At 66.4% G+C, this 376,375-nt stretch carries 369 protein-coding genes, 1 tRNA gene and 3 pseudogenes; 184 read left to right on the top strand and 189 right to left on the bottom strand.

The annotated features are described in order from the left end of the window. The first annotated feature begins 61 nt into the window (after positions 1-61). Complete coding sequence (locus AC6I6S_RS07960) at positions 62-961, top strand: DMT family transporter (RefSeq protein ID WP_497949326.1); 900 nt, start codon at positions 62-64, stop codon at positions 959-961. Positions 962-980: 19 nt separating this feature from the next. Here the strand turns inward: AC6I6S_RS07960 and hemB are convergent, their stop codons facing one another. From hemB to AC6I6S_RS07975, 3 genes are all read right to left on the bottom strand, one after another. After that, positions 981-1,985, bottom strand: a complete 1,005-nt coding sequence (hemB, locus tag AC6I6S_RS07965) for a porphobilinogen synthase (RefSeq protein WP_497949327.1) — start codon at positions 1,983-1,985, stop codon at positions 981-983. A 93-nt stretch (positions 1,986-2,078) separates the two neighbouring features. Continuing rightward, positions 2,079-3,116, bottom strand: a complete 1,038-nt coding sequence (locus AC6I6S_RS07970) for a branched-chain amino acid ABC transporter permease (RefSeq protein ID WP_497949329.1) — start codon at positions 3,114-3,116, stop codon at positions 2,079-2,081. Positions 3,117-3,168: 52 nt separating this feature from the next. Further along, positions 3,169-4,026 (bottom strand): branched-chain amino acid ABC transporter permease, encoded by an 858-nt coding sequence (locus AC6I6S_RS07975; RefSeq protein WP_497949330.1) that lies wholly within the window; start codon positions 4,024-4,026, stop codon positions 3,169-3,171. 170 nt (positions 4,027-4,196) lie between these two features. On the opposite strand from AC6I6S_RS07975, the gene AC6I6S_RS07980 reads away from it, so the two are divergent. Further along, positions 4,197-4,919, top strand: coding sequence for an ABC transporter ATP-binding protein (locus tag AC6I6S_RS07980; protein WP_497949331.1), 723 nt, complete (start codon positions 4,197-4,199; stop codon positions 4,917-4,919). Beyond that, the gene (locus AC6I6S_RS07985) at positions 4,916-5,653 is read left to right on the top strand and encodes an ABC transporter ATP-binding protein (RefSeq protein WP_497949332.1); all 738 of its coding nucleotides are present in this window, start codon (positions 4,916-4,918) and stop codon (positions 5,651-5,653) included. Before AC6I6S_RS07980 ends, AC6I6S_RS07985 begins: the two co-directional genes overlap by 4 nt. Positions 5,654-5,681: 28 nt before the next feature. Here the strand turns inward: AC6I6S_RS07985 and AC6I6S_RS07990 are convergent, their stop codons facing one another. The 4 genes from AC6I6S_RS07990 to AC6I6S_RS08005 form a co-directional block, all read right to left on the bottom strand. Continuing rightward, the gene (locus tag AC6I6S_RS07990) at positions 5,682-6,947 is read right to left on the bottom strand and encodes an ABC transporter substrate-binding protein (protein WP_497949334.1); all 1,266 of its coding nucleotides are present in this window, start codon (positions 6,945-6,947) and stop codon (positions 5,682-5,684) included. Between the two features lie 83 nt (positions 6,948-7,030). After that, positions 7,031-7,480 carry a MaoC/PaaZ C-terminal domain-containing protein gene (locus tag AC6I6S_RS07995; protein ID WP_497949335.1) on the bottom strand — a complete coding sequence of 150 codons (450 nt, stop codon included), beginning with the start codon at positions 7,478-7,480 and terminating at the stop codon, positions 7,031-7,033. 2 nt (positions 7,481-7,482) lie between these two features. Then, positions 7,483-8,631: an acyl-CoA dehydrogenase family protein gene (locus AC6I6S_RS08000; protein ID WP_497949336.1), complete on the bottom strand. Its 1,149-nt coding sequence runs from the start codon at positions 8,629-8,631 to the stop codon at positions 7,483-7,485. Beyond that, a complete protein-coding gene (locus AC6I6S_RS08005; RefSeq protein WP_497949338.1) occupies positions 8,628-9,065 on the bottom strand; it encodes a RidA family protein in 438 nt (145 codons plus the stop codon). Before AC6I6S_RS08005 ends, AC6I6S_RS08000 begins: the two co-directional genes overlap by 4 nt. Positions 9,066-9,345: 280 nt before the next feature. Between AC6I6S_RS08005 and AC6I6S_RS08010 the strand changes: the two genes are divergently transcribed. Both AC6I6S_RS08010 and AC6I6S_RS08015 read left to right on the top strand, forming a co-directional pair. Then, on the top strand, positions 9,346-10,113 hold the full coding sequence (locus AC6I6S_RS08010) for an SDR family NAD(P)-dependent oxidoreductase (protein ID WP_497949339.1): 768 nt from the start codon (positions 9,346-9,348) through the stop codon (positions 10,111-10,113). Between the two features lie 56 nt (positions 10,114-10,169). Then, positions 10,170-10,934 (top strand): enoyl-CoA hydratase/isomerase family protein, encoded by a 765-nt coding sequence (locus AC6I6S_RS08015; protein WP_497949341.1) that lies wholly within the window; start codon positions 10,170-10,172, stop codon positions 10,932-10,934. 21 nt (positions 10,935-10,955) lie between these two features. On the opposite strand, the gene AC6I6S_RS08020 is transcribed toward AC6I6S_RS08015, so the two are convergent. Both AC6I6S_RS08020 and AC6I6S_RS08025 read right to left on the bottom strand, forming a co-directional pair. Next, positions 10,956-12,155, bottom strand: coding sequence for a PQQ-dependent sugar dehydrogenase (locus AC6I6S_RS08020; RefSeq protein ID WP_497949343.1), 1,200 nt, complete (start codon positions 12,153-12,155; stop codon positions 10,956-10,958). Between the two features lie 118 nt (positions 12,156-12,273). After that, complete coding sequence (locus AC6I6S_RS08025) at positions 12,274-13,911, bottom strand: acetate--CoA ligase (protein WP_497949345.1); 1,638 nt, start codon at positions 13,909-13,911, stop codon at positions 12,274-12,276. Positions 13,912-14,225: 314 nt separating this feature from the next. Here AC6I6S_RS08025 and trpB point away from each other — a divergent pair, with 314 nt between their 5' ends. After that, entirely contained in the window at positions 14,226-15,383 is a 1,158-nt protein-coding gene (trpB, locus tag AC6I6S_RS08030; RefSeq protein ID WP_497949347.1) for a tryptophan synthase subunit beta, read from the top strand. A gap of 24 nt (positions 15,384-15,407) precedes the next feature. Here trpB and AC6I6S_RS08035 read toward each other — a convergent pair whose 3' ends face one another. Both AC6I6S_RS08035 and AC6I6S_RS08040 read right to left on the bottom strand, forming a co-directional pair. Further along, positions 15,408-16,847 (bottom strand): serpin family protein, encoded by a 1,440-nt coding sequence (locus tag AC6I6S_RS08035; RefSeq protein WP_497949348.1) that lies wholly within the window; start codon positions 16,845-16,847, stop codon positions 15,408-15,410. A gap of 103 nt (positions 16,848-16,950) precedes the next feature. Beyond that, positions 16,951-17,283, bottom strand: coding sequence for a DUF7561 family protein (locus AC6I6S_RS08040; protein ID WP_497949350.1), 333 nt, complete (start codon positions 17,281-17,283; stop codon positions 16,951-16,953). 79 nt (positions 17,284-17,362) lie between these two features. Between AC6I6S_RS08040 and AC6I6S_RS08045 the strand changes: the two genes are divergently transcribed. The 3 genes from AC6I6S_RS08045 (at position 17,363) to AC6I6S_RS08055 (ending at position 19,977) form a co-directional block, all read left to right on the top strand. Further along, positions 17,363-18,247, top strand: coding sequence for a YkgJ family cysteine cluster protein (locus tag AC6I6S_RS08045; RefSeq protein ID WP_497949352.1), 885 nt, complete (start codon positions 17,363-17,365; stop codon positions 18,245-18,247). Positions 18,248-18,316: 69 nt separating this feature from the next. Then, entirely contained in the window at positions 18,317-19,252 is a 936-nt protein-coding gene (locus AC6I6S_RS08050) for an NAD(P)H-binding protein (protein ID WP_497949353.1), read from the top strand. Beyond that, entirely contained in the window at positions 19,252-19,977 is a 726-nt protein-coding gene (locus AC6I6S_RS08055; protein WP_497949354.1) for a DUF7530 family protein, read from the top strand. Before AC6I6S_RS08050 ends, AC6I6S_RS08055 begins: the two co-directional genes overlap by 1 nt. On the opposite strand, the gene AC6I6S_RS08060 is transcribed toward AC6I6S_RS08055, so the two are convergent. Beyond that, complete coding sequence (locus AC6I6S_RS08060; RefSeq protein ID WP_497949792.1) at positions 19,974-20,147, bottom strand: DUF5786 family protein; 174 nt, start codon at positions 20,145-20,147, stop codon at positions 19,974-19,976. The genes AC6I6S_RS08055 and AC6I6S_RS08060 overlap by 4 nt on opposite strands. Positions 20,148-20,251: 104 nt before the next feature. On the opposite strand from AC6I6S_RS08060, the gene AC6I6S_RS08065 reads away from it, so the two are divergent. Continuing rightward, on the top strand, positions 20,252-21,259 hold the full coding sequence (locus AC6I6S_RS08065; RefSeq protein ID WP_497949355.1) for a DUF5784 family protein: 1,008 nt from the start codon (positions 20,252-20,254) through the stop codon (positions 21,257-21,259). A gap of 27 nt (positions 21,260-21,286) precedes the next feature. Here the strand turns inward: AC6I6S_RS08065 and AC6I6S_RS08070 are convergent, their stop codons facing one another. Beyond that, entirely contained in the window at positions 21,287-21,574 is a 288-nt protein-coding gene (locus tag AC6I6S_RS08070; RefSeq protein WP_497949357.1) for a DUF5789 family protein, read from the bottom strand. 225 nt (positions 21,575-21,799) lie between these two features. Here AC6I6S_RS08070 and AC6I6S_RS08075 point away from each other — a divergent pair, with 225 nt between their 5' ends. Both AC6I6S_RS08075 and AC6I6S_RS08080 read left to right on the top strand, forming a co-directional pair. Further along, positions 21,800-22,579, top strand: a complete 780-nt coding sequence (locus tag AC6I6S_RS08075; protein WP_497949358.1) for a PHP domain-containing protein — start codon at positions 21,800-21,802, stop codon at positions 22,577-22,579. A 56-nt stretch (positions 22,580-22,635) separates the two neighbouring features. Continuing rightward, a complete protein-coding gene (locus tag AC6I6S_RS08080) occupies positions 22,636-22,800 on the top strand; it encodes a DUF6757 family protein (protein WP_497949359.1) in 165 nt (54 codons plus the stop codon). A gap of 93 nt (positions 22,801-22,893) precedes the next feature. Here the strand turns inward: AC6I6S_RS08080 and AC6I6S_RS08085 are convergent, their stop codons facing one another. Continuing rightward, complete coding sequence (locus AC6I6S_RS08085; protein ID WP_247108646.1) at positions 22,894-23,217, bottom strand: 4Fe-4S dicluster domain-containing protein; 324 nt, start codon at positions 23,215-23,217, stop codon at positions 22,894-22,896. 159 nt (positions 23,218-23,376) lie between these two features. Between AC6I6S_RS08085 and AC6I6S_RS08090 the strand changes: the two genes are divergently transcribed. Next, a complete protein-coding gene (locus AC6I6S_RS08090) occupies positions 23,377-23,763 on the top strand; it encodes a thiol-disulfide oxidoreductase DCC family protein (RefSeq protein ID WP_497949361.1) in 387 nt (128 codons plus the stop codon). A 23-nt stretch (positions 23,764-23,786) separates the two neighbouring features. On the opposite strand, the gene AC6I6S_RS08095 is transcribed toward AC6I6S_RS08090, so the two are convergent. Next, positions 23,787-24,959 carry an MFS transporter gene (locus tag AC6I6S_RS08095; protein WP_497949362.1) on the bottom strand — a complete coding sequence of 391 codons (1,173 nt, stop codon included), beginning with the start codon at positions 24,957-24,959 and terminating at the stop codon, positions 23,787-23,789. Positions 24,960-25,078: 119 nt separating this feature from the next. After that, a complete protein-coding gene (locus tag AC6I6S_RS08100; protein WP_497949363.1) occupies positions 25,079-26,005 on the bottom strand; it encodes a phosphotransferase family protein in 927 nt (308 codons plus the stop codon). Between the two features lie 163 nt (positions 26,006-26,168). On the opposite strand from AC6I6S_RS08100, the gene AC6I6S_RS08105 reads away from it, so the two are divergent. After that, a complete protein-coding gene (locus AC6I6S_RS08105) occupies positions 26,169-27,173 on the top strand; it encodes an asparaginase (protein ID WP_497949365.1) in 1,005 nt (334 codons plus the stop codon). Positions 27,174-27,483: 310 nt separating this feature from the next. Next, positions 27,484-28,578, top strand: a complete 1,095-nt coding sequence (locus tag AC6I6S_RS08110; protein ID WP_497949366.1) for an aminopeptidase — start codon at positions 27,484-27,486, stop codon at positions 28,576-28,578. Between the two features lie 92 nt (positions 28,579-28,670). Here the strand turns inward: AC6I6S_RS08110 and AC6I6S_RS08115 are convergent, their stop codons facing one another. The 3 genes from AC6I6S_RS08115 to AC6I6S_RS08125 form a co-directional block, all read right to left on the bottom strand. Beyond that, a complete protein-coding gene (locus AC6I6S_RS08115) occupies positions 28,671-29,834 on the bottom strand; it encodes an acyl-CoA dehydrogenase family protein (RefSeq protein ID WP_497949367.1) in 1,164 nt (387 codons plus the stop codon). 99 nt (positions 29,835-29,933) lie between these two features. After that, entirely contained in the window at positions 29,934-32,081 is a 2,148-nt protein-coding gene (locus tag AC6I6S_RS08120; protein WP_497949369.1) for an oxidoreductase, read from the bottom strand. 4 nt (positions 32,082-32,085) lie between these two features. Continuing rightward, positions 32,086-32,940 (bottom strand): LLM class flavin-dependent oxidoreductase, encoded by an 855-nt coding sequence (locus tag AC6I6S_RS08125; protein WP_497949370.1) that lies wholly within the window; start codon positions 32,938-32,940, stop codon positions 32,086-32,088. Positions 32,941-33,191: 251 nt separating this feature from the next. On the opposite strand from AC6I6S_RS08125, the gene AC6I6S_RS08130 reads away from it, so the two are divergent. Continuing rightward, a complete protein-coding gene (locus AC6I6S_RS08130) occupies positions 33,192-34,349 on the top strand; it encodes a PrnB family protein (protein WP_497949372.1) in 1,158 nt (385 codons plus the stop codon). A gap of 45 nt (positions 34,350-34,394) precedes the next feature. Here AC6I6S_RS08130 and AC6I6S_RS08135 read toward each other — a convergent pair. The 3 genes and pseudogenes from AC6I6S_RS08135 to kynU all read right to left on the bottom strand — a co-directional run bounded on the left by AC6I6S_RS08135 (position 34,395) and on the right by kynU (position 39,047). Beyond that, a pseudogene (locus tag AC6I6S_RS08135) lies at positions 34,395-35,625 on the bottom strand (MFS transporter). A gap of 222 nt (positions 35,626-35,847) precedes the next feature. Further along, positions 35,848-37,590 carry a gamma-glutamyltransferase family protein gene (locus AC6I6S_RS08140; RefSeq protein ID WP_497949373.1) on the bottom strand — a complete coding sequence of 581 codons (1,743 nt, stop codon included), beginning with the start codon at positions 37,588-37,590 and terminating at the stop codon, positions 35,848-35,850. Positions 37,591-37,709: 119 nt separating this feature from the next. Beyond that, positions 37,710-39,047, bottom strand: a complete 1,338-nt coding sequence (gene kynU / locus AC6I6S_RS08145) for a kynureninase (protein WP_497949375.1) — start codon at positions 39,045-39,047, stop codon at positions 37,710-37,712. 87 nt (positions 39,048-39,134) lie between these two features. Between kynU and lipP1 the strand changes: the two genes are divergently transcribed. Further along, positions 39,135-40,082, top strand: a complete 948-nt coding sequence (lipP1, locus tag AC6I6S_RS08150) for a LipP1 family hormone-sensitive lipase (protein WP_497949377.1) — start codon at positions 39,135-39,137, stop codon at positions 40,080-40,082. A gap of 39 nt (positions 40,083-40,121) precedes the next feature. On the opposite strand, the gene AC6I6S_RS08155 is transcribed toward lipP1, so the two are convergent. The 3 genes from AC6I6S_RS08155 to AC6I6S_RS08165 all read right to left on the bottom strand — a co-directional run bounded on the left by AC6I6S_RS08155 (position 40,122) and on the right by AC6I6S_RS08165 (position 41,759). Beyond that, positions 40,122-40,211, bottom strand: a tRNA-OTHER gene (locus AC6I6S_RS08155). 178 nt (positions 40,212-40,389) lie between these two features. Beyond that, positions 40,390-40,824, bottom strand: a complete 435-nt coding sequence (locus AC6I6S_RS08160; RefSeq protein ID WP_497949379.1) for a hypothetical protein — start codon at positions 40,822-40,824, stop codon at positions 40,390-40,392. 200 nt (positions 40,825-41,024) lie between these two features. Further along, on the bottom strand, positions 41,025-41,759 hold the full coding sequence (locus AC6I6S_RS08165; RefSeq protein ID WP_497949380.1) for a hypothetical protein: 735 nt from the start codon (positions 41,757-41,759) through the stop codon (positions 41,025-41,027). A 754-nt stretch (positions 41,760-42,513) separates the two neighbouring features. On the opposite strand from AC6I6S_RS08165, the gene AC6I6S_RS08170 reads away from it, so the two are divergent. Further along, positions 42,514-44,346, top strand: a complete 1,833-nt coding sequence (locus AC6I6S_RS08170) for a helicase C-terminal domain-containing protein (protein WP_497949382.1) — start codon at positions 42,514-42,516, stop codon at positions 44,344-44,346. A 152-nt stretch (positions 44,347-44,498) separates the two neighbouring features. Here the strand turns inward: AC6I6S_RS08170 and AC6I6S_RS08175 are convergent, their stop codons facing one another. After that, a complete protein-coding gene (locus AC6I6S_RS08175; RefSeq protein ID WP_497949383.1) occupies positions 44,499-45,662 on the bottom strand; it encodes a class I SAM-dependent methyltransferase in 1,164 nt (387 codons plus the stop codon). Beyond that, on the bottom strand, positions 45,655-46,794 hold the full coding sequence (locus AC6I6S_RS08180) for a 60S ribosomal export protein NMD3 (RefSeq protein ID WP_497949385.1): 1,140 nt from the start codon (positions 46,792-46,794) through the stop codon (positions 45,655-45,657). Before AC6I6S_RS08180 ends, AC6I6S_RS08175 begins: the two co-directional genes overlap by 8 nt. Positions 46,795-47,255: 461 nt before the next feature. Here AC6I6S_RS08180 and htpX point away from each other — a divergent pair, with 461 nt between their 5' ends. After that, positions 47,256-48,152 (top strand): zinc metalloprotease HtpX, encoded by an 897-nt coding sequence (htpX, locus tag AC6I6S_RS08185; RefSeq protein WP_497949386.1) that lies wholly within the window; start codon positions 47,256-47,258, stop codon positions 48,150-48,152. 22 nt (positions 48,153-48,174) lie between these two features. Here htpX and AC6I6S_RS08190 read toward each other — a convergent pair whose 3' ends face one another. Next, positions 48,175-48,570, bottom strand: a complete 396-nt coding sequence (locus AC6I6S_RS08190; protein ID WP_497949388.1) for a hypothetical protein — start codon at positions 48,568-48,570, stop codon at positions 48,175-48,177. 223 nt (positions 48,571-48,793) lie between these two features. On the opposite strand from AC6I6S_RS08190, the gene AC6I6S_RS08195 reads away from it, so the two are divergent. From AC6I6S_RS08195 to recJ, 11 genes are all read left to right on the top strand, one after another. Next, positions 48,794-49,027 (top strand): Lrp/AsnC ligand binding domain-containing protein, encoded by a 234-nt coding sequence (locus AC6I6S_RS08195; protein WP_497949389.1) that lies wholly within the window; start codon positions 48,794-48,796, stop codon positions 49,025-49,027. A 66-nt stretch (positions 49,028-49,093) separates the two neighbouring features. Beyond that, positions 49,094-49,699 carry a PspA-associated protein PspAB gene (gene pspAB / locus AC6I6S_RS08200; RefSeq protein WP_497949391.1) on the top strand — a complete coding sequence of 202 codons (606 nt, stop codon included), beginning with the start codon at positions 49,094-49,096 and terminating at the stop codon, positions 49,697-49,699. Positions 49,700-49,802: 103 nt separating this feature from the next. Continuing rightward, positions 49,803-51,023: an outer membrane protein assembly factor BamB family protein gene (locus AC6I6S_RS08205; RefSeq protein WP_497949392.1), complete on the top strand. Its 1,221-nt coding sequence runs from the start codon at positions 49,803-49,805 to the stop codon at positions 51,021-51,023. A gap of 186 nt (positions 51,024-51,209) precedes the next feature. Further along, positions 51,210-52,241, top strand: coding sequence for a DNA repair and recombination protein RadA (gene radA / locus AC6I6S_RS08210; protein ID WP_497949393.1), 1,032 nt, complete (start codon positions 51,210-51,212; stop codon positions 52,239-52,241). Positions 52,242-52,332: 91 nt separating this feature from the next. Continuing rightward, the gene (locus tag AC6I6S_RS08215; RefSeq protein ID WP_497949395.1) at positions 52,333-52,572 is read left to right on the top strand and encodes a DUF8593 domain-containing protein; all 240 of its coding nucleotides are present in this window, start codon (positions 52,333-52,335) and stop codon (positions 52,570-52,572) included. A gap of 153 nt (positions 52,573-52,725) precedes the next feature. Continuing rightward, on the top strand, positions 52,726-53,418 hold the full coding sequence (locus AC6I6S_RS08220) for a hypothetical protein (RefSeq protein WP_497949396.1): 693 nt from the start codon (positions 52,726-52,728) through the stop codon (positions 53,416-53,418). Positions 53,419-53,471: 53 nt separating this feature from the next. Next, positions 53,472-54,620: a hydroxymethylbilane synthase gene (hemC, locus tag AC6I6S_RS08225; RefSeq protein ID WP_497949397.1), complete on the top strand. Its 1,149-nt coding sequence runs from the start codon at positions 53,472-53,474 to the stop codon at positions 54,618-54,620. Position 54,621: 1 nt separating this feature from the next. Continuing rightward, complete coding sequence (cobA, locus tag AC6I6S_RS08230; protein WP_497949398.1) at positions 54,622-55,416, top strand: uroporphyrinogen-III C-methyltransferase; 795 nt, start codon at positions 54,622-54,624, stop codon at positions 55,414-55,416. Positions 55,417-55,421: 5 nt separating this feature from the next. Further along, positions 55,422-56,165, top strand: a complete 744-nt coding sequence (locus tag AC6I6S_RS08235) for a uroporphyrinogen-III synthase (RefSeq protein WP_497949400.1) — start codon at positions 55,422-55,424, stop codon at positions 56,163-56,165. Between the two features lie 143 nt (positions 56,166-56,308). Further along, positions 56,309-57,451 carry a CapA family protein gene (locus tag AC6I6S_RS08240; protein WP_497949401.1) on the top strand — a complete coding sequence of 381 codons (1,143 nt, stop codon included), beginning with the start codon at positions 56,309-56,311 and terminating at the stop codon, positions 57,449-57,451. A 110-nt stretch (positions 57,452-57,561) separates the two neighbouring features. Then, entirely contained in the window at positions 57,562-58,974 is a 1,413-nt protein-coding gene (recJ, locus tag AC6I6S_RS08245; RefSeq protein ID WP_497949403.1) for a RecJ family nuclease, read from the top strand. Here the strand turns inward: recJ and AC6I6S_RS08250 are convergent. Continuing rightward, positions 58,967-59,719 carry a PHP-associated domain-containing protein gene (locus AC6I6S_RS08250; protein WP_497949404.1) on the bottom strand — a complete coding sequence of 251 codons (753 nt, stop codon included), beginning with the start codon at positions 59,717-59,719 and terminating at the stop codon, positions 58,967-58,969. The genes recJ and AC6I6S_RS08250 overlap by 8 nt on opposite strands. A gap of 463 nt (positions 59,720-60,182) precedes the next feature. Continuing rightward, positions 60,183-61,019, bottom strand: a complete 837-nt coding sequence (locus AC6I6S_RS08255) for a glycerophosphodiester phosphodiesterase (protein WP_497949405.1) — start codon at positions 61,017-61,019, stop codon at positions 60,183-60,185. 117 nt (positions 61,020-61,136) lie between these two features. On the opposite strand from AC6I6S_RS08255, the gene AC6I6S_RS08260 reads away from it, so the two are divergent. The 7 genes from AC6I6S_RS08260 to AC6I6S_RS08290 all read left to right on the top strand — a co-directional run bounded on the left by AC6I6S_RS08260 (position 61,137) and on the right by AC6I6S_RS08290 (position 68,888). Further along, positions 61,137-61,970 carry an HAD-IIA family hydrolase gene (locus AC6I6S_RS08260; RefSeq protein WP_497949406.1) on the top strand — a complete coding sequence of 278 codons (834 nt, stop codon included), beginning with the start codon at positions 61,137-61,139 and terminating at the stop codon, positions 61,968-61,970. Continuing rightward, the gene (locus AC6I6S_RS08265) at positions 61,967-63,211 is read left to right on the top strand and encodes an MgtC/SapB family protein (protein ID WP_497949408.1); all 1,245 of its coding nucleotides are present in this window, start codon (positions 61,967-61,969) and stop codon (positions 63,209-63,211) included. Before AC6I6S_RS08260 ends, AC6I6S_RS08265 begins: the two co-directional genes overlap by 4 nt. Before the next feature lie 146 nt (positions 63,212-63,357). Continuing rightward, positions 63,358-64,740, top strand: coding sequence for an ABC transporter substrate-binding protein (locus AC6I6S_RS08270; RefSeq protein ID WP_497949409.1), 1,383 nt, complete (start codon positions 63,358-63,360; stop codon positions 64,738-64,740). A gap of 22 nt (positions 64,741-64,762) precedes the next feature. Beyond that, positions 64,763-65,650, top strand: a complete 888-nt coding sequence (locus AC6I6S_RS08275; RefSeq protein WP_497949793.1) for a carbohydrate ABC transporter permease — start codon at positions 64,763-64,765, stop codon at positions 65,648-65,650. A gap of 6 nt (positions 65,651-65,656) precedes the next feature. After that, the gene (locus AC6I6S_RS08280) at positions 65,657-66,544 is read left to right on the top strand and encodes a carbohydrate ABC transporter permease (protein ID WP_497949410.1); all 888 of its coding nucleotides are present in this window, start codon (positions 65,657-65,659) and stop codon (positions 66,542-66,544) included. Positions 66,545-66,546: 2 nt separating this feature from the next. Next, positions 66,547-67,683, top strand: a complete 1,137-nt coding sequence (locus tag AC6I6S_RS08285) for an ABC transporter ATP-binding protein (protein ID WP_497949412.1) — start codon at positions 66,547-66,549, stop codon at positions 67,681-67,683. Between the two features lie 41 nt (positions 67,684-67,724). Then, positions 67,725-68,888 carry an AAA family ATPase gene (locus AC6I6S_RS08290; RefSeq protein ID WP_497949413.1) on the top strand — a complete coding sequence of 388 codons (1,164 nt, stop codon included), beginning with the start codon at positions 67,725-67,727 and terminating at the stop codon, positions 68,886-68,888. A 1-nt stretch (position 68,889) separates the two neighbouring features. Here the strand turns inward: AC6I6S_RS08290 and AC6I6S_RS08295 are convergent, their stop codons facing one another. Further along, positions 68,890-69,264 (bottom strand): hypothetical protein, encoded by a 375-nt coding sequence (locus AC6I6S_RS08295; RefSeq protein ID WP_497949414.1) that lies wholly within the window; start codon positions 69,262-69,264, stop codon positions 68,890-68,892. A gap of 166 nt (positions 69,265-69,430) precedes the next feature. Between AC6I6S_RS08295 and AC6I6S_RS08300 the strand changes: the two genes are divergently transcribed. Beyond that, positions 69,431-69,745 carry a DUF5783 family protein gene (locus tag AC6I6S_RS08300; protein ID WP_497949416.1) on the top strand — a complete coding sequence of 105 codons (315 nt, stop codon included), beginning with the start codon at positions 69,431-69,433 and terminating at the stop codon, positions 69,743-69,745. A gap of 89 nt (positions 69,746-69,834) precedes the next feature. Then, the gene (locus AC6I6S_RS08305) at positions 69,835-70,188 is read left to right on the top strand and encodes a NifU family protein (protein ID WP_497949417.1); all 354 of its coding nucleotides are present in this window, start codon (positions 69,835-69,837) and stop codon (positions 70,186-70,188) included. 22 nt (positions 70,189-70,210) lie between these two features. On the opposite strand, the gene AC6I6S_RS08310 is transcribed toward AC6I6S_RS08305, so the two are convergent. From AC6I6S_RS08310 to AC6I6S_RS08325, 4 genes are all read right to left on the bottom strand, one after another. Further along, positions 70,211-71,110, bottom strand: coding sequence for a ketopantoate reductase family protein (locus tag AC6I6S_RS08310; RefSeq protein ID WP_497949419.1), 900 nt, complete (start codon positions 71,108-71,110; stop codon positions 70,211-70,213). 103 nt (positions 71,111-71,213) lie between these two features. Then, on the bottom strand, positions 71,214-71,507 hold the full coding sequence (locus tag AC6I6S_RS08315; protein ID WP_497949420.1) for a DUF7130 family rubredoxin-like protein: 294 nt from the start codon (positions 71,505-71,507) through the stop codon (positions 71,214-71,216). A gap of 88 nt (positions 71,508-71,595) precedes the next feature. Further along, positions 71,596-75,150, bottom strand: a complete 3,555-nt coding sequence (locus AC6I6S_RS08320; protein WP_497949421.1) for a DNA polymerase II large subunit — start codon at positions 75,148-75,150, stop codon at positions 71,596-71,598. Position 75,151: 1 nt separating this feature from the next. After that, positions 75,152-75,571, bottom strand: coding sequence for a PPC domain-containing DNA-binding protein (locus tag AC6I6S_RS08325; RefSeq protein ID WP_497949422.1), 420 nt, complete (start codon positions 75,569-75,571; stop codon positions 75,152-75,154). 228 nt (positions 75,572-75,799) lie between these two features. Between AC6I6S_RS08325 and AC6I6S_RS08330 the strand changes: the two genes are divergently transcribed. The 5 genes from AC6I6S_RS08330 (at position 75,800) to AC6I6S_RS08350 (ending at position 81,979) form a co-directional block, all read left to right on the top strand. After that, positions 75,800-77,431 carry an ABC transporter substrate-binding protein gene (locus tag AC6I6S_RS08330; protein WP_497949423.1) on the top strand — a complete coding sequence of 544 codons (1,632 nt, stop codon included), beginning with the start codon at positions 75,800-75,802 and terminating at the stop codon, positions 77,429-77,431. 99 nt (positions 77,432-77,530) lie between these two features. Further along, positions 77,531-78,529 carry an ABC transporter permease gene (locus tag AC6I6S_RS08335; protein WP_497949425.1) on the top strand — a complete coding sequence of 333 codons (999 nt, stop codon included), beginning with the start codon at positions 77,531-77,533 and terminating at the stop codon, positions 78,527-78,529. 3 nt (positions 78,530-78,532) lie between these two features. Further along, a complete protein-coding gene (locus tag AC6I6S_RS08340) occupies positions 78,533-79,534 on the top strand; it encodes an ABC transporter permease (protein WP_497949426.1) in 1,002 nt (333 codons plus the stop codon). A gap of 2 nt (positions 79,535-79,536) precedes the next feature. Beyond that, positions 79,537-80,652: an ABC transporter ATP-binding protein gene (locus AC6I6S_RS08345; protein WP_497949427.1), complete on the top strand. Its 1,116-nt coding sequence runs from the start codon at positions 79,537-79,539 to the stop codon at positions 80,650-80,652. Further along, positions 80,645-81,979 (top strand): ABC transporter ATP-binding protein, encoded by a 1,335-nt coding sequence (locus AC6I6S_RS08350; RefSeq protein WP_497949429.1) that lies wholly within the window; start codon positions 80,645-80,647, stop codon positions 81,977-81,979. Before AC6I6S_RS08345 ends, AC6I6S_RS08350 begins: the two co-directional genes overlap by 8 nt. Positions 81,980-82,020: 41 nt before the next feature. Here AC6I6S_RS08350 and AC6I6S_RS08355 read toward each other — a convergent pair whose 3' ends face one another. Continuing rightward, positions 82,021-82,521, bottom strand: coding sequence for a DUF7974 family protein (locus AC6I6S_RS08355; RefSeq protein ID WP_497949430.1), 501 nt, complete (start codon positions 82,519-82,521; stop codon positions 82,021-82,023). A 48-nt stretch (positions 82,522-82,569) separates the two neighbouring features. Next, the gene (locus AC6I6S_RS08360; RefSeq protein ID WP_497949432.1) at positions 82,570-82,737 is read right to left on the bottom strand and encodes a DUF7556 family protein; all 168 of its coding nucleotides are present in this window, start codon (positions 82,735-82,737) and stop codon (positions 82,570-82,572) included. 162 nt (positions 82,738-82,899) lie between these two features. Here AC6I6S_RS08360 and AC6I6S_RS08365 point away from each other — a divergent pair, with 162 nt between their 5' ends. The 4 genes from AC6I6S_RS08365 to dacB all read left to right on the top strand — a co-directional run bounded on the left by AC6I6S_RS08365 (position 82,900) and on the right by dacB (position 87,695). Then, on the top strand, positions 82,900-83,751 hold the full coding sequence (locus AC6I6S_RS08365) for a CBS domain-containing protein (protein WP_497949433.1): 852 nt from the start codon (positions 82,900-82,902) through the stop codon (positions 83,749-83,751). Then, positions 83,744-85,513, top strand: a complete 1,770-nt coding sequence (gene glyS / locus AC6I6S_RS08370) for a glycine--tRNA ligase (protein ID WP_497949435.1) — start codon at positions 83,744-83,746, stop codon at positions 85,511-85,513. The genes AC6I6S_RS08365 and glyS overlap by 8 nt, the downstream gene beginning before the upstream one ends. Before the next feature lie 27 nt (positions 85,514-85,540). Continuing rightward, positions 85,541-86,125 (top strand): dolichol kinase, encoded by a 585-nt coding sequence (locus AC6I6S_RS08375; RefSeq protein WP_497949436.1) that lies wholly within the window; start codon positions 85,541-85,543, stop codon positions 86,123-86,125. Between the two features lie 112 nt (positions 86,126-86,237). Continuing rightward, entirely contained in the window at positions 86,238-87,695 is a 1,458-nt protein-coding gene (dacB, locus tag AC6I6S_RS08380) for a D-alanyl-D-alanine carboxypeptidase/D-alanyl-D-alanine endopeptidase (RefSeq protein ID WP_497949438.1), read from the top strand. Between the two features lie 201 nt (positions 87,696-87,896). Here dacB and AC6I6S_RS08385 read toward each other — a convergent pair whose 3' ends face one another. After that, positions 87,897-88,397: a TspO/MBR family protein gene (locus AC6I6S_RS08385; RefSeq protein WP_497949439.1), complete on the bottom strand. Its 501-nt coding sequence runs from the start codon at positions 88,395-88,397 to the stop codon at positions 87,897-87,899. A gap of 135 nt (positions 88,398-88,532) precedes the next feature. On the opposite strand from AC6I6S_RS08385, the gene AC6I6S_RS08390 reads away from it, so the two are divergent. Next, complete coding sequence (locus AC6I6S_RS08390; protein WP_497949441.1) at positions 88,533-90,956, top strand: DEAD/DEAH box helicase; 2,424 nt, start codon at positions 88,533-88,535, stop codon at positions 90,954-90,956. A 59-nt stretch (positions 90,957-91,015) separates the two neighbouring features. Further along, positions 91,016-92,587 (top strand): HTTM domain-containing protein, encoded by a 1,572-nt coding sequence (locus tag AC6I6S_RS08395; protein ID WP_497949442.1) that lies wholly within the window; start codon positions 91,016-91,018, stop codon positions 92,585-92,587. Positions 92,588-92,629: 42 nt separating this feature from the next. On the opposite strand, the gene AC6I6S_RS08400 is transcribed toward AC6I6S_RS08395, so the two are convergent. Together AC6I6S_RS08400 and AC6I6S_RS08405 are read right to left on the bottom strand one after the other, a co-directional pair. Continuing rightward, complete coding sequence (locus AC6I6S_RS08400; RefSeq protein WP_497949443.1) at positions 92,630-93,298, bottom strand: Sjogren's syndrome/scleroderma autoantigen 1 family protein; 669 nt, start codon at positions 93,296-93,298, stop codon at positions 92,630-92,632. A gap of 59 nt (positions 93,299-93,357) precedes the next feature. Then, positions 93,358-93,804: a TIGR00725 family protein gene (locus AC6I6S_RS08405; RefSeq protein WP_497949445.1), complete on the bottom strand. Its 447-nt coding sequence runs from the start codon at positions 93,802-93,804 to the stop codon at positions 93,358-93,360. Between the two features lie 147 nt (positions 93,805-93,951). Between AC6I6S_RS08405 and mdh the strand changes: the two genes are divergently transcribed. Next, on the top strand, positions 93,952-94,866 hold the full coding sequence (gene mdh, locus AC6I6S_RS08410; RefSeq protein ID WP_497949447.1) for a malate dehydrogenase: 915 nt from the start codon (positions 93,952-93,954) through the stop codon (positions 94,864-94,866). Positions 94,867-95,000: 134 nt separating this feature from the next. On the opposite strand, the gene AC6I6S_RS08415 is transcribed toward mdh, so the two are convergent. Beyond that, positions 95,001-95,159, bottom strand: coding sequence for a hypothetical protein (locus AC6I6S_RS08415; protein ID WP_497949448.1), 159 nt, complete (start codon positions 95,157-95,159; stop codon positions 95,001-95,003). 87 nt (positions 95,160-95,246) lie between these two features. Further along, on the bottom strand, positions 95,247-95,492 hold the full coding sequence (locus tag AC6I6S_RS08420; protein ID WP_497949449.1) for a ferredoxin: 246 nt from the start codon (positions 95,490-95,492) through the stop codon (positions 95,247-95,249). A gap of 114 nt (positions 95,493-95,606) precedes the next feature. Between AC6I6S_RS08420 and AC6I6S_RS08425 the strand changes: the two genes are divergently transcribed. Continuing rightward, positions 95,607-96,347 (top strand): class I SAM-dependent methyltransferase, encoded by a 741-nt coding sequence (locus AC6I6S_RS08425; protein ID WP_497949451.1) that lies wholly within the window; start codon positions 95,607-95,609, stop codon positions 96,345-96,347. A gap of 82 nt (positions 96,348-96,429) precedes the next feature. Beyond that, the gene (locus AC6I6S_RS08430; RefSeq protein ID WP_497949452.1) at positions 96,430-97,638 is read left to right on the top strand and encodes an inorganic phosphate transporter; all 1,209 of its coding nucleotides are present in this window, start codon (positions 96,430-96,432) and stop codon (positions 97,636-97,638) included. 11 nt (positions 97,639-97,649) lie between these two features. Here the strand turns inward: AC6I6S_RS08430 and AC6I6S_RS08435 are convergent, their stop codons facing one another. Beyond that, complete coding sequence (locus tag AC6I6S_RS08435) at positions 97,650-98,075, bottom strand: universal stress protein (protein ID WP_497949453.1); 426 nt, start codon at positions 98,073-98,075, stop codon at positions 97,650-97,652. 128 nt (positions 98,076-98,203) lie between these two features. On the opposite strand from AC6I6S_RS08435, the gene AC6I6S_RS08440 reads away from it, so the two are divergent. The 3 genes from AC6I6S_RS08440 to AC6I6S_RS08450 all read left to right on the top strand — a co-directional run bounded on the left by AC6I6S_RS08440 (position 98,204) and on the right by AC6I6S_RS08450 (position 102,681). Further along, the gene (locus AC6I6S_RS08440; RefSeq protein WP_497949454.1) at positions 98,204-100,612 is read left to right on the top strand and encodes an ATP-dependent DNA helicase; all 2,409 of its coding nucleotides are present in this window, start codon (positions 98,204-98,206) and stop codon (positions 100,610-100,612) included. Then, positions 100,612-101,109, top strand: a complete 498-nt coding sequence (gene cgi121, locus AC6I6S_RS08445) for a KEOPS complex subunit Cgi121 (RefSeq protein ID WP_497949456.1) — start codon at positions 100,612-100,614, stop codon at positions 101,107-101,109. Before AC6I6S_RS08440 ends, cgi121 begins: the two co-directional genes overlap by 1 nt. A 207-nt stretch (positions 101,110-101,316) precedes the next feature. Continuing rightward, the gene (locus AC6I6S_RS08450; protein ID WP_497949457.1) at positions 101,317-102,681 is read left to right on the top strand and encodes an oxidoreductase; all 1,365 of its coding nucleotides are present in this window, start codon (positions 101,317-101,319) and stop codon (positions 102,679-102,681) included. Between the two features lie 2 nt (positions 102,682-102,683). Here AC6I6S_RS08450 and AC6I6S_RS08455 read toward each other — a convergent pair whose 3' ends face one another. Together AC6I6S_RS08455 and AC6I6S_RS08460 are read right to left on the bottom strand one after the other, a co-directional pair. Continuing rightward, complete coding sequence (locus AC6I6S_RS08455) at positions 102,684-103,430, bottom strand: rhodanese-like domain-containing protein (protein ID WP_497949459.1); 747 nt, start codon at positions 103,428-103,430, stop codon at positions 102,684-102,686. A 226-nt stretch (positions 103,431-103,656) separates the two neighbouring features. Beyond that, positions 103,657-104,244, bottom strand: a complete 588-nt coding sequence (locus AC6I6S_RS08460; protein WP_497949461.1) for a homing endonuclease associated repeat-containing protein — start codon at positions 104,242-104,244, stop codon at positions 103,657-103,659. Positions 104,245-104,347: 103 nt separating this feature from the next. Here AC6I6S_RS08460 and AC6I6S_RS08465 point away from each other — a divergent pair, with 103 nt between their 5' ends. Together AC6I6S_RS08465 and AC6I6S_RS08470 are read left to right on the top strand one after the other, a co-directional pair. Further along, on the top strand, positions 104,348-104,938 hold the full coding sequence (locus AC6I6S_RS08465) for an IMP cyclohydrolase (RefSeq protein WP_497949463.1): 591 nt from the start codon (positions 104,348-104,350) through the stop codon (positions 104,936-104,938). A gap of 120 nt (positions 104,939-105,058) precedes the next feature. Further along, on the top strand, positions 105,059-105,718 hold the full coding sequence (locus AC6I6S_RS08470; RefSeq protein ID WP_497949464.1) for a metallophosphoesterase family protein: 660 nt from the start codon (positions 105,059-105,061) through the stop codon (positions 105,716-105,718). Here the strand turns inward: AC6I6S_RS08470 and AC6I6S_RS08475 are convergent, their stop codons facing one another. The 4 genes and pseudogenes from AC6I6S_RS08475 to AC6I6S_RS08490 all read right to left on the bottom strand — a co-directional run bounded on the left by AC6I6S_RS08475 (position 105,719) and on the right by AC6I6S_RS08490 (position 108,262). Next, positions 105,719-105,910 carry a helix-turn-helix transcriptional regulator gene (locus AC6I6S_RS08475; RefSeq protein ID WP_497949466.1) on the bottom strand — a complete coding sequence of 64 codons (192 nt, stop codon included), beginning with the start codon at positions 105,908-105,910 and terminating at the stop codon, positions 105,719-105,721. A 3-nt stretch (positions 105,911-105,913) separates the two neighbouring features. After that, entirely contained in the window at positions 105,914-106,309 is a 396-nt protein-coding gene (locus tag AC6I6S_RS08480) for a hypothetical protein (RefSeq protein WP_497949467.1), read from the bottom strand. Between the two features lie 234 nt (positions 106,310-106,543). Continuing rightward, a pseudogene (locus tag AC6I6S_RS08485) lies at positions 106,544-106,783 on the bottom strand (hypothetical protein); the annotation flags it as partial. Positions 106,784-106,867: 84 nt separating this feature from the next. Further along, on the bottom strand, positions 106,868-108,262 hold the full coding sequence (locus AC6I6S_RS08490; RefSeq protein WP_497949468.1) for a phosphoglucomutase/phosphomannomutase family protein: 1,395 nt from the start codon (positions 108,260-108,262) through the stop codon (positions 106,868-106,870). Positions 108,263-108,389: 127 nt separating this feature from the next. Between AC6I6S_RS08490 and AC6I6S_RS08495 the strand changes: the two genes are divergently transcribed. Both AC6I6S_RS08495 and AC6I6S_RS08500 read left to right on the top strand, forming a co-directional pair. Then, positions 108,390-109,403: a DUF4349 domain-containing protein gene (locus AC6I6S_RS08495; protein WP_497949470.1), complete on the top strand. Its 1,014-nt coding sequence runs from the start codon at positions 108,390-108,392 to the stop codon at positions 109,401-109,403. 138 nt (positions 109,404-109,541) lie between these two features. Next, positions 109,542-110,135: an NADPH-dependent FMN reductase gene (locus AC6I6S_RS08500; RefSeq protein ID WP_497949471.1), complete on the top strand. Its 594-nt coding sequence runs from the start codon at positions 109,542-109,544 to the stop codon at positions 110,133-110,135. An 8-nt stretch (positions 110,136-110,143) separates the two neighbouring features. Here AC6I6S_RS08500 and AC6I6S_RS08505 read toward each other — a convergent pair whose 3' ends face one another. The 4 genes from AC6I6S_RS08505 to larB all read right to left on the bottom strand — a co-directional run bounded on the left by AC6I6S_RS08505 (position 110,144) and on the right by larB (position 112,225). Then, positions 110,144-110,812, bottom strand: coding sequence for a cupredoxin domain-containing protein (locus AC6I6S_RS08505; protein ID WP_497949472.1), 669 nt, complete (start codon positions 110,810-110,812; stop codon positions 110,144-110,146). Between the two features lie 58 nt (positions 110,813-110,870). Continuing rightward, a complete protein-coding gene (locus AC6I6S_RS08510; RefSeq protein ID WP_497949473.1) occupies positions 110,871-111,125 on the bottom strand; it encodes a GIY-YIG nuclease family protein in 255 nt (84 codons plus the stop codon). A 71-nt stretch (positions 111,126-111,196) separates the two neighbouring features. Next, the gene (locus AC6I6S_RS08515) at positions 111,197-111,346 is read right to left on the bottom strand and encodes a DUF7563 family protein (protein ID WP_497949795.1); all 150 of its coding nucleotides are present in this window, start codon (positions 111,344-111,346) and stop codon (positions 111,197-111,199) included. Positions 111,347-111,448: 102 nt separating this feature from the next. Then, positions 111,449-112,225 carry a nickel pincer cofactor biosynthesis protein LarB gene (gene larB / locus AC6I6S_RS08520; RefSeq protein ID WP_497949475.1) on the bottom strand — a complete coding sequence of 259 codons (777 nt, stop codon included), beginning with the start codon at positions 112,223-112,225 and terminating at the stop codon, positions 111,449-111,451. A gap of 227 nt (positions 112,226-112,452) precedes the next feature. Between larB and AC6I6S_RS08525 the strand changes: the two genes are divergently transcribed. Further along, positions 112,453-112,620, top strand: a complete 168-nt coding sequence (locus AC6I6S_RS08525; protein ID WP_497949476.1) for a DUF1931 family protein — start codon at positions 112,453-112,455, stop codon at positions 112,618-112,620. Positions 112,621-112,687: 67 nt separating this feature from the next. On the opposite strand, the gene AC6I6S_RS08530 is transcribed toward AC6I6S_RS08525, so the two are convergent. The 4 genes from AC6I6S_RS08530 to rpiA form a co-directional block, all read right to left on the bottom strand. After that, positions 112,688-113,701: an MBL fold metallo-hydrolase gene (locus AC6I6S_RS08530; RefSeq protein ID WP_497949477.1), complete on the bottom strand. Its 1,014-nt coding sequence runs from the start codon at positions 113,699-113,701 to the stop codon at positions 112,688-112,690. Between the two features lie 106 nt (positions 113,702-113,807). Beyond that, on the bottom strand, positions 113,808-114,251 hold the full coding sequence (locus AC6I6S_RS08535; RefSeq protein WP_497949478.1) for a DUF6653 family protein: 444 nt from the start codon (positions 114,249-114,251) through the stop codon (positions 113,808-113,810). An 89-nt stretch (positions 114,252-114,340) separates the two neighbouring features. Beyond that, a complete protein-coding gene (gene fni / locus AC6I6S_RS08540) occupies positions 114,341-115,411 on the bottom strand; it encodes a type 2 isopentenyl-diphosphate Delta-isomerase (protein WP_497949479.1) in 1,071 nt (356 codons plus the stop codon). 99 nt (positions 115,412-115,510) lie between these two features. Beyond that, positions 115,511-116,212, bottom strand: a complete 702-nt coding sequence (rpiA, locus tag AC6I6S_RS08545; protein ID WP_497949481.1) for a ribose-5-phosphate isomerase RpiA — start codon at positions 116,210-116,212, stop codon at positions 115,511-115,513. 100 nt (positions 116,213-116,312) lie between these two features. Here rpiA and AC6I6S_RS08550 point away from each other — a divergent pair, with 100 nt between their 5' ends. Both AC6I6S_RS08550 and AC6I6S_RS08555 read left to right on the top strand, forming a co-directional pair. Then, positions 116,313-117,107, top strand: coding sequence for an ABC transporter ATP-binding protein (locus AC6I6S_RS08550; protein ID WP_497949482.1), 795 nt, complete (start codon positions 116,313-116,315; stop codon positions 117,105-117,107). Then, positions 117,104-118,396 (top strand): ABC transporter permease, encoded by a 1,293-nt coding sequence (locus tag AC6I6S_RS08555; RefSeq protein ID WP_497949483.1) that lies wholly within the window; start codon positions 117,104-117,106, stop codon positions 118,394-118,396. Before AC6I6S_RS08550 ends, AC6I6S_RS08555 begins: the two co-directional genes overlap by 4 nt. Here the strand turns inward: AC6I6S_RS08555 and AC6I6S_RS08560 are convergent, their stop codons facing one another. After that, positions 118,397-118,954 (bottom strand): DUF5518 domain-containing protein, encoded by a 558-nt coding sequence (locus tag AC6I6S_RS08560; RefSeq protein WP_497949485.1) that lies wholly within the window; start codon positions 118,952-118,954, stop codon positions 118,397-118,399. A gap of 38 nt (positions 118,955-118,992) precedes the next feature. Further along, a complete protein-coding gene (locus AC6I6S_RS08565; RefSeq protein WP_497949486.1) occupies positions 118,993-120,093 on the bottom strand; it encodes an AI-2E family transporter in 1,101 nt (366 codons plus the stop codon). An 89-nt stretch (positions 120,094-120,182) separates the two neighbouring features. Here AC6I6S_RS08565 and AC6I6S_RS08570 point away from each other — a divergent pair, with 89 nt between their 5' ends. Together AC6I6S_RS08570 and AC6I6S_RS08575 are read left to right on the top strand one after the other, a co-directional pair. Further along, complete coding sequence (locus AC6I6S_RS08570; protein WP_497949487.1) at positions 120,183-121,277, top strand: thiamine ABC transporter substrate-binding protein; 1,095 nt, start codon at positions 120,183-120,185, stop codon at positions 121,275-121,277. 249 nt (positions 121,278-121,526) lie between these two features. Next, positions 121,527-122,231, top strand: coding sequence for a CHRD domain-containing protein (locus AC6I6S_RS08575; protein WP_497949488.1), 705 nt, complete (start codon positions 121,527-121,529; stop codon positions 122,229-122,231). 179 nt (positions 122,232-122,410) lie between these two features. On the opposite strand, the gene AC6I6S_RS08580 is transcribed toward AC6I6S_RS08575, so the two are convergent. Beyond that, positions 122,411-124,780 carry an ATP-dependent DNA helicase gene (locus tag AC6I6S_RS08580; RefSeq protein ID WP_497949797.1) on the bottom strand — a complete coding sequence of 790 codons (2,370 nt, stop codon included), beginning with the start codon at positions 124,778-124,780 and terminating at the stop codon, positions 122,411-122,413. Positions 124,781-124,932: 152 nt separating this feature from the next. Here AC6I6S_RS08580 and AC6I6S_RS08585 point away from each other — a divergent pair, with 152 nt between their 5' ends. Beyond that, positions 124,933-125,772 (top strand): M55 family metallopeptidase, encoded by an 840-nt coding sequence (locus AC6I6S_RS08585; RefSeq protein ID WP_497949490.1) that lies wholly within the window; start codon positions 124,933-124,935, stop codon positions 125,770-125,772. A 39-nt stretch (positions 125,773-125,811) separates the two neighbouring features. Further along, entirely contained in the window at positions 125,812-126,399 is a 588-nt protein-coding gene (locus AC6I6S_RS08590) for a DUF1684 domain-containing protein (RefSeq protein ID WP_497949491.1), read from the top strand. A gap of 41 nt (positions 126,400-126,440) precedes the next feature. Here AC6I6S_RS08590 and AC6I6S_RS08595 read toward each other — a convergent pair whose 3' ends face one another. After that, entirely contained in the window at positions 126,441-127,121 is a 681-nt protein-coding gene (locus tag AC6I6S_RS08595) for a class I SAM-dependent methyltransferase (protein WP_497949493.1), read from the bottom strand. A gap of 240 nt (positions 127,122-127,361) precedes the next feature. Here AC6I6S_RS08595 and AC6I6S_RS08600 point away from each other — a divergent pair, with 240 nt between their 5' ends. From AC6I6S_RS08600 to AC6I6S_RS08615, 4 genes are all read left to right on the top strand, one after another. Further along, positions 127,362-128,624 (top strand): extracellular solute-binding protein, encoded by a 1,263-nt coding sequence (locus AC6I6S_RS08600; protein WP_497949494.1) that lies wholly within the window; start codon positions 127,362-127,364, stop codon positions 128,622-128,624. A gap of 346 nt (positions 128,625-128,970) precedes the next feature. After that, a complete protein-coding gene (locus AC6I6S_RS08605) occupies positions 128,971-130,596 on the top strand; it encodes an ABC transporter permease (protein ID WP_497949495.1) in 1,626 nt (541 codons plus the stop codon). A gap of 75 nt (positions 130,597-130,671) precedes the next feature. Then, positions 130,672-131,250 (top strand): DUF7090 family protein, encoded by a 579-nt coding sequence (locus tag AC6I6S_RS08610; protein WP_497949496.1) that lies wholly within the window; start codon positions 130,672-130,674, stop codon positions 131,248-131,250. 19 nt (positions 131,251-131,269) lie between these two features. After that, complete coding sequence (locus tag AC6I6S_RS08615) at positions 131,270-131,605, top strand: nucleoside triphosphate pyrophosphohydrolase (protein ID WP_497949498.1); 336 nt, start codon at positions 131,270-131,272, stop codon at positions 131,603-131,605. A gap of 144 nt (positions 131,606-131,749) precedes the next feature. On the opposite strand, the gene AC6I6S_RS08620 is transcribed toward AC6I6S_RS08615, so the two are convergent. The 4 genes from AC6I6S_RS08620 to AC6I6S_RS08635 all read right to left on the bottom strand — a co-directional run bounded on the left by AC6I6S_RS08620 (position 131,750) and on the right by AC6I6S_RS08635 (position 134,924). Continuing rightward, complete coding sequence (locus tag AC6I6S_RS08620; RefSeq protein ID WP_497949499.1) at positions 131,750-132,532, bottom strand: DUF7089 family protein; 783 nt, start codon at positions 132,530-132,532, stop codon at positions 131,750-131,752. 432 nt (positions 132,533-132,964) lie between these two features. Next, positions 132,965-133,879 carry a Zn-ribbon domain-containing protein gene (locus AC6I6S_RS08625; protein WP_497949500.1) on the bottom strand — a complete coding sequence of 305 codons (915 nt, stop codon included), beginning with the start codon at positions 133,877-133,879 and terminating at the stop codon, positions 132,965-132,967. Continuing rightward, positions 133,879-134,280: a DUF2073 domain-containing protein gene (locus tag AC6I6S_RS08630; protein WP_497949502.1), complete on the bottom strand. Its 402-nt coding sequence runs from the start codon at positions 134,278-134,280 to the stop codon at positions 133,879-133,881. The genes AC6I6S_RS08625 and AC6I6S_RS08630 overlap by 1 nt, the downstream gene beginning before the upstream one ends. A 5-nt stretch (positions 134,281-134,285) precedes the next feature. Beyond that, a complete protein-coding gene (locus AC6I6S_RS08635; RefSeq protein WP_497949503.1) occupies positions 134,286-134,924 on the bottom strand; it encodes an Era-like GTP-binding protein in 639 nt (212 codons plus the stop codon). A gap of 1,562 nt (positions 134,925-136,486) precedes the next feature. On the opposite strand from AC6I6S_RS08635, the gene AC6I6S_RS08640 reads away from it, so the two are divergent. Further along, the gene (locus tag AC6I6S_RS08640) at positions 136,487-138,097 is read left to right on the top strand and encodes a Cdc6/Cdc18 family protein (RefSeq protein WP_497949504.1); all 1,611 of its coding nucleotides are present in this window, start codon (positions 136,487-136,489) and stop codon (positions 138,095-138,097) included. 93 nt (positions 138,098-138,190) lie between these two features. Here the strand turns inward: AC6I6S_RS08640 and AC6I6S_RS08645 are convergent, their stop codons facing one another. Continuing rightward, positions 138,191-139,213 carry a S24/S26 family peptidase gene (locus AC6I6S_RS08645; RefSeq protein WP_497949505.1) on the bottom strand — a complete coding sequence of 341 codons (1,023 nt, stop codon included), beginning with the start codon at positions 139,211-139,213 and terminating at the stop codon, positions 138,191-138,193. Positions 139,214-139,319: 106 nt separating this feature from the next. Between AC6I6S_RS08645 and AC6I6S_RS08650 the strand changes: the two genes are divergently transcribed. Further along, a complete protein-coding gene (locus AC6I6S_RS08650; RefSeq protein ID WP_497949507.1) occupies positions 139,320-140,909 on the top strand; it encodes a DNA-directed DNA polymerase II small subunit in 1,590 nt (529 codons plus the stop codon). A 22-nt stretch (positions 140,910-140,931) separates the two neighbouring features. Here the strand turns inward: AC6I6S_RS08650 and AC6I6S_RS08655 are convergent, their stop codons facing one another. Further along, positions 140,932-141,384 carry a hypothetical protein gene (locus tag AC6I6S_RS08655; RefSeq protein WP_497949508.1) on the bottom strand — a complete coding sequence of 151 codons (453 nt, stop codon included), beginning with the start codon at positions 141,382-141,384 and terminating at the stop codon, positions 140,932-140,934. A 197-nt stretch (positions 141,385-141,581) separates the two neighbouring features. On the opposite strand from AC6I6S_RS08655, the gene AC6I6S_RS08660 reads away from it, so the two are divergent. Together AC6I6S_RS08660 and AC6I6S_RS08665 are read left to right on the top strand one after the other, a co-directional pair. After that, entirely contained in the window at positions 141,582-142,760 is a 1,179-nt protein-coding gene (locus tag AC6I6S_RS08660) for an aspartate kinase (protein ID WP_497949509.1), read from the top strand. 116 nt (positions 142,761-142,876) lie between these two features. After that, positions 142,877-143,023, top strand: a complete 147-nt coding sequence (locus AC6I6S_RS08665; RefSeq protein ID WP_255169373.1) for a DUF1328 domain-containing protein — start codon at positions 142,877-142,879, stop codon at positions 143,021-143,023. Positions 143,024-143,180: 157 nt separating this feature from the next. Here the strand turns inward: AC6I6S_RS08665 and AC6I6S_RS08670 are convergent, their stop codons facing one another. The 3 genes from AC6I6S_RS08670 to AC6I6S_RS08680 form a co-directional block, all read right to left on the bottom strand. After that, positions 143,181-143,540, bottom strand: coding sequence for a hypothetical protein (locus tag AC6I6S_RS08670; protein WP_497949511.1), 360 nt, complete (start codon positions 143,538-143,540; stop codon positions 143,181-143,183). Between the two features lie 61 nt (positions 143,541-143,601). Then, positions 143,602-144,024 (bottom strand): GNAT family N-acetyltransferase, encoded by a 423-nt coding sequence (locus AC6I6S_RS08675; RefSeq protein WP_497949512.1) that lies wholly within the window; start codon positions 144,022-144,024, stop codon positions 143,602-143,604. 5 nt (positions 144,025-144,029) lie between these two features. Next, positions 144,030-144,563: a peroxiredoxin family protein gene (locus AC6I6S_RS08680; protein ID WP_497949513.1), complete on the bottom strand. Its 534-nt coding sequence runs from the start codon at positions 144,561-144,563 to the stop codon at positions 144,030-144,032. Positions 144,564-144,819: 256 nt separating this feature from the next. On the opposite strand from AC6I6S_RS08680, the gene AC6I6S_RS08685 reads away from it, so the two are divergent. Next, positions 144,820-146,436, top strand: coding sequence for a BCCT family transporter (locus AC6I6S_RS08685; protein ID WP_497949515.1), 1,617 nt, complete (start codon positions 144,820-144,822; stop codon positions 146,434-146,436). Positions 146,437-146,448: 12 nt separating this feature from the next. On the opposite strand, the gene samp2 is transcribed toward AC6I6S_RS08685, so the two are convergent. Together samp2 and AC6I6S_RS08695 are read right to left on the bottom strand one after the other, a co-directional pair. Continuing rightward, positions 146,449-146,661 carry a ubiquitin-like small modifier protein SAMP2 gene (samp2, locus tag AC6I6S_RS08690; protein WP_497949516.1) on the bottom strand — a complete coding sequence of 71 codons (213 nt, stop codon included), beginning with the start codon at positions 146,659-146,661 and terminating at the stop codon, positions 146,449-146,451. A 46-nt stretch (positions 146,662-146,707) separates the two neighbouring features. Next, positions 146,708-147,769 carry a bactofilin family protein gene (locus AC6I6S_RS08695; RefSeq protein WP_497949517.1) on the bottom strand — a complete coding sequence of 354 codons (1,062 nt, stop codon included), beginning with the start codon at positions 147,767-147,769 and terminating at the stop codon, positions 146,708-146,710. Between the two features lie 165 nt (positions 147,770-147,934). On the opposite strand from AC6I6S_RS08695, the gene AC6I6S_RS08700 reads away from it, so the two are divergent. Continuing rightward, positions 147,935-148,930: a replication factor C small subunit gene (locus AC6I6S_RS08700; protein WP_497949518.1), complete on the top strand. Its 996-nt coding sequence runs from the start codon at positions 147,935-147,937 to the stop codon at positions 148,928-148,930. 33 nt (positions 148,931-148,963) lie between these two features. On the opposite strand, the gene AC6I6S_RS08705 is transcribed toward AC6I6S_RS08700, so the two are convergent. Continuing rightward, positions 148,964-151,471, bottom strand: coding sequence for a GAF domain-containing protein (locus tag AC6I6S_RS08705; RefSeq protein ID WP_497949520.1), 2,508 nt, complete (start codon positions 151,469-151,471; stop codon positions 148,964-148,966). A gap of 208 nt (positions 151,472-151,679) precedes the next feature. Between AC6I6S_RS08705 and alaS the strand changes: the two genes are divergently transcribed. Continuing rightward, a complete protein-coding gene (alaS, locus tag AC6I6S_RS08710; protein ID WP_497949521.1) occupies positions 151,680-154,460 on the top strand; it encodes an alanine--tRNA ligase in 2,781 nt (926 codons plus the stop codon). A 22-nt stretch (positions 154,461-154,482) separates the two neighbouring features. On the opposite strand, the gene AC6I6S_RS08715 is transcribed toward alaS, so the two are convergent. The 5 genes from AC6I6S_RS08715 to AC6I6S_RS08735 all read right to left on the bottom strand — a co-directional run bounded on the left by AC6I6S_RS08715 (position 154,483) and on the right by AC6I6S_RS08735 (position 158,561). Then, complete coding sequence (locus AC6I6S_RS08715; protein ID WP_497949522.1) at positions 154,483-154,917, bottom strand: type II toxin-antitoxin system VapC family toxin; 435 nt, start codon at positions 154,915-154,917, stop codon at positions 154,483-154,485. Further along, positions 154,917-155,192: an AbrB/MazE/SpoVT family DNA-binding domain-containing protein gene (locus tag AC6I6S_RS08720; protein WP_497949523.1), complete on the bottom strand. Its 276-nt coding sequence runs from the start codon at positions 155,190-155,192 to the stop codon at positions 154,917-154,919. Before AC6I6S_RS08720 ends, AC6I6S_RS08715 begins: the two co-directional genes overlap by 1 nt. Before the next feature lie 787 nt (positions 155,193-155,979). After that, positions 155,980-156,957 carry an acetamidase/formamidase family protein gene (locus tag AC6I6S_RS08725; RefSeq protein WP_497949525.1) on the bottom strand — a complete coding sequence of 326 codons (978 nt, stop codon included), beginning with the start codon at positions 156,955-156,957 and terminating at the stop codon, positions 155,980-155,982. A 69-nt stretch (positions 156,958-157,026) separates the two neighbouring features. Beyond that, positions 157,027-157,404 (bottom strand): hypothetical protein, encoded by a 378-nt coding sequence (locus AC6I6S_RS08730; protein WP_497949526.1) that lies wholly within the window; start codon positions 157,402-157,404, stop codon positions 157,027-157,029. Continuing rightward, the gene (locus AC6I6S_RS08735; protein WP_497949527.1) at positions 157,401-158,561 is read right to left on the bottom strand and encodes an HD domain-containing protein; all 1,161 of its coding nucleotides are present in this window, start codon (positions 158,559-158,561) and stop codon (positions 157,401-157,403) included. The genes AC6I6S_RS08730 and AC6I6S_RS08735 overlap by 4 nt, the downstream gene beginning before the upstream one ends. Before the next feature lie 209 nt (positions 158,562-158,770). Here AC6I6S_RS08735 and AC6I6S_RS08740 point away from each other — a divergent pair, with 209 nt between their 5' ends. The 5 genes from AC6I6S_RS08740 to AC6I6S_RS08760 all read left to right on the top strand — a co-directional run bounded on the left by AC6I6S_RS08740 (position 158,771) and on the right by AC6I6S_RS08760 (position 163,435). Then, positions 158,771-159,748, top strand: coding sequence for an ABC transporter ATP-binding protein (locus AC6I6S_RS08740; RefSeq protein WP_497949529.1), 978 nt, complete (start codon positions 158,771-158,773; stop codon positions 159,746-159,748). Continuing rightward, positions 159,745-160,596 (top strand): ABC transporter permease, encoded by an 852-nt coding sequence (locus AC6I6S_RS08745; RefSeq protein ID WP_497949530.1) that lies wholly within the window; start codon positions 159,745-159,747, stop codon positions 160,594-160,596. The genes AC6I6S_RS08740 and AC6I6S_RS08745 overlap by 4 nt, the downstream gene beginning before the upstream one ends. A 48-nt stretch (positions 160,597-160,644) precedes the next feature. Next, positions 160,645-161,424, top strand: a complete 780-nt coding sequence (locus tag AC6I6S_RS08750; protein ID WP_497949531.1) for an alpha/beta fold hydrolase — start codon at positions 160,645-160,647, stop codon at positions 161,422-161,424. 42 nt (positions 161,425-161,466) lie between these two features. Continuing rightward, positions 161,467-162,651 (top strand): class I adenylate-forming enzyme family protein, encoded by a 1,185-nt coding sequence (locus AC6I6S_RS08755; RefSeq protein WP_497949533.1) that lies wholly within the window; start codon positions 161,467-161,469, stop codon positions 162,649-162,651. Between the two features lie 67 nt (positions 162,652-162,718). Continuing rightward, positions 162,719-163,435, top strand: coding sequence for a type 1 glutamine amidotransferase (locus AC6I6S_RS08760; protein ID WP_497949534.1), 717 nt, complete (start codon positions 162,719-162,721; stop codon positions 163,433-163,435). A 17-nt stretch (positions 163,436-163,452) separates the two neighbouring features. Here the strand turns inward: AC6I6S_RS08760 and AC6I6S_RS08765 are convergent, their stop codons facing one another. The 3 genes from AC6I6S_RS08765 to AC6I6S_RS08775 form a co-directional block, all read right to left on the bottom strand. Beyond that, entirely contained in the window at positions 163,453-163,947 is a 495-nt protein-coding gene (locus tag AC6I6S_RS08765; protein WP_497949535.1) for a hypothetical protein, read from the bottom strand. Positions 163,948-163,951: 4 nt separating this feature from the next. Next, positions 163,952-165,055, bottom strand: a complete 1,104-nt coding sequence (locus tag AC6I6S_RS08770) for an ArsR/SmtB family transcription factor (RefSeq protein WP_497949536.1) — start codon at positions 165,053-165,055, stop codon at positions 163,952-163,954. 81 nt (positions 165,056-165,136) lie between these two features. Then, positions 165,137-167,299 carry a heterodisulfide reductase-related iron-sulfur binding cluster gene (locus AC6I6S_RS08775; protein WP_497949538.1) on the bottom strand — a complete coding sequence of 721 codons (2,163 nt, stop codon included), beginning with the start codon at positions 167,297-167,299 and terminating at the stop codon, positions 165,137-165,139. A 178-nt stretch (positions 167,300-167,477) separates the two neighbouring features. Here AC6I6S_RS08775 and AC6I6S_RS08780 point away from each other — a divergent pair, with 178 nt between their 5' ends. Together AC6I6S_RS08780 and AC6I6S_RS08785 are read left to right on the top strand one after the other, a co-directional pair. Beyond that, on the top strand, positions 167,478-168,068 hold the full coding sequence (locus AC6I6S_RS08780; protein ID WP_497949540.1) for a conditioned medium-induced protein 4: 591 nt from the start codon (positions 167,478-167,480) through the stop codon (positions 168,066-168,068). A gap of 41 nt (positions 168,069-168,109) precedes the next feature. Beyond that, the gene (locus AC6I6S_RS08785; RefSeq protein WP_497949541.1) at positions 168,110-168,790 is read left to right on the top strand and encodes a CRISPR-associated protein Cas4; all 681 of its coding nucleotides are present in this window, start codon (positions 168,110-168,112) and stop codon (positions 168,788-168,790) included. Positions 168,791-168,812: 22 nt separating this feature from the next. Here the strand turns inward: AC6I6S_RS08785 and AC6I6S_RS08790 are convergent, their stop codons facing one another. Genes AC6I6S_RS08790 through AC6I6S_RS08800 form a run of 3 tightly spaced genes read right to left on the bottom strand, consistent with a single transcriptional unit; the run spans position 168,813 to position 170,279 of the window. Then, the gene (locus AC6I6S_RS08790; RefSeq protein WP_497949542.1) at positions 168,813-169,397 is read right to left on the bottom strand and encodes an L-threonylcarbamoyladenylate synthase; all 585 of its coding nucleotides are present in this window, start codon (positions 169,395-169,397) and stop codon (positions 168,813-168,815) included. A gap of 31 nt (positions 169,398-169,428) precedes the next feature. Next, positions 169,429-169,956 (bottom strand): redoxin domain-containing protein, encoded by a 528-nt coding sequence (locus AC6I6S_RS08795; RefSeq protein ID WP_497949544.1) that lies wholly within the window; start codon positions 169,954-169,956, stop codon positions 169,429-169,431. Further along, positions 169,956-170,279 carry a glutathione S-transferase N-terminal domain-containing protein gene (locus AC6I6S_RS08800; protein ID WP_497949545.1) on the bottom strand — a complete coding sequence of 108 codons (324 nt, stop codon included), beginning with the start codon at positions 170,277-170,279 and terminating at the stop codon, positions 169,956-169,958. Before AC6I6S_RS08800 ends, AC6I6S_RS08795 begins: the two co-directional genes overlap by 1 nt. Before the next feature lie 96 nt (positions 170,280-170,375). On the opposite strand from AC6I6S_RS08800, the gene AC6I6S_RS08805 reads away from it, so the two are divergent. Continuing rightward, positions 170,376-171,746 (top strand): hemolysin family protein, encoded by a 1,371-nt coding sequence (locus AC6I6S_RS08805; RefSeq protein ID WP_497949546.1) that lies wholly within the window; start codon positions 170,376-170,378, stop codon positions 171,744-171,746. Positions 171,747-171,817: 71 nt separating this feature from the next. Beyond that, complete coding sequence (locus tag AC6I6S_RS08810; RefSeq protein ID WP_497949548.1) at positions 171,818-172,081, top strand: hypothetical protein; 264 nt, start codon at positions 171,818-171,820, stop codon at positions 172,079-172,081. 100 nt (positions 172,082-172,181) lie between these two features. Here AC6I6S_RS08810 and AC6I6S_RS08815 read toward each other — a convergent pair whose 3' ends face one another. From AC6I6S_RS08815 to AC6I6S_RS08830, 4 genes are all read right to left on the bottom strand, one after another. Beyond that, entirely contained in the window at positions 172,182-172,925 is a 744-nt protein-coding gene (locus AC6I6S_RS08815) for a hypothetical protein (RefSeq protein ID WP_497949549.1), read from the bottom strand. 39 nt (positions 172,926-172,964) lie between these two features. Then, positions 172,965-174,155 carry an inorganic phosphate transporter gene (locus tag AC6I6S_RS08820; RefSeq protein ID WP_497949550.1) on the bottom strand — a complete coding sequence of 397 codons (1,191 nt, stop codon included), beginning with the start codon at positions 174,153-174,155 and terminating at the stop codon, positions 172,965-172,967. Between the two features lie 102 nt (positions 174,156-174,257). Next, positions 174,258-174,974 (bottom strand): DUF5828 family protein, encoded by a 717-nt coding sequence (locus tag AC6I6S_RS08825; RefSeq protein WP_497949552.1) that lies wholly within the window; start codon positions 174,972-174,974, stop codon positions 174,258-174,260. Positions 174,975-175,114: 140 nt separating this feature from the next. Next, complete coding sequence (locus AC6I6S_RS08830) at positions 175,115-175,330, bottom strand: DUF8007 family protein (RefSeq protein ID WP_497949553.1); 216 nt, start codon at positions 175,328-175,330, stop codon at positions 175,115-175,117. A gap of 79 nt (positions 175,331-175,409) precedes the next feature. On the opposite strand from AC6I6S_RS08830, the gene AC6I6S_RS08835 reads away from it, so the two are divergent. After that, positions 175,410-176,012, top strand: a complete 603-nt coding sequence (locus AC6I6S_RS08835; protein WP_497949554.1) for a DUF8052 family protein — start codon at positions 175,410-175,412, stop codon at positions 176,010-176,012. Here AC6I6S_RS08835 and AC6I6S_RS08840 read toward each other — a convergent pair. From AC6I6S_RS08840 to AC6I6S_RS08850, 3 genes are all read right to left on the bottom strand, one after another. Continuing rightward, a complete protein-coding gene (locus AC6I6S_RS08840) occupies positions 176,009-177,820 on the bottom strand; it encodes a carbon starvation CstA family protein (RefSeq protein WP_497949555.1) in 1,812 nt (603 codons plus the stop codon). The two genes, AC6I6S_RS08835 and AC6I6S_RS08840, sit on opposite strands and share 4 nt — an antisense overlap. Before the next feature lie 100 nt (positions 177,821-177,920). Continuing rightward, positions 177,921-178,922: an ArsA family ATPase gene (locus AC6I6S_RS08845; RefSeq protein ID WP_497949557.1), complete on the bottom strand. Its 1,002-nt coding sequence runs from the start codon at positions 178,920-178,922 to the stop codon at positions 177,921-177,923. Further along, positions 178,922-179,218: a DUF7990 family protein gene (locus AC6I6S_RS08850; RefSeq protein ID WP_497949558.1), complete on the bottom strand. Its 297-nt coding sequence runs from the start codon at positions 179,216-179,218 to the stop codon at positions 178,922-178,924. Before AC6I6S_RS08850 ends, AC6I6S_RS08845 begins: the two co-directional genes overlap by 1 nt. Positions 179,219-179,303: 85 nt before the next feature. Between AC6I6S_RS08850 and AC6I6S_RS08855 the strand changes: the two genes are divergently transcribed. After that, positions 179,304-180,512, top strand: coding sequence for a CobW family GTP-binding protein (locus tag AC6I6S_RS08855; protein ID WP_497949559.1), 1,209 nt, complete (start codon positions 179,304-179,306; stop codon positions 180,510-180,512). Here the strand turns inward: AC6I6S_RS08855 and AC6I6S_RS08860 are convergent. Beyond that, entirely contained in the window at positions 180,509-180,871 is a 363-nt protein-coding gene (locus tag AC6I6S_RS08860) for a hypothetical protein (RefSeq protein ID WP_497949560.1), read from the bottom strand. The genes AC6I6S_RS08855 and AC6I6S_RS08860 overlap by 4 nt on opposite strands. 80 nt (positions 180,872-180,951) lie before the next feature. Here AC6I6S_RS08860 and AC6I6S_RS08865 point away from each other — a divergent pair, with 80 nt between their 5' ends. Beyond that, complete coding sequence (locus AC6I6S_RS08865; RefSeq protein WP_497949561.1) at positions 180,952-181,149, top strand: DUF8107 family protein; 198 nt, start codon at positions 180,952-180,954, stop codon at positions 181,147-181,149. Here AC6I6S_RS08865 and AC6I6S_RS08870 read toward each other — a convergent pair whose 3' ends face one another. Further along, the gene (locus AC6I6S_RS08870) at positions 181,150-181,557 is read right to left on the bottom strand and encodes an SRPBCC family protein (RefSeq protein WP_497949563.1); all 408 of its coding nucleotides are present in this window, start codon (positions 181,555-181,557) and stop codon (positions 181,150-181,152) included. Between the two features lie 58 nt (positions 181,558-181,615). Here AC6I6S_RS08870 and upp point away from each other — a divergent pair, with 58 nt between their 5' ends. After that, positions 181,616-182,293 (top strand): uracil phosphoribosyltransferase, encoded by a 678-nt coding sequence (gene upp, locus AC6I6S_RS08875; protein WP_497949564.1) that lies wholly within the window; start codon positions 181,616-181,618, stop codon positions 182,291-182,293. A gap of 115 nt (positions 182,294-182,408) precedes the next feature. On the opposite strand, the gene AC6I6S_RS08880 is transcribed toward upp, so the two are convergent. Together AC6I6S_RS08880 and AC6I6S_RS08885 are read right to left on the bottom strand one after the other, a co-directional pair. Further along, positions 182,409-182,609, bottom strand: coding sequence for a YgaP family membrane protein (locus tag AC6I6S_RS08880; protein ID WP_497949565.1), 201 nt, complete (start codon positions 182,607-182,609; stop codon positions 182,409-182,411). Positions 182,610-182,799: 190 nt separating this feature from the next. Beyond that, positions 182,800-184,848 (bottom strand): S9 family peptidase, encoded by a 2,049-nt coding sequence (locus tag AC6I6S_RS08885; RefSeq protein WP_497949566.1) that lies wholly within the window; start codon positions 184,846-184,848, stop codon positions 182,800-182,802. Between the two features lie 155 nt (positions 184,849-185,003). Between AC6I6S_RS08885 and AC6I6S_RS08890 the strand changes: the two genes are divergently transcribed. The 5 genes from AC6I6S_RS08890 to AC6I6S_RS08910 all read left to right on the top strand — a co-directional run bounded on the left by AC6I6S_RS08890 (position 185,004) and on the right by AC6I6S_RS08910 (position 191,577). Next, positions 185,004-186,074, top strand: a complete 1,071-nt coding sequence (locus AC6I6S_RS08890; RefSeq protein ID WP_497949568.1) for a TAXI family TRAP transporter solute-binding subunit — start codon at positions 185,004-185,006, stop codon at positions 186,072-186,074. Positions 186,075-186,210: 136 nt separating this feature from the next. After that, complete coding sequence (locus AC6I6S_RS08895; protein ID WP_497949569.1) at positions 186,211-187,272, top strand: TAXI family TRAP transporter solute-binding subunit; 1,062 nt, start codon at positions 186,211-186,213, stop codon at positions 187,270-187,272. 54 nt (positions 187,273-187,326) lie between these two features. Continuing rightward, a complete protein-coding gene (locus tag AC6I6S_RS08900) occupies positions 187,327-187,947 on the top strand; it encodes a DUF1850 domain-containing protein (RefSeq protein ID WP_497949570.1) in 621 nt (206 codons plus the stop codon). Beyond that, on the top strand, positions 187,944-190,670 hold the full coding sequence (locus AC6I6S_RS08905) for a TRAP transporter permease (protein WP_497949571.1): 2,727 nt from the start codon (positions 187,944-187,946) through the stop codon (positions 190,668-190,670). Before AC6I6S_RS08900 ends, AC6I6S_RS08905 begins: the two co-directional genes overlap by 4 nt. Positions 190,671-190,722: 52 nt before the next feature. Next, on the top strand, positions 190,723-191,577 hold the full coding sequence (locus AC6I6S_RS08910; protein ID WP_497949573.1) for a hypothetical protein: 855 nt from the start codon (positions 190,723-190,725) through the stop codon (positions 191,575-191,577). Here the strand turns inward: AC6I6S_RS08910 and AC6I6S_RS08915 are convergent. Next, on the bottom strand, positions 191,574-192,182 hold the full coding sequence (locus AC6I6S_RS08915; RefSeq protein WP_497949574.1) for an IMPACT family protein: 609 nt from the start codon (positions 192,180-192,182) through the stop codon (positions 191,574-191,576). The genes AC6I6S_RS08910 and AC6I6S_RS08915 overlap by 4 nt on opposite strands. A gap of 6 nt (positions 192,183-192,188) precedes the next feature. Then, positions 192,189-192,692 (bottom strand): TrpY family transcription regulator, encoded by a 504-nt coding sequence (trpY, locus tag AC6I6S_RS08920; protein ID WP_497949798.1) that lies wholly within the window; start codon positions 192,690-192,692, stop codon positions 192,189-192,191. Between the two features lie 127 nt (positions 192,693-192,819). On the opposite strand from trpY, the gene AC6I6S_RS08925 reads away from it, so the two are divergent. Then, positions 192,820-193,239: a DUF8528 domain-containing protein gene (locus AC6I6S_RS08925; protein ID WP_497949575.1), complete on the top strand. Its 420-nt coding sequence runs from the start codon at positions 192,820-192,822 to the stop codon at positions 193,237-193,239. 12 nt (positions 193,240-193,251) lie between these two features. Then, a pseudogene (locus tag AC6I6S_RS08930) lies at positions 193,252-193,368 on the top strand (hypothetical protein); the annotation flags it as partial. A gap of 6 nt (positions 193,369-193,374) precedes the next feature. Here the strand turns inward: AC6I6S_RS08930 and hisB are convergent. Beyond that, positions 193,375-193,962 (bottom strand): imidazoleglycerol-phosphate dehydratase HisB, encoded by a 588-nt coding sequence (gene hisB / locus AC6I6S_RS08935; RefSeq protein WP_497949576.1) that lies wholly within the window; start codon positions 193,960-193,962, stop codon positions 193,375-193,377. A gap of 248 nt (positions 193,963-194,210) precedes the next feature. Between hisB and AC6I6S_RS08940 the strand changes: the two genes are divergently transcribed. Continuing rightward, positions 194,211-194,471, top strand: coding sequence for a DUF8028 family protein (locus AC6I6S_RS08940; RefSeq protein ID WP_497949800.1), 261 nt, complete (start codon positions 194,211-194,213; stop codon positions 194,469-194,471). Positions 194,472-194,556: 85 nt separating this feature from the next. Next, complete coding sequence (locus AC6I6S_RS08945) at positions 194,557-196,053, top strand: TrkH family potassium uptake protein (RefSeq protein WP_497949578.1); 1,497 nt, start codon at positions 194,557-194,559, stop codon at positions 196,051-196,053. 78 nt (positions 196,054-196,131) lie between these two features. Here AC6I6S_RS08945 and hisA read toward each other — a convergent pair whose 3' ends face one another. Then, positions 196,132-196,866, bottom strand: a complete 735-nt coding sequence (hisA, locus tag AC6I6S_RS08950; protein ID WP_497949579.1) for a 1-(5-phosphoribosyl)-5-[(5-phosphoribosylamino)methylideneamino]imidazole-4-carboxamide isomerase — start codon at positions 196,864-196,866, stop codon at positions 196,132-196,134. A gap of 239 nt (positions 196,867-197,105) precedes the next feature. On the opposite strand from hisA, the gene AC6I6S_RS08955 reads away from it, so the two are divergent. The 3 genes from AC6I6S_RS08955 (at position 197,106) to AC6I6S_RS08965 (ending at position 200,662) form a co-directional block, all read left to right on the top strand. Further along, on the top strand, positions 197,106-198,908 hold the full coding sequence (locus AC6I6S_RS08955; protein WP_497949801.1) for an SLC13 family permease: 1,803 nt from the start codon (positions 197,106-197,108) through the stop codon (positions 198,906-198,908). A gap of 106 nt (positions 198,909-199,014) precedes the next feature. Next, the gene (locus AC6I6S_RS08960; RefSeq protein ID WP_497949580.1) at positions 199,015-200,196 is read left to right on the top strand and encodes an inorganic phosphate transporter; all 1,182 of its coding nucleotides are present in this window, start codon (positions 199,015-199,017) and stop codon (positions 200,194-200,196) included. A gap of 37 nt (positions 200,197-200,233) precedes the next feature. Next, positions 200,234-200,662, top strand: a complete 429-nt coding sequence (locus tag AC6I6S_RS08965; protein ID WP_497949582.1) for a universal stress protein — start codon at positions 200,234-200,236, stop codon at positions 200,660-200,662. Positions 200,663-200,685: 23 nt separating this feature from the next. Here the strand turns inward: AC6I6S_RS08965 and AC6I6S_RS08970 are convergent, their stop codons facing one another. Next, positions 200,686-201,087, bottom strand: coding sequence for a hypothetical protein (locus AC6I6S_RS08970; RefSeq protein ID WP_497949583.1), 402 nt, complete (start codon positions 201,085-201,087; stop codon positions 200,686-200,688). Positions 201,088-201,335: 248 nt separating this feature from the next. Here AC6I6S_RS08970 and AC6I6S_RS08975 point away from each other — a divergent pair, with 248 nt between their 5' ends. The 3 genes from AC6I6S_RS08975 (at position 201,336) to AC6I6S_RS08985 (ending at position 204,159) form a co-directional block, all read left to right on the top strand. After that, the gene (locus tag AC6I6S_RS08975; RefSeq protein ID WP_497949584.1) at positions 201,336-202,517 is read left to right on the top strand and encodes an inorganic phosphate transporter; all 1,182 of its coding nucleotides are present in this window, start codon (positions 201,336-201,338) and stop codon (positions 202,515-202,517) included. A 147-nt stretch (positions 202,518-202,664) separates the two neighbouring features. After that, a complete protein-coding gene (fer, locus tag AC6I6S_RS08980; protein ID WP_497949585.1) occupies positions 202,665-203,054 on the top strand; it encodes a ferredoxin Fer in 390 nt (129 codons plus the stop codon). Positions 203,055-203,145: 91 nt separating this feature from the next. Then, positions 203,146-204,159: an A24 family peptidase C-terminal domain-containing protein gene (locus AC6I6S_RS08985; RefSeq protein WP_497949587.1), complete on the top strand. Its 1,014-nt coding sequence runs from the start codon at positions 203,146-203,148 to the stop codon at positions 204,157-204,159. On the opposite strand, the gene AC6I6S_RS08990 is transcribed toward AC6I6S_RS08985, so the two are convergent. From AC6I6S_RS08990 to AC6I6S_RS09010, 5 genes are all read right to left on the bottom strand, one after another. Further along, positions 204,156-204,386 (bottom strand): hypothetical protein, encoded by a 231-nt coding sequence (locus AC6I6S_RS08990; RefSeq protein ID WP_497949588.1) that lies wholly within the window; start codon positions 204,384-204,386, stop codon positions 204,156-204,158. The two genes, AC6I6S_RS08985 and AC6I6S_RS08990, sit on opposite strands and share 4 nt — an antisense overlap. A 4-nt stretch (positions 204,387-204,390) precedes the next feature. After that, positions 204,391-204,810 carry an HIT family protein gene (locus tag AC6I6S_RS08995; protein WP_497949589.1) on the bottom strand — a complete coding sequence of 140 codons (420 nt, stop codon included), beginning with the start codon at positions 204,808-204,810 and terminating at the stop codon, positions 204,391-204,393. A gap of 100 nt (positions 204,811-204,910) precedes the next feature. After that, positions 204,911-205,342, bottom strand: coding sequence for a Rieske (2Fe-2S) protein (locus AC6I6S_RS09000; protein ID WP_497949591.1), 432 nt, complete (start codon positions 205,340-205,342; stop codon positions 204,911-204,913). Positions 205,343-205,432: 90 nt separating this feature from the next. Then, a complete protein-coding gene (locus tag AC6I6S_RS09005) occupies positions 205,433-206,068 on the bottom strand; it encodes a uracil-DNA glycosylase (RefSeq protein ID WP_497949592.1) in 636 nt (211 codons plus the stop codon). 56 nt (positions 206,069-206,124) lie between these two features. Beyond that, entirely contained in the window at positions 206,125-206,352 is a 228-nt protein-coding gene (locus AC6I6S_RS09010; protein WP_497949593.1) for a DUF7860 family protein, read from the bottom strand. A gap of 96 nt (positions 206,353-206,448) precedes the next feature. On the opposite strand from AC6I6S_RS09010, the gene AC6I6S_RS09015 reads away from it, so the two are divergent. Further along, positions 206,449-206,685 (top strand): DUF8151 family protein, encoded by a 237-nt coding sequence (locus AC6I6S_RS09015; RefSeq protein ID WP_497949594.1) that lies wholly within the window; start codon positions 206,449-206,451, stop codon positions 206,683-206,685. Here the strand turns inward: AC6I6S_RS09015 and AC6I6S_RS09020 are convergent. Continuing rightward, on the bottom strand, positions 206,682-206,828 hold the full coding sequence (locus tag AC6I6S_RS09020) for a hypothetical protein (RefSeq protein WP_497949595.1): 147 nt from the start codon (positions 206,826-206,828) through the stop codon (positions 206,682-206,684). The genes AC6I6S_RS09015 and AC6I6S_RS09020 overlap by 4 nt on opposite strands. A gap of 251 nt (positions 206,829-207,079) precedes the next feature. On the opposite strand from AC6I6S_RS09020, the gene ileS reads away from it, so the two are divergent. The 4 genes from ileS to AC6I6S_RS09040 all read left to right on the top strand — a co-directional run bounded on the left by ileS (position 207,080) and on the right by AC6I6S_RS09040 (position 213,511). After that, the gene (gene ileS / locus AC6I6S_RS09025; RefSeq protein WP_497949596.1) at positions 207,080-210,304 is read left to right on the top strand and encodes an isoleucine--tRNA ligase; all 3,225 of its coding nucleotides are present in this window, start codon (positions 207,080-207,082) and stop codon (positions 210,302-210,304) included. Positions 210,305-210,421: 117 nt separating this feature from the next. Further along, on the top strand, positions 210,422-210,913 hold the full coding sequence (locus AC6I6S_RS09030; RefSeq protein WP_497949598.1) for a hypothetical protein: 492 nt from the start codon (positions 210,422-210,424) through the stop codon (positions 210,911-210,913). Between the two features lie 138 nt (positions 210,914-211,051). Then, a complete protein-coding gene (locus AC6I6S_RS09035) occupies positions 211,052-211,273 on the top strand; it encodes a hypothetical protein (RefSeq protein WP_497949599.1) in 222 nt (73 codons plus the stop codon). A gap of 120 nt (positions 211,274-211,393) precedes the next feature. After that, positions 211,394-213,511, top strand: coding sequence for a CARDB domain-containing protein (locus AC6I6S_RS09040; protein ID WP_497949600.1), 2,118 nt, complete (start codon positions 211,394-211,396; stop codon positions 213,509-213,511). Positions 213,512-213,724: 213 nt separating this feature from the next. Here the strand turns inward: AC6I6S_RS09040 and AC6I6S_RS09045 are convergent, their stop codons facing one another. From AC6I6S_RS09045 to AC6I6S_RS09055, 3 genes are all read right to left on the bottom strand, one after another. Next, positions 213,725-214,579, bottom strand: a complete 855-nt coding sequence (locus AC6I6S_RS09045) for a ribose-phosphate diphosphokinase (RefSeq protein WP_497949601.1) — start codon at positions 214,577-214,579, stop codon at positions 213,725-213,727. Positions 214,580-214,672: 93 nt separating this feature from the next. After that, entirely contained in the window at positions 214,673-215,194 is a 522-nt protein-coding gene (locus AC6I6S_RS09050) for an Ig-like domain-containing protein (RefSeq protein ID WP_497949603.1), read from the bottom strand. Between the two features lie 207 nt (positions 215,195-215,401). Beyond that, entirely contained in the window at positions 215,402-216,283 is an 882-nt protein-coding gene (locus tag AC6I6S_RS09055; RefSeq protein WP_497949604.1) for an HVO_0234 family beta-propeller protein, read from the bottom strand. Positions 216,284-216,370: 87 nt separating this feature from the next. Between AC6I6S_RS09055 and AC6I6S_RS09060 the strand changes: the two genes are divergently transcribed. The 4 genes from AC6I6S_RS09060 to AC6I6S_RS09075 all read left to right on the top strand — a co-directional run bounded on the left by AC6I6S_RS09060 (position 216,371) and on the right by AC6I6S_RS09075 (position 220,868). Further along, the gene (locus AC6I6S_RS09060; RefSeq protein ID WP_497949605.1) at positions 216,371-216,853 is read left to right on the top strand and encodes a hypothetical protein; all 483 of its coding nucleotides are present in this window, start codon (positions 216,371-216,373) and stop codon (positions 216,851-216,853) included. 100 nt (positions 216,854-216,953) lie between these two features. After that, positions 216,954-218,318 (top strand): phosphoglucosamine mutase, encoded by a 1,365-nt coding sequence (gene glmM, locus AC6I6S_RS09065; RefSeq protein ID WP_497949607.1) that lies wholly within the window; start codon positions 216,954-216,956, stop codon positions 218,316-218,318. A gap of 480 nt (positions 218,319-218,798) precedes the next feature. Continuing rightward, positions 218,799-219,638, top strand: coding sequence for an NAD-dependent epimerase/dehydratase family protein (locus AC6I6S_RS09070; protein WP_497949608.1), 840 nt, complete (start codon positions 218,799-218,801; stop codon positions 219,636-219,638). Positions 219,639-219,890: 252 nt separating this feature from the next. Beyond that, a complete protein-coding gene (locus tag AC6I6S_RS09075; protein WP_497949609.1) occupies positions 219,891-220,868 on the top strand; it encodes a DUF7972 family membrane protein in 978 nt (325 codons plus the stop codon). A gap of 7 nt (positions 220,869-220,875) precedes the next feature. Here the strand turns inward: AC6I6S_RS09075 and AC6I6S_RS09080 are convergent, their stop codons facing one another. The 6 genes from AC6I6S_RS09080 to serA all read right to left on the bottom strand — a co-directional run bounded on the left by AC6I6S_RS09080 (position 220,876) and on the right by serA (position 230,775). Beyond that, positions 220,876-221,385, bottom strand: coding sequence for an HPP family protein (locus AC6I6S_RS09080; protein WP_497949610.1), 510 nt, complete (start codon positions 221,383-221,385; stop codon positions 220,876-220,878). 82 nt (positions 221,386-221,467) lie between these two features. Then, the gene (locus AC6I6S_RS09085) at positions 221,468-221,872 is read right to left on the bottom strand and encodes a universal stress protein (RefSeq protein WP_497949611.1); all 405 of its coding nucleotides are present in this window, start codon (positions 221,870-221,872) and stop codon (positions 221,468-221,470) included. 40 nt (positions 221,873-221,912) lie between these two features. Next, the gene (locus AC6I6S_RS09090; protein ID WP_497949613.1) at positions 221,913-223,055 is read right to left on the bottom strand and encodes a DUF7118 family protein; all 1,143 of its coding nucleotides are present in this window, start codon (positions 223,053-223,055) and stop codon (positions 221,913-221,915) included. A 12-nt stretch (positions 223,056-223,067) separates the two neighbouring features. Then, entirely contained in the window at positions 223,068-223,445 is a 378-nt protein-coding gene (hisI, locus tag AC6I6S_RS09095) for a phosphoribosyl-AMP cyclohydrolase (protein WP_497949614.1), read from the bottom strand. Positions 223,446-223,565: 120 nt separating this feature from the next. Beyond that, positions 223,566-228,698, bottom strand: coding sequence for a S8 family serine peptidase (locus AC6I6S_RS09100; RefSeq protein WP_497949615.1), 5,133 nt, complete (start codon positions 228,696-228,698; stop codon positions 223,566-223,568). A 490-nt stretch (positions 228,699-229,188) separates the two neighbouring features. After that, positions 229,189-230,775: a phosphoglycerate dehydrogenase gene (gene serA / locus AC6I6S_RS09105; RefSeq protein WP_497949616.1), complete on the bottom strand. Its 1,587-nt coding sequence runs from the start codon at positions 230,773-230,775 to the stop codon at positions 229,189-229,191. A gap of 280 nt (positions 230,776-231,055) precedes the next feature. Between serA and AC6I6S_RS09110 the strand changes: the two genes are divergently transcribed. The 3 genes from AC6I6S_RS09110 to AC6I6S_RS09120 all read left to right on the top strand — a co-directional run bounded on the left by AC6I6S_RS09110 (position 231,056) and on the right by AC6I6S_RS09120 (position 233,471). Then, entirely contained in the window at positions 231,056-232,219 is a 1,164-nt protein-coding gene (locus AC6I6S_RS09110) for a mechanosensitive ion channel family protein (protein ID WP_497949618.1), read from the top strand. A 38-nt stretch (positions 232,220-232,257) separates the two neighbouring features. Further along, on the top strand, positions 232,258-232,947 hold the full coding sequence (gene serB / locus AC6I6S_RS09115) for a phosphoserine phosphatase SerB (RefSeq protein ID WP_497949802.1): 690 nt from the start codon (positions 232,258-232,260) through the stop codon (positions 232,945-232,947). A gap of 110 nt (positions 232,948-233,057) precedes the next feature. Continuing rightward, entirely contained in the window at positions 233,058-233,471 is a 414-nt protein-coding gene (locus AC6I6S_RS09120; RefSeq protein ID WP_497949619.1) for a hypothetical protein, read from the top strand. Here the strand turns inward: AC6I6S_RS09120 and AC6I6S_RS09125 are convergent. From AC6I6S_RS09125 to AC6I6S_RS09150, 6 genes are all read right to left on the bottom strand, one after another. Beyond that, positions 233,468-233,962 (bottom strand): hypothetical protein, encoded by a 495-nt coding sequence (locus AC6I6S_RS09125; RefSeq protein WP_497949620.1) that lies wholly within the window; start codon positions 233,960-233,962, stop codon positions 233,468-233,470. The genes AC6I6S_RS09120 and AC6I6S_RS09125 overlap by 4 nt on opposite strands. Beyond that, positions 233,947-234,213, bottom strand: a complete 267-nt coding sequence (locus AC6I6S_RS09130) for a hypothetical protein (protein WP_497949622.1) — start codon at positions 234,211-234,213, stop codon at positions 233,947-233,949. Before AC6I6S_RS09130 ends, AC6I6S_RS09125 begins: the two co-directional genes overlap by 16 nt. A gap of 38 nt (positions 234,214-234,251) precedes the next feature. Next, positions 234,252-234,995: a DUF7978 family protein gene (locus tag AC6I6S_RS09135; protein WP_497949623.1), complete on the bottom strand. Its 744-nt coding sequence runs from the start codon at positions 234,993-234,995 to the stop codon at positions 234,252-234,254. 86 nt (positions 234,996-235,081) lie between these two features. Continuing rightward, positions 235,082-236,305, bottom strand: a complete 1,224-nt coding sequence (metX, locus tag AC6I6S_RS09140; protein ID WP_497949624.1) for a homoserine O-acetyltransferase MetX — start codon at positions 236,303-236,305, stop codon at positions 235,082-235,084. Next, positions 236,302-237,639, bottom strand: coding sequence for an O-acetylhomoserine aminocarboxypropyltransferase/cysteine synthase family protein (locus AC6I6S_RS09145; protein ID WP_497949625.1), 1,338 nt, complete (start codon positions 237,637-237,639; stop codon positions 236,302-236,304). The genes metX and AC6I6S_RS09145 overlap by 4 nt, the downstream gene beginning before the upstream one ends. Positions 237,640-237,782: 143 nt before the next feature. Beyond that, positions 237,783-239,183: an FAD-binding oxidoreductase gene (locus tag AC6I6S_RS09150; RefSeq protein WP_497949804.1), complete on the bottom strand. Its 1,401-nt coding sequence runs from the start codon at positions 239,181-239,183 to the stop codon at positions 237,783-237,785. A gap of 224 nt (positions 239,184-239,407) precedes the next feature. Between AC6I6S_RS09150 and AC6I6S_RS09155 the strand changes: the two genes are divergently transcribed. The 4 genes from AC6I6S_RS09155 to AC6I6S_RS09170 all read left to right on the top strand — a co-directional run bounded on the left by AC6I6S_RS09155 (position 239,408) and on the right by AC6I6S_RS09170 (position 243,988). Further along, positions 239,408-240,631 carry an MFS transporter gene (locus tag AC6I6S_RS09155; protein ID WP_497949627.1) on the top strand — a complete coding sequence of 408 codons (1,224 nt, stop codon included), beginning with the start codon at positions 239,408-239,410 and terminating at the stop codon, positions 240,629-240,631. A 141-nt stretch (positions 240,632-240,772) separates the two neighbouring features. Next, positions 240,773-241,459, top strand: coding sequence for a cupredoxin domain-containing protein (locus tag AC6I6S_RS09160; protein WP_497949628.1), 687 nt, complete (start codon positions 240,773-240,775; stop codon positions 241,457-241,459). Between the two features lie 282 nt (positions 241,460-241,741). Beyond that, positions 241,742-242,752, top strand: coding sequence for a DMT family transporter (locus tag AC6I6S_RS09165; protein WP_497949629.1), 1,011 nt, complete (start codon positions 241,742-241,744; stop codon positions 242,750-242,752). 123 nt (positions 242,753-242,875) lie between these two features. Continuing rightward, positions 242,876-243,988: a pyridoxal-phosphate-dependent aminotransferase family protein gene (locus AC6I6S_RS09170; RefSeq protein ID WP_497949630.1), complete on the top strand. Its 1,113-nt coding sequence runs from the start codon at positions 242,876-242,878 to the stop codon at positions 243,986-243,988. 27 nt (positions 243,989-244,015) lie between these two features. Here AC6I6S_RS09170 and AC6I6S_RS09175 read toward each other — a convergent pair whose 3' ends face one another. The 4 genes from AC6I6S_RS09175 to eif1A all read right to left on the bottom strand — a co-directional run bounded on the left by AC6I6S_RS09175 (position 244,016) and on the right by eif1A (position 246,758). Next, entirely contained in the window at positions 244,016-244,348 is a 333-nt protein-coding gene (locus tag AC6I6S_RS09175) for a hypothetical protein (protein ID WP_497949631.1), read from the bottom strand. A gap of 108 nt (positions 244,349-244,456) precedes the next feature. Then, complete coding sequence (locus tag AC6I6S_RS09180) at positions 244,457-244,735, bottom strand: DUF7513 family protein (RefSeq protein WP_497949633.1); 279 nt, start codon at positions 244,733-244,735, stop codon at positions 244,457-244,459. Next, on the bottom strand, positions 244,732-246,306 hold the full coding sequence (locus AC6I6S_RS09185) for a Na+/H+ antiporter NhaC family protein (protein ID WP_497949634.1): 1,575 nt from the start codon (positions 246,304-246,306) through the stop codon (positions 244,732-244,734). Before AC6I6S_RS09185 ends, AC6I6S_RS09180 begins: the two co-directional genes overlap by 4 nt. A 164-nt stretch (positions 246,307-246,470) precedes the next feature. Continuing rightward, the gene (gene eif1A / locus AC6I6S_RS09190) at positions 246,471-246,758 is read right to left on the bottom strand and encodes a translation initiation factor eIF-1A (RefSeq protein WP_497949635.1); all 288 of its coding nucleotides are present in this window, start codon (positions 246,756-246,758) and stop codon (positions 246,471-246,473) included. 126 nt (positions 246,759-246,884) lie between these two features. Here eif1A and AC6I6S_RS09195 point away from each other — a divergent pair, with 126 nt between their 5' ends. Further along, on the top strand, positions 246,885-247,064 hold the full coding sequence (locus AC6I6S_RS09195) for a DUF7470 family protein (protein ID WP_497949636.1): 180 nt from the start codon (positions 246,885-246,887) through the stop codon (positions 247,062-247,064). Between the two features lie 22 nt (positions 247,065-247,086). Here AC6I6S_RS09195 and AC6I6S_RS09200 read toward each other — a convergent pair whose 3' ends face one another. Both AC6I6S_RS09200 and rnz read right to left on the bottom strand, forming a co-directional pair. Continuing rightward, the gene (locus AC6I6S_RS09200) at positions 247,087-249,069 is read right to left on the bottom strand and encodes a DUF460 domain-containing protein (RefSeq protein ID WP_497949638.1); all 1,983 of its coding nucleotides are present in this window, start codon (positions 249,067-249,069) and stop codon (positions 247,087-247,089) included. Between the two features lie 57 nt (positions 249,070-249,126). Then, on the bottom strand, positions 249,127-250,059 hold the full coding sequence (rnz, locus tag AC6I6S_RS09205) for a ribonuclease Z (protein ID WP_497949639.1): 933 nt from the start codon (positions 250,057-250,059) through the stop codon (positions 249,127-249,129). Positions 250,060-250,224: 165 nt separating this feature from the next. Here rnz and AC6I6S_RS09210 point away from each other — a divergent pair, with 165 nt between their 5' ends. From AC6I6S_RS09210 to AC6I6S_RS09230, 5 genes are read left to right on the top strand one after another with little or no spacing between them, the layout of a single operon-like run. Beyond that, on the top strand, positions 250,225-251,325 hold the full coding sequence (locus AC6I6S_RS09210) for a DUF7282 domain-containing protein (protein ID WP_497949641.1): 1,101 nt from the start codon (positions 250,225-250,227) through the stop codon (positions 251,323-251,325). A gap of 50 nt (positions 251,326-251,375) precedes the next feature. Continuing rightward, positions 251,376-252,380 carry an AAA family ATPase gene (locus AC6I6S_RS09215; RefSeq protein ID WP_497949642.1) on the top strand — a complete coding sequence of 335 codons (1,005 nt, stop codon included), beginning with the start codon at positions 251,376-251,378 and terminating at the stop codon, positions 252,378-252,380. After that, on the top strand, positions 252,381-252,761 hold the full coding sequence (locus AC6I6S_RS09220) for a hypothetical protein (protein WP_497949643.1): 381 nt from the start codon (positions 252,381-252,383) through the stop codon (positions 252,759-252,761). Positions 252,762-252,786: 25 nt separating this feature from the next. Further along, positions 252,787-253,224, top strand: coding sequence for an acyl-CoA thioesterase (locus AC6I6S_RS09225; RefSeq protein WP_497949645.1), 438 nt, complete (start codon positions 252,787-252,789; stop codon positions 253,222-253,224). 47 nt (positions 253,225-253,271) lie between these two features. Further along, positions 253,272-253,643 carry a hypothetical protein gene (locus AC6I6S_RS09230; RefSeq protein WP_497949646.1) on the top strand — a complete coding sequence of 124 codons (372 nt, stop codon included), beginning with the start codon at positions 253,272-253,274 and terminating at the stop codon, positions 253,641-253,643. A gap of 14 nt (positions 253,644-253,657) precedes the next feature. Here AC6I6S_RS09230 and AC6I6S_RS09235 read toward each other — a convergent pair whose 3' ends face one another. Continuing rightward, entirely contained in the window at positions 253,658-254,728 is a 1,071-nt protein-coding gene (locus AC6I6S_RS09235; protein ID WP_497949647.1) for a methyltransferase domain-containing protein, read from the bottom strand. A gap of 193 nt (positions 254,729-254,921) precedes the next feature. Here AC6I6S_RS09235 and AC6I6S_RS09240 point away from each other — a divergent pair, with 193 nt between their 5' ends. From AC6I6S_RS09240 to AC6I6S_RS09250, 3 genes are all read left to right on the top strand, one after another. Further along, positions 254,922-255,482 carry a TATA-box-binding protein gene (locus AC6I6S_RS09240; RefSeq protein WP_006092636.1) on the top strand — a complete coding sequence of 187 codons (561 nt, stop codon included), beginning with the start codon at positions 254,922-254,924 and terminating at the stop codon, positions 255,480-255,482. A gap of 104 nt (positions 255,483-255,586) precedes the next feature. Then, positions 255,587-255,976: a DUF7473 family protein gene (locus tag AC6I6S_RS09245; RefSeq protein ID WP_497949649.1), complete on the top strand. Its 390-nt coding sequence runs from the start codon at positions 255,587-255,589 to the stop codon at positions 255,974-255,976. Between the two features lie 402 nt (positions 255,977-256,378). Next, positions 256,379-256,948, top strand: a complete 570-nt coding sequence (locus AC6I6S_RS09250; RefSeq protein ID WP_497949650.1) for a DUF7344 domain-containing protein — start codon at positions 256,379-256,381, stop codon at positions 256,946-256,948. 67 nt (positions 256,949-257,015) lie between these two features. Here the strand turns inward: AC6I6S_RS09250 and hisG are convergent, their stop codons facing one another. Further along, positions 257,016-257,924 carry an ATP phosphoribosyltransferase gene (gene hisG / locus AC6I6S_RS09255; protein ID WP_497949651.1) on the bottom strand — a complete coding sequence of 303 codons (909 nt, stop codon included), beginning with the start codon at positions 257,922-257,924 and terminating at the stop codon, positions 257,016-257,018. 183 nt (positions 257,925-258,107) lie between these two features. Here hisG and AC6I6S_RS09260 point away from each other — a divergent pair, with 183 nt between their 5' ends. Further along, positions 258,108-260,723 (top strand): heavy metal translocating P-type ATPase, encoded by a 2,616-nt coding sequence (locus AC6I6S_RS09260; RefSeq protein ID WP_497949652.1) that lies wholly within the window; start codon positions 258,108-258,110, stop codon positions 260,721-260,723. A gap of 26 nt (positions 260,724-260,749) precedes the next feature. Here the strand turns inward: AC6I6S_RS09260 and AC6I6S_RS09265 are convergent, their stop codons facing one another. Together AC6I6S_RS09265 and AC6I6S_RS09270 are read right to left on the bottom strand one after the other, a co-directional pair. Continuing rightward, complete coding sequence (locus AC6I6S_RS09265) at positions 260,750-261,607, bottom strand: hypothetical protein (protein ID WP_497949653.1); 858 nt, start codon at positions 261,605-261,607, stop codon at positions 260,750-260,752. Positions 261,608-261,666: 59 nt separating this feature from the next. Continuing rightward, entirely contained in the window at positions 261,667-262,461 is a 795-nt protein-coding gene (locus tag AC6I6S_RS09270; RefSeq protein ID WP_497949655.1) for a stage II sporulation protein M, read from the bottom strand. A 201-nt stretch (positions 262,462-262,662) separates the two neighbouring features. Between AC6I6S_RS09270 and AC6I6S_RS09275 the strand changes: the two genes are divergently transcribed. Beyond that, positions 262,663-262,785, top strand: a complete 123-nt coding sequence (locus AC6I6S_RS09275; protein ID WP_497949656.1) for a hypothetical protein — start codon at positions 262,663-262,665, stop codon at positions 262,783-262,785. A 2-nt stretch (positions 262,786-262,787) separates the two neighbouring features. Further along, positions 262,788-263,084: a hypothetical protein gene (locus AC6I6S_RS09280; protein ID WP_497949657.1), complete on the top strand. Its 297-nt coding sequence runs from the start codon at positions 262,788-262,790 to the stop codon at positions 263,082-263,084. A 15-nt stretch (positions 263,085-263,099) separates the two neighbouring features. Here the strand turns inward: AC6I6S_RS09280 and AC6I6S_RS09285 are convergent, their stop codons facing one another. Beyond that, the gene (locus AC6I6S_RS09285) at positions 263,100-264,407 is read right to left on the bottom strand and encodes a threonine synthase (protein ID WP_497949658.1); all 1,308 of its coding nucleotides are present in this window, start codon (positions 264,405-264,407) and stop codon (positions 263,100-263,102) included. A 119-nt stretch (positions 264,408-264,526) separates the two neighbouring features. On the opposite strand from AC6I6S_RS09285, the gene AC6I6S_RS09290 reads away from it, so the two are divergent. From AC6I6S_RS09290 to AC6I6S_RS09325, 8 genes are all read left to right on the top strand, one after another. Further along, positions 264,527-265,825, top strand: coding sequence for an amidohydrolase (locus AC6I6S_RS09290; RefSeq protein WP_497949660.1), 1,299 nt, complete (start codon positions 264,527-264,529; stop codon positions 265,823-265,825). Between the two features lie 377 nt (positions 265,826-266,202). Next, entirely contained in the window at positions 266,203-266,625 is a 423-nt protein-coding gene (locus AC6I6S_RS09295; protein WP_497949661.1) for a hypothetical protein, read from the top strand. Positions 266,626-266,793: 168 nt separating this feature from the next. Then, entirely contained in the window at positions 266,794-268,077 is a 1,284-nt protein-coding gene (locus AC6I6S_RS09300) for an adenosylhomocysteinase (RefSeq protein WP_497949662.1), read from the top strand. Between the two features lie 162 nt (positions 268,078-268,239). Further along, the gene (locus AC6I6S_RS09305; protein WP_497949663.1) at positions 268,240-268,773 is read left to right on the top strand and encodes a DoxX family protein; all 534 of its coding nucleotides are present in this window, start codon (positions 268,240-268,242) and stop codon (positions 268,771-268,773) included. A 110-nt stretch (positions 268,774-268,883) separates the two neighbouring features. After that, positions 268,884-269,702: a CPBP family intramembrane glutamic endopeptidase gene (locus AC6I6S_RS09310; RefSeq protein WP_497949664.1), complete on the top strand. Its 819-nt coding sequence runs from the start codon at positions 268,884-268,886 to the stop codon at positions 269,700-269,702. 51 nt (positions 269,703-269,753) lie between these two features. Further along, positions 269,754-270,272 (top strand): Holliday junction resolvase Hjc, encoded by a 519-nt coding sequence (gene hjc, locus AC6I6S_RS09315; RefSeq protein ID WP_497949666.1) that lies wholly within the window; start codon positions 269,754-269,756, stop codon positions 270,270-270,272. 72 nt (positions 270,273-270,344) lie between these two features. Continuing rightward, positions 270,345-271,226 carry a hypothetical protein gene (locus AC6I6S_RS09320; RefSeq protein WP_497949667.1) on the top strand — a complete coding sequence of 294 codons (882 nt, stop codon included), beginning with the start codon at positions 270,345-270,347 and terminating at the stop codon, positions 271,224-271,226. Between the two features lie 75 nt (positions 271,227-271,301). Beyond that, positions 271,302-272,636 (top strand): cytochrome P450, encoded by a 1,335-nt coding sequence (locus AC6I6S_RS09325; RefSeq protein ID WP_497949668.1) that lies wholly within the window; start codon positions 271,302-271,304, stop codon positions 272,634-272,636. A gap of 33 nt (positions 272,637-272,669) precedes the next feature. Here the strand turns inward: AC6I6S_RS09325 and AC6I6S_RS09330 are convergent, their stop codons facing one another. Beyond that, complete coding sequence (locus AC6I6S_RS09330; protein ID WP_497949669.1) at positions 272,670-274,484, bottom strand: acyl-CoA dehydrogenase family protein; 1,815 nt, start codon at positions 274,482-274,484, stop codon at positions 272,670-272,672. A 135-nt stretch (positions 274,485-274,619) separates the two neighbouring features. Here AC6I6S_RS09330 and AC6I6S_RS09335 point away from each other — a divergent pair, with 135 nt between their 5' ends. Next, positions 274,620-275,531, top strand: a complete 912-nt coding sequence (locus AC6I6S_RS09335) for an alpha/beta fold hydrolase (protein ID WP_497949671.1) — start codon at positions 274,620-274,622, stop codon at positions 275,529-275,531. Positions 275,532-275,614: 83 nt separating this feature from the next. On the opposite strand, the gene AC6I6S_RS09340 is transcribed toward AC6I6S_RS09335, so the two are convergent. Continuing rightward, positions 275,615-276,358, bottom strand: coding sequence for a DNA polymerase sliding clamp (locus AC6I6S_RS09340; RefSeq protein ID WP_497949672.1), 744 nt, complete (start codon positions 276,356-276,358; stop codon positions 275,615-275,617). A 137-nt stretch (positions 276,359-276,495) separates the two neighbouring features. Between AC6I6S_RS09340 and AC6I6S_RS09345 the strand changes: the two genes are divergently transcribed. Continuing rightward, positions 276,496-277,452 carry a phosphotransferase family protein gene (locus AC6I6S_RS09345; protein ID WP_497949673.1) on the top strand — a complete coding sequence of 319 codons (957 nt, stop codon included), beginning with the start codon at positions 276,496-276,498 and terminating at the stop codon, positions 277,450-277,452. Between the two features lie 101 nt (positions 277,453-277,553). Beyond that, complete coding sequence (locus AC6I6S_RS09350) at positions 277,554-278,336, top strand: 23S rRNA (uridine(2552)-2'-O)-methyltransferase (RefSeq protein WP_497949674.1); 783 nt, start codon at positions 277,554-277,556, stop codon at positions 278,334-278,336. A gap of 33 nt (positions 278,337-278,369) precedes the next feature. Here AC6I6S_RS09350 and AC6I6S_RS09355 read toward each other — a convergent pair whose 3' ends face one another. Both AC6I6S_RS09355 and AC6I6S_RS09360 read right to left on the bottom strand, forming a co-directional pair. Beyond that, positions 278,370-278,546, bottom strand: coding sequence for a ribbon-helix-helix domain-containing protein (locus AC6I6S_RS09355; RefSeq protein ID WP_497949676.1), 177 nt, complete (start codon positions 278,544-278,546; stop codon positions 278,370-278,372). A gap of 141 nt (positions 278,547-278,687) precedes the next feature. Beyond that, the gene (locus AC6I6S_RS09360) at positions 278,688-281,051 is read right to left on the bottom strand and encodes a twin-arginine translocase subunit TatC (RefSeq protein ID WP_497949678.1); all 2,364 of its coding nucleotides are present in this window, start codon (positions 281,049-281,051) and stop codon (positions 278,688-278,690) included. Between the two features lie 654 nt (positions 281,052-281,705). Here AC6I6S_RS09360 and tatC point away from each other — a divergent pair. Then, complete coding sequence (gene tatC / locus AC6I6S_RS09365; protein ID WP_497949805.1) at positions 281,706-282,632, top strand: twin-arginine translocase subunit TatC; 927 nt, start codon at positions 281,706-281,708, stop codon at positions 282,630-282,632. A gap of 72 nt (positions 282,633-282,704) precedes the next feature. Here the strand turns inward: tatC and larE are convergent, their stop codons facing one another. Continuing rightward, positions 282,705-283,583 carry an ATP-dependent sacrificial sulfur transferase LarE gene (larE, locus tag AC6I6S_RS09370; protein ID WP_497949679.1) on the bottom strand — a complete coding sequence of 293 codons (879 nt, stop codon included), beginning with the start codon at positions 283,581-283,583 and terminating at the stop codon, positions 282,705-282,707. Between the two features lie 88 nt (positions 283,584-283,671). On the opposite strand from larE, the gene AC6I6S_RS09375 reads away from it, so the two are divergent. Then, positions 283,672-284,247, top strand: coding sequence for a DUF6789 family protein (locus tag AC6I6S_RS09375; RefSeq protein ID WP_497949680.1), 576 nt, complete (start codon positions 283,672-283,674; stop codon positions 284,245-284,247). Between the two features lie 76 nt (positions 284,248-284,323). Here the strand turns inward: AC6I6S_RS09375 and AC6I6S_RS09380 are convergent, their stop codons facing one another. Further along, positions 284,324-284,527: a hypothetical protein gene (locus tag AC6I6S_RS09380; RefSeq protein WP_497949681.1), complete on the bottom strand. Its 204-nt coding sequence runs from the start codon at positions 284,525-284,527 to the stop codon at positions 284,324-284,326. Positions 284,528-284,589: 62 nt separating this feature from the next. Then, the gene (locus tag AC6I6S_RS09385) at positions 284,590-285,561 is read right to left on the bottom strand and encodes a DUF368 domain-containing protein (protein WP_497949683.1); all 972 of its coding nucleotides are present in this window, start codon (positions 285,559-285,561) and stop codon (positions 284,590-284,592) included. 237 nt (positions 285,562-285,798) lie between these two features. Between AC6I6S_RS09385 and AC6I6S_RS09390 the strand changes: the two genes are divergently transcribed. Then, positions 285,799-287,799, top strand: a complete 2,001-nt coding sequence (locus AC6I6S_RS09390; RefSeq protein ID WP_497949684.1) for a MutS-related protein — start codon at positions 285,799-285,801, stop codon at positions 287,797-287,799. Positions 287,800-287,836: 37 nt separating this feature from the next. Further along, the gene (locus AC6I6S_RS09395) at positions 287,837-288,373 is read left to right on the top strand and encodes a hypothetical protein (protein ID WP_497949685.1); all 537 of its coding nucleotides are present in this window, start codon (positions 287,837-287,839) and stop codon (positions 288,371-288,373) included. 47 nt (positions 288,374-288,420) lie between these two features. Here AC6I6S_RS09395 and AC6I6S_RS09400 read toward each other — a convergent pair whose 3' ends face one another. Next, on the bottom strand, positions 288,421-288,873 hold the full coding sequence (locus AC6I6S_RS09400) for a hypothetical protein (protein ID WP_497949686.1): 453 nt from the start codon (positions 288,871-288,873) through the stop codon (positions 288,421-288,423). A 210-nt stretch (positions 288,874-289,083) separates the two neighbouring features. Here AC6I6S_RS09400 and AC6I6S_RS09405 point away from each other — a divergent pair, with 210 nt between their 5' ends. Beyond that, on the top strand, positions 289,084-290,217 hold the full coding sequence (locus tag AC6I6S_RS09405; RefSeq protein WP_497949687.1) for an ORC1-type DNA replication protein: 1,134 nt from the start codon (positions 289,084-289,086) through the stop codon (positions 290,215-290,217). Positions 290,218-290,247: 30 nt separating this feature from the next. Here AC6I6S_RS09405 and AC6I6S_RS09410 read toward each other — a convergent pair whose 3' ends face one another. The 4 genes from AC6I6S_RS09410 to AC6I6S_RS09425 form a co-directional block, all read right to left on the bottom strand. Beyond that, positions 290,248-291,264 (bottom strand): DUF7972 family membrane protein, encoded by a 1,017-nt coding sequence (locus AC6I6S_RS09410; RefSeq protein ID WP_497949689.1) that lies wholly within the window; start codon positions 291,262-291,264, stop codon positions 290,248-290,250. Further along, positions 291,257-291,463: a Sp36 family protein gene (gene sp36, locus AC6I6S_RS09415; RefSeq protein ID WP_497949690.1), complete on the bottom strand. Its 207-nt coding sequence runs from the start codon at positions 291,461-291,463 to the stop codon at positions 291,257-291,259. Before sp36 ends, AC6I6S_RS09410 begins: the two co-directional genes overlap by 8 nt. Before the next feature lie 87 nt (positions 291,464-291,550). Continuing rightward, positions 291,551-291,823, bottom strand: coding sequence for a DUF7553 family protein (locus tag AC6I6S_RS09420; protein ID WP_497949691.1), 273 nt, complete (start codon positions 291,821-291,823; stop codon positions 291,551-291,553). Positions 291,824-291,909: 86 nt separating this feature from the next. Next, positions 291,910-292,578, bottom strand: coding sequence for a type 1 glutamine amidotransferase (locus AC6I6S_RS09425; protein WP_497949692.1), 669 nt, complete (start codon positions 292,576-292,578; stop codon positions 291,910-291,912). Positions 292,579-292,704: 126 nt separating this feature from the next. Between AC6I6S_RS09425 and uvrB the strand changes: the two genes are divergently transcribed. Further along, positions 292,705-294,762, top strand: coding sequence for an excinuclease ABC subunit UvrB (uvrB, locus tag AC6I6S_RS09430; RefSeq protein WP_497949694.1), 2,058 nt, complete (start codon positions 292,705-292,707; stop codon positions 294,760-294,762). Here the strand turns inward: uvrB and AC6I6S_RS09435 are convergent, their stop codons facing one another. From AC6I6S_RS09435 to AC6I6S_RS09460, 6 genes are all read right to left on the bottom strand, one after another. Then, positions 294,763-295,629, bottom strand: coding sequence for a polysaccharide deacetylase family protein (locus AC6I6S_RS09435; protein WP_497949695.1), 867 nt, complete (start codon positions 295,627-295,629; stop codon positions 294,763-294,765). Positions 295,630-295,837: 208 nt separating this feature from the next. After that, positions 295,838-296,317: a GNAT family N-acetyltransferase gene (locus AC6I6S_RS09440; RefSeq protein ID WP_497949696.1), complete on the bottom strand. Its 480-nt coding sequence runs from the start codon at positions 296,315-296,317 to the stop codon at positions 295,838-295,840. Between the two features lie 101 nt (positions 296,318-296,418). Then, positions 296,419-296,715, bottom strand: coding sequence for a stress response translation initiation inhibitor YciH (gene yciH / locus AC6I6S_RS09445; RefSeq protein ID WP_497949697.1), 297 nt, complete (start codon positions 296,713-296,715; stop codon positions 296,419-296,421). A gap of 54 nt (positions 296,716-296,769) precedes the next feature. Continuing rightward, the gene (locus AC6I6S_RS09450; protein WP_497949698.1) at positions 296,770-297,138 is read right to left on the bottom strand and encodes a hypothetical protein; all 369 of its coding nucleotides are present in this window, start codon (positions 297,136-297,138) and stop codon (positions 296,770-296,772) included. 180 nt (positions 297,139-297,318) lie between these two features. Continuing rightward, positions 297,319-299,103, bottom strand: coding sequence for an excinuclease ABC subunit C (locus AC6I6S_RS09455; RefSeq protein WP_497949700.1), 1,785 nt, complete (start codon positions 299,101-299,103; stop codon positions 297,319-297,321). 162 nt (positions 299,104-299,265) lie between these two features. After that, positions 299,266-299,697, bottom strand: coding sequence for a hypothetical protein (locus AC6I6S_RS09460; protein WP_497949701.1), 432 nt, complete (start codon positions 299,695-299,697; stop codon positions 299,266-299,268). Positions 299,698-300,295: 598 nt separating this feature from the next. Between AC6I6S_RS09460 and AC6I6S_RS09465 the strand changes: the two genes are divergently transcribed. From AC6I6S_RS09465 to AC6I6S_RS09480, 4 genes are all read left to right on the top strand, one after another. Next, entirely contained in the window at positions 300,296-301,123 is an 828-nt protein-coding gene (locus AC6I6S_RS09465) for a ParB N-terminal domain-containing protein (protein ID WP_497949702.1), read from the top strand. A gap of 35 nt (positions 301,124-301,158) precedes the next feature. Continuing rightward, positions 301,159-302,076, top strand: coding sequence for an ABC transporter ATP-binding protein (locus tag AC6I6S_RS09470; RefSeq protein WP_497949703.1), 918 nt, complete (start codon positions 301,159-301,161; stop codon positions 302,074-302,076). Beyond that, on the top strand, positions 302,073-302,969 hold the full coding sequence (locus tag AC6I6S_RS09475; RefSeq protein WP_497949705.1) for an ABC transporter permease: 897 nt from the start codon (positions 302,073-302,075) through the stop codon (positions 302,967-302,969). The genes AC6I6S_RS09470 and AC6I6S_RS09475 overlap by 4 nt, the downstream gene beginning before the upstream one ends. A gap of 301 nt (positions 302,970-303,270) precedes the next feature. Further along, positions 303,271-304,995, top strand: a complete 1,725-nt coding sequence (locus tag AC6I6S_RS09480) for an asparagine synthase-related protein (protein WP_497949706.1) — start codon at positions 303,271-303,273, stop codon at positions 304,993-304,995. Positions 304,996-305,004: 9 nt separating this feature from the next. On the opposite strand, the gene ligA is transcribed toward AC6I6S_RS09480, so the two are convergent. Both ligA and AC6I6S_RS09490 read right to left on the bottom strand, forming a co-directional pair. Next, complete coding sequence (gene ligA / locus AC6I6S_RS09485; RefSeq protein ID WP_497949707.1) at positions 305,005-307,101, bottom strand: NAD-dependent DNA ligase LigA; 2,097 nt, start codon at positions 307,099-307,101, stop codon at positions 305,005-305,007. A 720-nt stretch (positions 307,102-307,821) separates the two neighbouring features. After that, positions 307,822-308,172, bottom strand: a complete 351-nt coding sequence (locus AC6I6S_RS09490) for a 2Fe-2S iron-sulfur cluster-binding protein (protein WP_497949708.1) — start codon at positions 308,170-308,172, stop codon at positions 307,822-307,824. A gap of 169 nt (positions 308,173-308,341) precedes the next feature. Between AC6I6S_RS09490 and rio1 the strand changes: the two genes are divergently transcribed. The 8 genes from rio1 (at position 308,342) to thsA (ending at position 316,338) form a co-directional block, all read left to right on the top strand. Then, positions 308,342-309,211 carry a serine/threonine-protein kinase Rio1 gene (rio1, locus tag AC6I6S_RS09495; RefSeq protein ID WP_497949710.1) on the top strand — a complete coding sequence of 290 codons (870 nt, stop codon included), beginning with the start codon at positions 308,342-308,344 and terminating at the stop codon, positions 309,209-309,211. A gap of 46 nt (positions 309,212-309,257) precedes the next feature. After that, entirely contained in the window at positions 309,258-309,422 is a 165-nt protein-coding gene (locus AC6I6S_RS09500; protein WP_497949711.1) for a hypothetical protein, read from the top strand. Positions 309,423-309,498: 76 nt separating this feature from the next. Beyond that, entirely contained in the window at positions 309,499-310,284 is a 786-nt protein-coding gene (locus AC6I6S_RS09505; RefSeq protein WP_497949712.1) for a hypothetical protein, read from the top strand. A 202-nt stretch (positions 310,285-310,486) separates the two neighbouring features. Continuing rightward, positions 310,487-311,728, top strand: coding sequence for a tryptophan--tRNA ligase (locus tag AC6I6S_RS09510; RefSeq protein WP_497949713.1), 1,242 nt, complete (start codon positions 310,487-310,489; stop codon positions 311,726-311,728). A gap of 99 nt (positions 311,729-311,827) precedes the next feature. Then, positions 311,828-313,252, top strand: a complete 1,425-nt coding sequence (locus tag AC6I6S_RS09515; protein WP_497949714.1) for an FAD-binding oxidoreductase — start codon at positions 311,828-311,830, stop codon at positions 313,250-313,252. 93 nt (positions 313,253-313,345) lie between these two features. Further along, complete coding sequence (locus AC6I6S_RS09520) at positions 313,346-313,849, top strand: metallophosphoesterase family protein (protein WP_497949716.1); 504 nt, start codon at positions 313,346-313,348, stop codon at positions 313,847-313,849. A gap of 60 nt (positions 313,850-313,909) precedes the next feature. Then, complete coding sequence (locus AC6I6S_RS09525; RefSeq protein ID WP_497949717.1) at positions 313,910-314,467, top strand: KH domain-containing protein; 558 nt, start codon at positions 313,910-313,912, stop codon at positions 314,465-314,467. Between the two features lie 200 nt (positions 314,468-314,667). Then, complete coding sequence (thsA, locus tag AC6I6S_RS09530) at positions 314,668-316,338, top strand: thermosome subunit alpha (protein WP_497949807.1); 1,671 nt, start codon at positions 314,668-314,670, stop codon at positions 316,336-316,338. A 269-nt stretch (positions 316,339-316,607) separates the two neighbouring features. Here the strand turns inward: thsA and AC6I6S_RS09535 are convergent, their stop codons facing one another. Next, positions 316,608-317,975 carry a DUF389 domain-containing protein gene (locus tag AC6I6S_RS09535; protein ID WP_497949718.1) on the bottom strand — a complete coding sequence of 456 codons (1,368 nt, stop codon included), beginning with the start codon at positions 317,973-317,975 and terminating at the stop codon, positions 316,608-316,610. Positions 317,976-318,089: 114 nt separating this feature from the next. Here AC6I6S_RS09535 and AC6I6S_RS09540 point away from each other — a divergent pair, with 114 nt between their 5' ends. From AC6I6S_RS09540 to AC6I6S_RS09550, 3 genes are all read left to right on the top strand, one after another. After that, positions 318,090-319,079 (top strand): ornithine cyclodeaminase family protein, encoded by a 990-nt coding sequence (locus AC6I6S_RS09540; protein ID WP_497949719.1) that lies wholly within the window; start codon positions 318,090-318,092, stop codon positions 319,077-319,079. 97 nt (positions 319,080-319,176) lie between these two features. Next, positions 319,177-319,836 (top strand): helix-turn-helix domain-containing protein, encoded by a 660-nt coding sequence (locus AC6I6S_RS09545; protein WP_497949721.1) that lies wholly within the window; start codon positions 319,177-319,179, stop codon positions 319,834-319,836. A gap of 320 nt (positions 319,837-320,156) precedes the next feature. Then, a complete protein-coding gene (locus tag AC6I6S_RS09550; RefSeq protein WP_497949722.1) occupies positions 320,157-320,729 on the top strand; it encodes a HalX domain-containing protein in 573 nt (190 codons plus the stop codon). A 12-nt stretch (positions 320,730-320,741) separates the two neighbouring features. Here the strand turns inward: AC6I6S_RS09550 and AC6I6S_RS09555 are convergent, their stop codons facing one another. From AC6I6S_RS09555 to AC6I6S_RS09615, 13 genes are all read right to left on the bottom strand, one after another. Continuing rightward, the gene (locus tag AC6I6S_RS09555) at positions 320,742-320,969 is read right to left on the bottom strand and encodes a DUF7535 family protein (protein WP_497949723.1); all 228 of its coding nucleotides are present in this window, start codon (positions 320,967-320,969) and stop codon (positions 320,742-320,744) included. Between the two features lie 190 nt (positions 320,970-321,159). Then, on the bottom strand, positions 321,160-323,817 hold the full coding sequence (gene leuS, locus AC6I6S_RS09560) for a leucine--tRNA ligase (protein ID WP_497949724.1): 2,658 nt from the start codon (positions 323,815-323,817) through the stop codon (positions 321,160-321,162). A gap of 260 nt (positions 323,818-324,077) precedes the next feature. Further along, positions 324,078-324,302 carry a heavy-metal-associated domain-containing protein gene (locus tag AC6I6S_RS09565; protein ID WP_497949726.1) on the bottom strand — a complete coding sequence of 75 codons (225 nt, stop codon included), beginning with the start codon at positions 324,300-324,302 and terminating at the stop codon, positions 324,078-324,080. Positions 324,303-324,308: 6 nt separating this feature from the next. Next, positions 324,309-324,530: a heavy-metal-associated domain-containing protein gene (locus AC6I6S_RS09570; protein ID WP_497949727.1), complete on the bottom strand. Its 222-nt coding sequence runs from the start codon at positions 324,528-324,530 to the stop codon at positions 324,309-324,311. Positions 324,531-324,536: 6 nt separating this feature from the next. Beyond that, positions 324,537-325,325 carry a DUF2182 domain-containing protein gene (locus AC6I6S_RS09575; protein WP_497949728.1) on the bottom strand — a complete coding sequence of 263 codons (789 nt, stop codon included), beginning with the start codon at positions 325,323-325,325 and terminating at the stop codon, positions 324,537-324,539. Between the two features lie 60 nt (positions 325,326-325,385). Continuing rightward, positions 325,386-326,465, bottom strand: a complete 1,080-nt coding sequence (locus AC6I6S_RS09580) for a WD40/YVTN/BNR-like repeat-containing protein (protein WP_497949729.1) — start codon at positions 326,463-326,465, stop codon at positions 325,386-325,388. Next, positions 326,462-327,691, bottom strand: a complete 1,230-nt coding sequence (locus AC6I6S_RS09585) for a Glu/Leu/Phe/Val family dehydrogenase (RefSeq protein ID WP_497949731.1) — start codon at positions 327,689-327,691, stop codon at positions 326,462-326,464. The genes AC6I6S_RS09580 and AC6I6S_RS09585 overlap by 4 nt, the downstream gene beginning before the upstream one ends. A 68-nt stretch (positions 327,692-327,759) precedes the next feature. Then, positions 327,760-328,119: a helix-turn-helix transcriptional regulator gene (locus AC6I6S_RS09590; protein WP_497949732.1), complete on the bottom strand. Its 360-nt coding sequence runs from the start codon at positions 328,117-328,119 to the stop codon at positions 327,760-327,762. 82 nt (positions 328,120-328,201) lie between these two features. Continuing rightward, the gene (locus AC6I6S_RS09595; protein WP_497949733.1) at positions 328,202-328,522 is read right to left on the bottom strand and encodes a hypothetical protein; all 321 of its coding nucleotides are present in this window, start codon (positions 328,520-328,522) and stop codon (positions 328,202-328,204) included. A gap of 188 nt (positions 328,523-328,710) precedes the next feature. Further along, positions 328,711-330,237 carry a cytochrome c oxidase subunit I gene (locus tag AC6I6S_RS09600; RefSeq protein WP_497949734.1) on the bottom strand — a complete coding sequence of 509 codons (1,527 nt, stop codon included), beginning with the start codon at positions 330,235-330,237 and terminating at the stop codon, positions 328,711-328,713. A 4-nt stretch (positions 330,238-330,241) separates the two neighbouring features. Beyond that, positions 330,242-331,594, bottom strand: a complete 1,353-nt coding sequence (locus tag AC6I6S_RS09605; RefSeq protein WP_497949736.1) for a transporter — start codon at positions 331,592-331,594, stop codon at positions 330,242-330,244. 48 nt (positions 331,595-331,642) lie between these two features. Beyond that, positions 331,643-333,085 carry a permease gene (locus tag AC6I6S_RS09610; RefSeq protein WP_497949737.1) on the bottom strand — a complete coding sequence of 481 codons (1,443 nt, stop codon included), beginning with the start codon at positions 333,083-333,085 and terminating at the stop codon, positions 331,643-331,645. A gap of 175 nt (positions 333,086-333,260) precedes the next feature. Beyond that, positions 333,261-333,695 carry a hypothetical protein gene (locus AC6I6S_RS09615; protein ID WP_497949738.1) on the bottom strand — a complete coding sequence of 145 codons (435 nt, stop codon included), beginning with the start codon at positions 333,693-333,695 and terminating at the stop codon, positions 333,261-333,263. Between the two features lie 201 nt (positions 333,696-333,896). Between AC6I6S_RS09615 and AC6I6S_RS09620 the strand changes: the two genes are divergently transcribed. The 5 genes from AC6I6S_RS09620 to coxB all read left to right on the top strand — a co-directional run bounded on the left by AC6I6S_RS09620 (position 333,897) and on the right by coxB (position 338,580). Next, positions 333,897-334,463 carry a hypothetical protein gene (locus AC6I6S_RS09620; RefSeq protein WP_497949739.1) on the top strand — a complete coding sequence of 189 codons (567 nt, stop codon included), beginning with the start codon at positions 333,897-333,899 and terminating at the stop codon, positions 334,461-334,463. A gap of 37 nt (positions 334,464-334,500) precedes the next feature. Then, positions 334,501-335,517 (top strand): TIGR00341 family protein, encoded by a 1,017-nt coding sequence (locus AC6I6S_RS09625; RefSeq protein WP_497949741.1) that lies wholly within the window; start codon positions 334,501-334,503, stop codon positions 335,515-335,517. 27 nt (positions 335,518-335,544) lie between these two features. Next, positions 335,545-336,834 (top strand): DUF7972 family membrane protein, encoded by a 1,290-nt coding sequence (locus AC6I6S_RS09630; RefSeq protein ID WP_497949742.1) that lies wholly within the window; start codon positions 335,545-335,547, stop codon positions 336,832-336,834. Next, the gene (locus AC6I6S_RS09635; RefSeq protein WP_497949743.1) at positions 336,831-337,799 is read left to right on the top strand and encodes a WD40/YVTN/BNR-like repeat-containing protein; all 969 of its coding nucleotides are present in this window, start codon (positions 336,831-336,833) and stop codon (positions 337,797-337,799) included. Before AC6I6S_RS09630 ends, AC6I6S_RS09635 begins: the two co-directional genes overlap by 4 nt. A gap of 94 nt (positions 337,800-337,893) precedes the next feature. Next, a complete protein-coding gene (gene coxB, locus AC6I6S_RS09640) occupies positions 337,894-338,580 on the top strand; it encodes a cytochrome c oxidase subunit II (protein ID WP_497949744.1) in 687 nt (228 codons plus the stop codon). Positions 338,581-338,680: 100 nt separating this feature from the next. Here coxB and AC6I6S_RS09645 read toward each other — a convergent pair whose 3' ends face one another. The 3 genes from AC6I6S_RS09645 to AC6I6S_RS09655 form a co-directional block, all read right to left on the bottom strand. Then, the gene (locus tag AC6I6S_RS09645) at positions 338,681-339,103 is read right to left on the bottom strand and encodes an Hsp20/alpha crystallin family protein (protein ID WP_497949746.1); all 423 of its coding nucleotides are present in this window, start codon (positions 339,101-339,103) and stop codon (positions 338,681-338,683) included. A gap of 65 nt (positions 339,104-339,168) precedes the next feature. Continuing rightward, positions 339,169-339,975, bottom strand: a complete 807-nt coding sequence (pheA, locus tag AC6I6S_RS09650; RefSeq protein WP_497949747.1) for a prephenate dehydratase — start codon at positions 339,973-339,975, stop codon at positions 339,169-339,171. Positions 339,976-340,124: 149 nt separating this feature from the next. Next, positions 340,125-340,433: a non-histone chromosomal MC1 family protein gene (locus AC6I6S_RS09655; RefSeq protein ID WP_497949748.1), complete on the bottom strand. Its 309-nt coding sequence runs from the start codon at positions 340,431-340,433 to the stop codon at positions 340,125-340,127. Positions 340,434-340,665: 232 nt separating this feature from the next. Here AC6I6S_RS09655 and AC6I6S_RS09660 point away from each other — a divergent pair, with 232 nt between their 5' ends. Continuing rightward, a complete protein-coding gene (locus tag AC6I6S_RS09660; protein ID WP_255169542.1) occupies positions 340,666-340,863 on the top strand; it encodes a SymE family type I addiction module toxin in 198 nt (65 codons plus the stop codon). Between the two features lie 459 nt (positions 340,864-341,322). Here the strand turns inward: AC6I6S_RS09660 and pheT are convergent, their stop codons facing one another. Both pheT and pheS read right to left on the bottom strand, forming a co-directional pair. Beyond that, positions 341,323-343,050 carry a phenylalanine--tRNA ligase subunit beta gene (pheT, locus tag AC6I6S_RS09665; protein WP_497949750.1) on the bottom strand — a complete coding sequence of 576 codons (1,728 nt, stop codon included), beginning with the start codon at positions 343,048-343,050 and terminating at the stop codon, positions 341,323-341,325. Further along, positions 343,050-344,564, bottom strand: coding sequence for a phenylalanine--tRNA ligase subunit alpha (pheS, locus tag AC6I6S_RS09670; RefSeq protein WP_497949751.1), 1,515 nt, complete (start codon positions 344,562-344,564; stop codon positions 343,050-343,052). The genes pheT and pheS overlap by 1 nt, the downstream gene beginning before the upstream one ends. Positions 344,565-344,934: 370 nt before the next feature. On the opposite strand from pheS, the gene AC6I6S_RS09675 reads away from it, so the two are divergent. Further along, positions 344,935-345,498: a DUF5518 domain-containing protein gene (locus AC6I6S_RS09675; protein WP_497949752.1), complete on the top strand. Its 564-nt coding sequence runs from the start codon at positions 344,935-344,937 to the stop codon at positions 345,496-345,498. Positions 345,499-345,616: 118 nt separating this feature from the next. Continuing rightward, a complete protein-coding gene (locus AC6I6S_RS09680; protein WP_497949753.1) occupies positions 345,617-346,132 on the top strand; it encodes a hypothetical protein in 516 nt (171 codons plus the stop codon). Positions 346,133-346,141: 9 nt separating this feature from the next. Here the strand turns inward: AC6I6S_RS09680 and AC6I6S_RS09685 are convergent, their stop codons facing one another. Next, positions 346,142-347,701: a tryptophan--tRNA ligase gene (locus AC6I6S_RS09685; RefSeq protein ID WP_497949755.1), complete on the bottom strand. Its 1,560-nt coding sequence runs from the start codon at positions 347,699-347,701 to the stop codon at positions 346,142-346,144. A 103-nt stretch (positions 347,702-347,804) separates the two neighbouring features. Between AC6I6S_RS09685 and AC6I6S_RS09690 the strand changes: the two genes are divergently transcribed. Next, positions 347,805-348,734: an ornithine cyclodeaminase family protein gene (locus AC6I6S_RS09690; RefSeq protein ID WP_497949756.1), complete on the top strand. Its 930-nt coding sequence runs from the start codon at positions 347,805-347,807 to the stop codon at positions 348,732-348,734. A 21-nt stretch (positions 348,735-348,755) separates the two neighbouring features. Here the strand turns inward: AC6I6S_RS09690 and endA are convergent, their stop codons facing one another. Together endA and AC6I6S_RS09700 are read right to left on the bottom strand one after the other, a co-directional pair. Further along, on the bottom strand, positions 348,756-349,799 hold the full coding sequence (gene endA, locus AC6I6S_RS09695; protein WP_497949757.1) for a tRNA-intron lyase: 1,044 nt from the start codon (positions 349,797-349,799) through the stop codon (positions 348,756-348,758). 47 nt (positions 349,800-349,846) lie between these two features. Beyond that, on the bottom strand, positions 349,847-350,608 hold the full coding sequence (locus tag AC6I6S_RS09700; RefSeq protein WP_497949758.1) for a DUF91 domain-containing protein: 762 nt from the start codon (positions 350,606-350,608) through the stop codon (positions 349,847-349,849). Between the two features lie 111 nt (positions 350,609-350,719). Between AC6I6S_RS09700 and AC6I6S_RS09705 the strand changes: the two genes are divergently transcribed. Further along, positions 350,720-351,313, top strand: coding sequence for a DJ-1/PfpI family protein (locus AC6I6S_RS09705; RefSeq protein WP_497949760.1), 594 nt, complete (start codon positions 350,720-350,722; stop codon positions 351,311-351,313). 75 nt (positions 351,314-351,388) lie between these two features. Continuing rightward, positions 351,389-352,039 carry an HAD family hydrolase gene (locus AC6I6S_RS09710; protein ID WP_497949761.1) on the top strand — a complete coding sequence of 217 codons (651 nt, stop codon included), beginning with the start codon at positions 351,389-351,391 and terminating at the stop codon, positions 352,037-352,039. Between the two features lie 10 nt (positions 352,040-352,049). Here AC6I6S_RS09710 and AC6I6S_RS09715 read toward each other — a convergent pair whose 3' ends face one another. After that, a complete protein-coding gene (locus AC6I6S_RS09715) occupies positions 352,050-352,175 on the bottom strand; it encodes a hypothetical protein (RefSeq protein ID WP_497949762.1) in 126 nt (41 codons plus the stop codon). A gap of 377 nt (positions 352,176-352,552) precedes the next feature. Between AC6I6S_RS09715 and AC6I6S_RS09720 the strand changes: the two genes are divergently transcribed. Continuing rightward, on the top strand, positions 352,553-353,671 hold the full coding sequence (locus AC6I6S_RS09720; RefSeq protein WP_497949764.1) for an ATP-binding protein: 1,119 nt from the start codon (positions 352,553-352,555) through the stop codon (positions 353,669-353,671). 29 nt (positions 353,672-353,700) lie between these two features. Here AC6I6S_RS09720 and AC6I6S_RS09725 read toward each other — a convergent pair whose 3' ends face one another. The 9 genes from AC6I6S_RS09725 to AC6I6S_RS09765 form a co-directional block, all read right to left on the bottom strand. Next, positions 353,701-356,043, bottom strand: coding sequence for a DEAD/DEAH box helicase (locus AC6I6S_RS09725; protein WP_497949765.1), 2,343 nt, complete (start codon positions 356,041-356,043; stop codon positions 353,701-353,703). Positions 356,044-356,170: 127 nt separating this feature from the next. Next, complete coding sequence (locus AC6I6S_RS09730; protein WP_497949766.1) at positions 356,171-357,520, bottom strand: ABC transporter ATP-binding protein; 1,350 nt, start codon at positions 357,518-357,520, stop codon at positions 356,171-356,173. Continuing rightward, a complete protein-coding gene (locus tag AC6I6S_RS09735) occupies positions 357,517-358,596 on the bottom strand; it encodes an ABC transporter ATP-binding protein (RefSeq protein ID WP_497949768.1) in 1,080 nt (359 codons plus the stop codon). The genes AC6I6S_RS09730 and AC6I6S_RS09735 overlap by 4 nt, the downstream gene beginning before the upstream one ends. A gap of 96 nt (positions 358,597-358,692) precedes the next feature. Further along, entirely contained in the window at positions 358,693-359,901 is a 1,209-nt protein-coding gene (locus AC6I6S_RS09740; RefSeq protein ID WP_497949769.1) for an ABC transporter permease, read from the bottom strand. Then, entirely contained in the window at positions 359,901-360,899 is a 999-nt protein-coding gene (locus tag AC6I6S_RS09745; RefSeq protein WP_497949770.1) for an ABC transporter permease, read from the bottom strand. The genes AC6I6S_RS09740 and AC6I6S_RS09745 overlap by 1 nt, the downstream gene beginning before the upstream one ends. Before the next feature lie 223 nt (positions 360,900-361,122). Next, on the bottom strand, positions 361,123-362,964 hold the full coding sequence (locus AC6I6S_RS09750) for an ABC transporter substrate-binding protein (RefSeq protein ID WP_497949771.1): 1,842 nt from the start codon (positions 362,962-362,964) through the stop codon (positions 361,123-361,125). A gap of 404 nt (positions 362,965-363,368) precedes the next feature. Next, complete coding sequence (locus AC6I6S_RS09755; protein ID WP_497949773.1) at positions 363,369-363,716, bottom strand: hypothetical protein; 348 nt, start codon at positions 363,714-363,716, stop codon at positions 363,369-363,371. Between the two features lie 49 nt (positions 363,717-363,765). Next, entirely contained in the window at positions 363,766-364,287 is a 522-nt protein-coding gene (locus AC6I6S_RS09760; protein ID WP_497949774.1) for a PH domain-containing protein, read from the bottom strand. Positions 364,288-364,385: 98 nt separating this feature from the next. Further along, positions 364,386-365,783: an MATE family efflux transporter gene (locus tag AC6I6S_RS09765; protein WP_497949775.1), complete on the bottom strand. Its 1,398-nt coding sequence runs from the start codon at positions 365,781-365,783 to the stop codon at positions 364,386-364,388. 128 nt (positions 365,784-365,911) lie between these two features. On the opposite strand from AC6I6S_RS09765, the gene lipA reads away from it, so the two are divergent. The 5 genes from lipA (at position 365,912) to lpdA (ending at position 372,238) form a co-directional block, all read left to right on the top strand. Then, positions 365,912-366,847: a lipoyl synthase gene (gene lipA / locus AC6I6S_RS09770; protein ID WP_497949776.1), complete on the top strand. Its 936-nt coding sequence runs from the start codon at positions 365,912-365,914 to the stop codon at positions 366,845-366,847. A gap of 291 nt (positions 366,848-367,138) precedes the next feature. After that, a complete protein-coding gene (gene pdhA, locus AC6I6S_RS09775) occupies positions 367,139-368,248 on the top strand; it encodes a pyruvate dehydrogenase (acetyl-transferring) E1 component subunit alpha (protein ID WP_497949778.1) in 1,110 nt (369 codons plus the stop codon). Positions 368,249-368,250: 2 nt separating this feature from the next. Then, positions 368,251-369,237 carry an alpha-ketoacid dehydrogenase subunit beta gene (locus AC6I6S_RS09780; protein WP_497949779.1) on the top strand — a complete coding sequence of 329 codons (987 nt, stop codon included), beginning with the start codon at positions 368,251-368,253 and terminating at the stop codon, positions 369,235-369,237. Position 369,238: 1 nt separating this feature from the next. Beyond that, complete coding sequence (locus tag AC6I6S_RS09785) at positions 369,239-370,780, top strand: dihydrolipoamide acetyltransferase family protein (protein ID WP_497949780.1); 1,542 nt, start codon at positions 369,239-369,241, stop codon at positions 370,778-370,780. After that, positions 370,781-372,238, top strand: a complete 1,458-nt coding sequence (lpdA, locus tag AC6I6S_RS09790; protein WP_497949781.1) for a dihydrolipoyl dehydrogenase — start codon at positions 370,781-370,783, stop codon at positions 372,236-372,238. It abuts the gene before it with no gap. A 64-nt stretch (positions 372,239-372,302) separates the two neighbouring features. Here lpdA and AC6I6S_RS09795 read toward each other — a convergent pair whose 3' ends face one another. Beyond that, positions 372,303-372,785: a halocyanin domain-containing protein gene (locus AC6I6S_RS09795; RefSeq protein ID WP_497949783.1), complete on the bottom strand. Its 483-nt coding sequence runs from the start codon at positions 372,783-372,785 to the stop codon at positions 372,303-372,305. A 118-nt stretch (positions 372,786-372,903) separates the two neighbouring features. Beyond that, complete coding sequence (locus tag AC6I6S_RS09800) at positions 372,904-373,374, bottom strand: halocyanin domain-containing protein (protein ID WP_497949784.1); 471 nt, start codon at positions 373,372-373,374, stop codon at positions 372,904-372,906. Positions 373,375-373,485: 111 nt separating this feature from the next. On the opposite strand from AC6I6S_RS09800, the gene AC6I6S_RS09805 reads away from it, so the two are divergent. Continuing rightward, on the top strand, positions 373,486-374,646 hold the full coding sequence (locus tag AC6I6S_RS09805) for a multicopper oxidase domain-containing protein (protein WP_497949785.1): 1,161 nt from the start codon (positions 373,486-373,488) through the stop codon (positions 374,644-374,646). Positions 374,647-374,699: 53 nt separating this feature from the next. On the opposite strand, the gene AC6I6S_RS09810 is transcribed toward AC6I6S_RS09805, so the two are convergent. The 3 genes from AC6I6S_RS09810 to AC6I6S_RS09820 all read right to left on the bottom strand — a co-directional run bounded on the left by AC6I6S_RS09810 (position 374,700) and on the right by AC6I6S_RS09820 (position 375,625). Beyond that, positions 374,700-374,996, bottom strand: a complete 297-nt coding sequence (locus AC6I6S_RS09810; protein ID WP_497949786.1) for a DUF7521 family protein — start codon at positions 374,994-374,996, stop codon at positions 374,700-374,702. Beyond that, positions 374,993-375,370 carry a helix-turn-helix domain-containing protein gene (locus AC6I6S_RS09815; RefSeq protein ID WP_497949788.1) on the bottom strand — a complete coding sequence of 126 codons (378 nt, stop codon included), beginning with the start codon at positions 375,368-375,370 and terminating at the stop codon, positions 374,993-374,995. Before AC6I6S_RS09815 ends, AC6I6S_RS09810 begins: the two co-directional genes overlap by 4 nt. A gap of 114 nt (positions 375,371-375,484) precedes the next feature. Further along, the gene (locus AC6I6S_RS09820; protein ID WP_497949790.1) at positions 375,485-375,625 is read right to left on the bottom strand and encodes a YHS domain-containing protein; all 141 of its coding nucleotides are present in this window, start codon (positions 375,623-375,625) and stop codon (positions 375,485-375,487) included. Positions 375,626-376,375 lie beyond the last annotated feature (750 nt).

The raw sequence follows: 376,375 nt of genomic DNA on the forward strand, positions 1-376,375 counted from the left end.
CCCCGCCCCCCCCCCCCCCCCACGGCCGAACTGTTATTTTGCTTGCCGAGAACCGTGGGTCATGCGGTACCGAACTGCCGCGACGTTCCTGCTCGTCGCCGCGATCTGGGGGACCTCGTTTCCCGCCGTCCGTGCCGGCGTCCAGGTCGTCCCGCCCGTCCTGTTCGCCGCCCTCCGGTTCGACGCGACGGCGCTGCTCGTCCTCGGGTACGCGATTGCTCGAGGGTACCGGTGGCGACCCTGTCGTGGCGATCTCCCGGGTATTCTCGCCGGCGGTGCGCTGCTCGTCGCCGCCCATCACGCGCTGTTGTTCGCCGGCCAGCAGTACGTCACGAGCGCCGTCGCGGCGGTCGTCGTCGCGACGATCCCCATCCTCACAGCCGGCCTCTCGCGGCTGTTGCTTCCGACCGAGCGCCTGACGGTCCTCGGCGGCCTCGGGTTCGCGCTCGGTTTTCTCGGAACGGCGATCGTCGCGAATCCCGACGCGTCCGGCCTCGAGTCGGCGAACTCGTTCGGCGTCGGACTGGTGCTGGCGTCCGCGCTCGCGTTCGCGCTCGGCGCGGTCCTGATCCAGCGAACCCGGAGCGATCTTCCCGTCGCCGCACTCCAGGGCTGGATGATGCTCGTCGGCGCGCCGATGCTCCACCTCGCGAGCGTCGCGCTGGGCGAACCCCAGTCCGTCGAGTGGACCGGCGGGGCGGTGATCGCGTTCGTCTACCTGGTTCCCGTCGCCGGCGGGGTCGGCTACCTGCTGTACTTCGTCCTGCTCGATCGGCTCGGGTCGGTGGAACTCAACCTGGTGAGCTACGTCATCCCGGTGTTCGCCGCGCTCGTCGGCTGGCTCGCGCTCGCCGAGGGGCTCGCGGCGACGACCGTGGTCGGCTTCGCCGTCATCGCACTCGGCTTCGCGTTGATCAAGCGGGGGGCGCTGGCGGAGGTGCTCGGTCGCGCCGGCTCGTAGCCTCCTGCGGCCGAATCGCCTACAGAGTCTCGGCGACCGCCTCCGCGAAGTACGTCAGGATCAAATCCGCCCCTGCTCGCTTGATCGAGAGCAGCGACTCGAGTGCCGTCTCCTCGAGATCCAGCCACCCCTTCTCGCTCGCCGCGTGGAGCATCGCGTACTCCCCGGAGACGTTGTAGGCGGCGATCGGGTGGTCGAACTCGCGGCGAAGGTCGCTCACGATATCGAGGTAGGGCAGGGCGGGTTTGACCAGCAGCACGTCCGCGCCCTGTTCGACGTCGAGGGAGACCTCACGCATCGCCTCGCGGCGGTTCGCCGGGTCCATCTGGTAGTGGCGCCGGTCCCCGAAGGCGGGCGCCCCGTCGGCGGCGTCGCGAAAGGGGCCGTAGAAGGCGCTCTGATACTTCGCCGCGTAGCTCATGATCGGGACGTGCTCGTACCCCTCGCGGTCGAGCGCCCCGCGGATGACCTCGATCATCCCGTCCATCATCCCGGAAGGTGCGACCATGTCCGCGCCGGCGGCCGCGTGGGAGGTGACGATCCGCTCGAGGGCCGCGAGGGTTGCATCGTTGTCCACCGTGGTGGTCGCCTCCCGGTCGGCGCAGTCGTGGGCTTCTTCCCGGAGGCCGGCTTCCAGCGGTCCGCAGTGGCCGTGATCCGTATACTCACAGAGACAGACGTCGGTGATGACGTACGCGTCTGTCTCGTCGGTGATTCGGCGGGTCGCCTCCTGAATCACGCCGTCGGCGGCCCAGGCGCGGGTTCCCTCGGGGTCCTTGGACTCGGGAATGCCGAACAGCATCACCGCCTCGACGCCGGCCTCGAGCACCTCCTCGACGCGAGCCACGGCGTCCTCGACGGGCACCCGCTCGTGACCCGGCATCGACTCGATCGGAATTCGCTCGTCAGTCGTCGCGTCGACGAAGACGGGGGCGATGAGGTCAGAGGGCTCGAGGCTCGTCTCGCTGACCAGCCCCCGAATGCGGTCCTGTCGGAGCCGGCGGGGACGGTGGGTGAGGTCCATACTGGGAGTACCGAGGGGACGCCCAAAAGCCGTGCGCTCGCGGCGTCCGCTCGAGAGACGATCGGAGCGAAAGCGCGCCGCGGCTCGAGGTGGCTACCGAAGCCGATCCGCGAGTGACGAGGTGAGGTCGGTTCGCGTGTCGCTCTCCCAGAGTTCCCTGGCCTTCGGGACGATGCCGTCCCGGAAGTACAGAAAGAGGATGATCAACAGTGCACCGAAGATAGCGGTACGCCACTGGCCGGCCTCCTGGAGGCGTTCGTTGAGGTAGACGACCACGCCGGCGCCAACGACGGGACCATACAGCGTCCGCATTCCGCCGAGGACGAGCATGATCAGCACCAGTACGTCGACGGCGGCGAACTCGAACATCGAGGGGACGATGTAGCGTTCGGACTGGGCGTACAGCGGCCCGACGAGGCCGATGATCGCCGCCCCGGTGAAGCCGGCGATCGTCTTGTAGCGGACGACGTCGATGCCGACGGACTCGGCGGCGACCTCGTCCTGGCGGATCGCCTTGAACGCCAGTCCGTACTTCGAGGCCATCAACAGCCGGTAGAGGACGAGCGTTGCGGCCAGGAAGACGAGCAACACGTAGTAGAGCGCGACGAACGGGTTCCAGTTCAGCGTCTCGGTGAGGAACGTGACCTCGAGTTCGGTAAACGCGAAGCCGGTGTTACCCCCCGTGATGTCCCGCGCGCCGACGAAGAACTGCGTGAGCGCGAGCTGGAGGCTGAGGGTCAGGATCGCGATGACGATCACGGTCATCCCCCGGCGGGCCGAGACGTAGCTCACGAGGAGACCGGCGGTGCCGGCGGCGAGGCCGCCGACGGGCCACAGCAGCCAGGCGGAGACGCCGAGGCTCTCCGCCAGCAGCGCCGTCGTGTAGGCACCGATTCCCGCCAGCGCGCCGACGAACAGGAACAGCTGGTCGGTGTGGCCGAAGACGAGGTTGAGCGCAACGGTGAGGATGGCGAACACCAGAAAGATGACGAGCAGGCGCGCCTGGTAGGTCATCCCCGCCTCGACGACGAACAGGGGCAACAGCGCGAGCGCCCCCACGACCAGCCCGATGTCGCCGAACGACCGAAATCGGTCGAAGAGCCCGCTCGAGCCGACGCCGTCAGTACTCATCGTTCCTCCGCGCTGTCGGTCGATTCGTTCGGTGTAGTGATCGGTGTCATGGTCACGAAATTTCGTCGGGTCGCAACACGAGCACGCCAACCGCCACGGCGAACAGGATCACCATCGAGACGTAGGCGCCGATGAAGTAGTTCCCGAAGGTGAGCACGAGGCCGAGCAGGAGGCCCGCGACGACGGTGCCCTCGATGTTTCGCACGCCGCCGACGATCGAGACGATGATCGCGAAGATCGTGAACTCGAAGGCGTCGCCGGGGCCGACGGCCGACTGCAAACTCCAGAGCAGCCCCGCGATCCCCGCGAGGACGACGCTGAGTACGAAGATGAGCGTCCGGATCCGCCGCGGATTGATCCCGCAGAGCAACGCCCCGGTTTCGTCCTGGAAGACGGTTCGCGTCGCCTTCCCCAGGTAGGTTTTCCGGAGAAAGACGAACAGCGCAAACAGGACGACGCTCGAGAAAGCGATCACGAGTATCGTCGATCCCCGCACGCTCACCCCGGCAATCGTCTGCGAGGACATGCCGTGGGGAAGCGAGTAGCCGAGCGGGTAGTAGACGTACAGCAGTCCGTCGAGGAAGATGGCCAGCCCCAGGGTCGTGAAGATCCCGAGCAGGATCCGATCCTCCCCCTCCGAGCGGTAGACGCTCGAGAGCAGCGCCCGGTCGACGCCGAGGCCGAGGCCGGCGACGGCGGCGACGCCCACCAGCGCCGCGAGCGCCGTGTGGGGCACCATCGGCAGGACGACGACGCCGGCGACGACGGCGATCACGGAGAACACGCCGAGCGAGAGGTTCAGGACGTTCCCCAGGCCGAAGACGAGGGTGATTCCGGCGCCCAGAAGCGCGAACAGCAACCCACGAGCCACTCCGTCGATCGCCACCTCGAGGAGTGTTATCACATCCATCGATGTTCCCTACCTTTCTCGCTGCCCGTTTATACTTTTCCGAAGCCGTGTGGCTGACTGACTGACACGCCACGAAGCCGCATCTACAGGGACTGAATCGCCGATTTGTGGTCCGGACAGCAGCGAGGGCCGAGCCAAACTATTTAACGGTGGGCGGCAATCGGTGGGCCATGCTACACGTCTCCGGGGTCACGAAAACCTTCGGAGGGCTCGTCGCGGTCGACGACGTGAGCTTCACCCTCGAGTCCGAGGAACTGGTCGGGCTCATCGGTCCCAACGGCGCGGGAAAGACCACGCTGTTCAACGCGATCAACGGCATTTCGCCACCGGATTCCGGAACGGTGCGGTTCGACGGGACGCCGATCACGGGGCTGAAGCCGAACCAGATCTGTCACCACGGGCTCGTCCGAACCTTTCAGATCGTCCGCACCTTCAACGAGTCCACCGTCCTCGAGAACGTGCTCACCGGCGCCGTCTTCGGCTCCGGCGCCGACCGATCGATACCCGAGGCCCGCGAGCACGCTCGGCAGTTCGTCTCCTTCGTCGGCCTCGAGGGGTTCGAGGAGACCGAAGCCCGCCACCTCACGATGGCCCAGCGAAAGCACGTCGAACTGGCCCGCGGGCTTGCAGCCGACCCGAAACTCCTGATGCTCGACGAGATCGGCAGCGGGCTCACTCCCCAGGAGATCGACGAACTCACGGCGACGATCGTTCGTATCCGAGACGAACTCGGGATCTCGGTGCTGTGGATCGAACACGTGGTGGAGGCGATCATGGGGAACACCGACCGCATCCTGGTTCTCAACGAGGGGGCGCTCATCGCCGAGGGAACGCCCGCGGAGATCCAGCAGAACGACCTCGTCGCACAGGCGTACCTGGGTGATGCGGTGTGAGCGACGACGTTGCGGACGGTGCGAGCAACGACGTGACGGTTCGGGTCTCGGACGTGAACGTCTCGTACGGGGACCTCCAGGTGCTCTGGGACGTCTCGATGCAACTCACCGAGGACGATCGAGTCGTCGCGCTGATCGGCCCCAACGGCGCCGGCAAGACGACGCTGCTGAAGACGCTGTCGGGACTGCTCGCCGTCGACTCCGGGCGAATCGATCTGTTCGGCCGGGACGCGAGCGACCTCTCGCCGGACGAGATCGTCGATCTCGGCTTCGTTCACGTCCCCGAGGCGCGAAACCTCTTTACGGACATGACCATCGTCGAGAACCTCGAGATGGGTGCCTTTCGCCGTCGCGACTCGTTCGAAGACACTCGCGACGAGGTGTTCGACCTGTTTCCGGTCCTCGAGGAGCGCCGGGATCAACGCGCCGGCACGCTCAGCGGCGGCGAACAGCAGATGCTCGCCATCGGTCGCGGGCTGATGGCCCAGCCGAAAGTGCTGGCGCTCGACGAACTCTCCGTCGGGCTGGCGCCGAAGCTCGTCGCGCGAGTCTTCGAGAAGGTCGAGGCGATCAGCGAGGAGACGACCGTGTTGCTCACCGAACAGCACGTCCACGAGGCGCTGGGGCTCGCCGACCGGGCCTACCTGCTCGAGAACGGGCGCATCACCCTCGAGGATTCGGCGGACGCGCTGCTCGAGAGCGACCGCGTGACCGAGGCCTACCTGCGAGACTGAGGCGGAGCGGCTCCCAACGAGTGGGCGATCAGGGAGCGTCTTCGACGAGCGGTTCGACGATCTCCGCGTCCATCGGATCGCTGCGGAACTCCTCCTCGAGGTGGAACTCGCCGTCGGGGTAGTAGTCCGGGCCGCCCGACTGGAGCGTGCTGAACAGCGCCGTGACGCCGTCGATTTCGCCCCACTCGTTGTATCGGAGCGGCTCGGCGAACAGCGTCTCGAGTTCGATCTCCCTGATGGCGGTGGCGATCTCCGTCGGGTCCGTCGAGTCGGCCTCCTCGATCGCCGTCGCGATCAGCTGGCCGGCGGCGTAGCCGTACCCCTCGTGGGTGTCCATCCGGTCGTCTCGCGCGTCGGCGAAGCGTCCGGCGACCTCGCCGAATCGGTCGCCGTAGACGTCGGTCACGTGCAGGTGAGCGAAGCTCTCGCCGGCCTCGCCGAGTCCTTCGTGGAGCACGCGCGGCGGCAGTCCGGCCCCGGTCGTGAGCTCGTGCTCGAGGCCGATCTCGCGGGCCTGCGTGTGGATCGAGATCGAGCCCGGCGGGTGGCCGGTCGCAACCAGCAGGTCGAGATCGTCGGGCAGGTCCCGCAGGAACGGCGTGAAGTCGCTCTCGCCGAGCGGTGTGACTTCGACCGAGATGTCGACGTCGTCGGGGAAGAACCGCTCGATCTGGTCCTCGACCGTCCGTCCCCACTCGTAGTCGGCGACGATCGCGCCCACGGTCTCGTAGCCTCGCTCTTCGATCAGGTCGGCCTGGGGCTGGAGGTCCATCGGCGCCGGAAGCGACCCCATCCGGAACGAGTAGCGCGACTCCTTTGTGTGGAGCCGGTGGGTTCCCGCCATGTGTAACACCATCGGGACCTCCATCTCCTCGGCCGTGATGGCGGTCCGGATGCCGACGTCGCTTGAGACCGGACCCGTCACCGCGACCGCGTTCTCCTCCTCGACGAACCGCCGAAACACCGTGTCGGCCTCCCCCGCGTCGCTTTCGGTGTCCGTGTCGACGATCTCGAGTTCGCGGTCGAGCACCCCGCCGTCGTCGTTGATCTCCTCGATCGCGAACTCGAGGCCCGCCTCGTGTGCGGCGCCCCACGGTGCGAAGTTGCCGGACAGGGGCTGCAGCGAGCCAATGACGATCGGTCCGTCGCCGTCGTCGCCGTTGGCGCCGCTGTCGCCGTCGTCCTCGCTGAGACACCCCGCGACTAACCCGGTCGCCGCGGCACCTGCACCCGCGAGAACTGTTCGCCGGCCGAGCGCGTCGGCCCGCCGACCCCCAGACATGTTGTATGGCATCGAGTGCCACATGGCTGTAACTCGAAAAAAGCCTTCCGGTGGCACCTATCACTGTCTCCTCTCGACGAACGGACGCGGCCGGCTTACCGACCGGCTCCCCGACGTTCGACGACCACGAGGTCCTTGCGGGAGTGGACGAGGTCGCCGCCGGCGTTCGCGGCCTCGAGACCGAAGGTGACCAGTCCCCGTTCGGCGTTCCACCGGTCTTTTTCGACGACAGAGACGGTAACGGTGAGGCGATCGCCGGGACGGACTGGCTCGTGCCATCGCAACTCGTCGATTCCCATCGCGGCGACGATGGCGACCCCCGGAAGCACGTGCTCGGCGAACGGGCGCATACACATCGACGCGGTGTGCCAGCCGCTCGCGATCAACCCGTCGAAGTTCCGCTTCGCCGCCTCGTGATCCACGTGAAACGGCTGCGGATCGTATCGGCGGGCGAACTCGAGGATCTCCGCCTCCGTGACCTCGACGGTTCCCGGCTCCCAGGACTGGCCGCCCTCGAGGTCCTCGAAGTACTGCAGTTCGGACATGGTCACTCGTACAGCCGGTTTGCGACGACGAGTCGGTTGATCTCGTTGGTACCGTCGTAGATCTGGGTGCCCTTCGCCTCGCGCATGTAGCGCTCGAGGGGGTAGTCCTCGGAGTAGCCCCGGGCGCCGTGGACCTGGACCGCCTCGGTAGCGATCTCCATCGCGGCGTCGGTGGCGAACGTCTTCGCCATCGCGGCCCGCTGGGTGATCCGCTCGCCGCGGTCTCGCTGGTCGGCCGCCGAGAGGGTCAGCAGACGGGCAGCCTCGGTGCGAGAGGCCATATCCGCGAGTTTGAACCCGATCCCCTGGAACTCCCGGATCGGCTGGCCGAACTGCTCGCGTTCGTCGGCGAACTCGCGGCTGGCCTCGAAGGCGCCCTGGGCGATGCCGACGCCCTGGGCGGCGGTGCCGAGTCGGCCGACGTCGAGGCCCTCCATGATGTACCGGAACCCACAGCCCTCCTCGCCGACCAGATTCTCCGCGGGCACTCGCAGACCGTCGAATCGCAACTCGCTCTCGACGGCGGTGTTGCCCTCCATACAGGGGATGTTTCGGACGACCTCGAACCCCTCGCGCTCGCCGGGCTCTGGGACGCCGATGAGGCTGATCCCCTCGTGGCCCTCGCCGCCGGTTCTGGCGACCACGAGCAGGAAGTCCGCGACCGCGCCGTGGGTCGTCCAGATCTTGTGGCCGTCGATCACCCACTCGTCGCCCTCGTTTCTGGCGGTGGTCTCGAGATTCGCCGCGTCGCTGCCGGCCTCGGGTTCGGTCAGCGCAAAGGCCGGAATCCACTCCCCGCGACAGATCCGCGCCAGCCACTCCTCGCGCTGGCGGTCGGTGCCGAACTCGTTGAGCGGATAGCCCACCAATCCGCAGGCGATGTTGACCGCGCCGGCGGTGAGCTTCCAGGTGCGGGCGAGTTCCTCGACGGTGATCGCGAACGACCGATAGTCTCCGCCGCCGCCGTCGACGTCCTCGGGGAACGGAACGCCGGTAAATCCGGCCTCCCCGATCAGCCGGACGAGATCGACGGGAAACTCCCCCTCGCGCTCGTGGCGGTCGATTTCGGGCTCGATAGTTCCCTCACAGAACTCGCGAACCTCCTCGCGGTGGGCCTCGTGGCGCGCCTCGAGTTCGAAGCGGTCGATCATAGCGCTCCGGGGTCGTGGTCGTCGTCCGGCCCGGCCGGATCGATCACGGCGAAGCCCTCCATCTCGATCAGTGCCTCGTCCTTGAAGAAGCCGCTCACCTCGAACAGCGCCATCGCGGGGTACTCCTCGACGTAGTCGGCGAAAATCTCGCCGATCGCCTCCAGGTTGTCGCGGTAGGCGTCGCGATCGGCGACGAAGACGTTCAGCTTGACGATGTCCGCACTCGAGCCGCCGGCCTCCTCGACGACCGCCGCGAGGTTCGCCATCACCTGTTCGAACTGACTCACGAGGTCCCCCGGGGCGACGATGTCGCCGTCCGGACCCGACGCGTCCTGGCCGGCGAGAAAGAGCAACTCGCCGTTCTCGACGGTGAGGCCGTGGTTGAACCCCTTCGGGGGTGCGAGTTCCTCCGGCGTGACGATCTGCTTGCGCATGGGTGACACGTCGAAACGGGCGGTAAAGAAGCTACGCCTCGTCGGGGCGATTCGACTCGAACGAAACGCCCGCACAAAACATCCGAACCGGCCGGCCGAGTAAACCACCGCGGGCGGGGCTGAAAGGGGCTGGCGCTCTCGCGGTGTTTTCACCGACAGCAGAGCATTCACAGCGGTATCCGTCCATCACCGCGAACCGGCGAAACACGCTTTGCCCCGGCGCGTGATCGAGAACTGTCATGCGCAATCCAGTGCTCGCCCGGGAGCCGCGGAGGGATCGATGCCGGTAACCGAAGCCGACCTCGAGGGCCAGGTCGCCGTCGTCACCGGCGGCACCCGCGGAATCGGCCTCGAGATCTCGCGAACGCTTGCGGCCGCCGGCGCGGACGTGGTGCCGGTGTCGCGCACCGAGGCAGACGTCGAGGACGCGGCCGCGATCGTCCGCGAGGCGGGCGGCGAGTCGCTGGTCGCCCCCGCCGACGTCACCGACTCGGCAGCGGTCACAACCCTCTTCGACCGCGTCGCCGACGAACTCGGGAGCGTCGACATCCTGGTGAACAACGCGGGGATCAATCCGCTCGAGGGGATGGGAACGCCCGAAACCGTCGATCCGGAAGCGTTCGAGAACGTCATCGAGGTGAACCTCGAGGGCGCCTTCACCTGCACGAACGCGGCGGGGGAGTATTTGCTCGACGGCGGCGGCGCGGTCGTCAACGTCGCGAGCACCGCCGGCCTCGTCGGGATCAAGCGCCAGCACGGCTACGTCGCCTCGAAACACGGCCTCGTCGGACTCACCAAGAGCGCGGCGCTCGACTGGGCGCCCGACGTCCGGGTCAACGCGGTCGCGCCCGGGTACGTCGACACGGAGCTCACCGAACCCGTACAGCAAAACGAGGAGCTGTACGAGCGGCTGCTCGAGCGCACGCCCGCGGGCCGGTTCGCCGACCCGGGGGAGGTGGCGAGTGCCGTGGCGTTCCTCTCGAGCGACATGGCCTCGTTCGTCACGGGAGAGTGTCTGGTGGTCGACGGCGGGTGGACGACGCAGTAATTAGCGGGACCGAACACGACGAAACGACTACAACGGGCCGCGGTGACGGCGAAGACATGGTCAACGCAGGGTTCTCGATCGAGGACGGGATCGCGCGGATCGAACTCCAGCGGCCGGAGGCGCTGAACGCGGTCGACATGCCGACCAAACGCGAGATCATCGATCGCGTGCAGGGATACAAGACGAACGACGAGGTCCGCGTCGTCGTTTTCCAGAGCGAGGGCGAGACGTTCTGTGCCGGCGGCGATATCAAGGAGGTCCGGGAGCGGGAGTACGCCCTCGAGCCCTTTACGGAAAGCTGGAACGAACTGTTCGAGGCGATGATGGGGCTGGGCAAACCCACCGTCGCGCGGATCGACGGCTACACGCTCGGCGGCGGGTTCGACCTCATGCTCCACACGGACATTCCGATCGCGGCCGAGGACGCCCAGCTGGGCCAGCCCGAGGTCGGACTGGGGATCGTGAACCACTTCTCGCCGCCGATGCTGCAGGCGACAGTCGGCCTGACGAAGACGCTCGACATGATGTTAACGGGCGAAACGATCAGCGGCAAGGAGGCCGACCGGCGAGGGCTCGTCGCCCGCAGCGTACCCGCCGAGGAATTGGACGAGGAAGTCGACGCCGTCGCCGAGTCGCTCGCCGAGAAGAGCCCGCGCGTGCTCCGCAAGCTCAAGGACGGGATCTACGCCACCGCCGAGATGTCGCCCCGGGCGAGTCGGTCGTACCTCGAGTCGATCTCGCTCGAGGCCGCCCGCGAGGATCCGGACTACCGGGAGGGGGTAGAGGCGCAACTCGAGGACCGTGAGCCGGAGTGGGAGTAACGAAACCGGATTCGCGCGGACCTACTCGGGAACGAATCGCACGAGCGGCGCGTCGTCGTCGTCCACCAGCACGTAGAGGTGGCCGGTTTCGGGATCGACCTCGACGTCCCTGATCCGCCAGCCGCGGCCCTCGAGCAGCGGGTCGACTTCCTCGACCGCTATCTCCTCGCGCTCGGTGCCCTCGACGGTGAACCGGCCGAGGTACTCCCCCGCGAGGTTGCCGACGAACAGGTCGCCCTCCCAGTCAGGAAAAGCGTCGCCGTCGTAGAAGGTCATTCCGGCGGGCGGGAAGCCGCCGGTGTTGCACTCCCAGTAGTAGACCGGCGGTATCGTCTCATCGACTTCGTCGGGGTCCGCTGCGACCGGCTCGTCGGTGCCGTACTCGCAGCCGTAGGTCGCGATCGGCCAGCCGTAGTTGCCCCCCGCCTCGATGACGTTTAGCTCGTCGCCGTCCTCCTCGCCGTGTTCGCTCTGCCAGATCGCCCCCGTCTCGGGGTGGACCGTCATCCCCTGGGCGTTGCGATGGCCGTAGCTGTAGATCGCGTCCTGGGCGTCGTCGTCATCCACGAAGGGATTGTCCTCGGGAATCGAGCCGTCGGGCTCGAGGCGGAGGGTCTTACCGAGGTCAGAGGTCAGGTCCTGCGAGACGTGATCGTCGGTGAAATCGGTGTCGCGGAGGTCCCCGGTCGTCACGTAGAGTGCGCCGTCCTCGCCGAAGACGGCCCGCGAACCATAGTGCTGGTTGGTGTCGCGGAACGGCTCGGCGACGAACAGCTCCTCGAAGTCCTCGAGTTCCGGGCCGTCGGCGTCGAGTCGCCCCCGCCCGACGTGGGTAGTCGACTCGCCCTCGTCGTTCGCCGCGGCGTAGGTGAGATAGACCCACGGCTCCTCGTCGAACTCCGGGTGGAGGGTGACGTCGAGCAGGCCGCCCTGGCCCGCCGCGTACACCTCGGGGACGCCGTCGATCTCCCGAACGTCCGCTCCCTCGCGGTCGAGCCGGGTCAGCCGTCCCTCGAGTTCCGTGAGCAAAATCCCGTCCCCGTCGGGGAGAAACGTGATCCCCCAGGGGCTGTCGAACCCCTCGGCTATCGTCTCGAGGGCGGCCCCCTCGAGGTCGCCGTTCTCGAGATCGTTCGTCCCGGTACAACCGGCAGTTGCGAGGGTCCCGACGGCGACGCCGGTTCGGACGAACGTTCGCCGATCGACAGTGAAGCGTGTCATCGATAGCAGTACGCCTCCACATCGAGCGCTCATTTAGTTCTCGTGTCGCTAACTGATGAACGATCGCGGCGATACCGGTCGAAGACGGACGCAACCGCCGAATCCTCGCGTGACCCGGCTACTCCTCGCGCTCGCGGAGCTTCGCCCGCTGGATCTTCCCCGTCTCGGTCGTCGGCAGCTCCGCCACGTACTCGATCGCGCGGGGATACTTGTAGGGAGCGATCCGCTCTTTCACGTAGTCCTGGAGCGCCTGGGTGAGGTCGTCGCTCGCGTCGACGCCTTCATCGAGGACCACGAACGCCTTGACGAGCTGTCCGCGCTCGTCGTCGGGAACCCCGATGACGGCCGTCTGGTACACCTCATCGCGCTCGAGCAGGGTGTCCTCGACCTCGGGGCCGGGGACGTTGTAGCCGCCGGTGATGATCAGGTCGTCCCGGCGGGACTTGTACTCGAAGCGGCCGTCCTCGCGGTGGACGAAGATGTCGCCGGGGATGCTCCAGCCGTCGTGGCTGTTCTCGCGTTGCTTCTCGGGTCGGTTCCAGTAGGTGACGCCGGTCGGCCCGCGCACCAGCAGGATGCCGGCCTCGCCCCGCTCGAGTTCCTCGTAGGTGTCGGGATCGACGACCTTGCACTCGTAGCCGGGGACGGGAAAGCCGGTCGCCGTCGGATCGATCTCGTCGTCGTGGCGGTGGCTGATGAAGATGTGGAGCATCTCCGTCGAGCCGATACCGTCGATCGGCTCGACCCCCAGATTGTCGACCACGCCCTCGTACGTGCTCGGCGGGAGCGGTTCGCCCGCGCTCACCGCTCGCCGCAGCGAGGAGAGGTCGTACTCCGCAATGAGGTCCTCGTGTTCGGAGAGCATCTGGTTGTACGCGGTCGGGATCGACGCCAGGATCGAGACGTCGTCCTCCTGAATCGCGTCGAGCAGCTTCTTCGGCGTCGGTTCCTGGATGATCCGGGTCGTCGCGCCAAAGCGCAGGGGGAAGGCAACCAGCATCCCGTAGCCGAAGGTGAAGGCGATGGGGGCGTTGCTCGTGAACACGTCCGAGGGCTCGGGCTCGAGGCAGTAGCGGGCGTAAGTGTCCGTGATCGCCATCATCTGGCGGTGGGTGTGAACCGTCCCCTTCGGCCTCCCGGTGGTGCCGCTCGTGTAGGCGATCATCACCAGGTCGTCCCGATGGGTGTCCGGTTCGGGAAGGTCGGTGCTCGCCGCCGCCAGCAGGTCGTCGTAGGAGTGGTGGTCGTGGTCGATCCCGTTGTCCTCGACGACGACGATCTCCTTGAGGGACTCGAGGCCGTGATCCTCGCGGGCGATCTCGAGTTCGTCGAGCAGGTCGTCGTAGACGACGGCGTAGGAGGCGCCCGAGTTCTCGACGACGTAGCTGATCTCGTTCGCTCGCAGGAGCTTCATCGACGGAACGGTGATCGCGCCGATCTTCTGGACCGCCAGGCAGGTGACGACGTACTCCGGACGGTTCGGGAACCGGACGAACACCCGGTCGCCGGGTTCGGCTCCGAGCTCGAGCAACGCGTTGGCGACGCTGTTGACCCGCTGGCGGAGCTCCTCGTAGGTGAGCGTCTCGTCGGCGGCGATCACCGCCGGCTCCTCACCCCGGCCAGCCTCGACCTGGCGGTCGACCATCTCGTAGGCCGCGTTCAGCCGTTCCGGATAGTGTACCTCGGGAACCGCGTGAAAGCACGTCGGCTGTACCTCTTCGTCGGGGAGATTCGCGGTCGGAACGGAGTCCTGCATGTATGGTACTCGCTACTATGGCTCACAATCATAATTCTACCGTCCGAATACACGCCCAAACGACCGTCTGGCGACCGGTTACTGTAGAGTAGTGCCACCTCATGGGGGAATCTATCCACTGGCGCCGTAATCAGTCCAGCAAGTGCCGATCGACTCCGGTGCGCACCTGTCTCATACAGTGGCGGCAGTCGGTGCGGGGTAGTATCGTACAATGACACGTTTGTACGGGTGCCAACAGAGTGCGACGGATTCGTACACTGTGGCATGGTATGACGGAGCGTAGGTTTATCTACCGCGCCGGACATGTTCGATTCATGTCCCACGGTGATTTCGAGGGCTACGGCGGCCGGCACGTGCCGGAGCCGCTACACGACCCGCTCGACCAGCTCGCGAACGCGTACGACGAGATCGGCAAGAGCGACGGCTTCCAGGCCGAATTCCGGGAGCATCTCGAGGAGTACGCCGGCCGGCCGACCTCGCTGTATCACGCAAAGAACCTGAGCGAACCGTACGACGCCGAGATCTACCTCAAACGCGAGGACCTGCTCCACGGCGGCGCCCACAAGATCAACAACGCGCTCGGACAGGCGTTGCTCGCAAAAAAGGCCGGGAAGGAGCGCCTGATCGCCGAGACCGGCGCGGGTCAGCACGGCACCGCGACGGCGATGGTCGGCGCGCTGTTCGGCCTCAAAACGGAGATCTACATGGGGAAGAAGGACGTCGAGCGACAGAAGATGAACGTCTTCCGGATGCGCCTGATGGGCGCCGAGGTCAACGAGGTCACCCGCGGCGGCGAGGGGCTGGCCGACGCCGTCGACGCCGCCTTAGAGGACATGGTCGAAAACATCGACGACACCCACTACCTCGTGGGATCGGTCGTCGGCCCGGACCCGTTCCCACGGATGGTCCGGGACTTCCAGTCCGTCATCGGCGAGGAGGCCCGCCAGCAGTTCATCGACCGGACTGGCGGGTTGCCCGACGCCGCCGTCGCCTGCGTGGGCGGCGGTTCGAACGCGATGGGGCTCTTTCACGCCTTCCGAGACGACGAGGAGGTCGCCCTCTACGGAGCCGAGGGTGGCGGCGAGGGGGCGGACTCGAGTCGTCACGCCGCCCCGCTCGCGGCCGGAAACGACGACGTCATCCACGGGATGAAAACGCGCGTCATCGACGAGGACGTCGAGGTCCACTCCGTCTCCGCCGGGCTCGACTACCCCGGTGTCGGCCCCGAGCACGCCATGTTCCGCGAGATCGGCCGCTGCGAGTACACCGGCGTCACCGACGACGAGGCGCTGGCGGCCTTCCGGGAACTGAGCGAGACGGAGGGAATCATCCCGGCGCTCGAGTCGAGCCACGGCGTCGCCCGCGGGCTACAACTCGCCGAGGAGGGCGACCACGACACGATCCTCGTGAACCTCTCCGGTCGCGGGGACAAGGACATGGAGACCGCGGCGGAGAAGTTCTCCTTCGAGTAGTACGACGGCGAGGACCCATCGTACCTACCCCTCCTGCAGCGTTTCGCCGTCGACGACGCGGCCGGCGAACAGCGGCGTCTCCGTCGGCCGGTCCAGGACGTAGAAGAGGAACGGGCGGTCGACGGCGAGTTCGACGCGATCCGGCGGCGCGCTCTCTTCCATCACCACGGCGGTCGCCGCCGCGGCCTCCGTTCCCAGCTCGTCGACCTCGACGAAGCTCTGGTGGATGATCTCGGAGATGGCGAGCCCGTTATCGCCCTCGGTCATTCCCGAGAAATCTGCGTCGGAAAACGCCCGCTCCATCCCGAGTTCCCGCATCGTTTCGACCAGGCTAAACTTCGACTCGATGCCGAACTTCGGCATCGCGATCTCCACCTCCGGCCGGGCGGTTTCGCCGAGCAGCGTCGCGAGCCGGTCGACCGAGAGCGCCTCCTCGAACGCCTCGAACTCGCCCGCCGCGGGGAGGACGATCACCATGCTCGTGTCGTCGTTCGCGTAGGGCAGTTCGACCAGCTGATGGCCGTCGATCTCGGCGTAGGGAACCTCGATCGACTGGTGCATCGTCTCAACCGCGGTCTCCTCGCCGTCGAGACCGGTGAACGACGCCGGCTCAGTGTCCGCCTCGCTGAACGGGTACTTCCACATCGCCTCGAAGTAAATCGCGTTCGTCAGCACGAGCCGCGTCAACGAGCTGATCGACTCCTCGGGGAGCAGGTCCTCGATCCGGTCGTTCGTTCGCTCTGCGACCCACTCGTTGATTCGCTCGCGGGCCTCCTCGGGCGAGCCCGAAAAATCGACCAGCTGCATGCCGGCGCCGTAGTACGCCTCGAGCAGCTCCAGGAACGCGTCGTCGAACGCCATCCCTTCCTCGCCCCACGTCGAGTTGGCCGTCGACAGCTGGAACGCTGGGCCGTCGTGATCCTTGCCGGTCGGGTCGTCGACCTCCTCGCCGTCGCTCGCGGACCCCGTCCGCTCGCTGCTCGAGGTGCGTAGCCCCTCGCCGTCCTCGTTTCGTCGCGCAAATTCGGCCTCGAGCGCCCCGAAAGCGGGGTGGAGTTCGTCTCCCTCGAGTTCGTACCGGAGCGCGTCGGCCATCTCCGCGGCGGTGTCGCCGCGGGCGCCCGCGTAGGTCATCGCCAGCGCGACCGAGACGCTGTACGGCGAGCAGAACAGGTTGGCGTCGGGCTCCTGCTCGCGCAACTGCTCGAGCAGGTCGAACGAGAACGCGAGGTTGCCCCGCACCTGCTCGGCCAGGGCGGCCTCGTCGATGTCGAGATCGGTGGCGAGCTCGAGCTGCGGGAACTCGGGGACGTCGTAGTCGTCGAAGCCGTTGCCGCCGCTCGAGCCGGTTGCGGGGTCGTCGTCGGTGTCGTCGTCCGCGGGCTCGTCGTCGCCGAGACAGCCGGCCGCGCCGGCGAGGAGGGCGCCGGTCAGCGCCAGCACGGTTCGTCGCTCCGTGTTCATACGTCGACGACGGACAGAACCGGTAAACGCTTTCTGCAGGGTGAAATCGCCGTTTTAGCTTGAAAGAGTCGCCAGAATCGCCGAGCCGGTGACGCCCGGGTCGCTACCGCTTGAGCCGCGACGTTTCCTCGTCGACGACCTCGAGGGCGTCGACATCGGCCTCGACCGGATTTTCGGGCAGGGCCTCGATACAGGGAAAACACAACAGATAGCGAGCGTCGCCCCCTCGCCCGCCAAGCGTCGGTTTCGCCTCCTCATCCGCGGACGGCTCGTCGTCTTGCAGGTCGCCCGAGCGGTCCGCGGGACGGCCCTCCTCGTCGTCGAACTCGAGAACCATCGCGGTCCCCTCGCCGCCCTCGCCGAACGTCCAGAGGTTGGCGATTCCGCCGGTGACCGAAACCGGGCGACCGCAGCCGTCACAGGAGTCCTGGCCCATGGTCGATATGGGTCGGGAACTGTGAAAGTCGTTCCCCCGCCCTCGAGTATTTATGCAACCTGGCCGCGTCGTTCCGGCCATGGAGGTGAACTGCGAGGGCTGTGCCGGCTGCTGTCTCGACTGGCGACCGCTGCTCGCCGACGGCCTCGCGACCGACCACGAGCGCAGGGGGCCGCGGGCACCCCTCGACGACGTCTACAACCTCGTCCCGCTCGAGCGCGAGGAGATCCGCGCGTTCCTCGCAGCCGGTTACGGCGACGCGCTGGTCCCACGGCTCTGGGCCGCCGACGGGCCGGCGGAGGGCGTCGAAATCGACGGCCACACCGTCGCCGCCGTCGCGGGCCGTCCGGCGTTCTTCGTCGGGCTTCGCAAACCGCCGAAACCGGTCGCGCCGTTCGGTGAGGCCCCCGCGTGGCTCCCGACCTGCGTCTTCCTCGACCCTGATACCCTCCAGTGTCGAATCCACGGCGACGAGCTGTATCCCGCCGAGTGCGCGGAGTACCCGTCGCACAATCTCGCCCTCGAGCAGGAAACCGAGTGCGAGCGCGTCGAACGGCAGTTCGGCGGCGAGCGGCTCCTCGACGGCGAACCTACCGACGCCGGCGGGCTGTTGCTCGGCCCGCAGGCGATCGGGCAGAAACTCTTCTGTCACCCACGCCCCGAGGAACTCGAGGGAGCGGTCGCACGCGCAGCCGCAGGCGATCTCACGACCGAAGATCGCGCCGAGTTCGTCGCGATCGCCGCGGCCTCGAGTCCCGGCACGCTCGCGATTTCGGAGCCCCACTACGAGCGGACGAGAGAGGAGGTTCTCGAGGCGGCGTCGTGGGCCGGACGGGCGTTCCGGGAGTGGACGGATCGCGCCGCCCGGGAGAACCCGGAGCCGGAACTCGGCGCGACCGTCGAGGAGCGCCGTGGCGCGCCGCCCACGCCGGGGTGGGGCGGGGGCGAGGCCGGGTCGGAGTGAGCCGACGCAGAATCCGTCGAGATCGGCTACAAGCCGACCAGTTAAGCGACTGATCGTCGTATTCGACGTATGAACGTGCTCGTGACGGGTGCGACGGGCTTCATCGGCGGGCGACTCGTCCCGTCGCTGCTCGAGGAGGGTCACGACGTCTCGGTGCTCGTCAGGGACGCCGACGACTACGACGCCCCCGGCGGCATCACGGTTTTCGAGGGCGACGTCCTCGATCCCGGCAGTTTCGAGGGGGCGCTCGCCGAAGTCGAGGCGGCCTACTATCTGATTCACTCGATGGGGAGCGGCGAGAACTTCGAGGAACGCGACCGCCGTGGCGCGCGCAACTTCGAACGGGCGGCGAGTGCGGGCGGCGTCGACCGCGTGATCTACCTCAGCGGCCTCGGCAGCGACCGCGACGACCTCTCCGCGCACCTCCGGTCGCGCCGGGAGGTCGAAGGGGTGCTGGGCGAGGGATCGTTCGATCTGACGGTGCTCCGGGCCGCGATCATCCTGGGGAACGAGAGCACGAGCTTCCAGATCCTCCAGCAGCTCGCCTCGCGGCTCCCGGTGATGATCACCCCGGAGTGGGTCCGGACGAGGTGCCAGCCGATCGGCGTCGACGACGTAATCGGCTATCTGACCGGCGTGCTCTCGGTTCCCGAAACCGCCGGGGGAACCTACGAGATCGGAGGCCCGTCGGTGCTCACCTATCAGGAACTGCTGACGACGACGGCCGAGATCGTCCACGGTCGCGAGCCGATGATCGTGCCGGTTCCCGTGCTTACGCCGCGGCTGTCGGCGTACTGGGTCGACCTCGTTACCGACGTTCCCGCGGACGTGGCACATCCGCTGATAGAGGGGATGACCAACGAGGTGGTCGTCACCGACGATCGGATCGAGGACCTCGTCCCGATCGAGTTGACGCCGATCGACGAGGCGATCAGCCGGGCCCTCGAGGACGACACCGGCTGGGGTGACGTCCCGCTCGAAACGCTGGAGCCGGGCGCGGAGTGATGGATCTCGAGTACGGCGAAACGTGGGTGTACGAGAGCATCGTCGGCGCACTGCCGGGGATCGACGTCTCCGATCGGTTCGCGATCGCAGTCCAGTTGCTCGGCTTCGAACTCGCCGTGTTGATCGTCGCCTGGATCTACGACCTCTGGAGCGCCGTCCTCGCGGGAACCGCCGCGGTGGTCGTCGCCGCGGCCGGCAGCTGGCTCATGCTCGAGTACAGCCGGGCGGTGCGAGAGCTCCCGACGCCGCCGGCGTACCGGCGGCTGCTGTTCGGCTCGAGCATCGAGGTCGTCCTCGGCGTGCTGGCGTTCGTCGCCTTCGTCACCTACCTGTTCGTCTACGATCTCCAGGCGAGTGCGGATCCCCTGCTGACGTCGCTGTTCGGCTCGGAGCCGCCGCCGGCCGCCGCGTTCGTCCTCCTGCTGATCTGCTGGGACGTCGTCTACCGGATCGGGACCTGCTGGTGGGCGACCGTCGCCGGCCTCTGGCGGGCCGTTCGCTACGGCTTCGACGCCGAAATCACCGCCCGGTTCGCGCGGGTCGATACGATGAACGTCCGCTTCGCCGCGGTTCAGCTGGTGCTGGTCCCGTTCGTGCTCGACAGACCGCTACTGGTCGCGGCGATCTGTGGCCACGCGGTCGCCGTCGCGGCGGTCGCGACGCTCTCGGTGGTTTGCCAGCGCCGCACCAGCACGGAAGAAGCCGACCCGTTCGTTCGGCGCTAGTTCGATTTCATCTCTTCGAACTTGCTCAACAGCTCTTCGGCCGAGTCGCCGGAGTCGTACTCGATCTTCCCGTGATAGACGGTTCGCTCGTCGTCGAAGTCCGCATCCACCCTCGAGGCCTGTTGCTCACGGCGCTCGTGCTCATCCTCGTCGTAGGCACCCATTGACATGGTAAGTACACTCATACTTGGTAGCTGTCGCTTATTAATGTAACGGTCGTACACATCCCCGCCGGAGGACAACACGTATCCGGTCGCGGTTCCTACGAAACAGCGTGGCACGGCCGCTTCGCTTCCGTTACTCGCCCCAGCACTGGAGCGAGCAACGGGTCCGCCAACAGATACTGCAACCGCTTCGGAGCAACATCGGCGCTCGAGCCGTCGCCCCTCACTTCGACACCAACGGTGGCTGGGAGACCCACCGCTTCGAGATGGCGAACGGCGACCTCGCGCTGTTCACCCGCCGCGAGGACGAGGCCTACTGGATGGGCAACACCGAGACCCCATCTTCGCTGTGGAAGACCGACAAGTTCGGCTGGGAGGAGGTCCCCTACCACGTCTCGCGGTGGGCCCAGCGCGAGCTACTCGCGACGCTGCACGAGACGGACCCGTGGCTCGCCGACTACCCCCACATCTCCTGGTTCTTCCTCCCCGTCTTCATGTCCAAGGACGGCCGCGAGTCGACCCGGGCGTTCTTCAGAGAACACGCCGCCGGCTTCCCGGACGCGAGCCGTCGAGAGACGACTCAGTTCCTCGAGTCGTTCCTCGAGACGGGCACGCTCGACGCGTACAGACATACGATGGCCGGCAAACTCGGGACCAGCGATCACGTCGACCGCGTCCGCATGAGCGCCGCGATGGCCGAGTTCATCGCGGCGAAGGTGTTGACCGATGCCGGATACGAGGTGACGCCCGAAATCGAGGTGACGACGGGTCACTCCCTGGACTATCGGGCGAAAGACGACGAGACGAACGTGCTGGTCGAAGTCACCCGTCCGCAGCCGCCGGCCACCCGCGCCGCCAGCGGTCCCGTCGCGGCCGTCCGGGACACCGCCGAAACGAAGACGAGCGGGCAACTCGCAGAGCACGGCGGCGGCGCGGTGCTGTTCGTCGACTGCTCGAGCTTTCGGGACGACTCCTGGGCCGCGGTCAGGGGCGAACAGCCTGACGTCCGTCACCGCCCGGCGGTCGTCTATCGCGCCCGCCCGGACGGCCGAGTCGAAGGCTACCGAAAGGGATCGGTGCCCCTCGAGTTGGATGGGGCGCTCGAGTTTCTCGACTGAGGGGTCCGAAAGCGAAGCCGACTGGTTCTAGAACGACACCGCATCCGGCGCCTCCCGGCTGCCGAGCGGCGTCGGGTCGCGGTCGCTGTAACCGAAGCGACCGATCGCCTTACGACTCACCGCCGAGTAGAGCGCGAACTGCGCCTCTTCAGGCGATTCGAACGTTTCGTCCTCGAGCCGAGAGAGCGCCTCGCCCACCGTCTCCGAACCGTTCGGCAACTCGAGGGTGTGGTCGCCGTAAGCGTCGATCAGTTCCCGCGTGGTCGCCGGGTAGGAGTGCGATTCGACGAGCGCGTCGACGTTGGTCATGAACATCGTGATTGGAACCGCGTGAACAATAATTATAAATATTGTCCATAAACAATTCGCCAGAGGACCGTACTCCTTTGACGGCCTAGAGTCCCTAGTAGTCACTGAAAGCCAGTACGTGGACCGTTTCAGTCGTTACCGGTCGTACGCGCCGTTCAGCCGACGAGTTTCGAATCGATTCGTCGACGGCGTTGAGAAACGGCTTTACTGTCCTGCCCAGTCGGATAGGGTATGCCCTACGCGGACTTGCACGTCCACACCACGCGTTCCGACGGGAGCCTCGAGCTCGAGGCCGTCCCCGACGCCGCTCGGCTGGCCAACGTTTCGGTCGTCGCGATCACCGACCACGACCGGCTCCAACCGTTCGACGAGCCGGTGATCGAACGCGACGGCGTGACGATCCTCCACGGCGTCGAGTTGCGCGTCGAGGCTGCAAGCGGTCTGCGCGTCGACCTGCTGGGGTACGGCGTCAACCCTGCGCCGGAGCTCGAGACCGCCTTTTCGGAGCTCCAGGAAAACCGCCGCGAGCGCGGGCGAGCCATCGTCGACGCGGTCGAGAAGCGCCTCGAGATCGACCTCGACGTCACCGTCGACACCGGCTTCGGCCGCCCCCACGTCGCGCGGGCGATCGATTCCCACCCCGGAACGGAGTACGACTACGAGGACGCGTTCACCCACCTCATCGGTAACGACGGGCCGTGTTTCGTCCCCCGCGAGATCCCGTCGTTCGCGTACGGTCGGCAACTGCTCGCCGACCACTGCACGCTCGTCTCGCTCGCCCACCCGCTTCGCTATCCGGACGTCGAAGCCGCCCTCGAACTGGCGGCCGACTGCGACGCCGTCGAACTCCACTACCCCTACGGCCGCGAGGTCGACCTCGAGCCCGTCGAGCGTGCGATCGACGAACACGGTCTGCTGGCGACCGGCGGAAGCGACGCCCACGACGACCGCCTCGGCGTCGCCGGGCTCTCGAAGGAGGAGTATCGGCATCTGTTGCTTCCGCCACGGTAGCGGAAGCACGGGGCGATAGCGGAGGGTTCAATGCCCCTGGCTCCGTACAGTTGGGCATGAACTGTCACTACTGCGACCGCGAAGCTGCGTTCGCCGCGGAGTCCGACGGCCTCAAGGTCGGCCTCTGTGAGGAGCACTTCCGCGAGCGGTTGCAGGAGCTCGCCGAGGCGGACGACCTCGAGACGCTCAAGGAGCGCGTCGACGTCGACCGCGCGGAGTAACGACGGCTCTCGCTTTCCTTCGACCGGCTTCTGTGCGGGGCTGGCCGGATCCAGACGGCAGCCCGGCGCATCCGGACCCGGGTTCGACGTGACTCAGGCCGTTCGGCCGGCGTCGACGTCGATCGCGTCGACCGGACAGACGTCGACACAGAGCATGCAGTCGATACACTGCGCCTCGTGGGTCGGTTCGGCCTTCTTCTCGCTTTCGGGGTGGCCCGGCGTGTCGACCCACTCGAAGACGTCGACGGGACAGTCCTCGAGGCAGGCGCCGTCAGCGATACACAGGTCGTAGTCGACGGCGACGTGGGTGCCGTGGATGCCGAGCTGTTCGGGCTCGTCGACCGGCCCCCAGACGGCAACACCGTTCTCTTCCCCGACTTTCTCTCGGTTCTCGTGGAACTGCGGGTCTATGGCCATTGCTAGCAGAGACGATGCGGGACGCGACCTTAAAAGTACGCATCGTCGGAATCCCCCGCAGGCAAGGGGTTTCATCACGCGCCGGCTGGCGCCCCCGTGCCAGACGCGTACGTTGACGCGACTGTCGGATTTTTCTTCCCGGACCCCTTCAGAATCGATATGAGCGATTCCACGGAGGCGAAACCGCGACTGGTGTACGACGACGACTGCGGGTTCTGTACCTGGTGCGTCCGCTACGCCGCCGCCCGCGGAGAGTTCGAGGTCGTCGGCTTTTCCGACCTCACGCCGGACCAACTGGCACGTCTTCCCGAGGACTACGAGGACTGCTCGCACCTGCTCACCCAGGACGCCGTCTACTCCTGTGGCGAGGGCCTCGAGCAGGCGATCGCCCGGTTCGACACGCCCGCTCGGTACCTTTCGTTGGCGTTCCAACATCTGCCGGGGCGGGGTCGGATTCGAGAGGGCGGCTACCACGCCGTCGCCGGGAACCGCGGCGTGTTCGGCCGATTCATCAGCTGTCGGCCGCCCGCACGCCAGGAGGAGTAACGCCGCCTGGAGACGGAGAGCGCTCAGTACCCGAGCGTTAGCGCCCAGTTGATCGCGAGCGCACAGAAGACGAGCGCCAGTAATCCCGCGAGTACGCTAAAGGAAACATCCCAGCCGAACAGGTCCGCGAGCAATCCCGTTCCGACGGAGCCGAGCGCGCCGACGACGCCGTAGACGGTGCGGACGAGGCCGAACCCCGCGCCGCGTTCGGCTTCGGAGAGTTCGTCCATGAAGCGCGGCAGCAGCGCCGCCCCCCAGCCCAGCCCCGTCCCGAGCAGGACGACCGCCGCGGCCACCGCGAGCCAGCCCGGAACGGCGATCAACAGCGCGAGTCCGATCACGGCGAGGACCATACAGCCTGCAGTAGTCACCTCGCGGCCGTACCGATCGGAGGCCGCACCCACACCGATCTGCATGATCCCCTGGACGACGAAGTACGCGCCGAAGACGGTCGCCGCGGTCGTCGCCGACTGGCCGCGGTGGTCGATGAGAAACGTCGGCATGAACGACGCGGTTCCCTGCCAGACGAACGCCGCGAGCACGGAGAGGCAGACGGTGAACGCGATTTTCGGCCGGGCGAGGAGTTCGAACATCGCCTCGAGTTCGAAGCGCTCGGCCATCGGCTGATCCGGGCGGCGGGGCTCGGTGGGCCGAACCCGCCAAGCGAACACCACGAAAATCGGGACGGCGATCAGCGCGCCGATGGCGACGGCGGGGCGCCAGCCGTAGCGGACGCCGATCCAGGCCGCGACGACCGGAGCGACCAGCCCCGCGGCCGGCCCGCCGCCGTTGTGGATGCCGATCGCCGTCCCGATGTCGTCGTAGGTGCGGGTGAGCAGCGTCGTCGCGACGCTGTAGTGCAGCCCCGCGAGCGTCCCGAGCAGTACCGTCGCGAGCATGAAGACAGCGAACGCCGGCGAGAGGGCGATCAGTAGGCTCGAGACGGCCGTCCCGCCGATAGCGACGAGGATTATCAGCCGCTCGCCGTAGCGGTCCGCGAGCACGCCGCTTGGAAACTGCGAGAGGAAGTAACTCATCCACAGCCCCGTGAGCGCGACGCCGATCACCGTACTCGAGATCTCGAACTCGGCTTCGATCTCCGGGACGACCGGACTGATCGCTAACCGCGCGACCATAGTCGCGAAGAACGCGAGCGTACACAGCGCGAGGACGGTGTCCCGGTATCGCCAGCCCATCGAGTGGATCCGTCGTCAGCGACGACTCACTCGAGGCTCGGCCCACGCCGCCAAAGAGGGTGTTGATTCCGGCACGCGAGGCCGCGTTCGAATCCGCCCGGACCGTCCGTTCCGGTCGTCTATTCGCGCGCCCGTAGCGACTCGAGGCTCTCCCTGATGTTTTCGGCGAACAACTCTGCGCGGCGATCGGCCTCCCGGCGCTCCCACTGCGCCTGGAGGTAGAGCGAGCGGAGGTAGGTCGCGCCGAGGACGACCCGGTAGATCCCGGCCCGGCGGTCGAACCCGTCGGGAAGCGTCCCGACGGACTCGTACCCCTCGCGGAACGCCCGCCGCTCGACATCGCTGCCGGGGGCGTTCGCCCCGACGAACGTCGGTAGCGCACTCGCCCAGTAATCGTACTCGCCGTCGCCCGCCATCGCGTGCTCGAAGTCGATCACACAGGCGATCTCGTCCGCGTAAACCCCGACGTGCTCGAGCAGGTAGTTGCCGTGGATCAGGACCGGATCGCCCGCGCCGGCGAGCGCGTTCGGGCGCTCCCGGAGAAACGCGCTCACCTCCTCGGCCACGTCGGCGTAGCCGTAGGGCTCGAGGAACGACCGGCAGTCCGCGAGCAGCGCCCGGAGCGTCTCGGGCCAGCTCTCGCGGGCCTCGAGGACGATCCCCCCGCCCTCGCCCGCGTCGAAGTGACCCGTCGCTTCGAACGACGTCTCGCGGTGGAGCGTCGCCAGTCCGGCGCCCATCGCGCGGGCGCGGGCCGCGTCGAGCGTCGGCTCCTCGGGAACGCCGTCGTGCCAGGCGGCGACGAACCAGTCGGGACCGGACTCGAGTACCTCCGGTACCGGAACCGACGTCTCTCGCCGGACGTGCTCGATCACCTTCGCTTCGGTCGCCGGATCGGCCTCGGGGCCGCGCGCGAGCTTGCAGACGGCCCGCCGGCCGTCGACGACCACCTCGTAGACCGCGTGAGGCGGGACGGCGTGTAGTTCGCCCCGGGGCTCGTACTCCGCGGCGGTCGACTCGAGGATCGTGCGTACGTCTGTGGTCATGGTGATTCGCCGCGTCACGTGCGGCGACCGGCCGGAACCGACAACACGGCGCCGCCGCTCCGGCCGAGGAGAGAACGTATCAGTCCGACGGAAGCCGGCGAAATAACCGTACCGGTTTGCCGAACCACGGGAGACTACTGTCCCTCGAGTCGACCATCCGGTTATGCAGCCACGCGTGCGAATCCTGACCACCGGCGGAACGATCGCGAGCACCGGAGACGACGATGATCACGGAGGGAAGACGCCCTCGAAGGCGGGCGACGACCTCCTCGAGACGATTCCGACGATCGACGACCTGGCGACCGTCGAGATCGAGGACGTCTGCCAGGTGTCGGGCTTTCAGCTGACCCTCGAGCACGCCGCCGAACTGCTCGAGGCGGTCGACCGCGCGGAAGACGACGACGTCGACGGGGTGGTCGTCACCCACGGGACGGACACGATGGCCGAGTCGGCGTTTCTCGCCGAACTCGCCCGTGAGCTCCCGCTGCCGGTCGTCTTCACCGGCGCCCAGCGGTCGTTCGACCAGCCGGGCACCGACGGCCCGACCAACCTCGCGCTGGCGGTTCGCACCGCCGCTCACGGGCGGTTTCGGGACGCCGGCGGGAGCTACCTCGCGTTCAACGACACCGTCCACGCCGCCCGCTGGGTCGTGAAGGGCCACACCAGCCGGCTCGAGACCTTCGAGTCACCGGACGCGGGACCGGTCGCCGAACTGACGCCGGACGGGTTGCGCTTCCTCCGGGAACCGGGGCGGTACGCGCCGCGGATCGCGGGTGCGGAGGTGGCTTCCGACCTGCGCGTCGAACTCGTCACGAACGCGGCGGGCGTCGACGGTCGGCAGGTCGAGTCGGGACTCGAGGCCGGCGTCGACGGGTTCGTCCTCGCTGGAACCGGCCTGGGGAACGCGACGGCGGAACTGGGCGGGGCGCTCGAGTCGGCGCTCGAGGGCGGGGTGCCGGTGGTGCTCACCTCGCGGTGTCACGCCGGCACCACTGCCGGCGTCTACGGCGGGGCGGGCGGAGCGAAGACGCTGCTCGAGGCGGGTGCCATCGGCGGGGGCGACCTGCCGGCGTGGAAGGCGCGGCTGTTGTTGACCTGTGCGCTGTCGGCGGAAGGAGGGCTCGAGGGGGTTCGAGAGGTGTTCGAAGAAATTGACTCCGTTCCGTGAAAGAGCGGTCCTGTAGAAAAGTGTGATCAATGACGTGTTTTGGCAGCCCTGCTGGATAGGAAGCGCAAAAAAAACTTCGATGAAAAAGCCGGACGGCGAGGCCGAAGGCCGAGCCGTCCGGGAACCGCGCTCGCGTTTCTCGCGCGGAGACTGGTGGCGCGCTCATCCGCTGGTCGGTCACGTTGTTTCTGACGGATATTGGATGATTTGTCTACTGTGTGCTGAACGGAGGGCGTAAACGCGTCACCGCAAACGGAGCCCGATTCCGGCAGATATTGTCTTTTATAGTAGTTCATCAGAAGAGTGGTTTATGGAGGCCCCATTTCGAGAGCACGCCTCGGTTCTCGTCGATCACTGTCTTCAAGTAGAGGAGGGAGACGACGTGGTCATCGAGGCACCGCCAGTCGCTGAACCGCTCGTAGTGGCGCTCGCTGACGTTCTGGGAGAACGCGGCGCAAGTATGGTCGTCACCATGCAATCCGACCGGATTCGAGGGGCGTATCTCGAGGCCGTTGAGAACTCCTCGGTGCCGGAGCCAACGCCGATCGTCGCAGCTATCGAGGAAGCTGATGGGTTCATCGCGATACAGGGAACGAAGAACGCGGCCGAACTCGCCGGAACCCCGTCAGAGGCGAAAGCTGCGTACACGGAGGCGACGGCACCGGTCAGACAGGCGTATCTGGAGGGTGATTGGGTCGTGACTCAGTACCCAGCCCCCGGTGATGCACAGGCTGCGGAGATGTCTACGGCCGCCTATAGTGAGTTCATTGCCGACGCCGTCGCTCTCGATTGGGATCGACAGGTGACGGTCCAGCAGGCGTTGGCGGATCGGCTAGAGGAGGCTTCCGAGGTCCGCGTCCAGAGCAACGGAACGGACGTGACGTTTTCCGTCGAAGGAATGTCCGCAAACAACGGCGACGCTCGCAAAAACCTCCCCGGTGGTGAGGTTGCGACGGCCCCGGTACCGGATAGTACTGACGGCGAAGTCGTATTCGATGTACCCACTGTGGTCCAGGGGACGGTCGTCGAAAACGCGCGGTTGTCGTTCAGCGACGGCGAAGTCACTGAACTACACGCCGAAAAAGGAGAAGAGATTCTCGAATCGGTAGTTGCGACTGATGCTGGAAGCGCTCGACTCGGCGAGTTTGGAATCGGGATGAATCGATCGATCGATCGTCCCACCAGAAACGTTCTCATCGATGAGAAGATGGGGGATACAGTTCATCTCGCACTTGGACAATCGCTTCCAGGGACGGTAGGTTCGGGCATGGAAGGGAACGAAAGTGCTGTCCACGAAGATTTGCTCATCGACATGCGAGAGACCGGCTCGATCGAACTCGATGGAGAACTCGTCTACGAGGATGGCGCATTCGACTGGGAAGGCACTATCGGGGCAGGAAGATAGCGATCTATTCTGGGGACCATCTGCTCGTTAGTAGGCGCGCTCTTCTCTCGATTCTCGAGCACTTCACCGAAGTCGAAGCGCGGAACGCGACGTCACTCGAACGCCGCAATTCCCGTCAGATCCTGCCCGAGCACCAGCGTGTGGATGTCGTGGGTACCCTCGTAGGTGTAGACGGTTTCCATGTTGGCCATGTGACGCATCGGCGAGTAGTCGGTCGTAATCCCGTTACCGCCGAGCATCTCGCGGGCGATCCGGGACTGGTCGCGGGCCATCCGGACGTTGTTTCGCTTGGCCATCGAGACGTGCTGGGGTCGGAGGTCGCCGCGCTCTTTGAGCTCGGCGAGGCGGTAGGCCAGCAGCTGGGCGAGGGTGATCTGGGTCGCCATCTCCGCGAGCTTGTCCTGTTGGAGCTGGAACCGGCCGATCGGGCCGCCGAACTGCTCCCGATCGTTGGCGTACTGGCGGGCCTCCTCGAAGCAGTCTCGTGCCGCGCCGACCGCACCCCAGGCGATGCCATAGCGCGCCTGCGTGAGACACGACAGTGGTCCCTTCATTCCCTCAACGTTCGGTAAAACGTTCTCCTCGGGCACCCGGACGTCGTTCAGGCCGATCTCGCCGGTGATCGACGCCCGTAAGGAGAGCTTCTCGGTGATCTTGTTCGTCGAGACGCCGTCGCGGTCGGTCTCGACCAGAAAGCCCCGCACCGGATCGTCCTCGCTCGAGCGATCTTTCGCCCAGACCACCGCGACGTCCGAAATCGGGGAGTTGGTGATCCAGGTCTTCGAGCCGTTCAGCACGTACCCATCACTATCTCGTTCGGCGTGCGTTTCCATCCCGGACGGGTTCGAGCCGTGCTGCGGTTCGGTAAGCCCGAAACAGCCGACTGCTTCACCTTCCCCCAGCCTGGGAAGCCACTCCTCCTTCTGGTCCTCGCTGCCGAAGGCGTGAATCGGGTACATCACGAGCGCGCCCTGCACCGAGGCCATCGATCGCAATCCGGAGTCACAGGCCTCGAGTTCCTGCATCAACAGGCCGTAGGCGGTCTCGGAGACGCCGGGAGAGCCGTAGCCCTCGAGATTCGGCGCGTAAAAGCCCATCTCCCCCATCTCGGGGATGAGGGCGGTCGGGAACGTGCCGTTCTCGTAGTGGTCGCCGATGTCGGGACGCACCCGTTCCTCGACGAACTCGCGAGCCGTATCGCGGATCAGTCGTTCCTCTTCCTCGAGGTCTGCCTCGAGCGAGACGTAATCGAGCATGGTACACTCTGCGTCTGGCGGGGTGAAAAGGACTCCTATGCGTCGGCAAATTCTGCGACTCGCTCGCGGTCGGGTCGCCGACGGCCCCACTGGCCGCCGTCACCGACTGAACGTACAGAGGTCGGCCCGACCGGCGCCGACGAGCGTGTTCACCTCGTCGTAGGTCGTGACGTAGTTCGTCGACAGCACCGGCAGTCGAGTCTCGTTTCTGAACGTCTCCGTGAAGTCCGCGAGCACGGTCGGATCGTACCGCGGGCGCTCTTTGAACGTCGCCTGGCCGGCGACGATCGAGAGGAGGTCGCAGTCCCGGTCGGCCAGCATTCCCGCAACCTGCCTCGACTCGCTCGTCTTCAGTCCGCTGAGGTTCCAGTCGGTCGCCTGCAGCGCGGTTCCGAGGGGCTTTCCGTCCGGCCAGGCGTCACGGACGGCGTCGAACACCTCGAGGGGGTAGCGAGCGCGGTTCTCGAGGTCGCCGCCGTACTCGTCGTCGCGCTCGTTCGTGAGCGGCGAGAGGAACGACGAGAGCAGGTAGCCGTGGCCGGCGTGAAGCTGGACGTAGTCGAAGCCGGCCGTCTCGGCCAGCTCCGCCGATCGGACGAACGCCTCGCGGATCCGCTCGCAGTCGTCGCCGTCCATCGCCGTCGGGGTGCGCCCGCCGGGCGTGTAGGATTTCGCGGAGGGAGCGAACAGCTCCCAGCCCTCCTCGGCGGGGAGCGGCCGGTCGAGTCCGCGTTCTCGAGGCCGCATCGAGCCCCGCCGGCCGGCGTGAAACAGCTGGACCCCGACCGCCGTCTCGGTCCGGTCGTGAACGTCCGCGATGAGGTCGCTCCAGGCGTCGGCGTGGGACTCCTCGTACAGCCCCGGCGTTCCGGGCGAGATGCGCCCCGCCGGGGAGACCGCGACGGGGTCGGTCAGGAGCAGCCCCGGCCCGCGCTCGCCCTGTTCGCGCAGCCCCTCGAGGTACCCCGTCGAGGGAGCGCCGTCGGTCGCGGAGTGGGCCGGCGGACGCGTGAGCGTCAGGCGGTTGTCGACGGCGAGGTCGCGCAACTCGAGGGGCTGGAACAGCGGCGGTTTCGCGGCGACGGGTGCCGCGTCGGTGCCGGGGTTCGCCCCCAGCGCGTGCTGGAACCAGCGGTCGTACTCGTCGGCGAACTCGACGTCCCGAACTTTGAGGCTTTCATACGAGATCCGGCCGCTCCGGGTCAGCAGGTTGAACGCGAACCGCCGGGGCTCGAGGTGCCAGTAGCGTTCGACGTTCTCGAAGTACTGCTGGCTTCGCTCGGCGGCCTCCTGGAGGCCCTCGACGCGCGGCCGGCGCTCCTTCTCGTACCAGTTGAGCGCCGCCCCGACGTCGGTGCCGTGTTCGCGGACGCCCTCGAGGACGGCGATGGCGTCCTCCATCGCGAGTTTCGTCCCTGAGCCGATCGAGAAGTGGGCGGTGTGGGCGGCGTCGCCGACGAGGGCGACGTCGTCCCCCAGCGACCACGTCCGACAGGAGACGACGGGGAAGTTCCGCCAGGCGTAGAGCTTGCTCTCGAGGCTGTGGCCCTCGAGGTGGTCGGCGAAGAGGTCCTCGAAGTACGCGAGGGCGTCTTCCTCGTCCTTCTCGTCCATGCCGGCGTTTCGCCAGGTTTCCTCGGTGCACTCGACGATGAATGTGCTCTTGCGCCCCGGGTAGGCGTGGACCCGCCAGAGGCCGTGTTCGTTCTCCCGGAAGACGAACGTGAAGACGTCGAACGGCTTGTCGGTGCCGAACCAGGCGAACTTCGCGTTCCCCATGTTCACGGAGGGTTTGAACCCGTCCTCGTAGTGCTCGCGAACCGTGCTGTTGAGGCCGTCGGCGCCGATCAGCAGGTCGACCTCGCCCGCCAGTTCCTCGGGGTCGTCGACCGCGACCTCGTGGCGGAGGTCGACGCCGACCTCCCGGCAGCGCTCCTGGAGGATCCCCAGGAGATCCGAGCGCATGATGCCGGCGAAGCCGTGGCCGCCACACCGGAACCGCTCGTCATCGTAGTGGATATCGATGGGGTCCCAGCGGACGAACGCGTCGGTGATCCGCTCGTGGCTCTCGACGTCCGCCTCCCGCAGGTTCGAGAGCGTGGCGTCCGAGAAGACGACGCCCCAGCCGTAGGTGTTGTCGACAGGGTCGCGCTCGTGAACCGTGATCTCCCAGTCGGGGTACTCTTTTTTGAGCAGGAGGCTCGCGTACAGTCCGCCCGGCCCGCCGCCGACGACAGCGATCTCCATCCCGTCACCCCCACTCGTTTTCGATCACGGTTTCCAGTCGGTCGTACTGTTCCTCGTCGGCGACGGTCGGGAAGAGGATGAGTTCGTCACAGCCCGCGTCGGCGTACCCCCGGACACACTGCAGAACGTCCTGGGGGGTCGTCAGCAATCCTTCGGCGATCCGTTCGGCGAACGGCCCCGTGAACTCGTAGTAGTCGAGCAGGTACTCCCGGCCGCGCTCGGCAGCCTCCTCGCCCAGCGCGAAGTAGCCGTGGCCCCAGAGGGCGGGACCCCCAGGTCGGCCCGACTCCTGCCACGCCGCACGCGCCTGGTCGGCCTGTCTCTCGAACGCCCGCGGCGGGCCGCCGCCGTGGATGTAGCCGTCGGCGTAGCGGCCGACGCGCTGGAACGTCGGGTCGCTGTCCCCGCCGACCAGTAGCTGTGGCCCGCCGTCCTGTGCCGGCTCCGGCCCCATCTCGTCACCCTCCCAGTACGAGCGAAGCGCCGAGAGCTGTTTCGAGAAGCGACGCCCGCGGCTACCGTAGTCGACGCCCGCGGCCTCGTAGTCGTCCCGGCGCGCCCCGAGTGCCAGCCCGAGCGTGAGCCTGCCCCCCGAGAGCGCGTCGACCGTCGCCGCCTCCTTCGCCAACAGTGCATCGTTGCGAAGCGGTCCCGCCACGATCGAAGTCGCGAGCTGTATCTCCTCGGTGACGCCGGCACAGACCGCGAGCGTCGACAGCGGTTCGGTGCTTCCGTACAGGAGCCGATCGAACACACCGAGGCTCGTGAACGGTCCCTCGTCGGCCCGCCGCGCCCACGAGAGGAGCAGTTCTCGGTCCGCCCCCTCGAGCGTGTTCGGTAATCCGATTCCGACGTGCATGATACTCGGACCCTTGTGAGGGAATCACGTATACCTGTCGGTTATTCGAGAGTGAGAGCGGGGTTTCGGCCGATCCTATCGGACACGTTCAGCACTGTCCGGTTCCGAATGTACACTGGAACAACGGTTTGCGGGGTCGAGAACGCCCTCCCCCACTCAGCGACACAAACCGCCCCCGACGCCCATATATGTACACTGACGTGTCCGGCATGAGAGAAGTTTGAAGGGGATCGGCTCCGTACGCTGTGGTAATGGATCACACGAGCGGGGAGATCGTCTCGAGATACGGGATCGACGAGCGGCGCGGTTTTCTCCCCGGCGAGGACCCGCTGACCCAATTCGACACGACGCGCGGCGACGGTTCGGACGCGTATCTCCGCCGACTCGACGAACTCGGCGCGAGGCTGCCGGGGCTGCTCGACGAGGGCGACCTCAGGCCGCTCGTCGACGACCTCGAGACTCCGCCCGACGGGCTGCTCGAGGAACTCACCGACCGAGAAACCGTCCGGCTCTGTCTGCTCAGCGGCTTCCTCGCCAGCGGCTACGTCAATCGGATCGGGGCCGATCCCGTCGACCGGCTGCCCGCCGGCGCGGCCGTCCCGCTGTACCGAACCTCCCGGCGACTCGGACGGAAGCCGATCCTCTCCTACGACCTGCTCTGTCTGCACAACTTCCGGCGGCGCGACCCCGACGGGGGGCTGGTCCTCGAGAACCTCGAGACCGTCCAGCAGTTCACCGACCTCGAGGACGAGCGCTGGTTCGTCGTCGTCCACGTCGCCATCGAGGCCGCCGCCGGCCCGGCCCTGGTCGCCTGCGCTCGCGCCCAACAGGCGATCCGCGAGGACGATCCGGCCGCCCTCGAGACGGCCCTCGAGACGATCGCCGACTCCCTCGAGGCCCAGACGGCGATCATGCGCCGGATGACCGAGCGCAACGATCCGACCGCGTTCGCGACCGACTACCGCCCCTACTACAACGGCTTCGACGACCTCGTCTACGAGGGGGTGGGCAAACTCGAGGGCGCCCAGACCTACCGCGGCGGTTCGGGCGCCCAGAGCTGCGTGTTGCCGTCGATCGACGCCGCGCTGGGAATCGACCACGAGACGACGGAACTGATCGAGAAGCTCCTCGATATGCGCACGTACATGCCGGAGAAACACCGCACGGTCGTCGAGGCGTTCGACGCGGACGTCGACGTTCGCCCGTACGTCGCAGCGCAGGACGACGACGCGCTCGCGGCGGCGTTCAACCGGTGCATCGAGGAGTTACAGACGTTTCGGCTGGTCCACTTCGGCCAGGTCATCCAGTACATCCGGAAGGTAACGGGCGAGACGACCGGCACCGGCGGCACCGACTACATGTCCTTCCTCGGCGAGATGGAGGACGAAACCGGCTCTCACAAGGTGTGAGAACGAGCGGGGGCTCGCCGTCCGTCGGCGACGGAGCGGTCGGCGTCAGTAGCCGAGGCCGAACGCTCGGTTCGCAGCCAGGGCGAGAAACGAACCGGAGAGGAGGACGGCCAGGGTTCCGAAGGCGACCGCCCAGCCGAACGCGTCGGCGGTGAGGCCGACGCCGACCGAGCCGCTGGCGCCGAGGACCGTGTACACCGTTCGAACGAGACCGAACCCGGCGCCGCGCTCTTCTGCGGCGAGTGCGTCCATGAACCGCGGATCGATCGCCGCGAAGAAACTCGAGCCGACGCCCGTCAGGACGACGCCGGCGGCCATCGCGGGGAGCCCCGGGTTCAGTATGAGCAGCGGCAGGCCGACGGCCCCGGCGAGCATCGCGCTGGCGATCGCGACGTCCCGCCCGTGAGCGTCGGAGACGCGCCCGAGGACTATCTGGCTGCACGCCCTGACGACGAAGAAGACGGAGAACGCGACGCCGGCCGCAGTCAGCGTGTAGTCGTGAAACGCGACGAGAAAGGCGGGGAAAAACGACAGCAGCCCCTGTGCGACGTACGTTCCGGCGATCGCGACGAGGAGCGGGAACGCGATCCGCGGTCTGGAGACGAGTTCGACGAGCACGCTCGGCTCGAAGCGCTCTCGCATCGGCTCGTTCGGCCGCCGGGGTTCGGTCGAGCGGACCCGCCAGACGAACAGGGCGAAGATCGGGAGGCCGACGACCGCGGTCAGCGCGACGGCGGGGCGCCAGCCGAACCGGACGGCGACCCAGGCCGACGACCGCGGTCAGCGCGACGGCGGGGCGCCAGCCGAACCGGACGGCGACCCAGGCCGCCGAAATCGGCGCGACCAGCCCCGCCAGCGGGCCGCCGATCGAGTGGAACCCGACGGCGGTCCCGAGATCGTCGAACGTCCTGGAGAGCAGCGTCGTCGCGACCGCGTAGTGCAGTCCCGCGACGCCGCCGAGAACGATCGACCCGAGGACGAACGCGGCGAACACCGGCGACAGCGCGAGCAGGAGGCTCATCACCGTGGTGCCGCCGACGGCGAGCAGGATTATCGGTTTCTCCCCGTAGCGATCGGCGAGAACGCCGCTCGGAAACTGTGCGAGCCCGTACGCGAGCCACATTCCCGTCAGGGCGACCCCGATCAGCGCGTTCGAAATCTCGAAGTATGCGGTGATGGAGGGGACGATCTGGCTGATCGCCAGCCGTCCGAAGTAGGTGACGAAAAACGCCAGCAGACACATGAGGAGAACCGTGTACCGGTACTGCCAGTTCATCGGAGCGGATGCCCACGTAATCGACTCGAGCGGACGCGCATGAGGGTGGCGTTTCCGGCGAGATGGGCTCGTTCGTCGACGTACGGAGGGTGGTCCGCGATCGCTCGCTGTCGAGCGGCCGGCGACAGAACGAACCCTGCGCTGTCACTCGCAAAGTGCGCGACTGCGCGGCGCTAGTCCTCGTCGCTGCACCCGAGACGGGCGAATCACCCGACCGCCGTATCACTCCTCGTCCGGCCGGGAAACCCTGCCGTCGGCGGTCGAGATCCGGGGTTCGGCTCCGACCTGAATGCCGTCGTCGACGACGAGCATCGTCGCGGTGCCGACCGAGCCGGCTTCGACAACGTCGTGGCCGCGGTCCTCGAGTTCCCCGACGAGTTCGTCCGGATACTCGGGCTCCACCTCGACGGTGTTCTCGTAGTCGTAGGGGTACTGCGTCGACGGGAAGGCGGTGCTGACGAACCGGGGATGGGAAATCGCGTCCTGGGCCTCGAGGCCGAACTCGACGACGTGGAGGAACTGCTGGGTCTGACCCTGGGGCTGGGTGTCGACCCCCGTATTGCCGCCCAGGACGTGCGGCTGTCCGTCCCGGAGCGCCATGTAGGGGTTCGACGTGTGTCGCACCTTGTAGCCGGGAGTGAGTCGGTTTGGGTTGCCGTCCTCGACGGCGAGCATCCGCATCCGGTTGTTGATGTGGATCCCGGTGTCGCCGACCACGAGAAACTGTGCGCCCAGGCTGGTCGTTACCGCCGCCGCGTTGCCGTCCCCGTCGACGACGTGGAAGGTGGTGGTGTGGTCGGCGTCCGCCTCGACGGGCTCGAGCCCGGAGTCGATCGGCCACGCCCGCGCCTCGTCCATCTCGATCCGGTCGCGCTGCTCCGCCGCGTACGCCTCGGAGAGCAGGTCGTCGACCGGAACGTCGACCCGGTCGGGGTCGCCGACGTGATGGTAACGATCCGCGAACGCGAGTTTGATCGCCTCGATCTGGGCGTGGACGGTATCCGCGTCGTCGGACTCGAGGCCGGAGAAGTCGAACGCCGCCAGCTTCTGCAGCGCCAGCAGTTGCGTGATCCCCTGGCTGTTCGGCGGGTTCTGGTACACCTCGAGGTCGTCGTACTCGATCGAGATCGGCTCGACGATCTCGGCCTCGAACTCGTGAAAACCCTCGCGCGTGAGGTAGCCGCCGTGTTCCTCGGAGTAGTCAACGATCGCGTCGGCGATCGGTCCCCGATAAAAGAGATCTCTCGCGGCCTGAATCGCCTCGCTTCTGCCCTCCTCTTGGTGATCATCGTAGACACCGGCGAGCGACTCGAACGTCTCCGCCATCTCGCGCTGATAGACGGTGTCGCCCGCCTCGAGAACGTCGCCCTCTGGCGCGTAGATCGCGGCCGCGGCCGGCCGGTCGTCGATCTCGTCGGCCCCCCGCTCCAGCCAGCCCGCCATCTCCGGGCTGACGGGATAGCCTTCCCGGGCGAGTTCGATCGAGGGGGCGAGGACCGCCTCGAGGTCCAGCGAACCGTAGCGCTCGAGCCACAGCATCCAGCCGTCCCAGGCGCCGGGGACGATCGCCTGGTGGATCCCGTCGTCGCCCGCGCGATCTTCGAAATCCTCGGGCGTCGCCTCGGCGCCGACGGGGCCGACGCCGTCGAGACTCGTCACCGTCTCCTCGTCGGCGTCGTAATACAGCGCCCATGTCCCGCCGCCCAGCGCGGAGGAGAACCAGGGCTCGACGACGCTGAGCGCGCAGGCGACGGCGACGGCGGCGTCGGCGGCCGTTCCGCCCTCGGCGAGAACGTCGAACCCCGCGTCGGTGGCGAGGCGGTGCTGGGAGACGACCGCCGCGGAACCGTCTTCCTGGCGCTCTTCGATCCCGTCGTCCGATCCGCCGAGACAGCCGGCGGCACCGACGATGCCGACGCTCCCGGTTCCTGCCAGAAACTCCCGTCGACGGAGATGGCTGGTCATCGAACGCTGTACACCGACGCGCAGTAAATCGGTTGGGGCGTCTCGCCGATCCTGAAAGACACCTCGAGCGGAACGTTCGTCCGGCGGTCTTTCGCGTCTCGGCACCCGCAAAATCGCAACTACGTGACGCCGTCGCCCTGGCGCTCGTACGTCTCGTAGACCCCGTCGTCGACGATCTCCGCGATCGTCTCGACCACCGATCTGACGTCCTGGTAGCCGATGTACAGCGGGGCCGGACAGACCCGGATCACGTTCGGCGGCCGGAAGTCGACGACGACCCCCCGGTCCCGAAGCGCCTGGCTGATCCGGTAGGCCTCGGGGTGCTCGAGGGCGACGTGGCCGCCCCGTCGCTCCGGATCACGCGGCGTTCCGACGGAAACGCCGCGGTCGGCCAGGTGCTCGTCGGTGAGCGCGATGAGGTAGGACGTCAACTCGAGTGACTTCTCGCGGATCGCCTCGATTCCCGCGTCGCGGGTGATCTCGATCGCGCCCTCGAGCGGGGCCGCGCTGAACACCGGGATCGTCCCGATCTGCCAGGCGCCGGCGGTCTCGGCGGGCGTGTACTCGAGGTTCAGTTCGAACTGCGTCTCCTTGTGGTGCCCCCACCAGCCCGCCAGCGCGGGGGTGAGCCCGAAGTGGCGCTCGTTGACGTAGAGACCCGCAATAGCGCCCGGTCCGGCGTTCATGTACTTGTAGCCACACCAGACGGCGAAGTCGACGCCCAGTTCGGACAGGTCGTGCGGAACCGCGCCGATCGAGTGGGCGAGGTCGAAGCCGGCGAGGATCCCGCGCTCGTGGGCCGCCTCGGTGATACGCTCGAGATCGAGCAGTTGACCGCTGCGGTAGAGCACCGACGGCATGAAGACGATACCGACGTCCTCCGCGTCCATCGCCGCGATGACGTCGTCGGTTTCGATCGTGCGCCCGTCGCGGCTCTCGACGAGGTGGCAGTGCTCGTCGGGGTCGAGCCCGCGCTGGCGCAACTGCGCGCGGATCGCGTAGTGGTCGGTCGGAAAGTCGAGGTCGTTGACCAGGACGCCGCGGGCCGATCCCCGAACGTCACCCGCCTCGCCGCGCTCGATCGCATCGAGGAAGGTGCCGATCAGCGTGTGGATGTTGACCGTCGTCGAGTTGCCGACGACGACCTCCGCTTCGTGGACGCCGACCAGCGGCGCTAACTCGTCGCCGACGCGCTCGCCGTACCAGAACCACGGCGGCTCCGCGTCGGTCCACCCGCGGATGGCCAGGTCGCGCCACTCGTCGATCGCTCGCTCGAGGCTCGCCACTGCGGCGTCCGAAACCGGCCCCAGCGAGTTGCCGTCCATGTAGTGGGCGTCGGGGACGTCGAAGCGCTCCCGGAAGTCCGCGAGCGGGTCCGCCTCGTCGCGCTCGCGGGCGTAGTCGGCGTCCGTTCGGTGCTCGCGTGCCGTCGTCTCGTCGCCCGTACTCGAGTCCATGTTCGATGGTCACGGGGAATCTACACGAACGTTTCGGCACGACCGTGCCGCCGGTGGATTAACCTCCCCCTGGGACGACCGTGGGGTATGGCAGACGCGAGCGACCAACTCGATCCACAGCTTGCAGCGGTCGTCGAGGAGATCCAGGCGGCGGGGGTGCCGCCCTGGCACGCGATGGCCGTCGACAGCGCCCGGCGGGTCGAAGACGAGGTGTTTTCGGCGGGCGGCGGCCCGGAGATGCGCTCCGTGCGGAATCTGGAAATCGACGGCCCCCGCGGTCCGATTCCGATCCGCGCCTACCGCCCCGACGCCGAAAACCCGCCCACGGTCGTCTTCTACCACGGCGGCGGCTGGACCCTCGGCACCCTCGATTCCGCCGACGACATCTGCCGCGAGATTGCGGCGCGGTCGGGCAGCCTCGTCTGCTCGGTCGACTACCGCCTCGCGCCCGAACACCCGTTTCCCGCGCCCCTCGACGACGCCCACGCGGCCCTCGAGTGGGCCGCGGAGTACGCCGACAGCCTCGGCGGCGACCCCGACCGCCTCGCCGTCGCGGGCACCAGCGCCGGCGGCAACCTGGCGGCCGCGACCGCCCTACGGGTGCGCCCGGACGGCCCCGACGAGACGATTCTGCTGGCGGGGCAGTTCCTGCTGTACCCGATCACCGACCGCGCCTTCGACACCGACTCCTACCGCGAGCACGGCGACGGCCCGCTGCTCACTGAGGCCGACATGCGCTGGTTCTGGGAGCAGTACCTCCGGAGCCCCGTCGACGCCTCGAACCCCTTCGCCACCGTGCTCCACGCCCCCGACTGCGCCGGCGTCGCCCCGGCGACGGTGCTCACGGGCGGCTACGACGTGCTCCGCGACGAGGGTGCGGCGTACGCGGATCGACTCGAGGCGGACGGCGTGGCGGTCCACCACGCCCACTACCCTTCACTCGCCCACGGCTTCTTGAGCCTGACCGACGACGTCGAGGCGGCCGACGCGGCGATGGACGATTTGGCGGATCGGATGCGGGCGACGCTCGAGTAGCGGTCGACCGAATTGGTCACGCGTTTTCAAAAAGCGAAACGGAAGGGGTGGGATTCGAACGCCACGAGGCCGGATGGCCTCCGCGGGCCACGAGGGCGCCACGGTGCTCTTCCGCTGAGCGACCCTTCCTCACTCGAGTCCGTCGGGCGGGTTCGTATTCGTAATCGGCTGCCTACCGGCCCGGTAGGGGGTGGTTTCGAGGCCGATCGAAGCGGTGTGTTGACCACCATAGACCCGGCGCTACTGGCCCGTTTCGACCGCATCAAAGAGGAGGTTCGCTACCGGGGCCGACGTGGCGAACGGGTCGTTAGCACTTGTACCACTGCTCGAGCGTTCCGTCGTCGGTGAGCGTGAGGCCGATATCCTCGTTGCAGTCGAACTCCGGACCCAGATCCGGGTCGTACTCCCACTGCGCTGCATCACCCGCGGGAGTGAACGCGTGAACAGTCGCGGGAGTGGTTTCGATACGTCCGCTGGAAACGAGACTGTCCGGACCGGGGGTGAAAACCCGGCTGAAGAGCGTCTCGCCGTCGCCGTCTTCGACTCGAACGGCGATTTCGGCGAGGTCGGCTGTCTGGTTCTCCACTGCGACCTCGATCGTGTCGCGCTCTTCCGATTCGCCGGGCGAAACGGCGCTACACCCGGCGGTGACGGCGGATGCCGAGAGCCCGACGAGCGCGAGGAACTCCCGTCTCGAGCGGCCTTTTCTAAATGCCGAAAGCAACAGATTTTCTGAGTTCATGAGTGTAATTACTACTTAGTGGGGGTATTTGAGTATATGAGTCAATGAATTGGATCGGAACCAAACGCGTCTTCATAGTCTACTCTAAGACTATTTCCAGCAAGGTCGGTTTGGAAGTCCTGACTGTCAGTGTAAGTTGAAGCACTAACGGATATCGACCACGGATATCCAACAGAAACACTGTTTATTTCACCTCCGTTTCAAGTGAATTTATATGAAGAATTAACACTATCCCCGTCTGAATAGTCATCACCCGTTTGAAGATATACGCCGGCTTCTTCTGTTTTAGACCATTCCCAGTTACCACCAGTATATCCAGAATCTGCAGCGATCCCGAAACAATCCACTCTAAAACCAACCCCCTCATAATTCCAACTCCCATTATCCCATGACACGTTGTCATCGCCCACTGTAGAACTCGGTGGATCGTCACGGTCCTCTAACTTCCAGTGATCTCGCTCCCACATGATACCCGCACCATCTACCGGATTGCTTGGCCCATTAATCGTCATACTATAATCGTAGTTGTATGTGTATTGGTATCGCATGGACAGACCAGCATAATATCTATTGTGTTCCGAATCATAACTAAAACTTAACGTGCAATCAATATCTCCGTCACACTTATCCGGTTCAACACAGTAGTCGCCAGGTCCGGTTCCATCTTGGCTACCTGGCCTGTTATTTTCATATGTGCTGCCAATCAGTCGTTTGTATCCCGTTGGAATTCCATGGTTCTCAAGGTATTTAACTCTCTGATCTGGTCCAGCATTGTCGTGGATTTTTCGTGCCTGAAGGATATGCTGTTCAAATTCGTACTTTGACATCTTCCCATCAGAAGCTGCAACGGACCCTGCAACCAAACTACTTGCTCCGATAGAAGCGGCCGTTTTCAGTACTTTGCGACGATAGGCATGCCCATCATTATCAGACATTGTGATGAGTAAGTATCGAGTTTCGGGAGAATGTTACCCTTCATACAGTTTCGTTTTATGGGCACTGTCTAGTTTCTTGACCCCTCACGTTGGCCAATTGTCAGTTTCGCCAGTGACAGCAAACACTGTTATACAGGTCTCAGACGTATGGTCTTCACCAAAAGGGGGCGTTGCAGAACACGCCAGGGTCGGCGCCCATGTCTGGTGGTTCTGGCGTGAGAGCAAGACTCGTACCTTCCATGCAGGCCAAATGAGCCGCTACCGCGTCCTGTAACGCCCAATCTTGTATACGCCTTCAGTTCGTTTAGCCTCATCGCTGCCGCACGTCAGCGAATCCAGTATATAAAGGTGCGAAGTCGAGTCAACTAGACAGTGCCGTTTTATGAATATCACCCAAAGACATATTAAAAACCTCTGATGAATCACTAGACTGCGGCGGCCCACCGTAGAAGATTACGTTACTCGGGGCATCACGCAGGAATGAACGTGACCGCAACCGCGAGGAATTTAATAGTGACGGACTAACAGGCCCGAGTACAGGGTGATAGCGAGGCCTACAACTCGGCGCAGTATGGTGATCCACCAGAGCCATTGAAAGCGTTATTCAACATAACGGAAATTGTTAGTATGGTGTTTGATACTATGTTTTCATCTCCCAGATTTCTCTGGGAGTTTCATGAATATTAGTTGACGTAGCTTATATCCTGATACTACTCCATAGCTTTTAGGGCTCGGCCGCCCCCTGCTGTGAACAGTGAACCCCGAGCGGATCTTCGACGCCTTCCCCGCCCCCAGCTACCGCGGCGCCCAGGAGCAAGCGCTCGCCGACATCCGCGACGCCTTCCTCGAGGGAAACGACGTCGTCCTCGTCCGTGCGCCGACCGGCAGCGGCAAGTCCCTGCTGGCGCGGGCGGTCGCCGGCTGCGCCCGCAGCGCGGAGGAAGCCGAACCCAGCGACGCCTCGGGCGCGTACTACACCACCCCGCAGGTGTCCCAGCTCGACGACGTCGCGGGCGACGCCCTCCTACAGGATCTCAACATCATCCGCGGGAAGTCGAACTACACCTGCATCCTCCCCGGCGAACTCGACACGCCGGTCAACCAGGCTCCCTGTGTGCGAGAGCGGGGGTACGACTGCGCGGTGCAACACCGCTGTCCGTACTTCTCCGATCGCGCGATCGCCTCCAACCGGGAGATTGCAGCGATGACGCTTGCGTACTTCATGCAGACCGCTGGCAGCGAGGTCTTTCGCAAACGGGACGTCGCCGTGATCGACGAGGCCCACGGGCTCGCCGAGTGGGCCGAGATGTACGCGACGATCCAGTTGGGACCGCGAACGGTGCCGTTCTGGGACGAGTTGCGGGTGCCACAAGTGGAGGGGATCGACCGGGCTGCCCGCTACGCCGAAAACCTGGCAGGGACCTGCGAGCGCCGCAAGGACGACCTGCTCGCGAGCGATCAGCTTTCGCCCGCCGAGGTCCGCGAGCGCGACCGCCTCCAGGAGCTGATCGGCGAACTCGACTGGTTCGTAAGCGACTACCGCGACCCGGAGAGCCCGACGACCTGGCTGGTCGACCAGTCCGAGGCGACGGGGGCTCGAGGCGGTGACGACCAAGACACCGACGACGAGAGCGCAGAACCGGCCGGAGGCCCCCTCACGATCAAACCGATGAACCCAGAGCGGTACCTTCACCACACCGTCTGGGACCGGGGCAACAAGTTCGCGCTGCTCTCGGCGACCATCCTCAACAAGGACGCCTTCTGCCGGCACGTCGGCCTCGAGCCCTCCCGCGTCGCCCTGGTCGACGTCGCCCACACGTTCCCCGTCGAGAACCGTCCGCTGTACGACGTCACTCAGGGGAAGATGACCTTCGAGCAGCGCTCGGAGACGGTGCCGAAGATCGCCCGCACCATCGTCCGGATCATGCAGGAACACCCCGACGAGAAGGGGTTGATCCACGCCCACTCCTACGACATCCAGGAACAGCTCGCGGAGCTACTCGCCGACTTCGGCGTCGGCGACCGGGTCCGGACCCACACCCGCGACGACCGCGACGCCGACCTCGAGGCCTGGAAGGCCAGTTCGGGGTCGGACGTGTTCGTCTCCGTGAAAATGGAGGAGGCGCTCGACCTGAAGGGCGACCTCTGTCGGTGGCAGGTGCTCTGCAAGGCGCCGTTCCTCAACACGAGCGATTCGCGGGTGGCCCACCGTCTCGAGGAGGGCCAGTGGGCGTGGTACTACCGCGCCGCCCTGCGCACCGTGATCCAGGCCTGCGGCCGCGTGATACGGGCGCCCGACGACTACGGGGCGACCTATCTCGCGGACTCGAGCCTGCTCGACCTGTTCGAGCGCGCCCGCACGGACATGCCCGACTGGTTTTCGGCACAGGTAGATAGGCTCTCGGAGCCCGAGCTACCGGCGTTCGAGCCGAGTGCAGCAGCCGGAACTCAACGAGGGAGCGGCCGGCGGCGAGCCAACTCCGGAAGCGGCGGAGCGCCGACGGACGCCGGTTCGAGGGAGCGGCGTCGACACCGACGGTCTTCGCGCTCGAGCCCACTGGCGGACGTCTGGGACACCGATGGCTAGCCCCTCCGAGCGGTGGCCGGGAGTTAGAACAGGGACATAGCGCCCCAAGCTACCATCGACGACATCATCAGGAACGCAAAGAGCAGCGCGATGATCTGATTCTTGTCCATTGGATCCGGTTTGTCGGCCGGGAAGTATGAATGTTCGGAGGCTCACTCGACGCGAACGTCCACGACGACGTGGGCGACGCCCGCGCTATGGCTTTTGACCCGGCGGCGCTCGAGCACCTCGAACGACCGTCCGGCGTCGCCGACCGCGGCCTCGAGTCGCTCGAGCGGCCGCTCCCACAGGCGCGACTCCGGCGTCGCCTCGTGGTAGTGGATCACCCCGCCCTCGGGGAGGGCCTCGAGAGCGGCGGGGAGAAACTCGTGGGCTTCGTCCGCGCGGCCGGTCCCTCCCTCGGCGTCGGCTCCATCCCCACTACCGTAGTAACCCATCACGACACGCTCGGCCTCGATCTCGCCAGCGAGGTCGCGGCAGTCGCTCGTATAGGCGTCCACTCGGTCGGAAACGTCGTTCAGCATCGCGTTCTCGAGTAGATAGCGAAACGCGGTCGGGTTGATCTCCGTGGCGGTGACGGTCGCCCCCGCCCGCGCCATCGGGAGGGTGAAGTAGCCGATGCCGGCGAACATGTCGAACACCCGCTCGCCGGGGGAGACGACCTCGCCCATCCGTGCGCGCTCGGCCTGGTTTCCCGGCGAGAACATCACCTCGGCGGGGTCGAGACCGTACCGCGTGCCGTGTTCGACGTGGATCGTCTCGGTGTTCGTCGATCCCGCGAGGTGGCGCGTCTTCGGCCGCCGGTAGGTGCCCGCCTCGCCCTCGTTTTCGATCCCCTCGTCGGCGAGGACGCTCTCGGCTTCGCCGTGAAGTTCGAGCAAGGCGTCGCCGACGTCGCGGGCCAGTTCCTCGGAGAGCCCGTCGGGGATCGAGACGAGGACGACCGAGCCGATCACCGCCCAGGAGGCCGGCGCGGCCGCGAGTTCGTCGTCGCTCCACCCCCGCTCCGTGAGGTAGTCCGCGAGGTCGCGACTCCGTCGCTCGGGATCGATCTGGCGAACGACCTCGAGCACGCGCGTCTCCGCCGGCGGTTCGCGGACCGGGAGCGCGACCGTTTCGGGGCCGTACTCCCGGACGCGCCTCGAGTCGTCGTAGACGTCCTCCTCTCGCAACGCGGCGATGACGGCTTCGGAACGGGGTTTCTCGACGACTGCGGCCAGCGGCTGGTCGGCCGGCGCAGCGTCGCCTTCGGCGTCTGCGGGCGCCTCCTCGCCCGTCGCGAGTTCGTCGTCACGTCCCTCGAGGTCGTCACTCATCCTCGGGCAGAATGTGGAGACCGGCGCGGCTCTTGAGGACCGGAACCGTGTCGGCGTCGGGGTCGAAGTAGTCCGGTCGGGCGACCGTTTTTGCCTGGTAGGTTTCGGGATCTAACACCTGGACGGCGCGGTCGTCCTCGACGGTGACGACCGTGGTTTCGACCGCGTCATCGCGCTCGCCGAGCTTTCGCGCCTCGGGGGAGATCCCCTCCTCGTAGCTGGCCTCGTAGCGGTCGCCGGTCGTGAGTCGCGTCCCCTTGAGGTTGCCGCGGGCGCTCCGGACGAGGATCGGCCCGTCGTCGTCGGCCTCGTCGGCCAGGTCGATCACGTCGCCGGGGGTGTACGGCGGGAGCCGGACTGCGAAGGTTACCCGGTAGACGCCGTTGCCGTCTTCGTCCTCCGTGACGAGGGTTTCGGCGTCGTTCACGCTGCCGCCGAACTCCTCGACCATCTTGTTCGCGATCTTCTTGCCGATCTTGTTGGTCGACACCTTCATGTTGAGACCGTCCGGCGTCTCCGTCGTCTCCGTCACGAAGGCGTTCCGGTCACCCGTCGCCTCCATGTCGGCGACGACCCGGTCCGCGATGGTCTTCGCTCGCTCGATCTCCTCGGACGTCGGGGTACGGTCCTCCTCGGCGCGGATCTGGACGATGCTGGCGTAGTAGTCGCCAGAGATCCGGCCGCAGCGGGTACACGTCTGGCGGGCGAGTCGGACGGGAACCGTTACCTGCTCTTCGACCGGCGTCCCGCGAACGGTTCCGGTGAAGTAACAGTGCATCCGGATCGTGTTCGGGTCGATCTGCTCGGGTTCGACCTGCCAGGCGACGTCGTCGACGTCGACGTGGATCGAGAGCGCCTCGCTCACCTCCTCGACGGCGACGTCGGTGTAATCGTCGGCGCCGACGTCGACCCATCGGTTCCCCCGGTAGACCGCGCCACACTCCGCACAGACCCGGACGTCGATCCGCTCGGGGGCGTCGATGAAGTCGAAGCCCTCGAAGTAGCAGGCGTCACAGAGGTCGACCTCGGCACCCGGTCGGAGCGGATCGGCCGCGCTCGCAGACGCGTCGCTCGCCTCCCGTTCGGGGACGGGATCACCACAGCGGGGACAGAACGCACGCGAATCAGTCATCGCCCACACGTTTGTGACTGAGCGAGTTAAGCGGCCCGTTCGCGGCCTCGAGTCGAGCGGCGGCGTCCCACGGTCGGGTCGCCACGACGGCGTCGATTCGAACTCGCGTCGTATTCTCACAGACTGAGAACTCCACGCGAAACGAGGGGGTTGCAGGACCGGTGACTCGAGAACGGATACTCGTAGGCCCCACGCCCAAACAACACGCACAGGCCCTGAAACACCCCTCTGTGGCCTGTCGGTGCCTCGTCGAATCTACTCGAGGAAATCGTAGCACGGCGCCGTCCGACGGACGTCAGACATTCTCTAAAAATTGAATGTCAGACGTCGACACGTCCGGCGAACTCCATGCGAAACGAGGGGGTTGTGAGAGTCGCGGGATCGGTCGCGGTTCGAGATGAAACGGTCGTCGTCGCGTTCGGCCGGCGACATTTATCAGTTCCGGGCGCCTCGAGTCACGTATGGACTGGCAACCGGACTGGGGGCTGCGCGGGCGGATGGTCCTCACGATGTTTCTGTTGTTCGCGGTGTACCTGTTGTTCGTCGTCGCGCTGGTCGAGGTGTTCGGCGGGAGTCTGCTTCTCGTCGCCCTGCTGCTCGGTAGCTTCTCGCTGGTTCAGTTCTTCTTCAGCGATCGGCTGACGCTGTGGAGCATGGGCGCGAAAAAGGTCGACGAGAGCGAGTACCCCCAGCTTCACGCCGCGATCGACCGGCTGGCCCAGCAGGCCGACCTCCCGAAGCCGACGGTCGCCGTGGTGGACTCGAAAGTGCCGAACGCGTTCGCGACGGGGCGCTCGCCCAACAGCGCCGCCGTCGCCGTGACGACCGGCCTCCTTCGGACCCTCGACAGGGACGAACTCGACGGGGTGCTCGCCCACGAACTCGCCCACGTCAAGAACCGCGACATGGCGGTGATGACCATCGCGTCGTTCCTCTCGACGGTCGCGTTCCTGATCGTGCGCTTCGGCTCGAGAACCATGTTCTACACCGGCGGCGGTCGCGGCCGCGGCGGGAAGGGCGCGGCTGGCATTCTGGCGGCGATCCTCATCTCGCTGCTCGTCTGGATCATCAGCTACATCCTGATCCGGGCGCTCTCGCGCTACCGCGAGTTCGCCGCCGACCGCGGCGCCGCGGCGATCACGGGGAACCCGAGCGCGCTCGCCTCCGCACTCATGACGATCTCCGGCGAGGTCGACAAGGTGCCCGACGAGGACCTCCGCGAGGAGGCCGAGATGAACGCCTTCTTCATCATCCCGCTGAAGTCCGGCGTCGTCGGCCGACTGTTCTCGACGCATCCCTCGACCGAGCGCCGCGTCGAACAGCTCCGGGAACTCGAGCGGGAGATGGCGACCTCCTGACGGTGTGGCGCAGTCGGAGCGTTCATCCCTCGAACGGTTCGGTCGAGAAGTCGATGCCGGTGTCCTCGAGCACGGCGTAGAGGATTCCGGCTCCTTCCGAGACGTCCCACCGGTAGTCGTTGCGGCGGTCGTCGGTCGTTATTTCGACGACGTAACTGTCTCCGACGTCCACCACTCCCGACTCCCTGGTACCGGGCTCATCGCCGTCGACCGGGGAGAGTTCGTACTCCTCGGACAGAACGACGGCCCCGTCGCCGTCCCTGATCCCCGCTCGCACGCGCTGGTCGGCGTCCGTTCGGTTCCGTATCCAGAGCGTGCCTTCGTCCGGCGTCTGCGGAAGCTGCTGCGTCGCCCCGCACCCGGAGAACAGCGAAGCGGAGCCGACGGCAGCCGAGGTCAGAAGATGGCGGCGATTCACGGTCGAACCTGTCTCCGGCCGATCAAATAGCTTCGGGCGCCACCGGAACCGTTTCGCGACAGTAGTCGGTGAAACGAGTTCCACCCGGTCACAGCCGAGCGGCCAGCTCGTCCTCAGCAACGAGGCTGGTCGCGATGATCGTGACCGGGCGTGCACTGACGTTCAACGCCTACTATAGGCCCCACCCCGCTCTGTTAACCGCCTCCAGCGCGTAGAACCTGTGATGGTCAGAGCGTTCACGCTGGTAACCTGTGCCGCCGGGACCTCCGGCGAGACGTGCGCCCAGTTTCGAGACGTCGACGGCGTCGTCGAGGCCCACGTCGTCGCTGGCGAGTTCGACGTCATCGCCGAACTCGAGGCACCCGACGTTCACTCGCTGTTGCGAACCGTGACGGGGGAGATCCGCTCGCGCGAGGACGTCGGCACGACGCGGACGTACGTCTGCCAGGACGAGTAGCGGCGACGTTTCCGAGGACGCGACGAAATGGAACGATTCTAAGGGATCGGTCACGTCGTTTCAGCTATGGGACTACTGGACGGACTCCGCGCCGTCCTCGGGGTACGCGCGGAATCGGACGCCAGACGCGACGCCGACCCCGACGATCTGTTCGGGATGAGCACCGCCTACCTCACGATGGAGGCCGACCTCGGCTACGACTCCGTCGGCGCGGGCGCGCTCTGTTTCGCCGGCGTCGACTCGAGCAGCTTTCGCGACGCCGTGAACGAGGTCGAGGCGATCCTCGAGGCGGGTCGCGAGGACACCGGCACCGACTTCGAGATCGCCGAGGACGACCACGGCTACCACTGGGTGATCCTCCGGGAGAGCGACCCCGAGGACCTCATCACGAGCATGCACTTCGCGGCGGACACGTTCATCGAGCACGGCTACGGCTCGCGGCTGCTCGCGGCGGTGTTCGGCTACGAAAGCGAGAGCGGGCCGGCGTACTGGATCTACTCCTTCCGCCGGGGTGCGTTCTACCCGTTCGCCCCCCGTCAGGGCCGGGAGCGCGACTCGAGCGCGGAGTTCAAACTCGAGTCCGTCCTCGACGGCGAACTCGATATCGAGTCCGAGAAGGACCACTGGTATCCGCTGTGGCCGAGCGAGTCCGGCCGACATCCGTGGGAGTAGCCGGCGGTCGCCCGGTCGCAAACCGGCCCCGCACACCGCCGACTCGCCGCGACCGCCGACGGATGTCGAGGCTGTTATCCCGACCGCTTCAGTACCTCGAGCCGTGACCGAGTGGAACCAGTTCAGGGGCGACGAGCGGAACTCGGGGCGCCGGTCCGAGTTCGCGGGGCCGGAGCGACTCGAGACGGCGTGGTCCGCCGAGTTCTCCGGGCCCGTCCGAACCGATCCGGTACTCGACCCCGCGGCCGTCTACGTCGGCACCGAGCGGGCGCTTTACGCGTTCGACCGCGATCGCGGCCACCGCCGCTGGGTGCTCGAGGATCTCCCGGCCTCGCCGGTGACGCCGGTCGCAACTCGCGACCGACTGTTTCTCGCGACGACCGACGGCACCGTCTACGCGCTCGAGGCGACCAGCGGCGAGCGCCTGTGGGAAACCGCCGTGGACGGCGACCTGGAGGCCGACGCCGCACTCACCGTCGCCGACGAGGCCGTTCTTCTCGGCACGACGGACGGGATGACGGCGCTCGAGACGGCGACCGGCGACGAGCGGTGGGTACAGGCGAGCGACGGCGCGGTCGTCGGTTCGCCGGCGGTCGGGGACGGCCGCGTCTACGTCGGCACGGCAGAACAGGTGGTTCACGCGTACGCGCTCGACGGCGAGGCCGCGGGAACGGGCAACGAGCGGACCGACGACGGTGGGCAAGAGACAGACGAGCCAGCCGCGGACGAGAGGGCGGGCAGTGGCGGCGCGCTCGACGCCTCGAAGTCAATCAGCCTGGATGCGATCGCGGAGAGCGCGGCAGAGGACGACTCGAGCGACGCGCTCTGGACGGCGCCGACGAACGGAACGGTCGTCGGCGGGCCGACGGTCGAGGAGGGGCGAGTCTACGTCGCCGACGACGCCGGCCGGCTGTTCTCGCTCGACGGGGAGACCGGCCAGACCTACTGCACCTACGAGATGGGCGGCGCGTTCACGGCCGCCCCGACGGTCGTCGGCGACACCGCCTTCGTCGCGGGCGACGACGACTACGTCCACGTCGTGGAGACCTCCTTCGGTACCCGAAAGCTCCGCGGCTGGCTGTTCTCGAAGAAGGGGATCGCCCTCGACGGCGCCATCCGCGGCAACCCCGTCGTCGTCGGCGACGTGCTCTGTGCCAGCGACGAGCGCGGGACGATGTACGGCATCGACGTCGACGACCCCGACTTCGAGTGGCAGTTCGGCCTCGAGCGCCCCGCCTCGAACACCCCCGCGGTCGCCGATGGCCGGCTCTACGTCGGCTGTGCGGACGATCGACTGCACTGTCTGGCGTGGGACCCCCGATAGCGCGACCGCGACGGATCTGCGTCCGGATCGACGCCCGATCAGTAGCCGCACGATTGACGCCTCCCCCATTCCTCTTCCTACGTAAACGTCAGGATCGCTTTCAGGACGGACCCGCACCGTCCGGCACTTTCACTTTCACTCCCCTGTTAACGAGGGTTTATGAGGTGTCCGGGGCAACGAGCTATCATGGCAGACGTAGACCTCGAGACGCTCCCCGGCGTGGGACCGGCAACGGCAGACAAACTCGCGGATGCAGGCTACGATTCCTACCAGAGCCTGGCCGTCGCCTCCCCCTCCGAGCTGTCGAACACCGCCGACGTGGGCGAATCGACGGCGAGTGACATCGTCCGTGCGGCCCGCGACGCCGCGGACATCGGCGGCTTCGAAACCGGCTCGACCGTGCTCGAGCGACGTAATCAGATCGGGAAACTCAGCTGGCACATCGACCAGGTCGACGACCTCCTCGGCGGCGGCGTCGAGACCCAGTCGATCACCGAGGTGTACGGTGAGTTCGGCGCCGGCAAGTCCCAGGTCACCCACCAGATGGCCGTCAACATCCAGCTTCCCAAGGAGGTCGGCGGTCTCCACGGCAGCGTCATCTTCATCGACTCCGAGGACACGTTCCGCCCCGAGCGGATCGACGACATGGTTCGCGGCCTCCCCGAGGAAGCGATCGAAGCCGCTCTCGAGGACCGCGAGATCGAGGGCAGCCCCGGCGACGAGGAGACGATGGACGAACTCGTCGCGGACGTCCTGGAGAAGATCCACGTCGCGAAGGCGTTCAACTCGAACCACCAGATGCTCTTAGCGGAGAAGGCAAAGGAGATCGCGAGCGAGCACGAGGACAGCGAGTACCCGGTTCGGCTGCTCTGTGTCGACTCGCTGACCGCCCACTTCCGCGCGGAGTACGTCGGGCGTGGCAACCTCGCCAACCGCCAGCAGAAGCTCAACAAGCACCTCCACGACATCGACAAGGTCGGCAACCTCTACAACGCCGCCGTCATCGTCACGAACCAGGTCTCCTCGAACCCCGACGCGTTCTTCGGCGACCCGACCAAACCGATCGGCGGTAACATCCTCGGCCACAAGTCGACGTTCCGCATCTACCTCCGCAAGTCCAAGGGCGACAAGCGGATCGTCAAACTGGTCGACGCGCCGAACCTCGCCGACGGTGAGGCCGTGATGCGGGTTCAGGACGGCGGCCTGAAGCCCGAGTAAGATTCGAGCTCTCGCCACACGCACCTCCCCCGTCGAAGCCGGCACATGTCGGGACCAGCTATAACCCGCTGTCAGGTGGAGGCCGAAACGCATGTGCGCTAGCTTCACCGACGACGACGAGGGAAAGCCCGTCGTAAACGCAAACGGCGAACGAATCGGAATGATCGAGGAGGTCGAAGGCGGGATGGTTCACGTCAATCCGGATCCGGGCGTCACCGACACGATCAGGTCGAAACTCGGCTGGGGAGACGCGGACGGAGAGACCTACACGCTCGAGGAGGACAACGTCGAGTCGATCACCGACGACGAAGTCCAGTTGCGCCAGCTTTGAGCCCCCGACGAACACGACATTTCGTTCTTTTCGACCCGACTGACAGTCGCGACGGACGGCCACGTCCCGAATCCGCTCCGAGTTAACCCCGCGAGGGAACCGGGGCTCGAGCGGCAGACGTATCCCGGATGATCCGGTAGTTCCTCGCACGTGATGAGTCAGGGGGAGCGAGCGAACGAGTCAGCCGAGACGTGGGCCCGCGTCGCCGAACGCCTGTGTTTTCTGTATCCGCCGGTGCTCGGCGTCGGCGCGATCGGCGTCGTCCGGGAACTCGATCCGGGCGTCCCGGGGCTTCAGTGGGGGCTGGTGCTGTTCGGCACCTTCGGCTACACGCTGTTGAGCCTCGGACTGGCGCTCGCGCTGTTTCTCGACGCCCGCCGGGTTCGCTCGAGGAGCGACTGGTCGCCGAACCCCTGGCTCAACGCCCTGTTCGCGCTTCTGCTTGCGCCCGTGCTGCTGTCACCCGCCGCCGGAGTGAGCTATCTCTACCGTCGTCATCGGCAGTTTTCCACTCCCGCCGGCTGGAGCGGCTGGTGGCTCGTGATCGCGCTCTCGCTGGGGACCACCGCGTTCGCGATCGCGGGTGCGATCGTCGCGGTTATCCTCCAGATTCCGGGGCTGCTGGCGACGGTCGTCGGGATCGCCGGCGCGATCGCCGTCGGAACGTTTCCGATCGCGATCCACCAGGACGCCGCCTACGTCAGCGCCCGCGGAGGGGGCTGGCAGCCGAACCCCGCGGGCTATCTCGGACTGGCGTTTCTCAGCCTGTTCGTTCCCGTCTTCCAGCCGATGCTGGCCGCCTACTACCTCCTGCGCCGGCGACGGGCCTCGAGACGGTGGCCCTGACCCCGCGGCGCGTAAGCGTGCGCTTTTAATCGCGCCAGCGCCGACTGTCGGCCATGAGAACACGCGGGACGTTGCGACTGGCGACGCGGGGGTCGGCGCTGGCGCGGCGACAGGCCGCCCTCGTCACAGAGGCACTCGAGAACCGCCGCTACGAGGTCGAACTCGTCACCGTCGAGACGACGGGCGACCAGATCAGGGACGAACTGATCCACCGGCTGGGCAAGACCGGCGCGTTCGTCCGCGAACTCGACGAGCGCGTCCTCGAGGGCGACCTCGACGGCGCGATCCACTCGATGAAGGACATGCCGACCGAACAGCCCGACGAACTCGTCACCGCCGCGGTTCCCGAGCGCGGACGACCGGGGGACCTGCTGCTCACCCCCGACGGGAAGACGCTCGAGGAGCTTCCGGAGGGCGCCGTCGTCGGCACCTCGAGTCTCCGCCGGCGCGCACAGCTGCTCGCCCGGCGACCGGACCTCGAGATCGAGCCGCTGCGCGGCAACGTCGACACGCGCCTCGAGAAGCTGCTCGCGCCGAGGCTCCAGGAAGAACACCGGGAGCGCCAGGAAGACGAGCGGGAGCGAGGGGACGACGACTACAAGCCGACGTACGAGGACGACCGCAGCGTCGACGACTGGTTCGACGGGCTCTCGGAACTCGAGAAGCAAGCCCTCGGCCGCGAGGTCGACACCGAGTACGACGCGATCGTGCTGGCGGCGGCGGGGATCGAACGCAGCGGTCTCGACCACCACGTCGAGTTTCAGTCGCTGCCGACAGCCGAGTTCGCTCCCGCGCCGGGCCAAGGCGCACTCGCCGTAACGGCCATCGACGGCGAGACGGCCCGCGGGATCAACGAGGCGATCGACCACCCCCGCAGTCGCGTCGAGACGACCGTCGAGCGAACGCTGCTCGCCGAACTCGGCGGCGGCTGTATCGCGCCGATCGGCGTCTACGCGGTCGTCCAGGGCGAGTACGTCCACGCGACCGTCCAGGTGTTCGACCGAAACGGCGAGGAGTCGGTGGTGGCCTCGCGGGATCTACCGGTGTCGAACTACGCGCCGGCCGCTCGCGAGTTCGCGGAGGATCTGGCCGACCGCGGGGCGGCGACCCTGATCGAGACCGCGCGGCGGGCCGCAGACGAGGACGAGGAACCGGACCTCGAGGACGAGGGGGACGGCGCCGGTTCGGCCGAGAGGCGCTGAGATGCCCGGAACCGTCTACCTCGTCGGCAGCGGCCCCGGGGACCCCGAACTGCTGACGGTGAAGGCCAAACGGCTGCTCGAGGAGGCCGACGTCGTCCTCCACGACAAGCTTCCCGGCCCCGAGATCATCGACCTGCTTCCCGACGAACGCAGCGAGGACGTCGGCAAGCGCGCCGGCGGCGAGCGCACCCCGCAATCGGAGATCAACGAGCGGCTGGTCGAGCTTGCTGCGGACGGGAAAACCGTGGTTCGACTGAAGGGCGGGGACTCGTTCGTCTTCGGCCGCGGCGGCGAGGAAGCGGAGTACCTCGCCGATCACGAGGTGCCGTTCGAGGTCGTTCCGGGCGTCACCTCCCCGATCGCCGCGCCCGCCGTCGCCGGAATTCCCGTTACGCACCGCGATCACGCCTCCTCGGTCTCGTTCGTCACGGGCCACGAGGACCCGACGAAGGCGGAGTCGGCGATCGACTGGGAAGCCCTCGCCGCCACTGGCGGAACGATCGTCGTCCTGATGGGCGTCGGCCGACTGCCCGACTACACCGCGGCGCTGGCCGAGGCCGGAATGGCACCCGAAACCCCCGTGGCGCTGATCGAGCGGGGCACCTGGCCGGATCAGCGGGTCGCGACGGGCACCCTCGAGACCATCGTCGACGTCCGTGACGAGGCCGGAATCGAGCCGCCGGCGGTGACCGTTATCGGCGATGTCGCGGGGACGAGAGAGCGAGTGCTCGAGTTCCTCGCGAACGGGGCCGGCGCCGACGACCGGACCGAACCGACCGCGAACGACGGGGTGTAGCACGCGTGCGAGACCTCTCAGTCGCCGTCTTCCGCCCGGACGACGAGCGCCTCGCCGACGCGGTCGAACTGATCGATTCGCTGGGGGCGATGCCGGTTCCCGATCCGATGCTGTCGATCGATCCCACGGGAGCGACCCCCCGCGAGGACGCCGACTACGTCGTGCTGACGAGCAAGACCGGCGCGGAGCTCGTCGCGGATGCGGCGTGGAATCCGAGCGAAGCGACCGTCTGCGTCATCGGGCCGAAAACGGGCGACGCCGTCCGCGAGGCGGGCTACGCGGTCGATATCGTTCCCGAGGAGTACACCTCGAGCGGGCTCGTCTCGGTGCTCGAAAACGACGTCGACGGCGCCCGCGTCGAGGTCGCCCGTAGCGATCACGGCAGTCCGGTGTTACTCGAGGGCCTCGAGGCAGCCGGCGCGTACGTCCACGAGACGGTGCTCTACCGGCTCGTCCGCCCCGAGGGAAGCGGCGAGTCAGCCGAGATGGCCGCCGCCGGCGAACTCGACGCCGCCTGCTTCACCTCGTCGCTGACCGTCGAGCACTTTCTCGAGGCGGCCGCCGCTCACGGGGTGGGGGAGGCGGCGGTCGCGGGGCTCGAGGACGCGACCGTCGGCGTCATCGGCGAGCCGACGCGGAAGACCGCGGCCGCCCGCGGAATCGACGTCGACCTCGTCGCGAGTGAGGCGACGTTCGAAACACTAGCCTGCGAAACCGTCGAGGCAGCGGCGCCAACCTACCACGACTGACCGGCTCAGCGGGCGCTGCGACCGGCCCGAATAATTTTACCAGTTGCATCGAAAGGGCGGTCAATGAACGCACCGGTTCAGAACAGCCGACGGGCGTCCTGGAACGCTCTCGAGGCCCACTGCCGAGCAGCGCGCCGAGAACCATGACCGGAAGCCGGCGGCGGTTTCTCGCTGCCGCGACCGTCGCACTCGGCGGGTGTGCCGACCTGAACTCGACGTCGGTCGGCGACCACGGCGAGAACGACTCGGTTTTCGACGACGATCACCGCGAGAGCGAACCCGAGTTCGAACACGAGCGCGACGGGACAACTATCGGATTCGCCGGCGACGCCATGCTCGGACGGAGCGTGGATAACTACTACGGGGACGCCGGCGACCCGGCACACGTCTGGGGCGACCTCCGGCCGCGACTCGAGTCGCTCGATGCCGTCTGCTGCAACCTCGAGTGTTGCCTCTCGACGCGCGGCGAGCAGTTTCCGGACCGGACCTACTACTTTCGCGCCGATCCCGAGTGGGCGGTCCCGGCGCTCCAGGCGGGAAACGTCCGGTTCGCCTCGCTGGCGAACAACCACATGCTCGATTACGGACCGACGGCGCTGGTCGACACGCTCGAGGCGCTCGCCGGCGGCGGTATCGACCACGCGGGGGCCGGCGAGACGCCGGCGGAGGCGTATGCGCCAGCGTCGTTTTCGGTCGACGGCGTCGACGTCGCGGTCGTCTCCATCGCGGATCACTTCGAGGAGTACGGCGTCACCGACGAGCGGGCAGGAACGGCCTACGCCGAGTCCGATCCCGAGGACGAGGAGACACAACGGGTCGTTGGCGATGCCCTCGATCGGGCGCAAGCGACCGACCCGGATCTGCTGGTCCTCTCGGTACACTGGGGCCCGAACTGGGTCGAGTATCCGGATCAGGTGTACGTCGACTTCGCCCACTGGCTGATCGAGGCGGGCGTCGACGTCGTCCACGGCCACAGCGCCCACATTTCACAGGGGGTCGAACGGTACAACGACGGGTTGATCCTCCACGATACCGGCGACATCGTCAACGACTACGTCGTTAAGGACGAGATTCGCAACGACCGGAGCTTCCTCTTCGAAGTCGGCGTCGCCAACGACGGGACCCTCGAGGATCTCCGACTCGTTCCCGTCGTGATCGACGACTACACCGTCAACCGCGCGGACGACGACGACGTCGCGTGGCTCCAGGAGACGATGCGCGAGCGCTCGGCGCCGTTCGAGACGAACTACGAGCGAGACGAGGACCACCTGTTGCTCTCGCTGTAGTCGATCCGGGTGACCGGAGTCGTTGCAGACCGGCGAGACGAGACTCTGGTGAGTCGCCACGCGAGTCAGTGACCGCAGGTTTATCCCGGAAGCCGCCCCACTCTCGAGCGATGGCAGTACCGGTTCCCGAACTCGAGGAGCGAGCGACCGCGTGTGCAGACCACCTCCGCGGCTGCGACCGCGTGTTACTCGCGTCCCACATCGATGCCGACGGGCTCACCAGCGCGGCGGTCGCCGCGAGCGCACTCGAGCGGGCGGCGATTCCCTTCGAGACGGTCTTCGAGAAACAGCTCGACGAGGAGGCGATTTCCGGGATCGCGGCGACCGACTACGACACCGTACTCTTCACCGACTTCGGGAGCGGCCAGCTCGACGTCATCGGCGAGTACGAATCGGCAGACGCGTTCACCCCCGTGATCGCCGATCACCACCAGCCGGCCGAAACGGATACCGACTACCACCTCAACCCCCTGCTGTTCGGCATCAATGGCGCTTCGGAGCTGTCGGGCGCCGGCGCCAGCTACGTCCTCGCACGGGCACTCGAGCCAGACGAGGTCGACAACCGCGACCTCGCGGCGCTCGCGGTGGTGGGCGCCGTCGGCGACATGCAGGCGTCGGGGGGCGAACTCCACGGCGCGAACGCGAAGATCGTCGCCGAAGGCGAGGCCGCGGGCGTCCTCGAGACCGCGACCGACCTCGCGCTCTACGGCAAGCAGACCCGGCCGCTGCCGAAGCTGCTCGAGTACGCCACGGATGTCAACATTCCCGGCATCTCGAACGACGCGAACGGCGCGCTGCGGTTTCTCGACGGGCTCGACCTCGAGTTGAAACGCGACGGCGAGTGGCGCCGCTGGGCCGAGTTGACGAGCGAGGAAAAGCAACTGGTCGCGAGCGCGCTGGTCAAGCGGGCCGTCTCGAAGGGCGTCCCCGCCGGCAAGATCGACAGCCTCGTCGGCACCGCCTACGTGCTCAGCGACGAGGCAGTCGGCACCGAACTCCGCGACGCCAGCGAGTTCTCAACGCTGCTCAACGCCACCGCGCGCTACGAGCGCGCCGACGTCGGCCTCGGCGTCTGTCTGGGCGACCGGGAGGGTGCGCTCGAGCGGGCCCGTCAGCTCCTGCGGGACCACCGACGGAACCTCTCGGAGGGAATCTCGCTCGTCACGGAGGAGGGTGTCACCCACGAAGACCACCTCCAGTGGTTCCACGCGGGCGACCGCATCCGCGAGACGATCGTCGGCATCGTCGCCGGCATGGCCGTCGGGAACGACGGCATCAGCCGGGGAAAGCCGATCGTCGCCTTCGCCGACAAGAACGACGCGGAGGTGAAGGTCTCCGGCCGCGGCACGCACAGCCTCGTTCGCGACGGACTCGATCTCTCGGTCGTACTGGGGGAGGCCGCCCGGGAAGTGGGTGGCGACGGCGGCGGCCACGACGTCGCAGCGGGGGCGACGGTTCCAAAGGGGGAAGAAGAGCGGTTTCTCGAGTACGCCGACGACCTCGTGGGCGACCAGCTTACCTAGTGCGATCCATCGACGCCGGCACCGTCGGCACCAGCGGCGCCCGCGAGGTCAGCAGGTAGGCGGACTTCCGGATCGCCCCCTTGGTGTACTGGACGGTGCTCTTGTGGACCGGCGTGCGCTTGCCCCTGATCTGGGTTCGGCCCTCGAGGATCGCGTCGACGAGGTCGTCACCGTCGATATCCGCCTTCGCCGCCCCGTTTTTCGGCGAGACGAGAAGTTCCGTATAGGCGCGACCGACGTTCGGGAGGTAATGGGCGTCGCTGGCGCCGATCTCCGGATAGTCGCGCCGGCGAGCGAACGTCCGCGCGCGACGGTTGCGATAGCCCGTAAAGAGCATCGAGTTGTACGCCTCGATAGCGTCCGCGTCCCTGATGTGTCTCTTGCGGACGCCGTGGCGGCTGCGCTGGAACGGGTGCGGAACGACCGCGACGCCGCCGAGTTCGCGCACCCGTTCGACGGTTTTCATGAACGGGCGGCCCGGGTCCGGTCGCTCCTCGACGCCGACCGCGAGCAGGTGGCCGTGTCGCGTCGACACCTCGACGCCGGGGATGCCGACGAGCCCGTACTCGGGTGCGATGGAGGCTGCACGCAGCGACTCGCCGATTTCGTCGTGGTCGGTGATCACTACGCCGTCGAGACCGATATCCGCCGCGTGCTCCAGGATCAGTTCGATCGGTTCGTGGCCGTCGTAGGAATCGTCCGAGTGGACGTGAAAATCGATGGCGAACGGAATCTGAGACGTCATAGACACACCATCAGGAGGACTGATTATCCACAATACCTCGCTGAGGCGCATAAACACTGCGCTGTGGTTCGGGTGGTGTGACGCCCCGCGTTCGATATCACGTTATGTGGTTTATCGACAGGGGGCGTTCGTGCCGTGGTCGATCCGGCCGGCTGCAACGCGTCGTTGGCGACGGCAACCGGCGACCCGACCGCCGGACCCCTCGTGTGTGCTGGTCGAGGAGTACTGGCGAGCGACAGACGAGTTCTTGGCTCCCCTACCCCGTGGTGGGTAGTTCCCGTCTTGGCGCGTGCGAGCTCGCGAGAGGAGCCCGCGGAAACTCCGATCAGAGGCGCTCAGGGAGCGGTCCGTCGGTCTCTCGAGAGACAGACGCGAGATCGGTCCGAAGACGCCATCAACCATATGGCGGTATACTAAATACGGAGGCCGAAGCCAACGCTCGAAGTCTCGGGGGCGAGTCGATTCAAGAAAGCGGTGAACAGATATCCGTGATCAGGCCGTCAACGCCGGCGGTGCGAAGGCGGTCCGCCGTACGGGGGCGGGTAATCGTCCAGGGTTCGACGAGCAAGCCACGGTCGTGTGCCCGCTCGACGAGCTCCGTTCTGAGACAGAGCTCGAGGCGTGGATGAATCGCGACGCACCCGAGGTCTGCGGCGGTGTCGAGCCACTCGCGGACCTCCATTCGAGGGTAGATCGGGACCGAGCTTCGCGCGACGACCGGCCGGAACCGACGAGCCAGCCAGGGTTCCCGGACGATCAGTGCGGTCTCGCGATCGAGTTCGGTCACCTCCTGGAGAATCGACGGCGAGAACGACGAGAACAGCACGTCGCCGCCGAACTCGATGGCGAGATCGTGGGCCGCCGCTGCGATTCCCTCGACTTTGAGGTCGAACACCAGATCGACCGACGGCGAGGCGACCTCGAGAACCTCCTCGAGGGTCGGAATCGGCTCTCCGGTCTCGTGGATCGAGAGTTCGCGGAGTTCGTCGGCCGTGTGATCGGCGACCGGACCGCTTCCGCCGGTAATCCGATCGACGGTGGCGTCGTGAACGACGACGATCTCCCCGGTTGCGGCCCGTCTGAGATCGAGTTCGATCGCATCGACCAGTTCGGCGGCCCGGTCGACGGCCTCCAATGAGTTTTCCGGGAACTCGTGTGCACACCCGCGGTGGCCGACGACGCGCGGATCGCCGGATTGGGTGCCGGTCGGCGACGACAGCGTGAATCCGCTGATGCTGCCACCGAGTACGCACGCGGCGGGGAGATCCCGGAGGAACGTTCGCCTCGGGTACCGGCCCATACCACCCCTCGGGCACGCACGCCGATAAACATCGGGCGCAGATAGTATATAGCACTATATAGCAAGATATAGGGGTACGTACGATATTGGGCGATACGCATACCACGGGGACCAGCAGTGAACAGCAACCTCACCACGCAGACGGATCGAGAGAGCCCACCGAGCGAGCCCACGATCTCCGGGGCGATCATCGACCTCGACGGGACCGTCTACCGGGGCGACAGTCCGATCAGCGGCGCGTGCGATGGAATCGAACACCTGCGCTCCACCGGGATAGACGTCCTGTTTCTCACGAATAAGCCGATCGAGCGGCGAGAGGTCTACCTCGAGAAACTTCGAGCCGCCGGAATCGAGGTCTCGCGCTCGTCGCTCGTCACCTCGGCGGCGCTCACGGCCGACTACCTGGCGGCGACCCATCCCGACGACCCGGTATACGTCGTCGGTGAGCGGCCGCTGCTCGACGAACTGGCCGCGGCCGGTCTCGAGATCACCGCGACCCCCGCCGAGGCCGAGGTGGTCCTGGCATCGATGGATCGATCGTTCGAGTACGGCGTCCTCGAGGACGTTCTCGAAGCGTTCGAGACCGACCCGGCGTTCTACGCGACCAACCCGGACCGGACCTGCCCGGTCGAGGGAGGCGAGATCCCGGACGCCGGAGCGATGATCGGTGCGATCGAGGGGCTCGTCGGACGCGAACTCGACGCGGTGCTCGGGAAACCCTCGTCGGTCGCCGCCGAGACGGCCGCGGATCGTCTCGGGGCCCCTCCGGCGGAGTGTCTGATGGTGGGTGATCGCCTCGAGACGGACATCGAAATGGGCGCTCGTACCGGGATGACGACGGCGCTCGTCTTATCGGGTGTCTCGGATCGAGCGGACGTGGCGAACGCCGCGGTCACCCCCGACTACGTCCTCGAGTCGCTCGGAGCGGTGGGGACGGTGATCGGTCGATGATCGAGTTTGAACTCCTCGCGTACATGGACGAAGAAGTCTTCAAACTCGTCCTGGCGACGTTGCTCGGGATGTTCCTGGGCCTCGAGCGCGAGTGGTCCCAGAAGTCAGCAGGCATCCGAACGTTCGCGCTGATCAGCCTGCTGGCGGCGGTGTTCACGATCGTCGACCACGACGGACTGGTGCTGATCGGCGGACTGCTGATCATCGCCCACGCCGTGTTGCTCGCCGTCCAGAGTTTCATCGAAGAGGAGATCGACGGCCTCTCGCTGACGACCTCGGTCTCGATGCTCGTCGCCTACAGCATCGGCGCGCTCGTCGCGAACGGCTTTTTCATCGAGTCCGTGACGGTCGCCGTCCTGTCGTCGCTGCTGTTGGTGTTGAAGCGCGAACTCCACGAGTTCGCGTGGGGGCTCAGCCGCGAGGAGGTCCGGAGCGCGGTCGAGTTCGTCATCCTCGCGTTCGTGATCTACCCGCTGTTACCCGCCGAACCCGTCGATCCGTGGGGAGCGATCGAGCCGCGGCTGGTCTGGTCGCTGGTCATCGCGATCAGCGCGATCGGCTTCGTCAACTACGTCCTCGTCAAGAAATACCAGGGGAAGGGGATCGCCGTCACCGGCTTCTTCGGCGGCCTGGTGAACTCGACGGCCGTCGTCGCGGAGATGGGCAAGCGCGCCACGAACCAGTCCGGCCTGCTCGGACTCGCCGTCAGTGCGATCTTGCTCGCGAACGCGGCGATGGCGGTCCGAAACGCCGTGATCGTCGTGGCGTTCGTCCCGGAGGCCGCCGTCGTAATCGGCGCACCGCTCGGCGCGATCGCGCTCACCGGCGTGGGGATCGCCGTCTGGAAGAGTGACTGGCAGGCGAGCGTCGACACCGACCTCACCTCCCCGTTCAGTCTCCGGAACGCGCTCACCTTCGGCGCGCTGTTCTTGCTCGTTCTGGTGCTCTCGATCGGCGCAGAGAACGCCTTCGGCGCGAGCGGGTTCATCGCGACGACGTTCCTCGCGGGGCTGGTCTCGAGTGGCACCGCGACGGCGACGGCGGTCACGCTGATGAGTTCCGGCGAGATCACCTACGAGACGGCCGTCGCGGGCGTGATCGCCGGCACGGCGGCGAGCATCCTCGTCAAGACCGCCTTCGCCGCGAGCATCTCTCGAGAGCTCGTGCGACCGGTGTTGTTCTGGAATCTCGTTCTGATCGGGATCGGAGCCGTCGTCGGCGTTCCGACGTTGCTACTGTAGGAATAAATGAGTGTACGCGTATACATCTATGGTCCCGTACCCATGAGTAAATAATCCTCATGTACATCGATTTTGAACCTATCAAATAAGTTGAGTAGGAAGTGAAATCCGTAATTATAAATAACACAAATGGATACCGAACAGGTATGGCAGGGAAACACTCACGGCGAACGTTGCTAAAGGGAACGGGTGCTGCGACGGTAGCCGCACTCGCGGGTTGTCTCGGGGAAGATAACGGCGACGCGGACGACGTCGACGAGCCGGACGACGACGTGTTGACGGTGTGGCACGCGATGGGGGGCGGCTCGGGGGACCTCCTCAACGACATGGTCGAGCGGTTCGACGGCGCCGAGACCGAATCCGAGTACCAGGGGAGCTACGAGGACATCCTGAACAGTCTGTTCGGTGCGATCGAAGCGGACCAGATGCCCGAGGTCGTGATGATCGACAGCCTGCACAACCAGCAGGTGCTCGACACGGAGGCGACCCAGTCGGCCGAGGATCTCCTCCCCGACGACTACCCCATCGACGACCTCGTCAGCGCCGTCCAGGACTTCTTCGTCGTCGACGGCAACCTGCACTCGATGCCGTTCAACAACTCGAACGCCATCCTCTACTACAACAAAAACGCCTACGAGGAGGCGGGACTCGACCCCGAGGAGCCGCCGGCCACCCTCGAGGACGTCCGCGAACACTCCGAAGCGCTCGTCGAGTCCGGCGCGACGGAGTACGGGATCACCTGGCCGAACCACGTCTGGTTCGTCGAAACGTGGTACTCGCTCGCAAACGAGTTGATCCTCGACAACGAGAACGGTCACGACGGCTCGCCGACGACGATGCACGCCGACACCGACTTCGCCCACGACCTCTGGACGTGGTGGCGCGAGATGTACGAAGACGACCTCTACCTCAACCCCGGTATCGAGGCGTGGAGCGAGGCCCGAAGCGCGTTCCTCACGGGTGACGTCGGGATCAAACTCGACTCGACGGCCGCCGTCGAGGCGACGATGGCGGGTGCCGAAGGCGACGTCGACGAAGACGAAGTCGACGAGGACGACGTCGACACGTTCGAACTCGGCACCGGGTTCTACCCCTCGCCGACCGAAGACCGCACCGGCGTCGTCATCGGCGGCGCCTCCCTATGGGTCAGCGGCCAGATGAGCGACGACCGCGCCGAGCAGGTCGGCGACCTGCTCGCCGACCTGGGCTCCGTCGAGAGCCAGATCGAGTGGCACCAGGGCAGCGGCTACTACCCGATCCGCGAGGAGGCGATCGACCAGCTCGAAGACGAGGGCTGGTTCGACGAACAGCCCCACTACGCGACGGCGTTCGACCAGCTACTCGAGTCCGAGACGACGCCCGCGACGTTGCGGATGCTCGTCGGTCCGGCCCGCGAGGTCCAGTTGCGGATCCAGGAGGCTTCCCAGGACATCTTCTCGGGATCGGTCAGCGTCGAGGACGGCCTCGCGGACATGCAAGCCGACGTCGAGGAGGAACTCGAGCGCTACGACCGCGTCGCGAACCAGTAACCGCGGCTCCGGCTTCGTTTTCATCATGACACGAGAAATATACAACCGCTCCTGGCTCGCGTATCTGTTGCTGTTACCGACGCTGGTCGTCTCGGTCGTCTTCCTCTACTATCCCGCGATCCAGGCGGCTCACCTGAGCCTCTACGAAACGCTCCAGTTCGGGACGGTTCGGCTGTGGACCGGCCTCGGCAACTACCAGTACCTGCTCACCTCGAGCGATTACCACAGCAGCATCGGCGTCACGATCCTGTTCTCGCTGATCGTGATCGCCGGCGTGATGGCGATCTCGCTGCTCATCTCGTATCTGATCTACGAGGTGAGCGTCGGCAAGTCGTCGTACCTGATCGCGGCGATCTGGCCGTACGCGCTGCCGCCGGCAGTGGCGGGGATCGTCTTCTTCTACATCATCCACCCCAGTCTCGGGGTGTTGACGACGCCGATCGAGGCGATCTTCGGCGTGAACGTCGACTGGTTCACGAACGGCACGCAGGCCTTTATCATCGTCACCGTTGCGGTGATCTGGAAGCAGATCGGCTACAACGTGATCTTCATGATTGCGGCGCTGAACAACGTCCCCGACACGCTCGGCGAGGTGGCGGACCTTGACGGCGTCGGGAAGTTCAAGCGGCTCGTCCGGGTGTACACGCCGCTGATCTCGCCGACGCTGATCTTCCTGATCGTCATGAACACGATCTACGCGTTCTTCCACACGTTCGCGTTCATCGACATCCTGACCCAGGGCGGCCCCGGCGGCGCGACCAACATCATGATCTACGACCTCTACCGCAACGCCTTCGAGTTCAACAACCACGGGCTGGCCTCGGCCCAATCGGTGATCCTGTTCTTCGTCGTCGGGATCCTGATGTACGCCCAGCTCCGCCTCTCCGACCGCTACGCACACTACGGGTGATCACACGTGAGCACACACACACAATCCGAAACGGGATCTGAGGACTCGAGCGCCAGCACGACCTCGCTCGGCGCGAACTGGAACCTGGGACGGCTGTTCCTCCACGGGACGCTCGGCTTCGTCGTCTTCGTGATGGCGCTGCCGATCCTGATCGCGGCGCTGGTGAGCACCCAGGAGGTCGGCCTCGTCAACAGCTTCGGCGACCTGCTGCCGGGCGAACACCTGATCGAGAACTACCGGACGGTGATGACGGATTACAACTTCGGCGTCTACCTGCTGAACTCGTTTATCATGTCGGTCATCATCGTCGTCGGCAAGCTCGCCATCTCACTGCTGGCGGCGCTGGCGATCGTCTACTACGATTTCCCGTTCAAGAACGTGATGTTCCTGATCATCCTCTTTACGCTGATGCTGCCGGTGCCGGTCAGGTTCGTCCCGCTGTTTAACATCGTGACGGACCTGGGCTGGTACAACAGCATGCTCGCGCTCACCATCCCCTATCTCGCGAGTGCGACGACCGTCTTCTTGCTGCGCCAGCACTTCTACTCGATCCCCGAGTCGATCGTCGAGCAGGCGAAACTCGACGGCATCGGCCCCTTCAAGTTCCTCGTCTACGTGCTGATCCCGATGTCGAAGGGGATGCTCGCCGGCGTCTCCGTCATCATGTTCATCTACGCCTGGAATCAGTATCTCTGGCCGCTGGTCATCATCGACTCCCAGAGCCAGCAGGTGACCCAGGTCGGGATCACCCTGCTCCAGGGGGACATCCAGGCCGGCGAGTTGCAGTGGTCGATCGTGATGGCCGGCGCGATCATCACGCTCATCCCGCCGCTGCTCGCGCTGATCGCCTTCAGAAAGCCGCTCCTCGAGACGTTCGGGGTCCAACAGAAGTAACCATGACGAACATAACGCTCAACAGCATCACGAAGCAGTTCGACGACGTAACGGCAGTGAACTCGATCGACCTCGCGGTCGAAGACGGCGAGTTCCTCGTCCTCGTCGGCCCCTCGGGCTGCGGGAAGTCGACGACGCTCCGCATGCTCGCCGGCCTCGAGGGCGTCACCGACGGCGACCTCGTCGCCGGCGGCACCGAGATCACTCACTTAGAACCCAAAGAGCGCAACGTCGCGATGGTGTTCCAGAACTACGCGCTCTACCCCCACATGACCGCCAAGCGGAACATGACCTTCGGCATGAAATCGGCGGGTGATTACACCGACGAGGAGATCGAACAGCGCGTGACCGAAGCAGCGGCGATCCTCGACATCGAAGACCTCCTCGGACGCAAACCCAAGGCGCTCTCCGGTGGGGAGCGCCAGCGAGTCGCCATCGGACGGGCGCTGGTCCGCGATCCGGACTACCTGCTGATGGACGAGCCGCTGTCGAACCTCGATGCGAAACTCCGCATCCAGATGCGCGCGGAGCTCAGCCAGCTCCACGACGAACTCGGGACGACAACGGTGTACGTCACCCACGACCAGACCGAGGCGATGACTCTCGGCGACCGCGTCGCGGTGATGAACGACGGCGAGATCCAGCAGGTCGCCAGCCCGCAGGAACTCTACGACTACCCCGCGAACCGGTTCGTCGCGGAGTTCATCGGCAGCCCCGCGATGAACGGGATTCCGGTCGAACTCAGCTCGGCCGGCGACGGCGTCGTCGCGAGGAACGAGGACGTCCAGATCGAACTCCCCGAGACGGACGACCTCGAGAACATCGGCGAGCGCGAGGCGGTGCTCGGAGTTCGCCCGGAGGATCTGCACCAGGAGCGGGCGGCTTCACAGAACCGAGTCGACGCCACCGTCCAGGTGACCGAACCCCTCGGCGACCGGATGCTGTTACACGGCACCGTCAGCGATGAGGTGGTCAAGTTCCAGATCGGCGCCCGCTCGCATCTCGACCCCGGCGAGTCGGTGAGCTTCGGAACCGATCCCGAGCGTCTGCACCTGTTCGATCCGGAGACCGGCGAGACCCTGTATCACTCCGACCGGCCGCTCGCGCGACGAGAAAAGTCGACAGCGAAGCAACAGTAATATCCGCCGCCCCCACCGTCAGGAAAGAGACGAGCACTCCAATGATGTCCGTCAAAGAGCGTATCGAGCGACGACTGCGAAGCACAGCAGCTGACGGCCTCTTCCGCGATCGATCCGCCCTGGATCCGCTCTCCTACGAGCCGGCCGTTCACGCCCGCGGTCCGGTGATCGAAGACGTCCTGGACGGTCTCGAGCCGGTGTTTTCGGGGTCGACGCCGCCGCCGGTGTACGTCTGGGGACCGAAAGGCGCCGGCAAGTCGACGATCGTCACCGAGATCGTCGGACAGCTCCGCCGGCTGGGCGGCACCGGCGACACCCTGTACACGACCACCAGAGCGAGCCGGCGATCCGTGCCGTCGGTCGCCTACGTCGACCTGCGGTGCGTTCACACCGAGTTCGCCTTCTACCGGCGTGCGCTCGCGGCGCTGCTGGGGGAGGAGTCGGTTCCCGACCACGGCGTGAGCACGCTCGAGTTCCGGGCGCAACTTCGGGAGCGAGCGCGGGCGGAGCCGACCGTGATCGTCACGGACCACCTCGGCGGCGAAACGTGCCCGTCGGAGACCGATATCGACGAGTGGCTCTCGACGACGGCCGCCTCGATCTCGTGGGTCGGCGTCGGCCGCCAGTCCCCGGCGGCGCTCGCAGTCGACTTCGACGCGAGCGTCGAGGTGCCCGCCTACGAGCAACACACCCTCGTCGACGTGCTCTCGACGCGAGCGACCGCCGGACTCGCCCGGGGCGCCGTCGATCACGGCCAGCTTCGATCGCTGGCGACGTGGGCTGCCGGCGATGCTCACGACGCGCTCGCCGCGCTGTACGTCGCCGCGCTGATCGCAGCGGACGACGGTCGAACGGCCCTCACCGATGCGGATATCGACGCCGGGCAGGCGGCCGTTCCCGACGGATCGGTCTCGCTTCACCGACTGTTCGCGCTGCGGGAGAACCGCCAGGAGCTCCTGGAGCACGTACTCCGGACGCCGCCCGAGGACGCGGCGACGATCGACGATGTCGCGGCGTCGCTGTCGGATCGGCCCGAACTCGACCTCGAGCGCTCGACGATCACGAGGGTGCTCTACGAACTCGCCGACGAGGGGATCGTCGACCGGGTCAGCTGCGACCGACCGACGAACGGCGGGCGACCGCCGAGTCGGCTCGAGCCGCAGTTTCCGACGGCAGTCTTCCGCGAACTGTACGACCGTCGCTGACTCACGGGGTCGGGAGACCGTTCTCGAATTGGATGCCCTCGAGTGCGGCCTCGATCTCCATGGGCTCGGCCGCCTCATCGACGCTGTCGTGAAGGCGACGCATACACTCGAGAAGTCCCTCGAGTGCGGCCTGACGGGTCGGAACGTGGCCGATCGGTTCGGTAACCGAAAGCTCACCGATCTGGTGTCGGTAGCGAAGCGCCCAGCACTGGCCGAGACCGAGGCCGGGATGAGAGTGATCGGCGGCCGCGCGGGCCGCGATCAGGTCGATCAGCGGCCGGCTGCGACGGTAGACGTACTGCTCGTCGCAGATCTCGGCCGGCCCCCACCCTGGCGGGAGCGCTTCCCGCGGGATGGGGTGGTGATCGAGAGACATGTAGATGGGCAGTCGCCACTCGTCGGGGTGTCCGTTTGGCTTGCGAACTCATCCCCCGTATGTAGGGTACCCATACCGTTTCACCGAGGCGGAATGCACCGATAGCTGAAACGAGGTCCCGCGGTCGATCGCCCGATTTTTGTTCTCACCGGCCCTCCGCTGCGGTATGACCGACTTCGATCCCGAAAAGTTCGAGGACAAGTACGTCCACTACTTCCCGGAGCTCCAGCAGGCGTACAAGAACGCGTTCAACCGAATGAACGACCGCTACGACTCGGAACTCGTTCACGCGATCGACCAGCAGGTGCTGAACGAGAGCGAACCCTTCTACGACGACGAAGAGGGGTTCTGGATCGAGCTTCCCGACGATCCCTTCGACCGCGTGACCGGCGTCCTCGTCGAGGAGGAGAAGTTCGACGCGGTCCTCGAAACCCATCTCGAGGAGATCGAAACCGAACTCGAGCGCGTGTTCGGCGTCTGACCCACCGCTCGCAAAACGCGAGTCGGCGACGCGGCGGCTCCGAAGCCGGCGACGGAACCTTTAGGGAGGCAGACCCCCAATGCCCTCACATGAGTACGGATGCCCAGAACGACGGGGACGACCTCGAGGAACGTGTCGCGAACTTCCTGCGGCGGAACTTCCCGCAGATCCAGATGCACGGCGGCAGCGCAGCTATTCAGGACATCGACCGCGAGAGCGGCGAGGTCCACATCCAGCTCGGTGGCGCCTGCAGCGGCTGTGGAATCTCCCCGATGACGATCCAGGCGATCAAGAGCCGGATGGTCAAAGAGATTCCCGAAATTACCAAGGTCCACGCCGGTACGGGAATGGACGGCGGCGCCGGCGGCGGCATGAGTCCGTCGTTCCCCGGCGAAACTGTCGACGACGGCGAGGACGACGAAGGCCCACAGGCACCGTTCTGAGCGGTTCGACCGGGTACCGTCGCTAGCGCAGTTTTCTCCCTCGCTCCCAGCTTCGGACGAGCGCCGCGAGCGTCCGGTTCGTCGGCGCCTCGAGCCCGCGCTCGCGCGCATGACCAACCACGTAGCCGTTGATCGCGTCGATTTCGGTTCGTCGACCCGCCAGGACGTCCTGGTGCATCGACGAGGTGTTCGCTGCCGTCGCCTCAGCGACCGATTCGAGCGCCGCGAGCGCCTCCCGGTTCGATAGCCGGACGTCGTGGGCGCGAGCGATTCGGGCCGCCTCGCGGGTCGCGAGCCGCGAGAGCCCCCTTGCAGGGGGTTCGAGAACGGCGCCGTTCTCGGTGCGGCTGAGCGCTGTTATCGGATTTATCCCGGCGTTGACCGCGAGCTTCTCCCACAGCTTCCGGGGCATCGACGTCGAAACGGTGCTCTCGAGACCGGCCCGGGAAAACGCCGCCCCGATGCGGTCGGCGACGGCCGAGACGCCGCCCTCGCGTGCGCCCAGAACGATCTCACCGCGGCCCGTACACGCCACTCGCCCCGGCTCGGCCAGCACCGCCCCGTAGGTGGCTGTTCCCGCGAGCACCGGACACTCGAGGTGACAGGCGAGCGTCTCCTCGTTTCCCATTCCGTTCTGAAGCGAACAGACGGCGTCGAATGAACCGGTCGCGAGGGCTCTCGCGGCGTCGGCGGTGTGAAACGACTTGACGGTGACGAGCGCCAGATCCCCCGCGAGGCCGGTGTCGTCGGTCGTCACCGCGGGGTAGACGGTTTCCGCGAGTTCGCCCTCGAATTCGAGCCCGTTCTCGCGGACGACGGCAGCGTGGTCCTCGCGGGCGACGAGCGTGACGTCGTGTTCGCGCGCGAGCATCCCGCCGACGAGACTCCCCAGGCTGCCCGCGCCGAAGACGACGATCTCCATACGCCGCCCAGGTGGACCGGAACAAAAACGGTTGTCTTCCCACCGAGTCGAAACGCGTAGTCGCCGGCGACGACCACGGATCCGAATCCCCTGATCGGCGGGTTCAGTCCTCGGTCCAGTAGTAGATATCCTCTTTTTCTGCCCCACAGGCGGGGCACGCGTCGGGGATATCGTGATCGAGTCGCCCCATCTCGCCACACTCCCAGCAGCGCCACATCAACTCGGCTTCGCCGAACGCCTGCCCCGACCGGACGTGCTCGACGCTCATCCCCTCGAGTCCCTCGCGAAGTGTGACGTAAAAGCCGTCCTCGTCGAAACCGCGAATGCGCCCGATCTGAGTCCCGTCCTCGGCGTACACCTTGGTTCCGAATCCGAGACGCGTCATATCATCGACCATGTGAACGTCGACACCGCGGAGCCGCATAAAGCCAGACGGCTGCGTAACGTATCAGCTGTCCCCAATTCTGGAACTCAGAGAACGACCGTCACATGAAGTCCTCGATCCCGCTTTGCTTGTTTTTGTCGTTCTCGAAGATGCTCTCGAGGGCGGCCTCGAGCACCTCAAGGCGCTGTTTCGTGTAGTCCCGACAGCCGTACTCCTCGGCGACCTCGATCGCGGTTTGCATGTACTTGTTCACCGAGCCCTGGTGAACCGTGAGGTTCACCCGGCCGCCACACTCCCGGCAGACTTCGGTGAGCGGCATTCGCCGGAACTTCTCCCCGCAGTCGAGACAGCGCGTCTCCTGGCGGGAGAAAGCTCGAAGATTGCCGATCAGGTCGGGCAGGAAGTGGTACTCGATCACGCGTTCGGCGACGTCGGTCTCGTCGACGGCCTGGAGCTTGCGGGCGATCTCGAGCTGGGCGTCCATCTTGTCCATCATCGAGCCCAGGGTCTTGTACGCAGAGAGGTCCGGCCCCATCGCGATGTCAGTGGTGTCGTGTGTGTGGGCAAAACCGGTGTACTCCTCGTCGGTGCCGAGGGTGTCCTCGGCGATCTCGATCTCGACCTCGCCGGGATCGGCTAACTCGAGGCTCGCCTGGTAAAACTCGCGGGGATATCGGGAGACGACGTCGATGTTGTGGGCCTCGTCGTCGATCTCGGAAGGGTCGATGCGGGAGGACATTACCAATGGCGCGTCCATCCTCCCTCCTCGTTTATCTGGCAAGAAGCTGATGCTGAAGTTCAATAAGCCGTCCATGAGTAGCATCACGCAATCCTCGTCACCGTCGCAATTCCGGCGTTTCGCGGCGTGAAAGAACGGATGAGCGTATCCGACTGCGGCGCTCGTAAAACCAATAACTCTTCCGACAGTTGCCGCCGACGTGTGCGGCGCCATCCCGAACACTAACTCGCCCACGAGATCCTGGCGGTCCTCGAGTTCGTAAAAGGACTCGAGGCCGTAGTACTGTACCAGCAGGTCGTCGATGAAATCCGCGGTCTGCAGCATGTGCTGGGCCGCGCCGTCCGAGAGGACGATGTCCTGGACCTTGAGTTCGACCAGCTGGTCCTCGTGGACGAGGGGGTCCCCGTGGATGTCCTCCTCGTAGCCGAGCGCCTGGAGCTGGCCGACGTCGATATCGAGTTCGTTCGCCCGAACCGACGTCACGGGGAGGTCGGTCATGTCGTAGCGGACCGTGCCGTCCTTGAACGAGGAGACGTCGTGTTTCGCCCGGAGGATTCCCTTCTCCATCGGCTCGGGAATCTTTGTCGTCGAGGTCAGCCCCTTGACCCCCTTGACGATCTCGAAGGCGTTCTCGCGCTCGCCGACCGCCTCGAGCGCCCCGCGGTACTCCTCGTTGAGATCGACCTCGCGCACCTCGACGCAGGTCGCCTCGACCTCACAGCGGGGACACTCCACCCGGCCGGCCTCGTCGGGGTCGACGATCTGCTCGCAGTCGGGACAGCGGTAGTCGGGAACCGTCCGCTCACCGCAATCTGGACAGCGATTCTTGAACGACTCCGTTTCACAGGACTCACACCGCGTGCGCCCGACCTGGACTTCGACGACCCCCGGCGTGTCCGACATCGTCTCGGCGTGTTTGCCCGCCTTGGCGACGTCGCGCTGGGCGCCACCGGCCTCGCCGATCGGGAACAGGGTGTGCACCGGCGGGCTGAGGTCCCGGCGCTCGGACTTCTCCGGGCGGCCCATCCGGTTGCCGACCCGCGTCGGCGCCCGTTCGCGAACCGCGAACGGGGCGACCTCGTTGACCGCCTCGACGGCGTTCTCACCGTCGGTCTCGAGCCCCCACGTTCGCGCGCGCTCGGAGAGGTCGGCGTCGTCCCAGATGCGCTCGAGTTCTTCTGTAAGGCCCAGCGTCCGGACGAACGGCAGCGGGTCGTCGATCTCGATCCGGTCGGGGCGCTGGCGGTGTTCGATCACGATCGTCTCGAGGGCGGTCGCGACCTCATCGGTCGCGTCGAGGACGAGCGTCTCGCCCTCGATTCGTCCCGTGGACACCGCCTCTGACAGTTCGCAGAACGCCTCGACGGAGAGATCGTGCCACTGGTAGGTGTATTTCGGGTGCAGTGGCGCGTCGTACTCGAGCGCCCACTCGAGGACCCGCTCGGCGTCCGGGTCCTCGAGGTCGACGTTCGGATCGTCCTCGAGGGCCTGAGCGTCGGCGCCGGCGGCCGCCATATCCTGAATCCACCACTCGGGGACGTACGAGGCGGGCGCGAGCGGGTGATTGTTCTCGACGAACTCGCCGTAGTTGACCAGATACTCGCCGGCGTCCAGGATCTTCTCGACGCCGTTTCTGACCTCGAGGGCATCCCCGGGGTCGTCGATCCGGCGGACGTCGCCGTTGGCGAGTTTGACCGTCGGTCCCTCGATGGAGTCGACGGGGATGATGCCGTGGGCCTTGCCGGGGCGTTCGGTCTTGATCTGGGTGCCAGTGGCCAGGAAATCGTCGACGAGGTGCATCGTCGCCGGGTGGATGCCGCCGGTCGCGAAGCCGTGGTTTCTCGCCCGGCCGTACCGGAGTCGGAACCCTCCCTCGGCGCTCGGATGGGAGAACACCGGGCGGCCGGCGATCAGGTCCCGGAGGAACTTCGTCGACGGTTTCGCCCTGACCGGGCCGTCGGGTTCGTCGCTATCGACCGATTCGGGGTCGGCGTCGTTCGCACCGTCGAGCGCGCCCGACTCCGAATCGTCGTCGGCCGATCCGTCGTCCTCGCCGTCGGCGGACTCGTCCTCGTCGCCGTAGGTGCCGTCGATGAGGTCCTGGAGCCACGGCCAGTCGATCTCGTCGAGCTGGGAGGTGTAGCGCTGGATTTTCGGCGCTTTCAGGGCGATCCCTTCGGCGAGCACCAGACACATCCCGCCGCGGGCGGAGTTCGTGTCGACGCGCTCCAGGTCACGAAAGCCGGAGACCTCCTCGTCGCCCGTGGCCTCCCCGTCGAGCATGATCGGGAGGTGTTTGGCGATGAACTTCGTCTCCTTGTCCTTCGGAGAGTACTGCAGCCCGGTTTCGGTGTCGTACAGCGCAACCTCCTCGGCGTAGCGTTCGATCTCCTCGCTTCTGGCCTCGTACTGGTCGAGCCCTACGAGCGCGCGGGTGTAGTCGGCGACGAGGACCGACAGCGCCTGCGCGGTCCCGCCGGCCGACCGGATCGGACCGGCGTAGTAGACGTTGACGAACTCGCTGCCGTCGTCGTTTTGCAGGAACTCGACCTTGTCGATCCCCTCGATGGGAGCCGCGACGACGCCCTCGGTGAGCAGCGCGACCGCGGTACGAACGGCACCCTCGACCTTCCCCGCCTTCGTCTCGTAGTCGCCGACTGTTCCCTCTGCAAAGTCCTCCGCGAGCGCGAGGGCGGCCTCCTCGCGACTCATCTGCCCCTCGAGTTCGCGCACCCGTTCGGCGACGCCCTCGATGCCGAGGATGTTCTCGACGCGGTCGGCCATGTCCTTGGCGACCGGGATCTCGACTTCGGGTTCGGGATCGTCGCCGCGGCGTTTCGCCGTCTCGGCGACCTCGAATGCGTCGTCGAGCCGGGATTCCAGCCGCTCGAAGTACTGTTGTTCGACCTCCCGCATGTTACAGCCAGAGATCGAGGTCGGTGGTCTCGTCGTGTTCTCGTTCGAGCGACTCCTCGAACGCCCGCAGGTGAACTTCACCCGCCCAGACCGTTGCGGTGTTCAGGTGGCCGGCAAGCGTCTCGCCGTCGGGTCGTGAGAGGACGGCGTGGGTGTGAGCGAACCGTTCTCCCTCAAGCAACGAGATGTTGCCAACGCAGCTCGCGACCTCGAGCGGTTCGTCGAACTCGATCGGGTAGTACTCGAGGTCGTCCTGATCGTAGAACCAGAGTTCGGCGTCCTGAACCGCGCCGAGGGCGGTAAACCAGCCCGCATCGGCCCCGACCTCGGCTGCGAGCCCCTCGATTTCCGCTCGCCAGTCAGCCCCAGTTTCGAGGCGGGCGACGTACTCCGACTCGGTTTCGACGGCCCGGTAGTGCATACCGATCACCTGTGACCGCGAGGAGAAAAAGGGCACCGGTCGCGCGTCCCAGCGCAGATGCTCCCCGAAATTTGATATCCCAAGTACAGGAAGCAATCCAGTACATAAGTATATTGTAAATAATGGAGAAGGTTCGGAGAGAATGAGTCGTGTCAACAAACAGTTTGCGGCCAATTTCCAGGCGATACCAAAACATATATAGATGAATCAGTCCGCCATTAGTGTAGAATGGCACGGAAGCAATTCGACATTACGCGGCGGAAGATCCTCGCATCGGGTGCAGCGGTCTCGGCCGCAGCCATCGCAGGGTGCATCGGGGGAGACAACGGTGACGACGACGCCGGCGACGACGACGCCACCGGTGGGAACGGTGGCTCGGCGGAGTTCCACTTCACGCAGGAGCAGTCCCGTGCAGAGGACTTCGACCCGGTCATCGCGAACGACGCGTACAGTGCCCAGGTGTACGGTCTCGTCTTCGACGGGCTGTACGAGTTCGGTGAGGGCCTCGACCTCGAGCCGAAGGTCGCAACCGACATGCCGGAGGTCGAAGACGAGGGGCGCCGCTACATGTTCGAGATCCACGAGGGAATCGAGTTCCACAACGGCGACGAGCTGACCGCCTCGGACGTCGCCCACTCGTTCCTCGCTCCCGTCGAGGAGGAAACCGAGAACTCCTCGAGCTACGACATGATCGAGTCCGCCGAGGCGATCGACGACTACCAGCTCGAGGTCAACCTCGAGGAGCCGTACGGCCCGTTCGAGCTGCAGACGATGGCCGTGACGATCTCGCCGGAGGACACACGAACCGAGGACCGCGACGCGTTCAACACGGACCCGATCGGCTCCGGTCCGTACACCTTCGAGGACTTCTCGGAGAACGAGTTCGTCGAACTCGAGCGCTGGGACGACTACTGGGACGACGAGATGGAAGAGCCGAACATCCAGCACGTCACCTTCGTCGCCCACGACGACGACGCCGGCCGTATCAGTAACATTCGTGCAGGCGACACCGACGCCATCTCCGGCATTCCAAACGACGACTGGGACGTCCTGGAGGGAGAGGACAACGTCAATGTCCACCGCTCCGAGAGCCCGTCGTACATGTACATGGCGTTCAACTGTAACGAGGGCGGAACGACGGACCCGGACGTTCGTCGCGCCATCGCTCACTCGTTCGACATGCACGAGTTCGTCAACGAGCACGCCGAACACACGGCGGAGCCGATGACGAACCCGATCCCGCCGACGGTCAACGAGGTCTGGGGCTTCCCGGAGGACGAGTACGCCGACATGCTCCCGGACTACGACCCCGACCGGGCGCAGGAACTCCTCGACGGCTCCGACGCCGTCGACGACGACTGGGAGCCACGAATCATCGCACCGGAGGGCATCCGTGCCTCGCTCGCCGAGCGAGTCGCGACCCGCCTGGACGAGATCGGCTACGGTGCGGACGTCAACATCCTCGACTTCGGCCAGCTCGTCGAGACCTACAACACCGGTGAGGCCGACGACTACGAGATGTACCTGCTGGGCTGGACCGGCGGTCCGGACCCGGACTACTACCTGTACCCGCTGTTCCACGAGAGCCAGGCCGGCGTCAACCAGGGCCACTTCTACGAGGGCAGCGACGGCTTCCACGACGCGATCGCCGAGGGCCGGACGATGGCCGGACAGGAAGAGCGCTACGAGGTCTACGAGCCGGTTATCCGCGAGATCGTCGAAGAACTGCCCGCACTGGCAGCGTTCTCCCAGCACAACACGATGGCGTCCGGCGACCACGTGCAGGGTCTCGAGGTTCACCCGAACGTCCAGACGAACCCGAACATCGTCTCGTACCACACGAACGTTTCGATCGAGTAATCGAACAGTAACGTTCGTCTGTTCTTTCGGTGGTGAGACAGCTACCAAACGAAAAGCGCTATAACGCCACACATGCAGACCCAAATTAGCACGTAAGAGATGGGATTACTTCGATACACTATTTACCGGCTGATCCAGACGATTCCCGTCCTGATCGGCATCTCCATCATCACGTTTCTCCTTGCGAACCTGGGACCGGGCGATCCCGTTCGGCTCATGCTCCAGGGAGTCGAGCACGACGAGGAGATGATCCGGCGGATCGAAGAACAGTACGGCCTGGACAGACCGTTACACGAACGATACATCACCTACATGGCCGGGGTGTTACAGGGGGATCTCGGACAGAGCATCCACCGCAACCGGTCGGTCGCCGACCTAATCGTTCACCGCGCTGGGCCAACCCTGTTCCTGGTCCTCTCAGCGTATGCGTTCGCACTCGCAACCGCGATTCCACTGGGAATCATCGCCGCGAAACGTCGCAACGAGCCGACAGACCACATCTCCCGGGTCGTCGCCCTCATCGGCGTCAGTACGCCGTCGTTCTGGATCGGAATCATGCTGATTCTGATCTTCGCCGTCACCCTCGGAGTACTCCCGTCGGGCAACCTCGTCTACCCGTGGCGACCGCCGGGTGACTACGGCTACAGCAACCACCTCGAGCTCTGGTATCACTCGCTGCGGTACCTGTTGTTGCCGATGATCGCACTCGGCACGCTTCAGATGGCGACGCTGATGCGCGTCGAACGCACGCAGATGATCGAGTCGCTCCAGGGCGAGTACGTCAAACTCGCTCGCGCCTACGGCGTGCCGGAGCGGACGATCCTTCGCAAACACGCGTTCCAGGTCGCCCAGCTGCCGATCATCACCATCGTCGGTCTCAACCTGTCGACGGCGATCGGCGGCTCCGTTCTCATCGAGTACGTGTTCAACATCAACGGGATGGGGCGGCTGTTCATCGAGGCGATCCAGCAGAACGACTACCAGGTGGTGATGGGGCTGACGATGATGCTCGGGACGCTGTTCGTCATCGGCGTCGTCATCACCGACATCGCGTACGCGTACATCGATCCGCGAGTAACCTACGGGGAGGAGAGCTGACCGATGGCAGTAAGTGAATCACAGGCCGAGAAGACATCCAATCCGGAGTCCGAAGACGAGGAGGTAGAGGCGCGCGTCGGGTGGCGCTACACCCTCGCGAAAGTCAAACGCGACACGACGGCGAGATGGGGGTTCTACGTCATCGCATTCGTCCTGCTGGTCGCGGCGTACGCGACGATCGACAGCAACCTCTCGCGGCTCACGTTCGACGCGGTGTCGGATTACGCGGTCGCGGAGGCGCTACCGATCTTCGATCACCCGACGCGGATCCCCGCACCGGGTGAAGGGGAGTCCCACGTCCCGCCGGCGTTCCACCCCGACGGCTCGCTCGCGCACCCGCTGGGTACCGACCCCGACGGGCGTGACTACTTCACGCGAATCGTCTACGGCACCCGGGTGTCCGTCACCGTGGGAATTATCGCGACATCGATCGGCCTTATCGGCGGCACGATCGTCGGCTCCGTCGCGGGCTACTACGGCGGCTGGGTTGACGACGTCCTGATGCGCGCGGTCGAGACGCTGTACGCGATCCCCGCGCTCATCCTGATCATCGTCTTCATCGAGTTCGCCGGCAGCCCGAACATGTGGTACGCCGCCGTCGGCGTCGCGATCACGTTCATCCCGGTGTTCGCCCGGATCATACGCAGCCGGGTGTTGAGCGTCCGCGAGATGGACTACATCGAAGCGGCGCGCGCTTCGGGGGTGAAAGACCGCCACATCATCCTCAGACACATCGTGCCGAACAGCTTCGCGCCGGTGATGGTGTACGCCACGCTCCAGATCGGGGTGACGATCCTCATCGTTGCGGGGCTGTCGTTCCTCGGCTACGGCGCACAGCCGCCGACCCCCGACTGGGGACAGATGCTGAACGTCTCACACGGCTACATGCACTCGAACGTCTGGCTCTCGATCTGGCCAGGGCTGGCGATCATGGTCGCCATCATGGGGTTCAACCTGTTCGGTGACGGCTTGCAAGACGCACTCGACCCACGGATCGACGACTAACAATGAGTTCCGAACCACTTCTTCGCGTCAGAGATCTGAAGACGCAGTTCTTCACAGAGGCAGGAACCGTTCGCGCGGTCGACGGCATCTCCTTCGACGTTCACGAGGGCGAGATCGTCGGCCTCGTCGGGGAAAGCGGCGCCGGCAAGAGCGTCGCCTCGATGAGCCTGCTGCGGCTCATCGACAACCCCGGCGAGATCGTCGCTGGCGAAATAACGTACAAAGGAGAGACGCTCTTCGGTCTGGAGGAAGGTCCGGACGGCGAGCTTCGCGAGCGCGACGACATGCTCTCGAACTCGGAGATGCGCGATCAGATCCGCGGCCGCGAGATCGCCGTCATCTTTCAGGACCCGATGGAGTCGCTGAACCCGGTGTTCACCGTCGGCGGTCAGCTTCGGGAGTTCATCGAACTCAACCGGGATATGGGGAAAGAGGAAGCCAAGAAGGAGGCGATCTACATGCTCCGCGAGGTCGGTATCCCCGACCCCGAGAAGCGCTACGACGAGTACCCCCACCAGTTCTCCGGCGGGATGCGCCAGCGCGTGCTGATCGCGATGGCACTGGCCTGCGAACCGAGTCTCATCATCGCCGACGAGCCGACGACGGCGCTCGACGTCACCGTCGAGGGACAGATCCTCGATCTGGTCGACGAGCTTCAGGCGAAGTACGACACGAGTTTCATCTGGGTCACCCACGACATGGGCGTCGTCGCCGAGATCTGCGACCGGGTGAACGTCATGTACCTCGGCGAGATCGTCGAACAGGCGCCCGTCGACGAACTGTTCCACGACACCAAGCACCCCTACACGAACGCGTTGCTCAACTCGATGCCCCGGCCCGACCGAACCGTCGGCGACCTCGAGCCGATCCGGGGCGTGATGCCCGAAGCGATCAACCCGCCGTCGGGCTGTCGGTTCCACCCGCGCTGTCCCGATGCCAGAGAGGTCTGTCAGCGCGTTCACCCCGAGGCGAAGCAGGTCGCGACGGCCGACGGCTACCCACACCGCGCGGCCTGTGTCAAACACGAGGAGTTCGACGTCGGCTACGATACGAGCGAACCCCTCGAGAAGGAACCACAGATAACGGCCAACCCCGGCGGAGGTGAGAGCAATGAGTAGTCAGATCGGCTCCGAGATGGAAGGCGAACAGATTCGAGACGGTGAGCCACTGGTCGAGATCGACAGCCTCAAAAAGTACTTCGTCCAGGACTCGGGACTACTCGCCGGCATCAACTTCGAACCCGGCCAGTTCCCGCCGATCAGTACGGGACAGCAGCACGTCAAAGCCGTCGACGACGTCAGCTTCGACATCCGAAAGGGCGAAACCCTCGGACTGGTCGGCGAATCCGGCTGCGGGAAGAGTACACTCGGCCGGACCATCCTGCGACTGCTCGAGCCGACGGACGGAACGATCGACTTCAAGGGAACCGATCTCGCGGACCTGAGCGGCGAGGATCTCCGCCAGAAGCGCTCGGAGATCCAGATGATCTTCCAGGACCCCCAGTCCTCGCTCGACCCCCGACTGAAGGTCGGCCAGATCATCGAGGAGCCGATGCGCGCCCACGACATGCTCGACGACGAGGGTCGGGAGGCACGAGCCAAGGAACTCCTCGAGAAGGTCGGCCTCGACCCGCATCACTACAACCGGTATCCACACGCCTTTTCGGGCGGCCAGCGCCAGCGCGTGAACCTCGCGCGGGCGCTGTCGGTCAACCCGGACTTCATCGTCTGTGACGAGCCCGTTTCGGCGCTCGACGTCTCCATCCAGGCGCAGGTGATGAACACGATGGAAGAGCTCCAGGAGGAGTTCGGTCTCACCTACCTCTTCATCGCCCACGACCTTTCGGTGATCCGGCACATCTCCGACCGCGTCGCGGTGATGTACCTGGGTAACATCGTCGAACTCGCCGACAAGGAGGAGCTGTTCGAGAACCCACAGCACCCCTACACGCGGGCGCTGCTCGAGTCGATCCCGGTGCCGGACCCGCGCCAGGAGGGGGTCCGCGGCGTTCTCGAGGGCGAGGTGCCGAGCCCGCTCGACCCGCCGTCGGGCTGTCGGTTCCGGACCCGCTGTCCGCGCCTGATCGCGCCCGACACCTACCAGTGGACCGAGACGACCTGGGAGAACACTCGCGCGTTCATGCGGGCGGTCAAACGCCGCACGATCGAGCCGAAGCCGGCTCCCGAACTGCGCTCGCAGTTCTTCGCCGACGGCGAACCCGACGGCGAAGCCGGCCGGATCGTCACCGAGGCGCTCGAACTCGCCTCGAGCCCGGTCGAAACGGAAAGCGACGAACAGCGCACCGAGCGCATGGAGGAGGCGACGGAGCTGTTGCTCGACTCCTTCGCCAGAGAGAGCATCTGCGCCCAGGAGCGTCCGCACTACGAGATCGAACCGGAGTACGGCGACGACCGCCACCTGGCGGCCTGTCACCTCCACCGGTAGACCGGACTGCTCTCGGTTTTTCGACGCGTTTCCGGCACGACCTACGGTTGGATCGTGATCGTCGTCGAGTCGCTGGGACGGTGGCCGTCCTCGTCGGTCGCAACGAACACCCTGAGTTCGTGCTCGCCGGGGTCGGGCAACACCCACTCGTGGTCCTCGTTTGTCCGTTCGAACCGGCCGTTCCAGACGAACGAGACCTGTTTTCGCTCGCCGGCCTGAAACCGAAACGCCGAGGGGATAGACCGGGTGTAGCTGCGCTGATCGCTGGCCTCGAGTTCCCCGTCGATGCGCCATCCCCAGAGACGAGATTTCGGCGTGGGGATCTGGACGCTGACCGGGAGCCGGTTCTTGAAGTCGACCGTCACCTCGACGGCGTCGCCGCGGCCGTAGACCTCGCGGTCGGTCCGAACCGAAACGGAAACCGCGCGGCAGGCGATCGGACGAGGGACGAACTTGCCGAAAAACTGAGAGACGCGTCCGCGAGTCTCGTCGAAGCCGAGTTCGTCGGCGGAGTCGTCGGATTGCGTTCGAGGGCCGACCATCGGAGGCGAACTACGGCCGCGGAGGTAAATAATAGTCGCGACCGCTCGCTAACACCAGCCCGAGAGCGTGGGCGCGTCGTCCGCTCGCATCGAGAGCCACGCGCCGTCCGCGGAGATGTCCGCGATGACGTACTCCTCACGGCGGCCATCGGAGTCGAGCGAGCCGATGACGGTATCGTCGGACGAGACACCGTGTTCGCGCGGTTTCGAGGTCATGCATGTATGTCATTCTCACCCCCGTATAAATTCGTCGAACTGCGACCGCCGGGGAACTGGTCGTCGAGGGTGCTGGCGACCCGCGAGAACCGGGCGTCGTTCGGCCCGCGACGGCCGCTCGAAGCACTGGGTTTATACACAGTTTCGCCGTACGGACGGAACATGAACGTGGCCGATGCGATGACGCCCCGGTCGGAGGTCGTGACCGTCGAACTCCCCGGAACGCGAACCGACGTGCTCGAGTACTTACAGGAGCGCGCGTTTTCTTCCGTTCCGGTGGTCAAATCCACCGACGACGGGCCGGAGTATCGCGGACTCGTCTCACGGGAGGCGCTGATCGAACAGCCCGACGAGGACCAGCTCGTGATGTTGATGGCGGACGTTCCGACGACGACCGCCGACGCTGGGCTCGAGGCGCTCGCCGAGCAGATGGTGGCGGAGGGGGCGCGCCGAATCCCCGTCGTCGACGGCGAGTTCGAGGGGATCGTCACCGTGACGGACGTGATCCACGCGATCGCCGCGGGCGACCAGGAAACCGACGCGGTCGTCGGCGACTTTGCCAGCACGGACGTGAACACGACCTACGAGGGTGCGCCCCTCACCGTCGCGGAGCGGGAGCTGTACTACGCGAACGTCCCTTACACGGTCGCGCTCGACGACAGCGGACGGATGAGCGGCGTTCTCACGGAGGTAGACATCATCGACGTCGCCCAGATCGTCGAGGGCGAGGAGGAGACGGGCGATAACTTCGCCGACCAGGAGGCCAACTGGTCCTGGGAGGGAATCAAGGGCGTCGGCAGTCGGTATCTCCCGACCCGGGACATCGAGATCCCGAACGGCCCCGTCTCCGAGTTCATGAGTTCGGACGTGGTCTCGGTGACGGCCCAGAAACCGGTCCAGGAGGTCGCCCAACAGATGATCAGTAACGACATCGAACAGATTCCGATGGTGTCGGGCGACCGGCTGACCGGGATCGTCCGCGACGTCGACCTGCTGGAGGCGCTGTATGAGTGAGTCGGTCAGTGAGAAGCTCGTCGAACTCGCGAAGCGTCGGGGCTACTTCTTTCAGTCCTCGAGCGCCTACGGCGGCGTCGGCGGCTTCTACACGTTCGGCCCGCAGGGCGCGGCGCTGAAGGATAACGTCGAGGGCGCCTGGCGCGACCGCTTCTCGGTGCAGGAGGGGAACATGGAGATCGACGCGCCGACGATCATGCCCGAACCCGTCTTCGAGGCGTCGGGTCACCTCGACACCTTCGACGACATGCTCGTCGAGTGCCCGGAGTGTGGCGAGAGCCATCGCGCGGACCACATCGTCGAGGACAACACGAAGTACGAGGACGCAGAGAGCCTGCCGGTCGCCGAGGTCGAGGAGATCGTCGCCGAGTACGAACTCGTCTGTCCCGCCTGTGGCGCCGGCCTGGCGGGTCAGGCGATCGAGGACTTCAACCTGATGTTCGCGACGAACATCGGCCCCGGCGACTCCCAGCCGGGGTATCTCCGGCCCGAGACGGCCCAGGGTATCTTCGTCGAGTTCGCCCGTCTGAAGGAGTACGCCCGCAACACGCTGCCGTTCGGCGTCACCCAGATCGGACGCGCCTACCGCAACGAGATCAGCCCGCGACGCTCCATTATTCGGACCAGGGAGTTCACGCAGGCCGAACTCGAGTACTTCATCGATCCCGAGGAGGACGAGCCGAATCTCGAGGCCGTTCGGGACGTCGCGGTCCCGCTGTACCCCGTCGGTGAACAAAACGTCGACGACGGGGGCGTGATCCAGACGACTATCGGCGAGGCCGTCGACGAGGGCGTCATCGCCGACCCCTGGGTCGCCTACTTCCTGGGCGTCGCCGCCGAGTGGTACGACTCCGTCGGCGTCGACATGGACCGCTTCCGGTACCGCCAGCACCTGGCGGGCGAGCGCGCCCACTACGCCGCCGACTGCTGGGACGCCGAGAGCGAAGTGGACGGCAACTGGATCGAGATCGCCGGCTTCGCCAACCGGACCGACTACGACCTCTCGAAACACCAGGACCACTCCGACGAGCGCTTCACGATCTTCAAGCAGTACGACGAACCCAGAACCGTCGAGCGGGCGACCGTCGACCCCGACATGAGCTACCTGGGCCCCGAGTTCGGCGGCGACGCGGGTGCGGTCGTCGAAGCACTCGAGACGCTGGCCGAGCGCGACCGGACCGCCTTTGCGGGTGAAACGGTCGAGATCGAACTCGAGGGCGACACCCACGAGATACCCGTCGAGAAGACCGGCTTCGCGGTCGAGGAGCAGACGGAGGCGGGCGAGCACGTCGTGCCGCACGTCATCGAACCCTCCTTCGGCGTCGATCGGCTGGTGTACACCGTGCTCCACCACGCCTACCGCGAGGACGAGGTCGACGGCGAGGAACGCACCTACCTCGACCTCGAGCCGGAAGTCGCCCCGACCTTCGTCGGCGTCTTCCCGCTCCAGAACGACGACGAACTCGAGTCAGTCGCCGACGAGATCGTCGCCGAACTCCGCGATGCGGGGCTGTCGGTCACCTACGACGACTCGGGCAACATCGGCCGGCGCTACCGCCGCCAGGACGAGGTCGGCACGCCGTTTTGCGTAACGGTAGACTACGAGACGATCGAAGCCGACGAGCGGACGGTGACGGTCCGCGAACGCGACTCGACCGCGCAGGCGCGACTGCCGGCCGAGGACCTCCCGAAACGGCTCTCGGCTCTCCGAACGGGCGACCTCGAGTTCGGCGAACTCGCCGAGAGCGTTCCGACGAACTGAAGGTATCCTCCCGAGAGGATTTACGGGATGGCCGACGAACTCAAGCGCAGACTGGTCCACGCCAGCGGCTCGGGGCTCGTGGCGCTCTTCCTGCTCGCACAGTACCTCGAGCTTCCGCTTTCGTGGGAGCGGTTCCAGGTGCTGATGGTCCTCCTCTCGGTGGGAGTGATCGCCCTCGAGTTCCTCCGGCTCGAGGTCGGTCTCGAGTGGTGGATCTACGACAAACTCACCCGCGAGTACGAACAGGATCAGTTCGCCGGCTACGGCTACTACATGGTCAGCATGACGCTCGTCGTGCTCGTCTTCCCGCCCGAAATCGCCCTGCCGGCGATGTTGATGCTCGCGCTGGGCGATCCGATCAGCGGGGCGCTTTCCGACGACAGCCTGCGACGCGTCAAGAGCCCGACGGTGCTCGCCGCGACGTTCGGCGTCATGCTGGTGCTCGCGCTGCCGTTCTTGCCGCCTGCCGTCGCAGTTGCTGCCGCCCTGGGCGCGACGCTCGCGGACGGGATCAAGGTGATGTACGGCGACTTCGTGCTCGACGACAACCTGACGATCCCGATTTACGCAGCCGTGCTCGCGTTCGTCGTCCTCGAATTCGCGCCGATCTGAGCGCGGCCACCCGTTCTCGAACGGACAGTGATTATATCCACAGACAGTTTCCAATACCTATCATGCTAGGTGTGAACATTACGATCGACGGCTCTCGACACCCAGGCGACTCATGCTGGAGAACCTGCGGCTGGACCGGCGGCGATTCGTACAGGCGAGCGGCCTGGCAATGCTCGCGAGCACGATGACGGGGACCGGGCAGGCGGCGACCGACCCGGGAGACGGCGGTCAGGTCGACCCCGGCGACGCCTTCGATCAGATCGAGCGAGCGGCGATCAGCGTTTTCGCTCGCGACCTCGAGACGGGCGAACCGATCGTCGACCACGACGGCGCGATGCCCGTACCGCCGGCCTCGACGACCAAGCTACTGACGACCGCCGCGGCGTTCGACGAACTCGGGCCCGACTATCGGTTCGAGACGACTATCGGCGCGGTCGGCGAGCGGCGGAGCGAACGGGTCGTCGGCTCCCTCGGTGTCGTCGCCAGGGGGGACCCCGACATCATGGAGGCCGAACTGGCGCAACTGGCCGATGCGGTGGCCGACGCCGGCGTCCGCCGAGTGACCGACGAACTGATAGTCGACGTTTCGGCCTACGACGACGGCGAACACGCGCCGGCGTGGACGCTCGGCGACGCGCAGTTCTGGTACGGGAAGAAGAGTTCGGCGTTCACGCTCTCCCGGAACACCGTCGGCGTGACGGTTTCGCGTCCCGGCGACGACTGTTCGCTCGAGGTCGACGTCTCGCCGGATTCGGGCGTGATCGACGTCGAGGTCGACGTCGAGTGCGTCGAGGACGGCAACTGGCTCTCCGTCAGCAACCCCGATCACCGGACGAACACCGTTCGGGCGAGCGGCGAACTCGCACCCGGCGGTGAGGGAAGCGGATTCGCGCCGGTGGGCGAACCGAACCGCCACGCCGCCGCCGCCCTGGTCGGAGCGCTCGAGGAGGCCGGCGTTGAGGTCGGCCCCCAGGACGGAGATCGCGACTCGGTGATCACGATCTCGGAGGAACCGATCGAACTGACCGAGGCGTTCGCGACGCTCGAGTCGGACCCACTTTCCGAGATCGCGACCGGCCTCAACTTCTGGTCGCGGAACATGGTCGCGGAGAACGTCGCCCGAACCGTCGCCTACGAGCGCGAGGGCGTCGGTTCGTGGGCGAACTGGGAGGAGTACCTCGCCGACGTTCTTTCGGCGGCGGGCGCGGAGACCCCCCAGATCCGCGACGGCTCCGGGCTCTCGAGACACGACCTCGCCTCCGCCCGTGACGTCGTCTCGATGATCGAGTGGGGACTCGAGCAATCGTGGGAGAAAACGTTCCGCGAGTCGATGGCGATCGCCGGCGAGGACGGAACGGTGAGAAACCGGCTCGAAGACGTCGACGCGACCGTACGGGCGAAAAGCGGCTCGCTCCGCGGGGTCACCTGTCTCGCGGGCGTTATCGAGGACGACGGCGAGCCGGTAGCGAGCTACGCCGTCCTGGCGGCGAACCTCACCGGCGAGCGCGCGAGCGGCGCCTCGGGCCGGGTCGACGACCTGGTGGCGATGATCGCCGAGGCGACGACCTGAGCGTCGGGGGCTACCGCGACGGCACGCAACACGTCAACGATCCGGATTCAAGTGGTCGAGCGACGAACCGCTCCCCATGAACCGCGTTTTTAGCCGCTCGGCCGCCGCCCGCTGGCGCGCGCTGCTCGAGTTCCTCGGTGTCGTCTTCATCGTGTACGCCGTCGTCAACTACGTCGGATTCTGAGCGACGGGGGGTGATCGCTACGCGTTCAGCCGCCAGAGCTCGAAGTTGAGCACGGCGGCGAAGCTCACCCACGCGAGGTACGGGACGAGCAGCAGGGCCGCCCGTCGGTCGACTCGCCGGAAGGCGACGATCGTCGCGGCGATGAGCGCCCAGAGGACGACGATGATCCCGAAAGCGACGAGCAGCTCCTGGAAGGCGAAGAAGACCGGCGTCCAGACGACGTTGATGACCATCTGCGCGGCGAACAATCCGAGAGCCAGCCGCCGTCCGGAGCCGTCGCCACGCCAGACGAGCCAGACGGCGATCCCCATCAGGGTGAACAGGAGCGTCCAGACCACCGGAAAGGCGATCTCGGGCGGGTAGAAGGCGGGTTTCTCGAGAGCGCGGAACCAGGCCGTATCCGGCGAGGAGAGCAACCCGGGCGCACCGCCGACGACGTTGATCAGGACGACGAAGGCGGCGGCTCGAGCGACCTCGTCCCAGTCCGGCCACCCGCGGAAGGCTGTGTCGGTAGCCATAGGATGGATACGCCTCGAGCGAACAAACCGCTGGTGCCGACACGGTTCGGGTGCACCATCGGCGTCGATCCCCGCCCGGACCACTTTCACCCCGGTACACCAACCCTTATCCACGAAGCCGGCGAAACGGGGACAATGGCCGTTTCGGACGAGCCCCCCGCGATCGAGCACCCGCTGCTCGAACCCGACTTCCTCGAGCGCCGCCTCTACCAGCTGAAGCTCGCCGGCACCGCGGCGAACAACCACACCCTCGTCTGTCTTCCGACGGGACTCGGCAAGACGACGGTGAGCCTGCTGGTGACCGCCCGCCGGCTCGAGGAAGTGGGTGGAAAGTCGCTGATGCTCGCGCCGACGAAGCCGCTGGTCGCCCAACACGCGGACTTCTACCGGGAGGCGTTACAGATCCCCGACGAGGAGATCGTCGTCTTCACGGGGGACGTCAGCCCCGACGACCGCGCCACCCTCTGGGCGGAGTCGACGGTGATCATGGCGACTCCGCAGGTGATCGAAAACGACCTCGTCGGCTCGCGGGTCTCCCTCGCTGACGTGACCCACATCACGTTCGACGAGTGCCACCGCGCGACCGGCGACTACGCCTACAACTACATCGCCGAGCGGTATCACGCCGACGCGAACCAGCCGCTCGTGACCGGAATGAGCGCATCGCCCGGCGGCGACGAGGAGGCGATCCTCGAGGTCTGTGAGAACCTCGGCTTGCGGGAGGTGGAGGTGATGACCGAGGAGGACGCCGACGTCGCGGAGTTCACCCACGACACGGACGTCGAGTGGGAGCGCATCGACCTCCCCGAGGAGGTCCTCGAAATCCGCGACGGGTTGAACGAGGTGATCAGCGACAGGCTCGAGAAACTCAAGGAACTCGGGGTGGCTCGCTCGACCCAGCCCGATCAGTCCCAGAAGGACCTGAACCGGATGCGCGCAGAGCTCCAGAAGCTGATCAACAACGACCAGTCGGAGGGGTACAAGGGGATGTCCGTCCACGCGGAGGTGATGAAGCTCCGCCAGGCGGTGACGCTGGTCGAAACACAGAGCGTCGAGGCCGTTCGGCGGTACTTCGAGCGCCAGCGCAACCAGGCTCGCACCTCGGGGGCGTCGAAGGCGAGCCAGCGGCTGGTGAGCGACCCCAGAGTAAGGGAAGCGATGCGCAAGTCGGAGTCGTTCGATCAGCTCCACCCGAAGTACCGCAAGACGCGGATGCTGCTGGCGGAGACGCTGGGGCTCGAGGGCGGCGAGCGCGTCATCGTCTTCACCGAATCCCGGGACACGGCGGAGGCGCTCACGGAGTTCCTGAACACGAGCTTCGACGCAAAACGCTTCGTCGGCCAGGGCGACCGCGAGGGCTCCGACGGAATGACCCAGAACCAGCAACAGGAGGTGCTCGATCAGTTCCGCGCCGGCGAGTTCGAGGTGCTCGTCTCGACGTCGGTTGCAGAGGAGGGTCTCGACGTCCCCGAGGTTGACCTCGTACTGTTCTACGAGCCCGTTCCCACCGCCATTCGGTCGATCCAGCGCAAGGGTCGGACGGGCCGCCAGTCGGAGGGACGAGTCGTCGTCCTGATGGCCGAAGACACCCGCGACGAGGCCTACTTCTGGATTTCACGGCGGCGGGAGAAGGAGATGGAGAGCGAGCTGCGAGAGCTGAAGGGGATGGCCGAGAACCTCGAGTCCGAACTCGACGACGCCCAGCAGTCACTGGCCGCGTTCGATACCGGGGCGAAAGTGGATTCCGGGGACGGAAAACCCGGGGCGGGCGCGGGGGGTTCCAGTGGAAGCGAGGGGGGTGAGGAACAGCCCGGATTACAGGAGTTCGCCGGCGGGACAGCAACGGCAGGCGAGGGCGACGAGTCGAGCGAGGACGTCGAGACCCACGAGCCCAGTACCGACGGGGACGGGATCGAAATCGTTGCCGACCAGCGGGAGATGGACGCCAACATCGCCCGCGAACTGTCGCGACGCGAGGAGATAGAGATCCGCCTCGAGACACTCGACGTCGGCGACTACGTGCTCTCCGATCGCGTCGTCGTCGAGCGAAAATCGGTGGCGGACTTCGTCGACTCGCTGGTCGGCGGCGAGCGGTCGGTGTTCGAGCAGGTGGGTGCGATGGCACGGGGCTACTCCCGCCCCATCGTGATCGTCGAAGGAGAGGGACTGTACGAGCAACGGGACATCCATCCGAACGCGATCAGGGGCGCGCTCTCGAGTCTGGCTGTCGACTTCGGCGCGAGCGTACTCAGAACCGAAAGCGAAGCGGATACGACCGAACTGCTCGCGGTGATCGCCGGCCGTGAACAGGACGTCTCGAGCCGCGAGGTGTCCGTGCACGGCGAGAAGGGGGCGAAGACGCTGGGCGAACAGCAGGAGTACGTCGTCTCTTCGATCGCCGAAATCGGCCCCGTCACCGCCCGGTCGCTGCTCTCTCAGTTCGGCGACGTCGAATCGGTGATGATCGCGAGCGAGGAGGAGTTACAGGAGGCCGACGGCGTCGGGCAGGTAACTGCAGAACGGATCCGCGAGATTATCGGCAGTTCGTACACGTCCTGACTGGTCGGGAACCGAGAGATGCCAACACCTAATACAATCCTGCGTAGATTGATGGCAACGTGCGTTCTACGGCCTCGACGCTCGCGGCGCGGATCGGACGACACCTCAGACAGTCGATCGCGATAGACACACGGACGCTGGCGGTGTTTCGCGTCTTCGTCGGACTCCTCATCGTCGCCGATATTCTGTTACGCTCGCGAAACTTCTCGTACTTTTATACCGAAGAGGGTGTCGTCCCAAAGTGGCTGGCAGAGTCGATGACCTCGGAAAACGCCTTCTCGGTGTACTTCTTCACGACGGATTCGACCGTGATCGCCTTGCTGATGGTGATCCAGGTGCTCATCGCGATTCAGCTGATTCTCGGGTACAAGACGACGATCGCGACGATCCTGTCGTTCCTGTTCGTCATCTCGCTCGATCATCACAACCCGCTCGTGTTGAGCTACGCCGATATCCTGTTTCGGCTGCTGTTGTTCTGGGCGATCTTCCTGCCGCTCGGCGAGCGGTGGTCGATCGACGCCGTCCACTCCGAGCGGTCACCGCGGCCACAGATCGTCTCGATCGCCTCGGCGCTGATACTGGGACAGATGGTGTTCATGTACATCGTCAACGCCTACCACAAGTCACAGTCGACGCTGTGGACCAGCGGCGAGGCGACGCCACTGATCATGGGGCTCGACGAGATGACGTTTCTCCTCGGTGAGTTCATGCGGAACTTCCCCGTCCTGTTGCAGTACGGTGGGTTGACGTGGTACTACATGCTCTGGTTCTCGTGGCTGCTCATCCTGTTGCCGGGGCGTCCGCGGATGCTGTTCGCCGCGATGTTCGTCGGGTCCCACGCCTCCTTCGCGATGACGGTCCGCATCGGGGCGTTCGCGTACGTCGCGCTCGCGGGCGTCCTGTTGTTCTATCAGGCGCAGTTCTGGACCGATCTGCGGACGGTCGGGCGGTACCTCGGCGTCGACGAAGCCCGGCTTCGGTCGCGGCTGTCGAGACTCGAGCGAGCGGGGAGTTACTTCCCGACGTGGGGACAGTACCGGCGACGGCGACGACAAACCGGCGCCTACCTCCACAGCGTCGGAATCGGCGCGGTGGTCATCGCCCTCGTCATGTTTACCATGCTCTCGTTCGCGCCCGTCGGCGGCGTCGACGAGCGACAGACTGCGCCCCAGCAGGAGATCGAAGACACCGCCGACAGGATCAGCGTCGATCAGCCGTCCTGGGGCGTCTTCGCGCCGACGCCGCGGACGACCGACCGGTACTACGTCTTCGCCGCACAGACCGCAGACGGCGATCAGTACGACATCTACAACGAGCGGTTACTGACCTACGAGCGGCCGGGGAAGGAACTCCAGCAACAGTACGGCACCTATCGCGAGCGGTTCTACATGAACAGCGTTCGGCGGGCGGGATCGACCGGTGACACCTCGGTCGTCCTTGCGGAACACCTCTGTACCACCTGGGAGGAAGAACGCGGCGTCGAACTCACCCACATCAACATGTACGTGGTCAGTGAGGACATCACGTTCGAGACGATCGACACGCCCGAAGACCGCGACCAGCGGATCGATCTCATCCTCCGGCACGGCTGTGGCGACAACGAGCCGACCGATATCGACCCGCCCGACTGACGAACGCCACCGACCTGCGGTGGCGATTGCCACCGATCTGCACTATCGCTCGAGCGCCGACAGCGTCTCGGCGGCTTCGTGGGCGGCCTCGAGACACTCCCGCGCGTAGCGCGGGTCGTCGGTCGTCGCGGCCTCCCGGGCGAACCGCTCGAGCGCCCGCGTGAGCGAGGCGTGGGCGGTCTCGAGGTTGCCATCCGAGCCGGCACTACCGGCGCCGGATTCCGTCGAGCGCGCGGTTCTGGACTCCGTCGAACGAGCGGCCGTGGATTCGCGACGCGTCTCGGGGTCGCCCGCGGGGGGAGTCGCTGCGTTCGCTGGCGAACGGTCGGGCTGATCGGCGGTTCCACGTGGCTCCGGTGCAGACGCCGACGGGTCGGCATCCGCCGACTCGGTATCGTCCGCAGTACCGGCGCCAGCGGCCGACGGATCCGCTGGCTCCGCTCCGTCCCCAGCCTCATCCTGGGGCGTTTCCTCCGCCGCCTCGAGATTCGTCCCCTCGACGGCCTCCGGGCCGCCGTGGCAGGACGGACAGAAGGTCGTCCCGTTCTGGCGGAACAGCGGGTCCCCGCAGGTGTTGCAGTGGGTGTTCGTCATCGTCGCGCCCTTGAGCAGGAGGTCGCTCATGCGCTGGGTCGCCTCCCGGTCGGCCTGCTCGCGTTCGTACTTCTCGCGAAGTTTCTCGCGCTCGGCTTCCTTGTCGAAATCGCTCATACGTTCACAGAGGTGATCAGAGATGGAAAAAGCTACGACCCGCCGGCCGGCCGCGCGAACTACTCGAGAACTGCACGCTCGAGTGTGTCGACCGCCTCCGCGGGCGTCTCGACGACCTCGAGCCCCGGAACGTCGTGGCTCTCGAGGCCGACCACCGGCCGGTCGTACACCTGCGCGAACCCGATCTCGGAGAGGGTTCCCGGCCCGCCCGACAGCGCGATCACCGCGTCGCCGTTGAGCGGGACTAACGCGTTTCTGGCGTGGCCCATCCCCGTCGCGACGGCGGTGTCGACGTAGGCGTTGGCGTCGGCTCTCGAGGCTGTCGGGAGGATGCCAATCGTCTCGCCGCCTTCGGCCTTCGCCCCGCGACAGACCGCCTCCATGGTGCCGCCGAGGCCGCCACAGACGACCGCGTGGCCGCGGCGGCCGAGTTCCCGGCCGACCGCCTCGGCTCGCGCCGTTTCCTCCTCCGTGATCGTTCCGCCGCCGATGACGCTGACGCGCATGGTGAGTGGGCGACTCGAGGCGTCTTGATCGGTTCGGTCACCGAACCCGCTCGAGGTTCGACAGGTGACGAATTGGCGTTCGGCAATTCGGTCGAAGTTACGCGTTTCGACGGATTTAACGCCCGGGCAGGTGGAGAAGTACGTGGTATGACGAAAGTGAGCGTGGTCGGCGCGGCTGGAACGGTCGGAGCCGCGGCGGGCTACAACATCGCACTGCGGGGGATCGCGGACGAACTCGTCTTCGTGGACATCCCGGACAAGGAAGACGACACGATCGGACAGGCTGCCGACGTCAACCACGGCGTCGCCTACGACTCGAACACGGTGGTCCGCCAGGGCGACTACGAGGACACCGCCGGCTCCGACGTCGTCGTCATCACGGCCGGCATCCCGCGCCAGCCCGGCCAGACCCGCATCGACCTCGCGGGCGACAACGCGCCCATCATGGAGGACATCGGCTCCTCGATCGCCGAGCACAACGACGACTACGTGACGATCACGACCTCCAACCCGGTCGACCTCCTGAATCGCCACCTGTACGAAACCGGCGACCGCGCCCGCGAGAAAGTAATCGGCTTCGGCGGCCGACTCGACTCCGCCCGATTCCGGTACGTCATCTCCCAGCGCTACGACGTCCCCGTCGGCAACGTCGAGGCGACCATTCTCGGCGAACACGGCGACGCGCAGGTCCCCGTCTTCTCGAAGGTGCGAGTGAACGGCCAGGACCTCGAGTTCACCGATTCAGAGAAAGACGAAATTCTCGAGGAGCTCAAGACCTCGGCGATGAACGTCATCGAGAAGAAAGGCGCCACCGAGTGGGGGCCGGCGACCGGCGTCGCCCACATGACCGAGGCGGTGCTCCGAGATACGGGCGAGGTTCTTCCGGCGAGCGTCACACTCGAGGGCGAGTACAGCCACGAGAACACCGCCTTCGGCGTCCCCGTCCGGCTGGGTTCGGAGGGCGTCGAAGAGATCGTCGACTGGGAGCTCTCGGAGTACGAGCGCGACCAGCTCGGTGAGGCCGCCGAAAAGTTAGAAGAACAGTACGAGAAGATTTCGTAGTCGAACGCCCGCTGAAACGGTTTTCGTCTCGAGGAAGTCGCAGTCGCGGCTACTCTCGTATCCCGATCTCGAGAACACGCCACCTGCTCGTGGGTCACACACCAGTTCTGCACCGCAAGGATGTGCACGGATACTCAGTAGCCCAGCATCACGAACACGACAAAATACACGATCGCTCCGAAGGCCGCGGTAAAGCCCATCCAGGCGGCGATGACGATTGCCGCCTCCCGACCCGTCATCTCCTCGCCGTCGAGAAACTCCCCGAACTCGGCCAACGACTCTCGAAATCCCATACGCAACGTGTGCCGACGGCGACACTAACTCTCTCGGGACAACCGATCACGTTTCACACGGTGTGCGAACACCCATACTCTCTCGAGTCAGGGAATCAGCTGCTCGCCGTCGTCGTCGTAGATTCGGATCGCGTCGACGGGACAGGTCCGGGCGGCGAACTTCGCGTCGAGTTCGGCGTCCTCGGGCACCTCGCGGGAGAAAATGCCGTCTTCGACCTCTTCACTCCCCTCGAGCACGGCTTTCCCGGCCGCCTTGTCCTTGCTGAATGCCTCCCACTCGGCGACACACTGGTACATCCCGATGCAGGTATCCTCGTCGAACTCGACTCTCATAGGCGGAGGTTCGGCCCTTCCGCCTAAATCCTTGACGGAGCCGTGGTGTGACACGTGCTACACGGAACCATATTTCAACCATCTTTTATCATGCGGACGGCCGTCGATCCGACCATGACGGGCCAGCAGTCCAAGGCCGACCCGCTCGGACGGGCGATGCTCGACTACCAGCGCGGCGACCTCGGCTCGGCCGTCTACCGCGACGGCGAACACACGCGTGACGGCCACGTGGCCGACTACTACTTCGAACCGCCGTCGGAATGGGGCGACGGGACGCTCGCTCTCCTCGAGCGCCTCGCCGATCACGGCGGCCCGCTGCTCGACGTCGGCTGCGGGGCGGGCCAGCACGCGCTGTGGTTTCAGGATCGCGGACTCGAGGTAACGGGAATCGACGTCAGCCCGAACGCCGTGAAAGCGGCTCGAGAGCGAGGGCTCGAGGACGCCTGCGTGATGGACATGTTCGACCTCTCGTTCGAATCGAATCGGTTCCACAGTCTCTACGTCCTCGGCACCCAGATCGGACTCGCGCGGTCGCTCGCGGGTGTTCGAGAGCTGCTCTCGTCGTTCGCCCGCGTGACCGACGACGAGGGGATCGCGGTGGTCCACAACTACGATCCGGCTGCGGTCGATTCGGACATGTTCGGCTACCGGCCCGACCCCCGCGAGGGAATCGCCCACCGGTGTTTCCACGTCGAGTACGAGCCGTCGGAGGTGGGGACTCGAGAGGTAGGGCGACCCCTCCAGTTCCTGCTATTCGGTCCCGACCGACTGGCCGAAGCGGCGATCGAAACCCCGTGGAAGGTGGGTGACGTGGACGCCAGCGGGAGTACGTACGTGGCGGTCCTCGAGAAGTGACGGGGCGGGAGCTCGCGGCCGTTGGGCGGCGGCGATCCTGACGAACCCTTTTGCGACGTGGGCGCGTACGACGGAGGACAGAATGGTCGCCCCGTCGTTCGTGGTGCTGATCGGCGTCGCCGTACTCACCTGTCTGTCGATGGCCTGGGTCCTCGGTGCAAACAGCAACTCGCCACCCTTCGCCCCCGCGATCGGCGCCAACGCAATCTCGACGATGCAGGCGGCGTTCCTGATCGGCCTGCTCGCGGCCGCCGGAGCGATCATGCAGGGCGGGGCGATCTCGGAAACCGTCGGCGCGGATCTCATCCGTGGCGTCCGGATCGACGCGCTCGCGGCGACGGCGGGACTGCTCACTGCGGCGACGTTCATGGGAATCGGCGTCTACACCCGCTACCCGATCCCGGCGGCGTTCGCGACCACCGGCGCGATGGTCGGCGTCGGCCTCTCGCTGGGCGGCGACCCGGCGATCGCCACCTACCGGCGACTCGGCACCTTCTGGCTGCTTGTCCCGTTCATGTCCGGCGGCCTCGCCTTCGCGACCGCGACGCTGCTCCGGCGCGACGACGTCCCCGAAACCGTCGGCGTGCCGATCCTCGCCGGCGTCGTCGGCGCGATCCTGGCGAACGTCCGCCTCGGCGTGATCCCCGATCCCGACGCGGCCCAGGGGACGCTCGCTCGATTTCTCTCGAGTCAGCTTCCGAGCGGTCCCGCCCTCGTCGGCTCGGTCGACGTCGGGATGGTCGTCGTCACGCTCGCGGTCGCTGCCCTGGGGTTCGTCTGGGTTCGACGGCAGATGGTCGACTCCGTCGAGCGCGGGATCCGGAGTTTCCTGCTCGTCCTCGGCGGGATCGTCGCCTTCTCCTCCGGCGGGAGCCAGGTCGGTCTCGCGACCGGCCCCCTCGAGAACCTGTTCCGGGGAACCCTCGGCCTGCCGACGATCCTCCTGCTCGGAATCGGTGCCGTCGGCATCCTCGCGGGGGCGTGGATGGGAGCGCCGCGGCTGCTCCAGGCGACCTCGCGGGAGTACGCCCAGCTCGGCGTTCGCCGGTCGATCGCCGCGCTGGTTCCCGGCTTCGTCATCGCTCAGCTAGCCATCGCGCTTGGCATCCCGATATCGTTCAACAACATCATCCTCTCGGGGGTGATCGGCGGCGGCCTCGCCGCCGGCTCGGCGGGCGTCTCGCGGCGAAAGATCGGCGTCACGATCGTCTTCTGGCTGCTCACCCTCGTCTCCTCGATCGTCGTCGGGTTCGTGCTCTACCGGCTGTTCGCGACGGTTATCGGAGCCTAACGGGGGTGTGCTCACGAATCCACTATGTCGACGGGTACGGGCGTTCGGCTGCGAACCGTCGCCGCGACGCCGCGGCCGAGCAGCCGACGGACGAGCCCCGATGCTTCGGGCCCGGCCAGCACGACCCGATCGACCCCGTGTTTGCTCGCGTACCGCGGGACGACCGTTCCCGGCTTTCCCTCGAGCACCCTCGTCTCGATTTCTGCCGACGCCGCGCTGACCGACTCGAGGAGCGCCGTGGTCCGCGAGTCGGCCTGCCCCCTGCGTTCCTCGCCGCGGTCGAGGATGCCGCCCTCGCTCATCGGCTCGTCCAGCGGCGTAACGACCGAGAGCACGGTCACCTCGGCGTCGGGAAACCGCTCGAGTGCGTACTCGAGCGCCTCGCGGTCGCCCGGTTTGCCGAGCGTGGGTACGAGAACGTGGTTCGGACCAGCCATACGGATCGTACGAGAGTCAGCCGCAAGGGTCTGTCGCCGCGCTCGACGTACAGACCCTAGAAACCGGGACGGGGGTCTACGACCGGGGAGACGACAGTTTAAACCGCCGGACGACCCAATCACGGGTAATGAACGTCGAGGGGCTTTCGGGGCTCCCAGCCGGGGCCACTGCGCACTTTCGCGAGGAGGGGATCGAGGAGCTGTATCCGCCGCAGGCCGAGGCGGTGGAGTCGGGGATCCTCGAGGGCGAGAACCTCGTCGCCGCCGTTCCCACCGCGAGCGGAAAGACGATGATCGCCGCCCTCTCGATGCTGTCGGCGGTCGAACGCGGCGGGAAGGCACTGTATATCGTTCCCCTTCGAGCTCTTGCGAGCGAGAAGAAGGCCGAGTTCGACGCCTACGAGTCCTTCGGCGTCACGACCGGCATCGCGACCGGCAACTACGAGTCCACCAGCGAGTGGCTCGCCACGAAGGACATCATCGTCGCCACGAGCGAGAAGGTCGACTCGCTCGTGCGAAACGGCGCCGACTGGCTCTCGGATCTCACCTGCGTCGTCGCCGACGAGGTCCACCTGATCGACGACCGGGGCCGGGGACCGACCCTCGAGGTGACCCTCGCAAAACTTCGTAAACTCACACCCGGCCTGCAGGTCGTGGCCCTCTCCGCAACCGTCGGCAACGCCGGCGAAATCGCAGACTGGCTCGACGCCGAACTGCTGGACACCGACTGGCGGCCGATCGACCTCCAGATGGGCGTCCACTACGGCAACGCGCTCAACTTCGACGACGGGAGTACTAGAGAGGTGCCCGTCGAGGGCTCCGAAAATCAGGAGGCCGCGCTGGTTCGGGACATTCTCGAGGAGGGCGGCTCCTCGCTGGTGTTCGTCAACTCGAGGCGGAACGCCGAGGCCGCAGCACGGCGGTTGAGCGGCGTCTCGAGCGCCGAGCTAACCGACGAGGAACGCGAGGAGCTCGCCGCCCTCGCCGAGGAGATCCGGAAAGTGAGCGACACCGAGACGAGCGAGGATCTGGCGGCCTGCGTCGAGCGCGGCGGCGCGTTCCACCACGCCGGGCTGGCCGCCGAACACCGGAGTATCGTCGAGGATGCCTTCAGGGAGCGGCTGCTGAAGGTGATCTCGGCGACGCCAACCCTGGCCGCCGGCGTCAACACCCCCGCGCGGCGGGTCGTCGTCCGCGACTGGCGGCGTTTCGATTCGACCGCGGGCGGGATGGCCCCCCTGTCGGTGCTCGAGGTCCACCAGATGATGGGGCGGGCCGGCCGGCCGGGGCTCGACCCCTACGGCGAGGCCGTCCTGCTCGCGAAGAACCACGACGAGAGCCAGGAGCTCTTCGACCGGTACATCTGGGCTGACCCCGAGCCCGTCCGGTCGAAACTCGCCGCAGAACCCGCCCTGCGAACCCACGTGCTGGCGACCATCGCCTCGGGGTTCGCCCGCACTCGAGGGGGATTGCTCGAGTTCATGGCCGAAACGCTCTACGCGAGCCAGTCGGCCGAGGCGGGGCGGCTCGAGACGGTGACCGACGACGTGCTCACGTATCTCGAGGCGAACGACTTTATCGAGCGCGAGGCGCCACGCGCCTCGGCCGCTGCGAACGGGGAGGAACGACCCGTGGGCAGCGCGGACGACCCCGTCGAGGAAGCAGGCGGCTTCACATCCGCCGCCGATCTCGCCGAGCAGGCCGCCGCTCGAGACGCCGAAGAGCTCCGGGCGACCAGTCTCGGCCACACCGTCTCCCGGCTCTACCTCGATCCGATGAGCGCGGCGGAAATCGTCCACGGCCTCGAGAGTGCCGACGAACGCCCCACCGCGCTGGGGCTCTACCAGCTCCTCTCGCGGACCCCCGATATGTACGAGCTCTACCTCCGGTCGGGCGAGGACGAGAAATTCGGCGAACTCTACTACGAGCGCGAGGCCGAGCTGCTCGGCGACGCCCCCAGCGAGTTCGAGGACGAGCGCTTCGAGGACTGGCTGGCAGCGCTGAAGACCGGCACGCTGCTCGAGGACTGGGCCGACGAGCACGACGAGGAGCGGCTCACCGACCGCTACAAGATCGGTCCCGGCGACCTTCGCGGGAAAGTCGACACCGCCGAGTGGCTGCTGGGTGCGGCCGAATCGCTCGCCGCGGAGATCGACAGCGAGTGGACCGTCGCGGTGCGGGAAGCCCGCGCCCGCGTCGAACACGGAGTGCGCGAGGAGCTGCTCGAGCTGGTTTCGATTCGTGGCGTCGGCCGAAAACGCGCCCGTCAGCTGTACGCAGTGGGTCTCGAGACGCCCGCGGACCTCCGAGAGGCGGACAAGAGCGTCGTCCTGGCGGCCCTGCGGGGGGAGAAGACGGCCGAAAACATCCTCGAGAACGCCGGGAGAGAGGACCCCTCGATGGAGGGTGTCGAGCCGCGGGCGGATCTCGACGGTGCCGAAACCGACGTGGACGGCTCGAGTCCGTCCGGAGCCGAGACGGAGGCGAGCGACGACCAGGAGCCGGACGACAGCCAGGCCAGCCTGGGTGACTTCTGATGGAGCTGCTCGAGTGTCGCCTCGTCGTCGGTGACATCGACGCGTTCGTGAGCGCACTGGGCGAGATCGGCGACGAGTACGACGCGGCGATTCAGGCGTTCGACGCCCGCTACGTCGCCGGCGAGCGCCACCTCGAGCGCGCGGTCGAGTTAGCGGACCGGTCACTCGAGCGCGGCGAGAACGTCGCCCGCGACCGGGCCGTCGAGATCCTGCTGTACGCCGCCGGACGCCGACAGATCGACCGCGCCCTCGAGATGGGCGTGAGCGAGGGAGAAACCGATGCGGTGGTGCTGGTCGACGGCGGCGACGAGGCGGGTGCAGTTACGGACCTCGAGGCCCTCGAGGCGGTCGGCGAGCGCATCGATGCGCTCGAGGAGCCGGACGAGGAAATCCTGTGCGCCTTTTTCGGGATCACCGACGCCGAGCGCGCGGCAACCGACGCGAGCCTCGAGGAATTGGTCTGTGAACGGGTGGCGCTGCTCGAGGTGGAGAAGTGAGCTTCGAGAACACCGGCCAGCCCGACTGGGACTGGTGGGCGAACCACTTTCCGGAGCCGCGGACGCTGTTACGGGAGGTCGGCGTCGGGGACGGCACTCGAGTCGCTCGCTGACGTGGCGCCCTACGAGTACCACTACGTCCCCGTCTTCGAGTGAGCCGGTCCAGCCGACCGCGCGTTCTTTGTGTCGGCGGCCGAATCGTGACCCATGACTACCCTCGAGGACCCGCTCGAGATCGGCTCCGTGACGGTCCCGAACCGCCTCTATCGCGCACCGCTGCTCGAGTGCGCCGGCAACGGTCCCGACGCCGTCGACACGCTGATCGACGACCTCGAGCCGGCCGCCGAATCGGGCGTCGGACTGCTCTGTCAGGGCGCAACGATCGTTCGCGGCGATGGGGGGTGTGCCGCGCCAGGGATGACTCGCGTCGACGATCCGGAGTTCGTCTCGCAGCTCTCCCGGCTCACCGACCGGGTTCACGACCACGGGAGTCGGATCTTCGTCCAGCTCGAACACGGCGGCCTGCGCAGCATGGAGACCTGGCACGCCGAGTTTCGAGAGCGGAATCCGGGCCTCGAACAGCTCGCGGTCTCCGAGCCGCCCTGGCAGCTTCGCCTACTGGATCAGCTGGGATTTCTCGACTACGAACCGCGCGTGCTCACCACCGACGAGGTGTACGAACTGGCCGCCGATTTCGGCCGCTCGGCGGCGTACGCTGCCGACGCCGGCTACGACGGGATCCACCTCGCGGGGGCGAACATGGGCATCGTCCAGCAGTTCCTCTCGCCGTTTTACAACCGCCGCGAGGACGAGTTCGGCGGCTCCCCCGAAGCGCGACTGGACTTTCTCGAGGTCGTCTACCACGAAATTCGCGACCGGGCGGGCGAGATTCCGGTGATAACGAAGGTGCCCGCGGAGACGCCCGCCCCACCCGCGCCGGTCGTCCGCCGGAAGCTGTCGCTTCGCGATGGGGTCGAGATCGCGCGCAGACTCGAGAAGATCGGCTACGACGCCGTCGTTCCCGTCCAGACCTCGGTCACGTGGGACATGAGCATCGTCCGCGGGAAGTATCCGAAGCGGGCGTGGGCGAACGAGGCGTTGCGAGAGGAGTACGACGCGGCGTTCGGCGGTCCCGCCCGCCGGCGGCTGGTCACAGCGGCGAACTGGGTGCAGTCCCTGCAGTACAATACCGATCCCGCCTGGAACGAGGCGTTCTGTCGGCGGGTACGGGACGAGGTTTCGATCCCCGTGCTCGCGGAGGGCGGAATCCGCGAGCGCGGCGAGATGGATCGGCTTCTGGGGGGTGGGACCGAGCCCGCCGCCTGCGACATGGTCGGCATGGCCCGACCGTTCTACGCCGAACCCCGGCTGGGCGCGCGGCTGCTCGAGGCGGAGGAGGACGACCCGGTCCGCGAAACCGAGCGGGTGCTCTGTGAGAGCTGTAACAACTGTACGGTTCCCCAGGTAACGGGCGCGCCGGGTATCTGTCGAACCCCGACCGTGCTGCGAAAGCGGGGCGACCTCGAGCGGGCAGGGGCGTACGACACCATCGAGGGGGCCGGCAGCGACTGAACTCAGCCCGTGATCTGACCGCTGGTGAGTTCCGCGAGCGTCGCCTCGAGTTCGTAGTCGGGCGCCTCAACCGAGAGCAGCGAGTCCTCATCGAGCCCGCGGAAGTGCAGGGTCATCTCGTAGCTGCCGTCCTCGGCGATTCGGCCGATTTCGTGCTGGTCCGCCGCCGTATCCGAAACCCAGACGAACTCGCCAGCGTGAGCCGCACTCGAAACCCCCTCGAGGGCGTACGCCGGGAGATCCATCGAGGCGTTGATCCCGTCGGTCGGGTAGTTTCGCTCGCGCCACTCGATGAACCCCTCATCGAGGGCGTACACCTCCTCGAAGCCCTCGTCGATGAGAGCGCTCGCGCGCATCCCCGCAAGCGAGTGCGGACAGTCGCAGTAGGTGACGATGCGGTCGGATTTCGACCACTCCGCGACAGGGTCGTCTTCGACGCCGGTCGGCGCCGTGCTCAGCGCCGCGCCCGTGATGTGGCTGTCGTCGAACTGCTCTTCGCCTCGAGTGTCGACCATTCGCGCCTCCTGACGTTTGTACCAGTAGAGCACGTCGTCTATCGGCGCCAGCGGAACCTCGTTGTCGCCGAACGGTTCGGTTTCGTAGCCGCTGGTGTCGATCGATCGTTCCTCGGGCACGTCGTCGCTCTCTTCGGCGTAGCCGTCGCCGCTCTCGGGTTCGTCCGCGAGACAGCCGGCGAGACAGCCGAACGCAGCCGCCCCGGCCGCGGTGAGCACCGTCCGTCGATTCATTTGCCGTCCGTAGGGTCGCCCAAATGATATGCGTTCTGGTGAGCGATTGTGGCGTTCGAAACCCCTTCGTTTCGGGTGGAAACCGAGAGGTGTGGCTGGGAGGTGGCTCGAGTCGAACCGCGAGAAGTAGTCCCCACAGGATTCGAACCTGTGTCGAAGCCCCCAGAAGGCTTCAGGATTGGCCGCTACCCCAGGGGACTGCTGCATCGTTGGTTTGGAAACAGGCCTATTTATGATTGTCGGGTTCGGCCGACAGTGAACCGGGCGGAGCGTGATGTTCGAGTCGATGACAGTTCGCACAGAGAACGGTACATCGTTCGATTTCCTCCCGAATGCTCGTTCTCGAGTAGCCGTCGTTGATCATATCGGAGACGTCAACTTCTTTCTCTCCGGTGTGATGGAAATCGAGACACGGCGGCCGATCCTCCCCGCAGCGGGCGCATCGACACTCCCGGTCTTTGACCGAGTACAGCCATCGGCGGAGTTTCGATCGTCGTCGATTCTTTCGCTCGATACGTTCCTCACGGTTCTTGTAGTACCAGCGCTGCTGGCTCGTGAGGTCCTCCCACGTGACGTCCGGCGGGATCTCGACCCACTCCGGCTTCGGCTGGACGTCGATCCCGCCGGTCCGAGACCGATCGAACGTCTCCAGTCCAGCGGCCTCTTTCGCCTCGTTCCATCCACCCACGACGCGCATGATCGTTCCCGACGCCGGCGTCAGCCCCAGCTCCTCGTACTGCGCTTTCGTCGGCGACTCTCCCAGCCACTCGGCGGCCGCAAGCAGCGCCTCGAGACACGCCTCTTCCGTCGTCATGCCGCCGTTGGCCGCGCCATCCCGAATAAACATCCGGACCGTGGACGCAGCCACTCGAGTCGGAACCGACACTCCTTTTCCCGCAACCCGCACACCTGCGGGTATGTACGTCGGACGATTCCTCGTCGTCGGCCCCAGTATCGGCGCCTACCGCGTCTCCTCGAGATCCTTCCCGAACAGAAAAATCGTCGCCCGCGAGGGTGCGCTCACCGTCGGTCCCACGGCGGACGCCCCCGAGACGGACAACCCCTACGTCGCCTACAACTGCCTGCGGGTCGTCGAGACGCCGGATGGCGAGACGGTCGCCTTCGGCAACGGGTCGCACGTCGATCCGATCGCCGAAAAGCTCGAGTCCGGGTACCCCGCCCGGGACGCCCTCGCGCTGAGCCTGCTCGCACTGGACTACGAGAAGGACGACTACGACACCCCCCGGATCGCGGCGACCATCGACGAGAGCGGCGCGGCGCTGATCGGCACCGTCCGGCGGGACGCCCTGCGAGTCGAGCGCGTCGAGAAACCGACGCTGATCGCCACCTACGAGAAGGACGCCCCGAAGGCGTTCGAGTTCGCGGCTGAGAGCGCCGATGAGGCCGCAAAAGAGGCGTACGGCCTCGAGTTCGAACACGCCGTCTGCGCGGCCGGCGTCTCCCGGACCGAGGACAGCTTCGAGACGGCGATCGAGAACGGCGACTGATACGGTCTGCTGTAACTGCGTGACGATTCTCGGCATCCCGGAGCCGAAAGCCGTGAACGAGGTACAGCTGGCGGTACGGGAGCGCCAACCTACAAGCGGCTGGCAACCTCACCTCGAGGCATGCGCGTTGGGCTCGTCTCCGACATCCACGGCAACCGGGTCGCCCTCGAGGCCGTCCTCGAGGATATGCCGCCGATCGACGCGCTCGCCTGTGCGGGCGACGTGGTCGGCTACAACCCCTGGCCGGGCGACTGCATCGACGAACTCCGCGAGAGGGGGGTGCCGACGGTGCGGGGCAACCACGACGCCGCGGCGCTCGCGGAGACCGCGTTCGGGTTCAACGGGATGGCCCGCGCCGGGATCGAGTACACCCGCGAGCGGTTGACCGACGACCAGCGGGAGTGGCTGGCCTCGCTACCGCCCGAGGAGGTGCTGTTCGACGGGCGGCTGAAGCTGGTCCACGGCCACCCCGACGACCCGGACCGCTACACCTACCCGGAGGACTTCTCCCCGCGGCTGCTCGGCGAGGAGGACGTGCTCGTCCTCGGACACACCCACGTCCAGCACGTCGAGCGCTACGCGGAGGGAATCGTCGTCAACCCCGGTAGCGTGGGCCAGCCGCGGGATCGAGATCCGCGGGCGGCGTACGCGGTCGTCGATCTGGACGCGATGACCGCCGAGACGCATCGAGTGGCGTACGATATCGAGGCGGTGCAGGCGAAGATCGAGTCGGTCGGACTCCCCGATCGGCTCGGGACGCGGCTCTCGGCGGGCCAGTAACTACTCGCGGTAGAAGAGGTCCTCGACCGAGCAGTCGAAATACTCGGCGAGATCGAACGCGAGCTCGAGCGACGGATCGTAGCGGCCCGTCTCGAGTGAAGTAATCGTCTGGCGGGTGACGCCGACGGCTCTGGCGAGCTCCTCCTGAGTGAGGTCGTGTTTGGCCCGGTACACCTTGAGATCGTTTTTCATGTGTTACTCGAGGTAGCGGTAGTAGACGAAGTAGAGGGCGTAGAAGCCGAGTCCGCTGAAGATGTACAGCATGCTCGCACCTTCCTCCGGAAAGACACCGAACGTCGAATCGACGAGTATGATGGACATCAGCCACCAGAACGAGTTGATCCCGACCTTGCCGTACAGTTCGGCGGTTCGCTCGTCGTGGAGCGCCTTTCGCTCGCGGCTCGCGGCGATCAACCGGTAGCCGACAAAGCCGAGGATTCCCATCGGGACGAGCGCACCGAGGTAGCTGATCGGCGGGAGGTCGTAGTACTGAACCGTGCCGATGGAGACGGCAAGTGTCAGCACGGCCCCGACCAGCATGACGTAGCCGGCCCGTTTCTGCTGGAGGATGTTCGACGGGAGGTCGCTCATGCGATCATCCGCTGTTCGTTCGTCTCGCGGATTGCTCCGCGTTTGCTGTCCGGATGTGCGGACAGATTAGCAAGCATGCTTTGCATAATGGACAGTGTCCAATACACACAGATAACTCTTCCTTAATAGAAGGACTCGAGAACCGGCCCGACTCGGCCGGCGGGAGCGATCGCTCGAAGCTCGAGACTCGACAGCGGAAGGACGCCGAGAACTCGCTCGAGTCCGTTACGCCGTATCCGAATCGTAGACGAGTTCGAGCGAGAGTCGTGCGCCGCAGTCCATCGCGGTCTCGTCGACCTCGGTTTCGTCCTTCTGTTGGTCGAGGTAGCCGTTACAGCGGCCGTGTTCGACGACGTTCATCAGCGTCGCCGCCGAGCCGCACTCCGGGCAGTCGATGTAGTAGTTCCCCTCGTCGTTCTGGTGCCACGCGTCGGGTTCGAGTTCCATCCGCGCCGGGTCGCCATCGTCCGTCATGGTCTAACGGACGGCGCCGACGCTGGTAAGGACCCGCCCGGAGAGCGCAACCCGTCCGGCAGCGTTGTGAGCGAGCGACCGCGATCAGACGAACCGCTCGACCAGCGCCTCCCCGGCGTCGAGCAGTTCCTCGACGCGCCCCTGGTCGGTCGCCTCGGCGTACACCCGCATCTTCGGTTCGGTGCCGCTCGGCCGGACGAGCAGCCAGGAGCCGTCCTCGAGCAGCAGTTTGAACCCGTCGGCGGTGTTGACGTCCTCGACCGGCGTGTCGGCGACCGCCTCGGGAATCTCGGACTCGAGGTCGGCCAGCACGCGCGCCTTCTCGTGGTCGGGACAGGCGACGCTGCGCTTGTTCTGGGCGACGGTGCCGTGGGTCTCGAGCAGGCGGTCGACCCGATCATCGAGCGACTCCTCGACCTCCATCGCCGCGGCGAACAGCGCCAGGAGGACGCCGTCCTTCTCGCGGACGTGGCCGCGGACCGTGAAACCGCCCGACTCTTCGCCGCCGACCAGCGCGTCGTGGTCGGCCATCGCCTTCGCGATCCACTTGAAGCCGACGGGGACCTCGTGGACGGCCTCGCCGTGGGCGTCGGCGACCCGGTCCATCAGGTACGTCGTCGACACCGACCGCACGACGGAACCGCTCTCGGTCTCGAGCAGGTAGTCGTACAGCGCGGCGAAAAAGAGGTTCTCGTCGAGGTAGCCCCGCTCGGGCGTGACGACCGCGATCCGGTCGGCGTCGCCGTCGTTGGCGATCCCCAGGGTTGGGGCCGTTTCGGCATCGGTGACCGCCTCCACGAGCGTCTCGAGGTTTTCGGGGGCGGGTTCGGGTGCCGACCCGCCGAACTCGGGGTCGCGCTCGCAGCGCAGGCAGTCGACCGCGACGCCGATCTCCTCGAGCAGCGCGTCCGTCGTCCCCCGCCCGCTGCCGTGCATCGCGTCGTAGGCGACCGTAAGTCCCTCGAGATCGGTATCTGTGGCGTACGACTCGAGCAGATCCAGGCAGTGCTCGGCGTGTGGGGTGACGAAGTCGACCTCGCGAACCGTTCCGTGTTCGTTCTCGGGGAGCGCCTCGGGTTCGGCCAGACGGTCAGCGACGCCGTCCATCACCTCGGGCAGGGCGGGCGCGCCGTCCTCGGGGATGAACTTCACGCCGTTGTACTCCGGCGGGTTGTGCGAGGCCGTGACGACCATCGCGCCGGAGAGGCCGCGTTCGACGATCGCGTGGGCGTAGAGCGGCGTCGGCCGGTCCCGCGAGGAAAGCAGGACGTCGAAGCCGTTTGCACACAGCACGCGGCTGAGTTCTTCTGCGAAGCCGCGAGAGGTTTCGCGGGCGTCGTAGCCGACGGCGACCGGCGCCTCGAAGCCCTCGTCCCGGAGGTACGAGGCGACCGCCTGTCCGACGACGCGGACGCGGGGGGTCGTAAACTCCTCGAGTGTCGCCCGCCAGCCGTCGGTTCCGAACGAAATCGTCTCCATACCTCCCCCTCATTGCGGGGGGCGAAAAAAGCGACGCCCGCTGCGTGCGGTCGGGCGGTCGTCGGCCGGGTGAAACGTCCGTTTGAGTTACCCCGAACGTTATAGTATATTGCGACAGTTTCAAATCATGTCACGGAGGGTGATTCTCGTCGCGGTCGTCATCGTACTCGCAGTCACGGCCGGCTGTCTCGGCGGCGATTCGGGCGACGAGGGCTCGATCGAGGACCGGGGGAACGGTGCCGAGACGGCGGACAGTGAGGCTGGCGCCGACCGCGGCGAAGACGGGGCGGCGAGGGCGGCGGTCGACGTCGACGACCGCCAGTTGATCAGGACGGCGTCGCTTTCGGTGACCGTCGACTCGTTCGAAACTACCCGTGCGAACCTCACCGGAGCGGCGAACGCGGCCGGCGGCTACGTCAGCGACGCCGACGAACGGACCCACGAGCGGGGGAACGAAACGTGGCGAACCGGGACGGTGACGTTCCGCGTTCCCGCCGACGAGTTCGAGTCGTTTTACGCGACCGCCGAAGCCGAGGGGACGGTGACGAACGCCGAGACGGAAACCGAGGACGTTACCGACCAGCTGGTCGACCTCGAGGCGAGACTCGAGAACGCAGAGCAACAGCGCGAGCGACTCAGAGGGCTGTACGAGGACGCCGACGAGACCGAGGCGGTGCTGGCCGTCGAGGAACGGCTGAGCGAGGTCCAGGAGGAGATCGAACGGCTCGAGGCCGAGCGGGAGTCGCTCACCGATCGGGTGGCGTACTCGACGGTGACGGTGAGTCTGGAGGAGTCGCCGCCGCCGGCGACGAAATCGTCGGCGGCGAGCTGGTACGAGACGAGCGTCGTTTCGGCGTTTCTCGCCTCGATCGGCGGCGTCGTGACGCTCACGCGCGCGACCGTCGTCGCGGCGGCGTACGCGGCACCATACCTGCTGGCGCTCGGCGGGCCGGTCGCGCTGCTGTACGGCGCGAACCGGCGGTTCCGTCCCGGATCCCGGCTGACCGGAACGGCGGCGAACTCGGGGTCCGGCGACTCGACCGTGCCGGAGGATTCCGCCACGCTGAGCGACGCGAGTGTGCCGGACGAGAGCAACGGGCCGCTCGAGGCGAAACCCGGCGGCGAGGACGAAACCGAGTAGCCCCTCGAAATCCGAGACGGCCGGAGACGTCCGCGGGGACCGGGTGATGGCCCGGACCCGCCCGCGGGCTCGTCGGCTCAGAATCGATGCAGGGGGAATTCCGACGGCGTTTTACCACCTGCTCTGATAGTACGTGTAATGAGTGGCCCCCCCTTCGTGGTTGCCGTCTGCGGCAGTCTCCGCGACGAGAGCTACACGCGAACCGCACTCAAATACGTCCTCCGCGCCGCGGAGGAAGCCGGCGCCGAAACGGAGTTACTCGACCTCGGCGAGTACGATCTTCCCGTCTACGATCCGGACGTCGACGACCAGGGCGACGGCGAGGAGGTAATGGCGATCGCCCGCGAGGCCGACTCGATCGTTCTGGGGACGCCGGTGTACCACGGCTCGTACTCCGGCGCGCTGAAGAACTTCCACGACTACTGCGGCTGGGACGAGTACGAGGACACGACCGTCGGCCTGCTCGCGACCGCGGGCGGCGGCAGCTACGGCTCGACGCTCGATCACCTCCGGATCACGGTGCGGGGCGTTCACGGCTGGGTGCTTCCCCACCAGGTCGGCATCCGCAACGCCTCGAGCCGGTTCGAGGCCGATCCCGACGCCCCCGACGACCGCGCCTTCCTCGAGGAGAAACTCCAGGAGCGTGTCGAGAAACTCGGCCGTATGCTCGTCGAGTACGCCTACATAGATCCCGAGGTCACCTCGCCGCGGACGGCCGAGGCCGACGACTGACGGGACGGTTACTCGGAAAATCCACCGTACTTGAGAAACACGTACGACAGCCCTAGAACCGCGACCAGCGAGGCGACCGTCGCGACGATCAGCGTCGTCGCGGCGTCCGGGACGAGTACGGCTGGTCCGGCGCCGCCCCCCTCACCGTTCTCCCCGACGACGATCGAACCGACCATTCCCAGCCCGATGTGCGGCGTGCAGTGGTACTCGTACTCACCTTCGACATCGAATGTGTGTTCGTACTCGAAACCCGTGTTCTCGATCGGCTCGTGTCCTTCCCACTCAGCCTCCTCCGGTACGCTGTCGACGGAGATGTTGTGGTTGTCGGTCTCCCAGACCCAGTGGACGGTCGTGCCGGGAGTGATCGTGAGCGGGCTGTCCGTTCCGGGCTCGTAGGCGTAGTCGACGACTGCGACTTCGGCGACGTCACCGGTTTCGGTCTCGCCGTCTTCCGCTCCTTCGTCCTCGGTCTGTTCGCCGTTCGTCTCGTCTTCGGCACCCTCGTCCTCGGCCGGCTCTCCGTTCGGATCGTCCTCCTGTGCAGTCCCGCTCGAGGGGGCCACGAACGATCCGACGGCGAGCGCTGCACCGACGAGGAGCGGCCGTCGCGCCAGTCGGTTCTCGATCGATTCCTCGCGCTCGGCTTCGGAACCCGGTTCCGGGCTGTACGGTGACATGGGGCGAGAGTCCTACGACCTCGAGTGATAAAGAACGAACACGTGCCCGCAGGTCCCGTTACTGGGAATCGAACCCGATCAGTCGCTCCTTCTGGCGGCGCGTGAGTTGTTTGATCTCGTACTCCCGGGACATGGCCTTTGACCGGCACTCGTACCGTTCGTGGTGAACCACATCGACGGGCGTCCGTCCGCGGGTGTACTTCGCTCCCTCACCCCGGTCGTGTTCGGTGACGCGTCGCTCGAGGTCGGTCGTGTAGCCGGTGTACAGGGTTCCGTCGGCACACTCGAGAACGTAGACGATATGCCCAGCCATCGCCGGCTATAGGAGGGGTCGATCAAAAAGCGTCTCGTGACGTGGTGGGGGCGAGTGGGTTTTGGTGGCTTTCACGCGGTTCGTGAGCGTTCTCTGGCGACTTCTGCGATTCCCGCGTTTGCGGAACAGCTTATACAGGCGTGGATTTCGCCGTACTCGTCGGCGAACACTCGGGCGAACCGTTCGGAGACGTGCGCGCCGCAGTGGTTGCACTCGGGCATGGTCACGCCGGCGTCGGCCGGCAATCGATGCTACTCGGCCAGACGATAAATACCCTTTCCCAAACACGGTTAGGATTTTGGGTATGGGAACAATATTTTTCCCTATTCGGAGTCTCGAGGGGAGTCAACCGCAGTATCGATTGCGCGAGCGATCAACACCGCCTGTGCGCCGGCGACGAATCCGGCGTCGATGTTGACCACCGACAACACCGTACACGACTGCAACAATCCCGAGAGCGCCGCCTCTCCGTTACCACCGTATCCGTAGCCGCTCGAAACTGGAACACCGATGACGGGTGTGTCGACCAGGCCGGCGACCACGGTCGGAAGCGCTCCCTCGCGACCGGCGACGACGATCAACACGTCAGCATCGCGGAGTCGGTCGACCTGATCGAGGATCCGGTCCAGCGCGGCGACGCCGACGTCGTCGATGCGATCGACGGCAGCGCCCGCGTCCTCACAGACGACCTGCGCCTCGTCGGCAACCGGTCCGTCGACGGTTCCAGCCGTCACGAGCCCCACCGTCGCCGAGAGCGATGGGGTGTCGGACGCCGGCGTCCGCACGACGAGCGTCTCCCCCCGAACGTCGAGCGATGCGTCGGGAAACCGCTCGACGAGATCGTCCTCGAGCGCCTCGCGCTGGGCGTCGCTGACGCGAGTGAGGAGCGCCCGATCGGTCGCCTCGAGAGCGGCGCGTGCGAGTTCCGTCACCTCCGCCGGTGATTTCCCCTCCGCGAGGATCGCCTCCGGAATGCCCCGTCGTCGCTCCCTGGCGGCGTCGAACCGCCCGGCGTCGCCCGTTACGTACCCCGCGAGTTCGGCCTCTGCCTCCGTCGGCGAGAGGTCGCCCGCGGCGACGGCCTCGAGAATATCGCGCATGCGTACCGATCAGGTGGTCTACCTACTCGAATCCGTCGCTCCCCCGGGCAGCGCGTGCGAGCGTCATCGCGGCGGAGAGTCGGTCCGCGAGACGTGTCGGTAGTTCATACAACATATACTTTCCGGTGGTCGGTGCCGTCGAAACGTGCGTTTCGGACCCCAACGGGGCGGTATCACCGATTCTAAACGGAACACTTATATGAGGGAAGGGGGAACGGATACATCGTATGGCAGACCTTATCGTCAAAGCCGCCGTGAAGGAAGCACTCGATGACAAGAACGTGGCCTCGGACTTCTACGACGCACTCGACGAGGAAGTCTCCGAGCTGCTCCACGACGCTGCACGACGTGCAGAAGAGAACGACCGAAAGACCGTCCAGCCGCGCGACCTGTAAACCGGCCGATTCAACGACGTTTTTTTGCGACCACCACGCCAGCGGCTGTGCCGTGACGTAACCGAGTCTATCTCCCCGAGAGTGGCCACTGGTCGTCGCTCCGGGCGGCGAGTCCGTCCGCGGTTCCCTCGGCCAGACGATAACCGCCGTCGGCTCGCTCGACATCGCCGGTCGCAACGAGGTGCTCGAGGTGGGCGGACGCCTCGCCGGGGCCGTGGATGATGTGGATCTCCGAGAGTTCACCGAACAGGCGAGCGCTGACCGTCCAGGCGTCTGCCGGCTGCCCCTCCGAGAGCGCCGACAACACGCGGTAGGCGCGCTCTTCGTGGTGCTCGAGGATGAATCGCGCCCTGTCGGCCGGCTCGTCGATCGGATCGCGGTGACCCGGCCACGCCCGGTCGAACCCTCGATCGGCGAGGCGCTCGAGAGTGTTCACGTAGTCCGCGAGCGGCCGGTCGACGCGGACGTCCGCCCCGCCGACGTTCGGCGTGTACTTCGGCAGGAGAGCGTCGCCGGTGAGCACCTCGGTACCGTCCGCCGGCGCGGGGTCACCTCGCGGGACGAAACAGCACAGTCCCGCCGTGTGACCCGGCGCGTGAAGCACCTCGAGTTCCAGGTCGCCGAACTCGAGGCTGTCGTCGCCCTCGAAGGTGGTAACGTCGACGTCCTCGCCGTAGATCCCCGCCTCCTCGCCCGCGGCGAAAAAGGCGAGCAATTCCTCCCGCGCGTCGTCGGGCATCCCCCACGCCTCGAACAGCTCCCGCTGAGTGTCTTCCATCGCCGCCCAGGCCGCCTCGTCGCCCGCGATCAGCGGTGCGTCGGCCGCGTGAGCGTAGACGTCGGCCCCGCTTTCGGCCTGGATCTCGCCGGCCAGCCCCGTGTGGTCGGCGTGGTAGTGGGTGAGAACGATCGCGTCGAGGTCGGCGAATTCGGTGTCGTAGGCCGCCAGACCGGTCTCGAGTTGCTCGCGAGTCTCGTCGACGGCGACTCCGGTGTCGACCAGCACGGTTCGCTCGCCGTGGAACAGGTAGGCGTTGTTCTTCCCCTCGAAGACGGTGTTCCCGAGCGTGATCCGTTCCATCGGCTGGGGGTACACGGCGAGCGATTATCAGTCGTTGGAAACGTGACTCTCGGGAACCCGGGTCGGGATCTGTTTGCCGTCGACGGACGGCTCTCACCGGACGAGTTCACTCGCGGTTCTCGTGGTCCTCGTACAGTCGAACCATTCGTCCGAAGAAGAGGATCATCAGGACGAGTGAAAGCCCCGTTCCGATCGCCGTCCGGACAGGTCGACGCTCGACCGCAGCCCGAATCGTGTACAGGTAGACCGGAGCGCAGACCGCCGTGAATACCGTTTCCCTCGACGCCAACAGCCCCCGTTCCATCCACACCCGCTCACCCAGCACGGCGCGCGTCGCCCAGGCCTCGTCGTCGCGGGGCGGAGAAAACACGAGCGGGTTCGCGATGGCGAACGCAAGTGCTCCGGCTGCGAGCAGACGGTCCCGGCGGTACACCGCCAGGATCAACGCCGGGTAGGTCAATACGAGCGTCCAGACACTCCACGGGTTGGCGTGTCGCGACCAGAGGCGATGGTTTTCGAGGAGAGCTGTTCGTGAGTTCGACCCGGTCATGGCGGTACATCGCGCCGAGAGAATAAACGTCTCACTCACTGCGGGAGTCGCTGACCGGTTCCTCCCGGACGCACGGACAGATTCTCGGTCTACTCGAGCCCCGCCGCCCGCTGCGCTATGTACTCCTTGGTCCGCCCGAGAACCACGTACTCGGTCTCCTGAAGCTCCGCGACCGATCCGGAGCCGGTGACGAACATCGCGGTCCGTAACTCGAGTTCGAGCGTCTCGATCAGATCGACGACCGCATCAGTGCCCTGCCCCGCCGGTGCGAGGAACGGCTTGGCGAGCCCGCCGGCCCGCGCGCCCAGCGCGATCGCCTTTGCGATATCCAGGCCGGAGCGGACGCCGCCGCTGGCGATGACGCAGTCGTGGGCGCTCGCGGCCTCGAGCGTGCTCACCGCGGTGGGGACCCCCCAGGCACGAAACAGCTGGCCGATCCCCTCCTGACGGGTGGCGCCGACCGCAGCGGCCCGGTACGATTCGATCCCCGACCAGGTCGTTCCGCCCTGGCCGGCGGTGTCGATGGCGTCGACGCCCGCGTCGGCGAGCCGTTTCGCGGTCGATCTGGAGATGCCGTTGCCGGTCTCTTTGACGACGACCGGAACGGACAGATCGGACGCGACCGCCTCGATCTCGTCGAGACAGCCTCGCCCGTCGACGTCGCCCTCCGGCTGGACCGCCTCCTGGAGGAAGTTGAGGTGGATCGCCATCGCGTCCGCGTCGATCATCTCGACGGCTCGCTCGACGTCGGAAACGTCGTACTCGAGCAACTGCGCCGCGCCGACGTTGCCGTACAGCAGTGCATCGGGGGCGACCTCGCGGACGACGGTGTAGGACTCGAGCAGGTCCTCGTCGTCGAGTTCGAGCCCCGCGCGCTGGCTGCCGACGCCCATCGCGATCCCGGTCTCCTGGGCCGCCTCGGCCAGCGAGCGGTTGATCTTCGTCGTGTTTGGATGCCCGCCGGTCATGCTCTCGATGACGATTGGGGCCGAAAGCTCGCGGCCGAACAGCGTCGTCGAGGTGTCGATCTCGTCGCGGTGGAGTTCGGGAAGTGCCTCGTGGACGAGGTCGATATCGCCGAAGCCGGCGCCGGAGGTTTCGACGTCCTCTTCCTGGATGATGCGGATGTGGTCGTCCTTCCGATCGGATGTCTCGGGCATCGCTCTCGTACGGAGAGGTGGGAAGGGGGTATTGAAAAGGTGTCCATTCGAGGACCCGTCCCGCCCGACGATCGCGCCACGCGACACTCGAGGCCGTCGTCAGTGCTCGAGTACGTCGACCCCGTCGTCGGTTCCGACGTAGGTCGCGTCGGCCATTCCGACGAACAGCCCGTGCTCGAGGACGCCCGGCAGCGCCGACAGCCGATCCCCCAGCGCCGCGGGGTCCTCGATCGAGCCGAACGCACAGTCGAGCACCAGGTTGCCGTTGTCGGTGACGACCGGGCCGTCCTTCCGTTCTGCGTCGCGAAGCGTCGGCTCCCCGCCCAGTTCGCGGACCCGCTCCGCGACGACCGTGTGCGCCGCGGGGAGCACCTCGAGGGGCACCGCACCGTCGAGGGCCTCCACGAGCTTCGAGGGATCGGCGACGACGACGAACCGGTCGGCCGCCGCGTCGACCAGTTTCTCGCGGGCGTGGGCCGCCCCGCCGCCCTTGATCAGCGCGCCGTCGTGGGGACCGCCGTCGACGACCTGATCGGCCCCGTCGATCGCCAGATCCACACCCGAGACGGCGTCGAGGTCGGTGAGCGGGATGTCGGCCTCGAGCGCCAGCTGCCGGGACTGAAACGAGGTCGGAATCCCCCGGACCTCGAGACCGTCGGCGACCGCCTCGGCGATCGCCTCGATCGCATACGCCGTCGTCGAGCCGGTGCCGAGCCCGACGACCGACCCGTCCGTGACTTCCTCGGCCGCGCGCTCGCCCGCCCGCCGCTTCGCCGCCTCGGAGCCGCCCGCCGTTTTCATACCTCCACGAGCGGGCGGCTGGGTGAAAAGCGTTCACCTCGCCGGCCCCGAACTGCCCCCTTCGCCAAGGCTTTTCGCTCGCGGCCCCGAGGAAACGCGTATGGATTCGGGTTCTGCGGCGGACACGGCCCCTGGACAACGGCGGGAGCCGGCGCCGGCGGTCGTCCTGGACGACGTCCGCAAAACGTACCACGTCGGCGAGCCGGTCCACGCCCTGGACGGCGTGAGCCTGACGATCCCGCGGGGGTCGTACACCGCGATCATGGGGCCGAGCGGCTCCGGGAAGTCGACGCTGATGAACCTGATCGGCTGTCTCGACACGCCGACCGAGGGGTCGGTGACCGTCGGCGGCCAGCGGGTCGACGGGCTCACCGACCGCGAGCGGACCCGGCTTCGAGGGACCGAAGTCGGCTTCGTCTTCCAGACGTTCAACCTCATGCCCCGGCTCTCGGCCCTCGAGAACGTCGCCCTCCCGCAGCTCTTTCAGAGCGTGGATCGGGACGAGCGCCGCGACCGCGCCCGCGACCTCCTCGAGCGCGTCGGTCTTGGCGACCGGGCCGACCACCTGCCGAACGAGCTCTCGGGCGGCCAGCGCCAGCGGGTCGCCCTCGCGCGCGCGCTGGTGAACGATCCCGCCATCGTGCTGGCCGACGAGCCGACCGGCAACCTCGACAGCGAGACCGAAGCCGACGTGCTCGACCTCTTCGCCGAGTTCCACGGCGCGGGCACTACCATGATCGTCGTCACCCACGAGCGCCACGTCGCCGAGCGAGCCGAGCGGATCGTCCACCTGCTCGACGGTCGCCTCGAGCGAATCGAGGAGTTCGGCGAACCCGGTGAGCCGGCGCCCGAAACCGCCCCCGACGGGGAGAGCGCGGAGGCGAGCGACGAGTGAACCCGCTCGAGTCGCTGCGGCTCTCCTGGCGATCGATCCGGGGCCACCGGCTGCGCTCTGCACTGACGACGCTGGGCGTGATAATCGGCATCGCGGCCGTGATCACGTTCGTCACGCTAGGGGCGAGCCTGCAAGCGGGGCTGATCGGCGATATCAGCCCGGACGACCAGCGCAACCTCTACGGCTGGGCCGCCGACCCCGCCACCGAGGGCGGCCCGCTCGCGGGCGCCCAGCCGGTATTCAGCCAGGCCGATACGGACGCGATCGCGGACCTCGAGGAGGTCGACTCGGCCTACGGCTACGCCGCGGTCCAGGCTCAGTCGGTCGCCTACGACGGCGAGCGGGTGCCCCAGGGCGACGGGGTGATCGCGGCCGGGCCGTCCTACATCCGCGAGGGCGATCTACGCGAGGGCAAGCAGTTCGCGGCCGGCGAGCGCGAGGCGGTGCTCAACCCCGCGGCTGCCGCCCAGTTCGAGACGAACGTCAGCGTCGGCGACGAAGTGGCGATCACGACCATCGGCGGCCAGGAGATGACGGCGACGGTCGTCGGAATCACGGACACTTCGGAAGGCCTGAGCCCCTTCGAGGGGTTCGAGGCGTCTCCCCGGATCTACCTCCCGACCGATCCCTACTACGTCGAGGGAGCGGCTGGCATCGGGTTCGACGGGGGCGGTGAAGAGGGCGACGGTGAGAGCGACGCCGGCGGGGCGAACCCGCGGTTCGTCGCCATCGTCGTCGAGGCCCCCTCGCCCGATCAGGCGGCCGTCGACGACGCCCGGGAGGCCGCCATCGCCTACCTCGAGAGCGACGAGAGCGACGCCGGGGAGTTCCTCGGCGACGACCTCGCGGTCACCATGCAGACGAGCACGGAACTGCTTCAGCAGCTCCAGGACATCCTCGATCTGCTCCAGAACTTCATCGTCGGCATCGCCGCCATCTCGCTGCTCGTGGGGTCGATCGGCATCGCGAACATCATGCTCGTCTCGGTAACTGAACGGACCCGCGAGATCGGGATCATGAAAGCCGTCGGCGCGCAGAACCGGGACGTCCTCGGGCTCTTTCTCGCCGAGGCGGTGATCCTGGGCGTCGTCGGCGCGGTGCTCGGCACCGCCCTCGGATTGTTCGCGGGCTATCTCGGCGCGTGGTACATCGACCTCCCGCTGGTCTATCCCCTCGAATACGTCGCCCTCGCGATCGCCGTCGGCGTCGTCGTCGGCATCGCCTCGGGACTGTACCCCGCCTGGCGGGCGGCCCGGACCGATCCGATCGACGCGCTCAGATACGAGTGATCAGCGGTCGACACGGTCGTCGGAGTCGACGTCCAGCCGGTCGGCCTCCCTCGAGTCGCGGGCCGTGTCCCTGGACGCGTCCGCCGCGTGCGGGTCGGCTCCCCGCGTCGGCCGCTGTCGGGCGGCTCGCGATCGGTCCGATCGTTCGCTAGGGGAAAACCCGATCGTCTCGCGGGTCTTGCGGCGGTGGTCCGGATAGTCACGAGCGAAGTACGCGCCCAGATACCCCCCGAGCGCCCCCAGCCCGACGGTGTACAGAAAGAGCGCCGTTGCGGCAAACCCGAAGAACAGCAAGAGGGCAACGAACCCCCCGGCCGGTAGACCGCCGACGCCGAATCCGAAGCCGAAGAAGGCGAGAAACACGAACCCGATGGCCGCGATCGGCAGGAACGTGATCGCACCCGACAGCCCCCCGGCGAGCAGCCCGTCTCGCCCGTCTGGACCCTCGAGAAAGCCGCTCACTGCGCCGCCGAGCAGCGTCGAGAACGGGAGAAACGAGAGGACGATCGCGACGAGCGCACCGATGATCGCGTGAACCGCGGTTCGGCTGGATGTCATAGTCCGAGCTACGGACGCGAGTAGCAAAAAGTGGGCGGCTACGGGGAGGGCGTGTCCTCCGGGCTACGGGCGTCGGAGGCGGGTTCGGAGGCGGCCGACTCGAGATCGGTATCGGCCGACTCGAGGGGCGACCCGTTTACCTCGTCTGCGAGCAGATCCACGGCCTCGACGAAAACGGCGACGATGAGCGGGCCCACGACGATGCCGATCGCCCCCAGCGTGAAGAGCCCGCCGGTGAAGCCGACGAAGTAGAGGCTCCCTGGCAGTCCCGCGGATCGATGGGCGAGGCGCGGTCGGACGGACACGTCGGGCAGCCACGCGACCAGCGCGACGCCGAGGCCCCCGACGAGGAGCGCGGCGATCGCGTCGCCCATCGCCAGCTCGTAGAGCGCGACCGGAACGACCAGCAGACTGGGGCCGATGATCGGTACGAACTGGAGGATCGCGGCGATGATCGCCATCGTGAAGGCCGCATCGTAGCCGAGCGCCCAGAACAGCGGATAGCCGATCACCAGCGTCGCCACGGAGGTCGCGACCTGTAGCACGTAGATGGCGTACAGCGTCTCCCGGGCGCGCGTCGCGAGCGCGTGGACGATATCCCGGTATTCGCGAGGGACGGGCGCGATGGCCGCCCGTGCGGCCGCCCCACCCTTGAGCAACAGCGCGAACAGCAGGATCACGAACAGCGCGAACTTGATCGCGAGTACCGGCATCGACGCGGCGAGCGAGAACGCGAGCCCCCGGAGGTAGTCGATCGCGACCGTCTGTACCTCGCCCGCCTCGAGAACGTACGTCGTTTCGAGGACCGTCACCGTAAGCTCCGCGGGCAGCCCCGCGACGAGGGTAATCAGGTCGTCGACTCGAAAGTACAGCGTGAGCACGATCGGCGAGAAGACGGCGACGACGCCGACGAAGCCGACGAGCGTTGCCGCGATGGCGGCCGTCCACTCCGTCAGGCCGCGCCTGATCAGCCAGCGATGAACCGGAACGAGGACGTAGGCGACCGTGAGCGCGAAGAGGATGGTGCCGAGCACCTCGAGCAGGATCGCGCCGGTGACGACGCCGAGGGCGGCGACGACGGCCGCGAGCACGTATCGACGTTGCCGCGAGTCATCCAATGAGTCTGTTCCGGAGGTCACAGCAGTGGGTCACGCGCAACCGGCAAAACCTTTCGCGTTACAGGAACGTGATCACGGCGCTTAAGACCACCCGGTATCAAAACCGCGTAATGAACCGACGAACGTTCCTGCGAGCCGCCGGCGGTGTGAGCGCGATCGGCCTCGCAGGCTGTGTCACTCGTGAGAGCGACGACGAGGAGCCCGAACCCGAAGAGGGCGACGAGGGAGAGCTTCGCGTCGCCACTTACAGTTCCTTCGTCGACGGCGAAGATCCGGCCGGCGAGTGGATCAAGGAGGCCTTCGAGGAGGAGTACCCCGACGCGGATCTCACCTGGACTGTCCCCGAAGAGCGGGTGAATCACTACATCCAGCAGGAAGAACAGGACGTCACGATCGAGGCCGACGTTTACGTCGGTCTGAACGTCGACGACCTCGCACGCATCGACGACCAGCTCGGCGACGGCGCGCTGTTCGAGCGACTCGAGCGCGACCGCCTCGAGCACGCCGACCGGGTCCGGGAGGGCCTCGATATGGGCGACCCCAGCGACCGGGTGCTCCCCTACGACACCGGCTACATCAGCCTGGTGTACGACGAGAACGAGGTCGACACCCCGGAGACGTTCGAGGATCTGACCGACTCCGATTACGAGGGGACGCTGCTGGCCCAGAGCGCCCAGACCTCCGACCCGGGCCAGGCGTTCCTGCTGTGGACGATCAGCGAGTTCGGCGAGGACGACTATCTCGGCTACTGGAGCGACCTCGTCGGAAACGACGTTCGCATCCTGGGCGACTGGTCGAGTTCCTACGAAGCCTACACCAACGAGGAACGCCCCATCGTAGTATCGTACTCGACCGATCAGGTGTTCGCGAGCGCCGAGGGTGCCGACATGAGTCGCCACCAGGTCGCGTTCCTGAACGACCAGGGGTACGCGAACCCCGAGGGGATGGCGGTCTTCGAGGACACCACCCGTCCGGATCTGGCCTACGCGTTCGTCGACTTCATGCTCTCCGAGGAGGCCCAGGCCGAAATCGCGGTCCGGAACGTCCAGTTCCCCGCCGTTTCCGACGAGTACGTCGACCTCCCCGAGGACTTCGACCAGTACGCCCACGAACCCGAGGAGGCGGTGACGATGGGCTACGACGACCTTCGCGGAAATCTCGAGGAGTGGGTCGACGACTGGGCTCGAGAGGTCATCGAACAGTAAGCCGAGACGGCGCTACCGGCGCAGTTTCTCGCGATACACACTGGGTTCGGGAGAAACCACGGTACGCCATGGAACGGTCGGAAATCGCGGATTACCGGCGAAAGAGGACGCCGATGCGAATACGAATTGCGAACGTTTCAGCGTGGAAATAGCCGCACGAATCGAGGTGAATCGATGGTTAAATTGTGATGTCAATGTTAGGGAAAATAAAACTATGATGGCATCCAGCCTCCCTTTCCGGGAGGTACTATGCAGGAACTCGATCACAACCGACGAACGGCCCTCAAGGTACTCGCCCTTCTCGGTGTCGGCGCGACCGGTACCGGCGTCGCAGCGGCCGACGAACACGACGGGGACGAACACGACGGGGACGATCACGAAAAGGACGATCACGACGACCGCCAACCCGACTCCTCCGGTCTCTATCTCGCCCATCTCGACCCCCAGGAAGGCGTCGAAACCAACGCGCGGGGAGTGGCGGCCGTCCAGGAGCGTCAGGGTGGACTGAAGTTCGTCGTCGGCGTCTCGAACCTCGAGAATACGATCATGGGGCACATCCACGAGGACGAGGTTCTCGGACCGATCGCAGTCTGGCTGTACGACTTCTCGACGCAGGCCGAACGGCTCGAGGAGGGGTCGTTCACCGGCATCCTGGACGCCGGAACGATTACCGACGAGGCCATCGCAGCGGGACGCGTGCCGGAGGCCGAGTCGGAGACCGTCGGCGAACTGCTCGGGAAGATCGAAGCCGGCGAAGCGTACGTGAATATCCATACGGAAGCGTATCCGAGCGGCGAAATCGCCGGGCTTCTCGCCCCGTTCGACCCGTCGGGAGTGATGCAGCCCACCGACCCCGACGACGAACCGGAGGACGAGCCCGATGAGACGACTGACGAGACCGAACCCGATGAACCGGTCGACGATTCCGACGAAACGGACGACACCGATTACTGACGGTGTCACGACCAGCACTCCGTGACATCACGGATGGCACCCGGCTCTAAGGCCGGGAGATCGACAGTCCGTACCGAACACGTTGGGTAACGCGGTGACCGTCAACCGGCGGGTGTCGGCGGGCTCTCGAGGTCGGCGCGACGCGTCGACCGGCGAAGCGGTCGCCGGTCGCCGGCGGCTCAGTCGAGCCGACCCCGAAACCGCTCGAGGCCGAACTCGAGCATGTCCGGACTCACCGGCTGGAACTCGTCGTCGGCCGGGAGATACTCCCGTACCGAATCCCAGCTATCCCGGGCGTAGCGCTCGTCGAGGAGCACTCGAACGCCGACGTCCTCGGGACTCCGGATCACCCGACCGATCGCCTGGCGCGCTTTCCGGACTGCCGGAACCGTGAGCGCGTAGGCGAAGCCGTCACCGAACTCGTCGTCGTAGGCTCGCCGAACCGCTTTCGTCCGGGGGCTCGAGGTGTTGACGATCGGCACCCCGCAGATCACCGCCGCCGCGAGCCGGTCGCCGCTGTAGTCGACGCCCTCGGTGAGCGTTCCCCGGAGGCTGGTGACGAGCACCTTTCCCTCGCCCGCGAAGAACTCGTCCTTGAGGGATTCGGTCGCCTCGTCGCCGCTCGAGGCGTCGAGGAGGATCGGTTTCTCGAGGCAGTCCTCGAGGACGCCCGCGGCCCACTCGGCCTCGCCGTAACTCGGCATCCCGACGAGGACGTTGCCGGGAACGCGGCCGACTTTCGCGAGCGCGTCGGCGTAGGTGGTTCGGGTCGGGTTCTCCTCGTGCGGTGGCCCTCGATTTCCGTATGTGAACTTCGGGAGCGCAACCGCGAAGCTCTCCCGATTTTCCTCCGGGAAGTGCAGCCCGTACTGGCGTTCGGCGACGGGGCGGCCGTCCTCGAGTTCGAGGTACCGGAGCCCCGTCACCTCCGTGAAGGCGTCCATGGGCTCGAGGGTCGCGCTCATCAGGACGCCGCCGCCGAATTCGGAGAGTCGGGCGCCGATGGCGTCGCTCGGCACGCAGTTGTACAGCGCGAGCCGGGCGGTGTAGGCCCGCCGCCAGGTGTCGGCGGGTTCGGTCTCGTCCCAGGTGCGCTCGAGTTCGATCTCGCGGAAGTAGTCGGTGTGGCCCTGTCGGTACCACTCTCCCAGCAGACGGCCCACGGCGGGGGCGGCGCGGCTCTTCTCCTCGTCCTCGGCCTCGTTCAGAATCCGTTCGACGACCGCGCCGACGGTTTCGGCACGGACCCAGACGGCGTCGTTGTAGCCCGCGCGGGCGGCCCACTCGCTAATCTCGTCTTCCGCCGGTTCGGCCGGGTCTCGCAGCGGGATCTCCGCGTCCTCGAGGCTCGTCAGATCCGCCTCCCAGTTCGGAAACTCCTCGTCGAGGTGGGCGCGAACCCGCCGATCGAGTTCCCCGCGCAGGTCCTGGAGGAACTCGAGGGTTCGCCGGAGTTCCTCGATCGAGACGTCGGTGTCGTTCAGTTCCGCGCGCACGAGGTCGGCGTCGGCGGTTTTCGACCCGCCCTGGGTTCGGCTCCCCCGCCGATCGTCTCGGATCGGCTGGAGCACCCGCGAGAGCTCGGTTTCGGCGTCCCGGAGGGTGGTGTCGGCCACGCCGTCGCTGACCAGGTCGCGCACTCGCGGCTCGAGCATGTGGGCCTCGTCGCAGACGACGAACGTCGACTCGTCGAGCAGCGCACCCGTAAATGCCGCCGTCGTTGTCGGGTCGAACGCGTGGTAGTAATTCCCGATGACGACCTCGACCGATCCCAGGAGGGCGCCCATCACGGAGTGTGGGCAGGTGCCGTGTCGAACCGAGTTGGCGACGAGAGCCTCGGGGGTGATCAGCCCCGCTTCGGTGAAGTCGAACGGCACCGCCTCGGAGGCGTGGCCCTCCTCGTCTTCGGGGAGATCCTCGAGGTACTGGGCGTAGAACGGACAGTACTCGACCTCGCTGCCGACCGGGCCGCCCTCGCTGTACTCCGGGAGGTCGGGCGGGTAGGGGGTGGGTTCGCCCGCGGTCTCGAGATAGCGCCCTGCCGTCGCTCGACTTCCGCTGTCGGCGAGGCCGATCTGCTGGCTGCGCGCCTGGCCGGCGAGCGACCCGGCGGTCGTCGAGCCGCCCTCCCCCGTCAGGTCGCGGGTGCGCTCGCGCAGGGTCTCACACCGGTCGTAGACGTTCCCGTCGTCGATCCCGCCCGCGTTTTCGCGGTTGTACGGACAGATGTCGGCCTTCCCGACGAGCGTGAGCCCCGAGACAGGGTTCCAGTCGGCGGGGAGATTCTCGTTGATCGTCTCGAGGTCCGTTTCGAACTGGCGCAGTTGCTGTTTGACGCTCGTGAGCACGAACACGCGCTCGAAGTCGGTGTCGGGGTCCCGAACGAGGTCGATGCCCGCGGTGAGGGCGATCATCGTTTTCCCCGTCCCACAGGCGCCCTCGATCACGGTGTAGCCGCCCTCGCGTGCGGTGTCGACGGCGGTCTCGATGCCGTCGACCTGCTCGTCGTAGGGCGTTTCGTGGCCGAACACCGCTCGCCAGTCGCTCATCTTCTCCGTACTCATCGTCGGTCGTCCATAGGGGTGTCGGACCGAACTGGCGGCGGGATCCGATATAAACTCTCGGCTCAAGGCGGGTCGGGTCCGAAGCACTGATGGCCGCGGGCGCAACCGATTTGACCCCGCCGCGAGAGGTGCCACCCATGCGCGTATTCATCTCCGCCGACATGGAAGGTGTCTGGGGCGTCGCGACCGACGAGGACGTGACGAAGGAAGAACCCGAGTACGAGGCCGCCACCGAACGGATGGCCGACGACGTCAACGCGGCGATCGACGGCGCCCTCGAGGCCGGCGCCGAGGAGATTCTGGTCAACGATTCGCACTCGACGATGCGCAATCTCGAGCCCGGCGCCCTCCGCGAGGAGGCGCGGCTGATCCGCGGCAACGCCAAACCCCGGTCGATGGTGCAGGGGCTCGAGGCGGCCCACGACGTCGCCTTCTTCGTCGGCTACCACGCGATGGCCGGCACCGCCGATGCCGTCCTCAACCACAGCTACTACTCGAGCGATCTCCACTCGCTGTCGGTCGACGGCCGCGAGGTGGGCGAACTCGGCTGCAACGCCGGGGTGGCGCGCGCGCTCGGCGTTCCCGTGGGGCTCGTCACCGGCGACGACAAGACCGCTCGCGAGGCAGAAGACGAACTCGAAGACATCGAGACCGCCGTCGTCAAAGAGGGGGTGAGTCGGTTCTCGGCGAACTTCCGGCCGAAGGAAACCGCTCGAGCGGCGATCCGCGAGGGCGCCGCGACGGCCGTCGAGACCGCCCGCGACGGCGGCTTTTCCCAGGCCGGCGCGCCGACGCCCCGGATCGAGATGGAGTGGGCGACGACGAACCTCGCGCGGGCGGCGACTCGCGTCGAGGGCGTCGACCGCGTCGACGGCCGAAGGGTGCGGATCGAAGGCGACGAGTATCCGGCAGCCTACGAGACGGTGATCGCGACGATCAGAGCCGCCGCGGCCGGTCGTTCGACGTACTTCGGATAGAACCACAACTCACTCGAGCCCCCGCCGTCTACGGCGGGTATGACCGACGACGCGGCGTTCGACCCGGAGCGCTGGCGCGGGGAACTCGAGGAGAAACGAACCGAGAAGAACGACTTCTTCGCCGAGCACCCCCAGTCCCCGATCCCGCCGGACGAACGAGACGACTTCGACGGCCTCGAATTCTTCGACCCCGATTCCCAGTATCGAGTGGGCGCGACCGTTTCGCTGACCGACGATCCGGCGGCCGACCCCGTCTACATGGAGACCACTACGGGCGGAGAGGTACGCTATCTCCGGACCGTGACCCTCGAGTTCGATCTCGAGCGCGAGGATCCTGGCCTCGCGGACGGAACGTTCGAACTGGCGGGCTACGAACAGGAGGGGAGCGCGGCGGGGACGCTGTTCGTCCCCTTCCGGGACAAGACGACCGGCCAGCAGACCTACGAGGGCGGCCGGTACATGGAGCTCTCCGCCGACGACGACCTCGGTGACGGCGACGAGATTATCGTGGACTTCAACCTCGCGTACACCCCCTTCTGTGCGTTCAGCGAGACGTTCGAGTGCCCGCTCCCGCCGGAGGAAAACTGGCTCGAGGTGGCGATTCCCGCCGGAGAGAAGTTCGAGTAGGCGCCGCCCCGAGAGCAGGGAAAAGACGACTCGAGTCGAAATCAGGGGGCGACGCCGACCGTCAGCAGGGTCCCGTACTCGCGGTAGCGCTCGACCATCTCCTCGCGGGTGTCCCAGTCGTCGGTGGGAAACGCCGCTTCGGCCGGAATCACGATCTCCCGGTCCGGGACGTTGTCCTGTTCGGCGACGTGGAGTCCCGCCTCGCGGAACGCCTCGCGGTACTCCTCGCGGTCCCAGCGGGTCATCTCGACGGAGATGTTCTCCTGCCACCCGTGGGAGTGGACGTTTTCTTCGTAGTAGTTCACGGCGCAGTAGAAGGTGCCGCCCGGCCGGAGGATACGAGCGATCTCCTCGAGCGTTCCACGGGGATCAGCGGCGTAATAAAAGGCCTCCATCGTCCAGACGTGGTCGATCGAGTCGTCGGCGAACGGCAGCGCGTCGAAGTCCCCGACCACGTAGCTGACCTGCGGATCGTCCGTGTAACTCGCGGCGTTGCGCGCCATCTCCGGCGCGCCGTCAAGGCCGTAGATCCGTCCCGCGTTCTTCGTGTCTCGCAACGCGCGCCCGGCGTAGCCGCTTCCGCAGCCGAGGTCGAGCACCGTCTCGCCTGCCTCGACGGGCATCCGCGCGAGCGCGTGTTTCGCCGTGTGCCAGTGTCGTTCTTCCATCCCTCTGTCCCGGCCGTCGGCGGCCCAGGCGTCGAATTCCTCGCGAACGCTCATAGACGGGGTGTCGGCCGCCCGCAACAAAACGCGTTCGCATCCGCCTCGAGGGGTACGCCGACGCGAACCGATACGTTCTTTAGGCCGGCCTAAAAAGGTGCGAACCGAGGAGTTTAGGCCGACCGAAATCCGTGGGCATCGGGTTTCGTCCCATAGCGAGCTCCTGCTGGCCGACTCCTTCAGCGGTTCTTCCTCTTCGAATCGGAAGCTATTAATGTTTTAGGTCGGCCTAAAACAAGTATGGCTCAGAACGACAACGGACGAAACGCAACGACGATCGACCGCCGGCGGTTCCTCGCCGGGTCGACGCTGGCGATCGGCGGCGTCGCGGGACTGGCGGGCTGTCTCGGCGACGACGAGAACGGAGACGATGCGGGAAGCGGGAACGGCGACGACCACGACGATCACGACGATCACGACGACGACGACGACGACGACGGCAACGGTGACGACGCCGCCGCCGCCGTCGCCGAGGCCGAACCGCTGGGGGAGCCAGTCGACTCGAGTGGAGTCTCCTGGGACGACCTGGGCGACCTCGAGGGCGAGCTCACGATCTACTCCGGGCGCACCCGCGACCAGATCGACCTCGTGTTCGAAGAACTCGAAAACGAGTACGACGGACTGACCATCAACCGCGACTACGACGACAACGACGTTCAGGTCAACCAGTTGGTCCAGGAAGGCGACGCCACGCCGGCCGACGTGTTCTACTCCCAGGACCCGGGTGCACTGGGTGCGGTTCACGACGAGGGACTCGTCCAGCAGCTTCCGGAAGACGTCGTCGAGACCGTCCCGGAGAGCTACCGCGAACCTGACGGACACTGGACTGGGGTCAGCGGCCGCGTCCGCTCGGTCAATTACAACAGCGACCGGCTGGACGAAACGCCGTTCGATAGCTGGGACGAGCTGCCGACGGACATCTTCGAGTACGCGACCGACGACCGGTTCAAGGGAATTATCTCGACGCGGCCGAACTCCGGAACCTTCCGTGGATTCATTCAGGCGATGGTCGACCTCGAGGGCGAAGACGCGACGAGACAGTGGGTCAGCGACTTCATGGATCAGGATCCACAGCTGTTCTCGAGCGGAAGCACCCACGCCGAAGCCATCAACCGCGGCGGCGACGACGATCCGATCATCGGCCTCGGCAACAGCTACTACGCCGCCCGACTCGTCAACGAAGATCCTGACGCACCGATTCGCGTGACCTTCACCGAAGACGATGCCGGCTGTCTGTTCAGCGTTGCGGGTATCGCCGTGACGAACGACGTCGAGGACCCCGAACTCGTCGCCGAATTCGCTCGTCACCTCGTCGCCGTCGAAGGACAGGAGTTCATGATGGACGACAACGGCGAGTTCCCCGTCGTCGAAGGCGTCGATTACGTCGGTCCGCTTCCGAACCCGGACGAACTCAACTCGCCGGCGTACGACCTCAGCGAGTTCGACATGGAGCTGCAGGAAGCTAACGAGCTCCTGGAAGACGAAGGCATGATGCCGCTCTAATTCCGGTCGACGGACGGTCCACGGTAAACCGTCTTCAGCCACCGACACCTGAATCCGACGAGGTCGGATTCCTCTTGCACCGTTCGTTCTCGCCTTTCAACACTCACACGAGGTGTCCGTTTCAATTGTAAACCCGCACGCACTCCGCTTCTCGACTGGAAACCGTGCCCCGATCAGTCGGCGATTACACCGACGTTCGATCGACGAAGTCGATTTCGCTGCCGAGCCGTCGAGTCCTCGCTACCGACCGGAGCCCCCGGCTCGAGAAACTAATCACGAGGTTCAAGAGAATCGAGGGCAGACCGATTCGTAGGAGAACCGATTCCGTCGGCCACACGCATACACGATGAAATCACTCAAAAACGCCGTCGACATCACACAGCACGTCGAAGCGGTCACGGAGCGCCTCGAGCGCGTCGATCCCTGGATGGTCGCCCTGGCTGCGACGAGCGCTCTCGTCGCGTTTCTCGTCATTTCACCGATGTTCTGGCTGGTCTGGCAGGCGTCGACGGTCGAGCTGTCTCGTACGTTCGATCTCATCGTCTCCTCACAGACCGCACGCATCACGGTGAACAGTCTCGGATTAATGCTGTTCGTAACGGCGTTTTCGATCGTGCTCGGCGTCCCCCTTGCCGTTTTAACGACCCGAACAGATCTCCCGTATCCGCGGTTCTGGACGGTCGTGGCCGCGCTCCCGCTCGTGATTCCGAGCTATATCGGCGCGATCGCGTTTACTGGCATGTTCGGTTCGGGTGGTGAAATCGACTCGCTGTTCGGGGTGTCGATCCCGCGTGTGGACGGCCTGTCCGGCGCGACGTTCATTATTACACTGTACACCTTCCCGTACGTTTTCCTGACGACCCGGGCGGCGCTGTTGTCGATGGACAGTTCGCTCGCCGACGCCGCACGGACGCTCAACGCCGGTCCGTTCGAAGCGTTCCGGCGCGTCACGCTTCCACAGATCAGGCCGGGGATCGCAGCCGGCGCGTTGCTCGCCGGCCTCTACGCGATTTCCGACTTCGGAACGCCGGCGTTCATGCAGGCGAGCGTTTTCACGAGCAGGATCTACTGGGAGTTCAGCAGTTTCAACGTCGAGTACGCCGCGTTGCTCGCGCTGCAACTGATCGCAATCGTCGCCGTCGTCCTCGTTATCGAGGCCGGGATTGGCCGCGACGAGGACGCGAGCGGCGGCGTGGGCGCGAGGTCGGGGACCACGATCCGACTCGGCCGCTGGAAGTGGGCGGCGATGGGATTCATCTCGACGATCGGGGTTCTCACACTCGTCGTTCCAGTTGCGATTTTCACGAACTGGTTGTTCCGAAGCGAGGGTGATCCGATCCCGTCGCTCGAGTTCGAGTGGGCGTTCGCGCTCAATTCGGTCCAACTCGCCGCCCTCGCCGCGCTGGTCGCGTGTGCGTTCGCCCTGCCGGTCGCGTACTACTCCGGGCAGACGAACTCGCTGGTCTCGCGGATTCTCGAGCGGGCGACCTACATCGGCTTTGCCGTCCCGGGAATCGTCATCGGCCTCGCGCTGGTGTTTCTCGGCACGCGAACCCTGCCCTCGCTGTACCGGAACGGGGTCTGGCTGCTCGTGTTCGCCTACGTCGTCCGGTTTCTCCCCCAGGCGGTGGGGACGGTTCGATCGTCGGTGCTGCAGGTCGACGACCGAACCCTCGAGGCCGCCCGCACGCTCAACGCCGGTCGGCTGGAGACGTTCCGTCGGATCACCCTCCCACTGATCATGCCGGGCGTCGTCGCCGGCGGCGTGCTCGTCTTCCTGACGACGATGAAGGAATTACCGGTGACGCTGATGCTCCAACCGGTCGGAATGGATACGCTGGTGTCGATCATCTGGGACGCACAGGACGCTCTCGCCTACCGCTATGCGGCGATTCCCGCGCTCCTGCTCGTACTCATCTCGGGACTCTCGATGCTCATCTTACTCCGACAGGAGCGCGGCAACCTCGACTGACCGTGGCGACCGCCCGACGGGACGACTGCACACACCCGCACTCTTAAGTCCATTCCGCAAGTTGTTCACGCCAGCATGGAGTATTCACTCGAAATCGACGGAACGCCGGAGACAGTACCAGGGGGGACCAGCGTTCTACTGCTACATCCGAGCACGGGCGAAACGGACCGCATCGATACCGACTTTCTGAAGACCGATACCGACTCCTTCCTCGTCGTCTCTACCCGAACCACTGCCCGCGAAGTGCGCCAGAAACTCGAGTACTACGACGTCGACGAATCCCGCGCGGAGATCCTCGACACGCTCAGCATCGAACGCGGCTACTCTCGACGCTCGAGTGCGAACGTCCACTACGTCTCCGCTCCCGACAATCTGGACGCCATCGTCGACCACGTCGAGGGCTTCCTCGAGACCCACGACGGCAAGCTCCGGGTGAGCTTCGACTCGATCACCGAACTCGCCTACTACGCCGGCGAGGAGCCCACGCTCGAGGCGACGAAGCGCATTCTCCAGTTGATCGACGACCACGACGCGGTCGGCCTCTTCCACCTCTCCGAGGAAGTTCACGACGACGACGTCGTCGACGACTTCCGCGCGCTGTTCGACGGCGTGATCGACCTCGACGAGGACGACAGCATCGACGTCGAGTTCTGACTCGCGTGTCCGAGTACCCGTGACCAAAACGTACGATAAACTGGTGCGCGACCGCATTCCCGAGATAATCCGCGAGAACGACGAACGGCCGACCACCCGCGTCGCGACCGGCGAGGAGTACGACCGGCGTCTCGCCGACAAGCTCTGCGAGGAGGCCCGGGAGTTCCGCGAGAGCGGCGACGCCGAGGAGCTGGCAGACGTCCTCGAAGTCGTCGCGGCGATCCGCGACAACGAGGCGATCTCGAAGGAAAAACTGGCGACGATCCGGCGGGAGAAACGGGCGGATCGGGGCGGTTTTTCCGACGGAATCGTCCTCGAGGCGGTCGAGCCGACGGAGTCGAAATCGGAGCAGTAACCCGCGAACCGACGAGAGCGAACCGCGGCCGTGCCACCGTCAGTCGGCCAGCGATCCGAGTCAATCGGCCAGCGACCCGAGTCAATCGGCCAGCGACCCGAGTCAATCGGCCAGCGACCCGAGTCAATCGGCCAGCGACCCGAGTCAGTCGGCCAGCGCCTCGAACGTCTTCTCCGCCCACCGGATCGCGTAGGCGGGGCCGTGATCCAGATAGGCCTCCGTTTCGAGTGCAGCGAACGGCGCCGGCAGTTCGAGCCCGTGTTTGATCGCGCTGCAGGCGAGTTCCGTCGCGTCCGCGAAGTCCGTCTCCCCGCGGGCGACCGCGGCCGGCAGGTCCGACACTCGTCCTTCGAGCCGCGAGCCGGCGTCCTGCCAGGCCTCGGCGAGTTCGGGGTGGTCCCCCTGCCACGTCGCGAAGACCTCGCGGGTCTGCAACCCGACCCAGCCGTCGTACAAAGCGGCGGCGACCTGGTAGGTCGCGTTCGGGTCCAGTGGGATCGCCTCGTCGAGGGCGCGGTACTCCCCTTCGAAAAACCCGAGGAAGTGTTCGGGCACCTCGAGACCGACCTCGACGAGCGCCTCCGCGAGCAGGAAATCGATGAACGCCTCGGGCGAGCCCTGAACTCGCGGTTTGACCAGCAAGACCGGTGGCTCGGTCTGTCGCGTCCAGACGACGCTGCCGTCGCCCGGCATTCCGATCGTGAAATCGCCGCTCGCGTACCGGGCGAGCAGCCGTGGGGCGTCCTCGGGGAGCCAGGCGGTCGGATAGCTCGCCGGCTCGAGGGCGTCAACGGCCAGTCCTAGCTCTTCAGCCTGGGCTGGCGGGAGCGTCTCGAAATCCCGTTTCGTGTCGAAGACGAGCGTTTCCGGTGCGTACGCCGACCGAACGTCCTCGACGGCGCTCGAGAGGGGTCGCCGCTCGAACATCAGACGAAGAGGGTCTGGAAGACGAGCAGGATCGACAGCAGCGTCGACGCGCCGACGGTCGCGAGAACGACCTTGGTTGCAGTGCTCATACTCCGTGGCAGTCGGCGGGGTCGCTTAAATCCATCCTTCCGTCCCCCGATCCGTACACTCGTTCGGACATGCCGATGCTCATCTCCCGACGGCATCGGCTTATCGGCTGCTCGCTTTCGGTGAGGACCGTTCGGCTTCGGTTCCGAATCACAACTCGAGAACAGCCCACGGAGACGGACAGATGAGAGGGGGACGCCGTAGCGGCGCCTTCGTCTCGAATGGAACCCACTGTTCCAGTAGAAACGAAAGAGCCGAAGCGGGTCCGAGTGTGCCGATCGGCGGTTCGTTGCAGTGGAATCGAAGGGGTTCCGCCAGTCGACGGAGCGGCCGTCTACCCGGCGGTCACTCGTCGCCGTCTCGCCAGGAGTCGGGAACGTCGATGATATATCGGCCGTCCTCCTGGAGCGAGACGATGTACTCCTCGCGGTCGTAGAGTTCCATCAGATTGAGCTCGTACTGTCCGGGGCTGACGATCTTGATGCTCTCGAACTGATCGTTAAGTTCCTCGCGCAGGTCCTCGAGCGACTGCTCCTCTCCGCTCGGTTCGCTAACGACCCGGCCGTGCTCGGGGGGGGTGGCGCGCTCCTCCGCCGACGCCGAAAGCTCCTCGGGGGAGACGACCTCGCTTCTGGCGTCCGCTTGCGCCGAGTTCTCACCCTCGTCGCTCCCGGTTTCGCCGGCACTGCTATCGGGTTGCGAGTCCGTTTCAGAGACTGGCTGCGAGTCCGTTTCAGAGATTGGATTCGAGTCCGTTTCGGGGGCCGGCGACGGTGCCGTCGACGACCCCGACCGTCGCTGGCTCGCCGATGATTCCGCCGTTTCGGCGGATCGCGGAGACGACGAACGGTCTTCCGGCGGCCGTGCGGTGTCCGGCCATTCGGCGAACTCCGTCGACGGCTCGTCGGCGTCGTCCGACCACGATCTGTCCGTTCCCGGCGTCCCGTCGGAAACCCACCCACGAACGGCGTCCGCCGCGCGCGCGGTGACACCCTCCGACTGCTGGTCGGCCGCTGAACCCTCGTCGGCGCTACCGCTCGAGCGACCGTCGCTGTTGGCATCGCTCGAGCGGCCGCCCTCATCGACGCTCGGACTGTCGGCGTCGGCGCTTCCCGAATCGGCTCGAGGTTCAGCGGCGCCGTCCACGGCACTCGCAGGTGCGAACTGAAACTTGTTGCCGCCACAGTCCGGGCACCCCGACAGCATCTCCTTGGAGCCGTCGGGAAACGTGCGGCCGCAGTTCGTACACTGGTGGGGCATTAGTTGCGGGATACGAGCGCACTGATGAGCGTTTCGTCCTTGTGGAGCGTCTCGATCTGGTTGGCCGGTCCAATCACGGTGAGTTTGTTCGACGATTCGTCGGTGCCCATGATACGTCCGAGCAACGAAGAGTCCCGTGTACCCGATTTCGGGTAGGTTTCGATTTCGATCCCGTTGAACTCGTCGGGGCTGATCTCGGCCATCGTCACCTCGATGAGTTTGCTCTCCTCGTCCGGCGAGAGCCCTTCCTCGAGAATGACGATGTTGCCGTCGTGGACGCCGTCGAGGATCATCCGGATCTTCTCCATACTCGTCAGTCCGTCCATCCGTTCGCCGCTGATCAGATCGATCTGAACGCCGTCACCGCCCGTCCCGTCGTCTGCGTTTCGTGCTTCTGGCATTGGGCTCACCCGAAGTACTCCGCGATGTTGTCGTACACTTCGTCCATGTTCTCTCCTTCCTTTGCCGACAGCGGAATCGTCTCGTGTTGTGGGAAGGCATCCTCGATGCGCTTGATGCTCGACGCCTCGAGGTCGATTTTGTTCGCGAAGATGAGAACCGGGAGATCGCGCGATTCGATGATCCCGATCAGCATCGTGTTAACCTGCGTGATCGGGTCCTCCGCGCTGTCGAGCACGTAGATGACGCCGTCGACGTCCTCGCGGAGCCAGTGCATCGCTTCTGCCACGCCCTCGGTCGCTTCCCGAGAGCGGCGGATCGCGTCGTCCTTTTCCATCTCGTCGGTGAACTCCTCGTAGTCGACTTTCGTCGTTACCCCGGGGGTGTCGACGATGTCGATCGTCACCGACTTGCCGTTTCGTTCGATCTCGACGTTCTCCTTGCGGCGGGCACGCCGTGTTTCGTGTGGAACGTGACTTTCGGTCCCGATAGCGTCGCCGGTCCAGTCACGAGCGATTCGGTTCGCGAGCGTCGTTTTTCCTGCGTTCGGCGGGCCGTAGATTCCGATCCGCTTCGGTTCCTGTTCGGAAAACAGGCGATCCGTCGCCCGAGAAATGCTGTCTTTGAGTCCTGTAAACAATCCCATCCTTGAGATCCTCCATGCACCAGCGGGTGCGTCTGCGCGTACTACTGAACCGAACTCACTTAAGCCTACGTCAGACGTATTGACTAACCAACAACAAATACATACCACTGTCACTGGATACCATGGGTACTGTACCGCCTAAAACGGGATACGGAACGAAGCGCTGAGCGAGGTGAATAAGGTGGGTGAAACGGATAAAAGCGGGTGAGACCGAGTATTATACGAGTGGGAAAGCGGGGTGAACGGGACGAGGTGGGACTGTGGGGTTGGAGCGAACCTTCCGGGTAGAGTCGTCCTGGGCAGAGACGTCCTGGGTAGAGTCGTTCTCGAAACCGTGTACGAACCCCCGAAAACTCTCCAATCTGCGAAAACCCTCAATCTACGGAATTCCATAACCTTCGAAACCTCGCTCAAGCCGGAATGGATCTCGAGATGAAAAGGAGGGATGACGGATGGAGTGGTTTATTAGTGACACTATCTGGTGAAGCGAGACATATAACACGAAAGATGATTGCGACAGCGGTGGGAAAAGCGTGGCCACTAGTGGATAGTTCGTGTGGATTGGTAGCATAGTTCACCCCAGAGAGCCACCCCCACCCCTTCGTTTCGACTGGAGACGCTGCGAGTGTCCTATTGGATATTGAGACTGATGGCAACGAGAACGGTCGATCGTGGACCGAAACCGCTCAGCTTCGACTCGAGAAGCCATCTCGAGGTCGATTCGGGATGAAACAGACGGTCTAGTAACTCAGACGGATAATAGAGACGATTCTAGTACAGTCTAGCAATACAAACGCATTTCTCTAGTAACACCGCTGTTTTGCTAGTGCTACGGACCATGTTTAATCCCTCTTGTAATAAAACCTCTCATGGCAATAGGCTCTCTCACCCCTCCCCCTCTTCGTTGGTTGTTCCACCTGAAACAAAGGGGTGGGGGGTTATCCAACCATGTTACTCCTTCACCCACATCTTCCGATAATCCTTGAGCCGAACGCGTACTATCACTCAGATAGCAGTTTCCCACAGTCGATATCAGGCTTCTCGATCGCACCAGAAACCGAGGGTTTGAATCGATAACTGATACCAGGTCGGTGCAAGACGGCCCGCTGTGAGATGTGCTCGTCTGGATCGAGATCTACACTCTCGTTCCAGGATTACACTCTCATTTCAGGAAGGTGTCGGACGGAGACGGACCAGTTTCCCGATCGCCGCGACCCGTTCGAACAGCGTCTCTCCATTCACGCCGCAGTTCGAGTGTGGTGTCCGAAGCAGTCAGGGTGTCTTACCCGGGACGGTCAGCGTGTTCTCAGTGGGCGACCGTCCAGATCGATTCCGAGCCTCGCTCGAGCCGATTCCGAGCCCACAGCGAGGTGATGGATAGTTCGAGATCCACAATGAAGGGAAGAATTTATTATCTAGGTACCCCTCTGGTTCGTTTGCATCAACTGGACCCGACGATAAACTCACTACACCCACTATCACCGTCACTCAGGCGTGTACGCCGTGATATCACTGCTGTCGGGCTAGTTTCCACACGAAACGAGGGGGTATGCGTTTCACCGATGTCTGACGATACATTCGAGTCGGGTCAAAACCCCGATTCCGGAACCGCACGCAGGTTCGCGACGGAACTCGGAGAGAGTGATCTTTCCGACGAGGAGCCGAACCAGGGGCTGTTCGACGATCTGCTCAGCGGCGAACCGATTTTCGAAAACAAAGAGGTGTTGCGGCCGTCGTACACGCCGCACGAACTCCCACATCGGAGCGACCAGATCAACAAGATGGCGACGATTCTGGTCGCGGCTCTCCGCGGCGAGACGCCGTCGAACATCCTGATTTACGGGAAGACCGGTACCGGGAAGACTGCGAGTGCCAAGTTCGTCAGCAAGGAACTCGAGAGCACCTCCCAGAAGTACAGCGTCCCGTGTGACGTCGAGTACATCAACTGCGAGGTGACCGACACCCAGTATCGCGTACTGGCACAGCTCGCCAACAAGTTCATCGAGGAGAACGATGCGATGATCGACGACCGTATCGCCTCTCTCGAGTCGCTGCTCGACCAGCTGGACGGCGAGGATGGCGACGCAGTCACGGACTCTCCAGTTGAAACGGAGGGGTCTTCCGCCGACGACCGGCCGGCTCGGTCTTCGAACGAACGGACGGAGCCGGCTCCGGAGACATCGGCGTCGACGGCCGACCCGACTGATCCGCTCGCGGAAACCCCGTTTTCGTCGGCCGCCGAGATCGAATCACAGATCGAGTCGCTCGAGGAAGACCGCGAGAGCTTCGAGGAGGTGCCGATGACCGGGTGGCCAACCGATCGGGTGTACAGCGTCTTCTTCGAGGCCGTCGACTACTCCGAGCGGGTCGTGGTGATCATGCTCGACGAGATCGACAAACTGGTCGAGAAAAGCGGCGACGACACCCTGTACAACCTCTCGCGGATGAACTCCGAACTCGAGAACTCGCGGGTGTCGATCATCGGTATCTCGAACGACCTCAAGTTCACTGACTTTCTCGATCCGCGCGTGAAGTCGAGCCTGGGCGAAGAGGAGATCGTCTTCCCGCCGTACGACGCGAATCAGTTGCGAGACATCCTTCAGCACCGTTCCGAGGTGGCGTTCAAGGAGGGCGCGCTCTCGGACGACGTGATCCCGCTCTGTGCGGCGTTTGCCGCCCAGGAGCACGGGGACGCGCGGCGTGCGCTCGACCTCCTCCGGACCGCGGGCGAACTCGCTGAACGCAGCCAGTCGGAGACGATCGTCGAAGATCACGTCCGGCAGGCCCAGGACAAGATCGAACTCGACCGCGTCGTCGAGGTCGTCCGCACACTCCCCACCCAGAGCAAACTCGTCCTCTTTTCGATCATCCTCCTCGAGAAAAACGGCGTTCACAGCATCAACACGGGCGAAGTGTTCAACATCTACAAGCGCCTCTGCGAGGAGATCGATGCCGACGTGCTCACCCAACGCCGGGTGACCGACCTCATCAGCGAACTCGACATGCTCGGCATCGTCAACGCGGTCGTCGTCTCGAAGGGCCGCTACGGCCGGACCAAGGAGATCAGCCTCTCGGTGCCGATCGAGGAGACGGAGGTCGTGCTCCTCTCGGACTCCCGGCTGTCGGATATCGACGACGTGCAGCCGTTCGTCCAGGCCCGCTTCGAAAACTGACTGTTTTCACCTCAAACCGAGTCGTTCGGCCCGCTCGTTCCGCTGAGCCGAGTCGCTCGAGTCGAAACGTTCCCCTTCCTCGAGTCAATCCACTCACCAGTGTCCGGAACGACGGCCGCCGACGACGGCGACGGCGCTCGCGAGTCCGACGAGGCCGACCGGGGCGCTCGCCGGTCCGACGGCGGTTCCGTCCGGGAGCGTGGGTGACTGGATCAGCATGCCGCCGAGGATCTCGTCGAACGTGAGCCTGACGTAGCCGAGCCACGGCACGCGGAGCATTCCCTTGCCGCTGATCCACTCGGGTTTGACGACGTCCGTCGGCGCTCCCTCGGAGAACTGGTCCTGATCGTAGCCAGCGTTGTTGTCACCTTTCGTGATGAAGCCGTCGTGTCGAGCGGGACAGGTCTGGATCTGATCACAGCTCTCTGCGTTCACGTACTCGGGGTTGGCCATCTCGACCCAGTCGTCACCCTCCTCGACCCAGAAGTGGGCTCTGTGGATGATCGGCGTCTGAAACTCGTTGCCGTTCGGCGCGAAGATGATCACGTCGCCGTGTTTTCCGAACTTGTCGTAGCCGTTTTGCTCGCCGGCCTCGAGCGTGACCACGCCGGTGCCGTCGACCGGGTCGTCGCCGACGAATCGCTCGTCGTCCGTAATAAAGATCAGATCACCCCGTTCCATGTTCGGCTCCATACTCCCGCTCTCGACGGCGACCAGCGGCGGCCAGATCCCGCTAACAGCGAAGAGTAGCAGCCCGATAAGGGCGACAACGGCGACGCTGCTCAACACGTCGCGGACGGCCGCGACGGTGCCGTCGTCGGTGCCCAGAAACCAGCGAACGACTCCGTCGTCCTCGATCGTAACGCGGTCGTCACCTCTCGCATCCGCGGCCGGCGCCGGCGGTGGCTCCGCTCCCGACCCCTCACCGTCTTGGTCGGCCCCGCTCTCGGTGCCCGCTGTGCGATCGTCCGGCGTGGCCGCGGTCGACTCGACCGGCGTCTCTTCGGACGCTTCGGAGGAGGTTTCCGCTGGATCTGGGGACGAAAACGCGTCCTCGGAGCCCTGCTCGTGTCGATCGTCGCTGCCAGAAGTGTCGTCGGGACCGGGGCCGCTCATTGCTCTCCGTTTTGCCGGGACCGGCAATCAAGGTTCTGTTCCACACGGTGGTCGTCGGTTGCCGCCAGTCGCCATCCTTTTCTCGTCGCTCTCGAATACGAGAGGTGTGCCACTCGAGGGGCCCGCGCGGATCGTCAGCGAACTCACGAGCCGCGGCTACAACGTCGAACGCGAGGCCGTAACGCTCATCGCGTCGGCGGATGATCCGGCCGGCACGCTCGAGCGCGTCGTCGAATCGACGTCGCCGGACGCGATTGTCGTCCGCACCGAGCACGTCCGCAGCGTACTCGCCGGCGGTGACTCCCCGTCCGGGGCCGACACCGGTGGCTCGAACCGCACCGATGGCGACCGCTCGTCCGACTCTCTCGACGAACCGAACCCCCCCGTTTCAACTGGAACTCGGCCCCCCAATTCGACAGAGGGCGACGAAGGATCTCCAGTCGAAACGAAGGGGTCTTCGTCGGAGTTCGAACGCGCGGCCGACCCCGCCCTGCGATCGCTCGAGGTCGCGAACGACATGACCGGCGAGAGCACGGGAACGGGGGAGTACAAGGACTTCGTCACGGTGTTTCGCGACCGCCTCGAGCGCCTCGGCTCGAAGCTCCGCGGGCGGGTGAACCACCGGCCCGCGACGGCGATTCAGAGCATGCCCGGCGGGAGCGAGGCGGGAATGGTCGGGCTGGTCAACGACGTCCGTTCGACGGCCAGCGGCCACTGGCTGGTCGAACTCGAGGACGCCACCGGCACCTTCCCGTGGCTGGTGATGAAGGATCGGGAGTACGCGGACCTCGTCGGCGAACTGCTCTGTGACGAGGTGCTGGCGATGGAGGGAACCCTTTCCGACGACGCGGGGATCGCGTTCGTCGACTCGATGTACTTCCCTGACGTTCCTCGGACCCACGAGCCGTCGACGGCGGACCGCCACGTTCAGGCGGCGCTCATCAGCGACGTCCACGTCGGTAGCCAGGAGTTCATGCGCGACGCCTGGAACGCGTTCACCGACTGGCTCCACACCGACACTGCGCAACACGTCGAGTACCTGCTTATTGCAGGGGACATGGTCGAGGGCGTCGGTGTCTACCCCAACCAGGACGAGGAGTTAGACGTCGTCGATATCTACGAGCAGTACGAGGTGTTCAACGAGTACCTGAAACAGGTGCCCGGCGACATGGAGATCGTGATGATCCCCGGCAACCACGACGCGGTCCGACTCGCGGAACCGCAGCCGGGATTCGACGAGGAACTTCGATCGATCATGTCCGCTCACGACTCCCGAATCGTGAGCAACCCGTCGACGGTGACGATCGAGGGTGTCTCGGTGCTCATGTACCACGGCGTCTCCCTGGACGAGGTGATCGCCGAACTCCCCGAGGAGAAAGCGAGCTACGACGACCCACACAAGGCGATGTATCACCTCCTGAAGAAGCGCCACGTCGCCCCGCAGTTCGGCGGCCACACTCGACTTGCGCCGGAGGAGCGAGATTACCTCGTCATCGAGGACGTACCAGACATCTTTCACACCGGCCACGTCCACAAACTCGGCTTCGGCAAGTACCACAACGTGCTCGCGATCAACTCCGGCTGCTGGCAGGCTCAGACGGACTTCCAGAAGAGCGTCAACATCGACCCGGACTCGGGATACGCACCGATCGTCGATCTGGACACGCTCGATGTGACCGTCCAGAAGTTCAGCTGAGCGCGCTCGAGCGCCCTCCGCGCTATGGCTCGAGGCGAAACCGAGCCGTCTGCGTGCCGTCGAAGCGGGGTCCGGAGCCTTTTTCGCTGAACCCGAGGTCTCGGGCTGCGCTTTCGATGGTCGGCTCGTTCGGCGGTACCAGCACCTCGACGGCCATCGATTCGCGTTCGGCGAACCTGACAGGTTCGCCGAGCAGCCGCCGACAGGCGTCGGGCGTGCCGCCGATCTGTGTCACGTGGACGGTGTTGGTGCGTGCATCGAAGCTGACGAACCCGAGGAGATCGTCCGGGTCGGAGCCACCGTACTGGGAGTCAGCGTCGCTGTCGCTCGAGAGGTCCGCGTTCGGGTCGTTCGTTCCGTCCTCGGCGACTCGCACGGTGCGGTCGTGGACCAGATTTCGCATCACGTCGGTCGGCGAGTCCGCGATCGATGCGAGCGCGTCGGCGTCGGCCTCGAGTGCGTCCCGTACGTTCATCAATGCGTGGTAATGCCTTGCACGAACATAAATCCCGCCCGAACGTATAAGTAATGGTAATCCGGCGCCGGCGGCCGAGAGGTTCGAGTCGAACCGGGTAAAAATCCGGCGGAGGGACACAGTTATCTGCTCGCTCTGGTAACGAACCCACAGATGAACCACGCTACCCGTAGCCGACGCGTCCTCGGGGTGAGCCGATGCGCGTCGTAGCCAAGTTCGGCGGGACGAGCCTCGGCAGCGGCGACCGGATCAACCGAGCGGCGGACTCGATCGCGGCTGCGGTCGAGGATGGCCACGAGATCGCCGTCGTCGCCAGCGCGATGGGCTCGACCACCGACGACTTGCTCGAGGAGATCACCTTCGAGGCCGACGAGGAAGACCGCGCCCAGATCGTCAGCATGGGCGAGCGAACCAGCGTCCGGATGCTCAAGGCCGCCCTCTCAGCGAGAGGAGTCGACGCCCGCTTTCTCGAGCCCGGAACGGAGGGCTGGCCGGTCGTCACCGACGAGTACGGCGAGGTCGACGCCGAAGAGACGCGACGCCGCGCCCTCGAGGTCGCCGACAGCCTCGATGAGGCGGTGCCCGTTATTACAGGCTTTCTCGCGGAGGGGCCCGAGGGCTCGGTGACGACGCTGGGCCGGGGTGGCTCCGATACGACTGCGGTGATGCTCGGCAAGTACATGACCGCCGACGAGGTCGTCATCGTCACCGATGTCGAGGGTGTGATGACTGGCGACCCCCACGTCGTCGAAGGTGCGCGTAACGTCGGCGAAATTTCGGTCGACGAACTGCGCAACCTCTCGTTTCGGGGAGCCGAAGTCGTCGCCCCCTCGGCGCTGTCGTACAAGGACGGCGGCCTCGACGTCCGCGTCGTCCACTACCAGCACGGAGACCTGCTCACCGGCGGGACGAGCATCGAGGGCCAGTTCGATAACCTGGTCGACATGCGCGAGCGCTCGCTGGCCTGCCTCACCGTTGCAGGCCGAGCGATCCGGAACAAACCGGGAGTCTTCCAGTCGCTGTCGGCCGCCCTCGGCGAGAGCGACATCAACATCGACTCCGTCGCCAGTGGCCTCGACTCCGTGACGTTCTACGTTGACGCCGACGAGGCCGAGCGCGCCGAGAACATCCTCCACCGGGAGGTTATCGCGCGCGAGGAGCTCTCGAGTGTCACCGTCGACGCCCCCCTCGCCGTCATCCGCGTCACCGGCGGCGAACTCCCGAACCAGCCGGGAATCATCAGCACGATCGTCAACCCACTTACCGAAGCCCGAATCAACGTCCACGACCTGATCACGAGCGCAACCAGCGTTGCGATTTTCGTCGATTGGGCCGACCGAGAGCGGACCCTCGAGTTGGCACAGGACCTGTTCTGAACCCGTCGAAAACCCGGTATCGGTAACCGTCTCCTGTACGGGGACGCCTTTCGCGGCCACCGAAAATGGCGTATCCAAGCCGAAGCCCTTTCAACCAATTCGTTGTCGTCGGTAGCATGCTCGAGTTAGCAATCGTGTTCTTCGTGATCGCGATCATCGCAGGTGCACTCGGCGCGACGGGCGTCGCAGGCGTCACGATGACCATCGCCAAGTGGCTGGTCCTGATCTTCCTGGTGCTCGCGGTCGTGTCGCTGCTGCTGTGACCGCACCGCGGTAGGGCCGAACCGCTTTCGACCACCCTCGCCTCCTTGCGAGGGTCGCCGCCCCCTCGCGGGGGAACACTTTTCGATGTACTCACGAGACTCGAGAGCGATCGCTCCGGTCATCGAGAAAACCGGACCGCAGAACTCGAGCCGCCTCCTATCGCCGGTCGCCGACGGCGCGTTTCGCACGGTCGCGGAACGTCGGCTCGGGTTCGGGCTCGCCGCCGAACCGGCGTTTCGCGCGCGTCTTGAGCCCGGCCTTTTCGGATTCGGTGTCCTGGATCATCCAGTCGGGGAGGCGTTCGTTGAGCTCCCGCCGTTTCTCCGCTTTCATCGAGCTGTACTGCCGGAGGGCGAGACCGACGCCGAGAAACAGGCCGGCGTCGAGCAGTTCCCGTCGGAACCGCATCCGGTCGTTCCGGACCGCGATCGCCTTGAGCAGCGAGAGCACGCCGATCGCCAGATACAGTGTCGAACTCTTCGCTGGGTCGCCGCTGAGCATCCGTCGTAGGGCCATGCGGCCCGACTACCACGTTCCCGGTGATAAAGCTGATCCGCGCCGGCTGCGGGAGTCCGCTTCAGTCCTCGAGGTGTCGGATCCCGCGATTCCGACGGTCGTCGATCGGTTCGATCGAAAACTCGAGGGACTCGTAAAACGGCCGCACGCGGTCGTCGAAGGTGGCGGTGAGTCGGCGGTGTCGGTCCAGCGCGGCGTCGACGAGGGCGGTTCCGATACCTCGATCCCGTCGCCGTTTACGGACCGCGAGGGCGGCGATGTGGTCGTCCTCCGGGCGGGGCTCGAGAACGATCGTGCCGAGGATTCGCTCGCTCGGGGCGGAGCCGCCCGCTCCCGGCTGGTCGCTCGCGGCGAGTCGTTCGACTGCGACGAGGACGTCGCCCGCGTCGATCCGGGTTTCGACGTCCCCGGGCTCGAGCATCGCCGCGTCGAGAATGCGACGGATCTCGAGGGTATCGGTGGCGGTGGCTTCGCGAACGTACATGCGAGTCAGAGAGTATCGAGTTCGGCCAGCAACTCGTCGATCTCCGGGCGGTCCCACGTCGAGCGACCGCGATGGGCGTAAGCGACGGTAACACCCCCCGGCGCCCGGAGATCGAGCAACAGCGCCGCCGGCATTCGCCCGAGCAGGTCCGAGAGCCGACCCAGCGGACCGAGCCGGACGGGCTGATCGAAGGTGTCTCCGGCGACCGTCTCGGGATCGGCACACAGCGGAAACGGCAGATCATAGGACGCCTGCCATGTTTCGACGGTGTCCCGGGACTCGGGAACGACCGAGACGACCTCTGCTCGTCGGTCGCGGAACTCGTCGTATCGGTCGGCGATCGCCCGCACCTGCCGGCGGCAGTTTCCGCAGTGGTGATCGCGCTGGAGGAAGAGCGCGACGGCGTCGTAGGCGGGGTTGCTCCCCTCGCCGGTCGTCGGATCGGCTGGCTCGACCGGCGCGCCGAGTTCGGACAGCCGCAGGGGGTCCGGTCCCGGCCCGACGTTGGGGAGTGTGAAGTCGAGATCGCTCGAGGCCATACCCCCCGTTCGACGGGCTTACTCAAAACTATCGGCCTTTCAGGGTCGTGGTTGCCGATCCAGCCGGTGGCTTTGAGGCCGAATCGGCCCGCGTCGTACCGGAGAGCAGGGCCGCAAACCCAGCCCCTTTCCCCTCGCCGCGCTATTGACTATCCGAACGCCACACGAAGCGCTCGTTGTGACGAGTAATCCGCTTTCGTACCGACCTCACCGTCTCTGAGTCGAACGACCGGTCGATCTCACCCGATGATATTCAATGACTGATCCCGAGTCAGGCACCGTCACCCGCTTCCTCGAGGAACTCGACACCACCGTCTTCGGCGTCGGGTTCGCGATCACCGCCGCGGCCGTGATCGCGTTCGCGCTCGCCCCGGAAACGGCGCCGGTGTACCTCGAGGCCGTAAATGAGTTCGTCTGGACCGCCTTCGGCTGGTGGTACCTGATCGTGATGTTCTTTCTCGTCGCCTTCGTGATCTTCCTGATCTTCGGCCCCTGGGGGAACATCAAACTCGGCGAGGAAAACGAGGATCCCGCGTTCTCGTTTCTCGCCTACTTCGCGATGCTGTACTCGGCGGGGATCGCCGCCGGCATCGTCTTCTGGGGGCCCGCCGAGGCGGTGATGCACTACGACGCCGTCTCGCCGTTCGTCGGCGCGGAGTCCCAGTCGTCGTCGGCCGCGGTCGGCGCGATCCAGTACACCTTCTTCCACTGGGGGCTGTCGGCCTGGACCGCCTACGTCGTCGTCGCCCTGCCGATCGCCTACTGCGCCTACCGCTACGACGCGCCGCTGCGGATCTCGACGGTGCTCGCCCCCTGGGTCGGTCTCGATAACCTCGAGAGTCCGCTCGCCAAACTCGTCGATATTCTCGCGGTGTTCGCCACCATCGGCGGCGTCGCCACTACCCTCGGCCTCGTCGGGAGTCAGTTCCTGGTTGGTCTCGAGTGGACGTTAGGCGTTTCCGTGGGAGACCTCGGAACGATCGCCGTCATCACCGGGCTGACCGTCGCCTTCACGATTTCGGTCGCCCTCGGCGTCGAGAGGGGTATCAGGCGGATCTCCTACGTCAACCTCGGTCTGTTCGGCGTGCTCACCGCCGTCACTTTCCTGGTCGGGCCGACGAACTACATCACGGCGATCGGCACCGAGGCGCTCGGCGGCTACATCAGCGAGTTCGTCACGATGAGTTTCTACACCGGTACGGCGGCGACGGGCAACGGCGGGGTCGCCGAGTGGATCGGCGACTGGACCATCTTCTACTGGGCCTGGTGGTTCTCCTGGACGCCGTTCGTCGCGCTGTTCATCGCCCGCATCTCGCGCGGACGGACCGTTCGCCAGGTCGCCACCACGGGCGTGCTCGCCTCGACGGGGATCACGATCCCGTGGTTCGCGACGATGGGCGGAACGGCGATTTACGTCCAGGACTCGGGCGAGGGCGACATCCTCGCAGCGATCGGCGAGTTCAACGAGGCGGGGGCGGGCTACCCCCTGTTCGAAGCGCTCCCGCTGGGCGGCCTCCTCACCGCGCTGTTTCTCACCCTCGTCGTGCTGTTTCTCGTCACCTCGGCGGACTCTTCGACGCTCGCGCTGGGGATGCTCACCACCGGCGGCGCCGAACGCCCCTCGACGGTCAACCGCGTCATCTGGGCGTTTCTCATCGGCGGACTGGCCTCGCTGTTGATGGTCACCGGCGGGGTCGACGCCCTCCAGGCGGCCGCCATCATTACCGGCGGTCCGTTCTCGGTGATCGCCCTGCTGGCGGTGGCCTCGATGATCGTCGCCTTCGGCACCCAGCGCTCGCTGTTCCTGCGGGAAGAAGACGAGGTGTCGGTGCCGGGCTCGAGCGAGGTCGTCACCGAAGACGACGACGACTGATCCCGGACACGCTCAGCCGCCCTTGATGAGTCGGAGAACGGTGATTTCCTCGGCGGAAACCGGCTGATCCTCGGGAACGGGGCGGCCGTCGACCAGGACGCTCACCTCGTGGGGGCTCAGGTCGACCGCCCCGAGCAGGTCGGCGTAGCTCGGCTCGGCGGCCGGGAGCGACTCGAGGTCGACCTCGTGAACCCCTTCCCCCTTCACGTCGACGGTTACGCGCATATCCGGCCTCCGTAGCGAGGGGCCTTGAGCGCGTCGCTCGAGACCGCTATCCCATCGTCGGCTCCTCGGGACCGGCCGCCGGCGACTCGCGGACCCGACGACGGTGGCCGTAGAGCGCCATCGAGAGCGCCCCCAGACCGAGCAGGAAGATCAGGAAGTTCAGAAACCCGCCGAGGTAGGGGATCTGTGCCAGAATCGCCCCGCCGACCAGCCCGACGACGAGCGCGAGCCAGCGGTTGTCGACGTCGGCGTAGGAAAGCGCCCACGCGGCCACGGCGAAGCGGCCGTAGACGATCCCGATCCAGACGAACAGCGCGAACGCGAGCGCCCCCACGAGGGTGATCGGGATGCCGATCACGGTGATCGCGATAGCGACCAGCAGGATGGGGATTCCGACGAGCACCAGCAGACCGACGAGCCCCGAACGGACGGGATCGGTCGCCACCCGGTCTGCGACCCGCGCGGAGAACGACGGGAACAGCGCGAGCAACACCGCGCCTAGCAACAAGTTCAGCGCGAGCGCGTACAGCGCGAACAGCCAGGAGGCCAGCGGCTGGATCGTCGGCGCGACGTCGAAGCCGAGCGTCGAGTCGCGGGTCACGTCACCGGCGACGGCACCGGTGTTCCCCTCGAGCGCCCCGTCGTACCGGAGGTCGCCGCCGATCGCGGCCGCCTCGCCGAGCGTGATCGTCTCCGCGCCGATCGTCGCGTCGCCGGTGATCTCCCCGTCGATCGCGACGCTGCCGGCCCCGGCCTGCAGCGAGCCGATCGTCGCCTCCTCGGCGATGACGACGTTGCCGGCGCCCGCCGCGACCTCGCCCGCGACCGTCCCGGTGATCTCGAGGTTGCCCGTCGCCGCGCTGACGTCGCCGCCGACCTCGCCGTCGACGTAGACGTTGCCCGCCAGCGCGCTGACGTCACCCGTAACGGTACCCTCGATGTAGACGTTGCCCGCGACGGCGCTCACCTCGTCGACGGTTTCGCCCTCCGCGACGGTGATCGTCCCGCCGACGCCGCTCCGGTCCTGTGCGGCGACGACGCCCGGTAGCGAGCCGAGAACCACCGCGACCAGCAGCAACACTACGACGAGTTGTTTCACAGTAGCCATACCGTATATACGGCGTTCTCGGACTTAAAATCCTATACGACATGACATGTGTTGCGAGGCTCTGTCACCCGGACTCGAGGCCTCGGCCGCGCCCGAACCGTCCCTGTCTCCCGGCCGAGGAGGGCCTTCGGTCGTTTTATCTCCCGCCCACCCCTTGCCGTTCGTATGAGCGAGGCCGACGCCGAGGGCGACGCGCCGTCCGCCGGAAAGACGGAGGTCTGGATCGAGAAATATCGGCCGGAGCGGCTGGCCGAGATCAAGGGCCACGAGAACATCGTGCCCCGCCTGCTGCGCTACGTCGAACAGGACGACCTGCCCCACCTCATGTTCGCGGGGCCGGCCGGCACCGGTAAAACTACTGCAGCGCAGGCGATCGCCCGCGAAATCTACGGCGACGACTGGCGGGAGAACTTCCTCGAGTTAAACGCCTCCGACCAGCGCGGCATCGACGTCGTCCGCGACCGGATCAAGAACTTCGCGCGCGCGAGCTTCGGCGGCTACGACCACCGCATCATCTTCCTGGACGAGGCCGACGCGCTCACGAAGGACGCCCAGTCGGCGCTTCGGCGAACGATGGAGGAGTTCTCGCACAACACCCGCTTTATCCTCTCGTGTAACTACTCGAGTCAGATCATCGATCCGATCCAGTCCCGGTGTGCCGTCTTCCGGTTCACCCAGCTCTCCGAGGAGGCGATCGAGGCCCAGATCCGCGAAATCGCGGAGCGGGAGGGGATCGAGATCGCCGACGACGGGGTCGGCGCGCTGATCTACGCGGCCGACGGCGACATGCGAAAGGCGATCAACGCCCTCCAGGCCGCCGCGGTGATGGGCGAAACCGTCGACGAGGAGACCGTCTTCGCGATCACCGCCACTGCCCGCCCCGAAGAGGTCGAGGCGATGGTCGCCCACGCCATCGACGGCGACTTTACGGCGGCCCGCGCCGCCTTAGAGGACCTGCTCACCGATCGCGGACTCGCCGGCGGGGACGTCATCGACCAGCTCCACCGCTCGGCCTGGGAGTTCGACATCTCCGAGCGGGCGACGGTGCGGCTGCTCGAGCGCCTCGGCGAGGTCGACTACCGGATCACCGAGGGCGCGAGCGAACGGCTCCAGCTCGAGGCGATGCTCGCCTCGCTGGCGCTCGAGGACGGTGACGCGTAGCTCGAGGCGTCTCGGCCTCGTCGGCCGTCGGTCTTAACAGTCGAGTTGGGGCTCCGGATCATCGAGACGCGTCTCGTTCTCGAGCGAGACCGCTCCGAGCTCGAAGCGGGCGCCGCCGTCGGCGCTGTCGGTGACGCGGACGTCCCAGCCGTGGGCATCGGCGATCTGTTCGACGATCGCGAGCCCGTAGCCGGTGCCGTCGGCGGCGGTGGTGTAGCCGGACTCGAAAACGGTTTCGCGGTCGTCGTCCGGAATACCGGGACCGTTGTCGGCGACGAACAGCCCGTCGGCAGTGGCGCCGACACGGATCGTCAGCGGCTGTTCGTCGTCCCTGTCTGCGTCAGTGGGCTGCTGATTGCCCGTGGAACTGTGCTCCACTGCGTCCCGCTGAGCGGTCGAAGCGGGGCTCGTTGAGCCGTGCTCGACGGCGTCCTCCTGAGTCTCCGAAGGAGGGCTTGTCGAACTGTGTTCGACAGCGTTGCGAAGCAGGTTCTCGAGCAGTTCGACCAGCCGGGCCGGATCGGCCTCGAGGACGCAGTCACCCTCGACCTCGAGGATCGCGTCGTCGGTGTCGACGGCTGCCCAGGCCCGCCTCGTAGCGTCGCGGACGGCGACGGCTTCGGTGTCGTCGATCACCTCGCCCCGACGCGAGAGGGTGAGGAGTTTGTCGATGAGTGTCGCCATGCGATCGTGGGCGGCCTCGACTTCGGCGAGGTGGTCGTCGTTGCCGGTCTCCATCGCGAGCTCGAGATAGCCCCGCGCGACGTTCAGCGGGTTCCGGAGGTCGTGACTCACGATGCTCGCGAACTCGTCTAGCCGCTCGTTCTGCTGGGTGAGTTCGCGCTCGCGGCGTTTCTGGTCGGTGATGTCGGTGTAGATCGAGAACCCTTCGACGCCGCGTTCCCCCATCTCGAGGGGAACGACGTTGATGAACACGTCCCGCATCCCCTCGGCGGTCTGCCGTCGACTCACGGCCTGCAAACTCTTCCCCGCGATCAGCGTCTCGTTCAGCGCCTCAGCTTCCTCCTCGAGCGCTGAAGGGACGATGTAATCGTCGATGTTCTCTCCCAGAACGGTTTCTCGGTCGTAGCCGAACTGGCGTTCGAACGCCGCGTTGACGTCTCTGACGATCGCGTCGGTGCCGTCGAACTCGTAGCGGACGGTCGGGTCGGGGACGTTGTCGAACAGCGCCGAGAGCCGGTCGCGCTCGGCGACGAGTTCCGCGTCGGCACGAACGCGCGCGACGGCCTCGATCACGTGAGACGCGAGGAGCTCCGCGAGCTCTTCGTCCTCGTCGTCGAACGCCCCGGACCGTTCGGAGACGGCCTGAAAGACGCCGAAATCGGCGACCGGAACGCTGAGTACCGATCCGTAGTGCTCGCCGCCGTCGTCGATGAGCGGGTGGTCGTCCGTATCGTCGACCCGGACCGTGTCGCGTCGACGGTGGGTCTCACCCATGACGCCGTACTCGAGTGGCTGCGTTCGGCCGTGTTCCTCGGGCATCGCCGAGGAGTGTGCGACCGGAACGAAGCGACGGTCGTCGACGGCGAAGAACACGCAGTTGTCGAACTCGAGGATGTTCTCCGCGGCGTCGACGGTACGTTCGTAGATCTCCGATTCGTCGTCGGCCGCGACGATCCGTGCGGTGCCCTCGTGGAGGCGGGTGACACGCTCCCGGCGGGTCCGAAGCCGGTTCTCGAGGCGGATCCTGCGGGCGGTTTCGCCGACGTGGGCCGCCAGTATTTCCGCCAGCTCGAGATCGGTGTCGTCGTAGGCACCGGGGCGGACCGAGACCGTCTGAAAAACGCCGAACTCGCCGATAGGGACGCTGAGCCCGGAGCGGTAGGCGTCGTGTTCGTGAACCGCGTCGGGGTCCGCCTCGAGGTGGTCGATGCGGGCGGACTCGCCGGTCTCGAACGTCCTGCTGACGGTGCCCGTACCCAGCGGGAGCGCGTCGGGTGCACGATCGATGATCTCGCTCGAGGAGGTGGCTTTCGGCACCATCCAGCCCTCCCCGTCGCGGTCTTCGTAGACGGTGATCGAACTGGCGTCGAACTCGAGGACGCCGTCGGCCGTTTCGATCGCGAGCTCGAACAGTCGGTCCTCCTCGCGGCAGGCGACGATACGGATCGCCATCTCGTGGAGCCGAGCGATCTTCGAGCGGTCACCGTCGTCGTCCCGCGTCTCCGTCCTGTTGTGCGCTCGTCGCTGCCAGTCGATCTCGTCGGCGAGGTGGATCACCGACGATTCGGTGTGGCGGCGGACGGCACCGCCGACGCCGTCGGCGCCATCGACCGAGTCTGGATCGCCGTAGTGGACGACGGGCGTGCCAGTACAGGCGTCGGCGACCGTCCGGAGCGTCGGCGCTTCGTCGGTCGATCCGGCGGCGAAGACGACACAGTCGGCGGCGTTCGCTCGCTCTCGCACGCCGGCGACCGAACTGACGCACTCGACGGAACCGTCCGTGATCCGATCGAGTTCGACCGCATCGGTCGGGACCTCGGTGCCGGAGTCGGTGACGTACAGGATAGGATCAGTCATAACCATGAGGTGCGTGAACGACCAACGAATCTTCGTCATCGAAGACAGGATAATCGCAAATAAAGTATTTACGTGTTGACTCGATACCTGCGACAGGTCGAAGCCGACGGAGCGGGACCAGCAGAGAGCGGAGAGGAGGCGGAGCGAACGTATCGAACTGAGCGTTGCGGAACTGTTTTACGCCCTGCATGGCCAACAGCACATACCAATGAGCGAACTGGAGGAAGAGTACCAACTCGAGTATTTCGAGGCGGAGGGGTTCGAACGAAAGGAGTGTCCCTCCTGTGGTGCACACTTCTGGACACGTGACGGGGAGCGGGAAACCTGTGGCGAACCGCCCTGTGCGGAGTACGACTTCATCGGCAACCCCGGGTTCGACGAGGAGTACACCCTCGAGGAGATGCGCGAGGCGTTTCTCTCGTTCTTCGAGGAGCACGGTCACGAGCGGATCGACCCCTACCCGGTCGCCGCGAACCGCTGGCGCGACGACGTGTTGCTCACCCAGGCGTCGATCTACGACTTCCAGCCGCTGGTGACGAGCGGACAGACGCCGCCGCCGGCCAACCCGCTCACCATTAGCCAGCCCTGCATCCGGATGCAGGACATCGACAACGTCGGGAAAACCGGCCGACACACGATGGCCTTCGAGATGATGGCCCACCACGCGTTCAACGCCCGCGAGGATCTCGAGGACCCGGACCAGTACGCCTACCAGGGGGAAGTGTACTGGAAGGACGAGACGGTTCGCTACTGCGACGAGTTCTTCGCATCGATGGGCGTCGATCTCGAGGAGATCATCTACATCGAGGATCCGTGGGTCGGCGGCGGCAACGCCGGCCCCGCGATCGAGGTTATCTTCAAGGGCGTCGAACTCGCCACGCTCGTCTTCATGTGCATGGAGCAGGACCCCGACGGCGAGTTCGAGATGAAAGACGGGAACCGCTATTCCTACATGGACACCTACATCGTCGACACGGGCTACGGACTCGAACGCTGGGCCTGGGTCTCCCAGGGGACGCCGACGGTGTACGAGGCGATCTACCCCGACATGATCGCCTTCCTGAAGGAGAACGCCGACCTCGAGTACACCGACGACGAGGAGGCACTCGTTCACCGCGCCGCCAAACGCGCGGGCCACATGGACATCGACGAGGCCGAGGACATGGAGACCGCCCGCGGCGAGATCGCGACCGAACTCGGCGTCGACCGGGCCGAACTCGAGGCGCTGATGGAACCACTCGAGTCGATCTACGCCATCGCGGATCACTGCCGGACCCTCGCCTACATGTTCGGCGACGGCATCGTCCCCTCGAACGTCGGCACCGGCTATCTCGCCCGGATGGTGCTCCGACGGACGAAACGGCTCTGCGATACGGTGGGCGTCGACGCGCCGCTGGACGAACTCGTCGACATGCAGGCCGACCGACTCGGCTACGAGAACCGCGATACGATCCGGGACGTCGTCCGGACGGAGGTCGAGAAGTACCGCGAGACCCTGGAGCGGGGCGGTCGTCGGGTCGAAACCCTCGCCCAGGAGTACGCCGAGCGCGGAGAGGTGATCCCGACCGCGGAGCTGATCGAACTGTACGACTCCCACGGTATCCAACCGGATATGGTCGCCGAGATCGCAGAAGAGGCCGGCGCCGACGTCCAGATACCGGACGACTTTTACAGCCTCGTCGCCGAGCGCCACGACACCGCCGAGGCGCTCGAGGCGGCCGAGGAGGAGCCCGACGAGCGGTTTTCCGACCTGCCCGAGACAGAGAAGCTGTACTACGACGACCAGCAGCGCACCCAGTTCGAGGCGGTCGTCCTCGACGTCTTCGAGCGCGAGGAGGGGTACGACGTGGTTCTCGACCAGACGATGTTCTATCCGGAGGGTGGGGGACAGCCCGCCGACTGGGGGTCGCTGTCGACCGACGACACCACCGCGGAGGTCGTCGACGTCCAGATCGAAGACGGCGTGATCCTCCATCGGACCGACGAACCCCTCGGCAAGGGCGAGTTCGTCAACGGCCAGCTCAACGCGCCCCGGCGCCGGCAGCTGATGCGCCACCACACGGCGACGCACATCATCATGCACTCGGCGCGACAGGTCCTGGGCGAGCACGTCCGCCAGGCTGGCGCCCAGAAGGGCGTCGACTCCTCGCGGATCGACCTGCGCCACTACGACCGAATCTCCCGGGAGGACGTCAAACGGATCGAGCGCGTCGCGAACGGGATGGTGATGGACAACACCTCGGTGAGCCAGGAGTGGCCCCACCGCCAGGACGCCGAAGCCGAACACGGCTTCGACCTCTACCAGGGCGGGATCCCGCCGGGGACGAACATCCGGCTGATCCACGTCGCCGAGGACGTTCAGGCCTGCGGGGGCACCCACGTCGCCCGGACCGGCGATATCGGCGCGATCAAAGTACTCACCACCGAGCGAGTGCAGGACGGCGTCGAGCGCATCGTTTTCGCGGCCGGCGATGCCGCCATCGAGGCGACACAGCGCACCGAGGACGCCCTCTACGGTGCAGCCGAGGAGTTCGATGTCTCACCGGAGAACGTCCCCGAGACTGCCAGGCGGTTCTTCGAGGAGTGGAAGGACCGCGGCAAACAGATCGAGGAGCTGAACGAACAGCTCGCGGAAGCTCGCGCCAGCGGCGGCGGTGGCGGCGAGGAGATCACAGTCGGCGAGACGACGGCGGTCGTCCAGCGCATCGACGCCGGCATGGACGAGCTTCGAGCGACCGCAAATGCCCTCGTCGAGGAGGGTAAAATCGCCGTTCTTGGCTCCGGAGAGAGCGGCGCACAGTTCGTCGTTGCCGTCCCCGACGGCTCGGCGGTCAACGCCGGCGAGGTCGTCGGCGAACTCGCGGGGCGCGTCGGCGGTGGCGGCGGCGGCCCGCCGGACTTCGCCCAGGGCGGCGGCCCCGATACCGAGGCGCTGGACGCGGCGCTCGAGGACGCCCCGGACGTACTCAGAAACGTTTTGAACGCCTGAGTCGGTTTCGAAACCGCTGGCGTTATTTCGGTTCGTACGGGTTCGTATTCGCGTTCAGTCGCTCGAGTCCGTCGACACTATCGAACCCGGTATCGAACGAGTAGACGTGCTCGAGTCCGTTCTCCAGCGCGTAGGCGACGAGCAGTGAATCGACGTACGAGAGCTGTGCGCGGCGCTCGTACACCGTTCGACCGCGTGCCCATACCGGACTCGTCGTCCGTTCGATCGCGAAGCCGAGACTCTGCTCGAGCATCGAGAGGGCTTCGACCGTTTCGTCGTGCTGAACGGTCTGCGTGAGTGCGTTCATCGTCTCCGCGAGTACGAAGTCGAGAACGACGAGTTCGGGAAGCGCCCCCGCATCCGCATCTCGAACGATCGCCAGTCCGGTCTCGTGGTACTGATCGCGGCGAGCGAACGCCCCGTAGAGGATACCGGTATCGACGAGCGCTCGCTGCATCAGTTCGGCTCGCCAGCGTCGTGCTCGCCGGCCGGCTCGAGTCCAGAGAGGTCGTGATCCTGGGGCGGCTCACGGCCCTCGAATCCGTCGAAGTCGTCGAAGACGCCGCTTCGGCGCCGGATGACTTCCACCGATAGCTCCCCGTCGTCCCAGTACCACCGCAGCGTATCGCCCTCGTTGATGTTCGCACGCTTTCGAATCGCCGCGGGAATCGACGCCTGGTTTCCCGAGACGGCACCCTCCGCGACTGCGTCGGGAGTGTCGGAGTCGCTCATAACTCATCCTTGCGTATCGAGCTACTTAAACCACACTACTGGAGACACTAACGACACTACAGAAAACACTTATTCGGAGCTGCTGGCGTCGGCTTCGAGATCGCGACGAACTATAGTAGTTATCGTACACTAATTATATCGAAACCCATTACATTTGATAGGAACGGCCTGCTGAATACAGAGCATGAGTGCAGCACAACACCGCCGTCTGTTTCACGTCGAAATCGGTGAAGCATCTGCCTACTACACGCACGAACTGACAACCCAACAACTATATTGGGCAGACGAGAAATCCTGTTATGTCGAGTGAGTGGAGGGGAATTGCTGCTGTGTTTCTACTGAGTGGAGGATTTCTAACGGCCTTTATCGCACTTTCTTTTCCCGAATTACCGTTTTCATTCTGCACCCTGGTTGCACCTGAGGAGTCCGGCGACTTCGAACTCTATGAGTTACATATTGCCTGGATTAGGTATACCCCGGATGGAGTAAATCGATGTGCAACGTCAATTGTACACATTGCTCTTGGTTTACTCAGTATTGGAGGCGGGATTCTTGGTATCGATTATTGGAGCCAATAGCTGTCTTCTCTGTACTTAGCGTTCGGCCTTTCACGCAGATCGCGCTCTACCGAGTGCCACATTCGCGCTCTGTATTCAGCACGGCTACTGAAATCTATCACCGATCAAGGATTCCAGTAATGTCCGTACACCTGCTCACGATCATCGGCGGCCAGCCTCGGCCTCCGCGACGAGGCTGGCCGCGCAGCTGTGACCGGGTATAACCCGTTTCAACGACTACTATCGCTTTCCGGGAAGATGCTCTCGGGCAGGTATGCCGTCACGACCCAGTTGGGCGCGTCGACGACCTCGCTGATCTTCAGGTCGACGGCGGCCGAACAGAGGATGTACGCCTCCCCTCGAGTGAGCCCGCGCTCCTCGTGGAGGTGGTCGATCATGTGCAACACTGCGAGCTTCGTCGCCGCCATCAGGTCGTCGGCGATACCGGTCGTCGCGTACATCCGCTCGTCCCGGCCGGTGGGGGTGAACGGACCACCGGTCTCGAACTGGGGCTGGTCGATCTCGCGGTCCTTCTCGAGGCCGAACCGGGCGGTGACGAACATCGGCCCTTCGATTCCCGTCACACAGACCTCGCCGTCGCCCTGGGCGGCGTGGCAGTCGCCGACGGAGAACAGCGCCTCGTCGACCTCGACGGGGAGATAGACCGTGGAGCCGGTAGTCATGTGCTTTACGTCCATGTTACCGCCGACGTTTCGGGGCGGCAGTGTCTCGTGTTCGCCCGTTTCGGCGGGCGCGACGCCGATCGTCCCCGGAAACGGCTCGAGTGGGACCTCGATTCCGCGTACGAAGTGGCCGACGTCGCCCTCTAAGTCCCAGATGTGGACGTCGGCCTCGGGGAACTCTTCGGGGAGCAGTCCCAGCCCCATCTCGCCGGGGAGGAAGCCGGTGTATCCCCAGCCCTTGTGCTGGAAGCCGAGGAGTTCGACGACGAGCGTGTCGCCGGGTTCGGCGCCCTCGACCGCGACGGGACCGGTCAGGGGATGGACCGGATCGAAGCTGACGGTCGCGAAGTCGTCGGCCCCCGACTCGACGTCGACCTGTCGGTCGACCGCGTCACGGCACTCGAATCGGACGACGTCGCCCGGTTCGACGGTGAGGATCGGCTCGAGGGAGTTGTCCCAGGCGTTGTGGATGTTCCGGTCGGCGTCGCTCAGGCGGTGGTCGACGGTGTACGCTGGCTCGGACATACAGCCGTGGTAACGACGAGTGTGGTATTAATTGTCGTGATCTCGGGTTCCGGCTCGGGTGAGGACCCGTTACTTCCCGTAGGCGCCGGCCGGCTCCCGGCGTCGCCGCGCCAGCGCCAGTAAACCGAGTTCGACCACGAGCACGCCGAGGCCGAAGCCGGCGACCAGTCCCGTCACCTCGGGACGGCTGATCGTGACGGCGATCACCCCGAGCGTGAGAATCGCCAGCGCGTAGATTGCGGTCGCCTTCGGACTCGAGTACAGCCACGAGAACGCGGCGACGACGCCACAGCAGACGCCGCCGCCGACGGCGAGCGCCGAGAGGGCGACGCCGTAGAGCCAGGCGAACACCGGAACGCCGAGGAGGAGGATTGCCAGCGCCGTCGCCAGTTCGACGCCGCGCCCGGAGCCGCGGCCCGGCCGCTCGGACCGCCGGTCCGCCGTCATCGCTCGAGCACCCGACGTTCGGCGACGGCCGAAACCGCCGGCGCGTGAGCCTCGGGTGCGTAGACGCCGAGTCGCCACTGGGCCTTCTGGGCGGCCTGCAGCCCCTGGACGAGCGGGGACTGCTCGCGGAGCCGGCGGACCTCGCCGCCGACGACGACCCCCGTCTCGGTTTCGGGCATGCTCGGTCGGCCGGGACAGTCGATCACCACGGAGCCGGCGTCGAGATCCGCCTCCGACTCGAGCTCCGCCTCGAGCGCCCTGATCTCCTCGTGGTCGGCCGCGAGCAGCCAGTCGGGGGCGGCCTCGAGTTCGGCCCAGACGGCGCGCTTGTACAGCCGTCGTTCGGCCAGCCTGGCGGCGACATCGGCGGTCGCCGGACAGTCGCGCAGGGCGGCCAGTAGCTGGGCGTCGGTCATCCGGGCGAACGCCTCGACCGCGAGGTCGGTCTCGTCGAGCAGCGTCTCGGAGGCGCGCTCGAGCATCGCGCCGGCGATCCGGGAGACGTGGTGGCGGTAGACGGTCGCGTTCATCAGCGCACGAGCCACGAGGAGGCTCTCTGCGGCCGCGACGTTCCCCTCCGCGAGCGCGAGGTCGTCGTCGACGAACCGGAGGACCCGAACGAGCCGGCCGGGGTCGACGGTGCCGTAGGGAACGCCGGTGTGGTGGGCGTCCCGCACGAGGTAGTCCATCCGGTCGACGTCCAGATCGCTCGAGACCAGTTGGCCCAGCCGCCCCTCGCCGGCGATCAGGTCGGCGACCGCGCCGGAATCGAGGCCGTGGGACTCGAGGATTTCACCGAGTTCCGAGGACTCGAGCAGGCCGGCGACGTCGTCGTGGTGTCTTCCCAGCCGGCGCTCGATGATCCGCTCGGTCTGGTGACCGTAGGGGCCGTGGCCGACGTCGTGGAGCAGCGCGGCCGCCCGGACGGCGTCGGCGCGGGCCCCCTCGACCTCGAGCTGGGTGAGCGCCTCCCTGGCGAGGTGGTAGACGCCGAGGCTGTGTTCGAACCGGGTGTGACTCGCCGAGGGGTAGACCAACCGCACGGTCGAGAGCTGTTTGACGTGTCGAAGCCGTTGCATCGCCGCCGTATCGAGTAAGTCGCGGGCGACGCCGTCGACCTCCACGTAGTCGTGGACGGCGTCTTTGATCGCTTGCATACCCCTTCCTTCGGGGCTCGGCCCAAAACGGAATCGGTGTCCGAACGCGGGCGGCCCGACCGTTGGAACCGTCCGCGTTCCGCTCGCCTTTCACTCTGTCAGTGACAGAATATGCGCCCACACCGTAGAAATCCGTGCGTATGTAACGCTATATCCCACATTTCTATAAAAGGTTATGCTTCCAGGGTGTGTCACCGTCGCTACATAGAATGACTGCAATTCAAACACGTGGACTCACGCGCCGCTTCGGCGACGTGACGGCCGTCGACTCCCTCGACCTCGAGGTTCGTCGCGGGGAAGTGTACGGATTCCTGGGCCCGAACGGAGCCGGGAAATCGACCACGATCAATATGTTGCTCAACTACGCGCGGCCGAGCGAGGGTTCGGGAACGGTTCTCGGCCACGACATCGTCGACGAATCCCTCGAAATCCGCCAGAAAACGGGCATCCTTCCGGAGGACTTCGGAATGTATGAGCGTCTAACCGCGCGAAAGCACGTCCAGTTCGCGATCGACGTCAAGGGCGCCGACGACGACCCGGTGGACCTGCTCGAGCGCGTCGGCCTGTCCGACGCCGCGGATCGGAAGGCCGGCGGCTTCTCGACCGGGATGAAACAGCGGACGGCGCTGGCGATGGCGCTCGTCGGGGAACCGGAACTCCTGATCCTCGACGAACCCTCGTCGGGGCTCGACCCGAACGGCGCCCGCGAGATGCGCGAGATCATCCGGGCGGAGGTCGACCGCGGCGCGACCGTGTTCTTCTCGAGTCACATCATGGAGCAGGTCGAGGCGATCTGCGGCCGCGTCGGGATCATGCGCGACGGCCGTCTCGTCGCCGAGGACACGATCGACGCGCTGAAGGATCGGTTCGACTCGGAGTCCCAGCTCGTCGTCACCGTCGACGCCGTTCCCGAGGGCCTCGTTGCCGACATCGAGACGCTCCCGGGCGTCTCCAGTGCGCGCGTCGACGGACGCGACGTCGTCGCGGTGCTGTCCGATTCGGGCCGGAAAGCCGCAGTCATCAACGCGATCGAGGAGACCGGCGTCGCGATCGACGACATCACCTCGGCGGAGCCCTCGCTCGAGGAGCTGTTCGCCGCGCTCACCACCGACGACCACCCCTCGAGCGGCGGGGGAAGCGATACCGCCGAGACCGCGACGGATCGAACCGAGGTGGCCGACGTATGAGCTGGGTCCACGTCGCCCGGAAGGACTTCGAAGACGCCGGTCGCTCGCTGCTGCTGTGGGCGCTGACCGCCATCCTGCTCCTGCTCGTGGCGGGGCTCTCCGCGATTCCGTCGCTGCTCGCAGAGGGGTCGACGCCGTCGTACGAGGAGGCGCTGATGTTCCTCTTCACGCCGATCGGCTTCCTCGTCCCGATCATCGGTCTGATCGTCGGCTACCAGGCGATCGTCGGCGAGCGCGAGTCGGGGAGCATGCGGTTTCTGCTCGGCCTGCCCAACAGCCGCCGCGACGTCCTTCTGGGGAAGGTCGTCGGTCGCACCGCCGTCATCGCCGTCCCGACGATCGTCGCGTTTCTCGCCGGCGCCGTCGTCGTCGCGGCGCTGTACGACGGCTTCGACGTCGTCAACTACGTCGGTCTTCTGGCGTTCTCGCTGGTGATGGGGCTCGTCTACGTCGCCATCGCCGTCGGCGTCTCCGCGAGCGTCTCGTCGCGGGCGAAGGCGGTCGCGGGCGCGGCGGGCGTGTTCGTCGTCTTCGATATCATCTGGCAGTTCGTCCCGATGGCGATCTACTGGTTCCTGGAGGGCGAACTCCCGAACTTCTTCGAGAACGTCCCCGTCTGGTACGTCTTCCTCGAGCGACTCAGCCCCAGCGAATCGCTGAGCGCGATCTCGCTCACGCTCGTCGACTTCTTCGGCGCCGAGGAGATCGACCTCACGGCCGCGGGGCGCGTCGGCGGCGAGATTCCGTTCTACCTCGAGAACTGGTTCGCCTGGCTCATCATCCTCGCGTGGATCGTCGTCCCGCTGGCGATCGGCTACGCCCGATTCAGCAGGGCGACGCTGAACTGACCGGGCGAGACCGAAACGCCCGTCACCGGTCGGCGCGTTCGACCGGCCATGGCGCTTGCGAAACGCGGCGACGTCGAACTCTTCTACGAAACCGACGGCGACGGTGACGCGGTCGTCTTCGTGAGCGAGGCCGGTCTCGGCGGCTGGCTCTGGGGCTGGCAGCACGCCGCCCTCGCCGGCCCGTTCGAGGCCGTCGCCTGGGACCTCAGGGGAACCGGCCGCTCCGACGCGCCGCCGGGTCCGTACGACCTCGAAACCCTCGTCGGCGATCTCGAGGCGGTCGTCACCGACTGCGGTCACCGCTCGGCGCACGTCGTCGGCGCGGGACTCGGCGGTGCGATCGCGCTCGAGGCCGCCCGCACGACCAACCGCATCGAGACGCTGACACTGTTCGGAACCGCCGCTCGCGGGGCCGACTTCGACCTCGAACCGCTGTTCGCCCCACCCGACGAGCGATCGGCGCTCCTCGCCTCGCTGGAAACCGCTCTCTCCGCCGAGTTCCGGACCGAACACCCGGACGTGCTCGAGGAGATCGCCGACTGGCGCGGCGACGGCGACGCGACGCGAGCGGGATTCGACGCGCAGGTGGCCGCACTCGAGGGGTTCGACGCGACCGACCGGCTCGTCGAGGTGACCCAGCCGACGCACGTCGTCCACGGTACCGCCGACGCGCTCGTCCCCGTCGACGCCGGCCGCGACCTCGCCCGGGGGCTGCCCCGCGGCGAGTTCAGGGCGCTCGAGGGGGCGGGCCACTTCGGGTTCGTCGAGCGCTCGCGGGACGTGAACGACCGGGTGCTGGGATTCCTCGAAACGAACGCGGACGCGTAGGCAGGGCCGGAAACTACGGTTCCCGGCGTCGTACGGAGCCGCGTGACGCTCTCGATCGAACGCCGGGCGGCCCGCTGGGGGGATCGAACCGCGGTGATCGACGTTTCCGAGGAGGCGCTGTACGCGCCCGCGAAGACGATCGACGCCGACCGCGTTACGTACGGGGGACTCGAGCGCCTCGCCGAACACACCGCCGGAGCCCTCGCCGGAACGGGAATCGAGGCCGGTCACACGGTCTGCTCGGTGACCCGAAACCGCGTCGCGGCGCTCGCGCTGCTGTCCGCCTGTCGCCGTCTCGGCGCGACGTTCGCGCCGGTCTCCCACCGGCTGACGCCCGCGACGGTTCACCGTCCGCTCGAGGCGCTCGACCCGGAGCTGGTCGTTTCCGAACCGGCCCAGCGGGATCTGACTCGAGAGCTGCCGCCGGCCGAGACGGCGACGTTCTCGGAACTCGCCGCGGCGGAAGCCGAACCGGCGGACGCGCAGCCGACCGAGACCGCGACGGATCCGCTCCTGGCGCTGCACGACGAGTCGGGGGACCGCGTCGTCACGTACTCGGACGCGGCCGTCGAGTGGAACTGTCTCACCGTCGCCCTGACGCTCGGGATCTGTCGAAACGCTCGGCTTCCGCTGCTGGGGCCGCTGTCGTCCCCCGACGGGCTGCTGCGGGTCGCGCTGCCGACGCTGTACGTCGGCGGAACGCTGTTGCTCGACCGGGCGTTCGACCCCGACGACGCGCTGGCGGTGATCGAGCGCGAGCGGGCGACGCTGCTCGTCGGCCGCGCGGTCGAATTCCGCGAACTCGCCGGTCGAGACGGGTTCGACGCGGCGCTCCAGTCGGTCGATCGGGTCGTGAGCGGGACGGCCCCCGACGAGGAGATCCGAGACGCTTACGCGGCTCGAGGGGTTCCGATCGACCGGGCCTACGGCCGCCTCGAGTGTCCGACCGCGCTGGTGCAGTCACGGGCCGAGGGGGGCAACACGGCGGGTTCCGTGGTCGGTCGCCCCGTCCTCGATTGCGAGGCACGGCTGGTCGACGAGGACGGGGCCGTACTCGAGGGGGCCGCCGAGGGCGTGCTCGAGCTCGCGGGACCGGTGCTCGCGGACGGCTACCGCCCCGATAGGGGGCAGGCAACCGATCGCCACGGCCGCTTCACCGACGGCTGGTTCGCCACCGGCGAGCGGTTTCGCCGCGACGAGGACGGGGTGTACCGGACCGCTGCGTGACCGCAGCGACGGCAACCGCGCCGCCGGTCACAAAGCCTATTTCCCTCGAGTCTCCAAGCACCCACCGATGAGTCAGCTCCGTATTGCCGTCCTGAACGCCTCCCACCGGGATGCGAACACGACGCGGAACTTCCGACGCGAACTCGAGGGCTCGCTCGCCGAGTTCGACGTCACGAGTGGATCTCTCCCCGAAACGTACGTTTTCGACGCGGTCGTCGTTACCGGCTCCCGCTCCTCGGTGTACTGGGACGAGCCGTGGATCGAGCCTACGAAGGAGTGGGTCGCCGAAGCGATCGACCGCGATATCCCCTGCCTCGGCATCTGCTGGGGCCACCAGCTGCTCGCGGACGTCCTCGGCGGCACCGTCGTGGATATGGGCGCCTACGAGGTCGGCTACAGCGAGATCGAACACACCGGCGAGTCGCGGCTGTTCGAGGGGATCGACACCGAGTTCACCGCCTTCACGAGCCACTCCGACGAGGTCTCCGCGCTGCCGCCGGGCGCCACGCCGCTCGCCGTAAACCGCTACTCGAACCACGGCTTCCGGAAGGGTCACGTCTTCGGCGTCCAGTTCCACCCCGAGTACGACCAGCGAACCGCCCGCGACCTCGTCAACGAGAAGGACCTGACCGACGAACGGCGGGACTCCGTGCTCGCGGAGATCACCGACGAGAACTACGCGCGCGCCTGCGAGGCGAAGCAGGTCTTCGAGAACTTCCTCGAGTACGTCCGCGAGTTACAGGCGACGGAGGCCGACGCCGCCGGCACCGACGCCTCGGCGTAGCGGCTCGTCCTCGCGGCTCACTTCCCTCCGGACGCGTCCGTCGCCACCCGCCTGAGCCGCCGCTCCGCCGCGCCGAGCAGCCCCGCGACCGCGAGCAGGAAGAGGGCGCCCCAGGCGTACAGCGTCAGCGGCGTCGGGCTGATCCCGAACCCGGGCCCGGCCGGCGGCAGGGTCTCGAGCGACAGCCGCCACGTCCGGTAGATCGCCCAGCCCAGCGCGACCGCGACGAGCGCGAGCGGTGAGAGCAAGCGGTGGCGCCAGGCGAGGAAGACAGCGGCCGCTCCGAGCGCGACCAGCCCGACCGAGACGACGGAGAGCAGGACGACGCCCGCGAAATCGACGTCGAAGAGCCGCGAGCCGGTCGGAAACAGCGGCCGGTGCTCGAGGGTGAGCTTCAGCCAGTGGACGAGAAGGAGGTGGCCGACGCCCGCCAGAAGGGCGATCGCCCCGACCCGCGACGGACACCACCGCAGTATCCGGTCGCGGGCGTCGGGGAGGGAGGGACCGGTCATCGAATCACCCGAACAGCAGGACGAGGCCGATCGCCGCGAGTGCGGCCGGGTAGCCGGCGAGGACGGCGACGGCCCGCCGGGAGGGGAGCCCGCGGTCGCTTCGTCGCCCCTTCGCGAGGCGGCCGACGAGGTAGCTCAGGAACCCCGTCGGGACGCCGACGAGTGCGACGATCGCCGCTCCGGCGCCGAGGGCCGCCGGCTCGAGCCCCCACCGGACGCTCTCCGCCGCGGCGAGGTAGCCCCAGGCGCCGAGCAGCGGGGCGCTCGAGGCGAGCACGCTCGGAACGACGCCGTCGGCGTCGTAGGCGCTGACGGCGGCCAACGCTACGCCGGCTGGAACTGAGAGGGGAACCGCGACGGCGGCGAAATCGCTGCGGCCGGTCGCCGCCAGATCGACGAGGAGGAAGGACCCGAACAGCAGCCCGAGAGCGCAGCCGACGTACCGTCGGCTCCGTCCAGGGGAGCGCCCGAGGAGCGTTCCGAGACACCCCGTCCGCCGGTCGTCGCGGTCCGGTCGGAGCCATCCGCGCCGATCCGCCAGCAGCACGCCGATCAGCCCGAGAACGAAAACCGAGAGGGCGACGGCGGCGGGCGCCATCCCGGTTCCCGAATCGACCGCGCTCATCCGAACGCCGCCGTCGTCCCTGCCGAGCATCCCGATACGTTCGGGGCCGCGAACGACGACGGCCGTCGAGAGGGCGACGAGACTGACGAGAAAAACCGGCGAGAACAGCCGCTCGAGCGCTCGCCCGAGGCTTTCGCGAACCCCGGGCTCTCCGCCGGCTATCACCACCGCCCGCTTCGACGGCTCGTAGACGCGGATCTCGCGGCCGTTCTCACCGTACCTGATCTCGGCGGCCTCGAGCAACCCCGCGGACTCGAGTTTGTCGACGTGGTAGCCGACGTTCTGGACGCTCGTCTCGAGTTCCTCGGCCAGCTCCGAGCGCGTCCGCCCCTCCTCGTAGCACGCCGCAAGGGCGGCGCGCGAGGTTTCCGAGCCGAGGGCGTCGAACAGCTGATCGGCGTCCTCGCCCTCGAGTCCGGTGACGGTCGGCCCGTCGGGTTCGTCGCGGAGTCGCCGCACGAGGCGACCGGCGAGTCTATCCATGGACGATACATCGAACGCGAACACAAAAACGTATCCGAGAACTACAACGTCCGTTTGACCTGATGAAGGGGGTCGTGACGATCAGTCCGCCGAAACCTCGAGCCCCGCCGTCTCCTTCTTCCCGATCGCCTCGACGATCAGTTCGGCGATGTCGACGATCTCGATCTCCTCCTCGAAGCCGCCGGTCTTGCGGCCGTCCTCGTACATCGTCATGCACATCGGGCAGGCGACGACGAACTTCTCGACCGCCGCGCCAGCGTCGGTGTCCTCGAGGGCTTCGCGGAGTCGCTCCTCGCTCGGTTTGGGCTCCTCCTCGAAGTCCATCCAGAGGCCGCCGCCGCCGCCGCCACAGCAAAACGAGTCGGCGCGGTTTCGCGGCATTTCGTACAGCTCACAGCCGGTGGCTTTCACGAGCTCGCGCGGGGCCTCGTACTCGTCGTTGTACCGCCCGAGGTGGCAGGGGTCGTGGTAGGTGACGGTGTAGTCGAGTTCGGTTCCCGAGAGGCCGAGCGCGCCGCTCTCGACCAGTTCCTCGACGGCCTGGGTCCAGTGGAGCACCTCGACCTCGCCATCCTGGTTCCAGTGCTCGTCGTACTCGAACGGCATCATCGGGTCGTCGGCGAACTCCTCGAAGTCGACCTCCGGATACTCGTTCTTGAACGTGTTGTAGCTGTGCGGGTCCGTACAGACGATCTTCTCGAATTCACAGGCCTCGAAGGACTCGACGTGGTGGCCCGCCAGTTCGAGGTAGAGGAATTCCTCGCCGACGCGACGGATGTCATTTCCGTCGTACTTCTCGTCCTCGAAGAGGATACCGAACGTGACGTCGGCCTCCTCGAGGATGGTCGCGAGCGAGCGGGCGACCTGCTTGTTGCGCTCGTCGTAGCTCGGGTAGTCGCCGACGTACCAGAGGTAGTCGACTTCCTCCTCGCGGGCGTCGGTGACGTCGAACTCGAGTTCGTCGGTCCAGTCGCCCCGATTGCGGGGGCTATTGCCGAACGTGTTGCCGTTTTGCATCACGTTCTGGAAGACGTCCTGCATGCTCGGTTTGACGTCGCCCTGGTCGACCATCTGGCGGTTCAGCCGGGTGAAGGAGTTGAGGTGCTCGATCTCGACGGGGCAGGCGTCCATGCAGGCCATACAGGCCATACAGGACTCCATCGTCTCCGTGTCGATCACGCTGCTACCGCCGTCGGCGACGATCGGTTTCGGCTCCGTCGTCTCGGCGTCCAGTTCCTCACGGTACTTCTTCAGATCGAGGATGACGTTTCGCGGGTCGAGCGGGCGATCGGAGGCCTTCGCGGGACAGACCGCCGAACAGCGGCCGCACTTGGTACAGGCGTCCTGGTCGAGCATCTCCTTCCACGTGAAGTCCTCGATCGATTCTGCGTTCGTCGCGTCGAGGTCGGCGGGGATGCCCGGCAGTCTGGCACCCGCCTTCTCGTCTCGGGTGACGACGTTCGCAAAGGACGAGATCATGTGGAACGGCTTGGCGTAGGGAATCCAGGCGATGAACACGAGCGCGAGCACCGCGTGGGACCACCAGGCCCACCAGTGTAGCGAGGCGGCGAGCGCCTGGTCGACGCCGACGGCCTCGAAGGCGAGGGCGGTCCCCCAGCCGACGAAGCTCACGATCTCCCACTCGGGGTAGCCGGTGCCGAGGATGCGCAGTCCTTCGAGGGCGAAGCCGCCGACGCCGAGCAAAAACAGCGTCCAGATGAAGAGATCGTCCTCGAGGGAGGTGTGGCGATCCCACAGCCGGTGGTTTTTCACCCAGTAGCGGCGGTACATCGCCATCCCGATACCGACGACGAACAGTAGCCCCATCGCGTCGACCATGAACTGGTAGGCAAGGTAGAAGTCACCGACGAAAAAGGAGTCCTGCCCGAGGGCCTTCGTCCAGATGTCCATGTCGACCGCGAGAATCGTCGTCGCGATCAGCAGCGTCAGAAAGCCCCACATGATAAAGGAGTGCATCAACCCGCCGTAGAGGTCGCGGTTGAACTGCTTCTCGTTCGAGAGGACGATTTTCGCGGCGCTCACGATCCGGCCCCCGATGTCGTCGACGCGGTCGAACCAGTCGGCGTCGGCGTCGCCGTACCGTGCGAACCGCGCGTAGACGCCGTAGAGGAGAACGACGATCGCAACCGCTGCGAGATAGTAAAAGAGGATCTCCTCCACTCCACTGATCCCCCAGAACGTCTCCCGGGTTGGCGTTTCCCCCGCCTGCGCGACGTGAATCATGTCCTATTCCCGGTGGAGTAGTACCTTAACTCTTCCCACACCTCCTGAATCCCACCCCGACGCAGTATCCCGGGAATCGTTCCTAAGTTGTGAGTTTATAACTATCGATGATGCGAACGTGAGGGGCCACACTAGCGGGCAACAGGCTTAACTACCCGCCCGTCGCCAGTGTCCATCCATGGACGAAAAAACCGAGGAACTGCGGGATATCTTCACCAGCGTCACCGACGGCGAGGACACCGTCACGGAATCGCAGGAGGACACCCGCGGCTCGCTCGAGCAGGACGAACGAACCGTCGAGGAACGGCTCGAGGCCGTCGTCACGCAGATGCGCGAGCGCTACGAGTTCGAGACGCCGCTCGACGACGAGGAGTTGATCGCGGTCGCCGAGCGGTTTTACGAGGACGAGAGCGACACAGAGATCGCCGACGCAGTCGGGACCGACGAGGAGACGGTCTTCGAGGCGCGCCTCTCGATGCACCTGATCAACGAGGGAGACGCCGACGAAGTCGACCTCGCTGCGATCCGCGCACGCGACGAAACGGACGCCGAACTCGCCGAGAGCTACGGCGTCGACACCGCCGACATCCGTCGGTATCGGCGGGTCGCCGACGCGAAGGACGAATCGCGGGCGGCCAACGACCGCTACCGCGACGAGTTCGACAGCCTGCTCGGCGACTCCGACATCTCCGACCGGATGGCGACCGACGTCCGCGAGGACGGCCTCGAGGACGCCACCGAGGGGATGGAAACCGACGTCTCCTTCTGAGCTTCTTCGGGTTTATATACGATGGGGCGGCCAGACGCCCCGTGACGCTCGTCGCCTTCAGCGATCTTCGGACGGCCGCCTACTGCCCGCGAAAGTGTTACTACGTCCGCCGGGACGACGACCGCGAGCCGCCGCCTGCAGTCGACCGCACGCGAGCGCTCGCGACCCGCTACGAGACGCTTCTCGAGGCCGACGACGACGAACTCGCGTCCGAACCGATCGCCCTCGAGCCGGCAACCTACCGGCGGCGGCTGACGGAAACACGCCGGCGTCTCGAGGCGAAAGACCGGTGGGCCGCGCTCTGTACCCCGAAGGAGCGAGACGTGCTCGCGACCGGCCGCCACGTCCGCGGCATCGTCCACAAGGTGCTCGCCGACCCGCTCGAGCCGTCGCTCGTCTCGACCGGAAAACCGCCGGAAACGGGCGTCTGGCAGCCCCAGTCGGTCCACGCCGTCGCCGCGGCGAAGGCCCTCGCCTGGGAGCACGAGACGCCGGTCGACCGGGCCTGGCTCGAGTACCCCGCCCACGGCGTGATCCGCCCGATCGAGCTTACGACCCGCCGGAAGGCGATCTACCGGCGGACGCTCAGGACGGTTCGCGAACTCGACGGGCCGCCGCCTCGTCTTCGAAACCGTTCGAAGTGTGACTCGTGTGGCTACGCCACGGAGTGTGGCGTTCGCACCCGGACGCTGCGGTCGCTCATCGGACAATTCACGGGGTAACGCCTCTGTGCGCCGAATCCGGCTACCTGCTCGCCAGCCAGGCCTCGATCTCGTCTGCGAGCGTGCCGCGGCGGTGGATCGTCCCGCTCGAGACGTCGACGACGGTGCTTCCGGTGCCCGCGGTTTCGCCGCCGTCGAGGACGGTGTTGGCAGCATCGCGAATCTCGGGGTCCAGATCGTCGAGGCGACGAGCGCTCGGTCGCCCGCTGACGTTCGCGCTCGTCGCCGTGATCGGTGTGCCGGCGCGCTCGCACAGCGAGAGTGCGAGGGGGTGATCCGGCACCCGAACCCCGACGCGGTCCCTGCCGGCGGTGAGGACCGCCGGCACGTTCTCGCGGTGCCGACAGAGCACGGTGACAGGGCCGGGGAGAAACCGGGCCATGAACTGCCGCTCTCGGTCGGTCGCGCGGACGAACTCGAGGGCCGCCCGCACCGAGGGGACGGCCAGCGAGATCGGCTTCGACCGCTCGCGGCCCTTCGCCTCGAAGACGCGCTCGACGGCGGCAGGATCGAGCGCATCGGCGCCCAGGCCGTAGACGGTTTCGGTCGGGTAGACGACCAGTTCGCCGGCACGGATCGCAGCCGCAGCGGACTCGAGGTCGGTCATTCGTCGGCCACTTGGCGGCGCCGGGTAAAAATCATACCAGTCCGAGTCGCTCCTCGAGGGCGTCGTAGTCGGGGAACTCCGGCCACTCGCGGGCGACCCACGTCGCGTCGATCGCTCCGCCCTCGTCGACGGCGACGAACGCGAGCCGGGGTTCGCTCACGCCGGCCATCCCGTCGAGATCGTGGGCGATGCCGTAGGCGTCGGCGACCTCGTTCGCCGGATCGGCGAAGATCGAGAACGGGTACTCCCGCTCGTCGAGAAAGCGCGAGATTGAATACGGTGTCGAGGCGGTGACGCCGACTACCGACACGCCGTTCTCGTCGGCGCTGCCGGCGACACCCCAGCCGCGCTCGCGGATCTCGTCCCAGACGTGCTGGGCGACGAACGAACCGATCATGGGGGTGAACACCAGGATCGTCGGGCGGCCCTCGAGCAGGGCGGAAAGCGACCGGTCAGTCCACTGTTCGGCGGTCACCAGCGGACGAGTGAATTCGGGGGCCTCGTCGCCGGACTCGGGGTGGTTGGCGGGGCCAAGATCGACGACCTCGAAGTCGGCCATCAGTCGCCGCCTCCGGCGTCGGTGGCTGTCGCCTCACTGCTGGCGGTCGCCTCCCCGCGCGAGCCGTCGCCGTAGGTCGACTCGAGGTAGTCGACGATGTTGGCGCTCTCGGCCATCGTGACGCCGGTCCGCTCGTCGACGAGCACCGGAACGGTACGGACGCCGGCGGCGCGTTTAACGGCGTCGCGCCGCGAGTGAAGGGGTTCGACGAACCGGGAGCGGTACTCGAGGCCGTACCCCTGCAGTCGGTGGGCGACGCGTTCGCAGTAGGGACAGGCCTGCAGCCGATACAGCGTGAGCGGCGGGTCCGCGATCTCTGTCATACCCGTTGTTCGGCCAAGAACGGGGTAAACGTGTCGTCGGCGGCAGGAAGAAAGGAGAAAGCGTTAATCAGCCGGCGAATAAACCTCAGCCAGTCAATGGTGCTGATTTCGCTCCTGGAGGTGGCGCCTCTCGCCTACGAGATCCCTGGAACCGGGATCGAGGTCGCCGAATCGACCGTCACGTGGTTCGGTATCGCTGCAGTCGTCATCCTCATCCTGCTCTCGGGATTCTTTTCGTCGTCCGAGATCGCGATGTTCTCGTTGCCGAAACATCGCGTCGAGGGGATGGTCGAGGAGGGAATTCCGGGAGCGAGCCGCGTCAAGGCGCTCAAGGACGATCCTCACCGGCTACTCGTAACGATTCTCGTCGGAAACAACATCGTCAATATCGCGATGTCTTCGATCGCGACGGCGGTGATCTCGCTCCACCTCGGGGGGCTGTACGGCGTCATCTTCGCGACGTTCGGGATCACCGCGATCGTATTGCTGTTCGGCGAGAGTGCCCCCAAATCCTACGCCGTCGAGAACACCGAGTCGTGGGCGGTTCGCGTCGCACAGCCGCTGAAAACCACCGAGTACCTGCTGTACCCGATGGTCGCGCTTTTCGATTATCTTACCAGACAAGTGAACAAGATCACCGGGTCGACGGGCGCGATCGAAACGCCGTACGTTACCCGCGACGAGATTCAGGGGATGATCGAGTCGGGCGAGCGCGAGGGCGTCCTGGAGGAAGAGGAACACGAGATGCTCCAGCGCATCTTTCGATTCAACCAGACTATCGTCAAGGAAGTGATGACGCCCCGCCTCGACGTGACCGCGGTTCCCAAGGACGCGGACGTCGGCGAGGCGATCGAAACCTGTATCCAGAGCGGCCACGCCCGTATCCCCGTCTACGAGGGGAGCCTCGACAACATTCAGGGCGTCGTCCACATCCGCGACCTCGTCCGGGATCTGAACTACGGCGAGACGACCGACCTCGAGTTACAGGATCTCATCCAGCCCACTTTGCACGTCCCCGAGTCGAAGAACGTCGACGAACTGCTCGCGGAGATGCGCGAGAACCGGATGCACATGGTGATCGTGATCGACGAGTTCGGCACCACCGAGGGGCTGGTGACGATGGAGGACGTCGTCGAGGAGATCGTCGGCGAGATCTTAGAAGGTGGCGAGGAGGTCCCCATCGAGGAGATCGACGAGAACACCGTGCTCGTTCGCGGCGAGGTCAACATCGAGGAGGTCAACGAGGCCCTCGAGATCGACCTCCCGGAGGGCGAGGAGTTCGAGACGATCGCGGGCTTCATCTTCAACCGGGCGGGTCGGCTGGTCGAGGAGGGCGAGGAGATCACCTACGACGGGGTTCGTATCACGATCGAGGACGTCGAGAACACCCGGATCATGAAGGCGCGACTGCGGAAGCTCCCGGAGTACGAGGACCCCGACGACGTGGAAGAAAACGGCGAGGAGTGACCTTCGCAGCGCTGCGCTCTCGTCCATCCGAACCGTTATTATCTCGTCCGTGATCGGTTCGACGTGAACGAATGCGCGACGGTGGAACCACGATACTGGGCGGGCTGTTCGCCCTCGCGCTGATCGTCTGGGGACTCACCGCGGGCACGACCGCGATCGCAGCCATCGGCGTTGTCGCGCTCGTCCTGCTGGTCACCCAGGAAGCGGTAACTGCCGGCGTCGAGGGACTGCTCGAGCGCCGCGGCGTCGCGGCCGATCACCGGGTCGGTGGCAGCCGCCGTCGTTCTCTGGAGCGTCGTCTGTCTCGTTGGTGCCGCCGCGTTACTCGCGGCTGATCCGGAGTCTTCTCGTCCCAGAATCCTCTTCTTTCTCGGCCTCGCGGTGACCGGTGCGATCGTGACGGACTCGAGCGCCGATGGGAACGGTAGACGGGAGTCAGGAGGGCGACTCGACGAGCGACTGAATCTCGCGGGCGACCTCCGGCGGGACGGCCAGCCGACGGGGTCCCTGGACGTACTGGCCGTCGGGCTGGGCGTAGCGGAGTTTCACCACCGTGACGTCGCCGAACTCCCGCATCGAGACGGCCTCGACGTGCTCGAGATCGACCGCTTCCTCCGGATCGTACAGGTAGATCGTCCGTTCCTCGAGGTCGAGCGTGCCGACCGAGCGAAGAAACACGGACAGCACGATCGCGACGAGCGCGAGCGGGAGCGTTAGCGCCGCCAGACCGGTGAAGGGACCGGCACCGACGGTCAGCAGTTCGTACTCGCTGACGAGTCGTCCAGCCACCATCAACAGGGCGATGAGCGTTCCCATCAGGACCGTTCCGGCGGCGGCGTCGACCGCCTGGCGCGTTCCCGCCCCGTCCGGCGGGGAAATCGAAAGCGGCGCGAGCAGGGCCTCGAGTCGCCGTTCGGTGTCACCCGCGACGGCGAACGCGAGGATCGTCACCGCGAGTGCGAGGAATCCCGCGCCGAGGATCGCCTGCGCGGTCGTCATCGAGAAACCGAACGCGAGCGGTGAGGGAGTACCGAGCTGGCCCGCGAGATCGAACAGCCGCCAGAAGACGATCAGCGCCGCCATCGCAAAGAACGTGCCGACGCCGAACGCCCAGAGGAGCCGAACCGTCCGCGAGGTCGAGGCGTCCCGTCGCCACTGCACCGTTCGGGAGTCGTCCATACGGGAGTGTCAAAACCGTGTAGGTAAAGCCCGTTCGATTCAGAACAGCAGCCACTCGAGGGCGCTGTAGGCCCCGAAGGAGACGACGATCGACAGGGCGAGCGAGAGCGTCCACGCGAGCACCGTAAACCCCATCTTGCGGGCGCTGACGCCGCCGCCGGCACCCGACGCGGCGTAGCCGCTCCCGATGATCGAGCTGACGATGATCTCGTTGAACGAGACGGGGATGCCGTAGAGCACCGCGGTCTGGGCGATGGCGAAGGAGGGGATGAGCGCGGCGATCGATCGGCGAGGGCCGAGCGAGGAGTAATCCTGGGAGATGGCCTTGATCATCCGCGGAGCGCCGGTCCAGGAGCCGAGCAGGAGCCCGAAGCCGCCGCCGACGAGCAGCGCCAGCAGCGGCAACTGGAGGTCGTTCGAGAGCGGAATCAGCGGACCGATCGCCAACCCGACCTGGCTGCCGCCGGCGGAGAAGGCGACGAGCCCGCCGAGGATCAACAGGAAGTGGCGCTCGCCGCGCTCGACGTCGCCCCGGAGATCGAGCCCGAGGATAAGTCCCCAGAGCGTGGCCATAACGACGGTGACGACGGCGATGCCGACGATCGGTGCCCCGGGAACCCACTCGCCGGCGGCGACGGCGATCGACGCGCCGGCGTCGCCGGAGCCCAGGACGGCGAACTCGATGTTCGCGACGATGACGCCGATGAGCCCCGCCAGGCCGACGATCAGGTAGCGCTCGGGGATCGGTTCGTCGCGCAGTAGTCGAGCGATTCCGTAGGCGAGACCGCCGCCGACGAACGGGGTGAGGAGCCAGAGGGCGGCGATCTCTCGATACTTCGCCCAGGCGGGGTCGCCGCCCATCGCGAGGCCGACGCCGATCACCGCGCCCGTGACGGTAAACGCCGTCGCGATCGGGTAGCCGGCGAAGACGCCGATCGCGACGAGCACCGCGGCGATCGTCAGCCCGATCGTCGCCGCCGCGGGGGAGAGCGTTACACCACCGATGAGTTCGGTACCGACGGCTTCGGAGACGTTCGCCCCCTGGAGAACGGCGCCAGCAAACCCCAGCAACCCAACGATAAAGCCCGCCCGCATTACCGAGATTGCGTTGGCACCGACGGCGGGTGCGAAGGGTGTCGAGCCGCTCGAGCCCGCGCCGATCGCCCACGCCATGAAGAGGCTCGCGACGGCGGCCACGGCGAACGTCGCAACGAGGGCGATCTCGACCATCTACCGGGGCTCTACCAGCGGCCGATACAAGTGTGTGCCGGCTTAGAACGGCGTCTCTCGCGGGATGGGGGCGCTCCGACGCCCCGAGTCGCGATCGCGGAGTCAGTTCGTCGTCGACCGGGAGTGGTCTTCGGGCTCCGGCGGGGGTTCGACGCCCTCGATCGCCTCGGCAGCGTCGGTGTCCTTTTCGATCTCGACGTGCCAGCGGTCGACCGCGTTCTCGTACTCGGCGAGGGTGTCGGAGACGCTGTCTTTCAACACGTCGTCGTTGACGTTGACCTCGAAGATGAACGCCTCGCCGTTGCCACGACCCGATTGCTGGATGTTGGCACTGACGAGTTCGTTATCGAAGTAGTAGGGTGCGAGCTGGGTCATCACTCGCTGGTAGACGGTGTCTTCGACGCGGCGAATCGCCTTCCGGCTGGCGGTGTCGGCCGCACGCGCAACGTAGTCGATCGACTCCTTCCAGTTACCGACGGCCTCGTCGGCGTCGTCGTTCTCAAGGGCCTCGTACGACGCCGAGAGCTTCTCGCCGGCGGTCTGGATGTCCTCGTCGGGCTCCCGGCCGGCTTTCTCGCCGCGTCCCTCCTCGACGCTGGCCTGGTCTGCGGTCTTCTCGCTGACGTCGGCCTCGAGGGTCTCGTGGGCTTTCGGCCGCCATTCCTCCCACTCGTCGAACGCGCGGGCGTAGCGTGCTCCGTAGTCGTGTTTGGGATCGTGGACGCCTGCGTCCCGAAGCGCACGGGTGACGCGTTCTCCGTGTTCGACGACGTCGCCCCAGTCGCCGCGAATCTTGAATCCGGAGATACTCTCTTCCATTCGGTTGACAGACCGTATGCCGCGGACCGGTATAAACCTCTTCGCTGCGTAACGCACGCTCCAGGACCGGGACACCGCTCGGTGATTCGAGAAGCGTGTCAACCAACTCCGCGCTGGTTACCGTGTGTGACGCCGACGATTCACCGACGGTAGATCGTTTCGAACGCTATCTCGTCCAGCCGGCGCTTCAACCGATCGAGCCGGATGGCGAGAAACGAGACGCGACGGAGCTCCGGCTCGGAAAGTTCGATCCGGCTCCTGCCGAACGGGTTCCGGTCGCAGTCCTCCTCGTTTTCGACGGCGTCGAGAACGGCCGTGACGCCACATCGGCCGCAGGACTCCGTTCGCTTTCCCATGTGGATAGTGACGGCTCCCTCCCTCATGAAGCTTCGGCCGCCGGTGAGTATATACGACCCGGATGGTATCTGTGAACACATGGACCCGGACGAGCCCGGCCTCGAGGAGGCGACTGCTGACACCGTCCCTCGGTGGGGGGACGAGTACCTCGATCGAGTGAGCGATCGGCTCATGTACAATTACGACCTCGAGAAGGATCACCCCGTCGCGGGGGAACGGTTCACGTTGTACGGGCGAATGGAGCTAACGAGCAAAAAACACTTTCTCCACCCCACGATTACGATCGGCGAGCACGGATCGACTGAGCACCTGTTCGTGAGGCGAGTCGATCGGGTCGATGACGAAACGCTCGACCAGTACGTCGATCTCGGACATCGGCTGGCGGAGGAGTGGATCGAGCCGAACGAAGCACACTACTGTACCGAGTTTACGTTCGTCGCGATTGCGCCGTCGATCTCGGACGCCGTTCGCGATCGCGTGATGGCGTTCTCCGATCGGACATTGCTGAAGTACGGCTATCACGGCCACTACGAGATCAATCTGGTCGTCGCGGCGCCCGGCGAGGAGAGGGTACTCGCGAGCGAGAACGCTGATGTCGCGACGGCATTTCGACTCTGGGAACGAATCGAGCGGACGGAACCGGGAATCCTTGGATTGATCGCCCGGCGGTTACAGCTCTAGTCGTCGTCGGCGGTGACCGTTTCGTCCCCTATACGTCCGTTTTCGCTGATGTTTCCGTACCCGATTCGGAAGAGTGCAACCGCCAGTCCGACCATCACCAGGCCGACGACGATTTGACTGCCACCGGCGATCCAGGTCCACGTTCCGGGATCACCCGAAAGGAGTCGGATGTACAGCACCTGATAGAGCGTGACCCACAGGAGCCCGATGACGGTAATGATCGCCATCAGCGCCAGCGGGCCGCCCGTGCTGAGCAGCTGTTTGTTCCGGTCCCAGTTGGCGAGCCAGACCGTTCCGGTCAATAGCGCCAGGGCTGCAAGCAGCTGGTTTGCGCCGCCGAACAGCAGCCACAGGTCCTCCCAGCTTCCGGTGCCGACGAGCAAGAACGCGACGATGACGACCGCGCTCGTACTCACGTACCGGTTCGCGCCGTACGATTCGACAGTCGTTTCGGGGGTTCCGACGAGCTCTTCGGCCATGTACCTGCCGAGCCGGACGGCGGTGTCCATGCTCGTCAGCAGGAAGCTGGCGAGTACGAGTGCCATGAACGGGGCGCCGTAGGACGCCGGGATACCGAACGCGGTGAGAATCACTCCACCGCCCGTCGCGAAGTTCGGGAGTGCAAGGCCGATACCGCCGCCTTCGGCGATTCCGGCGACGGCGATCGTACAGAGCGCAACGGCGGCGAGGAGGCCCTCGCCGAGCATTCCGCCGTAGCCGATCAGCCGAGCGTCGGTCTCCTTATCGAGCTGTTTTGCGGTGGTTCCCGAGGAGACCAGCGAGTGGAAACCGCTGATCGTCCCGCAAGCGATCGTAATGAACAGGAGCGGGAAGATCGGCATGAGCGCGTAGGCGGCGTTTTCGCTTCCGAACACACCGTACCACGCGTCGATCTGGAACGTCAACGGCTCGCTGGTGGTGGTGATGAACGTTCCCACGATGACGGCAAGGAGCGTTCCGCCCACCCCGGTGTACAGGAGGAACGACGAGAGGTAGTCGCGGGGCTGGAGCAGCATCCAGACCGGCAGGATGCTGGCGAGTCCGCCGTAGACGAGCATGATCAGCACCCAGGCCCCGATGTTCTGGTTGAAGCCGAGTTCCGGAATAATAGCCGGTGCGGTTTCACCGAACAGCACGATCGTGTCGGGCGCGTTTGGGAACTCCGCGCCGAACAGTGCAACCGGGTACTGGATACCCACCCACACCGCCGCGAAGATACCGCTCACGAAGACGACCGTCCCGACCGAAAACGGGAGGTTTAGCTGATACAGCCAGAACCCGAATATCAGTGCCAGTGCGATGTAGACGACGCTCGCCGTCGCCGCCTGGGGAAACGCGTCGAAGACGATGGCGATGACCAGCGCGAACACCGCAACGACGAGTATCGTCAACAGGAACGCGAACCACAGTAGCATGTTTTTCCCGCGCTCGCCGACGTACTCCCCGATGATGTAGCCGATCGACTTCCCCTCGTGTCGAATGCTCCCCGACAGCGAGATGAAGTCGTGGACGGCACCGATCAGCGGGTTTCCGATCGCGACCCACAGTACGGCGGGAACCCATCCCCAGACAAGTGCCGCCGTAATCGGCCCGACGATCGGCGCTCCCCCCGCGATGCTCGAGTAGTGATGCCCCAGTAGCACCGGCTTCTTCGCCGGCACGTACTCCTGACCGTCCTCGTACTTGTGCGCCGGTGTCGCTCGCGAGTCGTCGAGGTTGACGAACTGCGAGAGATACCGTCCGTACCCGACGTACGCGACGGTAAACGTCGTGAGTACCAGCGCGACAATCCAGATTATGCCTGCCATGTGTGCCCGTACCAATAGTCGAAGAGGTTAATTATAAATATACCCTATTTACCGCGCTCGTCCGGCGCGTATCGGTCGTTCTGGTCTGATACGGACCAGGCTACCGGCCACCCGATCGATGGCCCTCGGTTCCGGAGGGCGCCCCGGGAGAGAAGTCGGCGGCGTCGAACTCGTCGGCGACGTCCTCGAGAAGCTCGCCTCGAACCTCCTCGATGCGGGTTTCGATCGTCGCGACCACCGGCGCCGAGAGCGTCGACTCGATCCGCTCGAGGCGATCTCGCTCGGTCGCGACGCGATCACGGAGAAACCGGGCGCCCCGCCCCTCCTCCTCGGGTTCGGGTTCGGGCGTGAGTCGGTTGACGACGAGTCCGGCGACGGGGAGGTCTGCTTCGGCGAGCGTTTCGAGGGAGCGCTCGGTCTCGCGCATGGAGAGTTCGTCGGGATTCATCACGAGGTAGAACGTCGCCTCCTCGCGCAGGGTCTTCCCGGCGAACTCGAAGCGCTCCTTTCGTTCCCTGAGGCGGGAGAGGATCGGATCGCCGTCCATCAGTCGCCGGGGCTCGCGGTTGCCGATCGCAGCCTTCTCGAAGAGGTCGATGCTTCGCTCGCGTTTGTACACCAGCCGGTCGATCCACCGCTCGAGCAGCTCCGGCAGCGAGAGCAGCCGGAGGGTGCTGCCGGTGGGCGAGGTGTCGAAGACGACCCGATCGTAGTCCTCAGCGGTCTGCATCACCTCGACGAATCGGTCGAACAACGCGGCCTCGTAGGCACCCGGCGTCTGGTGGGCCATCTCGAGCTGGATGTCGATCTCGTTGACCATCGCCGCGCTCACCTGCGAGCCGAGCTGCCGCTTGAGCTCCTGCAGGTGGTCTTCGACCTCTCGCTCGGGGTCGATCTCCATCACCGACAACCCCCCGTAGTCCGCGACGGGCTGTGGTTCGTCGTCGAACGCCTGTCCGAAGACGTCGCGCGTGCTGTGTGCGGGATCCGTCGAGACGAGCAGCGTCTCGAGACCGTCGTTGGCCGCGGCGACGGCGTAGGCGCTCGAGACGGTCGTTTTCCCGACGCCGCCTTTTCCGCCGAAGAAGACGAACCGACTCATCAGAAGTGGTACTGCTGGCCCTTGCGCTCGACGAGCGAGGTCCGATCCCACATTCGGCGCTCCCAGTTCTCGTACTCGGTTTCGAGGTACGGCAGGAGTTCGGCGGTGTAGTAAGAGACTGGACTCGGGATGCCGAAGGCGTCGGGGAAACAGGCGAGCATGAACGTATCCTCGAGGTCCTCGGCTTCCTTCTCGATCTTCTCGTACGCCGGGTGGGTGATCATTCCGTGGTAGAGCCCGCGAGCCCACTCCTCGACGATGGCGCGGTAGGCGGCGATCCGCTCTGCAAGCGTCATGTGTCATCACTACACAACCGGGCGGGAAAAAACGTATCGACAGCCGTCGACTACTATAAGTCCTCTCGCTCGGTTGTGCCCACGTATGGACGCCGACCGCATTCCGGTCACCATCCTCAGCGGGGCGCTCGGGGCGGGGAAGACGACGCTGCTCAACCACCTGCTGTCGAACAACGAGGGGCGGCGAATCGCCGTCCTCGTCAACGATATGGGCGAGATCAACGTCGACGCCGAGTTGTTACAGACGGGCGGTGAACTCGATCCCGCGGCAGGCGTGGCAGAGCTCTCGAACGGCTGTATCTGCTGTGAACGCCAGGACGACCTCGAGACCGAGGTGACGCGACTGGCCAGGGAGCGCGACTTCGACTATCTCGTCGTCGAGGCCTCGGGGATCAGCGAACCCGCACCGATCGCCCGCCTGTTCACGACCGAATCGCGCGCGGCCGCACTGTACGAAGTCGATACCACGGTAACGGTCGTCGACGGACGCCTCTTCTACGACAGCTTCGCCGGCGAGGAGCCGACGCGAGAGACGGCGCCCGGGGACGAGGAGCGCCCGCTCTCGGACCTGCTGATCGAGCAGGTCGAGTTCTGCGACGTTCTCGTCTGCAACAAGTGCGACCGGCTGTCGGCCGACGAGCGCGAGCGCGTCGAGGCGCTGGTCGCGGCGCTGCGCCCGGAGGTGGCGGTCATTCCGACCACGTTCGGCGCGGTCGACCCCGGCGACGTGCTCGGAACCGGTCGGTTCGACCCGCTCGAGGCCAGGGACGCGGCGGGCTGGAAACGGGCGTTCGATAGCCACGCCCACGAGAGCGACGGCGACCACGCGGATCACGACCACCGCCACCCCGCCGACGTCTACGGCGTCACCTCGTTCGCCTATCGCCGGGGGCGGCCGCTCCACCCCGAGCGATTCCGGTCGTTCCTCGAGTCCGTGCCGGATGCGGTCGTCCGCGCGAAGGGACGATGCTGGGTGGCCGGACGCGAGTCGACCGCGCAACTGCTCAACGTCGCTGGGTCGTCGATTCGCGTCGAAACCGCGGGGCGGTGGATCGCCGGACTTCCCGAGGTCGAGCGGGAACTCTACCGGGACAATCGGCCGACGGATCACTGGGACCCCGAGTGGGGCGACCGCGAGGTCAGGCTGGTGTTCATCGGCCGCGGTTTCGAGGAGGAGACGCTGGTCGACGCCCTCGACGACTGTCTGCTAACCGACGCGGAGATGGCCGCGGAGTGGTCGGCGTACGAGAACGCGTTTCCGGCGGCCGAGGGAGACGTTCTCGTCGTACGTTAGACGACTGCAACGGCCGCGGTCACCCCGAGGAGGAGGGCGACGGTCGCCGCGACCGTGTACAGCAGGCGCCGAACGCGGAGTGCGACCGGCAGTTCGCTCCGGAGTTCCGGGCGGGCGGTCAGGACGCAGCGGTGGTAGGCGGCGACCCCCACTCCCGCACAGAGGATCACCGAGAGGGAGACCGCGGGACCGAGGGGAACGCCCAGCTCGAGCAGGTAGAGCGGACCACAGCCGATCAGTAGCGGTACCGCGAGCAGCGAGGTGACCAGAAAGGGGACGGGGTCGACGGGCGTCCCCTCGCGGTTGCGTAGGAGAAAGCGCATCGCTCGATCGTCGCTAGTCACGAGCTCCAGGCCCATAACGAACTGCGCTGAGAATGCGCGGCGGCCGCGGGCCGGGGCCGAAGCAGTTATTCCCCGGGCGACTCCAGAGAGAAGCGATGTCCGTCTCCGACGGTCTCTCCGGCTCGAAGGGTGATCCCCGGCTGCTGTTCGTGTTGAACGCCGTCCTCTCGGCGTCGTTCGTCTGGATAGTGCTGGGACTGGCGGATCTGGCAGACGTCGCGGCGTTCAGCTGGACGCGGTTCGCGATTCTGACCGTCCTGTTGATAACCGTCACCCACGTCGTCGTTCGCTAGTTACTCGACGGCGGCGGCGAGGCCGTCGAGCGTCCGCTCGAGTTCCCCCCGTCGTTTCCAGGCGGCGACGCGGTCGGTCACCGCTGCCGGCGGCACACCCATCTCGACCATCGAGACGGCGGTGAGACGAACACCCTCGTTCTCCTGGTCGTACGTGAGCGTCGTTTCCAGCGTCTCGAGCGGCCCTCCTCGCTCCTGTTCGTAATAGAACCCGTTCTCGAGACGTTCGAACCGGAGCACCGTCTCGAGTCCCCGGGCGACGACGTCGACCACCCACTCACCGTCGCGCTCGTCGATCTCTCTGACAGTGAAGGTTCCCTCGTACTCGACGAGCGCGTCTGGGGTGAGGTAGCGCTCGAGCATCGCCGGCTGTGTCCGGACGAACCGCGAAACCGTTACCGTTCGCATTAGCGGTGATTCTCGGACCGATACCTTATACTCCCCGGCGGTACCGAATGCAGACGAGATGCCGATCGAAGACAGGGACGAGGCCTACCTCGTCACCCACGCACTGGCGAAGGACACCCTCTCGCGGCTGCGAGACGTCGAAACCGAGCAGGTGGGCTTTCGAAAGGGGCTCGTCAAACTCGGCCGGATCTGTGGCTACGAGATCATCGACGGGCGGATGGATACCGAGTACGTCGAGATCGAGACGCCCCTCGAGGCCACGATGGGCGAACGCGTCAAGGGGCTCGACGACGTGGTGATCATCAACGTGTTGCGGGCGGCGACGCCGTTCGTCGAGGGGCTGCTCAAGGCGTTCCCGCGGGCCAGACAGGGCGTTATCAGCGCCAGCCGCGACGAGGAAGCGGGCCGCGACGCGGACGGCAAATTCCCCATCACGGTCGACTACGTGAAACTCCCCGAGATCCGCGAGGAGGACACCGTGATCGTCGCCGATCCGATGCTCGCGACGGGGAGTACGATGTGTACGGTCCTCGAGCACGTCATCGAGAACTCACCGGAGCCCGAGCACATGATCGTCCTCTCTGCGGTCTCTGCCCCGGACGGACTGCTCCGCGTGGGCGAAGAGTTTCCCGAAGTCGACCTGCTGACGGTGTCGATCGACGACTACCTCGACGACGACGGGTTCATCGTCCCCGGTCTGGGGGATGCGGGCGATCGCGCGTTCCGAACGACGTAGCCGTCGACTGTCCACCCGTCCTCGAGCGCTCTTCGACACCCCTCAAACCCCTGTATTCGACTCGGTCGTAGCTCTCGGCCGAACCGGTCGTCACCGTACACTCCGGGCCGATCGGTCAGGACTCCCCGCAGGTGTCGATTCCGAGCAGTGCGTTCATCGGACACCGGCCGAGCACGCCGCTCGCGAGCACGTCGCTGCCGGCGATAAAGGCGACCGTGCCGCCCAGCCGCCTCCGGTGCCGGTAGCCGACGACGAGCAGTGCGAGTCCGACGACGAGACGAGCCAGTCGATCGAGACCGCCGACGTTTCGCTCCATAGCTCGTGATGGGGCTCGAGGCAGTTAGCTACTGTTCTCTCGGCGGCGTGTCCTTCTCCCCGCCTGTTTCCGCTCGAGCTCACGAACCCGTTGGTTTCCGCTCGAAACCGTCCGACAGAGCGGTTGTTGTTCGATGCGTCTCCACCGGAACCGCACCCCTGTGGCCGACTCGAGGACCGCGTCGTCGTCGCTATTCGTCGTCTTCGTCTGCCTCGCCCGCGGTGAGTCCGTCGTTGCGCCCGCGCTCGAGCGCCGACGGGTCGTCGCTGTAGGTGGAGTAGCCGTCGAACCACCGCTGAATTCGTTCGATGCGGTCGACGACGTGGGCGGGTTCGCCCGAGCGGGAGAGTTCGTGGCCCTCGCGGGGGTAGCGGACGAGTCGGGTGTCGACGCCGTGTTTCTTCAGCCCGAGGTAGTACAGTTCGGCGGTGTTCGCCGGGGTGCGGAAGTCGTCGTCGGAGTGAAGCACCAGCGTGGGGGTCGTCACGTTCGGGACGTGCGCGACCGGCGACTGCTCCCAGAGGAACTCGGGGTCCTCCCAGGGGGTGACGCCGTAGTCGCCCTCGATCAGCTTGAACGCGTCCGTCGAGCCGTAGAAGCTGGTGAAGTCGTAGACGCCGCGCTGGGAGACGGCGGCCCGGAACCGGTCGGTCTGGCCGACCGTCCAGGCGGTCATGAAGCCGCCGAAGCTTCCTCCCGTCACGTACTGCTCGTCCTCGTTGACGTACTCGCGTTCACAGACCTCCTCGACGCCGGCGAGCACGTCGGTAAGGGTGACCTCTCCCCAGTCGCGCTCGATGGCGCTCGCGTGGTCCTCGCCGTAGCCGGTCGATCCCCGTGGGTTCGACCAGAACACGACGTAGCCGCTCGCGGCGAGGCTCTGGAACTCGTGCCACATCGTCCCTGAGGTGGTCCATTGGGCGTGGGGGCCGCCGTGGATCTCGACGACCAGCGGATAGGTTTCCTCGGGGTCGAAATCGGGCGGCGTGAGCACCCAGCCCTGGACCGGCCCCTGCTCGCTCTCGTACCACAACTCCTCGGGCTCCGACACCGCCCGATCCGTGAGGTACTCGTCGTTGACACGGGTGAGTCGGGTGACCTCGTTGCCCCCGCGCGTGGAGACGAAGACGTCGCCGGGGTGGTCCCACTCGCTCTGGGCGTAGGCGATGGCATCCTCGCCAACGGAAAAACCCTCAAGCGTGACGCCGTCGCCGTACACCGTCGCCGGCTCCTCGCTGGCGTCGCCGGGGGCCTCCCAGAGCACCACGGAGCCCTCGTCGGGCGTCGCGAAGTAGAGCAGTTCCTCGTCGGGGCCCCACTCGAGGCCGGCGCCGTACCCCAGTGTTCGGTCGAGATTTTCGGTGAGTGTGACCTCCTCGCCGCTCGCCCGGTCGTGGACGACGACCTCGGTCTGACGGAGCGTAAAGCCCTCCTCGGGGGTGTAGGTGTAGGCGACGCGGTCGTCCTCGGTGGCGGCCAGCGCGGGGTAGCCCGTTGTCTGCGTCACCGCCTCGACGTCGCCGCTCTCGAGGTCGTGTGCGTGGACGTCGTGGACGATGGAGTCGTCGGGCTCCTCGCCGTGTTTCGTGGTGTAGTAGACCGTGTCGTCGTCGCCCCAGGTCGCGCCGAGGTGGTCGACGTCGCCGTCGGTAAGCCGCTCGAGGGCATCCTCGGCGTCCTCGCCCGCTAGCGCCGCCTCGACGTCGAGCACGTAGACGTGGTTGCGCTTGCCGTCGGCGTAGCGCTGGGCGGCCCGATAGACCATCCGGTCGATCACGCGCGGGTCAGGCGTCTCGGGTTCGTAGTCGGCGTCGACCGCGAGGTCGCGGCCCTCCTCGCGGTCCTCGGCGGTCGACCCCTGGGTAAAGAGCACTCGCGAGCCGTCGGGGCTCCACTCGAGGCCCGAAATCCCGCCCGCGACCTGGGTGAGCTGGCGCGCCTCGCCGCCGCCGGCGGGGAGGTACCACAGCTGCGGGCGGTCGTCGTCGGCCCCGCGGGTGCTGACGAACGCGAGCGCGCTCCCGTCGGGACGCCAGCGGGGCTGGCTATCGACGCCTTCGCTCACGGTGAACTGCGTCGGCTCGTCGCCGCCGAGCGGGACGACGTAGACCGTCGCCTCGTAGCTCTCGTCGTCGTCAGGGACCTTCCTGACGAACGCGACGCGCTCACCCGTCGGGGAGAGCTGTGGGTCTTCGACCTGGACGATGTCGTGGTAGTCGGCGGCTTCGATCGTCTGCATGGCTGCTGTCAGCCTCTACCACGGATTATACATTTCGATTCGTAGGCCTACCGGTCGGATCGCGTGAACAGTCGTTCGGTGCGACTGTCTCGAGTCGATTAATTTTAACCCCTTCAGGAATTGATTATATGTCCGTCGCTGTCGACTGTGACAGTATGAGAGACACTCTCAACCGACGGCGGTTCGTCGGCATGATCGGGGCGGCGGGCAGCGTTGCGCTTATGGGAACCCTACAGGACGACGAGGTCGAAGAGGAACCGGAACCCGAAGAGGGCGGGGAGGTCCTTGCGTTGCACGCGGGCGGGACCGAAGGGACCTACTACCCCCTCGCTGGCGACATGAAGCGGATCGTCGAAGACCAGACACCCCACGGGATCCAGGTGCAGTCGACCGGCGCGAGCGTCGAGAACGTCGGCAGTCTCGCCCGCGAGGAAGCGCAACTCGCGCTGATACAGAACGACATCGCGTTCTTCGCGTTCAACGGCACCGGTATCGAAGAGTTCGAGGGCCAACCGGTCGAGAACCTTCGGGGCATCGCGTCGCTCTACCCCGAGACGATCCACATCGTCACGCAGGCCGACTCAGGCATCGAATCGGTGGAAGATCTCGACGGGGCGTCGGTCAATACGGGCGACCTCGGCAGCGGTACCCAGGTCAACGCCCTGCAGATCCTCGAGACGGCCGGCATCGAGAACTTCGACGAGCAGAACACGGACTTCGGGACGGCGGCCGACCAGATCGGCGACGGCGACGTCGACGCCGCGATCACCGTCGGCGGGTGGCCGCTGGGCGCGATCGAGGACCTGGCGACGACTCAGGACATCGCGTTCGTCGAGGTCACCGGCGACCTTCGCGACCAGTTGCTCGGAGACGCCGAGTGGCTGGCGGAGGACACGATCCCCGGCGGCACCTACGACGGGGTCGAGGAGGACGTCGAGACGGTCTCCGTCCAGGCGATGCTCGCCACCCACGAGGCGATGGACGACGCACTCATCGAGGAGGTCACGGGAGCGATGTTCGACAACACCGACGACTTCACCACCCAGGCGGAGTTCATCAGTCAGGACACCGCCCTCGAGGCGATGTCGATCGAACTCCATCCGGGTGCCGAGGCGTACTTCGACGCGGCGGGCATCGACGCGAACGGAACCGACGAGGCGGACACCGACGACGAAGAAACGGACGCGGACGACGCTGAGGAGGCGGAAACCGACGCGGACGAGTAGTCTGTTGCCGGGGCGAGCGACCGCCGACCGGTTTCCGATAGTTGCACTGACGAGTCAGTGGTAGTGAAACTCCTACGGAAGTTAATTTCTACATTCCGGTGAAAAAATGTATTGTCGAGCCTCACCGATTAGTGGTATGGTTCGACACATTAACCGGCGACGGTTCGTCACAGTCGCCGGGGTTGCTGGAGTAGGCTCGCTCGCCGGTTGCATCGGAGAGGACGCTACCGAGGACGACGACGCTGCCGACGACGGCGACGAGGGAGACGACGACGCTGCCGAGGACGAAAACGGCGAGGAGGATGACTTCGGCGAGGCCGACCCTGACGAGGGTGGCGAGGTACTCTCCTGGCACGCGGGCGGTACGGAGGGGACGTACTACCCGCTGTCGGGTGACGTCAAGTCCATCGTCGAGGAGCACTCGCCCCACGGGATTCAGGTGCAGTCGACCGGCGCGAGCGTCGAGAACGTCGGCAGCCTCGGCCGCGAGGAGGCCGACTTCGCGCTGATCCAGAACGACATCGCCTACTTCGCGTTCAACGGCACCGGCATCGAGGAGTTCGAGGGCGAACCCGTCGAAAACCTTCGGGGCGTCGCCTCGCTCTACCCCGAGACGATCCACATCGTCACCCAGGCCGACTCGGGTATCGAATCCGTCGAGGACCTCGAGGGCGCCTCGATCAATACGGGCGACCTCGGCAGCGGCACCCAGGTCAACGCCCTGCAGATCCTCGAGAGCGCGGGAATCGAGGACTACGACGAGCAGAACACGGACTTCGGGACGGCGGCCGACCAGATCGGCGACGGCGACGTCGACGCCGCCGTGACCGTCGGCGGGTGGCCGCTGGGGGCGATCGAGGATCTGGCGGTGAACCAGGACATCGCGTTCGTCGAGGTGTCGGGCGACCTCCGGGAAGATCTGATGAACGAGGCGGAGTGGCTGGCGGAGGATACGATCCCGGGCGGCACCTACGACGGGGTCGACGAGGACGTCGAGACGGTCTCCGTCCAGGCGATGATCGCCACCCACGAGGGGCTGGACGAGGGAATCGTCGAGGACGTCACGACGGCGATCTTCGACAACACCGACCAGTTCACCACCCAGGCGGAGTTCATCGACGTCGAGAGCGCCCAGGACGGGATGCCGATCGATCTCCATCCGGGGGCGGAGGCGTACTTCGGCGATGGAGAGGACTGACGGAACCGCCTCGAGCCGTCATCGAGTACCCGCGCTGACCACCGACTGACCACCGTGAGACTGACCAGACGACGACTCGCCGCGTCCGTGCTCGCGCTGTTCGGAGCGTCCGCTGTGACGATTTCGGCGGCGACGGCCGACCGGACGCTCGTCGTCGCCGACGCCGCCTCCGGCGAGCGGTTGCTCGAGGTTCCCGTCGACGACGGCGAGGAAGTGACGCTCGCCTACACCCACAGCGTCGAGAAGACGCCGGTCGAGGACGTGTACGCCGTCGACGGCCTCGAGCTTCGGGCGGTGAAGTCAGTGTTTCACTCCTTCGGCGCGGGACTGCCGACGAACGTCACGCGAACCGAGGAGGGGTACGTCGCGGAGGGATCCGGAAGCCACGAGGAACTGTTCGTCGTTCCCGGCGAGATCGCCGGCCACGAACTCGTCGTCGAGGGCGACCGGTACGACCTGGTCGCGGTCGCCGACGGGAGCGTCGTGCTGTCTCTGACCGACCGCCGCGTCGGGGACGCGCTCGCGGGGCGACTCGTCGCGACCCACCAGCACGCCGCCCGGACCGCCGGTCCGGTCGACCGGTCGATTCGAACCGACGGGGCCCGCCGAACCACGATCGACACTGACCGATGTACGATGACCAACCGTCTGCGACGAGGGGTGCCTGAGCGATGAGCATCGAGCCCGGAGACGACAGTCTGAGCGAGGAAGAACAGCAACAGCTGATGGAGGAGGTCGAGCGCCGACGGACCCACCGGGGGGTCGCCGCCGCCATCGTCATCGCGATCGCGATCTCATTTTCGGCGTTCCAGATGTGGATCGCCGCCCGTGGATACGTCTTCGAGGTGGGTGATTTTCGAATCGTCGCGCTTCAGCAGCTACAGGTGAACGCGATCCACGTCGCGTTCGCGCTGGTGCTCGCGTTCATGCTGTTTCCGGCGAGTCGCGGCCGGGGATTCCTCGCCCGCCGGCTCGGACGGGTCGAACCGGCGGTCAAGACACGATTCGGCGACGAACATCCGCTGACTCGAGCGACGACCCGTACCGCCGCCACCGCGCGCTGGGCGGTGGTCGACCCGAACATGAACCGGATCGCGCCGATCGACGTCCTCCTGGCGCTGCTCTCGACCTGGCCCGCCTACTACATCGTCACCCAGTACGACGAGATTCGATCCATCGCAGTCCACCGATTCGACGGGACGCAGTCGATCTACGAGGTGTTTCCCCCGTTCGATCTAATCGAGCGGGCGACCGGCTACGACATCGGCGGCGCGCTCGCGGCGGCGGGCGCCCCGCTTGCCGACACCTCCGCCGCGTTCCTGCTCGCGATCCTCGGGATGCTGCTCGTCCTCGAGGCGACCCGGCGAGCCCTCGGTATCCTGCTCGCCTCGCTCGTCGGACTCTTCATCGTCTACGCCCGCTGGGGGTACGTCATCCCCCGTGACTCCCCGATCGGCGCGCTGACGATCCAGCCGGATACCTGGGGGAACATCATGTACAACCTCTGGTACACCGTCGAAGCGGGGGTTCACAGCCAGCCCGTCTCCGTCAGCGTCCGCTTCATCTACATCTTCATCCTGTTCGGGGCGTTCCTCGAGATGAGCGGCGCCGGCAAGTGGTTCATCGACCTCGCCTACGCCGCGACCGGCACCCGCGAGGGCGGCCCCGCGAAGGCGAGCGTGGTCTCGAGCGGCTTCATGGGGATGCTCTCCGGCTCCTCGATCGCCAACACGGTGACGACCGGGGCGTTCACGATCCCGCTGATGAAGCGCTCGGGCTACTCGCCGGAGTTCTCCGGCGCCGTCGAGTCGTCGTCCTCCTCTGGCGGTCAGATGCTCCCGCCCGTGATGGGTGCGGCGGCGTTCCTCATCGTCGAGTTCACGGGGACCCCCTACGCGGACGTGATCATCGCCGCCACGCTCCCTGCTATCGCCTTCTTCTTCGGCATGTGGGTGATGGTCCACTTCGAGGCGGTCAGGGGTGGCATCGGCGGCCTCCCCCGCGCGGAGCTGCCGAACGTCGGGAGCGCCCTGCGCAGCGGCTGGTTCTATCTGATCCCCATTATCCTCCTGCTGTACTACCTCATCATCGCCCGATTCTCGATCAACCGCGCCGGCTGGCTCACCATCGTCGCCGTCATCGCCCTGTTGGCGGCGGTCGCCGCCTACAACGAGCGGACGCGGGTTCCGCTGTTCGCGACGATTCTGGCGGTCTTCGTCGCCCAGGCCGCAGCGTACGCGACCGTCGGCGCCGGACTCGTCGACGCCCTGCAGGTGGCGGCGGGCCTCGAGACGGCCGCCGCGGCGCTGCCGCTCAGTGAAGCGGTGGCGGCCGCGGTATCCGATCTCGGCGTCATCGTGATCCTCGTGAGCGCCGCGTTCATCCTGCTCCAGCCCCACGGTGAGGCGCCGCTGCTCGACTTCGACTCCACGGTCGACGACGCCGCCGAGGAGGGCGCCGAAAAGCTCGATCGACCGTCGCTGGCGAGCAACAACGCTTACCGATTCGGCACCTTCGTGCTCAAGTCGATGGACTCCGGGGCGCGCACCGCAACCACTGTCGTCGTCGCCGTCGCCGCTGCCGGCGTCGTGCCGGGGGTCATCAGCGTTTCCGGGCTCGGACCGAACCTGGCCGCGCTCATCAGCAGCGTCAGCGGCGAGTCGATGCTGGTCCTGCTCACCCTGACCGGCGTCGCCGCGATCATCTTCGGGATGGGGATGCCGACGACGGCGATGTACATCATCCTGGTTGCGATGCTCGAGGCGCCGCTGGTCGAGGCCGGCGTCCTCGTCCTCGCCGCCCACCTGTTCGTCCTCTACTGGGGGCTGATGGCCGACGTGACGCCGCCGGTGGCCGTCGCCGCGTTCGCGGGTGCCGGCGTCGCCAAGGCCCAGGAGATGCAGACGGCGATCATCGCCTTCCTGCTGTCGCTGAACAAGGTGCTCGTGCCGTTCGCGTTCGTCTTCTCGCCAGGAATCCTTCTGATTCGCGTTGAATCGCTGGACAACTGGTGGATCATCGGCTGGGCGGACGTCACCGATCTCGGCTTCTTCGTTCCCGACGTCGTAATTCCGGTTATCGGCATGTTCCTCGGCGTCTACGCCCTCGGCGTCACCATCATCGGCTACCAGTACTCGCAGGTCAACGGCCTCGAGCGAGTGCTGTTTTCGATCGCGTCCATCCTGCTGATGGTGCCCGAGATTCCCCTGCTGATCCTCGAGGGCATCCTGCTCCTGTTCGGCATCCCGTCGGCGCTCCTGCTGTTCTCGATCACCGCGCCGCTTCGCCTGCTCGGGCTCGTGATGCTCGTCACGTTCTCGCTGCTCAACCGCCAGCGGGCGACGAGCCAGGCCGCCGACGTCGAGGACCCCTCGAGCCCCACACCGGGCGACGCTTGAGCCGTCGCGGCGGACGTTAGAACTTTACCACGACCGGTTGTGCTTTCGGGCAGTGACGACTGCGAATTCGCGACCGGAATCGGATTCCGTGGGTTCCGACGCCGCATTTCGGCTCGCCGTCGGCCTCTACCTCGCCGTCCTCCTCGCCGCGAGCGCGGCGACGGCACTCGTTGCACTCTCGAGTCCGACCGCATTCGAGTTGGCCGCGGTGGCGGTCGCCACCGGCGTGATCGGCACACTCGTCGGTCTCGCGCTCTCGAGCGTCGCCGACGGCCTTCCGAAGCGACTCGGTCGCAGCCGTCGTCGTCGGATCGCGGTTTCGCTTCCAGCGGCGGCGTTCGCCGGAGCGTTCCTGGGGTCCTACGGCACCGCCGCGCTCGGTTCGGAGGTCCGCCCGGTCGCACTCGCCGCCACGGTAGCGGTCGTCCTGGCGGGCTTCTCCCTCGCGGCGCAGGCCCGAACCCGCGACGCGGTCGAACGCACCGGCGACCCCCTCGAGACGTACCGGTGGACGCCGCCGGGGTCGCTCACACTCGATCTCCTGCTCGTCGGTCTCGGGCTCGTTCTCGCGGTCGGGAGCGTCCTGAACGGTAACTGGCTCTCCGCCGTCTGGTGGTCGAGTTTCGTCTTCCTCTGGATCGCAGGAGCGGTCTTCGAAGGCCGGTGGCCGATCGCTTCGCGGGACGTCTGCGAACTTCAGATCCACGAAATCGGCCTCGTGAAGAAACGGCCGTATACTGCAGCACTCGTTCCGTGGGACGAGGTCGACCATGTCCGGCTGCGCGACGGCCAGCTCGTCTTCGACCGCGGCCCATTCGACGTCAGCTTCGACGCCGACGAACTCGAGGACTCCGAGGCAGTCCTCTCGGCCGTCGAACGCGTCCACTCGGGGCCGGTGCTTCGCTAGTCGAGGTCCACTCGCCCGCTCGTCGCGCTGCGGAGTCGATCCCGGAGCGCCTCGCTTTCGACCAGGGGCACTCGAACCCGAAAGGTGACGTCGGCTTCGTAGTCGGCTTCGAACTCGTAACCCTCGCTCTCGAGGATTCCTCGGGCAGTGCCCGAATCGTCGTACTCGACCGTGATCGACACCGTCTCGTGAGGTCGTTCTTCGACGACGCCGGCCTCGTCGACAGCCTCTTTCACCGCCCGCGAGTAGGCCCGGACGAGGCCGCCGACGCCGAGGTTCGTCCCGCCGTAGTAACGGGTGACGACGACCGCGACGTTCTCGATTTCGCGCTGCTGGAGTACGTTCAGCGCGGGTTTCCCCGCCGATCCGGAGGGCTCGCCGTCGTCGCTCGAGTACTCCCGGAGCAGTTCGCCGCCGTCGGCTCGCACGCGGTAGGCGGGGACGTTGTGCGTGGCGTCGGCGTACTCCTCGCGTACGGTTTCGATAAACGACTCCGCGTCCGCGACGGCGTCGACGGGTCGGACGTGACCGATGAACTCCGATCCCCGGACGACGAAACTCGCGGTGGCGGCCTCGGCGACGGTCCGGTACGTCTCGTTACTCACGGGCGCTCACTGCAGTTCGATCTTGCGGACGAACTCGAGGTCTCGCAGGCCGGTTATCAGCTCTCCGGGTAGATCCTGGTCGGTGACGAGGTAGAGCCGCGGTTCGTCGGTGAACTCGGGGTCCTCGCTGATCGTCTGGCGGATCGAGACGTCGTGATCGGCGAGCAACCCGGTGACGGCGGCGACGATCCCCTTCTGGTCGGCGTCGTCGACCTCAATCGCGATAACCGTGAGATCGAGCACCGGGGCCAGATCCATCAGGCTCGGCACCTGCGAGATGTTCTGGAAGATCCGTCTGAGTTCCTCGTCCTCGAGAATGACGTCGGTCGTCGAGTCGACGACGCGGCGGTCGACGTCGATCTCGCGGGCGATCCCCGTGTTCGGAATCTCGATCCCGCCGGAGACGACGCGACCCTCGTCGTTGACCGAGAACCCCCGCTCGAGCAGCAGTCGGATGACCGCCTGCTGGCTCGGCGACCCCTCGAACTTCTCCATGATCTCGTCGAACATTCGTTGGCCGACCATACGACCGCCGCGATATAACGTTCGGTGGTCGACGGCCGAAACCGGTTTTTCCACTGGCTCGTGCAATCGCCCGGGAGTCGGGTTTTTCACCCTCGAGCGAGAGACGGGGGGTATGCACGCCGTCGATCGCTGTGATTTCTGTGAGTCCGACGCCGTCGGGGCGTTCGAGATCGTCCCCGCCGACCTCGAGCCGACCGACGCCGAACAGCGCCGTCTCCTCCTCTGTGCGGGCTGTCGGAGTCGACTCGAGGGGGTCCTCGAGCCGCTTATCGCCCGCCTGCGCGACGGCGGTGGCTCGACAGCCGCCCCCGACGAGGCGGCTGCGACTGCCGATCGGGAGGGAGCGACCGGCCCGTCCGATAGCTCGGACGTCGCGTCCGAACCGATCGGGAACGAGCAGTCGGCTGATGACGGTGACGTGCGCCCCGGTCCGTCGGGCACCGGAACCGAGGAAGCCGACGCGCCGGAGCGAAAGCCGGAGGGCTACGGGGCAGTCATCCGCCTGCTTCGAAACCGCGCGGAGCCGATGTAGCGCGCCGCCGTCGAGGACCTGGCGGGAAGCGCCTACGAACTCGAGGCTCGCGAGGTTGATGCGGTGATCGACCACGCCCTCGACCGCGGGGATCTGCACGAGGAGAACGGCACGCTCCGCCGCCCCTGAACCGATTCAGAGGGTTCCCTTCGTACTCGGCGTTCCCTCGCGTCGCTCGTCGGTCCGCGTCGCGTCGTCGAGGCTGCGCGCCAGCGCCTTGAACAGCGCCTCGACCTCGTGGTGGGCGTTCTCGCCGTCGACCTCGAGGTGCAGCGTGAGGCCGGCGTTCATCGCGAGCGATTCGGCGAAGTGCCTGGCCATGTCGCTCGTGAACTCACCGATCCGGTCCTGTGAGAACTCGCCGTCGAAGTAACAGCGGGGGCGGCCGCTCACGTCGACGATGACTGCAGCGACGGCCTCGTCCAGGGGAACCCGCCGATCGGCGTACCTGACGATCCCCGCGCGGTCGCCCAGCGCCTCGTCGAACGCCTCACCGAGGACGATCGCGACGTCCTCGACGGTGTGGTGATCGTCGATCTCGAGGTCGCCGTCGCAGTCGACCTCGAGGTCGAACAGTCCGTGTCGAGCCAGCGCCGTCAGCATGTGATCGAAGAAGCCGATGCCCGTCTCGACGGCGGCCTCGCCGCTGCCGTCGACCGAGAGCCGACACTCGATCGTCGTCTCGGTCGTCTCGCGGGTAACCGTCGCGGTGCGATCGCTCATACCGGTAGGACGGGACCGGGGATACAAGCAAATTCCGTTCAGGGGCACGTTACCCGTTCACACAAAACTGAACTCAACGCCAATCCAATCGACGCCCTCAGAATCGGCTTTAAAACTTCTCGAGACCGTTCATCGTTTATCGGAATGTCTTTTCCACAACAGACTCTCGTAAAATGGTACGAAATAACGCCAATGTTCTGGGGGCTATATGGTCGGATAGGTGAACGTTGATGACAGACGCCCCGCCCATGTCCAACCACTCCCCGCTTTCGAACGAATCGATCGCCCCCTCCGGCGCCGACGCGGACACCCGCAGAGAACGGCGCCTCGCTCGCTCGCTCAAAGGCCCCCTCCAGTTCTGTTGTTTCTGGATCGCCATCGCGCTGCCGTTCGTGCACGTCCCCCTCCTCGCACACGGCCTCGGCGAGCTGTCGGTAACGCTCGCGTTCCTCGCGCTCCTCTGTGTGAACGTCGTCGCCCTCTACGTCGGTCACGGCTACAACCAGTAACGACCGCTGCCCTCCACCAGCAGAGACCCCTCCACGTTCCGTTCCGAACTCATTATCAACTCTCCTGAGACAGTGTGAGGTACTCGTGAGGATTCGTGTCGACTGGCGCTCGAGTTGTAGCCTCACCGGGACGGTACTGAAGTGGCTCGCCGTCCCGCTGGCAGTGCCGCTCGCGCTCGCCGTTTACGACGGGGACGCCCTCGCCCCGTTCGCCATCGCCATCGTCGTCTCCGTCGTCGCCGGACTGGGTCTCGAAACCCTGAGTGAGGACCGCGAGATCGGCCAGCGCGAGGCGTTTCTGATGGTGGCGATCACCTGGCTCGGCGTCGCGGCTGTCGGCGCGATCCCGTTCGTCGTCGCGGGAGTCGGGACGATCGCGCACCCGGTCGACGCCATGTTCGAAAGTATGAGCGGGCTCACGACGACCGGGGCCACGGTCATCGAGGACTTCGGGGCCCACTCGCGATCGATCCTCCTCTGGCGACAGCTCATCCAGTGGCTGGGTGGACTGGGAATACTGATCGTCGCCATCGGCCTGCTCTCGAACCTGATGGTCGGGGGCGCACAGCTGATGGAGACGGAAACACAGACGCAGAACGTTCGAAAACTCAGACCGCAGATCGATGAAACAGCTCGCCTCATCTGGGGACTGTACGTCGGCCTCACGGTGCTCGCGGCCGCAACGTTCTACGCGTTGCATCTCGTCGGTCTCGGGCCGAACATGGACCTCTTCAACGCCGTCGCCCACGCGCTCACCAGCGTCTCGACCGCCGGCTTCTCGCCGGAGGGCGAGAGCGTCGGCGCGTTCAGCCCGGCCGTCCAGTGGGCCGTGATGCCCTTTATGATTCTCGGGGCGACCAACTTCATCCTCCTCTACTACGTTACGCAGGGGGGGTACACGCGCCCCTTCGAGAACGAGGAGTTCCGATTTTATCTCGGCGTGCTCGCGGTCTTCGGCGGTATCGTCGTCGGTATCCTCTACGTCGATGCGACCTTCGACAGGGGCCTCGAGCCGACGATCCGTCACGGCCTGTTCAACGTCGTATCGCTCGTGACGACGACGGGATACGCCTCGACGAACTTCGATCTCTGGTCGCCCGGCGCCAAGCACATGCTCTTTCTGTGTATGTTCATCGGCGGGATGGCCGGCAGCACGACGTGTTCGATCAAGTCGTTTCGCTGGCTCGTCATCCTCAAGGGACTGCGCCGGAACCTGTTTACGGCCGTTCACCCGCGTGCGGTGCGCCCCGTCCGCCTCGGCGAGAGCGTTATCGACGAGGACACCGTCCGCGACATCTTCACCTACGTGATGCTCGCGATCATCCTCTTTTTCGCCCTCACGATCCTCATCGTCGTCGACGCGGCCCGCACCGGCAACGGCGTCTCCGAGTTCGAAGCCCTTGGCGCGGCGGCGTCGATCTTCCTCAACATCGGCCCCGCGTTCGGGATGGCGGGGCCGATGGACAACTACCACGGCTTCCCCGTCACGACTCGAGCCGTCATGGTGCTCATGATGTGGGTCGGCCGCATCGAGATCATCCCGGTACTCGTGTTGCTCACGCCGGCGTTCTGGCGGTCCTAGAACCCACTTTTCCGCCGCGTCGTCGCTCGGCTCTCGTATTGCTCGAGCCGCGCTCTCGGCCACCGACCTTTCGGCGGCTCAGTTGCCCTCAACCGATTTCTGCGCCTCTGCGAGCGAAAATCGCCCCTCGTACAGCGCGCTGCCGACCACGACCGCCGCCGCGCCCGCCTCCCGCAGTGCCCGGACGTCCTCGAGGCTCGCCACGCCGCCGCTTGCGACGATCGGGATCTCGGTCGACTCGACGAGTTCGCGGACGGGGTCGGTCGCGACGCCCTCGAGTTTCCCCTCGACGTCGACGTTCGTGAACAAGATTGCGGCGGCGCCGAGATCGGCGTAGCGCGCTGCGGCCTCGACCGGCGTGATCCCGGCGCCTTCGGTCCAGCCTTCGACGACGACCTCGCCGTCTTTCGCGTCGAGGCTGACGACCACGCTGCCGGGATGGGAGCCGCTGATCTCGGCGACGATCTCCGGGTTCTCGACGGCTGCGGTGCCAAGGATGACGCGGTCGACGCCGCGCTCGAGCAGGTCGATCGCCTCTTCGGCGGTTCGGATGCCGCCGCCGAGCTGGACGGGGACGTCGATGGCGTCCACGAGCGCGTCGATCGCCGCAGCGTTCTCGCGCTCGCCCTCGAACGCGCCGTCGAGATCGACCAGATGCAACGACTCGGCGCCGGCGTCGATCCACCGCCGAGCAGCCTCGGCGGGCTCGCCGTAGCGTTTCTCGGTGCCGCGTTCGCCCTGGACGAGCTGGACGACCTCGCCGTCGGCGACGTCGACGGCCGGAATCACCTCGAACGTCGGAAACTGACTCATACTCGAGTCGGCGTTTCCAGTCGAAATAATGCCACTGATCCGGGCGAAGCCGACCGGTTCTCGTCGCCGACGGCCGACAGCCACCCGCCCGTGAGGGTCATCACACCTATCCGCTTCCCTGTAGGTATTTACCGCCGGCCGATGAACCGATAGCGGAGAACGTGTCGACGATAGCGACGCTCGAGTTGGGTGTCAGTCTACCGCTACAGACGGCCGAGATCCCCGCGCTCTCCGCGGAGATGCTCGTCGTCTTCGCGATCATCGTCGCCGCCGTCGTCCTTTTCGTCACCCAGCCGATTCCGCTCGACGTCACCGCGCTGCTCGTGATCGTCGTTCTCGTGGTCCTCGAGCCCTGGACGACGATCTCGGCCGACCAGGGGATCGCCGGCTTCGCCAGTTCGGCGACGATCACCGTGTTGATGATGTTCATCCTGAGCGAAGGGATTCGACGGACCGGTGCGGTCCAGCTCTTAGGCGAGAGACTCGCGGCGTTCGCGGGCGGCGACGAACGACGCCAGCTCGGCTCGATCGTCGGCGTCTCGGGGCTCTCAGCCGGTTTCATCAACAATACCCCCGTCGTGGCGATCATGATCCCGGTCGCGAACGAACTCGCCGAGCGAACCGGAACCTCGCCCTCGAGGCTCCTGATTCCGCTCTCCTTCGCCTCGATGATGGGTGGGATGCTGACGCTGATCGGCACCTCGACGAACATCCTCGCCAGCGACATCATCGCCCGCGAAGAGTACCTCGGCGACGGGTTTTCGATGTTCGAGTTCACCGCCCTCGGGGCGCTCGTGCTCATCACGGGCTCGCTCTACCTCCTCGTGGCGACGCCGTACCTGCTTCCCGAACGGATCAAACCCCGGGACGAGCTGACCAGCGAGTTCGAGCTGACCTCGTACCTGACGGAGGTGGTCGTTCCCGAGGGATCGCCGCTGGTCGACGACACCGTTCGAGAGGCGCTCGCCGACCTCGAGGTCGACCTCGAGGCGGTGACGCTCATCCGCGGTGAGGACGCCTTCGGCGCCTCGATCGCCGAGAAGTCGCTGCGCGAGGGGGACGTGCTGGTCGTTCGGACGGCCCGTCAGGCCGTCATCGATCTCACCGACGTCGAGGGAGTCGACCTCCTGCCGCAGACGACCGTCTCGGACGCGGATCTCGAGGTCGACGAGACCGAGCGGTCGACCCCCCAGGTGCTGGCGGAGGTGATCGTCGCTCCGGACGGCGATCTGGTCGACGAGACGCTTGCGAGTTCGGCGTTTCGACAGCGGTACGACGCGACGGTACTGGCGGTCCGCCGCGGTGCGGAACTCGTCCACACGCGGATGGATCAGCGCCGACTTCGCGGCGGCGACACGCTGCTCGTCCAGGCCAGTCGCGACGCGCTCGACCGGCTGGGAACCGACCGCAACGTCATCGTTGCCCAGGAGTTCACCCGGCCGACCTACCGCTGGTCGAAGCTGCCGGTCGCGCTGGCGATTATTGCGGGCGTCGTCGGCGTGGCGGCCCTCGAACTCTTTCCGATTCTCATCACGTCGATCGCGGGGGCGGTCGCGATGATCGTCACGGGCGTGCTCAAGCCGACGGAGTTGTACGACGCGGTTGACTGGAGCGTAATCTTCCTGCTCGCGGGGCTGATCCCGCTGGGGGTCGCGATGGAGCAGACCGGCGCGGCGGCCTTCCTCGCGGGGAACGCCGTGCTCGGCGTCGGTGGGCTCCACATCGTGCTCGTTCTCGGATTGTTTTACCTGTTCACCGCGATCCTCACGGAGTTGCTCTCGAACAACGCGAGCGTCGTGTTGATGATCCCGGTTGCGTTCGACGTCGCCGCCCGGTTGGGTGCGAACGAGTTCGCGTTCGTCCTCGCGGTCACCTTCGCCGCGAGCACGCCGCTGCTCTCGCCGGTCGGCTACCAGACGAACCTGATGGTGTACGGCCCCGGCGGCTACGAGTTCACCGACTTCGCGCGCCTCGGTGCGCCGCTACAGTTGATCCTGACGGTGGTGACCACCCTCGGTATCGTCGCGATCTGGGGCGTTTGACTACTGGTGACGTCCTCGAGACGCTCGAGAAAAACGACACGAACGATCCCGATCGACAGGCGGCGCTGGCGCAACTTATTTCGGTCGTATTACCGTCCTACCGGATATGGACCTCGCTACCGTTCTTCTGGTGGGAATTATCGCCTCGATTTTCGTCGGGTTCAATATCGGAGGATCCTCCACGGGGATCACGTGGGGCCCCTCCGTCGGCGCAGGAATTGTAAAAAAGACGACGGCAGCAGCGGTGATGACGTTCTTCGTCTTCTTCGGCGGCTGGACCGTCGGTCGAAACGTGATGGACACGCTCAGCGAGGGCATAATCACGACCGAACTCACGCTGAGCGCGGGCGTTGCTGTGCTCTTTTTCATTGGAATAGGAATTCTCATCGCCAACATTTTCGGTGTCCCCGTTCCAACGTCGATGACCACCGTTGGGGCGATCGCTGGACTCGGTTTGGCGACCGACACGCTCAACTACGCGACGATTGCGGAGATTATCTCCTGGTGGGTCGTTACGCCGATAATCGGCTTCTGGATCGGCGCGATCATCGGCCGTTACATCTACGCGACGGTCAACGAACGGGTGCAGATCAAAAAATCCGAGGGGCCGTTGCTGGCCCTCGATCGCGGCGGTGGGGTTCCGAAACCGACGCTGGGACCGAACACGACGCGACGAGAACTCCTCACCACGGTGGCGGTCATCGTCATCGGCTGTTACATGGCGTTCAGCGCGGGCGCGAGCAACGTCCCGAACGCCGCCGCACCGCTGGTCGGTGGCGCTGGCGGATTGGACCGCGACATCGCGATCATAGTCGCGACGCTGGCGATCGGTCTCGGCGGCTTCACCATCGCCCGCCGGACGATGGACTCGGTCGGGGGCGAACTCAGCGACATCCCGCTGCTCGCGGCGCTGTTCGTTATGGTGACCGCCTCGACGATCACAACCGCGCTCTCCTACATCGGGATCCCGATCAGTCTCGTGATGGCGACGGTGATGACTATCGTTGGGATCGGCTGGGGGCGGGCAACCCGCCCGATCACGGCCCGCGAGGCGATCACTGGCGAGTCGGGGGACACCGAGATCGCGATCGGCGCGATCACCGCCGAGGAGATGGAGGGCGAACCGTCGCCGCCGATCGGCGAGGAAGAACCCGAGGAGGTGCTCCACGCGGGCGATCTCTTCAACCCGCGGGCCGTCATCAAGTACGTCTCGATGTGGATCATCGGCCCGTCGATGTCGACGCTCCTCGCCTACGGGTTCTTTACGATCGTTCCGGGCGTCGCCTGACTGGACACTTACCTTCCTGGCTCCCGTAACAGAGTGTATGCTCTCACGGGTCCTCGTTCCAATGGACGACTCTGAGCAGGCCGGCCACGCCCTCGAGTACGCCCTCGACAACCATCCCGACGCCGGTATCACGGTGTTGCACGTCGTCGGCGTTCCCTCGATGATGATGGGTGAGGCGGTCGGTCTCACCCTCGAGGACGACCTCGAGGAAGCCGCCGACAGACGGGCCGAACCCGTCCTCGAGCGCGCTCGAGCGATCGCCGCCGACCGGAACCGCGAGATAGCCACGGTCGTCGGGATCGGCCACCCTGCACGAAACATCATCGACCGCGCCGACGACTACGACGCAGTCGTTCTCGGGAGCCACGGCGACGATTGGGCGGACGCGACACGCCGCTTTCTCGTCGGAAACATCGCGGAGACGGTCGTCCGTCGAGCACCGGTCCCCGTCGTGATCGTCCGCTAGTGACCCGCTCGAGGACGTCGCCCTTACGCTTCCCCGTCGTCCGTCTCTGTTCGTCCGTCGTCGTCCTTCGACTCCTCGATCAGTTCCTCGACTTGCTCCTCCCGCGGGCGGCGGTTGACGCGTTCGTCGACGGCCTCGACCCGGGCCTGGACGGGTTCCATCTGGCGCTCGACGGACTCTTCGACTCTCTGGCCGACTTGCTGTTCGACGGTTTCCTCGACCGTCTCCCGGACGGTCTGGGTCATCCAGTCCGGATCGAACCGGGCCATCTTCCAGACGACGTGAAGGACGTAGGCGGAGAAGACGCCCACTCCGAACGCGATTCCGATACCGAACTCGAGTCTCCAGATAAGTGCGATCGCGAGGACGATCAGCGCTCCGTACGCCAGATCAACGGCCGCGTCGACGCGAACCGGGTTCAGCATCGGTGACGATCACCCAGGTGGTCGGTTCGGAGAGGTTCCCGTCTCGTGGACATGCTACTGTCCCGTACGGTGGTGGCGGTTGAAATTCTTTGGCTGGCAGCAGTCGAACGCGGATACCATCTTCGGGCGAACGATCGCTCGCGATTCCCGTCCGCTCTCTCGAGCGTCACCGGCTCCGACCCGGGAAAGACAGACCGCCCCGGCGGAAATACGCGCGTTTTTACCGTCCGATCGTGTGAGTTCCATGCGTGACGGAAGTACTGCTCGTCGTTGGCGTTCTCGTCGCTATCTTCGTCGGCTACAACATCGGTGGCGCGACGACGGGCCCGGCGTTCGGCCCCGGCGTCGGGGCCAACGTCATCAGCAAGATCGTCGCTGCGGCGCTGATGTCGCTGTTTTTCTTTCTCGGTGCGATCACGATCGGCCCGCAGGTCGTCGACACGCTCGGCAACGAACTCGTCCACGACACCAGCGTGTTCACCCTCGAGGCCAACGTGACCGTCCTCTTTTTCATCGGCGGGGCGCTGTTTCTCGGCAACTACGCGGGCGTCCCCGCCTCGACGTCGATGACCGCCGTCGGCGCGATCGCCGCGCTGGGGTTGGCAGCGGGCGAACTCAACCTCGAGGTGCTCGGGACGATCGTCATCTGGTGGTTCGTCGCCCCGATCATCGGCTTCTGGGTGTCGGGCGTGATCGGCCGGTACTTCTACCCGCAGATCAACGCCTGGGTCGCGCTCGACCAGGACCGCGAGGGCGAACCGATGGTCTCGTTCGACCGCACCACGCTGATTCCGCGGCTTTCGATCAACGCCGGAGCCAGCCGACGCGAGTACACCGGCGCGGCCGTCGTCGTCGGGATCGGCTGTCTGATGGGCTTTTCCTCGGGAACGAGCAACATCGCGAACGCGATCGCGCCGATCTACGCGACCGGCGACATCGAGATGATCCCCCTGATCCTCATCGGCTCGGCGGCGGTCGCCATTGGCGCGTTCACGATCGCCAGACGAACCCTCGACACGCTCGGCAACGACATCACGAACCTGCCGCTGACGGCAGCGATCGTCGTCGCGGTCGTGAGCTCCGGGATCGTCATCGCGCTCTCCTGGATCGGTATTCCGGCCAGCTTCGTCGTCATCGCGACGATGAGTATCGTCGGCCTCGGCTGGGGTCGGGCGACCCGGACGACGACCATCTCCGACGCCGCCCGCGGGGAGGAGACGCCGGTGTCCGTCGGGGCGCTCACGGCCGACGAGGAGGGAGAGCCTTCTCCGGCGATCGGCGAGGAAGATACCGACGACATTCCCTCCGCTTCGGATCTCTTCGACCCCTCGACGACGGCGCGCGTGATCCTCATGCAGAACGTCGTTCCGGTCATCTCGACCGTCGGGGCGTTTCTCACCTTCCGATTCATCCCCCTGTTCGGGTTCTGAACGGGAGATCGTCCCGCACACGCTCGAGCGTCGGCCGCCAGCTATCGCCAGCGGGCCAGCAGCCGCCGGATTCAGTACACCTCGCGTGAAAGACCATTGAGGACCGAACAGCAAGGTATACCAGTGCGGGCGTCGAAACGGCGACTGATGCCCACGGTAGAATACCTCAACTACGAAGTACTGGATGACCAGGGCTGGGAAATGGACGACGACGACCTCTTCGAGAAGGCCGCCGACGCCGGCTTCGACGAGGAGGACTACGGCTCCCTCGACGTCAACGAGAGCGAGTACATCCTCGAGGCTGCCGAGGCCCAGGGCTACGACTGGCCCTTCTCCTGCCGTGCAGGCGCGTGTGCGAACTGTGCCGCCATCGTTACGGAGGGCGAAATCGAGATGGACATGCAGCAGATTCTTTCGGACGAGGAGGTCGAGGACAAGAACGTCCGCCTGACCTGCATCGGTTCACCGGCAACCGACGAGGTCCAGATCGTCTACAACGCCAAACACCTCGACTACCTGCAGAACCGCGTCATCTAACGCGACCTGCGCTTTTTCGATTGTCCCGGTCTCGAGCTGGCGCGCTCTCCCGGCCGAAAGCGTCATCATCCCCCGCTCGTGAGAGGTTCGTGTGACACTCTCGGCCGGTCTGGCGACGACCCCGGATCTCCTGCGGCTCCTCGTCGTTCCCGTCTTCGCCTGGGCGGCGGTTCGAGACGTCAAGACACGCCGAATCACGGCCATCCTCTGGGTCCCGCTCGGGATCCTCGGGGCACTCTTGCTCGTCTGGGACGGCTGGCTCGCCGCCGAGGCCGGTGGCTACGCCTGGAGCCACGGCTTTCTGATCCCCGCCGCGATCAGCCTCGGGTTCGTCGTCCCGCTCTCCTATCTGTTCTGGTGGTTCGGCGGCTTCGGCGGCGCCGACGCGAAGGCGCTCATGGTGCTCGCGCTGTTGTTCCCGACAGCACCGTTCTACGCCGCCGCCGGCTGGACGTTTCCGCTGACGGTCCACCCGCTCGGCGAGGCGGGGGCGTTCTCGCTTTCGATCCTGACGAATGCCGTCGTCATCGGCGCCGTTATTCCGGTCGCGCTGGCGATCCGCAACGCGCTCGCCGGGCGGATCGAACCCGTGATGTTCGTCGGCTGGCCCGTCTCCTGGAGGCGTCTCCCCGAAACCCACGGCCGGCTGCTCGAGACGCCGACCGGTCGGACCAGAAGCGGCCTCGACCTGGACGCGATGCGGATGTACCTCCGCTGGCGAGGGCTGTCGCTCTCGGAACTCCGGGAGGGTGCCGACCGGTACCGCGACCCTGCGACCCTCCCCGCACGCCCGAACCCGCCGACCGACGGCGCGGTCGACGCCGCGGAACCGATCGGCGACGGCGGGACGGCCGAGGCCGCTTCTCTCGAGACCCGCGCGGAAACCGGCTCGCTCGAGGATCCCTGGGGGGCCGAGGCGTTCCTCGAGTCGATCGACGGCACCGCCTACGGCACCTCGCCCGAGACGCTGCGGGAAGGGCTCGAAGTCGCGACCACCGAGGAGACCGTCTGGATCTCGCCGGGAACGCCGTTTCTCGTGCCGGTGTTTCTGGGGCTGGTGGTCGCGCTCGTCTACGGCGATCTGCTGTTCGGCGTTCTGTTTTAGTCCGCAACTCGCTGGTAGAGCGGAACCGCCACCGTCCAGAGGAGGACGACCACGGTTCCCAGACCGATCAGGAGGAGCCAGGGGCCCTCGAGGCCGGTCGGCGGACCGCTCGCCAGGGCGACGATCGTTCCGACGAACAGCACCACGCAGGCGGCGAGCGTTCCGAACTCGAGGGCCGCAGCGATGGGGTGGGCGCGCAGGTCGGCGACGAGGTCGGCCAGCGCCATCCGATCAGGCTCGCGATTCGATCCCGTCGGCGATCTCGTCGAGTTCGTCGTCGTCGAGATCCGGCGTTTCCCCGGCGATGGCGTGGATCGGACCGCCACCGTCGCCCGAAAATCGCGGGATGATGTGACAGTGGACGTGGGGAACCTCCTGGCCGGCTTCCTCGCCGTTGTTGAACGCGACGGTCGTCGCGTCGGCGTCGACCGCCGCCTCGACGGCGGGTACCAGCCGGTGGATCGTCGCGTACAGGTCCGTCGCGACGTCGTCGGGAACGTCGTTCAGCCGCTCGTACTCGTCCTTCGGGATCACCAGGGTGTGTCCCGGCGCGAGCGGGTTCGCGTCCAGAAAGGCGAACGTCGTCTCGTCCTCGTAGACGGCTCGAGCGGGGATCTCGCCGTCGACGATCTGGCTGAATATCGTACTCATACGCCACTGTGTGTCGTCCCGCGCCAAGAAGGTTGCCCGAGCGCGACCGCCATTCGAACGGCCCAAGCGGCCGAGAGCGGCGACGGAGGGCTCGAGCCCGCTAAAACTGCAGGTGAGAGGTCGATCCCGGCGCGTCGTCGTCCTCGTCGTCGCTGACCCCGCCGTCTCCGAGGTAGGAGACCGAGTCGTCGGTCAAGTACACCTGGTCGTCCTCGACGGTCGTCTCGACGGAAACGAGGGTCGTCTTCGCCGCGTCGCCGTTGTCGCAGTAGCCCGAGCAGGTGTCGAACGTCGAGCCGTGTTTCGGACAGACGATCTCGCCGTCGCGGAAGACGGCGCCGACGCCCTCCCGGTGAAGCGCCTGGGCCTCGTGCGTACAGCGGTTGACCCAGGCCTCGACGGGTTCGCCCTCGCCAGCGCAGGGGACGAGGATCACCTCCTCGCGGTTGCCGCGAGCGTCTCGAACGGTGAACAGCCAGGACCCCTCCTCGAGTACGGTGTCGACGTCTGTCAGGCGATAGCGGACGGCCATACACCGGCTTGGAATAGCTGGAACTTAGTCGCCGCGACTTCTGGCAGTACAGGACCCACCGCTCGCGCGAACCGTCACCCGCACGACTCGTTACTCGCACAGTTCGTCGAGCATCGCCCCGATCGCCTCGAGATACGCCGCGGGCTCGTACCCCAGCCGCTCGATCCAGACGTCCTGATAGGAGGGGTGGAGAATCGGCAGCAGCCACGTCTCGAGTCGTTCGCAGCGAACGGGCTCGAGGACGCCGTCGATGAAGCCCTCGAGTTCCCGACTCTCGGCTGCGAGCACGCTCGCGGTGGCGTGTTTCCCGGTCGCGAGCGCGACGGCGGGGTCGACGGTTTCGATCTCGGTCAGCAGGTGGGTGCGGCAGTTCGTCCGCTCCGTGTCGGTGGGTTCGCGGTTGCTCGAGGGGTCGTCAGGGTCGGCAGGATAGCACTTCACCGCGTTCGTGTAGTAGGCTCGCTCGTCGTAGCCGATTTCCGCGAGCATCCGGCGAATGCGCCGCCCGGAGTGTCTCGAGGTGTAGGCCTTGCCGGTCCAGTTGCCGCCCTGCCAGCGTTCCGCACCCGGGTTTCCGGGGCCGGGGGCCTCGCCGATCACCAGCACATCGGCCTCGAGTGGGCCGGTCCCCCAGGAGATGCACTCGCGGTTCTCGGCGAGGGCGGGACAGCGCCGACAGTCGGCCTCGAGAACGTGTCTCGAGTCTGGAAACGGCGGGTCGGACACGCTCGAAAACTGGGGCGGGACGCCCTTAGCCTGTCCGATCGTCGACGAGCCCGGTTTCACTCCGTGAGCGGCAGGACGATCCCGAAGACGATCACCGAGAACAGCGCGACGAGGATACCGAGCGCCTCGAGGTCGAACAGGAGGAAGTCGAGCCAGCCGGGTACCGGCTCGAAGTAGGCGTGGCTGATCACCGCACCGATCGCACCGACGAGGAACATGGTCACGCCGAGTCCGAACCCGAGTTTGGTGAGTCGCGGGTAGTCAAGATTTCCGTACCGTTGCATGGCTACTCTATCGAATCGGAGATAGAAAAACGTGTTGTCACATCGGTAGTGTTGAGACAGACAAGTTTACATTTGTCCACCTCCGTACTGGTTGGTATGAGATCGATCGGCCCGGAACTGTTCGTCGAACTGCTCCCGATCGCGCTGTACTCCGTTCTCGCGGCCGTCCTGACCGCAGGGGGTCTCGCAGCGGAGTACGCGAGCCTCCAGCACCTCGGCAGCGGCGACGCCCTCGTCGCCCTCTGGCTCGCGGCTCTCGGCGGTGTCATGCTCTACGCGGGCGTGTACGGCCTCGGCTATCAGAAGCTCCTCTCGCGAGTCGTCTCGAACTAACCCTGCTCTGCGATCACCGTCGCGTCGTGGACGAGTTTTACTAGCAGTGCGAGCACGCCGCCGTAGTAAACCGCGTAGCCGACACCGCTGGTGAGCGTGAGTACACTCGCGTAAAGCGCGTGGACGACTCCCGGGAACTGCACCCACCCCGGCCCCAGCGGCCGCCGTGCCGGCCATCCACCAGCCGAGTACGACCACGACGACGAGTTTCAGCACCTCCCGATCGAACAGCACGCCGGCCGCCTCTCGCGCTTCAAGCATTCGTGCGCCGTTGACAATCTCCCGGTATTACATTTCCGTCGGCGCTCGAGTCACGGGCGCTGATCCGGCCCGGTCGGACAGCCGAATCTGTACAACCGATTCCTCTTTACTGTCGGAGTGATTTCCACCGTGTATGAGCAGGTTCGGCGAGGTCGACGACCAGTACGACCCGCACGCGCTCGAGCAGCGAGCCGTCGACTACTGGGACGAGGTCGACGCCTACGAGCAGACGAAACAGCACCGCGCCGACGGCGAGTCCTACTTCTTCGTCGACGGCCCGCCGTACACCTCCGGAGCGGCCCACATGGGGACGACCTGGAACAAGAGCCTGAAGGACGTCTACATCCGCTATCTGCGAATGTGCGGCTACGACGTGGCGGACCGGCCGGGCTACGACATGCACGGGCTCCCCATCGAGACGCAGGTCGAGGAGAACCTCGGCTTCGAGAACAAGAAGGACATCGAGGCGTTCGGCGAGGAGAACTTCATCGACGCCTGCAAGGAGTACGCCGAAGAGCAACTCGAGGGCCTCGAGTCGGACTTCCAGTCCTTCGGCGTCTGGATGGACTGGGAGGACCCGTACAAGACGGTCACCCCGGAGTACATGGAGGCCGCCTGGTGGGGCTTTTCGAAAGCCGCCGAACGCGGTCTGGTCGAGCAGGGAAAGCGCAGCATCAGCCAGTGTCCCCGATGTGAGACGGGGCTGGCGAACAACGAAGTCGAGTACGAGGACGTCGAGGACCCCTCGATCTACGTAAAGTTCGATCTCGTCGATCGCGACGGGAGCGTCGTCGTCTGGACCACGACGCCGTGGACCATCCCCGCGAACACCTTCACGGCAGTCGATCCGGACCTCGAGTACGTGGGCGTCCGCGCGGAGCGAAGCTCCGCGGACCGGAGCGGCGAAGCCGCGGAGCGCGCGAGCGAGGTACTGTACGTCGCCGAGGAGTGCGTCGAGGGCGTCCTGAAGAAGGGGCGCTACGACGACTACGAAATCGTCGAAGAGCTCACGGGTTCGGAGATGGTCGGCTGGGAGTACGAACACCCCTTAGCCGAGGAAGTGCCCGCCCACGCCGACCACGAGGGCGCGCTCCAGATCTACGATGCAGAGTACGTCGAGGCCGACCGCACGGGACTGGTCCACTCCGCGCCGGGCCACGGTGAGGAGGACTTCCTGCGCGGGCGCGAACTCGGCTTCCCCATCTTCTGTCCCGTCGGCGGCGACGGCGTCTACACGGAACAGGGCGGCAAATACGAGGGCCAGTTCGTCAAGGAGGCCGACGAGGAGATCACCGCGGACCTCGAGGAGAACGGCAACCTGCTTCGCTCGGAGACGGTCACCCACAGCTACGGCCACTGCTGGCGCTGCGACACGGGCATCATCCAGATCGTCACTGACCAGTGGTTCATCACGATCACGGACGTCAAAGACGAGCTGCTCGACAACATCGAGGACAGCGAGTGGCACCCGTCGTGGGCTCGCGACAACCGGTTCCGGGACTTCGTCGAGGACGCGCCGGACTGGAACGTCTCCCGCCAGCGCTACTGGGGGATTCCGATCCCGATCTGGACGCCAGAGGGGAGAGACGATGACGAGGACATGATCGTCATCAGCACCCGCGAGGAGCTCGCAGAGCGCGTCGACCAGGACGTCGACCCTGCCAGCGTCGACATCCACAAGGACACGGTCGACGACCTCACGATCACCGAGGACGGGACCACCTACACCCGCGTCCCGGACGTCTTCGACGTCTGGCTCGACTCCTCCGTCGCCTCGTGGGGGACCCTGAACTTCCCCGAGGACGACAGTCAGTTCGACGAGCTCTGGCCCGCGGACTTCATCCTCGAGGCCCACGACCAGACCCGCGGCTGGTTCTGGTCCCAGCTCGGCATGGGCACCGCGGCGATGGGCGAGATCCCCTACGAGCAGGTGTTGATGCACGGCCACGCCTTAGACGAGGACGGCCGCAAGATGTCCAAGTCGGTGGGTAACGTCGTCGAGCCCCACGAGGCGATCGACCGCCACGGGGCCGACGCGATGCGGCTGTTCCTGCTCTCTGCGAACCCGCAGGGTGACGACATGCGCTTCTCCTGGGACGGGATGCGCACGATGGAGAACCACCTCCGCACCCTCTGGAACGTGTTCCGCTTCCCGCTGCCGTATATGCGTCTGGACGGTTTCGACCCCGAGACCACCGATCTCGAGGCGGTCGATGAAGATCTCGAACTCGTCGACGAGTGGGTACTCGCCCGGCTCCAGTCGACGAAAGCCGAGATGACCGAGGCCTTCGAGGCGTTCCGCCAGGACCAGGCGCTCGAGGCTCTCCTGGATTTCGTCGTCGAGGACGTTTCCCGATTCTACGTCCAGGCGGTCCGCGAGCGGATGTGGGAAGAAGAGGACAGCGCCTCCAAGAACGCGGCGTACGCCACCATCTACCACGTCCTCCGCGAGGTCGTCGTTCTCCTCGCTCCCTACGCGCCGTTCGTCACGGAGGACATCTACGGCACTCTCACCGGCGACGCCGGCCACCCGACGGTCCACATGGAGGACTGGCCCGCCGTCTCCGACTACTGGGCCGACGAGCAACTCGAGGAGGACGTCGCCCTCCTGCGCGCCATCGAGGAAGCGGGCGCGAACGCCCGCCAGCAGGCCGGCCGGAAGCTCCGCTGGCCCGTCCCGCGGGTGGTCGTCGCCGCGGACGACGAACGGGTCGCTGCGGCGGTCGAGCGACACACCGACCTGCTCGCAGACCGGCTCAACGCCCGCGAGATCGAACTCGTTTCCCCCGGCCAGCGCTGGGGAGAACTCGCCTACAGCGCCGAGGCCGACATGAGCGTGCTCGGGCCGGCCTTCGGCGGCGACGCGGGCACCGTGATGAACGCGCTCAATGAGGCCCGCATCGAGGAGCCGACCCTCGAGAGCCTCGAGGCCGCGGTCAACGAGACCCTCGACGACCCCGTGGAGGTCGACGAGGAGATGGTCTCGTTCGTCACCGAGACGCCCGACGGCGTCGCCGGAACCGCCTTCGGCATCGACGGCGACGACCGCGGGGTCGCCTACGTCGACGCCTCGCTCACCGACGACATCGAGAGCGAGGGCTACGCCCGCGAGGTCATCCGCCGGGTCCAGGAGATGCGCAAGGAGCTGGATCTCGAGGTCGAAGAGCGGATCGCCCTCGAGCTCTCGATCGACGACGACCGGGTTGCCGACCTCGTCAGCCAACGGGAGGATCTCGTTCGCGAGGAGGTTCGCGCCGACGAACTCCGGGCGGTCGAGGACGGCCACCGAAAGGAGTGGGAGATCGAGGGGGTCGCCGTCACGCTTGCGATCGCGCCGCTGGCGGAGCAGACGGCCTGATCCGTTCCGCTCTCCGTCGAGTTGGCGATCGCAGGGTGGCGGTGAGCCGCGTTTTTTGGTGAGGCTCCTCGGGGGCTGACCACAAGACAGATGCCAGGTTACGCACAAGTTCGCGCTATGCGCCGTCGCCCCCTCCTCGCCGCCGTAACCGGTGCGACCGCCGTCGTCGCTGGCTGTAGCACCCTCACTTCGCCGTTTCGATCCGAGACGAGTACGACGCACGAGGCGGTCGAGGAACGGCCGCTCGAGGCCCCTACCGACGAGCCGATCGCTTCCGAAACCCTTGGCGACGCGGCCGACGGCGACCCGCACGTTGTCTTCGTCCGAAGCAGAGAGGAGAACCGTAGCCTCGAGATCCGCGTTCTCGCCGGCGACCCGGAGCCGGTCCACGTCGAGCGGTACGCCCTCGCGGGCGAGGAACACGCCCGGTTCGAACTTCGGAAACCCGACGACTACGTGATCGAGTTCCTCGAGGACGACGATTCCGTCGGCGACTACGAGATCGACGCCGACTGGTTCGAGTACGACTGTCCGGCTTCGGTGATCGAACTCGGCCCAGGCGATCGGTTCTCGGCGTCGACCGAACCCGATACCGACGCCTGTTCGTAGAACCAGACACTGACGCCTGCTCGTCGCTCGAGGGACGCCACCGGCAGCATCGGTCGATCGCCCGACTCGCCGCCTTATACCGCTCGTTCCCGAGCCGCTACCCGAAACGTTCATCTAAGTGGTAGGTGTCTCGAGGGTATGCGTTCCGACTGGGGGACGAACGTCGGCGTTTTCGCTGTCGCGATAGCCGCCTCGTTCGTCGTCGTCTCCGTCGTCCGCTCCGGATTCGAACGAATCGGCTCTCTCTCCCTCGGTGGCGAACTTCTGGGAGTCGTCCTCGGCCTGGCCGCATTTTTCGCCGTTCTGTTGCTCTCTGCGCGGCTTTTCCGGTTCGACGAAACGTCGCGCCGACCGGAGTGAGGCCGGCACACCGCCCCAGCAACCCCCGCCGTTTCGCCCGCTACTCGCGCGGCGGTCGGTAGCGTGGCTGACGCAGGGCTGTCGCAAGCGTCTTGATAACTCACTGGCGACATATGGTAGATGAGCCGGGTCGCAGCCGTCGTTCTGGTCGCCCTCCTGGTCTTGAGCCTGCCGGCGAGCGCGAGCGCCGGGGCGTTCGGTCCGCCGCCGTCGGGCGGTGGCGCTGACGCCGAGACGGCGTCGACGCCGGCGGCCCACGCCTCGAGTCCCGCTCCCGAAACGGGCGACGGCGTCCTCCGCCAGTCGATCATCCTGCGACAGCTGCCCGATCGCCCGGGCGAGTTCGAAGCCGAGGTCACCGTCGACGTTCCCGAGAGGGTGTCGAGCCTCGAGATCGGCGTCCCGGACCGGGCGACCGTCGACTCGACCGACGGATTCGACCGCACCGACGGCGGCTACGAGTGGGACGAAAACACCGACGAACCCGTCGTTCGGCTCGTCGTCGAGGCGAACGTCACCGGGATCGTGCGCCACGAGCCGGCTGCGCTCGACTCCCGTTCGGCGGTTGCGTCCGGACCGCCCTCGAACTCGCTGGCTCACGAACACGACCACGACGACGGCTACTCGTTCGTCGAAACCGGCTCCTGGGGCGTCGTGCAGGTGCCCCAGCTCCGGATGAGCTGGCGACAGTCGGCACCCGTGCGCACCGAGCGGTCGGTGACGGTCGACGGCCCCGGCGCGACCGGCGACGCCATCGCGTACTTCGGCGAGGTAACCGAGTACGACCGGACGGTTCGCGGGGAGACGATCAGACTCGTCGTCCCCGAGGCGGCCGGTCTCACGGAATCGCCCGAGGACGTCCTCGAGGCGCTCGCCGTCGCCAGCGACGCCCTTGCCGTCGAGGCCAGAAACGAGGAGGTGGTGATGATCGCCGTCCCGGCCGACGACGTCCCCCTGGGGCCGCGCGGGCTCCAGTACGGCGGGAGCGACGCCTGGGTCGCCGCCGACGCCCGCCTCGACGCGCTCAGTCACGTCTGGTTCCACGAGTACGTCCACACCAGACAGGCGTTCGTCCGCTCGGCGGGCGGCCCCACGGCCGAGGCGATGTGGCTGACCGAGGCCCAGGCCGAGTACCACGCTGCCCTACTCGCCCTCGAGGCCGGCCACATCGAGTACATCGAGTTCCGCCGGTTCCTCGAGGCGGGTAGCCGGGCGCCCTACGGCGACGACGTGCTCGCCGACCCCGGCACCTGGACGAACGACCGGACCGACTACGTCAAGGGGCCGCTGGTCTACGGCGCGATCGACCGACAGCTTCGCCTCGAGAGCGACGGCGAGTACGCGATGACCGACGTCTTCCGCGAGCTCAACCTCCGGGAAGAGCGCGTCGACCGCGCGGCGTTCCTCGCGGCGCTCGAAGAGCGCGGGGGAAGCGAGGTCCGGGCGTTCGCCGAGCGCTACACCGAGACGACTGCCGCTCCCGGCACGTGGAATCGGTTCGAGCACGCGGCGGCGTTCGATCAGCCGGCCCCGCGATTCCACTACGGGCTCGACGACGACTCGCTCGTGCTCGCAGGCGACACTCGAGAGCTTCGGACCGACGCCGCCCAGCTCCCCGAGATGGTCACCAACGAAACCCTCCGCATTCCGGCGGTCGTCGAGAACCGCGGCGACCGACAGGGAACCTACGACGCGGTCGTCACCGCCGACGGGACGGTCGTCGATCGGGCGGGCGGCTCGCTCGAGGCCGGCGCCGCGACCGCCGAAACTCTCTCGTGGACGCCGACGGAGCCTGGCAGCTACGACCTCCGAATCGGCGACGACCGGCTGACGGTAACGGTTCGTGAGCCAGCGGACGTGACCGTCACGGGCCTCGCTGCGGAGCCGACGCGCGTCGATCCGGGCGAGCCGGTGACCGTCACCGCGACGGTCGAAAACGAGGCGGACCGGCCGGCCGAGTCGACCCTCGCGTTCCGAACCGCCGAGGGCGTCGTCGCCGAGGAGCGGGTGACGCTCGCGGCGGGTGAGCGGGCAACCGTCGAGGCGGAACTGCGGTTCGAGGAGGAAGCGAGCCACGAGGTCGCCGTGGGCGATCAGCGGGTGACGGTCGTGGTCGGCGACGGCCTTCACACCTGGACCCACCGACTCGCCGAGGCGGCCCCGGTCGCCGTCGCCGTCGGCGCGGTCGTCGTTCTCGCGCTCGGTGCGGCGCTCTGGCTGGCGGCTCGACGCCGCTGATCTCGTACCGGGACCACCCGGCGGTCCGTACCCGCACGGCTGTGATCTCCCTCGAGCGGGTCAGACCGCTCGCCGCATGGAACTGTGCGCCGCTCGTCCGACCGGATACGCCGTCGGACGAGCGCGCGAATAAGTACCCGAAACTGCTCGGCGTCAACTCCGCCTCGAGCCGGGACGACCCGTTTCTCGTGACGGGCCCGTCTCACACTCGAGTTACCGACCGAGATGTTCGGCGAGCACCGGCGCGACCGAAACCGCGCTCGCCGGCCGCTCGATAGTGTCGGTACCGTACACCGCCTCGACGCCCGCTCGGGCCAGTCGCGTCGAGGCGCTCGAGACGAGCAGCGGGTGAACACAGGTGACGAATACGCGGGCGGCGTTTCGCTCTCGGAGCACTTCAACCGACTCGCTCATGGTTCCGCCGGTCGCGATAATGTCGTCGGCGACGACGACGTCGCGGCCGTCGACGGCGACGTCGCTCGGGGTGATCTCGACGTCGGTTCCCGAGTGGCGCACCTTCTCGAAGTAATCCGTCTCCCCCGCGCCGTATGCGTCCCGAACCTGCTCGGCGAGTTCGATCGCACCGGCATCGGGTGAGAGGAATACCGGGTCTGTGAGATCGTCGGGGAGCGGATCGGCCAGCAGGCCGGCCGCCTCGACTGCCGTCGCGGTCGGTTCGAAAAAGTCACAGACCGCATCCTCGTGTGGCGTCACCGTCAGCACCCGATCCGCCCCCGTGGAGATCGCTTTCGCGACCGCACGCGCGGTGATCGGCTGGCCGTCGGCGAACGATTTGTCCTGGCGGGCGTAGCCCATGTAGGGAAGGACAGTGACGACCTCCTCGGCACCCGCCTCTCGCACCGCGTCCTGTAACTGGAGCACCTCGAGGTGGGCGTCGCTCGAGACCGTGGAGGCGACGATCACCGCCTGGTTTCCCTCGAACCCCGGCACCGACGCCCGACGCTCGCCGTCGGGAAACCGGTCGTAGACCACGTCGGCGAGTGGTTCCTCGAGTTCGCGAGCCAGCGACGCAGCGAGCGTCTGTGAGGCGGAGCCGCTTACGATCATGGTCGACACCACAGTCCGCGGGCTAAACCCGTTTTCGTTCCCCGCCTCGGCGCTCGGTTGCGGCCTCGTGGTGCCCGTCGCCGGCCCTCGGGGCTACTCGGCAGTGTCGTTCCCGTCCGCGGGCTCGGCCCGGTCGGCCTCGAGCGTATCACACACCGCGCCGTCGGTGTCGCCGGTCGTCCTGATCTCGCCGTCGCGTCCGACCAGCACCAGGAGATTCAGACACGCCGGATCGTTCCACTTCGCCGCGGTCACCTGCTCGAAGTCGTCGCCGTCGAGGCGAGCCGTTACCCGGAACGTCCCCGGTTCGTCGGGCCACTCCCGCTCGAGAACCGCACCGCCGGCGCCGGCCTCGAGGTCGTGGGTCGACCAGTGTTCGATCTCGCCGTCGTACTCGACGAGGACGTCGAGCGTGTGGTCGCTTCCGTCGAGGTTTTCGACGGTGATCTCGCCCAGGACGGTTCCGTCGCCGGCGATCATGCCGGCGCTCATCTCCTGGCCAGCGTCGGTTTCGTTCGCCGGGCTGTCGTCCGCACCGCTGACACAGCCGGCGACCGCAGCAGTTCCCACAGCACTCGCGGCAGCCACCACCTGCCGCCGAGTCAGTTCAGACATTCTTGAAATCGAATGGATTCTCCGCCAGATAAATCCCCGTCAGACGAGCGTCTGACGTCGGCGCGCTCCCCGGCGGTACCGTCTCGTCATAGCCGTCCTCGTTCGCGTCGCTCGCTCGTCTCGATCGCCGCAGTTACCCCGTTCGCGCCGCTCGGTCGCTTCGAATACCGGCAGCCGGATTTACGACTCGATGCGATGGCGACCGGGTTACGCTTCGCCCGCTCGCCGCAAAACTGCGATCCCGGTTACGTCTCCAACTCCCAGCGTCCGCGACCGCCACTCGAGCGAGCCGTCGGTTTCGGACTCCGTTGCGACCAGTGCCGTTCCTCGCTCGGTCACTGCGTAGATCCCCTCTCCGTAGGCGATACCGACGATCGGAACGCTCGAGCGGTCGACCACCGTCCACCCCTCCCCGTCGTAGCCGTAGCAGTCGAGGCCCGCGACCGCGTGGGCGCGCCGGAGCCGGCCCGGCTCGCTCAGCGGGTCGGCCGCGACCGTTTCGACGCGCTCCTCGAGGACCTGCATCCAGCCGTTACCGAGTTTATAGAGGCCGTCGGCCGTCGCAGCGAGCGGAACGCCGGCCGCGGAGACGTCCAGTACGTCCGTGAGGCCTGCGTGATCGAGCCCGTCGTCGTGGACGCGGTAGACGCCGTCGTCGGTACCCACGAAGTCGCCGTCGATGGCCCGGACCGCGAGAGCGTCGGCCTCGAGGGGGTTCCAGTCTTCACCGCGCCGGCGGGCGACGCGGCCGTCCGCGCCGGCGGCGAAAAGAGTCCCGCCGTCGTAGCCGACGGCAACCGCGGGTCCGAATCCGGTTTCCTCGAACCACTCCCTCGACGCGCCGTCCTCGAGTCCCTCATCCGGACGATCGCCCTCGAGTGTGGCAACGAACACGTTCTCGTCGGTCGCGACGGCGATCCGATCCCCGCTGGCGGCGATGTCCCGCGCGATACATCGCTTGCAGAGCGCGAACTCGCCGATCGTGTCGCCGGCGATCCGAACGCGGAGAACGCCGGCCCCGCTCGCGACGTAGGCGATATCGGGGGCCGTCCGCTCGCCGTAGACGCGCTTCTCTTCGATCGTGCTCATACGTGGGTTCCGAGAGCGGTCGCCGAAAACGTTCCGTCCCGCGTCGGCATGGCAAGACTCATACCGGGTGACGGAAAACCCGGGCGTATGTTCCCACGACGCCGACTCCTCGCCCTCGCGGCTGGCGGACTCGGGGCGCTTCCCGGCTGCTCGCTCCGTTCCGGGGAGCCGGAGATCCAGTCCGGGAGCCCTCTCTCGGAGCCGGTCGAACTAAACGAGGTCCGGGTGATGAGCGCGTCGACTACCGCGGCTACGATCGCCGTCCGCGTCGTCGACGACGGCGAGTCGGTTTTCAGGACGGCAGTCGACCTCGAGGGACGGGACTCCGATTCTCGGGCGATGCCGACGGAGGTCCTTTCGGGCGGCTGGCCCACCGAACCGATGGCCCTCGACGTGCAGGCTCGAGTCGACAGCGTCGACCGGGCGGACGACGGAGACGACTCCGAGATCGGCGACGAGTGGTGGGGGCTGTCCGAATCGGAGGTACGTACCGACGTGATCGACGTCAGTATCGGCCTCAATCTGGTTTCCGACGGCCTCTCCGTTGCGTTCGACAGGGCCGGCCGCTGACGTTCACTCCTCGCCCCGCTAGTTCTTTCCGGTCGTAGTCCTCGCTTTCGGCGCGTTTCGTTCGGAACCCCTTTGAGGACGCCGTGCTCACTATCTCCCAATGAAAGTGTTCGGATCGAGCGGGACCCGCGGCGTCGCCAACGAGGAACTGACGCCCGAGTTCGTCCTGCGGGTGGCGAAGGCGGCGGGAACCGCCTGGGGCGTCGACCGGGTCGCCGTCGCTCGAGACACACGCTACACCGGACGGATGCTGGCCGACGCCGCCGCGAGCGGCCTCGCGAGCACTGGAACGGACGTCGACCGCCTTGGTATCGTCCCGACACCGGGGGCACAGGCCCACGCCGAACGCGAAGGGGTGCCGACGATCGTCATCACGGCCTCGCACAACCCGCCGCAGTACAACGGCGTCAAACTCGTCGGCGCGGACGGCGTCGAACTCGCCGTCGCCGACCTCGAGACGGTCGAACAGACCCTGCTCGCGGAGGCGTTCGAAACCGCCCCCTGGGACGAAACCGGCCGGGTCCGCGAGGTCGACGGCATTCGTAGGGCGTACGTCGACGACCTGCTCGCCCACGCCGACCGCGAGACGATCGCCGACGCCGAGCTGACCGTGGCGCTCGATCCGGGCCACGGCGCCGGCTCGTTGACCAGTCCCGAGTTCTTCCGGGCGCTCGGCTGTCGGATCATCACCGTCAACGGCCAGGCCGACGGCCACTTCCCCGGCCGCGACCCGGAGCCCGTCCCGAGCAACCTGCAGGATCTCGGCCGACTCGTCCGGGCGACCGAGGCCGACCTCGGCATCGCCCACGACGGCGACGCCGACCGCGCCATCTTCTTCGACGAATCGGGGGAGTACATCGAGGGCGACGCAACCCTCGCCGCGCTCGCGGCCGCCGAACTCGAGCCCGGTGACACCACAGTCTCCGCGGTGAACGTCTCTCAGCGCCTGGTCGACGTCGCCACCGACGCGGGTGCCGAGATCGAACTCACGCCCATCGGCTCGACGAACATCATCACCAGAATCGAGGAACTCCAGGCCAACGGCCAGCGGGTTCCCGTCGCCGGCGAGGGCAACGGCGGCATCTTCTTCCCCGAGTTCCGCCTGGCCCGCGACGGCGCCTACACCGCCGCGCGCTTCCTCGAACTCGTCGCCGAGACGCGGGCGAGCGAACTCGTCGAACCCTACGGCGGCTACGCGAACGTCAGGAAGAACATCCACTACGAGTCGACCGCCGACCGCGACGCGATGCTCGACGCGGCGGCAAACCACGCCCAGTCCTCCGACGCCGAACTCAACACCCGCGACGGCTACCGCTTAGATCACGGCGACGCCTGGGTACTCGCTCGCCCCTCCGGAACCGAGCCGCTGGTTCGCGTCTACGCCGAGGCTCGAGACGAGGAGCGGGCGCAGACGCTCGCGGACGACATGCACGAGGCGATGGCCGACGCGGCGGCCGGGAACTGACCACTTTTCGAGGTCCGTCGGACTCTCCGGACTCCTGCTCCAGGTCGGCTTCGAAATCGGCGGCGCACGAAGAGACCCGCTCGCACGACCGTTGAAACGCTCGGGGAGTGTCCCCCGAGGCCAGGTGCATGCGATGCGAGGAGGGCATAGAGTGGAGGACGGAAGTCCCGTGGCTCTCCTCGCGGTCCGAAATCGATCTCAGTCGGCCATGAACGTTGTTGTTCGGAGAGCCTGACAGCCACCGCCGAAACCACCGGAGGCGAGGGCGGTCCGTCACCGTCCCGCCGGCGCTCGACGCGTTACGCTCGCCTTCGCTGTCTGCCCCGGCGATCTCGAGGCCGCGACGCTCTCCCTCAGTAGATAATTCTCGACTAACAGGGGTCGCCTGGCGTCGCGTCCTCGCGCGGGTCCGGCGGACCACCCCGTCGACCGCGACTCCGGAGCACGCAGAACTAACCCGCTGCAGATCGGGGTGTCGGTATGAACGTTCTCGTCACCGGCGCCCACGGCACCGTCGGCACCGCGATCACCGACCACCTCGAGTCCGACCGCTACGAGTTCACGCTGCTCGACCTCGAGGAACCCGCCGGCGACGCGCCCGGCGAGTCGGTCGTCGCCGACGTCCGCGAGTACGAGGCGATCCGCCCGCACTTCGAGGGACAGGACGCCGTCGTCCACCTGGCGCTCGTCCCCGGCCACGGCGGTCCCGACGACCGCGCGGTCGGCTGGTCGGAGCCCTTCGGCGACAACCTCGAGGCGATCGCCAACGTCTACGAGGCGGCAGTGGATGCGGGCCTCGAGTCGATCGTCTTCGCCTCCTCGAACCACGCGGTGGGGATGGAGGAGGTCCGAAACGCCCCCGAGATCTACCACGACGAGGGCTACCGGATCGACCACACCGAGCCCCACCGGCCGGACTCCCGGTACGGCGTCACGAAGAGCTACGGCGAGGACCTGGGCCGGTTGGCGGCAGAAGCCCACGGCATCCGGTTCTACGCACTCCGGATCGGCTCCGTCCGCGACCCCGAGTACGACCACCCCTACGGCGACGCCGAGCGCGGCGTGGATCGGGGCGACTGGGAACGGGGCAGCGAGCCCTACGAGGAGCAGGTCGCCCGGATGCGGGGCACCTGGCAGTCCCGACGGGACCTGGCACACATGGTCGAGTGCTGTCTCGAGGACGAGTCCGTCGAGTGGGACCACTTCTACGGCGTCAGCGCCAACGACCGGCGCTGGCTCGACGACCTCGAACACGCCCGCGAAACCATCGGGTACGAGCCGCGAGACAACGGCGAGGAGTGGGATAGCCCGCCCGAATGAGGGCGGACTCGAGTCAGGCGCCGATCTCGAAGCGGTGCGGTGCTCCGTGGGCGACGAAACGCCTGCGGCAGACGCGAGGGTCCTCGAGCGGCAACGACCGTGCCGGCACCACACCTTTGAACCGATCCGTTGTGGAGACGGTCGAACGATGTCAACGCCGCGTCGATCCGGTTCGAAGCGGGTCCTCGAGCGCCACTGGCCGCCCCACCGGGTGTACTCGGACAGCACAGCACCGGCCGCTGGTGAGCGCCGGTGAGCCTCCGCGACGACGACGACCTGCGGCGGTGGCTGCTCCTCGACGGCAACCGACTGCTCGTCGCCGGACTGCTCACGACGGGGGTGTTCGGCCTCTGTCTGGCGCTCGGGGCCGCCGGGCTGATCCCCACCGAGGACTTCGGGCCGCTGCGGACGATGGTCGGTGCCGTACTCGGCGGCACGCTCCCGTTCATCACGGTCGTGCTGGCGATCAACCAGCTCATCCTCTCGGCGGAGTTCGGCACCACCGGCACCTTCCGGGCGCGCCTCGAGGAGACCCGCGACTTCCGGTCGACCGTCGAGGAGGACGTCGGCCTCGAGTTGAGCCCCGCCGACCCGGCGCAGTTCCTCCGCACCCTCGTCCTCGCGGCGCGCGACCGGGCGATGACGTTCCGCGACGCCGTCGACGCGTCGGAGGCGGACGACGACACCCGCGAGCGGGTCGACCGCTACGTCTCGGACGTGGTTGCAGAGATGGACGCCGGTGCCGATGCCCTCGAGACGGCCCGCTTCGGCACGTTCGACGTCACCTCCGTGATCCTGGATCTCGACGATCCGTTACACCTCCAGCGGGCCCGCCGGCTGCGGGTCGACCACGAGCTCTCCGAGGAGGCCGTCGACGCGGTTTCGGGCCTCGAGACGATCCTCGACGACATCCACGTCGCCCGCCAGTACTTCAAGACGGTGCACATCCAGCAGGAGCTCGCGAACCTCTCGCGGCTGTTGCTGTACGTCGGCTTCCTGGCGCTCGTCGGCGGCGGATCGCTGCTGCTGGCGGACACCCAGCTCGGCGAGTTCATCACGAGCGACGCGCTCTCGTTGCTGGTGGTCGCCACTATCGCGAGCGTCGTCGTCCTGCCGTTTACGGTGCTGTTCGCGTACGTGCTGCGGATCGCGACGGTCGCCCGACGGACCGCCGCCGACTTCGGGCCGTTCCTGCTCCAGCAGCGGATCCCGGAGGAAGACCGGCCGTAGTTCGAATTTACGACCGCAACTCCTCGCCGTAGGCCGCGCCCGCCCGCTCGGTCGCAAGGAGGAGTCGGTGGGTCGCGACGAGGGCGATCACGGCGAGGATGATCAACGCCCCCTCCTGGAGCGTCGACAGCAGGCCCAGCGAGACGATGAGCGTCGTCGCACACGCCGGGGGGTGGCGCGTGTCGGTGGCGAGCATCCCGCCGGCGGTGAGCGTCGTCGCCAGCACGGCGCTGGCGGCGAGGCCGAGTCCCTCGAGGCTGCCGGGCGCTGGCGTCGCCGTCATCGCCACGCCGCCGGCCAGCAGGTGGTAGGCGAAGAGGCCGGCGACGACGCCGACGACGTGGCCGCCGATCACGCGCCGGGCGTCGGTCGCCTCGCTTTCGGGAAATAGCGCGAGGACGAACGCCGAGGGGCCGAGACTGGGAAAGAGCATCGGGAGCCCCGAGAGCCACGCCACCGCCGCGGTGGTCGAGATCAGGAGGCCGGTGTGGAGCGTCGTCCCGACGTCGTCGTCCATGGGCGGCGTTCGTCGCTCGAGGGGAAAACGGCGGTGATTCGCGGCGGCTCGTTGCGGCGGTCGCGTTCGTCGACCGCCTCTCTCAGCGAACGATCGTCACCGGCACGCTCGCCTGCCGGGCGACCTGCTCGGCGATGCTCCCGAGCAGCACGCGCGAGACGCCCGAGCGGCCCTTGCTCCCCATGATGATCTGGTCCGCGCCCTCCTCGTCGGCGGCCTCGAGCACCGCGTCGGCGGCCGTCCCGCTGACCACTCGGCGGTCGACCACGACACCGTACTCCTCGGCGAGTTCGTCGACGTCGTCGAAGAACTCGGGTTCGGCTTCCTCGCCGGCAGCGGCCGGCGGCCGGCCGCTGTAGCCCGCCGCGAGGTCGTCGACGGCGTGGATCACCGTGATCTCGTCGTCGGGAAACAGCGTGAGGACGTGCTCGAGTGCGGCCCGCGCCGGCTCGGAATCGTCCATCGGGACGAGCAGCTGTCGGCTCATGGCCGGTGGTAGGGCCGCCGGGGAGTAAAAGCCGTGGCTCTCAGGCGGTGTCAGAATTGTCGGCCTCGAGCGCCTCGCGGAGCCGCCGACGCTCCTCGCGAAGCGTCTCGAGTTCGGCCTCGACCTCGCCGGCGGCCAGCCGTTCGCGTTCGTCCTCGCCCAGTTGCTCGAGGGCCGCTGCGGCGGTCTGCAGCCGGTCGTACGCCTTGCTCCGGGTGAGCCCGCGCACCTGCCGGAGGGCGGCGACCACCGACTCGTCGCCGACGCGGGCGGCGAACGGCTGCAGTTCGCGGGTCCGCTGCCGGAGGACGCCCGCGGGCTCGGGCGGCCACGCGACCGTCAGCGGCCCGGCGCCGATCCCCTCGAGATACGTCTGCTGGGTGGCGACCTGCCGTTTGAGTTCGTCGGCGTCGTCCACGTAGTGCTCGAGCTTCGACCGGGAGTAGCCCGCGTACTCGAGCAGTTGTGGGATGGTGTATTCCCCCGCCGGGTTCTCGGCGACGTAGCGCCTGAGATCCGCGGGCGGCTGTTCGAGGCTGACGAAGGGGTAGAGCCGGCTCCGTTCGCAGAGGGCGAACACCTCCCGCGCCGAGGCGTCGTGGCGGTAGGTTTCGAACGCCTCGCGGATCGCCGCGTTGTAGCGCTCGATCGGCTCGCGCAGCCGTTCGACTGGGGCCTCGAGGTCGGCGTCGCCGAGTTCGCGCAGGCGCTCGCGCTCTCCGATTTCGTCGCCGATTTCCCGGATCCGTTTGTTCGCCGCCGTCCTGGCCTCCGCCAGCGCAGCGCGGGCGTCCTCGCGCTCTGCGAGAAGTTCCGAGAAGGCGGCCGCCGGCTCCAGCGCGCTCTCGGCGCGCTCGAAATCCGACTCGCTCAGCCGGCGCTTGTCGATCGCCTCGAGGGCCGCTTCGAAGGACTCGCGGTGCGCGAGGTCGTCGGGAAGCCCCTCGACCAGCGAGGCGAATTTCCCCTCGAGTTCGACGTAGGCCTTGAAGTTCTCCCGGCCGGTGCCCGTCGCCCGATCGACGTAGCGATCGAGAAGGTCCGCGGCGCTCCGGTAGGCGTCGGCGGCCTCCCTGACGGTGTCCTCGCCGTGGTCGTCGATCCGGTCCTCGGCCTCCGCGAGGCGGCTGCGGGCGCGCTCGAGTCGACCGATGTCGTCGGACTGCTGGAGTCCCGTACTCATTCCAGGTTCACCTCACTCGTAGACCGCGTCGGGGTCGAACACCTTCTCGCCGACGCGTTCGCCGTCGATAGTCCGGTAGAAACACGAGCGGTGACCCGTGTGGCAGGCGCCGCCCTTCTGGTCGACGAGGTAGAGCAGCGTGTCGGCGTCGCAGTCGACGCACACCTCCCGGATCTCCTGGGTGTTGCCGCTCGTCTGTCCCTTCTGCCAGAGTTCGTCGCGGCTGCGCGAGTAGTAGTGTGCGGTCCCCGTCTCGAGGGTTCGCTCGAGGGCTTCGGGAGAGACGTACGCGAGCATCAGCACCTCGCCGGAGTCGGCGTCCTGGGCGACGGCGGGAACGAGGCCGTCCTCGCCGAAGTCGACGTCCACCTCGGCTTCCGTCGAGTTCATATCCGATGGGTTGTCCGTCGGGGCGATAGGTCTTTTGCCGTCGGCACCTCGCTGTCGAGGCCGTCGGCTCGTCGCGTCGGTCGGCCGCAAAAAATCGCGATCGGGAATCCGATCCCGGCGCTAGCCGAGCGCGCCGACGACCGGGGTCGCAGCCCCGTCCTCGAGCGTCATCGAGGCGGTGCCGTTCTCGCCGTCTTCGGCCGGTTCGATTTCGATCTGGACGGGGTCGACGCCGTTGACCGAGACGATCGACGTGCCGGCGTCCTCGAGTTCGAAGTCGAGTTCGACGACCGTGACTTCGTCTGGCTCGAGGTGCACCGTCTCGGTGTCGACGGGCGTCGCGTCCTCGTAGAGGGTCACGTCGTACTCGCCGGCGGCGCCGCCCTGGTTGACGACGACGGCCTCGGCGGTGAGCGTGTCGCCCACGTACAGCTCCGCCTCGGACGGATCGGGGTCGAGGAAGTAGCCCGTCACGCCGATGTCGGCGCGGGTGCGGTCGACCTCGATCTCGTCGGTGGCGGCATCGTCGTCGGTGAACACGCCGTGGTCGTAGAAGCCGGGACGCTGGTTGTCCGCGACCTCGTACTCGAACTCGACGGTCGTCGACTCGCCGCCCTCGAGGGTGACCTCCTCGCTGAGCGAGAGGGTCACGAAGCCGTCGTCCTGGATCTCGAAGTCGTCGGCCGAGGCGGTTTCGACCGCCGCGGCGTCAAACTCGTCGCTCGCGGTCGCGTCCATCGCGGTGCTCGCGCTCGCGCCGCCGAGCGCCGCCTGGACGGAGACGTGCTCGACCGCGTTGGCGAGCAGCAGGTTCCCCTCGTCGGTGAAGGATTCCTCGTCGGTGAAGAAGTCCCGCGCGACGGCGGTCGCCAGCACCTCGTTCTCGTCGTCGTTCACCGCGATCGACGGCCCCTCGTGGACGCCGTCGTCGCCGGCGGAGAAGTCGGCGTCCGCCAGCACGGTGCCGTCGTAGTCGTCGAACCAGGCGCCCCACGTGGTGCTCCCGGTGTAGGTTTCGACGGTGTCGCCTGCGGAGCCGACGCCGTCGAAGATCGAGTGCTCCTCGTGGATCTCGATCGTCACCGGCTGGCCGTCGGTCGCGGTCGCGTCCGCGTCGCGCTCGCCGGGGTTCTCGCGCACGTTGTGCAGGCGGTAGACGCCGTCGGCGTACGATTCGGACGTGCCGCCCTGGTAGGAGTCCAGGTAGACCGCGCCCTGGTCGTCCTCGAGCGCGTCGAGGAAGTCCTCGGCGAGGTCGTCGCTGCCGAGGCGCTGGACGACGAACGCGTCGTAGTCGTCCATCGAGTCCAGTAGTTCGTCCGCCTCGAGCAGGTCGACCTCGTAGACGTCGGCGTCGAGGCGCTCCTCGAGGACCGCGACGAGCGCGCCCTCGTGGTAGTCCTCCTCGTCGACCACCGCGACGGAGACGTCCTCGAGTTCGACGTCGTCGTCGCCGGTGCCGACGTCGAACTCGTAGGTCACTTCCTGGGTGTCCGCGAAGTCGCCGGTGTTCTCGACGACGGCGCTCGCGGTGAGCGTCTCGCCCTGACCCACGTGGGCGGGCGCATCGAAGTCGCGCAGTTCGAAGGTGGCTTCCTCGCCTGCTTCGATCTCGATCCAGTTCGACTCGCCGTCGAAGCGGACCTCGACGCCGTGCTCGTAGGTGCCGGGCTCGTGGTCCTGCGGCACGTCCTTCGCGAACGTCACGGTCGTCTCCTCGCCGGGTGCGAGCGTGACCGTCTCGGTCGCCTCGACGTCGCCGTCGAAGACGAACTCGGCGGTCTGGGTCGTCTCCTCCCAGCCGACGTGCTCGAGCGTCGCCTCGACGGCGTACTCGTCGCCCTGGGTCGCGTTCGCGGGCGCCTCGAGGGCCGTCACCTCGACGAGCTCCGGTGCGTCGACGTCGGTGAGCGCGAACGCTTCTTCGTCCGCGCTCGAGACGACGTGCGCGGCGTCGCCGAGTCCGTCGTCCTCGCTGACGACGTACTCGAACGCCACCGTCGTACTCTCGCCGGGTGCGAGTTCGACGCTCTGTGCCGGGTTCTCGTCGGTCTGCGCCGCAGCCGTCCCACCGCTGACGCTGCCGACGTTCGCGTACTCGACCGCGTTGGCGAGCAGCGCGTTCGCCTCGTCGGTGTAGTCCTCGTTTGGAACCCAGCTGGTGCGGCCGAGGGTGAGGAGGATCTCGTTTTCCTCCTCGTCGACGCCGACGGCCGAGCCGTCCGCGCTCGCACCGCTGAGGCCGACGTCGGCGTAGACGTCGCCGCCGTAGCCGCTGAACCACGCGCGGTCCGCCGAGCTGACGTCGTACATCGTGACGTCCTCACCCGCGTCACCGACGCCGGTGAGGATCGGGTGGTCGTCGGTGATCGCGTAGTCGACGCTGCCCGAGCCGGAGAAGCTGGTGCTGACCGACAGCCCGTCGCGCTCCTCCGCGAGCGCGCTGATGCCGTCGGAGCCGCTGCCCCAGTTCTCGAGGTAGACGACGCCCTGGTCGTCGTCGAGTTCGGCGAGGAACTCCCCGAGTTCGACGTTCGAGAGGTCGTTGATCACGAAGACGTCGTACTCGTCGGTCGCGTCGAGCAGGTCGCCGTCGTGGACGGCGTCGACGGTGTAGTGGTCGTCGAGTTCGTCCGCGAGCGTTTCCGCGGTGTTCTCGACGCCGTGGGGGTCGACCCGCTCGAGATCCCGCGTCTCGAACTGCGAGTCGCCGCGCTCCTCGAGATCCTCGAGCAGCGCCTCGTCGCTGGCGTCGACGCCGCTGCCGACGACGGCGACGTCGCCGGGCGCGTCGCCGAGTTCGTAGGCGACGGTCTGGGTGTCGGTCGCCTCGCCGGCGTTCTCGATCGTCGCGGTGACGGTGATCGAGTCGCCGTGGGCCACCTCGGACGGGCCGTCGACGTCGCTGACGGCGAAGTACGCCTCGAGCACCGTGATCGCGGCGGTCAGCGAGTCGTCGTCGGTGAACACGCCGTGGTCGTAGCTGCCGCCCTCGGCGTCGACCGTGACGTTCTCGAAGCTGACGGTCGCCTTCTCGCCCGGCTCGAGCGCGACGGTTTCCGTTGCGACGGCGTTCTCGAGGTCGTCGAACCGGAACTCGACGTCCTGGCTGTCGGCCGCGTTGCCCGTGTTCTCGATCGTGGCTTCGACGTCGATCTCGTCGCCCCGTTCGACCTCGTCGGGGGCCTCGAGACCGGTTACCTCGAACTGCGGATTCAGAACGGTGAGTTCGCCCGTCTCGGCACTTTCGTCGGTGAAGACCCCGTAGGCGTACTCGCCGCCCGCCAGGCCGTCGGTGGAGACCGTCAGCGTGACGCTCTCGCTTCCGTCGGGCGCGAGGTCGCTCACCGTCGTCGCGACGGTCGCGTTCTCGTCCAAGTCGTCCGCCGAATCGGCGAGTCGGAGCTCGATCGCTTCGATGGCGCCGACGTCGCCGACGTTCTCGAGGTCGGCCGACACGCTGATCGCGTCGCCCTCGTCGACCTCGTCGGGGCCCTCGAGGTTCGAGACCTCGATCTGGCCGGGGTCGGCCTGCCCATTGCGGAGCTGACGGATCAGGCGGACGTCCTCGTCCGTGACGTTGCCGCTGCGGGTGACGTCCGCGAGCTCGGTGTTGAGCGCGTCCTCGTCGATCTTGCCCTGGACGTACTCGCGGGTCAGCTTGACGTCCTCGTTGTCGATGACGCCGTCCTCGTTGACGTCGCCGAGTTCGTACTCGGGGACGCCGGCGCCGAGGTCGAGTTCCTCGGCGGCCGCGGTGACGTCGATGATACCCATTCCGTACCGGGTGTCCCTCTCGTCGCCCGGTTCGTCCCAGTCGTCGGGCTTCCAGGCGGTCGCCTCGAGAGCGTCTTCGATCTCCTCGACGGTCAGGTCGGGGTTCGCAGAGCGGAAGAGTCCGACCGTGCCCGCGATGTGCGGGGAGGACATCGAGGTCCCGCTCAGGATCTCGTACCCCTCGCCGTCGGGGCCGGCGCTGTAGACGTCCTCGCCGGGCGCGGCGACGTCGGGTTTGACAAAGGAGTCGGGCCACGCCTCCGGCGGGTCGTCGAACTCGTCCTTCTCGACGACCATGCCGCTCGAGAAGTCGGAGATGTCCTTGGCCTCGTTCGAGGAGCCGATCGAGAACGAGTCGTAGTCAGTCGCGGGGGCGCTCACGCAGCCGTCGCCGCCGTTACCGGCGGAGGTCACGACGACCGTTCCGGCGCTGCGCGCGTTGTCGATCGGCTCGATGAAGATGTCCTCGTAGGCCGGGCCGCCGAAGAGGCCGCAGCCGATGCCGAGGCTCATGCTGGCGACGTCGGCGTCGTTTTCGACCGCCCACTCCATCGCGCCGACGATGGTGACGTCCATCGCGGAGTCGTAGAAGACGTCCGCGTGGAGCAGGTCGGCCTCGGGCGCGACACCGATCGCCGTTCCGGAGGCGTCGCCGCCGGTCGCGGTGCCGCTGACGTGGTCGCCGTGGCCGGTGTCCGAGGACGGCTCGACGCCCTCGATGATGTCGCCGTTCGAGTCAAAGGCCTCGAACCCGCCCGGATAGGTCGGATCGTCCGGGTCGTCGGTGTACAGCTCGAGGTCGGGGTGCGCCGGGTCGATCCCGTCGTCGATGATCGCGACGGTCGCGTCCTCGCCCATCGTGCCGTACTCGTCCCAGAACTCGGGGGCGTTGATCTGCTCGAGGCCGTACGTGTACTCGCCGTCGTCGGCGGCGTCGGCCCCGCTTCGGTCGACCGGTTCGACCGGGTCGATCTCCTGGCTGAGGTGGATCGCCTGCACGCCGGGGAGTTCGCGCAGTTCTGCGATCGCGCGCTCGTCGGCGTCGGCGGTCACCGCGACCAGGTTCGAGAGCCAGAACGTGTTCTGAACGGTGGCGGCGTCGCTTTCCGCGAGCCCCTCGACGACCGGCTCCTGGGTCGTCGCCGCGTGCGATTTGAGCTGTTCCCGCGCGGTCTCGGCGTCGGTCGCCGTCACCGTCGGCTGCTCGAGCGAGAGCACGAGCGGTAGCTCGTCCTCGTCGCCGTCGATCGCCTCGTCGATCCGGTGATCGACGGCGACGTCGGCCGCGTCGTGTGTTTCTTCGATCTGTTCGACCGAGACGTCCCCCTGTGCGTGGAGGTTCGCGGGTGGCGACGCCTGTCCGTCGTGGGGGGTCGTGGACGTCGCTCCGGCTCCGACGGCGCCGATGGCAACCATCGAGAGAACCATGATGAGCGAGAGAACGACCCCGTTGATTTGCTTCGTTCGGTGTCTCATGTCTCGTGTAATCGTATCTTCCAGCAACCTATCCAGCCACGTCTGCCGATTTCGCGTTCCGTTCGTTGTGTCCACCTCTCCCGCGTGAACGGTTCACACACGCAGGCTATCTGAACAATTGAAAGTAATGGTATATAGTAATTTCGCATAGAGATTACATATAGAGATTTCCTATGGAAACAATATCTGAGACCGGTCCGAACACGTATACCGACCGCGGGAATCGGCCGCGTCTACGCGGTCTCGAAGCGGTCTGAGTGAGGGTGGGGGCGAGACCGCCCTCCGACGATACGCGTGTCGATTCGTGCAACTAAACGCCCTGCTGGTGTGTACTACGCGGACACGATGCTCGAGGCTGTGGTGCTGACGGTGGCTATCACCGCAGCGACCGTCGCACTCTTTCTCCCCGCCCGGGTGGTTCCTCGGTGGCTGTCACGGAACCGAGGCGGTCACGCGTCGGACGATTCCTCGCGACCGCGTCGACCCGTGGTTACGCCTGTCCGTTCAGCGTGATGTACCGCACCCCGATAATGCGCTCGTCGCTCTCGAGTTCCTCGCGGGCCGCGTCGGGGACCTCGGCGTCGACGTTGTACACCGTCAGCGCCTCGCCGCCGATTGCTTCGCGGGCGTTGAACATCCCCGCGATGTTGACGCCGTGGCTGCCCATCACGGTGCCGATGAGCCCGATGACGCCCGGTTCGTCGGTGTTGCGCGTGATGACCATCCGGCCGTGGGGGATCGCGTCGACCCGGTAGCCGTCGATGCGGACGATCCGCGGGTCGTCGCCCGCAAAGAGCGTCCCGTCGACGGTGAGTTCCTCGTCGCCGTCCGAAACCGTCACGGAGATCAGGCTCTGGAAGTCCTCGGCCTGACGGGTCTTCGACTCCGTCACCTCGACGCCCCGGTCCTCGGCGATCTGTGGGGCGTTGACCGCGTTGACCTGCCACTCGAGCGGCTCGAACACCCCTTTCAGGGCGCTCGCGGTGATCAGGTCGACCTCCTCCTCGGCGATCTCGCCCTCGTAGGTGACCTCGATGCGTTCCATCCGCCCCTCGAGCAACTGCGTGGCGACCTTCCCCGCGGTCTCGGCGAGACCGATGTAGGGCTCGATGCGGGGGAACGCGCTCTCGTCGACCGAGGGGGCGTTCAGCGCGTTGATGACGGGTTCGCCGGTGAGGGCGGCGGCGACCTGTTCGGCGGTGGAGGTGGCGACGTTCTCCTGGGCGGCCTCCGTCGAGGCGCCGAGGTGGGGCGTGACGATCACGTCGTCGACGTACAGCAGCGGCGAGTCGTCGGGTAGTGGTTCCTCGGCGAAGACGTCCAGGGCGGCTCCCGCGAGGGTGCCGTCCTCGACCTTTGCCGCGAGGGCGTCCTCGTCGACGACGCCGCCGCGGGCGCAGTTGATGAGGTAGCCGCCCGCGAGCGCTTCGAGTTCCTCGTCGCTGATCAGGTCCTCCGTCTCGGGGGTCAGCGGCGTGTGAACCGTGAGAAAGTCGGCGGCCTCGAGACAGTCTTCGAACTCGACGAGGTCCGCGCCGATCCGATCGGCCCGCTCCTCGGAGATGTAGGGGTCGAAGGCGACGACGTCCATGCCCAGCGAGTCGAGTTTCTTGGCGACCTCCTGGCCGACGCGGCCGAGGCCGACGACGCCGAGGGTCTTCCCGTTGAGCTCCGCGCCAAGGTAGTCGCTTTTGGCCCACTCGCCGGCCTTCAGGCGGACGTGGGCCTGGGGAATCGAGCGGGCGGCCGCGAACGTCATCGCGACGGTGTGTTCGGCGGCCGCGCGGACGTTCCCCTCCGGCGCGTTGGCGACGATGACGCCCTGCTCGGTTGCCGCGTCGATGTCGATGTTGTCGACGCCGATCCCCGCCCGCCCGACGATCACGAGGTCCTCGCCGGCCTCGAGCACCGTCTCGGTGACCTCCGTGCCGGAACGGACGATCAGCCCGTGGGCGTCGGAGACGGCCTCGAGCAGGTCCTCGCCCTCGAGTTCGTAGTTCGTTTCGACGTCGTGTCCGGCTTCCCGGAGCACGGAGAGTCCCGCGTCGGCGATGGGGTCCGTGACCAACACCTTCATGCGGGAGAGACTCGCCCGGAGGGGGTAAACGCTTCCGTTGCCTGCAGAACTGGCGAGTTCGACGGCGGTTGACCTGTTCGCTCGAGCGGTAGTCGCGACGTCCCGCCGATCCTCGCTCGACGCGCGGTAATCAGTTATTTATCGTGATCGAACTCGCTTGGTTTCGCCCGTCGCTCGGTCACCGTTAGCCGACCGGACGGCGCCGTTGGGACTGGTAATCGACGCCGAACGCAGATCCCACAGTATATGGCGCTCGGTTAATTACTCAATACCCAGCCTGATGACCCCCGACTCGTTGCACTGGCTCTTCGCCGCGATCGAAGCCTGGCTCGAGTCGGTTCTCCCCGAAGAAACGTGGCTGCTCGTCCCGCTCATCATCGTCGGTTCCTACGTGCTTGCGAAGCTCGTCGACTGGCTCAGCCGCTGGTATCTCGGCGAGTCGGAGGAACTCACGACGACCTCGCTCGGCCGTGCGGTGCTCGAGGAGATCCACGCACCGCTTGGGGTTTCGATCGCCGTCATCGGTATCACGCTCAGCCTGCTGACGATCGGTATCGTCGACCAGGAACACCGCGTCGTCGCGGCGCTGGCGACGGTGCTGATCGTCCTGTGGGCGCGGGCCGCCATCAAGATCGGCGGCCGCTGGATCGAGGTCGTCAACGGGAGCGATACCGACTACGAGTTCACGCCGATGTTCAAGAACGTCTGGACGATCGGCGTGGTGCTCGCCTCGGTGTTGCTGGTGCTCTCGATCTGGGAGCTCCGTATCACGCCGTTTCTCGCCTCCGCGGGCGTGCTGGGCGTCGTCATCGGCTTCGCCGCCCAGGACGCGATCGGCAACCTGATCGGCGGGGTCGCACTCTACTTCGACAACACGTACAAACTGGGCGACGTCATCCTCGTCGAGGACGATATGCGGGGGACGGTGACGGATATCGGCATCCGCTCGACGACGGTTCTCACGACCGACAACGTGCTCGTCACCGTCCCGAACTCGGTGCTGAACTCGGCGCAGGTCGTCAACGAAACTTCGCCCCAGCGCCACATCCGAATTCGGGTGCCGCTGTCGGCCGCCTACGGCACCGACTACCGCGAGGTCGAGCGGATCGTCCTCGAGGTCTGTGAGGACGCCCCCCTGATCCGCGAGTCGCCCGCCCCGCGGCTGCTGTTCGACCAGTTCGGTGACTCGGCGCTCGTCTTCGAACTGCAGGCGTACATCTCCCACCCGCTGACCCAGAAGCGTGCCGTCGATCAGGTCAACCGCCGGGTGTACGACTGCTTCGAGGAGGCCGGGATCACGATTCCGTTCCCCCAGCGGGAACTCTCCTTCCTCGAGGACGAGGCCGAACCCCGCTTCGACGAACGGTTCAGGTCGCGGGCGGTCGACCCGACCGATCTCGACCTGCCCGACGGCCGGCCGCCGAGTTCCGACGGAGCCGAGTGAGTCGCCACTCGGCGTGCGATCCCGCACCGGAACCTGAACTGGTTTACCCCTCGAGAGACAACCGGAGAGCGATGACACTCGTCGCCTTCGACTTCGACGGGACGCTTTCTGACTCCGAGATGACGGTGCTGCTCGGCGACCGGCTCAACGCCGCCGACGAGATGGCCGCGATCACCGAGCGCGCGATGAACGACGAGATCGGCTACGCCGAGAGCCTGCGCGAGCGGGCGGCCCTGCTCGAGGGGCTCTCCGAGGCCGACGCCGACGCCGCCTACGGCGAGGTCGAACTCCGGGAGGGCGCGGCCGCGCTCATCCGCGCGCTGAACGACGCGGGCGTGACGACGGCCATCCTCACCGGCGGCTTCGAGCGCGGCGTCGAGACGGCCCTCGAGGCCGAGGGCGTCTCGGTCAACCACGTCGTTTCGAACCGCCTCCCGGTCGCCGACGACGGCGAGCAACGGGTACTTACCGGCGACGTCGAGGGGTCGCTGATCGAGGGAACGAAGGACACCGCCCTCGAGGAGCTCGCAGCCGCCGAAAACGTTTCCATGGACGACACCGTCGCGATCGGCGACGGCGCGAACGATCTGCCGATGCTCGAGGTCGCCGGCCTCTCGATCGGCTTCCGGCCGAAGCCGGCGGTCGAACCCCACTGCGAGGTCGTCGTCTCCACGATGGCCGAGGTTCGCGACACGTTACTCGCTGAGGGCGTTCTCGACCGGACGTAAGAGCCGATTGCCGCCCCGGACCGGCACATTCAACGTGCCTGGACAGTCCGAGCAACGACCGCTTTCCCAGACCAAGAGGTTTTTACTCATTCGCGAGTTGTGTTCTGCTGATGATCTGGCAAGACTTCGTTTTCCTCCTCGGAAGCGCCCTCTCGATCGTTTTCCTCGCCCCAACGCTGCGCGACCGGGCGGCCCGCGTCCCCCTCGGGACGAGTCTCCCCTCGATGGGGATCGGCGTCGTCTACGCGGTCACGTTCGCAACCCTGGGCATGACGTTCTCCGCGGTGGGATCGTTCGCCGCCGCGACCATGTGGACGCTGATCGCGACGTTCCGATCGCCGTCACCGCCGTCGCCGACGCCGACCCGCCGGGAGCGAATCGACCTCTTCACTCGGGACCTCGGCCGCTGGCTCGAGCGCCGGCGCTCGGGACGCGTGCTCGAAGAACAGTATCTGCTCTCGGAGCCGCTGAGTGCGGCGGAGACGTCCCGCCGGGATGCCGCGCTCGCCGAACCAGCGGATTAACCGTCGCTTGCACTGGAGTCGGTGCGGGTCTCCTCGTCACCGGACGTTCCGCGGTCTTCTCCGGTCGATTCGACCAGCAGCGCCCGGTTTGCGAGCAGCGCACCGGCCAGCGCCGCGGTCAGGGGAATCAGAACGAAGACGAGGACGAACGTCGCGTCGAGGGAGACGGCGAGCGTTCCGATCTCTTCTTCGGCCCCGGTCGGGGCGCCCTCCGGAACTTTCGGGGTGTAGGTCGCCAGCTGGGAAGTAAGAAGTGCTGCGAGGAAGTAGCCCGGGACGACGCAGGCGGCGGTGATGGCGGTCTCCCGGAGAGCCTCGGGATCGACGTACCGTGTCACGGCGTATCCCGCCACTACCAGGGTACCGAGAGCGACGATGGTGACGAGATACGGCGCGAAGAGCACCAGGGCCTCGAGTCCGTACCCGTACCAGCGCGCGTCCACCTCCGTCAGGCTCGCGCCGTGGCTCCCGAGCGTTAGCAGCCCCGCCATGGTCGCCCGTCCGACCTCTCGTTCGGTTTGGGCGGGTGCCAACCGTAGCTGGCGTTGACGAACTGAAACGTGACGGCGTAGACGACGGCGAACGCACCCAGCCCCGCGAGCGAACCGACTTTCCAGGGAACGTCTTCGAGGGCCAACGAACCGGCTGACTCGCCCGCCTCGGCGTCGTCGGAGTCGTCCGCCGACTCGTCGTCCTCCGCAGCGGGACCTTTCTCGTACTCGAGTCGTCGATCCATTGACATTGCCGCTACGTCCGAGCGGTGATAGTTGTATGTTTCGATCAGCCCTGTGACACGGGAGCGTCTCGCGTGGAATCGTCGGTTTGCGGTCGGCGACCGAGCAGACGGTCGAGCGGACGCGGCCAGACGGCGAGCAACCCGCCGATCACAGCGAGCGTCACCGGGAACAGAATCCCCGCGAGGAGGACGGTTTCGGGAAGCGACGCCGCGAACGTCATCGGCTCTTCTGGTGCGTTCATCCCCCCGCCGCCTTCGGGTGGTTCGTAGGTGAACCGCGTCAGCCAGGCGAGGGCCACCACGGCACCGAAATAGCTCGGAACGACCGTCAGAGCGCCGCCCGCCGCGCTCCGAACCGTCTCGAGGTCGAGATAGCTGACCAGGCCGTAGCCCGCGGCTGTAAGCGTCAGAAGCGGGACGAAATGGATGACGCCGCCCGTGCTGCTGAGCGTCAACGCGGCCTCGAGCGGGAGTGACTGCGCCTCTCCTCGGATCGACACGCCGTGATTCGAGAGCAGGACGAACCCGGTGCTGGTCCACGTGCCGGGGCCGTTTTCCGCCTGTCCGAGGAATCCGCTCGTCGCGACGACCGTCTGGAGGGTAACGGCGTAGTTGACGAGAAACGCGCCGAGGCCGAACAGGAGTCCGACTCGCCACGGCAGGGCGCGCACGCCGGTCGCGTTCTCGTCAGTCGCTACCGGCTGTTCGGACTCCGGCTCCGCCCGTTCGTCATCGGGCGCCTCGGGACCGTCCTGTGGCCCCTTCTCGTACTCGAGTCGTCGCTCCATCACGACTGATTAAGAAACACTGATATTTTTTCGTTCCGGTATTCTGATCTGTTCGTCGGCGGCGCGGGTCGCGTCTCGAGGCCCGCTCAGTCCGAAAACAGGCTGGTGTGGACGGGTGCGAACGCGTCGTCATCCGCCTCCCGCGTGTCCGTGATGGGTCGTCCGGAGAGCCCCGTCTCGAGCAGCGCCGACAGCGGCGGCCCGACCGTCTCGGGTTCGACGAGGAACGCGTCGTGGCCGTGGTCGGAGTCGACGACGTGGTGGGCGACGTCGACGCCCGACTCGCGGCAGGCCTCGGCGAGCGCCTCGGACTGCTCGACGGTGAAGTGCCAGTCGCCGGTAAAGGAGAGCGCGAGCAGTTCGCCCTCGAACGCCGCGAGGGCGTCCGCCTCGGATTCGTAGCCCGCCGACAGGTCGAAGTCGTCCATCGCGCGGGTAAGGTAGAGGTAGCTGTTGGCGTCGAAGCGGTCGGTGAACGTGTCGGCCTGGTAGTCGAGGTAGGACTCGACCTCCCGGTAGGGGAAGAAGGTGGCGGCGGGGTCGGGCGGCTCCTCTCGAACCGTCTCCCGACCTGCGGAACGGCGGCCGAACTTCCGACCCATCGACGCCTTCGAGAGGTACATAATGTGGCCGAGCTGGCGGGCTCGAGCCAGCCCCTCGTCGGGTTCCGATCCACCGTCGGGGGCGGCCGACGAGCCGTCGTAGTAGTGGCCGCCGTTCCAGTGCGGATCGCTCGTGATCGCCCGCCGGGCGACGGCGTCCAGGGCGAGACACTGGGCGTCGAGGCGGGGCGCGGCGGCGACGGCGGCCGCCCGCTCGACGTCGTCGGGATACCGGCGCAGCCAGTCCAGGACGTTCATGCCGCCGACGCTGCCGCCGACGACGGCGCGAAGACGGCCGACGCCGAGTTCGTCGAGCAGTCGGCGCTGGGCACGGGTCCAGTCGCCCACGGTGACCGGCGGGAAGTCGGTGCCGTAGGGCTCGCCGGTTTCGGGATTTTCGCTCTCGGGGCCGGTCGTGCCGTAACAGGAGCCGGGGACGTTCGCGCAGACGACGTAGTACTCGGTGGTGTCGATCGCCTTGCCGGGGCCGACGACGTCGCCCCACCAGGCGCGGGCCTGGCCCGCGGTTTCGTCCCCCGCGTCGGGCCGACGGGCGACGTGGGCGCTGCCGGTCAGGGCGTGGCAGACTACCACCGCGTTCTCACCCGTAAAGTCGCCGTAGGTCTCGTAGGCGACCTCGAGCTCCGGAATCGTCTCGCCGCACTCGAAAGTGAACTCCCCGAGGGAGGCGGTCTCCTTCGCGGTCATGTGGTCCCTCCCGTCGCCCGCCCCGGCACCGCCTCGTGGCTCGCCGTTTCGATCGCCGACTCGAGATCCGCCAGAAGGTCTGCGGGGTCCTCGATCCCCACCGAGAGGCGGATCATGTCGGGACGCACGCCCGCCTCGCGCTGCTCGTCGGGGGTCAACTGGCCGTGGGTCGTGCTCGCGGGGTGGATGACGAGCGTCTTCGCGTCGCCGATGTTCGCGAGGAACTGGGCGACCTCGACCTCCTCGCAGAACCGCTTTCCGGCCTCGAATCCCTCCTCGAGGCCGAAGGCGATCATCCCGCCGTAATCCGCGAGGTAGCGGCTCGCGTTCTCGTGAGTCGGGTGGTTCTCGAGACCCGGGTAGGTGACCCAGGCCACGTCTTCGTGGTCGGCGAGGTAGTCGGCGACGATGGCGGCGTTCTCGCAATGCTTTTCCATCCGAAGGGGGAGCGTCTCGAGGCCCTGCAGCGTCTGCCAGGCGTCGAAGGGCGACTGCTGGTTGCCCAGACTGCGCACTGAGCGGAAGCGAGCCGCCGCGGCGAGTGGCGCGTCGGAAAAATCCCGGGAGAAGTCGACGTCGTGGTAGGCGTGGTTCGGGCCCGCGACCTCCTCGTACCCGCGTTCGTCCCAGGGAAAGTCGCCGCCGTCGACGAGCACGCCGCCCACGGTCGTCCCCGAGCCGTGGAGCCACTTGGTCGTCGACTCCCAGACGACGTCCGCGCCGTGTTCGAGGGGCCGACACAGCGCGGGCGTCGCGAACGTGTTGTCGACGACGAGCGGGACTCCGTTCTCGTGGGCGATTCCTGCGACGCGCTCGAAGTCCGGCGTGACGAGCGAGGGGTTACCGACGGTTTCGACGTGGACGAACGCGGTGTCCTCGTCGATCGCTTCCTTGTAGGCGTCGTACTCGAGGGTCGGCACGAACCGGGTTTCGATCCCGCGTCTGCTCGCGGTCTTCGAGAGGTAGGCGGTCGTCCCGCCGTAGGTGTCCGTCGAACAGACGACGTTCTCGCCCGCTTTCGCGAGTATCAGGGCCAGTGAGTCCAGTGCGGCCATCCCGCTGGCGGTCGCCACCGCGCCAGCGCCGCCTTCGAGCGCCGCCAGACGCTCCTCGAGGGTTTCGACGGTCGGGTTGCTGATCCGCGAGTAGATGTGGGCCGACGACTCGAGGGCGTACCGCTCGGCCGCGTCGTCGGCGCTCTCGAAGGCGTAGGAGGTCGTCTGGTACAGCGGCGGCGCAACCGCGCCCGTCGCGGGATCGGGCGACTGTCCGGCGTGGACGCTTCGCGTCGCGAACTCCGGCCCCGATTCTCGCTCGTCCGCCTTGTCGCTCATGTTTTGTATGCATACTTCCGCACGAATATATGCACCTCAGTAACGGCAAAAACCGCGGATCGTCGGACGGCAGGGTTGGGAGAGCGCGTAGCGGCCGGCTGTAGTGTTTCGAGGGATTTCAGCGGGGCGAGCGAGCCGCCCGGTCAGGCGGCCGGCTCGACGTTCTGGTTCATCCGGAAGACGTTCTCCGGGTCCCACGCGTTTTTCACCGCCACCAGGCGGTCGTAGTTCTCCTCGTAAGCGCGCGCTTCCTCGCCCTCGCGCTCGGTGATGAAGTTGACGTACGCGCCGCCCATCGCGTCGGGGGCCAGCGCGGCGTGCAGTTCGCGAACCCACTCGATGCACGCCTCGTCCTGCGCGGCGTCCTCCCAGCGGGTGTGGACGTTCAGCACGTACCCGACGTCGCGATGGGGGTAGGCGGTGGCGTCCGCCGGCACCTCGTTGACGGCGCCGCCGAGGCGGCCGAAGATGATCTCGGTATGCGGCGTCGGAACGGTCCTCGCGTACTCGAGCGCCGTCTCGATAACCTCGTCGCGGAGCACCTCGAAGTTGTGCGTCTTCCAGTAGTTCCGGAGTCCGGGCTCGAGCAGCGGGTCGAAGGTCCGCTGCCACTCGGCGTAGGGCTGCGGCCCGATCGCGTCGGCGACGGGGTCGCCGAACGCCCGGAGCGGCGCGAGCGCGTCCGCCCCGTCCTCGGGGTCGCCGGCGTAGAACGCGGCCACGATGCAGACGTCGGTCCCGTGGACCGCCTCGGGGAGGAACGGGAGCGGCGGCGCCTTCCGCAGCACGGGCCACGCGACGACCTCGTTCGACGCGTTCTCGCTGAACTCGCGGACGAACTCGAGCACCTCCGGGGCGTCGTCGTGGGCGTAGACGAGGGGTCCGCAGAGCACCTCCGGTCCGACCTCGTGAAGCTGGAACTCGAACGCCGTCACGATCCCGAAGTTGCCGCCGCCGCCGCGGATCCCCCAGAACAGATCGGCGTTCTCCGCCTCGCTCGCGCGAACGAGTTCTCCGTCCGCGGTGACCACGTCCGCCGAGCGGAGGTTGTCGACGGTGAGTCCGTACGCCCGCGAGAGCCAGCCGAAGCCGCCGCCGAGGGTGAGTCCGGCGACGCCGGTCGTCGAGTTGATTCCGAGCGGCGTCGCGAGCCCGAACGCCTGGGTCTCGTGATCCACGTCCGCGAGCGACGCGCCGGGTTCGACGTGTGCGATCCGTGCGTCGGGATCGACCCGGACGGAGTTCATGAGCGAGAGGTCGATCATCAGCCCGTACTCGCAGACGGCGTTGCCGGCCACGTTGTGCCCGCCGCCTTTGACCGCGATCCGAAGGTCGTGCTCCCGTCCGAAGTGTACGGCCCGAATAACGTCCGCGACGCCCGCGGGCCGGGCGATAATCGCCGGTCGGCGATCGACCATCGCGTTCCAGATCGAGCGCGCCTCGTCGTACCCGTCGTCGTCCGGGCGAAGCACCGCGCCCCTGAATCCGGCTGTGAGTTCGTCGATCGCCTCCTCATCGATCGGGTGGTATGCTGCGAACGTCATGGTGATCCCGCTCCCGGCGTCCTCTGCCGACACCGTGTTGTACGATACCACTGGCCAAGATTAAAACCGAGCGGTATGGCAGATTCTCGACTGGTCTCCCCGCAACCAGGCGGTCGACCGGCCGTTTCACGGGCCGATGCTCGCGCCCGCGAACCGACCATGAGCGCGAGTCTCCACCGGCCGAGACGGACGCCTTCTTGAGCCGGCGGTTCCAATATCGGTGTGTGCACTCGAGCGCCCGCGACCGGATCGCCCTCGCCGCCGTCGTGTTCGCGGTGCTGTTCTCGCAGGTGTTGCTGTATCCGGGGCTGGATCCACTCGTCGACGCCCTCGGCGCCGGCGAGGCGAGCGAGACGGTCGCCGGAACGGCTCTCGAGGCGAGCATGTGGTTCCTGGTCGCCGAGTTCGCCGCCTACGTCGCCTTCGTTGGCGTCTGGGGGATCGCGAGCGACGCGGCCGGCCGCCGGACGCCGTTCATCGTCGCGGGGGCGCTGTTGGGAGCGGCGAGCTACGTCGCGCTCGCGCTCGGGCCGTCGGTCGGCGGACTCTCTTTCGAGGGTGTCCTCCTCCTGCGCGTCCTCCAGGGCGCGATGACGATCGGCGCCTTCTCGCTGACGATCACGATGCTGATGGACCTCGAGGGCGGCCACGGGGCGAACATGGGCGCCGCAGGCATCGCAATCGGACTCGGGGCCGCGCTCGGCGCGCCCGTCGGCGGTCGGCTCACGGCGGTCGATCCGGTCGCCCCGCTGTTGGTGGCCGCCGGACTGCTCGTCGTCGTCGCCGCCGCCGTCTCGTTCGTCGCCGACCGCGCACCCGGCGACCGCCGTGACGCGCGGGCGATCCTCGAGGGCGTGCGCCGTCGCCCGACGCTCACGCTGCCGTACGCCTTCGGGTTCGTCGATCGCATGACGGCGGGCTTTTTCGCCCTCGTCGGCACGTTCTACTTCCGGGAGACGTTCGGCACCGATCCCCTCGCGACTGGACTCTTGCTCGCGTGCTTTTTCGCGCCGTTCGCGCTCCTCCAGTACCCCATGGGCGTCCTCTCCGATCGAATCGGGCGGACGATCCCGATCGTCGTCGGCTCGGTCTGTTACGGAGTCGGCATTCTCGCGGTCGGCGCGGCGCCGACGGTCGCCCTCGCCGCGGCGGCGATGGTCGGCGTCGGGGTCCTCGGCGCGCTCGTCGCACCCGCCACGATGGCGCTAGTCACCGATATCGCGACCGACGACCAACGCGGGATCGCGATGGCCGGCTTCAACCTCGCGGGCAGTCTGGGCTTTCTCGCCGGCTTCCTCGTCGGCGGGACCGTCGCGGGGGGCGCCGGCTACGACACCGCGTTCCTCGTCGTTGGCGGACTCGAGGTCGCGATCGCGGTCGTCGCCGTGCCGATTTTCCTCCGACTGTCACTCGAGGGACGGAGTCGGTTCGCACTCGAGGAGCGGTAGTCGGCTCGCCGACCGGCCCGGCTCACCGATCACGCGCCCGATATCGCTCGGTGACTGTCAGGCGAAACCGAATGATCAGCCTCGCTACCATGGGTGTGTCGGCTGTCAGCTTATTCACACTGCTGGCGGAGTCCCCCTGCTATGGCACACGACGATTCGCTTTCGCGACGACGCATCCTGCACGCAGCCGGTACGACGGCGGTTTCGACCGCGATCCTCGCCGGCTGTGCAGACAACGGTGAGGGTCCCGGCGAGGAGGGGCCAGAGGACGAAGAGCCGCCCGAGGAGGAAGATCCTGCCGAGAACGAGACCGGCGACGGAAACAACGAGACCGGCGACGGAAACAACGAGACCGACAACGGAAACCAGACCGACGACGAGGAAGTCGACGTCGCGGAGTGGGAGGACGTCAACGAGATCGTCCTCGAGGGGTTCACGGAGAACTGGCTCGGCGTCGAACCGGAGCCGATCGACGGCGAGGAGAACCCGACGCTCGTCCTCTTCGAGGGCCAGGAGTACGACATCACCTGGGAGAACATGGACGGCGAGCCCCACAACATCGAGATCTGGGACGAGGACGGAGAGGTCGTCGACGATTACCAGACCGAGATCATCGAGGAGGAGGGCGAAGAGCAGACGCTGACGATCGACGAGGTCACCGACGAGATGGCGGAGTACGTCTGTGAGGTCCACCCCGGTACGATGATCGGCGACATTCAGGTCGAGACCGAAAACGGAAACGGCGACGAAGACGGCGAGAACGGGAACAACGAGACCGACGACGAAAACCAGACCGACGAAAACCAGACCGACGAAAACGACGAATAACTCCGACGCTACCGACCCCCGAGACGTCGATTTTTACCGCCGGAACCTCCATCAGCCGCGCCCGCGTCGGCCCCCGGAACCCGCGTGAGATCGGTCACTGTCGCCGCCGCCCGTCGGCCTGATTCGCGACCTCTAGTCGATTCGATGATTGTATCTGGTTACTTACTAGCACACGTTGTTTGGATGTGTTCTTTGGTAACGTCTCTCGAGGAATTTAGCAGTTTCAGGGCTTCTACTGCGGGAATAGCAAGATAGAAGTGGCGCCGACTCGTGCATGTGGTAATGAACGTTAATAGAGATATTCTCCTCTTCATCGCGCTCGCGTTCGTCTGGGGGACGTCGTTCGCGGCGATCGAGGTCGGCCTGGCGACGCTGCCACCGATACTCTTCGCCGCCGTTCGCTTCGACCTCGCCGCCGCCCTGTTCGTGGCGGCGGTCGTCGCCCTCGGCCTCGAGTGGCGCCCACGCACGCGAAACGATTGGCTGTTGATCGGCGTCGGCGGCGGCCTCGTCATCGGCGCACACTTCGCGCTGCTGTTCGTCGGTCAATCCTACGTCTCGAGCGGCGTCGCCGCGATTATCCTCAGCCTCACGCCGATCGTGACGCCGCCGTTGGCGCTCGCGTTGCTCCCGCAAGAGCGGATCCGCGCGCCCGCAGTCGTCGGTCTCCTGCTGGGACTCGCAGGCGTCGTCGTCATCGCGACCGACGGCGGAGCGCTGGGCGGGCAGGCGATCGGCGTCGCGCTGCTGTTCGGCTCTGCGATCGTCTTCGCGCTCGGTGCCGTCCTCACCGCTCGTACCAGCGGGACGCTGCCGCTGATCTCGCTGCAGGCGTGGTCGATGGCGATCGGCGCGGCTCTGCTCCACGGCCTCAGCGCGATCCACCCGGCCGAGTCGATCGCCGCCGCGGCGTGGACCCAGACCACGCTCGTTGCGCTCGTCTATCTCGCCGTCGCCGCCACCGGCGGCGGCTTCCTGGCGTACTTCGTCCTGCTCGAACGCATCGGCGCGACCGAGATCAGCCTGGTCAACTACGCGGTCCCCGTCGTCGCCGCCGTCTTCGGTTGGGCGGTTCTCGGCGAGTCGCTTACCCTCGCAACGATCGCCGGCTTCGCGCTGATCGTTCTCGGTTTCGGACTCTGTAAGATCGGTGCGCTCTGGCGCACCGCGGCACCCGTGGTCGGCTACGGTCCACACCGCCCGTCGACCGCCGCCGACGGCATCGTCGTGCGCGGTAACGTCTACGTCGCCGGGGACAACCCGCCCTCGAGCCCGGTTCCGTCCGCCGACTGAGCGACCGACTCGAGCCGAATCCTCCGCTCGTTCTGCTCCCCGTCGGGCGAGCGTTTGTTCCCGTTGTGGCATCCACAAGCACCATAGCGTCTCGCCGCCCAGTACGCCTAACGGGTGGATTCCGTGACCGAGAAACGCGAATACAGAGACGACTACCCCGACAAGACGCTGTACATTCCGGGACCGACCGAGGTCCGCGAGGACGTGATCGAGGCGATGTGCGAGCCGATGTTCGGCCACCGGATGGACCGAATGACTGACCTCTACACAACCATCGTCGAGAACACCAGGGAGTTCCTCGGCACCGACAACGACGTGATCGTCCTCACGGGGTCGGGAACCGAGTTCATGGAGAGTTCCATCCTCAACCTCGTCGACGACAACGTCCTCGTGACGACCTGCGGCAGTTTCAGCGAGCGCCAGGCCGACGTCGCAGAGCGCCTCGGCAAATCGGTCGACACCCTCGAGTACGAGTGGGGGCGGGCGGTCAAACCCGCGGACGTCCGGGAGGCCCTCGAGGGAAGCGACACCGAGTACGACGCCGTCACCTGCGTGATGAACGAGAGTTCGACGGGCGTCCGGAATCCGATCGAGGAGATCGGCGACGTCGTCGCCGAGTATCCGGACACGCGTTTCGTCGTCGACGCCGTCTCGGCGCTGGGCGGTGATTACGTCGATATCGACGCCCACGACATCGACGTCATCTTTACTTCCGTTCAGAAGGCGTTCGCCATGCCGCCCGGCCTCGCCGTCTGCGTCGTCAGCGAGGCGGCCTACGAGCAGGAACTCGAGAGCGAGTCGGCGTCGTGGTACGGCGGCTTCCAGCGCACCATCGACTACTACGGCCGGAAGGGCCAGACCCACTCGACGCCGGCGATCCCGATCATGCTCGCGTATCGAAAACAGATGAAACACATGCTCGAGGAGGGTCACCACGCCCGCGACGAGCGCCACCGGGAGATGGCCGAGTACACCCGCGAGTGGGCGCGCGAGCACTTCGCGATGTTTCCCGAGGAGGGGTACGAATCGCAGACGGTGAGCTGTATCGAGAACACGCGGGGGATCGACGTCGCCGAGACCATCGACGCCGTCAGCGAGGAGTACGACATGGTGTTCGCGAACGGCTACGGCTCGGACCTGGGCGAGAAGACGTTCCGCATCGGGCACATGGGCGAACACGACCTCGAGAGCATCGAGGCGCTCACGGACGCTATCGAGGACGTCGCCGGGCTGTAGACGGCTCTCGATGGGCGCGACCGGCGCTCATTCTGCCGAGTGGCGGTTCCGTCTCGCAGCTTCGGCGAACGCGGCGATCGTCAGCAGCCCGATAACCGGGAAGATGAACACGCCCAGAACGGCCTGCCAGAATCCGAGCAGGAACAGCACCGCACAGCCCGCGGCCGTAATCCACACCCTTCGGAGCAGTACCCCGACGGCGCCGAGCAGCGCCCCGCCGGCGATGAGGGCGGTCAGGACGAGTCTCGAGCGCGAGTAACCCGGCTGCGGGAGGTAGTACAGCAGCACGCCGATGAGCGCGAGAACCGAGAGCACGGCGACGGCCCGGACGAGTTCGTACTTCGCGTCCCCCGGTTCCATAGGCGAACGTTCGCGAGCGACGACGTTAGTGTTGGGCCGCGTCGCTGGAACCGCGAACGCGCGACGCGACGGTGGACGCCACCGCGGCCGACCGGCGTGTCACGGCCGTCAGCCGGCGTAGGAGCTCTCGCCGACGACCTCGAGGAACTCCCCGCGTCCCTCCGCAGTCTCTTCGTCGAACTCGGTGACGCGAACGCGGACCTGCAACTCGACGTGGGCCGGTTCGGCGCCCTCGACGGCGAGGACGGTATCGCCGATGCGGGCGATGCCGACGCCCTCGCGGCTATCGTACCGGGCGACGAAGACGTTCACCGTCTGTCCCGGTTCGAGCGTCGGCGTCGTGCTCCGGAACTGCCAGCCTTTGAGGTACTTCTTGAAGAAACTCATACGCGGGCCACCTCCTCCGATTCGCGGTCGGTAACGTACTCCCTGCCGAAGCCGGTGATCGCCGCGACGACGAACACCGTTACCAGCAGCCAGCCGTGGAAGACGTACGGGAAGACCTCGACGGGGTTGACGACCATCGCGGGCTCGAACCACTCGTACTCGCCGGGGAGACCCTCCATCGCCGTGAAGCCGACGAGGACACCGCCGGACCATGGGAAGATGTACCCAAGCGCGGCGGTCTGGGCGTCTAAGATGTTCGCCCGGCGGTAGCCGTTGATGTTGAACCGCTCGCCGACCTTCGAGATGTACGGCCCGATGGCGACCTCCGCCGCGGTGTTGATCGTGATCGCGGCGTTGATCAGCGCCGAGGAGCCGACCATCGTCAACTCGGCGTTGCGGACGTTCGTCGCGAGGTTCGCAAGCGACCACTCGAGGATCGCCTCGAAGGCGCCGCCGCGGATCATGATCTGGGCGGCGGCGATGATCAACAGGACGAGAATCGACAGCGCGAAGAAGCCGGCGGCACCCTCGAGGATGCTCCCGCCGACGCCGACCGCGTCGGGATCGGTCACGACCTCGAGGATCGGCAGGAACGCGAACTCCTGGGCGAGCGGGGCGTCCTCCGGCGCCTGGAACAGGAGGATGTCGCTGGCGGCGGAGAGGCCAAGCGCCAGGTTCAGCACGACCGCGGTGACGATCCCCCAGGAGATCGCCTCGACGATGTGACGGCCCTTGATCGCGGTGACGATGACGACGCCCATCGAGAGGAGGTGGACGAGTCCGATCGGCTGGCTCTCGGCGATGAAGATGTCGCGGGCGTCGCCCGGAATCCCCTCGAGACCGGGCATGACGCTGCTCGCGACGATGTAGGCGGGAAAGGCGATCGCCGCGGCGACGATCGCGTACTTGAACCGGGAGGCGACGACCCCGCCGATGTCGGCATCCTGAGTGACGGCGCTGACGATCGTGGTGTCGCTCACCGGCGCGAGGTTGTCTCCGAAGATCGCTCCCGAGAGGATCGCGCCGAACATCAGGACGGGGTTCGCGCCGAGCAGGATCCCCGCCGGGAAGAAGAGGACGACGAACGCGATCGTCGTCCCGTAGCCGGTGCCGATCCCCGTCGCGAGTACGGCGGCGAGGACGAACGTGAGCGCGGGAAACAGGGTCGCACCGACGCCGGCGAGGTCGGCGAACCAGACCAGTCCGTCGACGAAGCCGCCGACCTGCAGGGTCTCCGAGAACATGCCGGCCCAGATCCAGGCGACGATGGCCGTCACCGCCACCGGCTGGGTCATCCCCTCGAAGATCGTATTGGCGTACCCCTTCCAGTCGCCACGGACGAAGAACATCCCGAGGATGAGCCCGATGAGCATCCCCGCGACCAGTCCGGCGGTGTCCGAGATCCGCCAGAGCGCGGTCTGGGCGATCGCCCAGACGATGAAAAAGAGGATCGGAAACGCGCTCATCCCGCGCCCGCCGTAGAACGAAATCGTCGGGCCATCGTCCGTCGACTGTGCGAACTCGTCGGGGACCGGGTCGTCAGACCCCGTCACGTCGTCCGTTCCTGACATCGCATCACTGCTCGATGATTGTCAACGACCCACATAATATCAACGATTGGTTTTTAGAATTTAGCAGTTGACTGGTTAGCTGACCGCCACCTCGGGCGAAACGGCGGTCGGAAGCTGGCACTGACGGAGAAAGCGTTCAAAAACGGGTCGCAGCGGGCGGTCGACTACTGAATGTGGCCTTCACGGCGGAGCTGGTCGGCGTCGGCCTTCTCGTAGCGCCAGGTGATGTCGGCTTTCTCGTCCTGCCAGTCCCAGGGGGAGACGAGCACGACGTCGTCCTCGCGGATCCAGATGCGCTTTTGCATCTTCCCGGGGATGCGTGCGGTGCGCTCTTCCCCGTCGGCACAGCGTACTTTCACCCGATTCGCCCCGAGCATGTTGGTGACGGTCGCGAAAACCTCGTCGTCGTCCGGCATGCGGAGGTTCTTCCGACCACCCTGGTCGTCGCTCATGGGCCGACGTTGGGTCTCGAGGCGTTTAATGTTTTACCGATTTCCCCGAACGACGACCTCGAGCCCTCGGCACCGATTCGGCGGCGAAACCACGGCGTTTATTCCGTTCGCCTGTGCAGCGGTGGTATGCTCAAGAACCTCGGGCCGCTCGGGATCGTCGGTCTGGTCGTTATCCTCGCCGGCCTCGCGTTGATCGCCTACGCGAATATTCTCGTCGCAGCCGGCCTCGCGTTCGTCCTCGCCGGCCTCGGTCTCGTCGTCAAAGCCCTCGTCTCGGGGATGCTGGCGGCGTGGGGGATGGCGTAATTTCGGATCGCTCGAGCGTCGCTCAGGCCTCGTTGTCACCTGCTCGGTGTTCGCTGATGAGGCGGTCGACCATCGAAGCGTTCTGCTCCTTCCGCCGTTCGGCCGCGCAGTCGTGCCAGTCGTCGATCACAGCCTCGACGTCGTCCTCGCGGGCGACCGCGAGTTCGTCGACCTCCTGCATCGCGACGTCGTCGGCCGGTCCCACGGGGATCTCGCGATCGAACAGGATCGCGTCGGCGATCTCCGAGAGCCCGCCACCGTTTTTCAACACCACGCGGGGTTCGAACTCAGCGAGTAACTCCGCCGTCGAGCGGCCCGCGCCGCTCGCGTCGCGCAGGTAGACCACGTCGCCGCTCGCGATTCCGTACTGTTCGTCGGCCTCGCGGATCGCGCCCTTGCTGAACTTTTCGACGACCTTCACCGGCACCAGCCCCTCCTTTTTCGCCGAGACGTCACTGAAGTTCGAGTGATCGAGCTTCCACAGCGCCTTCATCCGCTCGACCTTCCGCTCGAGGTCCGCGACCGCCTCGCGGGCCTCGTCGCGCTCGCGCTCGAGTTCCTCCGTCTTGCGCTCGAGGCGGGTCACCTCGCGGTCCTTGCGGACTTTTCGGCGTTCCTCCTGGCGGGTGACGGTGAGCTCTGCCTCGAGGTCCTCGATCGCCTCGTCGCGCTCGTCGACTCGCCCCTCGAGGGTGTCGACGTGGCCCTCGAGGCGGTCGACCTGGCGCTCGAGTTGCTTGATCCGCTTCTCCTCAGGGCTGAGTTCCCGGGGCTGGTGGGTCGTCTCCTCTTCCTCGCTCTCGTCGGATTCTGCGAGATCCCGGAGGACGGCTTCGACGCTCTCCTCGCTCGAGACGACCCGCGCCGTCACCTCGTCGCGGTCGACCCCTGGCGGGAGTTTGCGGGCGATCCGCTCGAACTGGTCCTCGTGGGCGTCGAAGGCGTACAGCGCCGCGGCCATCGCGTCCCGCTGGTGGTCGTCGTCGTAGGGGTGCTCGCGCGTGCGATGTTGCTTCTCGTCGATCGGGGGATCGCGCTCGGGCGTAAAGCCGGCGGCGTCGAAGCTCCGGCGGAACTTCTCGACCGTTTCGGGCATCGGCGTCACGTCCGCGGCGACGATCACCGGACGGCCGCGCTCGACGATCCACTCGATCACGTCGGCGGTGTCGCTGGTGCGAGAGCTCCAGACGTCCAGGACCTCGCCCTCGAGGCTGACGACGGCGACGGCGGTCGTCGTGCCGGGATCGATCCCGACGACGACGTGGTCCCGTCGCTTCACGAGCGGCTGGAACTCGATGCCGTCGCGGCGCTCGCGCTCGATCTCGATCCGGACGTCGCCCGACCGGCGGTTCGAGACGGGGATGTCCGCGGGTCGCGCCTCGACGGTGAAGATCGCGTTCGCGAAACCGCCGTAGGATTCCCGGACTTCCCGCTCGTACGCGAGGTTGTGGGCCTCGAGTTCGGATTCGACCTCTCTCGCCTGGCGCTTGACCGCGCCGTGGATCCGCCGGGTGTAGCGGTCCTCGCTCCAGCCGCCTTTACCGGTCGAACGGCCACGGGCGACCTTGACCTCCGTGGTGTCCGTGAAGGCGGATACCTCGTGGCCGACGTTGTGTGCCGCCAGACGAGCTGCCGCCTCGGCTTCCGCCATCGGCTCCTTCGCGTAGGGGATGCCGTGGCGTTTCGCGACGCGTGAGAGGGGCTCGGGCTGTTCGGCCCCCGTCACCTGCACGAGCGTCGTCTCGTCGGGCAGCGAGCCGAGGAAGTGGATCAGCTGGTCCTTGTCGGCCGCGAGTTCGTACATGTTGTCCGTGGCGACGATCGCCGGCTCCGCGCCGTGGATCAGTCGCCGGAGTTTTCGGTGGGAGACGACGTCGCGCTCGAGTCCCTCGTCGTCGCCGTCGTAGACGACGAGAGCGTAGGAGGGCGAGTCACCGCGCACGTCGCCGCTCTGGATGTCGACCCCGAAGACGACCGCGTCGAGTGCACTCGTTCGCGTGCTCACGGGGGGCTATAGGGTAAGAACGCGTATAAATCCGACGCGGATTCCCGGCCCCCCGGGTCAGTTGCCGGCGCTCGGATACGGTATCTCGAGTTCCATCCCGTCGTCCGGGACGAATACCTCGTCTCCGAACGCCTCGCGAGCCTCCTCGAGGTGGGCGCCCGCGTCGCCGGCGTAGCGCGAGGAGAGGTGCACCAGCGCGAGCCGCTTCGCACCTGCTTCGCGGGCGATCCGGGCGGCCTGGCGGGCCGTCGCGTGGGCGGTGTGGGCGGCGCGGTCGACCCGGTCGTCGGCGAACGTCGCGTCGTGGATCAACAGGTCGGGCTCGTCGACGACCTCGACGGTCGCCGCGGTCGGGCGCGTATCTCCCGTATAGACCAGCGAGCGGCCGGGACGGGGTTCACCGACGACCTCGTTCGGGTGGACGACGGTGCCGTCCTCGAGTTCGACGGCCTCGCCCGCGTGGAGTCTCGAGAACTTCGGTCCGACGGGAACGCCGAGCTCCTCGGCGCGCTCGCGGTCGAACCGCCCTTTCCGGTCGTCCTCGACGAGCGCGTAGCCGACCGAACGGGTGTCGTGGTCGGTGTCGAACGCGCGGACCTCGTACTCCTCGGCGCGGTAGGCGACGTCGCCGCCGCCGACTTCGTTGATCCGCACCGGAAACGAGGGGCGGTTTCCGAGGGCGGTGACCAGCCCCTTCAGTTGTCGGCGCGTGCCGCGCGGGGTGTGGATCGCGAGCGGCGCCTCGCGGTCGTTGAAGTCCATCGTCTGGAGCAGGCCGGGAATCCCGAGGACGTGGTCCCCGTGGCAGTGCGTGACGAACAGCTGTGTGATCGAAAAGCCGGTCGCGAACCGCATCATCTGGCGCTGGGTTCCCTCACCGGCGTCGAACAGCAACTCCTCGCCCTCGCGAGCGACGAACACGCTGCTCGGGTTCCGTTCGGTCGTCGGAACGGCCCCGCTGGTCCCCAGGAACGTCACGCGCAATGACATCGACAGTGTCTCCGCGTGCCGCGACTAAACCGGCTTCGGATCGGTCGCTGTGGCATGCGACCGTTGCTGACCTCCGCTCTGCTCGCGGGCTCGAGCGAGGGAACGAAAACGACGTTTTACATCGATGCCCGTCTAACGTAGCGACAGCCCCAGCAGAGCCCCACGATGAGTACGAGATTCGAGTTCGGTACGATCAAACAGCTCGGCGCCGTCCTGCTCGCCGTTCTGGTCGTTCTGGCGGCGGGCGTGGTCGTCGGCCAGGCACCGACGATCTTCGGCGCCGAGATCGACGAGGAGCCGGAGGCGTCGATCGTGTTCGAGGACCAGCAGAGCGACGGAACCAGCGTGACGATCTCCGAGGTTTCCGTCTCCGATGGCGGTTTCGTCGTCGTCACCGACGGGAGCGGTGAAACCGTCGCCGTCTCCGAGTATCTTGGCGCCTCGGCGGAGCCACACGAGAACGTCACGATCAACCAGAGCGCCGAGGACGACCTCGATCTACTCGGCCAGCTAACCGCAACTGTTCATCAGGACACGACGGGCAACCAGACGTACATGTACGAGGAGACCGACGGAGACGAGGATCTCCCGTACACCGAGGACGGCTACCCGGTCAGCGACACGGCGACGGTCACGATGACCGACCGCGCGGACGGCGACACGAGCACCTCGTTCCTCGTCGAGTCGATCAGCGCACCGGCGACGGCGACGACCAACGAGACGATCCGGATCGAAGCGGAGATCCGCAATCCGAACGAGTTCGCCGCCCAGCAACACGTCGAACTCCGCCTCGGCGGGCAGGTCCTCGAGCGCCAGATCCTCGAACTCGAACCCGACGACACCCGCGAGGTGAGCTTCGAGACGAACACGACCGGCGTCGACCCCGGTAACCAGACGCTCGGCGTCTACACTCAGGACGACGGCGCCCTCACGACGATCGACCTCGAGTTCGCGGGGCCCGCGAGCGTCGACGTCGTCGAGGCGAACGAGTCGACCGTCGTCGTCAACGCCTCGGTCGTCGAGGACGGCTTCGTCGGCGTCGGCGAGGAGGACGGCGACCTCCTCGGCACCAGTGAGGCTCTCGAGCCCGGCCAGTACGAAAACGTCACCGTCGACCTCGACGAGGAGCCGTCCGAGAACGCGACGGTGATTGCGGTCCTCTTCGAGGGCGATCCGACCGATCCCGACAACGCGACGGCCGCCGAGGAGGACGGTGAACGCGTCGAGGCAACGGTGCCCGAAACCCAACAGAGCGAGGCCGAGTAGCGACGACCCAACCGACCGATTCTTACCGCCGCCGTCCCTACCGACCGGCGATGGACGCGCCGCTGTGGACCGAGACGTACGCGCCCGCCCTCGAGGAGCTGCCACAGGACGACGCCCGCGCGTACCTCCTGCGGGCGGTCGAGGAGCCGATCAACCTCATTCTACAGGGGCCGGCCGGCAGCGGGAAAACCGCGGCAGCGCGGGCGCTCGCGCGAGCGGCCCACGATGACCCCGACAACGACTTTATCGAGATCAACGTCGCCGACTTCTTCGGCCGGACGAAGACCGAGATCAAGAACGACCCCCGGTTCGAGCACTTCCTGCGGGGGCGCTCTGCGCTCTCGAAGCGGGACATGATCAACCACGTCCTCAAGGAGTCGGCGAGCTACTCGCCGGTCGCCGGCAACTACAAGACGATCCTGCTCGACAACGCCGAGGACGTCCGCGAGGACTTCCAGCAGGCGCTGCGCCGGATCATGGAACAACACCACCGGACGACCCAGTTTATTATCGGCACGCGCCAGCCGACGAAGCTCATTCCGCCGATCCGCTCGCGGTGTTTCCCCGTCTCGCTGCGCGCGCCCTCGAGCGCCGAAACCGTCACCATTCTCGAGCGGATCGTCGAATCCGAGGGCGTCGAGTACGAGGCGGACGGCCTCGAGTTCATCGCGGGCTACGCCAACGGCGACCTCCGGCGGGCGATCCTGGCGACCCAGACCACCGCCGAGGGGGAGGGTGAGATCACGATGCAGGCGGCCTACGAGACCATCGGCTCCGTCGGCCGCGACGAGGAGATCGAGTCGATGCTCGACGACGCCGAGGCCGGCGAGTTCACCGACGCCCGCAAGACGCTGGACGACCTGCTCGTCGACGAAGGGCTCGACGGCGGCGAGGTGCTCGAGGCGATTCTCCGGGTCGCTCGAAAGCGCTACCAGGGCGCCGAACTCGCCCGAATCCACCGGCTGGCGGCCGATATCGAATTTGAGATGACAGAGGGCTCGAGCGACCGGATTCACGTCTCGCACCTCCTCGCGGAGCTGGGTCGGGACGCGTAGATGGCAGCGCGGATCACGGCGTTCGACCGGTTGTGGGCGCTGTTCGTGATCGTGCCGCAGGTTCGAGTGCTGCATATCGTCGTCGGGGGGAGCGCCTCCCTGCTCGAGCCGTGGACGCTGCTTGGGTTTTTCGTCAGTGCTTCGCTCATCGGCGAGGTGGTGCTTCGACGATACGGCCCGTCGGTCGTCTCGTCGCTCTGGAAAGGAGCGTTCGCGGCGTTCGCACTGGTATTCATCGGCTTTTTCGCGACAGAGGTCTCGCCAGGTGTCGCTGCCGGCGACCGAGCGACCGGTGTGACGTTTCTGGTGCTCAGCGTCATTCTCGCGGCCGGGTTCGCTCGCCGGCAACTCGAGGCAACTCGAGTGAGCGCCGGAAGTTAAGTCGCCGTCCGTTGGACCCCTCGCCATGCCAACGCTGCTCGAAACCCACATCGAGAACCGCTTTCGGGTCCAGCCCAACCACGCGAACAACAACGAGACGCTCCACGGAGGCAATCTGATGAAGTGGCTCGACGAGGTCGGCGCGATGTCCGCGATGCGCTTCGCGGGCGAAACCTGCGTCACCGCGCGGGTGAACGAACTCGACTTCAAACGCCCCATCGGGATCGGCGATACGGCGGTCGTCGAGTCCTACGTCTACGACGCCGGACGGACGAGCGTCCACGTCGCCCTGCGGGCCTGGCGCGAGGAGCCCCGCACCGGCGAGCGCGAGGAGACGACCGCCTCGAGTTTCACGTTCGTCGCCGTCGATGGAGAGGGGAAGCCGACCGGGGTACCCACCCTCGAGGTCGACAGCGAGGAGGGCGAGCGGTTGCGAAACCGGGCGCTCGCCGTCGACGAGTAGGGAGCGCGAACCGGCAGGCTCTTTTCGCTCACCTTTGAGGTGCCGGCATGGCACTCGCGGACCGACTCGAGGAACTCGGCATCATTGCCGGCTGTACGATCCTGCTTGCGGTTCCGACGGCCGCGCTGATCGGCATCTTCGTCGACGCCGTCTTCCTCCCGCTCGAGTTGAGTCTCCTCGCCCTCGTTCCCGGCCTTCTGGTGGGGCTCGCCGTCCTCCGATCGAACCGCCTCGAGTATGCACACGTCTGGCGGTTCGGGCTCGCAACCTGGCTCGCAGCGTTCGTCCTCTGGGGCGCGCTCGGAATCTCACAGGAGGATACCGACGTCGCGGTCGCACTGGCGGCCTGGCTCGGCGCGATCACCGCCGGATTCCTCGCGGTCATAGCGGACCGCTGGCTGTCGCGGCTTCGGGGCTGAGAATCACCACCCTGTCACTCGAGGACGAGCACGTGTCGGACGAGCGACCGGTGAACCCGCCGCTCGAAGGTCGCCTCGAGCTCCCAGCCCGCTTCTCGGGCCTCGGCGGCCCAGGATCGGTTGGCGACGACGACCGCGCGCGAGGCGACCCGCCGCGTCTCGGCGAGCGCGCCGGCGACCAGATCCTCGAGGCGGTGGGTCGCGATCTTGGACTGGCGGCCGTAGGGGGCGTCGAAGACGACGGCGTCGACGGCGTCCGCTCGCACGGGCAGGCGGGTCGCGTCGCCGCGGGCGACGTCGAAGCCCCCCCGTGAAACGCCGGTCGGCGAGGGGTCGTCGGAAGCGAGGAAGTGCTCGAGGTTCTCCCGTGCTCCGCGAGTCATCTTCACTTGGGCGTCGGTGCCAATTACGTCCGCACCGAGCAGGCCGGCCTCGACGAGGACGCCGCCGGTGCCACACATCGGGTCGAGCACCGTTCGTCCGGGTGCCGCACCGGCGATGTTCGTCACCGCGCGGGCGAGCAGCGGGTCCATGCTGCCCGGCTGGAAAAAGGGTTTGTCGGTGGGTTTCCGGGTGCCGAAATCCCTGACGCTCTCGGCGACGAGCCAGCCCAGCGCGCAAGCGTCGACCGGTTCGCCGACCACCGTGTCTACGGCGTCGGCCGCCTCGAGCACCTCGCCGCCCTCCTCGAGTTCGCCCGCCGAAAACGCCACTCGCAGCACGTGGTCCGGGTTCTCGAGGTCGACGGCGAAACCGCGGTCGACGAGCACCTGTCCGAGGACGCGCTCTGCCTCGCCGGTACTGACGCCGCTCGAGCCCTGGACGTCGGTTGCCCGCACCGCGACGGTCCCCCCGCGGCCGAGGCTCGCGGCCTCGAGGGTCGCCCGCGCGCTCTCGATGCTCGCATCGGCGTAGCCGACGAGGTCGCTCGCACGGTGGGTGTAGGCGAGTCCGCGAACGCCCGCGGGAACCACCCCGCGGGCGACTGCGAGACCGGGAGCGAGCCGACGGATGCCGGTCGCGGCGTTGGCCGCCTCACAGGCTGCGAACGCGTCGTCCTCGCCGCCGAACTCGAGCAGATACACACTCGTTTCTCGCGGTGGGCGGACAATGAGCGTACCGTTTCGCCGTCGACTTTGATCGGCCGAAACTCGGCTTCGAGCCGGCGAGAGGGTTCGAACGGGTCTATTCCGCCGCGCGAGTTGTGGTTAGAAACCGGATAGATCAGACATCGGTACCAAGCTTTATAAACCTTAAATACGTCTTTTTAAGCGACTTATGACGGATCCAAAGGACACCATCAACATCGAAAACGTGGTGGCATCGACCGGTATCGGACAGGAACTCGATCTGCAGAGCGTCGCGATGGACCTCGAGGGGGCCGACTACGATCCCGAGCAGTTCCCCGGGCTGGTTTACCGGACCCAGAACCCCAAATCCGCCGCGCTGATCTTCCGATCGGGGAAGATCGTCTGCACCGGTGCGAAGAGTACCGACGACGTTCACGAGAGCCTCCGTATCGTCTTCGACAAACTCCGCGAACTCCAGATCCAGGTGAACGAGGACCCCGAGATCGTCGTGCAGAACATCGTCACCAGCGCCGACCTGGGCCGCAACCTCAACCTGAACGCGATCGCGATCGGCCTCGGCCTCGAAAACATCGAGTACGAACCCGAACAGTTCCCCGGTCTCGTCTACCGACTCGACGACCCCGAGGTCGTCGCCCTGCTGTTCGGGTCGGGTAAGCTCGTGATCACCGGCGGGAAGAAGCCGGTCGACGCCGAACACGCCGTCGACAAGATCGTCTCGCGCCTCGAGGACCTCGGTCTCCTCGAGTAGGCGGCTCGATTTTTCGCCGTTCGTCGCGACGCGCTCGAGGCGCTGCCACAGCCGCTGGAGCCGGTTTCGGCAGGCACAAACCGCGGGAGGCCCTACGGTCGTGCATGGACCTCACCGGAGCACAGGTGACGGCCGAAGGGATCGATCCGGCCGCGGGTGGCCCGCTCGCGTATCTCGGGACCTTTCTGGTCGCGACCGCGTTCTACGGCATCACCCTTCACATCGCCGCGAGATACGTTCTCGGTGAGGTTCGAGTGCGACGCGCGTTCACCGTCGCCCCGGCGCTCGGACTCACGTCGCTTCTCCTCCAGCAGTGGGGGCCGCTCGTCGTCGTTCCGGTGACCCTCGGCGTCGCCTATACCGCGATTCTGATCGTCTACGACACCGGCTACAAACTCACGCTGCTCATCTCCATCGTCTACTACACCGTCGCTGCGCTGGTCGGCTTTACCGTGTTCAACGTCGTGCGACTGCTCGGAACCGCCCCCGGATGAGCGACATAGTACAGCGGATCGAAACGTAATAACCGTCTAACCGGCCCAACTGTCGGTAACGGTTGCCGATTACTATCGCCGTTTCCCTCCGCAATACGATCTATTTAAAACGACTGTTTCGGTGAAACGGTCTCCGTGAAACGGTGATTGAATGTGGATTTTTGTGGACTGTTGCCGGGAAAACGCCACACAGAACCCCGCTCGGTTCGAATTTTCTTTGATAGTTCACCAACACGTGACTCATCATATCCACTGATTATTTCCCAGGCTTAAGCAGCGTTTACGTTCGTCGAAAAATGTCAGACGCAGTCACTCTTCCCGAACCGAATAAAATTCTGTATAATCCATGGAAACGACCAAACCGGTTTATTTTATCCCGGTTTCCCTGATGGATTACGCACCATGACTCTCACCGACGATAGACCTACCGGCACTGTGACCGCGCCCTCCATCGACGATTCTGCGGAACCAGATCCGGTCGATCTCTCCCGCGACGACGTGTTTCACATCCTCCAGACCCAGCGCAGGCGCGACGCGATCGCGTTCCTCCTCTCGACGGACGGTGCGGTCGAAATGCGAGACATCGCCGAGTACGTGGCAGCACAGGAGAACGAGACAACCATCGATGACCTGACGTCTTCGCAGCGCCAGCGCGTGTATATCGCCCTTTACCAGTCGCATCTCCCGAAACTCGATAAAGAAGGAATTATCGAGTACAACAAGTCCCGCGGAATCGTCTGGCCCAGCGACCAGCTGGCGATGTTCGAGCCGTATCTCGAGACGACGAACGGGAGCGAGCCGGTGAGGAAGTCGGCGAACGATTACAGCGCACACTACGCGGCTGCGACCGCCGTTAGCACGGTCCTGTTGTCCGCGTCCGCGGTCGGCGCGCTCGCGATTTCCGGCGTCGCACTCGGCACGATCATCACCGCGTTGTTCCTGCTGGTCACGGTTCTGAGTCTGTTATCCTGACGACCAGTAGCGGTCTCCGCAGATTGGCGCCTGATTTTGCTGTCGACCGGCTACAGGACCCGCCGGATCACTCGACGAGCCGTTCGATTTCGGTCACCAGGATTCCGCTCGCGCCGCGGCGTTTCACCTCGGTGATCGTCTCGAAGACGTCGCGTTCGTCGACGACGGCGTGAACGGCGACGTTCTCGCCGCCGCCGTCGTCAGAACGCGCCGCGTTCTGACTGCTCGGTGAGCCGCCCGACTCACCGTTGTTGGCGATATCCATCACCGTCGGGCCGCCGAGGCCGGGGATCACGTCGCGGACCTCCTCGAGTCGGCTCGCGGGGACGTTCATCATCAGGTACCGCTTGCCGTCAGCGGCGATCACCGAGGAGAGGGCGGTCCGGATCTCCCGGACCTTCGGCTCCTCGAGAACGTCCTCGCGGGCGAACAGCCGGACCGAACTCGAGAGCACCTCGTCGATGATCTTCAGCCGGTTCACCTTGAGCGTGGTTCCGGTGCTCGTAATGTCGACGATTGCGTCGGCCATCTCGACGTGGGGCGTGAGTTCGGTCGCGCCCGTCACCTCGACGATCGTGGGGTCGATGCCGGTGTCGGCGAAGAAGTTCCGGGTGACGGTCGGGAACTCCGTCGCGACGGTTTTCCCGCCGAGATCGGCGACGGTATCGATCTCGCCGTCTTCGGGGGCGGCGAGGACGAGCCGGCACTTGCCGAAGTCGAGGTCGAGCAGTTCCTCGACGTTGCCGACGCCGGCCTCGTGGACCTGATCCAGTCCGGTAATTCCCATCTCGGCGGCGCCGTCGGCGACGTACTCGGGAATGTCCGCCGCCCGGGCGAACAGCACGGTGACCTCGGGGTCGACCGTTTCGGCGTACAGCTTTCGCTCGGCACCGTTCTCGAGGTGGAGCCCTGCGCGCTCTAACAGGTCGATCGTCGGCTCGTGCAGGCGGCCCTTGTTGGGAACGGCGATGCGCATACACCCGTGATTGGGAGCGTAGTAGCAACTGTCTTTTCATCAGTGTCAGTTCGTGTAACCGACCTCTGGGTACCGGTCTCCGTCGCTTTCACCCCTCTCGACTTTACTTTCAAAACGACACGCTGAACGAATCGAAGAATCTGAAGGACAACGCGCTTGAATCTGTAGCCCATACAGTCAGACATGACGACCAGACGGGCGCACCTCGAGATAACAGGCATGTCGTGTTCGACGTGTTCGGGGAGCGTCGAAGACGCCGTTAGCGGACTCGAGGGTGTCCAGGACGTGAGTGCGAACTACGCGACCGACGAGGGGACCGTCGCGTACAACCCCGAGAAGACGTCGCTCGCGGCGATCTACGACGCGATCGAGGACGCGGGCTACGAGGCGGCGGGCGAGAGTCGGACGATCACGGTGCTGGGGATGTCGTGTTCGACCTGTTCGGGGACGGTGACGGAGGCGCTCGAGAGCCACCCCGGCGTGATCGAGGCGGACGTGAACTTCGCCTCCGACGAGGCGCGGGTCCGGTACAATCCGGCGGATGTCTCGCTCGAGGAACTCACTGCCGTTATCGAGGAGGCGGGCTACGAGCCGGTTCGCGACGAGACCGACGACACCCAGGGCGAGAGTCCGCGCGAGCGCGCAGTGGAGAAGGAACTCTCCCGCCAGCGCCGGCTGGTGATCGGCGGCGGCCTGCTGACGCTGCCGTTCGTGCCGATGATGGTCGATATGCTGTTCGGCGCGACGGACGTCGCCTCGCCGGTGCCGATGGCGATCGCTCACCCGCCGGGCTGGCTCGAGTTCGTCCTCGCCACCGTTCTGATGGCCACCCTCGGAAAGGAGTTCATCGCCGGTGCGTACCGCGCGTTCTCGCACAACCGGCGGGCGAACATGGATACGCTGGTCGCGATGGGCACCGCCGCGGGGTACATCTACAGCACGGCCGTTCTCGGCGGACTCATCGCCAGCGAGGGGCTCTACTTCGAGGCCGTCGCCTTCATCCTCTGGTTCATCACGCTGGGTAACTGGCTCGAGGTCCGCTCGAAGGCGCGGGCGGGCAACGCCTTGCGGGAGCTGCTCGAGATGGAGGCGGACGAAGCAACCCTCGTCGAAGACGGCGAGGAGCGCCAGGTCCCCCTCGCCGACGTCGCGGTCGGCGACGTGCTGAAGATCCGACCGGGCGAGAAAATTCCGACCGACGGCGTCGTCGTCGACGGCCAGAGCGCGGTCGACGAGTCGATGCTCACCGGGGAGTCGGTACCGGTCGAAAAGCGCGAAGGCGACGAGGTCGTCGGGGCGACGGTCAACGAGAACGGCGTCCTCCTCGTCGAGGCCACCAAGGTCGGCTCCGAGACGGCGATCCAGCAGATCGTCGAGCGGGTCAAGGAGGCCCAGTCGCGCCAGCCCGAGATCCAGCGGCTGGTCGACAAGGTGAGCGCCTACTTCGTCCCCGCGGTGATCGCAAACGCCACCTTCTGGGCGCTCCTCTGGTTCGCGTTTCCGACCCAACTCGAGGCGTTCGTCTCCGCGCTGCCGCTCTGGGAACCCGTCGGCGGTGGCCCCGTCGCCGGGGTACCCGTCCTCGAGTTCTCCGTGATCGTGCTGGCCTCGTCGCTGCTGATCGCCTGCCCCTGCGCGCTGGGGCTCGCGACGCCGGCGGCAACGATGGTCGGCTCCACGCTGAGCGCGACCAACGGCGTGCTGTTCAAGGGCGGCGACGTGCTCGAGCAGGTCCGCGGCATCGACACCGTCGTCTTCGACAAGACCGGGACCCTGACCCACGGCGAGATGACGCTGACCGACGTCGTGACCATCGAGGACGGCGTCGTCGCCGACGGTGGCACCGAGACCGCTCCCGACGGCGGCGCCCTAGCGGCTTCCGAGGAACCCGTCTCGGAGTTCGTCCTCGGCGCGGCCGCGGCCGCCGAATCCGGTTCCGAACACCCGATCGCCCGCGCGGTGGTCGAGGGCGCCGAGGATCGCGGGGTCGAGTACGGCGAGGTCCACGAGTTCGAGAACGTCCCCGGCCACGGCATCCGCGCGGAAACCGACCGCGGGAGCGTGCTCGTCGGCCGCCGGGAACTGCTCGAGGAGGCTGGAATCGATCCGTCGCCCGCCGAGGAGACGCTTACCGCGCTCGAGCGCGACGGCAAGACGGCGATCCTCGTCGCCGTCAACGGCGAGTTAGCCGGCGTGCTCGCGGTGGCCGACGAGGTCAGAGAGAGCGCCCGCCGAACCGTCGCCGCGCTTCGGGAACGGGGCCTCGAGGTCGTGATGCTCACCGGCGACAACGAGCGAACGGCGAAAGCCGTCGCCCGCGACGTCGGTATCGACGAGGCCAACGTCCGCGCGGAGGTGTTCCCCGAGGACAAGGCCGATCACGTCGAGGACCTGCAGGCGGCGGGCAAGCGAGTGATGATGGTTGGCGATGGGGTGAACGATGCGCCCGCGCTGACGACCGCGCAGGTGGGCGTCGCCATCGGCTCCGGTACCGACGTCGCCATCGAATCGGCTGACGTGACGCTGATGCGCGACGATCCCGCGGACGTCCTCAAGGCGGTCCGGATTTCGGAGGCGACCATCTCGAAGGTTCGCCAGAACCTGTTCTGGGCCTTTATCTACAACACGACGCTGATCCCCATCGCGTCGCTCGGCCTGCTCAACCCCGCGCTGGCGGGGCTCGCGATGGCCGGCTCGAGCGTCAGCGTGATGTCGAACAGTCTGGCGTTCGCCCGCTACGACCCCCACGAGGACTACACGCCGATCGTGTTGCGGCCGCTGGCGTGGGTGCGCGGGTAGGGCCGAACCGAGCGCCGAGAGACTCCCTAGGTGGCGTGTCTGTACCGCTGGAGGAGATATACGACGACGACCGCCCAGAGAACGCCGACGAACCCGAACGTCGCCGGACCGCCCGGCCGATACACCCCTTCGAGCGACGCCACCGCGTAGACGACCGCGAAGCCGGTAAGCGGCGGACAGAGGTACGCCCAGACGGTCGGGACCCACTCCGTTTCGGGCTCTCGAGGTGCCGTCGAGTCGACGAACAGCGCGACGAAGGTGAGTGGCGCCAGTGGGACGAACGCGAACAGCAGGCCGAGAAACGCCGCCAGCGCGACCCCGCCGTCGGGCTCGACCGCCAGGCTCCCCAGCGCCACCGGGGCGACGAGCGCGTAGGCGACGAGGAGACGGTTCCACCAGCGCGAATCTGCCGTGGCATCCGCCGACGCCGCAAACCGGTGGTCGCTGCTGAGCCGCGTCGTCACCCACCCGGTGAGCTGCGCCGTGACCATCGTCACCAGCGCGAGTATTCCGACCCCCAGGAGAATGGAAACCGACGCCAGCGCGACCGTGAGCGCCGCCGTCTGCAGCGACGCGGACGTGATCGCGGTGATGGCGCTGACCAGGGAGGTGAGAACGACCGCGATCGAGCCCGCGAGCCCGGTCCAGATTCCGGCGCGACGGCTGCCGGGCTCTCGGTCCCTGTAGTAGTAGCCGACGATCACCGCGGCTACCAGCAGGGGTTCACCCGCGAGCGAGCTGCTGACGTCGAATCCGCCACCATCCACCGTCATCGTCCCTTCAGAGAGCAGCAGGGTGAACGGCACCGTTGCGAGGCCGGCGAGGATCGCGACCCGCAACGAGTCGTCGGTCACTCCGGCGGGGAGGCGGCGAACTGTTTGCATCTGCCCTCCGGTACCGGGGCCGAAGTATTCAATTTACTGACCTGACCCTGCTGGGGGATTTACGCCCCTTCCTCGAGGCTCCCGCCGATCAGCGCCTCGAGCAGCGCGGGGGTGACGTAGGCCTCGACGAACGCCGCGACGACCAGGATCAGCCACGCGAACAGCACGAGCCAACCGGTCCGCACGAGATACTCTCGCGTGAGGAACGACTCGCGAGCGCCCCGGATGCGGTCGACGAACCGGTGGACCAGCCGAAAGCCGACGCCGGAGGCGACGAACAGGGCGGGAAGCTCGAAGATCCCGTGGGGGACGAGGCCGACGACGATGAAGCCGACGCCCGCGAGTCCCGCCATCGAGAGCGCGATGTTGCCCACGAGCACGCCGTTGAACACCATCACGAGCGCGGTGAACACCCCCAGCGTGAGCGCGCCGAGGATCGCAAACAGGAACGGCGGGGTGTTGTTGAGGATGAAGAAGGTCGCCGAGAGCTCGAGTTCGAACTCCTCGCTCGGATCGTCCCCGTCCTCGATACCGAGCTCGTCGCCGATGAGCTCGAGGAAGAACTCCGTCAGGTCGATGCCGGCGAACAGGAGCACCGCGCCGAACAGCGAACCGAGCCCGAACAGTCCGGTCGCGAACCAGACGTACAGTCGGTGTTCGGCCCACGCCGCGGAGAGCCGGTCGGGAACGGCGACCGAGAGGGCGACCACCGCGAGCGCGGTGAGAGCGGCGCCGGCCGCCACCGCGGGCTCTCCGCGCTCGGCCACCGCGACGAACCCCGTCGCGATCGTTGCGAGAACGGCGAGGGTGGAGACGGCGAGCCAGCCGCGGCCGGTCACCTGAGGATCAGTCACACGATTCGATAGACCGAACGGCTCAATAAAACCCGTCGCCTCGAGCGGGTGTGAAAAACCGCTCGAGGGAGGTCGCCGATTCCGGGTGAGAGTCCGTCACGGGAGGTCATCGGGGCCCGTTCGGATATAGCTCTCACGTCGATTCCCAGCCGCCGGGAATCCACTCGCTGCTTAATCCCGCTGGCTGCCAACGATCGGCTAATGTCCGTTGGAGAGTTCCTCGACGGCGACGAACTGAATGGAACGCAGGCCGCGATCGTCTTCACCCTCTGGATTGCCCTCGTCCTGGGTGCAGGGGCACTCCTCGTTCTCAACGTCTCCTAGGAATGGGGGACGAACCGCCGGCCACCCTGCGCCGATTCGACCTCGAGGGAACCGATCAGATCGTCAGGCGTCACCTCCGCCGGGAGTACCTCGACCACCCGACTCGAGGCCCGTACGTCAAATCGCGAGTGCTGTACGAGGGTGTCGAAACCGAGATCGATCCGGGGTTCTCCCTCGAACTGTTCGGGATGTTCTGTGAGAGTCGGCCCTACCTCGAGAAGTGGTCGCGCGGCTACAGCGGCTCCTACCGCTACCGGATCCTCGGCGACGAACTCGACTGCGAGTCGGCGTCCGTCTGAAACGGCGGGCGCGAATCAGTCTCCGAGAACGCCGTGGGCCGTGAGTGCCTCCTCGATCGCCGGCCACTCGGGGTCGACCCGCGGCGCCTCGTGAGTCCGGCCGTTCTTGAACCCGCTCGAGGTCGCGATCGCGACGACGGGTGACTCGAGGGCGGGGTTCGAAACCGGCTCGCCGTCGGCGGCCACCGCTACGGGGCCGCTTCCGCCGTCCGCCGACGCCTGCCGGCAGAGCGCCTGCAACCCCGCGACGCCGGCGGCCCCCGAATCCTCCTGCCAGAGCCCGCTCCGCGCGAGACGGTGGTGGCTCTCCTCGAGTTCCGGTTCGCTGAAGCCGACGACGAGCCCGTCGCTCTCGCGGATCGCGGCCAGCCCGCGGACGCTGCTCGTGGTCGCCTTGATCGAGTACGCCTCGGTGGGTTCGGACTCGACGTGAGCGATTTCGGCTCCCGAGGCGACGGCCTCGCGTAGCGGGGCGCGAACGCCGGGTTCGCAGGCGACGATCGTCGGTGTCCGGTCGGCGACGCCCAGCGACTCGAGCTCGCGAAACCCCTTCCAGACGCCGTACAGGAGTTCGGCGTAGCAGGTGGGAACCGCGACCGTGCCGGGCACCGCCCCGCCGAACTGGGAGTAGAGCTCGTAGGAGATCGTCTTGTACCCCTCCGGCCCCCATGCGTGGCCGGTGTGAACCTGGGTACGAGAGCTGACGGCGTGAAAACCGTGCTCGTCGGCCAGGCGGTTGACCGCGTCCTGGCGGGCCTCGATGTCGTCGACCGCGAGCAGGGTCGCGCCGTAGCGCTCGATAAAGGCCTGCACCGCGGGCGGGGTCTGCGAGGCGGTGAAGACGACGCAGGGGAGGCCGGCGCGAGCGGCGTAGGCGGCCGCGGCGGCCCCGTGGTTTCCGGTCGAAGAGGCGACGACCCCCGCGGCCCCGTCGCGAACGGCGGCGCTGACGGTACACCGGTTCAGCCGGTCCTTGTGGCTCCAGGTGGGGTTCTGACTCTCGTCTTTGACGTACAGCTCGTCGAGGCCCAGCCAGTCGCCGACCGCCGGCACCGAGATCAGCGGCGTGTTTCCCTCGCCCAGGCGCGTTTCGGGCGCGAGCGGCGGCAAGAGAGGCTGCCATCGCTCGAGACCCGATTTCGGGGGCGCGTCGAACAGCGCGGGGTCGACGTCGTCGTACTCGTAGTCGACGCCGACGGGGTACTGCATCTCGTCGGTGCTCGTCTCGGGACAGCCGGCGGTGAGCGCCGGCTCGAGGGGATACTCGACCTCGAAATCTGCAAGCGAGCGCTGGGCGGTCGCGAGCGACCGATCGGGGTTCATGCCGGGCGCAACGAGGTGTCGGGAAATAGCTCTGGTGGAGCCGTCCGCGGGGGACCGGAAGCCCCGAGACCGCGACGGGAGACGGCAGATTGACGCCCCCGGAGCGGAAACCTCGAGCCATGAGCACGCTGGCGATCACGGGCGGACGGCTGCTCCTGCCGGAGCTGACGATCGAACGCGCGGACGTACTGGTCGACCGGAAGACGGGTGAGATCCTCGAGATAGCCCCCGACCTCGCGGGCGACGCCGACGAACGACTCGACGCTTCGAACTCGCTCGTCACGCCGGGGTTCGTCAACGGTCACTGCCACGTTGCCATGTCGCTGCTGCGGGGGTACGCCGACGACAAGCCCCTCGAGACGTGGCTCCGGGAGGATATCTGGCCGGCCGAGGGGGCGCTCACGGCCGAGGATATCCGCGTCGGGACCGAACTCGGCGTCCTCGAGATGATCAAGTCGGGGACGACCGCGTTCGCGGACATGTACTTCGAGGTTCCCGAAATCGCCGGCGTCGTGGAGGAGGCCGGCGTTCGCGCCCGCCTGGGACACGGAATCGTTACCATCGGAAAGGACGGGGAAGCCGCGCGTGCGGACGCCGAAGAGAGCCTCGAGGTTGCCGCGGAGTTCGACGGGGCGGCCGACGGCCGGATTTCGACGGCGTTTATGCCTCACTCGCTGACCACCGTCGGCGAAGCGTATCTCGAGGAGTTCGTCCCCCAGGCCCGCGACATCGGCGTGCCGGTCCACTACCACGCGAACGAGACGACCGAGGAGGTCTCGCCGATCGTCGAAGAACGCGGGATGCGCCCGCTCGAGTACGCCCTCGAGGTGGGGATGCTCGAGAGCGAGGACTTCCTCGCCCACGGCGTCCACGTCGACGAAACCGAAATCGACCTGCTCGCCGACAGCGGCGCGAGCGTGATCCACTGCCCCGCCTCGAACATGAAACTCGCCAGCGGGATGGCCCCCGTTCAGGACCTGCTCGACGCCGGCGTCACCGTCGGCCTCGGCACCGACGGCGCGGCCTCGAACAACGACCTCTCGATGCTCGACGAAGCCCGCGACGCGGCCATGCTCGGCAAGCTCGCGGCCGACGACGCGAGCGCGGTCCCGGCGGAGGCGGTCGTCGAGATGATGTTTCGAGGAAGCGCCGCGGCGCTCGGCCTCGAGTCGGGCCGCCTCGCCGCGGGCGCCCCCGCCGACCTCGCGGTGATCGAGCTCGAGAAACCCCACCTCACGCCGGCCCACGACCTCGTGAGCCACCTCGCGTACGCGGCCGCGGCGGCTGACGTGCGCCACACCGTCTGTGACGGCGAGGTGCTGATGCGCGATCGGGAGGTTCAGACCCTCGAGGAGGGAACGGTGCTCGAGCGCGCGAGCGAGCGCGCCTCGGCGCTGGCCGAACGGGTCGACGATTGAGCGGTAGGCGAGCGAAGAGCGATTCTGAACGATCTGCGGCTCCGATAAACGCTCAAAACGGTTCTCGAGGCGCTATTACCGTTCGCAAACGACCGGAACAGCCGGCGGGGTTTATTCGTTGTTTCTTGAATATCTCGAGTGGAATGAGACACGACCAACGTCTGGCGGCGCTGCTTGCCGCCGTAATGATACTGTCCGTGATTGCACTGCCCGGAATGGCTGTTGCGGATGAAACCGGGGTCCTTGACGTCGAGGTCACGCCCGACGATGCGTCCGTTACTGTTAGTGCGAACAATAGCTCAGTCGAGAACGCTACAATCGACATTTCGGTGACAGACGAGAACGCCTCATACGTCGACGAGGGCTTACATGAGAACGTGACTGACGAGAACGGGACGGCCTCGTTTTCGGCCCCAAATGAAACGGTGAACGTGACCGTTACGGCGACCGCTGATGGCGCATCCGGAACGGCGGATGCGACCCTCGAGCCGGCATCCGATTCCGAGGATAACGAGTACGAAGCGTCGACCTTCGGCGGCATGGTCTCGCTGTTCGTTTCGAACAACCTCGGAGAATCTGACGACATCTTCGGACTCTCGGTGGCGAGTTTCGTCCTCGAGAACAACCCGGGTAATGCGCCCGCACACGCCGGTCCGTCCGGCGACCAGGGGCCGCCGGACCACGCCGGTCCGTCGGACGATAGCGACGACGAGGAGGACGGCGACGAGGAAGACGATGACCGCCAAGGGCCGCCTGCACACGCCGGCCCGCCGGGTGACGACGACTCGAACGACAGCTAACCACTCGACACGTTCGCGCGACGGATTTTTGCTTCCGTCAGAGGCACGCTCCCGTCGTCGGACCGTTGTATCGACTCGAGTCCGCTCGAGAAACCGGTTCGAACGGATCGGATACTCCACCGCTGTCGCTTCGGTAGCGTTTTCCCTTCCGTCGCACTCTATTCGCGCATGACTGCGTATCCGCCGATCAGCGAGCAGCTAGATGATGTAGCGGCCGCTCGCGAGGAGGGCCGACGCAAGATGGACTGGGCGAGCCAGCACATGCCGATCTTAGAGCACCTGCGCGAGGAGTTCGTCGCCGAGCAACCGTTCGAGGGCGAGCGCATCGCGATGGCGATGCACGTCGAGGCGAAAACGGCGATCCTGGTCGAGACGCTCGCGGAGGGCGGCGCCGAGGTCGCGGTGACCGGCTGTAACCCGCTGTCGACCCACGACGACGTGAGCGCGGCGCTCGAGGCCCACGAGAACATCACGAGCTACGCCAAACGCGGCGTCGACGACGAGGGGTACTACGCCGCCATCGAGGCCGTCATCGCCCACGAGCCGACCATCACGGTCGACGACGGGATGGACCTCGTCGCCGCGATCCACGAGGACCACCCCGAACTGATCGAGGGGATCGTCGGCGGGGCGGAGGAGACCACCACGGGCGTCCACCGCCTGCGCGCGATGGACGAGGACGGCGCCCTCGAGTACCCCGTCTTCGCGGTGAACGACACGCCGATGAAGCGGCTGTTCGACAACGTCCACGGCACCGGCGAATCTTCGCTGGCCTCGATCGCGATGACCACGAACCTCTCGTGGGCCGGCAAGAACGTCGTCGTCGCCGGCTTCGGCTACTGCGGCAAGGGCGTCGCCCGGAAGGCCTCGGGCCAGAACGCGAACGTCATCGTCACCGAGGTCGAGCCCCGGCGGGCGCTCGAGGCCCACATGGAAGGATACGACGTGCTGCCGATGGCCGAGGCCGCCGAGATCGGCGACGTCTTCCTCACGACGACGGGCAACCGCGACGTCGTCGTCGAGGAACACTTCGAGGCCATGAAAGACGGCGTCCTGCTGGCTAACGCCGGCCACTTCGACATCGAGATCGACCTCGAGGCCCTCGACGATCTCGCGGTCGACCGCTACGAGGCCCGCGACGGCGTCGAAGCGTACGAACTCGAGGACGGCCGCCGACTCAACGTCATCGCCGAGGGACGACTGGTCAACCTCGCAGCCCCCATCTCGCTGGGTCACCCCGTCGAGGTGATGGACCAGAGCTTCGGCGTCCAGGCGGTCTGTGTTCGGGAGATGCTCGAGAACAGTGACGCGTACGATGCGGGCGTCCACGACGTTCCTGACGACCTCGACAAAGAAATTGCCGAGATCAAACTCACCGCCGAGGGCGTCGAGTTCGACGCGCTCACCGACGTCCAGCGCGAGTACATGGGCTCGTGGGACCACGGAACGTAACTCGCGGGGGCCGCCCGCAGCCGTGGGGTTGACGACTGTCTATTGCTAGCGCTCCTCCTTTACAACCTTCCTGCAGTTTTGATCAGTTTCCCGACGTCTGGGAATCAGTTATCGGTTATACGTGACTGGCTGTCCACTGTTAATCTGTAGAGGTACAGGACAATGGCAGCAACTACGCAAAACAGATTGGAAAGCCGTCTCGGTGGCGTAACGCTCGAGGGAACGCCCCACCAGCTCAGCGCGTGGGCGGTCGTCGGTCTCCGGCTCATCATGGGCTGGGTCATGCTCACGGCGGGCTACGGAAAGCTCACGGGCGAGTTCAGCGCCTACGGCTACCTCGCGAACGTCGATCCGGCGAGTCCGGCCAGCGGGCTCTTCGGCCTGATGGCAGAGAGCGGCGCGATGATGGCCGCCGTGGACGTGATCGTCCCGTGGACGCAGTTCCTGATCGGAATCGCGCTCATCGCCGGCGTGTTCGTCCGCCTGGCTGCGCTGGGCGCCTCGATCCAGATGGTGATGTTCTACTTCGGCAGCTGGGACGTCGCCGGCGGCCTGGTCAACGACCAGTTCGTCTACGCCGCGGTGTTCCTCGCGCTCGGGGCCTTCGCCGCGGGTCGGATCCTCGGCCTCGACCGCTACCTCGAGGAGCTCTCGATCGTCGAGCGCTACCCGAAACTCCGGTATCTCCTCGGATGAGCGCTCCGAGAGGTGCCTCTCGCGATCGTCTTTCTGACCGACTGTTTCGAACCCGGTAGTACGCCGCGGTGAAAGGAACGCCCAAGGTCTTCCTTCACGTAAACGAGGATATGGACCCGCTTCTCCAACGAGACGCCTACACGCGCTCGCTGCTCGTCGCACTGCTGCTCGCTATCGGGGGGCTCGTCGCCGCCCAGTTCACTGTTCTTCCGGCAGTGTTCATCGATCCGACGCTCGCCGAATCGCCGGCGGACGCCGAACGGGGGGCGATCCTCACGATGATGGCATTGAACTTCGTCGGAATGGTGCTTATCGGCGCAGCCTATCTCTACTACCGCAACTACGGCTGGTCGTATCTCGATCTCCGTCCGCCGACGGCTCGAGAGTGGGCCTACACCCTCGTCGCGACCGTCGCCGCGCTCGTCCTCATGATCGTCGTCAGCGTCCTCTCGTCCGCGCTCGGTCTGCCCGAGGCGGACAACCAGGTTATCGAGTTCATCGGCGACGATTCGACGATGGTGTTGCTCATGCTCGTCATCGTCTTCCTGTTCAACGCCCCCGCAGAGGAGTTCCTGTTCCGGAACGTGATCCAGAAGCGCCTGTACTCCGCTTTCACCCCGATCGGTGCCGTTATCGCCACCAGCGTCATCTTCGCGGCGGTCCACATCCCGACCTACGGGCTGGCCCTCGACGGCAGTGCCGCGGATCCGCTCGCACTCGTCCCGATCATGCTCACGCTCTTCGTCGGCTCGATCATCTTCGGCTACCTCTACGTCGTCACCGAGAACCTCGTCGCTCCGATCGCCGCCCACGCCTTCTACAACGCCTTCCAGTTCGCCCTTCTCTACCTCGCCCTCGAGTTCTTCCCCGAGGAGCTCGAGGCCGCGATGACGGCCGCCGTCGAACTCCTCCCGGCGCTCGCGCTGTAACCGACGGCCGACTCCACCCCGTTTATTACCACCCGGCGGCGAGCTACGGGCATGTCTCAGGCGAAGGGTGACCGCCGCGAGCGCGAACTCGTCAACAAACTCGACGAGGCCGGCTTCGCGGTGATGCGGGCACCCGCCAGCGGCGCGGCCACGGATCGGGAACTGCCGGACGTCCTCGCCGGTGACGGCGAGCAGTTCTACGCGATCGAGGCCAAATCGAGTTCGGGAAACCCGATCTATCTCACCGGCGAGGAGGTCGAGGCGCTCATCTACTTCGCGCAGAACTTCGGCGCGAAACCCCGGATCGGCGTCCGGTTCGACCGCGAGGACTGGTACTTCTTCCACCCGGGCGACCTCTACGTGACCGACGGGGGCAACTACCGGGTGAAGAAGGAGACCGCGATCGCCGACGGCGTCGACTTCGCGGAGTTCATCGGCGACTCGAGGAAGGTTACCCTCGAGGAGGTCGGCGAGAGCGATCCCGGCCCCGATCCGGAGATCCTTCGCGTGCTGAACGCGGTCGAACAGGGCGTGATGGAGGCGGAGGAAGCCGCCGAACTGCTCGAGTGAACGCACCGCCGGAAACTCATCCCTTTCCCCCGCCGGAACGCCTATGATGCACCCCGACCGACCTCGAGTCGAATGACCGACAGGACTGTGGAGTGGCGGATCGACGCGGCGAACTCCGCCGTCGTTCGTGCCGTCTGCTACGCCTGGATCGGGACGCTCGGCGGCATCGCCCTGGCCGTTCTCGCGAGTACCGTCGTCGGTGCGCTCGTGGCGGCCGGCGACGGTGATGTCGCGTCGCTCGCGTTCGTGGCGCTGCTCGTTCTCGTCGGCGGTCCGGTTTCGCTGCTCTACGTGCTGCCGGCGCTCGGGGACTCCGACTACAGACCGCCGCTTTCGCTGTTCCTCCCGGACCCCGCCGACGACCCCGAGGAGACGACCGCCGAGCGGTACGCAGCGGCGTTCACCCTTCCGCGGCTGCTCGCGGCGGCGGTGATGGGTTCGGTCGTCGTCTCGGGGCTCGTCCTCGTCTCCCCTCGCGCGCTGGGCGTTCTCATCGGCGCGCTGTTCGTCGCGCTCGTCGCGGTTTCGGGGTTCACGACGTGGGGACGAATCGACGCCGACGAACCGAAACTCGAGTACCGGACCGGAACCGTCCCGCTCGAGGCGATCACGAACGCCCGCCGCTTCGAACTCGGCTCTACCGTCTGCTACTGGGTTTCGTACCGATCCGGCGCGCGGTCGTTCGGTACGCCCTCGCTGCTCGCGTTCACCCCCGAGGCGGCGCGGCTGTTCGAGGGCGTCCTCGACGAAGTCGAGTCGGCCGGCCCCGCCGAGGCGGAGCCGCGCAACTGGCCGGTGACGATCGTCGCCGGCGGCATGGGACTCTCGTTTCTCGCCTTCGCCGCGGGGCTGCTGGTTCTCGAGGTCGTTCCCCTGGCGATTGGCGCCTATCTGGGGGTTCTGACGGGGATGCTCGGCCTCCTCCTCGTCTGGGCTGCGTACGCGTTAACCTGACGCCCTCCCCTGAACTGCGATCGAACCACCACAGTTCGGGCTAACGCTCTTGCTCGCTCGTGCCCTTCGGTTCCTATGACTGCGACGGCCCGACCCCCCGGCCCGCGCGGCGCGCCGGTCGTAGGGGTGATCCCCCGGTACGCACGCGACCCGTTCGGTTTCGTGACCGCCGTTCGAGACGCCTACGGGGATATCGCGGCGTTCGATTTCGGACCGACGCGAACGTACATGGTGACCTCGCCCGACAGCGTCGAACGCGTGCTCGTGAGCGAGGAACGCCGGTACTCGAAACCCGACTTTCAGACCGACGCGTTCGGCGACCTGCTCGGCGAGGGACTGTTGTTGAGCGAGGGAGCGCTCTGGCGCGAGCGCCGTCAGCTGGCGGGGCCGGCATTCGCCCCCGCCCGGATCGACGGGCTGGCACCCGTGATGGCCGACCGGGCGGCGGCGATGGTCGACCGCTGGGCGGACGGCGAGGTCAGGGACCTCGAGTGGGAGATGGCCCGCGTCACCCTCGAGATCATCGTCGAGGCGATGTTCGGCGTCGACCTCCCGGTCGGACTGGCGAAGAAAACCGCGATGCTGCTCGAGCCGATCGGCAGCCGGTTCGAACCCGACCCGCGGCGGGCGGTGGTTCCCGACTGGCTGCCGACGCCCGAGAACCGGGAGTTCACCCGGTCGCTCGCGAGACTCGAGGAGGTCGTCGACAACCTGGTCTCGAGGCGCCGCGCACGCGGAATCGATCCCGGCGACGCCGACCTGCTGGCGCTGCTATTGCGCGCGAAGGAGGCCGGAGAGATCGACGAAGCGGGGATTCGCGACGAGCTCATGACGATGTTGCTCGCGGGTCACGACACGACGGCGCTGGTACTCACTTACACCTGGGCGCTGCTCTCGGCGAACCCCGCCGCCGAGTCGGCGGTCCACGAGGAGGTCGACCGCGTCCTCAAGGACGAGCCGCCGACGGCCGCCGCGGTTCGCGAACTCGAGACGCTGCGGAACGTCCTCCGAGAGTCGATGCGGCTCTATCCACCGGTGTACGTCATGTTCCGGCAGGCCGACGAGCGGGGCGAACTCGCGGGCTACGAGATCCCGGAGGGCTCGTTCGTCATGCTGCCCCAGTGGGCGATCCACCGAGACCCGCGTTACTTCGACGCCCCCGACCGGTTCGACCCCGGCCGCTGGCTCGAGCCCGGCCACCCGACATATGCCTACTTCCCGTTCGGGGCCGGCCCCCGCAGTTGCATCGGGAAGGGCTTTACCATGCTCGAGGCGCCGATCATCGCCGCGACCGTCGCCAGGGAGTTCCGCCTCGAGCGGTGTGCCGACGGCCCGATCCCGCTTCGTGGGTCGCTGACCGTCCACCCCGCCGACGGGATGGAGATGCGGCTGCACCGCCGGAGCGACTGATCGCTGTGGCCGGGACGGCGATCCGCGCCCCTCTCAGTCGCTGGTCTCGAGTTCGGTTGGCTCGACCGGTGCGTACCGCACGATTTCCTCGAAGTGCTCGAGGGGGAACCGGTCCTCGCTCGTGATCCCGCGGGCTGCCCGATCCTCGAGTTCGGTCGCGACGAACCGCCGGGCGACCAGCGCCAGTCGGCCGTCTCCGCTCTCGATCTCCGCCTGGGCCTCCTCGAGCAGCAGGGCGGCGGTAAACACGTCGAACACGTAGTGAGCGAGGCGCTTTGCGGAGAGTTGAGCGTAGTTGCCGTCGGCGCCAGCGAGCGTCGCGAGCGCGCCCGCGAGGTCGTGGTACTCGGCCTCGACGGTTGTGGCGGCGTCCGCGAGCGATGGATGCTCGACCGCGGCCAGCCGGCCCTCGATCGCCTCGAACAGCGGTTCGTGGGCGGCCTCGCGCTCGAGCGCCCGGAGGACGTCCAGCGAGAGGACGTTCTCGGTCCCCTCCCAAATGGGCAGCACCTGGGCGTCCCGAAGGAGGCGATTGGTGACGAACTCGTTCACGTAGCCGTTGCCGCCGTGGATCTCCATCCCGTAGGAGGCGGTGTCGACGGCCATTCGCGCCGTCCGGAGCTTCGCGATCGGGATCAGCAGGCGCATCAGGCGATAGGCGTCGTCGGCTTTTTCCCCCGCTCGTTCGGCCCGCTCTCGCTCGGAGAACAGCCGCGCGGCCTCGAGGACGTACGCCGTCACGGCCTCGTGGGAAACGGCCATGTCGACCAGATCCGCCCGCATGAGCGGATACTGGTCGATCGTCTCGCCGAACGCCTCCCGGTTGGCCGCGTAGATCTTGCTCTCGAGGAGCACCCGACCGATGATCCCGCAGGAGGCGGCGGCGTTCGACAGCCGCTCGAGGTTGAGCATCTCGGCCATCTGTTTGAAGCCGTTTTCTTTCTCGCCGACGAGGTGAGCTTTCGTGCCCGTGAACTCGACCTCGCCGGTGGGCACCGAGATGGTGCCGAGTTTGTCCTTCAGTCGCCGGTACAGTTGGTCGTTGAGGTCGTCTGGGGAGAGCGGGCCGTCCTCGAGCAGGTCGCCTTTCGCCACGGGTCCGTCTTCCAGATCCGAATGCGGCACGAGGAACATCGAGAGCCCCGCGGTTCCCTCGGGGGCGTCCTCGGTTCGGGCGAGCGCGAGCGTCCCCTCGGCGTCGATATTGGAGCAGAACCACTTCTCGCCCCAGAGACGCCAGCACTCCTCGGTCTCGTCCCACTCGGCGCGCGTTTCGGCCGCACCGACGTCGCTCCCGCCCTGCTTCTCGGTCAGGAACATCGCCCCCTCGATCAGGTCGTCGTACTCGCGGCTCGTCAGCGCCTCGAGGGAGGGCTCGAGGTCGTCGTCGCCGAACTTCTCTAAGACGAGTGCCGCGCCCGCGGTCATCGCGACGGGGCAATCGAAGCCGGGGTCGGCGTAGCTCAGCAGGGACTGCATCGCGAGATTGTGCGAGAACGGCATCGGCTCCTCGCGACCTGGCGGCGCGTCGAAGACGTCGGCGACGATCCCCGACTCGTAGACGGCACGTTCGTTCTCGTACTGCTCGGCGGGGTAGCGAACCCGGTTCTGAACCTCGCCGTGTTTGTTGTAGGCCTCGAGTTCTGGCCCGTGATCGTCGATGTAGTCGGCGTTATCGGCGACGGTATGGCCCACGAGATCGCCGAAGGACTCGAGTCGCGACTCGGCCCACTCGAACTCCTCGCCGGTGTACACCCGCCGAAGTTCGCGCTGGAGCGTCCGGTCGAGTTCCCAGTAGTTGACGTGGCGCCCCGCCTCGAGAGCTCCGTAATCGATGGGTGTCGACATGGGCGATACTGCGTGGGCTACCCCGATAAACTGTCGCTCGAGAAACCGGTTGGCCGTTTTCTGGCGTTGTATTCGAGGGTTCGAGAACCCGCCTCGAGGCTCGATTTCAAGGGGGTTCGACACGTCGGTGGGGGTATGCCACGGGCGACCAGCGACGGCGTGTCGATCTACTACGAACGCGATGACCACGATGGGGAGGAAACACCGGTCGTCTTCGTGCAGGGGCTGGGCTACGGGCGGTGGATGTGGCGGTGGCAGCGCGAGGCCGTCTCCCCTGACCGCGAGGTGATCGCCCCGGACAACCGCGGGACGGGCCGGTCCGAGGCCGGCCTCCCGCCGCTGGTGCCGAAACTCCCCGGCAAACTCCGCACGCCGCTGCTCGCGGGGCCGTTCAGCTACTCGATCGGCGAGATGGCGGCCGATCTCGAGGCCGTCCTCGAGGACGCGGGCGTTCGCGAGGCCCACGTGGTCGGCGCGAGCATGGGCGGGATGATCGCCCAGCGGTACGCCCTCGAGTACACCCGCGCGAAGACGCTGACGCTGTGCTGTACGAGCCACGGCGGGCCGGACGCCGTTCCCATACCGGACGAGACGATGGAACACATCGGCTCCGCGCCGAAGGGGGCGAGCGAGCGCGAGGTCATCCGCCACCGGATGCGCCCAGCCTTCACCGAGCGCTTTACCAACCGAAACCCTCACCTGATGGATCGGATCATCGAGTGGCGCCTCGAGCAGGACGCGAGCGACCCCGCACGCGAGGCCCAGGCCGGGGCCGTACTCGGCCACGACGTGAGCGACCGCCTCGAGCGGATTCGAGCGCCGACGCTGGTATTACACGGTGCCGACGACCGGGTCGTCCCCGTCGCGAACGGCGAACTGCTCGCAGAGAAGATTCCTGACGCCCGTCTCGAGACGTTCGAGGGCGGTTCGCACCTCTTCTTCATCGAGGACGACGACCGGGTGAACGAGGAACTGGTAGCGTTTCTTTCCGCGCACGATAGAGCGGTCGACTCGAGCAGCGGCCGACAGAGCGGCCGGTTCGAGTAATGATCGACAGAGCGGCCGGTTCGCTGACGGCAGGCAGTGCCCGTGATCGCAGTCGAGACGGACGAAGAAGACGGTAACGCGGCTCAGTCGCTCTGGATGCGCGGCGCCAGCATGTAGGTGACCTGGCCCTGCCCCTCACCGAAGCCGTAGTAGAGCTTGATGGGGAACTCCTCGCCGAGGTCGAGCGTGACCTCCGCGTCGCCGGGAATCGCCTTGTTCATGTCCTTCAGGTAGTCGAGGCTGAACAGCGAGTGGGCCGAGCCGGCCTGCAGATCGATCAGGTCGTCGCGGGTCAACTCGAGGTGAACGTCGTCGGTGTCACCCTCCGCGTCGACGTAGAACGACTCGTCGGCCTCGTCGACGCCGAGTGCGATGTGATCGGAAACCATGTCGGCGGCCTTCACCGAGCGGTTGACGTCCTTCCCCTCGAGGACGACTCGCGCCGGCAGGTCGAGTTCGGGGATGTCGGGCTCCTGGCGGATCGAGTCGGGGTCGATCAGCGCGAGGGTGTACTCGAGGCCCTCGATCTGGATGTGGAGCTTGCGAGTTTCCTCGTCGAGTTCGAGCTGGATGAGCTGGCCAGATTCGGCCATGCCGGCGATATCCTCGAGTCGCGAGAGATCGACGCCGATCAGGCCGCCGTCGGCCTCGTAGGACTCGAAGGCGGCCGCATCGAGCGAGAGGTCGACCATCCCGACGTTGGCGGGGTCGACGGCTCGTATCTGGAGGCCGTCATCCTCTAGGTGAATCTTACACTCGTCGACCAGCACGCTCACCGAGTCGAGCGCGCTGGTGAGTGTTTCCGCGCTCACGATGGCCTTGAACATATAGGACGGGCTACGAACGGTCGGTACAAAAAGCCATCCGTTACGCGGTGAAAGTGAAGCGACCGAAGACTGTCTGCGCCGGTGATCGTCCTCCGGATCGCAAGGTCCTTCCCCGATTGACACGTTGTTCTCGAGCGATGGACTCTCTCCTGGCGACTGCCCTCGAGAACGCCGTCCCCGACCGTGCCGTCGACACCGTGACCGAGGCCGGTCCCTCCTGGAACGATACCAACAGGACGGTCGCCGTCGAGTTCACCGACGGCGACACGGCGTACATGAAGGTCGCGGCCGACGGGAGCGGCTCCCGGATCGCCCGCGAACGGGCGGTGATCGCCTATCTCGAGGCCCGACGGACGGTTCCAGTGCCGACCGTCCTCGCGAGCGACGCGACGGGGTCAGTTTCGTACCTCCTGACGGAACCCGTCTCGGGCGAGTCGATCCTGCACCTGTGGGGGGACGCGAACCCGAACGAGCGAACCGCGCTGGCCCGGCAGGTGGGCGCCGCCCTCGGTCGGGTCCACGGCCACCGATTCGACGACCACGGCCACGTCGTCGGCGGTGGGACCGACGGGCTCGAACTCGAGACTGCCCCCTGGACGGACGTCCTCGTCGACACGATTCAGCACATGGAGGAAATCGCCTCCTGTACCCGGTTCGACGACCACTTCGACCGGGTGATCGAAGCCGTCGAGTCGAACCGAGAGCGACTCGAGGCGGCGCCAGCCGCGTTGCTTCACGGCGATCCGGCGCGAGCCAACTGCTTCCGTCAGGGGGACGAAATCGGCTTTCTCGACTGGGAGATCGCCCACGCCGGCGACCCCGCTCGCGACCTCGTCCGGGTTCGCGACCAGCAGTTCGACTCGCTTCGCGAGCGCGCTTCCGACCAACTCGTCGCGGCGCTGCACGCCGGCTACCGGGACGAGCGGGGGAGCCTCCCGCCGGGGTTCGAGGAGCGACGGCCGATCTACGAGGCCGTCCGCCTCCTCGGGGTCTCCGGCTTCTTCGACAAGACGGTCGCGTTCGTCGACGAACCGGCCGACGAACTCGAGGCGTGGCTGGAGGCGGAGCTAGAGCGCCGTCTCGAGGCGGTGTGACTGTTCGGCGATTCGAACGAGGCTACCGTGACGATTCGCCGATGCTGGTCGGCTCGCTGGTGAACGATACGCGTATCCGACTCGAGGCGCTACCGCCTCCAATGAGCCGAAAGGACGACTACTACAACCGGGCCAAACAGCAGGGCTACCGGAGTCGGGCGGCCTACAAGCTGAAACAGCTCGACGACCTCGAGAACCTGATCGAGGGCGGGGATACCGTCGTCGATCTGGGTGCCGCGCCGGGTGGCTGGACCCAGGTCGCCGCCGAGAAGGTCGGCCCGCGGGGAACCGTGATCGCGGTCGACCTTCAGCGGATCAAGGACTTCGAGGAGTCGTACGACGACCGCATCGAGACGGTTCGCGGCGACATGACCCAGGATCGGACCCGCGAGCGGGTGCTCGAGATCGCCGGCAACGAGGTCGATTGCGTCGTCTCGGACATGGCGCCGAACATGTCCGGGGAGTACTCCCTCGACCAGGCCCGCTCGCTGCACCTCGCGCGGATGGCCTTCGAAACGGCCCTCGACCTACTGGGTCCCGGCGGCAACTTCGCCGTGAAGGTATTCGAGGGACCGGACGTCGACGACCTCCGGGCGGACATCGGCGAGGAGTTCCAGTACGTCCGGGCGACCAGTCCAAAAGCGTCACGGAAGGAATCCTCGGAGATCTATCTGCTCGGGAAGGGGAGACTCACTGCGCCGATCGAGGAAGGCCAGGAGCTCGAGGTCGATATCGTCGACGTCGGCAGCGAGGGCGACGGCATCGCCTCCGTGGATGGATTCCGGCTGTTCGTTCCCGCCACCGAGGTCGGTGAGACGGTGACGGTTCGCGTCGAGGACGTCAAGCCCCACTTCGGGTTCGCACAGCGACTCGAGCGCGACTGAACGGTCCGCCCGGCTTCGACCTCTCTCTGCCGGCTACTCGCCGTTCTCGAGTCGGTCGTGGCGCTGGTCGATCTCATCGAGGAGGTCGAGGGTCTTCCGGACCGAGGCCCGGATGGCGTCGCTCCGGTTGACGAACTTGCCGTCGTCGCCGACGTGTTCGTCCAAGTCCTCGAGCAGTTCCTGTGGGATTTCGACGCTGATCTTGGGCATGGGTAGCGGTTCGGACAGTATCGTCCTTAATTCGTCGGTTGTCGGGTCCGCCCGGGTGGTCATACGGTCTGCTGTAAGTCATTTCCGCTGCAGCCGCGTTCGTCCTGCGCTTGCAGCGGTAAACAGTTACAGCAGACCGTCTCACTCGGCGACTGCGCCGGGCTCGGATTCGGGCTCGCTGTCGGCGGGGGTGCCGCCGCGGCCGCCGCCGAACAGCCGGCCGCCGCCGGTGAGCACGTAGAGGACCGCCAGACCGAGGACGTAGGTGACGGCGACCGGAATCGCCATGAGGATCATCGTCAGGATTCCCTTCGGGCTGACGAACGCGGCGATGGTGAAGATGCCGACGACGACGGGTCGCCATCCCCTGAGCATCGTCCGGTAGCTAACGATGCCGCCGACGTGGAACAGCGCCATCGTGACGATGATGTTGAACAGGAAGCCGATCCCGACGGTGGTGAAGATCACGAGCCAGAAGAAGCTCCTGATCCGGAACGAGACGACCATCTCGGCGTTGATCGCGTCGGCGACCAGGTAGGAGATGACCGCGGGGGCCACCCAGAAGAAGCCGAGGTAGGTCCCGACGGCGAAGCCGGCGAGGAGGGTGCCGCCCCAGACGAGGAAGACGCGCTCGTCACCCCGCACCAGCCCGCGCTCTCTGGCGGCGGGCCAGCCGTAGTAGCAGATCAGCGGGAGCACGGCGACGACCCCCGCGAGCACGCTCACCTTCACGGCGAAGATCAGCACCTCGACGGGGTGGAGCGCGATGACGATGTCCATCTGGGTGATGAGTTCGTCGAGACTCATCCCCGCGGGATCGACGTCGTTGCGGATCGCGACCTCGTGAAGGACGTCCTCGGGCATTCGGTCGAGGAACGTGACGAGCACGTCGCGAACCCCTCCCTGGTAGAGCCAGAAGAACGTCCCCGCCATCACGACGAGGAACGTCCCGACGATGCGGAACATCTTCGAAGTCAGGCTGTTCAGGATGAAGACGAGGTCGTAGGCGTAGCCGCCGATGTCGTCCTCGGTCGTCTCCTCTTCGGTGAACGGATCGAGCATTCCGGCGGCCGTACTCGAGAGGAAACTTCCCTCCTCTTCCTCGGCAGCGGCCCCGCTGCCGGCCCCGGCGCCGGCGGCGCCACCCGCGGCGCCCTCCTCGCCATCGCCCGCCGCTTGCTGGCTCGCCTGGAGGGTGTCGTAGCGGTCGAGGATCGCCTGGGCCTTCTCCTTGTCGTCGTCGTACATCGCCGTCCGGGCGTGATCCAGCGCCTCCTCTTCTTCCATCGCGAGGAACACCTGGGGCGGGACGGCCTCAATCGCGTCGGCGTCGAGCACCTCGAGGTCGATCTCCTCGGGATCGCCGGTGCGGATCGCCGCCTCCCGCGGGTAGACCGGCCCGCGGAGGACGGCCAGGGTGTAGAGTAGAAGCAGCGTGGCGCCGATCGCGAGTGCCGCGTAGGCGCCGATGACGAGCGGGCCGAGTTCGCCGTAGGCGGTTGCCGTGTTCTGAACGGCCTCCCGGTACGGCGTTGCCCCTCTGGGGTAGTAGGGGATCTGCGGGGCGAGTCTCGAGTGAACCGTTCGATCGAGGTAGCGGAAGCCGTCGAGCTGGATGAACGCGGCTGCGGCGGCGAAGACGATCGCGAGTCCGCCGCCGAACTGGAGCAGCCGCCGCTTGATCAGTGCGGTGCCGCCAGCGGCCTCGGCGGCACCCCGGCGTCGGATGTTCGTGACGACCTTCGCTAGCCCGAGGCTGAACACGTAGAGGGCGACCATCGGCATCGCCCACATAATCAGCGTAAAGGGGTCCGGCGGAGAGAACAGGGCGCCGAAAACGGTGACGCCGACGATGGCGTGGCGCCACTTGTCCCGGAACGTCTCGTAGGGAACGATCTCGGTGTACGCGAGCACGCCCATGAACAGTGGGAGCTGGGCGGCGAGCCCGAACGAGATCGTCAGCAATGCGATGAACTCGGTGAATTCGGTGATCCCGAAGCTGGGTTTGACGCCGAGATTGATCGCGTTGGAGGCGAGGAACTCGAAGACGTAGGGGAAGAAGATGCTGTAGGCGTAGACGATACCGAGCGCGGCGAGCGTGATCGAGGTCAGCGCGAACAGTGCGAGGTAGGTTTTCGTGATCGGCACGACGGACTGGACGCCCCGGCGCCGAAGCGCGTCCCGCGAGTAGTAGAGCAGGGCGGGAATCGCGACGATGATGCCGACGACCATACCGATCTTCGCCTGCAGCAGTATCACTTCGAACGGCGTCCGGGTGATGAGATCGGTCGCCTCGGCGGTGTGCTGGGCCATCTCGGCTTTCGCGGTCGCTTCGAGGAAGTCCCAGATCCAGATCCGGAGCGCGTAGAACGACCCCATAAAGCCGATGACGAAGATAATGAACACCTTCTGGAGGTGCGTCTGTGCGCTCGAGAAGAGCGCGCCGATGGTTTCCCGGCCGCTGTTGATCGCGCGGGCGGTATCCTCGTCGACGGCAGAACTCATTGACTGCTCGTGGATAGCTTACATCCAGTTATCAACCTTTCGTGTGAATGCTGGCTGTGACACCCACGAACCGGCTGCGGGCATGCCCTCGTGGTGACGATAAGAAAAAGGCCTATAACGAGTGGCCTATCTATATCCCGATAGATGCCGGACGACTCCGAGGAGGGTGCCGACAGTGACCGGCCCGAAGAGCCACGCGAGTCGTCCGAGAACCTGGAGAACTCCGAGGCGGCCACGGCGGACGGTGACGGAACCGAAGACGACACCGAACCGCAGGAGCCGTCCGGAGCGGACGACGATGGTGAGGAGGATCCGCCGGCGTCCGACGCGGATCCGGAGTCCGACGACGCGGATGCCGATCCTGACGAACCCGTGGCACTCGAGCCCGAACCCGGAGAACAGGACCCGTTCGAGCCGGCCGACCGCTACGCGGAGGCCGAGGAATCGCCCGATACGGGCGGCCTCGAGAAGGTCGACGACGAGGATCGCGACGGTGTCGAGGAGCCGGTGTACGGCCCACAGCGCCCGCCCGAGGAACGAGAGCCCTCGAGCGTTCCGGAACCGGGGGTTCAGCACGACGAGGCCGAGTCCGGCGAAGACGGCGGCGGTGACGAGAGAACGGGGGACGGCGACGGAGCGGCCGACGATCCACCGATCGAGCCCGCCGAGCGGAACAACCCCCGCGAGCGGGACGACCTGCCGCCCGCGCCGGACGACGACATCCCGCCCGCACCCGACGAGGGTGAGGAGCCGCCGGAGGCGAAAACCGACGGCGAAGGCGTCGTCCGCGACCACAACGAGGGGCCGTCCCAGGAGCCAACCTACCCGGACCCGGACGAGGATATCGGCGGTATCTCGACGCCGCCGGACGATCAGGAGATGCCCCTGGCCGACCACATCGAGGAGATGGTTATGCGGCTCGCGCTCGTCGTCCTGGTCGGCTCGGCGTTCACCGCCCTCGGCTTGCTGTGGGCCACCACCGCGATTGACATCATCTGGACCCACGTCATCCCCGAGAGCGAACTCCGCCCGCCTCACGTCTACCACCCGCTCGAGCTGTGGCTGACCCGGATCAAGGTCGCCGCGCTGCTGGGGATCATGGCCGCTCTACCGATGGTGGTCTACCAGACGTACCTCTTCATGAAGCCGGGACTCTACCCCAACGAGCGGAAATACTACCTCGCGGCCGTGCCCACCAGCGTGATCCTCGCCGGGATGGGGATGGTGTTTTCGTTCCTCGTCATCCTCCCGATCCTCTTTCGGTACTTCACCTTCTACTCCGAGGGGAGCGCCGAAATCGCCTACGCGCTGGGCGAGACGTTCAACCTGATCATCACCCTTACCGGCTTCCTCGCGGTCGTCTTCCAGATTCCGCTCTTCATCATCCTCGCGGTGATGATGGGCGTGACGACCCGCCGCTGGCTCGCGGACAAGCGCCTCTACTTCTGGGCCGCGTTCGCGGGGCTCGCGTTCATGTTCACGATGGACCCGACGCTGATGGCTCCCATCTTCGTCGCGATCACGATGATCCTGCTGTTCGAGGGGACGCTGCTCGTCCTCAAGTGGGTCGGGCGGAAGTGATCGGGTTCGGCTTTCGCTGCTCGAGCGGTTCGCTCTCGGCTCACCGGGGCTGTCGCGTCGGCTCGAGTGCGCTCAGTCCTCGGGTGAGGGGTACTCCGCGCTGAAGACGTCCTCGACGAGCGGCTCGTCCGCGGCCGTCTCGCCGGCGGCGGGGCTGACGCTGCCGGTGCGGTAGCCGTGGAGGTCGAGGGTGACGTGATCGAAGCCGAGGTCGGCGAGCGGATCGCGGATCGCTTCGACGAACTCCGTCTCGAGGGCGCGCTCGAGTTCCGCCGGCGCGATCTCGATGCGTGCGAGCCCGTCGTGATCCCGCACCCGGAATCCCTCGAACCCCCACTGGCGCACCAGGGCCTCGGCGCGTTCGATGCGCGTGAGTCGCTCCTCGGTCACCGAGAGGCCGGTCGGGATCCGCGAGGAGAGACAGGCCATCGCGGGCTTGTCGGCCACGGAGAGGTCGTAGCGGTCGGCGATCTCCCGGACTTCGTCCTTCGTGATCCCGTGGGCCAAAAGCGGCGAGGCGATCTCGAGTTCCTCGACCGCTCGGAGGCCGGGCCGGTGGCCCGCGCCGGGGTCGTCGGCGTTGGTGCCGTCGCAGACGGTGTCGATCCCGAGTTCGCGGGCTTTCTCGAGCATCTTCCCGAGGCGCATCGTCCGGCAGTGATAGCAGCGATCCTCGTCGTTCTCGACGAACGCGTCGCTGTCGAGTTCGGAGAACGCGACGACCTCGTGGCGGATGCCGATCTCCGCGGCCACCCGTCTGGCGTCCTCGAGTTCGGCCGCCGGGAGAGTTTCGCTCTTTGCAGTGCAGGCGACGGCGTCCTCGCCGAGGGCGTCCCGGGCGAGTGCCGCGACGACACTCGAGTCGACGCCGCCGGAGAATGCGACGAGCGCGCCGTCCAGCGCCGCGAGGTCGTCGCGGGCAGCCTCGAGTTTCGCCTCGACCGTGGTCATACCCGGCGTTCGTGGTGCACCGGCAAAAACGCGTTGTCGTCCGGTGCAGCGTGGACAGTTAAGGGGATTCTCGTGGTACGCCCGGAGCATGTTCGGACGCTCGAGCGAGCGAGGGACGGACGGAACGGTGACAGAGGGTACACGGACGGGAGCGTCGGCTCGGAGGGGTCGGTCGCGACTCGAGCACGCCGCCTACGCGTCGGCTCGCGGTCTCCAGGCGGGGCTCGTGGCGACGCTCATTATGACGGCCTTTCGGCTCCCCATCCTCCGGTCGCTGCCGCCGTCGGCGAACTTCTGGGCGCGCTACGTCAGCGGCGGCGACGCAGACGACCACCCGGTCGCGGGGCTCGTGCTCCACCTCCTCTACGGGGTCTCCGCGGGAGCGGTGTTCGGCGGCCTGTTCGCGCTGCTCGACGCCGAGCGGTCGATCGAACCCGAGCAGCGGGGGCTGGTCTGGGGGGCGGTGTACGGGATGGGGCTGTCGGCCTTCGGCTCCCAGTTCATGCTGAAGGAGTTGCTCGATATCGAACTCGACGCCGACGAACTCGCGCTGTTTCACGCCGCGCACCTGGTGTACGGCCTCTCGCTGGGCGCCTGGGTCGGCTCGCGAACCGAGGGCGTCGAGGACCCCGAGGAGGAGTACGACTACGGCGAGGAGAACTGACCCACCGTCAGCCGCTGCTCGAGTCGGTGAGCGGCCTCGAGACGGTCACGCCACGGGCGTCGAAAACGAGCGGTGTTTATCTGCCGACCCGAAGCACCTTCAGAAGTCCCTGAGCGGCCATCCCGATCAGGGCCCACTTCCAGGCCAGCACCGCCACGCCGAGCAGGAGCACGGCGCGGGGCGTGTTGTTCCGGTCGAACGCGCGTTTCGCCTCGAGTAGCACGGAGACGACGGTGAGCGACCGCGTCGTCTTCGAGCCGAGGAATCTGGTAAGTCCCATACCCGATAGAGGGGGGCCGGTCGGATAACGACCACGCTGGAACGCGCAAGCGCGCGTGAGTTTCACTCGGGGTCGAATCCGCCAGCGAGGTAGTCGAGGGCGAAGAGCGCGAGTGCGCCGACGAGCCCCCAGGCGGCCGCGACGACGTAGCCCTCGGTCGTCCAGGTGAACGCGCCGTCGATCATCTGGTCGATGTTGAAAAGCGGCGCGGGCGTCGAGCCGGCGATGAGGCTGACCAGGAAGAGCAGCGTCAGCCGTCGGTTGCGAGCGAGCGCCCGGCGGACGACACGGGCGATGGTGAGCAGTCCGATGAAGCCGCCGACGACGAACAGTGCCACGGTCGTTCCCGGGTCGACGAGCGCGGCCGGTGAGCCGCCGCCGGCCAGCCCGGCCACGGCGCTCGTCAGCGCGCTCAGCTCCCCCGTGAGCGGGATGTACTGGCCGAGCAACACGAGGATCAGCGCACCCGATATCCCGGGGAGGATCATCGCGCTGATGGCGAAAATACCGGCGATGAAGATCGCGACGGGTCCACTGCCGGGGATTTCGATGACGCCGCTTCCGATCAGTAGCGCGATTCCGATTCCCGTCACGACGGCCGTTCCATCGAGGACGGACGTGACCGTCAGGCTCCGATAGAGGGCGACCGCTGAGGCGGCGATCAACCCGGCGAAAAAGCCGGAGAGCGCGATCGGATGGCTTTCGGCCAGCATGGTGACGAGTTCGGCGATGATCGCGACCGCAGTGACCATTCCGACGCCGAGCGGAAGCAGGAACTGGAGATCGATCTCGGTGAGCGCCTCTTTCGCCCGACCCCGGCGTGCGGGGTCATAGCCGCGGCAGACGTCGGTGATCCGGCCGGGAGTGATCGCGGTGATCGCGGCGAGCAGCCGTCCGTAGAAGCCGAGCAGCAGCGCGACGGTTCCCCCGGAGACGCCGGGGAGGGCGTCGGCGGTCCCCATACAGAGGCCGTAGATGTAGACGCGAAACAGCGCCAGGCGGTCGAGTACCCCCTGTTCGACGCTATAGCCCATGCGGACACGCTCCTCGAGGGACACTGCTCTCGGCGGCCGGCGGGGCGGGAAACCGTCGACGTACGCACATAGCTACACACTCCGGGCGGACCGGTATAAATCACTCACACTCGCCTCGAGGGGCGCGGCTCCGTCTTCGGTGTCGACAGTCGGAGCTGACAGACGACGGGCTTTCGTCGTCGGCCGACCGTCTCGAGGGCGGGAAGTTTTTCTCGGTCGCCTGTAATACCACAGTCGATGAAACTCGAGTCGATTCCGGGCGTCGGCGAGAAGACCGCCCGCGCACTCGCGGAACTCGAGGAGCCCGAGCGGGCGCTGCGGGCGGGCGACGTCGCCACGCTCGCGCGAGCACCGGGGATCAGCCAGGGCCGGGCAGCCCGGATCGCCCGCGGCGCGATCCGCCGCGAGCACGATGACCCCGGCGGCTTCCTCGCGACCGACCGCGCCCGCGAGATCTACCGCACCGTCCTCGGGCTCTGCCAGGAGCGAACCGTCACCCGCTACGGTGCCCAGCGCCTCGAGACGTTCTACCCGAGCGCCCGACGCTCGCGCATCGAGGAAGCCCAGGCGTTCGCGCGGGAGGCCGTCGAACGCGAGCCAACACCCGATCTGCTCGCGGCCCTCGAGGGGGTCCAGCCGCTCGAGCGTCCCGGCGACGTCCGCGTGCGCGACCGCTGTCTGGCGACGACCGACGCCGAGCGCTACGGCGAAGCCCGCGAGGCGGTCCCCGAACTCTCCATCGAGATCGTCGAGGACGCCCAGGGACTCGCCGAACTCGCCCGGGGCTACGCGACCGTGATCGCCATCGACGAGGCGTTCTCGGGGATCGACCTCGAGGGCGACGTCCGGGTTCGGCCGGACGCCCTCGAGTCCCCCGCGGAGATCGTCCCCGAGCGCCCGCTCGCCTTCTTCGCTCGCAACCGCGACTCGATCCGGGCCGCGGCGACGGTCCACCGCGCGGCGGCTCTCGAGGCCGACTGCGACCTCGAGGCCCTCGAGGACGGCCTCGAGCGGCTCGCGGCCGACGGCACCGTGGCGGGCGACGACGAACTCGACCGGCTCTCCGTGGCGGTCGACGACCTCGAGACTACCGCCGGAACCGCCGCGAGCGTCGCCAACGACCGGCTGCGCGAGGCGATCCGCGAGCAGGACGTCACCATCGAGGGCGCTGACCTGCTCTCGCTGGTCGAACGCGGCGCGGGGGTCGACTCGCTGCTCTCGCGGGAGCTCGCCGACGAGTACGCCGCGGCCGTCGACGCCGCTCGCGAGCACCTGGTCGACTCGCTCTCCCTCGAGGCCGGCGAGGACGACCTCGCTCGCCGGGCCTTCTCCGACGAGCCGACGTTTCCCGTCGAGTACGACGAGGAGACGATCTCACGGCTGCGCGAGGAGCTGTCGGCCGCGAAGGAGCGCCGCGCCGCCCGGCTCAAGCGCGACCTCGCCGCCGACCTCGCCGCCCAGCGCGAGGACGCAGAGCGGCTGGTCAGGGACGCCCTCGAGTTGGACGTCGAACTCGCCATCTCCCGGTTCGCCCGCGATTTCGAGTGTACGATGCCGACCTTCGACCCCGATTCCGGCGTCGCGATCGAGGGTGGCCGGTCGCCGCTCCTTTCGGAACCGCTCGAGGCGATCGACCCCGTCGATTACGAGGTCTCGGGAGTCACCCTGCTGTCGGGGGTCAACAGCGGCGGGAAGACCTCGACGCTAGACCTGGTCGCCGCTGTGGTCGTCCTGGCGCACATGGGGCTGCCGGTCCCCGCCGAGGATGTCCGTCTGCGCCGGTTCGAGGCGCTTCACTACCACGCCAAGACCCAGGGAACCCTCGATGCGGGCGCGTTCGAATCCACGGTCAGGGAGTTCGCGGCCCTCGCAGACGGCGGCGAGGAGTCGCTGGTGCTCGTGGACGAACTCGAGAGCATCACCGAACCCGGCGCCTCGGCGAAGATCATCGCGGGGATTCTCGAGGCGCTTTCGGAAAACGGGGCGACGGCGGTGTTCGTCTCGCACCTCGCCGAGGAGATCCGCGAGACCGCGGAGTTCGACGTCGCGGTTGACGGCATCGAGGCGGTCGGCCTCGTCGACGGCGAACTCGTGGTCAACCGCTCGCCGGTGACGGATCACCTCGCCCGGTCGACGCCGGAGCTAATCGTCGAGAAGCTGGCGGGCGAGGAGCGAGATGGCGCAGGCAGCGTGGACGAGGAGACGTTTTACGAGCGGTTGCTCGAGAAGTTCGACTGACCAAACGACTATGAAGTCACAAATTTAACAGGTATGCATGTACCTGACGACGTTCCTCGACGGTCTCAGTACCGTGTGCAAGCGGGTTGGTCCGGGCCGTCTTCCGGGCGCTGACCGTGCCGCGCTCGGAGCCGGCTACGCGGGTGCCTCGGCCGCGGTCGTCGCCGCCGCCGTCTTCGCGATCGTCGCTGCCGGTCTCGACGCGGCCGGGTCGTCCGTAACGGTCGCGGATCCGGCGTTCGTGGTTTTCGCCGCCTACGCGATTCCGTTCGTGGTTCCGGCGGCGTTCGTCGCGGCTGCGCTCGTCTGGCGTCTCCTGTCCGCGGACACTCCATACCGCGGTGCGGTCGCCGGTCTGCTGGCGACGCTGTTGGCCTACCTGGTCGCGACTGCCCTGCTGGCCGTCGTCCTCACCGCTACCGCGGCGGCGTCGCTTTCCGGCGCCGATCCCACAGCCGGGCCGGCGTTCGCCCTGCTCGTGGGCTTTGGAGCGTTCGCGTGGACCGTCTGGGTGGCGGTGCCGGTCGGCTGTCTCGGCGGCGTTATCTACGAACGGGTCGGCGTTGGCGGGTAACACCGCGATGAACGGCCGCCCACGACGTGATTCGACCGACTCCGTGGTCACTCGTCGTCGACGCCGCCGTAGCCGACCGCGACGAGCTGATCCGGGTGCCGAACGTACACTCCCGGTGGCGAGTCCTCGACGAGCGGCAGTTCCTCGAGGGTGCTTGCCGTCGTTGCCAGCCGTTCTTGATCGAACTCGGTCTCGTCGACGCTGACCCGTTCGAACTCCCCGCCGCTCATCGTCACCGTCTCCGCTCGCCCGTCGGGGTCGCGGGCCCTGTCGAGCAGTTCCTGGATCACCTCGTCGTCGACGATTCGGCCGTCGTCGTGGTCGACGACGGCGTCTCCCGTTGGCGCCGCCTCCACGAGCGTTCCGTGTATCGCGGCGATTCTGGCGGTGTCGTCTTCGCGTTCGCCGCCAGCGTTACCGTCGCCGACGCAGCCGGCAATCGCGACGGCGATACCCACACCGCAGCGTCGGAACACCCGTCTTCGCGACGTCTGCACCATACACTGTGTCGTCGGGGTGTTTATGAAAGCCTTCTGTAGACTGAAAGAGTGATTTCAGCCCAAACCGGGTCTGTCGGTACTCGAGTCGCCCTCGACACTTCCTTCCGGACGGCCGACGTCCCGCTCGAGTCGCCCTCGCGGTCGACCGGCACGCGCCGAAACTCCTAGACGCGCAAACAACTAAGTAGCTTCGACAGCGTGGTGAAAGTAATGGCAGGTGACCCCGAAGAGGGGATGTTGTCGTGGGACGAATCCGTGTTCAGGAACGAACACGTCTTCGAGATCGACTACGTCCCCGAGACGTTCAAGCATCGGGAGTCACAGATGCAAAGCTTGACCTACGCGCTGCGTCCCGCGGTCAGGGGTTCGCGCCCGCTCAACGTCATGGTCCGCGGGCCGCCGGGGACGGGGAAGACGACCTCTATTCAGAAGCTGTTCGACGAAGTGGGTGCCCAGACCCGCGACGTCCGGACGATCCGGGTGAACTGTCAGGTCAACGCGACCCGTTATTCGGTGTTCTCCCGGCTGTTCGAGGGAACCTTCGACTACGAGCCGCCCTCCTCGGGAATCTCCTTCAAGAAGCTGTTCGGCCAGATCGCCGAGAAGCTGATCGAGGAGGACCGAGTGCTCGTCGTCGCCCTGGACGACGTCAACTACCTCTTCTACGAGAACGAGGCCTCCGATACGTTGTACTCGCTGCTTCGCGCCCACGAGGAACACCCAGGCGCGAAGATCGGCGTCATCGTCGTCTCCTCCGACCCCGCACTCGAGGTGATCGACGAACTCGACTCCCGGGTCCAGAGCGTCTTCCGACCCGAAGACGTCTACTTTCCGGTGTACGACCAGCCCGAGATCGTCGGCATCCTGAGCGAGCGGGTCGAACGGGGCTTTCACGACGGCGTCATCTCCCGGAGCGTCCTGGAGCACGTCGCCGACCTCACCGCCGACAGCGGTGACCTTCGGGTTGGCATCGACCTGCTTCGACGGGCGGGGCTCAACGCCGAGATGCGCGCCAGTCGCGTCGTCGAGATGGAAGACGTCGAGAAGGCCTACGAAACCTCGAAATACATCAACCTCTCGCGGAGCCTCTCGGGGCTCACCGACAACGAACGCGCGCTCCTCACCGTGATCGCCGAGAACGACGGCGCGCAGGCCGGCGACGTGTACGACGCCTTCCACGAGGACACCGAGCTGGGCTACACTCGGTACTCGGAAATCGTCAACAAGCTCGATCAGCTCTCGCTGATAGACGCCGATTACGCCGAGATCGAGGGCCGCGGCCGCTCCCGGTCGCTCACGTTGTCCTACGACAAGGACGCAATTCTGGATCGTCTCGAGGAGTAGGCGGTGGAACCGAAATAGGTGGGCGACCGATCAGCGCTGTGATTCTCGCAGGATCAACGGCCCGATCGCGAGAGTGCGCTTCGCGACGGTCGCGACCCGGGTGACGTACGTCGTCAGCAGCAGGAACGGGACGAGCGTGATCGTGAACGCGATGCCGACGAGCCAGAGCAGGTTTTCGGCGCCCAGCGTCGTCCCGGGTACCGTCGTCTCGTCGACGTACGTCAGCATCACCCCCGCAACGATGAGCGCGGGAATCCCGGCGTAGAGGATGAGCCGCATCAGGTCGATCAGCTCCCACTGGAAGAACAGCGTCTTGACGTGTTCGCGGGCGGGGCCGAACATCGCGAGCGACGCCCGGAGATCGTCGAACGCCTCGAACTGTTCCTCCTCGAGTTCGTCCTGGTACTCGTCCTCGATGCGGTCGATCTGGAAGATCTTCCAGGAGTAGTTGTAATCGAGGGCGGCGTTGACGACGTTGAACGTACCGAACTGCTCGCTCTCGAGTTGTTCGCGAACGGCCTCGCTGTTGCCCGTCAGGCTCTCGGTGAACTCGTCGACCTCCTCCCGTAGGTCCTCGTTTTCGAGTTCGTTGATCGACTCCTCGAGGGAGTTCGCCCGCTGTTCGGTCGTGTCGACGAGTTCGCGCAGGAGCGCGGAGGGGTCCGCTGGTGCGGGTTTGCCGGTGAGGTCCTTGATGTACTGGCGGAAGTCCATCGCCTCGCTCATCCGCTGGCGCTGGTCGCCGACGGGACCGTTCTCCTGGGAGATGATCAGCTGACTGATCGTGACCACCAGCGTGATCCCGGTGATCAGCGCGCTGAGCATCGTCGAGAACATCGACTCGATGACCGCCCGCTCCTCGAGCATCTCCGAGAGCGTCGGCTCGAGGAGTGTGCCGGCCATGAAGAGGACGAACACGACCAGCGAGAGCACGCCCGTGAGCACCAGCCGGTTCGCCTTCAGGAGAAACCAGAACTTGAGGCGGCTCTCGCCGGCCCGTTCACGCATCGTGTTCGCGGTTCCGGGGTCGTCGCTGTCGCTACCCATCTGTCTCGTTGTCCGCCGGTCGTTTGAACACGAGAAGCTTCGTCCCGCCGCCGCTGTAATCGATGGTGTCGATGAGCTCCCAGCCCTCGGCACCGAGTTCGTTCAGGACTTTCTTCGGGTCGCCGGCCTCCTCCATCGTCGGATCACGAGGCGGGCGCACCGTCTCGTACTCCCAGGTCGTCCCCTCGTTCCCAGTCATCTGCCATGATATACCACGAAGCGACTTGAAAACGGTTACCTTGCAGCCGCCTCGTCGCGGCCGCGAGGAACGATCGGCGCTCCTCTCTCAGGCCTGCTCGAGACCTTCCCGGTAGGTTTCGGCGTGCTCGAGCGCCCGGTCGATGCTGTTCGCGGTATCGGCGTCCGAGCGCTCTCGAGCCTGTCTGAGGGTGTTCAGGTGGCCGTCGAGGACGGCGTGGTCCGCCTGCCGATCGCCCGCGGCGAGTTCGGCGAACGCCCCGGCGGTCTCGCGGAGCGCGTCGCGAACGTCGTCGTCGGCGGTTTCGACGGCTCCCTCGAGTTCGCTTCGGGCCTGCTGTAGGTGCTGGTCGTCGGCCATACTCGGCCCAACTACGACTGGGGTGAAAACGCTTGGTAGAGGGGAAAGTCGTGCTGGATAGTCGCGGCTCCCCGGGTAGCCGGTCGCTACCGGTCGCCCTCGGCCCCGGTCGAGCGAAGTCCGTCTCCGGCGGCAGCGAGCGAGCGGAAGTTCGAGAACACGCGGTCTGCGGTCACCGACTCGAACTCGTGGTCGGTCTCCGACCAGCCGAAGTCGGCGGCGAGACGGTCCCGGTAGTCGGCCGTGAACTCGGGGTGAAACTGCACGGTCCACAGCGGCGCCTCCCGGTGGCGGGTCGCAAACGCCGGATAGTAGTCGGCGCTGGCGATCACCTCGAGCCCCCGTCCGGGCTCGGTGACGACGTCGCCGTGGACAGCGGGAACTACCGGCGCGACGCCCTCGAACAGCGGGTCGTCGGCGAGTTCGAGGGAGACGAGTTCGCTGGTCGTCCCGACGTCCTCGACGGTGCCGCCGAGGGCGCTGTTGACGAGCTGGTGGCCGAAACAGACGCCCAGCGTCGGAATCCCGCGGTCGATCAGCTCGCGGACGAGCGCCGCCTGCTCGTCGATCCAGGGGCGTTCGTCGGCCTCGTAGACGCCGGCCGTGCTGCCCGTGAGAACGACCCCCTCGACACCCTCGAGGTCGGGGCGGTCGCCCGCGGGGTAGTCGTACTGGGCGGCGGCGGGGAAGTACGCCGCGAGGGCGTCGCAGTGGTAGGCGCAGTCGGGATCGACCTCGTTGTGGACGACGAGCATCGGAAGTCACCGGTACGTTTCGACTCGAGCGAGAAAGCGCTGTCGGGGACGAGGGGGCTGGTCGGGCGAATTGGCCGCGTCGCAGGCAGGCGAGCGGCTTACGTATCCCCGGTCCGTGGCTCACCTATGAGCGATACACGCGGTCCGCTCCAGCCGGATCGGCCGGACGTCGACCACCCCTTCGAGGTCGACGCGCCCTTCGAGCCCGCGGGCGATCAGCCCGAAGCCATCGAACAGCTCGCCGAGGGCTTTCGGTTGGGGATGGACAGACAGACCCTCCTGGGGGTGACGGGGTCGGGGAAGACCAACACCGTCTCCTGGGTCGTCGAGGAGATCCAGAAACCGACGCTGGTCATCGCCCACAACAAGACCCTCGCGGCGCAACTGTACGAGGAGTTCCGGAACCTCTTTCCGAACAACGCGGTGGAATACTTCGTCTCCTACTACGACTACTACCAGCCCGAAGCCTACGTCGAGCAGTCCGACACGTACATCGACAAGGACGCCTCGATCAACGACGAGATCGACCGCCTTCGGCACAGCGCCACCCGGTCGCTGCTGACCCGAGAGGACGTGATCGTCGTCGCCTCGGTCTCGGCGATCTACGGGCTAGGCGACCCGCGAAACTACGTCGACATGGCGATGCGACTCGAGGTCGGCGAGGAGGTCGGCCGCGACGAACTGCTGAAACGGCTCGTGGACCTGAACTACGAGCGCAACGACGTCGACTTCACCAACGGCACGTTCCGCGTTCGGGGTGACACCCTCGAGATCTTCCCGATGTACGGCCGCTACGCCGTTCGCGTCGAACTCTGGGGCGACGAGATCGACCGCATGGTGAAGGTGGACCCGCTCGAGGGCGAGACCAAAGGCGAGCAGCAGGCGGTACTCGTCCACCCCGCGGAGCACTACTCGATCCCGGAGACGCGCCTCGAGCGGGCGATGGACGAGATCCGCGAGGACCTCGACTCGCGAATCAGCTACTTCGAGCGGAAGGGCGACCTCGTCGCCGCCCAGCGCATCGAGGAGCGAACCAGATTCGACCTCGAGATGATGCAGGAGACGGGCTACTGTTCCGGCATCGAGAACTACTCGCTGTACCTCTCCGACCGCGAATCAGGCGAGGCGCCCTACACCCTGCTCGACTACTTCCCCGAGGACTTCCTCACCGTGGTCGACGAATCCCACGTCACCCTCCCGCAGGTTCGCGGGCAGTACGCGGGCGACAAGTCTCGCAAGGACTCGCTGGTCGAAAACGGCTTCCGACTCCCGACCGCCTACGACAACCGCCCGCTCACCTTCGAGGAGTTCGAGGAGAAGACTGATCAGACACTCTACGTCTCGGCGACTCCCGGCGATTACGAGCGCGAGGAGAGCGAGCGGATCGTCGAACAGATCGTTCGCCCGACCCACCTCGTCGACCCGGAGGTGTCGGTGTCGCCCGCCAGCGGCCAGATCGACGACCTGATGGACCGGATCGACGACCGAATCGGCCGCGACGAGCGCACACTCGTGACGACGCTCACCAAGCGGATGGCCGAGGACCTGACGGAGTACCTCGAGGAAGCCGGCATCGCGGTGGAGTACATGCACGACGAGACCGACACCCTCGAGCGCCACGAGATCATCCGCTCCCTTCGGTTAGGGGAGATCGACGTCCTCGTCGGGATCAACCTCCTGCGGGAGGGCCTGGACATCCCCGAAGTCTCGCTCGTGGCGATCCTCGACGCCGACCAGGAGGGCTTTCTCCGCTCCGAGACCACGCTGGTCCAGACGATGGGGCGGGCGGCCCGAAACGTCAACGGCGAGGTGATCCTCTACGCCGACGACCCATCGAACGCGATGGAGTCGGCGATCGAGGAGACCCGTCGCCGCCGCGAGATCCAGCGCGAGTACAACGAGGAACACGGCTACGAACCGATGACGATCGATAAGGAGGTTGGCGAGACCAACCTGCCGGGGAGCAAGACCGACACCACCGAAATCTCCGGTCGCGACCTCGCGGACGACGACGAGGCCGCCCGCTATATCGACGACCTCGAGGAGCGCATGGAGGAGGCGGCGAGCAACCTCGAGTTCGAACTCGCGGCGGACATCCGCGACCGGATCCGGGAGGTCCGCGAGGAGTTCGAACTCGCGGGCGGCGAGGAGGAGGGGATCGCGCCGCCGGCCGAGGAGTTCTAGTTAGCGCTCTCGCCCTCGAGGCGCCGTCGCCTGCGCGATCCGCGCGGCGACCGCGGCGGTGGTGCCGACCGCGCCCACCATCCCGCCTGCCGCACCCGCGACCCCCCGCTGGGCGTAGTGGGCCGGCTTCACCGCCACTTTTCCCGTCTCTGCGGCGACGTCCCAGGCCAGCCGGTCGACGAACTCGAGTCGCGAGCGCGACCACCGCCCGGGGTGGGCGAGCGTGTACAGCCGGGGGCAGTCGCCGGTCTCGAGGAACTCGACGAAGTCGTCGGTCGTCTCGACGAGACCGAACTCGGGGTCGACGGTCCCCCACCGGCGCCCCGTATCGGAGACGTACGTTGGCAGGTCGCGGTCCTCGGCGTCCTTTTCGATATCCAGGTAGGCTTCGCCGAGCAGGTCGTAGTCCGCCGGCGAGCGTCGTCCCTCCCAGATGTCGAGGTTGAGGTGCCGGGAGAGCGGGCTCCCGTGCGAACAGGCCGTCTCGATCGTCGCGTGTTCGCGGAAGGACTCGAGGTTGGCCGCGAACTGGCGGTGGGCCTTCCGGCGGTTGCCGCGGGCGCGAGCCAGGTCCTCGTAGTGGTAGCCGATCTCGTGGCCCATCGCGGCCATCTCGGCCACGACCTCGGGCTCGAAGGTCGAGGTGCGGAAGTAGTACGTCGAGGTCACGCCGTGGCTGGCCTCGAGTTCGGCCATCGAGCGGGCGATGCCGACCCGCCGGTCGACGTCGTGGCGCAGGAGGAGGTAGCGCTCGGGGAGGGCGTCGGCTTTCAGGAAGTCCGCCACCGTGAGGACCTCGTAGCCGGAGTCGACGGCAGCGCCGATGAGTCGGTCGTACGCCTCGAACGTAAAGTCACGAACGTTCATACAACGTGCGATGACTGTCCGCCAAATAGCTATATACAGACTTCCGAATCCGCCCGTTCAGGTAGGGACGACGTACCGCTCGGCGTGAGGGTCACTCGAGGAAAACCGTCACACGAAACCGACGGTCACGACGGTACGAGGTCGTTACTCTCCAGACAGTCCGAGTTTGCGACCGGTTTCTTCCCCGCCTTCCGTTCAGCGCACCCGGCTACAGTTCGAGCGTGTACACCACTTCGCGGTGGGTTTCGTCGCCCATTTCGACCTCGCCGTCACCCGTCTGCTCGAACCCCAACCCCTCGTAGAACTCGCGACCGCCGTCGTTCGAGGCGAGGTCGATCGCCCGCATGCGCTCCATGTTGAAGTCCTCGAGCGCCACCCGCAGGCGGTCGTGAAGCGCCGTCCCGACCCCCCGTCGCTGGTGGTCGGGGTGGACGTACATCCGCAAGACGTCACCCTCGTCCTCCTGGACGACGCCGTGGGTGAAGCCGACGATCTCGCCGTCCGCTTCGGCGACGAGCACCGCGGTCCCGGTGGTCGAGAGCGCCCGCTCGAGTTCCTCGTCGGCGTACCAGTCGTCGACGGTCTCGTCGATAACGTTCTCGGGAATATCGTAGGTGTCGTGCCAGGTCTCGCGGGCGACCTCGCGAATCGCCTCGCAGTCGTCGGCCGTGGCCGGTCTGATCTCCATGCTGTGTGCTACGGTATCGAGGGACAAAATTGTGCGCTCAACTCGAGTTGTCGAACCGAAACGGGAGTTGGAGACGCGCTCGCTCGAGTCGAGCGAACCCGTCAGCTCTCGACGTCGAACCCGCGCTCGCGAAGCAGTTCCGGGACTCTGTCGCGGTGGTCGCCCTGCAACTCGATCCGTCCCTCGTGGATCGTGCCGCCGGTTCCGAGCGCGCTCTTGAGACTCGAGGCGATCGGCTTGAGTTCCGACTCGGGGAGGTCGAACCCCTCGACGATGGTCACCGGCTTGCCATACCGGCGTTTCTCCATGCGGATCGACAGCGCCTGGGCCGCGGCCTCGAGGTCGCTGTGGGCGTCGAGTTCGTCGAGCAGGTCGTCGAGCGGGTCGTCGTTTGACACGATGTTCAGTACGCTCGCGAGCGACATATGGCTGTCTCCATGTTCGGGGGTATTTTACTCCCACTCACAGTCGTTTTGCATCGTCCCCTGCCCGAGTTCCTCGTCGTCTCGGTAGGCGGTGTATCTGATGGTCAGGTTCTCGACCGTCTCGCCGTGGTCCCAATTGAGTGTGACTCTCTCCTCGTCCTCGTCCACATCGATCGACCTCGTCTCGGTTCCGGTCGTCGCCTCGATGCGGTCGACGGTTCCCGGCTCGACTTCGAAGTGACCCTGGGTCTTTTCGGGTCCACCTGGCTGAGACTCGATTAAGGATATCTCGTCGCTGTCAAAGTGCTCCACCGGCGTTCGCTGGCAGACGTACCGATTGGTGCTATCGTCACCAGTGCATCCGGCTAGCATCCCCGCGGTGAGGGTTGCGATCACCGTTCGTCTGGAGATTCGGACAGATATATATCCATAAAGCGACAATTGATGTGCATTTACACTTCACCATTGTTGTCGAAATATAACTTCTACTGCTAAGCTCGGAAATTATTGTCACCAGATTCCTCGTAGTCGTTGAATCAGTTCTCTACCGATTGCAGTTGGGGAACTGATATTGTCTCACAACCGTTCTTTGACCGTCTTAGCCGTTTTCTTCCCCACCCCCGACACGCTCTGCAGGTCCTCGAGACTCGCCTCTCGCACGTTCTCGACGCTGCCGAACCGGCCCAGCAGTCGCTTTCTGGTCTCGGGACCGATCCCCGGCACGTCGTCCAGAACCGTCGAGACGTCGTCGCGGATCGTCTGGTGGTACTGCACGGCGAAGCGGTGGGCCTCGTCGCGCACCCGCTGGAGGAGGTGGAGGTGGGGGGCGTCCCGCGGCCAGGAGAACTGCCTGTCGGGGGTGATCACCGTCTCCTCGGCTTTCGCCAGCGCGACGGCGGGGACGTCCCAGCCCACCTCGGCGAGGGCGTCGCGGGCGGCCTCGAGCTGTCCCTCGCCGCCGTCGATCACCAGCAGGTCGGGGTCGGGGCGGTCGTCGCGACCCTCGACGGCTCGTTTCGCCCGCCAGCGGATCAGCGCGCGCATGTTGTCGTAGTCGTCGTTTCGGTCCTCGAGTTTCTTCCGCCGGTAGTCGGCCTTCTCGGCGCTGCCGTCGACGAAGGTGACGTCGCTCCCCACCGCCGATTTCCCGTGGGCGTGGCTCACGTCGAACCCCTCGAGTCGCCTCGCGGCGTCGAGCCTGAGCGCGTCGGCGAGCATCCCGCACTCGTCGCGACGGCCGACGTTCCGGCGGGCGTTCTTGAGCGCGAGGTCGACCAGCTTCGCCTCGCGGCCGGCGCCCGGCACGCGCACCGCCACCCCTTCGGCCTCGAGCCAGGTCTCGACCTCCGCGTCCTCCAGTCGCTCCGAGAGCAGGACGGCATCCGGCAGCGTTCGTTCGGCGTAGTACTGGACGAGGAAGGCGGCGAGGACGGCGGGAACGCCGCCTTCGCGTCCGCGCGGGCCGGCGTCTTCGGCGTCGGAGCCCTCGAGCGTGTGTCGTTCCCGGTCGACCAGCTTGCCGCCCTCGGCGCGCAGGCGGGCGACGGTCGCGTCCTCGCCCTCGATCGCGACTCCGAGCACGTCGACGACGTGCTCGCCGCCGGTCGTCTGGACGGCCTCGCCGCCCTCGCCGTGGAGGCTCTCGACGGCCTCGAGGCGGTCCCGGAGGTTCGCCGCCCGCTCGAAGTTCTGCGCCTGGGCGGCGGCCTCCATCTCCCGGCGCAGCGGATCCGCGAGAATCCCGGTTTCGCCATCGAAGAACCGCTCGACCGCCGCCACGTCCTCCCGGTAGCTCTCGAGGCCGATCTCGCGGGTGCAGGGGGCGGTACAGAGCCCCATCTCGTAGTCGAGACAGGGGCGGTCCCGCCCCGAATACTTGTGGTCCGAACAGCCGCGGACGCCGTAGGTCTCCCGGAGGGCCTTGACGACCGTCTCGACCCGCCCCATGTTCGTAAACGGGCCGTAGACGGTCGGCCCGCTCGCCCTCGGGCCACCCTGCGTTTCACCGTCAGGATCGCGGGTGATTTCGATCCGCGGGGCCTCGTGGTCGGTCAACTGGACCATCGGATACGACTTGTCGTCCTTGAGTCGGACGTTGTACCGGGGCTGGTGGCGCTTGATCAGGTTGGCCTCGAGCAACAGCGCCTGGGTTTCGGTGTCGGTGACGGCGATCTCGATTCCGTCGGCGCGGTCGACCATCCGTCGGATGCGGGCGCTGCGCGGATCGGCGTAGGAGCGCACCCTCGAGCGCAGGTCGACGGCCTTCCCGACGTACAGCGTTGCGCCGCCCTCCCGGAACTGGTAGACGCCGGGCTCGCGCGGTAACGACCCCGCCCGTTCACGAACCCCCGCTGCGTTCATCAGAGGCGTTACGGAACCGAGCGATTTCAGCCTGACGTCACCGGAACCGTCGTCCGCTGTTCGCGGGGCTCCTCGAGCGAGTACGCGCAAAAAATCGGTGGCCATCGTGGCCGTCAAACGCCGTCGACCGGGTCAGTGATACTGACGGTCGACGGGTGACGATTAGATGTCGTCGTCGCCGTCGTCGTCGCCAACACCGTCGTCTTCGTCGTCAGTGACGTTGTCGCCGTCGTCGTCGTCAGTGACGTTGTCGTCGTCGCCGACACCGTCATCCGCGTCGTCGTCACCGACGCCGTCGTCAGCAGCGTCATCGTCGCCGACGCCATCATCCGCGTCGTCGTCGCCGACGCCGTCGTCAGCAGCATCGTCGCCGACGCCGTCATCGGCAGCGTCGTCACCGACGCCGTCGTCAGCAGCGCCGTCGTCTACGTCCTCTCCGGGAGCCTCGTCATCGATTCCATCGTCGTCGACACCGTCGTCACCGCCAGGTCCACCACAGCCGGCGAGTCCGATCATCACTAACGCGAGCGTGATCGCGATAATCGTACGCCGTTGTGGTAGCGAGCGGCCGAGACGTTCTTTCATGGATGTCATGATTTCGACGCACTCCACTCTGGACCGCCGTATCGTATAAACGGGGTCAGTCGTTCCGGACGCTTCCGATCCGTTCCTCTCCGTTTAGTATGGGTTCCTTGAACGAATCGAATCTGCGAATTTCTCGGTCGAAAACCGATTTCTCGCCGGTTTAAGCAGTGGGATAGGTCGTAAACTCGGGGCCAACGCGGTAGAATCTCGTTAGTCGAGCCGTAACACCCGTTGTGAACGACGAGTTCGCTGCTGACTCGTCGACCGTCAGGTCGGCTATCGAAGCCTTGTAACGCTCGTTTACGCGACCTGCGACGGCGACCGCTACCAGAAACGCGAGCGCTCGCTCGTCTCCCCCGGAACGGCCCACCGGTTACCGCTGGAACGACGATCGATCCGGCGGAACTCGAGTCGGTGTTCGACTCGTTCGGCTGGCGAAGCCAACGCATCGCCGATCGACGCTGAATCGGCTCGAATCAGGGCCAGAACGGGAACGCGTTACCCACTGAATAATTATTCACCGGTTCGTGATCCGCTCGGTCATGGGTGCGGTCACCGCTCGCGTCTCGCAACCGAAACCCGGTGGCGCCGGGAGAGGTGCCGGCCGATGAGTCGGCCAACCGTCCGCGGGCGGAAATCGGCGACCCGGCGAGTCCGCTCTCGGCTCCGGCCGACTCTCGAGCGACTTCGAACCGGCTGTCTGGACGCCCGGATCCGGTATCTGACCTGGCGCACCTGTGGCCGGCGCTACGCGGCACCGATCTCTCCGACCGATCTGCTCGAGGTCGAGCCGTCCGCGATCACGCAGACACTCGCGCAGCCGTGGCGCGAGACGCTCGCAGTAGCCTCCCCGGCACACGTCCAGTCGATCACCGGCGGCAGCTGGGATCGCGAGACGAACCCGTTCGCGACACACCCGGTCTTTCGCGCCCACCGCGAGCACGCCGTCGACGGGGTTCCGTGGCCGGAGACGACGCTCGGTGACGCCGTTCAGCCGCGGGAGCCGTCGACGCCGGCTGTCGGCTCCGCGCCACCGCTCGAGCGAGTCGCGACCGACGGCGGGACGGAGCTCTGGACGGCGCTCGAAACCTGCTACGCCGACGTCGCGGCGCGTGGCTACCGATCCGTCCGCGAACGCCGTTCCGGTCGTGGACGACTCGAGACGCCGACCCTGTTCGATCCGTACCCGCGGCTTCCACCGGCGAAGGGTGAGATCCGCGTCTGCATCGGGCGCGACGGTCGCGTCGTCCTGCAGCGTGGTCACCACCGACTCGCCATCGCCCGTCTCCTCGGGGTCGAGACGGTTCCCGTTCATGTCGCCGTTCGTCATCCGCAGTGGCAGGCCAGACGGGACCGAATCGTCCTGACCGGGTCGGAAGCCGGTGATCATCCCGATCTTGTGGATCTCGAGCCGCGACGGGCCGTCTCGCGGTGACAAGCCTTATCGGCGGACGGTGAGTGAAGACAGCTATGTCCGCGATCAGGGTCGATGGACTGACGAAACGGTACGGTCGGACGGTCGCCCTGGATGACCTCTCGTTTCGCGTCGAATCGGGTGAAGTGTTCGGATTTCTCGGCCCGAACGGTGCCGGCAAGTCGACGACGATCAACGTCCTCCTCGACTTCGTCCGCCCCACCAGCGGCCGGGCGGCGGTTCTTGGCCTCGACGCCCACCGGAACAGTCGGGAGATTCGCCAGCGAACGGGCGTTCTCCCCGAGGGGTACGAAACCTACGATCGCCTCACCGCGCGCCAGCACCTCGAGTTCGTCATGGAGTCAAAGGGGGTCGACGACGACCCCGAACGGCTGCTCGAGCGGGTCGGCCTCGTCGACGCGATCGACGACAAAACCGGCGGCTACTCGAAGGGGATGGCCCAGCGATTGATGCTGGCGATGGCGCTGGTCGGCGATCCGGAGCTCCTGATTCTCGACGAGCCCTCGACCGGCCTCGACCCCAACGGCGCCCGCGAGATGCGCGAGATCGTCCGCGAGGAGAACGAACGAGGGGCGACCGTGTTCTTCTCGAGTCACATCTTAGAGCAGGTCGAATCCGTCTGCGACCGGGTCGGCATCCTCCGGGATGGCGAGATGGTCGCCATCGACACCGTTTCCGGGCTTCGCGACTCCGTCTCCTCGACGACGACGCTTCGGGTGACCGTCGACCGCCTCGACGAGGAGGCGCTTTCTGCGGTCCGAACGCTCCCCGACATCGCCGAGGTCACCGCCGAAGACGGTGGGGAGCCGACGATCGTCGTTCAGTGTAACGGCTCGAAGACGGCCATCCTCCGCGAACTCGAGGAACACGGCCTCGAGGTGCGCGACTTTTCGACGGAAGAAGCCTCGCTCGACGACGTCTTCCATTCGTACACAGCGGGGGCTCAGCCATGAGTACCGGGGAGTCAGACGACCCCGCCGTCGACCTCGATCTCGACAGCGTCGCCGCGATCGCACGAAAGGACTTCCACGACGCCGCCCGCTCGAAGGTGCTGTGGCTACTGACGACGATTTTCGTCGCGTTCGTCGGGGGGATGGCGGCTCTCTTCGTCTATCTCGACGACGTTCTCGTCCAGGAGGGGCAGCGGCTGTCTTCGGTACAGCTGATCCTCTTCCTCGAGGAGCCGGTAACGTGGCTGCTCCCGATAATCGGACTGCTCGTCGGCTACAAGTCCATCGCGGGCGAGGTCGATTCGGGAACCGGGAAGATCCTCTTTTCGCTGCCCCACTCCCGACTCGACGTCGTCGTCGGTAAACTCGTCGGGCGAACGCTCGTCCTCTGGACGGCGCTGTTTACCGGGTTGCTCGTCGCGTTTCTCGTGGTCGTCGCGTTCTACGACCAGCCGCAGGTGGCCGACTTCGTCACGTTCGGTGCGCTCTCGATGCTGTTCGGGGCCGTGTTCGTCGGCGTCGGCGTCGCCATCTCCTCGCTCACGACGTCGACGGGCAAGGCCGCCGGCGCCGTCATCGGGGTGTTCGTCTTCCTGTATTTCGTCTTCGACTCCTTCCGGCTCGTCGCCTACTATCTCCTGACCGGTGAGGTCGTCCCGTCCGGGTCGGCTCCCGACTGGTACCTGTTTTACCCGTTACTGAATCCGATCCAGGCGTACGACGCCGCGATTCACGGTTTCTTCCCCGATCCGTTCCCCAGAGAGGTCGACATCTTCTACGGAGATGCCAGCCTGCCGTTCTATCTCACCGGCCGGTTCGCCGTCGTGATCCTCCTCGTCTGGCTCGTCGTCCCCGTCGCCCTCGGCTATCTCCAGTTCCGGACGCTCGATCTGTAATCGACTGCTCGACCCGTGTTTCGAGTTCCGGGTTCGTTCTACGCTCCGATCATGAGATGGTGTGGGAGGGTCCGAATCCACTCGTCTCACTCCCAATTACCGCGAGTTCAACGACGTTTGCAGCCCCCTTGAACCGTGTGAAACAGTGGTCGCTGATCCGGACTGCAGGCGGTTCGGCTTACTCCGGACATAGTTATCCCCCTCTGCGCCGTTAGCCAGTAGCGATGTCGACACTGGTCCGGTCGGCCCGCACGCAACGAGACTCGACGGGTCGGATTCGGCCGGTGCATCGAACATACCAATGAAAACCGAACTATTCGGCGTTTTCGGCGCGGGCGAACGGTTCTCTCGGCACCGCAATCGGGACGAGTTCGACGCCGTTCTCGAGGGCCCCTCAGTTACCGTCGGCGTTCGTGACCCTCACCTGGGCGTTTCGGGACGCAGCTCCGTCGCCGACACCGACGACGGCTGCTGTCTCGTCTGGGGCGAGGCGTTTTCGCCGGATTCGGTGGACCGAGACGCCGCCTCGTGGCTGCTCGAGGCGGTCGAGGAGTACGGACGGAACGCCTTCTCCGTCCTCAACGGCTCTTACGTGGCGGTGGTCGACACCGCCGAGGAGACGATCGTCGTCACGGACCCGATCCGGTCGTGGGAGTGTTTCTACACGGACGCGAGCGGTGCCAGGGTCTTCGGGACGGACGCCGGGGCGGTCGCACGGACGATAGCGCGTCCCGACGTGGACCGGGAATCGCTCCGGCAGTTCATGCACGTCGGAACGATCTTCGGCGAGAATACCCTGTTTACCGACCTCGCTCGCGTGCCGTTCGACGGCTATCTGACGGCCGAAGAAACCGGGACGCTCGAGCGCTTCGTCTACGATCCCAGGGAGTTCGACTACGTCGACGAACTCGCTCGCAGGCTGCGGCGCGCGATCGAGCGGCGCAGTCAGTATCCGGGCTCGCGCGGACTCCTGTTGTCGGCGGGCTACGACTCCCGAGTGCTTCTCTCGCAGGTGCCGTCGATCGAGAAGTGCTTCACGATTGGCTACCGGGAGAACCCCGAGATCGAACTCGCCGGCAAGGTGGCCCGCCAGTACGGTGCCACGCAGACCGTGTTCGAACCCGACCAACGGTATCTGTTCGCGGGACCGGGAAAGGTCGAGTACTCCCAGGGGATCAAGGAGTCGCTGCACGTCCACCACGGAGGGTACGACACCGAGATGGACGTCGATACGATCTATCACGGCCTGCTCTGTGATACGCTCATCCGAGGTCACTTCCTCGAGCGCAAGGCGCTCGATTTCTTCGGAAAATCGCTGCCGCTGCCGCCGCTCGAGCCGAACCCGGACCCCGCGGACGTGCTCGCCAGTCGGTTCGGCTACGATCGCGAGAAGAGCGAGACGGTCGTTCGCCACACCGAGGTGGGACCCGACGACCCCCACTCGTTCGTGATGGACGCGATCCGGGAGGAAGTCGACACCCACGCCCACCGCGCTCACGACGTCCACACGCGACTCACCTGTGCAGGAATCGCCAATCAGCCGTCGATCCCGTTCCGGACACACCTCGCAGACAACTATCTCGAGTCGATGCTGGTCACCGACATCGAACTGCTCGACTGGCACCTGACGACCCCGCCGGAACACCACAGCACCGAGACGTTCCTCGAGGCGATCAAGCGCCTCGACGACGACATCCTGCGCCATACGCCGCCGGACCGTCCCTTCGAGTCCCAGACGGCCAACGCGGTCCAGGGCTTTCTTCGGGAGAAGGCTCCCTTCGCCCGCTCGCCGCGGGCGTGGCCCGACCGCGACGAGATGTTCGAGCGGTACGAACTCGACCAGCGACTGCTGCCGAACCGGACGCACCTCCACGAGCTGCCATCCCGGCACAAACTCCGGGCGAACGACGTCCTCGGCTGGCTCGAGGGCTGTGCGTCACCGGCAGCCAGAACCGACGGCCTGTTCGCACCGCCGGTCCCGGTCGCCGAGAGACGGCTCACACGACCCGTTCCCGGCGGCCGGTAGCGCCGTCACCTACTCGCTCTCGACGTCGATCCCGTGGTCCTCGAGCAGGGCCGCGAACTCGTCGTCCTCGAGAACCGTCACACCGCGTTCGTCGGCCGCCTCGAGCTTCGTCGCCCCCGGGCTCTCCCCGGCGACGAGGTAGTCGGTGTTCCCCGAGACGCTTCCCGTCGCGTTCGCACCGTGGCTCTCGACGAGTTCCTGGGCCTCCCCGCGGGTCATCCCCGACAGCGAGCCCGTGAAGACGAACGTCTGCCCCTCGAGCGCGTCGCCACCCGCTTCTTCGGCCGCCCGCTCCTGTGGCGACACGTACTCGAGAATCGCGTCGACGGCCGCGGCGTTGGCCTCGCTCGTGAAGAAGTCGTGGATCGTCTCCGCGACGGTTTCGCCGATCTCGTCGACGTCCTCGAGTTCGTCGGGGCGCTCCTCGGCGGCCGCTCGAAACGCGGCGAAGCTGCCGAACTCACGGGCGAGTTCGCGGGCCGTCGCCGGTCCCACGTGGGGGACTCCGAGCGCGGAGATGAAGTCCGAAAGCGGGGGCTGCCGGCTCGCCTCGAGTTCGCCGAGCAGGTTCTCCGCGCTCGTTTCGCCCCACCCCTCGAGGGCCGTCAGCTCCTCGCGTTCGAGTTCGTAGAGGTCGGCGATCGACTCGAGGAGCCCGGCCTCGACGAGCTGGCGGACGCTCTTCTCGCCCAGCCCCTCGAGGTCGAGGCCGCCGTCGCCCGCGTAGTACTCGATCGACCGCCGAAGCTGGGCGTCACAGGCCAGCCCCCCGGTACAGTAGGCGATCGGCCCGTCGCGCTCGAGCGGGCTCTCACAGACCGGACAGTGCTCGGGCAGTTCGTAGTGGCCCTCGCTGCCCTTCTCGACGACCTCCTCGACGTAGGGGATGACGTCGCCCGCGCGCTGGACGCGCACGGTGTCGCCGATATTGACGTTCTTCGCCTCGATCTCGTCGGGGTTGTGCAGGCTCGCCCGCGACACCGTTACCCCGCCGACGTCGACGGGTTCGAGCAAGGCGACGGGGGTCACCCTCCCGGTCCGCCCGACCTGAACCGCCACGTCGACGATCGGCGTCACCTCCGCTCGTGCGGGGAACTTGTAGGCGAACGCCCACCGGTCGTGGCGGGCGGTGCGGCCGAGTTCCTCGCGGGCCGTACGGGAGTCGACCTTGATCACGACGCCGTCGATCTCGTAGGGGAGGTCGTCGCGCTCTGCGAGTAGTCGGTCGCGATAGTCGAGTGCATCCTCGATGTCCGAGACGCGCTCGACCCGGTCGTTGGTCCGCAGGCCGTAGCTGGGAAACGTCGCGAGCTCGTCGCTGTGGGTGTCCTCGAGTTCGCTCGCCTCGAGCACGTCGAAGTAAAAGACCTCGAGGGGCCGCTCGGCGACGACTGCGGGATCGAGCTGCCGGATCGTCCCCGCGGTCGCGTTACGGGGGTTCGCGAACGGCTCCTCGCCGCGCTCGAGGCGCTCGCGGTTGTGCGCCTGGAAGGCGTCCTTGGGCATGTACACCTCCCCCCGGACGGCGAAGAAGTCGGGCGGGTCGTCGTGGAGCCGCTGGGGAACGGAGCCGATTGTCCGGGCGTTTCGCGTGACGTCGTCGCCCTCCCGGCCGTCGCCGCGAGTGACCGCCCGCTCGAGGCTGCCGTCCTCGTAGACGAACGCCAATGAGACGCCGTCGAACTTGGGTTCGCAGACGTACTCGATCTCGTCGTGACCCGCCCCCTCGAGTTCCCGCCGCACCCGCTCGTCGAACTCCCGAACGTCGCTCGCCTCCCCCGACTGCGAAATCGAGAGCATCGGCGCGACGTGTTCGACGGTTTCGAACGCCTCGAGCGGTTCCCCACCGACGGACCGGGTGGGACTGTCGGGGTGGGAGAGATCGAAGGCCTCCTCGAGTTCCTGCAGCCGCGAGAACAGCGCGTCGTAAGTCCGGTCGGCGATTACGGGGTCGTTCTCGACGTAGTAGCGCCGATCGTGCTCGCGGATCGCCTCGCGCAGGAGCTCGACTTCTTCGCGGGCGGCGGTTTCCGTACAGTCGGCCACTGGTTCGAACTCCGTGGGTGGATCCCGAAGATACGGGTTCTCCTCGGCAGCGGATGGCATCGTGGTGGTGTTGTCATCGACCGGCGTAAAAGACTCCGTTTGCGTGGACGACGGCGTACCCGATCCGATTTCGGCGTTTCATTCGCTCGAGCGCTCGGCAACGACCGACGTAATGGACGCCTGCATGCGAGGACGCGACGGTTCCCTGTGCAGCGGCGTTTGACCCAGTGCTACGGCATCGACTGACGAAGGACATCGACTGACGAAGAAATCGCGCGCTGGTGGACAATACGAGTACGTTATTGTCGCCTTCCCACCGGTGATGATCATCGGTAGTTATATTATATTTGATGTTTGATTGTCATTGTGGTGCGTTCGCACCATGGTACCACCATGAACCGAAAACTCCTGATACTGATGGCGGTTGTAACACTCGTACTCCTGTCGGTCGATCCTGCCCTGGCTACGGACGGCTCGGTCGGTGTGGAGAAATGCTGGTTCCAGGCGGGCGGTGAACCGTTCTGCTACTACCCATAACGGCGAGGCCCTACGACGTCCCTCGAATTCGATCGCATAACCGTTTCGGAAGCAGTGTCGAGCCTCAGCGAGCCGCGTCCGAGACCGTGACGGTCGACGGAACGAGTCGGGCTGTCGAGGGGCGAGAGATCGAGTGCTGGCGTCTGCTTTCTGGGTGACGGGGGTTTCGTCGTCCGCGTCAGCGGCTGCCGTGACCGCTGCCTGGACGGTGGGGCGCGCCAACACCGTTGAAGGCCCGTCGGCTCACCGGCCCCACGGACTGTCCCCGAGTTCGCTGCGGATCATCGGCCCGACCGCGATGCGACAGTCGGCCCGCGGCAGGGCGATACACAGCAGGGCGTACCCGTCGGCCAGGTCGTTCGCCTCGAGCGCCTTCGGCGGCCGTCGGTAGTCGACGGCGTCCGAAACGGCGAGCGAGTCGTCCTCGACTGCGAGAACTCGACCGGCGCAGGTCGTACAGGTCCCCTTTCGGCAGTCGTAGGGAAGCCGGACGCCCTCCCGGAGGGCAGCCTCGAGCACCGTCTCGGGCGGCTCGACGGTGACGGTTCGGCTGCGTCCGTCGGGCCACTCGAGGGTGACGTCGTGGCGGGTCATCGCTCACACCTCGTCTCGGTCCGCTCGAGCCGTCGATCCATACGGACGGTACTGCGGGAAGCGCCAAAAGCGCCTCGTCGGTCCACTCCCGCCGCGCCTGCGGCGCTCACCGAGGAGGGCGAACGCGATACCCAGTCTTTACCCGCTCGCACACCGTAGATGCGACCAGATGGATACGGGATCGGAGTTCGAACTGGTCGACCTCGAGGAGACTGACGTCCCGGGCGACGAGTGGGAGGAGATCGACGTCTCCGACACAGAGGCCGACCGCATCGCCCGCAAGCGGGATCGCGAGTTCGAGCAGTTCGAAGCCCGGATCAAGGACGCAGATCAGTTCAAAGTCGAACAGTCGGTGTTCGACGACGCCACCTTCGCGGCGCTGTACAAACTCGTCCAGGACGGCCACGTCGAGGCCTTCGGCGGGCCGATTTCGACGGGCAAGGAGGCAAACGTCTACCACGCGCTGGGCGACGACCGCGAGGTCGCGGTGAAGGTCTACCGGATCAACGCCTCGAACTTCCGGCAGATGCGCGAGTATCTGGAGGGTGACCCCCGCTTCGAGGGGCTCGGCGGCAAGAAGAAGGACGTCGTGCTCGCCTGGGTCAAAAAGGAACTCGCGAACTTGAAACGCGCGCGCAAAGCCGGCGTGCGCGCCCCGGAGCCGATCGCCGCGGAGCGCAACGTCCTCGTCATGGAGTACATCGGCGACGAGGACGGGCGGGCCAAACGGCTGGGCGAGGTTCACATCGAGAACCCGCAAACCGCCTACGGGGTCATGCGCGAGTACATGCGCCGCCTGTACGCGGCGGGGCTGATCCACGGCGACCTGAGCGAGTACAACGTCGTCTTCCACGAGGGCCAGCTCGTGGTGATCGACCTCGGACAGGCGGTCACCGTCCACCACCCCAACAGCCGCGAGTTCCTGGAACGCGACTGCCACAACGTCGCCTCCTTCTTCCGGCGACAGGGGCTCGAGGTCGAGGACGACGACCTCCTCGAGTTCGTCACCGATCCGGATCCCGACCCCTCGCGGGACTGACCGGAACGGAAACGGTTTATCCTCCTCGCGCCCCTACGGCCGATCGATGTTGCCCACGAGCCACCGCTGCGTTTGCGGCGCGACGATCCGCTACCGTCAGGATCTCGACGTTCGCGACGGGACGACCCGCCGCCACTGGACCTGCGGCGACTGCGGGACGCCGGTGCCCGGATCGGTCGGGGAGCGGATCAGCCACCAGCATCCCTCGTGAGGTCGGCTCGGGCCGTCACTGAACGTCGGAGTCGAGCAGACACAAGATCTTTACCGAACTCGAGAAATTCGTAGCTATGCGCCGTCGTCGGGTCCTGGCTGTGACGGGCGCGCTCGTCCTCGCCGGCTGTAACGAAAGTTCGGACGGCGCCCCGGCTGCCGATCGGGACTCGTATGGCGTCGATGATCCCGTCCCGTCGTCGATCCCCGACGAGAACGCCGTCGAACTCCCGGAGTCAGTCGAATTCGTCGACTGTCCCGCCGACGCTCTCGAGCGTCCCGAAGAGGTAACCCGTCAGAACGCACGGCCGTCCGCGCTACGCCTCGAGATCGCCCGCGCCCGGGCAACGTGGGGCGGAGACGACGCAGACGATACAGGTGACGAACCCACCGCCCGCATCGGCGCCACCGGCGATCGATCGAACGGGGTCCGTGCGGACGTCGGGGTCTGGTCGCTGGAGGACTTCGAGTACGCGCTCGAACTCTGGCCGGGCGAATCCGTCGAGGACGCCCGTCGGATAGAGGCGGACGATCCCTCGCTCGAGGCCGAACCAATCGCGACGGCGATCGACGAGGCCCTCGAGTCGGGCGCGGAACGACGAGTTGAAGACGACGCTCTCGTGGCGGATCTCTACTACGGTACCGGGACGAGCCAGTTTCAGATCGTCGGTCGAGACGAGCCGGTGTTCGCGCAGATCGTGGCTCGGGAGGCTCACGCCATGGTTCGACACGGGCCGGAGTCGGTCGCTCACTACTTCTTCACGGAGGAGCGGGTCTACCGGGCGGACGAACCCGGTGAATTTCCGTCCCGCGGCGCGGCCTCCGTCGACCCCGACGACTGGCTCGCCCTCGACTGCTCCTGAGCCGGCGAAACGCTCTTCATCACGCGGCCGAAACGAGCGAGTAATGAGTGCCGCTCTCGCCTGGCGTCTGCGGTCGCCCTCGAGAGCGGACAGTGTCGCCGCCGCGGCCGACGCGGCCTAACCCGTCGTACGCGGCGGCGACGGCTCCCTTCGTTCTCCGTTCGGTATCGCCGACCAGCTACGCCACAGTTTCACCAGTACGATGACGAACACGGACGACACGACGACAGAATCGCAGCCGACCGACCGGAATCACGACTCGCAATCCGCAAGCGCCGAAATCCACGGGGACGACGGGTTCACCGTCACTCCCTACGCCGTCTCCGGCGAGGTCGAGTACGAAAGGCTCCTCGAGCGCTTCGGCGCCGACCCGCTCACGGACGACCAGATCGCCCGCCTGCCGGACCACCCGCTGCTCCGCCGGCGAACCTTCTACGCCGGCCGGGACGTGGATCGCTACCTCGAGGCGAGCGAGGCGGGCGATCCCCACGCGATCGTCACCGGCCGCGGCCCCTCGGGGCCGATGCATCTCGGTCACGTACTCCCGCTGTACCTCGCGAAGCGACTGCAAGCGGCCACGGGAGCGACGGTGTACGTTCCGCTGTCGGACGACGAGAAGTTCCTCGCGAAGGACCAGCGCTTCGAGTCGATCGGCGAGCACGCACGAGATAACCTCCGCGACGTCCTCGCGGTCGGGTTCGACCCCGAGCGCACCCGGATCGTGGTCGACACCGCCGACGCGGACGTGATCTACCCGCTCGCGGTGCGCCTCGCGAAACACCTCACGCCCGCGACCGTCGAGGCGGTCTACGGCGCACAGGAGACCGTCGGCCTGCAGTTCTACCCGGCGGTACAGGCGACGCACCTCCTGCTCCCGCAACTGGTCGCCGGTCGCCAGCCCACGCTGGTTCCGATCGCCGTCGACCAGGACCCGCACGTCCGGGTCTGCCGCGACGTGGCGGCGAAGGAGGCCCTGCCGGTCGACAAGCCGGGCGCGTTGCTCGGTCGGTTCCTGCCGAGTCTCGAGGGGCCGGGAAAGATGAGCTCCTCCGGCGACGCTCCATCGATCGAACTCACCGACGATCCCGAAACCGTCGCGGAAACGATTCGCACGCACGCCTACAGCGGCGGGCGGGCGACGCTCGAGGAACACCGCGAGAAAGGCGGCGATCCCGCCGTCGACGTGCCGTTTCAGTATCTTCGATTCTTCTTCGAACCGGACGACGACCGCCTCGTCGACCTCGAGCGCGAGTACCGCTCCGGGTCGCTGCTCAGCGGCGAACTCAAGGAGGTCGCGATCGATCGGATCACCGAGTTCCTGACGACTCACCAGCACCGACGGGAGGCGCTGGGGGAACTCGCAGCGGAACTCGAGCCCTACCGGCTCTCCGTGGCGGAGCGGCGGGCGGCGCTCGAGGCCGCGGGCGTCCCGCGTATCCCGTAATGAACGCCCCTCGAGGGGGCTTCTCGCCGTTTCTCTCGCCGGCCCAGTTCAGGGTGCTTTCCACATTCAATTATGATGAATGGTGTGGTACGCTCCCACATGGAAGAGACGAGAGCGAAGCAACCGATAGAACTGCCCGCGGCGGCGGTAGAAGAACTGCGACTCGGACTTCGGGGGATGCTCGTCCTCCCGGACGACCCCCGGTACGACGACACCCGCGCGGTCTGGAACGGAATGATCGACCGATACCCGTCGGCGATCGTCCGCGCCGCGGGGGTCGGCGACGTCATCGCGGCGGTGAACTTCGTCGGCGAGCACGACCTCCCGCTGTCGGTCCGGAGCGGTGGTCACAACGTCGCGGGGACGGCCGTCTGCGACGACGGCGTCGTGATCGACCTCCGGGACCTCGACTCCGTGCGGGCCGATCCGGACGCGGGAACCGTTCGCGTCGGCGGCGGAGCGACCTGGGCGGATGTGGACTGGGAGACGCAGGTGTTCGAGCTGGCGACGCCCGGCGGCGAGGTTTCGGAGACCGGCGTGGCGGGGCTCACCCTCGGGGGCGGGGTCGGCCAGCTCCGCCGAAAGTACGGGCTGAGCTGTGACGCGCTCCGCTCGGTCGACGTCGTCACCGCCGACGGCGAGTTCCTGACCGCCAGCGAGGACAAACACGAGGATCTGTTCTGGGCGCTCCGGGGCGGGGGCGGCAACTTCGGCGTCGCCACCTCCTTCGAGTTCGACCTGTACCCGATCGGCCCGGAGGTGTTGCAGGTGACCACCGCCTACGACCTCGAGGACGCGGAAAACGTCATACACGCGTGGCGCGAGTACACCGAGACGGCGCCCGACGAGGTCTCGAGCATGGTCGCCATCTGGGGCGTTCCGCGCCTGCCGGACCTCCCCGAAGAGCATCACGACGAACCCGTCGTCCTCGCCTCTGGGCTGTACGCGGGTCCCCAGGAGGAGGCCGCGGAAGCGCTGAAACCGCTCCAGGAACTCGCCGAACCCGCGATGGATCTGAGCGCCAGGATGCCGTACGTCGTCGCCCAGAGCGCCCTCGACGCGGCGGTGCCCGAGGGCGATCGCTACTACTGGAAGTCCACCAACGTCGAGGAGCTCACCGACGAGTTCGTCGACCGCATGGCCGAGCACGGACGCGAGCGCCCGCACCCGCGTGTCCTCATGATCCTCCGGCACATGGGCGGGGCCATCGCCGACGTCGACGAGCAGGCGACCGCGTACAGCCACCGCGACGTCGAGTACATGCTGAGCATCGACGGCATCTGGGAGGACCCCGCCGCCGACGACGCGAACGTCGCCTGGGTGCGGGAGGCGTGGGCCGACCTGCGCGCGCTCACCACGGGCGGCGTCTACCTCAACTTCCCCGGCTTCGGCGAGGAGGGCGAGGCGCTGGCTCGAGCGGTCTACGGCGACGAAACCTACGACCGGCTATCGGCGGTGAAGGCGACCTACGATCCGGACAACCGCTTCCAGTCGAACCTGAACATCGTGCCGGCGGCGCACTGAACCGTCGGATCGACGCCTCCGGCACGCCCGGTGGTCCGACTCGTTGCGCCCCTCGCCAGAACACTCTTTGTCCCCGAGAACGCGTCGAACCCCATGCAGCTCGGTCTCATCGCGGACACCCACGACAACGTCGAGGCGACCAGGCGAGCCGTCGAGATCTTCGAGGAGGAGGGCGTCGAGATCGTCGTCCACTGCGGGGACTTCGTCGCCCCGCCCGTGATCGCGCTGTTCGAGGGGTTCGAACTCCACGGCGTCCTCGGCAACAACGACGGCGAGGTGTCGGGCCTCGAGGCCGCGTTCGCCGACCTCGGAACCGAAAGCGAACTCCACGGCCGGTTCGCCGACCTCGAGTTCGACGGGCTCTCGCTCGCGGTGCTCCACGGCGAGTCGCTGGCGGAAGTCCGTGCACTCGCGGAGAGCGAGACCTACGACTACGTCTGCTACGGGCACCACCACCGACGTGAGCGCGAGCAGATCGGTCGGACCACCCTCGTCAACCCCGGGGCACAGTTCCCGACGATCGAGGACGACCACCGCACTGTCGGGATCCTGGACACCCGCTCGGAGACGGTCCGGTTTCGGTCGGTCCTCGAGTGAGATTCTCACCCTGATCCTGCGGACCAAGGGCTTAACACTCCTGAGGAAGTAGTTCAGGGCATGCAGCACGTGAAGATTCCGCAGGACCGCATCGGCGTTCTCATCGGCGAGGGTGGCGAGACGATGCGCGAGATCGAGGCGGAAGCCGAAGTGCGACTCGATATCGACTCCGAGAACGGCTCCGTCGCCGTCGAAACCGTCGGCGACCCCGTTCGCGGGCTGAAAGGTCCCGAGATCGTTCGTGCGATCGGGCGCGGATTCGCGCCCGAGGACGCCATGGCGCTTCTGGCCGACGACATGATGCTGTTCGATCTGGTCGACATCGACGCCGCCTCGAGAAACAAGAACGACATGAAACGACAGAAGGGACGGCTCATTGGCGAGGGCGGTCGGACCCGCGAGCTCATGGAAGAGCTCTCCGGCGCGTCGGTCGTCATTTACGGTTCGACGCTGGGGATCATCGGCACGCCGCCCCAGGTCGACGCCGCCCGTACGGCCGCGGAGATGCTCCTGGACGGCGCTCCCCACGGTACCGTCTACTCATTCCTCGAGGAACGACACAACGAGATGAAACACCAGGGGATGCAGTACCACCGGTTCCCCGGCGGCCAGTCCTGACTCGCCGGTAGCTCCGCACCCCGCTGTCTCCGCTTTCTCGCCGCGATCGATCTCCTTCTCGAGCGTCACACGTATAAAAAACCCGTTGGTACCGTCTACCAAATCACCGAACCCGCTCGCGTGTTGCGGTTTACCGTGGCGCATACCGAAGGATTTATGTAGAATACCAATCAATCCCTCTACTGACTATGGCACAACAGATGGGCAACCAGCCCCTTATCGTTCTCTCGGAGGACAGCCAGCGAACCTCCGGCAAAGACGCACAGTCGATGAACATCACGGCCGGGAAGGCGGTCGCGGAGGCCGTACGCACCACACTCGGCCCCAAGGGGATGGACAAGATGCTCGTCGACTCCTCGGGCGGGGTCGTCGTCACCAACGACGGCGTCACCATCCTCTCGGAGATGGACATCGACCACCCGGCGGCGAACATGATCGTCGAAGTCGCCGAAACCCAGGAGGACGAGGTCGGCGACGGCACCACGAGCGCCGTCGTCGTCAGCGGTGAACTGCTCAAGCGCGCCGAGGAACTCTTGGAGCAGGACATCCACGCCACCACGCTCGCCCAGGGCTACCGCCAGGCCGCCGAGAAGGCCACGGAAACCCTCGAGGAGATCGCCATCGACGTCGGCGAGGACGACGACGAGATCCTCCACCAGATCGCCGCCACGGCGATGACCGGCAAGGGCGCCGAGAACGCCCGCGACCTGCTCGCGGACCTCGTCGTTCGCGCGGTTCAGACGGTCGCCGACGAGGAGGGCATCGACACGGACAACGTCAAAGTCGAGAAGGTCGTCGGCGGCAGCATCGACAACTCCGAACTCGTCGAGGGCGTCATCGTCGACAAGGAGCGCGTCTCCGAGAACATGCCGTACTTCGCCGAGGACGCGAATGTCGCCATCGTCGACGACGCCCTCGAGATCAAGGAGACCGAGATCGACGCCGAAGTCAACGTCACCGACCCCGACCAGCTCCAGGAGTTCTTAGAGCAGGAGGAGGCCCAGCTCAAGGAGATGGTCGACCACCTCGTCGACGTCGGCGCTGACGTCGTCTTCGTCGACGGCGGCATCGACGACATGGCCCAGCACTACCTGGCCCAGGAGGGCATCATCGCGGTTCGCCGCGTCAAATCCTCCGACGCCAAGCGCCTGGCCCGTTCGACGGGCGCCCGCGCGGTCTCGAACGTCGAGGACATCACCGAAGACGACCTCGGCTTCGCCGGCAGCGTCGCCCAGAAGGACATCGCGGGCGACCAGCGCATCTTCGTCGAGGACGTCGAGGACGCGAAGGCGGTCACGCTGATCCTGCGGGGCGGCACCGAGCACGTCATCGACGAGGTCGATCGCGCCATCGAGGACTCGCTCGGCGTGGTTCGCACGACCATCGAGGACGGCCAGGTGCTCGCCGGCGGCGGCGCGCCCGAGGTCGAACTCAGCCTCGCCCTGCGCGACTACGCCGACTCCGTCGGCGGCCGCGAGCAACTCGCGATCGAGGCCTTCGCGGACGCCCTCGAGGTCGTTCCCCGCACCCTCGCGGAGAACGCTGGACTCGACCCCATCGACTCACTCGTGGAGCTTCGCAGCGCCCACGACGGCGGCGACACCGCTGCCGGACTGGACGCCTACACCGGCGACACCATCGATATGGGCGGTGAGGGCGTCTACGAGCCCCTGCGCGTCAAGAGCCAGGCCATCGAGAGCGCCACCGAGGCCGCGGTCATGCTGCTGCGCATCGACGACGTGATCGCCGCCGGCGAACTCAAGGGCGGCAAGACCGGCGACGACGACGACGAGGAGATGCCACCAGGCGGCGGCATGGGTGGCGGCATGGGCGGCATGGGCGGTATGGGTGGAATGGGCGGCGCGATGTAGGCGAGGTGCGGTAACGCCGCACCTCGAGAAGGCGAACGGCGCCAGCCGTGAGCCAGGCGCAGTTCGGAGCGAACGAAGTGAAGTGAGAACCTCGAGTATGCGAACGGGCGCTTCGCGCCCGTGAGTCGCGAGATCCGCAGGATCTCGGAAAGTCGAGCGGGGAACATCGTGACCCGCGAGGCGCGGTGAAACCGCGCCACCTGCCGTCCAACCCGTACCGGTCGACGACTCATTTCCGATTTTTGGCGACGCGTCCCACGCAGCGACGGCTACGCCGCGATTCGAGCCCCGTTCCCACCTACCGGCTCGAGTCCCCGCGTCTCGTCCTCGACGAGATCGAGACTGTCGTCCGACGACTCCCACCCGGCCTGGGAGTACTCGACGAACTGAACCTCGACGGTGACCTCCTCGCCGGTCGCGGCGAGGATTCGATCTCGGACGGTGTACTCGAGACCCGGATTCTCCACGTCGGCCGGCTTCGCGACGGTTACCGTCACCAGTTGATCGCTCGAGAAGACGCCGCGGCTCGTGTACTCCGTGGAGACCGAGACGAGGTCGAGTTCCTCGTACTCGGGTTCCTCGAGCGTGGCCTCGATCTCCGACTTGGCGCTGCTCTCGAAGGCGATGTGCTGGGCGGTCATGAACACCGTCAGCACGACGACGAGAACGAACACACCGGTCGCGAAGGCGTACGCACCGGTCCGAACCGACAGCGAGAGATCGTCGCGGACAGTGTCGAGCAGGGCGGTTCGGTAGCCGAGGACGTAGAAACCGACGTAGGCGGTGAGGTTGATGCAGACGACGTTGACGAGCAGGAGGACGAGCGCGCCGAGGGCGATCTGCGGACGCCACCAGGCGAGGCCGATCGCCGAGGTCGCAGCCGAGGGGACGATCGCCGCTGCGACGGCGACGCCGGCGACGGCCGTCGAGAGGTCTTCCGCCAGCGCGAACGCGCCGGCGGCGCCCGCACAGACCGCGATGGTGATCGCGAGCACGTTCGGCGTCTGGAACAGCATGATCTGGTCGATCCGCGAGACGATCACCGAGGCGGGGACGGAGCCGGTCCACTGGACCAGGAGGGCGACGAGGAGCGCGCTGACGTACGCCGCGAACAGCCCCACGACCTGGGTGAGGAGGCTGTCGACGACCATCTCGTCGTCGTCCACGACGGTGCCGACGCTGCCGGCGAGCAGCGAGCCGGCGAACGGCGCGATCACCATCGCGCCGACGATGATGATCGCCGAATTGAGCAGGAGGCCCGCGGCGGCGACGGCGCCCGCGAGTGCCGCGAACGTCGTGTACGAGAGCCGTCCCGGCTTGAGGTCCTGGACCTTCGCGCGGAGTTCGCGGTGGGTGATCCCCCGTCTCCCCTTCGGCCCTTCAGCGAACCGGCCGGAAATCTCGTCGGCCTCGACGCCGATCCCTCCCTCCATGTTGATGAGTCCGACGTAGGTTTCCTCGTCGAGCCCCTCCTCCCGGAGTTCGCGCAACACACCGTCGACCGCGCCAGTCGGCACCGGAACGTACGCGATCGCGCCGCCGTCGTCGGCATCGACGAGGAAACACTCGAGTCCGAGCGAGTCACAGCTCTCTCGAACTTGCTCCCGGCGATCGTCGTCGATCGAGAGTTGTAGCAAACGCACGAGTGATAGTACCTCCGTATACCGGCCCAGAATAAGTCGCTGTGGATTCCGTTCGCCGCCAACGCGCCTTTAGCATGAACTAAGTGGGGTCCCGCAATATTCGCGGCTATGCAAACGCTGCTTCTCGACAGCGGGGACGTCGATGCGAACGCCAAAATGGCCGACGTCGTTCGCGCGGTCGAAGACGCCTTCGCGGCCTACGAACACGGTGACGCACAGATGCCCGCAAAGTCCTATATCGATCTGCCGCAGTACAACGGCGACTTCCGGTCGATGCCCGCCTACCTCGACGCGGGCGACTGGGACGCCGCCGGCCTGAAGTGGGTCAACGTCCACCCGGACAACCCGCGCGATCACGACCTGCCGACCGTGATGGGGACGATGATCTACTCCGACCCCGAAACCGCGTTCCCGCTCGCGGTGATGGACGGAACCGAACTCACAATGAAGCGAACGGGCGCCGCGGCGGCCGTCGCCACCGATTACCTCGCCGTCGAGGACGCGACCAGCCTGGGTATCGTGGGCGCGGGGGTCCAGTCGTACACACAGCTCGACGCCATCAGCCAGATCCGCCCGATCGAAAAGGTCGTCGTGAGCGATCTCGATGAGGAGCGCGTCGAACGGTTCATCGACGCCTACGGCGACGAGTTCGACGTCCGCGCTGGCTCGATCTCGGAGGCAGGCCACTGTGACGTGCTCTCGACGGTGACGCCGGTCGAAGAGCCGATCGTCGGTCGCGAGGACGTCGCTTCCCACACGCACATCAACGCGATGGGCGCCGACGCCGAGGGGAAACAGGAACTCGCCGACGAACTCCTGAAAGCGGCGACCGTCGTCATCGACGACCACGCACAGTGCACCCACTCCGGCGAGGTGAACGTCCCGTACAACGAGGGCGTCATCACGGACGACGACATCTACGGCGAGATCGGCCAGATCGTCGTCGGCGAGAAGGAGGGTCGGACCGCCGACACCGGCGTCACGATCTTCGATTCGACGGGGCTGGCGATCCAGGACGTCGCCGCCGCACACGTCGTCTACACGCACGCGAGCGACCACGAGAACGGCTCTCCGTTCGATCTCCTCGGCCTCGAGTAGTCGCTGCAGTCTCTTCAGCGGGGGCGTTCTTTCATCGGAATAAATTATTTAATTATGGGTACTACTATCCGTCTGCCCGTTCTGAGTGATGGGTACAGTGAGTATCGTCGCAGCCTGTTCGATCCCCGCCCGGGCGTTTGCCCTCGGACGTGCACTCGCAGGCGACTCCGAACTGACGGTGCAGTTCGAGAGCGTCGTGCCGACAGATCAGGGTAGCTTACCGTTTTTCTTCGTCTGGGACGACGACGATCAGACCGAGTTCAGACGCGGCGTCGAGCACGAACCCGCCATCGAGGCTCTTCGGATCGTCGACCACCTCGAGAACGGCGTGCTGTACCGCGTCGAGTGGAACACCGCCAGGAGCGAGTTCGCGAGCGTGCTCGCCGAAATCGATGCGACGCTGCTCGAGGCGGTCGGTACCAGCGAGGAGTGGCGGTTCGAGCTCCGGTTTGCAGACCAGGCGGCGCTCGAAGAGTTCCAACGTCTGACCGAGGAACTCGACGTCTCACCCAGGCTGGAGAGTCTCAAAACAGAGCAACGTACACACGCCGAACTCCCGTACGGGCTCACGAGCAACCAGCGGGAGACGCTGATTCTCGCGTTCGAACGCGGCTACTTCGAACGACCACGGGAGATCACGCTCGAAGAACTCGCCGAGGAGATCGGCGTCTCGAGTGCGGCGCTCAACGGCCGACTCCGACGCGGACTGACGAACCTGCTGTCGGAAACGGTGATGCGTGGCCGGCGAGGACGCTGACGCTGTGATGCACAGTATATAATCCCCCTAGGTGTCGAACTGTTTCCTTTAACCCACTGGCTGAAATAGACGAAGGCGACGCACGCCGTGCCGATAGATCAGACAGCTGTCGGCACGCTTCCCACAGACAGATTCCACCCGAGGACACGAGGATACGATACGAGGATGCCGACATCTCTAGCGAAGGGCCCGAGTTACCGGACAGACAGGAACGGCCGTGGCCCGCCGGATCTGCCCCGTCGAGGCCACCAGTCGACCGTCACGGACGACCGGACGTCGACGATCGATCTCGCGCGCCGAGCGCCGTTGCGGTGGTCCCGGTGACGGAGGAGTTGACCGTCCTCGTCGTCGAGGACGAGACGGCGATCGCAGAGCAGTTCGCGAACTGGCTTCGCGAACGGTATACGGTCCGTCTCGCCTACGACCGGGCGACCGCACTGGAGTCTCTCGACGAGTCGCTGGACGTGGCACTGCTCGACCGACGACTCCCCGACGGCTCTGGAGAGGAGATCCTCGCCGAGATCCGCGAGCACGGCTACGACTGTCGGGTCGCCATGGTTTCTGCGCTCGAGCCCGATTTCGACGTGCTCGATCTCGGTTACGACAGCTACGTCGTCAAGCCGGTTTCCGACCCGGAGACGTTGTACGACACCGTCGAACAACTGCTGCGTCGGTCGACGTACGACGAGCAGATCCAGCGGTTGCTGTCGCTCTCCTCGAAGCGCGCCGACCTCGAGGCTCGCACGAACGTGGGGGAACTCGAGCGAAACGAGGAGTACCAGGGGCTGGTCGAGGAGATCGAATCCATACGGACGGCCCTCTCGACGACGATGGACGGCCTCGGTGACGAGGACTTCCGAGCGGAGCTCTCCGAACCCGTTGAAAGCGAGTGACGAACTCGCCGGTCAGTCCGAGCCACCGCTGAGCCGGTCGAGGAGGCGAACGAGCAGCCACAGCGCGATGGCGACGGGAAGCAGCGGCAGGAGGAGAACGACCAGTCCGAGAAAGATCACCCAGCCGATGACGTCCATCTCGGGATTGATCCGACCGCTGTACGGCGGTGTGACTGTTCGGAGCGCCTCCCTCGGAAGCGACTCCTCGTCCTCCCCGGCCGCCGTGTTCGCACGACTCATACCCGTTCGTACGCGCGGAACGCGAATAAGTGGTGTGGCAACAGTTGTCGATCGACACTGTCACGCACGGTGACTCGCACTTGCTCAGCGGAAAGCGTCCCGAGCGTTCGGAGGGATTGTTGTGAGTCATTTCCGCGACAACCGCGACCCGTTCTGCGGTTGCATCGGTAAATCGTTACAACAGACCGTCTCAGTCTTCGATCTCGATCGCCGGCCGACCGGGTTCGGCGTTCTTCAGGACCTTCTCGTCGACCGCCGCGGCGCGGACGACGCTGACTGGCGCGTCGAACTCCCGCTCGAGCAGCCAGGCGGCGGCCTCGAGCGCCTCGTACTCCTCCGCTGGCGACAGCGTCATCGACAGCGCCTCACGTTCGGCCTGCAGATCCTGGCCGTAGCTCGCGGCGGCGTCGCCCTGCTCGCGGATGTGCGACTCGCCCATGAGTTCGCCGATCAGGTTCGGTGCGTCGCTCTCGACGGCGATCTCGAGGGCGTCGTACTTCCAGTCGGGCGCGACGACGACGTCGATCCCCTTGGGGTCCTCGATGCCGGCGACGTCGACGATCTGGCGGACGTCCTCGCGGGTGTTCTCGACCAGTTTGCGCCGCTTCTCGACGGCATCGCGGTCGATTCTGGCTGCGGGCCAGTCGGCGTCGACGACGAACCCGTCGTTGCCGAGGTCGTCGTACAGTTCCTCGGCGATGTGCGGTGCGACGGGAGCGAGCAGGCGCACGACTGCCGACAGGCCGCGCTCGAGGGTTTCGGCGTGTGGCTCGGTGTAGTCGGCGTACTGACGCAGCGTGCGCGTGAGGTCCTGGGTTTCCCGCAGCGCGGTGTTGAACGTCAGCTCGTCGTACTCCGCAGCCGCGATGGCGATCGTCGCGTCGATTTCGGCGTCGACGTAGCTCGCGACGGCGCCGTCCGCGCCGTCGGGCTCGTTCTCGCTGAATTCCGCGATCAGCTCCGCCAGACGGCCCAGGTAGGCGTTCGTCGAGCGGACGCCCTCCTCGCTCCACTCGAAGGCGCGCTCGGGCTGGGCGGCCTGCATGATGAAGAGCCGGGCAGTGTCTGCGCCGTACTCCTCGACGATCCGCTGTGGCGAGACGGTGTTACCCACCGACTTCGACATCTTCTCGCCGTCGAGCTGGACCATCCCCTGCGCGAGCAGGTTCGTAAAGGGCTCGCGGTGTGCCAGTCCCTCGTGGTCCGCCAGCACCTTGGTGAAAAAGCGGGCGTACAGCAGGTGCATCACGGCGTGCTCGATGCCGCCGACGTACTGGTCGACCGGCATCCAGTCGTTCGCCCGCTCGAGGTCGAAGGGAGCGTCCTCGAGATCAGGCGAGACGTACCGCAGGAAGTACCACGAGGAGTCGACGAAGGTGTCCATCGTGTCGGTTTCGCGGGTGGCGGAGCCGCCGCAGTCCGGACAGGTCGTCTCCTTCCACTCATCGGCGGCGTCCAGCGGGTTGCCGGTGGTGTTGATGAACGCCGGCAACTCGACGGGCAGGTCCTCGGCGGGGACGACGACGGGCCCGCAGTCCTCGCAGTGAACCACCGGGATCGGCGTCCCCCAGTAGCGCTGGCGGGAGATCCCCCAGTCGCGCAGCTGGTACTGGGTGGCCCACGCGGCGCTCTCGACGTCGTCGGTGAGGCGGTCGCGAGCCGCCTCGCTCTCGAGGCCCGAGTACTCCCCGGAGTTCACGAGCACGCCGTCGTCGGTGTACGCACCCTCGCTCACGTCCGGAGCGTCGGGAACGGAGTCGCCGTCCCACTCGTCGGGTTCCGGGGCGACGACGGGGGTGATGTCGACGCCCATCTTCGTCGCGAAGGCGTGGTCGCGGTCGTCGTGGCCGGGGACGCCCATCAGCGCGCCCGTGCCGACGTCGGAGAGGACGAAGTCGGCGACGAAGACGGGAATCTCCTCGTCCGTGGCCGGGTTGGTCGCGGTCAGGTCGGTCGCGACGCCGTTGGGCTCGTCGCCCTCGGGGTCGGCCACCTCCGCGACGAAGTGGCTCACGTCCTCGTCTTCTTCGGCCAGTGCCTCGCTGATCGGGTGATCCGGCGCGAGCGCGAAGAAGGTCGCACCGTAGATGGTGTCGACGCGGGTGGTGAACGCCCTGACGGAGCCGTGGCCGGAGATCGAAAAGTCGAGTTCGGTCCCCTCCTGGCGGCCGATCCAGTTGCGCTGCATCTGGCGCACCGAGTTGGGCCATCCCTCGAGGTCGTCGATCGCTTCCAACAGTTCGTCGGCGTACTCGGTGATCCGCAGGAACCACTGCTCGAGTTCGCGCTGCTCGACGGGCGTATCGCAGCGCCAACACAGTTCGGCCTCGCCCTCGACCTGTTCGTCGGCGAGGACGGTCTCGCAGTGGGGACACCAGTTCACTTCGGCGTCGCGGCGTTCGACCAGCCCCTCGTCGTGAAACCGCGAGAAGAGCCACTGGTTCCACCGGTAGTACTCCGGTGTACAGGTGGCGATCTCGCGGTCCCAGTCGTAGCCAAAGCCCATCGACTCCATCTGGCCGCGCATCGTCTCGATGCAGTCGAACGTCCAGTCGCGCGGGTTCGTGTCGCGGTCTTTGGCCGCGTTTTCGGCGGGGAGGCCGAAGGCGTCCCACCCCATCGGGTGGAGCACGTCGTCGCCGCGCATCCGTCGGAACCGGGCGTAGGCGTCCGTGATCGTGTAGTTGCGGACGTGACCCATGTGCAGTTTGCCCGAGGGATAGGGGTACATCCCGAGGACGTACGTCGGGTCCTCGACGTCGTCGGGCGTTCGGTAGACGTCCGCCTCGTCCCACGCTTCCTGCCAGCGTCGCTCGACCGCCGCGTGATCGTATCCCGCGTCACTCATTATATACTATCTGTGGACGGGACGCGCTTCTATACCTTTCTATACGACAGATCGGGTAAGTCTCGCATCACCGCATCGCTCGAGCGGGGAACTCGCGGATTCCGCGCCGGGTGCCGACTGTCGCTCCCGTCGCGACGGTGATCGGTAATTCATACCGTCGGATAGAAGGCAATGAGAAGGTGGTCGAAAAAGTGTTGCCGTCGCCGCCGAAGACGGTAGCGCTCGCGCGACTGCTCTTCGAGTAGTTCTGTCCGACAGTATCAGGGAGCGATCGGATCGCAGTCACGGACGATGTAGCCGACCGAGCGGACGGTTTCGATGAGCTCTGCCTGCGAGTTCGGAGCGGCGCCGACGACGACCGTTCCGGTGTCGGCGTCCGCCGCCGTGCTTCTGACGATGCTGCGTTTCGCGAGCGTACGTTCGATCAACTGTTCGCAGCCGATACAGCTCATTCCGTCAAGGGTGAGTTCGTAGTCGGTAGTCATCGTGAATCAGGGGGACATCGGGTCACAGTCACAGACGGTGTAGCCGATCGATCGGACGGTCCCGATTAGTTCAGCCGCCGAGTCGGGGGCGGCCGAGACGGCGACCGTTCCGTCGTCGGCGTCCGCTGCGGCGCTCTCGACGATCGTCCGTTCCTCGAGCGTGCGTTCGATCAACTGTTCGCAGCCGATACACCCGATTCCCTCGACGGTGAGTTCGTAGTCGATCATTGGAGATCAGGGAACGAGGGGGCCGCCAACTGCAATCGTGAGGGCGCCAGCGACGAGGAGGACGATGCCCGAGGCGATGCTGCTGTTTGCGCCGCGGTCGGCGAGGCGCTCGAGGGAGACGAGCAGGGTCAGCCCGAGCATGACGAGCGTGTTCATCGAGCCCAGGCCGACCATGAGCGCGAACAGCGCCCAGGTGCAGCCGATACAGCCGACGGCGTGTACGAGGCCGTTCCGGACGGCCTCGGCGAGGTCGGGGCGATCGGAGACGGTGTGACAGGCCCGGCAGTGAGCCAGCAGCCGCCGTTTCAGCGGCGTGAGCTGGTAGGCGCCGGCCAGCACCAGCAGTCCGCCGACGAGCAGCGAGCCGGTGGCCATCGCGCTGTCGTAGATGCCGAACACGGCGTCGACGGCCAGCGGGACGGCGCCGGCGACCGTCCAGGCGGCGGCGTACGTGCCGAGGAAGACCGCGAGCGCGGTCACCGTCCGACGACGCGGACCACAGAGCTCCTCGCGGTAGCGACGAACGGCCGGCACCATCGAGGGGAGCATCATCGCCATCATCATCGTTCCCCACATGAGGAGGTAGGTGACGACGCCGTAGAGGCCGTTTGTCGTCCCCATCAGTTCGGGGACGCCGGGGGCGGTCATCGGGGCGTCGACGCCGCCCGCCATCGGAAGCGAACCCGAGAGTAGGACCAGCCAGAGGAAGGCGACCAGGCCGTAGATGCCGGTCGCGACGAGCGGGACGGTTTCGAGGTCTATACGATCGGCTATCGTGGGTGTCTCTATCGACATAGTTACTGGATTGAACCGCTGCTGATCGGGGATCGGTACAGTACGGCGAGAACGATGGAGTCAACTCGAGTCGCTCGAGGCGTCGGCCGGTCGCTCGAGGACGGTACCGCCGGCGCCGACGGCGACCGACGGTCCGTCCCGGGCGAGAACTGCGAGATCGGACAGCGACTGTTCGGTTCCGGTTTCGATCGGTTCCCAGCGGACGCCGGTCGCCCCCTCGTAGAGTCGGCCACCGGTCGCGGCGGCGAGCGGAGCGTCGCCGTCTGCGGTGATCGCCTGGAGCGCCCCTTCACCGACGTGTAGCGGCGTCCAGTTCTCACAGACGGGGTCGTACTGGTAGGCGATCCCGTCGCTGCCGGCGACCAGGATCGTCTCCTCGGTCGCGGCGACGTCGTGGAAGTCTACCTCGGCGTTTCGGATGCCGATGCGCTCCCACTCGCCGTCGGTGCGGTAGACGCCGCCGCTCGTGTCGATGGCGTAGAACGCGTCGCCGTCGGTCGTCAGCCCCGCGATGGTCGACCCGCCGCCCGGTTCGACGACCTCGCCCCAGGCGGGACAGCCGTCCTCACAGGCGGCGTCGAGCACCTCGCCGGAGCCGTTGGCGATCCGGATCCGTTCGGTCCCGGCCGGACCGGCGACGGTGACCGCCTCCCAGGTGCTCGTCTTCTCCATCGGCGCCGAGTAGTCACTGATCCGGTCGGCCGTGACGTCGTAGACGCCGAGCGCGCCGCTGTCGCCGGCGAACCAGACCCGCTCGCCGTCGTCAGTGGCGTCGATCGACCGGAGCGTGTTCGCAGCGACACCGGGGCCGCGCTCGGCGACGACCGACCACTCGCCGTCCCGGCGGGCGAGTATGATTCCACCCTCGCCGCAGGCGTACGGCCCGCGGGCAGTCGACGCGACGCCGTGGAGTGCCCGGTCGGTCGGCGCGTCGACGACCTCCCAGCCACCGTCCGGGACGATGCGGTGATCGGTGTCTTCGTCGTCTTCGTCTGGATCGTCCTCATCCTCTTCGTCTTGATCGTCCTCGTCGTTGCTCGAGCCGTCCCTGAGACTTTCCAGGAGGTACGCAATCGAGCGCCGGGCGTCGTCGGCGAGCGACCGCAGCGCGTCGGCGACCTCCTCGAGAGCGGCCGTCATCGAACCACCTCGTGGGCGGCGGCGACGCGGGAGAGCGCGACCGAGTAGGCGGCCTCGCGCCAGCTTCCACCCTGGGACGCCCGGCTGGCCCGGACGGATTCCCAAGCGTCGACGACCGCGTAGCCGATCTCGTTCTCGAGTCGCGCCTCGCTGAGGTCGCCGAAACTGCCGTCGTGATTCCACTCGAGAGCGCCGGCGACGACGCTGCCGACGTTGGCGAGCACGTCGGGAACGACCGCGACGTCTCGATCGGTGAGCCGGTTCTGGGCGCCGGGGGTGATCCCGCCGTAGGTTCCCTCGACCACCGCGTCGGCGGCGACGGTGTCGGCGTTCTCGGCGGTTAGCGTCGTCTGGGGGGCAGCGAGCACCAGCACGTCGACGTCTCGCTCGAGGACGGCGTCGGGATGTGGAGAACCGCCGTCGCAGCTGGTCGCCTTCGGCTCGTCGCCTTCGACCGCGAGATCCGCCGGCGTGTCGACTGGACCGCGACGATCACAGGCGGCGACGACGCTCGCACCCCGATCGTCGAACGCGTCCGCGGCGGCCGTCCCGACGTCGCCGTGGCCGTAGATGGCGACCGTCGCGTCCTGGAGCGAGCGACCCTCGGCGCCGAGGACTTCCGCGGCGGCCAGTGTGAGGCTGCGGCCGGCGATCGTTCCGGCGGCGTCGGGACCGCCGACGGCCGCGGGATTTCCGACGGTGTCGACGCGCGATCGACCGGCGGCCCGACTGCCGCAGTGTGTGAGCTGTGCCATCGTTCCGGCGTCGGTGCCGGCGTCGGGCGCGTGGATGTCGTCTTCGACGGCGGCGACGCGGTCGACGTACGCGTTCGTCAGGCGGCGTTTCTCAGCGCGAGAGAGCGCCGCTGGATCGACCCTGATGCCGCCGGCGGCGCCGCCGAAAGGGGCGTCCGCGAGTGCCGCCGTCCAGGTCAGTGCAGTTGCGAGCCCGACGCAGGTGTCAGCGTCGAGCGCGGGGTGGTACCGATGGGGGCCGAACGGCGTCCCGCGAGTGTCGTCGTGGTGGACGCGGACGCCGTCGAACAGCTCGAGGCGGCCGTCGTCGCGCTCGAGGGGGACGGTGAACTGCTGGATGTGCTGTGGTCGGAGCAGACGGTTTCGGCCGTTGTCGGGCGCCGAAAGCGTCCGCAGCGTCTCTTCGGCGAACTGCCGCGGGAAATCGAGGCGATACTCGGACCAGATGGATGATGGTGTGGTCTGTGTCATTGGGGGTCTCGTCGGTGCGTTTCGGGAGGAAGAATGCGGCTGGCACTGTGAACGACCGTATTCGGCGCTTACTCGTCGCGACGCCGGAGACAGCGCCGTTCCCACTCGTGGTGTTCGGCGAGTCGTCTGGCGGCACGGCTGCTCAGTCGGTAGGCGTTGGTGCGTCCGTCCAGCGGCCGTTTCTCGACGTAGCCGTCGTCGACGAGGTCGCCCAGGTTCTGGTAGAGCCGGCCCTGATTGACCTCGTCGTCGTAGTAGCGATCGAGTCGCTCCTTGATGACCAGCCCGTTCGGGTTCTGATCGGCGAGCAGCTGGATGGTGAACAGCTGATCGCGCTTGAATCCCGTCAGGCTGGTCAACGGCCGTGGCGTTCGCACCGTTTCGGTACTCGGATCCGCAGGGTCGTCGATCGTGGGTTGCCAGCTCATGCGGTGACATCGGCGGAGATTCCGCCGAAACCGCGTGCGGGGGTCGAACCCGCTCCCGGCCCGTCCGGACGCGGCGAGACAGTTACGGTCCGTGCTCCTCGCGATGTTCGCGGTAGAGAACGCCGACGAAGGCGGCGAACGGGCAGAGCCCGGCCAGCACGAGCACGAGTGCGACGTACATCGTCGCCGGCAGCGTGAGCGCCGTAATGAAGTACGTCAGAAGGGCGATCGCAGCACCGAGCAGGAGCACGATGCTCGCGAGGACGAGCCCGAAACTCAGCTTTCGAAGCTGCCAGCCGAGGTTTTCGGACCGTTTGAGCATCTGGATCAACACGACGACCGGCGGAATCGTCAGTGCGACTAGCTGTAGCAACATCAGCGCGACGTCGGTGGTTTCTGTCATGGGTGGTTGTGGTGGTGAGAGAACCGGAATTTCGAACGGATATTGTGATCGGAAATCACAAATGGTGGTGACGTTCCCAGACCGTTGCAGCGGGCGTCGCGTGCGGGAGTCGAACCCGCTCCCGGCCGGATCCGGACGCGACACGAGCGTCTCGACGACGGCGGAAACGGTCGTTCGTTGAACCGAGTTCAGGGTCGTTCGGAATCGTTCGTTTCGCAACAGGAAGCGGCCGCCTCGAGCGACCACGGCTCGTCTGCGGGTGGTCCCGACCGGATCGTCCGGACGAGCAGCCAGACGAAAACGAGCTGTCCGGCGGCGACGAGGAGCGCGCCGACGGTTGCGAGCTGATGTCCCGGGGCGTAGGCCGCGGGATAGGTCGCGGCCCGGCGGGGGAGGCCGACGAGGCCGAGTCCGAGCAGCGCGCCGAACGCCAGCGCGACGCCCGCGGCGGTGAGCCAGACGTGGAGACGGGCGAGGCGTCTGTCGTACCAGCGGCCGGTGAGCACCGGCAGCCAGTAGTAGACTCCCGACAGGAGCGCGAACCCGACGAACCCCGCGAGCATCAGATGGAAGTGAGCGACGACGTAGTGGGTCCCGTTGTACAGCAGGTTGATCGGGACCGCCGCCAGCAGGACGCCGGTCGCGCCGCCGACGACGAAGAAGGCGACCGCGGCGATCGAACACTGCATCGGAACGGTGAGCCTGATCGCACCCCGCCAGAGCGTGGCGAGCCAGGTGAACAGCTTCGCCGCACTGGGCAGGGAGACGGCGAGCGTGACGGACATGAACGCCAGGCGAGCGTGCGGGTTCATCCCCGTGGTGAACATGTGATGGCCCCAGACGGTGAACGCCAGCACGCCGATCGCGAGCGTGGAGTAGACTGCCGAGCGCCGCCCGATCAGCCCGCGGCCCGAAAACTGCGCGAGAACCCGGCTCACGATCCCCATCGGCGGGAGCACGAGGACGTAGACCAGCGGATGAGCGAAGAACCAGAACAGGTTCTGCCAGCCGATCGGTCCAACGCCCGAGGTCGCGAAGAACCCGGTTCCGAGGTTCCGGTCCGCGCCCAGGAGCACGACCGCGAGCGCGAGGACGGGAAACGAGAGGGTCGCCATCGCCGCCGCCGTCGCGACCGACCAGCTGAAGACGTCGATCTCGAGCGGCTCGACCGAGCGGCGGCGGACGACGGTCGCGAGGAGGCTCGTCGCCGCACACACCGTGGCGAGAACGACGAGCAACAGCCCGGCGAGCAGGAGATCGACCGCCGGGTTCGACATCTCCACGCTGAGCGGCGGGTACAGCGTCCAGCCGGTCGCGACGGGGGCGAGTCCGGCGATACCGAGCACGGTTCCGATCGCGCCGGAGCGAATTCCGACCGCCGCCGGCACGAGTAGCCAGAACCCGACTCGAGCGAGCCGAGGGAACGCGATCCTGCCGGCGCCGACCGACGGCGGGACGGCCGCGTAGGCGAACCCCCAGACAGCGGGCGTGGCGAACAGGAACAACATGGTCAGCCCGTGGGACGTAAAGAACGCGTCGTACGTTCGGACTGACCAGAGCCCGGCGTCGGGGGTGACCAGCGCGAGCCGCAGGAACAGCGCGTCGAGGCCGCCCCACAGCCCCATCACCAGGGCGAACCAGAGGTGGCGCCGCGCGAGTCGCCGCGCGTCGGTTCCGGCGGCGGCCACACGGGGTTCGCGAGGCAGTCGTCCCATCGGATCACCGCCGCGTTCGCAGGAGTTCTCGAACCCCGAGCAAACCGACGGTCGTGGCGAGGGCGAACGCCGCGACGGGGCTGATCGCGTAGAGGACGCCGCCGACGAGCGGCGCCGGAACGAGGCCGACCTCGATCCCGCGGACGACCGTTTCGACGCGAGTCGCGGTTTCCGACCCCCGGGACACGGCGGCGGGGTCGTCCTGCCTGTGTGGCGATCGGCCGCCGAGCGTCGGGCGAAGCGGTCGAATCGCCGTTCTGGCCCCGAACAGGACGAACAGAGCGGCGAGGACGACCACGTTCGGCGGCGCGGCGACGACCGCCAGGGGGACGAGCGCGACGGCAGTGAGTCCGCCGACCCGGAGCCACCAGCGGTCGACGGCCGCCCGCTCGAGCGCCGGCCGGGCGAGCGTGCCACAGAGCGCGCCGGCGGCTTCCGCGAGCACGAGCAATCCGAAGACGGCGAGCGGCGGGAGGGTGACGACCCCGACCGAGAGCGCGACGCCGTGGTAGCCGACGACGACCAGGACGAGAAACAGCGACGAGAGCGCGGTCGCCGACCGGACCAGCCCGTCGCCGAGGACCGTCAGGCGGACGTCGTCGGGGAGGTCGGCGTAGGCCTCGCGGACCCCCTCGAGCGTGAGCGGCGGGCTCGAGACGGCAGCCGAGGGGGCGGTGATGAGAGTGCCCCGTCCGACGACTGCCCGCGCGATGACGGCCACGAGGCCGGCGGCAACGCCCAGGGCGGCGACGAGCGCGAAGCCGGTTTCGACGGTGTCGCCCCCGGTGAAGGCCGCCGTCGCGAGCGCGGCTGCGCCCCCGGTGCCGAGAGCGCCCGCGACGGTGCGGGTTCGGTGCCCCTCGAGCCAGTGGCAGCCACCGTCTCTGTTCTCGGCGGCGGCCGGTGACCTTCCTCGACCGGAGAGCGGGCCGTCCTGCGCGAGCCCGCTGCCGTCGGCCCCGAACGGCGTCCCGGAGGCGAGTGCGGTCCACAGCGCCAGGAGGGAAGCGCCGGCGACGATCCAGCCCACCGGCGTCAGCGGGGTGCCGAGCAGGGCGTCGAGCGAGGGCGCGCCCGCCCACAGCAGCAGCCCGACCGCGGCGAGTGCCGTCGAACCCAGGGCGACCGCCGCGGGCCTGACCGTCGTCGTGTCTGCGTACCGGGCACCGACGCCGACCGCCAGGCCGACCGTGGCGACGAGGCCGGCGACGACCGGCCCCGCTCCCTGTGTCGCTAGAAACTCCGGGAGCGTTCGTTCGGCCAGCCGGAGTAAGCCGTGGAACGCTACGAGCGAGCCGACGAGGACGAGACCGGTTGGTCCCGGTTTCGCGTCGGCGTGAGGTGTGTCGGTGGACATAGTGAAGGGGAGGCTGTCGTATCGACGATCGCTCGGGGCGGTGTGTTCTCAGTTCAGGCCACGGGACTCGAGCAGGCGGGCGAGCCGCCGCAGGAGCGCATAGACGTGATAGACGATGCCGGCGACGGCCGGGGCGAGCCGGTCGGCGAGCCGTCGACGCCGGTCGGGTTCCGTGGTGACGAGCACCTGGCCGGCCAGGATCGGCAGCGCGAAGAGGTTCAGGACGACGGTGTAGGTCCCGGTGACGGAGCCGCCGGCGGCATCGACGGGGGGGACGAGGCCGAGCGCGGTGAAGACGAGGTGGACGACGAGGCCGCCGGCGACGGCCGCGAGGAAGAACGTGACGAAGATCACGCCGGCCATCCGGGTGCCGTAGTAGCGGCGGTAGGTGTTGACCAGCGGGAGGATGAGAAGGTCGGCGAAGACGAACGCGAGCACCGCGCCGAAGGAGACGCCGTTCTGCCAGAGAACGACCGCGAAGGGGATGTTGCCGACCGAACAGAGAAACGTCAGGACGCCGACGGTCGTCCCGATCAGGACGTGCCAGAGGACCTGGGTCACGCCGGTGTCGCCGCCGACGCCGAACAGCGTCGCCCACCACGAGGCGGGAACGACCGCCGCCAGCAGGCCGGCGATCAGGAAGCCGAGGACGATGTCTCGCCAGAGCATGTCCCACTCACGGATGGTGTTCGCCGTCGCCTTCCGCCAGCGGTCCGGCGAGAGGAGCGCCGGGCCGGCGGTGACCGTCTCCCGATCGTCGTCGGGGTCGTACGCACCGAGACAGCCGCCACAGCAGAAGTAGTGTCGCTCGCCGTCGAACTGCTGGCCGATCGTGTCCTCGCCGCCCGGCTCGGCGGCCATTCCGCAGGTCGCACATTCGGGCTCCTCGAGCGCTCGCGCGTGTTCGCGGGCGGCTTCGACCCACGTCTCTGGGACGAACCGCCGGTAGACAACCGCGATGACGGCGATGGCGGCGAGGCCGCCGACGATTTCGGCCGCGACGAACTGCCAACCGAGCAGGATCAACATTACGAGGGCGAGTTCGAGGACGAGATCGGTCGCCGCGAACTGGAACGCCCCGAGACTGGCCGCCGGCGAGGCTCCCTTGGTGAACAGCGAGCGCGTCGTCGCCACCGCGGAGAACGAACAACTCGAGGAGGAGGCGCCGAACAGCGTCCCGTAGCCGATCTCGCGCCAGCCGTCGTCGCCGAGGTAGTCGGTGAGCCCCTCCTCGGAGACGAACTCCTGGATCACGCCGGTAACCGTAAAGCCGAGGACGAGCGCCCACCAGGAGTCCCAGGCCATCTCGAGGGCGATGAACAGTCCGCGGACGATCCCGAGGAGGATCGAACCGAGGAGCCCGAGGAGCCGCGCGGCGAGTCCGACGCCGCCGCTCGAGGGAACGTCGAGCGCTCGCTCGAGGACGACTGCCGCCCCGGCGGACCAGGGGAGCGCGAAGACGGCGTCTACGAACGGGTGTGCTGTGAACATGATGGAGAAGCGGGCGTCAGCGGGGTGGTGACCGATCGGCGGCGGCGACGCTGGTAGGCCGGGAGGTCATCCGCGCCGGAGCGCGTCGTCCGGGCTAACCAACACCAATTACCATTAGCCGTGGATATATAAATATCGACGATCTCTAGAGTTTCTAAGGAATACCGCGGCGGCGTCAGCGAGTCAGCAGCCCGATCTGTTGGTGACGGTTGTAGAGGTAGACGACGCAGACGGCGACCGTCGCGACCAGAAACGTCAGGATCGTCATCGCGAGCGCGAGGCCGGCGAGCCCGGCGAGGCCGCCGAGCAACAGCGGCGCCGCGATCGCCGCGCCGACGTAGGCGCGGGCGTCGGGCTGCCACTCGTCGGACAGGTCGCTGACGACTGTCGCGTCGCGGTCGAGCGCCGGAAGCGAGACGACGCCGATCGCCGTCAGCAGGATCAACAGGGCGACGCTGCCGAGACTGGACGCCATGACCGAGCCGCCGTCGGTGAGGCGGCCGATGAACACGATTCCGAGGAGGCTCAGGACGGGATAGCCGACCAGAACGTACCAGTGCCACGACTCGAGGTCCAGGGCATCGAGTTCGTCGAGGGTATCTCGTACCATGATGCACCCGGGCTACGAACGGCCGACTGATAAACTGTCGACAACCCTAACAAATCTATACAAAACGGCCAGTAGGGGCACCTAAGACGGTTTCGAGTTTGTCTTAGATATTCTCAGTATCCTGGCAGCTTATATCTCGCCATGGCATAGCGGGGGTGGCCGACCGGCCGACCGCTCTCAGGTCCGGTCGCCTGATCTCAGATGATTGGCAAACACGCGTTCTGTCCGATTAGCGGCGCGTCTCTCTCGCGCGAGAGACACCACGACGAACAGGGCCGGCCCGAACGAGCCCCGGAGAACGACGACCTCACCCCGGACGCGAGCCTCGAGGGACCGCTGACGACGGGTGATCGGCGTTCCTCGAGACGGGGGATCTCGACGTACTTTCGCCGGTGTCACCGGCGACACGCCGAGCCAAACGACGAACTCTACCGCCGCGCATCGCTCGCGCTCCTCTCGCTCAAGCGGGCGGCGAGCGGCCGCGAAGAGTGGGACGAAATCGTCTGGTACGCCCTCGCCGACCGGCTCACCCGCGAAGGGTTCGACGTCGCGTGGATGGCCGCCCACGTCGACCCGCACTGTCCCGACTGCGGCGGACAGTTGACGTACGCGGAGGGGCCACACGGCCTCGTCGGCCAGTGTGCAACGTCGTGTCGCGGCACGCACGAGGACCGCCTCGAGACGACGCGGGCGCTCGTCGCGGCTCTGAGCGACCGGGCGTTCCCCGACGAGACGACCCCCGCGCCAGACGAGGTCTCGTTACTGTGACCGCCCACGTCCCCGGTAGCCGACTGCCACTCCCATCATGAGCCGATCGGATATGCGACTGCTGACGGTGCTCGCATCGTCCCGCCAGAGCGTCGAGGAGGCGACGGGCGTCCTCGAGAGCTACGACCTCGAGTACAGCGCGACCGACCACACTGAAGGCGAGTCGCGAACGGTTCTCGTCCCGACGCCGACGCCGCTCGTCGAGCCAGTCGAGGAGGAGCTGACGGGGATCAGCGGCGATCTCTCCGTGGTCGTCTCGGAGTCGATGGCGGTCCACGGCAAGGAGTCTACGGATGTCGACTCTCGATGGCTCTCGTTCGACCGGATCTCCCGGAGCGAGCTGTACTCGAAGGCGACCGCACAGCTGCCGCCGCTGATGATCTTCACCGCCATGACCGCGATCAGCGCGGTCGTCGCGACCGCGGGCGTCCTGCTCGACTCGCTGGCGGTCCTCGTCGGCGCGATGGTGATCGCCCCGCTTCTCGGTCCGGCGATGGGCTCGAGCGTCGCGACGGTGCTCGACGAACGGAGGCTGTTCGCCCGTGGCGTGAAACTCCAGGGAATCGGCATCGCGGTCGCGTTCGTGAGCGCGTTCGGTTTCGCCGCGCTCTCGCGGGCCTCGGCGGTGATCACCAGAGCGGTCGAGATCGAGACGAGCCTGCAACTCGGCAGCTACGGCCTCCCACCCTCACTGCTGGTGACCGTGGCGGTCTGTGCGGGAATCGCCGGGGGACTGGCGATGGCGACCAGCGGCATGACCGACCTCATCGGCGTGATGATCGCCGCGGCGATCATGCCACCCATTGGCGTCGCCGGCGTCGCGATCGCCTGGAACGCCCTGCCGATCGCCGTTGGCTCGCTCGTCGTCGTCGTCCTCAACGTACTCGCGATCAACCTCGGCGCGATCGCGACGCTGTGGTCGCTCGGCTACCACCCCCGCGAGCGCTCGCGCATCGTCACCGCACGGACCGCCATTCTCCGGCGAGTCGCTCTCATCCTGTGTGCACTCCTCGCAGCGATCTACGCCCTCGAGTACGTTCCCGTCCTCGGCTGAACAACCCCGCTATTGACTTCACGATCCATGCCCGACACCCCCGACGATTCGACGACCGACGACTCGCTCCCCGACGATTCGACGACTGATGACCACGACCAGCACCCCGACGCTGACGAACGGACGGCCAGTGGCGACGACCCGTCCGCGATCGATCCCCCGCCGACGGACTCGACAGCTGTCGGAGACACCGACTCCGCCGAGGAGTCGACGACCGACGACGCACCGTCGGGACTCGGCCGCTCGCTCGCCATCTACGCGTTTCGCCTCACCTACGCGTTTCTCGTCATCGGCGGCAAACTCCTCGTCGCCGGCGTCCGCATCGGCCGCCACTACCTCGGCGACGACGAGCGCCGCTCTCGAACCTGGCGGTGGCTCTTTCTCGAGGGCGACCGCCGGCTGATCGTCGCCGGGTTCGTCGTCGGCGTGTTCGGGATCGCGATCGTCCTCGGCGTGAGCGACGTCATCGGCGTCCGCGAGAGCCGGTTCGTCACGACGATGTTCTCGACGATGATCGCGGGATTGTTCTCGTTTATCCCCATCGTCGTCTCGGTCAACCAGCTCATCGTTTCCCGGCTGTTCGGCACGCCCGACCGGCTCAGCGAGCGCATCGACGACGTCCGGGAGTTCCGCAGACGCGTCGAGTCCCAGACGCCGGGCAGCGGCGTCAGCCCAACCGAACCGGCCCCGTTCTTCGCCCGCCTCGCCGGCACCCTCGGCGACCGGGCGGACACGCTCGCCGCCCGCTGCGAGCGAACCGACGCCGCCGACCGCTCGCCCGCGCTCGAGGCGGTCTGTGCCTACGCTACCCGGACCGGCGACCACGCCGAAACGCTCTGCGACCGGCTCAACGAGCGTCCCGAGTCGGTGTTCGACGTCGTGTTGCCGACGATGGACCGGGACTACGCCCGCGACGCGAACGAAGCCCGGCGGCTGAGTCGCCGGTTCGACGCGGAGCTCTCGGATCCGGTCCGGACGCTACTCTCGGAGCTTCGGGAACTGTACGTCGTCGTCGACGCGACGCGCCAGTACTTCACGGCGATCTACCTCCAGCAGGAACTCGCGCGCCTCTCGAGACAGATCACCTACAGCGGCACCGCCGCGCTGTTGACCTCGACGCTCGTGATCATGATCTACGCGAGCGGCTACCCGCCGGTCGCCCACGAGGGGCCGTTGCTCCTCCTCGTGAGCCTGGCGCTCGCGGTCGCGTTCTGCCCGCTTGCGATCCTCTTTGCGTACGTCATCCGGATCGCCACGATCCTCAAGCGAAGCTCCGCACCCGGTGCGTTCACGCCGCCGGGGGAGGCGCGCGAATGACCGATCGGCAACTCACCCGCAGGCGGCTTCTCGCCGCTGGTGCAGCCGCCGGAACGCTCGGCGCCGGTTGCCTGAACGACCCCGGCGGCCGGTGGGTGCTCGTCGACGCACCCACCGACGCGACGCTCCGTGACGTCGTCGCGACGCGAGAGGGCGCCTACGCCGTCGGCGAAGACGGTATCGTCCTCGGCCGCGGAGGCGACGGCTGGTCGATGCATCTCCCGGACGGCCCCGCCGGCGCCCAGAACGAACTCCGGTCGGTCGACGTGACTGGCAACGGCCGAACGGTCTGGTTCGCCGGCGACAGCGGCGCACTCGGGGCCTACGACGTCGTCTCAGACCGCGCCGCCGACTTCACCGCGCCCAACGGGCTGACGAGTTCCTGGGAGGCGGTCGCCGTCGGCGGCCTCTCCGGGAGCGAACGGCTCTTTCTGGTCAACAGCTCCGGACTCGTCGTTCGCGGCCGACGCGACGGCAGCAGCGTCGAGTGGGCCGACGCGATCGAACCGACGAGCGGCTCGAGCGTCGCCGCCCTCGACGTCACACCCCTCGAGTACGCCTTCCTCTGCGATACGGACGGCGGGGTCTACGAGTCCGCCGACGGCGGCGAAAGCTGGCAGCGGATCGGCATCGAGGATGCGAGCGTCAACTTTTACGACGTGGCCGCGGTCGACTCGGGACACGTCTCCGTTGCCGGCGGTAACGGCGTCATCTACCGCTACGACGGCGGCGTCTGGTCGAGAACGGTCGTCGGCGAGCAGCCCCTCTCGGCGATCGTCCGCGATCGCTACGACGGATTGGCCGTGAGCGCTTCCGGCACCGTCTACGAGCGTAACTTCGACGGCTGGCGCGAACTCGAGTCGATCGACACCGGTAACGACCTCCACTCGGTTACTCTCGGTACCTCGCGAACGCCGGAGGTCGCCGTCGGCGAGTCGGGCACGATCCTCGAGCGCCGGTACTGAGCCGACGCCGCTCGCGTTCGGCGGCTCTCAGACGTGTTAGATACCGAATGCGTCTCGACGGTTCTTGTCGCTCGAGCCTGAAAGAGTGTTACCGATGGTCCCCGACCTTCCTCCCCTCGAGTGGCTGGTCCTGGCGATGGGCTCCTCGCCTGCGGACGCCAGCACGACCGCCGAGTTGCTCGGAAGCGTGAACCGCCGGCTGACGCTGCTCGCGCTCGCCGTCGTCGTGACCGTCGAGGCTGCCCTCTGCTACGTGGTCTGGAGCCGACGCTCCGTCGAGGGACCTGCCCAGCTCTCCTCGCCCCGCGCTCACGGCCTCGAGGCAGCCTGGCTCCTCCTCTCGATAATTCTGCTCTGCGTCGTCGGCGTTGTCGCGGGAACCGCCCTTGCTGATCCGGCACTCACGGGCGACGCCGACGGGGACGAGGACCCGCTCGAGGTCACGGTCGAGGCCGAAGCCTTCGAGTTTCACTTCGAGTACGAGGACGAGGGCGTCCGAACGACCGACGAACTGGTCGTGCCGGCGGACCGACCCGTCCGCCTGACGATCACCTCCACCGACGTCCTCCACTCGTTTCACGTTCCCGGCCTGGGGCTCAAGCAACTGGCCATCCCCGGCGAGAAACACGCGATCCGAACGACGCCGACCGAACCCGGCGACTACCGCGGGTACTGTGCGGAGTACTGCGGCCACGGCCACTCGGGAATGCGCTTTACCGTGACGGTCCTCGAGGAGGAGGCGTTCGATGACTGGCTCGAAACGCAGCGAGCCGCCGCGTGAGAAAACGAGTAACAGGGCTACGGATAACTGACGGTAACCCCCGCGCCCGCCCCGACCACGATCGGACTCGTAGCAATCACCGGCGCGGTGGTCCCTGCGCTCAGTCGATATCGATCCGCTTCGAGTCGTCGACGCCTTCGACCTTCGGCAGCGTCACCGTCAACACGCCGTTGTTGTACTGAGCGGAGACGCCTTCCTCGTCGACCGGTTCGGGCAGTCGAAGCCGTCGGCTCACCGACTGCCGACTGCGCTCTCGGCGGACGTACTCGCGATCCTCGTCGATTCTCTCCTCGGTCCTGTCGGCCTCGAGCTTCAGCGCGCCCTCGAGCAGCGTGAGTTCGATCTCGTCGGTCTCGTACCCCGGCAGGTCGGCGGTGACGACGTACGCGTCACCGGTGTCGGCGACGTCGACGGCCACCGACTCCGCTGGCGGAAAGCCGGCACCGCCGCCCATCCCGTCCTCTAGCTGTCGGCCGAAGCGGTCGAGCATCTCCTCGAGTTCGTCGAACGGATTTCGTCGCATACTCGGGGCTACGCGTTCGAGCGAAATAAAATCTGCCCGGCAGAAGACGACAGAACCCACTCCCCTTACTCGACGACGTGCTCGGTGTCGTACGATCCCAGCCGTCGCACCCAGCCTAGTTCGGCGATCTCCTCGAGGTCAGCGATCGCGTCCCGGGTCCGCTGCTCGTAGAGGCCGGCAGCGACGTCGATGTGGAACACGTAGTCGCCGAGGCGCTCGCCGCTGGGTCGGGACTCGACGCGGGTCAGGTTGATGTCCCGCTCTGCGAAGGGCTCGAGCAGTTCGAGCAGCAGTCCGGGGTAGTTCGCGTCGGGGTAGACGATGAGCGAGGTCTTCCCGCCGGCGTCCGACCGCTCCTCGACGGGTGCGAGGACGAAAAACCGCGTCGCGTTCGACGTCTGGTCCTGGATATCGGCCGCGAGCACCTCGAGCTCGTCGCCCGCGTTGCCGGGGTGGCCGATCCCCGCGACCGAGGGGTCCCCGCGGGCGCGCTCGACGCCGCGGGCCGTGCTCGTGACCGCCTCGAGGCTGGCGTCGGGGTACTCCGCCTCGAGGTAGTTGCGACACTGGGCGAGCGCCTGCGAGTGGCTGGCGATCGTCTCGATCTCCGACCCCTGTGCGAGCAGGGCGTGTCTGATCGGGGTGACGACCTCCCGGACCACAGCGACGTCGTACTCGGCGACGGCGTCGAGGCTTTCCGTGACGCTGCCCTCGATGCTGTTCTCGATGGGGACGATGCCGCGGTCGTACTCGCCGTCGGCGACGGCGGCGACGATCTCGGTCACCGACTGGCGGAACTCGATGTCGTCGGCCACCGCGCGGGCCGCTCGATGCGAGTAGGTGCCCGTGGGTCCGAGTGTAACGGCGGTCATTACGCTCCGTACAACCCTCTCCCGGAAAAGCGCGTCGAGAGTGACAGCATTCCGTGCTGAGGGTGGTGCTGGACCGACCGGCGCTGACGCGAATCCGGCCCCTGTGCATCGCTACCGAACGGTCGCTGAAAAAGAGTCGCGATTGCGACTCACTCGTCTAGGTGTTCGATCCCTTTCTTCGAAACGTTCGCCTCGGTGATGTCGCCCGGCATCCAGTCGGGTTTGTCGTCAGGTGCGGTTTCTTCCCAGGCCCAGCCGTCGTAGATGTGAACCTTCTGGGTCCCCTTCTCGCGAAGTCTGAGTTCGACTCTGTCGGCGTCGTCCTCGCTGGAACCGGGGTCGAGTCGGCGGGCCGCCTTCAGCGCGGCCTGCCTCGGCGTGTTACCCGAGAACACGCTCGATTCGTCGCCGTTCGATTCGCGCAGTGCGAAGTTTCGCTTACCATCTTCACGTACCATGATTTTCGCCTCCATGCCAATTCAGCACATAGTCCGACATAAAGATATCCCCCAAAACCGACCGACTGCGTCGGTATCTTTAAGTACACACGTTACACCATTTCATGGATGTCCGTGCCGCTGGTGACGCTGTCAGCGGCTACTCCGGTTTCTGTGGGAGTGACCCTCACGGCTTGTGACGTAGAAAACACTTAAGTATATCCTACGGCGAAGGTCGTGGTAGAATCCCGCGATGGTACGGAAAAAGAAGTTGAGTCCAAGCGGTGCGAAAGACGAAGACGGCAACTATCACAACGTCCACCTCAACCTCCACGAGGACGAACTGGAAGTCGCGGGCATGGATATCGGCGACGAGGTCTTCGTTCGTGTCCGAGATGGCAAGATAATCATTCAGAAGGCGGACAAAGAGGAAGTCGAGCACGAGTTCTAAAGACCGACCTTTTACTCTGCGGTCTGTCGGACTGTACGGCAGCGACGCTGCCGTACAGTCCGACGTCCCTCGGTAAAAGCTCGAGCAAAAGCACCGGAAGACGTTCCTGCTCACTTCGTTCGTGGTTGTCGGCGCTTCGCGCCGACTGCTCGAGGGATCACCGATCCCTCGCTGGCTGCGACTTCCGAGCCTTCGTTCGCTACGCTCACGAAGACACTCCTCTTTCCGTTTCGAGCGCTACGCGCTCTCCACATCAGTCGTCGGCCCGCTCGCTTCGCTCGCGGTAGAACGACTAGAGCGGGCTATAATGAGCGGACTCCGAGGCCATGATTGGATCGGCTATCGGTTACCGCACCGCCTCGAGATCGAACTCGACCGCGCACCTTCTCCGCTCGGGTTTCGCTCGCCATGCTCGCTCCCCACTCGCATAAAAATCTGCACCAAAAAAACCGTTCGAGTCTACTGCAGCGCCTCGAGATCGAACTCGAACGCCGCCACCGGTACCTCGAGGTCGTGCTCGACGAGCACTTTCGGGTGGACCTCGCCGATGATCCCGACCTCCTCACCGTCGATCACGACCGCCGCCGTTCGACCCGAAATGAACGTCGGGTGCTCCGCGGCGGGGGTCTCGAGGTCGACGCCGAAGTTCCGCGCCAGCGCCTGGAGTCGCGCCTTCGCGTCCTCGTAGGCCGCATCGTTGCTCGCCAGTGCGGCCGAGACGTGTCGGCTCTCGCCGACGCCGGTGTTCTCGGACTCGTCGATTCGCGCCGCGAACCCGATCTCCGCGAGGTGCTGCGGGTAGGCGCGGTGGGTGTTCCGCTCGAGGACCATCAGCAGCGAGGGGAGCACCCACGTCCGCAGCATGGTGTAGTCCTCGCTGTAGGGTTCCTTGATCGTCGCCGGCTCACCCGTGCCGTAGGCCTCCTCGTCGGGAGCGAGCTCGAGGCGGTCGAAGTTCTCCGCCTCGTTGATCATGTGGAAGTTTAGCATGTCCTCGAACCCGAGGCCCACGAGCGCCGTGCGCGCGGCGTCCTCGAGGCGACTGCGCTCGTGGCGGCCGCCGACGGTGCCGACGTCGGGGTAGCGCGGCTCGAGGTCGTTGAAGCCGTAGGCGCGCCCGAGGTCGTCGATCAGGTCGAGGGGGTGGAGCACGTCGACGCGGTATGGCGGAATCGTCACCTCGTAGGCCGCCTCGCCGTCGTCGGTTTCGACGATTTCGGCATCGAGCCCCGACCGCTCGGCGAGGTCGACAACCTCCTCGGGATCGAAGTCGACCCCGAGCAGCGTCTCGACGCGGTCGTGGGTCACGGTCTTGGTCTTCGTCGAGAGATTCGGGCGGACGAGTTCGCCCCCGGCGGACTCGCTGTCGGGGTACTCCACGGTGACTTCCTCGATGGTTCCTCCGCGCGCGGAGAGCGCGTAGCAGACGATGTTCAACATCTTGTCGATCGTCCACTGGTCGGTGCCGGTCATCTCCACGAACAGGTCCCGCGACTCCGTCGAGACCTCCGTCCGGCGGCCGTTGATCACCGGCGGGAACGAGAACAGCCCGAGGTCGTCGTAGATCGCCGGGTAGCGCTCGTAGCCGCGCACGAGGTCGGCGTACGTTTTCCCGGTCTGGTGGCTCTCGAGCACCTCCGCGGGCGTCAACTCGGCGTCCGAATCGAGCGGGACGAACCGGTCCCCGTCGGGTTCGACGCCGACGTACTCGATGGTCGGGTTGCCCGCTGTAGCAGCACTGCCTTTGAGCATCGTCAGATCGTGGATGCCGATCGCGCCCTTTGCACGCTTTCGCCCCATCGTCGCGTGGAGTTTCTCCTGCAGCTGGATCAGCGAGTCGAGGCTCTCCTCGTCCAGGTCCACGTCGCGGATCACCGCACCGGTTACGTACGGGCGTTCGTCGGGCACCGAGTCGTCGACGACGATGGTCCACTCCGGCGAGTTGGTGTTTGGCACGTAGACGCCGCGGGAGTCGCCGTACTGGTAGCGAAGCGAGCGGGCGACGCCTTCCACCGAGAGTCGGTCCAGGCGGTCGGGCGCGAACTCGAGTTCGAACGCGCCCGCTTCGGTCTCGCCCTCGTACTCGAGGCCGAGCGCGAACAGGTCGTCGATCAGCTCCTCGTCGCCCTTCTCGTCGTGGCCGGTCAGCCCGCGCAGTTCCTCGGGGTCGATGTCGACGGTTGGCATCAGTAGGTCACCTCCGTTTCCCGCAGCAGTTCAAGATCGCAGAGCGTGCCGTGGATGTCACGGATGTCCTCGAAGCCGTACATCAGCATGAGCAGTCGCTCGAGGGCGAGCCCCCAGGCCATCACGTCGCAGTCGACCCCGAGGGGCTCGAGCATCTCCTCGCGGAAGATACCCGAGTTACCGATCTCGACGAGGTCGCCGGTGGTCGGATGGGTGCCGAACAGCTCGAAGCTCGGCTCCGTGTAGGGATTGTAGTGGGGTTTGAACTTGATGTCGTGAATCCCGAACTGGGCGTAGAACTCCTCGAACGTGCCCATCAGATCTCGCACCGAGAGCTCCTCGGCCATCACCCACCCCTCGATCTGGAAGAACTCCAGTAAATGGGTCGGGTCCAGCGTGTCGTTGCGGTACACCTTCTCGACGCTGAAGAACCGCGCCGGCGGCTCGATCTCGCCGATCTCGGTTCCCGAGAGGTAGCGCGCCGATAGCGAGGTCGTGTGCCCGCGCAGCGCCAGCGCCCGCGCGAACTCCTCGTCCCACGGCGAGTGGTAGCCCTCGCCGTCCGCGCCGACGCCCTCGCGGTGAGCGCGTTCGACGCGCTCGACCAGGTCCTCGGGGAGGTGGTCGATGTGGGTCGGGTGCTCGAGGGCGAACCGGTCCCAGTGCGTTCTCGCGGGGTGGTCCTGGGGCATGAACAGGCAGTCGTTGATCCAGAAGTCCGCGTCGACGTGGGGGCCTTCCATCTCCTGAAAGCCCATTCCGACGAGGACGTCCTTCACGCGGTCTGCGGTCTGGCGGAGGATGTGGACCTTCCCGCCGCTTACCTCCTCGGCGTCGGCCTCGACGTTGTACTCGGCGAACTCGACGTCCGCCCACTCACCACTCGTGAGCAGTTCGGGGGTGAGCTGGCCGACGGTTTCGGCGGTCTCGAGCCCCGCCATCAGCTCTGTCACACCCGACTCTGTGAGCGTCACTTCCCGCGTCGTGGCCTCTTTTCGTGCGACGAGCCCGCGGCGCTCGAGTTGATCGACCGTTTCCGCGTCGATCCCGGAGGCGTCGCCGCCCCCCGCGAGCGTCTCGAGCGCCGTCGCCTCCGAATCTGTGGCTGGGTCGGCGTCGGGGTCGGCGGTGAGCTCGCCGCTGTCGATCGCGCCGTACCCCTTCCGGGCGTAGTTCGAGAGCGCGATGTCGACCTGCGGGCCGCCGAGCCCCGACGAGCCGATCACCTGCCCCATCGAGACGGCCTCCTCGTCGGCGCCGACCCCGAGGGCGGCCTCGTACAGTCGAACTTCCGGCAGGCCGTCTTCGGCGTACTCCTCGCCCTCCTCGGTGAGGGTGATCGTTTCGTCGACGCGCTCGTCCACGGCGACCAGGCCGGCCTCCTCGAGTTCGAACACCGCGCCGGTGACGGTTTCGGGGGGGAGGTCGGTCGCCGCAGCGAGGGCCTCGACGGACCGGGCCTCGTCTGCGCTCGCGGTCTCCATGACCGCGACCTGTGGTTGTGGCAGTTGCATTCGCTTGTTCGTATGGCTGCGTGTCGGTCAGTTAGCGGTTCCGATACTGGCTGCGACGCCGCTCAGGGTCGCAGGCGGCGAACGACGCGGTCGGTTTCGCCTCGAGTCCGGTGTGGACGTTCGAGGCTCCACGGAGTCCCCTTCAAAACCCGAAAAAGCCGAATCCCGAACGCGACTGCGGCGGCTGGCTGACGGTCCTGGCACGGCCGTGGGATTCGGATGCCATACTCGAGACTCGCCGGGGCTCGAGAAAAACCTTGTGGGAGTGTGCCACGCGGGCGGTGCGATCTCGAGACAGACTCGTCGGCGGCCGTCGCCCTTGCACAGGTCGACAGCGAGCTACTTCCGTGATGCTCCCGTACGTGCGGCTATGCCACCCGCGGATTCCGGCGACGACGACCCCGACGTCCAGCCCGGTGTCGACCGTCGCACGACGCCAGTCAGGGAAGATACTACCACTCGCGACCGCGGCAGGCCGGAGACCGAACCGCTGGGCACCGACGACGCCGATCCGACTCCCTCTCGAGAGCCCGACCGGACTCGAGCCGGTGGCTCGAGAAAGGAGCGGTCGACGCTCGTCAACGGGCTGGTCGGCGCGCTCGTGACGCTCCTGCTGTTCTCGGTCGTCCCGTTCGCGCCGCTGTTCGGCGGCCTCGTCGCGGGCTACCTCGAGGGCCGGAACGTCGCCGCGGGCGTGCTGGCCGGCCTCGTCGCGGGGGTGCTCGCGGCCATCGTAACCGTGTTCGCGGCGATCGCCTTCGGCACGTTCATGCTCGGATTCGCCGCGATGGGTGCCGGACCGGCGTTTTTCGGCGGCCTGCTCGTGTTGCTGTTCTTCGTCGGCGCGCTCTACACCGTCGGCTTCGCGCTCGTCGGCGGCGCGCTCGGCGCGTTCCTCAACAGGGAGTTCGGCGACGACGTCGGCCGATACTGAGCTATCGCTCTCGAGACGTTCGTCTCGTCGAATCGCTCGAACCAAAAAAGTAAAAAAGTAAAAAAATTAATATGATATTTGAGACAAGTTTGAAGTATCAACGAGCGCACTGTTCTGTATGCAGAGAAGACGCTATCTGACGGGCGTCGCACTTTCGTGTGCTGCGCTAAGTGGCTGTCTGGGGCAGTATCTCACCGACTCATCGGTGGAAACACCGGATACGATTACGGTAGAGACGGAATACAGCAAGGAGGAGGGTATTCTCGTGGATGGCCTCTCTGAGCGATGGTCCGAGACGACGCTGTACGGCACCGTTCTTTCCACTCGAGACGCTGTAGACGCCAGTGTATCGACCGACGAGGATCGAATCAGTTCGTTTATCGAAGAAACCGACCTCGACGAGTCGTCGCTCGCTGTCGTACAGTACGGCGGATCGAGCGACGAGGATGCCGGTATTCGCTCGGTTGAAACCGAAGCGAACAGACTACGTGTTGAGTTGTCGATCGACTCGCCCGGTTCCGGAACGGACGACTTCACTGTTCATTCAACGCTATTACGGATACGAGACGAGGCGGGCGACGTTCCCGGCGAAATCGTCGTCAGCACCGCCGATGACCGGTACGATTCTTCGTAATCCAGGATCTCAGCGCCGCGGCGACTCGAGTTCGATCTCCGCGGCCTCGAGTAACTCCGCTACTTCCTCGCGTTTCTCCTGGTGCTCCGTCAAAAACTCTCGCATCAACACCGCGGCCTGCTCCTTGCAGTCGCCACAGAGCCGGTCGCCGCCGACGCACTCGTCGTAGACGAGTTTCGCGAACTCGTCGTCGTCGCCCGCGAGCAGGTAGGCGTACAGTTCGTAGACGGGACACTCGTCGGCCCGGCCGCCGAGTTCGCGCTGGAGTTCGGCCGTCTCGCGGCCGCCGGTGGTCGCCGACTTGACCTTCTCGTAGCCCTCCTCGGGGTCGTCGAGCAGGGAGATGTGAGAGGCGGGGATCGACGAGGACATTTTTCCACCCGTCAGGCCGGTCATGAAGCGGTGGTAGATCGACGACGGCGGGAGGAAGCCGTAGCCGCCGTACTCGAGTTCGACCTCCCGAGCGAGTTCCGCGGCTTCCTCCCGCTCGAGGTCGAAGACGTCGACGTGCTCCTCGAAGACGCGCTTCTCGCCGTCGATCGCCTCGATCAACCCCTTGAAGGCGTCCGCGCCCGCGCGCCGATCGAGGAAGCGGGTGCGCGGGCGAAGCGGCTCCATGCCGGCGTTCTCGAGTTTGTCGATCGCGGACTCGAGCGCCGGCGCGTCGGGCTCGATCTCCTCGGCGAGCCACGCCGCAGCCTCCTCACAACGGGGGGTCTCTGCATCCTCAGCATACTCCTCACGGGCTTCGTAGGCGGCCGCGAGGTGGACGAGTTCGGCGTCGGTCGCCTCGAAGCTCGCGTAGGCGGTCGTCACGCCGAAGGCGCGCATCCGCGAGGCCAGATCGCGGGCTAGCCTGACGTGGGGGTCCTGGTCGGGACCGACGGGGATCACGGTGGGTTTTGGCTCCTCGAGCTGGGGGTACAGAATATCGGCCATCTGGGTCACCACCGACTGCATGTGCGAGACATCGGTCTCGCCGTCGAAGCCGTAGATCGCCCCCAGCTCCGAGAAGTTGGCTTCGATGCCGAGTTCGAAGGCGAGGTCCTGGACCTCCCGGTTGGTCGACTGGCGGTAGAGTTCGCCTTCCTCGGGGTCGAAACCGAGCGCCAGCAGCGAGAGCAGGTAGTTCCGGCTGTGCTCGTCGATCTCGTCCCAGGAGAGCCCGCGGGCGGAGTGGGCCTCCAGATCCGCGATCAGCGCGTAGGCGTCCCCGCCCCGCTGCTGGTGCCAGATGATCTCGTCGAACACCAGCTTGTGACCGATGTGGGGGTCGCCGGTCGGCATGAACCCCGAGAGGGCCGCGAACGGCTCGCCGTCGCGCATCGCCTCGGCGACGGGGCGGTAGTCCCGGTGGCCGAAGATCACCCCGCGGCGCATCAGGTAGTGCGGGGCAGGGACTTCAGGGAGAATCTCGTCGAACTCCTCGATGCCGAACTCCTCGAACAGCTTGCGGTAGTCGGAGACGCTCGAGGACCCCCAGGGATCGAGAGCGACCTCGTCTGCGCCCGTCGCTCCCCCGTCCGTCTGCGGTTCCTCGGACCTCTCGCTCGCGTCGTCTCCGGTCATTACCCCGGATTCGCGCCCCCTCGCGCAAAAAGTTTCGCTTCCGGCCCCCGACTCACTGAAACGAGTTTCAGCGAACGGCTACGTCGGTGGCCGCCGAAGGCGGTTGTATGACCCCGAGAATATACACCGACGACGACGTTCGCGACCTGCTCGAGCCAGCCGACGCCGTGACGGCGATGAAGCGCGCCTTCGAGGAACACGCCGCGGGAACGCTCGAGGCCCGCCCCGCTGGTCGGTCGAGGCCGGCGAGGGGTCGCTCGTCTTCACCGTCGGCGCGGCGACGGGTCCGACGAACGCCGTCGGCTTCCGGGTGTACGACACCTACCCCGACTCGAGCGACGATCACCAGCAACTCGTCGCCGTCTTCGACGCCAGCACCGGCGCGTTCGAGGGGTTGTTCGTCGGCCACGCGATCGGCCGGTGGCGGACCGGTGCCATCGGCGGCGTCGCCGTCGACGCCCTCGCCCCGGAGGACGCCCGAACCCTCGGCGTGCTCGGAGCCGGCAACCAGGCCCGTACGCAGGTCGAATCGGCGTGTGCGGTTCGGGACTTCGAGACAGCTCGCGTCTACAGCCCGACTCCCGAGAGCCGCGAGGCGTTCGCCAGCGAGGTGGGGCCTCGAGTCGCCCCCGACCTCGCGGCCGTCGAGGACGCCGAAACCGCCGTCAGCGGGGCTGACGTACTCATCTGTGCGACCACCAGCACCGAGCCGGTGTTCGATCCGGACTGGCTCGAACCGGGCGCTCACGTCACCTCGATCGGGCCGAAGTTCGAGGACGCACACGAACTCCCTCTCGAGACCGTCGGCGACGCCGACGCCATCGTCACCGACTCGCTCGCGCAGGTCGACGGCTACGATCGGCCGTTCGTCGTTTCCGGCGCCGATCGGGAGCGGATGGCCGAACTCGCCGCCGTGCTCGAGAATCCGGAACTCGGCCGAGCGTCGGCGGACGACCGTACCCTGTTCTGTTCGGTCGGACTCGCCGGCACGGAGGTCGTCCTCGGAAACACGTTGCTCGAGGCGGCCGATTGAGGAGCAGCCGCTCGAGGCGGCCTACGGCGTCAGCCGCTCGACCGCCAGATACTCGATCGCCGCGTCCTCGCCGCCGACCAGCGCGAACACTATCGTCTTCCGGACGCCGTGGGCGAGTCGAACGTCCAGAGCCAGATCGCGCGGCTCGAAGACGTGGCCCGGAGGGAGTACCCGGATCAGGAGTTCGGAGTGGCCCAGGTCTTCGACGGAGTCGACGGTCGCGTAGGTCCGAAAATCCGCGCCGAACTTGTAGCCGGTCTTCGGGACGACCCCGTCCTCTCGAAGCCGCTCGTAGACGCGAAGCCGGCGGTCGAAGCGCTCGCCCTCGACCGCCCGGCCGCGTCCACGGACCACCTCAGGCTCGAGGTCGAGCGCCCCCCGCTCGGCGAGGTAGGCCGCCTCGAGCAGCGAACACTGCAACGTCGGCTCCTCGTACTCACGACCCTCGAGAGGCTGGCCGTAGAAGGTTCGCTCGTACAGCGACAGCGGCGGCTCCCAGACGATGACGCGGTCGGCGAGCAGGTCGGCGTCGACCGCCGTCGGCAGGTCGGTGGCACTCTCGCCGGTGATCTCCCTGCGGTCGACGTCGAAGTAGGTGATCTCGCTCTCCTCGTCGACGACGGCGAGCACGCCGGCCGCGAGGTCGCTCGCCGGCAGGTCGGCTCGCTCGCCGACGACGGTCAGGGCGTACTCGACCTCGCCGCCGCCGGGTCCCTTGCCGCGGGGGAAGACGGCGAAATCGGTTTCGGGCGGGTCGGTGAGCCACGGTTCGACCGCGGGCGAGAGATAGAAGCCCCGCGAGCGCAGATCCGCGTAGACGAGAAATCGGACGCCGAAATCCGAACCCGGTTCGCGGGCGAGGAACTCCCGAAAGCCGAGTCGGGCGTCGCCGTCGACCACCGCCTCGAGATCTCCGCGGTAGAGCAGGTGTGCCGCCTCGACGGGGGCGAGCGCGATCTCGTTGCCCTCGAGGGGGTAGCCGTACCCCCGCGAGTCGTGATAGCGCTGGCGGGCGTCGCCGCCGACGCGAACGACGCCGTCGTCGAACCGTCCCTCGAGTTCCATACCCGTGGCTGGACCGCGCGGCACAAAGCGCCTGCGGATCGCACGGCTCAGGGCTCGGCCGCAGCGGGTGGCTCCTCGACCGCTCGATCACAGGTCGCGTCGAGACAGCGACTCCCTCGAGGCGTCTCGAAACTCGGGAGGCCGCAGCGACACTCGCCGTTGATCACGCCCGCGGGGATGACGAAGCCGGTTTCGCAGGCCGGGTAGTCCTCGCAGCCGGCGATGAGCCCGCCGCGGCGGAGGATCCGCAGGTCACCGTCGCAGTTCGGACAGCCCCACTCGCGGTCGAACGCTTCGCGGACAGCCTCGTCCAGGGATTCACAGCGCCGGTCGAGACAGACGTGAAAGGCGAGTCCGCGCTCGACGCGCATCCGCGGCAGTCCGCACTCGCACCGATCCTCGCGGATGGTCGCGTCGGTGGGGACGCCGTAGCGGTCGTCGCAGTCGACGCAGTGGACGCCGTTCGACCGGACGAGGACGCCCGAGCAGCCGTCGGTCGCGCAGTTGCCAACGGGTGTGCCGGCGGCGGTCGCTGGATAGGCGGCGAACCCGTCCTGGTCGTGGGCGGCGATCCGGAGCGTCTGGGTGTCCTTCTTTGCGACCAGGGTGAAGCCGTCGTCGCGGGCGCTCGAGACGCTATCCGCGCGGGTGAGCCACGCGACCGGCTGGTAGCCGTCGACGTCGTGGACGAGGACGGTGTTGTCGGGCTTGACGAGGGTCGTGACGCGGCCGCGATACTCCTCGCGGTTGGCGCCGTCGGCGATCACGGTGCAGTCGCCCGCGAGCACGCGGAGGCTGTCGTCGGTCATGGGACGTCTGGCCGCCTCACGGTATTTAAACTCGAGGCCGCTCCTGCGTCGGTGGCGTCCCCGCTCCGACCCCGCGAAACACGTTTGCGTCCCGCGCTCCAGGGAGGGGGTATGGCAGACGTTACGGCTGAAATCGTCCTCTTCGACGGCTTCGACGAACTCGACGCGATCGGTCCCTTCGAAGTCCTCGCGAACGGCGCTCGTGCTGGCGGTTCGATCGACGTTCGGCTGGTGACCCTCGAGCCCGCGGAACTGGTTCGGGCGAGTCACGGTCTACGAGTCGAGCCCGACGGGGTTCTCGGCGACCCCGACCTGCTGATCGTTCCCGGTGGCGGCTGGACGAGCACCGACGGCGGGGTTCGTCGGGTCGTCGACGACGGCGCGCTCGCCGAGCGGGTCGCCGGTCTGCACGCCGACGGGACGACCGTCGCCTCCGTCTGTACGGGCGCGATGGTGCTCGCCGAGGCCGGCGTTCTCGAGGGGCGGCCGGCGATCACCCACCACGACGCGGTCGAGGACCTGCGGGCGGTCGCCGACGTCGTCGACGCGCGGGTGGTCGACGACGGGGACGTCGTCACGGCCGGCGGCGTCACCTCGGGGATCGACCTCGCGCTGTGGCTGCTCGAGCGGGAGTTCGGTGCCGACGTCGCTGATCAGGTCGCTCGCGAGATGGAACACGAACGCCGCGGCGAGGTCGCTCGCTGACGACCGGTTCCCGCGCCGGGACAGCGAGTGTCGACGGCCGAACGGCTATACCCGTCGCGCGAATAGCCTCGAGCAATGACTGCTGTGTTGTTCGATATGGACGGTGTGATCGTCGACAGCGAGGACTACTGGGTCGAACTCGAGCGAGAGGCGATCCTTCCGACGGTGGTCCCCGACGACGACGTCGCGGTCGCCGAGATTACGGGAATGAACTACCGCGAAATCTACGACTACCTCGAGGCCGAGTACGACGCTGCCGTCTCCCGCGAGGAGTTCATCGACATCTTCGACGACGCCGCTCGGGAGCTGTATTCGGAGAAGGTCTCGTTGCTTCCGGGGTTCCGGGACCTGCTCGAGGAACTCGACTCGCGGGGCGTGCCGGTCGCGGTCGTCTCCTCGTCGCCCCACGAGTGGATCGACATCGTCCTCGAGCGCTTCGACCTCGACGGGGCGTTCGACGAGGTCGTGAGCGCGGAGGAGGTCGACGGTGACGGCAAACCCGCGCCGGACGTCTTCGAGTACGCGGCGGGCGAGGTCGGCGTCACGCCGGAGGCGTGCGTGGCCGTCGAGGACTCCGGCCACGGTATCGAGTCGGCCGCGCGGGCGGGAACGACGGTCGTCGCTTACCGGATCGATCCCCACGAGGGAGTCGATTACTCGCCGGCCGACGACGTGGTCGACTCGCCGGCGGCGCTTCGTGAGGCGGTGGTTGGACTCGTCGAGTAAGTGACGTGGCTCAGCGGCGGGTGAAGGCGTTGTACAGCCGACCGAACAGGTAGCCGCCGACGAAGCCGTCGACGACGGCCCACGCGACGCCGACCGTGACGTGTTCGTCGTAGCCGGCGTAGACCGTTGCGAGCAAACTTCGCCAGGCGTCCCCCGACCATATCGGGCGGCAATTCCGAGGGCGGCGACGCTTACCGCCCACACTGTCCCGGTGGCAGCGCCCAGCGCCGTCGGATCTATCCGCGTATCGATTGCACTCGAGGACCTGGGTCGCCGTTCTACGGCCGGCCGTTTCTTTCCTGGCCCTGAATACGTCCGCTACCGCGACGGCCCCCGATCCGCGGTGGTCGGACCGGCTCGACTGTAGCAGTCCCTACGCTACTTTCGGGTCGCGGGGCGCCCGCCCGCTCGGCGCCAGCCTTCGTTTCGGTTCTTTCAGCGGGCGACATATCACGAATGCAGCTATACACCTAAGGCGGATCCCGTGATCCATGCGCCCACGGTCACGGAATAATGAATTACTGGTCGCTCGTCGCCTCGAGAGTCGACGGCCGGCGCGCCATTACGCTCCTCGGCGAGCTATACATCGCGTACGCCGCTGGACGCGTTCTCATCAACACCGCGACGGGACAGCCGCTCACGGCCGCACTCATCGACTTCACTCTCGTGGGCGGTCCCGGCCTCGCCATACTGTACGGTGGCTATCGGCTCCCTGAAACCGATCTTCACCCCGAGACGTACTGGCGAATCGCGGGGTGGTGTCTCGGCGGACTCGTCGCGATGAGCGTCGTCTACGGCCTCGTCGCCGTCAACCCCGCCGTCGACAACCGGAATCCGCTCTGGACGGCCGCACTCGTGACCGGCGTCGGTGGCGTCGCTGGCCTCGCCGTCGGGTTGAACGAAGCTCGTGCCATTACTCGCGCACGCGAGGCCGAGGAGCACAAACGGTCGATACAGCGACAAAACGACCGCCTGGAGAGTGTGTCACGGATGCTCGCACACGAGTTGCGCAACCCCCTTTCGATCGCACAGGCGTACGTCCGACCGGCGACCGACGGCGACGAGCGAGCCACCGAGGAGGTCGAACGGGCGCTCGAGCGCATCGAGGAGATGATCGACGTCCTCCTCATCACCGCCCGAAGCACGGAGGCGACCGTCGAGGGGACACCGGTTTCGCTGGCGGACGTCGCCGAGGAGGCCTGGGAGGACGTGCGACAGAACGGGGCGTCCCTCGAGATCGAAACCGAACGGACGGTTCGAGCCGACTCGATCCATCTTCATCACCTGCTCGAGAACCTGTTCAAAAATGCCGTGAAACACGGTTCCACGGCCCCTTCTTCGGAGACTCAGGATGACACCGTCGAGCGCGGCGGCACGGACGTAACCGTTCGCGTCGGCGACCTCGAGGGCGGGTTCTACGTCGCGGACGACGGTGACGGGATTCCGGAACCGAAACGCGATGAGGTCTTCGAACCCGGCTACACCACCGCGCCGGACGGAATCGGGCTGGGGCTCACGTTCGTCGCCCACCTCGCAGCCGCCTACGACTGGGACTGCGTCGTCACCGCGAGCGAGTCCGGCGGCGCGCGGATCGAGTGTCGAAACGTCGACCGCGCGGCCGACGATTCGTAGCGCCGGCGGTCGACTGCCGCGGGCACCGCCTACGTGACGTCGACCGTTCGCGTCTCCGCAACCGGGAGCAACGGCTCCTCCGGGAACGTGACGCTAACGGTGTACTCGAGTTCGTCCTCGTTGGCACCGAAGACGCCGACTGGAACCGTCTCGACGTCTCGAAGGTACCGACTCGAGGTCGTCATTTCGACCCCGTTGACGGTGACCCGGATCCCCGCTTGAGCGGGTTCGCCGACGTTCGTGACGGTGACCTCGCGAACGTCGTTCTTCCCGGTCGCGATGCGCTCGGGGAACGCGCCCCAGTCGAACTCGATCGCCGGGAGCGACTGAGCGCCTTCGTACACCTGTTCGGCGACGCCCTCCGAGAGTCCGGCGTCGATCAGCCCCGAAATACCGGCGTCGACGACGTCGCCGGGGGTCGCCAGCCCCTCCTTCGAGAGTTTGCTCGCCCGGCCGGGGCCGACCCCGTCGATCGCCGTGAGTCCGACCGCGTCCTCGGCGACGCCGTTTTCGACCCGCGCCTCGACGCGCCGGGCGAGGTTCGCCGCGTGAGGGTCCGCAAACCGCTCGAGGAAGGCACCCAGCGCCGACAGCAGTCGGGTGGCGTTCTGGCGGATTACCCAGGCGTCGCTTCTGAGTTCGCCCGGCACCGTTCCGTTGGCCGCACTGCGGAGGATCGCGAGCACCTTTCGCTGACCCGCCTCGAGGTCGCCGGTCTCCTGGCCGACGAGCACCGAACTGATCGCGTCGCGTTCGGCCTGGCGGGCGGAGACGGAGTCGAACTCCTCGGCGCGGGCGACGGTTTCGAGGACGGCGGCGGTGTCGACGGACTCGCGTTCGCAGAGATCCGCGAAGCGGGCGGCCGTCGTCAGCCTGAGGTAGTACGTCGAGGCGAGCACCCCCCGCGGCGTCGCCTCGATCGAGAGGTTCTCGCCGGTCTCGACGAAGCCGCGGTCGACCAACCCCTCGAGGGTGTCCCGGACGTTCCGTTTCAGATTGGGGAAGTCGTACTCCTCGGGGCGAGACTGGCCGCGCACGTAGTAGAAGGTGGTCTCGAGCCAGTCCATCACGTCCTCGAGATCGGTGATCGTTCCCATCGCGATCTCGGCGTTGAGGTGGGTCTCGAGGCTCTCTGCCAGCCGCGACTCGATCTCCTTGCCGTCGCGCAGCAGCCGCCGGTACTTGTCGGCCTCGCGGGTGTCACAGACGACCCAGCCGTAGCCGACGTCGTCGTACCCCGGCCGTCCCGCCCGCCCGAGCATCTGGAGTATGTCGAGCGGACTCATGTCGACCTCGCCCTCGAGCGGGTCGTGGTACTTCGTGTCCCGGATGATGACGCAGCGAGCGGGCAGGTTCACCCCCCAGGCGAGCGTCGACGTCGAGAACAGCAGTTCGATCGTCCCGTCTTTGAACCACTCCTCGACGAGGTCCTTGTCGCTCTTCGACAGCCCGGCGTGGTGGAAGGCGACGCCGTCGAGGACCGATTTCCGCAGGGTCGAGTTCTCGAGTCGTTTCGCTTCGGTGTGAAAATCGTACTCCCCGCGGGCCCCCATCGGAATGTCGCGCTCTGCGATCTCGTCCCGGGCCTTCTTCGCCGCCTGCACCGTGTCCTGTCTCGAGGCGACGAACACCAGCGCCTGGCCGTCCTCGCGCAGGTGCGGTTCCGCGAGGTCGAGCGCGCGGTACAGCCGCCGGTACTTGTCGGCGAAGGTGTTCTCGCCGTGGGTGTACGTCTTGACCCCCGCGTTCAGATCGACGGGACGGTACTCGTCGCCGAACTCGAGGGTCGTTTCCGGTCCGGCGTCGAGCCAGGCGGCCACGTCGTCGACGTTCGGCATCGTCGCCGAGAGGGCGACCACGCGGGGAGCACAGAGCCGCCGAAGCCGAGAGATCGTCACCTCGAGCACCGATCCCCGTCGATCCGCGTCGAGCAAGTGGACCTCGTCGATCACGCAGACGTCGACGTCGGTCACGAAGTCGTACCGCGGGGAGTCGTGTTTTCGGGTCGCCGAGTCGAGTTTCTCGGGCGTCATCACGAGGATGTCCGCGCGCCGCGCGCGCCGCGGGTTCAGATCGCGCTCGCCGGTGACGACGTACACCGAGTACCCCAGCTCCTCGAAGCGGTCCCAGTCGGCCTCCTTCTCGTTTGTCAGCGCCCGCAGCGGGGCGAGAAAGAGCGCGGTGCCGCCGTCGGCCAGCGCGTTACAGATCGCCAGCTCGGCCAGTGCGGTCTTGCCCGAGGCCGTCGGCGCGCTCGCGACCACGTTCTCGTCGTACTCGAGCAAGGCGGGCAGCGCCTCGCGTTGCATCCGGTTGAACTCCTCGAAGGGGAAGGCGTCCGCAAAGTCGGGGAGAACCTCGGCGACCTCCATCACACGGATACGGGGAGCCCCCGGTGAAAGGCGTTTCTGTCGCCGCCCGACCGCCGGGTCGGACTCTCGAGGGCGCTGGCCCGACCACTGTCGATCGATGCCGTCGAAAACGAGTTTCAGCGAGCTATCAGTCGCTTCTGGTGTAAAGCGACTGCTGCTGGTCGCCGCTCTCGGCGTGTCCCTCCGTGTGCAGGAGACAGGAGGCGACGTGGTCCGACGCGACCGACTGCAGCGTCGGCGTCTGTTCCTCACACGGCGTCGTGAACAGTCCCTGAAGCGTCTCGATCGCCACCTCGCGGTTCTCGGCGATGAGCTGCTGGACGGCTTCCTCGAGCGTGTCCTCGGCTCGCTGCTGTGAGAGGGTTTCCTCGAGTTCGAAGTCGCGGCGGATCTCGGCTGCGAGGCGATCGGCCGGTAGATCGAGGTCCTCGATGTCGTCCTCGAGGCTGTGGCCCTCGTGGGCGGCGACGACCTCGCGAACGCCCTCGAGGTCGATACCGGTTTCCTCGACGTGCTGGCGGAAGTCGAGAACGCGACGCCACTCGCGTTGCTCGAGGTCGATCTCCTCGGGCTGGATGACCTCCGGACAGCGCGTGTGGAACCGACAGCCGCTCGGTGGATTCGACGGACTCGGCACGTCGCCTTTGAGCTCGACTCCCATTCCCCGCTGGGTCGGGTCTGGCGTCGGGATCGAGGAGATGAGCGCACGCGTGTAGGGGTGTTGAGGGTTGTTGAACACTTCCTCGGTGGGCCCCTTCTCGACGATCTCGCCGAGGTACATTACGGCCACCCGGTCACAGATCGACCGGACGACGCTCAGGTTGTGACTGATGACGACCATCGTCAGGCCGAACGCGTCCTGGAGTTCCCGGAGCAGTGCCAGAATCTCCGACTGGATCGAGACGTCGAGCGCCGACACCGGCTCGTCGGCGACGATCACGTCCGGGTTGACCGAGAGCGCGCGAGCGATCCCGAGTCGCTGCTTCTGGCCGCCGGAGAACTCGTGGGGATACCGTTCTTTGTCCTCCGGGGAGAGGTCGATGCGTCGCAGCAGGTCGTCGATGATCTCGTTTCGATGCTCCCGATCGGTCAGTCCCTGGACCGTGAGCGGTTCGGCCAGCGAGTCGCCGATGCTCATCCGGGGATCGAAACTTGAATCGGGGTCCTGGAAGATCATCTGGAGCTCCCGCCGGAAGCGCGTGAGCTGTTCTGCGTCGTAGTCGACGATGTTCTCGCCGCGATACAGCACCTCGCCGTCGGTCGGCTCCTCGAGTCGGATCATCGAGGTCGCGGCGGTCGACTTCCCACAACCGGACTCGCCGACGATGCCGAACGTTTCGCCCTCGTATACGTCGAAGTCGATCCCGTCGACGGCTTTGACGGTGCCGACTTCGCTCTTTAGCATTCCCGAGGTGATCGGGTAGTGTTTCGTGAGGTTGCGAACCGAGAGCACCGGTTCGCCCCGGTTACCGCTCATTCGCCCTCACCTCCTCGGGCGGCGTCGGTCGGCCGGGTTGACCCGCCGTCTGCGACGGTCTCGGTCGGTCGGGACTCGAGGACCGGCGACGGATCGGCACCCGGCTCGTAGTAGACACACGAGACCGTGTGCCCCTGGTGGCGGTCGAAGTCGTACTGCGGCGGCTGGTCGCCCTGTTTGCACTTGTCGAGTGCGTGCGGACAGCGCTCGTGGAACCGACAGCCGGCCGGCGGATCGACGACGCTCGGTAGCGTACCGCTGATGCCGGCGACCGAGCCGCGACTGGGCAGACACTCGAGGAGCGCCTGCGTGTAGGGGTGGGCGGGCTCTTCGAACAGATCGAAGACGTCGGCGGTCTCCATGACCTTCCCCGCGTACATGACGACGACGCGGTCGGCGATCTCGGCGACGACGCCGAGGTCGTGGGTGATGAAGATGATCGCCATATCGTGTTCTTCCTGGATCTCCCGGAGTAGCCGGAGGATCTGGGCCTGGATCGTCACGTCGAGCGCCGTCGTCGGCTCGTCGGCGATCAGCAGGTCCGGTTCGCCGGCCAGGGCCATCGCGATCATTACGCGCTGTTTCATCCCGCCGGAGAACTCGTGAGGGTAGTCGTTCAGCCGGTTGCTGGCGTCGGGAATGCCGACGCGGCTGAACAGTTCGACCGCCCGTTCGGTCGCCTCCTCCTGGGTGACGTCGTTGTGTTCGGTGATCGCTTCTCTGACCTGCCAGCCGACGGTGTAGACGGGGTTGAGTGCACCCTGTGGGTTCTGGAAGACGTGGCTGATATCGCCGCCACGCAGGTCGAGCAGTTCGTCGTCGTTCATCTCCGTCACCTCCCGCCCGTCGAACTCGATCGACCCCTCTGGGATCGATCCGGGCGGGCTCTTGAACAGTCGCGTGATCGATTCACTCGCGACGGTCTTTCCGGACCCACTCTCGCCGACGATACAGACGGTTTCGCCGGGATAGACGTCGAAGTCGATCCCGTCGACGGCTCTGACGGTGCCGGCTTTGGTGTCGAACTGGGTGTGCAGGTTTCTGACGCGCAGCAGCGGTCGTTGCTCAGTACTCATCGGTAACACCTTCGGTGAAACCGCTCGAGCGGCTTCGGTCGCTGGTCGGTCGTCCGGTTCGGTCGGCCGCACGTCGGCGAGGATGGGGGCGCCCCATCACTCCTCACCCCCCATCGAGCGCGGGTCGAGTGCGTCGCGCATCGCGTCACCGACGAAGTTGAACGCGAGGATCGTCAGGAACAGGAAGATCCCCGGAAGGGTGGAGATCCACCAGGCCCTGTCGAGGTCGGTGCGACCGCGGGCGATCAGTTCGCCCCAGGAGTCGATGGTCGGATCGCCGAGTCCGAGGAACGCGAGCGCCGCCTCGAACAGGATGAGCGAGGGGATCATCAACGTCGCGGCCGTGATGACGCTGTTCGAGACGTTCGGCAGCAGGTGCCGACGCATCGTCCACCGCCCGCTGGCACCGGCGTTCTTCGCCGCCTGCACGTACTGTTCCTCGCGGCGCTGAAGCGCCTCGGAGCGAACGATACGCGCGATTCCGCCCCAGCCGAAGACCCCGAAGATGATGATCATCGAGAACAGGGTCGGCTCGAACAGGAACACGATCAGCAGGTAGAGGAAGAACGTCGGGAACGTGATCTGAATGTCGACGTAGCGCATCAGGATCTCGTCGGTCCAGCCGCCGAAGTAGGCCGCCGCCAGGCCGACGATGCTCGCCATGAGGATGATGATCGTCGTTCCGATCAGTCCGACCTGCATGGAGACCTCCATCCCGTGGACGACACTCATCAGGATGTCTTTCCCCTGATCGGTCGTCCCGAGTGGGTGTGCCCAGGAGCCGTGACACTGGCCGCCCGACTCCTCGCCGACGCAGCTAATCGGCACGCTGCTGTCGACGCTCGCGTACACCGGCGGCTGGTACTGGTTGAGCGGCACGAGTTCCGGTGCCGAGTACACGCGGGACCCGATGAAGCCGATGACGAACATGGCTGCGAGCCAGAACAGGCTCAGAACGGCAGCCGTGTTCTTTTTGAACTCGTTCCAGTAGTGTCTGGACATCCGCGGGTTCTGGTACATCGGAACCACGACGAAGAAGACCATCGCCAGCAGCGTCGGAATGTAGAGCCACTGGACGGCGCCGACCGTCCCGAACACGGGGAACTCGGCCGGGCCGTCGCCGACGACGTATCGCCAGTAGAGATCGTAGCTGACGAGTAGCAGGTAGATCCCCATCGTGACGTACCAGGCGATCGCCCACCGGGTAAACCGCGTGCGGTTGCCGTCGACTTCGTCCCAGTTGAGGTTCTCGAACGTCCGATCCGTCGTTCCCTGATGTATGTCAGGTGTGTCTTCAGCAGCCATTACCGATCACCGTAGTCGATTCGTGGATCAAGCACCGTGTAGGCGAGGTCCTGTGCGAGGTTGCCGATAATCGCGACGAACGTCGGCACCAGTACGGTCCCCATGACCAGGGCGGGATCCTGATTGATAATTGCGTTGTAGCTGAGCATTCCGAGCCCCGGGATCTGGAACACGACTTCGATCAGATACGAGGCGACGAAGATGATACTGAGCAGGTCGCCGACCAGAATCGTTGCAATCGGAACCGACGCAGGCCGGAGGATGTGCTTGTAGAGGATCCGGCGGTCGTCGACGCCCTTCGCCTTCGCCGTCTTGACGAACTCCGCCTCGACGTACTCGAGTGCCTCCGCACGGGAGTACCGCATCAGTCCCGCGATCGAACTCGTCGTGAGAACGAAGATGGGCAGAATCAGCTGCCTGATGTTCTCCCAGCTGAAGATGCCGGCCAGCGCGAAGCTGCCGTCGACCTTCGCCGCGTTCGGATCGAAGAGAATGGGAACCCATCCGAGGTGGACCGCAAAGACCACTAGCAGGATGATCGCCAGCCAGAAGTTCGGCACGGAAATTCCAAAGAACGCGACGAACGTCGCCGCGTAGTCGGATTTCGTGTACTGGTGGGTCGCGGAGTAGAGGCCGATCACGATCCCGAGAATCGTCGAGATGATGACGGCCGGAATTCCGTACATCATCGAGTACGGGAGCGAACCGAGAATCGCGTCCATTACGGGGCGTGATTGGTAATACGACCAGCCCCAGTCCCCGGTGAAGATCGATGCCATAAAGTCGATATACTGTTCGTGAAACGGTCGGTCGAGACCGCGGGCCATCTCGTACTGCTCGACCGCGGCGTCCGGATCCTGCCCCGCCTGAATCGACGAGAACGCGATCTCCGCAGCGCCGGCGTCGGGCGTAATATACATCAAGATGAACGTGATGCTCACGATCACCCAGGTTGCAACGGCAGCCCACGCCGTTCGTTTAAGTACGTATCCTTTCATAGTCGTGTGGTTTCGTTGTTGCTGTCGTCGGTCTGCACATCGCTTCCCCGAAGGGAAGTTGATTTAACATCACTGTTCGGTACGATTCGTACCCTGTCCCCCCATCGGTTATACTATTCGATCTGATTGGACATCGGAATAACATCGTTCGCCCGTCCCGTACAGTCCGGTAAGAAAGATGGCTGAATCGGTGTGGGGTCGTCCGATGTCCACGAACCGGTCGTTACTCCGTCGCGCGGAACCGCTGGAGGCTGTCCCAGTTTCCACCGTACTCCTCGACCTGTCCCTCGATGTAGTTCTGGTAGCCGATGATGTCGTCGGACATCGAGAGGAAGTTCACCGGCTGGTCCTCGCTCAGGATGCCGAGGATCTCGCCGAAGATCGCCTGACGTTCGTCGAACTGGTCGTCGGGCGTCGTTCGAAGCTCCTGGTACATCGACTGCACGTCCTCTTCCGGCACGTAGCCGTAGAAGTTCGTACTCGCCTGCTCGTGCCAGAAGGCGTCGGTTCCGCCCGGGGCGAACGGGTAGGTGTTGAAGCCGATACCCGACAGCAGATCCCAGTCCGAAGAGCTTTCGGACTGCTCGCGGGGCGCCGGGTTAAACGGCGAGGGAGTGGTCCAGTCCGGCTCCTCGACGGTCGGCGTGCTCATGAGATACTCCTCCTGCATCCGGTTGAACTGCAGGGAGGTGAGCGCGACCTCGATACCGATCCCGCGGTACTCCTGGCGGACCCACTCGGCGATGTCCTCGGTCGCACCGCCACCGGCGCTGTAGACCAGCGTCAGTTCGACCTGGTCACCCTCCGGCCCGATCAGTTCGTCGCCGTCGTAGCCGTAGTCGCTCGGAAGGTGCTCCTCGAGCATCGAGCGAGCCTCGTCGTGGTCGTAGGTGTCGCCGATCCCGAAGTCGGTAACCTGGCTCTCGTCGTACCACTCGGACCACTCCGGCTGGAACGTCGAGGAGCTCTCGGCGTAGCCCCGCTGGATCTCCTCGGTGATGACCTGCTTGTCGACGGCCATCGAGAGCGCCTGGCGCACCTCGCGGGTGCGCAGCGGCTCCCACCCGTTTGCGCGCTGGTTGTACGCCATGATCGAGAGGTACGGCTGCGGGATCTGATAGACGTCGACGTCCTCGTGACCCTCGAAGTCCTCGACGCGGTCCGACGGGATGCCGGCCTGCGTGACCTCTCCCTGCTGGAGCGCCTGAATCCGGGTACTCTCCTCGTCGATAACCTGGAAGACGTACTCCTCGAAGTGCGGCGGCTCGCCCCAGTCATCCGGCAGGTCGTCGACCTCCTGCATGTAGTAGTCCTCGTTGCGGGTCGTCCGGAAGGCGGCCTCGCGGTCCCACTCCCCCCAGCTGTACGGACCGAGGTTTCCGGCGTAGGCCATCTGCTGGACCTCCTCGTCCTGCTGGATTCCCTCGAGATCCTCGTCCTCGGCGTACTGCTCGATGAGCCCCTGTGGCAGGACGTACTTGCCCCACAGCACGGGCTCGAACAGGAAGTCCGCGTTCGGCTCGGGCAGTCGGATCTCGAACTCGAACTCGCTGAGTTGCTCGACTTCGATCTCCGCCCAGTCGCCGGCGTCGACGGAGCCGGCCCAGCCGCCCTGGTCGATCTCCTGAATGTGATACACCCAGTCCTCGGCCGTCATCTGGCCGTAGCCGGCACCCCACTCGAGGTTGTCGCGGACGGTCGCGACGTACGTCTGTGCGTCGCCCTGGTCCTCGACGTCCTCGAGCCAGAGCCCGAAGATCTCGCGGTCCTCGGTGATGGCGTAGGCACCGTCGAGAAGCAGCGAGTAACGCAGGTTGGTATTGTTGTCCGCGTTCTCCGGGATATACATCGTCACGGCGTCAGTCGAGTCGGCTCTGATGTACGTGTCGTAGTCGACGTCGTCGTCGCGGCCGTTGCCGTCGTCGCCGTCGTCGCTCCCTTCACTATCGTCCCCGTTCTCGTCGTCACCCAGACACCCTGCAATGGAGGTCGTTCCGGCGGCTGCACCAATGCCAACGATTCGCATCCATTCGCGGCGGGTTAACCCTTGTTTGTTGTCACGCATTGACAATCCCGGTTGCGGACAGGAAGATAAATAATTAACGAATCACCGGATTTCCACCTATGTTGACAATTACCTCCCACCGGCCGTTTTCTAACGGTTGAGCGGGATAGTGGTGCGTATTACTATTGGAACCCTCCACTGGATCTTTTCCGGACCCGGAGATATTATCCGTCAACAATTTCTGAACGTCAATATATTGTTTCTGTTTTACAAACGATCTATACCTGGATGCGAACTCTTGCCACAGACACTTGCTCTCGCGCGGTAGTTCAATCTATTACCAAGTAATATCGGTATACTACTACTCGTACGTCCACCCATCTCGGATATAGTGTGACGATTGTTTCACCGCCTACGTCTTGCACGATTATTGTTTGTGTTTCCGCGTGTTGTGAACGTAGCTATCAGTGATCACCGGGTATCGAGTCGGTGGCGAGGTCACCGTCGTCGATCCGCTGGTGCAGCGTGAAGTGCAACGCGAGGAGAAAACAGATCAGCACCAGCGCCAACTCGTTGACCGGCGCGCTCGGCGACAGAACCATGTGAAACAGGAGCATGTACCCGAACGTACCGACGACGGCAACCGTGAGGAGCCGATAGAGGAGTCGGTAGGTCGGGAGCACCCGCTGGGCATTTCGTATGACCTGTGGTGATTCCGATTCGATCCCGCGCCTGATGTGATAATACCGGGAGAGCGTCACTGCAAAGAGCACCGCAAGCAGGGGGACGATCGCGGCCGGATCCGGATACATGCCACCTCGTTGTCGACACACCGTAAAAAGCGATTCTACCCGATTCGGATCAGGGATAGCTTCTGGAACGTTCGACTGTCCCACCGAGTTGTGTGTTGAGAGCGCTGCTCGCTCGTTCCGGACGCGGGACGCGCTCGAACGTCAGCTCCGGTTCACCCGACCCTGCCGTGTATACGGTTAGGTCGCCGTACCCCAGCAGTCGTCCGATCGCGCTCTGTCGCAAACTCGTGTTCTGGATACGGTCGAGGCGAAACTGGGTGACGTCCCGGGAAACGACGCCGTGTTTCTTGTAGAGCTCTTCGGACGTGAGCACGTACCGCGTATTCGTCCAGACGATGTACTGTGCGAACGCGACGGCTGCGCCGCCGAGTGCGACGAGCACCCCCACGATCGTCACCGCACTGATTCCATCCCCCGTCGCGCCCCACCCGGCTAGCAGAAACCCGACCAGAACGAGGCCGATCCCCACGGGAAGCCCCGCCCCCATCGTGATCGGATGCGGACGACTCTCCCAGACGACGGTTTCGTCGTCCGTGAGGTGAAGCCAGCCAGGCGTCGATCCGGATGTCATCGACTTCGAGTATATCGCACGTCCCCGTAAAGCTGTCGTGGCTCAGGGCGGTTTCGCGCCGGAAGCCGACGCAACCGCATCGCTCGAGCCGCACCCGATCAATCGCTCGCGCTCGCCGTCGCGTTCGCCGCCCGGGCGTTCATCCCGTTCGACGTCTCGTACCAGTAGTACCAGCCCAGCCCGACCGCGACGGCGACGTTCGACAGCGTGACGGCCCAGAAAACGGCCGACACGTCCATCCCGAGGAGGTAGATACCGACTGCGGCGATCGGCAAACGGACTCCCCAGTATTGCAGCAGAGTGGCGACGAGGCTCGTCCTCGTTCGCCGCGCGCCGTTGAACCCAGCCTGGAAGAGGTAGCTCGCGCCGAGAGCCCAGTAGCCGTAGGCGAGGATCTCGAGGTAGAGCACGGTGTACTCGAGTTCCTGGCCGCTGGCGTCGGGGACGAACACGAACGTCAGCGTCTCCGGAATGAGCCACTGAACCGCCCCAACGATCGAGAGGGCGCCGACGGCGATTCCGACGCCGACCCAGGTCGTTCGCCGCGCCCGCTCGGGAGCGTCGGCGCCGAGGTTCTGCCCGACGACGCTCTGGGCGGCCTGCTGGAGTCCGATCGCCGGGATGAACGCCACGCTTGCGACGCGGGCGCCGATCGCGTACGCCGCGACCGCGGGGGCACCGCCGACGACGGCGACGATGGCGATGATCACGACCCGGACGGACTGGCTGGCGAAGTACTGGCCCGCGTTCGGCCAGCCGATGTCGACGATCTCGCGCACGTCGTCGGTGTCGAAGGTGAGCACCTCGCGGTCGATAACGAACCCGTCACGTCCGGAGACGGCCATTCCGATCGCGAGCAGCAGGCCGCCGGTGTAGCCGAGGCCGGTCGCGAGGGCGGCGCCAGCGACCCCCATCTCGGGGAACGGCCCCCAGCCGAAGATCAGGAACGGGTCGAGGATGATGTTGAGCCCGACCGCGAGGAGGTTGATGTACAGCGCCGCCCGAGAGTCACCCCACCCGACGAAGCCGGCCTCGAGGGTGTCACTCGCCGTGAGAATGGGAAGTACGAGCGCGTAGACGGCGAGGTAGCTGGCGGCCATCTCCGCGACGTGGGCCTCGGTTCCGAACAGTCCGATGATGTCCCGGGCGAAGAGGAACGTCAAAACGCCGATGAGGCCGCCAACGACGACGCCGACGATCGTGCCGTTGACTGCTGCTCGTCGGCTACCCTCGAGGTCGTCGGCGCCGACACGCTGTGAGACGAGCACCTGGGTACCGACTCCGATACCGATAGCAGCGGAGACGAGCAACCCGGTCAGCGGAAAGTTGAGCCCGACGGCGGCGACGGCGTCGCTGCTGTGTCGTCCGAGCCAGAAGATATCGACGAGTTGTTGGAGTATTTGAACGAGGTTCTGGAGCAACAACGGCGCGGCGAGGACGAGCAACGCCTTTGGGATCGAACCACTCGTGATCTCCTCGCGCGACACGTCTATCATACGATATGTTAGCTACGACAATGGCCATCTATTATATATGTCTGTCTGTTTCGTGGTAGAGTACCGCTGGCATAGTCGAGGGCATGAAACCACCACGATTTTTCACCGACGGTCCCCAGGGGTAGTGTATGAGTCGCTCGCGAAAACCCGATTGGTTGAAGATGCGACCGCCGTCGGGTCGGGAGTTCACTGGCATTCGGGAGACGCTGCGCGAGCACGATCTCAACACCGTCTGCGAGGAGGCCAACTGTCCGAATCTGGGGGAGTGCTGGAGCGGCCGCGGCGACGACGGCGGCGGCACCGCGACGTTCATGCTGATGGGCCACCGCTGCTCTCGCGGCTGTAACTTCTGTGACGTCGAAACCGGTGGGATGGAGCCCCTGGACCCCGAAGAGCCGGCAAACGTCGCGAGCGCGGTCGCCGAAATCGGCCTCGACTACGTCGTGCTCACGAGCGTCGACCGCGACGACCTTCCCGACCAGGGGGCGGGTCACTTCGCCGAAACGATTCGGGAGATCAAACGTCGCCACCCCGGGACCCTGGTCGAAGTTCTGATCCCCGACTTCCAGGGTGAAGAACGTCTCGTTCGAAAGATTATCGACGCCCAGCCTGACGTCATCGCCCACAACATCGAAACCGTCGAGCGGTTGCAGTTTCCCGTCCGTGACCGCCGCGCCGGCTACGACCAGAGTCTGGGCGTGCTCGCACAGGTCGACCGCGAGTCCGATATCCACACCAAATCGTCGATCATGCTCGGCCACGGCGAGTACGACCACGAGGTGTACCAGACGCTCGCGGACCTGCGCGAGCACGGCGTCGACATCGTCACCCTGGGACAGTACCTCCAGCCCTCGCGCAGCCACCTCGACGTGAAACGGTATGACCACCCGGACAAGTACGAGACCTGGCGACGTGTCGCCGAGGAGGAACTCGACTTTCTCTACTGTGCCAGCGGACCGATGGTCCGGTCGTCGTACAAAGCGGGGGAGCTATTCGTCGACGCGCTCTTGCGGGAGGGGCGGACTCTTGAGGAGGCTCGCGAGCGCGCACGCACCGCAGCCTGAACGACGGCCGTCACCGCGACTGGTCGTCGGTGTCTGGCTGTTTCTGGTGGCTGGCCTGAGTATGGGTGGTGATGACACTGCGACCGTCCGTCCAGTATTGGGCCATAATTCGTGATGTTTCGATCTGTTAGCCCGTTTCCTTCCGTTTATACGGACGATTGTTCGATTTGACGCCCCCTTCCCGCAAAACCCTGCTAACGGGTGGCAAGAATCCCGACGATAGTAAACCTTTTACGAAAATCCTTTAACGCGAGCGATAGACCGTTAGGGTATGCGAAGGTGGGTATACACGTGAGCACGCTTCAGCACGACCCCCGGGACCGAGTACAGGTTCTCGACGACGCCGGCCGCGTTCTCGAGGACGCGGAGGTGCCGGATCTCTCCGAAGACGAGTTCGTAGAGATCTACGAGCAGATGCGTCTGGCTCGCCACTTCGACCAGCGCGCGGTGAGTCTCCAGCGCCAGGGTCGGATGGGGACCTACCCGCCGTTGTCGGGCCAGGAGGGCGCACAGATCGGCAGCGCCCACGCACTCGACGAGGAGGACTGGCTGTTCCCGAGTTATCGGGAGCACGGCGCGGGACTCGTCCGCGGCCTCTCGCTCAAGCGGACGCTGCTGTACTGGATGGGACACGAGCAGGGCAACGCCATCCCCGAAGACGCCAACATCTTCACCGTCGCAGTGCCGATCGCGACCCAGATCCCACACGCGACGGGGTCGGCGTGGGCTTCGAAGCTGAAAGACGAGAACAAGGCGTTCCTCTGTTACTTCGGTGACGGCGCGACGAGCGAGGGCGACTTCCACGAGGGACTCAACTTCGCGGGCGTCTTCGACACGCCGAACGTCTTCTTCTGTAACAACAACCAGTGGGCGATCTCGGTTCCTCGAGAGCGCCAGACGGCGAGCGAGACGATCGCCCAGAAGGCCGAAGCGTACGGCTTCGAGGGCGTTCAGGTCGACGGAATGGACCCGCTCGCGGTGTACAAAGTCACCCGCGACGCCATCGAGAAGGCGAAAAATCCTGACGAGGACGAACTCCGTCCGACGCTGATCGAGGCGGTCCAGTACCGCTTCGGCGCCCATACGACCGCGGACGACCCCTCGGTCTACCGGGACGACGAGGAGGTCGAGCGCTGGAAGCAGAAGGACCCCATCCCGCGGATGGAGACGTTCCTGCGCGAGCAGGGAATCCTCGACGACGAGCGCGTCGACACCATCGAGAGTCGGATCGAAGGCGAGGTTGCGGACGCCATCGACGCGGCGGAGCAGGTCGAGCGCCCCGATCCGGAGGAAATCTTCGCGCACGTCTACGAGGGAATGCCACGACGGCTCCAGGAACAGCTCGAGTGGTTCGAATCGGTTCGCGAACAGTACGGCGACGAGGCGCTTCTGGAGGACTAACAATGGCTGCAGAATCTGAAAACCTGACGCTGGTACAGGCGGTCCGCGACGGACTGCACGGGGAGATGGAACGTGACGACGACGTGCTCGTGATGGGCGAGGACGTCGGGAAGAACGGCGGCGTGTTCCGCGCGACCGAGGGGCTCTACGACGAGTTCGGCGAGGATCGCGTCATCGACACGCCGCTCGCGGAGGCCGGCATCGCCGGCACCGCGATCGGAATGGCCGCCTACGGCCTGCGTCCGGTCGCCGAGATGCAGTTCATGGGCTTCATCTACCCCGCATTCGACCAGATCGTTTCCCACGCGGCGCGACTTCGCACGCGCTCGCGCGGACGATTCACGTGTCCGCTGGTCGTTCGGGCGCCCTACGGCGGCGGCATTCGCGCACCGGAACACCACTCCGAATCGACCGAGGCGATGTTCGTCCACCAGCCCGGACTCACGGTCGCGATCCCCTCGACCCCCTACGACGCGAAGGGAATGCTCGCCAGCGCGATCCGCTCGCCGGACCCGGTGATCTTCCTCGAGCCCAAACTCATCTACCGGGCGTTCCGCGAGGAGGTCCCGAACGACTCCTACGAGGTCCCCCTCGGCGAGGCGGCCGTCCGCCGCGAGGGTTCAGACATCTCTGTGTTCACCTACGGCGCGATGACCCGGCCGACGATCGAGGCCGCCGAAAACCTGGAGGGTGAGATCGACGTCGAAGTCGTCGACCTCCGGACGGTGTCGCCGCTGGACGTCGACACCATCGTCGAGTCGTTCAAGAAGACCGGTCGCGGCGCGGTCGTCCACGAGGCCCCCAAAACGGGCGGGATGGGCGCCGAGATCACCGCGACGATCCAGGAGGAGGCGCTGGCCTACCAGGAGGCACCGATCAAGCGCATCAGCGGCTTCGACACGCCGTTCCCGCTGTACGCGCTCGAGGACTACTACCTGCCCGAGCCGGCCCGCATCGAGACGGGAATCCGGGAGGCGATGGACTTCTAACATGGTCCGCGAGTTCAAACTGCCCGACGTCGGCGAGGGGGTCGCCGAGGGCGAACTGGTCTCCTGGCTCGTCGAGGAGGGCGACGAGGTTTCGGAGGATCAGCCGGTCGCCGAGGTCGAAACCGACAAGGCGCTCGTCGAGGTTCCCTCGCCGGTCAACGGCACCGTCCGCGAGATCCTCGCCGAGGAGGGCGAGATGGTGCCCGTCGGCAACGTGATTATCACGTTCGACGTCGAGGGCGAACCGGTCGAAGAAGAGACCGAGGCCGAACAGGAGCGTGCGAGCGAACCCGAGGGCGTCGACGAACCCGCCGACGCCGAGGGCGGCGTCTCCGAGACGGAGGAGGTCTCGACCCCCGAAGGACGTGTCTTCGCACCCCCGCGCGTGCGAAAACTCGCCCGCGAGGAGGGCGTCGACCTCTCGAGCGTGCAGGGAAGCGGTCCCGGCGGCCGGATCACCGAGGGCGACGTCCAGGCCGCAGCCGAGGGCGCCTCGAGCGAACCCGCAGACGCCGAGGCCGCCGAGGCGGCCCCCGCGGAACCGACCGAAGACACGGGCGGGGCTGACGCCGCGGCCGGAACCGCCGGCGGGGCTGCCGGGACGGCCACCCCGTCGTCGGTCGAGTCCGCAGACCGCGAGAAGACGCTCGCGGCTCCCGCGACGCGCCAACTCGCGAAGGAACAGGGAATCGACATCAACGCGGTGCCCGCGAGCGAGGAGCGCGACGGCGAGGCGTTCGTCACGCCCGAGGCGGTGACGGAGTACGCCGAGGCCCAGCAGCGCGCCCAAGAGGCCGACGTCGCCGCGGCGGCGACCGGCGAGACCGGTCCGCGGGAAACCCGTGAGCCGTTCAAGGGGGTCCGCAAGACCATCGCCGACGCGATGCAGCGCTCGAAGTACACCGCCCCGCACGTCACTCACCACGACGAGGTCGACGTGACGAAACTCGTCGAGACCCGCGAGGAGCTCAAGCCCGTCGCCGAGGAGCAGGGCATCCGGCTGACCTACATGCCGTTCATCATGAAGGCGGTCATCGCGGCGCTGAAGGAGTACCCCGAGATGAACGCGATGATCGACGACGAGAACGAGGAGATCGTCCATCGCAACTACTACAACATCGGCGTCGCGGCGGCAACCGACGCCGGGCTGATGGTTCCCGTCGTCGACGACGCGGATCACAAGGGGATGCTTCAGCTCTCCTCGGAGATGAACGAGCTGGTCCAGAAGGCCCGCGAGCGCTCGATCTCGCCGGACGAACTCCGGGGGTCGACGTTCACGATCACGAACATCGGCGGCATCGGCGGCGAGTACGCCACCCCGATCCTCAACTACCCCGAAGCCGGCATCCTCGCGGTTGGCGAGATCAAGCGCAAACCCCGCGTCGTCACCGACGACGAGGGTAACGAGTCGATCGAACCGCGCTCGATCATGACCCTGTCGCTGTCGTTCGACCACCGGCTGATCGACGGTGCGGAAGGCGCAGCGTTTACGAACAAGGTGATGGAGTACCTCGAAAACCCCGAACTGCTACTACTCGAATAAATGGTCGTTGGAGACATCGCAACCGGAACGGACGTGCTCGTCATCGGCGCCGGACCCGCGGGCTACGTGGCCGCGATCCGCGCCGGACAGCTCGATCTGGACGTAACGCTCGTCGAAAAGGAGGCCTACGGGGGCACCTGTCTGAACCACGGCTGCATCCCATCGAAGGCGCTGATTACGGCGAGCGGGCTGGCCCACGATGCGGGCAACGCCGAAGAGATGGGGATCCACGCCGACCCCGCCGTCGACCTCTCCCAGATGGTCAACTGGAAGGACGGCGTCGTCGACCAGCTCACCGGCGGCGTCGAGAAGCTCTGTAAGGCCAACGGCGTCAACCTCATGGAGGGAACCGCTACCTTCGCCGACGAGAACACGGCCCGGATCTCCCACGGCGGCGAGGGCCAGGGCTCCGAATCCGTCGAGTTCGAACACGCCATCGTGGCGACCGGCTCGAGTCCCATCGAGATCCCCAACTTCTCCTACGACGACGAGCCCGTGCTCAACTCCCGGCAGGCGCTCGCCCTCGATTCGGTGCCGGACTCCCTGGTCGTCGTCGGCGCGGGCTACATCGGGATGGAACTCGCCGGCGTCTTCGCCAAGCTCGGCACCGACGTGACGGTGATCGAGATGCTCGAGGACGTCCTCCCCGGTTACGAGACCGACCTCGCGCGCCCGGTCAAGAAACACGCGAAGGAACTCGGCATCGACTTCCACTTCGGCTACAGCGCCTCGGAGTGGGAGGAAACGGATGCCGGCATCCGCGTCGTCGCCGAGGCGGCGGCCGCGACCGACGGCGGCGAGGCCGAACTCGAGGCCGAAGAGACGCTCGAACTCGACGCCGAGAAGGTGCTCGTCGCCGTCGGTCGCGCCCCGGTGTCGGACACGCTCGACCTCGAGGCGGCGGGCGTCGAGACCGACGACCGCGGGTTCATCCAGACCGACGATCGGGCACGGTCGAACGTCGAGCACATCTTCGCCGTGGGCGACGTCGCCGGCGAGCCGATGCTCGCCCACAAGGGCTCGATGGAGGGGCAGGTCGCCGCCGAAGTGATCGCCGGGGAGCCGTCGGCGATCGATTATCAGGCGATGCCCGCCGCCGTGTTCACCGAACCCGAGATCGGTACCGTCGGGCTCACCGAGTCCGAAGCAGAAGAGATGGGCTTCGAGACGACGACCGGCAAGTTCCCGTTCCAGGCGAGCGGGCGCGCGCTGACGACGGGCCACAGCGACGGCTTCGTCAAGATCGTCGCCGACGCCGACGCCGGGTTCATCCTGGGCGCACAGATCGTCGGACCCGAGGCGTCGGAACTGATCGCCGAACTCGGCCTGGCGATCGAGTTGGGGGCGACCCTCGAGGACGTCGCCGCGACGATCCACGCCCACCCGACGCTCGCCGAGTCGGTGATGGAAGCCGCCGAGAACGCGCTGGGCCACGCGATTCACACGCTCAACCGGTAACGGTTCCGCGAAAATCGTTTTTCGACCGTCGTTCGTGAGTCCGGAATCGGACTCGAGAGCCCCTTCAGACCACGTCGACCGCGCCTTTCATCTCCTGGTTCTCGTGTGGCGTACAGACGTAGGTGTAGACGCCCGTTTCGTCGAACGTGTTCTCGAAGGTTTCGCCCTCGGCGGTTTCCATCTCGCTTTCGAACGCGTCGTCGGTGTCGACGACGTTGTGGCCGCCGCCGTTGCCGGTCCACTCCCAGACGACGGTCGTTCCCTCGTCGATCCGGACCGCTGCCGGATCGAACCGGAAGTTGTCGCTGCCGGCTCCGACCATCACCGTCACCTCGTCCTCGCCGGTGAGATCGAGCGTTCCCTCGTAGTTCGGGGTGTCATCGAGCCAGCCGTCGTAGTCCGCCTCGTCGTCGACGTACTCGGCGTCGGTGCCGTCGTCACCACCGTCACCATCGTCGCCCGTACAGCCGGCGATGGTGACCGGGACTGCCGCGATCCCCGCCAGCTTCACGACCGTTCGTCTCGAGACGCCGTCGTTCAGTGTCATCTATAACGGCAGTTGGGTGGGAGACGATATATGGTTCCCTCGGATTCCCACGTTCTGGGAACCGTCGACGGCCCACTTCCCTCGGTTTCACCCGCAAGCGAGGGTGAACCACAGCCGTTCACCGGACGTCGACGCCGCCAACCATCCCCCGGTGCTCGTGTGGCGTACAGACGTAGGTGTACGTACCCTTCTCGTCGAACGTGTACTCGAACGTGTGGCCCTCGGCCGCGCTCTGGCCACTGTCGAAGGCGCCGTCGATATCGACCACGTCGTGGCGGCCGCCGTCGCCGGTCCACTCCCAGACGACGGTCGTTCCCGCGTCGATTCGGATGGCCCGCGGTGCGAACCCCATTCCCTCCCGCCCGGTGCCGACGGCGACCGTAACCACCTCCTGGGCGGTCCAGTCGACGGTGCCCGGATGGTCCACGCTCTCGAGGCGCCCGTCGTACTCCGGTTCGTCGTCGACGAACGCCTCCCCATCGTAGTACTGCTCCTCGCTATCGTCGCCCAGACAGCCTGCGAAACCGCCGACGACGCCCGCCGTTGCCCAGCGGAGGACGCGCCGTCTGGTGTGCGTGCTCGGATCCATCCCTTACAGTCTCTGTGTCTCCACGGATGTATGCTTCTTCGTTTTCGTTCCCACGGTCCGGGAATCAGCGTAGCAAACTGTTAGGTTCCTGTTCGAATCTTCAACCGTACTATGACGACATCCACGCCGACCGGACCTGGGGTTCGACGCCGAACGGTTCTTACGACGGCCGGGGTGAGTGCCGTTGGCCTCCTCGCGGGCTGTGTCGCCCCGACCGCCGACGAGGCTGGCGCAACCGACCACGGTGCAACTGACGACGGAGCGACTGAGAACGGGCCGCTGACAGACTACCCGTACACCGCCCCGCCACAGGTGGTCGACCTCGCAGACCAGGGCCACGAGTCCACCCTCCGGACCGTCCCCGCCCGTCACGAAGTCGTCACCGAGGGGGCCTCGGGTGGGCCGCTCGAGTTGCCCGAGGTGTGGGCCTGGGAGGCCGACGACCTCGAGCCGAGCGTTCCCGGCCCGATCTATCGGCTGAACGAGGGCGAAACGTTCGAACTCACCTACGAGAACACGGGGCACAACCGGCCGCACACGGTTCACGTCCACGCTGTCGGCAAATCCTGGAAGGACGACGGCTCTCCCGCGACGACCATGTTGCAGGTTGACCCCGACGAGAGCCACACGTACACCCTCGAGGGCGACGTGCCGGGGACGCACTTCTATCACTGCCACTTCCAGACGCACAACCACCTCGATATGGGGATGTACGGCATCCTCCGGGTCGACCCCGAGGACTACCAGCCGCCGGACCGGGAGTACTTCTTCACCATCCGCGACTGGGACACGCGCCTGCACGAGCAGAACGCGGGGGGCGACGCGAACTACGATCCCGCCGATCGCTCCTCGAACCTGTACACGATCAACGGTCGGAGTGCCCCGTCGACGTTCCACCCCGAACTGGGGACGCCGCTGATCGTCAGCGAGGGCGACACCGTGCGCCTCCACGTCGTCAACGCGGGCTACGAGGCTCACCCGTTCCACACGCACGGCCACCGGTTCCGGGTGGTCGAGAAAGACGGCGGACAGATTCCCGAGTCAGCACAGTACGAGGAGGACGTGATCAACGTCGCCCCGGCCGAGCGCTACACTCTCGAGTTCGAGGCCGATGCGGAGCCGGGCATCTACCCGGCACACTGCCACAAGGTCAATCACGTCACGAACGAGGGGCGCTACCCCGGCGGGATGCTGACCGCGATCGTCTACGAGTCGGCGATGGACTCGGCGGAGTTCGAGAAGACGATGGACGACGCCGGATTCGAGGGTTGAGAGGCGCGATTTCCTCTCAACCCCATCCACGAGCCGCGGAACCGATCACACGTTCACTGTGCGTACAGCGAGTAGGCGATGATCGCGAACCCGAGGAGGACGAGCAGACTCTCCAGTAAGATCCCCAGGGCTAGCTCGACCTGGAGCAACTGGTGTAACACGCCAGCGAGTACGAACCCGAGCGTGACGATTCCGAACCCGAGCGTCAGCAGGCCGAGCGCCCGCTGTCGCGTTCGTCGATACGCCTTGTACGCGAAGTAGGTGATCACGCCCCCGACGATGAGGACGAGCGTCTTTACGACGGCGAGTGCGACCGTTACCTCCAGTCCTGTCGTGGATTGTCCGATCATGTCTCCTTTCGCACCTCCGACCACAGCTCCGCCAGTCGCTCGTCGGCCGTCCGAACTGGCCGTTCGACGGTCACCGACAGCGTCCGGTCGTCCTCGAGGGCGAGTTCGACCGTTTCGAAGGCGAGCGAGTATCTGGTGGCGTGGTGGCCGTCACGCCGGATTTCCGTCGATTCCTCGAGCAGCGTCGCGTCGGTGAGAACCTCGAGCTTTCGGTACAGCGTCGACTGAGCGATATCGCACCGCTCCGTGAGCTCGGCGACCGTCAGCGGCTCCTCGAGCTGGCGGATGATCTCACGGCAGTCGGGATCCTCGAGTGCAGCGCAGATCTCCGGAGCCGATGGGGCCTCCTCGGAATCGAGACGATCCCTGACCATTCGGTTCTCGCTTCTCTCGCCAGCGATATATCGGCGTCGGTGGATGATCGGAGTAGCGACTGGTCAGAAATCGGCCCACCGGGGATGCCAACGAAGTTAGTGCCCGACCAGCGCTTACGTATACTCGCCGGTGTTCTCGACGAACTCTTCGCGACAGTCGAGCGAGCAGAAGTAGTACATTTCGCCGTCCTGTTCGGACTGCTGTTCGGTGTCCTGTGGGTTCACGTCGGCTCCGCAGACTGGATCGGTTACCATGGCGTCTCGGCAGCTACAAGAGTGTTCGGTACAGACGTTTCCCCGGCTACTGCTGGGCCGATTCGGAAAAACAGGTTCTTACGCGTGTACGCTCGAGTACGAGTGCGCGGGTATCATTCGACCAGACCACGCCCACGAGGGGCGGGATGACCGGTCGGCCTCCGCCCGCGCGATACCACTTCACCGCGAGCGGCGGCTCGGTCATTTATTACTGTCACTCGAGTGATTGGCCGATGGAAAACCGTACCATGGTAGCGGGTTTCGGTAGTCATCTCGTTCGACGGTCTTTTATACTTACCCTCTCCTCGTATCTAATGCGAACGACGTGGCGCACGCAGCCACGTTCCCTCCGGCCGGTTTCCGGCACGGAGGCAGGTACGCATCCCCCTCGAGCACTCGGCGTCGGTCCGATCCGACGGCCTTATATGCGAACGGCCGTTCAGGTTGGAACGCAAACGCGTCGCCGGACACGGTTTCCGGCGAGAACGCGACCGACGCCCTTAAGTGTACGAGGGCACTCGGATGCAAACGCAAAGAACGCGTGATTGACCGGGCGTTCAACTCGCCCGGTCGTCTCGGACGAACGGTTCGAAGGGGTTAAGTACCCCAGAAAACCTAGGAAATAGTCCGAAGGAGATGAGGATCCCACCCCTGCGGTCCGCCGTCAAGATGGGATCTGATGTGAGCCATGATAGTTCGGTGACGCTCGATCGGTCGACGCGACCGTCGTCACCGAACGGACCAAGTTAC

This window comes from Natrononativus sp. DTA114, assembly GCF_059736515.1.

Coding starts and splice junctions, on each gene's coding strand:
- AC6I6S_RS09360 (WP_497949678.1), bottom strand. CDS start 281,051: ATGAGTTCTGCCGTCGACGAGGATACCGCCCGCGCGATCAACAGCGGC.
- AC6I6S_RS08500 (WP_497949471.1), top strand. CDS start 109,542: ATGAGTGGCCCCCCCTTCGTGGTTGCCGTCTGCGGCAGTCTCCGCGAC.
- AC6I6S_RS09250 (WP_497949650.1), top strand. CDS start 256,379: ATGACTCTCACCGACGATAGACCTACCGGCACTGTGACCGCGCCCTCC.
- AC6I6S_RS09735 (WP_497949768.1), bottom strand. CDS start 358,596: ATGAGTACTGAGCAACGACCGCTGCTGCGCGTCAGAAACCTGCACACC.
- AC6I6S_RS09570 (WP_497949727.1), bottom strand. CDS start 324,530: ATGATCGACTACGAACTCACCGTCGAGGGAATCGGGTGTATCGGCTGC.
- cgi121 (WP_497949456.1), top strand. CDS start 100,612: ATGGAGCTGCTCGAGTGTCGCCTCGTCGTCGGTGACATCGACGCGTTC.
- AC6I6S_RS09400 (WP_497949686.1), bottom strand. CDS start 288,873: ATGGTGCAGACGTCGCGAAGACGGGTGTTCCGACGCTGCGGTGTGGGT.
- AC6I6S_RS08870 (WP_497949563.1), bottom strand. CDS start 181,557: ATGCGAACGGTAACGGTTTCGCGGTTCGTCCGGACACAGCCGGCGATG.
- AC6I6S_RS09325 (WP_497949668.1), top strand. CDS start 271,302: ATGACTGCGACGGCCCGACCCCCCGGCCCGCGCGGCGCGCCGGTCGTA.
- AC6I6S_RS08590 (WP_497949491.1), top strand. CDS start 125,812: ATGACCGACGACGCGGCGTTCGACCCGGAGCGCTGGCGCGGGGAACTC.
- AC6I6S_RS09730 (WP_497949766.1), bottom strand. CDS start 357,520: ATGAGCGGTAACCGGGGCGAACCGGTGCTCTCGGTTCGCAACCTCACG.
- AC6I6S_RS09375 (WP_497949680.1), top strand. CDS start 283,672: ATGTTCGGACGCTCGAGCGAGCGAGGGACGGACGGAACGGTGACAGAG.
- AC6I6S_RS08400 (WP_497949443.1), bottom strand. CDS start 93,298: ATGAGCGATTTCGACAAGGAAGCCGAGCGCGAGAAACTTCGCGAGAAG.
- AC6I6S_RS08330 (WP_497949423.1), top strand. CDS start 75,800: ATGGCACGGAAGCAATTCGACATTACGCGGCGGAAGATCCTCGCATCG.
- AC6I6S_RS09110 (WP_497949618.1), top strand. CDS start 231,056: ATGACCCCCGACTCGTTGCACTGGCTCTTCGCCGCGATCGAAGCCTGG.
- samp2 (WP_497949516.1), bottom strand. CDS start 146,661: ATGCGCGTAACCGTCGACGTGAAGGGGGAAGGGGTTCACGAGGTCGAC.
- AC6I6S_RS08630 (WP_497949502.1), bottom strand. CDS start 134,280: ATGCCAGAAGCACGAAACGCAGACGACGGGACGGGCGGTGACGGCGTT.
- AC6I6S_RS09755 (WP_497949773.1), bottom strand. CDS start 363,716: ATGTATCCGGATCCGGCCGCGATCGTCCCCCTGCTTGCGGTGCTCTTT.
- pheS (WP_497949751.1), bottom strand. CDS start 344,564: ATGCAACTGCCACAACCACAGGTCGCGGTCATGGAGACCGCGAGCGCA.
- AC6I6S_RS09035 (WP_497949599.1), top strand. CDS start 211,052: ATGCGTTCCGACTGGGGGACGAACGTCGGCGTTTTCGCTGTCGCGATA.
- AC6I6S_RS08180 (WP_497949385.1), bottom strand. CDS start 46,794: ATGACTGATTCGCGTGCGTTCTGTCCCCGCTGTGGTGATCCCGTCCCC.
- AC6I6S_RS09705 (WP_497949760.1), top strand. CDS start 350,720: ATGGCAGACGTTACGGCTGAAATCGTCCTCTTCGACGGCTTCGACGAA.
- hisA (WP_497949579.1), bottom strand. CDS start 196,866: ATGAGTCAGTTTCCGACGTTCGAGGTGATTCCGGCCGTCGACGTCGCC.
- AC6I6S_RS09475 (WP_497949705.1), top strand. CDS start 302,073: ATGAGTACCGGGGAGTCAGACGACCCCGCCGTCGACCTCGATCTCGAC.
- AC6I6S_RS09805 (WP_497949785.1), top strand. CDS start 373,486: ATGACGACATCCACGCCGACCGGACCTGGGGTTCGACGCCGAACGGTT.
- AC6I6S_RS09220 (WP_497949643.1), top strand. CDS start 252,381: ATGGCAGCGCGGATCACGGCGTTCGACCGGTTGTGGGCGCTGTTCGTG.
- AC6I6S_RS08305 (WP_497949417.1), top strand. CDS start 69,835: ATGAGTACGGATGCCCAGAACGACGGGGACGACCTCGAGGAACGTGTC.
- AC6I6S_RS08510 (WP_497949473.1), bottom strand. CDS start 111,125: ATGGCTGGGCATATCGTCTACGTTCTCGAGTGTGCCGACGGAACCCTG.
- AC6I6S_RS09660 (WP_255169542.1), top strand. CDS start 340,666: ATGGTACGGAAAAAGAAGTTGAGTCCAAGCGGTGCGAAAGACGAAGAC.
- sp36 (WP_497949690.1), bottom strand. CDS start 291,463: ATGACTGGGAACGAGGGGACGACCTGGGAGTACGAGACGGTGCGCCCG.
- AC6I6S_RS08865 (WP_497949561.1), top strand. CDS start 180,952: ATGTCCGTCTCCGACGGTCTCTCCGGCTCGAAGGGTGATCCCCGGCTG.
- AC6I6S_RS08790 (WP_497949542.1), bottom strand. CDS start 169,397: ATGACCGACCTCGAGTCCGCTGCGGCTGCGATCCGTGCCGGCGAACTG.
- AC6I6S_RS08070 (WP_497949357.1), bottom strand. CDS start 21,574: ATGTTCATGACCAACGTCGACGCGCTCGTCGAATCGCACTCCTACCCG.
- AC6I6S_RS09460 (WP_497949701.1), bottom strand. CDS start 299,697: ATGACATCCATGAAAGAACGTCTCGGCCGCTCGCTACCACAACGGCGT.
- AC6I6S_RS08345 (WP_497949427.1), top strand. CDS start 79,537: ATGAGTTCCGAACCACTTCTTCGCGTCAGAGATCTGAAGACGCAGTTC.
- AC6I6S_RS08335 (WP_497949425.1), top strand. CDS start 77,531: ATGGGATTACTTCGATACACTATTTACCGGCTGATCCAGACGATTCCC.
- AC6I6S_RS09175 (WP_497949631.1), bottom strand. CDS start 244,348: ATGGAACCGGGGGACGCGAAGTACGAACTCGTCCGGGCCGTCGCCGTG.
- AC6I6S_RS09615 (WP_497949738.1), bottom strand. CDS start 333,695: ATGGTACGAGATACCCTCGACGAACTCGATGCCCTGGACCTCGAGTCG.
- AC6I6S_RS08525 (WP_497949476.1), top strand. CDS start 112,453: ATGGCAGACCTTATCGTCAAAGCCGCCGTGAAGGAAGCACTCGATGAC.
- AC6I6S_RS08160 (WP_497949379.1), bottom strand. CDS start 40,824: ATGAACTCAGAAAATCTGTTGCTTTCGGCATTTAGAAAAGGCCGCTCG.
- lipP1 (WP_497949377.1), top strand. CDS start 39,135: ATGGCAGACGCGAGCGACCAACTCGATCCACAGCTTGCAGCGGTCGTC.
- AC6I6S_RS08695 (WP_497949517.1), bottom strand. CDS start 147,769: ATGGCTACTGTGAAACAACTCGTCGTAGTGTTGCTGCTGGTCGCGGTG.
- AC6I6S_RS08775 (WP_497949538.1), bottom strand. CDS start 167,299: ATGATTCACGTCGCGCAGGCGGGGGAAACGCCAACCCGGGAGACGTTC.
- AC6I6S_RS09120 (WP_497949619.1), top strand. CDS start 233,058: ATGATCTGGCAAGACTTCGTTTTCCTCCTCGGAAGCGCCCTCTCGATC.
- AC6I6S_RS08530 (WP_497949477.1), bottom strand. CDS start 113,701: ATGGAACGGATCACGCTCGGGAACACCGTCTTCGAGGGGAAGAACAAC.
- AC6I6S_RS08265 (WP_497949408.1), top strand. CDS start 61,967: ATGATCGAGTTTGAACTCCTCGCGTACATGGACGAAGAAGTCTTCAAA.
- AC6I6S_RS08060 (WP_497949792.1), bottom strand. CDS start 20,147: ATGTCAATGGGTGCCTACGACGAGGATGAGCACGAGCGCCGTGAGCAA.
- AC6I6S_RS09745 (WP_497949770.1), bottom strand. CDS start 360,899: ATGAAAGGATACGTACTTAAACGAACGGCGTGGGCTGCCGTTGCAACC.
- AC6I6S_RS09680 (WP_497949753.1), top strand. CDS start 345,617: ATGCAGAGAAGACGCTATCTGACGGGCGTCGCACTTTCGTGTGCTGCG.
- AC6I6S_RS08770 (WP_497949536.1), bottom strand. CDS start 165,055: ATGGATAGACTCGCCGGTCGCCTCGTGCGGCGACTCCGCGACGAACCC.
- AC6I6S_RS08750 (WP_497949531.1), top strand. CDS start 160,645: ATGGCGCTTGCGAAACGCGGCGACGTCGAACTCTTCTACGAAACCGAC.
- upp (WP_497949564.1), top strand. CDS start 181,616: ATGCCGATCGAAGACAGGGACGAGGCCTACCTCGTCACCCACGCACTG.
- metX (WP_497949624.1), bottom strand. CDS start 236,305: ATGACCGCGAAGGAGACCGCCTCCCTCGGGGAGTTCACTTTCGAGTGC.
- AC6I6S_RS07995 (WP_497949335.1), bottom strand. CDS start 7,480: ATGTCCGAACTGCAGTACTTCGAGGACCTCGAGGGCGGCCAGTCCTGG.
- AC6I6S_RS08255 (WP_497949405.1), bottom strand. CDS start 61,019: ATGGGCCGGTACCCGAGGCGAACGTTCCTCCGGGATCTCCCCGCCGCG.
- AC6I6S_RS09160 (WP_497949628.1), top strand. CDS start 240,773: ATGGCACACGACGATTCGCTTTCGCGACGACGCATCCTGCACGCAGCC.
- AC6I6S_RS09100 (WP_497949615.1), bottom strand. CDS start 228,698: ATGAGACACCGAACGAAGCAAATCAACGGGGTCGTTCTCTCGCTCATC.
- AC6I6S_RS08075 (WP_497949358.1), top strand. CDS start 21,800: ATGCCCTACGCGGACTTGCACGTCCACACCACGCGTTCCGACGGGAGC.
- AC6I6S_RS08025 (WP_497949345.1), bottom strand. CDS start 13,911: ATGCAGGACTCCGTTCCGACCGCGAATCTCCCCGACGAAGAGGTACAG.
- AC6I6S_RS09635 (WP_497949743.1), top strand. CDS start 336,831: ATGACCGATCGGCAACTCACCCGCAGGCGGCTTCTCGCCGCTGGTGCA.
- AC6I6S_RS09765 (WP_497949775.1), bottom strand. CDS start 365,783: ATGATAGACGTGTCGCGCGAGGAGATCACGAGTGGTTCGATCCCAAAG.
- AC6I6S_RS09620 (WP_497949739.1), top strand. CDS start 333,897: ATGATTGGCAAACACGCGTTCTGTCCGATTAGCGGCGCGTCTCTCTCG.
- AC6I6S_RS08825 (WP_497949552.1), bottom strand. CDS start 174,974: ATGGAAGAGAGTATCTCCGGATTCAAGATTCGCGGCGACTGGGGCGAC.
- AC6I6S_RS08005 (WP_497949338.1), bottom strand. CDS start 9,065: ATGCGCAAGCAGATCGTCACGCCGGAGGAACTCGCACCCCCGAAGGGG.
- AC6I6S_RS08115 (WP_497949367.1), bottom strand. CDS start 29,834: ATGCTCGATTACGTCTCGCTCGAGGCAGACCTCGAGGAAGAGGAACGA.
- AC6I6S_RS09330 (WP_497949669.1), bottom strand. CDS start 274,484: ATGTCGACACCCATCGATTACGGAGCTCTCGAGGCGGGGCGCCACGTC.
- eif1A (WP_497949635.1), bottom strand. CDS start 246,758: ATGAGCGACGACCAGGGTGGTCGGAAGAACCTCCGCATGCCGGACGAC.
- AC6I6S_RS09435 (WP_497949695.1), bottom strand. CDS start 295,629: ATGAACGTTCGTGACTTTACGTTCGAGGCGTACGACCGACTCATCGGC.
- AC6I6S_RS08475 (WP_497949466.1), bottom strand. CDS start 105,910: ATGAAAAACGATCTCAAGGTGTACCGGGCCAAACACGACCTCACTCAG.
- AC6I6S_RS08885 (WP_497949566.1), bottom strand. CDS start 184,848: ATGCAGACGATCGAAGCCGCCGACTACCACGACATCGTCCAGGTCGAA.
- AC6I6S_RS09180 (WP_497949633.1), bottom strand. CDS start 244,735: ATGAGTTTCTTCAAGAAGTACCTCAAAGGCTGGCAGTTCCGGAGCACG.
- radA (WP_497949393.1), top strand. CDS start 51,210: ATGGCAGACGTAGACCTCGAGACGCTCCCCGGCGTGGGACCGGCAACG.
- AC6I6S_RS07970 (WP_497949329.1), bottom strand. CDS start 3,116: ATGAGTACTGACGGCGTCGGCTCGAGCGGGCTCTTCGACCGATTTCGG.
- AC6I6S_RS08365 (WP_497949433.1), top strand. CDS start 82,900: ATGAACGTGGCCGATGCGATGACGCCCCGGTCGGAGGTCGTGACCGTC.
- AC6I6S_RS09135 (WP_497949623.1), bottom strand. CDS start 234,995: ATGGAGCGACGACTCGAGTACGAGAAGGGGCCACAGGACGGTCCCGAG.
- AC6I6S_RS09440 (WP_497949696.1), bottom strand. CDS start 296,317: ATGGAGATCAGACCGGCCACGGCCGACGACTGCGAGGCGATTCGCGAG.
- AC6I6S_RS08800 (WP_497949545.1), bottom strand. CDS start 170,279: ATGACAGAGATCGCGGACCCGCCGCTCACGCTGTATCGGCTGCAGGCC.
- AC6I6S_RS09455 (WP_497949700.1), bottom strand. CDS start 299,103: ATGAACGCAGCGGGGGTTCGTGAACGGGCGGGGTCGTTACCGCGCGAG.
- AC6I6S_RS08440 (WP_497949454.1), top strand. CDS start 98,204: ATGAACGTCGAGGGGCTTTCGGGGCTCCCAGCCGGGGCCACTGCGCAC.
- AC6I6S_RS09500 (WP_497949711.1), top strand. CDS start 309,258: ATGTTGCCCACGAGCCACCGCTGCGTTTGCGGCGCGACGATCCGCTAC.
- AC6I6S_RS09350 (WP_497949674.1), top strand. CDS start 277,554: ATGAGCCGAAAGGACGACTACTACAACCGGGCCAAACAGCAGGGCTAC.
- AC6I6S_RS08015 (WP_497949341.1), top strand. CDS start 10,170: ATGGTCAACGCAGGGTTCTCGATCGAGGACGGGATCGCGCGGATCGAA.
- AC6I6S_RS08890 (WP_497949568.1), top strand. CDS start 185,004: ATGAGAGACACTCTCAACCGACGGCGGTTCGTCGGCATGATCGGGGCG.
- AC6I6S_RS08625 (WP_497949500.1), bottom strand. CDS start 133,879: ATGCCCCACCAGTGTACGAACTGCGGCCGCACGTTTCCCGACGGCTCC.
- leuS (WP_497949724.1), bottom strand. CDS start 323,817: ATGAGTGACGCGGGATACGATCACGCGGCGGTCGAGCGACGCTGGCAG.
- AC6I6S_RS08700 (WP_497949518.1), top strand. CDS start 147,935: ATGAGCGAGGCCGACGCCGAGGGCGACGCGCCGTCCGCCGGAAAGACG.
- AC6I6S_RS09590 (WP_497949732.1), bottom strand. CDS start 328,119: ATGAGCTGGCAACCCACGATCGACGACCCTGCGGATCCGAGTACCGAA.
- AC6I6S_RS09335 (WP_497949671.1), top strand. CDS start 274,620: ATGCCACGGGCGACCAGCGACGGCGTGTCGATCTACTACGAACGCGAT.
- AC6I6S_RS09080 (WP_497949610.1), bottom strand. CDS start 221,385: ATGGACGACGACGTCGGGACGACGCTCCACACCGGCCTCCTGATCTCG.
- AC6I6S_RS09010 (WP_497949593.1), bottom strand. CDS start 206,352: ATGCAACGGTACGGAAATCTTGACTACCCGCGACTCACCAAACTCGGG.
- AC6I6S_RS09575 (WP_497949728.1), bottom strand. CDS start 325,325: ATGTCGATAGAGACACCCACGATAGCCGATCGTATAGACCTCGAAACC.
- AC6I6S_RS08665 (WP_255169373.1), top strand. CDS start 142,877: ATGCTCGAGTTAGCAATCGTGTTCTTCGTGATCGCGATCATCGCAGGT.
- AC6I6S_RS08295 (WP_497949414.1), bottom strand. CDS start 69,264: ATGTCTCTCGATCACCACCCCATCCCGCGGGAAGCGCTCCCGCCAGGG.
- AC6I6S_RS09285 (WP_497949658.1), bottom strand. CDS start 264,407: ATGAACCCCGATCGGTCGCTCGCGACCGCCCAGCGCTCGCTTGCAGAT.
- AC6I6S_RS08780 (WP_497949540.1), top strand. CDS start 167,478: ATGGACGAAAAAACCGAGGAACTGCGGGATATCTTCACCAGCGTCACC.
- AC6I6S_RS09685 (WP_497949755.1), bottom strand. CDS start 347,701: ATGACCGGAGACGACGCGAGCGAGAGGTCCGAGGAACCGCAGACGGAC.
- AC6I6S_RS08725 (WP_497949525.1), bottom strand. CDS start 156,957: ATGTCCGAGCCAGCGTACACCGTCGACCACCGCCTGAGCGACGCCGAC.
- larE (WP_497949679.1), bottom strand. CDS start 283,583: ATGACCACGGTCGAGGCGAAACTCGAGGCTGCCCGCGACGACCTCGCG.
- AC6I6S_RS08470 (WP_497949464.1), top strand. CDS start 105,059: ATGCGCGTTGGGCTCGTCTCCGACATCCACGGCAACCGGGTCGCCCTC.
- AC6I6S_RS09210 (WP_497949641.1), top strand. CDS start 250,225: ATGAGTACGAGATTCGAGTTCGGTACGATCAAACAGCTCGGCGCCGTC.
- AC6I6S_RS09165 (WP_497949629.1), top strand. CDS start 241,742: ATGAACGTTAATAGAGATATTCTCCTCTTCATCGCGCTCGCGTTCGTC.
- AC6I6S_RS08250 (WP_497949404.1), bottom strand. CDS start 59,719: ATGACGTCTCAGATTCCGTTCGCCATCGATTTTCACGTCCACTCGGAC.
- hemB (WP_497949327.1), bottom strand. CDS start 1,985: ATGGACCTCACCCACCGTCCCCGCCGGCTCCGACAGGACCGCATTCGG.
- AC6I6S_RS09520 (WP_497949716.1), top strand. CDS start 313,346: ATGCAGCTCGGTCTCATCGCGGACACCCACGACAACGTCGAGGCGACC.
- AC6I6S_RS08830 (WP_497949553.1), bottom strand. CDS start 175,330: ATGGGAAAGCGAACGGAGTCCTGCGGCCGATGTGGCGTCACGGCCGTT.
- AC6I6S_RS08315 (WP_497949420.1), bottom strand. CDS start 71,507: ATGGTCGATGATATGACGCGTCTCGGATTCGGAACCAAGGTGTACGCC.
- AC6I6S_RS07990 (WP_497949334.1), bottom strand. CDS start 6,947: ATGCCATACAACATGTCTGGGGGTCGGCGGGCCGACGCGCTCGGCCGG.
- AC6I6S_RS09245 (WP_497949649.1), top strand. CDS start 255,587: ATGGACCTCACCGGAGCACAGGTGACGGCCGAAGGGATCGATCCGGCC.
- AC6I6S_RS08715 (WP_497949522.1), bottom strand. CDS start 154,917: ATGCAGCGAGCGCTCGTCGATACCGGTATCCTCTACGGGGCGTTCGCT.
- AC6I6S_RS09340 (WP_497949672.1), bottom strand. CDS start 276,358: ATGTTCAAGGCCATCGTGAGCGCGGAAACACTCACCAGCGCGCTCGAC.
- AC6I6S_RS09645 (WP_497949746.1), bottom strand. CDS start 339,103: ATGCGACGAAATCCGTTCGACGAACTCGAGGAGATGCTCGACCGCTTC.
- AC6I6S_RS09525 (WP_497949717.1), top strand. CDS start 313,910: ATGCAGCACGTGAAGATTCCGCAGGACCGCATCGGCGTTCTCATCGGC.
- AC6I6S_RS09040 (WP_497949600.1), top strand. CDS start 211,394: ATGAGCCGGGTCGCAGCCGTCGTTCTGGTCGCCCTCCTGGTCTTGAGC.
- AC6I6S_RS08505 (WP_497949472.1), bottom strand. CDS start 110,812: ATGTCACCGTACAGCCCGGAACCGGGTTCCGAAGCCGAGCGCGAGGAA.
- AC6I6S_RS09750 (WP_497949771.1), bottom strand. CDS start 362,964: ATGCGTGACAACAAACAAGGGTTAACCCGCCGCGAATGGATGCGAATC.
- AC6I6S_RS09260 (WP_497949652.1), top strand. CDS start 258,108: ATGACGACCAGACGGGCGCACCTCGAGATAACAGGCATGTCGTGTTCG.
- AC6I6S_RS09355 (WP_497949676.1), bottom strand. CDS start 278,546: ATGCCCAAGATCAGCGTCGAAATCCCACAGGAACTGCTCGAGGACTTG.
- AC6I6S_RS09145 (WP_497949625.1), bottom strand. CDS start 237,639: ATGAGCGACAAGGCGGACGAGCGAGAATCGGGGCCGGAGTTCGCGACG.
- AC6I6S_RS08610 (WP_497949496.1), top strand. CDS start 130,672: ATGGAGTATTCACTCGAAATCGACGGAACGCCGGAGACAGTACCAGGG.
- AC6I6S_RS08105 (WP_497949365.1), top strand. CDS start 26,169: ATGCAGCCACGCGTGCGAATCCTGACCACCGGCGGAACGATCGCGAGC.
- AC6I6S_RS09305 (WP_497949663.1), top strand. CDS start 268,240: ATGGCAGCAACTACGCAAAACAGATTGGAAAGCCGTCTCGGTGGCGTA.
- AC6I6S_RS09540 (WP_497949719.1), top strand. CDS start 318,090: ATGCAAACGCTGCTTCTCGACAGCGGGGACGTCGATGCGAACGCCAAA.
- AC6I6S_RS09265 (WP_497949653.1), bottom strand. CDS start 261,607: ATGCAAACAGTTCGCCGCCTCCCCGCCGGAGTGACCGACGACTCGTTG.
- AC6I6S_RS08310 (WP_497949419.1), bottom strand. CDS start 71,110: ATGGAGATCGTCGTCTTCGGCGCGGGCAGCCTGGGGAGTCTCGTCGGC.
- AC6I6S_RS09240 (WP_006092636.1), top strand. CDS start 254,922: ATGACGGATCCAAAGGACACCATCAACATCGAAAACGTGGTGGCATCG.
- AC6I6S_RS09480 (WP_497949706.1), top strand. CDS start 303,271: ATGAAAACCGAACTATTCGGCGTTTTCGGCGCGGGCGAACGGTTCTCT.
- AC6I6S_RS09405 (WP_497949687.1), top strand. CDS start 289,084: ATGGCAGGTGACCCCGAAGAGGGGATGTTGTCGTGGGACGAATCCGTG.
- AC6I6S_RS09195 (WP_497949636.1), top strand. CDS start 246,885: ATGCTCAAGAACCTCGGGCCGCTCGGGATCGTCGGTCTGGTCGTTATC.
- AC6I6S_RS08360 (WP_497949432.1), bottom strand. CDS start 82,737: ATGACCTCGAAACCGCGCGAACACGGTGTCTCGTCCGACGATACCGTC.
- pheT (WP_497949750.1), bottom strand. CDS start 343,050: ATGCCAACCGTCGACATCGACCCCGAGGAACTGCGCGGGCTGACCGGC.
- AC6I6S_RS09125 (WP_497949620.1), bottom strand. CDS start 233,962: ATGGCGGGGCTGCTAACGCTCGGGAGCCACGGCGCGAGCCTGACGGAG.
- AC6I6S_RS09625 (WP_497949741.1), top strand. CDS start 334,501: ATGAGCCGATCGGATATGCGACTGCTGACGGTGCTCGCATCGTCCCGC.
- AC6I6S_RS09795 (WP_497949783.1), bottom strand. CDS start 372,785: ATGACACTGAACGACGGCGTCTCGAGACGAACGGTCGTGAAGCTGGCG.
- AC6I6S_RS08050 (WP_497949353.1), top strand. CDS start 18,317: ATGAACGTGCTCGTGACGGGTGCGACGGGCTTCATCGGCGGGCGACTC.
- AC6I6S_RS08960 (WP_497949580.1), top strand. CDS start 199,015: ATGGACCTCGCTACCGTTCTTCTGGTGGGAATTATCGCCTCGATTTTC.
- AC6I6S_RS08465 (WP_497949463.1), top strand. CDS start 104,348: ATGTACGTCGGACGATTCCTCGTCGTCGGCCCCAGTATCGGCGCCTAC.
- AC6I6S_RS09780 (WP_497949779.1), top strand. CDS start 368,251: ATGGCTGCAGAATCTGAAAACCTGACGCTGGTACAGGCGGTCCGCGAC.
- AC6I6S_RS09070 (WP_497949608.1), top strand. CDS start 218,799: ATGAACGTTCTCGTCACCGGCGCCCACGGCACCGTCGGCACCGCGATC.
- AC6I6S_RS08815 (WP_497949549.1), bottom strand. CDS start 172,925: ATGGACGACTCCCGAACGGTGCAGTGGCGACGGGACGCCTCGACCTCG.
- AC6I6S_RS08090 (WP_497949361.1), top strand. CDS start 23,377: ATGAGCGATTCCACGGAGGCGAAACCGCGACTGGTGTACGACGACGAC.
- AC6I6S_RS08175 (WP_497949383.1), bottom strand. CDS start 45,662: ATGAGTGACGACCTCGAGGGACGTGACGACGAACTCGCGACGGGCGAG.
- AC6I6S_RS08810 (WP_497949548.1), top strand. CDS start 171,818: ATGCGCGACGGTGGAACCACGATACTGGGCGGGCTGTTCGCCCTCGCG.
- trpY (WP_497949798.1), bottom strand. CDS start 192,692: ATGTTCGACGAGATCATGGAGAAGTTCGAGGGGTCGCCGAGCCAGCAG.
- AC6I6S_RS09815 (WP_497949788.1), bottom strand. CDS start 375,370: ATGGTCAGGGATCGTCTCGATTCCGAGGAGGCCCCATCGGCTCCGGAG.
- dacB (WP_497949438.1), top strand. CDS start 86,238: ATGCTGGAGAACCTGCGGCTGGACCGGCGGCGATTCGTACAGGCGAGC.
- AC6I6S_RS08595 (WP_497949493.1), bottom strand. CDS start 127,121: ATGAGCGTTCGCGAGGAATTCGACGCCTGGGCCGCCGACGGCCGGGAC.
- AC6I6S_RS08535 (WP_497949478.1), bottom strand. CDS start 114,251: ATGACCGGGTCGAACTCACGAACAGCTCTCCTCGAAAACCATCGCCTC.
- hemC (WP_497949397.1), top strand. CDS start 53,472: ATGAGAACACGCGGGACGTTGCGACTGGCGACGCGGGGGTCGGCGCTG.
- AC6I6S_RS09230 (WP_497949646.1), top strand. CDS start 253,272: ATGGCACTCGCGGACCGACTCGAGGAACTCGGCATCATTGCCGGCTGT.
- AC6I6S_RS09760 (WP_497949774.1), bottom strand. CDS start 364,287: ATGACATCCGGATCGACGCCTGGCTGGCTTCACCTCACGGACGACGAA.
- AC6I6S_RS08640 (WP_497949504.1), top strand. CDS start 136,487: ATGTCTGACGATACATTCGAGTCGGGTCAAAACCCCGATTCCGGAACC.
- AC6I6S_RS08450 (WP_497949457.1), top strand. CDS start 101,317: ATGACTACCCTCGAGGACCCGCTCGAGATCGGCTCCGTGACGGTCCCG.
- htpX (WP_497949386.1), top strand. CDS start 47,256: ATGGACTGGCAACCGGACTGGGGGCTGCGCGGGCGGATGGTCCTCACG.
- AC6I6S_RS08675 (WP_497949512.1), bottom strand. CDS start 144,024: ATGTACGTTCGCGAAGCCACCGCCACCGATACCCTCGAGATCCGTCGC.
- AC6I6S_RS08420 (WP_497949449.1), bottom strand. CDS start 95,492: ATGAGAGTCGAGTTCGACGAGGATACCTGCATCGGGATGTACCAGTGT.
- AC6I6S_RS08745 (WP_497949530.1), top strand. CDS start 159,745: ATGAGCTGGGTCCACGTCGCCCGGAAGGACTTCGAAGACGCCGGTCGC.
- AC6I6S_RS08760 (WP_497949534.1), top strand. CDS start 162,719: ATGAGTCAGCTCCGTATTGCCGTCCTGAACGCCTCCCACCGGGATGCG.
- AC6I6S_RS09740 (WP_497949769.1), bottom strand. CDS start 359,901: ATGGCTGCTGAAGACACACCTGACATACATCAGGGAACGACGGATCGG.
- AC6I6S_RS09710 (WP_497949761.1), top strand. CDS start 351,389: ATGACTGCTGTGTTGTTCGATATGGACGGTGTGATCGTCGACAGCGAG.
- AC6I6S_RS08895 (WP_497949569.1), top strand. CDS start 186,211: ATGGTTCGACACATTAACCGGCGACGGTTCGTCACAGTCGCCGGGGTT.
- AC6I6S_RS09130 (WP_497949622.1), bottom strand. CDS start 234,213: ATGTCAATGGATCGACGACTCGAGTACGAGAAAGGTCCCGCTGCGGAG.
- AC6I6S_RS09390 (WP_497949684.1), top strand. CDS start 285,799: ATGAAACTCGAGTCGATTCCGGGCGTCGGCGAGAAGACCGCCCGCGCA.
- AC6I6S_RS08040 (WP_497949350.1), bottom strand. CDS start 17,283: ATGGGCCAGGACTCCTGTGACGGCTGCGGTCGCCCGGTTTCGGTCACC.
- AC6I6S_RS09470 (WP_497949703.1), top strand. CDS start 301,159: ATGTCCGCGATCAGGGTCGATGGACTGACGAAACGGTACGGTCGGACG.
- AC6I6S_RS08220 (WP_497949396.1), top strand. CDS start 52,726: ATGAGTCAGGGGGAGCGAGCGAACGAGTCAGCCGAGACGTGGGCCCGC.
- AC6I6S_RS09820 (WP_497949790.1), bottom strand. CDS start 375,625: ATGGTAACCGATCCAGTCTGCGGAGCCGACGTGAACCCACAGGACACC.
- AC6I6S_RS08490 (WP_497949468.1), bottom strand. CDS start 108,262: ATGGAGACGATTTCGTTCGGAACCGACGGCTGGCGGGCGACACTCGAG.
- hisB (WP_497949576.1), bottom strand. CDS start 193,962: ATGAGCGATCGCACCGCGACGGTTACCCGCGAGACGACCGAGACGACG.
- AC6I6S_RS08805 (WP_497949546.1), top strand. CDS start 170,376: ATGGTGCTGATTTCGCTCCTGGAGGTGGCGCCTCTCGCCTACGAGATC.
- AC6I6S_RS09555 (WP_497949723.1), bottom strand. CDS start 320,969: ATGAGTCGTGCGAACACGGCGGCCGGGGAGGACGAGGAGTCGCTTCCG.
- AC6I6S_RS08055 (WP_497949354.1), top strand. CDS start 19,252: ATGGATCTCGAGTACGGCGAAACGTGGGTGTACGAGAGCATCGTCGGC.
- hisG (WP_497949651.1), bottom strand. CDS start 257,924: ATGCGCATCGCCGTTCCCAACAAGGGCCGCCTGCACGAGCCGACGATC.
- AC6I6S_RS08990 (WP_497949588.1), bottom strand. CDS start 204,386: ATGGCGCTGGCCGACCTCGTCGCCGACCTGCGCGCCCACCCCATCGCT.
- AC6I6S_RS09215 (WP_497949642.1), top strand. CDS start 251,376: ATGGACGCGCCGCTGTGGACCGAGACGTACGCGCCCGCCCTCGAGGAG.
- AC6I6S_RS09700 (WP_497949758.1), bottom strand. CDS start 350,608: ATGACCGACGACAGCCTCCGCGTGCTCGCGGGCGACTGCACCGTGATC.
- AC6I6S_RS08390 (WP_497949441.1), top strand. CDS start 88,533: ATGGCCGTTTCGGACGAGCCCCCCGCGATCGAGCACCCGCTGCTCGAA.
- AC6I6S_RS08955 (WP_497949801.1), top strand. CDS start 197,106: ATGCTCGTCGTCTTCGCGATCATCGTCGCCGCCGTCGTCCTTTTCGTC.
- AC6I6S_RS08880 (WP_497949565.1), bottom strand. CDS start 182,609: ATGGAGCGAAACGTCGGCGGTCTCGATCGACTGGCTCGTCTCGTCGTC.
- AC6I6S_RS08740 (WP_497949529.1), top strand. CDS start 158,771: ATGACTGCAATTCAAACACGTGGACTCACGCGCCGCTTCGGCGACGTG.
- AC6I6S_RS08290 (WP_497949413.1), top strand. CDS start 67,725: ATGATGTCCGTCAAAGAGCGTATCGAGCGACGACTGCGAAGCACAGCA.
- AC6I6S_RS09030 (WP_497949598.1), top strand. CDS start 210,422: ATGCGCCGTCGCCCCCTCCTCGCCGCCGTAACCGGTGCGACCGCCGTC.
- AC6I6S_RS08550 (WP_497949482.1), top strand. CDS start 116,313: ATGGATTCGGGTTCTGCGGCGGACACGGCCCCTGGACAACGGCGGGAG.
- AC6I6S_RS09055 (WP_497949604.1), bottom strand. CDS start 216,283: ATGAGCACGATCGAAGAGAAGCGCGTCTACGGCGAGCGGACGGCCCCC.
- AC6I6S_RS09515 (WP_497949714.1), top strand. CDS start 311,828: ATGGAAGAGACGAGAGCGAAGCAACCGATAGAACTGCCCGCGGCGGCG.
- alaS (WP_497949521.1), top strand. CDS start 151,680: ATGAGCGAACTGGAGGAAGAGTACCAACTCGAGTATTTCGAGGCGGAG.
- AC6I6S_RS08435 (WP_497949453.1), bottom strand. CDS start 98,075: ATGGCTGGTCCGAACCACGTTCTCGTACCCACGCTCGGCAAACCGGGC.
- ileS (WP_497949596.1), top strand. CDS start 207,080: ATGAGCAGGTTCGGCGAGGTCGACGACCAGTACGACCCGCACGCGCTC.
- fni (WP_497949479.1), bottom strand. CDS start 115,411: ATGCCCGAGACATCCGATCGGAAGGACGACCACATCCGCATCATCCAG.
- AC6I6S_RS08795 (WP_497949544.1), bottom strand. CDS start 169,956: ATGGCCGACTTCGAGGTCGTCGATCTTGGCCCCGCCAACCACCCCGAG.
- AC6I6S_RS09050 (WP_497949603.1), bottom strand. CDS start 215,194: ATGTCTGAACTGACTCGGCGGCAGGTGGTGGCTGCCGCGAGTGCTGTG.
- rnz (WP_497949639.1), bottom strand. CDS start 250,059: ATGTCATTGCGCGTGACGTTCCTGGGGACCAGCGGGGCCGTTCCGACG.
- AC6I6S_RS08730 (WP_497949526.1), bottom strand. CDS start 157,404: ATGACGGCGGACCGGCGGTCCGAGCGGCCGGGCCGCGGCTCCGGGCGC.
- AC6I6S_RS09610 (WP_497949737.1), bottom strand. CDS start 333,085: ATGTTCACAGCACACCCGTTCGTAGACGCCGTCTTCGCGCTCCCCTGG.
- AC6I6S_RS09675 (WP_497949752.1), top strand. CDS start 344,935: ATGCCACCCGCGGATTCCGGCGACGACGACCCCGACGTCCAGCCCGGT.
- pheA (WP_497949747.1), bottom strand. CDS start 339,975: ATGACCGCCGTTACACTCGGACCCACGGGCACCTACTCGCATCGAGCG.
- AC6I6S_RS08515 (WP_497949795.1), bottom strand. CDS start 111,346: ATGCCCGAGTGCAACCACTGCGGCGCGCACGTCTCCGAACGGTTCGCC.
- AC6I6S_RS08125 (WP_497949370.1), bottom strand. CDS start 32,940: ATGCACGTCGGAATCGGATTACCGAACACGCTCGAGGGGGCGGACCGA.
- AC6I6S_RS09720 (WP_497949764.1), top strand. CDS start 352,553: ATGAATTACTGGTCGCTCGTCGCCTCGAGAGTCGACGGCCGGCGCGCC.
- AC6I6S_RS07960 (WP_497949326.1), top strand. CDS start 62: ATGCGGTACCGAACTGCCGCGACGTTCCTGCTCGTCGCCGCGATCTGG.
- AC6I6S_RS08850 (WP_497949558.1), bottom strand. CDS start 179,218: ATGACGCTTGCAGAGCGGATCGCCGCCTACCGCGCCATCGTCGAGGAG.
- AC6I6S_RS08425 (WP_497949451.1), top strand. CDS start 95,607: ATGACGGGCCAGCAGTCCAAGGCCGACCCGCTCGGACGGGCGATGCTC.
- AC6I6S_RS08195 (WP_497949389.1), top strand. CDS start 48,794: ATGGTCAGAGCGTTCACGCTGGTAACCTGTGCCGCCGGGACCTCCGGC.
- AC6I6S_RS07975 (WP_497949330.1), bottom strand. CDS start 4,026: ATGGATGTGATAACACTCCTCGAGGTGGCGATCGACGGAGTGGCTCGT.
- AC6I6S_RS08165 (WP_497949380.1), bottom strand. CDS start 41,759: ATGTCTGATAATGATGGGCATGCCTATCGTCGCAAAGTACTGAAAACG.
- AC6I6S_RS08765 (WP_497949535.1), bottom strand. CDS start 163,947: ATGACCGGTCCCTCCCTCCCCGACGCCCGCGACCGGATACTGCGGTGG.
- kynU (WP_497949375.1), bottom strand. CDS start 39,047: ATGGACTCGAGTACGGGCGACGAGACGACGGCACGCGAGCACCGAACG.
- AC6I6S_RS09655 (WP_497949748.1), bottom strand. CDS start 340,433: ATGGTACGTGAAGATGGTAAGCGAAACTTCGCACTGCGCGAATCGAAC.
- AC6I6S_RS08100 (WP_497949363.1), bottom strand. CDS start 26,005: ATGACCACAGACGTACGCACGATCCTCGAGTCGACCGCCGCGGAGTAC.
- AC6I6S_RS08010 (WP_497949339.1), top strand. CDS start 9,346: ATGCCGGTAACCGAAGCCGACCTCGAGGGCCAGGTCGCCGTCGTCACC.
- AC6I6S_RS08845 (WP_497949557.1), bottom strand. CDS start 178,922: ATGAGTCGGTTCGTCTTCTTCGGCGGAAAAGGCGGCGTCGGGAAAACG.
- trpB (WP_497949347.1), top strand. CDS start 14,226: ATGTCCCACGGTGATTTCGAGGGCTACGGCGGCCGGCACGTGCCGGAG.
- AC6I6S_RS08685 (WP_497949515.1), top strand. CDS start 144,820: ATGACTGATCCCGAGTCAGGCACCGTCACCCGCTTCCTCGAGGAACTC.
- AC6I6S_RS08415 (WP_497949448.1), bottom strand. CDS start 95,159: ATGGGATTTCGAGAGTCGTTGGCCGAGTTCGGGGAGTTTCTCGACGGC.
- AC6I6S_RS09000 (WP_497949591.1), bottom strand. CDS start 205,342: ATGGCCGTCCGCTATCGCCTGACAGACGTCGACACCGTACTCGAGGAG.
- AC6I6S_RS08215 (WP_497949395.1), top strand. CDS start 52,333: ATGTGCGCTAGCTTCACCGACGACGACGAGGGAAAGCCCGTCGTAAAC.
- AC6I6S_RS08940 (WP_497949800.1), top strand. CDS start 194,211: ATGTCCAACCACTCCCCGCTTTCGAACGAATCGATCGCCCCCTCCGGC.
- AC6I6S_RS09090 (WP_497949613.1), bottom strand. CDS start 223,055: ATGAGTACGGGACTCCAGCAGTCCGACGACATCGGTCGACTCGAGCGC.
- larB (WP_497949475.1), bottom strand. CDS start 112,225: ATGCGCGATATTCTCGAGGCCGTCGCCGCGGGCGACCTCTCGCCGACG.
- AC6I6S_RS09275 (WP_497949656.1), top strand. CDS start 262,663: ATGTCCGTTGGAGAGTTCCTCGACGGCGACGAACTGAATGGAACGCAG.
- AC6I6S_RS09320 (WP_497949667.1), top strand. CDS start 270,345: ATGACCGACAGGACTGTGGAGTGGCGGATCGACGCGGCGAACTCCGCC.
- AC6I6S_RS09410 (WP_497949689.1), bottom strand. CDS start 291,264: ATGGGTAGCGACAGCGACGACCCCGGAACCGCGAACACGATGCGTGAA.
- AC6I6S_RS07980 (WP_497949331.1), top strand. CDS start 4,197: ATGCTACACGTCTCCGGGGTCACGAAAACCTTCGGAGGGCTCGTCGCG.
- glyS (WP_497949435.1), top strand. CDS start 83,744: ATGAGTGAGTCGGTCAGTGAGAAGCTCGTCGAACTCGCGAAGCGTCGG.
- rpiA (WP_497949481.1), bottom strand. CDS start 116,212: ATGAAAACGGCGGGCGGCTCCGAGGCGGCGAAGCGGCGGGCGGGCGAG.
- AC6I6S_RS08605 (WP_497949495.1), top strand. CDS start 128,971: ATGAAATCACTCAAAAACGCCGTCGACATCACACAGCACGTCGAAGCG.
- AC6I6S_RS09425 (WP_497949692.1), bottom strand. CDS start 292,578: ATGCTCGTCGTCCACAACGAGGTCGATCCCGACTGCGCCTACCACTGC.
- AC6I6S_RS09510 (WP_497949713.1), top strand. CDS start 310,487: ATGACGAACACGGACGACACGACGACAGAATCGCAGCCGACCGACCGG.
- serA (WP_497949616.1), bottom strand. CDS start 230,775: ATGAAGGTGTTGGTCACGGACCCCATCGCCGACGCGGGACTCTCCGTG.
- AC6I6S_RS08495 (WP_497949470.1), top strand. CDS start 108,390: ATGTCACGGAGGGTGATTCTCGTCGCGGTCGTCATCGTACTCGCAGTC.
- AC6I6S_RS08735 (WP_497949527.1), bottom strand. CDS start 158,561: ATGCAAGCGATCAAAGACGCCGTCCACGACTACGTGGAGGTCGACGGC.
- AC6I6S_RS08095 (WP_497949362.1), bottom strand. CDS start 24,959: ATGGGCTGGCGATACCGGGACACCGTCCTCGCGCTGTGTACGCTCGCG.
- AC6I6S_RS08045 (WP_497949352.1), top strand. CDS start 17,363: ATGGAGGTGAACTGCGAGGGCTGTGCCGGCTGCTGTCTCGACTGGCGA.
- AC6I6S_RS09290 (WP_497949660.1), top strand. CDS start 264,527: ATGAGCACGCTGGCGATCACGGGCGGACGGCTGCTCCTGCCGGAGCTG.
- AC6I6S_RS08965 (WP_497949582.1), top strand. CDS start 200,234: ATGCTCTCACGGGTCCTCGTTCCAATGGACGACTCTGAGCAGGCCGGC.
- lpdA (WP_497949781.1), top strand. CDS start 370,781: ATGGTCGTTGGAGACATCGCAACCGGAACGGACGTGCTCGTCATCGGC.
- pspAB (WP_497949391.1), top strand. CDS start 49,094: ATGGGACTACTGGACGGACTCCGCGCCGTCCTCGGGGTACGCGCGGAA.
- AC6I6S_RS09810 (WP_497949786.1), bottom strand. CDS start 374,996: ATGATCGGACAATCCACGACAGGACTGGAGGTAACGGTCGCACTCGCC.
- AC6I6S_RS09300 (WP_497949662.1), top strand. CDS start 266,794: ATGACTGCGTATCCGCCGATCAGCGAGCAGCTAGATGATGTAGCGGCC.
- AC6I6S_RS09490 (WP_497949708.1), bottom strand. CDS start 308,172: ATGACCCGCCACGACGTCACCCTCGAGTGGCCCGACGGACGCAGCCGA.
- AC6I6S_RS08355 (WP_497949430.1), bottom strand. CDS start 82,521: ATGGTCGGCCCTCGAACGCAATCCGACGACTCCGCCGACGAACTCGGC.
- AC6I6S_RS08820 (WP_497949550.1), bottom strand. CDS start 174,155: ATGGTCGAGATCGCCCTCGTTGCGACGTTCGCCGTGGCCGCCGTCGCG.
- rio1 (WP_497949710.1), top strand. CDS start 308,342: ATGGATACGGGATCGGAGTTCGAACTGGTCGACCTCGAGGAGACTGAC.
- AC6I6S_RS08660 (WP_497949509.1), top strand. CDS start 141,582: ATGCGCGTCGTAGCCAAGTTCGGCGGGACGAGCCTCGGCAGCGGCGAC.
- AC6I6S_RS08670 (WP_497949511.1), bottom strand. CDS start 143,540: ATGGCCCTACGACGGATGCTCAGCGGCGACCCAGCGAAGAGTTCGACA.
- AC6I6S_RS09085 (WP_497949611.1), bottom strand. CDS start 221,872: ATGAGCCGACAGCTGCTCGTCCCGATGGACGATTCCGAGCCGGCGCGG.
- AC6I6S_RS08580 (WP_497949797.1), bottom strand. CDS start 124,780: ATGAGCGACTGGCGAGCGGTGTTCGGCCACGAAACGCCCTACGACGAG.
- AC6I6S_RS08240 (WP_497949401.1), top strand. CDS start 56,309: ATGACCGGAAGCCGGCGGCGGTTTCTCGCTGCCGCGACCGTCGCACTC.
- AC6I6S_RS09380 (WP_497949681.1), bottom strand. CDS start 284,527: ATGGGACTTACCAGATTCCTCGGCTCGAAGACGACGCGGTCGCTCACC.
- AC6I6S_RS09600 (WP_497949734.1), bottom strand. CDS start 330,237: ATGGGACGACTGCCTCGCGAACCCCGTGTGGCCGCCGCCGGAACCGAC.
- ligA (WP_497949707.1), bottom strand. CDS start 307,101: ATGCCATCCGCTGCCGAGGAGAACCCGTATCTTCGGGATCCACCCACG.
- AC6I6S_RS08455 (WP_497949459.1), bottom strand. CDS start 103,430: ATGAATCGACGGACGGTGCTCACCGCGGCCGGGGCGGCTGCGTTCGGC.
- AC6I6S_RS09345 (WP_497949673.1), top strand. CDS start 276,496: ATGGACTCTCTCCTGGCGACTGCCCTCGAGAACGCCGTCCCCGACCGT.
- lipA (WP_497949776.1), top strand. CDS start 365,912: ATGAGTCGCTCGCGAAAACCCGATTGGTTGAAGATGCGACCGCCGTCG.
- AC6I6S_RS08905 (WP_497949571.1), top strand. CDS start 187,944: ATGAGCATCGAGCCCGGAGACGACAGTCTGAGCGAGGAAGAACAGCAA.
- AC6I6S_RS08925 (WP_497949575.1), top strand. CDS start 192,820: ATGCACGCCGTCGATCGCTGTGATTTCTGTGAGTCCGACGCCGTCGGG.
- AC6I6S_RS08085 (WP_247108646.1), bottom strand. CDS start 23,217: ATGGCCATAGACCCGCAGTTCCACGAGAACCGAGAGAAAGTCGGGGAA.
- AC6I6S_RS09395 (WP_497949685.1), top strand. CDS start 287,837: ATGTACCTGACGACGTTCCTCGACGGTCTCAGTACCGTGTGCAAGCGG.
- AC6I6S_RS09785 (WP_497949780.1), top strand. CDS start 369,239: ATGGTCCGCGAGTTCAAACTGCCCGACGTCGGCGAGGGGGTCGCCGAG.
- AC6I6S_RS08405 (WP_497949445.1), bottom strand. CDS start 93,804: ATGCGCGTCAGCGTCATCGGCGGCGGAACGATCACGGAGGAGGAAACG.
- AC6I6S_RS08035 (WP_497949348.1), bottom strand. CDS start 16,847: ATGAACACGGAGCGACGAACCGTGCTGGCGCTGACCGGCGCCCTCCTC.
- AC6I6S_RS08570 (WP_497949487.1), top strand. CDS start 120,183: ATGAACCGACGAACGTTCCTGCGAGCCGCCGGCGGTGTGAGCGCGATC.
- AC6I6S_RS09185 (WP_497949634.1), bottom strand. CDS start 246,306: ATGTCAGGAACGGACGACGTGACGGGGTCTGACGACCCGGTCCCCGAC.
- AC6I6S_RS09605 (WP_497949736.1), bottom strand. CDS start 331,594: ATGTCCACCGACACACCTCACGCCGACGCGAAACCGGGACCAACCGGT.
- AC6I6S_RS08970 (WP_497949583.1), bottom strand. CDS start 201,087: ATGCTGAACCCGGTTCGCGTCGACGCGGCCGTTGATCTGGCGTACGGA.
- AC6I6S_RS09420 (WP_497949691.1), bottom strand. CDS start 291,823: ATGGCCGACGACCAGCACCTACAGCAGGCCCGAAGCGAACTCGAGGGA.
- AC6I6S_RS09015 (WP_497949594.1), top strand. CDS start 206,449: ATGAGATCGATCGGCCCGGAACTGTTCGTCGAACTGCTCCCGATCGCG.
- AC6I6S_RS08645 (WP_497949505.1), bottom strand. CDS start 139,213: ATGAGCGGCCCCGGTCCCGACGACACTTCTGGCAGCGACGATCGACAC.
- AC6I6S_RS08325 (WP_497949422.1), bottom strand. CDS start 75,571: ATGCACTACCGGGCCGTCGAAACCGAGTCGGAGTACGTCGCCCGCCTC.
- cobA (WP_497949398.1), top strand. CDS start 54,622: ATGCCCGGAACCGTCTACCTCGTCGGCAGCGGCCCCGGGGACCCCGAA.
- AC6I6S_RS08655 (WP_497949508.1), bottom strand. CDS start 141,384: ATGAACGTACGGGACGCACTCGAGGCCGACGCCGACGCGCTCGCATCG.
- AC6I6S_RS08585 (WP_497949490.1), top strand. CDS start 124,933: ATGCGCGTATTCATCTCCGCCGACATGGAAGGTGTCTGGGGCGTCGCG.
- AC6I6S_RS09580 (WP_497949729.1), bottom strand. CDS start 326,465: ATGACGGCCGCTCTCGAGGAGGTCGCCGACGCGCTGCGGTCGCTCGCC.
- AC6I6S_RS08855 (WP_497949559.1), top strand. CDS start 179,304: ATGGACGCCGACCGCATTCCGGTCACCATCCTCAGCGGGGCGCTCGGG.
- mdh (WP_497949447.1), top strand. CDS start 93,952: ATGACGAAAGTGAGCGTGGTCGGCGCGGCTGGAACGGTCGGAGCCGCG.
- coxB (WP_497949744.1), top strand. CDS start 337,894: ATGGTCCCCGACCTTCCTCCCCTCGAGTGGCTGGTCCTGGCGATGGGC.
- uvrB (WP_497949694.1), top strand. CDS start 292,705: ATGAGCGATACACGCGGTCCGCTCCAGCCGGATCGGCCGGACGTCGAC.
- AC6I6S_RS08720 (WP_497949523.1), bottom strand. CDS start 155,192: ATGAGCGACTCCGACACTCCCGACGCAGTCGCGGAGGGTGCCGTCTCG.
- AC6I6S_RS09045 (WP_497949601.1), bottom strand. CDS start 214,579: ATGATCGTAAGCGGCTCCGCCTCACAGACGCTCGCTGCGTCGCTGGCT.
- AC6I6S_RS08270 (WP_497949409.1), top strand. CDS start 63,358: ATGGCAGGGAAACACTCACGGCGAACGTTGCTAAAGGGAACGGGTGCT.
- AC6I6S_RS08110 (WP_497949366.1), top strand. CDS start 27,484: ATGGAGGCCCCATTTCGAGAGCACGCCTCGGTTCTCGTCGATCACTGT.
- endA (WP_497949757.1), bottom strand. CDS start 349,799: ATGGAACTCGAGGGACGGTTCGACGACGGCGTCGTTCGCGTCGGCGGC.
- AC6I6S_RS09630 (WP_497949742.1), top strand. CDS start 335,545: ATGCCCGACACCCCCGACGATTCGACGACCGACGACTCGCTCCCCGAC.
- AC6I6S_RS08860 (WP_497949560.1), bottom strand. CDS start 180,871: ATGGGCCTGGAGCTCGTGACTAGCGACGATCGAGCGATGCGCTTTCTC.
- AC6I6S_RS08130 (WP_497949372.1), top strand. CDS start 33,192: ATGGATCACACGAGCGGGGAGATCGTCTCGAGATACGGGATCGACGAG.
- hjc (WP_497949666.1), top strand. CDS start 269,754: ATGTCTCAGGCGAAGGGTGACCGCCGCGAGCGCGAACTCGTCAACAAA.
- AC6I6S_RS08460 (WP_497949461.1), bottom strand. CDS start 104,244: ATGACGACGGAAGAGGCGTGTCTCGAGGCGCTGCTTGCGGCCGCCGAG.
- AC6I6S_RS08705 (WP_497949520.1), bottom strand. CDS start 151,471: ATGACTGATCCTATCCTGTACGTCACCGACTCCGGCACCGAGGTCCCG.
- AC6I6S_RS08120 (WP_497949369.1), bottom strand. CDS start 32,081: ATGGAGATCGCTGTCGTCGGCGGCGGGCCGGGCGGACTGTACGCGAGC.
- AC6I6S_RS09310 (WP_497949664.1), top strand. CDS start 268,884: ATGGACCCGCTTCTCCAACGAGACGCCTACACGCGCTCGCTGCTCGTC.
- fer (WP_497949585.1), top strand. CDS start 202,665: ATGCCCACGGTAGAATACCTCAACTACGAAGTACTGGATGACCAGGGC.
- AC6I6S_RS08560 (WP_497949485.1), bottom strand. CDS start 118,954: ATGACATCCAGCCGAACCGCGGTTCACGCGATCATCGGTGCGCTCGTC.
- AC6I6S_RS08140 (WP_497949373.1), bottom strand. CDS start 37,590: ATGACCAGCCATCTCCGTCGACGGGAGTTTCTGGCAGGAACCGGGAGC.
- AC6I6S_RS09565 (WP_497949726.1), bottom strand. CDS start 324,302: ATGACTACCGACTACGAACTCACCCTTGACGGAATGAGCTGTATCGGC.
- AC6I6S_RS09585 (WP_497949731.1), bottom strand. CDS start 327,691: ATGACACAGACCACACCATCATCCATCTGGTCCGAGTATCGCCTCGAT.
- AC6I6S_RS08080 (WP_497949359.1), top strand. CDS start 22,636: ATGAACTGTCACTACTGCGACCGCGAAGCTGCGTTCGCCGCGGAGTCC.
- AC6I6S_RS08480 (WP_497949467.1), bottom strand. CDS start 106,309: ATGAGCGACCTCCCGTCGAACATCCTCCAGCAGAAACGGGCCGGCTAC.
- AC6I6S_RS09280 (WP_497949657.1), top strand. CDS start 262,788: ATGGGGGACGAACCGCCGGCCACCCTGCGCCGATTCGACCTCGAGGGA.
- AC6I6S_RS08300 (WP_497949416.1), top strand. CDS start 69,431: ATGACCGACTTCGATCCCGAAAAGTTCGAGGACAAGTACGTCCACTAC.
- AC6I6S_RS09225 (WP_497949645.1), top strand. CDS start 252,787: ATGCCAACGCTGCTCGAAACCCACATCGAGAACCGCTTTCGGGTCCAG.
- AC6I6S_RS08285 (WP_497949412.1), top strand. CDS start 66,547: ATGACGAACATAACGCTCAACAGCATCACGAAGCAGTTCGACGACGTA.
- AC6I6S_RS08350 (WP_497949429.1), top strand. CDS start 80,645: ATGAGTAGTCAGATCGGCTCCGAGATGGAAGGCGAACAGATTCGAGAC.
- AC6I6S_RS09800 (WP_497949784.1), bottom strand. CDS start 373,374: ATGGATCCGAGCACGCACACCAGACGGCGCGTCCTCCGCTGGGCAACG.
- AC6I6S_RS08020 (WP_497949343.1), bottom strand. CDS start 12,155: ATGACACGCTTCACTGTCGATCGGCGAACGTTCGTCCGAACCGGCGTC.
- AC6I6S_RS08575 (WP_497949488.1), top strand. CDS start 121,527: ATGCAGGAACTCGATCACAACCGACGAACGGCCCTCAAGGTACTCGCC.
- AC6I6S_RS08430 (WP_497949452.1), top strand. CDS start 96,430: ATGGTCGCCCCGTCGTTCGTGGTGCTGATCGGCGTCGCCGTACTCACC.
- AC6I6S_RS08340 (WP_497949426.1), top strand. CDS start 78,533: ATGGCAGTAAGTGAATCACAGGCCGAGAAGACATCCAATCCGGAGTCC.
- recJ (WP_497949403.1), top strand. CDS start 57,562: ATGGCAGTACCGGTTCCCGAACTCGAGGAGCGAGCGACCGCGTGTGCA.
- thsA (WP_497949807.1), top strand. CDS start 314,668: ATGGGCAACCAGCCCCTTATCGTTCTCTCGGAGGACAGCCAGCGAACC.
- AC6I6S_RS08680 (WP_497949513.1), bottom strand. CDS start 144,563: ATGGCCTCGAGCGATCTCGACTTCACACTCCCCAACGTCGGGCCGGGA.
- AC6I6S_RS09725 (WP_497949765.1), bottom strand. CDS start 356,043: ATGGAGGTCGCCGAGGTTCTCCCCGACTTTGCGGACGCCTTCCCCTTC.
- hisI (WP_497949614.1), bottom strand. CDS start 223,445: ATGAACTCGACGGAAGCCGAGGTGGACGTCGACTTCGGCGAGGACGGC.
- AC6I6S_RS08600 (WP_497949494.1), top strand. CDS start 127,362: ATGGCTCAGAACGACAACGGACGAAACGCAACGACGATCGACCGCCGG.
- AC6I6S_RS08835 (WP_497949554.1), top strand. CDS start 175,410: ATGGACCCGGACGAGCCCGGCCTCGAGGAGGCGACTGCTGACACCGTC.
- glmM (WP_497949607.1), top strand. CDS start 216,954: ATGAAAGTGTTCGGATCGAGCGGGACCCGCGGCGTCGCCAACGAGGAA.
- AC6I6S_RS08635 (WP_497949503.1), bottom strand. CDS start 134,924: ATGGGATTGTTTACAGGACTCAAAGACAGCATTTCTCGGGCGACGGAT.
- AC6I6S_RS09465 (WP_497949702.1), top strand. CDS start 300,296: ATGAGTCGGCCAACCGTCCGCGGGCGGAAATCGGCGACCCGGCGAGTC.
- AC6I6S_RS09150 (WP_497949804.1), bottom strand. CDS start 239,183: ATGACGTTCGCAGCATACCACCCGATCGATGAGGAGGCGATCGACGAA.
- AC6I6S_RS08385 (WP_497949439.1), bottom strand. CDS start 88,397: ATGGCTACCGACACAGCCTTCCGCGGGTGGCCGGACTGGGACGAGGTC.
- AC6I6S_RS09505 (WP_497949712.1), top strand. CDS start 309,499: ATGCGCCGTCGTCGGGTCCTGGCTGTGACGGGCGCGCTCGTCCTCGCC.
- AC6I6S_RS09595 (WP_497949733.1), bottom strand. CDS start 328,522: ATGACAGAAACCACCGACGTCGCGCTGATGTTGCTACAGCTAGTCGCA.
- AC6I6S_RS08000 (WP_497949336.1), bottom strand. CDS start 8,631: ATGATCGACCGCTTCGAACTCGAGGCGCGCCACGAGGCCCACCGCGAG.
- AC6I6S_RS08375 (WP_497949436.1), top strand. CDS start 85,541: ATGGCCGACGAACTCAAGCGCAGACTGGTCCACGCCAGCGGCTCGGGG.
- AC6I6S_RS08620 (WP_497949499.1), bottom strand. CDS start 132,532: ATGTTCGAGCGGCGACCCCTCTCGAGCGCCGTCGAGGACGTTCGGTCG.
- AC6I6S_RS08995 (WP_497949589.1), bottom strand. CDS start 204,810: ATGAGTACGATATTCAGCCAGATCGTCGACGGCGAGATCCCCGCTCGA.
- AC6I6S_RS08840 (WP_497949555.1), bottom strand. CDS start 177,820: ATGGCAGGCATAATCTGGATTGTCGCGCTGGTACTCACGACGTTTACC.
- AC6I6S_RS08320 (WP_497949421.1), bottom strand. CDS start 75,150: ATGCGGGAGGTCGAACAACAGTACTTCGAGCGGCTGGAATCCCGGCTC.
- AC6I6S_RS09060 (WP_497949605.1), top strand. CDS start 216,371: ATGTTCCCACGACGCCGACTCCTCGCCCTCGCGGCTGGCGGACTCGGG.
- AC6I6S_RS09385 (WP_497949683.1), bottom strand. CDS start 285,561: ATGGGCTATAGCGTCGAACAGGGGGTACTCGACCGCCTGGCGCTGTTT.